This window comes from Halomicrobium sp. HM KBTZ05, assembly GCF_041530035.1.
Lineage (GTDB): Archaea > Halobacteriota > Halobacteria > Halobacteriales > Haloarculaceae > Halomicrobium.
This window is the reverse complement of sequence record NZ_CP168057.1, coordinates 2,711,553-3,039,360: the sequence shown is the minus strand read 5'-3', so window position 1 is coordinate 3,039,360 and position 327,808 is coordinate 2,711,553. Positions and strand designations below refer to the sequence as shown.

At 66.1% G+C, this 327,808-nt stretch carries 348 protein-coding genes, 3 tRNA genes and 7 pseudogenes (1 of these 358 running past the window's edge); 188 read left to right on the top strand and 170 right to left on the bottom strand.

Translation table 11 applies throughout. The features are described 5' to 3' along the window. Positions 1–137 precede the first annotated feature (137 nt). Positions 138–323: a hypothetical protein gene (locus tag ACAH01_RS15840; RefSeq protein WP_170093179.1), complete on the top strand. Its 186-nt coding sequence runs from the start codon at positions 138–140 to the stop codon at positions 321–323. A gap of 118 nt (positions 324–441) precedes the next feature. Here the strand turns inward: ACAH01_RS15840 and ACAH01_RS15835 are convergent, their stop codons facing one another. Further along, positions 442–1,212, bottom strand: coding sequence for a lysostaphin resistance A-like protein (locus ACAH01_RS15835; protein WP_372479833.1), 771 nt, complete (start codon positions 1,210–1,212; stop codon positions 442–444). A gap of 195 nt (positions 1,213–1,407) precedes the next feature. Here ACAH01_RS15835 and ACAH01_RS15830 point away from each other — a divergent pair, with 195 nt between their 5' ends. After that, positions 1,408–2,082 carry an ABC transporter permease gene (locus ACAH01_RS15830; RefSeq protein ID WP_372479832.1) on the top strand — a complete coding sequence of 225 codons (675 nt, stop codon included), beginning with the start codon at positions 1,408–1,410 and terminating at the stop codon, positions 2,080–2,082. Between the two features lie 19 nt (positions 2,083–2,101). Here the strand turns inward: ACAH01_RS15830 and ACAH01_RS15825 are convergent, their stop codons facing one another. Beyond that, positions 2,102–2,518 (bottom strand): plastocyanin/azurin family copper-binding protein, encoded by a 417-nt coding sequence (locus ACAH01_RS15825; RefSeq protein WP_208627620.1) that lies wholly within the window; start codon positions 2,516–2,518, stop codon positions 2,102–2,104. A 38-nt stretch (positions 2,519–2,556) separates the two neighbouring features. Next, positions 2,557–4,575, bottom strand: a complete 2,019-nt coding sequence (locus ACAH01_RS15820; protein ID WP_372479831.1) for a helix-hairpin-helix domain-containing protein — start codon at positions 4,573–4,575, stop codon at positions 2,557–2,559. An 87-nt stretch (positions 4,576–4,662) separates the two neighbouring features. Between ACAH01_RS15820 and ACAH01_RS15815 the strand changes: the two genes are divergently transcribed. Both ACAH01_RS15815 and ACAH01_RS15810 read left to right on the top strand, forming a co-directional pair. After that, a complete protein-coding gene (locus ACAH01_RS15815) occupies positions 4,663–5,040 on the top strand; it encodes a universal stress protein (RefSeq protein WP_372479830.1) in 378 nt (125 codons plus the stop codon). Positions 5,041–5,089: 49 nt separating this feature from the next. Beyond that, positions 5,090–6,616 (top strand): hypothetical protein, encoded by a 1,527-nt coding sequence (locus ACAH01_RS15810; protein WP_372479829.1) that lies wholly within the window; start codon positions 5,090–5,092, stop codon positions 6,614–6,616. Between the two features lie 100 nt (positions 6,617–6,716). Here the strand turns inward: ACAH01_RS15810 and ACAH01_RS15805 are convergent, their stop codons facing one another. After that, positions 6,717–7,328: a hypothetical protein gene (locus ACAH01_RS15805; protein WP_170093186.1), complete on the bottom strand. Its 612-nt coding sequence runs from the start codon at positions 7,326–7,328 to the stop codon at positions 6,717–6,719. 123 nt (positions 7,329–7,451) lie between these two features. On the opposite strand from ACAH01_RS15805, the gene ACAH01_RS15800 reads away from it, so the two are divergent. Beyond that, a complete protein-coding gene (locus ACAH01_RS15800; RefSeq protein WP_372479827.1) occupies positions 7,452–8,387 on the top strand; it encodes a GIDE domain-containing protein in 936 nt (311 codons plus the stop codon). A gap of 159 nt (positions 8,388–8,546) precedes the next feature. Here ACAH01_RS15800 and ACAH01_RS15795 read toward each other — a convergent pair whose 3' ends face one another. The 4 genes from ACAH01_RS15795 to ACAH01_RS15780 all read right to left on the bottom strand — a co-directional run bounded on the left by ACAH01_RS15795 (position 8,547) and on the right by ACAH01_RS15780 (position 14,176). Further along, the gene (locus tag ACAH01_RS15795; protein WP_153552181.1) at positions 8,547–9,290 is read right to left on the bottom strand and encodes a DNA polymerase sliding clamp; all 744 of its coding nucleotides are present in this window, start codon (positions 9,288–9,290) and stop codon (positions 8,547–8,549) included. Between the two features lie 73 nt (positions 9,291–9,363). Continuing rightward, positions 9,364–10,458 carry a copper-containing nitrite reductase gene (gene nirK, locus ACAH01_RS15790; RefSeq protein ID WP_372479826.1) on the bottom strand — a complete coding sequence of 365 codons (1,095 nt, stop codon included), beginning with the start codon at positions 10,456–10,458 and terminating at the stop codon, positions 9,364–9,366. Positions 10,459–10,759: 301 nt separating this feature from the next. Next, a complete protein-coding gene (locus tag ACAH01_RS15785) occupies positions 10,760–13,063 on the bottom strand; it encodes a methyl-accepting chemotaxis protein (protein ID WP_372479825.1) in 2,304 nt (767 codons plus the stop codon). 6 nt (positions 13,064–13,069) lie between these two features. Then, on the bottom strand, positions 13,070–14,176 hold the full coding sequence (locus ACAH01_RS15780) for a BMP family protein (RefSeq protein ID WP_372479824.1): 1,107 nt from the start codon (positions 14,174–14,176) through the stop codon (positions 13,070–13,072). 278 nt (positions 14,177–14,454) lie between these two features. Between ACAH01_RS15780 and ACAH01_RS15775 the strand changes: the two genes are divergently transcribed. After that, positions 14,455–15,246, top strand: a complete 792-nt coding sequence (locus tag ACAH01_RS15775) for a 23S rRNA (uridine(2552)-2'-O)-methyltransferase (protein ID WP_153552179.1) — start codon at positions 14,455–14,457, stop codon at positions 15,244–15,246. 514 nt (positions 15,247–15,760) lie between these two features. Here the strand turns inward: ACAH01_RS15775 and ACAH01_RS15770 are convergent. Beyond that, complete coding sequence (locus ACAH01_RS15770) at positions 15,761–16,513, bottom strand: pirin family protein (protein ID WP_372479822.1); 753 nt, start codon at positions 16,511–16,513, stop codon at positions 15,761–15,763. 478 nt (positions 16,514–16,991) lie between these two features. Between ACAH01_RS15770 and ACAH01_RS15765 the strand changes: the two genes are divergently transcribed. The 4 genes from ACAH01_RS15765 (at position 16,992) to ACAH01_RS15750 (ending at position 20,623) form a co-directional block, all read left to right on the top strand. After that, entirely contained in the window at positions 16,992–17,612 is a 621-nt protein-coding gene (locus ACAH01_RS15765) for an SWIM zinc finger family protein (protein ID WP_372479821.1), read from the top strand. 102 nt (positions 17,613–17,714) lie between these two features. Further along, the gene (locus tag ACAH01_RS15760; protein ID WP_372479820.1) at positions 17,715–18,149 is read left to right on the top strand and encodes a TRAM domain-containing protein; all 435 of its coding nucleotides are present in this window, start codon (positions 17,715–17,717) and stop codon (positions 18,147–18,149) included. Between the two features lie 88 nt (positions 18,150–18,237). After that, the gene (locus tag ACAH01_RS15755) at positions 18,238–19,803 is read left to right on the top strand and encodes a lipopolysaccharide biosynthesis protein (protein ID WP_372479819.1); all 1,566 of its coding nucleotides are present in this window, start codon (positions 18,238–18,240) and stop codon (positions 19,801–19,803) included. A 37-nt stretch (positions 19,804–19,840) separates the two neighbouring features. After that, positions 19,841–20,623: an SDR family oxidoreductase gene (locus tag ACAH01_RS15750; RefSeq protein WP_170093213.1), complete on the top strand. Its 783-nt coding sequence runs from the start codon at positions 19,841–19,843 to the stop codon at positions 20,621–20,623. On the opposite strand, the gene ACAH01_RS15745 is transcribed toward ACAH01_RS15750, so the two are convergent. The 3 genes from ACAH01_RS15745 to ACAH01_RS15735 all read right to left on the bottom strand — a co-directional run bounded on the left by ACAH01_RS15745 (position 20,620) and on the right by ACAH01_RS15735 (position 22,353). Then, positions 20,620–20,856, bottom strand: a complete 237-nt coding sequence (locus ACAH01_RS15745; RefSeq protein ID WP_153552173.1) for a hypothetical protein — start codon at positions 20,854–20,856, stop codon at positions 20,620–20,622. The genes ACAH01_RS15750 and ACAH01_RS15745 overlap by 4 nt on opposite strands. A 59-nt stretch (positions 20,857–20,915) precedes the next feature. Continuing rightward, positions 20,916–21,914, bottom strand: a complete 999-nt coding sequence (locus ACAH01_RS15740) for a mannose-1-phosphate guanylyltransferase (protein WP_372479818.1) — start codon at positions 21,912–21,914, stop codon at positions 20,916–20,918. 145 nt (positions 21,915–22,059) lie between these two features. After that, entirely contained in the window at positions 22,060–22,353 is a 294-nt protein-coding gene (locus ACAH01_RS15735; RefSeq protein ID WP_015761999.1) for a hypothetical protein, read from the bottom strand. 209 nt (positions 22,354–22,562) lie between these two features. Here ACAH01_RS15735 and ACAH01_RS15730 point away from each other — a divergent pair, with 209 nt between their 5' ends. From ACAH01_RS15730 to ACAH01_RS15720, 3 genes are all read left to right on the top strand, one after another. After that, positions 22,563–23,495, top strand: coding sequence for a replication factor A (locus ACAH01_RS15730; RefSeq protein ID WP_372479817.1), 933 nt, complete (start codon positions 22,563–22,565; stop codon positions 23,493–23,495). Between the two features lies 1 nt (position 23,496). Continuing rightward, positions 23,497–24,102: an RPA family protein gene (locus ACAH01_RS15725; protein ID WP_153552168.1), complete on the top strand. Its 606-nt coding sequence runs from the start codon at positions 23,497–23,499 to the stop codon at positions 24,100–24,102. A 179-nt stretch (positions 24,103–24,281) separates the two neighbouring features. Then, entirely contained in the window at positions 24,282–24,719 is a 438-nt protein-coding gene (locus ACAH01_RS15720; protein WP_015762002.1) for a hypothetical protein, read from the top strand. On the opposite strand, the gene ACAH01_RS15715 is transcribed toward ACAH01_RS15720, so the two are convergent. Then, positions 24,711–25,163 (bottom strand): DUF5814 domain-containing protein, encoded by a 453-nt coding sequence (locus ACAH01_RS15715; protein WP_372479816.1) that lies wholly within the window; start codon positions 25,161–25,163, stop codon positions 24,711–24,713. The genes ACAH01_RS15720 and ACAH01_RS15715 overlap by 9 nt on opposite strands. Before the next feature lie 103 nt (positions 25,164–25,266). Between ACAH01_RS15715 and ACAH01_RS15710 the strand changes: the two genes are divergently transcribed. Both ACAH01_RS15710 and ACAH01_RS15705 read left to right on the top strand, forming a co-directional pair. Beyond that, positions 25,267–25,337 (top strand) — tRNA-His (locus ACAH01_RS15710). Positions 25,338–25,693: 356 nt separating this feature from the next. Then, entirely contained in the window at positions 25,694–26,317 is a 624-nt protein-coding gene (locus ACAH01_RS15705) for an HNH endonuclease (RefSeq protein ID WP_372479815.1), read from the top strand. 266 nt (positions 26,318–26,583) lie between these two features. Here ACAH01_RS15705 and ACAH01_RS15700 read toward each other — a convergent pair whose 3' ends face one another. The 3 genes from ACAH01_RS15700 to ACAH01_RS15690 are packed head-to-tail and all read right to left on the bottom strand — an operon-like array spanning position 26,584 to position 29,194. Beyond that, positions 26,584–27,771, bottom strand: a complete 1,188-nt coding sequence (locus ACAH01_RS15700) for a site-2 protease family protein (protein WP_372479814.1) — start codon at positions 27,769–27,771, stop codon at positions 26,584–26,586. Positions 27,772–27,819: 48 nt separating this feature from the next. Then, positions 27,820–28,419 carry a hypothetical protein gene (locus ACAH01_RS15695; protein WP_372479813.1) on the bottom strand — a complete coding sequence of 200 codons (600 nt, stop codon included), beginning with the start codon at positions 28,417–28,419 and terminating at the stop codon, positions 27,820–27,822. Between the two features lie 43 nt (positions 28,420–28,462). Continuing rightward, on the bottom strand, positions 28,463–29,194 hold the full coding sequence (locus tag ACAH01_RS15690; protein WP_372479812.1) for a DUF4013 domain-containing protein: 732 nt from the start codon (positions 29,192–29,194) through the stop codon (positions 28,463–28,465). A 108-nt stretch (positions 29,195–29,302) separates the two neighbouring features. Between ACAH01_RS15690 and ACAH01_RS15685 the strand changes: the two genes are divergently transcribed. The 11 genes from ACAH01_RS15685 (at position 29,303) to ACAH01_RS15635 (ending at position 43,576) form a co-directional block, all read left to right on the top strand. Next, a complete protein-coding gene (locus ACAH01_RS15685) occupies positions 29,303–31,396 on the top strand; it encodes a DEAD/DEAH box helicase (RefSeq protein WP_208627642.1) in 2,094 nt (697 codons plus the stop codon). Between the two features lie 163 nt (positions 31,397–31,559). Beyond that, the gene (locus ACAH01_RS15680) at positions 31,560–33,443 is read left to right on the top strand and encodes an SLC13 family permease (protein ID WP_372480814.1); all 1,884 of its coding nucleotides are present in this window, start codon (positions 31,560–31,562) and stop codon (positions 33,441–33,443) included. 65 nt (positions 33,444–33,508) lie between these two features. Then, positions 33,509–33,581 (top strand) — tRNA-Pro (locus ACAH01_RS15675). Positions 33,582–33,707: 126 nt separating this feature from the next. Beyond that, a complete protein-coding gene (locus ACAH01_RS15670; protein ID WP_372479811.1) occupies positions 33,708–34,601 on the top strand; it encodes a hypothetical protein in 894 nt (297 codons plus the stop codon). Positions 34,602–34,802: 201 nt separating this feature from the next. Further along, positions 34,803–40,055 (top strand): LAGLIDADG family homing endonuclease, encoded by a 5,253-nt coding sequence (locus ACAH01_RS15665; protein ID WP_372479810.1) that lies wholly within the window; start codon positions 34,803–34,805, stop codon positions 40,053–40,055. Continuing rightward, the gene (locus ACAH01_RS15660; protein WP_170093250.1) at positions 40,056–40,328 is read left to right on the top strand and encodes a hypothetical protein; all 273 of its coding nucleotides are present in this window, start codon (positions 40,056–40,058) and stop codon (positions 40,326–40,328) included. Between the two features lie 48 nt (positions 40,329–40,376). After that, positions 40,377–40,937 (top strand): hypothetical protein, encoded by a 561-nt coding sequence (locus ACAH01_RS15655; protein WP_372479808.1) that lies wholly within the window; start codon positions 40,377–40,379, stop codon positions 40,935–40,937. Between the two features lie 39 nt (positions 40,938–40,976). Further along, a complete protein-coding gene (locus ACAH01_RS15650) occupies positions 40,977–41,312 on the top strand; it encodes a hypothetical protein (protein WP_153552158.1) in 336 nt (111 codons plus the stop codon). Beyond that, complete coding sequence (locus ACAH01_RS15645) at positions 41,309–42,106, top strand: hypothetical protein (protein WP_372479807.1); 798 nt, start codon at positions 41,309–41,311, stop codon at positions 42,104–42,106. The genes ACAH01_RS15650 and ACAH01_RS15645 overlap by 4 nt, the downstream gene beginning before the upstream one ends. Before the next feature lie 25 nt (positions 42,107–42,131). Continuing rightward, the gene (locus ACAH01_RS15640) at positions 42,132–42,905 is read left to right on the top strand and encodes a hypothetical protein (protein WP_372479806.1); all 774 of its coding nucleotides are present in this window, start codon (positions 42,132–42,134) and stop codon (positions 42,903–42,905) included. After that, positions 42,902–43,576 carry a MinD/ParA family protein gene (locus tag ACAH01_RS15635; protein ID WP_170093254.1) on the top strand — a complete coding sequence of 225 codons (675 nt, stop codon included), beginning with the start codon at positions 42,902–42,904 and terminating at the stop codon, positions 43,574–43,576. Before ACAH01_RS15640 ends, ACAH01_RS15635 begins: the two co-directional genes overlap by 4 nt. Positions 43,577–43,606: 30 nt before the next feature. Here ACAH01_RS15635 and ACAH01_RS15630 read toward each other — a convergent pair whose 3' ends face one another. After that, positions 43,607–44,467, bottom strand: a complete 861-nt coding sequence (locus ACAH01_RS15630) for a transcription initiation factor IIB family protein (RefSeq protein WP_372479805.1) — start codon at positions 44,465–44,467, stop codon at positions 43,607–43,609. Between the two features lie 193 nt (positions 44,468–44,660). On the opposite strand from ACAH01_RS15630, the gene ACAH01_RS15625 reads away from it, so the two are divergent. Further along, on the top strand, positions 44,661–45,167 hold the full coding sequence (locus ACAH01_RS15625; protein WP_170093256.1) for a hypothetical protein: 507 nt from the start codon (positions 44,661–44,663) through the stop codon (positions 45,165–45,167). 144 nt (positions 45,168–45,311) lie between these two features. Here the strand turns inward: ACAH01_RS15625 and ACAH01_RS15620 are convergent, their stop codons facing one another. Both ACAH01_RS15620 and ACAH01_RS15615 read right to left on the bottom strand, forming a co-directional pair. Beyond that, positions 45,312–46,025, bottom strand: coding sequence for a ParA family protein (locus ACAH01_RS15620; protein ID WP_170093257.1), 714 nt, complete (start codon positions 46,023–46,025; stop codon positions 45,312–45,314). A 47-nt stretch (positions 46,026–46,072) separates the two neighbouring features. Further along, complete coding sequence (locus ACAH01_RS15615; RefSeq protein ID WP_153552151.1) at positions 46,073–46,492, bottom strand: HIT family protein; 420 nt, start codon at positions 46,490–46,492, stop codon at positions 46,073–46,075. Positions 46,493–46,606: 114 nt separating this feature from the next. Here ACAH01_RS15615 and ACAH01_RS15610 point away from each other — a divergent pair, with 114 nt between their 5' ends. The 5 genes from ACAH01_RS15610 (at position 46,607) to ACAH01_RS15590 (ending at position 50,468) form a co-directional block, all read left to right on the top strand. Next, on the top strand, positions 46,607–46,987 hold the full coding sequence (locus tag ACAH01_RS15610) for a secondary thiamine-phosphate synthase enzyme YjbQ (protein ID WP_372479804.1): 381 nt from the start codon (positions 46,607–46,609) through the stop codon (positions 46,985–46,987). Between the two features lie 125 nt (positions 46,988–47,112). Continuing rightward, the gene (locus ACAH01_RS15605; RefSeq protein ID WP_372479803.1) at positions 47,113–48,345 is read left to right on the top strand and encodes a hypothetical protein; all 1,233 of its coding nucleotides are present in this window, start codon (positions 47,113–47,115) and stop codon (positions 48,343–48,345) included. Between the two features lie 89 nt (positions 48,346–48,434). Further along, a complete protein-coding gene (locus ACAH01_RS15600) occupies positions 48,435–49,676 on the top strand; it encodes a hypothetical protein (protein WP_372479802.1) in 1,242 nt (413 codons plus the stop codon). A gap of 80 nt (positions 49,677–49,756) precedes the next feature. Then, positions 49,757–50,116, top strand: coding sequence for a helix-turn-helix domain-containing protein (locus ACAH01_RS15595; RefSeq protein WP_372479801.1), 360 nt, complete (start codon positions 49,757–49,759; stop codon positions 50,114–50,116). 1 nt (position 50,117) lies between these two features. After that, on the top strand, positions 50,118–50,468 hold the full coding sequence (locus tag ACAH01_RS15590; RefSeq protein ID WP_004061491.1) for a hypothetical protein: 351 nt from the start codon (positions 50,118–50,120) through the stop codon (positions 50,466–50,468). Between the two features lie 399 nt (positions 50,469–50,867). On the opposite strand, the gene ileS is transcribed toward ACAH01_RS15590, so the two are convergent. Together ileS and ACAH01_RS15580 are read right to left on the bottom strand one after the other, a co-directional pair. Next, the gene (gene ileS / locus ACAH01_RS15585) at positions 50,868–54,092 is read right to left on the bottom strand and encodes an isoleucine--tRNA ligase (RefSeq protein WP_372479800.1); all 3,225 of its coding nucleotides are present in this window, start codon (positions 54,090–54,092) and stop codon (positions 50,868–50,870) included. An 87-nt stretch (positions 54,093–54,179) separates the two neighbouring features. Then, positions 54,180–54,365: a DUF4177 domain-containing protein gene (locus ACAH01_RS15580; protein WP_170093261.1), complete on the bottom strand. Its 186-nt coding sequence runs from the start codon at positions 54,363–54,365 to the stop codon at positions 54,180–54,182. 83 nt (positions 54,366–54,448) lie between these two features. Here ACAH01_RS15580 and ACAH01_RS15575 point away from each other — a divergent pair. Beyond that, positions 54,449–54,658 (top strand): annotated as a pseudogene (locus ACAH01_RS15575) (uracil-DNA glycosylase); the annotation flags it as partial. 833 nt (positions 54,659–55,491) lie between these two features. Here the strand turns inward: ACAH01_RS15575 and ACAH01_RS15570 are convergent. Next, a complete protein-coding gene (locus ACAH01_RS15570; RefSeq protein ID WP_372479799.1) occupies positions 55,492–55,755 on the bottom strand; it encodes a hypothetical protein in 264 nt (87 codons plus the stop codon). Positions 55,756–55,921: 166 nt separating this feature from the next. After that, positions 55,922–56,517 (bottom strand): annotated as a pseudogene (locus tag ACAH01_RS15565) (IS6 family transposase). Between the two features lie 204 nt (positions 56,518–56,721). Here ACAH01_RS15565 and ACAH01_RS15560 point away from each other — a divergent pair. Then, the gene (locus tag ACAH01_RS15560) at positions 56,722–57,543 is read left to right on the top strand and encodes a bacteriorhodopsin (RefSeq protein WP_170093263.1); all 822 of its coding nucleotides are present in this window, start codon (positions 56,722–56,724) and stop codon (positions 57,541–57,543) included. 87 nt (positions 57,544–57,630) lie between these two features. On the opposite strand, the gene ACAH01_RS15555 is transcribed toward ACAH01_RS15560, so the two are convergent. Further along, a complete protein-coding gene (locus tag ACAH01_RS15555) occupies positions 57,631–57,801 on the bottom strand; it encodes a hypothetical protein (protein ID WP_015762031.1) in 171 nt (56 codons plus the stop codon). A 193-nt stretch (positions 57,802–57,994) separates the two neighbouring features. On the opposite strand from ACAH01_RS15555, the gene ACAH01_RS15550 reads away from it, so the two are divergent. Both ACAH01_RS15550 and ACAH01_RS15545 read left to right on the top strand, forming a co-directional pair. After that, positions 57,995–59,473 (top strand): DHHA1 domain-containing protein, encoded by a 1,479-nt coding sequence (locus ACAH01_RS15550; RefSeq protein ID WP_372479798.1) that lies wholly within the window; start codon positions 57,995–57,997, stop codon positions 59,471–59,473. A gap of 25 nt (positions 59,474–59,498) precedes the next feature. After that, positions 59,499–59,738, top strand: a complete 240-nt coding sequence (locus tag ACAH01_RS15545; protein ID WP_153552145.1) for a hypothetical protein — start codon at positions 59,499–59,501, stop codon at positions 59,736–59,738. 5 nt (positions 59,739–59,743) lie between these two features. On the opposite strand, the gene ACAH01_RS15540 is transcribed toward ACAH01_RS15545, so the two are convergent. The 4 genes from ACAH01_RS15540 to ACAH01_RS15525 all read right to left on the bottom strand — a co-directional run bounded on the left by ACAH01_RS15540 (position 59,744) and on the right by ACAH01_RS15525 (position 62,201). Then, positions 59,744–60,151, bottom strand: coding sequence for a hypothetical protein (locus ACAH01_RS15540; RefSeq protein ID WP_372479797.1), 408 nt, complete (start codon positions 60,149–60,151; stop codon positions 59,744–59,746). Beyond that, a complete protein-coding gene (locus tag ACAH01_RS15535; protein WP_372479796.1) occupies positions 60,148–60,834 on the bottom strand; it encodes an RAD55 family ATPase in 687 nt (228 codons plus the stop codon). The genes ACAH01_RS15540 and ACAH01_RS15535 overlap by 4 nt, the downstream gene beginning before the upstream one ends. Positions 60,835–60,970: 136 nt before the next feature. Further along, positions 60,971–61,213, bottom strand: a complete 243-nt coding sequence (locus ACAH01_RS15530) for a hypothetical protein (protein ID WP_372479795.1) — start codon at positions 61,211–61,213, stop codon at positions 60,971–60,973. 85 nt (positions 61,214–61,298) lie between these two features. After that, positions 61,299–62,201 (bottom strand): acyltransferase, encoded by a 903-nt coding sequence (locus ACAH01_RS15525; protein ID WP_372479794.1) that lies wholly within the window; start codon positions 62,199–62,201, stop codon positions 61,299–61,301. A gap of 159 nt (positions 62,202–62,360) precedes the next feature. Here ACAH01_RS15525 and ACAH01_RS15520 point away from each other — a divergent pair, with 159 nt between their 5' ends. The 5 genes from ACAH01_RS15520 to ACAH01_RS15500 all read left to right on the top strand — a co-directional run bounded on the left by ACAH01_RS15520 (position 62,361) and on the right by ACAH01_RS15500 (position 67,294). Further along, positions 62,361–63,371 (top strand): CPBP family intramembrane glutamic endopeptidase, encoded by a 1,011-nt coding sequence (locus tag ACAH01_RS15520; RefSeq protein ID WP_170093269.1) that lies wholly within the window; start codon positions 62,361–62,363, stop codon positions 63,369–63,371. A gap of 156 nt (positions 63,372–63,527) precedes the next feature. Beyond that, entirely contained in the window at positions 63,528–64,592 is a 1,065-nt protein-coding gene (locus tag ACAH01_RS15515) for an aldo/keto reductase (RefSeq protein WP_372479793.1), read from the top strand. 87 nt (positions 64,593–64,679) lie between these two features. Next, positions 64,680–65,600, top strand: coding sequence for a ribonuclease Z (gene rnz / locus ACAH01_RS15510; protein WP_372479792.1), 921 nt, complete (start codon positions 64,680–64,682; stop codon positions 65,598–65,600). Positions 65,601–65,645: 45 nt separating this feature from the next. Further along, positions 65,646–66,581 carry an NAD(P)H-binding protein gene (locus tag ACAH01_RS15505; RefSeq protein ID WP_372479791.1) on the top strand — a complete coding sequence of 312 codons (936 nt, stop codon included), beginning with the start codon at positions 65,646–65,648 and terminating at the stop codon, positions 66,579–66,581. Further along, a complete protein-coding gene (locus tag ACAH01_RS15500; RefSeq protein WP_153552137.1) occupies positions 66,578–67,294 on the top strand; it encodes a hypothetical protein in 717 nt (238 codons plus the stop codon). Before ACAH01_RS15505 ends, ACAH01_RS15500 begins: the two co-directional genes overlap by 4 nt. On the opposite strand, the gene ACAH01_RS15495 is transcribed toward ACAH01_RS15500, so the two are convergent. After that, positions 67,295–67,468 (bottom strand): DUF5786 family protein, encoded by a 174-nt coding sequence (locus ACAH01_RS15495; protein ID WP_015762043.1) that lies wholly within the window; start codon positions 67,466–67,468, stop codon positions 67,295–67,297. Positions 67,469–67,585: 117 nt separating this feature from the next. On the opposite strand from ACAH01_RS15495, the gene ACAH01_RS15490 reads away from it, so the two are divergent. Next, positions 67,586–68,578, top strand: coding sequence for a DUF5784 family protein (locus ACAH01_RS15490; RefSeq protein ID WP_372479790.1), 993 nt, complete (start codon positions 67,586–67,588; stop codon positions 68,576–68,578). Positions 68,579–68,583: 5 nt separating this feature from the next. Here the strand turns inward: ACAH01_RS15490 and ACAH01_RS15485 are convergent, their stop codons facing one another. Beyond that, complete coding sequence (locus tag ACAH01_RS15485) at positions 68,584–70,311, bottom strand: excinuclease ABC subunit C (RefSeq protein WP_372479789.1); 1,728 nt, start codon at positions 70,309–70,311, stop codon at positions 68,584–68,586. A gap of 81 nt (positions 70,312–70,392) precedes the next feature. Here ACAH01_RS15485 and ACAH01_RS15480 point away from each other — a divergent pair, with 81 nt between their 5' ends. Together ACAH01_RS15480 and ACAH01_RS15475 are read left to right on the top strand one after the other, a co-directional pair. Then, positions 70,393–71,823 carry an APC family permease gene (locus ACAH01_RS15480; protein WP_372479788.1) on the top strand — a complete coding sequence of 477 codons (1,431 nt, stop codon included), beginning with the start codon at positions 70,393–70,395 and terminating at the stop codon, positions 71,821–71,823. Between the two features lies 1 nt (position 71,824). After that, positions 71,825–72,550: a universal stress protein gene (locus ACAH01_RS15475; RefSeq protein ID WP_372479787.1), complete on the top strand. Its 726-nt coding sequence runs from the start codon at positions 71,825–71,827 to the stop codon at positions 72,548–72,550. Positions 72,551–72,557: 7 nt separating this feature from the next. Here ACAH01_RS15475 and ACAH01_RS15470 read toward each other — a convergent pair whose 3' ends face one another. After that, complete coding sequence (locus tag ACAH01_RS15470; RefSeq protein WP_372479786.1) at positions 72,558–73,139, bottom strand: hypothetical protein; 582 nt, start codon at positions 73,137–73,139, stop codon at positions 72,558–72,560. 298 nt (positions 73,140–73,437) lie between these two features. On the opposite strand from ACAH01_RS15470, the gene ACAH01_RS15465 reads away from it, so the two are divergent. The 5 genes from ACAH01_RS15465 to ACAH01_RS15445 all read left to right on the top strand — a co-directional run bounded on the left by ACAH01_RS15465 (position 73,438) and on the right by ACAH01_RS15445 (position 76,623). Further along, on the top strand, positions 73,438–73,782 hold the full coding sequence (locus ACAH01_RS15465; protein WP_372479785.1) for a hypothetical protein: 345 nt from the start codon (positions 73,438–73,440) through the stop codon (positions 73,780–73,782). 12 nt (positions 73,783–73,794) lie between these two features. Further along, positions 73,795–74,457 (top strand): hypothetical protein, encoded by a 663-nt coding sequence (locus tag ACAH01_RS15460; RefSeq protein WP_153552130.1) that lies wholly within the window; start codon positions 73,795–73,797, stop codon positions 74,455–74,457. Positions 74,458–74,505: 48 nt separating this feature from the next. Continuing rightward, a complete protein-coding gene (locus tag ACAH01_RS15455; protein WP_208627670.1) occupies positions 74,506–74,769 on the top strand; it encodes a hypothetical protein in 264 nt (87 codons plus the stop codon). Positions 74,770–74,863: 94 nt separating this feature from the next. Then, positions 74,864–75,793 carry an ABC transporter ATP-binding protein gene (locus tag ACAH01_RS15450; protein ID WP_170093280.1) on the top strand — a complete coding sequence of 310 codons (930 nt, stop codon included), beginning with the start codon at positions 74,864–74,866 and terminating at the stop codon, positions 75,791–75,793. Then, complete coding sequence (locus ACAH01_RS15445; RefSeq protein ID WP_372479784.1) at positions 75,790–76,623, top strand: ABC transporter permease; 834 nt, start codon at positions 75,790–75,792, stop codon at positions 76,621–76,623. The genes ACAH01_RS15450 and ACAH01_RS15445 overlap by 4 nt, the downstream gene beginning before the upstream one ends. Before the next feature lie 19 nt (positions 76,624–76,642). Here ACAH01_RS15445 and ligA read toward each other — a convergent pair whose 3' ends face one another. The 5 genes from ligA to ACAH01_RS15420 form a co-directional block, all read right to left on the bottom strand. Beyond that, positions 76,643–78,745, bottom strand: coding sequence for an NAD-dependent DNA ligase LigA (gene ligA, locus ACAH01_RS15440; protein ID WP_372479783.1), 2,103 nt, complete (start codon positions 78,743–78,745; stop codon positions 76,643–76,645). 138 nt (positions 78,746–78,883) lie between these two features. Continuing rightward, positions 78,884–80,032 carry a hypothetical protein gene (locus ACAH01_RS15435; protein ID WP_372479782.1) on the bottom strand — a complete coding sequence of 383 codons (1,149 nt, stop codon included), beginning with the start codon at positions 80,030–80,032 and terminating at the stop codon, positions 78,884–78,886. A gap of 355 nt (positions 80,033–80,387) precedes the next feature. Next, positions 80,388–81,092, bottom strand: coding sequence for a rhodopsin (locus ACAH01_RS15430; protein WP_372479781.1), 705 nt, complete (start codon positions 81,090–81,092; stop codon positions 80,388–80,390). Then, entirely contained in the window at positions 81,085–82,674 is a 1,590-nt protein-coding gene (locus ACAH01_RS15425) for a methyl-accepting chemotaxis protein (protein WP_372479780.1), read from the bottom strand. Before ACAH01_RS15425 ends, ACAH01_RS15430 begins: the two co-directional genes overlap by 8 nt. Before the next feature lie 115 nt (positions 82,675–82,789). Beyond that, positions 82,790–83,902 (bottom strand): alanine--glyoxylate aminotransferase family protein, encoded by a 1,113-nt coding sequence (locus ACAH01_RS15420; RefSeq protein ID WP_372479778.1) that lies wholly within the window; start codon positions 83,900–83,902, stop codon positions 82,790–82,792. A 301-nt stretch (positions 83,903–84,203) separates the two neighbouring features. Here ACAH01_RS15420 and ACAH01_RS15415 point away from each other — a divergent pair, with 301 nt between their 5' ends. Next, a complete protein-coding gene (locus ACAH01_RS15415; RefSeq protein WP_372479777.1) occupies positions 84,204–85,253 on the top strand; it encodes a DUF4397 domain-containing protein in 1,050 nt (349 codons plus the stop codon). Between the two features lie 19 nt (positions 85,254–85,272). Here the strand turns inward: ACAH01_RS15415 and ACAH01_RS15410 are convergent, their stop codons facing one another. After that, complete coding sequence (locus tag ACAH01_RS15410) at positions 85,273–85,680, bottom strand: hypothetical protein (RefSeq protein ID WP_372479776.1); 408 nt, start codon at positions 85,678–85,680, stop codon at positions 85,273–85,275. Between the two features lie 96 nt (positions 85,681–85,776). On the opposite strand from ACAH01_RS15410, the gene ACAH01_RS15405 reads away from it, so the two are divergent. Continuing rightward, entirely contained in the window at positions 85,777–86,733 is a 957-nt protein-coding gene (locus ACAH01_RS15405) for an AAA family ATPase (protein WP_372479775.1), read from the top strand. A 129-nt stretch (positions 86,734–86,862) separates the two neighbouring features. Here ACAH01_RS15405 and ACAH01_RS15400 read toward each other — a convergent pair whose 3' ends face one another. Genes ACAH01_RS15400 through ACAH01_RS15385 form a run of 4 tightly spaced genes read right to left on the bottom strand, consistent with a single transcriptional unit; the run spans position 86,863 to position 93,087 of the window. Continuing rightward, on the bottom strand, positions 86,863–88,470 hold the full coding sequence (locus tag ACAH01_RS15400) for a hypothetical protein (RefSeq protein WP_372479774.1): 1,608 nt from the start codon (positions 88,468–88,470) through the stop codon (positions 86,863–86,865). Continuing rightward, positions 88,467–89,804: a DUF58 domain-containing protein gene (locus ACAH01_RS15395; protein WP_372479773.1), complete on the bottom strand. Its 1,338-nt coding sequence runs from the start codon at positions 89,802–89,804 to the stop codon at positions 88,467–88,469. Before ACAH01_RS15395 ends, ACAH01_RS15400 begins: the two co-directional genes overlap by 4 nt. After that, positions 89,801–90,427: a hypothetical protein gene (locus ACAH01_RS15390; RefSeq protein ID WP_372479772.1), complete on the bottom strand. Its 627-nt coding sequence runs from the start codon at positions 90,425–90,427 to the stop codon at positions 89,801–89,803. Before ACAH01_RS15390 ends, ACAH01_RS15395 begins: the two co-directional genes overlap by 4 nt. Then, positions 90,427–93,087 (bottom strand): transglutaminaseTgpA domain-containing protein, encoded by a 2,661-nt coding sequence (locus tag ACAH01_RS15385; protein ID WP_372479771.1) that lies wholly within the window; start codon positions 93,085–93,087, stop codon positions 90,427–90,429. Before ACAH01_RS15385 ends, ACAH01_RS15390 begins: the two co-directional genes overlap by 1 nt. A gap of 202 nt (positions 93,088–93,289) precedes the next feature. Between ACAH01_RS15385 and ACAH01_RS15380 the strand changes: the two genes are divergently transcribed. After that, positions 93,290–94,582, top strand: coding sequence for an O-acetylhomoserine aminocarboxypropyltransferase/cysteine synthase family protein (locus ACAH01_RS15380; RefSeq protein ID WP_170093292.1), 1,293 nt, complete (start codon positions 93,290–93,292; stop codon positions 94,580–94,582). A gap of 89 nt (positions 94,583–94,671) precedes the next feature. Continuing rightward, entirely contained in the window at positions 94,672–95,883 is a 1,212-nt protein-coding gene (metX, locus tag ACAH01_RS15375; protein ID WP_372479770.1) for a homoserine O-acetyltransferase, read from the top strand. 22 nt (positions 95,884–95,905) lie between these two features. On the opposite strand, the gene ACAH01_RS15370 is transcribed toward metX, so the two are convergent. Further along, positions 95,906–96,145, bottom strand: coding sequence for a hypothetical protein (locus ACAH01_RS15370; RefSeq protein ID WP_170093294.1), 240 nt, complete (start codon positions 96,143–96,145; stop codon positions 95,906–95,908). A 133-nt stretch (positions 96,146–96,278) separates the two neighbouring features. Here ACAH01_RS15370 and ACAH01_RS15365 point away from each other — a divergent pair, with 133 nt between their 5' ends. Beyond that, entirely contained in the window at positions 96,279–96,581 is a 303-nt protein-coding gene (locus ACAH01_RS15365) for a rubredoxin-like domain-containing protein (RefSeq protein WP_372479769.1), read from the top strand. 229 nt (positions 96,582–96,810) lie between these two features. Here ACAH01_RS15365 and ACAH01_RS15360 read toward each other — a convergent pair whose 3' ends face one another. After that, the gene (locus ACAH01_RS15360) at positions 96,811–97,287 is read right to left on the bottom strand and encodes a hypothetical protein (RefSeq protein ID WP_372479768.1); all 477 of its coding nucleotides are present in this window, start codon (positions 97,285–97,287) and stop codon (positions 96,811–96,813) included. 77 nt (positions 97,288–97,364) lie between these two features. Here ACAH01_RS15360 and ACAH01_RS15355 point away from each other — a divergent pair, with 77 nt between their 5' ends. Both ACAH01_RS15355 and ACAH01_RS15350 read left to right on the top strand, forming a co-directional pair. Beyond that, positions 97,365–98,243 (top strand): ketopantoate reductase family protein, encoded by an 879-nt coding sequence (locus ACAH01_RS15355; RefSeq protein WP_372479767.1) that lies wholly within the window; start codon positions 97,365–97,367, stop codon positions 98,241–98,243. Between the two features lie 101 nt (positions 98,244–98,344). Next, positions 98,345–98,446: pseudogene (locus ACAH01_RS15350) on the top strand (2-dehydropantoate 2-reductase); the annotation flags it as partial. Between the two features lie 64 nt (positions 98,447–98,510). On the opposite strand, the gene ACAH01_RS15345 reads toward ACAH01_RS15350, so the two are convergent. The 3 genes and pseudogenes from ACAH01_RS15345 to ACAH01_RS15335 all read right to left on the bottom strand — a co-directional run. Next, on the bottom strand, positions 98,511–99,542 hold the full coding sequence (locus ACAH01_RS15345) for a lysylphosphatidylglycerol synthase transmembrane domain-containing protein (protein ID WP_170093299.1): 1,032 nt from the start codon (positions 99,540–99,542) through the stop codon (positions 98,511–98,513). Between the two features lie 2 nt (positions 99,543–99,544). After that, positions 99,545–101,065 (bottom strand): sulfatase, encoded by a 1,521-nt coding sequence (locus tag ACAH01_RS15340; protein ID WP_372479766.1) that lies wholly within the window; start codon positions 101,063–101,065, stop codon positions 99,545–99,547. A gap of 57 nt (positions 101,066–101,122) precedes the next feature. Beyond that, positions 101,123–101,218, bottom strand: a pseudogene (locus ACAH01_RS15335) (IS6 family transposase); the annotation flags it as partial. 260 nt (positions 101,219–101,478) lie between these two features. Between ACAH01_RS15335 and ACAH01_RS15330 the strand changes: the two are divergent. Both ACAH01_RS15330 and ACAH01_RS15325 read left to right on the top strand, forming a co-directional pair. Next, complete coding sequence (locus ACAH01_RS15330) at positions 101,479–101,979, top strand: hypothetical protein (RefSeq protein ID WP_372479765.1); 501 nt, start codon at positions 101,479–101,481, stop codon at positions 101,977–101,979. Positions 101,980–101,981: 2 nt separating this feature from the next. Then, positions 101,982–102,665, top strand: coding sequence for a hypothetical protein (locus ACAH01_RS15325; protein ID WP_372479764.1), 684 nt, complete (start codon positions 101,982–101,984; stop codon positions 102,663–102,665). 7 nt (positions 102,666–102,672) lie between these two features. On the opposite strand, the pseudogene ACAH01_RS15320 reads toward ACAH01_RS15325, so the two are convergent. The 7 genes and pseudogenes from ACAH01_RS15320 to ACAH01_RS15290 form a co-directional block, all read right to left on the bottom strand. Further along, a pseudogene (locus ACAH01_RS15320) lies at positions 102,673–103,126 on the bottom strand (transposase); the annotation flags it as partial. After that, positions 103,127–103,807, bottom strand: a pseudogene (locus tag ACAH01_RS15315) (IS6 family transposase). A 75-nt stretch (positions 103,808–103,882) separates the two neighbouring features. After that, positions 103,883–104,302, bottom strand: coding sequence for a hypothetical protein (locus ACAH01_RS15310; RefSeq protein ID WP_372479763.1), 420 nt, complete (start codon positions 104,300–104,302; stop codon positions 103,883–103,885). Positions 104,303–104,751: 449 nt separating this feature from the next. Beyond that, complete coding sequence (locus tag ACAH01_RS15305; protein WP_372479762.1) at positions 104,752–105,504, bottom strand: uroporphyrinogen-III synthase; 753 nt, start codon at positions 105,502–105,504, stop codon at positions 104,752–104,754. Beyond that, positions 105,497–106,312 (bottom strand): uroporphyrinogen-III C-methyltransferase, encoded by an 816-nt coding sequence (gene cobA / locus ACAH01_RS15300; protein WP_372479761.1) that lies wholly within the window; start codon positions 106,310–106,312, stop codon positions 105,497–105,499. Before cobA ends, ACAH01_RS15305 begins: the two co-directional genes overlap by 8 nt. Beyond that, positions 106,309–107,442, bottom strand: a complete 1,134-nt coding sequence (gene hemC / locus ACAH01_RS15295) for a hydroxymethylbilane synthase (RefSeq protein WP_372479760.1) — start codon at positions 107,440–107,442, stop codon at positions 106,309–106,311. The genes cobA and hemC overlap by 4 nt, the downstream gene beginning before the upstream one ends. Before the next feature lie 85 nt (positions 107,443–107,527). After that, positions 107,528–108,073, bottom strand: a complete 546-nt coding sequence (locus ACAH01_RS15290) for a CDP-2,3-bis-(O-geranylgeranyl)-sn-glycerol synthase (protein WP_170093306.1) — start codon at positions 108,071–108,073, stop codon at positions 107,528–107,530. A gap of 131 nt (positions 108,074–108,204) precedes the next feature. On the opposite strand from ACAH01_RS15290, the gene ACAH01_RS15285 reads away from it, so the two are divergent. Then, the gene (locus tag ACAH01_RS15285) at positions 108,205–109,038 is read left to right on the top strand and encodes a proline dehydrogenase family protein (protein ID WP_372479759.1); all 834 of its coding nucleotides are present in this window, start codon (positions 108,205–108,207) and stop codon (positions 109,036–109,038) included. Positions 109,039–109,101: 63 nt separating this feature from the next. Continuing rightward, positions 109,102–109,767 carry a DUF502 domain-containing protein gene (locus ACAH01_RS15280; protein ID WP_153552104.1) on the top strand — a complete coding sequence of 222 codons (666 nt, stop codon included), beginning with the start codon at positions 109,102–109,104 and terminating at the stop codon, positions 109,765–109,767. Between the two features lie 249 nt (positions 109,768–110,016). On the opposite strand, the gene ACAH01_RS15275 is transcribed toward ACAH01_RS15280, so the two are convergent. The 4 genes from ACAH01_RS15275 to ACAH01_RS15260 form a co-directional block, all read right to left on the bottom strand. Further along, on the bottom strand, positions 110,017–110,955 hold the full coding sequence (locus tag ACAH01_RS15275; RefSeq protein ID WP_206039123.1) for a branched-chain amino acid transaminase: 939 nt from the start codon (positions 110,953–110,955) through the stop codon (positions 110,017–110,019). Positions 110,956–111,094: 139 nt separating this feature from the next. Continuing rightward, entirely contained in the window at positions 111,095–111,331 is a 237-nt protein-coding gene (locus ACAH01_RS15270) for a hypothetical protein (protein ID WP_372479758.1), read from the bottom strand. A gap of 104 nt (positions 111,332–111,435) precedes the next feature. Next, positions 111,436–112,113: a 3,4-dihydroxy-2-butanone-4-phosphate synthase gene (gene ribB / locus ACAH01_RS15265; protein WP_372479757.1), complete on the bottom strand. Its 678-nt coding sequence runs from the start codon at positions 112,111–112,113 to the stop codon at positions 111,436–111,438. Beyond that, positions 112,097–112,795 carry a DUF120 domain-containing protein gene (locus ACAH01_RS15260; RefSeq protein ID WP_153552101.1) on the bottom strand — a complete coding sequence of 233 codons (699 nt, stop codon included), beginning with the start codon at positions 112,793–112,795 and terminating at the stop codon, positions 112,097–112,099. Before ACAH01_RS15260 ends, ribB begins: the two co-directional genes overlap by 17 nt. A 166-nt stretch (positions 112,796–112,961) precedes the next feature. Between ACAH01_RS15260 and ACAH01_RS15255 the strand changes: the two genes are divergently transcribed. Continuing rightward, positions 112,962–113,234, top strand: coding sequence for a hypothetical protein (locus ACAH01_RS15255; RefSeq protein ID WP_208627698.1), 273 nt, complete (start codon positions 112,962–112,964; stop codon positions 113,232–113,234). A 127-nt stretch (positions 113,235–113,361) separates the two neighbouring features. Here the strand turns inward: ACAH01_RS15255 and ACAH01_RS15250 are convergent, their stop codons facing one another. After that, a complete protein-coding gene (locus ACAH01_RS15250) occupies positions 113,362–113,649 on the bottom strand; it encodes a DUF2795 domain-containing protein (protein WP_170093312.1) in 288 nt (95 codons plus the stop codon). Positions 113,650–113,766: 117 nt separating this feature from the next. Between ACAH01_RS15250 and ACAH01_RS15245 the strand changes: the two genes are divergently transcribed. The 3 genes from ACAH01_RS15245 (at position 113,767) to ACAH01_RS15235 (ending at position 116,320) form a co-directional block, all read left to right on the top strand. Next, the gene (locus ACAH01_RS15245; RefSeq protein ID WP_372479756.1) at positions 113,767–114,552 is read left to right on the top strand and encodes a PHP domain-containing protein; all 786 of its coding nucleotides are present in this window, start codon (positions 113,767–113,769) and stop codon (positions 114,550–114,552) included. Positions 114,553–114,597: 45 nt separating this feature from the next. Further along, complete coding sequence (locus ACAH01_RS15240) at positions 114,598–114,762, top strand: DUF6757 family protein (protein ID WP_170093314.1); 165 nt, start codon at positions 114,598–114,600, stop codon at positions 114,760–114,762. Between the two features lie 268 nt (positions 114,763–115,030). Continuing rightward, entirely contained in the window at positions 115,031–116,320 is a 1,290-nt protein-coding gene (locus ACAH01_RS15235; RefSeq protein WP_372479755.1) for a hypothetical protein, read from the top strand. 131 nt (positions 116,321–116,451) lie between these two features. Here the strand turns inward: ACAH01_RS15235 and ACAH01_RS15230 are convergent, their stop codons facing one another. Next, positions 116,452–117,624 (bottom strand): acyl-CoA dehydrogenase family protein, encoded by a 1,173-nt coding sequence (locus ACAH01_RS15230; protein ID WP_372479754.1) that lies wholly within the window; start codon positions 117,622–117,624, stop codon positions 116,452–116,454. Positions 117,625–117,724: 100 nt separating this feature from the next. Here ACAH01_RS15230 and ACAH01_RS15225 point away from each other — a divergent pair, with 100 nt between their 5' ends. After that, positions 117,725–118,360: an IS6 family transposase gene (locus ACAH01_RS15225; protein WP_372479081.1), complete on the top strand. Its 636-nt coding sequence runs from the start codon at positions 117,725–117,727 to the stop codon at positions 118,358–118,360. Positions 118,361–118,450: 90 nt separating this feature from the next. Beyond that, entirely contained in the window at positions 118,451–118,939 is a 489-nt protein-coding gene (locus ACAH01_RS15220) for an HPP family protein (RefSeq protein WP_372479753.1), read from the top strand. A 15-nt stretch (positions 118,940–118,954) separates the two neighbouring features. On the opposite strand, the gene ACAH01_RS15215 is transcribed toward ACAH01_RS15220, so the two are convergent. The 4 genes from ACAH01_RS15215 to alaS form a co-directional block, all read right to left on the bottom strand. Then, positions 118,955–119,674: a type 1 glutamine amidotransferase gene (locus ACAH01_RS15215; RefSeq protein WP_170093316.1), complete on the bottom strand. Its 720-nt coding sequence runs from the start codon at positions 119,672–119,674 to the stop codon at positions 118,955–118,957. A gap of 89 nt (positions 119,675–119,763) precedes the next feature. Then, a complete protein-coding gene (locus ACAH01_RS15210; protein ID WP_372479752.1) occupies positions 119,764–120,543 on the bottom strand; it encodes an alpha/beta fold hydrolase in 780 nt (259 codons plus the stop codon). 39 nt (positions 120,544–120,582) lie between these two features. After that, complete coding sequence (locus ACAH01_RS15205) at positions 120,583–121,569, bottom strand: DUF4013 domain-containing protein (protein WP_372479751.1); 987 nt, start codon at positions 121,567–121,569, stop codon at positions 120,583–120,585. Between the two features lie 122 nt (positions 121,570–121,691). Beyond that, positions 121,692–124,466, bottom strand: a complete 2,775-nt coding sequence (gene alaS, locus ACAH01_RS15200) for an alanine--tRNA ligase (RefSeq protein ID WP_372479750.1) — start codon at positions 124,464–124,466, stop codon at positions 121,692–121,694. A gap of 167 nt (positions 124,467–124,633) precedes the next feature. On the opposite strand from alaS, the gene ACAH01_RS15195 reads away from it, so the two are divergent. Both ACAH01_RS15195 and ACAH01_RS15190 read left to right on the top strand, forming a co-directional pair. Next, on the top strand, positions 124,634–125,107 hold the full coding sequence (locus tag ACAH01_RS15195; RefSeq protein WP_372479749.1) for a DUF6789 family protein: 474 nt from the start codon (positions 124,634–124,636) through the stop codon (positions 125,105–125,107). 195 nt (positions 125,108–125,302) lie between these two features. Continuing rightward, entirely contained in the window at positions 125,303–125,461 is a 159-nt protein-coding gene (locus tag ACAH01_RS15190) for a hypothetical protein (protein ID WP_153552248.1), read from the top strand. Here ACAH01_RS15190 and ACAH01_RS15185 read toward each other — a convergent pair. Genes ACAH01_RS15185 through ACAH01_RS15175 form a run of 3 tightly spaced genes read right to left on the bottom strand, consistent with a single transcriptional unit; the run spans position 125,458 to position 127,851 of the window. Next, positions 125,458–126,078 (bottom strand): hypothetical protein, encoded by a 621-nt coding sequence (locus ACAH01_RS15185; protein WP_372479748.1) that lies wholly within the window; start codon positions 126,076–126,078, stop codon positions 125,458–125,460. The genes ACAH01_RS15190 and ACAH01_RS15185 overlap by 4 nt on opposite strands. Positions 126,079–126,138: 60 nt before the next feature. Continuing rightward, complete coding sequence (locus ACAH01_RS15180) at positions 126,139–127,107, bottom strand: replication factor C small subunit (RefSeq protein WP_170093321.1); 969 nt, start codon at positions 127,105–127,107, stop codon at positions 126,139–126,141. A gap of 60 nt (positions 127,108–127,167) precedes the next feature. Continuing rightward, positions 127,168–127,851, bottom strand: a complete 684-nt coding sequence (locus ACAH01_RS15175) for a class I SAM-dependent methyltransferase (protein ID WP_372479747.1) — start codon at positions 127,849–127,851, stop codon at positions 127,168–127,170. Positions 127,852–127,937: 86 nt separating this feature from the next. On the opposite strand from ACAH01_RS15175, the gene ACAH01_RS15170 reads away from it, so the two are divergent. The 3 genes from ACAH01_RS15170 to ACAH01_RS15160 all read left to right on the top strand — a co-directional run bounded on the left by ACAH01_RS15170 (position 127,938) and on the right by ACAH01_RS15160 (position 129,533). Further along, entirely contained in the window at positions 127,938–128,372 is a 435-nt protein-coding gene (locus ACAH01_RS15170; RefSeq protein ID WP_208627710.1) for a hypothetical protein, read from the top strand. A gap of 46 nt (positions 128,373–128,418) precedes the next feature. Then, positions 128,419–128,859 (top strand): DUF2391 family protein, encoded by a 441-nt coding sequence (locus ACAH01_RS15165; RefSeq protein WP_208627711.1) that lies wholly within the window; start codon positions 128,419–128,421, stop codon positions 128,857–128,859. A gap of 95 nt (positions 128,860–128,954) precedes the next feature. Then, positions 128,955–129,533 carry a hypothetical protein gene (locus ACAH01_RS15160; RefSeq protein ID WP_153552253.1) on the top strand — a complete coding sequence of 193 codons (579 nt, stop codon included), beginning with the start codon at positions 128,955–128,957 and terminating at the stop codon, positions 129,531–129,533. Positions 129,534–130,063: 530 nt separating this feature from the next. Here the strand turns inward: ACAH01_RS15160 and glmM are convergent. Further along, a complete protein-coding gene (gene glmM / locus ACAH01_RS15155) occupies positions 130,064–131,377 on the bottom strand; it encodes a phosphoglucosamine mutase (protein WP_372479746.1) in 1,314 nt (437 codons plus the stop codon). Between the two features lie 171 nt (positions 131,378–131,548). Then, on the bottom strand, positions 131,549–131,779 hold the full coding sequence (locus ACAH01_RS15150; protein WP_170093325.1) for a hypothetical protein: 231 nt from the start codon (positions 131,777–131,779) through the stop codon (positions 131,549–131,551). Between the two features lie 86 nt (positions 131,780–131,865). On the opposite strand from ACAH01_RS15150, the gene ACAH01_RS15145 reads away from it, so the two are divergent. Beyond that, positions 131,866–132,126 (top strand): hypothetical protein, encoded by a 261-nt coding sequence (locus ACAH01_RS15145; protein WP_170093326.1) that lies wholly within the window; start codon positions 131,866–131,868, stop codon positions 132,124–132,126. A gap of 80 nt (positions 132,127–132,206) precedes the next feature. Next, on the top strand, positions 132,207–132,887 hold the full coding sequence (gene rpiA, locus ACAH01_RS15140; protein ID WP_170093327.1) for a ribose-5-phosphate isomerase RpiA: 681 nt from the start codon (positions 132,207–132,209) through the stop codon (positions 132,885–132,887). A 53-nt stretch (positions 132,888–132,940) separates the two neighbouring features. On the opposite strand, the gene ACAH01_RS15135 is transcribed toward rpiA, so the two are convergent. Next, positions 132,941–133,108 carry a DNA-binding protein gene (locus tag ACAH01_RS15135; protein WP_015762108.1) on the bottom strand — a complete coding sequence of 56 codons (168 nt, stop codon included), beginning with the start codon at positions 133,106–133,108 and terminating at the stop codon, positions 132,941–132,943. A gap of 326 nt (positions 133,109–133,434) precedes the next feature. Here ACAH01_RS15135 and larB point away from each other — a divergent pair, with 326 nt between their 5' ends. The 3 genes from larB (at position 133,435) to ACAH01_RS15120 (ending at position 136,270) form a co-directional block, all read left to right on the top strand. Then, the gene (gene larB / locus ACAH01_RS15130; protein ID WP_372479745.1) at positions 133,435–134,202 is read left to right on the top strand and encodes a nickel pincer cofactor biosynthesis protein LarB; all 768 of its coding nucleotides are present in this window, start codon (positions 133,435–133,437) and stop codon (positions 134,200–134,202) included. Positions 134,203–134,523: 321 nt separating this feature from the next. After that, the gene (locus tag ACAH01_RS15125; RefSeq protein WP_153552258.1) at positions 134,524–134,781 is read left to right on the top strand and encodes a GIY-YIG nuclease family protein; all 258 of its coding nucleotides are present in this window, start codon (positions 134,524–134,526) and stop codon (positions 134,779–134,781) included. Between the two features lie 43 nt (positions 134,782–134,824). Beyond that, positions 134,825–136,270, top strand: a complete 1,446-nt coding sequence (locus tag ACAH01_RS15120) for a phosphoglucomutase/phosphomannomutase family protein (protein ID WP_372479744.1) — start codon at positions 134,825–134,827, stop codon at positions 136,268–136,270. 26 nt (positions 136,271–136,296) lie between these two features. Here the strand turns inward: ACAH01_RS15120 and ACAH01_RS15115 are convergent, their stop codons facing one another. The 3 genes from ACAH01_RS15115 to ACAH01_RS15105 all read right to left on the bottom strand — a co-directional run bounded on the left by ACAH01_RS15115 (position 136,297) and on the right by ACAH01_RS15105 (position 138,138). Further along, a complete protein-coding gene (locus ACAH01_RS15115; protein ID WP_372480813.1) occupies positions 136,297–136,677 on the bottom strand; it encodes a GNAT family N-acetyltransferase in 381 nt (126 codons plus the stop codon). Positions 136,678–136,738: 61 nt separating this feature from the next. Then, on the bottom strand, positions 136,739–136,939 hold the full coding sequence (locus tag ACAH01_RS15110) for a ubiquitin-like small modifier protein 2 (RefSeq protein WP_208627718.1): 201 nt from the start codon (positions 136,937–136,939) through the stop codon (positions 136,739–136,741). A 128-nt stretch (positions 136,940–137,067) separates the two neighbouring features. Next, complete coding sequence (locus ACAH01_RS15105; RefSeq protein WP_372479743.1) at positions 137,068–138,138, bottom strand: polymer-forming cytoskeletal protein; 1,071 nt, start codon at positions 138,136–138,138, stop codon at positions 137,068–137,070. Between the two features lie 125 nt (positions 138,139–138,263). On the opposite strand from ACAH01_RS15105, the gene ACAH01_RS15100 reads away from it, so the two are divergent. Further along, on the top strand, positions 138,264–139,277 hold the full coding sequence (locus ACAH01_RS15100; protein WP_170093332.1) for an AI-2E family transporter: 1,014 nt from the start codon (positions 138,264–138,266) through the stop codon (positions 139,275–139,277). Between the two features lie 19 nt (positions 139,278–139,296). On the opposite strand, the gene ACAH01_RS15095 is transcribed toward ACAH01_RS15100, so the two are convergent. Continuing rightward, complete coding sequence (locus ACAH01_RS15095) at positions 139,297–140,085, bottom strand: sulfurtransferase (RefSeq protein WP_372479742.1); 789 nt, start codon at positions 140,083–140,085, stop codon at positions 139,297–139,299. Positions 140,086–140,342: 257 nt separating this feature from the next. Between ACAH01_RS15095 and ACAH01_RS15090 the strand changes: the two genes are divergently transcribed. Further along, the gene (locus tag ACAH01_RS15090; RefSeq protein ID WP_372479741.1) at positions 140,343–141,197 is read left to right on the top strand and encodes a sulfurtransferase; all 855 of its coding nucleotides are present in this window, start codon (positions 140,343–140,345) and stop codon (positions 141,195–141,197) included. A 51-nt stretch (positions 141,198–141,248) separates the two neighbouring features. Here ACAH01_RS15090 and ACAH01_RS15085 read toward each other — a convergent pair whose 3' ends face one another. From ACAH01_RS15085 to ACAH01_RS15070, 4 genes are all read right to left on the bottom strand, one after another. Next, on the bottom strand, positions 141,249–142,037 hold the full coding sequence (locus tag ACAH01_RS15085; protein WP_372479740.1) for a hypothetical protein: 789 nt from the start codon (positions 142,035–142,037) through the stop codon (positions 141,249–141,251). An 89-nt stretch (positions 142,038–142,126) separates the two neighbouring features. Further along, the gene (locus ACAH01_RS15080) at positions 142,127–143,914 is read right to left on the bottom strand and encodes a HAMP domain-containing protein (protein ID WP_372479739.1); all 1,788 of its coding nucleotides are present in this window, start codon (positions 143,912–143,914) and stop codon (positions 142,127–142,129) included. A 254-nt stretch (positions 143,915–144,168) separates the two neighbouring features. Then, entirely contained in the window at positions 144,169–144,645 is a 477-nt protein-coding gene (locus ACAH01_RS15075; RefSeq protein WP_170093338.1) for a hypothetical protein, read from the bottom strand. A gap of 102 nt (positions 144,646–144,747) precedes the next feature. Next, on the bottom strand, positions 144,748–145,299 hold the full coding sequence (locus tag ACAH01_RS15070; RefSeq protein ID WP_372479738.1) for an NADPH-dependent FMN reductase: 552 nt from the start codon (positions 145,297–145,299) through the stop codon (positions 144,748–144,750). 108 nt (positions 145,300–145,407) lie between these two features. Between ACAH01_RS15070 and ACAH01_RS15065 the strand changes: the two genes are divergently transcribed. After that, positions 145,408–145,998, top strand: coding sequence for a rubrerythrin family protein (locus ACAH01_RS15065; RefSeq protein WP_372479737.1), 591 nt, complete (start codon positions 145,408–145,410; stop codon positions 145,996–145,998). Positions 145,999–146,016: 18 nt separating this feature from the next. On the opposite strand, the gene ACAH01_RS15060 is transcribed toward ACAH01_RS15065, so the two are convergent. Further along, positions 146,017–147,474 (bottom strand): amidohydrolase family protein, encoded by a 1,458-nt coding sequence (locus tag ACAH01_RS15060; protein ID WP_372479736.1) that lies wholly within the window; start codon positions 147,472–147,474, stop codon positions 146,017–146,019. Continuing rightward, positions 147,471–147,947 (bottom strand): STAS/SEC14 domain-containing protein, encoded by a 477-nt coding sequence (locus ACAH01_RS15055; protein WP_372479735.1) that lies wholly within the window; start codon positions 147,945–147,947, stop codon positions 147,471–147,473. The genes ACAH01_RS15060 and ACAH01_RS15055 overlap by 4 nt, the downstream gene beginning before the upstream one ends. Positions 147,948–148,175: 228 nt before the next feature. Here ACAH01_RS15055 and ACAH01_RS15050 point away from each other — a divergent pair, with 228 nt between their 5' ends. The 3 genes from ACAH01_RS15050 (at position 148,176) to uvrB (ending at position 152,174) form a co-directional block, all read left to right on the top strand. Further along, positions 148,176–149,054, top strand: coding sequence for a DUF106 domain-containing protein (locus ACAH01_RS15050; protein ID WP_372479734.1), 879 nt, complete (start codon positions 148,176–148,178; stop codon positions 149,052–149,054). A gap of 290 nt (positions 149,055–149,344) precedes the next feature. Further along, complete coding sequence (locus tag ACAH01_RS15045; RefSeq protein WP_372479733.1) at positions 149,345–149,707, top strand: hypothetical protein; 363 nt, start codon at positions 149,345–149,347, stop codon at positions 149,705–149,707. Between the two features lie 412 nt (positions 149,708–150,119). Beyond that, positions 150,120–152,174, top strand: a complete 2,055-nt coding sequence (uvrB, locus tag ACAH01_RS15040) for an excinuclease ABC subunit UvrB (protein WP_372479732.1) — start codon at positions 150,120–150,122, stop codon at positions 152,172–152,174. 308 nt (positions 152,175–152,482) lie between these two features. Here uvrB and ACAH01_RS15035 read toward each other — a convergent pair whose 3' ends face one another. Then, positions 152,483–153,145: an HD domain-containing protein gene (locus ACAH01_RS15035; RefSeq protein ID WP_372479731.1), complete on the bottom strand. Its 663-nt coding sequence runs from the start codon at positions 153,143–153,145 to the stop codon at positions 152,483–152,485. A 215-nt stretch (positions 153,146–153,360) separates the two neighbouring features. On the opposite strand from ACAH01_RS15035, the gene ACAH01_RS15030 reads away from it, so the two are divergent. After that, complete coding sequence (locus ACAH01_RS15030; RefSeq protein ID WP_372479730.1) at positions 153,361–154,242, top strand: alpha/beta fold hydrolase; 882 nt, start codon at positions 153,361–153,363, stop codon at positions 154,240–154,242. A gap of 99 nt (positions 154,243–154,341) precedes the next feature. Here ACAH01_RS15030 and ACAH01_RS15025 read toward each other — a convergent pair whose 3' ends face one another. The 3 genes from ACAH01_RS15025 to ACAH01_RS15015 form a co-directional block, all read right to left on the bottom strand. After that, positions 154,342–155,271 (bottom strand): M48 family metallopeptidase, encoded by a 930-nt coding sequence (locus tag ACAH01_RS15025; RefSeq protein ID WP_372479729.1) that lies wholly within the window; start codon positions 155,269–155,271, stop codon positions 154,342–154,344. A 162-nt stretch (positions 155,272–155,433) separates the two neighbouring features. After that, a tRNA-Thr gene (locus ACAH01_RS15020) sits at positions 155,434–155,505 on the bottom strand. Between the two features lie 67 nt (positions 155,506–155,572). Beyond that, complete coding sequence (locus tag ACAH01_RS15015) at positions 155,573–156,220, bottom strand: hypothetical protein (RefSeq protein ID WP_170093346.1); 648 nt, start codon at positions 156,218–156,220, stop codon at positions 155,573–155,575. Between the two features lie 54 nt (positions 156,221–156,274). Here ACAH01_RS15015 and ACAH01_RS15010 point away from each other — a divergent pair, with 54 nt between their 5' ends. Together ACAH01_RS15010 and ACAH01_RS15005 are read left to right on the top strand one after the other, a co-directional pair. Next, positions 156,275–156,967 carry an enoyl-CoA hydratase/isomerase family protein gene (locus tag ACAH01_RS15010; RefSeq protein ID WP_372479728.1) on the top strand — a complete coding sequence of 231 codons (693 nt, stop codon included), beginning with the start codon at positions 156,275–156,277 and terminating at the stop codon, positions 156,965–156,967. Positions 156,968–156,993: 26 nt separating this feature from the next. Next, a complete protein-coding gene (locus ACAH01_RS15005) occupies positions 156,994–157,701 on the top strand; it encodes a DUF3105 domain-containing protein (RefSeq protein ID WP_170093348.1) in 708 nt (235 codons plus the stop codon). Between the two features lie 31 nt (positions 157,702–157,732). On the opposite strand, the gene ACAH01_RS15000 is transcribed toward ACAH01_RS15005, so the two are convergent. Both ACAH01_RS15000 and ACAH01_RS14995 read right to left on the bottom strand, forming a co-directional pair. Continuing rightward, a complete protein-coding gene (locus tag ACAH01_RS15000) occupies positions 157,733–158,566 on the bottom strand; it encodes an NAD+ synthase (RefSeq protein ID WP_372479726.1) in 834 nt (277 codons plus the stop codon). A gap of 568 nt (positions 158,567–159,134) precedes the next feature. Continuing rightward, a complete protein-coding gene (locus ACAH01_RS14995) occupies positions 159,135–159,506 on the bottom strand; it encodes a VOC family protein (protein WP_153552306.1) in 372 nt (123 codons plus the stop codon). A 119-nt stretch (positions 159,507–159,625) separates the two neighbouring features. Here ACAH01_RS14995 and ACAH01_RS14990 point away from each other — a divergent pair, with 119 nt between their 5' ends. From ACAH01_RS14990 to ACAH01_RS14980, 3 genes are all read left to right on the top strand, one after another. After that, positions 159,626–160,597: an aldo/keto reductase gene (locus ACAH01_RS14990; protein WP_372479725.1), complete on the top strand. Its 972-nt coding sequence runs from the start codon at positions 159,626–159,628 to the stop codon at positions 160,595–160,597. 181 nt (positions 160,598–160,778) lie between these two features. Continuing rightward, a complete protein-coding gene (locus ACAH01_RS14985; protein ID WP_372479724.1) occupies positions 160,779–161,090 on the top strand; it encodes a hypothetical protein in 312 nt (103 codons plus the stop codon). 38 nt (positions 161,091–161,128) lie between these two features. Further along, positions 161,129–162,046: an SDR family NAD(P)-dependent oxidoreductase gene (locus ACAH01_RS14980; protein WP_372479723.1), complete on the top strand. Its 918-nt coding sequence runs from the start codon at positions 161,129–161,131 to the stop codon at positions 162,044–162,046. Between the two features lie 50 nt (positions 162,047–162,096). Here the strand turns inward: ACAH01_RS14980 and ACAH01_RS14975 are convergent, their stop codons facing one another. Both ACAH01_RS14975 and ACAH01_RS14970 read right to left on the bottom strand, forming a co-directional pair. Then, positions 162,097–162,987: a YkgJ family cysteine cluster protein gene (locus tag ACAH01_RS14975; RefSeq protein WP_372479722.1), complete on the bottom strand. Its 891-nt coding sequence runs from the start codon at positions 162,985–162,987 to the stop codon at positions 162,097–162,099. A gap of 48 nt (positions 162,988–163,035) precedes the next feature. Further along, positions 163,036–163,413: a cyclic nucleotide-binding/CBS domain-containing protein gene (locus ACAH01_RS14970; protein ID WP_153552311.1), complete on the bottom strand. Its 378-nt coding sequence runs from the start codon at positions 163,411–163,413 to the stop codon at positions 163,036–163,038. 85 nt (positions 163,414–163,498) lie between these two features. On the opposite strand from ACAH01_RS14970, the gene ACAH01_RS14965 reads away from it, so the two are divergent. The 3 genes from ACAH01_RS14965 to ACAH01_RS14955 all read left to right on the top strand — a co-directional run bounded on the left by ACAH01_RS14965 (position 163,499) and on the right by ACAH01_RS14955 (position 166,097). Next, a complete protein-coding gene (locus tag ACAH01_RS14965) occupies positions 163,499–164,332 on the top strand; it encodes an aldo/keto reductase (RefSeq protein ID WP_372479721.1) in 834 nt (277 codons plus the stop codon). A 333-nt stretch (positions 164,333–164,665) separates the two neighbouring features. Next, the gene (nadE, locus tag ACAH01_RS14960) at positions 164,666–165,514 is read left to right on the top strand and encodes an NAD(+) synthase (RefSeq protein ID WP_372479720.1); all 849 of its coding nucleotides are present in this window, start codon (positions 164,666–164,668) and stop codon (positions 165,512–165,514) included. Positions 165,515–165,566: 52 nt separating this feature from the next. Then, a complete protein-coding gene (locus ACAH01_RS14955) occupies positions 165,567–166,097 on the top strand; it encodes an HTH domain-containing protein (RefSeq protein ID WP_170093355.1) in 531 nt (176 codons plus the stop codon). Positions 166,098–166,207: 110 nt separating this feature from the next. Here the strand turns inward: ACAH01_RS14955 and ACAH01_RS14950 are convergent, their stop codons facing one another. Then, entirely contained in the window at positions 166,208–166,489 is a 282-nt protein-coding gene (locus ACAH01_RS14950; protein WP_372479719.1) for a hypothetical protein, read from the bottom strand. Positions 166,490–166,860: 371 nt separating this feature from the next. Between ACAH01_RS14950 and ACAH01_RS14945 the strand changes: the two genes are divergently transcribed. The 7 genes from ACAH01_RS14945 to ACAH01_RS14915 all read left to right on the top strand — a co-directional run bounded on the left by ACAH01_RS14945 (position 166,861) and on the right by ACAH01_RS14915 (position 171,342). Next, complete coding sequence (locus ACAH01_RS14945; protein ID WP_015762143.1) at positions 166,861–167,166, top strand: 30S ribosomal protein S24e; 306 nt, start codon at positions 166,861–166,863, stop codon at positions 167,164–167,166. 1 nt (position 167,167) lies between these two features. Continuing rightward, complete coding sequence (locus ACAH01_RS14940; RefSeq protein WP_015762144.1) at positions 167,168–167,302, top strand: 30S ribosomal protein S27ae; 135 nt, start codon at positions 167,168–167,170, stop codon at positions 167,300–167,302. Between the two features lie 21 nt (positions 167,303–167,323). Further along, the gene (locus tag ACAH01_RS14935; RefSeq protein WP_372479718.1) at positions 167,324–168,970 is read left to right on the top strand and encodes a bifunctional N(6)-L-threonylcarbamoyladenine synthase/serine/threonine protein kinase; all 1,647 of its coding nucleotides are present in this window, start codon (positions 167,324–167,326) and stop codon (positions 168,968–168,970) included. 33 nt (positions 168,971–169,003) lie between these two features. Further along, entirely contained in the window at positions 169,004–169,465 is a 462-nt protein-coding gene (locus tag ACAH01_RS14930; RefSeq protein WP_170093357.1) for a universal stress protein, read from the top strand. Between the two features lie 42 nt (positions 169,466–169,507). Continuing rightward, positions 169,508–169,777: a DUF5808 domain-containing protein gene (locus tag ACAH01_RS14925; RefSeq protein ID WP_015762147.1), complete on the top strand. Its 270-nt coding sequence runs from the start codon at positions 169,508–169,510 to the stop codon at positions 169,775–169,777. Positions 169,778–169,824: 47 nt separating this feature from the next. Next, positions 169,825–170,487, top strand: coding sequence for a non-canonical purine NTP pyrophosphatase (locus tag ACAH01_RS14920; protein ID WP_153552320.1), 663 nt, complete (start codon positions 169,825–169,827; stop codon positions 170,485–170,487). Between the two features lie 72 nt (positions 170,488–170,559). After that, positions 170,560–171,342: an SDR family oxidoreductase gene (locus ACAH01_RS14915; protein WP_170093358.1), complete on the top strand. Its 783-nt coding sequence runs from the start codon at positions 170,560–170,562 to the stop codon at positions 171,340–171,342. Positions 171,343–171,349: 7 nt separating this feature from the next. Here the strand turns inward: ACAH01_RS14915 and ACAH01_RS14910 are convergent, their stop codons facing one another. Beyond that, entirely contained in the window at positions 171,350–171,817 is a 468-nt protein-coding gene (locus ACAH01_RS14910) for a hypothetical protein (protein WP_372479717.1), read from the bottom strand. Positions 171,818–172,155: 338 nt separating this feature from the next. Here ACAH01_RS14910 and ACAH01_RS14905 point away from each other — a divergent pair, with 338 nt between their 5' ends. Continuing rightward, positions 172,156–172,770, top strand: a complete 615-nt coding sequence (locus ACAH01_RS14905) for a hypothetical protein (RefSeq protein WP_153552323.1) — start codon at positions 172,156–172,158, stop codon at positions 172,768–172,770. Between the two features lie 78 nt (positions 172,771–172,848). Here the strand turns inward: ACAH01_RS14905 and ACAH01_RS14900 are convergent, their stop codons facing one another. Continuing rightward, positions 172,849–173,460 carry an MBL fold metallo-hydrolase gene (locus ACAH01_RS14900; protein WP_170093360.1) on the bottom strand — a complete coding sequence of 204 codons (612 nt, stop codon included), beginning with the start codon at positions 173,458–173,460 and terminating at the stop codon, positions 172,849–172,851. A 177-nt stretch (positions 173,461–173,637) separates the two neighbouring features. Between ACAH01_RS14900 and ACAH01_RS14895 the strand changes: the two genes are divergently transcribed. Both ACAH01_RS14895 and ACAH01_RS14890 read left to right on the top strand, forming a co-directional pair. After that, entirely contained in the window at positions 173,638–173,820 is a 183-nt protein-coding gene (locus tag ACAH01_RS14895) for a DUF5786 family protein (RefSeq protein ID WP_018257335.1), read from the top strand. Between the two features lie 33 nt (positions 173,821–173,853). Then, on the top strand, positions 173,854–174,414 hold the full coding sequence (locus ACAH01_RS14890; protein ID WP_372479716.1) for a DUF99 family protein: 561 nt from the start codon (positions 173,854–173,856) through the stop codon (positions 174,412–174,414). 1 nt (position 174,415) lies between these two features. Here the strand turns inward: ACAH01_RS14890 and ACAH01_RS14885 are convergent, their stop codons facing one another. The 5 genes from ACAH01_RS14885 to ACAH01_RS14865 form a co-directional block, all read right to left on the bottom strand. Then, positions 174,416–175,072, bottom strand: a complete 657-nt coding sequence (locus ACAH01_RS14885) for a TrkA family potassium uptake protein (RefSeq protein ID WP_153552326.1) — start codon at positions 175,070–175,072, stop codon at positions 174,416–174,418. 280 nt (positions 175,073–175,352) lie between these two features. After that, on the bottom strand, positions 175,353–176,402 hold the full coding sequence (gene radA / locus ACAH01_RS14880; RefSeq protein WP_153552327.1) for a DNA repair and recombination protein RadA: 1,050 nt from the start codon (positions 176,400–176,402) through the stop codon (positions 175,353–175,355). A 162-nt stretch (positions 176,403–176,564) separates the two neighbouring features. Continuing rightward, a complete protein-coding gene (locus ACAH01_RS14875) occupies positions 176,565–178,295 on the bottom strand; it encodes an alpha/beta hydrolase (protein ID WP_372479715.1) in 1,731 nt (576 codons plus the stop codon). A 97-nt stretch (positions 178,296–178,392) separates the two neighbouring features. After that, positions 178,393–178,848 (bottom strand): hypothetical protein, encoded by a 456-nt coding sequence (locus ACAH01_RS14870; RefSeq protein WP_255317999.1) that lies wholly within the window; start codon positions 178,846–178,848, stop codon positions 178,393–178,395. A 5-nt stretch (positions 178,849–178,853) separates the two neighbouring features. Further along, positions 178,854–179,471, bottom strand: a complete 618-nt coding sequence (locus ACAH01_RS14865) for a hypothetical protein (RefSeq protein ID WP_170093364.1) — start codon at positions 179,469–179,471, stop codon at positions 178,854–178,856. Positions 179,472–181,506: 2,035 nt separating this feature from the next. Here ACAH01_RS14865 and ACAH01_RS14860 point away from each other — a divergent pair. The 6 genes from ACAH01_RS14860 to ACAH01_RS14835 all read left to right on the top strand — a co-directional run bounded on the left by ACAH01_RS14860 (position 181,507) and on the right by ACAH01_RS14835 (position 188,113). Then, entirely contained in the window at positions 181,507–183,372 is a 1,866-nt protein-coding gene (locus ACAH01_RS14860) for an ABC transporter substrate-binding protein (protein ID WP_372479714.1), read from the top strand. Between the two features lie 203 nt (positions 183,373–183,575). Further along, the gene (locus ACAH01_RS14855) at positions 183,576–184,583 is read left to right on the top strand and encodes an ABC transporter permease (RefSeq protein WP_372479713.1); all 1,008 of its coding nucleotides are present in this window, start codon (positions 183,576–183,578) and stop codon (positions 184,581–184,583) included. Continuing rightward, a complete protein-coding gene (locus ACAH01_RS14850; protein ID WP_372480812.1) occupies positions 184,570–185,592 on the top strand; it encodes an ABC transporter permease in 1,023 nt (340 codons plus the stop codon). The genes ACAH01_RS14855 and ACAH01_RS14850 overlap by 14 nt, the downstream gene beginning before the upstream one ends. Next, on the top strand, positions 185,593–186,666 hold the full coding sequence (locus ACAH01_RS14845) for an ABC transporter ATP-binding protein (RefSeq protein ID WP_372479712.1): 1,074 nt from the start codon (positions 185,593–185,595) through the stop codon (positions 186,664–186,666). It begins immediately after the preceding gene. Then, on the top strand, positions 186,666–187,721 hold the full coding sequence (locus ACAH01_RS14840; protein ID WP_153552334.1) for an oligopeptide/dipeptide ABC transporter ATP-binding protein: 1,056 nt from the start codon (positions 186,666–186,668) through the stop codon (positions 187,719–187,721). Before ACAH01_RS14845 ends, ACAH01_RS14840 begins: the two co-directional genes overlap by 1 nt. Positions 187,722–187,876: 155 nt before the next feature. Then, a complete protein-coding gene (locus ACAH01_RS14835) occupies positions 187,877–188,113 on the top strand; it encodes a hypothetical protein (RefSeq protein ID WP_372479711.1) in 237 nt (78 codons plus the stop codon). Here the strand turns inward: ACAH01_RS14835 and ACAH01_RS14830 are convergent. Together ACAH01_RS14830 and htpX are read right to left on the bottom strand one after the other, a co-directional pair. Then, positions 188,110–189,033 carry a HEAT repeat domain-containing protein gene (locus ACAH01_RS14830; RefSeq protein ID WP_372479710.1) on the bottom strand — a complete coding sequence of 308 codons (924 nt, stop codon included), beginning with the start codon at positions 189,031–189,033 and terminating at the stop codon, positions 188,110–188,112. The genes ACAH01_RS14835 and ACAH01_RS14830 overlap by 4 nt on opposite strands. A gap of 440 nt (positions 189,034–189,473) precedes the next feature. Continuing rightward, complete coding sequence (gene htpX, locus ACAH01_RS14825) at positions 189,474–190,352, bottom strand: zinc metalloprotease HtpX (protein ID WP_372479709.1); 879 nt, start codon at positions 190,350–190,352, stop codon at positions 189,474–189,476. Positions 190,353–190,499: 147 nt separating this feature from the next. On the opposite strand from htpX, the gene ACAH01_RS14820 reads away from it, so the two are divergent. The 6 genes from ACAH01_RS14820 (at position 190,500) to ACAH01_RS14795 (ending at position 196,677) form a co-directional block, all read left to right on the top strand. Beyond that, on the top strand, positions 190,500–191,006 hold the full coding sequence (locus tag ACAH01_RS14820) for a TspO/MBR family protein (protein WP_372479708.1): 507 nt from the start codon (positions 190,500–190,502) through the stop codon (positions 191,004–191,006). 60 nt (positions 191,007–191,066) lie between these two features. Continuing rightward, the gene (locus ACAH01_RS14815) at positions 191,067–192,182 is read left to right on the top strand and encodes a 60S ribosomal export protein NMD3 (RefSeq protein WP_372479707.1); all 1,116 of its coding nucleotides are present in this window, start codon (positions 191,067–191,069) and stop codon (positions 192,180–192,182) included. Positions 192,183–192,267: 85 nt separating this feature from the next. Continuing rightward, the gene (locus ACAH01_RS14810) at positions 192,268–193,428 is read left to right on the top strand and encodes a PQQ-binding-like beta-propeller repeat protein (protein ID WP_372479706.1); all 1,161 of its coding nucleotides are present in this window, start codon (positions 192,268–192,270) and stop codon (positions 193,426–193,428) included. 84 nt (positions 193,429–193,512) lie between these two features. Continuing rightward, positions 193,513–194,598: a class I SAM-dependent methyltransferase family protein gene (locus tag ACAH01_RS14805; protein ID WP_372479705.1), complete on the top strand. Its 1,086-nt coding sequence runs from the start codon at positions 193,513–193,515 to the stop codon at positions 194,596–194,598. A gap of 100 nt (positions 194,599–194,698) precedes the next feature. Then, entirely contained in the window at positions 194,699–195,580 is an 882-nt protein-coding gene (locus ACAH01_RS14800; protein WP_372479704.1) for a hypothetical protein, read from the top strand. Between the two features lie 206 nt (positions 195,581–195,786). After that, positions 195,787–196,677 carry a hypothetical protein gene (locus tag ACAH01_RS14795; RefSeq protein WP_372479702.1) on the top strand — a complete coding sequence of 297 codons (891 nt, stop codon included), beginning with the start codon at positions 195,787–195,789 and terminating at the stop codon, positions 196,675–196,677. Between the two features lie 8 nt (positions 196,678–196,685). On the opposite strand, the gene ACAH01_RS14790 is transcribed toward ACAH01_RS14795, so the two are convergent. Continuing rightward, positions 196,686–198,440: an ATP-dependent DNA helicase gene (locus tag ACAH01_RS14790; protein ID WP_170093375.1), complete on the bottom strand. Its 1,755-nt coding sequence runs from the start codon at positions 198,438–198,440 to the stop codon at positions 196,686–196,688. A gap of 96 nt (positions 198,441–198,536) precedes the next feature. On the opposite strand from ACAH01_RS14790, the gene ACAH01_RS14785 reads away from it, so the two are divergent. Beyond that, complete coding sequence (locus ACAH01_RS14785; protein ID WP_372479701.1) at positions 198,537–199,778, top strand: type IV pilin N-terminal domain-containing protein; 1,242 nt, start codon at positions 198,537–198,539, stop codon at positions 199,776–199,778. 19 nt (positions 199,779–199,797) lie between these two features. Here the strand turns inward: ACAH01_RS14785 and ACAH01_RS14780 are convergent, their stop codons facing one another. After that, complete coding sequence (locus ACAH01_RS14780; protein ID WP_170093377.1) at positions 199,798–199,998, bottom strand: hypothetical protein; 201 nt, start codon at positions 199,996–199,998, stop codon at positions 199,798–199,800. Positions 199,999–200,099: 101 nt separating this feature from the next. On the opposite strand from ACAH01_RS14780, the pseudogene ACAH01_RS14775 reads away from it, so the two are divergent. From ACAH01_RS14775 to ACAH01_RS14750, 6 genes and pseudogenes are all read left to right on the top strand, one after another. Beyond that, positions 200,100–200,246 (top strand): annotated as a pseudogene (locus ACAH01_RS14775) (4-demethylwyosine synthase TYW1); the annotation flags it as partial. Positions 200,247–200,276: 30 nt separating this feature from the next. Beyond that, complete coding sequence (locus ACAH01_RS14770; RefSeq protein WP_372479700.1) at positions 200,277–201,623, top strand: tyrosine-type recombinase/integrase; 1,347 nt, start codon at positions 200,277–200,279, stop codon at positions 201,621–201,623. A 1,192-nt stretch (positions 201,624–202,815) separates the two neighbouring features. Further along, the gene (locus ACAH01_RS14765) at positions 202,816–205,407 is read left to right on the top strand and encodes a phage/plasmid primase, P4 family (RefSeq protein WP_372479699.1); all 2,592 of its coding nucleotides are present in this window, start codon (positions 202,816–202,818) and stop codon (positions 205,405–205,407) included. 386 nt (positions 205,408–205,793) lie between these two features. Beyond that, on the top strand, positions 205,794–206,135 hold the full coding sequence (locus ACAH01_RS14760; protein ID WP_372479698.1) for a hypothetical protein: 342 nt from the start codon (positions 205,794–205,796) through the stop codon (positions 206,133–206,135). Next, positions 206,135–206,503 carry a hypothetical protein gene (locus ACAH01_RS14755; RefSeq protein ID WP_372479697.1) on the top strand — a complete coding sequence of 123 codons (369 nt, stop codon included), beginning with the start codon at positions 206,135–206,137 and terminating at the stop codon, positions 206,501–206,503. The genes ACAH01_RS14760 and ACAH01_RS14755 overlap by 1 nt, the downstream gene beginning before the upstream one ends. 149 nt (positions 206,504–206,652) lie before the next feature. Continuing rightward, on the top strand, positions 206,653–207,333 hold the full coding sequence (locus ACAH01_RS14750) for an HGGxSTG domain-containing protein (RefSeq protein WP_372479696.1): 681 nt from the start codon (positions 206,653–206,655) through the stop codon (positions 207,331–207,333). 40 nt (positions 207,334–207,373) lie between these two features. Here ACAH01_RS14750 and ACAH01_RS14745 read toward each other — a convergent pair whose 3' ends face one another. Then, a complete protein-coding gene (locus ACAH01_RS14745; protein WP_372479695.1) occupies positions 207,374–208,192 on the bottom strand; it encodes a hypothetical protein in 819 nt (272 codons plus the stop codon). Between the two features lie 117 nt (positions 208,193–208,309). On the opposite strand from ACAH01_RS14745, the gene ACAH01_RS14740 reads away from it, so the two are divergent. Together ACAH01_RS14740 and twy1 are read left to right on the top strand one after the other, a co-directional pair. Further along, positions 208,310–208,468 (top strand): YccF domain-containing protein, encoded by a 159-nt coding sequence (locus tag ACAH01_RS14740; RefSeq protein ID WP_372479694.1) that lies wholly within the window; start codon positions 208,310–208,312, stop codon positions 208,466–208,468. Between the two features lie 71 nt (positions 208,469–208,539). Continuing rightward, positions 208,540–209,517: a 4-demethylwyosine synthase TYW1 gene (gene twy1 / locus ACAH01_RS14735; RefSeq protein ID WP_372479693.1), complete on the top strand. Its 978-nt coding sequence runs from the start codon at positions 208,540–208,542 to the stop codon at positions 209,515–209,517. 198 nt (positions 209,518–209,715) lie between these two features. Here the strand turns inward: twy1 and ACAH01_RS14730 are convergent, their stop codons facing one another. Together ACAH01_RS14730 and ACAH01_RS14725 are read right to left on the bottom strand one after the other, a co-directional pair. Beyond that, a complete protein-coding gene (locus ACAH01_RS14730) occupies positions 209,716–210,960 on the bottom strand; it encodes a hypothetical protein (protein ID WP_372479691.1) in 1,245 nt (414 codons plus the stop codon). Between the two features lie 488 nt (positions 210,961–211,448). Next, complete coding sequence (locus ACAH01_RS14725; RefSeq protein WP_372479690.1) at positions 211,449–212,708, bottom strand: hypothetical protein; 1,260 nt, start codon at positions 212,706–212,708, stop codon at positions 211,449–211,451. A gap of 176 nt (positions 212,709–212,884) precedes the next feature. Between ACAH01_RS14725 and ACAH01_RS14720 the strand changes: the two genes are divergently transcribed. Next, positions 212,885–213,337, top strand: a complete 453-nt coding sequence (locus tag ACAH01_RS14720; protein WP_170093382.1) for an iron-sulfur cluster assembly scaffold protein — start codon at positions 212,885–212,887, stop codon at positions 213,335–213,337. Between the two features lie 22 nt (positions 213,338–213,359). On the opposite strand, the gene ACAH01_RS14715 is transcribed toward ACAH01_RS14720, so the two are convergent. The 11 genes from ACAH01_RS14715 to ACAH01_RS14665 form a co-directional block, all read right to left on the bottom strand. Beyond that, the gene (locus tag ACAH01_RS14715) at positions 213,360–213,911 is read right to left on the bottom strand and encodes a hypothetical protein (protein ID WP_372479689.1); all 552 of its coding nucleotides are present in this window, start codon (positions 213,909–213,911) and stop codon (positions 213,360–213,362) included. A 304-nt stretch (positions 213,912–214,215) separates the two neighbouring features. Then, positions 214,216–216,228 (bottom strand): heme-binding protein, encoded by a 2,013-nt coding sequence (locus ACAH01_RS14710; protein ID WP_372480811.1) that lies wholly within the window; start codon positions 216,226–216,228, stop codon positions 214,216–214,218. An 81-nt stretch (positions 216,229–216,309) separates the two neighbouring features. Then, a complete protein-coding gene (locus tag ACAH01_RS14705; protein WP_372479688.1) occupies positions 216,310–216,762 on the bottom strand; it encodes an HTH domain-containing protein in 453 nt (150 codons plus the stop codon). Between the two features lie 119 nt (positions 216,763–216,881). Beyond that, positions 216,882–217,904, bottom strand: a complete 1,023-nt coding sequence (locus tag ACAH01_RS14700; protein ID WP_372479687.1) for an AAA family ATPase — start codon at positions 217,902–217,904, stop codon at positions 216,882–216,884. A gap of 140 nt (positions 217,905–218,044) precedes the next feature. Further along, the gene (locus ACAH01_RS14695) at positions 218,045–218,602 is read right to left on the bottom strand and encodes a metal-dependent hydrolase (RefSeq protein WP_372479686.1); all 558 of its coding nucleotides are present in this window, start codon (positions 218,600–218,602) and stop codon (positions 218,045–218,047) included. Then, entirely contained in the window at positions 218,599–219,468 is an 870-nt protein-coding gene (locus ACAH01_RS14690) for a class I SAM-dependent methyltransferase (protein WP_346775225.1), read from the bottom strand. The genes ACAH01_RS14695 and ACAH01_RS14690 overlap by 4 nt, the downstream gene beginning before the upstream one ends. Further along, positions 219,438–219,839: a 6-pyruvoyl tetrahydropterin synthase family protein gene (locus ACAH01_RS14685; protein ID WP_372479685.1), complete on the bottom strand. Its 402-nt coding sequence runs from the start codon at positions 219,837–219,839 to the stop codon at positions 219,438–219,440. Before ACAH01_RS14685 ends, ACAH01_RS14690 begins: the two co-directional genes overlap by 31 nt. Before the next feature lie 16 nt (positions 219,840–219,855). Next, positions 219,856–220,851, bottom strand: a complete 996-nt coding sequence (locus ACAH01_RS14680) for a zinc-binding alcohol dehydrogenase (protein WP_170093388.1) — start codon at positions 220,849–220,851, stop codon at positions 219,856–219,858. Then, positions 220,851–221,588, bottom strand: a complete 738-nt coding sequence (locus ACAH01_RS14675) for a GTP cyclohydrolase IIa (RefSeq protein ID WP_170093389.1) — start codon at positions 221,586–221,588, stop codon at positions 220,851–220,853. The genes ACAH01_RS14680 and ACAH01_RS14675 overlap by 1 nt, the downstream gene beginning before the upstream one ends. A 48-nt stretch (positions 221,589–221,636) precedes the next feature. Further along, positions 221,637–222,416 carry a CDP-alcohol phosphatidyltransferase family protein gene (locus tag ACAH01_RS14670; RefSeq protein WP_240936945.1) on the bottom strand — a complete coding sequence of 260 codons (780 nt, stop codon included), beginning with the start codon at positions 222,414–222,416 and terminating at the stop codon, positions 221,637–221,639. After that, positions 222,413–224,389 (bottom strand): aldo/keto reductase, encoded by a 1,977-nt coding sequence (locus tag ACAH01_RS14665; protein WP_372479684.1) that lies wholly within the window; start codon positions 224,387–224,389, stop codon positions 222,413–222,415. The genes ACAH01_RS14670 and ACAH01_RS14665 overlap by 4 nt, the downstream gene beginning before the upstream one ends. Positions 224,390–224,783: 394 nt before the next feature. Between ACAH01_RS14665 and ACAH01_RS14660 the strand changes: the two genes are divergently transcribed. Continuing rightward, positions 224,784–225,884, top strand: coding sequence for a glycosyltransferase family 4 protein (locus ACAH01_RS14660; protein WP_170093391.1), 1,101 nt, complete (start codon positions 224,784–224,786; stop codon positions 225,882–225,884). Between the two features lie 30 nt (positions 225,885–225,914). Beyond that, the gene (locus ACAH01_RS14655; protein WP_170093392.1) at positions 225,915–226,292 is read left to right on the top strand and encodes a hypothetical protein; all 378 of its coding nucleotides are present in this window, start codon (positions 225,915–225,917) and stop codon (positions 226,290–226,292) included. A 203-nt stretch (positions 226,293–226,495) separates the two neighbouring features. On the opposite strand, the gene ACAH01_RS14650 is transcribed toward ACAH01_RS14655, so the two are convergent. Continuing rightward, positions 226,496–226,816, bottom strand: a complete 321-nt coding sequence (locus ACAH01_RS14650) for a DUF5783 family protein (protein WP_372479683.1) — start codon at positions 226,814–226,816, stop codon at positions 226,496–226,498. Between the two features lie 222 nt (positions 226,817–227,038). Between ACAH01_RS14650 and ACAH01_RS14645 the strand changes: the two genes are divergently transcribed. Next, on the top strand, positions 227,039–227,719 hold the full coding sequence (locus ACAH01_RS14645; RefSeq protein ID WP_372479682.1) for a hypothetical protein: 681 nt from the start codon (positions 227,039–227,041) through the stop codon (positions 227,717–227,719). Between the two features lie 232 nt (positions 227,720–227,951). Here the strand turns inward: ACAH01_RS14645 and ACAH01_RS14640 are convergent, their stop codons facing one another. Beyond that, positions 227,952–228,632 (bottom strand): DUF502 domain-containing protein, encoded by a 681-nt coding sequence (locus ACAH01_RS14640; RefSeq protein WP_372479681.1) that lies wholly within the window; start codon positions 228,630–228,632, stop codon positions 227,952–227,954. A gap of 270 nt (positions 228,633–228,902) precedes the next feature. Here ACAH01_RS14640 and ACAH01_RS14635 point away from each other — a divergent pair, with 270 nt between their 5' ends. Further along, positions 228,903–230,027, top strand: coding sequence for a hypothetical protein (locus ACAH01_RS14635; RefSeq protein ID WP_372479680.1), 1,125 nt, complete (start codon positions 228,903–228,905; stop codon positions 230,025–230,027). 175 nt (positions 230,028–230,202) lie between these two features. On the opposite strand, the gene ACAH01_RS14630 is transcribed toward ACAH01_RS14635, so the two are convergent. The 4 genes from ACAH01_RS14630 to ACAH01_RS14615 form a co-directional block, all read right to left on the bottom strand. Continuing rightward, positions 230,203–231,447, bottom strand: a complete 1,245-nt coding sequence (locus ACAH01_RS14630) for an aminotransferase class V-fold PLP-dependent enzyme (protein WP_170093396.1) — start codon at positions 231,445–231,447, stop codon at positions 230,203–230,205. Between the two features lie 178 nt (positions 231,448–231,625). After that, positions 231,626–231,916, bottom strand: coding sequence for a DUF424 domain-containing protein (locus tag ACAH01_RS14625; RefSeq protein WP_015762209.1), 291 nt, complete (start codon positions 231,914–231,916; stop codon positions 231,626–231,628). After that, a complete protein-coding gene (locus ACAH01_RS14620; RefSeq protein ID WP_153552369.1) occupies positions 231,913–232,689 on the bottom strand; it encodes a tetratricopeptide repeat protein in 777 nt (258 codons plus the stop codon). The genes ACAH01_RS14625 and ACAH01_RS14620 overlap by 4 nt, the downstream gene beginning before the upstream one ends. A gap of 37 nt (positions 232,690–232,726) precedes the next feature. Then, positions 232,727–232,939, bottom strand: coding sequence for a hypothetical protein (locus ACAH01_RS14615; protein ID WP_170093397.1), 213 nt, complete (start codon positions 232,937–232,939; stop codon positions 232,727–232,729). Positions 232,940–233,009: 70 nt separating this feature from the next. On the opposite strand from ACAH01_RS14615, the gene thpR reads away from it, so the two are divergent. Continuing rightward, positions 233,010–233,570, top strand: a complete 561-nt coding sequence (gene thpR / locus ACAH01_RS14610; RefSeq protein ID WP_170093398.1) for an RNA 2',3'-cyclic phosphodiesterase — start codon at positions 233,010–233,012, stop codon at positions 233,568–233,570. Positions 233,571–233,578: 8 nt separating this feature from the next. On the opposite strand, the gene ACAH01_RS14605 is transcribed toward thpR, so the two are convergent. Further along, entirely contained in the window at positions 233,579–233,845 is a 267-nt protein-coding gene (locus tag ACAH01_RS14605; protein ID WP_170093399.1) for a hypothetical protein, read from the bottom strand. A 201-nt stretch (positions 233,846–234,046) separates the two neighbouring features. Between ACAH01_RS14605 and ACAH01_RS14600 the strand changes: the two genes are divergently transcribed. After that, positions 234,047–234,850, top strand: a complete 804-nt coding sequence (locus ACAH01_RS14600; protein ID WP_170093400.1) for a ZIP family metal transporter — start codon at positions 234,047–234,049, stop codon at positions 234,848–234,850. A 68-nt stretch (positions 234,851–234,918) separates the two neighbouring features. On the opposite strand, the gene ACAH01_RS14595 is transcribed toward ACAH01_RS14600, so the two are convergent. After that, positions 234,919–235,428: a hypothetical protein gene (locus ACAH01_RS14595; RefSeq protein ID WP_206039132.1), complete on the bottom strand. Its 510-nt coding sequence runs from the start codon at positions 235,426–235,428 to the stop codon at positions 234,919–234,921. Positions 235,429–235,581: 153 nt separating this feature from the next. Here ACAH01_RS14595 and ACAH01_RS14590 point away from each other — a divergent pair, with 153 nt between their 5' ends. From ACAH01_RS14590 to ftsY, 6 genes are all read left to right on the top strand, one after another. Further along, positions 235,582–235,734 carry a 50S ribosomal protein L39e gene (locus ACAH01_RS14590; RefSeq protein ID WP_015762202.1) on the top strand — a complete coding sequence of 51 codons (153 nt, stop codon included), beginning with the start codon at positions 235,582–235,584 and terminating at the stop codon, positions 235,732–235,734. Continuing rightward, on the top strand, positions 235,734–236,012 hold the full coding sequence (locus tag ACAH01_RS14585; RefSeq protein ID WP_153552375.1) for a 50S ribosomal protein L31e: 279 nt from the start codon (positions 235,734–235,736) through the stop codon (positions 236,010–236,012). Before ACAH01_RS14590 ends, ACAH01_RS14585 begins: the two co-directional genes overlap by 1 nt. Positions 236,013–236,015: 3 nt before the next feature. After that, positions 236,016–236,681: a translation initiation factor IF-6 gene (locus ACAH01_RS14580; protein ID WP_372479679.1), complete on the top strand. Its 666-nt coding sequence runs from the start codon at positions 236,016–236,018 to the stop codon at positions 236,679–236,681. A 175-nt stretch (positions 236,682–236,856) separates the two neighbouring features. Then, positions 236,857–237,030 (top strand): 50S ribosomal protein L18Ae, encoded by a 174-nt coding sequence (gene rpl18a / locus ACAH01_RS14575; protein WP_170093402.1) that lies wholly within the window; start codon positions 236,857–236,859, stop codon positions 237,028–237,030. Next, positions 237,027–237,488: a prefoldin subunit alpha gene (gene pfdA / locus ACAH01_RS14570; RefSeq protein WP_170093403.1), complete on the top strand. Its 462-nt coding sequence runs from the start codon at positions 237,027–237,029 to the stop codon at positions 237,486–237,488. Before rpl18a ends, pfdA begins: the two co-directional genes overlap by 4 nt. 7 nt (positions 237,489–237,495) lie before the next feature. Continuing rightward, entirely contained in the window at positions 237,496–238,599 is a 1,104-nt protein-coding gene (ftsY, locus tag ACAH01_RS14565; RefSeq protein WP_170093404.1) for a signal recognition particle-docking protein FtsY, read from the top strand. A gap of 47 nt (positions 238,600–238,646) precedes the next feature. Here ftsY and ACAH01_RS14560 read toward each other — a convergent pair whose 3' ends face one another. The 5 genes from ACAH01_RS14560 to ACAH01_RS14540 all read right to left on the bottom strand — a co-directional run bounded on the left by ACAH01_RS14560 (position 238,647) and on the right by ACAH01_RS14540 (position 241,379). Next, on the bottom strand, positions 238,647–239,297 hold the full coding sequence (locus ACAH01_RS14560; protein ID WP_372479678.1) for a bifunctional 4-hydroxy-2-oxoglutarate aldolase/2-dehydro-3-deoxy-phosphogluconate aldolase: 651 nt from the start codon (positions 239,295–239,297) through the stop codon (positions 238,647–238,649). Positions 239,298–239,367: 70 nt separating this feature from the next. Then, positions 239,368–239,739 (bottom strand): cupin domain-containing protein, encoded by a 372-nt coding sequence (locus tag ACAH01_RS14555; protein ID WP_372479677.1) that lies wholly within the window; start codon positions 239,737–239,739, stop codon positions 239,368–239,370. A 3-nt stretch (positions 239,740–239,742) separates the two neighbouring features. Next, the gene (locus tag ACAH01_RS14550) at positions 239,743–240,171 is read right to left on the bottom strand and encodes a type II toxin-antitoxin system VapC family toxin (protein ID WP_153552381.1); all 429 of its coding nucleotides are present in this window, start codon (positions 240,169–240,171) and stop codon (positions 239,743–239,745) included. Continuing rightward, positions 240,171–240,419, bottom strand: coding sequence for an AbrB/MazE/SpoVT family DNA-binding domain-containing protein (locus ACAH01_RS14545; protein WP_153552382.1), 249 nt, complete (start codon positions 240,417–240,419; stop codon positions 240,171–240,173). The genes ACAH01_RS14550 and ACAH01_RS14545 overlap by 1 nt, the downstream gene beginning before the upstream one ends. 81 nt (positions 240,420–240,500) lie before the next feature. Beyond that, on the bottom strand, positions 240,501–241,379 hold the full coding sequence (locus ACAH01_RS14540) for a hypothetical protein (RefSeq protein WP_372479676.1): 879 nt from the start codon (positions 241,377–241,379) through the stop codon (positions 240,501–240,503). Between the two features lie 100 nt (positions 241,380–241,479). Between ACAH01_RS14540 and ACAH01_RS14535 the strand changes: the two genes are divergently transcribed. Beyond that, entirely contained in the window at positions 241,480–242,886 is a 1,407-nt protein-coding gene (locus ACAH01_RS14535; RefSeq protein ID WP_372479675.1) for a signal recognition particle protein Srp54, read from the top strand. A gap of 7 nt (positions 242,887–242,893) precedes the next feature. Here the strand turns inward: ACAH01_RS14535 and ACAH01_RS14530 are convergent, their stop codons facing one another. The 5 genes from ACAH01_RS14530 to ACAH01_RS14510 form a co-directional block, all read right to left on the bottom strand. Then, the gene (locus tag ACAH01_RS14530; protein ID WP_372479674.1) at positions 242,894–243,478 is read right to left on the bottom strand and encodes an isoprenylcysteine carboxylmethyltransferase family protein; all 585 of its coding nucleotides are present in this window, start codon (positions 243,476–243,478) and stop codon (positions 242,894–242,896) included. Between the two features lie 330 nt (positions 243,479–243,808). Then, complete coding sequence (locus ACAH01_RS14525) at positions 243,809–244,030, bottom strand: hypothetical protein (protein WP_153552387.1); 222 nt, start codon at positions 244,028–244,030, stop codon at positions 243,809–243,811. Then, entirely contained in the window at positions 244,030–244,500 is a 471-nt protein-coding gene (locus ACAH01_RS14520) for a universal stress protein (protein ID WP_372479673.1), read from the bottom strand. The genes ACAH01_RS14525 and ACAH01_RS14520 overlap by 1 nt, the downstream gene beginning before the upstream one ends. Then, positions 244,500–246,188 carry a cation acetate symporter gene (locus ACAH01_RS14515; RefSeq protein WP_170093412.1) on the bottom strand — a complete coding sequence of 563 codons (1,689 nt, stop codon included), beginning with the start codon at positions 246,186–246,188 and terminating at the stop codon, positions 244,500–244,502. Before ACAH01_RS14515 ends, ACAH01_RS14520 begins: the two co-directional genes overlap by 1 nt. Continuing rightward, positions 246,185–246,631 (bottom strand): DUF4212 domain-containing protein, encoded by a 447-nt coding sequence (locus ACAH01_RS14510; RefSeq protein ID WP_372479672.1) that lies wholly within the window; start codon positions 246,629–246,631, stop codon positions 246,185–246,187. The genes ACAH01_RS14515 and ACAH01_RS14510 overlap by 4 nt, the downstream gene beginning before the upstream one ends. A 203-nt stretch (positions 246,632–246,834) precedes the next feature. Between ACAH01_RS14510 and ACAH01_RS14505 the strand changes: the two genes are divergently transcribed. From ACAH01_RS14505 to ACAH01_RS14495, 3 genes are read left to right on the top strand one after another with little or no spacing between them, the layout of a single operon-like run. Continuing rightward, positions 246,835–247,413, top strand: a complete 579-nt coding sequence (locus tag ACAH01_RS14505) for a magnesium transporter (protein ID WP_372479670.1) — start codon at positions 246,835–246,837, stop codon at positions 247,411–247,413. 1 nt (position 247,414) lies between these two features. Continuing rightward, positions 247,415–247,981, top strand: coding sequence for a magnesium transporter (locus ACAH01_RS14500; RefSeq protein ID WP_170093414.1), 567 nt, complete (start codon positions 247,415–247,417; stop codon positions 247,979–247,981). 48 nt (positions 247,982–248,029) lie between these two features. Then, a complete protein-coding gene (locus ACAH01_RS14495) occupies positions 248,030–249,079 on the top strand; it encodes a nucleoside recognition protein (RefSeq protein WP_372479669.1) in 1,050 nt (349 codons plus the stop codon). Here the strand turns inward: ACAH01_RS14495 and ACAH01_RS14490 are convergent. Further along, positions 249,076–249,489: a hypothetical protein gene (locus tag ACAH01_RS14490; RefSeq protein ID WP_372479668.1), complete on the bottom strand. Its 414-nt coding sequence runs from the start codon at positions 249,487–249,489 to the stop codon at positions 249,076–249,078. The two genes, ACAH01_RS14495 and ACAH01_RS14490, sit on opposite strands and share 4 nt — an antisense overlap. Before the next feature lie 82 nt (positions 249,490–249,571). On the opposite strand from ACAH01_RS14490, the gene ACAH01_RS14485 reads away from it, so the two are divergent. Both ACAH01_RS14485 and ACAH01_RS14480 read left to right on the top strand, forming a co-directional pair. Then, positions 249,572–250,477 carry a lamin tail domain-containing protein gene (locus ACAH01_RS14485; RefSeq protein WP_372479667.1) on the top strand — a complete coding sequence of 302 codons (906 nt, stop codon included), beginning with the start codon at positions 249,572–249,574 and terminating at the stop codon, positions 250,475–250,477. 66 nt (positions 250,478–250,543) lie between these two features. Further along, positions 250,544–251,647, top strand: coding sequence for a molybdopterin-dependent oxidoreductase (locus tag ACAH01_RS14480; RefSeq protein WP_372479666.1), 1,104 nt, complete (start codon positions 250,544–250,546; stop codon positions 251,645–251,647). Here ACAH01_RS14480 and ACAH01_RS14475 read toward each other — a convergent pair whose 3' ends face one another. The 3 genes from ACAH01_RS14475 to ACAH01_RS14465 are packed head-to-tail and all read right to left on the bottom strand — an operon-like array spanning position 251,648 to position 253,274. Continuing rightward, complete coding sequence (locus ACAH01_RS14475; protein WP_372479664.1) at positions 251,648–252,274, bottom strand: HAD family hydrolase; 627 nt, start codon at positions 252,272–252,274, stop codon at positions 251,648–251,650. Next, positions 252,271–252,687 carry an RNA-binding domain-containing protein gene (locus tag ACAH01_RS14470; RefSeq protein ID WP_170093420.1) on the bottom strand — a complete coding sequence of 139 codons (417 nt, stop codon included), beginning with the start codon at positions 252,685–252,687 and terminating at the stop codon, positions 252,271–252,273. Before ACAH01_RS14470 ends, ACAH01_RS14475 begins: the two co-directional genes overlap by 4 nt. Further along, on the bottom strand, positions 252,684–253,274 hold the full coding sequence (locus ACAH01_RS14465; RefSeq protein WP_170093421.1) for an AAA family ATPase: 591 nt from the start codon (positions 253,272–253,274) through the stop codon (positions 252,684–252,686). The genes ACAH01_RS14470 and ACAH01_RS14465 overlap by 4 nt, the downstream gene beginning before the upstream one ends. 87 nt (positions 253,275–253,361) lie before the next feature. Between ACAH01_RS14465 and ACAH01_RS14460 the strand changes: the two genes are divergently transcribed. Then, positions 253,362–253,739 carry a YccF domain-containing protein gene (locus ACAH01_RS14460; protein ID WP_372479663.1) on the top strand — a complete coding sequence of 126 codons (378 nt, stop codon included), beginning with the start codon at positions 253,362–253,364 and terminating at the stop codon, positions 253,737–253,739. Here ACAH01_RS14460 and ACAH01_RS14455 read toward each other — a convergent pair whose 3' ends face one another. From ACAH01_RS14455 to ACAH01_RS14440, 4 genes are all read right to left on the bottom strand, one after another. After that, positions 253,740–254,582, bottom strand: a complete 843-nt coding sequence (locus ACAH01_RS14455) for a polyprenyl synthetase family protein (RefSeq protein ID WP_170093423.1) — start codon at positions 254,580–254,582, stop codon at positions 253,740–253,742. Positions 254,583–254,813: 231 nt separating this feature from the next. Continuing rightward, positions 254,814–255,764, bottom strand: a complete 951-nt coding sequence (locus ACAH01_RS14450) for an electron transfer flavoprotein subunit alpha/FixB family protein (RefSeq protein WP_372479662.1) — start codon at positions 255,762–255,764, stop codon at positions 254,814–254,816. Continuing rightward, the gene (locus ACAH01_RS14445) at positions 255,761–256,552 is read right to left on the bottom strand and encodes an electron transfer flavoprotein subunit beta/FixA family protein (RefSeq protein ID WP_372479661.1); all 792 of its coding nucleotides are present in this window, start codon (positions 256,550–256,552) and stop codon (positions 255,761–255,763) included. The genes ACAH01_RS14450 and ACAH01_RS14445 overlap by 4 nt, the downstream gene beginning before the upstream one ends. Before the next feature lie 116 nt (positions 256,553–256,668). Further along, a complete protein-coding gene (locus ACAH01_RS14440; protein WP_372479660.1) occupies positions 256,669–257,805 on the bottom strand; it encodes a hypothetical protein in 1,137 nt (378 codons plus the stop codon). A gap of 156 nt (positions 257,806–257,961) precedes the next feature. Between ACAH01_RS14440 and ACAH01_RS14435 the strand changes: the two genes are divergently transcribed. Together ACAH01_RS14435 and ACAH01_RS14430 are read left to right on the top strand one after the other, a co-directional pair. After that, positions 257,962–259,197: a hypothetical protein gene (locus ACAH01_RS14435; protein WP_372479659.1), complete on the top strand. Its 1,236-nt coding sequence runs from the start codon at positions 257,962–257,964 to the stop codon at positions 259,195–259,197. Positions 259,198–259,228: 31 nt separating this feature from the next. Then, entirely contained in the window at positions 259,229–259,690 is a 462-nt protein-coding gene (locus ACAH01_RS14430) for a type IV pilin (protein ID WP_372479658.1), read from the top strand. Between the two features lie 93 nt (positions 259,691–259,783). Here the strand turns inward: ACAH01_RS14430 and ACAH01_RS14425 are convergent, their stop codons facing one another. Continuing rightward, positions 259,784–260,404, bottom strand: a complete 621-nt coding sequence (locus ACAH01_RS14425; protein WP_170093429.1) for a methyltransferase domain-containing protein — start codon at positions 260,402–260,404, stop codon at positions 259,784–259,786. Positions 260,405–260,581: 177 nt separating this feature from the next. On the opposite strand from ACAH01_RS14425, the gene ahaH reads away from it, so the two are divergent. The 13 genes from ahaH to ACAH01_RS14360 all read left to right on the top strand — a co-directional run bounded on the left by ahaH (position 260,582) and on the right by ACAH01_RS14360 (position 273,272). Beyond that, positions 260,582–260,914 carry an ATP synthase archaeal subunit H gene (gene ahaH, locus ACAH01_RS14420; RefSeq protein WP_372479657.1) on the top strand — a complete coding sequence of 111 codons (333 nt, stop codon included), beginning with the start codon at positions 260,582–260,584 and terminating at the stop codon, positions 260,912–260,914. Further along, entirely contained in the window at positions 260,901–263,147 is a 2,247-nt protein-coding gene (locus ACAH01_RS14415) for a V-type ATP synthase subunit I (protein ID WP_170093431.1), read from the top strand. Before ahaH ends, ACAH01_RS14415 begins: the two co-directional genes overlap by 14 nt. A 484-nt stretch (positions 263,148–263,631) precedes the next feature. Further along, on the top strand, positions 263,632–263,889 hold the full coding sequence (locus ACAH01_RS14410) for a hypothetical protein (protein ID WP_015762244.1): 258 nt from the start codon (positions 263,632–263,634) through the stop codon (positions 263,887–263,889). Between the two features lie 24 nt (positions 263,890–263,913). After that, positions 263,914–264,498: a V-type ATP synthase subunit E gene (locus ACAH01_RS14405; RefSeq protein ID WP_153552409.1), complete on the top strand. Its 585-nt coding sequence runs from the start codon at positions 263,914–263,916 to the stop codon at positions 264,496–264,498. Further along, positions 264,495–265,571 (top strand): V-type ATP synthase subunit C, encoded by a 1,077-nt coding sequence (locus tag ACAH01_RS14400; protein ID WP_170093432.1) that lies wholly within the window; start codon positions 264,495–264,497, stop codon positions 265,569–265,571. The genes ACAH01_RS14405 and ACAH01_RS14400 overlap by 4 nt, the downstream gene beginning before the upstream one ends. Continuing rightward, positions 265,568–265,891, top strand: coding sequence for a V-type ATP synthase subunit F (locus ACAH01_RS14395; RefSeq protein WP_153552411.1), 324 nt, complete (start codon positions 265,568–265,570; stop codon positions 265,889–265,891). The genes ACAH01_RS14400 and ACAH01_RS14395 overlap by 4 nt, the downstream gene beginning before the upstream one ends. Position 265,892: 1 nt before the next feature. After that, positions 265,893–267,653, top strand: coding sequence for an ATP synthase subunit A (locus tag ACAH01_RS14390; protein ID WP_372479656.1), 1,761 nt, complete (start codon positions 265,893–265,895; stop codon positions 267,651–267,653). A gap of 2 nt (positions 267,654–267,655) precedes the next feature. Then, entirely contained in the window at positions 267,656–269,071 is a 1,416-nt protein-coding gene (locus tag ACAH01_RS14385; protein ID WP_153552413.1) for a V-type ATP synthase subunit B, read from the top strand. 359 nt (positions 269,072–269,430) lie between these two features. Next, entirely contained in the window at positions 269,431–270,126 is a 696-nt protein-coding gene (locus ACAH01_RS14380; protein ID WP_372480810.1) for a bacteriorhodopsin, read from the top strand. A gap of 147 nt (positions 270,127–270,273) precedes the next feature. Next, positions 270,274–271,008 carry a lycopene cyclase domain-containing protein gene (locus tag ACAH01_RS14375; protein ID WP_372479655.1) on the top strand — a complete coding sequence of 245 codons (735 nt, stop codon included), beginning with the start codon at positions 270,274–270,276 and terminating at the stop codon, positions 271,006–271,008. Further along, a complete protein-coding gene (locus ACAH01_RS14370) occupies positions 270,993–272,042 on the top strand; it encodes a Brp/Blh family beta-carotene 15,15'-dioxygenase (RefSeq protein WP_372479654.1) in 1,050 nt (349 codons plus the stop codon). Before ACAH01_RS14375 ends, ACAH01_RS14370 begins: the two co-directional genes overlap by 16 nt. An 84-nt stretch (positions 272,043–272,126) precedes the next feature. Further along, positions 272,127–272,822 (top strand): V-type ATP synthase subunit D, encoded by a 696-nt coding sequence (locus ACAH01_RS14365; RefSeq protein WP_372479653.1) that lies wholly within the window; start codon positions 272,127–272,129, stop codon positions 272,820–272,822. A gap of 60 nt (positions 272,823–272,882) precedes the next feature. Continuing rightward, a complete protein-coding gene (locus ACAH01_RS14360; RefSeq protein ID WP_208628290.1) occupies positions 272,883–273,272 on the top strand; it encodes a DUF6276 family protein in 390 nt (129 codons plus the stop codon). Between the two features lie 295 nt (positions 273,273–273,567). Here the strand turns inward: ACAH01_RS14360 and prf1 are convergent, their stop codons facing one another. After that, a complete protein-coding gene (gene prf1, locus ACAH01_RS14355) occupies positions 273,568–274,821 on the bottom strand; it encodes a peptide chain release factor aRF-1 (RefSeq protein ID WP_372479652.1) in 1,254 nt (417 codons plus the stop codon). A 112-nt stretch (positions 274,822–274,933) separates the two neighbouring features. Here prf1 and ACAH01_RS14350 point away from each other — a divergent pair, with 112 nt between their 5' ends. Beyond that, complete coding sequence (locus ACAH01_RS14350; protein ID WP_372479651.1) at positions 274,934–275,743, top strand: MinD/ParA family protein; 810 nt, start codon at positions 274,934–274,936, stop codon at positions 275,741–275,743. Between the two features lie 18 nt (positions 275,744–275,761). Here the strand turns inward: ACAH01_RS14350 and argS are convergent, their stop codons facing one another. The 4 genes from argS to pyrH form a co-directional block, all read right to left on the bottom strand. Then, positions 275,762–277,537, bottom strand: a complete 1,776-nt coding sequence (gene argS, locus ACAH01_RS14345; RefSeq protein ID WP_372479650.1) for an arginine--tRNA ligase — start codon at positions 277,535–277,537, stop codon at positions 275,762–275,764. 84 nt (positions 277,538–277,621) lie between these two features. Continuing rightward, a complete protein-coding gene (locus tag ACAH01_RS14340) occupies positions 277,622–279,385 on the bottom strand; it encodes a site-2 protease family protein (protein ID WP_372479649.1) in 1,764 nt (587 codons plus the stop codon). Positions 279,386–279,425: 40 nt separating this feature from the next. Next, a complete protein-coding gene (lysS, locus tag ACAH01_RS14335) occupies positions 279,426–281,228 on the bottom strand; it encodes a lysine--tRNA ligase (protein WP_372479648.1) in 1,803 nt (600 codons plus the stop codon). Next, a complete protein-coding gene (gene pyrH, locus ACAH01_RS14330; RefSeq protein ID WP_372479647.1) occupies positions 281,225–281,944 on the bottom strand; it encodes a UMP kinase in 720 nt (239 codons plus the stop codon). Before pyrH ends, lysS begins: the two co-directional genes overlap by 4 nt. A gap of 401 nt (positions 281,945–282,345) precedes the next feature. Here pyrH and ACAH01_RS14325 point away from each other — a divergent pair, with 401 nt between their 5' ends. Together ACAH01_RS14325 and ACAH01_RS14320 are read left to right on the top strand one after the other, a co-directional pair. Then, complete coding sequence (locus tag ACAH01_RS14325; protein ID WP_153552425.1) at positions 282,346–282,591, top strand: hypothetical protein; 246 nt, start codon at positions 282,346–282,348, stop codon at positions 282,589–282,591. Positions 282,592–282,706: 115 nt separating this feature from the next. After that, positions 282,707–283,852, top strand: a complete 1,146-nt coding sequence (locus ACAH01_RS14320; RefSeq protein WP_153552426.1) for a site-2 protease family protein — start codon at positions 282,707–282,709, stop codon at positions 283,850–283,852. 95 nt (positions 283,853–283,947) lie between these two features. Here ACAH01_RS14320 and thiL read toward each other — a convergent pair whose 3' ends face one another. After that, a complete protein-coding gene (gene thiL / locus ACAH01_RS14315; protein ID WP_372479646.1) occupies positions 283,948–284,814 on the bottom strand; it encodes a thiamine-phosphate kinase in 867 nt (288 codons plus the stop codon). Between the two features lie 96 nt (positions 284,815–284,910). On the opposite strand from thiL, the gene ACAH01_RS14310 reads away from it, so the two are divergent. The 7 genes from ACAH01_RS14310 (at position 284,911) to ACAH01_RS14280 (ending at position 290,013) form a co-directional block, all read left to right on the top strand. Further along, positions 284,911–285,939 carry a YbhN family protein gene (locus tag ACAH01_RS14310; RefSeq protein ID WP_372479645.1) on the top strand — a complete coding sequence of 343 codons (1,029 nt, stop codon included), beginning with the start codon at positions 284,911–284,913 and terminating at the stop codon, positions 285,937–285,939. Between the two features lie 143 nt (positions 285,940–286,082). Continuing rightward, positions 286,083–286,544: a 30S ribosomal protein S19e gene (locus tag ACAH01_RS14305; protein WP_372479644.1), complete on the top strand. Its 462-nt coding sequence runs from the start codon at positions 286,083–286,085 to the stop codon at positions 286,542–286,544. A gap of 307 nt (positions 286,545–286,851) precedes the next feature. Then, complete coding sequence (locus ACAH01_RS14300; protein ID WP_153552430.1) at positions 286,852–287,202, top strand: DNA-binding protein; 351 nt, start codon at positions 286,852–286,854, stop codon at positions 287,200–287,202. Next, positions 287,203–287,793: an alpha hydrolase gene (locus tag ACAH01_RS14295; RefSeq protein WP_372479643.1), complete on the top strand. Its 591-nt coding sequence runs from the start codon at positions 287,203–287,205 to the stop codon at positions 287,791–287,793. It abuts the gene before it with no gap. A 45-nt stretch (positions 287,794–287,838) separates the two neighbouring features. Further along, positions 287,839–289,149 (top strand): histidine--tRNA ligase, encoded by a 1,311-nt coding sequence (gene hisS / locus ACAH01_RS14290; protein WP_372479642.1) that lies wholly within the window; start codon positions 287,839–287,841, stop codon positions 289,147–289,149. Positions 289,150–289,188: 39 nt separating this feature from the next. Then, positions 289,189–289,590, top strand: a complete 402-nt coding sequence (locus ACAH01_RS14285; protein WP_153552433.1) for an SHOCT domain-containing protein — start codon at positions 289,189–289,191, stop codon at positions 289,588–289,590. Between the two features lie 57 nt (positions 289,591–289,647). After that, positions 289,648–290,013, top strand: a complete 366-nt coding sequence (locus ACAH01_RS14280; RefSeq protein WP_372479640.1) for an SHOCT domain-containing protein — start codon at positions 289,648–289,650, stop codon at positions 290,011–290,013. Between the two features lie 9 nt (positions 290,014–290,022). On the opposite strand, the gene ACAH01_RS14275 is transcribed toward ACAH01_RS14280, so the two are convergent. Beyond that, positions 290,023–290,532 (bottom strand): GNAT family N-acetyltransferase, encoded by a 510-nt coding sequence (locus ACAH01_RS14275; protein ID WP_170093448.1) that lies wholly within the window; start codon positions 290,530–290,532, stop codon positions 290,023–290,025. A gap of 95 nt (positions 290,533–290,627) precedes the next feature. Here ACAH01_RS14275 and truA point away from each other — a divergent pair, with 95 nt between their 5' ends. From truA to ACAH01_RS14260, 3 genes are all read left to right on the top strand, one after another. After that, a complete protein-coding gene (truA, locus tag ACAH01_RS14270) occupies positions 290,628–291,419 on the top strand; it encodes a tRNA pseudouridine(38-40) synthase TruA (RefSeq protein ID WP_372479639.1) in 792 nt (263 codons plus the stop codon). 75 nt (positions 291,420–291,494) lie between these two features. After that, positions 291,495–293,285, top strand: a complete 1,791-nt coding sequence (gene pepF, locus ACAH01_RS14265; RefSeq protein ID WP_372479638.1) for an oligoendopeptidase F — start codon at positions 291,495–291,497, stop codon at positions 293,283–293,285. A gap of 97 nt (positions 293,286–293,382) precedes the next feature. Beyond that, a complete protein-coding gene (locus ACAH01_RS14260; RefSeq protein WP_372479637.1) occupies positions 293,383–294,603 on the top strand; it encodes a proteasome-activating nucleotidase in 1,221 nt (406 codons plus the stop codon). A gap of 84 nt (positions 294,604–294,687) precedes the next feature. On the opposite strand, the gene ACAH01_RS14255 is transcribed toward ACAH01_RS14260, so the two are convergent. After that, positions 294,688–295,125, bottom strand: a complete 438-nt coding sequence (locus ACAH01_RS14255; protein WP_372479636.1) for a universal stress protein — start codon at positions 295,123–295,125, stop codon at positions 294,688–294,690. Positions 295,126–295,268: 143 nt separating this feature from the next. Between ACAH01_RS14255 and ACAH01_RS14250 the strand changes: the two genes are divergently transcribed. Then, entirely contained in the window at positions 295,269–295,739 is a 471-nt protein-coding gene (locus ACAH01_RS14250; protein WP_153552440.1) for a pyruvoyl-dependent arginine decarboxylase, read from the top strand. Between the two features lie 49 nt (positions 295,740–295,788). Continuing rightward, positions 295,789–296,139 carry a DUF5811 family protein gene (locus ACAH01_RS14245; protein WP_015762277.1) on the top strand — a complete coding sequence of 117 codons (351 nt, stop codon included), beginning with the start codon at positions 295,789–295,791 and terminating at the stop codon, positions 296,137–296,139. 8 nt (positions 296,140–296,147) lie between these two features. On the opposite strand, the gene ACAH01_RS14240 is transcribed toward ACAH01_RS14245, so the two are convergent. The 3 genes from ACAH01_RS14240 to ACAH01_RS14230 all read right to left on the bottom strand — a co-directional run bounded on the left by ACAH01_RS14240 (position 296,148) and on the right by ACAH01_RS14230 (position 298,822). Next, on the bottom strand, positions 296,148–296,333 hold the full coding sequence (locus ACAH01_RS14240; protein ID WP_015762278.1) for a hypothetical protein: 186 nt from the start codon (positions 296,331–296,333) through the stop codon (positions 296,148–296,150). 73 nt (positions 296,334–296,406) lie between these two features. Then, a complete protein-coding gene (infB, locus tag ACAH01_RS14235; protein WP_372479635.1) occupies positions 296,407–298,221 on the bottom strand; it encodes a translation initiation factor IF-2 in 1,815 nt (604 codons plus the stop codon). Between the two features lie 91 nt (positions 298,222–298,312). Further along, positions 298,313–298,822: a plastocyanin/azurin family copper-binding protein gene (locus ACAH01_RS14230; RefSeq protein WP_372479634.1), complete on the bottom strand. Its 510-nt coding sequence runs from the start codon at positions 298,820–298,822 to the stop codon at positions 298,313–298,315. Positions 298,823–298,913: 91 nt separating this feature from the next. Between ACAH01_RS14230 and ACAH01_RS14225 the strand changes: the two genes are divergently transcribed. Continuing rightward, positions 298,914–299,153: a PRC-barrel domain-containing protein gene (locus ACAH01_RS14225; protein WP_153552452.1), complete on the top strand. Its 240-nt coding sequence runs from the start codon at positions 298,914–298,916 to the stop codon at positions 299,151–299,153. Next, positions 299,154–299,612, top strand: coding sequence for an NOB1 family endonuclease (locus ACAH01_RS14220; protein ID WP_208628308.1), 459 nt, complete (start codon positions 299,154–299,156; stop codon positions 299,610–299,612). Here ACAH01_RS14220 and ACAH01_RS14215 read toward each other — a convergent pair. The 3 genes from ACAH01_RS14215 to ACAH01_RS14205 are packed head-to-tail and all read right to left on the bottom strand — an operon-like array spanning position 299,609 to position 301,918. Continuing rightward, entirely contained in the window at positions 299,609–299,755 is a 147-nt protein-coding gene (locus tag ACAH01_RS14215; RefSeq protein ID WP_018257138.1) for a CopG family transcriptional regulator, read from the bottom strand. The genes ACAH01_RS14220 and ACAH01_RS14215 overlap by 4 nt on opposite strands. 59 nt (positions 299,756–299,814) lie before the next feature. Next, entirely contained in the window at positions 299,815–300,570 is a 756-nt protein-coding gene (locus ACAH01_RS14210; protein WP_170093456.1) for a type II CAAX prenyl endopeptidase Rce1 family protein, read from the bottom strand. A gap of 34 nt (positions 300,571–300,604) precedes the next feature. Further along, positions 300,605–301,918 (bottom strand): glucose-6-phosphate isomerase, encoded by a 1,314-nt coding sequence (locus ACAH01_RS14205; RefSeq protein ID WP_372479633.1) that lies wholly within the window; start codon positions 301,916–301,918, stop codon positions 300,605–300,607. 117 nt (positions 301,919–302,035) lie between these two features. Between ACAH01_RS14205 and ACAH01_RS14200 the strand changes: the two genes are divergently transcribed. The 4 genes from ACAH01_RS14200 (at position 302,036) to ACAH01_RS14185 (ending at position 305,833) form a co-directional block, all read left to right on the top strand. Beyond that, positions 302,036–302,647, top strand: coding sequence for a hypothetical protein (locus ACAH01_RS14200; protein ID WP_170093458.1), 612 nt, complete (start codon positions 302,036–302,038; stop codon positions 302,645–302,647). Between the two features lie 48 nt (positions 302,648–302,695). After that, on the top strand, positions 302,696–303,151 hold the full coding sequence (locus ACAH01_RS14195) for a DUF5812 family protein (protein WP_170093459.1): 456 nt from the start codon (positions 302,696–302,698) through the stop codon (positions 303,149–303,151). Between the two features lie 136 nt (positions 303,152–303,287). Further along, positions 303,288–304,196: a protein translocase subunit SecF gene (secF, locus tag ACAH01_RS14190; RefSeq protein WP_170093460.1), complete on the top strand. Its 909-nt coding sequence runs from the start codon at positions 303,288–303,290 to the stop codon at positions 304,194–304,196. Beyond that, positions 304,193–305,833 carry a preprotein translocase subunit SecD gene (locus ACAH01_RS14185; RefSeq protein WP_372479632.1) on the top strand — a complete coding sequence of 547 codons (1,641 nt, stop codon included), beginning with the start codon at positions 304,193–304,195 and terminating at the stop codon, positions 305,831–305,833. Before secF ends, ACAH01_RS14185 begins: the two co-directional genes overlap by 4 nt. Before the next feature lie 66 nt (positions 305,834–305,899). Here the strand turns inward: ACAH01_RS14185 and rnhB are convergent, their stop codons facing one another. Both rnhB and ACAH01_RS14175 read right to left on the bottom strand, forming a co-directional pair. Then, complete coding sequence (gene rnhB, locus ACAH01_RS14180) at positions 305,900–306,532, bottom strand: ribonuclease HII (protein ID WP_372479631.1); 633 nt, start codon at positions 306,530–306,532, stop codon at positions 305,900–305,902. 42 nt (positions 306,533–306,574) lie between these two features. Further along, the gene (locus tag ACAH01_RS14175) at positions 306,575–307,186 is read right to left on the bottom strand and encodes a translation initiation factor IF-2 subunit beta (protein ID WP_170093463.1); all 612 of its coding nucleotides are present in this window, start codon (positions 307,184–307,186) and stop codon (positions 306,575–306,577) included. Between the two features lie 239 nt (positions 307,187–307,425). Here ACAH01_RS14175 and ACAH01_RS14170 point away from each other — a divergent pair, with 239 nt between their 5' ends. Then, a complete protein-coding gene (locus ACAH01_RS14170) occupies positions 307,426–308,349 on the top strand; it encodes a DUF4397 domain-containing protein (protein ID WP_372479630.1) in 924 nt (307 codons plus the stop codon). Between the two features lie 193 nt (positions 308,350–308,542). Here ACAH01_RS14170 and ACAH01_RS14165 read toward each other — a convergent pair whose 3' ends face one another. The 3 genes from ACAH01_RS14165 to ACAH01_RS14155 all read right to left on the bottom strand — a co-directional run bounded on the left by ACAH01_RS14165 (position 308,543) and on the right by ACAH01_RS14155 (position 311,592). Continuing rightward, on the bottom strand, positions 308,543–308,737 hold the full coding sequence (locus ACAH01_RS14165) for a cold-shock protein (protein ID WP_015762293.1): 195 nt from the start codon (positions 308,735–308,737) through the stop codon (positions 308,543–308,545). A 204-nt stretch (positions 308,738–308,941) separates the two neighbouring features. Further along, positions 308,942–310,012: an SDR family oxidoreductase gene (locus ACAH01_RS14160; protein ID WP_153552463.1), complete on the bottom strand. Its 1,071-nt coding sequence runs from the start codon at positions 310,010–310,012 to the stop codon at positions 308,942–308,944. Further along, positions 310,012–311,592 carry a succinic semialdehyde dehydrogenase gene (locus ACAH01_RS14155; RefSeq protein ID WP_372479629.1) on the bottom strand — a complete coding sequence of 527 codons (1,581 nt, stop codon included), beginning with the start codon at positions 311,590–311,592 and terminating at the stop codon, positions 310,012–310,014. The genes ACAH01_RS14160 and ACAH01_RS14155 overlap by 1 nt, the downstream gene beginning before the upstream one ends. An 82-nt stretch (positions 311,593–311,674) precedes the next feature. Here ACAH01_RS14155 and ACAH01_RS14150 point away from each other — a divergent pair, with 82 nt between their 5' ends. Both ACAH01_RS14150 and udk read left to right on the top strand, forming a co-directional pair. Beyond that, positions 311,675–312,685: a deoxyhypusine synthase gene (locus tag ACAH01_RS14150; RefSeq protein WP_372479628.1), complete on the top strand. Its 1,011-nt coding sequence runs from the start codon at positions 311,675–311,677 to the stop codon at positions 312,683–312,685. Positions 312,686–312,893: 208 nt separating this feature from the next. Then, positions 312,894–313,532: a uridine kinase gene (udk, locus tag ACAH01_RS14145; RefSeq protein WP_170093469.1), complete on the top strand. Its 639-nt coding sequence runs from the start codon at positions 312,894–312,896 to the stop codon at positions 313,530–313,532. 3 nt (positions 313,533–313,535) lie between these two features. Here the strand turns inward: udk and ACAH01_RS14140 are convergent, their stop codons facing one another. Then, positions 313,536–315,068 (bottom strand): hypothetical protein, encoded by a 1,533-nt coding sequence (locus ACAH01_RS14140; RefSeq protein ID WP_372479627.1) that lies wholly within the window; start codon positions 315,066–315,068, stop codon positions 313,536–313,538. 185 nt (positions 315,069–315,253) lie between these two features. On the opposite strand from ACAH01_RS14140, the gene ACAH01_RS14135 reads away from it, so the two are divergent. Beyond that, complete coding sequence (locus ACAH01_RS14135) at positions 315,254–315,751, top strand: N-acetyltransferase family protein (protein ID WP_372479626.1); 498 nt, start codon at positions 315,254–315,256, stop codon at positions 315,749–315,751. Positions 315,752–315,854: 103 nt separating this feature from the next. Further along, positions 315,855–317,042 (top strand): redox-regulated ATPase YchF, encoded by a 1,188-nt coding sequence (locus ACAH01_RS14130; protein WP_372479625.1) that lies wholly within the window; start codon positions 315,855–315,857, stop codon positions 317,040–317,042. 28 nt (positions 317,043–317,070) lie between these two features. Here the strand turns inward: ACAH01_RS14130 and ACAH01_RS14125 are convergent, their stop codons facing one another. The 3 genes from ACAH01_RS14125 to cysK all read right to left on the bottom strand — a co-directional run bounded on the left by ACAH01_RS14125 (position 317,071) and on the right by cysK (position 319,158). Further along, positions 317,071–317,319: a HalOD1 output domain-containing protein gene (locus ACAH01_RS14125; protein WP_372479624.1), complete on the bottom strand. Its 249-nt coding sequence runs from the start codon at positions 317,317–317,319 to the stop codon at positions 317,071–317,073. A gap of 106 nt (positions 317,320–317,425) precedes the next feature. Further along, positions 317,426–318,142, bottom strand: a complete 717-nt coding sequence (locus ACAH01_RS14120; protein WP_153552472.1) for a bacterio-opsin activator domain-containing protein — start codon at positions 318,140–318,142, stop codon at positions 317,426–317,428. Positions 318,143–318,225: 83 nt separating this feature from the next. Further along, the gene (gene cysK / locus ACAH01_RS14115; RefSeq protein WP_153552473.1) at positions 318,226–319,158 is read right to left on the bottom strand and encodes a cysteine synthase A; all 933 of its coding nucleotides are present in this window, start codon (positions 319,156–319,158) and stop codon (positions 318,226–318,228) included. Positions 319,159–319,294: 136 nt separating this feature from the next. Between cysK and ACAH01_RS14110 the strand changes: the two genes are divergently transcribed. Then, on the top strand, positions 319,295–319,423 hold the full coding sequence (locus tag ACAH01_RS14110; RefSeq protein WP_018257158.1) for a hypothetical protein: 129 nt from the start codon (positions 319,295–319,297) through the stop codon (positions 319,421–319,423). A 109-nt stretch (positions 319,424–319,532) separates the two neighbouring features. On the opposite strand, the gene ACAH01_RS14105 is transcribed toward ACAH01_RS14110, so the two are convergent. Together ACAH01_RS14105 and ACAH01_RS14100 are read right to left on the bottom strand one after the other, a co-directional pair. Next, positions 319,533–320,237, bottom strand: a complete 705-nt coding sequence (locus ACAH01_RS14105) for an SOS response-associated peptidase (RefSeq protein WP_170093474.1) — start codon at positions 320,235–320,237, stop codon at positions 319,533–319,535. Positions 320,238–320,373: 136 nt separating this feature from the next. Beyond that, positions 320,374–320,646 carry a hypothetical protein gene (locus ACAH01_RS14100; protein ID WP_018257160.1) on the bottom strand — a complete coding sequence of 91 codons (273 nt, stop codon included), beginning with the start codon at positions 320,644–320,646 and terminating at the stop codon, positions 320,374–320,376. A gap of 136 nt (positions 320,647–320,782) precedes the next feature. On the opposite strand from ACAH01_RS14100, the gene ACAH01_RS14095 reads away from it, so the two are divergent. Beyond that, the gene (locus ACAH01_RS14095; RefSeq protein WP_372479623.1) at positions 320,783–321,187 is read left to right on the top strand and encodes a hypothetical protein; all 405 of its coding nucleotides are present in this window, start codon (positions 320,783–320,785) and stop codon (positions 321,185–321,187) included. A 37-nt stretch (positions 321,188–321,224) separates the two neighbouring features. Next, the gene (locus tag ACAH01_RS14090) at positions 321,225–322,451 is read left to right on the top strand and encodes a TIGR00300 family protein (RefSeq protein WP_372479622.1); all 1,227 of its coding nucleotides are present in this window, start codon (positions 321,225–321,227) and stop codon (positions 322,449–322,451) included. Positions 322,452–322,557: 106 nt separating this feature from the next. Here ACAH01_RS14090 and ACAH01_RS14085 read toward each other — a convergent pair whose 3' ends face one another. The 3 genes from ACAH01_RS14085 to ACAH01_RS14075 form a co-directional block, all read right to left on the bottom strand. After that, a complete protein-coding gene (locus tag ACAH01_RS14085) occupies positions 322,558–322,977 on the bottom strand; it encodes a universal stress protein (protein ID WP_170093477.1) in 420 nt (139 codons plus the stop codon). A gap of 181 nt (positions 322,978–323,158) precedes the next feature. Next, positions 323,159–323,944 (bottom strand): hypothetical protein, encoded by a 786-nt coding sequence (locus ACAH01_RS14080; protein WP_372479621.1) that lies wholly within the window; start codon positions 323,942–323,944, stop codon positions 323,159–323,161. Between the two features lie 66 nt (positions 323,945–324,010). Continuing rightward, positions 324,011–324,283, bottom strand: a complete 273-nt coding sequence (locus ACAH01_RS14075) for a hypothetical protein (RefSeq protein WP_170093479.1) — start codon at positions 324,281–324,283, stop codon at positions 324,011–324,013. Between the two features lie 94 nt (positions 324,284–324,377). Here ACAH01_RS14075 and ACAH01_RS14070 point away from each other — a divergent pair, with 94 nt between their 5' ends. After that, the gene (locus tag ACAH01_RS14070; RefSeq protein WP_170093480.1) at positions 324,378–324,791 is read left to right on the top strand and encodes a VOC family protein; all 414 of its coding nucleotides are present in this window, start codon (positions 324,378–324,380) and stop codon (positions 324,789–324,791) included. Here ACAH01_RS14070 and ACAH01_RS14065 read toward each other — a convergent pair. After that, positions 324,788–325,450: a hypothetical protein gene (locus ACAH01_RS14065; protein WP_170093481.1), complete on the bottom strand. Its 663-nt coding sequence runs from the start codon at positions 325,448–325,450 to the stop codon at positions 324,788–324,790. The genes ACAH01_RS14070 and ACAH01_RS14065 overlap by 4 nt on opposite strands. Before the next feature lie 336 nt (positions 325,451–325,786). Beyond that, entirely contained in the window at positions 325,787–327,520 is a 1,734-nt protein-coding gene (gene ilvD / locus ACAH01_RS14060; protein WP_372479620.1) for a dihydroxy-acid dehydratase, read from the bottom strand. 107 nt (positions 327,521–327,627) lie between these two features. Between ilvD and ACAH01_RS14055 the strand changes: the two genes are divergently transcribed. Continuing rightward, positions 327,628–327,808, top strand: partial view of a beta-ribofuranosylaminobenzene 5'-phosphate synthase family protein gene (locus tag ACAH01_RS14055; protein ID WP_170093483.1) — the 5' portion only. It continues 800 nt past the right edge of the window; only the first 181 of its 981 coding nucleotides appear in the window; the start codon lies at positions 327,628–327,630; its stop codon lies off the right edge, out of view.

The window sequence follows — 327,808 nt, the reverse complement described above, 5'->3', positions numbered from 1 at the left end:
CACTTTCACCGGGGTTCGCGCGCCACTTAACGATTCCCCAGGGTGGTGAAAGTGAAATCGCAGGCTGATGTCGGACGCTGATGACGGCCACTTCTTCGATCAAAACTGACATCTGGTGGTGTCATCTAAGCGATGGTATGGTCGAGGGAAATCAGTTGGTGAATATTGTTGCCGTCCTGATCATCATCGGCACAGCCGTCGTTACGGATGAGCTTCTTCTCGGTATCATCGCCGTGATACTGCTGCGAATCCTGACCGTGCTCGTCGATTTGCGTCGCAGTCTTCGACAGACCGATCGGCCGTTCGCCGCAGGCAGCGAATAACACCCTCGAATCTTCGGCGAGGTAGAACCGTTCTGGTGGGGACTGCCGCGCCGGCCGACGACTGACGACCGGCCGTCTTCGGAGTCGTTCGACCACGTTCAGAGACTCTCTCGCACGCTCAGAGGAGCCCGAAGAAGGGAACGTCGACAGCCGTCCAGGAGAGCGCGTGGATCAGTGCGACCACGAGGAGGTTCCGCGTCCGCTCGTAGGTGAGACAAAACACCAGCCCCTGGCCGAACAGGACGATCAGGTACGTCGCCAGGAACTCCGGCCCGCCACCGAGCCCGTACAGGCCGTGCATGAGCGCGAAGAGAGCCGCGCCCAGGACGACCTCCAGGGCCGGATGGAACCGCTCTCCGAGCCGTCCCTGGACGATTCCGCGAACGAACTGTTCCTCGACGAGTGCGGGCAGCAGGTACAGCCCGAGGAAGACGAGTGGCCACAGCAGCGGCCACGTCCCGAGGCCGACGGCCGAGCCGGAGCCACCGGAGCCGCTGAGGACTTCGATCGAGAGCCCCGCGAGCGGCAACACGAACTGGATGGCCTCGGCCATCAGATCGAGGCCGGCGGCTCCGAGCACCATCCACAGCGTGTCGTGGAGTGTCGGTCGCCGGATCTGCACGACGTTCCAGCGTCGCGTCGTCGCGAGATAGCCCACGACGACGACGGCGACAGCCACCTGTGATCCCTTCGTGCCCGCGAGCGACGCGAGATCCGCGGACCACGGCGCGACGAAGCGATCGAGCAGCGATCGGTGTATCGGGAACACGAACAGCGAGAGGACCGACGCGAACAGCGTCAGCCCGGTCATCCGGATCACCGTCCCGACGCCAGTGTCCGGGCCGACGCGTCGAGACAGGGTGTGCAACCAATGTGCTATCTGGACCATGTGCGTCTCGTTCGACGGTCGACGCCCACATCAACGCCACAGAGATTTAACGCCGTTTTATCGGCGTGTACGCCCGTCTCTGTTCACTCTGGCTGATCGTGTACGCCCGTACACTCGCCCCGAACGAGCGGCGTCCACGACCGGACGGCCGCGTCGAACAGTAGAGTGAAATGTGCTATCGCTCTACGACGACACATGGCCGATCGGGTTTCCTCGCTGCTCACGCGGACCCAGCGCGAGCGCGTCCGAACCGACTTCGCGGACGTAGAGCAGGCGAAACGTCGCCGGGATCAGCGAAAGATCCGCTCGCGCGTCGCTGCGGGCGTCGAGGACTTCGAACTGCTCGTCGACTACCCGGACCGGCAGTTCGAGCTGGCCTTCGAGGACCACTCCGACGAACTGCTCGAAGCGCGCCTCGCCGACGCGTATCTGACGGTCGAGCGATGCAGAGCGATCAACGACGTCGACCGCGACGACCTGCTCGAACGGGCACAGCAGCGTCGGAGCGCGGTCGAGACGGACGAGACGCCATCACTCGAAGCCCTCTCGATCCAGACGAGCGAACAGCGCCGACAGCGCGTCGCGGCCGACCTCGCGGAGAGCTACCGCCCGAGTCGGTGGAAACGCCTCTCGGACGCACTGTTGAAGATCGGGCTGGCGCTGATCGCGTTCGTGAGCGTGCTCGCGGTGATCGTCCCCGAGTTCACGAACGGCTTCGGGTCCGTTCCGGGCATCGTCGGTGCCGGTGTGCTGGCGGGCGGCCTCGGCATCGTGGGACTCCGGGCGGTGAAGTACGACCTGCTCCCGGCGGTGCTGGCGCTCGCGGACGATCCGGCGGGGACGGTCCAGTCCGCGTGGAACCGGCTTTGAGGGTGGCCGCGTCGCCGCTTCACTCCTCGACGACGACCGTCCCCACCATCCCGTTTGCCACGTGGGGCGTACAGATGTAGTCGTACGTGCCCGGGACCTCGAAGGTGTGCTCGAAGGTCTCGCCTTCCTGGAGGGTCTCGTAGCTGTTGCCGGCCTCGTAGCTGGAGAACGGTTCGGCCCCCTCGGGAAGCGAGGCGCTGTCCCACCCGTCGGGCCGACAGCTGACGTTGTGGTTCGGGCTCTGGAACCGCCAGGTGACCGTCGTCCCCGTCGTGACGGTCAGCGGATCGGGCTGGAAGACGTACCTGCCGTTCGGTCCGACCAGCACCTCGTCGTCGCCGGGCGTGGCCGTTTCTGAGTCGCCGCTGCTGGCACAGCCGGCCAGAGCGCCGGTCGCGCTCACGCCGGTCACGCGGAGGAACGTGCGTCGTCGCATCGTCCGAGACGCAGTGCCGGCGCTACAAATAGGGTTCGCTACTCGAACTTCCCGAGCAGGTCGCCGTAGAAGTCGCCCTCGGCGTCGTCGGCCAGCTTCTCGACGATCAGCTCCGGCGTCGAGCGGGCCAGCGTGCCCTTGACCGGCGAGCGATTGACTCGCAGTTCGCCGTCGACCAGCCCCTCGGCCTGGATGCCGTCGACGCTCAGTTCCGCGTCCGCCGCCTCGATGATGTCGCCCGCGAGATGGGAGACGAACACGCCCGTCGCGTCGCACTCGGCGAGGGCTTCGAGGATGCCGGCGACGATCGTCGCCGCCGCGCCGGGCTCGGTGATCGACTCCAGTTCGTCGACCAGCACCATCACGCGGCCGGCGCGAGCGTCGCCCGGACTCCCGTCGACACCGTCGACCAGCGCGCCGAAATCGCGCAGCGTCGCCTCGAAGGCCCCCGCGTCCAGCGTCCCCTGTGTCTTGGCGTGGTAGTGCAGTTCCCGGACGCGGCCGATCCGGGCGTGCTCGGCCGGGACGGGCAGGCCCATGTGGGCCAGCGTCGTCACCAGCGCCACCAGATCCAGCGTCGAGGTCTTCCCGCCGCTGTTGACCCCCGACAGCAGCGCCACGCCGTCGACGCGGTAGTCGACGGGCTCGACGGCTTCGAAGGCCACGTCGAGCAGCGGCGAGCGCCCGCCTTCGATTGCGAAGCCGGGATCGTCGCCGGCCCCGTCGACCCCTCCTACTTCGGGCATCGTACAGTCGAAGTCGGCGGCGAACCGGGCGATCGCGAGCTCGACGTCCAGTTCGAGCGCGTTCTCGACGAGCGTCTCGGCGGCTCCGCGCATCTCTGCGAGGTCGTCGGCCAGCGCTCGTTTCAGCCGCGTGGCCCGCTGGTCTCGTGCGGCGGTCAGTTCCTCGCGCAGGCGCGAGACGGCTTCCTCGTTGTGCTCGACTGGGTAGGTCGGATCGTCGGGGAAGGCCCGGCGTGCGACCGCCTCGGTGTCTGTCAGACCCAGCGTCTCGATCAGGCGGTCGCGGGCCTTCCCGACGGCGGCGTCGTACTCGTCGGCCAGCTCTCTGGACAGCAGCGAGTCCACCCCGGCCCCCCGCTCGACGAGCGAGAGCAGGTCCGTCCCCTCGATGGTCACGTCTCGCTCCTCGATGGCCTCTCGGAGGTGGTCGTTGGCGGCGGATTCGGCCGTCGAGACCGCCGCATCGAGGTCGTCGACGGCGACGGTCAGCCGATCGAGTTCGTCGTCGCCCCGCACGCTGCCGTCTTCGGCGAGCCGGTCCAGCGCGCTCTCCAGGGCGTCCAGATCACAGGGGGCATCGAGGTCGGCCACACGGTGTACCGCGACGGCCGCCCGGATTCGGTCCCGGTTGCGCGTAAAAAACGCAAGCGGGCGCTCTGGCACCACGTCGGCGGGGTTCTCCAGTGCGTCGGGCTGGACGCGCACGTCTCCGTCCACGTCGAGGCCGGCGAACGACTCGTCCAGCGCGACGACGGTCGCGTAGCTGCGACCCAGCTCAGCGAGCTGTCTGGCGTCGTCGACCACCTCGACGGTGACTTCCGGGATCGCCGCCTGTGCCTCGGCGTAGCGCTCGGCGTCGGTCGTCGCCAGACACCGGTCTCGGACGCGCACGTCGCTGGGATCTGCCAGGGGTTCGACGGCCGACAGCGCGTCGCGGACCGCCTCGTCTGGTTCGCGTTCCATCGCCGCCCGCGCTCGCTCCCGGACGGCCGCGATGCGCTCGGGGACGACGCTGGGATAGATCGTCTCCAGGCGCTTCTCGGCGTAGTCGGTGACGGTCCGGTCCTGTAAGAGTCCCAGCGCTTCCCGATACATCTCGCGTGCGCGACTCGTCGCGGCCCACCCGCCGGGGTCGTCGTGTTCGTCCCGGACGGCCGCTCGCGCGATCCGGGCGGCCCGTCCCTCGCTGATCCCCGGGGCCTGGGCCAGCGTCGCCACGTCCCCCTCGCGAAGCGCCCGCTCGGGATCGTCGAGTTCGGCCAGTGCCGCCGCCGTCTTCTCCCCAACGCCGGAGACCGATTCGAGCTCCATCTACCCGACTCCTGCACCCCGGCGGAAAAAAGTCTCCCGCTCGTCGCGATCCCAACGGATTTGCCGACAGCGGTCGACCGAGCGGGCATGACGGAGTATCTCGTCGCCACGTCGTCCGTCCACGTCACGGCCGCCGCCGCCGACTACCTCCAGGAGCGCCTCGATCCGGCGACCGACGAGGTCGTCGTCGTGGCGGTTCGCGAGGCCGACAGTCCCGACCGCGACGCCGGTGACGCGGCCAACGTCGCCCGGTCGCGACTGGCCGCCGTCGCGCCGACGGTGGTGACTCCCGACGGCGATCCGACCGAGACGCTACTCGACGCAATCGAACGGCAAGCCCCCGACGTGGTCCTGGCTGGGCCGAACCGGGGCGTCGAAGGAGCCGAGGGTGTCGGCTCGACCGTCCGGGCGCTCCTCGAACGGGCGCGGTGTCCGGTCGTCGTCGTCCCGTTGCCCGAGCTCTGAGGGGTGTCGGGACGGCCCTTTTAACACTGGGGACGGAGAAGGCGCTTGCATGTCCGCCTCGGAACTGGCGCAACGAGTGCGAGAGGCACTGTCGGCCGACGGCGACGAGTTCGAGGTTCGTGCCGCCGAGGAGGCCGAGTGGCTCAAAGCGGAGGTCCGCGATGGCACCTTCGACAACACCGAAGCGATCGTCGGGCTGGAGCTGGAGCTGTACGCCGTCGACGACCGGACCGACGCCCTCCAGCGCGTGCCCCGGAACCTCCTGGAGCTGATCGGCTTCGAGAAGGAGCTGGGGCTGCACAACGCCGAAATGCAGACCAGCCCCCAACCGCTCAACGAACACGGACTGGAGGCCCAGCTCGCGGAGCTGCGGGCCAACCTCGCGCCCGCGCTCGAACAGACGCACACGGAGAACATCCAGCTGGTCTCCGACGGGATGTGGACGGTCCCGCCGAACGGCGAGACCGCGAGTGGCTACCTCTGTGACTCCGTCGAGGAGCAGGGGGTCCGCATCGCGACCAACATGTCTGCCGCAGTGCGCTACCACGCGATGGCGAACACGGACTACCCGTCGGGGATGGCCCTGGACGCGCCCAACGTCTCGCTCCAGGCCGACACCGTGATGCCAGAGAGCCTCATCACCTCGATTCAGCCCCACTACCAGATCCCGCACGCGCCGGATCTCCCGGAGTACTTCCGGTACGCCTTGCGGATCGCCGGCCCGCTGGTCGCGCTGGGGGTCAACTCGCCGTTCTTCCCGCCGGAGCTCTACGACGACGTGCCAGACAGCCGGATCGTCGACGAGGCCCACATGGAACACCGGATCGGCGTCTTCGAGTCGGTGCTGAACCCGCGCGAGACCGGCTCCGGGACGGACGCGCAGCCGAAAGTCACCTTCCCGACGGACTTCGAGACCGTCGAGGCGGCCATCGACGACGTGGTCGCCGACACCACGATCGTCCCGATGTCGGTGTCGACGGGCGAGCGCTTCGACGACGCCTTCGCACACCTTCGGCACAAACACGGCTCGTACTGGCGGTGGGTCCGACCGGTGTTCGACGGCCCGACGCGGTCGGCCGCCAACGCCCGCATCGAGTTCCGGCCCCTGCCCGGGCAACCGACCGTCAGCGACGCCGTCGCCTTCCAGGCCGTGTTCGCCGGCCTGATGAAGAGCCTCACCCGGCTGGAACACCCCGTGCGCTCGCTGGACTGGGAAACGGCCGAGGCGAACTTCTACGCGGCCGCTCGCGACGGGCTGCGGGCCGACTTCGAGTGGATCACCGCCGACGGCACCGAGACCAGCGCCGTCGACGAGATCTACGGCGAGCTGTTCGAACTCGCCCGCGAGGGACTGGAGGGCCGCGGGCTCTCGACGGAGCAGGCCCTCGGGTACATCCAGCCGCTCAAGGAGCGCGTCGACCGGCGGCTCACTCCCGCCCGCTGGAAACACGAGCAGGTCCAGACGGCCGTCGACGAGGGCGTCCCGCTGACGGAGGCGATCTGGGGGATGCAGTCACGCTACGTCGACCACCAGTCCGAGACGCTGCTCGACGGGAGCTTCACCGACTGGCTGTAGCCGACGCCACGTAGTCGACGGTCGGGCGGGACCCACTTCAGCGTCGGCTCCCGGTCTTTTCGTCTCGAAACGGCGACGGACTGGCCTTTGGCCGCGCGCGCTACTCGTCGACTCGCTCTTCGAGCTCCCGGATGACCTGCTCGGTCTCGCCGCCGTCGCCCCGGACGACCTGCTTGTACTCCGAGTACTCCTCGCGAGACAGCTCTACCGTCTTGGTCTCGCCCTCTCGCCGCAGTTCGAGCCGGACGGTGCCGTGTGGGTTGTTGCGGATCCGATAGCTGGCGACGGCGGTGAAGACGAACCAGAACGCCAGCGACCCCCCGAGGAAGTACACGGTCGTGGTCGGGAAGGCCAGCGACTGAGCGGTCCCGGTCCACCGGGCCGGGTAGGCGTAGGCGAACAGGCCGACGCCGACGACACAGAGGAGCGTGCCCGCGAGCACGCCGACGTGCTCGCGGCGCGTCGCTGGCAGGACGACGACGACCGACGCGAGCGACGCCGGGACACCCAGTCCCGCGAGGACGCCGGCCAGCGACTGGGCCTCGGTCGCGCTGTCGGCTCCCAGTAGCGTCCCGAGCGGCGTCGTCACGATGAGGATGCCGACGACGACGGCGAGCACGCCGACCGCGAACAGCACGACCCCGGCGTAGACGCGTCTCGGATCGCGCCCGTTCCAGCGGGAACCGCCGTAGGCGTCGCCGAGACTCTCCATACGCGGCTACTCGTGGTCGTCGTACAAAAGGGTCCGTCAGACGGTCGCAAGACGGAGCGGGCTCGGTCCCCCTCGCGGCCGACGGTCCGTAGCGGTTAGGTACTCCCCGCCGGAACCCCCGCTATGGCCGATCCGTTCAGACTCTTTCTGGGTTTCGTGGCTCTTCTGGCCGTGGCCTTCCTCGCGGTGTACGCCTACTACGAGAGTGCCGGCGCACCGGCACCGCTCCGCACCCGCCACGGACTGACGCCGGGGCGATCGGCGGTCGCCGTCGCTGTCGGCGTCGGCGTCGCCGTGCTGGTCGTCGCCGTCGGCGGGCGAGTCTCGTTCGAGGCGGTGTTCGCCAGCCGACGATACGTCCTCCGGGTCGGTCTCTGGGTGGTCGTCCTCGTCGGCGCCTGCGAGGCAGTGGCCGGGGGCTACGGCTTCGCCCGCCGGTGGTGGCGGTGCCGGCCCGACCAGGTCGACGCCACGGGGCGGGCCGAGACGGGGACGACGGCGGTGTCCGGTACGGTGACCGACGACCACGCCGACGCTGCGCCCGTGACCGGTCGCTCGGCGGTCTGCTGGTCGTGGTCCGTCTCGGTCACCGGGCCGGGACTGCGACGCTACGACGAGGACGACCCCCACCGGACCGTCGACGGCGGCACCGGTGGCTGTCCCTTCGTCCTCGACGACGGCTCCGGCCCACTGTGTGTCGATCCCACCGACGCGACGCTCGCTCTCGACGGGGAGCGGTCGGTCGTCCGGCGACCGGACAGCGAGCCGCCCGACGGCTTCGCCGACCCCGCACCCAGCGTCGAAGCCGACTACGCCGATCGGCCACGCGAGTACACCGAGACGGTGCTCCGGCCCGGCGACACCGTGACTGTCTGGGGTGCGGTGGTGAGCGACGACGACGGACCGGTCCTCCGCGGTCCCCGGACCACGATCGTCGCCGGGTCGCCGGCCGGCGTCGCGCGGCGGTACCGTCGCCGGGCCGCTGGCTACGCTCTCGCCGGGATCGCGGGCGGTGCCGTCGGCGTCCTCGGCCTGCTCTGGAGCGTCGGCGGGCTCTGATGTCGTCTCCCCCGACCGATCTCGACAGGCTGCGTATCGATCGCTCTGACTGGGGGCGATATCGGGAGACAGCAGCAAAACACGGCTGACACTGCTGGCCGTCACTGCGACGCGGTATTCGCGATCTGGCGAGCTTCTCCCCAGACGTAGTCGGCAGCGTTACTCGCTCTGGATGCGCGGCGCGAGCATGTAGGTGACCGATCCCTGTCCCTCGGCGAAGTCGAAGTGCATCTTGACGGGGAACTCGTCGCCCAGTTCCATCCGGACCTCGGCGTCTTTCGGGATCGCCTTGTTCATGTTCTGCAGGTAGTCGAGTGAGAACAGCGAGTGAGCGTCGCCGGGCGTGAGATCGATCAGGTCCTCGCGGTCGAGTTCGAGGTGGACGTCGTCGGTGTCGCCCTCGGCGTCGACGTAGAACAGTTCGTCGGTGGCGTCGACTCCCAGCGCGATGTGATCGGAGACCATGTCGGCGGCGGTGACGGCACGGTCGATGTCTTTGCCCTCGATGACGACGTGGGCCGCCAGGTCGAGATCCGGCAGGTCCGGCTCCTGTCGGATCGAATCGGGGTCGATCAGCGCGAGCGTGTACTCCAGCCCGTCGATGGCGATGTGGAGCTTGCGCGTCTCTTCGTCCAGTTCGAGGTGGACGAGCTGTCCGGCGTCGGCCATGCCGGCGATGTCTTCGAGCCGCGAGAGGTTGACACCGATGAGGCCGCCGTCGGTCTCGTAGGATTCGAAGGCTGCGGCTTCGAGTGTGAGATCGACCATCCCGACGTTTGCGGGATCGACGGCGCGAATTTCGAGGCCCTCCTCGTTCAGGTGGATCTTGCACTCGTCCACCAGCACGCTCACGGAGTCGAGTGTCGCCTGGAGCGTGTCTGCGCTCACGATGGCGTTGAACATCTTGGCCACGGCTACGCCCCCATCCATTAAAAAAGACGCCATTCATCGCGTGCGCGTGCGGCGACGACCGTCGTCAGGGCTCGGGGTCGAACACGTCGGGCTGTTCGTCGCCTTCCCGCATGATGACGGCCATGTTGCCCTTGCGAGCGACTCGGGTGAGCGCGTGGTCGACGAGCTTGATCGCACCGGGCACCTCGGCGTGCAGCGTCGCGATGACCGTCGATCCGGGCTTGACCGGCGTCGTCTGGACGTTGACGTGGGGATCGCTCTCGATGGCACCCTGTGGGTACACCTCGTCCCAGACGGAGCCGATGGGGTGGAAGCTCGAATCGAGGTTCGGACCGCCAACCGCCATGTACACCCTCGCGGTGTCGCCCACCTGCATCGTCGGCGAGCCGTGGACATCGGGCGTGATCGCGTACTTCTCCCCGTTGGTGAGGACGTAGGTCGGGTCCTCTGCCTTCATCGACTCGAAGTCGAAGTCGTGGTGGCCCTCTTCGCCGGCCTCGCCCGTCGTGTACAGTTCGTGCTGCCCGAAGTAGAACTCGTGGTCGACCTCGGGCAGCCCGTCTTCCGGTTCGACGAGGATCATGCCGAACATCCCCGAGGAGATGTGCATGTCGAGGTTCGGCACGGCACAGTGGTAGATGTACGAGCCCGCGTACGTCGCTTTGAACCGGAAGGTCTCGGTCTCGCCGGGTGCCACCATCGACGCCTCCGCGCCGCCGCCGGGACCGCGCACCGCGTGGAGGTCGATGTTGTGGGGCATCGAGTTGCCCTCCTCGTTCGTGATGGTCAACTCGACGGTGTCGCCCTTCCGCACGCGGATCATCGGCCCGGGGATCTGGTCCTCGAAGGCCATGTACGTGTACGTGACGCCGGGCTCGACCTCGGCGACCAACTCCTTGGTCGTCAACTCGACCTCGACCGTCTCGGGTTCGTCCCGATCGATCGGCTCGGGAATGTCGGTCGGGTCCGCGGCGATACGGTCGACGTCGGTCTCCTTGGCTGGGTTCATGCTTGGCTCCTGTGGGGTCGCGCGATCAGTCGTCGATACCTCGGTCGCCTCCTGGTTGCTCGGCGCGGTACAGCCAGCGAGGGCGGCCGTCCCGCCGACGCCGAGCGCCTTGAGCACGCGGCGACGCGTCGAGCGTGGAATGGATGACATTGAGCTTGCCTCCGACATCTGCACCTTTCTACCCAGACCACATATATACAGAAGCGGCTTCTCAGGCCGTCAGAAGCGCCCGAACAAGTTCGGGATGTACAGAAAACACGTACTACTACACGACGATAGCTATGCCTTCGTACCGCGGGCCGTCTGCCTGTAACGGCGTTCGTCGTCAAGAGGTGGTTGACGCGGTGACGCAATGACAGGTAACAGTCTCATACGGATTATTGTAGATCTTTACCGGATTGACCGCACACCGTGGTGCGGTCGACCGGGAAAACGGCTACACTAATCCGTATCAGTCCCTGCCGTCGGTTTCGGATTCGTCGTCGACGGTGAAGGCGTCCAGAGAGTCTGCGAGCGTCGTCGCACGCTCGTTGAGCGTGGCGGCACTGCTCGCGATCTCGGCGACCGACGCCGTCTGCTCTTCGGCGGCGGCCGAGACTTGCTCTGCACTCTCGGTCACCTCCTGACTGATCTCCGTGACCTCGTCGACCTGACTGACGACGCGCTGCGTGGCGTCGGCCTGTTCGTCCGTGGTCGTGCTGATGTCTTGGACGCCCTGATTGGTGTCTTCGATCGCGTCGACGATCTCCTGTAGCGTGCTGGAGACTTCTCTGACGGTCTCGACCCCGTTACTGATTTGATCTCTCGTCGTTCGGATGTCTGTGACTGTCTCGTCGGTCGCATTCTGGAGTTCGTCGATCTGTGTCTCGATTTGCTCTGCCGCGGTCTTCGTCTCCTCGGCGAGATTCTTGACCTCGTCGGCGACGACGTTGAATCCCTCGCCGCTGCCGTCGGCGTGGGCAGCCTCGATGTTCGCGTTGAGTGCCAGGAGGTTCGTCTGCTCTGCGATGTCGGTGATGAAGTCGACGACCTTGCCGATCTCGTCCATCTGGCTCTGGAGTTCGAGCATCTGTTCGACGGCGGCATCCGAGCGTGACTCGATCTCGGCCATGTCGTCGATGGCAGAGCGGGCCGCTTCTCGCCCCTCCTTTCCGCGTTCTGCCGTCTCGCCTGCCGTGTTGGCGACCGTCGCGGACGCGGACGCCACTTCTTCGATGCTCGCCGAGAGGTTGTTCATGTCGCCGGCAGTCTCTTCGAGTGTCTCGTTTTGCCGGAGTGCACCGTCGGAGATCTGCTGGATCCGTTCGGCGACGGTCTGGCTTGTGGTCTCTATCTCACCGGCACCGCTCGAGACCTCTTCACTCGCTGTCGCGACTTCCTCTGCGAAGGCCATCACGCTGCCGACGGTCGATTCGAGTTGGTCGATCATCGCGTTGAACTCCGTCGCGATCTCGACCATCGCTTCCTGATCGGTGTCGAGGTCCATCCGACGAGTGAGGTCGCCGTCCGCAACTGCCCGCATCACGTCGCTGTAGGCCGCGGCCTGCTCTTTGAGCTGCTGGCTGACTGCTTCTGCCTGCTGTTTCGCGGCCTCGGCTTCCTCACGTGCCGACTCGGCCTCCGAACGAGACTGTTCGGCCTCTTCGAGTGCCTCTTCGGCCTCGGTGATACGTCGCCGGAGAGAGTTACGCATCGCGTCGAAACTGTCGTACAGTCTGCCGATCTCGTCTTCCCGCCCGGTGTCGAGATCGACGTCGAGGTCGCCAGCCTCCATCTGTTCGGCTCGGCTTCGGAGGCGCGTCAGCGGGCTGATCGTCCGCTTGCCGAGCACGACTCCGACGACGCCGAGCGACAGGAGTCCGAGCACCACGAGTAGCCCGACCGACTGGGCGACGTCGTTACGGACGGCGAAGGCCGTCGAAGTCTCGATGTCAGTCATGGCGACCCAGTCGGTGCCGGGAACGGTCGCGTACGCGTAGACACGGTCAGTCCCGATCCGGGTCGTCGTGCCGTTCACGGTTCCGTTCCGGATCGCCCCGAACTGCTGGGTGTGTTCCGTCGTCGACACTGTCCGGTCGATGTCGAGGACTGTCTCTCCGTTTTCGTTGACGATCGTCGTCCGTTGGTCGGTGTTTTCCCCCTGGATCCGTTCGAGTTGTGGTTGGATCCGACTGACGACGACGACGTAGGAGTTGGGCCGCTGTGGGACGGAACTAGCGAACGCCATCACCGGCCGATCGTTGAGAACCGGTGAGCGGTACGAGCGGTCCGACTGCCAAACGCGGCTGTTCTCTCCCGGCCCTTCGGGTACCTCTGCGTCGGTCCACGGAGCGTCGACCTCGTCGAGTGAGCGATCTTCGATCGGTAGCTCCGTGCTCGCGACGACCCGGTTCTGGCTCGTGTTCACGTAGTGCATGCTCACGATGTCTTCCGAGAGCAACTGATCCTGCAACAGGATGTGTGCCGCCGCCGTCCGGTCGGACTGGAGTGGTTCGCCACTGGACACCGACCGGGTACTCGTTCGCATCTCTGCGACCCACGAACCGATCGACTCGCCCTGGAGTTTGCTGGTCTCTTCCAGTTGCTGCGTCGTACTGCGCTCGACCGTCTCCTCGGCTTGGACGTAGGTCATCCCCCCGACCCCGGCAATGACGATCATGACCGCGAGAAACGCGATCGCGAACTGTGCGGCGTACCGCTGTCGGACGAACGACGGCGTGAGCAGACGGCCGTAGCGCGTGAGTCGATCACTCATCTGTCGTCACCCCTCTACCTCCGTCGGAACCGTGATCTCTCCGGCGACGATGTCGTCTCTCGACTGCTGGAGTGCCGCGGCGACCTCGTCGGGGACGGCGGGTTCCAGCGAGATACCGTAGACCAGGTCGACGCCGTTGGCTTCGAGGCCCAACGAGACGACGTTGCCGCCCTGGAAGTCGTTCTCGACCACGTCGGTGGTGGCGCTGTAGACCGCGTTGTCGACGCGCTTGACCATGCTCGCGAGGATCACGTCGGCGTACTGTGGATTGCTCCGAGACTGGTCGGCGTCGACCCCGATCGCGTACCGGTTCGACGCTTGAGCGGCCTGAAAGACCCCGAGCCCTGCACTGCCTGCGGCGTGATAGACGATGTCTGCGCCCTCGTCGTACATCGCCTTCGCAGTATCGTACGCCCCTTCGATGTCACTGAAGTTCCCCAGATACGACGAGCGGACGGTCACGTCCGAATCGGCGTAGTTCGTCCCGGCCCGGTATCCCGCCTCGAAGCGCTCGATCAGCGGATTCTCGACACCGCCGACGAAGCCGACTGTCCGCTGGTCGGGGACTGTCGCGCCGGTACCGAGATCGATCTCTCTACTCGTCAGTTCGCCCGCGAGGTGGCCGGCCTGGAACGACCCCTCGTGCTCACTGAAGACGTAACTGGCCACGTTCTCGGCGTCGACGACACTGTCGACGATCATGAACCGCTGCTCGGGAGACTCGGATGCGATGTCGCTCAGTGATCCCTCCTGGACGAAGCCGATACAACAGAGAAGATCGTAGTCAGGTGCCTTGCTGTCGGCCAGTCGTTGCTGGAGCAGTGCGATGTCGTCTCGAGTCTCGGGTTCGTGATTCGAGAACGAGATCCCGTAGTCGAGTCGCGCCCGCTGGATACCCCTGTTTGCGGCGTCGTTGAACGATCGATCGTCGAGTCCGGCGAGGGCGTATATCATGCCGACCTGCGTGACATCCTCGTCGACCTGTTCGGTCTCTGTCTGTCGACCTGTCGACTCGTTATCCCCCGTGATGTCCGAGCAGCCTGCGAGCCCGGCCGCGCCGACACTGGCGGTCGCCTGGAGCAGTTGTCGTCTGGTAAAGCGTGGGAAACTCATTGCACGTTACCTTTCAGACGGATCTGTTCGATAAAGAGTGTATCTCACCAATATCGTAATTGATAATATATATGGTAGTCACTCACTCACACTGGTATGGTCGCTCCAGAGAGCCGCCCCGACCACGCGAGACGAACAGACAGCCATCCGTACGGTGGTGTGTCGCTTCGGTTCCGATCGCTCATTCGATGTCCCTTTCCCCTTCGGCCGCGTCCATCAGTGTATGACCACCAGTACGTCCCGACACGGAGAGCGAGTCTCACGGAGGCAACCGTAACATGTCCGGGAAAGACGACTACTACAACAGGGCCAAGCAAGAGGGGTATCGCGCCCGCTCGGCCTACAAGCTACAGCAACTCGACGAGACCGCCGGCCTGCTGGGCCAGAACCGGACGGTGCTGGACCTCGGGGCCGCACCCGGCGGCTGGATGCAGGTCGCCGCGGAACGCGTCGGCAGCGGCGGCGTCGTGATCGGCGTCGACCGCCAGCGCATCGACGACCTCGACGATCCCGACCCGAAAGTCGAGACGATCCGCGGGGACATGACCGACGAGGCGACGAAAGCGGAGGTGCGCGACGTGGTCGGTGCCGAGGGCGACGAGCGGCCGGTCGACGTGGTCATCTCCGACCTCGCGCCGAACATGACCGGGGAGTACGACCTCGATCACGCCCGCTCGATCCACCTCGCACGCCAGGCGTTCGCGGTCGCCGAAGACGTGCTCGCGACCGGCGGCGACTTCGCGGTGAAGGTGTTCGACGGCCAGGACCTCGCCGACCTGGAGGCCGACATCGAGAGCGAGTTCGAGTACGTCCGGCAGGTCCGGCCCGACGCCTCTCGGGACTCGTCGTCGGAGCTGTACCTCGTCGCGAAGGGCTTTCTCACCGCGCCGGTCCGCGAGGGCGACACGGTGGAAGTCACCATCGAGGACGTGGGCAGCGAAGGCGACGGCATCGCCAAGGTCGAGGGGTACACGCTGTTCGTCTCCGGGACCGAAACGGGCGACACCGTCACGGTCCGGGTCGACGACGTGAAACCCAACTTCGGGTTCGCACAGCCAGTCGGCGAGTAGCCCGTTCGGGTACGTCGTCGTAACCTCTCGACAGACGGTGTCTCGGCATCGACTCAGATCTGTCGGTCCGTACGGCTGCGAGTTCACCAGTCAGGCGTCCGTACCTCTTTATTGGATGACCGTCTGGAAGAGATATGGTCCTCCTTTCCAAATACTGGTCTAGTAAACCTATCCAGTTCCTCCTTGTCGTAATCTCTGCAGTCATCGCTATCGACCTGTCTTACGAGTATTGGGCGACAGCAGGGCGAGCTAATATCTATCTCGGTGTCATCGGTGTATGCACGCTACTGGTCGTGCTTTTTTCTACACTTGGTTCTAAATCTGACAACGTTCAAAAATCGGACTGATAGACTCACCACCTGTACTGACCGCACGTTTGCCGTAGCATCCGGGCGACCGAGCGGTCCGGAGGACCCGGCAGGTCGCCGGCAGCCTCACTTCGCGACGCTCAGTGAGACCACGTTTTTGCGCAAGCGGTCGCCGAAGGCGACCCGTAGCGGAAAATGGTGGTCGGCTATCGTCCGATCGTCCCCTGTCGCGTGATCGGCGCGTCGGGGTCGATGAGGAACGCGACGACGATGGCGTCGTCCTCCGCCGTGAGCGTCGCCGTTCCGTCGCCGACGACCAGTGCGCTCTCGGTCTCCGCCAGCGTCGCGTCGTCGACGGTCGCTGCTCCCTCGAACACGTAGACGTAGGTGTCCCGGCCCGCTCGCTCCGGGAGCGTGATCTCGTCGCCCTCGTCGAGTCGCAGATCGTACAGGTCCACCTCGTTGCGAACCGTGACGGGGGCGTCCGACCCCTCGGGGCCGAACACGCGACGCCACTCGCCGTCGACCGGGTCGGGGAGGGGTTCGTGCTGGATGTCGGGATCGAGGTCGAGGCTGTGGGGCCGGACGAAGATCTGGAGCATCCGCAGCGGCGGATCGTCGGCGTCGGTCCGCTCGGCGTGCCAGAACTCTCGGCCGGCGTTCATCGCCATGACGTGCTCGCTGTCGGTGACGAGGTCGTTGCCCCGCCGGTCGTCGTGGCGCATCACGCCCGCCGGGACCCAGGAGACGATCTCCTCGTTGCGGTGGGGGTGCATCCCGATCAGCGTGTCCGGGTCCATGAACGACTCGACGACCGTCGCCAGCGGGCCGTAGCCGTGGTCCTCGTGGTCCGGGTGGTTCCGTCCGGGGAAGTTGAAGTGAATCCGGAACTTGCCCTGGTTCTGGGACACGTCCGTCCGCGGGGCCGTGTAGATCTCCGTCGTCGTCTGCTGGCTCATACCGCTCGTTGGGCGTCGAGACACATATGCTGGCGGTGGCATCGCTGTCACCCGTCGGGTAGCTCCACACCGCAGTGTTCAGATAAGCAACCTCAGTCTCAGACTTACAGACACCGAAAGCCCTCGGCACGCTAGGCGGATCTGCGGCGGATATTCTCTCTGCGGTCGAATAGTGCCGCCGCAGATCCGCCTACCGCGCCTCGCCCTTTCATCCGCCAGGAGTCGGCTGTTCAGCCGTCTATACCCTGGTGGATGAAAGGGCGAGCGTCGTTGCGAGAACCCCCGACGACGCAAGCACGCGAAGCGCGCGCAGCGAGTCGCGGGACCGCAACGACGCGAGGGCTTTCGGTGCCTTGTTGCGACCACTCCTGGTCTCTTATCTGAACACTACCCTCCACACCGGCCGAGCGATTTAGGCTGCTGGAGCACCTCCCTATTCGTACGGACACATCTCGCCCAAACACCCGTGTCCACCACTATGACGCTCATCGATCCCGCCGACGCGCCGCGCAAGACTGCACTGGTTCCCGACCTTCGACGACTCGACGAGCGGGCCGCTCGCGCCTGGACGGAGGCGATGGCGGTGCGGTCGCTCCCGGGCTCGCGCTACGCCGTCGACTCCGAGAGCGGTGCGACCTACGTCGTCGACGCGACGACCGGCAGCTGTACCTGTCCCGACCACGAGATCAGAGGCCGGCGGTGCAAGCATGTCCGCCGGGTGGCCATCGAGATCACCGCCGGTCGGGTCCCACCGCCGGGACAGGTCCGGGCGGTGTGTGACGCCTGCGAGACCGAGACGTTCGTTCCCGAGGACGCCCCGACGCCCCACCTCTGTGCGACCTGCGCGCTCGATCCGGGGACGGTCGTCCTCGATCGGGAGACGGGCGACCGGCTGGTCGTCGTCCGCGTCACCGATCGCCGGGCCGACGACGTCCGCGTCGACGCCGCGGACTGTACGGTCGCGGCCTACCCCACCAACGAGGGGTATCCGGCCGACGACGTCGTCGTCGAGGTGGCGTATCTGGGCGACGGCGACCGCCGGTACTCGTTCCCCCGGTCGCGGCTCCGGCGAACGGACGACGCGGCGCTGCTCGCGTGACCGAGCGCCGTCCCCAGGCCCCGACGCGCCCACACGACGCCGTTCGGCCCCGAGAAACCGTCGCTCGTAAGCGTTTTGCCGACGGCCACAGTAACCAGTCGCATGGCCGACTGTCCACTCGCGGACGACTGCCCCGAGTTTAGCGAGCGCATCGAGGGGATGGGGTGTCAACACTACGGCGACCGCGGTGGTGCCGAGTGGTGCAACCACTACAACCAGCCGATCTCGGATCTGAAGAGCCAGCCCGTCAAACTCGGCGAGGAGGTCGTCGTCGAGGTCGACGACATCCACGAGAGCGGTGCCGGCGTCGGCCGCACCGAGGACGGCTTCATCGTGATGGTCGACGGCCTCCTCCCACCGGCGAAGGCCCGCGTCCGGATCACGAAGGTCCGGTCGAACCACGCCCGCGCCGACGAGGTCGAACGCCTCGAACTGGACGAGGACGACGGAGAAGACGACGAAGACGAGGGGTACCAGGGCGAGGACGACGAGGACGGCGAGCGTCTCGGTAGTCGCGACAACTTCTGGGGCGGATAGCGCCGCCGGGGTGGACAGTCACCCGTTTTTTCCCAGCCACGGAGAGTGGATCATCGGATTTATTCGAGCCCGTCGGACACGGTAGCCCGTGCCATCGGCGTCCTCGCCCGAGTCAGACACCGCTCGCAGCGACGAGCACAGCGAGGCGTCCGTCGAGGCGACCCTCGACGACGCGCTGGAACGGGTCGCCCACGGTGCGACGGTCTCGATTCCGGGGATTCTCTTCCAGCGCGCGCTCACGCTGGCGTTCACGGCCGTCCTGACGAACGGCTTCAGCGCCGGAGCCTACGGCGTCTTCGCGGTCGCACGCAGGCTCCAGCGCTTCCTGTTGCACCTCGCGCTTGGCTTTCGCTCCGGCCTGAGTCGCTTCCTCCCGAACGCCGACAGCGACGCGGAGCGCGACGCGTTGCTGACCGTCGCGAGCCTCCTGTTGCTCGGCGTCGCGACGCTGTTCGGTGCGGCCCTGTACGTCGCGACGCCGCTTGCCGTCACGGTGACCGGCGAGGGCGAGCGGTTCGGGACCTTCCTGCGAATCTTCGCCGTCGGGCTGCCGGCCAGCGTCTGGCTCTTTACCGTCGCCGAGATGTTCCGCGGCTTCGAGGCTGTCGGGCCGCTGACGCTGACGCTCCGGATCGCCGTCCCGACGGGCCAGTTGCTGGTCGGCGTCGCCGGGACGATCCTCTTCGCCGACCTGGCGGCGGTGGCGCTGGGCGTGGTCGCGGTGATGGGGCTGGTCGGCGTCGTCGCCGCCGTGTGGCTGGCCCGTGATCGCGGCGTCCGGCCGCGACTGCGAACCGACGGCGAGGGCTCCATCTGGCGGCGCTACGTCCGCTACACCGCGCCGCTGTTCGCGGGCGGGTTCGCGACGGTCGTCCAGCGCCTGGGCTTTTACCCGCTGATCGCGCTCTTCCTCTCTGGCGTCGCGGGGGGCGTCTTCTCCGTCGGCGTCTTGCTCGGCTCGCTGGTCAGACTTCCGCTCATGGGGATCAATCAGTTCATCCCGCCCGTCGCGGCGGCCCTGCACGAGGAAGAGTCGCGGGCCGCGCTGTCGCGGCTCTATCACGTGACCAGCCGGATCGTCCTCGTGGGCGTGACGGCGCTGTCGGTCCCCGTCGTGGTGTATCGCGAAGCCGTCATGGCGCTGTTCGGGCCGACGTTCGTCGAGTACGCGCCGCTCCTGCCGGGCTTCGTCGTCGCCCAGTACGGCGCGTGTGCGGCCGGCAGCGTCGGGATCCTGTTGACGATGACCGACAACCAGCGCGCACTGTTGCTCGTCAACACCGTCGTCACGCTCCTGTTGATCGCGGTCGCGGTCCCGCTCACGCTGGCCTACGACCTGCCCGGGCTGGTCGCGAGCTACCTGCTCATGCTGACGCTGAACAACGGGTTCGAGGTCGCCGTGCTCTATCGGCTCGAAGGGCTCCAGCCGTTCACTCGGCTGCACCTGCAACCGATCGCCGCCGGGGCCGTCCTCGCGGCCGTCACGCTCGGGGCGAAGGCGACGCTCCCGTCCACGACTGCGCTCGTCGTCGGCACCGCCGCGGGACTGGCGGCCTACGCGGCCGTCCTGCGGTGGCTGGGGTTCACGCCGACCGAGCGGCGGCTGGCCGAGACGCTGCTCGACCGCTATCGCACTCGCCTGTCGAGGCGCTGACGACGACGTTTTGGGGCTGCCGCGCGCACCGGGCCACATGGATCTGGAACTCGACGGCAACGTCGCACTGTGTACCGCAGCGACCAGCGGCCTCGGACTGGCGAGTGCCACGGCGCTGGCCCGCGAGGGCGCTCACGTCGCGGTCTGTGGCCGCACGGCGGCCCACGTCGACGCCGCTCGCGAACAGCTCGAAGCGACCGGCGACGGCGACGTGCTGGCCGTCGAGGCCGACATCACCGACCAGGATCACGTCGCCGCCTTCGTCGAGGAGACCGTCGACGAACTGGGCGGGCTGGACCACGTCGTCACGAGTGCCGGCGGCCCATCCAGTGGGGACTTCCGCTCGACGACCGACGACGACTGGTACCACGCCTACGACCTCCTCGTGATGAGCGCGGTGTGGACCACCCGCTTTGCCTACCCGCACCTCCGGGACTCCGAGGCCGGCACGGTCGTCAACATCACCTCCCGCTCGGTCAGAGAGGTCATCGACGACCTCGTGCTGTCGAACTCGGTCCGGCGGGCCGTCATCGGCCTCATGAAGACACAGGCCCGCGAGTTCGCCCCCGAGGTCCGGGTCAACGCGGTCCTCCCCGGCGCTCACGAGACCCCGCGCATCCAGGAACTGATCGAGGACGCCGTCGAACGCGGGGAGTACGACAGCTACGAGCAGGGCCGAGCGGAGTGGTCCGACGCGCCCCTCGACCGGATCGCCGACCCGCGCGAGCTGGGCGACGTGGTCGCGTTCCTCTCCAGTGTGCGCTCCTCGTACGTGACGGGGACGGCACTGCCAATCGACGGCGGGTCGATGCGGAGCTAGCGCCGCTCGGGTTCGTCGATCCCGCCGACGACGGTGCGCTCGCTGACGACCGACTGCCAGACGACGATTCCAAGCGACGCGACCGCGACGATCGCCGTCAGCAGGTAGCCCGTGCTGTCGACGGTGTAGAGTTCGCCCGGGAAGAAAAACGACAGCGCCAACAGCCCGACGGCCGCGAAGCCGACGATGAACGGAATGACGAACAGCCAGAACTGCCGGGCAGCGCCTGCCATAGCGCCGCCTACTGCCGGCGATGGGAAGACTTTTTCGGCAGTGCCAGTCGTCGCGCCCCTCAGAACGCGTCTTCGTCTCGGAGGCGGGCGACGACCTCGCGGACGCGCTGGCTCTCGTCGGCGGGGACGACCAGCGTTCGGTCCCCGTAACTCGCGACGACCAGATCGGAGACGCCGACGAGGCTGACGTGGCCGTCGGTCGCGACGACGTTGTCCGCCGCGTCGACGGTCACGGCGTCGCCGAGCACGGCGTTACCGTCGTCGTCTGTCGGCAAGTGCCGCGCCAGCGCGTCCCACGCGCCCAGGTCGTCCCAGGCGAAGTCGGCGGGCACGACGAACACCTCATCGGCCCGTTCGAGGACCGCGTAGTCGACGCTGACCGGATCGACGGCGTCGAACCCCCGTTCGGGTTCGCCCCGCTCCAGTGCGTCGACGAGGGCCGACAGCGGCGACGCCCGCGCGGCCGACAGCAACGCTTCGGGCGTCCACGCGAACATGCCGACGTTCCAGTAGCAACCACGGTCGACGTACTCTGTGGCGGTCTCGCGGTCCGGCTTCTCGCGGAACTGCGTGACGGTCTCGTAGCCCTCTCGGCTCTCTCCGGGCTCGATGTAGCCGTAGCCCGGTTCGGGACGCGTCGGCTCCACACCGACGGTCACCAGCCCCTCCGTTTCGACTGCGGTGCGAGCCGCCCGCCGCCCGACGGCCTCGAAGCCGTCGCCGACGACGTGGTCGCTTGGCACCGCAAGGAGGACGCAGTCGCCGACCTGCTCGCGGATCCGGTGGGCGGCGTAGACGAGCGCGGGGCCGGTGTCTTTCGGCGCTGGCTCGGTGAGGACGGCCGCCTCGGGCGCGTGGTCGTGGACCTCGTCGGCGAAGGCCTCGCGAGTGAGGACGTACGTCTCCTCGGCGAAACCGACTCGCTCGATGGCGCTGGTCAGCAGCGACCGGTCACCGCCGAACGACTGGAACTGTTTGGGCCGGTCCGAGCGACTGGCTGGGTAGAGACGCGTCCCCGTCCCGCCGGCCAGTACCAGAGCGACGATGGGGCGATCCATGTATCCGCTTGGACGCCGGCCGCTCTCAAAAATTCTGTCCGAGAGACTGTCGGCCGGTTCACTCGACCGAAGTCGAGCCTCTTTCGCCAACACTTTTCGACACGCAGTGGGCTTCTGGCGCACCCGTAGTCGAAAAAGGTGGTTTCTACCAGGTCTCGACGCTGCCTGCTTTCACGTCTTCGGCACAGCCCTGGCAGTCAGGGTGGTCGGGGTCGAAGCAGGCCGGGCGCGCCTGGTCGTCGAGGCGGACTGCGCGGCGCTCGGCGTAGCGTCGACAGACGATGCGAGCCTTCCCGTCGTCGTTCTGGGGGAGATCCGCGAGCGCGGACCGCTTGGCGTCGGTGTAGGCCTGTTTGGCGTCCTCGATCTGGCGGCCCGCCGACCGGAGGGTCGTCCTGATCATCTGCTGAAAGAGGCTCGTCCGGTCGTCGTCGGCCATACGTACCGTTTCGGCTCGCGCCTCAAGAATCTTCTCTGGCAACGAAGGATCGTGTTCAGACAGGCAGAGGGTGTTGGAGCAGAGACGCCGAAAGCCCTCGCCACGCCGGGCGTCGCTTTCACTTTCGGTGTGGTTGACGAGGGTTTATGTACCGAGACGACCAATCGACAGGTGTCTCCCATCGAAAACACGCGGAGACAGAGACACCAATGACCGATTTGCATACCCCTGCGACAGAGATACAAGAGCAGTTCGACGACCAGTTAGACGTGACCGTCGACGAGATCGAGGAGCGCCTCGAAACGCTGGTCGAGGAGTACAAGGTCCCGCTCAGCGAGGCCCGCCGCAGCGTCGTCAACACGTACCTCGACGACGCCGGCATGGACCGCGACCAGCTCTCGGGCGGTGGCGGCAACGAGCACGTCGACATCGCCGAGGTGGACGCCCCCGAGGAGTGGATCGACGTGACCGCGAAGGTCGTCGAGCTGTGGGACGCCACGGCCGACGCCGTCGCGCAGGTCGGCCTGCTGGGCGACGAGACCGGGACGATCAAGTTCACCAAGTGGTCCAAGTCCGACCTCCCGGAACTCGAAGAAGGGCAGGTCTACGAGCTTCGAAACGTCGTCACCGACGAGTACCAGGGCCGCTTCTCCGTGAAGCTCAACCGGACGACGACCATCGAGGCCGTCGACGAAGAGATCGAGGTCGGCGACGACGCCGTCGAGGTCGAGGGCGCGCTGGTCGACATCCAGTCTGGCAGCGGCCTGATCAAGCGCTGTCCCGAGGAGGACTGTACGCGGGTCCTCCAGAACGGCCGCTGCAACGAGCACGGCGAGGTCGAAGGCGAGTTCGACCTCCGCATCAAGGGCGTCCTCGACGACGGCGAGGAGGTCACCGAGGTCATCTTCGACGAGGAGGCGACCGAGGCACTGACCGGCATCTCGCTGGCGGAGGGCAAAGAGATGGCCATGGACGCGCTGGACACGACCGTCGTGGCCGACGAGATGCGCCAGAAGGTGCTGGGTCGGTACTACCGAGTCACCGGCCCGACGCTCGGACGGTACGTCCTGGCGAACGAACAGGAGCGACTGGACGGGCCAGTGGACGCCGAGGCGATGCTGATCAAAGCGAGGTCGATTTGAGATGGCTGCAACACCCACCCGCGAAGTCGCACGCCGCGTCTTCGCCAGCGAGTTCAACGACGCGAGCTACACCTTCAAAGAGTCCGACGACGAGCGCGCACCCGTCTACGTCCTGTTGCCGACGGGCGAGCGGGCCAACCGCGTGTTCCTCGTCGGTACGCTGACCGAGACCGAGGACGTCGGTGAAGACAGCGAGTACTGGCAGGGACGAGTCGTCGACCCCAACGGCGACACGTTCTTCATGTACGCCGGCCAGTACCAGCCCGACGCCGCCTCGATGCTGCGGGAACTGGAGCCGCCGGCCTACGTCGCCGTCGTCGGCAAGCCCCGGACCTACGAGACCGACGACGGCGAGGTCAACGTCTCTGTTCGTCCGGAGTCGATCTCACAGGTCGACGAGGCGACCCGCGACCGCTGGGTCGTCGAGACCGCCCAGCGAACGCTCGACCGGATCCAGGCGTTCGACGACGAGGACGGTGCCGAGATGGACGAGTACGTCCAGATGGCCAGCGAGCAGTACGACCTGCCCGTCGAGAACTACCGCCGCGCCGCGGTCGGCGCACTGGAGAGTCTCGAAGGCGAGCAGCGAGACGCGCCAGAAGCGTAGCGAAGGCGGGTCTCGGAGTTGCGAGCGAGGAACAGCGTGACCCGTGAGCAGCGAGAGACGACCAGCGCCGAGCAGTAGTCCGACTTCCGGCACCCGTTCGTTTTCTTTCGATCCCCCGTCAGCCGTGCGATCGTCTGACAAACGGTTAAGTATGATGCGGGGACAAACTGAACACAAGGATGAGCAACAAGAACAAGACGATCTCGTTTCGGGTCAGCCAGGAGAAGTTCGAGACCCTCCGTGGCATCGCCGAGGAACGAGACATCTCGCTGTCTGCGGTGTTCCGTGACTACGTGGATCTCCTCGTCGCTCACGACGGCCAGGTCGAGGTCGTCCCCGAACACGAACTCAACGAAGCGACGGACACCGAGGAGACGACCGAGAGCTTCCCGCCGAAAGTCGAGGTGCCCAAGAGCTTCGTCCGAGAACACGAGCGGCTGGAACTGGAGGCCGACCACCTCCGCGAACAGCTCGAAGAGCACAAGCGCTACGTCACCCAGCTCCGCCAGCAACTCGACGAGCACGACCAGGAAGACATCGTCCAGCTCGAAGATCTCGACGGCGAAGACGACGACGACGCGTCCTACCGCATCGGTAGCTTCGACGACCTAGACTAATTCGTCTCTGCTCTCGCGTGCCTGCTTCGCTACGTCCGGTTTTCCGTCTACGTCTGCCAGTGCCTCGACCGCTTCGAGCGTCCTGACCGAGTCGTCCAGAAAGGAGAGCACGTCGCCGGGGTAGGCGTACAGCATGTAGTCGTCGCCCATCACGTCGACGATGGCGTCGGGGCCGAGTCCCTGTGCCCGAAGCTCCAGGAGGTATCGGACGAACTTCTCCTCGGGACAGCCACAGTGGGGATTCGCCTGACAGTCACAGTCGAGGAAGTCTTCGGCGAACTCGAGGACCCGATCCTGGCTTGCCTCGTTGAGCTTCGCGAGTCCCTCGCCCTGAAAGAGGATGTCCAGCGTCGCTCCCTTGAACGCGCCCTTCGGGAACGAGGTCTCCAGCTGTGAGGCGAGCTGGCGGTGGTTCTTGACGTAGATCTTGTCGGTGATGGCCACGCTTAGAGACCGTTGGGGTGTGGCGTGTAAAAGCGTCTCGAAGGCCGTACGGAGTCGTAACGTATATGAGTTCCAGCGGGATAGTGGTAAACGCTTCAGCGTGTCCGGGCTGGGGTAGTGGCATCCTACAGGCTTGTGGTGCCTGTGAGGCGGGTTCAATTCTCGCGCCCGGACCTAGTAATTTTCACATTACTTAGCGTCGGCTGTGTAATCATCTGCTTCACTTTCACCGTGGTATCCTATGCTATAATATCGACGGAGTTGTTGTCGTAAATATGCCTGTTCACGGATGCCCGACGTGTGGAAAAGTCTTCGACAGTCGACGAGGACTTGGTGTTCACCACAGCCAGGTCCACGACGAGCATCTTCCGAACCGGGAATGTGCGGCCTGCGGTGAATCGTTCTATTCGGAGTACGAGAAGAAATACTGTTCCGATGAATGTCTCGATGGATCGGTCTCCTACACGGGATCTGACAATCCCAATTACAGCGATGCGAAGGAGGAGACGGCGTGTGAAATCTGTGATACCGTGTTCGAGTACTATCCGAGTGAAAAGCCGGGGAAATTCTGCTCTGAATGCGTCGAATCCGAGTCGTGGCGCACACCCCTCGACATCGACGGGGAAAAGAACCCCCGCTGGAACGGTGGTAAAGCCACCGTCGCCTGTGACGAGTGCGACGCCACAGTCGAGCGCTACCCCCACCAGATCACCGGGGAGGCCACGTTCTGCGGTCCCGACTGTCAGTACGCGTGGCTCTCGGAGCAGTTCACGGGCGAGGGCCACCCGAACTGGGAGGGTGGGACGGTCGGGCCGTACGGTAAGGGGTGGAACGCGGTCCGGGCGGCGGCACTGGAGCGGGACGGCCACGAGTGCGTCGTCTGCGGGACCACGGCCGAGGAACTGGGGCGCAACCCCGACGTCCACCACGTCGTCCCGGTGCGGGCGTTCGTCGAGATGCCGGTGCTGGCCGAGCGGGACGCCCACACGCTGGACAACGTCGTCTCGCTGTGTCCGCCCTGTCACCGGCGGGCGGAGTTCGGGTGCATTTCGCGGGCCGAGCTCCGGTGGCGGGCGGCTCAGTTCGATGGTGTAGGTGAGTGTAGTCGATCCGGGCCGATTTCGATCGATTCGGGGCCCACGATTTCGACGTAGACGTGCTGGATGTCCGATTGCATGCGGACCGTCGCGACCCGGACTGTCTCGTCGTCGACAGCCACGCGGAGTCGTCGTTCTGGACGACCAGCGCAGCCCCATCATCGCCGGAGAGTCCCGGACAGCCCGCGACGAGCGCCGTTAGTCCCACTCCAGCGCCGGCGCTCACGAACTGTCTTCGATGCATACTCTTCTGGAAGAAACGCGCCAGGATAGGTTTTGTGCCACGGCGGCGGACGGTGTGCAGTCCGGTAGTGCTGTGTCGCTCACGCCTGTGGCTCGAAGACGGTCGCTTCGCCTTCGTCGTCGGCCTTGTAGTCGGGGTTCTCTTTGATGATCGTCAGTGCCGTCATGATGTCGCTGCGGGTGAGCAGCCCGCGGAACTCGTCGGCTTCGTCGAGGACGATCAGGCGGCCGACGTTGTTCCCCTCCAGCTCCGAGAGTGCGGTCATCACGTCTTCCTCGGGCGAGAGGACGATGAGCTCCGTCGTCATGATGTCGCTGACGGTGTAGGCGTCCCGTTCGACCTCTCGCACGGCGCGGGCGTCTTCCAGCGTGACGAGGCCGACGATCTCACCGTTGCGCTCGACGGGGTAGCCGGTGTGGCGTTCCTCGAACATCGTCCGGATGAGCTCGCGGACCTTCGTGTCGGGGTCGACGGTGGTCACGCGGTCGGCGGGCGTCATCACGTCGGCGACGGTGACGCCTTCGAAGGCCGCTCGCATGACCGTCTGGCGGGACTCGCCGGCCGCGCCGATGTAGATGAAGAAGGCCAGCCCGATCAAGAGCGGATTGAACGGCGGGAACAGTCCGAACAGCGCCAGCAGGATCGCGAAGCCCTTCCCGACCTCGGCCGCGATCTCCGTGGCGCGCGCGTAGGGGTTCGTCCTGGCCAGCAGCGCCCGGAGGATGCGGCCGCCGTCCATCGGGAACCCCGGTAGCATGTTGAAGACGGCCAGCGCGACGTTCATCAGCGCGAGGTAGCCAAGGACGAAGCGGACGGCAGCGAACGCCGTCGTCCCGCTGGGGACCAGCACGAACCCGACCAGCGAGACGATCCCGACGAGGACGCTGACGACGGGGCCGGCCAGCGCGATGAGAAACTCCTGTCGCCAGTCTTCGGGCATCTCGTCTAACTGTGCGATGCCGCCGAACAGCCACAGCGTGATCGACTCGATCGGGTAGCCGTAGCGGATCGCCACGAGTGAGTGGCCCAGCTCGTGGAGGACGACGCCGGTAAACAGGCCGATCGCGGCAGCGATGCCCAGCAGCCACGGCAGGAGATCGGTGGTGAGGACTGCCGGGTCGAGATTCCCACCGAACCGATTGAGCAACTCGACGGTCGGCTCGACCTGCGAGCCGATGATCCACGCGAACAGTGGCAACACCAGCAGGAAGGTCAGGTCCAACTGGATCGGAATGCCGAAGGCACTGCCGATACGGAATCGTCGCATAGTCGTCGCTTGTCGTGGGAGGGGCTTAAGCCCCCTGCGTGACCGACCTCAGACGCCGAGCCACTCGTCGTTGCGGACGCTGTATCCGTTCGCGCGACAGAACGTCGCGGCTTCCCGGCGCACCGCTCGCGATCCGGGCAGCGTGCCCGTCTCGTCGATCCGTTCGACGATCCAATCGGCGACGTACTGGATCCCTTCGTCGTCGTCGTCGGCGTCGACCGCTTTGAGTGCCCGGAACGTCTTCTCGTAGGCCTCTCGCTGTGAGGTGCCAAGCGAGGTCTGCTGGATCGACTGACAGTGTTCGACGATGCGCTTCATCGCTGCGGCGATGGTCGGACGCTGGACGCGGGTCCGGACGGTCGCCGGCTCGTCGAAGGTCTCCTGATCTGTATCTGGGAGGAGATCCGCGACCGTGTGGACGCCTGCGTCCGACTCGACGGTCCGATCTCCGAGGGTTTCGACGACTTCCCGCGCTGTCACGGGGAACGACAAGGTGTCCAGTTCTGTCTCCAGTTCGCCCAGTGCCCGCTCGTCGACGGGCGGCTCCGTCTCGTCGTTACGTTCGAGCGCGGTGAGGATGTCCCGCTCGCGTTGGCGTCGGTCGGCGTCGTCGGCCTGATCGTCTCGTCCGCTCTTGTTGTCTGCCATTGTGAATTATTGCCTCTCTGACCTGATAACTCTGTGGTCGACATTACGCGACGCTCGTGCTCTCGTCTACCGTCGACTCGACGTGCGTGTCGGTCGCAGCGGCGAACCCGTCTCCCAGGAGCCACCCCGCGATGATCAGGGCGTAGAAGCCCAGGAAGACGCCGACGATCCCGCCGAGGATCGGGACGACGTTGAGTGCACCAGCGAGGACGCCGACGACGACGTTGAGCGCGATCACGTAGAGCCACGCGACGGCGTAGTCGCGTGACGTGACGGCGGTTCTGATGACGGCCACGTCGAATCCGGCACCGAACGACCGCTCTCTCGCGTAGTTTGCGACGCCCGCCAGACCGACGTAGCCAAAGACGATCGCCAGCACCCACCAGAGGAGCAGGCCGCCGAACAGTCCGAACAGCCCCAGTCCCGCGGCGGTCTCTGAGCCGGTCGTGAACGTGAGGATCGAGCCCCCAACCAACACGCCGAACACGACCATCGGGATGAGCTGGTAGACGAACGTGATGACCGCCGCGACCAGTCCCTCTGTGAGCAGTGATCCCCACTCGTCGAAGACCGGCGGCTCGCTTGCGTCCTCCATACCGGCCCGGATCGCCCGGACCGTGTAGCCCGTGACCACGAAGATCGGCACCACGAACACTGCCAAGAGCGTCGCTACGCCGCCGATCGCGACGGTCACGACCCAGTCGTCCGATTCCATCGGGTACCGTGCCAGTTGCTCGATGTCGAGGTTCATGTTGTTGTTTCTGAATTCACACATCTGTGAAGTAAGCGTTCGCGTCGGATTCGTACCGACTGGTTGCGGGGTAGTCGGGCGAACCGGCGAGGTTCCGAACCGCTCAAATAGCTCCGCCGCGTTCGTCCAGGCGTGTCTCAGCAGGTCGCACGCGTCGATACGCTGTTCCTCCACGAGCACGGCGACGACTACCGGGTCGTCGTTCGGCGGGACGGTGATCGAGTGTTTCACGGCGTGCTCGAACTCAAACAGACCGACGCCGGGCCACGGCCTCGCCGGCTCCGGATCAAGCGGGGGGCCAGCGAGGACCTGCGCAGTCCCGACCAGTTCGTCGAACTCGCTCGTCGGGCCTCGCGGATCCGTATCTCCGAGCAGACCTCCGGGCGAGGGCGCGAGGAGCTACAGGCGATGCTCGACGGCTACCAGCTCTCGGCGAAGGTCGTGCGCACCTGCCGGTACTGTGCCTCCAGTGGCCGGTACTCGCCGATCACGAGCGAGACGGCGATCAAGGCCGACGACGAACACATCTGTCCGGACTGCGCTCGCGAGGAACTGGACCGCGAACTCGCACTCAACGGCGGGATCACCGGCGACGCCCAGGCTCGCCTCGAAGAGCTCCTGCTCGACGTTCAGGACCTCGATCGCATCGAGAACCTGCTCGCTGGCGAACTCGATCCCGACCTGACGAAGTTCGACGAGATCTCGGCGACCGTCGACGACATCGACCTCGTGCCGGTGGACTCGCTGGATCTCCACCCCGGCATCCAGCAACACCTCGAAGGCCGCTTCGACACGCTCTTGCCGGTCCAGAGTCTCGCCGTCGAGAACGGCGCGACCGACGGCAGAGACCAGCTCGTCGTCTCTGCGACCGCGACCGGGAAGACGCTGATCGGCGAGATGGCCGGCCTCGACCGCGTGCTGAACAACAAGGGGAAGATGCTCTTTCTCGTCCCGCTGGTGGCGCTGGCAAACCAGAAGTACGAGTCGTTCACGGAGCGCTACGGCGACATGGTCGACGTGTCGCTGCGCGTCGGATCGAGCCGGATCGACGGCGACGGCAACCGTTTCGACCCGAACGCCGACGTGATCGTCGGCACCTACGAGGGCATCGACCACGCGCTGCGGACCGGCAAGGATCTGGGCGACATCGGCACCGTCGTCATCGACGAGGTCCACACGCTGGGCGAGGGCGAGCGTGGCCATCGCCTCGACGGCCTCATCTCGCGGCTGAAGTACTACTGCGAGCAGGGCGAGACTGCGGAACAGTCTCGGAAAGGGCGAACGGGCGGAGCCCGTGAGCAAAGCGTCGGGCCGGACGGCACCCAGTGGATCTACCTCTCGGCGACGGTCGGCAACGCCAGCGACCTCGCCAAGAAGCTCCGGGCGAACTTGGTCGAGTTCGAGGAGCGTCCGGTCCCCATCGAACGGCACGTCACCTTCGCCGACGGCCAGGAGAAGACCCGCATCGAGAACAAACTCGTCAGGCGGGCCTTCGACACGAAATCGAGCAAGGGCTACCGGGGCCAGACCATCATCTTCACCAACTCCCGACGGCGCTGTCACGAGATCTCTCGGAAACTGGAGTACGACTCGGCACCGTATCACGCCGGTCTGGACAACAAACGCCGCCAGCGCGTCGAGCGGCAGTTCGCCGACCAGGACCTCGCGGCAGTCGTCACGACCGCCGCGCTGGCCGCCGGGGTGGACTTCCCGGCCTCGCAGGTCGTCTTCGACTCGCTGGCGATGGGCATCGAGTGGCTGTCGGTCCAGGAGTTCAGCCAGATGCTCGGCCGCGCCGGCCGGCCCGACTACCACGACAAGGGGACCGTCTACCTGCTGGTCGAACCCGACTGCTCCTATCACAACAGTATGGAGATGTCGGAAGACGAGGTCGCGTTCAAACTGCTCAAAGGCGACATGGAGCCGGTCATCACCGAGTACGACGAGGCCGCGGCCGTCGAGGAGACGCTGGCCAACGTCACCGTCGCCGGCGACCAGGCAAAGCGGCTCAACGACCGCATGATCGGCGAGGTCCCGACCAAGCACGCGCTGGGCAAACTCCTCCAGTACGAGTTCATCGACGGGCTGGAGCCGACGCCGCTGGGCCGGGCCGTGACGCGGTTCTTCCTCGCACCCGATCAGGCGTTCGCGATTCTCGACGGGATCCGAAAGGACCTGCACCCCTACGAGATCGTCGCCGAGATGGAGCTCCGAGAGCGCGACTGATCGGTGCGCTCTCGGAGTGTGTGAGCGGGGCGTGTACGACCCGTGAACTGCGAGGCGTTCCGAGAGTGACACTGCGCTGAACGCGTGGCGCTTCGCGAGGGTGACGTTTTTATCCCCGCCGGCCCCCTCCTCTGCTGTGACACTGCCACCGATCACGCCGGCAATGGCGTTCGTCTTCGCCGTCGTCGCCGGTGCGCTCGTCCTCTTCGCGACCGAGCGCGTGCCCGTCGACGTGACCGCCATCGGCGTGATGGTGGCGCTACTGGTCGTCGAACCGCTGACCGCGCTGCTGGCCGACGCCGGACTGCTGACCGAGCGACTCTACGTCCTCCACGAGCCCGGCGACGCCGTCGATCCGGTGGCCGTGGGGCTCTCGGGCTTTGCCTCTCCGGCGACGATCACCGTCCTCGCGATGTTCGTCCTCTCGGCGGGCGTCCAGCGGACCGGCGTGATCCAGATCCTGGGGGCCAAGGTCGCCGCGTTGACCGGCGACAGCGAGACCAGACAGCTCGGGGCGACCGTCGGCATCGTCGGGCCGATCTCCGGGTTCATCAACAACACGGCGGCCGTCGCCATCCTGCTGCCCATGGTGACCGACCTCGCACACAAGGGTCGGACCTCGCCCTCGAAGCTGTTGATGCCGCTCTCTTTCGCCTCGATGTTCGGGGGGATGCTCACGCTGATCGGCACCTCGACGAACATCCTCGCCAGTGATCTCGCCGGCCGACTGGCGATCGAGGATCCGGCGCGCTACGGCGACCTCCACGTGTTCTCCATGTTCGAGTTCACACAGCTGGGCGTCATCCTGCTCGTCGTCGGCTCGCTGTACCTCATGACGGTCGGCCGCTGGCTCACTCCCGAACGGATCGAACCGCGTGGCGATCTGACCCAGGAGTTCGAGATGGCCGACTACCTCACCGAAGTCGTCGTCCGCGAGGACTCGCCGATCGTCGGCCAGACCGTCCACGACGCGCTGGAAGCGACCGACCTCGACATCGACATCGTCCAGCTGATCCGGGATCGCCGGACCTTCCTCGAACCGCTCGGTGCGAAGTCGATCCGGGCCGGTGACGTGTTCGCGATCCGGACCGACCGGGACACGCTCGTCGAACTGCTCGACGCCGAGGGCCTGGACGTGGTGCCCGACGTGGTCGTCGACGAGGCCGAACTCGAAGAGGCCGAAGAGCGACAGAACCTCGTCGAGGTCGTGATCGCACCGGGCTCGGAACTGGTCGGCGCGTCGCTCCGGTCGACGAACTTCCGCCAGCGCTACGACGCCAGCGTCCTCGCGCTCCGGCGCGGCGGCGAACTGATCCGCCAGCGGATGGACCGGACGACGCTTCGCGTCGGCGACACGCTCCTGGTCCAGGGAGCCGGCGACAGTATCGATCGCCTGAACAACAACCCGAACTTCATCGTCGCCCGCGAGGTCGAACGCCCCGACTTCCGGGAGTCGAAAGTCCCCGTCGCCGTCGGCATCGTCGCCGCCGTCGTCGCCGTCGCGGCACTCACGCCGGTCCCGATCGTCGTCTCGGCGCTGGCCGGCGCGCTCGGGATGGTCCTCTCTGGCTGTCTGCGCTCCTCGGAGATCTACGACGCCGTCCAGTGGGACGTGATCTTCCTGCTCGCGGGCGTCATCCCGCTGGGGCTCGCCCTGGAGGCGACCGGCGGCGCGGCGCTGCTGGCCGACCTCCTCGTGCTCGCCGCGCCGTCGTTCCCACCGCTCGTGGTACTCGGACTGATGTACGTCGTCACGGCGGTCCTGACGAACATCATCTCGAACAACGCCAGCGTCGTCCTCATGATCCCCGTCGCCGCCGAGGCCGCCGTCCAGCTCGGGGCCAACGCCTTCGCGTTCGTGCTGGCCGTGACCTTCGCCGCCTCGACGGCCTTCATGACGCCCGTGGGCTACCAGACGAACCTCTTCGTCTACGGCCCCGGCGGCTATCGCTTTACCGACTATCTGCGGGTCGGCGCGCCGCTACAGGCGATCTTTGCCGTCGTCACGACGCTGGGCATCGCCTACTTCTGGGGCCTGACTCCGTGACAGGGTGTGTCGATGTGCCACCGCAACGAAACCCTTTACTCAGCGACGGCCGCATCTGTTGGTACGGGATCGTGGGTTAGCCTGGTATACTTCGGGCCTTGGGTGCCCGTGACCCCGGTTCAAATCCGGGCGATCCCATCCACCTTTTCGTCGCCGCCCTTCCTCGCGAGCCTGCGGTGAGGGCTCCTCGAAAAACGCGGACGAAACAGACTCTCCGCATGCGTGGACAAAGCGTTTGTAACCGGGTACGCAAGTGTGGCTGGGATGGTCAACACGACGAAGTTGCTCTTGGGTCTCACCTTCGCACTGGTGCTCTTGATCGTGGACGTGCTCGTCTCTTATTTCACTGGCACCCTGGGCGACGGCGTTGCAACGTTTCTCATCCAGGCCCTCGGGACTGTTGCCACCCTCCTTTTCGTCGGAGCGACCTTTCTCACGGTCCGTCAAAACCGAACGACGATCCGGGAGCTCAGAAAGGATCGAGAAAAACAGGTCGTCATCGACGAACTCCAGTACGTCATCCAGCCCGCAATCGATCGCCTCACCGGGAATATCGAGAAACTCGAATCGGGGTTCGTCGGTTGGAAACCGGGCGACCAGGCATTTCCAGAACACGAGCAGTGGGAGCCCGACGGTGGGCTTTCGATTCAGAAGCCCCTCTCGAAGACGCAAACAGACGAGGCAGCACTGTTGCGTTCGAAAGAGCGCCATCCGGAGTTACACTCGGAACTGGCGTCGTACGACACTACCGTCGAAGACCTGACTGCCGCGGCACACGACGTGGTGCGGACAGCTGGTCCCGAACTGACGAAAAAAGTCGAGCGTGACGTGCCTCGGTTCGACTTCTCTCGGGGGAGTATGTCTGTCGACCCGCCGCGGCTTTTGTCGTATCTCTTAGACGGCGAGGGGCGGGAGTACCGCGACCTCCACACTGGCTGGTCGCAATTACTCGAACACCACGGAGACGAGTTCCGGGCGCTCCTCGACGAGGTCGCTCTCGAAGAGCGCCAGCAACTCCGCGACGAGAAGAGTCGAACGCTCGCCGAGTCACGACGGCTGAGGGCCGCTCTCATCGAGAGACGGAACACGCTTCAGGAGGAGTACGGGATCTCGGTCAACGAATTCACGCAGGAGAATCTCGTCGAGAGCGCCAAGTAATACTGCCGGCTGTAAGTCTGTGAAGAATTTCGCGACCACGGAGTCGGGAATATCTCGAAACAGTTACAGCCGGCAGTATAACGACTACTGCAGCCGTCGACATCCTCCGAACTGCTAACGGCGGCGCTTTCCGGTTCGGTCCGACCACTTCCACCCCGGTTTGCGAACCTTCTTGAGCGAGGACGCACTATCTCGGTTCCAATGGCTACCGGCGTCGACAACACCGAACTCACCGACGCGTTCGAGGAGTTCTACCGGGACTACTACCGCAACGAGATCGGTGAACTCGCCCAGAAGTACCCCAACGACCAGAAGTCGCTGTGGGTCGACTGGGACGACCTCTATCGCTTCGACCCCGACCTCGCCGACGACGTGCGCAACCGCCCCGAGCAGATGCAGGACTACGCCGAGGAGGCGCTGCGACTCTACGACCTCCCGGTCGACGTGAAGCTCGGCCAGGCCCACGTCCGCTTTCACAACCTCCCCGAGGCCGAGGACATCCGGGAGATCCGCCACGAACACCACGGGATGCTCATCGCCGTCCAGGGGATCGTCCGCAAGGCGACCGACGTGCGGCCCAAAGTGACCAACGCCGCCTTCGAGTGCCAGCGCTGTGGCACTCTCACCCGGATTCCCCAGGTCGCCGGCGACTTCCAGGAGCCCCACGAGTGCCAGGGCTGTGAGCGCCAGGGGCCGTTCCGCCTGAACATGGACCAGTCGGAGTTCGTCGACGCCCAGAAGATCCGCGTCCAGGAGTCCCCCGAAGGACTGCGCGGCGGCGAGACCCCGCAGGCCATCGACGTGAACATCGAAGACGACATCACCGGCGAGGTGACTGCCGGCGACCACGTCCGCGTGACCGGCGTCCTCAAACTCGACCAGCAGGGCGACGACCGCAATCAGTCCCCGATGTTCGACCTCTACATGGACGGGATCGACGTCTCGATCGAGGACGAACAGTTCGAGGACATGAACATCACCGAAGAGGACAAAAAAGAGATCATCGAGCTGTCCAACGAGGACGACCTCTACGACAAGATGGTCGGCGCGATCGCACCGTCGATCTACGGCTACGAGCGCGAGAAACTCGCGATGATGCTCCAACTGTTCTCCGGAGTCACCAAACACCTCCCAGACGGCTCCCGAATCCGTGGCGACCTCCACATGCTACTGATAGGTGATCCGGGAACGGGAAAATGTCAGAAATACGACACAAATGTCGTCTTGGGAGATGGAACAGAAAGAGAACTCGGGGACTTGGTCGAATCCCACCTGGATGACCCCAGAACAGTTGAAGATGGAGTCTACCAGCCTGTCGACTTCCAAGTACAGTCGTTTACACCGGCTGGTGACGTAACGACTGAACGCGCCACGAAAGTCTGGAAGCGTGAAGCACCGGAACAGATGTATCGAATAACGACTGCTTCGGGACGAGAAGTCGAAGTCACACCGTCCCATCCGCTATTCGTCCAATCCGGAAGCTCTCTGTCCGCACGACGCGCTGATGAATTAACCACCGACGAGTTCATTGCCGTCCCGCGCCAGCTCAACGGAGACAGTGACGATGTACTCGAAGTCGATTATCGAACGGTCGAGACGTACAACGCGAATCGCCTCGAACAGCCCACAGAGTTGACCCCACAACTCGCTCGTCTGCTGGGATATATCATCGGTGAAGGTCATGTCTCCGATGGTGAATCGAGCGCTTCTGTTACAGTCACGAACGCGGATACTGCAATCATTGAAGACGTGATCGATGGCTTCGAAGCCCTGGAACTTCGATGGTCTCGCCGTCCCCATCACGACAACCCTCACGTCGAAATTGCCACCTGTTCCTCGGTGGAATTCGTTGAATTCCTTCGAGAAATCGAACCTGCAATTCTCCAAACATCGGGAGAACAAGTCGTACCAGAGTGTCTCAAACGCGCAAGTTTCGAGAACAAAGCCGCGTTCGTACGTGCTTACATCGAAGGAGAGGGCTCAGTCTCATCAAAAGAGCGCGAAATAACGGTTGCGTCGATGAGTCGAGACCTTCTGGAAGGTGTGAGAACACTCCTTCTCTCGTTCGGAATAACAAGTCACATAGAGCGAAGACAAAACGATAGTTATCGTCTCCGGATCAGTGGCTGCGACTTTGTCGATTACGTCGACAACATCGGTTTCGTCACTGAGCGCAAGACCATCTCGTCAGATGCATTCGATGGTCTCGAACAAAATACCAATACTGATCTCGTTCCGGAAGTAGGAGAGACACTGCAGCAGATCCGTGAGGCGCTCGCACTCTCCCAATTCGAATGTGGTATCCCGCGGCCTACGTACCAGCATTACGAACGTGGTGATCGGCAGCCAAGCCGTGTGACACTCAAGACTGTTCTCCAAACATTCTCCGAGAGGATTGATTGGCTTCGAAAGAAGCGAGACGAACTCGAAAAGGGTGGCTGGAGTGATGTGGAGGCGCTTCGACAGGCTCTGAATGTTTCCCAGCAAGCGCTCGCACAGAACATGGAAATCGCTCAGACTGCGGTCAGCTACTACGAGCAAAACGAGGCTGTGCCGGATGGTGGACATACGACCGACGCAAAGGAAGTACTCTGTGACCGCCTTGATGAGGCACTTTCGGTTGCGCCAGCGATATCTGCACTCTCCGATCTGTGTGAAAACGATATCCACTGGGATCGAATTGAGTCGATTGAGCTGATTGATCCCGATTACGACTGGGTGTACGACCTCGAAGTCAGCGATACGCACACGTACATCGGAAACAGTGTCGTCTCCCACAACTCCCAGATGCTCTCTTACATCCAAAATATCGCCCCTCGTTCGGTCTACACCTCCGGGAAGGGGTCCAGCAGCGCCGGGCTCTGTGTCACTGGTGACACGATGATCCACACCGACGAGGGATTCCGACCGATTCGTGATCTCGTGTCGTCGGAACTCCCAGAGCCAGTGTCCGAGGAAACGTCGGTGCGAAAGCAGATCGATCTCCAGACGTTCGACCGCGATGCAGGGGAGATGCAAGATGGGACCGCCTCGCGTGCGTGGCGGATGCCGGAGAAGACGTGTCGACGGATCGAAACGAGCCACGGCAAGGAACTCGAAGCGTCCGTGAACACTCCGGTGCTGACGTGTGGCACCGACGGGATCGAGTGGACCGAGATCTCCGAGGTCGAACAGGGCGATCACGTCGCAGTCCCGCGATACGATGCTATCGACCGGTCGGAGGTGCCAGTGAGAGAGTTCCTCGAACTGACGACCGAGAAGGTCCTGCTCACGGACGACTCGATCGAGTTCCTCCGCGAGTCGTTACAGGCAGAGTTCGGGACGCTCAGAGATGCAGCCGCCGCGCTGGATCTCTCGGAGGACTTCATATATCTGCAGCTCAAGAACCGCCACGTCCCGCTGGAGAAACTCGACCGGATGCTCGATGCGATCGGGGCGACACGTGAAGACGTAGATTTCGATCGCCTCATGATCAGGCACGGGGACTCGATTACGCTCCCGGAGACGTTCGACGAGGACCTGATGTACCTGCTGGGGCTTGTGTTCGGAGACGGGGACATCTCGCTGGATCGTCGCGGCGGAAACAGAGGGATGGTCCGCATCTCGAACAGCGACGAGGCGTTACTGGAACGGGCTATCGAGATTTTCGATGCGAAGTTCGATAAGCGGCCAGAGATCGAATATCAAGACGAGAGGGTCCCCTGCATTCGAGTCAACAGCGCGACGATCGCTCGGATATTCGCCAACGCCGGAATGCAGACGCCGAAACAGGATCTCGCACTGGCCGACTCCCTGACGGTCAGTGAACACGCGGACGCCTTCATCCGTGGCCTCATGGATGCCGACGGATCCGTCTCGAACCGAGACGACGGCGGTTCGAGCGTTCTTCTGTCGACGATCAGCGACGAACTCGCTCGACAACTCCAGCTCATGCTCGAAACCTACGGTGTGCGGGCGAGGACGCGCGAACGCGACCGTCGCGGGAGCTACGAACGTGGGGACGGGTACGTCATCGAGTCCAAACACGTCCAGCAGTTCGTCGAGATCTACGGTGCAGACATCGATCGATACGCCGAGGCGATCGGCTTCGACAGTGTCGAGAAACAGCGATCGCTCGCCGAGATAACCGCTGTCGAGCGACGCCAGCGTGAGACGCTCCCGATCGGTTCAACCCTCGCTACAGTCGAGGGGGCCGCCGGCCAGTACTATCAGAACATCAACCAGAGTGAAGATCCCGGCCGTTCGCGGGCCAGATCGATGCTCGAAGATGTCGATCTGGGATCGACAGAGCCCTTCGTGAAGGAGGCGGTCGACGCCGATCTGCGATGGGACGAGGTCGTCGCCGCCGTGGACACCGGCGAGAAAGAAGTGTTCGACCTCACCGTTCCGGAAACGCACAACTTCGTCGGCAACGGCATCGTCACACACAACACCGCAGCGGCGGTTCGGGACGACTTCGGCGACGGCCAGCAGTGGACCCTGGAGGCGGGTGCGCTCGTGCTCGCAGACCTCGGGATCGCCGCTGTCGACGAGCTGGATAAGATGAATCCGGACGATCGGAGCGCGATGCACCAGGCCCTGGAACAACAGGAGATCAGCATCAACAAGGCGGGCATCAACGCGACGCTGAAGTCCCGGTGTTCGCTGCTTGGAGCTGCGAACCCCAAGTACGGCCGGTTCGACCAGTTCGAGCCCATCGGCGAGCAGATCGACCTCGAACCCGCGCTGATCTCTCGGTTCGACCTCATCTTCACGGTCACCGACGAGCCCGACGAGGAGGAAGACCGGAACCTGGCGAGTCACATCATCCAGACGAACTACGCGGGGGAACTCCACACCCACCGCACGGAGAACCCCACGTCGGACTACAGCCAGGACCAGGTCGACGCCGTCACCGAGGAGGTCGCACCGACGATCGAGCCGGACCTGTTGCGCAAGTACATCGCTCACGCGAAGACGAGTTGCTTCCCGACGATGACCGAGGAAGCGAAGACCGAGATCGAGGACTTCTACGTCGATCTGCGGGTCCAGGGGACCGACGAGGACGCTGCGGTGCCGGTGACGGCCCGAAAGCTGGAGGCGCTGGTCCGCCTCTCGGAGGCGTCGGCGCGGATCCGACTCTCGGACACGGTCGAGAAAGAAGACGCCGAGCGGGCGACGACGATCGCTCGCTACTGCATGGAGCAGATCGGCGTCGATCCCGAGACGGGCGAGTTCGACGCCGACGTTGTCGAGACCGGGACCTCGAAGAGCCAGCGCGATCGGATCCAGAACCTCAAGGGGATCATCTCCGACATCGAGGAGGAGTACGACGAGGGTGCGCCGGTCGACGTGGTCGTCGAGCGGGCAGAGGAGGTCGGGATCGACGAGTCCAAGGCCGAACACGAGATCGAGAAGCTCAAGCAGAAAGGCGAGGTGTACGAACCACGTACCGATCACCTGAGGACGACGTAGATGGACCGCATCTCAGCACTCAGGAACGTCGAGGACGCACTGGCTCGCTTCGAACGGGGCGAGTGTTCGCTGACCGACCTCGAAGCGGAAGTCCGGGGCGTCTTGCGGACCTACGCGACCGACTTCGACGGGGAGTTGCAGGCCTACCGTGCCGACGGCGGCGACGCCGACGGCGTCGTCGTCCTGGCGAGTTCGCGCCCCGACGCCCGCGACCGGGTCCAGTCGCTCGTCGAGTCGCCGGGCCGCTTCGAGGTGACGCCGGTCGATCCCTGACCTGGCAGTAGAAAGGGATTTGCGGGTGTAGTCCATGTGGTTCCGGTAATGCAGTCCGTGATCGACCGGTTGGACGGTGTGACGACGCTCCTGCTCTGTGGGTCGTGTGCGCGGACCGACGAACTCTGTGGGCGACTGCTGGCCGACGGCGGTGCTGCGGGCCGGACGGTGCTGTGGGTCTCTTTCGGACAGTCGCCGTCGGAGTGTCTCGACGACAGGGTTGCGGCGGACGCCGACCGTGCCGTCCTGGCGGTCGGCACGACGCCGACGGGTGAGCGAGACGACGACGTCACCGTCGAGGTGATCTCGACGCCCAGTGACCTCGCGGCGCTGGGGATCAAACTCAGCCAGTTCATCGCGGAGACCGACGGCGAGCTGACGGTGTGTTTCGACTCGCTGACCGAACTGCTCGGCCACGTCGCGGTCGAAACGGCCTACGAGTTCCTGCACACGGTGACCCGACAGTGCTACCTCGCGGACGCCCGGGCCCACTTTCACCTCGATCCGGCGGCCCACGACGCACAGACGGTCGCCTCGATCACGTCGCTGTGCGACGCTCGCGTCGACCTCGACAGCACGCCACCGGTCCGCATTCGAAACGGCCGCTAGTTCGTAAATTTAAACACTGATAGCAAGGATCGTGGGCGTATGTTCCTCGTGATCACGTACTCGCGGTCGGCACGGTCGTCGCTGCGCAACGTCACGCGGGCCCACGAGGAGACGACCGTCCGGCAGTTCGGTCGCGCGGCACTGCTCGCAGGGACGGCCTTCGGGGCGTTTCAGGCGTGTCGGCTCCGCGAGAAGCACGGACGGGACGTACAGATCGAGCGCGTCGAACCGTTCGTTCCGGCGGACGTCCCCGCCGACGTTCGCGAGGCTGCCGGGGCCTACGAAGACCGCGACCAGCCGTCGGTTCCCTATCGCCAGTTTTCCGCCGGGACCGACCACCCCGGGCCGTCGGCGCTCCGGGAGCGAGACCTGTGATCGTCCGGACGGCAGACCGAACGTGGTGTGGCAGCGTCGCGGACCTCCGGGCGACCGGCGTCTCCGGCCACCAGGTCGTCGACGCCGTCCGCGGCGACGACGCCGCCTGTCGCATCCACTGTCCCCCACCGGGGCCGCTCTTCGACCGCGTAGGACACGTCCATCCGGAGATGGGACTCCGGGTCCGGCCGGCACTCGCCGTCGCTGCCAGGACTCGCGGCCTCACGCCACCGCAGGACGACGAGATCGAGCGACTGCGGGCCGAACGCGACGCGATCGACGTGGACGAGCGCGTGCCACAGCACGCGACACCACCCGAAGAGGATCCGGCGGCCCTCGAAGAGCGCGTCGCCGAACTCCGCGGTCGGATCTCGGCACTGCGAGCGCACGATATAGACGCCAGCGACGAGCGGGCGGCACTGCGTGAGGCTGCCACACGGCTGTCCGAGGCACAGACGACCCGTCTCGCGGCCGCACAGACCCGGCAGGCGACACGCGAACAGCGAGACCGACGCCAGCGTCGCCTCCGCCTCGACGACCGGATCGCCAACCACGAACGCGACGCGCGCTCGTGGCTGGTCGAGCGCGTCCGCGACCCCTACGAACGGGCCGTGTTCGCGCTCGATCCCGGTGCCGACCCGTTCGACTGTGACCCGACGACCGCCGCTCTGGCGATCCTCCGTGTCGGGACCCAGCGAGCGCCGGTCGTGCTCGCGACGGAGCAGTTCCCGACGCCGGCCGCCGCGGCCGCCTGGGTGGAGGGCCCCGTCGTCGCCTGCGGCCCGGACGTTTAAATCGCGTGACGGGGCCACCGACCGTATGGTTTCGGTGGATGCGAGTGCGACGGCGATCGACGGTGTGACGCTCGTGACGGTCTCGCTGACCAGCGACGGGCTCGCCCGTCGGGTCCGCGTCGAACAGCGACTCGACGGGCCGGTGTGGCCGCCCCGCTGCGAGGGCGAACCCGAGCGCGGCTGGGACGAGTCGGGATACGAGGGCGTCGTGCCGGCCGACGGACGGCTCGCGCTGGGGTACGCGACGCCGGCACCACCGGCCCAACAGCCGGTCGTGGTCGAGGAACGCGAGGTCGTCCCGGACACGGGTGACGCCGCTGGCGAGGACGCGACGACGGTCCTCCAGCGACTCGGCGATCCGTCACCGCCCCGTGATGGGGTGCCCGAACCGGCAGCCGTTCGAGCCGACCCGCGTCCCGACTGTGACACGGCCACCGCGGCCGAGGAGACGCCAGACGCACCCGACCACAGCCCCTCTCCCGAGCACCGTGTACGCGACGAGTCGACAGCCCAGACAGTGCCGGACCGACGAGCGGGTTCGACAGATCCGGTGACCGACTGGCTCGACGGCGTCGAGGAGCGGGTGACGACGCTCGAACGACTGGACGCCGTCGAGACGGTCCCCGAGGCGACGAGGGCCCTCCAGTCGACGGGGGGACTCGCTGCCGGCCGGCGGTCCGCCCGAGCGTGTGCCGCCGACCGACGCCGGCTCCTGGCGGTCGCAGACCGCGCACGCAGGCTCGCAGATCGGATCGAGGCGACCGATCCGCCGCTGTCGTCGCTGGAGCGACTGGCATGATTCTGGCCGTGACGGGCGGCAAGGGTGGCGTCGGGAAGTCGACGGTCGCGTACAACCTCGCCGCCCACCTCGACGCGGTCGTCATTGATGGCGACCTCGGGATGGCAGACCTGCCCGCCGACCACGGGCCGGATCTGCACGACGTACTCGCCGGACGTGCGGATCCCGTCGAGGCCGTCAGAGAGGGGCCTCCGGTCTCGATCCTACCGTGTGGACGCAGTCTGGCCGGTGCTCGTGCCGGCGATCCCACGGCGCTCGTCGCCGCGATCGAAGCCGTCGAGCGCGCCTACGGCGACGTGATCGTCGACTCCCCGGCGGGATTGCGAGCCGACGTTGGCCTCCCGCTGTACGTCGCCGACGCGTGTGTGCTGGTGACCACCCCGTCCGAATCGGCCGTTACGGACGCGGTCCGGGTTCGTGAACTCGCACGAGAACTCGACGCCGGCCTGGCACGCGTCGTCCTCAACCGCGCGGACGACGGCGCGAACCCCGACGCCGTCGCGGCGACGCTTGGCGCACCGGTGAGCACGGTGCCCGACGACGCAGTCGTCGCGGACGCACAGGCCGCAGGTCAGCCGGTCTGTCGGGCGTCGCCGGGAACGCCCGCTTGCCGGGCGTTTCGATCGCTCGCCGACGCCGTCGAACGGGTCTGTCGCGGTCACCGCCCGTAGCCGCTGTTCTGTACCGTTTGCCGCCACCTCTCAGTCTTCGAGGGCCTGATACGTCGACCGCAGCGTCACCGGACTCACGTCTGCGACGGCGGCCGCCCGGGCCTGCGTCAGCTCGTAGTCCGCCTCTCGGGCGGCGGTGTAGAGACACGCGGCGGCGACGCCACCGGGGTTCTTGCCAGCGATCAGATTGCGCTCTGCTGCCAGATCGGCCAGTACCGTCGCTCGGCGTTCGATCTCGTGGGGAACGTCGAGCTCGCTTGCGAACCGCGGGAGATACTCGCGCGGATCGATCGGACCCGTCGGCAGTCCCAGCTCGCGGTTGATCGCGTCGTAGGCGACCCGTAACTCGCCGGTGCTGGCCTGAGCGTCGGCGGCGACCTCCTCGACGGTCCGTGCGATCTCGCTCGTGCGACAGGTCGTGTACACCGCCGCGGCCGCGAACCCTTCGATCGACCGTCCCACCAGGAGATCGGCCTCCTGTGCGGACTCGAAGAGGACACAGGCCCGATCCCGAATCGTCGACGAGAGGTCGAGCCGACTCACCAGCCGCCGGATCTCGATGAAACCGATGCGCTGGTTCCGGTCGCGCTTCGAGCCGGTCTGGGCGCGGCTGTGCTCTCGACGGAGGCGCGCCATCTGGCGGCGCTTGCGACCCTTGAGACGAGTCGACCGTCCGATCTCCGTCGAGAGCCCGCGGTCGTGGCGCGAGCGGGTCAGCGGTGCGCCGGTGCGTGCCTTCTGCTCTCCGTCGTCCTCGAACGACCGCCACTCGGGGCCGCGGTCGAGCTGGTCCTCGTCGACGACGAGGCCACACTGGGTACACACTGCTTCGCGTGTCGATGCGTCGATCGCGCCGTCACACTCCGGACATCGCTGTGCCGTTTGGCTCATTCTATTTCGAGATTCGTCCGGATGGAATATTTAAAACCGGGTCGTTCGGACGGTGATCGGCGGTTTCGAGCGAATTTTACCGACCGGTAACCGGTAGGTAATGCGCCCGTAGAGCCGGTCGAACTCGCCCTCGACCAGCGACGGCTTTCGCCGTTCAATGGGTTTAAATTACGAAAGAGATGATGTGATGGTAATGGGTCTCTCCGAGATCGCGGCCGGCATCGAAGTGACTGCCACCCAGCGCCAGCACGGCGTGGCGTCGGTCGATCGAACGGAGGGGACGCTCGCGGAACGCCTCGACGGCGTCGCGACTCGGCTCCCCTGTGATCCCGAGCGGGCGGCGACGCTGGTCGAGGCCTACGCCGCGGGCGAGAGCGTCGGTGACGCCGGGCGGGCGGCGGGACTCACACCGCTTACGGCAGCCAAGACGCTCCACCTGTGTGGCGAACACGTCTGTCCGCTCAGCCCGCGCCAGCGCGACGTGCTCGACGACTGGCTCTCGGGGGATCTCGCCCGCAGCGAGGCGGTCGCACTCACCGGCGCGAGCGAACGCGAGTTCGCGCTGGCGACATACGTCGCCACGCACGAACCGATCGCCGACGCACGCGAAGCGCTCGAAGGCGCGCTGACAGACGGGCAGGGGACCGACCGACAGGCGTCGCTTGGCGACGCCGTCGAACAGCCGTCGGATCTGCTCTGAGGCGGATCGTTGTCGTCGTTTTCCCGGCTGAATGGACACTCTCGTGTGGTCGATCCGGGACAGACAGTCACCCGTACGAAGCTGTGGTTGTCACCGCCGTCCGATTGCCGGTCGCGATTCGACACGGCGGGCGAGCCAGCGGTGTCAGCTCAGCAGCCCCTCCTCCGGGAAGTCGAGATCGAGCGAACAGCGACAGAGCGCTTCGGTCATGGTCGCGACGGCGGGTGCGAACTCGGTGTCGGGATCGATCGCGGTCGGCTCCGTCACGCCACGTTCGGCGGCGGGAAGCTCGTAGTCCGCCGACAGCGCCGTCTCGCCGTCGGCGAACGTCCCGACCACCGCGTCGGCGTCGAATCCAAGGTCGACGAGTCGGCCGCGCATCCGGGGCAGGTGGTCGTTGCCCCGCCGCGTCGCCGGTGCGACGAGCGCTCGCCGATCGGCCCCCCGGACCGCTGCGACGGCCTGGTTGTCGGCCACCGGGGGCACGTCCAGCAACACGTGGTCGTACTGTCCCGCGGCGTGGTCGATACACGTCTCCAGTCGCTGTGCCGCGTCGACCGTCTTGGCGCGTGCGAGTCGCTCGAACGGTGCGTGAGCGGGGTACAGTGCCACCTCGCCGTCCAGCTCGGGCCACCCCGGAATGGCCGCTTCCGAGAAGCCGGTCTCCTCGACCAGAACCGCCGTGAGATCGGGGTCCAGTCGTCCCTCGACGTAGGTCGACAGTCCCTGTGTGCCGAGCGCGGCGTCGAGGACGGCGACCGAGTGGCCGTCCCGCGCCAGCGTCGCCGCGGTCTCGACGACGGTGCGTGTCGTGCCGACGCCGCCAGCGACGCCGACGAACGCGAGCGTGTCTGCCATCGTAATCTTCGATCGCTCGCCACAGGATAAAAAGGGCCGGACTCCGGCTACGGCTCGATCGCCGCTTCGATCTCGTCGAGTTCCTCGTCCGAGAGATCGGGCCGGGAGCCGAACATCGCGTGGATCGGGCCGCCGCCGTCGCCCTCGAAGCGGGGGACGACGTGGGCGTGGACGTGGGGAACCTCCTGGCCGGCGTCCTCGCCGTTGTTGAAGGCGACTGTCGTGGCCGGTGCGTCGACGGCGGCCTCGACGGCCGGGACGACCTCGTGAAGCGCGCTGTACAGGCCCGTCGCTTCCGCGGCCGGCACGTCGTCGAGGCGCTCGTGATGGTTTTTGGGGATCACGAGCGTGTGGCCGCGAGCCAGCGGGTTCGCGTCGAGGAACGCGACGGCGTCGTCGGTCTCGTGGACGATTCGGCCGGGGATGTCGCCCTCGACGATCGAACAGAAGATGCAGTCCTCACTCATACTCGCCCGTGCGTCCGGCGACCAAATCAAAGTTCGCCACTCGCCCGTCACTACTCGCGACGGTCGCTCGCAGATATCGACCGGTTCACGTTCCCCGCCGTCCACGTCTGGGACATGCCGACGTTCACAGTCGAGACGGACCGCCGCTGTCAGGCCGTCGACGTGACCGAACGAGTCGAGTCGGCGCTGCCCGCCGACGCGAACGGAACCGCGACGATCTTCGTGCAACACACGACGGCCGGCGTCGCCGTCAACGAGGCGGAGTCTCGTCTGCTCGGTGACTTCGAGTCGATGCTGACCGATCTCGTGCCCGACGACGGGTGGGACCACGATCGACTCGACGGCAACGCCGACGCCCACCTGCGGACGCTGTTGCTCGGACCGGGCGAGACCGTTCCGGTCGACGACGGCGACCTCTCGCTCGGGACCTGGCAGTCCGTGTTGCTCGTGGAGTGTGACGGGCCACGAGAGCGGACGGTGACGGTCCGAGCGTGAGGGCGGATCGTCCGATACGTTCGGGCTGCTTCTCAGACGGCGTATAAATCCTTCGCCGATGCTTGCCGGCGCGCGGTCGACGACCCGGTATAAAGGTGACCGGCTGTCATCGATTACGTACCACGATGGTTCCACTAGACGACTCCTCCCGGTCGACGCGTCGCTCGGTGCTCCACCGCGCCGCGACGGCCGTCGCGATCGGGCTGACAACCGGTCTCAGTGGCTGTAGCGGTCTCCCGCCACTCGGCGACAAGCCCCAGTACGGCCGCGTCGATATCCCCGACCCCGGCCCGCCGGAGTACCGCCGCTGGCTCCCCGCAGGGTGGGACAGCGACACGGACGAAGACTGGTTCCTCACCTACGTCGAGCCCGGACCGTTCGACGGCCCGGTCCCCGAGGAGTTGGTCTCTCGCCGGGCCGTCCAGCGCCGGGACCTGGAGTACCTCGGGATCGGCTACGAGAACTACGACAGCCTCACGCGTACGACCCTCGCCACCGTGCGAGAGGGGACGTTCTCGGCTGACACGGTTCGGTCCGCCCTCGCAGACAGTGGCTACGAGCCCGACGGCACGTACCGCGACTACGATCTGTACGCTCGCTCGGACATCTCGCGCCGAGTGGCCGTCCGGGACGGTGTCGTCGTCTCGACGAGCGCGTCGCTCCACAGGACGCCGGACCTGGAGGCGACGATCGACGCCGGAGACGGACAGACGGAGCGGTATCACGAGGTCGATCCCATATTCGAAGCGGTCACCGACGCGGTCGGTGCCAGCCGACTGCTGTCGATCGGCGACCACCCGAGTCTCAATCCGACCGTCGCTGCCCTCGGTGCCGACGCGTTTCGGGTCGACGGGGACGCTGCGTACCACGTCCTGCTCGAACAGTATCCGGAGACGGTCGAACAGCCCGGCGAGCGGATGAAAAGCGCCATCGAAGACGAGCACTACACCGGTATGGCGGCGGCCGACACCATCGACATCGGCGTCGACGGCCGGCTGGCGACGGCCGGCGCTCGCGTTTCGCTGCAACCGGACGAGCCCCGCGACTTCGTCCACGATCCGCCCCAGATCACGTGGGGCGTGGCCTTCGACGCGGAGACCAGTACGGTCACGCTCCGCTACGAGCTCGGTCCCGAACTCGACGCCGACCGCCTGTGGTACGATCTCGTGCCCGTCGACGCGGTCAACCGGATCGAGAACCAGCCGCTGTGGCCCGATCGAGACACTGTCGGACCGGGCGACGAGGCGACAGTCGAGATGAGTGACCGTCCGGACGCCGACGGCGTCGACGTGCGCTGGGGGCCGAAAGACGACCCCGGAATGGGGCTGTTCAGCTACGTGCCCGAGCGTGGCGACTGATCCACACATAAATCCTTCGCCGATGTTTGCCAGCACACGGTCGACGACCCGGTATAATGGTGGCCGGCTGTCATCGAGTACATGCCACAATGGTTCCACCAGACGACTCCTCCCGACCGACGCGTCGCTCGTTTCTCAACGGCGGCGCGACGGCCGCCGCGATCGGTCTGATGACCGGACTCAGCGGCTGTACTGGAAGTCTGCCACCGCTGAGCAGCAAACCGAAGTACGGCCGCGTCGACGTTCCCGATCCCGGTCCGCCGGAATACCGCCGCTGGCTCCCCGCAGGGTGGGACAGCGAGACCGACGAAGACTGGGTCATCACCTACGCCGAACCAGGACCGTTCGCCGGTTCCGTCCCCGAGGAGTTCGTCGCCAGACGGGGATTGCAGAAGATGGAACTGGACTACTTCGGGATCGGCTACGAGAACTACGACAGCCTCACGCGTACGAACCTCGCCACGGTGATCGAGGCCGATTTCACGGCTGACGACGTGGCGTCGACGCTGGCAAACACTGGCTACGAGCCGGACGGATCGTATCGCGACTACGACCTCTACGCCCGTTCAGACGTACGTCGACGAGCTGCGGTACGAGACGGCGTCGTCGTGTGGGCGAGTGCGTACAGGCACACCGCACCCGACATCGAAGCGACGATCGACGCCGGACACGGTCACAGTCGCCAGTACCACGAAGAGAGCGACGCGTTCGCGGCGGTCACCGACGCCGTCGGCGCGAGCCGACTGCTGTACGTCGGCGGCTCTCATCCGGGGCTCAACCCTGGCATTGCCGAACTCGGTGCCGACGCGTTTCGGATCGACGACGGTGTCGCCTACCACCTGTTGATCGAACGGTACGAATCCGCTGCCGACAACTCCACAGACAGGACAAAAAGCGCCCTCGAACAGCAGCGACACGAACTCACGACGGAGGCGAGGACCGTCGACGTCGAGGCCGACGGCCGATTCGCGACGGTCACTGCTCGGGTGCCGACCCGGCCGGATAGCGAGCGTGATCCGATGGACGACCCGCCCCAGATCACGTGGGGCGGACGCTTCGATGCCGCGACTCGAACCGTCACCCTTCGTCACGAGGCCGGTGAGTCGGCCGATTCGGATCTGATCTGCTACGACATCGACACGCCCGAGGACAGGGGAGAGGTCGAGAAGAAACCGCTCTGGCCGGACCAGCACACCGTGAGTGCCGGTGACGAGACGACCGTCGACTTGAGCGACGAGCCCACCGCAGAGGGAATCAGCGTGGTGTACGGTCCGCTAGACGACGTTAGCTTCCGAATGCTATTCACGCTGCCACTGGAGGACGACCGATGAGCGCCACGATCGCGCCTCGTCTCACACCCTCGCAAGCGGCACGCCCTCGGACAGCCGAGGACAAAATACTTGTTCCACGTATGTCAGACGATCCTGTGGACGAGGACCCAGACGTTGCCGATATCGTCGCCTTGCTCGACGACGAGCACGTTCGGTCGATCCTCGTCGCGACGAGTGGGGAACCGCTGTCGGCCAAGGAACTCGGCGAGCGCTGCGATCTCTCGGTGTCGTCGATCTATCGACGGGTCGACGAGCTCTGTGACTGTGATCTGCTTACCGAGCGAACGCGACCGCGCCGCGACGGCCACCACGAGACGGTGTACGTCTCGACGCTCGATCGGTTCGAGCTGACGATCCGCGACGGCGAACTGGACTGGACGATCGACCGGGCAGAGAGCGATCCGGCCGACGAGCTCTCGCGTATGTGGGGGAAACTCTGAGATGGACCTCTTCAGCGCGCTCACCGACCTCTTCGGTATTGTCGGCCTCGCTGCCGGGGTGGCAGCGACCGGCTCTGCCCTCGTTGGCCTCTACATCGGCGGCCAGGCCTATCGCGGGCTCCGACGCAACGACGACCCCTCCATGCGGTACCTCTCGATCGGGATGATCCTGCTCTTCGGCGTGACGTACGTCCTGGCGGTGGCTGGACAGGGACTCTTCATGTTCCGCATCGCTCCGATCCGCTACCAGAACGTGTTCCGACTGATCGTCCGCCTCCTCCAGTTTGGCGGACTCCTCTTGATCGCCTACTCCCTGCGTATCGCGACCGACGATCGGTCGACTCCCCCATAGCCGCCCGCAACCGCTGACGCCCCCCCCCCTCCACCACGTTCCGACCGATCCCTCCTCTGGGCCGCCGCTAACTCTCTGACTCGCTCGTCTTCGCAGGCCGCGACGAGAGTGGAACACTCCCGGTGGTCGCGTGCTGTGCTGGTCACTCACATCCACCTTTTTCCGCTTCGGATTCGCTCGCTCTGCTCCCGAACCACTCGCGCAAAAACGTGGGCGAAAAAGCAGCACGCTCTCGGTGGTCGCGTGCTGTGCTAGTCGCTTACGTCGGCCGCGGCGATTGCCTCGATCGCGATCTCGCATCCACCTTTTTCCGCTTCGGGTTCGCTCGCTCTGCTCCCGAACCACTCGCGCAAAAACGTGGGCGAAAAAGCAGCACGCTCTCGGTGGTCGCGTGCTGTGCTAGTCGCTTACGTCGGCCGCGGCGATTGCCTCGATCGCGATTTCCATCTCGACGCCTTCGACGTCCCAGGTCTTGCGGTGGCCGTCGTCGACGGTCGCGAACTCGTCGGCACGAACCTCCTCGGCGATGAGCGTCTCGTGTTCCCGGACGAGGTCGTCGATGCGGTCGTCGGCCACCGCCAGATCCAGCCGGATCCGCTCTTCGAGGTCCAGTTCCAGGTCCTTGCGCATCTCCTGGACGCGGCGGATGACCTCGCGGGCGTATCCCTCGCTCTCGATGTCCTCGGTCAGCGTGGTGTCGACGTAGACGACGCCGTGGCCGCCCAGTGCCTCGAAGTCGGTGCTCGCGACGCCCGCCGGGGTCTCGCGGCGGAACGACACCATCTCGTCGGTGAGCTCGATCGACTCGCCGAGCGCGTCCGAGACGGCTGCTTCCAGCGTTTCGAGGCTGGCCTCCTCGACGCGGGCCTCGTTGAGTGCGTTCATCACGCGGCCGGCGTCGTCGCCGAACGCCGGTCCGAGTTCGCTCATGTCGGCTTCCGCGGAGTAGGCCAGTTCGCCCCAGGCGTCGCCGCCGCCGACGATCTCGACGGTACGGGCGTTGAGCCGGTCGGCGACGAGGTCGGTGTGGGCCTCGATGGCATCGGTCACGTCGTCGCTGTCGGTGTCGATCACGACGCGCGTGACCGGCCAGCGGAGCTTGCGTTCGGCCTGCTGGCGGGCGTTCGAGCCGGCCTCCTCGACGGCGCGGGCGACGGCGACCTCGTCTTCGAGGGTGGGATCTCGCAGGTCGTCGTCGGCCGTCGGCCAGTCGCACATGTGGACCGTCGGATGTTCCGTTTCGCCGGTGAGCGTGCCGTAGATCTCCTCGGCGACGAACGGCGTGAACGGTGCCAGCAGCGCGACGACCTCGCGGAGCACGCGGTACAGCGTCGCGTAGGCGGCTCGCTTGGACTCGCTGTCGTCCTCTTCCCACATGCGCTCGCGGACCAGCTGGACGTAGTAGCGGGACACGTCTTCGACGACGAACTCGAGGACGCCCTCGATGGCGTCGTCCTGCCGGAACTCCTCCATCGCCTCCGTCGCTTCGGCCTCGACCGTCTGGAGCCGCGAGAGCACCCACTCGTCGGCCAGGTCCAGCGTCACGTCGGCGACGGTCGTCGCCTCCGGGTCGAACCCGTCCATCCGCATGTACGGCAGCGGGAAGCGAAAGACGTTCCAGAGGATGTTGAGCCGTCGCTGCATCTCCTGGGTCCCGTCGTACGAGAAGTTCATGTCCTCTCCGCGGGCCGCGAGCGACAGGAGGAATGCTCGCATCGGGTCCGCGCCGTAGTCGTCGATGACCTCGCCGGGATCGACGCGGATGTCCTTGGACTTGCTCATCGCGCGCCCGTCGGGCATCAACGCGTGGCCGTGCATCACGACGCGCTCGTAGGGACTCGCGCCGACCGCCGCCGTCCCCATCCCGAGCTGGGACCAGAACCACCCGCGGGTCTGGTCGTGGGCCTCGATGATGAGGTCGGCGGGCCACAGCTCGTCGAAGGCCTCGCTCTCGGAGGGGTAGTCGATCGTCCCCCACGTCGCGACGGCGGAGTCGAGCCACACGTCGAACACGTCCGGCACCCGCTCGTAGGTGATTCCCTCCTCGGTGATCGTCAGGTCGTCGACGGTGTCCTTGTGGAGGTCGACGGTCTCGGGGTCGATCTCCTGGTCGACGCGCTCGGCCAGCTGCTCGCGGTCGCCGACGACGATGGCGTCGTCCATGTCGCCGCTCCACTCGACGGGCTCGCCGTCGGCGTCCTCGCTGGGCAGCCAGATCGGGACGGGCGTCCCCCAGTAGCGCTGGCGGGAGACGTTCCAGTCGGGGGCCTCCTCGACGAAGTTCCGGAACCGGTTCTCGCGGGCCTCGTGGGGGTACCACTCCGAGTCGTCGATGTTGTCCAGCAGGTCGTCTTTGATGTCCGTGATCGTGATGAACCACTGGTCGGTGACGATCTGGACGATGCCCGTGTCACAGCGCCAGCAGTGGCCGTAGCTGTGTGTCGTCGTCTCGGCGGCCAGCATCCGATCGCGGGCTTCGAGGTCATCGATGATCTGCTCGTCGGCGTCTTTGACGAACTGACCTTCGTACCTGCCGGCAGCCTCGTCGTAGACGCCGTCGGGACCGACCGGACAGAAGATCTCCAGCCCGAGTTCGCGCCCGCGCTCGAAGTCCTCCTCGCCGTGGCCCGGTGCGGAGTGGACCAGCCCGGTCCCTTCGCCCTCGGTGTCGACGTACGGGGCTTCGTACACCTGTCCCGCACCCTCGCCGTCGGGTGCGTCGGGCACTTCCTCGCGGAGCGGGTGGTCGTACTCCCAGCCGAGCAGGTCCTCGCCGTTCAGCTCCTCGACGATCTCGTAGTCGTCGTACCGACCCGCCCGGAGCACCTCGTCGACTTTCGGCTCGGCGACGTACAGCAGTTCCGTCTCCCCGTTCTGGGTCGCCTCGACGCCGACGTAGCTCCCCTCGCCGTCGACCGCGACGAAGGTGTTGGCCGGGATCGTCCACGGCGTCGTCGTCCAGACGACCAGGTTTCCCTCCCGGTCGGCGAGGTCGAACTTCACGTAGATCGACGGGTCCTCCACGTCCTCGTACTCGACCTCGTTGTTGGCGATGGCGGTCTCACAGCGGGGACACTGGGTGATCGAGCGCTGGCCCTGCTCGACGAGATCGCGCTCGTGGGCGCTGGCGAAGCCCCACCAGGCGGCTTCCATGTACTCGGGTTCGACCGTCCGGTAGGGATCGTCCCAGTCCATCCAGACGCCAAAGGACTTGAAGTCCTCTTGCAGGCCTTCGAGGCTGTTCTCGGCGAACTCCCGGCAGGCGTCGACGAAGTTCTCGACGCCGAACGCCTCGATGTCTTTCTTGTTCCGGAAGTCCTTCTCCTCCTCGACTTTGGTCTCGATGGGCAGGCCGTGCATGTCGTAGCCCGGCCGGTCGGTCACGTCGTAGCCACACATCCGCTTGTAGCGGATGTACACGTCTTTGAGGCTCTTGTTCCAGGCGTGGCCCATGTGGGCCGAACCCGAGGTGTAGGGCGGTCCGTCGACGAAGAAAAAGTCCTCGCCGTCGGCCCGGTGCTCCACTGTCTTCTCGTAGGCGTCGACGTCGTTCCAGTACTCGAAGACCCGCTCCTCGACCGCGGCGGGGTCGTACTGGTCGTCGACGGGGGCGAAGCGTTCCATACCCGAGTACTGCGACGCCGGGACTAAAGGACAATCGGTTGTGTGTGACTCCTTTGGCGGGACACGCCGAGACGCCCGGCCGACCCGCTACACCTCGCGCTGGAGCAGGAGACTGACTGTCTCGCCGGTCTTGTCGGTGATCGGGGCGGCAACGTCCCACCCCTCCGCACCGAGTTCGTTCAGCTCTTCCATCGGCGGGCTGACGTCGCCGCCCAGGCCCGCGATCATCACCTCGCTGTTCACCTCGATCGTTCGGTACTCGTAGGAGGGCATACACCGACCAGCGGGGCCACCAGCGGCAAACCTCTTGTGGTCGGTCCGCCACCGCTTTGGCACCCAGGCCCCTGGCTCGTCGTGTGACCGCGTTCCCCGACGACGAGGACCGCCACGCACTCGCGTCCGACTGCCGGCGCTGTCCGGCGCTGATCGAGAGCCGGGAGTGCATCTCGTGGGGCAACGGCCCGCTGGACGCCGATCTGGTCGTCGTCGGTGAGGCACCCGGTGAGGGCGATCCCGACGCCGAGCGGTGGCGCGGCGGCAACTACACCGGGATGGCCTTGTGCTCATGATGACCATGACCACGTGGTGTTCGGTCCCCATTTGACTCGTGAATGATGCTCCGAGCGCTCTCGTTCACGGCGAGATTCTAACGAGGTCCATATGATGTCTGGAGATCCCAATATGCCCTCTCAGGGAGTGTCAGCGACTATGACGGCCTGTCCATCGTCGTCCCAGTAGTGAGACTTGACGTTTGTTGATATTGCGCCCAGCAGTCGCTGAATCAACCGGTTGCGGGTGGTCTGGTCACAATGAGCAACAACGACCGAATTAGATGAGAAAGCCAGTAAAGACGGTCATCATACCGAGTAAAATGACTATTATCCCTTTGCCTTGCTGTACAAATCTTCCTCGGTCAGATAATTCAGAATCTGCAAATGAGTGGCCTGCCCCGAAATCAACCAGTTTCTGCGGATGTACGACGCTGTAACCTCCAGCCATGGATAACCCAAGCCCGAGGAGGACCACCGGAAGATTCACTATTATAACAGATGTGCTCAATCCAAATAAATACATGTATTATAAACGTGCTTTATAATGTAGCGGCCTTCCAATGATGGATTGACCACTTCACTCCACTTTTTCTTAGTCGGGGATCCTCGCCTCGCTCACGCTCACGCTCACTCCTCATACCCACTGGGTAGCTGTTCCAATCTGAGGGGGCTGAATGAAACCGTTGTCATCCACATCATATGCCACCTCTCTGCGTACGGGTACGAGGAGCCGACGACGCCGACACACGAGTCGTTCGCCGAGGAGGCGGAGGTGTCCGAACACGCCGTCTCGCCGCTCTTGTCGGTGATCGGGGCGGCGACGTCCCACCCATCCGCGCCGAGTTCGTTTAGCTCAAAATAAGAATAAGTAGATTATGTGATATTATGCCAAAACCTCCAGTGAATATCATTGCTTGACTAACGGCAAACTGGTCATCGTCCCCGAATTGATAGAGAATTACACCAAAAATAATCGCAGCTATCCCAACCGTTTTGAGATCGAAAAGAAATGCTCGGCGGATAATTCCAAGGGCCAGTCCCAAAAGGAGGCCAACCTGAAGCGGCGGTTTAATTGACCCTACGCCGAACGATCTGGATTCAGTCTTGCTCATGTCTTTCATGTAATTTCACAGTCGAATGAGGTTTTTGGCACTGTCTAGTTGAGGGTTTGAGGAATGAGCAGGCCGTAGCGAGAACTGATCATGGAACTCGCAGACCTGCTCAGAGAAACGTTAGAAACGGACGATCAAGACGTTTGGACAACGAGCGCGGTAGTGTTTAGTTTGGAGCATTGTGCCAGTTGGCGAAGGCCCCGAGCCAATTTTCGGCTGTTTCTGGTTCGACGTGGCTAAAGCAGTTCGAAAAGGACGAGATACGGGGCTTCAGCTCTGGGAAGATTCGTTCGTCAGCATTCCGATTTCCGTGGCGAGATATCTGGAAACCGGAGTCCTGATCGTTGGAGTGGGGTTTGGAGGTGTTGAGCCTCGTCGACGAGGAAGATGGCAGCTTCGACGTCGTGTTTTTGCTGCAGTTCACGGAGAAAGATATCGGTGAGAACGGTGGCCGTCGTCGCAAAGAGGCGGACGTGAAGCAGTTCATTCGCTGCGGGATCGCCAGCGGCGTACAGCCAGAATTGCTGGTTGTTGATCCGAATCACTGTTTCGGCCAGCGCGACCTGATTCGGAGACCGACCAGAATCTGGCTGTCGATCGGCCTTCTGAACCCAGTCATAGATGACTTTCCGACTCCGTTGGACTCCCGGGGCGACGAGCAGATCGACGGTATTCGATAGTGGAGATCCTGCTCAGTGCAATTGAATACCCAGCGCCGTCGCCGGTTCAGGTGTCATCGCGCCCCACAAAACCCAAATCGATCTAGTCGTTACCACCGCTGAAGCGGCTGATTTCTGGCGTGGACATCAAGAAATCCGTCCGCTGTGTGCTGCCCTTCCCGGAGACACAAGGACCACCTCGTCGCCATCGACGGGTAGCTCCGATCCTCGAACGGGAAAAATACGCGCCCGATACTGCCGGTTTGGTATCGCCTACTTAAGTCTGCCGGACGACACTGATACACACATGCCAGCAACCACCACCCTCTTGCAGGCCACACAGTCGGAGGCGGTCACGGCGATCGAGAACGACGTACTGTTGAGTTCGTCGCTGTGGGCGAACGTCGCCCTCGCCGGACTGGCGATCCTGCTGTTCGTGTACATGGGACGCAACGTCGAAGCCCCGCGGGCGAAGCTCATCTGGGGGGCGACGCTGCTGATCCCGCTGGTGTCGATCTCCAGTTACCTCGGCCTGCTCTCCGGGCTCACCGTCGGCTTCATCGAGATGCCGGCGGGACACGCACTGGCCGGCGAGGAGGTCATGAGCCAGTGGGGCAGATACCTCACGTGGGCGCTGTCGACGCCGATGATCCTGCTGGCGCTGGGGCTCCTGGCGGACGTCGACGTCGGTGACCTGTTCGTCGTGATCGCGGCCGACATCGGTATGTGCGTGACCGGGCTGGCCGCGGCGCTGATCACGTCCTCCTACGGGCTCCGGTGGGCGTTCTACCTCGTCAGCTGTGCCTTCTTCCTCGTCGTGCTGTACGCCATCCTGGTCGAGTGGCCACAGAGCGCGACGGCGGCGGGCACCGACGAGATCTTCGGAACGCTGCGGGCGCTGACGGTGGTCCTGTGGCTCGGCTACCCGATCATCTGGGCCGTCGGTATCGAAGGGCTGGCGCTGGTCCAGTCGGTCGGGCTCACGTCGTGGGGGTACTCCGCGCTGGACATCGGCGCGAAGTACCTCTTCGCCTTCCTGCTGTTGCGCTGGGTCGCTGCGAACCAGGACGTCGTCGGACAGCCGACCCTCGGCACCCACTCCGAGGAGACGGCCCCGGCCGACGACTAACCTGTCGGCCGGCACCGCTACAACTATTCGTCACGGACAGACAGCCGACGCGAGACGGCCCGTCGCGACCGTCTCGCCCACTCGCGACTACTCGGCGAAGTAGCTGGTGAAAAAGCCCGAGAGGAACGACGAGATGGCGACTGCCAGCGCCATGTCGCCCAGTCCCCACGGTCCGTCGTCGTCGGCCAATGCGACCGTGACGCCGACGCTGACGACCAGTGAGACGATTCCGTTGACGAGGTGCTTTCCGAAACCCATACGCCTCCTTCGTCGGCCAGCGTCTCCACTCTTTCGCCGCTCGTCGGGAACCGTTCGCGGCTCCGGGTACGCGACACTCGTGCCAGACGACGGCCAGGGGGCTCCCACGCCACGGTCGGCGGTCGTCTCGCTGTCGTCTCTCGCGAGGAGTGGACCGGAGATTTAAACCCGATCAGGGACCAACCTCGCGCCGATGGGACCAGTTCCCGACCTCGACGACGCTGCGACCGCGTGCGCTCAGCGCCTCTGTCGCGCGGACCGCGTACTGTTGGCGTCACACATCGACGCCGACGGCCTGACCAGTGCCGCCGTCGCCTCGCTGGCACTGGAGCGGGCGGGGATCCCCTTCGAGGTCGTGTTCAAGAAGCAACTCGACGAGACCGAGATCGCCTCGATCGCCGCCCGCGAGTACGACACCGTCCTCTTTACCGACTTCGGCAGCGGGCAACTCGACGTGATCAGCGAGCACGAGCGAGCGGGCGACTTCGAGCCCGTGATCGCCGACCACCACCAGCCGGCCGTCGTCGACGGGCAAAGCCCGTCTGCCAGTGGGAAAGAGTCCCGCGCTGCCGAGACGGAGTTTCACCTGAACCCGCTGCTCGTCGGCCTCGACGGGGCCTCGGAGCTGTCGGGTGCGGGCGCGAGCTACGTCCTCGCGCGGGCGCTGGCCGAGGTCGGCGAGACCGAGCCACCCGACGGGAACCGGGATCTGGCCGGTCTGGCCGTCGTCGGCGCTGTCGGCGACATGCAGGCCGTCGACGGCGAACTCGTCGGCGCGAACACCGGCATCGTCGAGGAGGGCGTCGCGGCCGGCGTCCTCGAAGAGGGGACCGATCTGACGCTGTACGGCAAGCAGACCCGGCCGCTGCCGAAGCTACTGGAGTACGCCACGGAGGTCCCGATCCCCGGCATCTCCAACGACGAGGCCGGCGCGATCCGGTTTCTCGAATCGCTCGGGCTCGACCTGAAGCGGTCCGGCGAGTGGCGCACGTGGGCGGATCTGACCGACGACGAACGCCAGACCGTCGCCAGCGCGCTGGTCCAGCGGGCCGTCGAGCGGGGCGTGCCCGCCGACGACATCCAGACGCTGATCGGGACGACGTACACGCTGACCGAGGAGTCGACGGGGACGGAGCTGCGCGACGCCAGCGAGTTCTCGACGCTGCTGAACGCGACCGCCCGCTACGAGCGTGCCGACGTGGGCCTGGCGGTGTGTCGTGGCGACCGCGAGGCCGCGCTCGACCGCGCCCAGACGCTGCTCTCGAACCACCGGCGGAACCTCTCGGAGGGACTGACGCTGATCCAGGAGCGGGGCGTGACCCACGAGGACAACGTCCAGTGGTTCGACGCGGGCTCGGCGATCCGCGAGACGATCGTCGGCATCGTCGCCGGCATGGCGCTTGGGACGGCCGACGTGGACGCCGACAAGCCGATCCTCGCGTTCGCCAGCAAGGACGACGACGAGACGAAAGTCTCCTCGCGCGGCACCGGCCCGCTCGTGGGTCGCGGCCTGGACCTCTCTGCGGTGATGCGCGAGGCGGCCCGTTCGGTCGGCGGCGACGGCGGCGGCCACGACATCGCGGCCGGTGCGACCGTCCCGGCGGGCAAAGAGCAGGCTTTCGTCGACGCCGCCGACGAGATCGTGGCCGACCAGCTCGGCAACAAGAGCTAACTACCTGCCTCACCGAATGCGGGTGATGGACGAACGGGACGTCTTCGACCTGCTACTCGTCGTCGGGGTGTCGCTGGCCGCGTACGTCCACGTCTACGGGCTCGCCGATCCGCTCGCGACCGCCGACGAGATCGCGGCCCTGCTGCTCGCGCTGGACGTACGGATCTACCTCGTGCTCGGCAGTGTCACGGGCGTGTTCTTCGTCGCCTACCTCGTGGTGTATCTCCCACAGAAAGACACCAACCGTTCGGTCCGGCGCTCCTAAGAGCGTCAGCGATCGAGAAAGTCCGGCAGATCGAGCGCCTCGGTGCTGTCGACGTCTTGCCGATCGAGGAGTTCGGTCGGATCGAGCGCCGAGGGGAGCCCGTCGCGACCGCCGGTCGGGCGCTCGTCGGGGTCGACGAGGATCGTCTCGCCCTTGACGAGGTCGGCCCAGACCGCGTCGCCGTCGGCGTCCGTCGACTCGGCGGCCGCACGGGCCTCCTGGCGGCCCTCTCGGTAGGCGAGTTCGACCATGCTCCGGTTGTAGTTGGTCCCCATCTCGTCGTAGATGGCCTCCAGTTCCTCGCGGTTGTACTCGCCGAGTCGCTCTGCGACGCCGATCGCGTAGGCCCGCTCGGTGGCCTCGTCCTTGTCGAGGGCGTCCCACTCGTCGTACTCGGCGTGGTACAGGCTCATGATTCCACTTTCTCGCTCGGGTGGACCCGGAGACCGGTGTCGGAGAAGCTGATCCGGCGGATGTCACAGTCGATGGCGGTGCCTCGCATCTTGATGACCTGGAGCCCGCGGGTCATGCTCCCGCCGTCGAGGAAGTTGTGGAAGAAGACGACGCCGTGAGCGAGGTAGTGCTCGTCGGAGTACGACGTGGGGTCGGTCATCTCGGAGATGAGCAAGACGGTCGCGTCGGTCTGTTTCAGCGCCGAGAGAAAGCCAGTGATCTCCTCGGAGACGTCCGTCAGAAAGTGCTGGAGCAACATCGTCGAGTCGACGACGACCCGTTCGACGTTGTTCTGCTCGATGAAGGCGACGAGGCGGCTCGTCAGTCCGCCCTCGGAACCGAACTGGGTGATCGTCCGCTTGCCGCTCTCGGTGACGAGGTTGAGAAACTGGATCGCGTCGGACTGCATCGCCCGGTCGAAGCCGAAGTCGTAGCCGGCCATGTCCTGCATCAACTCTTCTTTGGTCTCGTGCATCGTCACGTAGAGGCAGTCCTCGCCCCGCTTGGCTCCCTGTGTGATGAACTGTGCGCTGAACGTCGTCTTGCCGCTCCCGGGCGGACCGCTGATCACGTAGAGCCGGTTCTCCAGCAACCCACCTTCCACGAGTTCGTCGAATCCCGGCACACCACTCTCGAGTCGCATACCGCTAGTCACAGCGAATCACGTAATAGGTGTTTTCGCTCCGTTTTCACGCCTGATAACTCACAGACGTGAACCGAACGAAGGCGCGGGCGTCGACGGTCACGTCGGCCGGAGCGACGGTGGCCGACCTCGTCGGTCACTGGAGACGGGCCCCACACTGCCGGCAGTAGACGAACGCCGAGTCGTCCTCGTTGTGCGTGCCACACTCGCGACAGCGACCGCCGCCGGCAGCGGGGTCGACAGACGCCGGGGCGGCGGTGTCCACTCGGCTCGGCGTCGTGTCGGGCGCGGGATCGTCACGCTGGAAGTACCGGTAGAGCAGCAACTGCACCAGCCCGAACCCGAGGACGTACGCGACGAGCCAGAACACCACGTCCATACCGTGTGATTCGGTACCGAGGAACTTGGCTGTTTCGCCGGGTTCTCGGGAGTGATATTTCGACGGATCCCGTCGAACGGATTCCTCACCGATCGGGCGGGGACAGATCGCGACCGAACTCGTCGAACTGCGTGACGTCGTCGGGGACCGTCGTGTCGAGTTTGCGCTGGTCGCGCCGATCGACGTTGGCACCGTCGAGCGAGTCGGCGACGGACTCCCAGCCGTCCTTGATGGCGACGCTCTCCGCGGGGGTGCCGGCCGCGATGTGGTGGGCGGGCACGTCGCGACTGACCGACGACTTGGCCGCGAGAATCGAGTTCTCGCCCAGTCGGACGCCGGCCCGGACCATCGAGTCGTAGGTGACCCGAGCGTCGTCTTCGACGATCGTGTGGTAGTTGTCGACGTGGGTCTGGTCGACCGAATCGTGGTCGTGGGTGTAGACGTGGGCGTCGTCGGAGATGGAGACGCGGTCACCGATCGTCAACTTTCCGCGGTCGTCCAGGTGTACGTCGTCGTGGATCACGACGTTGTCACCGACGGTGATGTTGTGGCCGTAGGTGAACGTGATCCCCTTGAAAAAGCGACAGCCGTCGCCGACTTCCTCGAAGAGGTGCTCCGCGATCATCCGGCGAAAGCGTAGCGCGAACTCGACGTTGTCGGCCATCGGCGTCGCGTCGAACTGCCGCCAGAGCCACTGGAGGTACTTCGACTCGGTGAACGCGTCCTCGTCTTTCTCCGCGTAGTACTCGCTCTCCAGGGTCGCGTTACAGGGGTCGTACCCCTGGAGACGGACCCGCTCGGCCGGCGACACGTCCTCGCCCGACTGCCATCGCTCGTAGGCCTCCCGGTCGCCGTGGAGGTCGATGAGCACGTCCTCGACGACGTCGCAGGTGTCCTCGTCGCTCGCGAGGCGCTCGTCGACCTCGGAGATGAACGCGCGCAGGCCCTCCTCGGCCAGCGGCGGCAGCGAGACGTGGCGCTTCGTCATACTGCGAGGATGGCGATGCCCGCTGATATGGGTTTCCGTTGCGTCGCCGTTACCGCCGAGTAACCCGGCGACGTAGCCGTAACGTGGCGATTGGGCCCTACAAATGTGGGGTTCCGAGAAGGGGAGCTACTTTGCCCTCGCCGCCCGCACCGTCGGCCAATGGCGCGATCGGATCTCATCATGGACGTACGCCGCGTGCTCGTGAACCCGCAGGAACGACGCCTGCGAGCGGGGTGGCGATTGCTCGTCGGACTACCGGTGCTCCTGTTCGTGCTGGCGGTCGCGGGCGTCGGTCAGCGGGCGTTACAGGCCGCACCGCTCACGGTGCCAGTGCTCGCGGGCGGGGCCGTCCTGGCGGGGGCGCTGTTGTCCTACGGTGCCGGGACGGGCACGCTGATCGGGCTCTCGTGGTGGCTCGGCGGGCGGACCCTCGCGGGACTGGGACTGGGCGGCGACGGCTGGTGGCGCAACCTCGGGTTCGGACTCCTCGTCGGGGTCGCGATGACGACGACGATCTTCCTCGTCGAGTTGAGCCTGGGGCTGATCGCCGTCGACGGCGTGCTCGTCGCGAGACAACCGAACCAGCTCGGCGTCGCCCTGCCGGCGCTGGTCGCCGTTCCCGTCACGCTCCTCTTTTTCGTCGGCGTCGGCGTCTTCGAGGAGGTGCTGACGCGTGGCTACCTCCTGAACAACGTCGCCGAGGGACTGAGCGGTGTCGGACCGATCGGCAAGCGGGGCGCGATCGCGGTTGCGGCAGCCCTGACCAGCGCCGTCTTCGGTCTGTTGCACCTGACAAACCCCAGCACGACGCTGTTCTCGACGCTCAACATCACCGTCGTCGGCCTGTTTTTCGCCGCGACCTACGTCGTCACCGACGATCTGGGCATCCCGATCGGGATCCACATCACGTGGAACTTCTCGCTGTCCTCGCTGTACGGCTTCCCCGTCAGCGGACTCGCGATGCCGGGGACCGTCCTCTCGGTCCGCCAGACCGGTGCCGACGTAGTGACCGGCGGCACGTTCGGCCCGGAGGGCGGACTGATCCTCTATCTCGGGCTCGCGGTCGGGATCGCGCTCACCTGGTGGTGGGTCCGCCGAGTGGACGGCCCAGTGCGTTTCCGGACCGACATCGCCGACCCCGATCTGCGCGATCCGCCCCGGCCCGAGTGATACTGCCGGTTGTCGCTGTCGCAAGAGATTCGCGACCACGGGGTCGCAACATTCGTGACAGACGTACCGTCGGCAGTATGAGACCCGAGCAGCGCCGGTGTCCTCGCGTGTGCCGGGACCAAGAGGGCTAAGTACGCGCATCCGTAACGTCGGAACATGAACGAGCGGGAACTCGGAACGTCGGGCGTCGAAGTTTCGGAGATCGGTTTCGGGGCCTGGGTCGTCGGCACCGACTGGTGGGGCGACCGCAGCCGCGACCAGGCCATCGAGATGGTCCAGCACGCCATCGACCAGGGCGTCACCTACTTCGACACCGGCGACGTGTACGGCCACGGGGCGAGTGAGGAACTGATCGGCGAGGCGCTGTCCCAGCACCGCGAGGACGTGACGGTCTCGACGAAGGTCGGCTACGACTTCTACAACAACCCACAGGCCGGCCACGGCGAACTCCCCAAACGGATCGACGGCGAGTGGATCCGCGAGGCACTGGACAACTCTCTGGAGCGACTCGACATGGACTACGTCGACGTGCTCATGTTGCACAACGCCAACGCCGACGAGGTCGACGCGGACGTGCTGGCGACGCTCGACGAACTCCGAGAGGAGGGCAAAGTCGAGGCGATCGGCTGGGCGCTGGGCCCCTCGATCGGCTGGCTGGCCGACGGCGACGCCGCCGTGCACGAGGAGTTCGACGCCCTCCAGACGGTCTTCAACATGTTCGAGCAGGTGCCGGGCCAGCACTTCCTCGACACCATCCGGGAACTGGACGCCGACACCTCCGTCATCGCCCGCGTGCCCCACTCCTCGGGACTGCTCAACGAGCAGGTCACGCCCGACACCGAACTCGGCGAGGGCGACCACCGCTCTCACCGCCCGACCGAGTGGTACGAGACCGGCTGGGAGAAAGTCGACAGCGTTCGGTTCCTCGAAGCGCCGGACCACGCCGATGGCCAGCGAACGATGGCCCAGGCCGCCCTCCAGTGGCTGCTGTACCACGACGAAGTCGCAAGCGTCACGCCGACGTTCCGGACCGCCGCCGACATCGACGAGTGGGCTGGCGCGCCGGCCACCCCGGCGCTGTCCGACGCGGAGTACGAGCGCGTCCAGGGCCTCTACGCCGACAACTTCGGCATCGACCGCGACGACGGGATGGACCAGCTACGCTCCTCCGTCGGCGGCGAGGACTTGGACGAGACGGGAACGGCTCCGGCCGACGACTGATCGGCGGCACTTCTCCCCCGCGATTCGGACCCACGGGACGTTTCGAAATTCGACACGCGTTTATCCACGCTCACCCAGAACCAGAGCATGCGCGTGACGTTTCTCGGGACGAGCGGAGCGGTGCCGACGACGGAGCGCAACCCCAGCGCGCTCTTCGTCAACAGAGACGGCGACAGGCTCCTGTTCGACTGCGGCGAGGGGACCCAGCGCCAGATGATGCGCTTTGGGACCGGCTTCGCCGTCGACCACGTCTTCGTCACGCACACCCACGGCGACCACGTGCTGGGGATCCCCGGCCTCCTCCAGACGTTCGACTTCAACGACCGCGAGGAGCCCCTGGCGATCCACGCACCTTCCGGCACGCGAGGGACCATCGAAGACCTCGTCTCGGTCACCGGCGACACGCCCTCGTTCCCGGTCCGGATCACGCAGGTCTCGGCCGGCGACACCGTGCTCGACGGCGACGGCTACGACGTGCGGGCGATCCGCACCCAGCACCGCTGTCAGTCGGTCGGCTACGCCGTCGTCGAGGCGGACCGCAAGGGCCGGTTTGACCGCGAGAAAGCCGAGGAGCAACTCGGGATCGAGCCCGGCCCGAAGTACTCGAAGCTCCACCGCGGCGAGCCGGTCGAACACGAGGGCCGGACCGTCCAGCCCGAGGAGGTCGTCGGTCCGGACCGACCCGGCCGGACGCTGGTCTACACCGGTGACACTCGCCCCACCGACGCCGTCGTCGAAGCCAGCGAGGACGCCGACCTGCTGGTCCACGACGCCACCTTCGCCGACGACTGGGCGGAGCGAGCGCGCACGACGGCACACGCGACCGGCCGCGAGGCCGGCGAGGTCGCACAGGAGGCCGGCGCGAAGCGACTCGCGCTCACCCACATCTCGACGCGCTACGGCGGCAACCCCCGGCCGATCCTCGACGACGCCCGCGAGGCCTTCGACGGCGAGGTCTTCGTCCCCGACGACGGCCGCCGGATCGACCTGCCGTTCCCCGACGAGTGAGGGGGCGGGCCCAACAGTTACGGTAGCCTGGCACACAGTAGAACCATGCACGTTCTGGTCACCGGTGCGACCGGCTTCGTCGGCGGGAACCTCGTGCCCGCGTTGCTGGAGCGGGGCCACGAGGTCAGGGCACTCGTTCGTGATCCGACGGGGTACGACGGCCCCGACGGGGTCGAGGTCGCCGTCGGCGACCTGCTGGAACCGGGCAGTTTCGACGACGCGCTCGACGGGATCGACGCCGCGTACTACCTCGTCCACTCGATGCGGGCCGGCGAGGACTTCGAGGAGCGCGACCGGACCGCGGCGCGGAACTTCGCCGACGCGGCCAGCGAGGCGGGCGTCGACCGCGTCGTCTACCTCGGCGGCCTCGGCGAGGAGACGACGAAGCTGTCCTCGCACCTCGAATCGCGACGGGAGGTCGAACGGCTGTTGCGAGACGGCGACTACGACCTGACGACGCTGCGGGCGGCGATCATCATCGGCGACGGCTCGGCGAGCTTCGAGATGGTGCGCCAGATGGACCGCCGGCTGCCGGTGATGACGACGCCACAGTGGGTCGAGACGCCCAGTCACCCCATCGCCATCGACGACGTGATCGCCTACCTCGTCGGGGTACTGGACGTGCCCGAGACCGCGGGCGAGACATACGACATCGGCGGGCCGGAGGTGCTTTCCTACGCGGAGATCCTCAAGCGGACCGGCAAGGTGATGGGCACCGGCGAGCCCTACATCATCCCGATCCCCGTCCTCTCGCCGCGGCTGTCCTCGTACTGGATCGGCTTCGTCACCGACGTGCCCACCAGCGTCGCACGGCCGCTGATCGAGGGGCTGAAAAATCCCGTCGTCGCCAACGACGAGCCGATCCGCGAACTGCTACCCGTCGAGCTGACGCCGTTCGAGACCGCGGTCGAGCGGGCACTGGGCCAGCGCGAGGCCCGGCTGGCCGTCGAGCAGCTCCCGGCGGAGGTCCGGTCCCGGTGAGCGAGGACCCGCGACCGCTCCGGTACGGAGAGACGTGGGTCTACGAGAGCATCGTCGGGGCGCTACCGGGGATCAGCCTGCCGGCGTGGGCCGCCGTCGCCATCCAGTTGCTCGTCTTCGAACTCGGCGTGCTCGTCCTGGCGGCGTACTACGACCTCTGGGCGGCCGCGGTCGCCGGCACGGCCGCGGTCGTCGTCGCCGCGATCGGCAGCGTCGAGATGCTGCGGATCGGGACGCTGGTTCGCCGGATCGACGTTCCCGGCGACTACCGCGACCTCCTCTTTAGCTCGAACGTCGAGGTCGTCCTCTCGGTGCTCGCCTACATCGCGCTGGTGACCCACCTGTTCGTCTTCGACCCCCAGCAGGGCGGGGAGACGCTGGTCGGGCGACTGTTCGGCCCCGACCAGCCGATACTGGTCGTCTACCTGATGTTGCTGGTGCTGTGGGACGTGTGTTACCGGATCGGCACCGGCTGGTGGGCCGCGATCACGTCGCTGTGGCGGTCGGCACGCTACCGGTTCGACCCGGAGACCGCCGCCGTGTTGCGCCGGGCGGACCTGGAGATCCTCGGGTTCGGACTGCTCCAGCTGGTGTTGGTCCCGTTCGTCCTGGAGTTTCGGGTGCTGCTCGCGGCCGTCGTGGCACACGTCGTCGCGGTGACGGTCGTGATGTCACTGTCGGTGTTTCTGCTCGGCCGACAGACGACGGCGTAGCTACGAGGATTTGATCTGCTCGAACTGATCGAGCAGTTCTTCGGTCGAATCGCTGGAGTCGTACTCGACTTCGCCGTGGTACGCTGTCCGGTCGTCGTCTTCGCTCAGATCGACGTCGCTGTTCTTGCGCTCGCGGCGTTCGTGTTCGTCTTCGTCATATGCGCCCATCGACATTGCTTACCACACTCAAAGTAACATGGTAGTAGTTATCAATGTAACGGTCGGATGAAATACGACTGACAGTTGCGCCCATGCAGAACCCTCAAACGGGCTGGGCGTGTACGGTGATCCGTGGCAGGCCCGATTCGATTCCGACACTCGTCCGAACGCTGGAACGCGGGACGAGTACACGACGCCCTCTACCAGCCCCTCGACGCGAAGTTCGGCGCGACCACGGCCGATCCGTGGTACCGCCCGCCCGACGGCTACGAAGCGCGCCGCATCGCGATGGACAACGGCGACCTCGCGCTGTTCTGTTGGTCCGACGCCGACGCCTACTGGCTGGGCAACACCGAGACGCCGAAGACGCTGTGGCGGACGAACAAGTGTACTTTCGAGGAAGCACCACACGGGGTCGCCCGCTGGGGGAAGCGCGAACTGCTCGCCCAGCTCGAACAGGAGGACCCGTGGCTGGCCGAATACGACCACCTGGCGTGGTTCTTCCTGCCGGTCTTCTTCTCGAAGGACGGCCGGGAGTCGACGCGAGCGTTCTTCCGGGACCACGCCGGTGGGTTCCCCGACGCCGACCGCGAGGCGGCGCTGTCTTTCTACGAGGAGCTGCTCTCGACGGGGCTGCTCGACGACCACCGCTACACGATGGCGAGCAAGCTCGGGACCAGCGATGGCGTCGACCTGACCAGAATGCAGGCGACGATGGGCGAGTTCAACGCCGCCAAGCTGCTCGCCGACGCGGGCCACGACTTCGAGCCCGAGGTCGAACTGGGGTCGGGCCACGCGCTGGACTTCCAGGTCGACGACATCCTCGTCGAGGTGACCCGTCCCCAGCCGACGAACCGCCGCAAGATCGACTCGCCGATCCACGCGGTCAAGGCCAGCGGCGACGCCAAGACCCGCGACCAGATCGCGATCCACGGCAACGCCGCGCTGTTCGTCGACTGCTCGTCGTTCCCCGACGACGACTGGCGACGCATTCTCGGGGAACGTCCGGACGTGGGTCACGAACCCGCCGTCGTCTTCCGGATGCGTCCGGACGGCACGACCGAGGGGTACGCGAAGGGGACCTTGCACCTGGACGTGGCCGGCGAACTCGAACAGCCGGCCTAGCGGCGTCAGGACAGTCGCGACTGGAGCGTCGCCGCGGTCGCTTCGCCGACGCCCTCGACGGCCAGCAGTTCCGCCGTCGAGGCGGTTCTGACGTTGTCGACGCTCCCGAAACGCCTGAGCAGTCGCTTGCGGGTCTCGGGACCGACGCCGGGGACCTCGTCCAGCGCCGTCGCGACCTCGTCGCGGACGGTCTGGTGGTACTGGACGGCAAAGCGGTGGGCCTCGTCGCGCACTCGCTGACAGAGGTGGAGCTTCGGATCGTCGTCGTCCCAGTCGCGGGTGCCGGTGGGGGTCACGACCAACTCCTCGTCCTTTGCGAGCGCGACGGCCGGCACGTCCCAGCCGGTCTCGGCCAGCGCGTCCCGCGCCGCGCCGAGCTGGCCGTCGCCGCCGTCGATCAGGAGGAGGTCGGGATCGGAGCGGTCGTCCCGACCCTCGATCGCTCGCTCGGCCCGCCAGCGAACCAGCTCCCGCATGTTGGCGTAGTCGTCGTTGCGCTCCGTGAGCTTCTTGCGGCGGTAGTCGCGCTTGGCGGCGTCGCCGTCGACGAAGGTGACGTTCGACCCGACGACGGCCCGCCCCTGTGCGTGGCTCACGTCGAACCCCTCGATACGGTCGGCGGCGTCGATCGAGAGCGCGTCGGCCAGTGCGGCGGTGTCGTCGCGTGCCGGGCCGCCACGGCGGGCGTTCTTCAGCGCGAGGTCGACCAGCGTCGCCTCGCGTCCCGCACCGGGGACGCGCACGTCGACGCCCTCGCCAGCGAGCCACCCGACGACGTCCTCGCCGGGGCGTTCCGAGCACAGCACCGCCTCCGGAAACTCGCGTTCGGCGTAGTACTGGGTGATAAACGCCGAGAGGACCTCGCCGACGCCGTCGCCGTCGGGCGCGTCGAGCCCGTGGCGCTCGCGATCGACCAGCTGGCCGTCGGCGGCGTGCAAGCGGGCGACGGTCGCGCGTTCGCCCTCGCGGACGGCTCCCAGCACGTCGACGGCCCGTTCGTCGCGGGTCGTCTGGACCGCGTCGTCGGCGTCGCCGTGGAACGCCTCGACGGCTTCGAGCTTGTCTCGACAGTTGGCCGCGCGCTCGAACTCCTGGGCCTCCGACGCGGCGGCCATCTCCCGGCGGAGCGGATCGGCCAGCACGCCGGTCTCGCCGCCGAAAAAGCGCTCGACGCTCGCCACGTCTTCGGCGTAGTCGGCGGGACCGATCTCGCCGGTACAGGGCGCGGTACAGAGCCCCATCTCGTAGTCCAGACACGGCCGGTCGCGGCCCTCGTACTTGTGGTCGGAACACCCCCGCAGGCCGTAGGTCTCCCGCAGGGCCTTGACGACGGTCTCGACCCGGCCTTTGTCGGTGAACGGGCCGTAGACGGTCGCGCCCTCGTCGGGGTCGCGGGTAACCTCGATCCGGGGCACCGGGTGGTCGGTGAGCTGGACGAGCGGATACGACTTGTCGTCTTTGAGCCGGACGTTGTACGGCGGCTGGTGGCGCTTTATCAGGTTCGCCTCCAGCAAGAGCGCCTGTGTCTCCGTGTCGGTGACGCTGAACTCGATCGACTCGGCGCGCTCGACCATCTGTGCGATCCGTGCGGATCGCGGGTCGGCGTAGGAGCGGACCCGATCGCGCAGGTCGACGGCCTTGCCGACGTACAGCACGCGGTCGGCGACGAAGTGGTAGACGCCGGGCTCTCGGGGCAGGGTGTCGGCGGCCTCGCGGACCCCTGTCGCGTCCATCGCGCTGCTGTTGGCACTGAGCGGCTTTGAACGTCACGCACCGGGACCAGCTTTATCAGCCATCTGAGAGACAGTTCACGCATGGGCGAGTCTGGTCCCGGAGACGAGGCGAGCGGTGCGAACGTCGACGGGGAGTCACCGACGGCACCACCGGAGCGAGTGACCGACGAGACGACGGTCCACGACGACACCGAACTGGAGCGGACGATCGGGCTGGTCGGTGGACTCGCCATCGGGATCGGGACCATGATCGGGGCGGGGATCTTCGTCTTTCCTGGACTCGCCGCCCAGAACGCCGGGCTGGCGGCCACGCTCTCTTTCGCCATCGGCGGCGTCGTCGCGCTACTGGTGGCGTTGCCGACCTCGGAACTGGCCACGGCGATGCCCCGCAGCGGTGGGGGCTACTACTTCATCTCTCGGGGGCTGGGGACGGCCTACGGTTCGGTCGTCGGGCTGGGGCTGTGGCTCGGGCTGGTGTTTGCCTCGGCGTTTTACCTCGTCGGTCTGGGCCACTACGCGACCGCGGTGCTCGCGGAGGTCGGCGTCGTTCTCTCGGTGAATCCGGTCATCGCCGTCGGGCTGGTGTTCGGCGTCGCGCTGACCGCGCTGAGTATCGGCGGGACCGAGAACACGGCGACGCTGCAAAACGCCGTGGTCGGCATCTTGCTCGTCGTGTTGACCGTCTTTCTCACCTACGGCGTCCTCGACGCGGTCGGCGTCTTCGGCAGAGAGAGCGCCCCGGAGCAGTTCTTCTCACAGGGGATCTTCCCGGCGGTGTTCTCGACGGCCGCCCTCGTGTTTACGTCCTACCTCGGGTTCGCACAGGTCGCGACCGTCGCGGGCGAGATCAAGGACCCGGAGCGAAACCTCCCGCTCGCGATGGTCGGCTCGGTCGTGATCGTCACCGTCTTCTACGTGGTGACGATCTTCGTCGCGACGAGCGCGTTCGGAGCCGAGCAGCTCGGTCGGTTCGGGGAGACGGCGATGGTGGAGGTCGCTCGGGATTTCCTGGGCGTGCCCGGTGCGATCGCGATCCTCTTTGCCGGCCTGCTGGCGACGTTTTCGAGCGCGAACGCTTCGATCCTCAGTGCGTCACGGGCCGTGTACGCACTGAGCCGGGACGCCCTGTTGCCCCGCAAGGCCAGCGAGATCAACCTCCGGTACGGAACGCCCCACGTGGCGCTGCTGGCCGCCGGTGGCCCCATTCTCGTGCTCGTCGCCACCGGGCAGGTAGAGCTACTGGCGGAGGTCGCCTCGTTCCTCCATCTCGTCATGTACGCGTTGCTGTGTGTCGCGTTACTCGTGTTGCGACGGCGAGATCCTCCCTGGTACACGCCCAGCTACACGGTCCCCGGCTACCCGGTCGTGCCGGCACTGGGCGCGCTCGCGAGTGTCGCACTGATCGCGTTCATGCAACCGGCCTCGATCGTGATCGGGGTCGCGATCATGGTCGTCTCGTACGGCTGGTACCGGTACTACGCCGGTGACGTATCCCTCAAAGGAGCTGTCTAACATGACCAGACCACCGATACTCGTCCCGATCCGCGTACTGGAAGGCGAACCGATTCCCGACGGCGTGCCCGAACTGCTCGCGAACGCCCACGTCGTGTTGCTGGGGTATCACGTCGTGCCCGAACAGACCGCCCCCGGTCAGGCCCGGATGCAGTTCGAGGACCGGGCGACCGAGCGCCTCGACGAGTTCGAGTCGCTGTTCGAGAGCGTCGGCGCGACCACGGAGCGACGCCTCGTCTTCACCCACGACGGCCAGCAGACGATCGACCGAACGATCGAGGAACACGACTGTCTGGCCGTCCTCGTCCCGAACTCGACGCAGCCGCCCGACGATATCCTCGTGGCGGTCCGGGGCACGGTCGGCGTCGACCGCCTCGTCCGCGTCGTCGCCGGGCTGTTCGCGGAGAGCGAGGTCGGCGTGACGCTGTATCACGTCGCGGCCGACGGGGAGACCGACGAGGACAGCCAGACGCTTCTGGACGGACTCACCGACCGGCTGGCAGAGCAGGGCGTCGAGCCGTCGCGCCTCGAAACGGCGGTCGACCGCGACGTGTCGCCACTGGACGCGATCGTCGAGACGGCCGCCGAGTTCGACGCCGTCGTCATGGGCGAGTCCGACCCGTCGCTCTCGACGTTCGTGTTCGGGATGCCGACCGACCAGGTCGCCGAGCGATTCCTCGGCCCGGTCCTCGTCGTCCAGCGCAGCCCCGAGACGGACGACCAGTGACGCCCGCTCACGACTCGCCCTGCGGGAGGATCACGGACTCCAGTCGCGCGGCGACCGCGGCGGCGTCGTCCGGCGCTGGCAGCCGCAGGTCCTCCTCGTCGCCGGCCACGGAGACGACCAGTTCGGCCTCGCGCGACCAGGCGTAGACGCCCAGCACGATCGCCCCGAACAGCAGTGCCAGCGCACCGAAAAGCGTCAGCAACTCGTCCAGCTGGGCCATCAGCGAGAGGAACGTCTGGAGCAGTCCCAGCATGCCGCCCATCCCGACCTGTCCCGCGCTGGCCCCGATCTCGATGCCCTCGACCATCGAGTCGAGGCTCACCGTCTGGCCCGCGACCAGCAACACGCCACCGGCGACCAGCGCCTTGATCGCCCGCTCCAGAAACGCCCATTCACCGCTGGTCCCGGCGGCGACGCCGACGACGTTCGGGCGATCTACGTCCCGAAAGTTCGCCCCGTCGCCGCCGGGCGTAAACACCAGTACGCGGTGGGACGTGACCACGACGCCCCCCTCCCCGATCCGGACCCGCTCGATGGACTCTTCCCCGTCGTACAGGAGTTCGTCGGCCCGGTCGAGCCAGCCAGTCATTGTCGGCCGTTTGCGAGCGGCCGGTATGAATCTGCTGGCGGGAGTACCAGAATCGAGAACGGGCGTGGTGATCCATCGACCACTGTCACCGAACCCCACCTGTCCGTACAGGAGACAGGTCACCGTCTCGACTGGGCAGTCTTTAAATAGCTCGCCGCACAGATGCGTCGTATGATCAATCCGGACCGGCCTGTAGCCGACGCCGACAGCGCCGGAGCGTGCGAAACTACCGGATCAGCCGACGTGGGTACGTTCGAAAACGAAGGACATATCAAATATAGCGCAATAGGTCAGGACAATGCTGAGTAGTGCCGGTGACGACACTTGCCCGTCGAAACGACAGGGGGACGACGGGAACGACGCGGTCGACGACGAGTTCGAGTCGCAGTACGAAGCGATGGACGGCGACGAATTCTTCCAGTTTTTGACCGAAGAGACGGCCAAGAGCGCCGGAATCGAGGCCGAAGAACTCGCCGAGATGCCGATCCACGAGTTCGAGGAGCGATCCGACATCGAGATCACGAAACCACACCACCCCAACGGTGCCAGAGAGGGGTACAAGGACACCGACCGGCTTGACGTGGTCGACAAGTCCGAGTACCAGTCGCGTCGAGAGCGAATCAAGCAACGGCTGGGACTCTAGCTCCGTCAGCGCATGGAGGACCGCCAGTCACCACTCGACAGGAGCGATCTCGACGATCTGCGCAACAGCGTCGTCGACGACCCCGAGACTGAAGCGGAGATCCTGACCGAGCTCGAACGCCTCCTCGGAGAGCCCTACGAGCGGGCAAAGCGGACACACATCTGGGCCGAAGAGGAGCGCGGCGAGCACAACTGGGTCGCGATGACGAACTTTCGGGACGCACTGGACCACATGAGCAAGATCTTCAACGATCTGGAACAGGACGACATCGACGGGGCCAGAGAGAACCTCGGCGAGATGGAAGCACACATCCAGCGTGCCGCGTTCGACAGCGCACAGTCCGTGCCCGACAAGAAGCTCGACCAGTACTTCAACGAGCGAGTGGCACCGACCCTGTACACGATCACCCGACTGGACGCTCCGAGCAAGGCAGAGAGCGAGCGCCGCCTCCAGACCATCCGAGAGCAGATGGTCAAAGGGCGCGAGAAGAAGGCCAAGTCGATGGAAGAGAGCGTGAAAGCGTTCAAAGTCGCCGACGACCACATCTCGAAGCTACTGCAAGAACTCCCCTCGCGCCGGGAGGTCCAGTACCGGCTCATCATCCTCGGCGGCGTCTTCGTGTCGGTCGTCGCGTTGCTGCTGACGATCGCCTCGTTCAACGTCGGCGTCCTGTGAGGCCGCCGGACCCACAGGCCCTAAACCGTCGGCGGCGAAGGGGGAGTAATGACCGAGACCGTGCAGTGCTGGCTGGTCGAACGGGACTACTGGGACAAGAACCTCGTGACGCTGGTGTACGCGACGCCGGACGGCGAGCGCGCACAGACGAGCCAGCGATCGACGACGATGCTGCGCCAGCAGCCACCGACCGCGGCCACGGAGGTCCCGGTCGAGGACCTAGAGCCCGTCGAGGACGACGACGAACGCGAGCGGTACGCTCGCGAGGTCGAGCGGGTTCGCGAGCAGTTCGCTCCCGACGACGAGATCTAGGGTCCCCGAGCGGCGCGACGAGTGCAGACGCCTGCCGGGACGCGACGAGTCAGTTCCACGAAGATTTTACGTCACCGGGGTAAATTCGGCGCGTATGGCTGCAATAGAACTGGACGGAGTAACGAAGCGGTTCGACGGCGTGACCGCGCTACAGGAGGTGGATCTCACCGTCGAAGAGGGTGAGATCTTCGGCTTCCTCGGCCCCAACGGCGCTGGGAAGTCGACGAGCATCAACATCCTGCTGGACTTCGTCCGGCCCACGGAGGGTCGCGCGGAGGTACTGGGATACGACTCCTACGAGGACTCCACGCGGATCCGCGAGCGGACCGGCGTCCTGCCGGAGGGGTACGACGTGTACGACCGCCTGACCGGGCTCCAGCACCTGGAGTTCGCGATCGAGTCGAAAGACGCCGACGACGACCCGCACGCACTTCTGGATCGGGTCGGCCTCAGCGAGGAAGATGCAAAGCGCAAGGCGGGGGGGTACTCCAAGGGGATGTCCCAGCGGCTCGTGCTGGCGATGGCGCTGGTCGGCGAGCCCGACCTGTTGATCCTCGACGAGCCCTCCTCTGGACTCGACCCCAACGGCGCGCGGATGATGCAGGAGATCGTCCGCGAGGAGAACGAACGCGGCGCGACCGTCTTCTTCTCGTCGCACATCCTCGGGCAGGTCGAGGCCGTCTGTGACACCGTCGGGATCCTCAGAGAGGGCGAACTGGTCGCCAAAGACACCATCGAGGGGCTGCGCGAGGCCTACGACACCGGCCTCACGCTGACGGTCACCGTCGGCGGGACCGCGAGCCAGATCGACGACGGTGTGGCTGCCGTCCGGGCACTGGACGCCGTTTCCGACGTGCGTTCCGACAGCGACGCCATCACGGTCACCTGCGAGGGCGACCAGAAGATGGCGGTCCTGAACGCGCTGGAAGACGCCGAGGTCAGCGTCGAGGACTTCGAGACCGAGGAGGCGTCGCTCGACGACGTGTTCAGCTCCTACACCGAGCGCCAGGAGGCCGAAGCATGAGCTGGCAGGCCGTCGCGCGCAAGGACTTCCAGGACGCCTCCCGATCCTATCTCTTGTGGGGGCTGACGATCGGGTTCATCGCGCTGGTCTCGCTGGCTGCCGCGGTGCTCGGGTGGGTCCAGTCGGATCCCACCTCCACGGACATCCTGGGGCTCCTCCACATGCTGTTCCAGTACATCGTCCCGCTGATCGCGATCGCGATCTCGTTCGGGGCGATCGTCAACGAACGCGACTCCGGGTCGCTGAAGATTCTGTTGTCGCTGCCTCACTCCCGGACGGACGTGATCCTGGGGAAGGCGCTGGGCCGGACAGCCGCGTTCGTCGTCCCGCTCGTGCTGGGGATGCTCGTGCCAGCGGTGGCGCTGCTGGTCGTCGGCGTCGAGTTCGAGGCCGCGAAGTACTTCGGCTACCTCCTACTGGCGACGCTGTTCGGCGTCGCGTTCGTCTCCGTCGCGACGGGGATGTCCGCGACCTTCGAGTCTCGCTTCCGCATACTGCTCTCGGTCTTTGGCTTCTACTTCTTGTTCAACATCCTCTGGCGGGCGATCAACACTGCGTCGTTCGTCATCGTCCTCAGACTTAGCGGCCAGTGGCCCAGCTGGATGCCCCTGACAGTCCAGGAGACGCTGCGTGTGTTCCAGTTGCTCAGCCCGACCGGCGACTTCCAGATCCTCCGACAGGCACTGATGAACGACGTGCTGTTCGCCTCCGAGGTCGGCGAGGGGCTCCCGGACTTCCGGCTCCAGCTGGGCGCGATGGCGATGTTGCTCGTCTGGATCACGCTGCCGATCCTGATCGGTATCCTCCGGTTCGAAGACGCCGACCTGTAGCTGCCTCGGGACTGCGCTCTCAGTTCTCGATGCCGCGGTCGGCGAGCAGGTCCGCGAACGCCTCTTCGTCGATCGTCTCGACGCCTTCCGCCGCGGCGTCGTCGCGCTTTGACTGGCCGGGGTTGTCGCCGACGACGAGATAGTCGGTGTTGCCCGAGACGCTGCTGGTCGCAGCGCCGCCGTGGGTCTCGACCAGTTCCTGTGCCTCGCTGCGGGTGTAGCCGTCGAGCGAGCCCGTGAACACGAACGTCAGCCCGTCGAGCGCGTCGCCGGTCTCCGTGTCGGCCGGCTGGGGGTCGACGTGGTCGAGCAGGTCGTCGAGTACCGCCTCGTTGCGCTCGCCACGGAAGAACTCGCAGATGCTCTCTGCGACGATCTGCCCCACGTCGTCGACGGCCTCGAACGCGTCCGTGTCGCCGGCCTCGCCGGCCTCGCGGATCGCCTCGAAGCTCCCGAACTCGCGGGCGAGGTTCCGGGCCGTGACCGTCCCCACCTCGTGGATGCCGAGCGCGACGAGGAAGTTCGCCAGCGGCGGCTCGCGGGTCGCGTCGACCTCCGCGACGAGGTTCTCGGCGCTGCGCTGGCCCCACCCTTCGAGGGCGGCCAGTTCGTCGACGGTCAGATCGTAGAGGTCGGCCGGGCTCTCGACGAGCCCCGCGTCCAGGAGCGTCGCGACGGCCTTCTCGCCCACCCCCTCGATGTCCAGCGCGTCGCGGCTGGCGTAGTGTTCGATCGCGCGTTCGCGCTGGGCGGGACAAGCCAGGCCGCCGGTACAGAAGGCCATCGGCCCGTCGCGCTCGACCGGGCTCTCACAGACCGGGCAGCGCTCGGGGAAGGCAAACGTCGCTTCGCCGCTCGACTCGACGACTTCGACCACGTCCGGGATCACGTCGCCGGCTCGCTTGATCCGGACCGTGTCACCGGCGTCGACGCCGAGCGACTCGATCTGTGCGGGGTTGTGCAGCGACGCCCGCGAGACCGTGACGCCGCCGACCTCGACGGGATCGAGGAGCGCGACGGGCGTCAGCCGGCCGGTCCGACCCACTTGGACGGCAACGTCACGCAGCGTCGTCCGTTCCTTGCGCGCCGGGAACTTGTAGGCGAAGGCCCAGCGGGGGGCGCGACTCGTCGACCCCAGCAGGTCACAGGCGGCGCGGTCGTCGACCTTGATGACGACGCCGTCGATCTCGTAGTCCAGATCGTCCCTCGCGTCGAGTTGTCGGTCCCGGTAGTCGATGGCGGCGTCGATATCGTCGACCACGGCGGTCCGGTCACACACTCGCAGCCCCCACTCGGGGAACCGTTCGTGGAGCGCGCCGTGGGAGTCGAAACCGACCGACGCGTCGAGCACGCCGAAGAAGAAGATCGAGAGCGGTCGCTCGGCCGTGATCGACGGGTCGAGCTGGCGCAGCGTCCCCGCCGCGGCGTTGCGGGGGTTGGCGAAGGGGTCCTCGCCGCGTTCGATGCGCTCGCTGTTGTACTCGGTGAAGGCGTCGCGCGGCATGTACACCTCGCCTCGCACGGCGAGATAGTCGGGGTAGTCACCGCGCAGGCGCTGGGGGACGCTGGCGATCGTGCGGACGTTCTCGGTCACGTCCTCGCCAACCTCGCCGTCGCCGCGGGTGGCGGCCCGCTGGTACCGGCCGTCCTCGTAGACGATCTCGACGGAGAGCCCGTCGAACTTCGGCTCACAGAAGTAGTCGATCTCGTCCTCGTAGCCGGCGTCTGCCAGTCGATCCCGGACCCGGCGGTCGAACTCGCGGACCTCGTCGGCCTCGCCGCCCTGGTCGATCGATCCCATCGGCGCGACGTGTTCGACGGACTGGAGTTCGTCCAGCGGCTCGCCCCCGACGCGCTGGGTGGGGCTGTCCGCGCGGTCGAGATCGAAGGCGTCTTCGAGGGCTTCGAGCCGCGAAAAGAGGGCGTCGTAGGCCCGATCCCCGATCACCGGATCGGCCAGCACGTAGTAGCGGTAGTCGTGGTACCGGATCGCCTCGCGGAGCGCCGCGGCCTGCTCGCGGGCCGCGTCGTCGGTCAGGCCGTCGATGGGATCGAACTCAGTCGGCGGGTCCTCGACGTAGCGGTTGTCCGGTGGTGGTGTCGGCTCCGTCTCCGAACTCATACGGTGTGGGTGTGGCCGTCGGGGGTTAAAAGGAGCCATCCCGAACAGCGGCGGTGAGGGCGGGCGGCGGGCGACGGGTCAGCGGGGCGTGTGGGCAAGCGATCGACGCGTTATACCGTCGACGGCAGTAGGACGGCCTTACCGGGGGCATCCCACGTCCGGGTCGGGCTCGTCGCTACCGTAGTGGTTGGCCTCGTACTCGACGTTCGCCCAGTCGCTCGTGTGGACCTGCGTGATCGCGCTGCCGTCCCAGTCGGCGGGGGTCGACTTCGGTTCGTCGGGGTTGTAGAACCAGTTGTGATGAATCGCGGCCACGTCGTCGGGCGTGCCCCGGATCGCGACCGCTTCCGGTTCGCCGCCGTCCTGGACGTGGGAGACGGCCTCGACGGTGTTGTGGTGGATCTCCATGGTCGTCCCGCCGGGCTCGTGCTGGTCGATGACGTGATCGACCGTCTCCGGCCCGAAGTGGTTGTACCGGGCGGTGTAGCCGCAGTTGCCGCTGCCGGCGACGCTGTGGCGGTTGTAGTTGAAGTAGTTGTACTCGATCAGGGGCTCGCCCCGGGTGACGCTGACGCCGTAGCCCAGGCCGTCCATCGGGTTGTGGTGGACGTCGTTGTGGTGGACGTGGGTGTCGTCGAAGGGCCGGATGGCGGCGTGAGAGAAGCCGAAGACTTCGTTGTTGTCGATCTCGACGCCGCTCTCGGCGACCTGTAGCCCGATACTGACCGGTCCGTCGGTAAGGTCGACGTACTCGTCGTACTGGCCGCTGACGCGCAGGCCGGTCACGCGAGCGTTCGCGCGGACGACGAACATCGGCCACGGGAGATCGGTCGTCTGGAGGTGGCCGCCGGGAGCGCCGTCGATCCCGCGGTCCGAGGCCAGCGTGACGCCCTCGGGGATCGACCACTCCGCACCGCCCATGTCGATGGTCGCGTCCCCAGCGACGTACACCACGTCCCCACTGGACGCGTTGCCCAGCGCGTCCTGGAGTTCGCTCCGCGTACCGACGGTAACGTCTGCCTGATCCGGTTCGACGGTGTTCTCGTATCCGGTGCCGCCGCCGACGACCGGAGCCTCGTCCGTGTCGCTCTCGCCAGCCGGTTCCGACGCGCGGCCGGTCACGTCGTCGTCGGCCGCCGCGGCCGACTCGGCATCGCGTGCGCTGGCAGCACCGACGCCAGCGCCACTCATGAGCATCAGTCCGGTCAGTTCCAGACAGCGGCGTCGGCTGACGGGGAGCTCTGTCGTCGGTGCAGTACGGTTCCGGTCGCCGTTAGGTTCCGGCATAGTCGAGTACAGTGATCTTACCGTTAAAGGGAATTTTTACGGGGTGGCAACCGGGTTGTCACACCCACAGCCCAGCGACGGTCGGACGCTCGGCAGTTGCTTGCCAGTTCGGTGCGAACCGGCCGGGGCGAGAACGACTCGCTTACCCCGCCACAGGTTCGGGTTATCGAGAGTAAGCAGTGATTACGAGCCAGAGAGCGGTTCTCGTCGCCACCCCGCTGGCAGTGACAGAGCGGTGCGCGCGAGCGACGGCGTCCCGTCAGTCGACAGTATCATACGGATTATTGTAGATCTTTACCGGATCAACCGCACGACAGTGTGCGGTCGACCGGGCAAACGGCTACAATAATCCGTATCAGTCGGCTGGCGTCGCCCCGGACGCGGTCGACGGACGCAACGACGCGGCTCCGACGGCGTCGAGGTTCGTGAAGAGGAAGCCGGCAAAACCGACACGGAGGAGCACCGTCATGTACTGCTGGACGATCAGCGTAGTGAAGTTGTCGAAGATACCGAACAGTGCCAGAAGGACGAAGACGACGAACATGCCAACGATGAACAGCAACAGGTTCCGGGCCTTCCAGTGGAGGAGCCGGGGCTGTTCGGGGACCGCCTGCGCTCGTCGCCAGATCGGACCGAGCAAGAAGGCAGCGAGGGCGAGATGGCCACCCACGAGGATCACCAGGCCGAGCAGCGCGATGGGTCCGTCAGTGACCGTCGCGACCTCGAAGCCGAGACGCTGGGCGACCGGCGTGAACACGATAGCGGCGAGCGCACGACCGTTGATACCCGCAAGGCGAGCCATCACGGCGTACAGTAACACGTAGGCCACCAGATCGTCGAGGACCGAGGGAACCACGACCTCGCCGGTTCCGACCGGCACCGTCCCGACGCCGGCCGCGACCAGCGCCGTCGCCACGGCGGCAAAACCGACGACGAAGAGGACTGGCCGACAGAACGCCCGCTGGTCGTCTGGAACACGGCGATACCAGGCCAGCAGTACCATCAGCGCGACAACGTAGACGCCAGCTCTGAAGCCGTGGAGCGTCGCAGCCTCAATCATCGTCGTCACCCGCCGTTGCGCTCGCGGTTTGCACTGTCCCGGCAGTGCCCGTGTCTCTGGTCTCGAACGAATCCAGCAGTGCCATCAGGTCGGCCGTCTGGTCGCTCAGCTCGTCGGCGCGCTTGCGAACGCCACGCATCGTCGACGCCGTCTGCTCGGCCGTGTCGGCCAGCTCGTTCGAGCGAGTCGCCACCTGCTGGGCGGAGTCGGCGACCTGGTCGAGCGCCGCCGAGACCTCCTCGGTGGCGGCCGCACCGTCGTCGGTCGCACGGGCGATCTCCGCCATCGCGTCGTCCACGTCGTCGACGGTCTCGGTCAGCGTGCCAAGCGTCTCTCCGGCTTCGGTCACCGTCTCGACGCCGTCGTCGATCCGGCGGCGCGTCAGCGCCATCTCCTCGGTCACGTCGTCCACGTCGTCGCGGGCACCGTCGACGATCGACTCGATCTCGTCGATGGCGTCCTGAGTCTGCTCGGCCAGCCCCTTCACCTCGTCGGCGACGACGGCGAACCCGTCGCCACCGCTCCCGGCGTGGGAGGCCTCGATGTTGGCGTTGAGCGCGAGCATGTCGGTCTGCTGGGCGATCTCGTCGATGAGTCCCGTCGTCTCCGCGACCTCGTCCATCCGGTCGTCGAGGGCGGTGACGAGCCGGTCGAGTTCGTCGACAGCGTCGGCGACGTGTTCGATCGTCTCGACTGCCTCCTCAGTGCGCTCTGCGCCGACCTCACCGACCTCGGCGGCTTCGGTCGCCCGTCCTGCGACCTCGTCGGTCGTCGAAGCGACTTCCTCGATCGTCGCCGAGAGGTCGTTCGTCTCGGCGACCGCGCTCTGGAGGCGTTCGGCCTGTCCGGACACGTCACTGGCGAGTTCACGGATGTCGGTCGCCAGCGACTCGTTGAGGCGCTCGACCTCGGCGGCGTCCTCGGCGACGGCCCCGCTGGTCTCTTCGACCGTCGTCGCGAAGGTCCGAATCTCGCCGACGGTCTCGGAGAGGTCGACGGTCATCTCCTCGTAGGCGTCGGCGATCCGCTCGATCGCGTCGACCTCGCTGTCGGCCGTCAGCCGCGTGGTGAAGTCGCCGTCGGCGGCGGCCGCCATCGCGTCCCCGATCGTCTCGGCCTGGTCGACCAGCTGGTCGTTGAACTCTTCGGCCTCGGCGCGGGCCGTTTCGGCCTCCGACTTTGCCTGTTCGGCCTCTTTGCGTGCGGCCTCTGACTCGTCGAAGGCCGACGTGAGCGAGTCGCGCATGCTGTCGAACGCGTCGGCGAGCCGCCCGAACTCGTCGGCCCGATCGACCTCGGGGGTGGCGTCGAGGTCGCCGTCCTCGATCGCGGCGGCCGCGTCGGTGAGCTGTCTGAGCTCGACCGCGACGTTGCCGGCCAACACGATGCCGAGCAAGCCGAGGTTGAGCGTGAGGACGAAGATCGTCCCCGCGAGTCCGGCGAGGCCGGCCTCCGGCGAGGTGGCGACGTGGCCAGCGAAGACCGCGCCGAAGCCGACTGTCACTCCCAACGTGATCGCCAGCGCCGTGCCGATACGGCGGCTGTACTGCGAGGCGAGCCACGTGACTGTCCGTGATTGCATCTTACTGGAAACAAACTCGATACGACTCTTGAAGCTGTGGCTCCAGATTCCACAATTGATAACGTAGCGAGATTGCCTCGCTCACAGAGACGCCCGACAGCGTGCGACGGGAGCGTTACAGGTCCGCGACGTCCTCGATGGCGTCGGTCAGCGTCCGGATCGACTCGACGTCGTGTTCGCCCATGTGGCCGATCCGGAACGTCTCCTCGCCCAGCGCGGAGCCGTAGCCGTTCGAGAACACCATGTCGTACTTCTCGGAGACCTCCTCGATGGTTGCGGCCACGTCGATGCCCTGCGTGTTCTCGATACAGGAGACCGTCTGGGACTCGTAGCCCTCCTCGGGGAACATCTCGAAGTGATCGCGTGCCCACTCGCGGGTGTACTCGGCCATCTCGCGGTGGCGCTGGTCGCGGCCCTGGTGGCCCTCGTCGAGCATGTGCTTCATCTGCTTGCGGTAGGCCAGCATGATCGGGATGGCGGGCGTCGAGTGGGTCTGTCCCTTCCGGTCGTAGTAGTCCAGACAGCGCTGGAAGCCGCCGTACCACGAGGCGGACTCTTTCTCGATCTCGCGGTCGTAGGCGTCGTCGCTGACGACACAGACGGTCAGTCCCGGCGGCATGGCGAAGGCCTTCTGGGTGGAGGCGAAGATCACGTCGACGTTGTGCTGGTCGATGTCGACGTAGTCACCGCCAAGCGAGGAGACGGCGTCGACGACGAAGTAGGTGTCCGGGTACTCGGCGACCACGTCGCCGATCTCCTCGATCGGGTTGCGGACGCCGGTCGAAGACTCGTTCATCACCGTCGCGACCACGTCGTAGTGCTTGTCGCTGGCTTCCAGTTCCGCGCGGATGTCCTCGGGCTTGATCGCCTGTCCCCACTCGTATTCGAGTCGGTCCACGTCCTTGCCGAGACGCTCGGCGACGTTGGCGTGGCGCTCGCTGAAGCTGCCACAGGTCGGCACGAGGATGTTCTCGTCGACGAGGTTCAGCGTCGATGCCTCCCAGAACTCCGTCCCCGAGCCCGTGAGGATGATCACGTCGTTGTCGGTGCCGAGGAACGTCTTCGTGTCCTCGACGATGGTCGTGTAGAGGTCGGTCATCCGGTCCATCCGGTGGCCGAACATCGGCTGGGCCATCGCCTGGATCACGTCGTCGCGGACCTCGGTCGGGCCGGGAATGTACAGCGTCTTGTCGGGATAGTCGTCCGTGTATTCGCTTTTTTTCGTCACTGAAGCCACCTCTGAGTGTTGTGAACGGTCGTCGCCGAACGGTATGGTAGTTGTGATACCGTCCGCTCGACGGCCAGTAACCTCGCCTTATCTCCGCTGGCGGCGTCGCCCGGTCGATACGGTTCGCTTTCCGGGTCCCCGCGGTGGGATCGTGCCGGCAAACAAGCGGTCGTTATCGAACGAGCGCGAGACAAACGATCGGCTTACTCCGGAGCACCGTAGCGAGCCCACACCGGCGGCGGCGGCGGGCGGGCGCTTGCTCTCGCATAACAAAGGGGGAGAGGACGAATGACTCCACTGCATGCCAGACAGCACACGCAGTACCGCACTCGTATTGGTCCTCTCGGTCGCGCTCGTGGCGAGCGCGGCCTTCGTCGGGGTCGGCTTCGGCCAGCAGGCCGAGGACGACGCCGACGACACAGAGTTGAGCACACAGAACACGTCGTACCTGCGCGTCGCCCACGCCGCGCCCGGTGCGACGTCGGTCGACGTGTACGTCGACAACGAGACCGTCGCCGAGGGCGTCGCGTTCGACACGTTCAGCGACTACATCGCCCTCGAGTCGGGCAACCACACGATAACGGTCACCGTCGTCGACAGGCCCGACGAGGTCGTGTTCAACGAGACGGTCGACTTCGAACCGCGGTCGGTGACGACCGTGACCGCGGCCATCACCGCAAACGAGAGCGAGGGCGGGGTCGTCCCCGTGGCCTACGACGACAGCGCTGCCACGCCGGCAGACGACGAGGCTGCACTCCGGATCGCTCACCTCTCGCCGAACGCGCCGGCAGTCGATATCGTCGCCGTCGAGAGCGGCGACGACAACGCCACCGAGGAGACGGCGACCGAGACGGAGGCAAACGAGACCGCAACTGAGGAGGAAGAAGCGACTGACGAAACAGCGACCGGCGAGACGGTCCTCGCGGAGAACGTCTCGTACACCGAGGCGACCGAGTACGCGAACGTCCCGGCCGGCGACTACACCGTCGAGGTCAGAGTCGCGGCCGAGGACAACGACGGATCGGTCGTCGCCAGTACGGATCTCACCCTGGAGAGCGGCGTCGCCCACACCGCGTGGGCGCTCGGGAACGTCCCCGAAGACGGCGAGGAGATGCCACCGACCTTCCGCGTCGTAACGACCCAGGACGCAAGCAGGACGATCGACTTCCCGGGCGCGGAAAACGAGACTGAAGGGACGGACACCGAAACGGAATCCGAGGAAGAAGAGACGACTGAGGAAGAGACCACCGAGGAAGAGACGACCGAGGAAGAAGAGACAACCGAGGAAGAAACCACGGACGAAGAGACGACCACCGACGAGGAAGCGACGGAGACCGAAGCCGCGACGTAGGGCTTCAGCGCGTCTTTTTTTACGATCCGTCGACCGCCGGCCCCCGTTTGCCGACCCAGTAGCCGAATGCGGCGACCGGTGCGGCGACGAGGACGGCCCCCAGTTCGAGGCGCGCGAACACGCGAAGCTGGTCGGCGAGCGAGGGTGTGTACTCGAACGAGACCCCGACGACCGGGAGACAGAGGACCAGCACCGCCGTCGAGTAACACCCGAGACGGGTCGCCTCGTAGACGCTGCCGCGAGTGAGGAGCAGGGCCCCGGAGCCGACGAGAACGACGAACGGGAACACCAGTCCCCAGGCGCTACCGACGACGGCCATCCCAATCGGGAAGGCGAGGAGTCCGTTGACGAGCGCGACGAGTGTGCCGACGACGACGGTCGGCGTGTCGAGTTCGGTGTCGGACGAAATGAGAGCGACGTCGGCCATCACGTCACCTGTCGAACCCATCCCACTTCATACGGATGGTCGTCTGGTAGTGGCGGTTCGACCAGACTTATGCCGCCGCTGGCCGAGCACTCGCGTATGGATCACGAGACCGCCGGCCGGGCCTGCGCCGAGATTCTCGACGCCGTCGGGAGCGCGGTGATCGCCGAGGACGCCTTCCTGGAGGGCGTGTTGACCGGCATCCTCGCACGGGGCCACGTCCTGTTGGAGGACGTGCCCGGCACCGGCAAGACGCTGACCGCCCGGAGCTTCGCGAACGCGCTCGATCTCTCGTTCAACCGCATCCAGTTCACGCCGGACCTGTTGCCGGCCGACATCACCGGGTCCAACGTCTACAACGAGGGGACGGGGAGCTTCGAGTTCGCGCCGGGGCCGATCTTCGCCAACGTCGTGCTGGCCGACGAGATCAACCGCGCCCCGCCCAAGACACAGGCCGCGCTGCTGGAGGCGATGGGCGAGGGCCAGGTCACCGTCGACGGCGAGACCCACGCGCTGCCCGAGCCGTTCTTCGTCATCGCGACGCAGAACCCCGTCGAGCAGGAGGGGACCTTCGGGCTACCCGAGGCCCAGCGAGACCGATTCGTCGTCAAGACCGCGATGGGCTACCCCGACTTCGACGGCGAGCGAGCGCTGATCGACCGGCGGGCCGACCGCACCGCACAGGCACCGAGCGTCACCGCCATCGTCGACGCCGAGCGGATCCCCGACCTCCAGCACGTCGCCGAGACCGTCACCGTCGACGGGAAACTCAGGGACTACGTGGTGGAACTCGGGCGGGCGACCCGCGCCGACGAGCGCGTCGACGTGGGCGTCTCCCCGCGCGGAATCCAGCGACTGTTCGAGGCCGCGCGCGCTCGCGCCGTCATCGAAGGGCGGGACTACGTCGTCCCCGAGGACGTACAGCGAGTCGTCCGCGACGTGTTCGCTCACCGACTGGTGCTGACCGCCGACGCGAGCGTCCGCGAGGTGGATCCCGACGAGGTCGTCCGAGACGTACTCGACCGGATCGAGGTGCCGGCCGTCTCGCCGACCTGAGACGGATTGTCGCCGGTCTGTACCGGATCGACCGCACGACAGCGCGCGGTCGACCGGGCAAGCGGCGACAACAATCCGTCTGATGGGGCCGACCTCGCCGTCTCGGCCAGGCGACACCAGCGTTGTCCGTCAGCGCAGCGCGACCAGCAACGCCAACAGCCCCACGACGGCGACGACCAGGCCCGCGACGACGGCCCCGTCGGCGACGGTGACCGCGCCGACGGCGGCGTCGGTCACGGCCACGGCGACGGCGACGCCGACCCCGCCGACGGCCAGCGTTCCGGTCGTGTGGACCAGTTCTGTCCGGCGGGTGTCGGCCCGCTGTCCGATCTCTTCTCCCAGCGTCGTCCCGAACTCGCCCACGTCCCAGACGAGGACGGCTGCGACGAGGCTTCCAAACAGCAGCGCCGTCGGCACGCCGACGACGCCCGCGAACGCCGCGACTTCGAAGAGTGCGGCGCTGGCGATCCCGACGCCGGCAGTGCGGTCGTCGAGGTACTTCGTGAGCAAGACGAGCCACAGACACATCGCCACGACCGCGGCGACCAGCAACACGAAGCCGACGCCGGTCAGGACGATCGGGACCGGGCCGTAGAAGTCGACGACGGAGCCGGACAGCTCGCGAAACTGCGGGCCGAACTCGCCGGGCAGCGTCGCCGCGACCCAGCCGCGAGCCGCCGACAGGACCGGGCCGGCGACGAGGGCGGCCGCGACGAGCACCCCGCTCCCGGCCGCAAAGGGCGCGACCGCGGCCCCGATCCGGTCGGCGGAGGTCTGGGCGGTCCGCCGGAGCAACGCGACGGCGACCAGCGTCGCGACACAGACGACGATCACGCGCCACGCGAGCCTGCGAGCCGGCGGCGCGGTCGTCACTGCGACCAACAGGTCGAACACCGGCGGCGTCACCACCGACTGGAGTCGCTCGGGCGGGAACACGTAGTCGGTGAAGAACCCGACAGGGACGCCGAACCCGGCGAGGACGGCCGCCCGGAGCAGCCACGACCGGGCGCTCGCGACGGCGCGCTCGACCGCCGGCTCGGTCGTGAGTTCGGTGAGCGGCAGGGCACCGACGGTCCGTCGGACGACGAGGAACGTAGCCGCGACGAGCAACAGGAACGTCGTCACGCTGGGTCGGACCGCTGGGGGCTCGAAGACGATCGTCGTGGTCGTCCGGAGCACGTCGCCGAGGACGGCCCCGACGCCCGGTGCGTCGCGGGTGGCTTCGAGATACCGGAGGGCCTCGCTGGCGACGAGAACCAGTCCCACACCGAGCGGCGGTATCGTCGTCTTCAGCGACGCCTCGGCGGTCCGCCTGGCCGTGTCCCGATCGAGGACGTGTCCGATCGCGACGCTCGCGCCGAAGACGGCCGCGGCCGCCCCGACGACGACCATCGCGCGGGCCGACAGGTCGACGACGGTCGCAGGCAGCCGAGACAGCGACTCGACGGGGAACAGAACGCCCGCCAGGACGATGACGGTCCCGACCGTCGCAGCGACGACGCCGAGCCCGATCGGGAGCGCGAGCAGGCTGGTCAGGACGGTTCCCAGCGTCTGGTGGCGTTTCCAGCCGGCGGTCCAGACCGCCAGTGCGAGCGCGACCGCGCCGGCCCCGCCCAGCGCGGCCGGCACCGCGACGCCGATCGCTCGCACGAGCACCGTCGCTGTCAGCAGCGTGACGAACACGACCAGCCCCGTGCTCGCCGTCGTCGGCCGCCAGTCCGTGCGATCGTCGATCATCGGTTGAACAGCTCCGCGAGCGAGGCCCGCATGGCGATGTCGATCGGTTCGTCGAGGTCCCAGTCGATCAGCGTCGCCCCGGTCAGCTCCACCGACTGGAGGCGCAGCCGGCGTTCGAGCGCGACGACGGTCTGGGCCGGTCCCTCGCCGCGAGTGACGTCGGGACTGACGACGGTCGTCGGGTAGCTCCGCGCCCGGAGGCTCGTGATCAGTTCCGTCGGCCAGTCGTCGAGCAGCGGTGAGAAGACGACGACCTGTGCCGTCGGTGGGAGGCGAGCGAGCAGGGTCTCCACGTCGGGAGCGGTCCGATCCGTCGCGCTCTCGGCCCCCGCCTGCTCGCCGCCGTCGGGCGCGACGCTGTCGCGCGTGGCCGCCGACTGGACGCCGTCGAACAGACGACTCGCCTGCGGGCTCTCGACGCCGCCGTCGGGGTCGGCCCAGGCCAGTCCGTCCGGACCGAGCCCGCCCACGAGGTCCTCGTCTGCGAGCCCGACGGCAGTGATGCTGGCGACGACACTCGATCTGGACAGGGCATCGAGCAGGCGCTCGGCGGCGTAGGCGGCCAGTTCCGCACCCGTCGGATACCCCGCTTCCGGCGTCACCCGCGTCGGGGGGCGTGCGTCGACGACGAGCACGGTGCGGACGGCCTGCTCCTCGCGGTACTCGACGGTCGTCAGTTCGCCGGTCTTGGCGAAGCGCCGCCAGTCGATCCGCGCGACTGGATCGCCCGACTGGTAGTCGCGGGTCGCGTGAAACTCCAGCCCGCTCCCGCCGCTGTCGGTCGGGAGCGTGCCGGCGCGGGGCAGCGTCGCGTCGGCAAGCGGTGCCTCGGCGACCACGTTGGCACAGGTCAGGGCGGTGTCGCCGGCCGCGGCGACCGTCGCCGTCGCGATCTCGGTGGCCGCCAGCGGCCGGATCCGAACGGCGGGATCGTCGAAGGCGTAGGTCCCCCGTTTCGAGCGGACGGCGTACTCGACGGTCGTCGACTCGCCGGGCCGCAGCGAGCGACAGGCCCGCGGCGAGCCCGAGACGACGGTCAGTTCGGCGGGGACGCCGTCGACGATCCGCACGTCGGTCAGGGTCCGCCGGCCGGTGTTCTCGACGGTCAGGGTCACGTCGACCGGATCGCCCGGCGTCGGTGCCGCGGCGGCCACGGTCCGGTCGGCGTCGAGGTTGGCTCCCGACGGGACGCGCGACAGCGCCCCGACCAGCACGTAGGCGAGGGGGATCGCCGCCCCCGCGAAGAGGGCCGGTTCGGCGGCCAGGAGACCGACGCTCAGTAGCGTCACCGTCCCCGCGAGCGGGACGCCCCAGCGTCGGACCCGGTCGGTCACGGCCACCCCTCCGTGAGTCCGCGCGTGGCGCTGACCGTGCGGTGCAGTCGGCGTCGGCGCTCGGCCGCCGGATCGAGCCAGAGTCTGAGACGCGACCACAGCGAGTGCGACGGGCCGTCGTCGCCCGAGAGGACGGCCGCGGCGGTCCGGTCGTCGGTCCAGTCACCGCGCTCGACCGCTCGCCGGGCGGCCTCGGGGCCACAGCCGGCCGTCTGTGCGTAGGCCGCCGTCGCCGTCTCGCGAAACCGCTCGCGGACGGCGTCGAGCGCCTCGTCCTCGCCCGCGATGGCGTCGTCGATCGTCGCCGCCAGCGCCGCGCCGGTCCGACGCTGGCGTGCCGTCGTGACGGCCTCGGGCGGTTCCGCGGTCGCAGCGTCGAACGCGTCTCCGCCCTCGCCATCGCGGCTCGGCAGCGTCGCCGACCGGGCGGCGACGAGCAGGTAGAGCCCGGCGAGGAGGCTGCCCCCCAGCAACAGCTGGCGCGCGTTCGCCGCCTCGCCGAGGGTCACGAGCGGAGCGACGGGCGCGACCGACAGCAGCGTCTCGGGAGCGAACAACAGTCCGGCGGCCAACAGCGTCGCGACCGTCCCGACGACTCCGAACAGGACGACCCGGACCCGCATCAGTCGGCCACCTCCGGCTGTCCCTCGGGCGCGTCGCCGTCGGCGTCGTCGGCGCGCTCGACGGCGTCGTCGATCGCCGCCAGGGCCGCGTCGACGGCCGGCACCCGTTCGGTGGGTTCGCGCTGGCCGTACTCGACGGCCCGGAAGGCGTCGACGATCGTCCAGACCGCGTCGGCCGGGAGGTCGTCGACCTCGACGGCGTGGGCCGCGATCGCCTCGGGCGTTCGCCGTTCCGGCCGGGCCACCGAGACGTGCCCGAGGAACTGCGACCACCCCTCTCTGATCGTCGCGTGGGCGTCGTCGGACCCGGCGTCACCGTCGCCGGCTGGAGCCAGCGACTCGAAGCGGGCGGTCACCGTCGACTGGACGCCGCCCGACCGGTCCGCGAGCCAGCGCCGGAGCGCAGCCAGCAGCGCGGTCGGCGAGACGCGGCCGGTGACGAGCGCGCGCAGGTGGTCGACGGTCAGCACTGTCCGCCGGTAGAGCCGACGGATCGCGCGATCGAGCAGCGAGCCGATCCCCACCAGCGCGACGACGACCAACTGTCCGCTCCGGGCGAGCGCCGCCCCGATCCGTCGGGGCGTGACTCCGTAGCGGCGAGCCAGCGCGACCGCGGCGACGACGGCGACGAGGAGGGCGGCCACGACCGCCGCCAGGTTCGCGTACAGCCCCTCCAGGGCGGTCCGGCGAGACTGGCCGTACTGCGAGACCGCGACGGTCGCGCTGTCTGCCAGCGGCAGCGAGACCGTCGTCGTCCCGTCGACGCCGGTCGTCCCGATCCGTTCGCCGTCCAGCGCGACGGTCGCGCCGGCCGTCGGTTCGCCCGCCACGGTCGCGTTGACCCGGGCGTCGGTCAGCGGGAGCGCCAGCGGTGCCGTCGGCTCGACGCTCACGTTCAGCCGCCCGAGCGTGAGCGTCCGGGTGCCCTCGACGGCACCGCGACGCACTGCCAGGGTCGTCTCGCCGGGCTCGTCCGGCAGGCGCACGGTCGCCCGGCCCCGGTCGTCGGTCGTCGCGACCTGCTCGCCCCCCAGTGTCACCGCCGCCCGCCGGAGCGGCTCGCCGTCGACGAGCGCGACCACCGACACCTCGCTGCCGGTGGTGAGATCGCCGCTCACGGCGATCGCCGCGGTCGTGTTCAGATCGAAGGTCTCGGTGTCGTGGGTCGCGGGACCCGCTGGTCGGAAGAGCCGCCCGTTCTCGCGGCTCGGCGCGCCGTAGACGACCACCCGTTCGTCGGCGGTGCCGGCGATCGTCACGTTGAGTGTCGCGGCGTAGGGGACGGTGGCAGTCACGTTCCCGTCTGTGGCGGTAGCACCGACCGGCTCGCCGTTGAACAGGACCTGCGCGCCCATCACCGGAACGCCGTCTTCGGTGACGGTCACGGTCACCGGCACGCCGGGGACGGCCGTCCGGTTCAGCGACACGTCGTAGCCGCCGTCTGCGGTGTCGTCCTGCTCGGTCGGCGTGGCTGTCGCCGTGTCCGTCGGCGTCGGCGTGTCGGTCGGGGACTGGTCCGTCGGAGCCGGTGTCGGTGTCGCCGTGGCCGGCTCGTCCAGCGCGGCCTGCTCCTGCTGGCGGCGCTCGTCGCCCGGCGTGGCGTCGAAGCGGACCCAGCCCACGTCGGGGAAGTACACCTCCGTCCAGGCGTGGGCGTTCATCCCTCGGACGGTGTAGCTGTTCTCGCCGACCTGCTCGCCGGTGGAGTAGCCGACGACGTAGCGGGCGGGAATGTCCTGACTGCGCAGCATCGCGACCATCGACGTGGCGAAGTACTCGCAGTACCCCGACTCCATGTCGAAGACGAACTGCGTCGCGACGCCGGCCTCCCGCTCGGGATCGTGGCTGGCGTTCAGCGAATAGGCCTTGTTCGATTCGAGCCACCGCTCGATCGTGCGAGCGGTCTCGTAGGGATCGTCGGCGTCGGCCGTCAGCTCGTCGGTGAACGCTCCGAGGCGGGCCTCGCTGTCGGCCGGGAGCTGGGTGTACCGGTCCTCGATCGCCGCCGGATACTCCCGGCCGGCCTGGCTCAGTACGGCCGGATCGTCGGCCGGGCGCTGACTGACACCGGTGTAGGTGGTCCCCTGCGGGACGGCCCCGTCGGCCGTGATCGCACCGTTCTCGGTGACCGAGACGCCCGGCCGAGAGATCTGGGTCGGCCGCCAGACGGTCGGGAGCGACGCGGCGCTCCGTTCGAGGGTCACCTCGTAGGTGACGCGGCCGTCGCGAGCGCCCTCGACGGGCAGTTCGCCCTCGACCGGCGTCGTCCCGCCGCGTCGCTCCCAGCCCGCGCCCGTGTACTCGCCGTATGCACCTGTCCGCCAGTAGCTTGCCTGCGTGCTCTGGACCCGGAAGTGGACTTCGTCGCTCTGTGATCGCAGGGCCGACTCGCCGCCAAGCGACCCGCCAACGTCGGTGCTGTCGCCGGGACTCAGCGCGCCGAGCCCGCCGCCACCGCCGGAGCCGCTGCCCCCCGACCCACCACGGACCTCCTCGGGGATCGGGACCAGCGACGAGGCTGGCGTGTCGGTACCTGCCGGCGACAGCGCCGGCACCGCGGTCGTCGCCACCACGAGCGCGAGCAGCGTGACTACCACGAGCGCGACCCGCGAGTAGTCGCGCGTGCCGCCGACCTCGAAGAGAGAGTCGTCATCTGCCATGGCTCGTCGATGTGGGACGACCGGCCGGAACGTGACTGAAGATGGACGTACGTCAGTCGTGACGCGATATAAGCTTTGACCAGACGAGACGGTCGCTGGATGGGCGGTCGACCGCCGACAGCGACCTGCCAGCGGGCGACGCACCTGCGAGTTTTGCCGTAACTGGTGGTTATAGATGGCTGGAGCAATATGCGTGTTGTACATGACTGACGACACCCAGGGGTTCGGGACGCGCTGTGTCCACGCCGGCCAGGAGGAGCCCGATCCGGCGACGGGCGCGCGTGCGCCACCGATCTACCAGACCACGTCGTACGTGTTTGAGGACGCCGACACCGCCGCCCAGCGGTACGCTCTCGACGACACCGGCAACGTCTACTCGCGGTTCGACAACCCGACGGTGTCGATGCTGGAGCGGCGCATCGCCTCGCTGGAGAACGGCACTGCGGCGGTGGCCACGGGCTCGGGGATGGCCGCGCTGGACGCCGGTACGTCGATCCTCGCGAGCGCGGGCGACAACGTCGTCACGGCCGCCTCGATCTACGGGGGGACTCACTCCTATCTGGCCAACATGGGACCGCGCCGCGGCATCGAGACGCGCTTCGTCGACACGCTGGACCCACAGGCCTACGCCGACGCCATCGACGACGACACCGCCTACGTCCACTTCGAGACCATCGGGAACCCCTCGCTCGTGACGCCACCGATGGAAGAGATCGCCGAGGTCGCTCACGACCGTGGCGTCCCCGTCTTCGTCGACAACACCTTCGGCACGCCGTACCTCTGTAACCCGCTGGATCACGGCGTCGACCTCGTCTGGGAGTCGACGACCAAGTGGATCCACGGCTCGGGGACGACCGTCGGCGGCGTGCTGGTCGACGGCGGCTCGTTCCCGTGGGCGGAGTACCCCGAGAAGTTCCCGGAGCTCGGGGCTCCCAATCCGGCCTTCGACGGGATCACCTTCGCCGAGCGCTTCGAGGGCGAGGCGTTCGCACACGCGGTCCGCCAGCGCGCCGTTCGCTCGCTGGGCGACGGCCAGAAGCCCTTCGACGCCTGGGCTACCCTCCAGGGGTGTGAGACGCTCAAGCTCCGGATGCAACAGCACTGCGAGTCGGCGATGGCCGTCGCCGAACACCTCCGGGACCACCCCGAGGTGGCGTGGGTCACCTACCCCGGACTCGAAGATCACGAGACCCACGACAACGCGAGCCGGTACCTCGACGGCGGCTACGGCGGCATCGTCACCTTCGGCCTGGAGGGGGGCTACGACGCCGGCCGCGAGGTGTGCGAGCGGACCGATCTCGCGCAGTTCCTCGCCAACATCGGCGACGCCAAGACGCTCGTGATCCATCCCGCGAGTACGACCCACGCACAGCTCAGCGAGGACGAACAGCGGGCCAGCGGCGTCACGCCGGACCTGATCCGCTGTAGCGTCGGCATCGAGGACACCGAGGACGTCGTCGCCGACCTCGACCGGGCCATCGCGGAGGCGAGCTAAATGGTTCGAGACCAACGAGAAGACCGTCTACGGCACAGCACCACGGCAATCGGGTCCCCGTTTCGAACGACGACAGTGAGGGCCACAGCATGGACGTAGACCACCAGACCCTCTCGCTGGGCGAGTTCGAGTTCGCCTGTGGCGAGACGATCCCCGAACTCGAAGTCGCGTACGAGACCTACGGCGAGTTCGACGGCGACAACGCGGTCCTCGTCTGTCACGCGCTCACCGGCAGCGCACACGTCGCCGGCCGCGGTCGCTTCGAAGACTCCGATCAGGCCTTCGCCTGGTGGGACAACATCGTCGGTCCGGGCAAAGCCATCGACACGACCGAGTACTACGTGGTCTGCGTGAACGACCCCGGCTCCTGTTACGGCACGTCCGGGCCGGCCTCGACGAACCCCGAGACCGGCGAGCCCTACGGGACGGCGTTCCCGCCGGTGACCGTCGGCGACTGGACGGAGGCCCAGCGGGCCGTGCTGGACGAACTCGGGGTGCCCCACCTCCACGCGGTCGTCGGCGGCAGCGTCGGCGGCATGAACGCGCTGGACTGGGTCAAGCGCCATCCCGACCACGTCGAGCGCGTCGTCGCCATCGCCACCGCCGCGCGACTCGACCCGCAGTGTCTCGCGCTGGACGGGATCGCACGCCGGGCGATCACGACCGACGACGACTGGAACGGTGGAGACTACTACGGCGACGACCGCCCGGACCCAGACGAGGGGCTGGCGCTGGCCCGCGAACTCGGCCACGTGATGTACCTCTCGAAGGCGACGATGGAGCAGCGCTTCGGCCGGCGGGCCGCCACGAGAGAGTACGAGCGGGCCTTCCCGACGGATCCAGCGGGCCGGTTCTTCCCCTACCGGGACGTGGAGTCGTACCTCGATCACAACGCCACGAAGTTCGTCGACCGCTTCGACGCGAACAGCTACCTCTACCTGACCCGAGCGATGGACAACTACGACCTCTCGTCGGGCTTCGAGTCCGACGCGGACGCCGTCGCCGCCTTCGACGGCGAGGCGTTGCTGATGTCCTTTACCGGCGACTGGCACTTCACCACAGAACAGTCCGAAGAGCTGGCCGACGCGTTCCGCGAGACCGACACTGCGACCGCACACCACGTGGTCGACTCCGACTACGGCCACGACGCCTTCCTCGTCGAGCCCGACCGCGTCGGCCCGCCCGTCGCCGACTTCCTCGCCGACGGCGTCGGCGGCAGCGCCGTCTCCGACACCACCGACGACGACGACGGCGACGACGGTCCCGACCACGCCCCGGTCCACACCAGCCTCTTTTCCTGATACGGCCGCCGTCGGCGGTGCGTTACGCGTCCTCGTCGGTACCCGCCCCGGCGAGCAAGGCGAAGACGATCACGAGCGGCGCGACGACCGACGCGACCAGCATCGGGAGGTAGTCGGTGATCGGTTCTCCAGTGATCACAGACTTGAGGACGTACCCGAGCGCGAACGCCGCGATCAGGAGCAACACGAGGGCGACGCCCCGTCGCTCTCTGTCGGCGGAGAGCCTGTCGACAGATGTCGAGAGATCGTTCTCGATCTCCATATCGACCGCATTCTTTCACCAGGTGTATAAATTCCCGCGTGTTTCTCTCGACGAAGCCACCGAGTACGGTAGCGTTCGATCACCTGTTCTCTCAGTGACCTTTATTGCCGTGTGGTGTGAACTGTGTTACACAATGTCAGAGATGCCAGACGCGGCCAGCGACATGGGACTGGGCTTCGGAGAGACCGTCTACGACGAGGACGGCCAGCGACTCGGGACGATCCGCGGGTTCGACGAGCGGGGGTTCTACGTCACGCTCGAAGGCGGCATGGCCGCCATGTCGATCGAACACGTCCGAGCGGGTGAGTCCGGAGAGGCCGAACTGATGTGGCGGTGCTGGGCGTGTGGCGCGATGGGCGAGATCGAGGACATCCCCGAGGAGTGTCCCGACTGCGGTGCGCCAAAGGAGGACATCTACTACTGGACGGAGGATTGATTTGCACAGTGAGCGTCAGGCCCGAACAGCGAATCAGTCCGAGTGATACTGCTGGCTGTCACTGTTGCAAGATATGTGCGACCACGGGGTCGCAACATTCGTGACAGACGGACAGCCGGCAGTATGAGGACGAGCGAGATTCGGAGCGAGCGAAGCGAGTGAGAATCTCGGGGCAGACGAACGGCGACCACGGGGAGCCAGCGCCCGGCCGACGGCGGCCTGTCCTCCGCTACGAGACGACTTCGAGTCGCTCTCGCAGCGACGACGGCAGCGACGACTCGACGGCCCCAATCACGTCGTCGGGAACGGCGAACGTGAACCGTTCGTCGCGTCGCGTGACGAGCGCGAGTCCGTCGTCGTCCCGAACCACCAGCGTCCGGATCTCCGGAGACACGTCTGCGAGCGCGTCGAACGTGCCATCGGTCAGCGGCACCGTCCCGCTGGTCTCCTCGTGGCCGACCGCCACGTCGGAGTGGGCGGCCAGATCGGCCAGCGCGTGACGGATGTGGTCGCGGTCGTCCCGCCGGCCGGTCCCCACGCGGACGGTGGCCGTGGCCGGTGATCGCGGACTCTCGTCGAGTACCGTCGCCAGCACGTCCAGCGGGGCGTCGTCGTCCGTCGCGGGCGTCTGGAGACGGTACTGCGGCGTCTCGGCCGGCCACTCGGCGTCGGCGAGGGGATCGTCCGAAGCGGATCCGTCGGTCATACCCGTCGTTGGCGACGGCGCGGCAAGTGGGTGGTGATCCCCGTCGCGCTTTTCAGCACTCGCGACGGAGTGGGCGCATGGACGTCGTCGTCTTCGGGGCGGGGAGCCTCGGCAGTCTGATCGGCGGGCTGCTGGCACGCAGCCACGACGTGACCCTGGTCGGGCGCGAGCCACACGTCGAAGCGGTCGAGCGATCGGGGCTGACGATCGAGGGCGCGATCGAAGCCCAGGTGGGGCCGGCCGCGGGGACGACGCCGCCCGCCGCGGCAGCCCTCGCCGTCGTGACGGTCACGGCCGGTGACACCGACGCGGCCGCCGCGGCGCTTTCTGACACGGCACTCGACGCCTGTCTCTCGCTGCAGAACGGCATGGGAAACGAGGCGACGCTCGCCCAGCGACTGGACTGTCCCGTCCTCGCGGGCACCTGTACCTACGGCGCACGCCTGACCGAACCCGGCGTGGTCGCGTGTACCGGCGTCGGCGAGGTCGTGCTGGGCCCCCGCGAGGGCGGCCACTCCGCGCCGGCCGACAGGGTCGGGGCGGCGTTTACCGACGCCGGTGTCGAGACCACCGTCGCCGACGACATGCCGCGACGGCTCTGGGAGAAGCTGGCGATCAACGCCGGGATCAACGCCACGACGGCGCTGGCCCGCGTTCCCAACGGCGCGCTCGTCGACGGCCCGGCCCGGCGCGTCGCCGAGCGCGCTGCACGGGAAACGGCGGCCGTGGCCCGCGAGCACGGCGTCGATCTGTCGGACGAACGGGCCGCCGAGGCGATGGCGCAGGTGGCCACGGACACCGCCGCGAACCACTCCTCGATGTTGCAGGACGTGGCCGACGGACGACAGACCGAGATCGACGCGATCAACGGCTACGTCGTGGCGCAGTCTGCGGATGTGGCGGTGCCGGTCAACGAGACGCTGACAGCGCTCGTACGAGCGTGGGAATCGGGCTAGTCCCGGTCGCGAGGCAGCGGCGAGCGACCGGCTTTTTCGCCCACGTTTTTGCAAGGGGGTCCCCGCAGCGCAGCGAGGATACCCCCGCAGGAAAAAGGTGGATCGACGCGATCAACGGCTACGTCGTGGCGCAGTCCGGGGACGTGGCGGTGCCGGTCAACGAGACGCTGACAGCGCTCGTACGAGCGTGGGAATCGGGGTAGTCCCGGTCGCGAGGCAGTGTCGAGCGAGGGATCTGGGGGCACACCACGGTGGTGGCGCACGGCCCTAGCTCCGCCGGAGCACGAACACCGCCGCCGCGCCGCCCACGAGGAGCGCGAAGACGTAGCTCGCGACCCGGTAGAGAATCGAGATGGCGGTCGCCCCGTCGCTGGCGATCGGCGTGAGCGCGACGATCAGCACCACCAGGAACGCCTCGACCGCGCCCGAGCCTCCCGGCGAGGGCGCGAGCCCGCCCAGCGTGCTCGCGGGGACGATGAAGAAGACGAGCAAGAGCGGGATCGCAGCGTCGCCGACGGCCATCGCGACGAAGTACAGCGGGAGCGCGAAGAAGATCCAGCCGACGTACGAGTAGCCAAGCGCCCGCACGAGCGCTCTCCGATCCGTCGCGATCCGCTGGAAGGCCTCGTCCAGTTCTGCGAGGCGGCTCTGGAGCCCGTCGACGGTCAGGCGCGGCAGGAGTCGGACGATCGGTACCACGACTCTGGCACCGACTCGTCCCAGAGACAGCCGGTAGCGCCAGCCGACCGCCGCGAGCACCGGGACCCCGAGTGCGACGGCGAACAGCGCCACAGCGAGTGGTTCCAGCACTGCCGGCAGCGACGACTGGTAGAGCAGGGCCGCGAACCCCACCCCGGAGAAGGTGACGAACGGGAAGAGGTTCAGCAGGTCCGCGGTGACGACCGAGGCCAGCGCGTCCTCGTAGCTGGCGTCCGTGTCTCGCGAGAGCACGTAGGCGATGAAGGGCTCGCCGCCGGCCTGGCCCAGCGGCGTCACGTAGTTGGCGAACGTCGCGGCGTAGTAGGTCACGACCAGTCGGCGAAACGACTCGCGGACGCCGGCCACGTCCAGGACGATCTGCCAGGCTTTCCCCCAGAACGTGAGACAGAGCAGCGTCGAGAGACAGCCCATCGCCAGCCAGCGCAACTCTGCCGTCGCCAGCCGATCGAGGACGTTGCGCGTCCCGACGAAATCGACCAGCACGGAGAGGACGAGTCCGGCGACGGCGAACCCCAGGACGGTCTGGACGACTGTCCGACGGTCGAACAGGCCACCGATCCCGCCTGCGTCGTCGCTCACGATCAGTCGATGTAGCCCAGGTCTTTCAGGCGATCCTTCGCGTCGTCGTCCATCGAGTCCAGCACCTCGCCGTCGGTGCCGTCGGCCTCGTCGGGCCAGTCGGCGTCGACGCGGTCGACGAAGTCGCTCAGTTCCGCTTCGAGGTCGGCCAGGAGTTCGTCGTCGCCGCCCACGCGGTCCTCGGTCTCGCCGGGGTCGCTGTCGATCCGGTAGGCCTCGTCCGGGATGCGCGTACAGTGGATGTACTTGCCCTCTGGCGAACGGGCCGCCCCCATCCGAGAGTAGAACCGCGACGCTGTCTCCAGGGAGATGCCGGCCGCGCTGGCTTTCCCCTCCAGCTGGCGGAGCTCGACGACCGGCTGGTGGTACTCGACGAAGCCCACGTCACCGCGGGGGCCGTGTGCGCCCGCACCGCTCGGGGCCTCCCCGGCGAACTCGCGATACTCCGTCGAGAGCAGGGAGCGAGCGGAATCGAGCGAGACGCCGTCGCCCGCGACGCCGGTCGCGTCCAGCACGGAGTGATACAGGTCGACGAGTTCGACGACCGTCTCGTCGTCGCGTTCGGGCTCGATCTCGGGGTGTTTGACCATGCAGGGGACGTTCACCAGCGGATCGTAGATGCAGAACTCGTGGCCGTAGAGGTCGTGCTCGCCGTGGAGTTCGCCGTGGTCGGCCACTACGACGACCATCGTCTCTTCCCACTGGCCGGTCTCCTTGAGGTGGGTAAAGAGCCGGTCGAGCTGGTCGTCGATGTGGCGGATCTCGGCGTCGTACAGCCCCTCGATGTCGTCCCACTCTGCGTCGTCGATATCGCGAGCGCCGCAGTTGAACTCCTTGGAGTTCTGGCACACCTCGGTGGAGTCGACGCCGGGAGCGAACTGCTCGACGTACTCCTCGGGCGGGTGGTAGGGGAGGTGGGCGTCCATCAGGTTGATGAACGTGAAGAAGTTCTCCGAATCGTCGATAAAGTCCATCGTCTTGTCGATCACGGCGGGGGTCTTCGTGTCGCCACCGCCCTCGGAGGCGAAGTACTCGTGGAACTTGTTGCCGATCTGGACCATCCGATCGGCGACGCCCCGCAGGGTGTCGCTGTCGTTCATCGTCTTCCAGATCCGGGCCAGCGGCCCCGAGAGGAGTTCGCTGGGCATGATCTGGAAGAAGTTGTCGTGGTCGTCGAACCCCGAGGTGAGGTTCGTGTAGGGCGTGATCCAGGCGTTCGAGGAGTAACAGGCCGTGTCGTAGCCGGCCGAAGACAGCGACTCGGCCAGCGTGGTCGCCCCGTCGAGATAGGGGTCCTCCTGGGTGGCCCCGTGTTCGGAGGGGTACAGCCCCGTAAACAGGGAGGCGTGGACCGGCAGAGTCCAGGGGGCCGGCGCGACGGCGTGTTCGAAGACCGCCGCTTCCTCGGCGAACGCCTCCAGGGTCGGGGTCGTCGGCTCGTCGTACCCGTACGCCGAGAGGTGGTCCTTGCGGACCGTATCGAGCACGACGAAGAGCACGTTCGTCCCGTCCGCACCAGTCATACTGAGTACGGCATCGTCCACGAGTTTAAAGACCGCGTTTCACGGCTCTGGGTGGGTTCCTAGCGCCATCGCTGGTTGGGGTGTCCGATCGCACTCCACAAAATCCAAATCAATCCAGTCTCTAACTCCCATGAGGCGGGCGATTTCTGGCATAGAGCACCAAGAAATTCTCCCGCCTCACTTTTCACGCTTAACTAAACACTAGAGTGAGTAGTGGGGCGAATCTTATCTGAGACGCCCTCGTCGAATTAAGCTCTAGGCAAAGTTTCCTCGGAACCAGTCTCGTATGCATTGAGACATCAGTCTTAATTTCAGGGTTATTAATTTTATTATAGCATTTAATAAATAGTGCATAGGTGGGGATATATTACCTCCATCATAAGTTTTAATGTGGGATAGAAATGTAATTGAATATGGTCAAAAAGACCAACCGTCGCAAAGTAATCAAATCTGTAGGTAGCGGAGTCTTTCTATCGCTTGGTACTAGCTCCGTGTCCGGTAAATCAAATGGGAATAAATACAGTGGGCTGGCTTATGATCCGGTAACTCACAAGATTCTTGGAGAGGCTTCTGCCCAGCTCAACGGGGCTCATGATGATCTTCGAGGTAATCTAAGAATCGGGAACTACCGTGTGAATATGAACAAGGCCACTAAGTTCGATCATGCAAATAAAAAATTCACAGAAACAAAGTACCGTTTCAATAATAAAAGTGTAGATAAGAATACAAATGAAGATTCCCCAAGTTCTGCCCGTTTGACAGCTGTAGATAACAGGCTAACTGGATACATTAAAGATGGCCAAAATAAGATTGCGTATACTCTATTTCCTCAACAAAGTCGTGTTTCTCAACAAAGTGGAGGTTCAATATTGAAGAATGTACTGAAGGACACGCGTCTAGTAGGAGGTGAGTAAATATGGGATACAAAGTCATGAGTCATCCTACATTTAGCTCAATTGGAAAGGATGGAAATAACCTATCAGATTGGTCCTATCAAGGGTACGTAGTGGCTGATCAGTCCAATGGTGATTTGGATGCCGACCAATTGGGCACCCATAAATCAAACACTTGGGCTGCAAAAGGATACTTTAGTGAGGAGCCAACTATTCAAGATGAGAATAAAGGTTGCTCTGGAGGGTATGGTCCAATATGGGATGTTGAAGGAACTGGTGCAGAGTTCTCTATTGCATACCCCGAGGAAGAAGATGATCAGACTTCAATACACTCAACCGCTCATAACCCGAACAATGGCGATGGGAAAGACAGTTTCTCTCTCAGTATCGGTGCCGGACTTGGACCAATCAGTGTCGGCGTCTCTAAGGCCTTTTATGATGGTCCAAACCTGACGAATAATCCATATGTGAATACAGAATGGGATCTTGACTTCGGTCTCCTTGGGGAATCAGTTCCCACAAGTCAAGAAGAGAGTGTAGGTGTTAGATGGGATTTCGAAGCTGAAAGTGAGACTGGTTGGTACGATGTGGATATTCAACAACAGTATTCATTTCGAGTGACGAAATCCTGTTCGGGTGGGCCGATACCAATTTATAGCTCTACACCAAAAGTCGGTCACTGGGAAGGTATCGAGATAGTTCAGTAATAGATTGCGTGCGCTTGATCGTCGAGAAAACGGTTTCACACATCGCTCGTTGCCGGTATCGACGCCCATCGATCAGCGCGCTATGCGCGTGATCGATGGGCTGGAACTCGCGGTGTTTGATCAACGGTCTCATGCTCTCTTCGCAGGGTTTCTCACGCAACTCCATCTAGTCGTACCCTTTGTCTGCTGCGAGGCTGGTCAGGTTGTCCGAGTTGTGGTGGGCGGCCTGCCAGCCGAGCTGTGTGTCATGGAGTTTCTCGGTCGTACAGTGAACATCCAGAATCGCGTGGCTTTCTGTGTCGACGAGCGCGGTTGTTTTGAGCGTCTGGACGCGATAATTTGTCCGCCGACAGTAGTGCTGGCTGACGTTTTCGGGGTCGAAAAACGCCGCGTCGATGGCAGTGTGACCGCTTTGATCGTGCAGTTGCCGACAGGCGCAGCAGTGCTCGCCAGGGCACTGTCTAGTTCTGGACCTCCTGAGCTGGCGTTCGCCTGTCGAGTGCTTGATTGGGTCGTTCGTGGTTGTAATGGTGTTTGAAGCGTTGTAACCACTGTCTGGCGTTCGATTGACTGCCCCGTCAGTACGTATAGAAGCGGTCGATTCGCATGGTGACGGTCTGGAACCACTTTTCGATGTGGTTCCGAGTTCGATAGTCGAGCCGACCGCTCAATTCGTGACGCGCAAGGGCAGTCAGATAGCCACCAGCATCGACGAGAAACTCTGTGTCGGCGAGATCGTGTTTCTCGGTGAGCCGATGGAGGAACGCCGCCGCGGGATCGGTCCCACGGCGGCTGAATACGTCGATTTCAAGCAGTAGTTTTGAATCGGTGTCGATTGCGGCGTAGAGCCACTGTTTCTCACCATCGACTTCGATCTGTTTCTCGTCAACCGCGACCCGCGACGGCGCTGCCGTCGGCGGGTCGCTCTGTGCTTTAGACAGCGTATGCACCCAATTCCAGACCGCGCCATGAGAACGATCGACACCCAACAACTCTAAGATCGCCACCGTCTCCCTGATCGACAGCCCTGCCGTGTGGAGACGCACCCCAAACCGCCGGACGGGTGTCGGGGTGCGCTCGTTCTCCCAAACGTCTTGGCTGTCCGTTTCCAACGTTTCTCTGAGCAGGTCTGCGAGTTCCATAGACAGTTCTCGCTACGGCCTGCTCATTCCTTAATCCCTCAACTAGACAGTGCCGCTATTCACTCAATCTCCGAGTTAGCACTCTTTTTGAAGGAACTCGACAGACATATCATCCAATACTTCGATAATCAGTCTTTGATGATAACAATCGGCTGGAGTCCATCTCGTTTGAAATGGTCCCGCACTCTGTGACCCATCTTTAGATTCAATTTCCACTTCAACGTCGTAGGTCCCTGTTTCAACAACATTCAAATCACCACCTCGGGCATGTTGTGTCGGGAAAACCCGATACTTAGTTTGGTATTCGACCTCTGAAGAAGAAAAAAAGCTGTCATTAGAAGTCACGGTTGTCTCTATCCATACTTCTTCGTCTCGGTTATTTGCCCACTCGATGTCGGCATATCCAGTCGAAAGTACGGACAGTCCTATATAAGCACCTACACCACCGACGACTCCTCCTCCAGCTGAAAACAAGATCTCTCTTCGTGTAGTCATACGCAAATATGCTACATCGAAGAATAGTATATCTCTTCTGGTCCTTCCATCTGATCGTCAATAGCGAGCAATCTCGACATTTCTCACAGTCGCTTTCAGAACGAGTTCACGAAATTTTCCAAATCACGTTCGAGCAAGAACCGTGCCGCCGTACCGCTGCTTGTATCTATAGAGTGTCATACAACAGTTCTCACGATCACCGACAGATTCAGCGTTATCATCTTTGTACCTACTGTCTCTAGCTCTAGGGAGATTATGATCACTACGCTGGATCGCGTCAACTAGGGAAGAATGGTAACTATCCAGAAATAAAATGCCGATCTGTGAGCGTTTCTAAGTGCCGTGCACCTAGTGCACTTTTCTACGACTGTAATATTCTTAAAAGATAATGTCTTTGACTATAGTTTGAAGACTTCTATGACACACTGGTAACGTCACAGCCGACAGTGTCACTCGCGGTGACTCGGCGCGGCCGCCTCGACCGCCGTCGTCGCCAGCGTCTCGAAGTCGGCGGTGTCGGGGACGACGTCGACGTCGATGCCCGCGTCCGTGGCCGTCTCACGGGTCGGTTCACCGATCGCGCCGACGACGGCGTCGTTCAGTCCCTCGATCGCTTCCCCTCGGAGTCCCCGCTCGTCGGCGGCCGCGAGGAAGTGCCGGACGGTCAGCGAGGAGGTGAACAGCGCGGCGTCGAGGTCGCCGGCCGCCGCACGCTCCGTCGACGCTCCGGCCCCCTCGGGCCGGACGAGCCGGTAGAGGACCGTCTCGTGGACGTACGCGCCGGCCGCTTCCAGTCCGTCGGTCAGGACCGCCGAGCCGTGATCCGAGCGCGCTACCTCGACGCGCGCGCCGTCGACATCGTCTTCCAGCGCGGCGACCAGGCCACTCGATGAGTACTCCTCGGGCACCAGATCGACCGCGTAGCCGGCGTCTTCGAGTACGTCTGCGGTGGGCCGGCCGATCGCACAGACGGTCGCGTCGCCGGGGTCCCACCCGGCCTCTGTGGCCAGCTCGACGCCGGTCTTGCTCGTGAGGACGACGTAGTCCGCGTCGGATCGGGGCCGCGCCCCGGTCGCCTCGACGGCGAGCATCGGGTCCGGGACCGGGTCGGCACCGAGCGACTCCAGCAACGCGACGGCCTGGGTGGTCCGCTCGTCGTCGGGGCGGAACACGGCGACGCTGAGCCGTGGCTCCTCACGCATCGTCGGCACCTCCGTCGCCCGCCGAGTCGTCCGCTGTTCCGACGAGGAACTCAAGCACCGCCGCCCGCGTCGCCGCCACGTCGCCGATGACGGTGATCGCTGGCGGCTCGATACCGGCCGCGTCGCGGGCGTCGACGATACTGTCGAGGGTGCCCGTCGCGACCTGCTGGCCGGGCCAGGTCGCCCGTTCGATCAACGCGACCGGGGTCTCGGGGTCCATGCCGGCCTCACGGAGCGCGGCCGTGTACTCTGGCAGCTTGCCGACGCCCATCAGGACGACGATGGTGCCGCCGGTCGCGGCGAGTGCCTCCCAGTCGACGGCCGACTCCGACTTCGTGGGGTCTTCGTGACCGGTGACGAACGACACCGACGACGCGTGGTCGCGGTGGGTGACGGGGATGCCGGCGGCCGCCGGACCGGCGACGGCCGACGTGATGCCGGGGACGATCTCGACCGGAACGCCGTGCTGTGCGAGGTGGACGAGCTCCTCGCCGCCGCGGCCAAACACCGTGGGATCGCCGCCCTTGAGCCGCACCACGTCCTTGCCCTCGCGGGCCAGCTCCACGAGGCGACGGTTCGTGTACTCCTGGGGCGTCCACTCGCCGCCCGCGCGCTTGCCCACGTCCTCGCGTTTCGCCTCGGGGATCATGCCGATGATCTCCGGGCCGGGGAGCTTGTCGTGTAGCACCACGTCGGCCGCTTCGAGCAGCCGCTTTGCCTTCACCGTCAGCAGCTCCGGATCGCCGGGGCCAGAGCCGACGAGATAGACCGTGCCGGTCGCCTCGTCGTCGCCCGTCTCGTCGCTCATTCGTCGCCGGCTCCCTGGGCCGTCGCCGCGTCGCCGCCCTCGCCCGCTCGCTTGGCCTGCTCGATCAGGTCGGCCGCGCCCTGTTGGGCCAGGTCGGCGGCGAACGCTCGCGCGTCGTCGACGTGGCGATCCGCCGAGAGGTCACGCGTGGCGGTGACCTCCTGCTCGCCCGCCTGGTCGAGGACGCGCACGGTCGTCCGGATCACGCTGCCCTGCAAGATCGCGTGGACGCCAAGCGGTGCGACACATCCCCCGCCCAGCTCGTCGAGGACGGTCCGCTCGACGGTCGTCTCCGCTCGCGAGCGCGGGTGATCGAGGGCGTCGTTGAGCTCCTGTGCGAACTCCCCGTCGGTCGCGGTGACCGCCAGCGCGCCCTGGCCGGGCGCGGGGACGAACGTCCCGGTCGGGAGCGACTGGTACTCGACGTGGTGGAGCAGCCCGGCCCGTTCCAGACCTGCGCGAGCGAGGACGACGGCGTCGTACGCCGTCTCGACCTCGCGGCCCAGCGCCTGGCGCTCGATCTCAGTGAGCCCGTCGAACCACGTCTCCACGTCTTGCTCGTAGGGAAATTCGCACTCCTCGTCGTCGACGCTCTCCTTTCGCTCTTTCTCGGCCTCGCTGCGCTCCTCGTGTTCGGCCTGGAGGGTCGGCGCGAGCAGCTTCTCGATGCGCGTGTCGACGTTGCCACGGAGCGGCTGCACGTCGAGATCCGGCCGCTCGGCCAGCAGCTGGGCCTTTCGACGGAGGCTCGACGTGCCGACGGTCGCGCCCTCGGGCAGCTCCTCGACGGTGGCTCCGTCCGGCGTCACCAGCACGTCGTCGGGCGATTCCCGCTGGGGAACGCCAGCGACGACCAGCTCGTCGGGCTGTTCGGTCGGCACGTCTTTCATCGAGTGGACGGCGGCGTCGACCTCGCCCTCCACGACCTGTTCGTCGAGGCTGCGGACGAACGCCCCGGTCTTGCCAAGCCGGTGGATCAGTTCGTCCCGAATCTGGTCGCCGGTCGTCTCTACCTCGACGATCTCGACCGTGTACCCCCGCGCTTCGAGCGTCTCGGTGACGGTCGCGGCCTGACGCAGGGCCAGGTCCGAGCCCCGCGTCGCCAGCCGCACCGTCGTCGCTGTCGTCATACACGTTGGTCGTCGGCCAGCGTAGAAAAGCCCACCACTTTCGTCGCTCTCGGCGAACACGCCCCGCGCGATCCCGGCCCGCCGATCACCACGGCTCGTCTTTCAGCCCCAGCGCGTACGCGATGCCGTTGGTGACGACGTGCAAGAGCGGCGTGATCACGACGACTGCGACCAGTACGGGCGGCCTGAACGTCGCCAGCGCCCACTCCGGTGCGAACAGCGTCGCCAGCGCGAGCGCTCCGACGACGAAATCGAGCTGGTCGAGCCCCGGAAACGCCGCCCCGCGTTCGCGACCGGTGCGACGCTTGAGGAACGAAGCGCCGATGTCGCCGACCATCGCGCCGAGTGCCAGCCCCAGGCCGGCCACCACCGGGAACGGGTCGGCGACGACCCCCAGCGTCGCGGCGACCGGCTCGTAGACGGCGTTGAGCGCCAGCGCCAGCGCCGTCCCCGCGAGCGTGCCGGCAGCGGTCCCGCGCCAGGTCTTCCCGTCGCCCAGGAGCCGTCGGTCCCCCCACGTCCGTCCCCCGTCGATCGGCCGTCCCCCTCCGGCGAGGACGGCCGCGTTGTTGGGGACGTACGCCGGTAGCATCGCCCACAGCGCCGTCGCCACGATCGCGAGTACGTCCATGTCGCGGTGCTGTCCCGCGGGCGGCTTAACGTCGGCGACTCCCTGCGGCACCTGCCTGGGCGGGTGCCGTGGTGCGGAACAGATCGCCTCGGTGACAAACCTCATAGGGAGGCGGGTCGTACCACCGGACGATGATTCCGCCACTGGCGCGGCGGTTCGTCGCGGGTGAGACGACCGCCGGAGCGCTGGAGCACGCGCGACAGTGCAACGAGGAGGGAATCGGCGTCATCCTGAACCAGCTGGGTGAACACTACGATCGTCGCGAACCGGCCGCAGAAGCCACGGCGACCTACGAGGCCCTCGTCGAGGAGATCGATCTGGCAGGTCTGGATGCGTGCCTCTCGATCAAGCCGTCGCAACTGGGCCTCGACGTGAGCGAGGCGCTCTTCCAGTCGAACCTCGACAGCGTCGTCACGCACGCCGCCGACCGCGACGTGTTCGTCTGGATCGACATGGAAGACCACACGACGACGGACGCGACGCTCGACGCCTTCGAACGGCTCGCCCGTCAGACCGACGGCGGCGTCGGCGTCTGCGTGCAGGCGAACCTCCGACGGACGCCCGACGACCTCGAACGGCTGGCCGACCTGCCGGGAAAGATCCGGCTCGTCAAGGGCGCGTACGATCCACCGCAGTCGGTCGCACTCCAGGACAAGGCCGAGATCGATCAGGCCTACCGCGACCAGTTGCGATACCTCTTCGAGCACTTCCGGGGCGAGGTCGCCGTCGGCAGCCACGACCCGGAGATGATCGACCTCGCCGCGTCACTACACGAGGAGTACGGCACTCCGTACGAGGTCCAGATGCTGATGGGCGTTCGCGACGACGCCCAGCGATCGCTGGCGACGGACTCGGAGGTCTGGCAGTACGCTCCCTACGGCGGCGAGTGGCTCGCCTACTTCTATCGACGGATCGCAGAGCGGAAGGAAAACGCGTTGTTCGCCCTGCGGGCGATACTCTCTTAGCTGGCAGCTGTCTGACAGAGACGAAGGGAAGGGCTGATAACGGGGGAGGGCTACGGACTTGACATGGCCTCGGCGACGTGGAAACGTGACTTCGCGAGCGGGCTGATCATCCTGCTCCCCCTGTTGGTGACGGTCTACGTACTCGCCTACCTCTACGGTATTCTGGCCTCGTTACCGCTCGCGAACGTCATCACTCCCGAGCGGCTCGCTCCGCTGCTCAATATTCCGGAGGAGCACCATCTGATGACACAGCTGGTGACGTTCGTCCGCGTGCTCACCACGCTCGCGGTCTTCGTACTCCTCGTGTTCTCGATCGGCTATCTGATGCGGACTGCTTTTGGCGACGTGATCGAACAGGCTCTCGACGACATGATGAACCAGGTCCCCGGCCTCCGCGTGGTGTACAACGCCTCGAAGATGGCCGTCGAGACGGCCGTCTCGGGGGCCGACGAACTCCAGACGCCGGTGAAACTCGAAGTGTGGGACGGGCTGCGGATGACGGCGTTCAAGACCGGCCAACAGACCGAGGACGGCCGAGACGTACTGTTCTTGCCGACCGCACCGAACATCACGACCGGCTACGTCATCGAAGTCGAGCCCGACGCCTACGAGGAGACCGACGAGCGCGTCGAGGACGCGCTGACGCGGATCCTCTCGGCCGGCTTCGGCGACGCCGAGGAGAACCACACGCAGGTCCCGGCCGGACTCGTCGACGCCGACGACGACTAGACTACCACCTTTTTCGACTGCGGGTGCGCCCAAGGCGCACCGCTTGTCGAAAAACGTGGGCGAAAAAGGCCGGAACCGGGCGACCTGCCGGGTCCTTCGGACCGTTCGGTCGCCCGGATGCTTGTGGCGGTCAGCATCGAGAGAGCAGGGTCGTCCTACGCCTCGCCGTGCCACTCCGCCAGAAACCGTTCGAAGAACGCGTGTCGTCGAGTGTGTCAGCGTCAACACCGCACGTGATCGATCCGGCCTTCAGACGTACTTGAACCAGTCGTCGTACTGCTCGGGTGGTTCTTCGAGGATGTCGAAGAAGCGCGTCTGGATCTCGTCGGTGACCGGCCCTTTCGTTCCGGCACCGATCTCGTTGTCGTCGACGCTGCGGATCGGCGTCACCTCCGCGGCGGTGCCGGTGAAGAACAGTTCGTCGGCGGCGTACAGTTCGCCCCGCGAGATCGTCGCGTCGTCGTGGACAGTGTAGCCCATATCTTCGGCGATCGTGATGACGCTCCGTCGGGTGATGCCGTCGAGGATCGACTCCGCCAGGCCGGTGGTGTAGATTTCGCCGTCGCGCACGAGGAAGATGTTCTCGCCCGGCCCCTCGGCGACGTTGCCCTCCTTGTTGAGGACGATCGCTTCGCCGTAGTCGTTGCCCTTGGCCTCGAGCGAGGCGAGGACGCTGTTGACGTAGGCACCGGTCGTCTTCGCGCTGGTCGGGATCTGGCTGGAGGCGTGCTTGCGCCACGAGGAGATCGCCGTGTCGATGCCCTCTTCGAGTGCTTCCTCGCCGAGGTAGGCCCCCCACGGCCAGACGCCGATGGCGGTCTCGACGGGCGACTCGCTCGGGTTCAGCCCCAGCGGGCCGTAGCCGTAGAACGCGATCGGGCGGATGTAACACGACTCCAGCCCCTCGCGGCGGATCAACTCGACGGTCGCCTCGGTGAGTTCCTCGGGCTCGAAGGGAATCTCGATGTCGTAGACCTTCGCCGACTCGTACAGTCGGTCGAGGTGCTCCTCCCAGCGGAAGATCGCCGGGCCGTCGTCGGTGTCGTAGCAGCGCACGCCCTCGAAGACGCCGGTGCCGTAGTGCAGCGCGTGGGCCAGCACGTGGACCTGTGCGTCCTCGAAGTCGACGAACTCGCCGTCCTGCCAGATCTCGTCGACGCCCTCGAACATCTCCGGGCGCTCGCTCATCGAGCCGTCCCCCCGCGTGTGGTCTGTCCCTCGCGATACTGTCCACGCATCGTCTCAGCGACGTACATACCGGGCCATTGCAGGCCATCGTTAAGAGTGTTGACGATGTGTGTGTCTCCCTGTCGTGCCAGACGACGCGTCAGCGCGCCGCGCCGGTCGCGTCGAGATCGATCGTCGCGAGCGCGACCCCGGCGAAGACGACGCCGAGGAATTGCACCGTCGTCCACAGCAGGGACGCGACGGTCTCTCCCGCGAAGAACTCGACCGGTGCCGTCAGGACGGTGAGGACGAACGGTCCCAGCCCCGTGCCGAGACAGAATCCGACGACGACCAGCAGCTTTCGCTCGTTCGGGACCATCCGGCGGCTTTCGGCCATATCCGTAGCTGGTCGGGGTGTCGACTCAAACCTGTCGCTTCCCTCTCACGACAGTCGTCCGTGAAACGCGTCGACGCTCGGACACAGTGACGGCGAACGGCGACTTACGACGACGCTCCCAGTCGCTCGACGAGTGCGCTCCCCTCGACGTAGGCGAGTCCCTCGCGCTCGGCGTAGGCACGCGCGGCGGCCGGCGAAAGCGCCCCGCCCGTCTCGTCGTCGAGCATCTCACAGACCACGACCGCGGGCGGCTGGTCGGCCGCCGCGGCGACGGCCAGCCCGAGTTCGGTGTGGCCCAGCCGGTCGGAAAGCAGGTCCGGCGCACCGCGCAGCAGCGTCACGTGGCCCGGCGAGCGGAACTCGTCGGCGAAGGCCGTTCCGCCGGGGTCGGCGGCGGCCCCCGCGAGTTCGGTGATCGTCAGCGCGCGGTCCTCGTCGGTGATGCCGGTGTGGGTGTCCCGATGATTGACCGTCAGCGAGAACGAGGATCGCTCGTCGTACGCGAGGTCGTGGCCGTCGGCGCTGGGGTGGGTCAGTTGCTCCTGCATGAACGGCAGGCCGAACGTCTCGGCGACCGCATCCGAGAGCGCGACACAGACCAGCCCGCCAGCGTCGTTGCGCAGGCGTGCGACGGCCCCTGGCGTGACCGCTCCGGCCGGGTAGACGAGGTCGACCTCGCCCTCGCGGTCGGCCGCGTCGTGGATCAAGATCGGCTGGCCACGTGCGAACGCCGCGATGGCGTCCTCGGCACCCGTCGCTGCCTGCTCACTGCTCCGAGACATGGACAGTCACCTCGTCACCGTCGGCCAGGCCGACCACGTCGCGCAGTTTCTCCGGGGCGATCACTTCCAGTTGGCTCTCGCCGTGGTGGGTTCGCTCGGGGGCGATGACGTGGGCGGGCTCGTACTCGCTGTCCCCGGCGACGACGGAGGCCGGATAGCAGTACGCCGGTCCGTACGTTCGCTCGTCGTCCTCCCATCCCTCGATCGTGACGGGCTCGAAGGCGCTCAGCCGCGCGCGCTTGCGGACGCTCTCGTCGACGAGATCGACGTTGAGCGTTCCGGCGAAGGGCTCGTAGCCGAGCTTGTCGATGAACTGCTCCATGTACCCCGGCAGCGTGATGTAGTGTCGCCCCTCGCCCATGCCGGAGGTGACGATCCCGCCCAGATCGACGCCGACGGCTCCCTCGAAGATCCGCCGGTAGTCGGCGTACTCTCGCTGGAGAGCCCGCTCGCCGACCTCGCTGATCCGGATGAGCTGTCCGTCGCCGACGATGTCCCGATCGATCATCTCGGCTTCCTCAAGCCGCTGGAGCCGCCGCGAGGCGGTCTGGTTGGAGGCGTCCAGCCGGTCGGCGAGCGCCGAACAGGACTCCTTTCGCTCGCCCTCGATCGCGCCGTCGAGCGCCAGCAACTTCAGCGTCGCCAGCTCGTCGTGGCCGACGGCCCGCGTTGTCTCTGCCATAGCCGTCGGTTGGCGCTATCGCGGGAAAAGGATAACGAATGTGGCATTCGTCACAGTTCTGGAACGGCAGGCAACGGGACCGGCGTTGTCTCGTTCGGTCCCGGTAGCCACTTGCCCGTCGAGTCGTTACGACCAGTATCGCCGTCGAGCAGGCGGCAACACTACCATGAACGAAACGGATTCGACCACGTCGGGGCGGCGCGTCGTCGGCTGGGTGTTCGTCGCGGCGCTGGCGCTCGGCGTGGGCTTCGGTGCCTTCGTCGGTCTCGTGATCAGCAACGACGCCGCCGTCCCGGTCGGTCTCTTCGGCGTCCAGTTTCGGCCCACGCCACTCAACATGGCCAGCTACGGCGGCGGTGCGGTACTCGTGTTGTCCGGGATCTTCTACGCCGTCATGCGCTACACCCGCCGGTACGACGACGAGATCGAGTCGGCCTGATACTGTCGGCTGTAGCTTCGTGAAGGGGTTCGCCACCGTCAGAGCGGGCGCTGCTTCACTGCGTTCAGCAGAACCACGGTTTTGCGAGCGGGGTCGCCGTCGGCGACCCCCGCAGTAAAACGGTGGTCTAGAACGAGACCTGATCCGGGCCGTCCTCGCCCATCGCGATCGGATCGCGGTCGGAGTAGCCCTTTCGACCGATGCCTTTCTGGCTGACGGCGCTGTAGGCCGCCAGTCTGGCCTCGTTCTCGGTGTCGTAGGTCTCTTCGGTCAGGCGGCCCAGAACGTCGGCGACCGTCTCCGAGCCGTTGGGCAACTCCAGCGTCAGGTGGCCGTGGGCCTCGATCAGGTCGGTCGTCGTCGCGGGGTAGCTCTGTGCGGTGAACATCTCGTCTGCGCTGTCGAACATTCGCATGGCTCTGGAAAGTTAATGAACGATAATAAACCTTCATTATTAATAATTAATACACTCCTTAATGTGTATAAGGGCCACGACCCGAAGTGGCTTGGGCTCCGGCGGCCAGGCTCCGGTATGACTGTCGCGGACCTCCACGTCCACACGCAGCGCTCGGACGGGACGCTGTCCCTCGACGAGGTGCCGGCGGCCGCACGGCGTGGCGGCCTCGACGCCGTCGCAGTGACCGACCACGACCGACTCTCGCCCGACCTCGACGCCCCGGTGACGACACGCGAGGGCGTCACGGTCGTCCACGGGATCGAGCTCCGGGTCGACGCCGGCCAGCAGCGCCTCGACCTGCTGGGCTACGGTGTCTCGCCGACGGACGCGCTGGTCGCCGAGTGCGAGCGCATCCAGCGAAACCGGGCCGAGCGCGGGGCCGCCATCGTCGACTGCGTCGAGGAGCGCCTGTCCGTCTCGTTGCCGATCGAACCGCGGCCCGGACTGGGTCGGCCACACATCGCACGTGCGATCGCGGAAGTCAGCGACTACGACGTCGACGGTGCCTTTGCCCACCTCATCGGCGACGACTGTCCGTGTTACGTCCCCCGAGCGGTCCCCGCTTTCGAGCGAGGCCGGGCGTTGCTGACCGAGGCCTGCGGGCTGGTGGGGCTGGCACATCCGCTGCGCTACGACGACCCCGAGAGCGCGCTCGCGCTCTGTGACACGCTCGACGCCGTCGAACGCCCCTACCCCTACGCCGACGACCCCGACCTGTCGGCCGTCGACCGGGCCATCGAGCGCCACGACCTGCTGGTGACCGGCGGGAGCGACGCGCACGACGACCGACTGGGCCTGGCCGGTCTGGACAGCGCCCAGTGGGAGCGCGTCCGGGACGCCCTGGACGTGTCGCCGGAGTGACCGGCGAACGGAGCATTCAATGTCACAGGGACCCAATCGTATCGTATGCAATGTCACTACTGCGAGAGTGAGGCGGACATCGCAGTCGAGAAAGACGGTATCTCTGTGGGGGTCTGTGAGACTCACTTCCGCGAGCAGCTCGAAGAACTCGAAGAGACCGAGTGGCTCGGCGATCTCGAAGAGGAGCTCGACGTCGACCGGACGGAGTGAGGACTTCTTTCGATTACTGGATCGAGCGCACGCCACCGAGAGACTCGCCGTCGTCTCCCGACCCGGCCCACAGATAGTTCGGCTCGACGCCGTCCCGTCGACCGGACAAACGACGACGACGATCCGCGTGCAGTCGCCTCTTTTCGATTGGTTGCTACGGTCGTTCTGTCACGTGATCCGCCGGGACGACGCACCGACACTGGCGTCTTGCCACCGGTGAGATACGCAATCCGAAGTGCTTATTTTAACCACTCCGATGACCGTTAGTGTGCAACGCTCAGCCGCCGTGTTCCTCGTCGTCGCTCTTTCTGTGGGTAGTGCCGGACTGGTGCTCTCGACGAACGTCGTCGCGCTCGACGGTGACGGAATCCCCGCGGCAGCGGAACTCCAGCAAGACACAGATCCACTCGTCGCTGATACGGACCGTGATGGCCTCCCAGACGGCGAGGAAACCGCGGTCGGTTCGGACCCGACGGTCGTCGACACCGACGGGGACGGTCTCGACGACGGCGTCGAAGTCCACGATCTCGGCACAAATGCGACAGTTGCCGACACTGACGGGGACGGTCTCGACGACGGCGACGAAGTGTATACGCACGGAACGGCACCAATGTCGGCCGACAGTGACCACGATGGACTCAACGACAGTGCTGAGATCGAGGTTCACGGGACGGACCCTGTTTCTGCCCACAGCGACAGCGACGATCTCGCCGATCTCGACGAGATCGAGGTTCACGGAACGGATCCCACGGCGGCCGACACGGACGGCGACGGCCTCGACGACGACGCGGAAGTGTACCAGTATCGAACTGGCACGACGGCGGCTGATACGGACGGTGACGGTCTCGACGACGGCGAGGAGGTCGAGATTCACGGAACCGATCCCACGGCGGCAGACACGGACGGCGACGGCCTCGACGACGGTGCCGAAGTCGGCCACGACGCTCTCGACGAGAGTGATCCATTCCGTATGGATATCTACGTCGAGGTGGACTACGTCGAGGGGTACAAACCACCCGCCGACGCCCTCGATCCGGTCACGAAGGCGTACGCGGCAGCCCCGATCTCGAACCCGGACGGTTCGACCGGTATCCGACTCCACATCAGCTACGACGAGGCGATCGAGACTGACGAGCGCGTGAGTCTCGAGGAGCTGCGGCAACGCTACATGCCCGTCTACTTCGATCACGAAGCCGATGGCTACCACTACGGCATCGCGGTCGGTGACGCTCGGCACGACGGTCGCTCCGTCGCTGGAGTTACCCAGAGCTGGGGCGACAACAGGCCCTTTCTCTTCGAGACGGCCCGGGACGACAGCGACCAGACGCTGTCCGACGACTCCATCGCAAGTACGTTCATGCACGAACTGGGTCACTCGAACGGGATCCGACCGAACGACTACGACGGCGTCGACTCGAAGACTGTGAGTGCAGATCGCTACGAAAGTACGATGAACTACAACGCTCCCGATGGGTACGTGGGCTACAACGACGGAGCGCCGTTCGACGACTGGGCGCACATCGAACACCACCTCCACACGCCGGCAGTGCGGGACTGACACTGCCGACTGTCACCGCCTTCGACTCGCACCTCGGGAGACAGTAGCCGCCACAGGTAACTGCGCAGCCTGCGGTGTGGGTCGTCACGCTTCGTCGTCGTGAGAGCGCAGTCCGCTCGCGACGCGATTCCCTACTCGAAGGCGTCGATCCCCGTCAGATCCGCACCCAGGATCAGCGTGTGGATGTCGTGGGTCCCCTCGTAGGTGTAGACGGTCTCCATGTTGGCGGCGTGGCGCATCGGCGGGTAGTCGGTCGTGATCCCGTTGCCCCCCAGCATCTCGCGGGCGGTCTGTGCGACCTCGCGGGCCATCCGGACGTTGTTGCGCTTGGCCATCGACACCTGCTGGGGCCGCAGGTCGCCCCGCGCCTTCAGCGCCGCGAGCCGGTCGGCGAGCAGCTGTGCGGTCGTAATGCGGGTCGCCATCTCGGCGAGTTTCTCCTGTTGGAGCTGGAAGCGGGCGATCGGCCCGCCGAACTGCTCGCGGTCGGTCGCGTACTTGCGGGCGGTCTCGAAACAGTCTCGGGCGGCCCCGACCGCGCCCCACGCGATGCCGTAGCGGGCTTCGGTGAGACAGGACAGCGGCCCCTTCATTCCCTCGACGCCGGGCAGGAGGGCGTCCTCTGGCACCCACGCGTCCCGGAGGTGGATCTCGCCGGTCGAGGAGGCCCGCATCGAGAGCTTCCCGTCGATCTCGCTGGTCTCGACACTGTCGCCGTCCAGATCGACCAGAACGCCCCGGACGGGGCCGTCGGTCTCGCCGTCCCCGTCGTCGATCTTGCACCAGATCACGGCCACGTCGGCGATGGGCGCGTTCGTGATCCACGTCTTGGTCCCGGTGAGCCGATAGCCGTCCCCGTCGGGCACCGCGGTGGTCGCCATGCTCGCCGGATCGGAGCCGTGTTCGGGCTCGGTCAGCCCGAAACAGCCGACCGCTTCGCCCGCAGCGAGGTCGGGGAGCCACCGCTCGCGCTGGGCCTCGCTGCCGAACTCGTGGATCGGGTACATCACGAGCGCGCCCTGGACGCTGGCCATCGAGCGCACGCCCGAGTCGCCGGCCTCTAGCTCCCGCATGAGCAGGCCGTAGGCCTCCGGACTCACGCCCGGAAGCGTTCCCCACGACAGCGTCGGCGCGTAGAAGTCCAGCTCGCCCATCGCTTCGAACAGGTGGTCGGGCGAGGTTCCGGACTCGAACCACTCGCCGATCGACGGGCGGACGCGCTCGTCGACGAACTCGCGTGCGGTGTCGCGGATCAGACGCGCCTCCCCGTCGCGGTCGGCTTCGAGGTCGAGATAGTCGAGCATACGACCGCTACGCGTGGCGCGGGCAAAAGTGTGGTCCGCGGTGACGGGGTCGTGTTTAGTTAAGCGTGAAAAGTGAGGCGGGAGAACTTCTTGGTGCTCTATGCCAGAAATCACCCGCCTCAGTGGGAGTAGAGAGTGGATTGATTTGGATTTTATGGAGCGTGAGCGGACACCCGAACCGGCGATGGCGCTGGGTATTCAGTCCCATCTTGCGGGACTCTCGCTGTCGAATACCGTCGATTTGCTCGAAGCACTGGGTGTCCAACGCAGTCGGAAGGCGATCCACGATTGGGTTCAGAAAGCCGATCTACAGCCAGACTCTGGCCGATCTCCGAATCAAGTTGCGGTGGATGAAACAGTGATTCGGATCAACGACGAGCAATTTTGGCTGTACGCCGCCGCAGATCCCGCCACAAACGATCTGCTTCACGTTCGTCTCTTTTCGACTACCACGACTTCCCTCACCGAAATCTTCCTGCGCGAACTTCGGCAGAAACATGATGTCGAAACTGCCGAATTTCTCGTTGATGGCGCTCAACACCTCCAAACTGCGCTACAACGAGCAGGACTGCGATTTCAAATATCTCGCCACGGAAATCGGAATGCTGTCGAACGGATTTTCCGCGAACTGAAGCGCCGAACCTCGTCGTTTTCGAACTGCTTCAGTCACGTCGAACCGGAGACAGCCGAAAATTGGCTCCAAGCCTTCGCCAGCTGGCACAATGCTCCAAACTAAACACGACCGGTGACGGAGGCCGTAACGACACGCGTCGGCACTGCCCGGAAACAGCACGCTTTACTGTACAGATCGGCAGCCTCCGGCACAGTGACGGCACCGCGAGCGCTGTGGCTTCGGCAGGCGGTCAGAGCGGCGACACTGCTGTCGACGCTGGCCGGTGCGGTGTGGCTCAGCGGTCTCCCCTTCCTCTTTCCGAGCCTCGGTCCCACCGCGTACCTCTTCGCGACGACCCCGGCGGCCCCGGAGTGTGCGCCGCGCCGCGTCGTCGCCGGCCACGCCATCGGCGTCCTCGCGGGACTGGTCGCGTTCCACGCGCTGGGCGCTGGCATCGGCATCGACACGCTGACCACTCCGGGGTCGATCTCGGCGCTCCGACTGGCCGCCAGCGGCGTCGTCGCCGTCGGCCTGACGACCGCCGGCATGGTCGCCACCGACACCGGCCACGCTCCCGCGTGTGCCACGACGCTCATCGTCTCGCTGGGGATCCTCACGACGCCGCGGGCGGCGCTGTTGATCGTGGTGGCCGTCGTCGTCCTCGTGGTAGAACAGCGGGTGCTCGACCGGATCGGAGTGTAGTCGGCGTCCGACCGATCAGTCGTCTGCGGCCGCGACGCCGCCGGACTCCCCCGTCACAGCTCGCTCTCGGAGGTACTGCGTGAAGTTGTCGAACAGTCGCTTGGCCTCGCAGGCGGCGTCGTAGTTCTCGGCCGTGATCCCGTCGAGCACCTGCTTGATCCGTGCCTCGGAGAGTTGCTCGTCTTTCCCCCGCGTGACCTCGCGGGCCGTCTCCGGGTCGTACTCGGGGTGGAACTGGACGGAGAACACGTCCTCGGTCTGGAACCCGTGGATGCCGTAGTCGTTCGCAGCGAACTGCTCGGCTCCGGGCGGGAGTTCGACGACGCGGTCGGAGTGTGTGGTAAAGACGGTGAACTGCTCGTCGACGCCGTCGAGCAGTTCGCTGGTGCCGTCGTGCTCGACCGTCCGATAGCCGATCTCGTACTCGTCCATCGGCTCGACCTCGCCGCCCAGCGCGTGAGCGAGCAGCTGGTGGCCGAAACAGACGCCCAGGAACGCCACGTCGCGGTCGACCGCGTCGCGGACCCACGCGGTCAGGTCCGCGATCCAGGGCTCCTCCCAGTAGACGGAGGCGCGGGACCCGGTGAGGAGACAGCCGTCGAACGCGAAGGTGTCGGGCAGTTCGCGTTCGGTCACGTCGTACTCGACGAGGTCGGCGTCTAGCTCCCGCCGGAAGTTCCGGCGGTTGAGCGCCCCGTCGTGGGCCGCGTTCAGCAAGGCGATCCTGAGACTCATCACTCCTAGTCAGCGGGTCGAGTCACAAAAGCGTACAGATACGTGGTCGTATTTGCCGATCTCCGCGACGCCGCTGGCGGGGCGGCCGGTCACGCGTCGCTCGTCTGCTCGTCGAGCCAGCCCACCAGTGCGTCCGAGACCGCGGCGCTCTCCTCGACGAAGGCCCAGTGGCCGCCCTCGACGGCGCGGTACTCCCCTCGCGGGAGGTCCCGAGCCAGCGACTCGCCGGCCGACGCCGGGACGATCTCGTCGTCGACGCCGTGTAACACCAGCGTGGGCAGCGTGATCTCGTACAGCGGCGGGGCCTCGAACGACCGCATCGCGGCGGCCTGTGCGTCCCACGCCGTCGGGTCGGCGTCGTCGGCCTGCCGCCACTCGACCATCTCCTCGCGGATGGTCGGATGGTCGGTCAGGTCCGAGGCGAACGCGGTCTGCAGCGACGCCGCGAGCGCCTCGCGGTCGTCCAGCGGGGCACGGAGGTCGGCCAGCCGGTCGGTCACGGCGTCGCCGCTGGCGGCGGTCCCGAAGAGCGTCAGCGACGCCCCGCGGTCGTACTCGTGGGCGTAGGCCAGGGCGACCATCCCGCCCAGTCCCGCGCCGACGAGGTGGACCCGCGCGACCCCGGCGTCGGAAAACACTGCCTCAAGATCGGCCGCGAGTCGGTCAACACTGTAGGGACCCGGCGGCGCGTCCGAGCGCCCGGTCCCACGCAGATCCCACACGAGGCTCTCGTAGGGCCCGGCGACGACGCCGTGTTGCCAGCTCCAGAGCCACGCGCCGGCCCCTACGTCGTTGACGAACGCCACTGTCTCGCCGTCCCCGTCGCGCTCGTAGTGTACTGCGACGCCGTCGGCTGTCGCGGTCGGCATAGTCGAGCCGTGGCTCGCGAGCCCGTTGTGCGTATCGGTTCACCGAACGGGCTCGTCGGGGGCCGGCGGGACGACGCCCGCGGCGGCGGCGCTGCGGTAGTAGTACCCCCACAACACTCCCAGCGAGTAGGTGCCCCAGGCCCGGACGACGACGGGGCCGACGAGCGTGATCACCGACAGCACCGCCGCGAGGGCGACGGCGACGATCCCGGCGAGCCAGGCGAGCCACGCCCGGACGTACGTCCCCGAGGTCGCGAACCGACCGGCCGACGCCCGCGAGAACGCCGTTCGCAACTCGCCGGTCGCGGCGTAGACCGTCAGCGAGGCCGGGAACGGGTAGAGTCCCAGCACGCCGGTCGTCACGCCCAGTGCGATCCCGAGCGGTTCGTCGACGGTCCAGACCGCCGCTGCGGCCCCTCCGCCGACCACCAGGACCACCCCGTAGAGCCCCGCCACGAGCAGGGACTGGAGCCCGCCGACCAGCGACTCGCCGTAGTCGTCGAACGCCGGCCGCTCGCGCTGGCCCCGCGCGACCGCGCCACAGAGCCGGAAGCCGTACCCGACGGTGACGAGCGAGAAGACGGGCAACACGAGCGCGATCAGTTCCACGATCCCGCCGACGACCAGCGGCCGGTAGTCCTCGTCGACCGGATAGGTCGCCGCCACGCCGAACGACCAGCGATCGGCGAAGGGGGACGGGCCCGACGGGTCCGTCGACGGCGGAGTGTCGCCCGCTCCGTCGTCCTCGACCGCGAGCGTGTCGTCGATCCCCGCCAGTGGCTTCGACTCCTCGGCCCCGGCCCCGTTCGTGGCGTCGTCCGTCCCAGATTCGGCGTCGTCAGCCCCAGATTCGGCGTCGTCAGCCCCAGATTCGGCGTCGCCCTCCTCCCAGGGGACTTCCGGCTCGGACGGCTCCGGAAACGCGTCTCCCGGCGGATCGATCCGGTGTCTGACCGCCTGCCCACAGGACGGACACGTCTGTGTCTCGAAATCGGACTTCGTCCCGCAGGCCAGACAGTATGGCATCGGTCGGCCCTTCTGGACCGACGTAAAAGTAGCTTGGTGCTCTGATCGTCAGGACGGATCAGCCCGCAGCCGTGACCGAACTCGCGACTGCGGGAACAGCAAAGCAACGGGGACGGTCCCGATCAGACGTTCGCGATCTGTCTGAGGATCTCCGGTGCGTCGTCCAGTGCCGCGTCCAGTTTGTCGGCGTCTGGGCCGCCCCCCTGTGCGAAGTCCGGCGGGCCGCCGCCGCCGCCACCGACCCGGGAAGCGAGTTCGCCGACGACCTCGCCCGCGTTGACCTCGACGCCATCGGGGACGGCGACGACGAACTGCGCACCGCTGGCACCGGAACCGAGCACGGCGATCGAGCCCTGGTCGACGACGGCGTTGGCCTGGGCCCGGAGTTCGTCCATGTCGGCGTCGATGCGCTGGACGACGGCGGTCGTGTCTGCGACCTCGACCGCCTCGCTGTCTCCGCCGCCGCTCGCGCGGGCCTCGGCGAGCTGTTCTTTCAGTTCCTCGATCTCCTTGCCGCGGGCCTTCCACTCGTCGAAGAAGCGTGCCGCCGTCTCGGGCACGTCGCCGTGTGCCACGTCGAACAGTTCGGCCGTCTCGTAGAGCGCGTCCTCGACCTCGTGGGTGGCGTCGATGGCCGCGTCCCCGGCGGCGAAGGTGAGCCGGATGACGCCGTCCTGGATCCGTTCCGTGTTCAACAGCTTGATGGCTCCCACGTCGCCGGTCCGGTCGACGTGGGTGCCACCGCAGGCCTGCACGTCGTCGTCGACGTGGATCAGGCGGATCTGCTCGCCGGTCGGGATCCCGCCCTGGTAGAGATCGAAGCCGTGCGCTTTCTCGGCCTCGTGGCGGTCGGGCCACTCCTGGGTGACGGCGGCGTTGTCCATCACGATCTCGTTGGCGCGGTGCTCGATCTCCTTGACCTGTTCGCGACTGATCGACTCGTAGTGGCGGATGTCGATCCGCGAGGAGTCGGTCCCCTTCTGTGCGCCGGCCTGACGGACGTGCTCGCCCAGCACCTGCCGGGCGCTGTGGATGACGACGTGTGTCGCGGTGTGGTGGCGCATCAGCCGACGGCGACGGGTGGCGTCGACCTGCCCGCGGACGAACTCGCCGGTCCCGGGGTCCTCGTCACACGTGTGGACGATGACGCCGCCGTGGACCTGTACGTCGGTCACTTCACCGGTGACGTCGTCGGTCGAGATCGTCCCGTGGTCTGGGGGCTGGCCCCCGCCTTCGGGGTAGAACATCGTCTGGTCGAGCACCACGTCGTAATTGCCGTCCTCGCGGTCGAACACTTCGAGGACGACGGCCTCAAACTCCATGCGCTGTTGGTCCTCGTAGTAGAGCCGGTCGGTCTCCGGGAGTTCGTCGAGCCGTTCCTCGTGTGGGACCGTCGTTTCCGCCTCGACGGCCTGGCCGCCGCCGTGGCGGTCGGCGACGAGGCCGTAGAAGTTGTCGGGCACGTCCACGTCGACGCCCCGCTCGGCGGCGATCTCCGCGACCATGTCCGGCTGGATGCCGTGGGAGTCGTACAGCTCGATCAGCTCGGACACCGGGATCGATTCGCCTCGCTCGGCGTAGTCGTCGGCCAGCTGGCGGACCTTCCGGCCGCCACGGTCCAGTGTCTCGCGGTACTTCTCGACCTCGGTCCGGACGATGTCGCGGATGGTGTCCCGGTTGTCGTAGCCCAGCCGGTCGGCCTGCATGTCGACGAGTTCGTCCAGGGGCGCGTCGACGCCGACCGTGTCGACGAGGCGCTTGGTGCGACGCAGCACCATCCGCGCGAGATAGCCCGTCCCGACGTTCGAGGGGACGATGCCGTCGCCGAGCATGTACGCGAGCGTCCGGGAGTGGTCGGCGATGGCGTAGATGTCTTCGAGGGGCTCCATCAGCTCGACCAGCCGCGCCGTCTCGACGCCCAGCTGCTCGGCCATGGTGTCGCGGGCCGCCTCGACGTCCTCGGCCTCGTCGATGTCCATGTGGCCGGCCAGCTTGGCCGCCCGGAACACGATCTCGTCTTCCTCGTCGGTGTAGTCGAGCCCGGCGTTGTCCCGCAGGAACTCGATCATCTCGGGGTAGATCGCCTCGTAGACCGTCGGGGTCCCCTGGCTCATCCAGGTCCAGCGTTCGATCCCGTACCCCGTGTCGACGACCCGGCGGTCCATCTCCGAGTAGCTGTTGCCGTCTTTCATCTCGTAGTCGCCGTCGGGGTCCTGCTCGAACTGCATGAACACGAGCGTCGCAAGCTCCAGCCCCTGGTAGATCACCTCGAAACACGGCCCGGCGTTGCCCCCGCCGACCCACACGTCCTCGATCAGGGTCAGCTCGCTGCTGTCGACGCCCAGCTCCTCGAACAGCTCCACGCAGTACTGGACGGTCTCCTCTTTCCAGTAGACCTCGCCCTCGTAGGCGTAGCCCGACCCCTCGTCGGCGTTGAACGCGTGGTGGCCACCCATCTCGAAGGCCATCGTGTGGCGACCGGTCTTGCCGACGTTGTCGATGTCCTGCATCCGGATGCAGGGCTGGGAGACCACCAGCGGATTCGACGGCGGCGGCGACTGCCCCGTCGTGACGTGGGGCTGGAAGTCGTAGATCGACGCCTGGGTCAACAATACGTCGTCGCGCCAGCGGTTGGCGGCGACGGGATAGGGGTCGACCCGGCCGTGGTCGCGCTCTTCGAAGAAGGAGAGAAACGTCTCGCGCATCTCTTCGAGCGAGAGGGTCTCCTCGAAGCCGGGGTCGTCGATGAAGCCGTACTCGGCACAGGGTGGCTCACCGCACGTCTCGCGGGAGGCGTCGCGCGTCCAGAAGTGATCGCCACACGTCCCACACTTCAGCCGCTCGAACCCCTCCTCCTCGAAGTAGTCGAGTCGATATTCGTCGGCGAGGTCGCTCATTGGGATACTGTTGGCCCAGCAGCGGGTAAAACAGTTCCGAAGGCTCAATCCGTGACAGCCGGCGTGACGCGCCGTCTGCCGACGCCGTTGTTAAGCGTTCCCCGGTCGTGCCAGACGCGCCACGACCACCACACGAGTTTTATCTTCCCCTTCGATCCTCCGGTCGCATGTCAACAGAAAACGTCGACGCGCAGCGAACCGCGGCTGGGACCGCCGACTGGAAGGCTGGCGTCCTCGGTGGTATCGCTGGCGCGCTCGCGATGGGTGTACTGGTGCTGGTGATGAACGACGCGACGCTCGCCGTCGCGATTCCGTCGCTGTACGGCCTCGCGCCGCCGCCCAACCCCGGCCTCGCGATGGCCGTCCACGTCTCTCACGGGGCCGTACTGGGCGTCGGCTTCGCCGCGCTCGCACAGGCACTCGACGTGCGAGAGACGAACCGGCTCGTGGGACTCGGCCTCGGCTGGGGCGTGCTCACATGGATCGGGCTGGCCGCGCTGGTGATGCCAGTCTGGCTGAGCGTCGTCGGGTCGCCGGCCTCGCCGCCGTTCCCGAACTTCGCGCCGCCGTCGCTGCTGTGGCACGCCGTCTACGGGCTGGTGCTGGGCGTCGTCGCGGCCGCGCTGCGAACGCGGCTCTGATCAGTCGTCTAAGCTCATACGACCGGCTGTACATCTGTGAACGATTTCGCCACCCCGGGGTGGCGAAGATCTTCACGAAGGTACAGCCGGCAGTATCAGCGATGCCAGCATCGCTTCGAGCTGGACCCGCTCGCCGCGCTGGTCCCCGGACAACGGATACTTTTTTACGGTCAGATTGACTACCTTCAGACAGTAATGGCGTCGAATCCCCAGTCTATTGCGTCTGACGAACCCCACCGTCGGGAGCTGCCCGAGGAGATCAGTGCCGACGAGCACGGCACGATCACACTGGCGTTCCGCGACGAGCGCGTCGGCGACAGTGACGCCTTCGAGATGCCCGAACGCGACGACTAGTCGTACAGCTGGACGTTCGTCGCCGCTCTCCTGAGTTCGTCGTCACCGAACTGCTCTGTCAGCTGGCGTTCGAGTTCGTCGACGATCCCTTCGACCGGTTCGGCACTGTTTTCGACGACCGGTGCGAGTGCGAACGCGTCGCCAGAGACATCGTGAAAGAACGTCGAGAACGTGGGGTTACCGTCGCCCCAGTTCCCGTGTCGCTCGATACTCGTGACGGGGACGACGACGACGGGATCGGGGAACGAATCGACTTCGGCGATGTTGACGCCCACGAGTCCGTTGTGGTGGACGGCGTGACGAAGGCCGACGAGTTTCGGACTCTCGTGTTCGATCGGCGCATGCTGTTCTAGCCGAGTGCCGAACTCGTCGTGGGTCCGCTCGACCATCTCGCCAAGCATGTGCAGGAGACTCGCGTACTGGTAAATCGACCACTCACATTCGTTGAGGTCGCGGCGGAGTTCCCGTCGCCCGGAGAACTTCAGTCGATAGGTGTGAACGCACTTGTCCATATCGCTGAGCGCCGTCTGTCGCGTGTCCCGAAGCTTCGATCTGATACTGTCGAACTCGACGAGGCGTCGCGCCGCGTGCGCCAGATCGGCCGCCGGAGGTGACACTGGTGGTTCGCTCTGTCGGCCGCTGATTAAACGTACCGTTTCGGACCGCCGTAGAGTGACCTACTCGTCTAAGCTCAGCGAGGCCAGCATCGCTTCGAGCTGGATCCGTTCGTTGGCTCCCTCGGTGATCCGGTAGTCCGTCTCGCCGACCCGATCGAGGATACGGACGGCCTGCTCGTCGGGCACGTCGAACTCCCAGATCGACCGGTGGAGCTGGTCGATGATGTCGCCACCGGCGATCCCCTCCTCGGTGATGAGATCGTCCAGTTGCGCCCGAGCGGCCGTGAAGTCGCCGTCGATGGCGTCCTGAACCATCCCCTGGATGACCTCCGGACGGGCCGTCGAAGTGATCGCGAAGACCGCTTCTTCGTCGACCACGTCACCGGAGACCGATGCCGCTTGCAGGCCGTTGATCGCCTTGCGCATGTCGCCCCCGGCGGCGTAGACCAGCGCGTCGACGCCGTCGTCGGTGAGTTCGATCCCCTCCTCGTCGGCGATGTGGCGGATCTCTTCCTCGACGGCTTCGTCGCCCAGCGGCGAGAAGCGGAAGACGGCACAGCGAGACTGGATCGGATCGATGATCTGGCTGGAGTAGTTACACGACATGATGAAGCGGACGTTGTTCGAGAACTGCTCCATCGTCCGCCGGAGTGCTGACTGGGCGTCAGAAGTAAGCGCGTCTGCCTCATCAAGAAATATTATTCGGTAGTCGACGCCGCCGAAAGAAGTGCGAGCGAAGCTCTTGATCCGGTCTCGGACCACGTCGATCCCGCGTTCGTCGGAGGCGTTCAGTTCGAGGAAGTGCTCCTGCCAGTCCTCGCCGTACAGTTCCCGGGCGATGGCCGTCGCGCTCGTGGTCTTGCCGGTGCCGGCCGGCCCCGCGAACAGCATGTGGCTCAGATCGTTGCGATCGACGTAGCTCTGCAGGCGCTCGACGATCGTCTCGTGGCCTACGACGTCTGCCAGGGTCTGCGGGCGGTACTTCTCGATCCAGACTTCCTCCCGACCCGAACGCTCGACCTCGCTCATACCCTATCGGAGGGTGGGACCGTCCTTAACTGGTTTGAAACTGCCAGCCTCGACGGAGCGCTACTCGGGAACGACGCCGACCGTCAGTAGCGTGCCGTACTCGCGGTATCGCTCGACCATCGCCGCGCGCGTCTCCCAGTCCTCGGTCGGGAACTCGCTCTCGGCGGGGATCTCCGTCTCCGTGTCCGGAATCCGGTCCTGGCCCGCGACGGCGAAGCCCGCCTCGCGGAACGCCTCGCGGTACTGCTGTTCGCTCCACAGCAGCATCGGCACGCCGACCAGTTCCTCCCACTCGTGGGAGTGGACGTGCTCCTCCCAGCGGTTGACGGCACAGTAGAAGGTCCCGCCGGGGCGCAGGACGCGGCGGAGTTCGTCGAGCACCGTGTGGGGGTTCTGGGCGTAGTAGAAGGCCTCCATCGACCAGCAGTGGTCGATGCTGTCGTCGTCGAAGGGCAGGTGTTCGAAGTCGCCGACGGCGAAGGCGACCCGCGGGTCGTCGGTGTAGGCGCGTGCGTTGTGGGCCATCTCCGGCGCGGCGTCGACGCCGTAGACGCGACCCACGTCTTTCGTCTCGCGCAGGGCACGGCCGGCGTAGCCGCTGCCACAGCCCAGATCGAGGACGGTGTCGCCAGATTCCGCCGGGAGGCGGGCCAGCGCGTGCTTGGCCGTGTGCCAGTGGCGCTCTTCCATCCCCTGATCTTTGCCCGAACGAGCCCACTCGTCGAAGGCGTCGCTGACGCTCATACCCGAGCGAACGCGGGGACGGGACAAAGGCGGTTCGGACGGTCGCGATCGTGACACGTATGTTCCGCCCGCGATGGTGTGGAACTATGATCGTCCGATCCGTCGCCCTCCCGTTTACCGACCGGCCGGCACTCCTGATCGGCGTACTCGGGGCTTGCTTCGTCGGTGGTCTGTTCGCGTTACTCGGCTACTGGGTCTACCGCGACGCCAGCGCCCGCGGTCGACGGAACCCGATCCTGGTGGTTCCGGTGGCTCTGTTCGCGCCGTTCGGGCTCCTGCTGTACCTCTACCGTCGGCGTCGCTGGGAGCGAGAGCACCCCAAGACCGCGTGGGATCGCCGCGTCGAGACGGCACTCGTCGCCATCGGCGGTGCGTTCGTCGTCGGGGTCCTAGTGACCCCACCGGACCCATTCACGCAGATCCTGGCGCTGCCCGTGCTCACGACCGCGGCTCTCCCCCTGTCGTACCTGCTCGTCTACCGCGAGGGCTGGACGCGACTCCGGCGTGCCCTGTCGCCGTGACCGTCGAACACAAACCGTTTTCCCGGCCCGCCGCCCAGACCACGGCATGACACGGGCACCGCGCTATCGAATCGCCGACAGTGCGCAGCAACTCGTCGGCGGGTTCCTGCTGGCCGGTCCCTTCGTCGTCACCGAGGAGGTGTGGGTGCTGGCGGCGAACATGACCGACGCCCACGCGCTCCTCGTCGTCGCCATCGTCTTCGCGATCGGCTACGGCGCGCTGTACAAGGCCGACGACGACCGCGATCCCGACACCGAGGCCGAGGTCGCCGGTGTGCCGATCCGGTTCGTCTCGCTGATGGGCGTCTCCTTTGGCTCCGTGGCGATCCTCGCGCTCGCGTTCACCGCACCGCAGACGTTCCTCGTCGAGGCGGAGATCCTGGCGGAGCCGACCCAGCGGAGGGTGTTCACGACCACGCTGAAGGCCGTCTCCGTGGGCGCGATCTTCAGCGTCGTCGGGGCCGCGACCGCCGACAGCGTCTTCTGAGCCCGTCGGACCGCTTGCCCGATCGGTGTGGTCACATCTCTCGTCGGGGGAAACGACCGATACTCTAAAGCGCGCCGGGCACCCTTTGCGACCACATGGAGTATTCCCTCGCCATCGAGAACACGCCCGAGTCGATCCCGGGCGGGACGGGCATCCTCTTGTTGCATCCCAGCACCGGCGAGACGGACCGACTGGACACCGACTTCCTCAGTACCGACACCGACCACCTGCTGGTCGTCTCGACGCGGACGACGGCCCGCGAGGTCGAACAGAAACTGGAGTACTACGAGGTCGACGAGGACCGGGCGACCATCCTCGACACGCTGTCCGTCGAGCGCGGGTACACGCGCCGGAAGTCCGACAACGTCCGCTACGTCTCCGCGCCCGACGACTGGGAGGCCATCGTCGACGAGGCCGAGACGTTCCTGACTGATCACGACGGCAAGCTGCGGGTGACCTTCGACTCCGTCACGGAACTGATCTACTACGCCGACGAGGACCGCGCCGTCCAGGCGCTGGAGCGGCTCCTCGACCTGCTGGCCGACCACGACGCCGTCGGGATGTTCCACCTCGCTCGCGGCGTCCACGACGACGAGACGGTCGACCGCTTCCGGGAGCTGTTCGACGGCGTCGTCGAACTCGACGAGGACGGCTCGATCACCAGCCAGTTCTGATACGACCGGCTGTCCATCTGTGACCGATTTCGCCACCGCGGGGTGGCGAAGCTCTTCACGAAGTGACAGCCGGCAGTATGAGACGGCCGGCCGTCGCTGTCCGCGCCGAACCCCGACCCGCGCTCGCATCGGAGGAACGAACCATTAAGAGGCCAGATTCCCTTGTTGAGAGACGTATGCCGGAATGCCAGAACTGCGGGAACTTCGTGACGGCTGATTACGCACGGGTCTTCACACCCAACGGGGTCGATGCACCGCGGGTCTGTCCGCAGTGCGAGGACAAGATTCGCGACGGCGCGGGCGTTCGGGAAGCCCGGTCGAAACGGCGCGGATAGTCTCCGATCGTCGCGCGGTCTGACAGACACGCGAACGCTGCGAGTTCTCTCGTCTCACGTCGCGGCACAGTCGAACGCGCCCAGCGAGCGCTCGGCTGGGCAGCTCTGTCGGTCTCGTACTGCCGGCTGTCACTGTTTCAAGATATGTGCGACCACGGGGTCGCAACAGTCGTTACAGACGGACAGCCGGCAGTATCACTCACGAGCCCCAGCGACGGCGTCGCGCGCGATCTCGAAGGCGTCCGTCGCTCGCCCCTCGTCTCGTGCCTCGGCGGTGATCCGGATCAACGGTTGGGTCCCGCTGGCCCGGACCAGGAACCACGCGTCTCCGAGGTCGACCCGAACGCCGTCGAGCGTCGCCACGTCGTCGTACTCGGCGGTGATCCGGTCGGCCAGGCGATCCACGACGGCGTGCTTGTCCTCGACCGCGACGCTCTCGCGGCGGATCGGATAGTCGGGCACCGCGGCGACGCGTTCCCGGAGTGGCTCCTCGGCGTGGAGCGCCACGAGCCGGCAGGCCGCAAGCGGTCCGTCCGGACACAGCGTCTGGTCGGGCCAGATCCAGGCACCGCTGGGCTCGCCGCCGAAGGCGACGCCCGACTGGCTCGCTCGCTCGGCCACGTACACGTCGCCGACCGGCGTGTACGCTACCGCCACGTCCGACTCGGCGAGGAAGTCCGCGACTGCGAGGCTCGTGTCGACCGGCACCGCGACGGTGTCGCCGGGCGACGCCGCCTCGCGGGCGAACACGGCCAGCAGTTCGTCGCCGGAGACGAAACGCCCGTCGGCCGTCGCCGCTCGCAGGCGGTCGGCGTCGCCGTCGTGTGCCACACCGAGTTCGGCGTCCGTGTTCGCGACCAGCGCAGAGAGGGACGCGCAGTTGTCCGCGGTCGGTTCGCTGGGACGGCCCGGAAACGAGCCGTCCGGCTGGGCGTTCAGCGTCTCGACCGCACAGCCCAGCCGCTGGAGCGCGTCGACGCTCACGCCGCCCGCGCCGTTGCCGAGATCGACGGCCACCGGGGGTGCGTCTGCCGGAGCGAGCGAGACGGCGTCGGCGATCGTCCGCGCGTGGCGCTCGCGGCCGTCCCACGTCGTCCGCGTGCCGAGCCCGTCCCACGCTTCGAGGTCGGCGACGCCGTCGCGGACCCGCTCGGCGATCCGCTCGCGGCCGGCCTCGTCGAACGCCTGGCCGGAGGGCTGCCAGAGCTTGATCCCGTTGTCGGGCGCGGGGTTGTGCGAGGCCGTGATCGCTGCCCCGGCGTCGGCGTCGCGCCACCCTACCGAACGGGCGACCGTCGGCGTCGCCGCCACTCCGAGGTCGATCACGTCGGTCCCGGACTCGCGCAGTCCCGCCGCCAGCGCGTCGGTCAGTAGCTCCCCGGACTCGCGCGGATCGCGCCCGACTACCACCCGATCGGCCTCGACGCCCAGCGCCCGCCCCACGTCGAGGGCGAGCCCCGCGGTCACCGCCTCGCCGACTGGTCCCCGGATACCGCTCGTACCGAACATACCGGCAGGTCGCGAGAGCGTGATAAAAAGTATGCGTCGTCTAGCCGACGACCTCGTCGCTTCGGCCCACGGGTCATACTGCCGGCTGTCACTTCGTGACGATCTTCGCCACCCCGGGGTGGCGAAATCGGTCACAGATGGACAGCCGGTCGTATCAGTCTCGCCCGCCGATCACTCGGTGAGTGGGAGGACGATCCCGAACAGGAACGGAGTCACGAGCGCGATCACCAGGCCGACCAGCTCCAGGTCGAACAGCAGTGTCTGCTCCCAGCCGGGGAGCGGACCGCCCATCGCACCGGCGGCGGTCCCACCGAGGCCGCCGATCGCGAACAGGGCGACACCCAGGAGGAAGCTTCGTTTCGTCAGCGTCGCGTAGTCGACGTTACCGTACCGTCCTGCCATAGTGCGAAATCGGAAGAGCGGAACGCATAGTCGTTGCGATCCCGCGAATCAAAAGGTACTCGGCAGCGACTCTGGTGGGTCCGTACATGGACTCGGAACTGTTCGATCTACTTCCCGAACTCGTCGAGTTGCTCGTCGCGGGCCTGAGCACCGCGGTGCTGTCGGTCGCCGGCACGTACGTCGAGCGGTTCGCGTTCGCGACGATCCAGACCGGCGACACGACCGCAGGAGCGTGGGCCGCCTTCATGGGCGTCGCGATGCTCTTTCTCGCCTACGTCGTCGTCACCGACCGCCTCGTGCCGACGCTGTTCGAGGTCACGGGGCGCGTGACCGGTTCGCCCGAGTGATACGGAACGTTGTAGTTACTTACCGGTGCGCGTCGCCACGGAGAACAAACGTTTTGTTCGCGTCCCTGGACCCTCCGGGCATGAAACAGGGCGGGAGCGACGACGCGAAGCGCGCGGCGGGAGAATCGGCCGCCGAGGCCGTCGAGGACGGCATGGTGGTCGGACTCGGGACCGGCTCCACCGCGGCCCACGCGATACGGGCGATCGGCGCGGCCGTCGACGCCGGACTGGACGTGACCGGGGTTCCGACATCGTTTCAGTCCCGCGAACTCGCACGGGACGCCGGGATCCCGCTGACCGACCTCGACGCCGCCGAGATCGATCTCGCGATCGACGGCGCGGACCAGGTCGCCGGGGGGAACCTCATCAAGGGCGGTGGCGCGGCCCACGCCCGCGAGAAGATCGTCGACACGGCGGCCGACCGGCTCCTCGTCGTCGTCGATCCGACCAAGGAGGCGGACGTACTCGATCACACGGTTCCACTCGAACTGCTGCCGGACGCCAGACGGCCCGTCGCGGCGGCCGTCGAGCGACTCGGCGGGGTGCCGACGCTTCGCCGCGCCGAGCGCAAGGACGGGCCGGTGGTGACCGACAACGGCAACCTCGTGTTCGACTGCGCGTTCGGTGCGATCGCCGACCCCGCAGCGCTGGCGGCGGACCTCGCGACGATCCCCGGCGTCGTCGAGCACGGCCTGTTCGTCGGCGTGGCCGACGAGATCCACTGCGGGACCGACGACGGTGTCGCCGTCAGAGAACTGTAACTCGGGCGCTGCGGCTAGTCGATCGCGTCGAAAAAATCGATCGAGTGTCGACCTTACAGGTCGCGCGGCTGGACGGTCTTCCGGTCGTTGGCCTCGGCTCGGCGGGCGGCGTCTGCGAGCAGCTCCTCGACCTCGTCGTCGAGGGCTGTGTAGAAGTCGGAGGCAACGTTCATGTCATCGAGCTCTTCCTTCACGGCTGCTTTGACGATTAGGTCTGCCATACAGAGAACGTGTTCCAGGTGCCATGTTAAATACTTTCCTGAATCCTGGCCCTCTCGCCGGTATTGACGGGGGTTTGAGCCACTTTGACACTCGGCAGCCCATATAAACTACGGTGGTCTGGTTCGCCTTGGGGTGGCCTCGACCACCGAAACCGCCGCTGGCGACCGCTGGTGTGGCGCTCGCGCGCGAACGCGGCGGGCGAACAGTTATACTGCCGGCTGTCACTTCGTGACTGATTTCGCCACCCGGGGTGGCGAAATCAGTCACAGATGTACAGCCGGTCGTATTAGGAAAGAGTCGAGTGTGCGCGCTCCAGAGAGTGGGTATGCGCGAACTACTCGACGCCGTCGCCGCGGGCGAGGTCACGCCCGCCGAGGCCGAGGCGGAACTCGCCGGCTACGCCACGGGCGAGGCTGGTCGATTCGACGCGACGCGGGAGCAACGCTCCGGCGTCCCGGAGGCGGTGCTGGCGGACGGAAAGACACCGACGGAGGTCGCACAGCTGGCCGCGACCGCGCTGTCGACGACCGGTCGAGCGATCGTCACCCGGGCCGACGAAGCCCAGGCCGGTGCGGTCCGAGCGCGACTCGACGAGGTGGCACCGGTGGCGACGCTGTCCTGGTCCGAGCGCTCCCGCTGGCTCGTGGCTCACGGCCCGGAGTACGAACGACCCGACCTCGACGCCAGCGTCGGCGTCGTCACCGCCGGCACCTCCGACGCGGTCCCGGCTGGCGAGGCGGCGATGATCGTCCGCGAGATGGGGGCCGACGTAGAGCGCGTCGACGACGTCGGCGTCGCCAGCCTCGTCCGCGTCGTCGACCAGCTCCCGGCCCTGCGCGAGCAGGACGTGTTGATCGTCGCCGCCGGTCGCGAGGGGGCGCTGCCGACGGTCGTCGCCGGCCTCGTCGACGTGCCGGTGATCGGGCTCCCGGTCTCGACCGGCTACGGCCACGCTGGCGAGGGCGAAGCGGCGCTGTCCGGCATGCTCCAGTCCTGTACCGCCCTCTCGACGGTCAACGTCGACGCCGGCTTCACGGCCGGCACGCAGGCCGGGCTGATCGCCCGCCAGATCGACGATGCGAGCGGTGCGTAACGCCCTAACTGTGTTGGCATGTGAGGCTATGGAACTGGCTCCCATACGTGTGAGTGCCGGACGCCGAGAGACCGGCCCCAACCATGCCAGAGTGCGATCACTGCGGCGCGCACGTGTCGGATCGTTTCGCTCGAGTGTTCGCGGACAAGAGCGGCAACGTCCGCGCCTGCCCGAGCTGTTCGGCGAACGCTGGAATCGCCGAGGTTGCCCGAGAGCGCGCCCACAAGGTGTGAGGCCCGACTGGGCCACCCGTACCGTGGTACCAGTACCACGCGACGCCCTGTTCTGCCGACGAACGCCCCAGCCACAGGCACGCGACCGATGAGCGACCACTACGTCTACGTCCTGCGCTGTGCCGACGACACGCTGTACACGGGCTACACGACGGACGTACAGCGCCGCGTGGCCGAACACGACGCGGGCGAGGGCGCGAAGTACACCCGCGGTCGGACGCCCGTAGCGCTGGTCCACGTCGAGTCCTTCGAGAGCCGCTCGGCCGCGATGAGCCGCGAGTACGAGATCAAGCAGTACTCACGGGGGCGAAAAGAGCGGCTGATCGAGTGCGACTGTCGGGAGTAGCGAGGACGGGAGCTTTTTGCCGGCCGGGGTTGCACTGCCAGCCATGACAGACGCAGACGCCGAGGCCATCGCCTTCGGCACCGACGGCTGGCGGGCGACGCTCGACGAGTTCACCGACGAGCGGGTCCGCATGGTGGGCCAGGGTGTCGCGACTCACCTCCGGGAGGCGGGTCACGACGGCGAGACGGTCGCCGTGGGCTACGACGCACGCTCGCACTCGCGAGGGTTCGCCGAGGAACTGGCCCGCGTGCTGTGTGCGAACGGCTTCGACGTGGTGTTGCCCGACCGGGACACGCCGACGCCGGTCGTCGCGTGGACGGTCAAGTCCCGCGGACTGGCCGGCGCGCTGATGGTGACGGCGTCGCACAACCCGCCGGAGTACAACGGCGTGAAGTTCGTGCCCGCCGGGGGCCAACCGGCGCTGGCCGACGCGACCGACGCCGTCGAGGCGGCGCTTGCCCGACCGGACTCGCTGCCAGAGTCCGAGTGGGGGAGCGTCGAGGAGACGGACCTGCTGGCGGCGTACCTCGACCACGCCGTCGAGTTCGCCGGAGAGAGCCGCGACGAGCCGGTCGATCTGGACGGGCTGACGGTCGCCTACGACGCGATGCACGGCAGCGGCCGCGGCGTCACCGACCGCCTGCTAGAGCGGGCCGGGGCAGACCTCGTCCGCCTGCGCTGTGAGCGAGACGCCGACTTCGGCGGTGGCGCACCCGAGCCCGTCGCCGAGCGCGTCGAGGCGCTGATCGAGCGGGTCCGAGACGGCGACGCGGACCTCGGGATCGTCAACGACGGCGACGCCGACCGGATCGGCGTCGTGACGCCCGACCGCGGTTTCCTCGACCCGAACCTCTTCTTCGCCGCGGTGTACGACGACCTGCTGGCGACACGCGGGAGCGAACCGGACGGTGCCGGGCCGGCCGGCGTCGTGCGGACGGTCTCGACCAGTTCGATCGTCGACCGCGTCGCCGCGGCTCACGGCGAGTCGGTCCACGAGACCGCCGTCGGGTTCAAGCACGTCGCCGCGGCGATGGCCGAACACGACGCCCTGATGGGCGGCGAGGAGTCGGGCGGGTTCGGGCTCACCGCACACCTCCGCAACAAGGACGGCGTCCTGCTGGCGCTGCTGGCCGCCGCGGCCGCACACGACCGCCCGCTCGACGAGCGCGTCGACGCGCTGCTGACCGAGCACGGCGAGATCCACCAGAGCCGGAGCAGCGTCGACTGTCCGGACGACCGCAAGGAGCCCGTGCTGGCGGCACTGGAGTCGGCGCTCCCGGACAGCGTGGCCGGCCAGTCCGTCGACTCGGTCTCGACGGTCGACGGCTTCAAGATGACGCTGGCAGACGGCACCTGGCTCCTCGTTCGCCCCTCCGGCACCGAGCCCAAGCTCCGGGTGTACGCCGAGGCGACGAGCCGCGAGCGGGTCGACGAGCTACTCGCCGCCGGACGCGAGATCGTCACGCCCCTCGTCGCCAGCGCGGAGTGACAGCCGACAGCACGAGCCCCGATACGCTACACACCTTCCAGGCGACCGCGATAGCGCGACTCGTCTCCCTCGACCGGCTCGATCGCGAACCCGAGGGTCTCGTAGAACGGCCGGACCCGCTCGTCGAACGCCGCCACGAGCCGCCCCCGTTCCGCGAGGGCGCGCTCGACGAGTGCCGAACCGATCCCCTGCCCACGTCGGCGACGGCGGACGGCGACGCTGACGATCCGATCGCCGTCCAGCACGAGCGCTCCCAGCACGCGCTCGCCGTCGTCGGCGACCGCCAGCAGCGTCTCGCCGCGCTGGAGGCTCGCTTTCAGCCGGGCCGGCTCGGTCTCCAGAGCCGCCCCGTCGAGGACGTTCGCGACGGCAGCCCGGTCGGCCGGCGTCGCCTCGCGGACCCGCATCGTCTCGTACTGGCGGCTCGCTCGCCAGAAAGAATTTCGCTCTCCCGGGACGGCTACCACGTCACCCGCCTTTGACCAGGCGGACCACGCGGACGTGGTCCGCCTCGACGGGCTGATCTTCCGGGACGGGCGTGCCGTCGACCAGGATCGAGACCGTGTGGGGGCTGAGGTCGGTCGGAGCCAGCAGGTCGGCGTAGCTGTCGCCGGCCGCGACATCGACCTCGTGGGTCTCGCCCCCGACGATCTCGACTGTCACGCGCATACGGTTCGATTCGGACGGTCGCCCTTGAGCGTGTCGCCGCGTGGCGCTCATACGACCGGCTGTACATCTGTGACCGATTTCGCCACCCCGGGGTGGCGAAGATCTTCACGAAGGTACAGCCGGCAGTATCAGGCCGACGGCTCGGTGTCGACAGCGGCCGGCTCGGGGGCGGGTTCGGCCTCGTCCTCGTCGCTCTGGTAGCGATCGTACATGCCGATGACGAGCGCGCCGAGTCCGACCAACACGACGACGGCCTCGACGAGGTCGCCGAGGATCGGCACGAACTTCACCGCAGCGACTCCGAGGACACCGACCAGCAGCGCGAGCCACCGACTGTCCCGGTCGATCTGTCGGAGGAGCCAGCGCCCGAGGGCAAACCGGCCGTACAGTGCGCCCGCCCACACGAGGAAGGCGTACGCGACGATGCCGGCGATCGACAGCGGGATGCCGACCAGCGTCACGAACAGGAGCACACAGACCAGGGGAACCCCGACGAGCGCGAGCAGTCCGAACGCCCCCATCCGGAGGGGATCGTCGGTCACGTCGTCTGCGACGCTCGTCGAGAAGCGAGGGAACGCCACCAGGAGGACGGCCCCCGCGACGAGGTTCGCGAGGACGCCGTAGGCGGTGAAGGTCCCGGTCGGCAAGGCGAACGACGGGCCGCTGGGGCTGACGCTCACGTTGTCGGTCCGCTCGACTGTTCCGCCGACGGTCGCGCCGTCCGCGCGGTTCAGGGTGCCGTCGTAGGTCAGATCGCCGCGGATGTCGGCGGTCGGGCCGAGCGTGATCTCCTCGGCACCGATCTCGACGTTGCCGTCGATCCGTCCGTCGACGGTGGCCGAGCCGGCCCCGGCGGTCAGGTTGCCGCCGATCTGAGCGCCCTCGTCGACCTTCAGGGACCCACTCGCGCCCTCGACGTCGCCGCCGACGGTCCCGCCGATGTCGAGGGTTCCGGCAGCCGCCTCGACGTCGCCCTCGACCGTGCCGTCGATCACGACGGTGCCGCCGGTGGCTTCGAGGTCGCCCGTGACGGTCCCTTCGACGACGACTGTGCCCCCGACCGCTTCGAGGTCGTCGTCGATCGTCTCGCCCGGGCCGACCGTGATTGTCCCGCCGGTCCGGCTGGCCGCGGCCGCCGTCCCGGGGAGCGTGCCGACCACGAGGATCACTACGAGCAGTGCGCAGAGTGTGCGTCGCATATTCGATCGTTCTCGGCCCGACAGTATAAAACGGAACTCGGAGTTTCTCGGTGGGAAACTGTGAGTGAGTCGGCCCGTGTTCCCGGCGGGGAACGCTTTTGAGACCGGGGGAAATGTACTGTGGCATGCGAAGACGACAGGGAGTGCTCGTCGGGCTGGTCGCCGCGACGGGGCTGTTGACGATCGTGTTACTCTGGAGCGTCGTGACGACCGTCTTCTTCGCTATCACGGTCGCGTACGTGCTCTATCCGCTGCGCCGACTGCTCGTCGAGCGAGGGGTCCACCGTCGGATCGCCGCCGCTGCGGCGACCAGCGTCGCCTTCCTCGCCGTCGCGGCGCTGATCGGCCCGCTGCTGTGGTCGCTGTACCGCCGTCGTGGAACGCTGCTGGCGTATCTCAGGACGCTTCCGACCGCCTTCGAGTTCGAGATCCTGGGGATGCCGTTTGGCTTCGAACTCGGATCGCTGGTCGCGACCGCTCGTGTCGCGATCACCGGCCTCGCCGTCGACGTGGCCGGGAGCGCGCCGATCATCGGGCTGAAGCTGTTTCTCTTCACGCTGCTCGTGTACGCGCTCCTGTTGCGACCGAGTGCCGCACCGGCAGTCGTCTTCCGTGCGGTCCCCGACCAGTTCCACTCGCTCGTCCGCACGATGCACGAGCGGACCAGAAACACCCTGTACGCGATCTACGTCCTCCAGGGGGCGACGGCACTCGGCACGTTCCTCATCGCCTACCTCGTGTTCGCCGGTCTGGGCTACTCCGGTGCCTTCGGACTGGCGGCCGTGGCCGGCATCCTCCAGTTCGTTCCGGTGGTCGGCCCGAGCATCCTGATCGCGCTGGTCGCTGCGACGGACGTGGTCGCCGGGGATCTGACCGGAGCGGCCACGCTGCTGGTGATCGGACTGGTCTTCGTCGGTTTCCTCCCCGACGCGATCATCCGGCCACAGCTCGCACCCTACACCGCAGACATCCCCGCGAGCCTCTACTTCATCGGCTTTACCGGTGGCGTGCTCTCGATCGGGCTCGTCGGATTCATCGCCGGCCCGCTCGTCGTCGCGCTGTTCGTCGAAGCCGTGGAGTTGCTCACGAACGATCGGCCGGCGGTCCAGCGCCAACTGGATTCCGAACACACGGAGTAGGCCGTCGACCGCCAGACGGTCAGCTCTCGCCGGTCTCCAGGGGACGGTCCTGTGCTTTCCACTCGGTGAGACTCCCCTCGTAGAAGGCCAGATCGTCGTATCCGAGGTGACGCAGGACGACGTAGGTGTGACTGATCCGGCGTGCCGTGTTACAGTAGAGGACGATCCGCGCTTCGGGGACGATCCCGCGCGACGCCAGCAGTTCCCGAATCTCCGTCTCGGGGCGCAGGCCGCGGCTCTCGTCGTCGACCAGTTCGCGCCAGTCGAGCCGGACCGCACCGGGGACGTGGCCCTCTTCGTACTCCCATTCCTCTCGGGTGTCGACGATCACGGCGTCGCCGTCGACGGCCTCGGCGACCGCGTCGGCGTCGACCAGTGGCGTCTCGGCCGGTGGCTCGATCGCGTACTCCGTCGGCGTCGGCGCGGGCGTCTCGCTGGTGGTCTCGCGTTCGAGTTGCCACGCCGAGAAGTCCCCATCGAGCAGGTGCAGCGCCGCGGGGTCGTGGCCGTACAGCGCCGCCGTCACGAGAAAGCGCGCGGCGAAGACCCCGTGTGTGTCGTCGTAGGCGACGATCTCGTCGCCGTTGGCGATTCCCGCCTCCGAGAGCAGCGTCGCGAAGTTCGCTCGCCCGGGGAGCATCCCCTCGTCGTGCTCGCCGCTCTCGTCGGCGCGAAACGCGTCGAAGGGGACGTTGACTGCACCCGGGAGGTGGCCGATGCCGTCGTACTCCCAGGCGTCGCGGACGTCGACCACGCGCACGTCGTCCAGACGCTCCGCGAGCCAGGACTGGGACACGATATCTGTCATTGCTCGACCGTTGCGGACGCGACGGCTTGAAACCGTTCGTCTCGGTCGCTCGAAGATAGCGGAGATATTTTCCAGCCCGCGGCCCGCAGTCGGGACCGAACCGCCAGCAGTCGGGGAGCGCCGCCGGAACCGTGCGAAATATTCGCATACTAATACGTCCGACAAGGGGCAGAAACTGCCGCCAGAGGGGAGGAGTGGCGGGCTATGCCGAGAGAGGGTGGGGTTATATGGATGGGGTGCATATTTTGGCCTGTATTATGAGCGACTACGCAAACGACGTTCTCGTGACGGCGGACTGGGTCGAGGACAACCTCGACTCGTTCCAGAGCGACGATCCCGACCACCGACTGGTCGAGGTCGACGTAGACACCGAAGCGTACGACGAGGCCCACGCGCCCGGCGCGATCGGCTTCAACTGGGAGACACAGCTCCAGGACCAGACCACCCGCGACATCCTCTCGAAGGAAGACTTCGAGGACCTGCTCGGGAGCCACGGCATCAGCGAGGACTCGACGGTCGTCCTCTACGGTGACAACTCCAACTGGTTCGCTGCCTACACCTACTGGCAGTTCAAGTACTACGGCCACGACGACGTTCGACTCCTCGACGGCGGTCGCGAGTACTGGCTCGACAACGACTACACGACCACGGACGAGGTCCCCGAGTTCTCCGCCGTCGAGTACGAGGCCGCCGGCCCGCGCGAGTCCATCCGCGCGTACCGCGACGACGTCGAGAACGCCATCGAGAAGAACCTCCCGCTCGTGGACGTTCGCTCCCCCGAGGAGTTCTCCGGCGAAGTGCTGGCCCCCCCGGGCCTGCAGGAGACCGCACAGCGTGGCGGCCACGTCCCCGGTGCGAAGAACATCTCCTGGGCGGCCGTGACCAACGACGACGGCACGTTCAAGGACTTCGACGAGCTGCAGGAGCTGTACGCCGACGAAGACATCGACGGCGACGAGACGACCGTCGCCTACTGCCGCATCGGCGAGCGCTCCTCGGTCGCCTGGTTCGCGCTCCACGAGCTGCTGGGCTACGACGACACCGTCAACTACGACGGTTCCTGGACCGAGTGGGGCAACCTCGTCGGCGCGCCCATCGAAAAGGGCAACTGAGGTCAGTTTCCGTTCTTTCTTTCGTGCCACGACGACGAGTGCCGACAGTCGCTACACCCGCTCGTCGAGCACGTACCGCCGCGTCGCGCTTTCCGTCTCCTGAACGACTGCCATCGGTCCGTCGGGGACGATTTCGAGGCGAACCGGTCCGCCGAGGGTCCGCGTGAGCGCGCCCAGTTCCGGCCCGTACCAGTTCCGGCAGTCTGGTCCCTCGACGGTCCGGGCCGACAGCGTTCCCGTCCCCGCTACGACCTCCCCGGACACGGCTAGCCGGAACTGCCCGTCCTCGACGACGACGGGTACGCCCTCGCTGTCGACGATCTCGGCGGCCGTCACGAGTCGTTCGAGGGTCGCGGCGTCGGTCTCGACCCGCGTGGGAGCGGGCGCGCCGTCCGGCGCGAACCGCCCGTCGTCGTCGAACGCCGCGGGCATCCCGAGATCGACCGACTCGACGGCGACGTCGGTCGGGAGCGGCTCGGCGCGCATGCGGTGGTCCCGCCCGCGGATCTCGGCCCACTCGATCAGTTGCCGGCCGGGATCGCCCCCGAAGACGACTTCGACGCGGTCGTCGTCCAGCCAGTCGAGCCACTGCAACGTCGGGACCGCGCCGAGGACGACGTAGCTGGGCCGGTCGACCGCGTAGCTGTCGAAGTGGTCGGGTCGATAGCTCGTGTACACCGCCGGAGAGCCCGACCGTGCCGGGGCTGTCAGCGCGTCCTCTCTGAGCGCGAAGAGCACCCGCTCGTAGTACGGATCGGTCGCGTCCGGCGTCAGGGTCGTCTCTCCGACCAGATTCGCGAGGCGATCGGGCGCGCCCGCCAGCCGGACGAATTCGGCCATAGCCCAGCTATGAGCGCACACGCTCTTGACTGTTCGGCCGGCGACCACCGGCGGAAACGCCGCGCCTGCGGTGGTCGGTCCGCGGGCGGTCACTCGCCCGGACCCGAGTCGTTGGCGGTTTCCTCGCCGACGTTGCCCGGACCGGACGGGAAGAAGAACTCCCGTTCGGACTCGGTCCGGAAGCGACTGAGCACGTCACCCAGCGGCCCGGCGTACTGTTTGAGAGTGCTGGCCTGCTGGGACACCTCGTTGAGTTCGGCGGTCTGTTCCTCTGCCGCACCGGCGACGGTCTCAGCGGCCTGTGTCGTCTCCTCGCTGATCTCTGCCACGTCCGACAGGGTCGTCGCTACCGCGCGGATGCGAGCCAGCGGCTCGTCGAGGTCCAGCGCTTCGTGCTGGTCGGCGTGCCGTTCGAGCGTCCTCGCGACGGCGTCTACTTCTTCGCTGATCTCGGCCAGCTGTTCTTGTTGTTCGTACGCGTCCAGCGACACCTGCTGGGCGGCCTCGGCGACCTGTTCGGAGGCCTGCCGGAGCGTCGCGGTACTGGTCTCGACGTGGCCTGCCGAATCGGCCACGTCCTCGGCGAACGTCTTGAGCTGACCGGTCGTCTTCTCCAGTTCGGCGACGGTATCGTTGAAGTCGCGCGCGATGCGGTCCATCGCGTCGTGTTCGCCGTCGGGCTCCATCCTGACCGTCAGATCCCCCGCAGCGCACTCGGCGAGCACGTCCGAGTAGTCGTCGGCAGTCGCTTCGAGGTAGTCGGTCAGTTCCATCGCCTCGGCCCGAGAGACTTCAGCGGCTTTGCGCGCAGATCGTGCCTCCTCGATCTCTTCGCGGAGCGACTGGCGCATACTGTCGAAGGCCGCCGTGAGTCGCCCGATCTCGTCGGCTCGGGTCTGTTCGAGCGTCACGTCGAGGTCGCCGTCTTCGATGCGTCCGGCCTTTCGTTCCAGCCGTTCGAGCGCGTTACCGGTTCGGCGGCCGCTCACCAGGACGAGACCGCCGAGCAACACCAGCGGTGCGCCCATCACGGCGAGGATGCCCGTCCGGATCTCCTCTCGGACGGCGAAGGCGGCCGACGCGGGGAGGTGGCGGACGATCACCCAGTCGGTCCCTGCGACGGGGGCGTGGCCCACGACTTCGCTCGCGGACGATTCGAGGTTCACCGACCCGGTGTCGCTGGCACGCCGGACCCGTTCGGGAACGTTCGCTGGCGACTCGACGGTGGCAAACAGCATCCCCTCCGAGTCGTGCAGCGTCGTGTACCCCGACCGGTCTTTCGGATCGAAGCCGGCCACCGGCTCGCCCAGCGACGCCTCGACCAGTATCACGCCCTCGCTCCCGACCGAGTTGCCGACGATGCCGGCGACGGTCGTCCCTCGGCGGGCGTAGGTGTCGTCGACGACCTGTGCCGGTCCGACCGGAACGCCCGCGGTGATGGCCTCGCCGACCGCCGTGCCGGTGACGGTTGTGTCAACCCGCGAAGCGTTCGTACTCGCGAGCACCGTCCCGTCGTCGGCGACGTAGTTGACGCTGACCACGTCCGGACCGAAGCGATGAGCGTCGAAGTACGACTGGACCGACGAGGCGTTCCCGGCCTGTACGTCCGGGCGGAGTCCGATCTGGTTGGCCGTGTCTCGGTGACCGTCGAGCCACCGGTCCAGCGCGTCGGCCTGTAACTCCGCGGTCGTCGTCGTCCGCTCGTCGACCTGCCCCGTCAGGGTCGCCGTCGCAGTGTTCAACGAGACGATGCCGATGCCAGCCGTGACGACGATCACGACCGCGACCGTCGTCAGAAACTTCCACACGAACCGTCGCCGGATCGCGCTCGGCAGGACGGACCAACTGTCCGACCCGGAATCCCCCTGTGAATCCATTACGTGGATCGGGCCGGCACTGTCGGATAAATCCCGCTCATATGTACGGTATATAGACAACAATGGGCATAGAGAGCCACCCGGTTCAGTACTGCGATTCCGTCCGAAAACTGCTGCCCTTTCGTCTTTCTTAGAGCTATCCTGTCACCTCTCGCCGGTCGGAGTGTCTGTTCGCTACGCTTTCGAAACGACTGTCGGACACTCCGTTTTGCTCGGGGTTCCCGTACAGACAGGCCGATCGCTCGCGGCTCCGACTATCCTGTCAGCCAGTACTGCGTCTGATCGACGGTCGTCGAGAGCCACTGGCCGTGGACGCGGCCCGGTCCGGGCTCGAGCACCGCGTCGAAGACGAGGTCCCGGCCGTCGATACGCAGTTCTCGGAGCGTGAGCGTGCGCTCGCTGGCCCAGGTCGCGAGGCGTGCGTCGCCACACTCGTCGAGTTCGAAGTAGGTCGCTGGCGTCCGATCGGTCGTGAACGTGTACTCCCGGTCGCCGTAGGACAGCGTCTCTTCGACGATCTCGCCGAAGGCGAAGGCGATCCGGCACTGCTCGCGGGGCTCGTCGGCTCGGTCGCTGTCGACGCGGCGACGGCGATCGACGTCGTAGCCCCACTTGCGAGCCCACCCTTCGAGGAGGCGCACGTCGATCCGCGGGTTCGACCCCGACCGGCCGCCGTCCCACAGGACGTGGTACTCGGACGGGCGGTCGTCGCCGAGGTGCTGGTCGAACATGGTGGTGAGATTCGGCTGAGCCACTATATACCTGCCTGGTCGTTCACCGACGCTGCCGGCGACCGACATCGATTCAGACTTCGATAATCGGGCAGGGACCCGCTATACTGCGGCTTTCGGTTCGGTCCCGGCGTTGGCCGCGACCATCCGGCCGAGCGTCCGCACCCGGTCCTCGATGTCGGCGTCAACGAAGGCTCCGTCGTCGTCGAAGGCGTCGGACGCGTTGCGGATCCCGACCTCGTGGGGGAGCGTCCAGCCGTGGACCGTCCGGACGCCGGTTCGGAGGTGTTCCAGCGCCGGGCCGTAGGAGCCACCGCCGGCAGTCGCCAGCAGTCCGACCGTCGTGTCTCGGAACTCGTCGCGCCCCAGGTAGTCGAGGGCGTTCTTCAGCGCCGACGACACCATCCCGTGGTACACCGGCGTTCCGAGCACCACCGCGTCGGCGTCGTCGAGCAGCGCCCGCAACGCTTCGGCGTCGCCCCGGTCGCGGTCGTCGGGATCGAACAGCGGGAGTTCCCACTCGCGGAGGTCGACCAGTTCCGTCGTCGCGCCGGCCGTCTCTGCGGCCGACAGCGTGTGTTCCAGTGCCAGACACGTCGTGCTCGTCTCGCGCAGACTGCCGCTGATGGCGACGACGAGCGGGGACTCGCTCATTACAGCGTGTCTGGACCCCGACGGGCTTAACGCCCGTGATGGTCGGTCGGCCCGGTGGCTGCCGTCGGATCCCGGCAGTTACAAGCCCTGGCGACCGTAGCGACCAGTATGGACGCTCAGGAATTCGTCGACACGATCAGTTCCGAGAACAAGACGGCGCTCTCGCGGCTCGGCTCGTCCAAGGCGCTGTACGCGCTCACCGGCGGCGAGATGGACGAGGGGCCGATCCTCGCCGGCGCGGCCGACCGCGCACACTACGCGTTCGAGACCGTCGACGGGTGGGAGGGCGACGTCTTCGAGACGACCGCCGACACCGCCCGCGAGCACTACGAGACGATCGTCGACGAGCACGGCGACCACGAACCGGGCGAGCGGCCGGCCATGTTCGAGACGCTGGCCGAGCAAGACGAGACGGCCGCCCGTCTGGGCGGTCTCGTCGGCTGGACGCTCGTCGCGAAGAAGACCTTCGAGCAGCTTACCGGCTTCTTCGTCGGGCAGGCCGACCCCCAGACCTCGCAGGTGTTTCGTGATCTGGGCGGTGGCATCGAGGAGCTGCGCCAGGCGGCACTCGACGCGCTGGCCGAAGACGGCGACTGGGACGCCGCCGAGACGGCCGCGAGTGCGGTGGTCCAGGCCGCCTACGAGGACTACTTCGAGACGCTGGAAGCCCTCGGCGTCAACCCCAAGCCGGTCTGCTGATCGCGTTCTCCCCCGCCGTCACCTGAACACGTCCCGCAATTTCCGTGCGCCGAGCCGTCCCAGTAGCTTCGCCGGCCCGCGCTTTGGCGCGTCGGCGAGCACGTCCCGGAGTGCCGGTGGCTCGGGCGTTCCGAGCCCGAGGTCCCACTCGGTCGCCGCCGCGAACTGCTCGACGGCTGCCGTGGCCCGTTCCCGGACCGCTTGCGCGTCCATCGTCTGGACGACGCCGTCCTCGACGACCACTTCACCGTCGACGACGACCGTCTCCACGTCCGAACGGCGGGCACCGTTCGCGAGCTGTGCCGCCACGTTCGTCAACGGCGTGAACTTCGCCTGGTCGACGTCGAGGACGGCGAGGTCGCCACGAGCACCGGGGACGAGGCGGCCGACCGACTCGATGCCCACCGCGTCGGCGCTCTCGGCGGTGAGCATCCGGACCAGCGCCATCGAGTCGTACTGCTGTGCTCCCGCGTCGAGGTTGGCCAGCAGCCGCGCCGATCGCGCCTCTTCGAACAGGTCGACGGAGTCGTGCCAGTAGTGGTCGTCAAGACCGAGGCCGACGGCCACGCCGGCCTCGCGCAGGTCGGCCACCGGCGTCCAGGGAGTCTCTGGATCGAGGTTGTAGTAGCCGAAGATGGACGGACAGTGTGCGACACCGGCGTCGGCCTCGCTCATCCGCTCGATGTCCCTCTCGTCGGCGACCCGGAAGTGCGCGCCCACGAGTCGGTCGTCGAGCAGCCCGACCGTGTCCAGCAGCGCGAGCGAATCGTCGCTCCCGTTCGCACGGGCCATCTCGTCGCTTTCGCCGAGTTCCAGCAGGTGCGTGTGGACTGGCACCTCGGGGTACTCGGCCGCCAGGTCTGCGACGCGCTCCCAGAGGTCGCGCGTACACGACCAGTCGTCGTGGGGACAGAGGGCGGCGCTGATGCGGCCGTCGTAGCTGCCGTCGAACTGCTCGACGAACGAGCGGGCCCGCTCGAACTGTGCGTCGACCGACCGGTCCCAGAACAGGTCCGACAGCATGGGTCCCATCACTGCCCGCAGCCCCGCCTCGCCGAGGATGTCCGCGCCCAGTGCCGGGCGCACGTCCATCGTGTTGACCGTCGTCACGCCCCCCTGGAGGTGAGTCAGGGCCGCCAGCTCGTACCCCGCTCGCAGCAGGTCGTCGTGTTCGCTGGCCATGTCGGCGATCAGCGGCGTCATCTGGGCGAACAGCTCGACCGGCCCCATCTCGCTGAAGGCACCCGTCAGCGCGGTCCCCTCCAGGTGTGCGTGGGCGTTCACGAGCCCGGGCAACACGAGCCGTCCCGCTCCGTCGAGGACGTGGTCGGCGTCGATCTCGGCGTCGCCCGCCCGGCTCTCTCGGACGGTCGCGATGTCGCCGTCCCGGACGACGACGGTGCCGGACTCGTAGACGCGGTTGCGCTCGTCGACGGTCACGACCACTGCGTCGTGGACGACGAAGTCTGCCGTCACTGTGTGGCCCTCCCACGATCGCTCGGGAGTTCGCCGGTCCGGACCCAGGTGCGAGCCGCCTCGCGTTCCGCCGGGCCGAAGTATCGCATCTCGTCGGGACTGACCGGCCAGACCGGCGCGATGGCTCGCCAGCAGTCGAACAGTCCCCGCGCCCAGACCGAATCGCCGACTGCGGCGTAGCGACCGATGTCGAACGTCGACCCCCATCGGAGGTCCGGCAGGATGCCGTACCAGTTCGAGAGGGCCGACCGGGCGGTCCAGTCGACCGTCTCCTCGTAGAGGTGGACGGTGTCGTGTGCGTCGGTCGTCGCCGAGAGGAGTCGGTAGAGGTCTCTGAATCCGGCGGGCGAGCAGTCGCCGACTCGAATGGCGACGACAGCCGGTGTCGGCTCGTTCAGTACCTCGAACATCGCGTCGTTCGGATCGGGCCGATAGTCGTCGAGCGTGGCCGTCACCGTCTCGCGATCGATCATAGTCGACGGTTCGACGACCTGTTTGTTAAAACGGCTGCTATTATACGCCATTTTATGCACAATCTCTAGCAAAATTGCGGGACTCAATTGTTAAACAGCCGGCTTATTTCCGAACCTGGTCGAGTGCCTGCGGCCCCGGCCACCGCGCTCGCTGCGTGGTCGGTTACCTGCTTCCGACCGGATTCGCCGAGGAAGAAGATTCATATGTCTGTTCGGACCAGTTAGGGCATGGACAGTTCTCTCGACGCCGTCCGGGCGGACGACGACCTCGCCGTGGCGCTGGCGGTCGTCCTCGACCGTGCCGAGGCGGGCGACGGAACCGTCGCGTGGGCGGATCTCCGGGGACAGATCGATCCCGTCGAGTGGGGCCGACTGCTCGACCACGGCGTCGTCGTCCCCGCTGGTGACCGCTTCGTCGTCGACGATCCGACCGCGGCGCGCGAACTGCTCGCACAGCGAGACCTCGACGACGCGGACCCCGACGCCCCAGAGACCGGCGGCTGGTCGCGCGCGGACAAGCTGGCAGGCGTCGGCGCACTCGCACTGATGGCGAGCTACCAGTTGCCCGGCGGGCGCGAACTGGTCGGCCAGAGCGTCAACACCGTCCTCGGACCGCTCGCGGCACAACTGCCCTTCGTCGCGACGATCACACTACTTGCAGTCGTGACCGCGCTGGCGTCGACGACGATTCGCCGCCGACTCCAGTCGAAAGAACGGATGGAACGGCTCAAGACCCGGCTGACCGACGTTCGCGAGCGACTCGACGACGCCCGCGAGCGCGGCGACGACGAGGCCGTCGAACGGCTCCGGGCCGAACAGCAGGAGCTGATGACCCAGCAACTGTCGATGTTCAAGCACATGCTCCGACCGATGGCCTGGACGGTGCTGGTCTCGGCACCGATCTTCCTGTGGCTCTCGTGGCTGGCCGTCGCGCCCGCCGCCGCCATCGCGCCGACGGCGACGGTGTTCCCGATGCTCGGCCGGATCACCTGGACGGCCAAACTGATCGGGCCGCTGCACGTCTGGACGGTGTGGTACATCGCCACCTCGATGCTCTCGGGGCTGACGATCCAGCGGACGATGGACCGGGTCGACACGGCGGCGTAGCGGATCTGGGTGGGTCGTCCGTAATTAGATAATTCATTGACCACCTGCCATGTGACGCTTACTTCGATGTATTCGGTACTCGTGGCGGCCTGTGGTGTCTGCTGTCGCTACGTCGCCCTTTGTGCAGCGTCGTCAGTGATTATTTGTGAAGTCGCGTTCGGTATTGACAGCAAACCTCACTGGCTATCACCAGAATTTCTCTTTCTGACAGTGGCCCACGGGGTGGCTCATAATCGCCACCGAATGAAATATAACAGACATGTAGACAGTATTATCAAGGTCTGCTGAGGATGGTCGATACGGTGAAATCTGTCGTCGGAAAACTGAGTGAGCGAGTCGAACTGAAAGACGTGATTATCATACCGGCAGTCGCGCTCGCGTTGTATTTGACTACGGGAGATGTTTTCACGTCAGTTATCGGGCCCGCGGTCGTCATGCTCGTATTCTTGACCTTTGCGGCGGTCGATGTTACGAACAACGACATTCGGTGCGTGGAACTGGCGATATTCGTCGCCGGAATCGCTGGCGGTGTCATTATGTACAGCAGCACAGATATCCCTGCTTGGTTCGGTGTCTTGGTCACTCTCATTTCCCTGTGGTGGGCCGGAACCACTCTGGTGGATATCCTCCGACGTAATCGAGGAGCGCCGTGACAATTGGAACTTCAGTGTGACGTGGCGGTTGAACGGCTCCGGACCGAACAGCAGGAGCTAACGACCCAGAAACTGTCGACGACCGGTCACACGTCTGACCAATAGCCTGGACGTTGCTGGTCTCGGCACTGATCTTCCTGAGCTCTCGGGCTAGCCGTCGCGCCCGTCGCCGCATCGCATCTCTGCACACCCGATCGCCGGCCGTCGTGCAGTCAGTGTGAAGCCCTTCGACTGTGCTACCGCTGTCTACCGCGGGTGGACGCCACTCGCCGCATTCGATATAGCGTACAGCAGTTTATTTCTCCGCGACCCAGATTCTGAACCTCGCCCCAAAACACGGCCGACAGCCTGGAAAACCGGCGAATCTGCCCAAAGCACACCGCTCAAGTCGATCGAGCCCTACTGTCGGACAATGAGCGACTCCGGCCCACTGTCTCCGGACCGACCGGACGCCGAGACGGCGTTTCGCGTCGACGCACCGTTCGAGCCAGCCGGCGACCAGCTAGACGCCATCGAGCAGCTCGTCGACGGATATCGCCGAGGAATGGACAAACAGACTCTGCTGGGGGTCACCGGGTCGGGCAAGACCAACACCGTCTCGTGGACGATCGAGGAGCTCCAGCAGCCGACGCTGGTCATCGCCCACAACAAGACGCTGGCGGCCCAGCTCTACGAGGAGTTCCGGAGCCTCTTCCCCGACAACGCCGTCGAGTACTTCGTCTCGTACTACGACTACTACCAGCCCGAGGCCTACGTCGAGCAGACCGACACCTACATCGACAAGGACGCCTCGATCAACGACGAGATCGACCGCCTCAGGCACTCTGCGACCCGCTCGCTGTTGACCCGCGACGACGTGATCGTCGTCGCCTCGGTGTCGGCCATCTACGGGCTGGGTGACCCGCGCAACTACGTCGACATGAGCCTCCGGCTGGAGGAGGGCCAGCGCATCGAGCGCGACGAACTCCTGGGCCAGCTCGTAGACCTGAACTACGAGCGCAACGACGTGGACTTCACTCAGGGGACCTTCCGCGTGCGGGGCGACACCGTCGAGATCTACCCGATGTACGGCCGCTACGCCGTCCGGGTAGACATGTGGGGCGACGAGATCGACCGCCTCGTGAAGATGGATCCCCTGGAAGGCGAGGTCGTCAGCCAGGAGCCCGCCGTCTTGCTCCACCCGGCAGAGCACTACTCGATCCCCGAGCAGCGCCTCCAGCGGGCGATCGAGGAGATCGAGGACATGCTGGCAGACCGAATCCGCTACTTCGAACGGCAGGGCGACGCCGTCGCGGCCCAGCGCATCGAGGAGCGGACCACGTTCGATCTGGAGATGATGAAAGAGACCGGCTACTGCTCGGGGATCGAGAACTACTCGGTCCACCTCTCGGACCGCGAGAGCGGCGAAGCGCCGTACACGCTGTTGGACTACTTCCCCGACGACTTCCTCACCGTCGTCGACGAGTCCCACCAGACGATCCCCCAGATCAAAGGCCAGTTCGAGGGCGACAAGTCACGCAAGGAGAGTCTGGTGGAGAACGGCTTCCGCCTGCCGACCGCCTTCGACAACCGTCCGCTGACCTTCGAGGAGTTCGAGGAAAAGACCGACCGGACGCTGTACGTCTCGGCGACGCCGGGCGACTACGAGCGCGAGGAGAGCGGCCAGGTCGTCGAGCAGATCGTCCGCCCGACCCACCTCGTCGATCCCGCGATCGAGGTCGCAGACGCCAGCGGCCAGGTCCAGGACTTGCTCGAACGGATCGAATCGATGCCCGACGAGGAGCGCGTGCTGGTGACGACACTCACCAAACGCATGGCCGAGGACCTCACCGAGTATCTCGAAGAGAGCGGCGTCGACGTGGCCTACATGCACGACGAGACCGACACGCTGGAACGTCACGAACTGATCCGGTCGCTGCGGCTTGGCGAGATCCAGGTGCTCGTCGGCATCAACCTCCTGCGGGAGGGACTGGACATCCCCGAAGTGAGCCTCGTCGCGATTCTCGACGCCGACCAGGAGGGGTTCCTGCGGTCGGAGACGACGCTCGTCCAGACGATGGGGCGGGCCGCCCGCAACGTCAACGGCGAGGTCGTCCTCTACGCCGACGACACGAGCGACGCGATGCGGTCGGCCATCGAGGAGACCCAGCGCCGCCGCCAGATCCAGCAGGCGTACAACGAGGAACACGGCTTCGAGCCGACGACTATCGAGAAAGAGATCGGCGAGTCCTCGCTTCCGGGTGCCGAGACGGACACCAGCGACGTGGCCGGTGACGGCCCGGCCGACGCCGACGAGGCTGCCCGACAGATCGAACGGCTCGAAGCGCGGATGGCCGAGGCGGCAGACAACCTGGAGTTCGAACTCGCTGCAGACATCCGCGATCGGATCCGCGAGCTCCGCGAGGAGTTCGAACTCGGCGGCGAAGACGACGGTGGCGTGCCGGCTCCCGGCCCCGGCGAGTTCTGACACTGTCGGCTGTGACCGATTCCGCCACTCGGATGGCGAATCTCGTCACGGGGTTACAACCACGCATGACGACCGACATCTGTTCGAGACGGACGCAGCTCACGCATCCGCTCCTGAGGCACAGATAACGCCGTGAGTCCGCTGTTTGTGGCTGTGGCGACTGTTCCAGAAACACGCGTCTGTCCCACTCCATAAACCGCTATCCGCGATACAAAAGCACGACCTCGGCGGATGCAGCGGGCTCGCGGCGATAGCGACCGCTCTCGTGTCCGATGCGTGGGCCTACACCGGGATCGGATCGTCGACGATCAGGCGTCGGCTCGCACGCCGATCTCGCTCTCGAACTGCTCGAAGAACGCCTCCATGAAGCGCCACCGCGATCTGCCGAGCCGCCGGGCCGGTGGCGTGTGTAGTCGTGCCAGTCGTTCGCGTGCCCACTCCCTGAGGACCGAAATGTCGCGACGGTCGGTCGTCGCTTCGTGTGTCGAGGCGTCGTCGAGGTGTGCGTACTGAGTCCCCGTTCGCCCCGATCGTTCGCCGACGACACACGCGAGTCGGACGATCCCGACGGCACCGGTCGCATCGAGCTTGTCGGCGTCGAACAGGAGCTTCGCTGCCGGGCTCTCGGGCTCCGGTGAACTCGATCGGATGCTGTGAGTTCGCAGGCAGTGTGCGACGGCGTCGATTCGGCTGGCAGCGACCCCTTCCTCGGCCAGCAACTCTCTGGCCGTGACCGTAGCCCACTCGCCGTGGTCGTCGATTTCCCCGACGCGCTCCAGGGGGCGGCCGATGTTGTGCAGCCACGCCGCCGCGGACAGCACGTCTCGATCGACAGCGCGGTCCCACCTCTCGGCGAGTCGCAGGGAGAGATCGCGGACCCGTTTCGCGTGGAACCGATCGTGCGCGGGGAGGGCAGCGTCGTAGTACGGCATCGCCAGCGATCGTGCGAGCGAATCGAGTGTGGAGGGCATCGCTCGGGGCGTCGTCGACCGGTGAAAAAGCGATTGTGGAACACGATGGCGTCCCGAAGCGTCGGTTCGCAGACCGATGGCCCTCATTCTATATCGCGGATAGTACTTTATGGCACCTCTCGTCGGGACCGAGTGGTATCCGACAATTCGACTGATGAGGCGCCGTTCGGCGGGCGGTGCGTGGGTTTTTGATGCTGGCGGTCGTCACCGACGGTATGCCGACCAGTGAGACGGTCACCGCCGACGGTCTGGCGATCCACTTCCTCGAAGCCGGCGATCCGGCGGATCCGACGATCGTCCTCCTGCACGGGGGGATCATCGACGCGGGGCACGTCTCCTGGGGCGAGGTGATCGAGCCGCTGGCCGCGGACTGTCACGTCGTCGCGCCGGATCTCCTGGGGTACGGCCGGAGCGGCGTCGACAGGGGTGAGGGCACGGACGGCCGGACGGTTCTCCCACCGGGCTCCTACCCGGTCGGCCGGCACGTCGACGCTATGACGAGGTTTCTCGACGAACTGGCCGTCGACACGTTCTCGATCGCTGGGCTCTCGCTCGGTGGTGCCGTCGGACTCGGCATGGCACTCCGCCGTCCCGCTCTCGTCGACGATCTCCTGTTGATCGACAGCTACGGACTGGGCCGGACGCTGCCGAACGGTCGACTCTCCTACGCCCTCGCGCGCGTTCAACTGTTCAATCGGGTCGCCATCGCCCTGTTCCGCCGGAGCCGCCGGCTCACGAAGGCGAGCCTGGGCGGAATCGTCGCGGACCTCGACGACCTCTCCGAAGAAGCGGTCGACGCGGTCTACGAGGAGGTCCAGCGGCCCACTGCCGGGGTCGCGTTCCGTCGCTTCCGCGAGGCCGAGGTGACGCGCTCGGGATACCGGACCGTCTACGTCGACGAGCTACCGGCGCTCGAGGTCCCAACACGACTCCTCCACGGCCGCCACGACGAGGTGGTCCCGCTGTCCTGGGCCGAGCGGGCGGCCGATCGCATTCCAGAGAGTGAGCTGGTGGTCCTCGACTCGTGTGCCCACTGGCCGCCCCGCGAGAGGCCGTCGACGGTGGTCGAGCACGCTCGCGAGGTCGCGACTCGCTGACGGCTCTCGCGGACGTTCTGGCTGCTTCGGGAGTTCGGTAGCGTGGCCCGGGATCGACGTGATATATCGCTATCCGCGATACAGAACGGTATGATGTCGTCACCGTCCGTCGATTCGTCGGTGATCGGCCATTGCCCGGAGTCGTTCGATCCGCTCGTCGATCGGCGGGTGCGTCGCGAGCAGTCTCGCCAGTGGTGTGTCTTCCTCTCCCTGGACGTACAGCGGCGTCAGAAGGCCGAATCCCGGCTTCGAGGCCCGTTCGATCGTCCGGAGTGCCCGGGCGAGCGCGAGCGGGTCGGCGACCGCGGCAGCGCGCTCGTCGGCGGCGTACTCCCGTCGGCGGGAGTAGCCCATCGCCAGCAGTCCGACCACGAGTCCGAGTCCCGCGATCGAGAGCAGCGCCAGTCGCTGTGCACGGCCCAGCAGTGACCGGGACGCGGCCTCGGGCTGGCCTCGGACGAGCGCGAACGCGCGAGCGAACCCGCCGAGCAACGTCGCGACCGGGAGGACGATCAGCGCGACCACGCCCGTGAGCGTCTGGACGAGGTTGTACGCGAGCGTCTGGATCAGGGCGTCGTTCGTTTCGAGGTGTGCCAGCTCGTGGGCCAACAGCGCCTCTATCTCCGTCGGTGACAGCAACCGGAGCAACCGGCGGTCGACGACGATCGCGTCGCGGCCGCCACCGATGGCCAGTGCGTTCGGTGCCGACAGCTCTGCCACCAGCAGTTCCGGCCGAGCGACGCCCATCCGCTCGGCGACCGCGTCGAGTCGCCGATGCACTCGCGGGGCGCGTTCCGGAGCCAGCGGCACGGCGTCGAGTTGTCGCCGGAGCTGCATCGTCCCGACCCTGTAGCTGTGGTATCCCAGCGCGATCCCCGTCGTCAGGACCACGACGGCGGCCAGGAGCGGGTCCGGTCGGTTCGCCCACAGGAACGTCGCGAGTCGATAGCCGGCCACTGCGAGCACGCCGTACACACACAGCGTCGCGAGCCCAGCCAGCGCCAGCAAGAGCCGACGACCAAGCGCCATGGCTGTCGGTAGGCTCGTGTCCGTCAAACCGTTGCCGGCGGCTGCAACGCCTGTCAGTCGCGGATCGACACTCGATTCGGTTCTCGATTCGGTTTCGAAGTCGACTACGAGACCACTTTCTCCCGGAGACGGCTGTTGCTGTCTGTCCGGTCGTCGTGAGAAAGCCTAGGCCGGGATTTGAACCCGGGCTCTCGTCCTTACCAAGGACGCGCTTTACCTCTAAGCTACCCAGGCGCGCATTCATCCGTTGTCCGGAGTTGTCTTTAGGCGTTACGATTCGGGGACGGCACGCTACTCTCTCTCAGTGGTCGGCCGAGGTGCGGACGCCGTCGGCGCTGGTGGCGTCGGTCGTCAGCGCCGCGAGCGTCTCGCGTACGTCCTCGTCGGCGAACGTCTCGACGGGTGGCAGTCCGTCGGTCACGAGGTCGCTGGCGTACTCACGCAGGCGTGGCGCGGGTCGGTTCCCGGCGGCGGTGACGCCGGCCACAGCAGCGAGTTCGAGCACGTCGGCTTCGAGGTTCCGATCGAGCGTGGGGTCGTCGGTCTCGCGGCGGACGGTCTGGTCGGTACCGAACGCCCGGACCACGTCGACGGCGGCGTCGGCGGCCTCGGTTCGGGCCAGCAGATAGAATCCACGTGAGACGAGGATGTCGGCGATGAGAACGTCCAGATCGGCGGCGTCGCGGTCGCCGCCCGCCCAGGGGTCGTCGTGGGCCAGCGCCCGCGTCAGCCGGAGTCCCTCGTAGATCAACTGGACACCGGCGGCGCGGTCGCTGAGGCCGTCGAGTTGTCCCTCGCAGCCGGCGGCGCTCGCGCTGACGAGCGTGCAGACGCCGGGGGTCATCGAGGCGGCGTCGAGCCGGTCCTCGATACGGTCGCGCAGACGAGCGGGGTCGACGTCGTCGACTGCCGCCAGTGCGGCTCGTCGGACCGCAGCGGCTTCCTCCATTACCTTCGCCTAGCGACGGGAAGGGCAAAGACCTTTGGAAACGTCGGGTCGGGCATGGGGACGATACGGACCGAGCGGACGGGCGAGGTACTGGTCGTGACGATCGACCGGCCCGACAGCCGCAACGCGCTGACGGCCGACGCACTGGGGACGCTCCGGGACCGAATTGCGGACGCGAGCGCGCCGGTGGTCGCAGTTCGGGGCGCTGGAACGGCGTTCTGTGCCGGCGCGGATCTGGACACCGTCGACGCCCTCGACGGAGACGACGCGCGTTCGTTCGCCCGGCTGGGCCAGGCCGTCGCGGACGCGCTGGCTGGCTACGACGGGGCGACCGTCGCGGCCATCGACGGGCCGGCACGTGGGGGCGGCGTCGAACTCGCGCTGGCCTGTGACTTGCGGGTCTGTACGCCCCGCTCGACGTTCGCCGAGTCGGGCGTGACGCTGGGGCTGTTCGGCGCGTGGGGCGGGACCGATCGGCTGGTCGACACCGTCGGCCGGAGCGTGGCGATGGACCTCTCGCTGTCCGGTCGCGTCGTCGACGCCGACGAGGCGCTGCGGGTCGGCCTGGTTTCGCGGGTCGTCGACGATCCGCTGGCGGTCGCACACGCGGTCGCCGACAACGACGCCGGAGCGGTCCGGACGATCAAGGAGCTGCTCGCCGAGTCGGCCGACGGCGACCGCCAGTTCGAGCGGGAACGCGAGGCGTTCGCGACCCTCGTCGAAGCGCGGGCCGAGCGCAAGGATTGAAGCCGTCCCACGCGCACTACGAGACAATGGTTGACTGTGAGTACTGTGACGGGTCCTTCGACAGCGAGGACGCGTATCTCGATCACCTCGGCAGCGCCCACGAGGGTGAGCTGGGGTCGATCGATCAGCGACGGGTCGCCGAGCGCGACGGGAGCGACGAGGGCCGGATCCTCTCGCTGGGGCCGGCTATCCTGATCGGTGTCGTCGGCTTCTCGATCGCGGTCGTGGTCTACGTCGTCGTGTTCATGGGTGCAGGCGGTGCTGGATCGAGTCTCCCAGACAGCGGCGATCAGGCCGTCGTCTCGCAGGTGACGACACAGGAGTCCGAAGGCACCCAGCACGTCGACCGGGGCACGGAGCTCACCTACGAGCACATGCCGCCGACCTCCGGGCCACACTACGCCGACTGGGCGACGGGCGGGTACTACGACGACGAGACGGCTCCGCCGCTGGGTGAGGTCGTCCACGCACTGGAACACGGGGCGATCGTCGTCTACTACGATCCAGACGGTATCGATCCGGACGTTCGCGAGAGCTTCCGGCAGTACGGGAACCGGTACACGGACGACTTCATGAGCTTCCTCGCGGTCCCGACGCCGGTCGAGGACCCGGCGGCGACGTACGTCCTGACGGCCTGGACCAAGCGCCTCGACATGGACGAGTACGACGAAGAGACGATGCGGCAGTTCATGGCCGAGTACATCGGGCGCGGGCCCGAGCAACAGGTCCGCTGACACCGTCGGCCGTCCGAGCGGCCACCGGCGGTCAGCACAGCGGGTCGGGACCCGGCGGAGCAGCCCGTTTGTGCGCGCTGCCCTCGTACAGCGTCCGCACCCGAGCGACGGCGTCCTCGTCGACGCCGATCTCGGCGGCCGTCGCCGAGGTGGAGACTCCGCCCTCGACGTGGAGCGCGAGAATCGAGTCCAGCGTCGGGTAGTCCAGTCCCATCTCTTCTTCGTCGGTCTGACCCACCCACATCTCGGCACTGGCGGTCTTGTCCGCGAGGTCGTCGGGGACGCCGACGTGTTTGGCGAGCTGGCGGACCTGCCCCTTGTAGAGATTCGCGATCGGGTGACAGTCCACGGCACCGTCGCCGTACTTGGTGAAGTAGCCCACCAGCGCCTCGCTCTTGTTCCCCGTCCCGAGGACGATCGAGTCCCGGTGGTTGGCGGCGAGGTAGTTCAGCACCGCCCGACAGCGCACCCGGAGGTTGCCCACGGCGAGCTGGTCGCCCTCGGCGTCGGGGTAGCCCTCGAGGAAGGCGTCGGCGATCGGCTCGATCTCGATCACGTCGTACTCGATCCCCAGCAGCTCGCTGGCGACGCGCTCGGCGTCGCTCATGTTCGCCTCGCGGTTGACCTCGCTGGGCATCACCAGCCCGTAGACGTGCTCCGCGCCCAGCGCCTCGACGGCGAGGTGGGAGGTGAGCGTGCTGTCGATGCCGCCCGAGAGCCCGATGACCGCCGTCTCGACGCCGGCTGCCTCGACCTGCTCGGTGACGAAGTCGGTGATGTGATCGCGATACGCCTCCAGTTCCGCCTCGGAGAGAGTCAGATCCAGCGGATCGTCGGCTCGCTGGACCGGCTTCGCTTCTGCCATCGTATCAGACGAGTAGGGCGCTAGCGACTAATACCCCACCGAGTCGCCCCCAGGACTGGACGATCGGTCAGTCTCGGGCGTTGGCGTCTCTGGAGTCACGATCACTGATTTCTCGTTGGAATTCGAGAACGTATTGCCGAAATCGTCCACAGTAAGCCGGCCGGTAGTTGGACAACCGGGAGAAACCCAGTATCAAACAGTTCACTTCGATTCACACCGACCGATACCAATCTGATACGATACGAACGGTACGAGAATTATTGAAAATGTGAGGATAAACGCATTGAGCAAAAGGATGATGAGGAGTTCGACGATCCAGATTGTGTTAGGGACGACCGGCCTCATTCCGAACATAACTACTCCTGCGACGGCTATCGAAAACATCCCTATGGCGAATATTTCTAATCGACTTGACCACGCATCCTCTCGCATGAGGAGGTAATCTTTCGGCGGAATCTCCACATTCTGTTAACTCAGACAACAATAATAAATGCGCTGGAACCTCCTCTACAGCGGGTCGCAACTTCACTGCCTGACGAATGACGTGCGGTTGCCGAAATCAGTCCTCTCAGTCCAGCGGCTCCACGAACTCCAGGACGTACCCCTCCGGGTCCTCGACGAAGGCGACGTAGGCGTCGGCCGGTTCGATCACGGTCGGCGCGGTGACGACCGTCCCACCGGCGTCGGTGGCGCGCTCGACCGTCGCCTCGGTGTCGTCGACGGTGAGCGCGACGTGATCTACGTCCGCCCGATTCGGCGCGATCGGCGTCGTCCGGTCGGGGTCGTGGCGCAACTGGAGTTCGCCGTGATCGCCGCCGACGTAGACGTTCTCGACGCCGTCGAGCGTGAACGACCACTGGCGTTCCAGCCCCAGTTCGGTGTAGAACTCGATCGCACGATCCATGTCCGAGACCCACAGCGCGACGTGTGCAACGTCCATGCTCGGAGGTGCGCGGCCCGGTAGTTGTGTGTATCGGCTTCCGGCGGGCCAGTTTTCGCCCTCGTCGTGTCAGAACTGTGCCGTTGACTACTTGGTCAGTCCCCGCAACGGGGATATGTATGGAGTACACGACACTCGGCTCGACCGGGATCGAGGTCTCGAAGATCTGCCTGGGCTGTATGAGCTTCGGCAGCGGCGACGAGTGGATGCTCGACCGGGACGACTCCGAGGCGCTGATCGAGCGCGCGCTCGAACTCGGGATCAACTTCTTCGACACGGCAAACGTCTACTCGACGGGCGAGAGCGAGGCGATCCTCGGCGACGTGCTCGGCGAGTACGACCGCGACGAGCAGGTCGTCGCCACGAAGGTGTTCGGCGAGATGGGCGACGATCCCAACAGGCAGGGGCTCTCGCGGAAGGCCATCGAACAGGAGCTGTCGGCCTCGCTCGAGCGGCTGGGGATGGACACCGTCGACCTCTACCAGATCCACCGCTGGGACTACGATACCCCCATCGAGACGACGCTGCGGGCGCTGGACGATGCCGTCCGGCGCGGCCAGGTGCGTCACATCGGGGCGTCGTCGATGTGGGCCCACCAGTTCCAGCGCGCCCTGCACGTCAGCGAGCGGGAGGGGCTGGCCCGCTTCGAGACGATGCAGGACCTCTATCACCTCACCTACCGCGAGGAGGAGCGCGAGATGTATCCCGTCTGCGAGCAGTGGGACGTGGGCGTCATCCCGTGGAGCCCCCTCGGCGCGGGCTATCTGACCCGGCCCCACGAGGAGTTCACTCGCACGACGCGGGGCGAACACGAGAAGGAGAACATCGGGCTCCCCTACGACGAGGGGCCGGGGAGCGAGGCGATCAACGAGCGCGTCCAGGAACTGGCCGACGAGAAGGGCGTGACGATGGCCCAGATCGCGCTGGCCTGGCACTTCGAGAACGAGTACACCGACGCGCCGATTCTCGGCACGTCGAGCATCGAACACCTCGAAGCGGCCGTCGAAGCACTGGAGATCGACCTCTCGACCTCGGAGATGGAGTACCTCGAAGAACCGTACGAACCGGTCCCGGTGTACGGCCACGAATGAGGAGACAGGCCGACCGCGGTGCTGGCCCTCCGTCCGAGTAAGCCGGCGGGCGCGTGGTGGCCCGGTGGCGGTAAGCCGGGCGCGATGATACCGACGACTCACAAAGCACCCTATAACGAAGTACCGTCACGGGAAGGTCCGGACGACGGTGGGGCGGGCGGGCAGTCGACACCGTCGCGCTATGTCACAGGAACGATTGACGGAGCGAAACGACCTGCGGGCGTATCTCGACGCGGAACTGTCGTACCCGGTCACCCTCTCGACGGTGCGTGACCGACTCGGACAGGTGACGGTTATCGCGCCGGACAGCGACGAGTCGGAGACGCTGGCGTCGATCGTCGAGCACGTCGACGACGACAGCTACGAGAGCGCCGACGAACTGTTCGAGACGGTCGTCTCGCGGCTGCCCGACGCCTACATCGGACGGAAGTACTACGACGATCGGGGCTCCTCGCTCGCGGTGGCCGGCAGCGCGGAGGACGAGTCGCTGTAACCCCCGCTCTTTTTCGCCCGGTCGTCCAACGACCCGCTATGAGCGACAGCCAGGTCGCGCTGGTCACCGGGGGAACGAGCGGGATCGGACGCGAGACGGTCCGCGGGCTGGCAGCACGGGGCTGGACGGTCCTCGTCCACGGCCGCGACGCCGAGCGTGGCCACGAGATCTGTCGGACGGTCCGCCGGGAGACGGCGGGCGCGGCGACGTTCCACCACGCGGACCTGTCGACACTCGACGCCGTCGGTGCGCTGGCCGACGCGATCGCCGACGACTACGACCGCCTCGACGCGCTCGTCAACAACGCCGGGACCTGGCAGGACGAGCGCCGTCTCGTCGCGGCGACCGGCGAGCGCTCGGACGGCACCCGCGCACAGGTGGCGCTGACGGTGGCGGTGAACCACTGCGCGCACTACCGACTGACCCACGACCTGTGGCCGCTGTTGAACGCGGCCGGCGGGCGCGTCGTCGCTGTCTCGTCGGACCTCCACCGGCGAGGCGAACTCGACACCGACCGGTTCCTCGGTCCGGACGGGCCGACCGGACAGCAGGCCTACGCCGACTCGAAGCTCGCGAACGTCGCGTTCACGCGGGCACTGGCCCGACGAACGGACGCCGTCACGGTGTCGTGTTGCCACCCCGGCATCGTCCCGAGCAGTCGCTTGGCACGCGAGACCGGCGGGCTCTCGCGGCTCGGCTGGAAGCTGTTCGGCCTCGTCGGCGGGCTACTTCCGGTCGGCCCCGTCGACTCCGAACGGGCGGCCGCCGAAACGTCGCTCTTTCTGGCGACGACCGACGACACGGCCGACCTGCACGGTGGGTACTTTTCGGACTGTGAGCGCACGGACGCGAAACCGATCGAGGAAGCCACCGAGGAACAGTGTTGGGCCTGGACGGCGGACGTTGTCGGCGTCGACCCGGAGTGGCCGCCCGTCGAATCCGGTTCCGACACCTGACCGTCCGCTCGCGTTCCGTCGCCAACGACTGCCTTCGACCTGCGCTCGCTTCAGGTGGACGTGTCGTCGATCGAGTCCCAGCCCGGCGTCGGCGGTGCGCCGTCGTCGTCCTCGATCTCGCGTGCGCATTCGGGCTCCGGTGCCGGCTCACCGACCGCGTCGGCGAGGGTCTGCCAGCGCTCGATCGCTCGCCCGGTCCACGACGCTGTGTCCCGTGCGCGCTCGCGATACCGTTCGTACCAGTCGTCGCTGACGGCTCCGGTCCCGGGCGCGGAGGCGGCCGCGACGGCGACGAACTCCGCGCGGTCGGCGGCCGTCAGGTCGTCGGCGACGAGGCGAGACACGACGCCGGAGAGGCGCTCGGGCTCGGGGTGTGCGAACAGCTTCGAGCCCAGCGCGGCCGGGCCGAGCAGCGGCGTGGCGTCGGCCGGCGGCTCGTCGTCGCGGAGTCGATCGCCAGCGGCCTCGCCGGGTGCGTGGGCCTCGACGCGCTCGCACTCGGTCTCGACGGCCAGCGAGAGGTTCTCGCCGGGGTAGGCCCCGCAGGTGTCCGGGTACAGCTCGCCGTCGTGGAGCCGGCACTGCAGGGTCACGGGATCGAGGAAGACACAGGTCTCCAGCCAGGTGGGGTCGGCGTCGAACGGCGCGACGGGTTTGGGCGGCTTGCGAAGGCCGACGTAGAACGCCGGCCGGCCGCCGATCGCGGCGACGCTGTGCCCGTCGATGGTGACGCCGTCGTCGTCGGCGAACAGGCGGGGCGTGAGGGCGTCGCCGTGACCGCGGTCGACGAACGCACGCACCTCCGGGCGGGTCAGCGGGACGAGGTTGCTGGTCTCGTCGAGAGGGTGGCGACTGCCGCGCCGCTCGTGATCGATGTCGGCGTCGGTCAGGGGCCGCCAGTCGATACAGCAGCCGGCACACCCCTCGCAGTCGACTCTCATGTCCGGTCGTTCGACCGTGCGGGAGAAAAGAGCCCGCCCCGAGACGGCCTAGGCGAACTCGCCGGTCGTGTCCGTCGAGGAGACCATTCCGACGTAGTCGCCGTGGTCGTCCATCACCGGGAGGTGTTTGATGCCGAAGTTGGTCATCATGGCCGCAGCCTCGTTGAGTTCCGTCGTCGTCTCGACGCGCTCGACGGGAGAGGTCATCACGTCAGCGACCCGGGTCTCCGAGAGGTCCGCGCCCTCGGCGACGGCGTGGACCACGTCGGTCGTCGTGACGATTCCTGCGTCCGCACCGGGGACGAAGAGTCCGTTGACGTTCGCTTCGCGCATCTGCTCGGCGACGGCTCGGACGGTCGCGTCCGGGCTCGTCGTCTCGAGCGGCGTCGACATTACGTCTTCGACGAGAACAGTGTCGGCACTCATACGTCGACTGTCGGGGCCAAGTGTCATTGTCCTTTCCCTCCCGCGACGCCGCGACGTTCTTTGTGGTCCCGGCGCAACGTCGGCTATGGAACACGTCGAAGCTGGCGGTGCGTCGATCCCGAAGATCGGGCTCGGAACGTGGCAAAACACCGGGACAGCGTGTACCGAGACGGTTCGGACCGCTCTGGATCTCGGCTATCGACACGTCGACACCGCACAGGTGTACGACAACGAGCGGGCGGTCGGCGAAGGGATCGCCGCGGCCGACGTGGATCGCGACGACATCTTCCTAACGACGAAGGTGTGGCGCTCGAACCTCCGGCGCGAGGCGGTCGTCTCGACGGTCCAGGAGAGTCTGGCAACGCTCGGTGTCGACTACGTCGACCTGCTGTTGATCCACTGGCCCCACCCGCGCGTCCCCGTCGAAGAACCCCTCGCCGCGATGGCCGAACTGCGCGAGCGGGGGCTGGTCGAACACCTCGGCGTGAGCAACTTCACGCGGTCGCAGCTACGGGCGGCCGGCGACGCCGTCGACGCCCCGATCGTCGCCGATCAGGTGCTGTACCATCCCTACAAGGATCAGTCGGCGCTGCGAGAGTACTGCGTCGGCGCGGGGATCGCACTGACGGCCTACAGCCCGCTCGCGCGGGGCCGCGTCCTCGGGGACGATCTGCTGGCCCGGATCGGCGACCGCTACGACCGGAGTCCGGCACAGGTCGCACTGCGCTGGCTGGTCCAGCAGGACGGCGTCGTCGCCATCCCGAAGAGCACCAGCCGCGACCACCTGGCCGACAACCTCGCTGTCTTCGAGTTCTCCCTGACCGACGACGAGATGGCCCGCATCCACGAGCTGGAGGGGGGCTTCAAGACGAAGCTTCGCAACCGTCTGCCCGCGCTGATGCGCCGGCTGCCCGTCTGATATCGTAGCCATTGAAAGTCGATGGCCACTATACCTGTACTAGGACCTCCCAGAGGCCCCCACCCATTAGTTCCCCTGGTAGGGAATCACTATCAGTAACGAGTCGAACTGCTGGTATCGTGTACTGCACGCCACGATCTGTGATCGAGTCGTCCGGCCGACAGCCGACGCCGTTTGTCCGGTGGCCGGCGACAGCTATCGTGCTGGCGGTCTCCGTCTCACGAGGAGTGGTCTGCCGAGGGCGGGGCAGCCGGCACCGCCGTGGGTCCGGCGGTGTCCGCCCTCTGGAGCGACACGGTCGCGGTTCGGGCGCGTCGCCGGGTGGTGGTCGTCGTGAGTGACTCGAAGCCCAGCGCACACGATCCTGCACTGGCCCGTGAGCGCTCCGAGCTTGCGACCGAGCCGGAGGCGGTCCAGCAACTTCGCGAGCAGTTGCCCCGCTTCGTCGAACGGACGCTCGAACGGGCCGGTGCCGAGGGCGTCGTCGTCGCGCTAGACGGGCGAGTCGGTTCGACGGTCGCGGCGGTGCTGGCGATCGAAGCCGTCGGCGTCGATCGGGTCAGCGGTCTCGTGTTGCCGGCCAACATGAACGACGAGGCGTCGGCCAGGGCGGCGGAGGCGGTCGCGTCGATGCTGTCGATCGAGTACGAGCGACTCCAGTTGCGGCCGCTGCTCTCGGCGTTCCAGCGCGTGATCGGTGCTGCTGGGGAACCGGCCGACGACGTCGTCGCGCTCGACAACGCACGCGAACGGTTCCGAATGGCGTGTCTGTACTACGTCGCCAACACGACCGACCGGCTCGTGCTCGGCTCTGTCGACCGTACCCGGCGGCTCCTGGGGTCGGTGACGAAACACGGGGACGACGGCGTCGACCTCGCGCCGCTGGCACCGCTCTATCACACCGAGGTACGCGCGCTCGCGAGAGCGGTCGACGTGCCGTCGAACATTCTCGACCGGTCGACCCGGACGGCGGGACGCGCCGACAGCGACCCACAGAAACTCGGGGTCGGCCCCGAGACGCTCGACGAGATCCTCCACGCGCTCGTCGACCAAGCGCAACCACCGGCCGCCGTCGCCGAGCGACTCGCCGTCGATCGAGCGACGGTCCAGCGGGTCCGGAAATGGTGCGAAACCACCAGACACAAGCGCCGTCCGCCGCTGACGCCGTCGATCGATCTCTAGCAGTCACGACCACGAAACTCATGGTTGCTGACCGTCAACAGACAATCAACAAATGAACACGAACGACATCGACCTCTCTCCGACACAGACCCAGCTCGTGACGACACTCATCAACGAACACGAGACCGCGGACGGCCCGGTCACGAGCGGCCAGGTCGCCGAGGTCCTGGACCGCAGCTCGGGCACGGTCCAGAACCAGCTCACGACCCTCCAGTCGATCGGGCTCGTCGAGAGCGTCCAGGGACCCACCGGCGGGTACGAGCCGACGCCAGCGGCCTTCGCCGCGATCGGGCGAGAACCGATGGACGACGCCGAGACGGTGACCGTCTCGCAGGCGTTCGACAGGATCGACGCCACGGTCGAAGAGATCGACCTGACAAACGTCCACCACCCGACGGAGTGTACGGCACACGTCTCGGTCCAGGGGACCCTCGACAGTATCGAGGTCGGCGATCCGGTCGTCGTCGGGCCGACGCCCAGCGCCGATCTGGTCGTCGCGGGCGAAGTGACGGCCGTCTCCGAGACCGCAGACGAACTGGTGCTCGACGTTCGACGCATGGACGCGCCGGTCACCGAGGAGTAGGTGACGGCGACCTCGCCGCAATCGTGTCGTCGCAGCGAAAACCAGTCGTAATTCAAAGAGCGTGGCGTCTCGTTCTCGCACCGTCGGCTGTCACGGCGTGACGGGTAGTCTCACAGCGGGGCGATGCTGACGGTCACGGTGCCGACGCCGGGGACGGTGACCCGACGAGGCGCGTCGTTCGTCCGGCGGACAAGTGCAGCCAGTCCGAACTGCGTGCCTTTCACTGCAAGTGCCGTCGCGGCGAGGGCCGTCGCGGCTGCGAGCGGATAGCTCAGGGCGACGAGAGCGGCGACGAGGAGGACGGGGAAACCGACCAGCGTCGCGAACGACGGGGAATCGACTGCGGGACCACGCTCGGATCGTGTGCAAAGATGGGACGTGTTCGATGACATTGTGAGTGCTCCGTGGGGGCGAGCGGTCGCGGGACCACTGCCGTACGTACACCAAGACTCTCGCCATACAAAAAGTTTCAGAAAGTCGATTGGTTTTGAGAGACGGTACCACGGCACACTCTGTAGAAATACTTTTCACGCCCCAAAATGCGGTGCAACAGTTACCACGGTATTCGTTCTCTCAACTCCACTTTCTTATACATCGTCTGGTAGAGCGTGTCGACGGTCGACTCGTCGTCCCCGTCGACCCGGCTCTCTCTTCACGTGTCGTTCGCGACGCCGTCGGGTTCGCGCCCGCCGTGAGGGTGGGAAGCTGTACGCCGTTCGAAATCCTTTTACGCGCTTCAGGGGCAATGTAGGGACAACGAACCATGGAAATCGACATCATCAAAGAAGACGACAACCCGATGTTACACCGGACCGACGTTCGGTTCGAGGTGCGACACGACGAGGCGACGCCGTCGCGACTCTCCGTGCGCGACTCGCTCGCGGCCAAGCTCAACAAGGACGCCGAAGAAGTCGTCGTCCACGAGCTCGACACGAAGTTCGGGATGCGAAAGACGGTCGGCTACGCGAAAGTGTACGACGCGCCCGAGTTCGCCCGCGAGGTCGAGCAGGACCACATGCTCGAACGCAACAAGATCGTCGCCGACGGCGAGTCGGGTGAGGAGGCATAAGATGGCCCGTCACGAGTACTACAGCGACGACGGTCAGATCGAACGCGAGCAGTGCCCCCGGTGTGGCGACACCTTCCTCGCCGAGCACGACGACCGCAAACACTGCGGCAAGTGCGGCTACACCGAGTGGGAGTAACGCCCGCATAGCGGCTTCACAATGCGCGTTCTCGGCATCGAAGGCACAGCCTGGGCAGCCAGTGCTGCGATCTTCGAGGCGGACGACAGTGAGCTTCGAGATCCCTCGGCAGCCGCCAGTGACGACCACGTCTTCATCGAGACCGACGCCTACCAGCCCGACAGCGGCGGCATCCACCCCCGCGAGGCCGCAGAACACATGGGTGAGGCGATTCCAGCCGTCGTCGAGCGCGCGCTCGAACACGCCCGCGAGCGAGCGCCCGACACGGAGACCGGCCCGCCAATCGACGCCGTCGCCTTCTCGCGTGGCCCCGGCCTGGGACCGTGCCTGCGGATCGTCGGGACGGCGGCGCGGGCGGTCGCACAGCGGTTCGACGTGGCGCTGGTCGGCGTCAACCACATGGTCGCACACCTCGAAGTCGGGCGCTACTTCTCGGGGTTTTCCTCGCCTATCTGCCTGAACGCCTCCGGTGCCAACGCGCACGTCCTCGGGTACCGCTCGGGACGATATCGCGTGCTCGGCGAGACGATGGACACCGGCGTCGGCAACGCTCTCGACAAGTTCACGCGCCACGTCGGCTGGTCTCATCCCGGCGGTCCCAAGGTCGAAGACCACGCGACCCGCGGGACGTACGTCGATCTTCCTTACGTGGTCAAGGGGATGGACTTCTCTTTCTCGGGGATCATGTCCGCCGCCAAGCAGGCAACCGACCGCGGTACGCCGGTCGAAGACGTCTGTCGCGGACTCGAGGAGACGATCTTCGCGATGCTGACCGAAGTCGCCGAGCGCGCCCTCTCGCTGACCGACGCCGACGAACTCGTCCTCGGGGGCGGCGTCGGCCAGAACGAGCGTCTCCGCTCGATGCTCGCGGAGATGTGTACACAGCGCGGTGCGGAGTTCTACGCGCCCGAGCCCCGCTTTCTCCGGGACAACGCCGGGATGATCGCGATTCTGGGCGCGCGGATGTACGCGGCCGGCGACACGCTGTCGATACCCGACTCCGGCATCGACTCGGACTTCCGACCCGATCAGGTCGAGGTGACCTGGGACGCGGGCGAACCGGTCGCTCGCGTTGGCGGCGACGCCGACGAGATTCAGGGGGCCGAGGCGCTCGTCCGCTTCGAGGGCGACCGCGTGATCAAGGAGCGCCGTCCCCGTTCGTATCGCCACCCGAAACTGGACGAACGACTGCGTTCGGAGCGCACCAGACAGGAGGCCCGCCTCACCAGCGAGGCCCGCCGGCACGGCGTTCCGACGCCGGTGATCTACGACGTGGACCCACGGGACGCCCGGATCGTCTTCCAGCGGGTCGGCCGGCGAGAACTGCGCGACGGGCTGACCGAGGAGCGGGTCCGGGCGGTCGGCCGGCACCTCGCTGCGATCCACGACGCCGGTTTCGTCCACGGCGATCCGACGACGCGGAACGTCCGCGTCGGGGAGGGCGACCCCGGCGTCTTCCTCATCGACTTCGGACTGGGCTACTACACGCGAGACACCGAGGACCACGCGATGGACCTGCACGTCCTCGATCAGTCGCTGGCCGGGACCACCGACGACGCCGAGCGGCTCCGGGCCGCCGTGGCCGAGGCCTACCGGACCGCAAGCGAGCGCGACGACACCGTCCTCGACCGTCTCGACGCGATCGAAGATCGCGGCCGATACCAGTGAAAATTAAGTGGGCTCCGCCAGATCGCTCCTGACATGGACGACGCACTCGTCGTACTCGATACGGACGAACGCGGTCGCGAACTGTTGACCGAGGCCGCGCAGCTGGCCGGTGGCGCAGACGCGCGACTCCACGTGCTCTCCTTGCTCACTCACGAGGCGTTCGAAGAGAAACGCGACTCGCTCGACGCCGTGGCCGAGGAGGAACACACGAGCTACGACGACAGCGTGATCATGGACGACGTTCACCAGGAGGCGGCGGCGGTCGTCGAGGAGGTCGTCGGCGACTACGACGTCGAGTGGGACGTCCTCGCGGGACGCATCGGACAGGCCGAAACCGAGGCCGACCGCATCCTCGAAGCCGCCGCGGACAACGACATCGACCACGTGTTTCTCACCGGCGACCAACGGTCCCCGACCGGCAAGGCGGTGTTCGGCGACCGGGCCCAGGCCGTGATCATCAACTTCGACGGCCCCGTCACCTCACTGCTGGGCTGAGCGAGGAAAAACGACTTAACGCGGCGTGCCGTACCGGATTCCATGGCCGACAAACCACAGTCCGGCGAACTCTTCGGAGTGCCGTACAACTTCGAACGCCCGAGCGTTCGACGGATGCTGTCTTCGTACTGGCAACCCGGCGACTCGATGCTCGTCGAGAAACCGTTCGGGATCGGGTACTCGCTGAACCTCGCCAACTGGCGCTCCTGGGTCGTCCTCGCGGTCGTCGGCGCACTGGTCTGGCAAGAGCAGGGCGGCATCGAGGAGGAGCCAGACGCCGAGGACGAAGCGGTCGAAGTCGTCGTCGACTGAGTCGCGAACATCGACGGCTATTTTCCCGTCCTCGCCCGACTCGCGGTATGCTCAAGTTCGTCACGACCAACCCCGGGAAGGTCCACGAAGCCAGGGAGTACCTGGGCGCGGAGACGGTCGAGCAGTTCGACTTCGACTACACCGAGGTGCAGGGCGACGACCTCGCCGCCGTCGCTGCCCACGGCGCACGCGAGGCCTACCGGGCGGTCGGTGAGCCGGTCATCGTCGACGACTCCGGTCTGTTCGTCGACGCGCTCGATGGGTTCCCCGGCCCGTACTCGTCGTACGTCGAAGACCGACTCGGCATCGAGCGGGTCTGGCGACTCACCGAACCGGAAGACGACCACAGCGCCGCCTTCGAGACCGTCGTCGCCTACTGCGACGGCGACGGCTTCGAGGCTGCACCCAGCTCCGTCGATCACGACGACCGGCGCGGACACGACCTGGCTGCCGACGAGCGGGGCGGAGCGACCACCGACGCGCAAGTCGACGGTGCGGCGCTCCCGGTGAAGCTGTTCCGCGGGCGCGTCCCCGGGACGATCGTCGCGCCCCGAGGGGACGGCGGCTTCGGCTTCGACCCGATCTTCGAACACGACGGGGCGACCTTCGCCGAGATGGACACCGAGCGGAAAAACGCCGTCAGCCACCGGGGCCGGGCGCTTTCGACGTTCGCCGAGTGGGTCGAGACGACGGGTCGGATCGATGGCTAACGAGCGAGCCTACACCCACCGGTCCCGTCGACCATCGCTGCACGCGAGCGACGGCCCTGGAGTGGGTGACGCGTGACCAGCGAACGGGAGACGGCCGGGACGGCGCTGATCACGGGTGCCAGCGCCGGGATCGGTGCGGCGCTGGCCCGGGAGTTCGCCCGCCACGGACACGACCTCGTTCTCGTGGCCCGCCGGGCGGCCCGCCTCGAATCACTCGCGGCCGACCTCGAACGCTACGGGGTCACGACTCACGTCGTCGCGATGGATCTGGCGGCGGACGACGCGCCCGATCGGCTGTGGGCGACGCTGGCGGACCGTGGCATCGCCGTCCAGACGCTGGTCAACAACGTCGGTGTCGGCACGCACGGCCCCTTCGCGGAGAGCGACCCCGACGAGGAGCGGACACAGCTCCGGCTCAACGTCTCGGTGCTCGTCGAACTGACCCGCAAGTTTCTCGACGGCCGGGACGCCGGGCAGGTGCTCAACGTCGGCTCGGTCGCGGGCTTCGTCCCCGGTGCGTACATGGCTGGCTACTACGCCAGCAAGGCCTACGTCAACAGCTTCTCCCAGGCACTGGCGGCCGAACATCGGGACAGCGCCGTCGACGTGACGGTGCTGTGTCCCGGCCCGACCGAGACGGAGTTCCAGGAGCGGGCGGGGATGGGCGACTCGGCGGTCGGTCGTACCCTCTGTGACACGCCCGAACGGGTGGCGCGGGCGGGATACCGGGGACTCCAGCGCGGCGAGGCCGTCGTCGTGCCGGGGCTGGCGATGACCGTCCTCGTGGGGCTGCTCTCGTTCGTCCCGCGCCCACTCCAGCGGTGGGGGAGCCGGCTCGTCAACGGGAACCGCTGACGGCGACCTACGCTCGCGGGTCGCTGTCCGGTCCGGGGTAGTCGCCGTCGTGGGTCGCCTCGTACACCGCCGCGGGGTCGAACAGCCGGGCGAACGCGTCCGGCGGACGGACGCTGAGGTCGGCGTGGGGCTGGATCGACAGTCCGGTCCTGGCCGACCGGAGCGTGTCGTCGTACGACAGCAGGTGCGTGGCCTCGCCGCGGTAGGCGGCGGCCAGCCCCGGATGGTCGTCGGGCGGGTGCTCGACGCAGTGACACGCCGTCCTCACGCGCTCGCGCCAGTCGCTGGCCAGCGAGGCGTCTGCGAGATCGGCGATCACCGCCTCGGCGTCGTCCAGCAGCGGGACGCTGGCGACCAGCGTCACCCAGTCGTGCCGGCGCACGTGATCGAGCGCGGCGCGGGCGTCCCCACCGACGAGGAGGTCCGCGGCGAGTACGTCGGCGTCGGCCACGATTCGGGTCGACTCACCCGCCACGGCGTCGCTCCTCCAGTGCCGAACGCACGCTCTCGACGCTCGTCTCGTACGCCGTCGCTCGCTCGAAGAGTGCCGCCCAGGTCATGTTCGAGGGGAGGCACGCGCGAGAGAAAAACCCACGGACTACGCCGCCGTCGAACGCCCGTCTGACGGGTATTTATGTACGGTCGTCCTGACCCGTCGACACGGGCGCGCACACCGACTGTACATTCAGTCTCCCATCCTCCCGAGCGCGCCCGGACACCGCAACCCACCCCTCTCTTTCGTCCGCGAGCCGACGCGCTGAAACCAGATCCCACAGAGACTTACGTCGGCCCCACGCAGTGGACGCCGAAGCGATGAGCAACACTGCCACAGAGCAGACCAGACCGGGCTTCCCGGGCGTCAGCGTCGTCGAGGCGCTCGGCGTCCTCGCCGTCTTGCTGGCGCTGCAGTTCGTCTACGCCGCGAGTGGCTTCGCCGACGGTGTCCTGACGATCGCCCACCGGATCGCCTACATCATGACGACCGCGCTGGCCTGTACCTGGACGCTGCGGCTCCACGACGGCTTCTCGCTGAAGTTCATGGGCGTCACGGTCGTCCTCGTCGCGGGTGGGATCGTCTCGATCGTCGCGTTCGCGACCGCACCGCCCCTGGCCGTGACTGCCGCCGCGATCGCCGTGCCGGTGGTCTTCGGGATCGTAGTCCGCCTCACCGACGCGCTCCCCAACTGGACGGGGACGCACACGACCCTCCTGCTGGTCGTGCTCGGCACGACGGCGATGTTCGTCGCGGCCGCCCCCCGCGACGTCGGCTCGCTCGCGTCCGTCGGCTTCGGGATCGAGATCGTCCCCGTCACCGACGGCCTGTCCAGCCGACTCGAAATCGTCCGGGACGGCGTGACCAGCGTCGTCCACGCGCCGCTCGCAGTCGTGGGTGCCGGGCTGTACGTCCTCGGTCGAGTGTTCGAGTGACACTGCCGACTGCCCGTCCGTCCCGACAATCAACGAGAGCGGTCTTCGCGACCGCTCGCAGCCGTGGGGGACTTCTCGCTACTCGTCTGGGTACTTCGGCTCTCGGCGCTCTGCCCGTTCGAGCGCGCGTTCGACGACCGCTCGCACGTCGCCCTCGAAGACGCTGCCGTGGCCGGCGTACATCGCCCCGACCGACGCGGGGAGTCGGTCGAGGAGGTCCCGAATCGACTCGATGAGCCGCTCGCGAGACTGATCGGGGGCGTCGGTCCGGCCGAAGCTCCCGTCGTCGAACGCGCCGTCGTCGTGGACGACCACGTCGCCGGAGAACAGCGCCGTCTCGGAGACCAGCGAGACGTGGTCGTCGGCGTGGCCCGGCGTGTACACGACCGTACAGTCGTGGTCGCCGACCGTGACGGTGTCGCCGTCGGCGAGCGCGTGATCTCGTCGCGGGTGCTCGCCGTAGGCGTACAGCTCGGGGTCGAACGCGTCGAGGACGGCGGCCAGCTCCGCGACGTGGTCGCCGTGCTGGTGGGTCAAGACGACCCGATCGAGTTCGTCGACGTGGTCTCTGATCGCGTCCACGACGCCGGCGTACGCACCGGCGTCGACCAGCGTCGTCCGTTCGCCCGTGACCAGATAGGCGTTGCAGGTGAACGTCTCTGCGCCGTCGGTGACGGTGTAGACTGCCATCGTTCCCGATAGGGGTGGCTCGTGTTTCAGACTGCCGACTACCGGGTGAGAGGGCATCTCCCGAGGCGGTGACAGCCGTACCACGGCGGCTTCTTATAGCCTCACTGTCGTGTTCTGTGGCGGTAGCGGCAAAACCGCCGAGTGATTTATCACGGGGAATCTATAATGGTTACATGTATGGGGTTTGGGAGCTACGACGAATCCGAACAAGACAACCAGGAGTACGACACAGAGTACGACGACGAGGATGGACTGTCCACCTCGGAAAACGAGCACGACGGTGACGTGGAGTTCGAGTTTACGGCCTCGAACGACGAACTACTGGATCGGCTCGACGACATCAAAGGCGAGAACACGTAATCGACAGCCTGCAGACTCGGGAGTGACTTCGAGATGAAAGCCGGCGTCCGCGCGCTGGGCGTCGCAGAGTCGTATCGCGGGTCGACGAGTACGCTGGCGGGCGTCGTCGTCCGCGCCAGCCGGGTCGTCGACGGATTCGTTTTCGGCAGTTGCACGGTCGGTGGGAGCGACGCGACCGCCGAGATCGCCGATATGGTCGACCGGCTCGACCGCGAGGACGTTCGGTACCTGCTGGTCTCTGGCATCGCGCCCGCGTGGTTCAACGTCGTCGATCTCGCCGAACTCCACGACGCCACCGGGCTCCCGGTCTGTTCGATCACCTACGAGGCGAGCGAGGGCCTCGAATCGGCGATCCGGGGCGGGTTCGACGATCCTGTGGTCGCGGAGGATCGGCTGGCGATCTATCGTGCTCAGCCAGAGCGTCGTCCGGTCTCGGTCGCAGACGGAACGGTGTACGTCCGGAGTGTCGGCATCGACGAGGAGAGGGCCGGCGAGGTCGTTCGCGCGTTCACGCCCGAGGGCGGACGGCCGGAACCGCTCCGGGTAGCGCGCCTGGCCGCCAGCGCTGCCGACGCCGCTGGTCGAGAGCGGTAGACTACGTGCCCTTGAGCGACGTTCGCACGTCGTCGAGCGTCTCGGGACTGGCCATGACTGCGACGGTGTCGCCGGCTGCCAGCTTCGTCCGTGGGAGCGGGATCGTCATGGGTTCCCGGTCGCTCCCGTGGGCGTAGATCCGCGCGTCGCCGGGGAGATCGAGCGCGACGACGCGCTCGCCGACGACGGGCGATCCGTCGGGGACGGTGACGCTGGCGACCGAGAGCTGTTCGGTGAGGTCTGCCAGGACGTTGAAGTTTCCGCCCAGCAGCGCGGTCTTCGCACCTGCCGCACCCAGCCGCTCGGGGTAGACGATCTCGTCGACGTCGGCGGCGTACTTCTCGTAGATCTCTTCCCGGTAGTCGGCGTCGATCCGGAGGACGGTTCGACAGCCGTGTTCCTTGCCGACCATGCAGGCCGCGAAGTTGGTGTTGAGGTCGCCGGTCAGCCCCGCGATGGCGTCGGCGTCGTCCAGCCCCGCCGCTTCGAGGACGGACTCGTCGTTGCCGTCGCCCCGGACCGTCTCGAACCCTTCCTCCGCGCTCCGATCGGCCTTGTCGAGGTCGTTCTCGACGATGACGACGGCGTGGCCCTCGCTGTCCAGGATGCGTGCCGTCCGCGTCCCGACCCGACCGTAGCCGACGATGACGAACTTCATACCGCGTGGTACGTCACCATCCCACAAAATGCTGCCGCCCGTTCGGTCGGCGGCTTGATTCGACGGACGTGAGACGCTCTCACGTCACGAACCCCCTCGTTTCGACTAGAGATCGACTGCCGTCTTGTGGTTCTTCTGGACCGATTTCACTTTCACCGCGGTGCGTCAGACGCGCGAAAGACGCGGGACGGCGGCGGGTTCGAGGGGAAACGAAGGGGTCGTGGTGAGTGTTCTCACCGCATCGCGGGGGCCGGTCTCGAACGGCGGGCGTCGCCGTGCGTTACTCGTCCATCAGGCCGCCCTCTTCGACGCGCATGACCGCTTCGCCGTCCGGGAGGTTCGGCGCGTCGACGAGCTTGACGATCCGCTTGTTCCCCTTGGACTTCCGGAGGTAGATGCGGAACGTCGACGTGTGGCCCAGAATGTTCCCGCCGATGGGCTGGGTGGGGTCGCCGAAGAAGGAGTCGGGGTTGGCCGCGACCTGGTTGGTGACGACGACGGCGGTGTTGTTGAGGTCGCCGACGCGCATCAGGTCGTGGAGGTGCTTGTTGAGCTTCTGCTGGCGGTCGGCCAGTTCGCCACGGCCGACGTACTCGGCACGGAAGTGAGCCGTCAGCGAGTCGACACAGAGCAGGCGGACGGGGAACTCGTCGTCCTGGCTCTCGCTGGCGATCTCCTGGGCCTTCTCTGCCAGCAGGATCTGGTGGTTGGAGTTGAACGCCTTCGCGACGTGGATCTTGTCGAGGACGGACTCGACGAGCGCTTCGAGCAGTTCTTCGTCGCCCGCGTCGGCGTCGCCCGCTTCTTCGACGATCCCGTGCAGGACCATCGTGTCTTCGAGAACGTCGTCGTCGAGGCCACGCACCATCTGATCGATCCGCTCGGGCCGGAACGTGTCCTCGGAGTCGACGAAGATCGCGCTGCCCTCCAGACCGCCGTGCTCGGCCGGTAGCTGGACGGTCACGGAGATCTGGTGGGTGACCTGGGACTTGCCGGCCCCGAACTCGCCGTACACCTCGGTGATCGACTGGGTCTCGATGCCACCGCCCAGCAGGTCGTCGACCTCCGAGACCGACCAGGTGAGCTTCCCGATCTGTTCGCGACGCTCCAGGACGGTCGCGCCGGTCTCGAACCCGCCGATGTCGGCGGCCTCTCGGGCGGCCTGGATGATGTCGGCGGCCGACGACTCGCCGATGTCGGCCGTGTTCGACAGCTCGCCGGGAGAGGCGACGGCGATCCCCTGATAGCCGTCGAAGCCGTTGTCTTTGAGCTTCTCCGCTGTGGCCGGACCGACGCCCGGCAGCTCTTCGAGGTCCTCTGATGTGGACATACACGGGGCTTGTGCGTCGGGGGTAATAAACCTCCGTTAACAGGGGAGTGAAAGTGAAAGTGGCTGCCGGCGACGGGCCACTCGACAGTCGATGCGAACGTTCAAACGAGAGCAGCGGTTCGTCGTCGGGAACGGACGGCCAAAAGAGAGCCGACCGGACGGCTACAGCGGCGCGTGCGTCGCGGTCCCCGCGACGAGGACCAGCGCCACGAGCAGACTGTTGACGAACGCGCCGACCCAGACGCGGCCGGTCCGCCGGAAGAAGTACGTGGAGACGGCGGTGACGATCGAGAGCAGGGCGACGAACTGGAACGCCAGCACCGTCAGGAGCGGCTGGACGACGGGCAACGGACTCCCCGTCAGGAGAACGCCGTACTGCACCGCGAGGAGCAGGACGAACCCGCCGACGACGGCGATCCAGTTGTGGGCCAGTGCCTCCCGGAAGGAGCGGTCACCCGTTCGGAGTTGACCGTGTAGTAGCAGCTCCAGTGCGAGGAAGAACAGCGTCAACGGCACCAGGTACACCAGCGCGATCCGGAACTGCGTGGGCGTCGGGAGCTTCATCGCGAACACCCAGAACCGGAAGTCGGTGCCAAAGAGGTAGCCAACGGCTCCGAGCGTACCGAGGAAGCCGCTGACGATCGTCGCCGCCGCGACGGCCGACCGGGCGACCGTTCGCCAGCCGTCCGTGTCGAACCCGTAGCGCGCGAGCGAGTCACGGTCGGATCGGTAGTGCCACGCGCCGACCAGCCCGGCGACGATCAGACCGTTCCCCAGGGCCCACACCATCACCCCGTTGGTGACCTGCTGGGGGAACAGCCAGTTGATCGGGACGAACCCCTGGCCGACGAGGTTCAGCGGGAAGTAGGTCACCACGGGGACGAGTGCGGCCACCGCGACCGCGCCGTACCAGCTCCGCCCCTCGACGCCGGCCGGCTCGGGTACCGTCCGACGGAGCTCCGAGAAGCGCCGGTCCGAGAGGACCATCGCGCCGAAGGGGAACAGGAAGAGGACCCCACCGAGCAGCGAGGCCAGCGTTCCCAGTTCTTTGAGCCACCAGATCTGGTTGCCCGGCGGCAGTTCGTCCTCGCCGTCCAGCGTCACCTGCATCCACTCGACCGCGTCGCCGACGGCGGTCGTCGAGAGATGGTCGCCGGGATGGGTCGTCGCCGGGGTGTACAGACGGCGAGCGGTTCCGTCTTCGAGGCTCCCGTAGGTCCGCCCCTCTTCGACGGGCTCGTCAGTACCGAACAAGGTCTGGAGCTTCTCGCTTCGCTCGACGTTCGAGGCGTGGGGCACACCCCACATCAGCATCGAGAACTCGTCGTACTCGCTGAAGACGACGGCCGTGTTGCGCGGGAAGGTCGCGTTGCCCTCGGCGACGCCCGAGTTCCCCGTCGAGGAGCCGACCAGCGCGACCGACTCGTAGCCGTCGCGGTCGCTCTGGGCCGCCGCGACGCTGGCCCAGCCGCCCATCGAGTGCCCCTCGAGCCCGACGTTGTCGTCGTCGACGAACGCCAGCGACCGCATGTACGACAGGGCTGGCGGGCCGCCGAAGCCGTTTCCGAACGCTGGCGGATCGGAGTGGCCGTGACCGGCCTGATCGATCGCCAGGACGACGAACCCGCGACGCGCGAACTCGATGGCGAACGGTGACTGTGTCTCCCGGGTGTTGATGTAGCCGTGGGTCGCGACGACTCCCGGACTGGGGTTGTCGGCACTGGCACCGGGCGGGACGTACAGGGTCCCGTGGATCATCTGTCCGTCCGGAGCGGCAAAGCGCACGTCTCTGGTGTCGACGCTTCCGCCGTCGGTCTGGACCAGATACGCGACCGTCCCGCCGCCGAACACGAGCAGGAGTGCGATGAACAAGATTGTCGTCTTTCGTGTCATCCTATACCGCGTTGCAGAGGTATGTACAAATAGCTTTCCGATATTAGAGATCAGGTGGATATAGATTACCACCGTTAGGGTAGTGGCTGGGTACGGGCTACAGTAGATTCGAGCCGAGCGCGGCGAGCGAGAGGCTCCCCGCGAACACCGCGACCGAAAAGACCCACTCGGGCGCGGACACGAACTGCTCGCCGACGAGCCCGACGAGCAGGACGGCCCCCGCGAGGGTCGAACGGCTGGGACTGTCGGCCAGCGAGCCGGCGAACGTCCGGAGCTGCCAGCCGAGCGTGTCGAGACCGTCCCGGAGTCGCTCACCGACTGGGCGGTTGCCATCGGGGTCGTCGGCCGGTTCGAACGCGGTGAGATCGTCGCGGTCGACAGTGAACACTTCTCCGGTGTGCTCGCGGCACGCGTCCGCGTCGGCGACCCGGAGGAGCGTCACCGTCCCGTCGCCGGTTCCGACCACGCGGTAGACGCCGGGCGTGGCGTCGGCGTCGATCGCCGCTGGCTCCGACAGCGAGACGTGGTCCGAGACCGCGACGCCGTCAGGCACTGGCGTCACTCCCACGGGTGGTTCCCCGGCCGGTCGGGCCACAGCGGATACCAGTACTCCTTGTCCGATTCGACAGTCAGCTCTCCGTCGAGGTTCGAGTCCAGTTTGAACTCGGCGCTGGCGTCCCGTTCGTGGTCCGTGTCGTCTTTCGGTGCGAACGGGTAGTACGCGCCCCGACGGAAGGAGTACACCCAGTAGACGAGCTGTCCGTCGCGTTCGCGCTCGAAGGCGAAGACCGCAGCCAGGAGCCGAGATCCGTACCGTGCCTCGATCAGCGTGTCGGCGGCGAAGTGGATCGACGTGACCAGATCCTCGAAGCCGTCGTCGTGGAGAACGATCCAGTCGTAGCCGTGTTCGTCGGTCGTGAAGTCGGCCGTCGTTCCCGTATCCACTTCGCCGGCTTCGAGGATCGCCTCGACCTCCGCCATGGCGTCCTGAAAGTCGGTGTTGTCGACGTCGGCGAAACACAGCGCGGCGTCGCCGGTCGGGGCGTAGCCCAGGTCGGCCTCCATCGTGACGTAGGCCGTCGACATCCCGAAGAGGTCTTCCGGGTCGGCGTCCCGAGTTGCGTCGGCTTCGGCCTTCGTCCCGAGGATGCTCTTGAGTCCGTCCAGCAGTCCCATACACGTCCCGTGGGGACGTGTGCTCTTATGTGTTGTAGAACGGGGCCATCCAGCACACCGATCGAAATCTCCCATTCTGGTGTGTGAATAGACAATATAAATCTTATATGACTGATTGATGGTACCACTTGGTCCAAAACTCTACCAAATATAGAATTACGGATATAGGTAGGGCTAAACGAGTATATCATGGGATAATATCTCTACAAATAGGATCGTTGATAACTCAAATTCTCATACGCTACTTCGCGAGACGGATACAGGCATCGACGGCCGCGGTTCGGTGAAGGGTGGTCACGATGCACCGCCCGACGCCCGTGTCGAGAGCACCAGTGTTATCCTCGCCAGCTGTTCACTATTAGAGAACAAGTACACGATCTTTCGCACAATACACGGCTGCGTCGGACCACTCCAGCCGACGTGTGTTTCCCACTGTCTGGGTTACCGCCTACTGGAAGAATCTACGGTCCCTGGTTATTAGGACCTCGGGATATCCCGTATAACGGATTTTTTCACTGCTGGACGAGTGGACTGTACGACGTTTCCGGGTGGCCGACACGCTTCTCAGGTCCGTCGAGACTCGCTCTCGAGGGAAGTCGTCCTCAGAGTTCGGCCGCCGATGTAGCGATCTCTGATAGCAATAACAATTGTACTACTATTACTCTTCCGCCCGGCGTTTCTTGATAGTATATGTATGCCAGTTATTCAGGACATATCCAGCGTGTGTTTTCTATGGCGAAAGTCAACAGGGAACACGGGGCGTGTGAACGACCAACAACGCACAGCAAAGGCGTTGAGTGGGTCACTGCGGTCGAACTCGCAGATGAACCCCATGATCGAAAATGCCGACAGACAGTCGTGCCGAGACCATCGCCGCTATATAGAAACGATCAGGAATCTTAGGGGAAACACTCTCACAGAGATACTCAACCGAAACAGGGTTCGGGAGCCCGCGTCTCTCGTGTCTCGCCGAATCTCTACCCCGCTGCCCGCACTGTCAGCTTCGCAGCTCTGAACTGCCGATCACGTTCGGGGATGGACGGCCGACGACATCGCTGCTCTCTCAGTTCGAGCCGGTCGAGGTGCGTTTCGGTCCGATCGGCGCGCGTACGTGGCCCCGTACTGTTAGCTTCGGTCCACGAAGATATTCTCCGATGTGGGGTGGTAAGTCGTTTGCAGATTCACATCTGACAGTATCAGCACCGACGTCTCACGCGCGTGACTCTGGCTGTCCGCCAAACATTCAAGATGTGAGATGGTATAGAAAAGTGATAATACAGCCGCCCAGACACTGTTCGGGTAGTACGAGACCAGGTCTTCGACGACCGTCGTACGAATACGCAGACCTTCTCGTCGGGGTCTGTGAAGCGGATTTAATCGGACAACAGCTGAATCATCTCCCGTCGGGGCTACCAGCGCACTCCCGGTGCTCTCTGATTCCCTTGTTACTCTCCCGTACTGATCGCGCAACACCTATCGAGAGACGCTCTGCTCCGGTCATAGGTGGACGATAGTCGAACGATCCCCTATCAGTCGAACCCACAACGAATTGCTGTCGATTGGTGTCTCGTTCAACATCGATAGTGATGGTCTTGGCTGCCTATCGCAATAGACTCGCTCACACCGGTACGCCGACGGTCCGATCTCAGATGCTAGCCGGCGTTCGCCGTCGAAGTCCTCGATCGTGTATCGGGTCTGAATCCTCGAAGAGAAGCACTTTCGTCGGTATCTCGGCGACGCTGGCATGTCTCTGGCTGTGGTGCCTGCTCACCGGTTGACTGCTTCTCCCTGCATCAATATTGTATGAAATCCACACAGCTGAGTTCGTCATAGCTTGGCAGACGTTGCCGTCTGCGAGCCACCCGCTGTTCAGTGTGTGGATCAATACCATCTGTTCGACATGCACGTTGAGGCTCGGGTTTTCCGACATAGGCCGAAAAAAGGTTAGCTAACTTCTTTAAATCCTTATCTGAACCCCCTGTGTAGAATTATCCAAAACCTTTATTATCAGACAACGACGCGGGATAACGTGGATATGGCAGACAAGTCCAACGACTACAAAGACGTTCTTAGCCGCCGCCGGTTCGTCGCGCTGACAGGCGCGGCAGGTGCTGCTGCACTTGCCGGCTGTGACGGCTCGGAGGGTACGGATGACAGTACGCCGGCCGACGAGGGTGGGGACGACGACACGTCGACCGAAGACGACGACATGTCGACCGAAGACGACTCGATGGAGGTCGCCGACGTTCGTCACCTCAGCGGGACGAACCTCTCGCCCGCAGACATCCAGTTCAACCCCTGGGGCCAGAACACGGCACAGATCTCGAACGAGCTCATCTTCGATCCGTTCGCGGAGTTCAACTACGCCACTGGCGAGTACGAGCCCGCGATCATCGAGGAGTGGGAGTACACGGGCGACGCCTTCGAGATGGTGCTTCAGGAGGGTGCGACCTGGCACGACGGCGAGCCGGTCACCGCCCAGGACCTGGCCACCTATCTGCGACTCGACCGCGAGTCCGGTAGCTCGATCTGGGACTGGGGCAGCGACGTCGAGGAGATCGACGAGCGGACCGTCGCCATCACCATCGAGGGCGACATCAACCCGTCGCTGATCGAGTTCTCCGTGATGGAGAACCGACTCGCCACCAAACACTCCCGCTACGGTGACATTCTTTCCGAGGTCCAGGAGGCAGACGGCACCTCGGCACTGACCGAGTTCGTCGACGACGAGCCGATCGGCAACGGAATCTTCCAGTACGGCGAGGCCGACGAGCAGGTGATCCTCACGGAGCGTCACGCCGATCACCCGAACGCGGACAACGTCAACTTCAAAGAGTACGCGTTCCAGTACTTCGACGGCAACACGGCGATCCACCAGGCGCTGCTCTCGGGCAACATCGAGAGCATGTTCACCATCTACACGCCGGGCAACGTCGTCTCGGACCTGCCCGACGCGGTGAACGAGTACCGCACGCCCCGCAACGGCGGCGTCGGGCTGATCCCCAACCACAACCACGATCACCTGGGTCGACGCGCGGTCCGTCAGGCGATCGCGTACGCCATGGACCGGACGCAGGTCGCAGCCAACTCCGACCCGCGGACCAAGGTCGCTCCGCGCGTCCCCACGGCACTGCCCAACGCCCAACTCGAGAACTGGCTCGGCGATTCCATGGAGAAGTTCGAGACGTACGGTCGTGAGTCCAGTGAGGTTGAGCAGGCAGCCAGTGTACTCAAGGAGGCTGGCTACAGCCGCAACGGCGACGACGTCTGGGAGGACGAGGACGGCAACACCCTCTCCTTCGAGCTCATCGCGCCCGGTGGCTGGTCCGACTGGGTCACCGCGATGGAGTCCGTGGCCGACCAGCTCAACGCCGCCGGGATGGACGTGAGCTTCTCGACAGTGCCGTTCGGCGAACTCGGTGGCTCCGACGGTCGCTGGGCGAACGGAAACTTCGACGCGACCGCCGAGTACTGGACGGCGGCGTTCGCGCGTGCTGCTCACCCGTACCACAACCTGCGCCACCAGATGGTCGATCCCGGTGCGACACTTCGTCCCAACGGCTACGCCTATCCGGCTGCTGTCGAGGCCCGCAACGGCAACGAAGCCGACATCACCGTTCCGGCACTCGACGGCTCCGGCGAGCTGACGGTCAACCCCGTCGAGGACGTCGGGACGCTCGGAACCACCTCCGACAGCGAGACCGAGGCCGAGCTCGCACTCGAACTCCTGTGGGTCTCGAACCAGGATCTCCCGATGATCCCGATCCAGGAGGGGCTGAACCAGACGTTCATCTCCTCGAAGCGGTTCGACGTGCCGGCCGAAGACGCCGAAGTCGCACAGGTGCAGTACGCCAACACCTGGCTCCCGCGCCAGGGCGAGATGACGTACAACGGTAACTAACGGACAGCTACCTGGCCCGGTCCCCTGGGTGGGAGGTCGGGGCCACGCCGCTGTCGTCGCGAGGCTCGGTCCAGGCATCGACGGCGTGACAGGGAGCCTGCGATCGACGTAGTTGACGAACTGACGTTTTCCTCGGGGGCACCCGGTTCGACGAACCGCCGGGAACCGTAATCCATATTTGTGTGAAGCGTAAGGACTCCATCATGCGCTACTACGCAGAACGGGTAGCTCGCTCCGTGTTAACGGTGTGGGCCGCCATCACACTAACCTTCGGAATCCTTCGACTGATGCCAGGGGGACCACTGGTACAGCTCCGGGGGCAACTGTCTCGCCAGAACATGACACCGGAGGAGATAGATAACCAGATCGCAGTGTACAGAGAACGACTCGGCATCATCGACGCGCCGATCCACGAGCAGTACTTCGCATACGTCTCGAACTTGCTTCAGGGGGACTTCGGCCAATCGCTCAAAGAGGGGGAGCCGGTGCTCCAGCTCATCGGCGAAGCGCTCCCGTGGACGGTGTTCGTGATGACGGTGGCGACGATCCTGATCTTCGCGATCGCGATCGTCTGGGGGGCGTTGACGGCCTACAAGGAAGGCTCGACGTTCGACAAGGTCTCGTCGGTGGTGGGTGTCCTCCTGGGGTCGATCCCGTTCTACGTGTTCGCGTTCATCCTGTTGCTGTTCCTGGCCTACGAGAACAAGTTCTTCCCGGCCAGTGGCCGGATGACGGCGCTGACCGACGTGCGCCTCTCGGTCGGCTTCGTCATCGACGTGCTACACCACGCGGCGCTGCCGATCGCGTCGGTCGTCGTCGTCCAGGCCGGGCTCCAGATGCTGTCGATGCGTGGGAACAGCATCCAGGTGCTGGGTGAAGACTACGTCCGTGTGGCCAGACTTCGTGGGCTCTCTGACCGCCGGATCTCGACGCGGTACGTTGCGAGAAACGCGATCTTGCCGATGTACACCGGCTTCCTGACGCTGATCGGCTTCAACATCGGAAACTCCGTGATCCTCGAACAGGTGTTCACCTACCGGGGGATCGGCTACGTCATGTTCGACGCGCTCGAAATCCAGGACTACTCGATACTGATGGGCGTGTTCCTGGTGTTTACCATCGTTCTCGTCATCGCAGTGCTGATCGCAGACCTGACCTACTCATGGGTCGATCCGCGGGTCAAATCGGGTGATGCAAGTGAAGCATACTGACTCAGACACGGACGGAGAAGAGTTCGTCTTCGAAACACAGACCTCGACTGTCGAAACGTCTCGCAGCGAACGGCTGCGAGACTTCTACGAGGAGTTCATCTACAAGCCGGGTCTCGTCGCCCTCGACGACTCGCGGACCCTCATCGGCGGTGTGATCCTCTTCGTGTTCATCCTCATCGCACTGGTCGGGACGCGGGTGTATCCGGCACCGGTCACCAACCAGGTCGAGCGAAGCCTCAAGCCGTTCGAGACGATGAACGCACCGCTGGGATCGAACCCGTCGGGGACCGACCTCCTCGCGCAGGTCATCCACGCGACGCCGTCGATGCTGATCCTGGTGACTGCGGGTGCGGTCTTCTCGACGTTCGTCGCGGTCTTTACCGGGACCGTCGCGGGATACAAGGGCGGCACGACCGACCGCGTCATCACGACGATCTCGGACATCGCGATGTCGATTCCGGGACTCCCGCTGGTGATGGTGCTGGCCGTGACCATCAAGCCCGAGAACCCGGCTGTCGTGGGGATCCTCCTCACGATCAACTACTGGTCCGGCCTCGGCCGAGCGATCCGGTCGCAGGTGCTGACGCTGCGCGAGGAGTCGTACGTCGAGGCCTCGCGGACGATGGGTGTGAGCACCCGGCGGATTCTGACGAAAGACATCATCCCGAACCTGATGCCGTACATCCTGGTCAACTTCGCGTTCGCCGCACGATACTGCATCTTCGCAGGCGTCGGACTGTACTACCTCGGCGTGTTGCCGGCGGACCTGGCAAACTGGGGGCTGCAACTCGACAGTGCGTACAACGACTACAGCGCACTCGTCGGCAGCGGCTCGGAGTATCTGGTGATCGTTCCGATGATCCCCATCGCCCTGCTGTCGCTCTCGCTGGTGTTGCTCGCCCAGGGGCTCGACCGGATCTTCAATCCGCGCGTTCGCACTCGGATGGCCGGCGAGTCGGAGTCGATCGAAGAAGATGATGACGATGTCGTCCACACGGGGGGTGTCTAAATGGCCAGTACGACTGTCGAAACTCGCGAGCCAGACGCAGAGGATCCCGTCGTAGAGATCCGGAACGCTTCGGTGACCTACGACGACGGTAACTCTTACGTCCTCGATCACGTCTCGATGGACGTTCACCGTCACGAAGTGATCGGTGTCATCGGCGAGAGCGGTTCGGGCAAGTCGATGCTCGCCGAGTCGATGCTGGACTCGATTCCAGACCCCGGCATATTGCGCGGACAGGTCACGTACAACCCGAGTGAGGGCGAGCCGATCGACGTGCTCGACCTGACGACCGAAGAGCTGCGACAGCTCCGCTGGGAAGAGATCTCGATGGTGTTCCAGGGCGCGATGTCGTCGTTCAACCCGACGATGCGAGTCGGGAAGCACTTCGAGGAGACGCTGTCCGCCCACGACGCGGACGTCGACGAGGGGCTGGAGTTCGCTCGCGAACTGCTCCAGGACCTCTATCTCGAACCCGACCGCGTGTTGAACTCCTACCCCCACGAGCTGTCCGGCGGGATGCAACAGCGGGCCCTGATCGCCCTGTCGCTGGTGTTGGAGCCAGAGGTCCTCGTGATGGACGAGCCGACGGCGGCGCTGGACCTGCTCATGCAGCGCTCGATCCTGCGACTACTCCGCGAGCTCAAAGAGAAGTACGACCTGACGATGGTCTTTATCACGCACGACCTCCCGCTCATCGCGGCACTCGCAGACAGACTCGCGATCATGTACGCCTTCCACCCCGTCGAGATCGGACGGACCGAAGAGATCGTCCGGAATGCGGCCCACCCGTACACGCGGGCGCTGCTGAACTCGACGCCGAACCTCGACGCACCGATCGAAGAGATGGTCCCGATCCCCGGTTCACAGCCGGCACCGATCAACGTGCCAGACGGCTGTGCGTACCATCCGCGGTGTCCGCTGGCCGACGAGCAGTGTCGCTCCTCGGAACCGGACTACGCGTCGATCAGCGATCGTCACGCGTCCGCGTGCTACCACTGGGAGGACGCACGAAACGAAATCTCGCTCAACTACTCGGAGAACCTTGGCGACGCCGCCCGCTCCGGAGGTGAGGAGTGATGCCGGGTGACGAAGTCGTGTTGAGCCTCGAAGACGTCGAGGTTCACTTCGAGAACAAGTCGTCGCTCCTCGATTTCGGTGGCGAAGACGAGGTCGTCAGAGCGGTCGACGGCGTCTCGCTCGACATCTACGAGCGCGACGTGATCGCACTGGTCGGCGAGTCCGGCTGTGGGAAGACGACGCTGGGCAAGACCTCGATCGGTCTCCAGCGACCCACCGGCGGCTCGGTGAAGTACCGCGGCGAAGACATCTGGGACATCCGTGACGGAAAGGTCGACACCGACACCGAGTGGGCCGACATCCGCCAATCGCTGCAGATCATCCACCAGGACCCCGGCGCGTCGCTGAACCCGAACCGCCGGCTGGTCTCGATCCTCTCGGAGCCGCTCCGACAGGTCAACCCGGACCTCTCGAAACAGGAGAAGCGCGAACGCATCTACGCGCTCTTGGAGCGTGTGGGTATGACGCCGGCCGCCGACTTCGCCGAGCGCTACCCACACCAGCTCTCGGGCGGCGAACAACAGCGCGTGGCCCTCTGCCGGGCGCTGTTGATGAACCCGGACGTGATCCTGGCCGACGAGGCGATCAGCGCACTGGACGTGTCGCTGCGCGTCGAGATGATGGACCTGATGCTCGACCTCCAAGAGGAGTTCGACACCTCCTACGTGTTCATCAGCCACGACCTCTCGAACGCTCGCTACTTCACCGCCCACAGCGGTGGGCGAATCGGCGTGATGTACCTGGGACAGATCGCAGAGATCGGTCCGGCCGAGGCGATGATCCAGGATCCCCACCACCCCTACACCAACGTCCTCCGGTGGGCGACGCCGGACCTCTCCCTGCAGGACGCGGGCGACCTGCCCATGCGAAAGATCGACATCCCGGACCCCGTCGATCCGCCGAAGGGCTGTAACTTCCAGACGCGGTGTCCGGAGGCCCGAGAAGCCTGCCGGCAGGCAGACCCACAGAGCTACCACGCGGGGAACCAGCGCGTCCGGTGCTTCCGCGAGGACGAGGACCACGAGTACTGGGAGAGCCCGGAACTGACGGACTAATACTGCGCGCAGTCCGTCAGGACCCTCGCCGCTACGGTCGTGAGGCGGTGACCTGACAGTAGCAGCGGTTTGTCGGTCCGCTTTTCTTTGACGCCCGTGATCCGATGCCAGTGGACAGAGCAAGACTCTTGTCTACTCGCCGGTAGTACACTCCCATGGCGCGTTTCGAGGCCTTCTGGCGGACCATGTGTGCGTACCGGTCGTACATCTGGCTCGCCGTCATGGTCCACATCTTCTTGCTCTTGCTCGCGATCTTCGGACTGGTGGTCGGACAGCCGGGAACGGCGTCGTACACCCTCTCGGTCGTCAACGTCGGCCTGCTGACGGTGTCTGGTGGGACTGCCTTCCTCGTGTTCTACACGTGTACTCGCCGCGAGGTAGAAGAGTACTAGGCGTCGGCCTGTTCCTCGATGAACGTCGCCGTCTCGCTGGCCAGTTCGCGCAGGTCCTCGTCACGCTGCTCGTCCGCAGCGATGTCGCGAAGCGGCTCGATCGCGGCTGGCGGTGCGAGAAAGCCCAGCGCGGCGACTGCCGTACTGACCGTGGGCGTGTCCTGGTGACCCAGCAGTTCGACGAGGGGATCGACGGCACCGTCGACGAGCGTCGGATCGTGTTCGGCGACCGACGCGACGATGTTCGCGACCGTCGTCAACACCCCCACGGCGTCGCTCTCGCTGTCGAGGACGCCGACCAGCGTCGGGATGTGGTCGGCGACGGCCGCCGGTTCGATCGACGCCAGCTCGGCGATCATGTTGGCCGTGACGACCCGCGTCGCCCACTGGCGTTTGGTCTCGTCTTCCGAGATGTTCTGGTAGAACTCCGCTCGCTCCTGGCTCGGCGTTTCGCCGGCCCGTCCCTCGGTGAAATCCACCGCCGGGTCTTCCATCGTCCGATCGACCAGTTGCTGGAGGTGGGGACGGTAGGCCCGCGGCATCGTCGTGATCGACTCGCGCACGAACTGGACGGCCGCCAGCTGTAGAATCGGCGGATCCTGATCGAGCAGGTCGACGATCGGTCCGACCGCGTCCTCGACGGCCTCGGGCGCTTCGTCGACGAGCGAGGCCAGCGCCAGCGCGCTGTGGAGCTTCACGTTCGTCCGCTCGTGTTCGAGGTTGGCGATCAACTGCGGGGCGTGTTCGATCACTGTCGCGGGGTCGTCGTCCGCGACGGCGGCGGCGACCCGCACGGCGTGAGTACGAACGAGGTTCGTCTCGTGTTCGAGTCCGGACCGGAGCACGTCCGCCGAGACCTCGTCGGCCGACACTGACTCGATGTCGTGTGTCAGGACACCGTGGCTAAGCGAATCACTCATCGTCCATCGAAGGACGCCGACGCCAATAATGGTGGCGATGGGGACCGTCACCAGTCTCGTCCACACCGGCGTTCGTCACGGGAGGACGGTCCGTACGGCGACACGGACGCCCCCGCCACGTCGCACCACGATGGTCCGAGAGGAGTGGCACTTTGCGTATGGCTTCGCATTTGTGACTGTCTCCGAACAGTAGCGCATCAGTTGACGTTCGACCGGCCTGCCTGTGACATACCGAAGTGCAGGCGGGCTATCCGTGGTGAAAGTAGGGGAATAGCGTTCGGTGTCCGTGACCTCGCTTCGAGAGCACGTCAGTTTCTCTTTGTCTATCGAGAACTTCGCAGCGACCTCGAAGACGAATCTGCTCACCGCTTTCGGATTTCGGTGGGTACTCTGACCAGTTCCCGACTATTCAAATACCGACAGTTATGTAGAACTGATAGTTACCGCTGTTCCAGCTCGCGCTCCAGATCCTGGAGGCGATCGATCCGCTGTTCCGTCGAGGGGTGCGTGCTGAACAGTTTCCCGACGAAGCCGGACTTGATCGGGATGATGAAGAAGGCGTTCATCTCGGCCTGATCGCGCATGTCCTCTTTGGGGACCTTGTCCATCCGGCCGTCGATCTTCATCAGCGCCGTCGCGAGCGCCGAGGGGTTGCCGGTGATCGACGCGCCGCCGCGATCGGCGGCGTACTCCCGATAGCGGCTCAGCGCACGGATGAGGAGGAACGAGACGATCCACACCACGAGCGAGACGAGGATCGCGACCAGCACCGGCGCGCCGCCGTTGCCCCCGCGGTCTCGCCCGCCCGAGAACAGCCAGCCCCACCGGACGACGAGGAAGGCGATCGTCGAGAGGAACGAGGCGATGGTCATCACCATCACGTCGCGGTTCTTGATGTGGGCCAGCTCGTGGGCCAGGACGCCCTCCAGTTCCTCCTGGTCCAGCGTCTCCATGATCCCGGTCGTCACGCAGACGGCCGAACTCTTCTTCGAGCGGCCGGTCGCGAAGGCGTTGGGGACCCGAGAGTCGGCGACGGCGACCGTCGGCTTCGGGAGGTCGGCCTGCTGGGCGAGGCGCTCGATCGAGCGGTGGAGCTCCGGGTACTCGTCGGGTTCGACCTCGCGGGCACCCATCGAGTACAGCGCCAGTTTGTCGCTGAAGAAGAACTGTCCGAGCAGGAACACGCCCATCCCCAGGATCGCGATACCGAAGAAGCGAGTCTGGGTCATCACCGCGATGAAGACGATGTACAGCGCGAACAGCAGGAACATCGTCAGGATCATGCGAGCGCGGAGACCCCAGTCTGTTTGCCACTCCATACCCGTGCTACGGGGCTGACGAGTAAAAGGGTTGTTCGACGGACTGCGAATGGATTTCGCCGCTTTCTCCCGGTTTCTGGCACGCAACGACACCGACGGAGCCGATTCGACCACAACTGGTTTGTTCCTGTTGGCTGTATTATCTGTATGTCACTCGCCGACGCTGCTCCCGATCGGTCCGATCGTCGCGATCTCCTCTGGGCACTGGCGGCCGTCGTCCTCGTCAACGTCGTCGGCGGCGTCCCGGCCGTCCTCGGTGGCCCGGACTCGGCGTGGTTCGAGGGGCTGGTCGAGCCAGCGATCTATCCGCCGGGCTGGGCCTTCGGCGTCGTCTGGACGCTGCTCTTTACCCTGCTGGGCGTCGCGGTCTATCTGGTCGCCAGCGAGGGACTGTACGAGCGTCGCGTCCGGGTCGCGCTGGGGCTGTTTGCCCTCCAGTTCGCGTTCAACGTCGCCTGGACGCCGGTCTTTTTCACGCTCCAGCGACCGCTGGCCGCGCTCGGGGTGATCGTCGCGCTGGCGGTCCTGATCGTCCCGACGACGTGGGCCTTCGATCGGGTCGACCGCCGGGCGGCGGCACTGTTGGTTCCCTATCTCGTCTGGGTCCTGTTCGCGGCCCTGCTGAACTATCGGTTCTGGGTCCTGAACGCCTGAAGATCGGCTCCCGACTCCGGAACGCACGACTTAACCGCGACAGCCACCAACGGCGTCGCAATGAGTCGATCCGGAGCTTTCTGCCCGCGCTGTGGCGACGAGATACCGGACCACGAGCGCGAGCGCCCGAGCGTCGCGGGCCAGCACGACCCCGACAGCGTGCTCTGTGACGCCTGCTACTTCGAGGAGTTCGATCTCGTCGACGCGCCGGACCGCATCGAGGTCCGGGTCTGTGCCCAGTGTGGTGCCGTCCACCGGGGCAACCGCTGGGTCGACGTGGGTGCCGAGGACTACACCGACATCGCCGTCGACGAGGTCAGCGAGGCCCTGGGTGTCCACGTCGACGCCCAGTCGGTCGCCTGGCAGGTCGCGCCCGAACAGGTCGACAAGAACACGATCCGGATGCACGCGGAGTTCTCCGGGGTCATCCGGGAGACGCCGGTCACCGAGGAGGTGGTCGTCCCGGTCAAGATCAGCCGCCAGACCTGCACGCGCTGTGGCAAGATCGCGGGCGGTTCGTACGCCTCGACGGTGCAGGTGCGGGCAGACGAGCGCACGCCGACCGGCGACGAGGCCGACCGCGCCAAGGAGATCGCCCACGAGGTCGTCGACGAGATGGAGGCCACGGGCGACCGGGACGCCTTCGTCACCGAAATTTCCGAGCCCGAAGCGGGCGTCAACATCAAGGTCTCGACCAACAAGATCGGGATGAAAGTCGCCCGCCAGATCACGACCGAGCTGGGCGGGACGTTCACCGACAACGAGACGCTGGTCACAGAAGACACGGACGGCAACGAGGTGTATCGGGTCACGTACGCGATCCGACTGCCGCGCTATCGCCCCGGCGAGGTGATCGATCCGGAGGACGGCGACGGTCCGGTGCTGGTCCGCTCGGTACAGGGCAACCTCAAGGGGACGCGCCTCGCGACGGGCGACTCCTTCGAAGCGTCCTTCGAGGACGAGAACGCCCCCGACGCCCGCCGCCTGGGGACCGACGCCGATGCCGAACGGACCACCCTCGTCGCCGTCGAGGACGAGCGTGCGGTCCAGGTGCTCGACCCCGAGACCTACGAGTCGAAGACGATCCCCCGGCCCGACTACCTCGACACCGACGCCGACGAGGTGCTGGTCCTCAAACACCGCGAGGGGCTGCACGTGCTGCCCGACGAGCGCTGACGAGAGACTTCGGGACACGTGCCCGCCGCGTGTTGTCGTCCAGACAGAAGATACTTACCGGCAGACGTTGGCCCCGTTCGCACGGATGCAACGCCGTCAGTTCCTCGCTGCGACCGGCCTGACGCTTCTCGGTGGCACCACCGGCTGCGTGGGCCAGCTCTCCAGTCCGCTCGCGCCGACGAGTGACGAACCGATCGCCGTCGACGAGACGTGGAATCAGCCCGGTGGCGGGCCGGGCCACGCGTACGCCGCCAGCGGCAGCGGTCCGGGCGCGGCCATCGAGTCGCGGTGGCGGTTCTCGGACGGTGACAGTCACCTCGAACCGATGGCTATCGCAGACGACACGGTGTTCGTGGCCAGCGGTAGCACCGTCGTCGCGCTCGACGCGAGCCGCGGGACGGAGCGCTGGCGCGCGGCGGTCGACTCGAACGACGACTTGCTCGCCGTGGGTCCGGACCACCTCTTCCTTTCGGACGGCTGGATCGAACGGGAGCCGGAGACGGCCAGCGTGACGCCGTATCCCGAATCGTCGCCCCACCAGGACCGATTCGTCCTCCTGGAGGACCTGTTCGTCTACCTCACCGACGACGCGGTCGTCGCAGGACGGCCCGGAGCCGACGAGGCGCGCTGGCGGCGACCGCTCGACAGGCCCCACTCGCTGTGTGGCGTCGCCGACCAGATGGTCGTGGTCGCCACGGAGACGGGACTCGCCGGTCTGTCACTGAGCGACGGCAGCCAGCAGTGGCTGCGTGAAGACCTCTGGTCGGAGGTGAGTTTCGTCGATGTGGCCGGGGCAGACGAGCGCGTCTACGCGACGACGTGGACGCGCGACGCGACCGTCTTCGCCCTCGACGCGGCGAGCGGCGAGACGGCCTGGACGTACGAACCACCGACACAGGTGTGGCTCACGGCCGATTCGGACCACGTCGTTCTCGGTGGGCTTCCGGACGTCGAACCGATGAACCGCGTCGACGTCCTCGACGCGGCCGGCGACCGCCAGTGGGTCGTGCCCACCGACAGCAACGACACGACGGTCCACGTGCCGGTCCTCGCCGACGGCGTCGTCTACGCCGCCCACGTCGCCGACTGTTTCGCCTACGACCTGGCCAGCGGTGAGGAACTGTGGTCACTCTCGCCAGACGGCCTCTTGCCGAGTGACCTCTATCCGCTCGGTCAGCCCCTCGTCGCCGGTGACGGCCTCTTCCTCGAACAGGACGGGGCCGTGTACGGGTTCGGCCCCGCTTGAGGTTTGCCGTGGCCGGTACGACCGGCTGACGGCCGACCGGTCGACACGAAACGGGTTTCCGTCCCGGCCGCCTGTCGTCCCACGATGAGCGCAGACGATCGACTGGCCGTCGTCGTCGCCCGCGACCGCACCCAGACGGTCATCGACCGGCTCCGGGAACTGGACGCCTACGACGACGACCGGACGGTCCAGCCGTGGGACGACGACAGCGTCGCCGTCCCGGTGACCAGCGTCCCCGCCGATCTCGCCGTTCGAGACGTGGTCAAGCAGGTCGGCGAGCCGAGGCTCCGAGACCTGGACGACTACCTCCGGGACCGTGGGTGGACCGACGCGGAGATCGATCTGGCACCCGCGTCCTGGGCCGTCGTCGGCAGCGTCGTCCTCGTGGACGTCGGGGACGCGCCACGGCCCGAGGAGGTCGGTGAGGCACTCTTACAGCTCCACGGCGAGGCCGACACCGTCCTCGCGCGGGGACCGATCACCGGCGAACACCGCGAGCCCGCGGTCGAGGTCGTCGCCGGCACCGGCGACACCGAGACCGTCCACCGCGAGCACGGGACCGCCTACGCGCTGGACCTTGCCGAGGTGATGTTCTCGCCGGGCAACAAGGCCGAGCGGAGCCACATGGGCGAGGTCGTCCGCGAGGCCCACGAGGGACGGAGCGAGTCGGGAGCCTCGACGAGCGCGAGCGGTGCAATCGAAAGCGGCGAGCGCGAGCGGGTACTCGACATGTTCGCCGGCATCGGCTACTTCACGCTCCCGATGGCCCGCGCCGGGGCGACGGTCACTGCCGTCGAGCGCAACCCCGCTTCCTTCCGGTACCTGATCGAGAACGTCCAGCTCAACGAGGTCGCCGACCGGGTCCAGCCCTACCGGGCCGACTGCCGGGACGTGACTCCCGACCTCGCCGCCGACCCGGTCGACCGGATCGTGATGGGCTACTACGAGGCCCACGAGTATCTCGACGCCGCACTGCCGGCGCTGGCTCCCGGCGGCGTCGTCCACATGCACGAGGCGACGCCCGACGGGCTGGTCTTCGAGCGCCCAATCGAGCGGATCGAGGCCGCGGCCGCCGACGCGGGCCGGGGCGTCGAGATCCTCGACACCCGCCGAGTCAAGAGCTACAGCGAGGGCGTCGCACACGTCGTCGTCGACGCCCGGATCGAGTGATCGTGTCGGCGTCCGCTCGGGATTGCGAACCGCTCCCAGCGGTGACAGCCGCCCGTCCGGGTCCGGAACCTATTCGGCGCTGGTCTCGGATCGGGTACGTATGCGCCGCCGTTCGTTCCTCGCGACCATGACGACTCTCGCCCTCCCGCTGGCCGGTTGTGTGCGTCCGGACTACGGCTCGCTGACGATGGCGTCGATGGCGTCCGACGCGGCGATCGCTCGACGCCACGCCGAAGACCTCGACGCTCTCCCGCCGGACTCCCGTGCCCTCGTCAGAGACGCCATCGACGGCGAGACGCCGACCAGAGCAGACACCGGTCCGCCGTTCGACGCCGACCGGCCGTTCGAAGACGACGGTGCGTTCTACGACATCGGGTACGAGGTCGTCGAGCGCCGTTCCGCTACCCAGTACGATCTCCAGATCGACTACGATCCGGTCGCGGAACCGTCGTCGGTCGTCGCGTACGCCGACCTCCCGGCCGTCGACAGGCGCGCCCTCTCTCGGCTCTTGCCGCCCCCGGCAGAGCCTCCGACCGGCAGGGGCTTCGACGTAGACGTTGCCGACACGTACCTCGACGACACTGAGAGCGTCCTCGTCCCGGAACCGGAGTACGAGGCGGTCTCCTACGACGGCACCGCCTACCGGGTCGGCGTCGGCGGGAGCCGGGAGATCGAAGTCGACCGATACCAGTACAGCGCCGATCGGATCGCCGACAGCCCGGCGGCGTTCGGCCGTCAGCTGCGCGAGCGGTACCTGTTCACCCTCAGCGGACTCCCAGAGGCCGAACGGGAGATCGTCCTGGCGGCCGCCGACGAGGGCTACTATCCCGACAGCCCGAACCGGGCGTTCCGGTCGCTGACCGAACGACTTGGCTCACACGAGCCGGTCCGCTCGACGGCCGACACCGGCCACTGGCTGGTCCGGTACGACGGGCGGATATACTGGGCGGAACTGTCGACGCCGGGGGAGACGATGCCGTAGCGCCTCGAAACGACTATCCGTTCTCACTGGCAAGGCGTGGGTATGGATCGACAGCAAATCCTCGCGATCGTCCTCGTCTTGCTCATGGTGGGCTCTTCGGCCGCCTACGCACTCTCGATGTTCTGATCGGCCGGCCGCTCAGTCGCCGCGGCTACTGTCGATGGCGTATCACAAACTATTCACCACACCCTGCGGTGCTCCGACGTATGCGCCGCCGAACATTCCTCGCGACCGCAGCGACCGCCGTTGCCCTCCCCCTCGCAGGCTGTGGCCACCCCTACGACGGTTCGCTCTCGATGAGCGAACTGACGAGCGACAGCGCCATCGCCGAGCGATACGCCGGCGAGACGGAGAACCTCTCCTCGGATCGCCTGGCGCTCGTCGACGCCGCCGTCGCCGGTGACGCACCGACACGGGAGGGCCGGTATCCCTACGAACGTGATCGTCCGATCGAACACGAGGGCGCGTACTACCGGATCACTCACGAGGTCGTCGACAGCCGTACCGAGACCCGGTACACGATCGACGTCGACTACGACCCCGAGACGACCCCGTCGTCGGTGATCGCCTACGAGGACCTGCCCGAGGCCGACAAGCGGGCGCTGGGCGAGTTGATCCCGCCGGAAGAAGATCACCCCGACAACGACGGGTTCGACATCGGTCGCTCACCCCGGTACGAAGACGTCTCCGAGAGCGTCCTGGCCTCCGATCCCGCGTACGAGGGGATCTCTCACGAGGGGTCGACCTACCGCGTCAGAGTGGCCGAGGGCGGCGAGGTGACGATCGAGACCTACGAGTACAGCGCCGAGCAGGTCGCCGAGAGCGCTGCCGATCTGGGCGCACAGCTCCGCGAGCAGTACCTGTTTTCCCTCTCGGGGCTCTCCGAAGCAGAACGCGAGATCGTCGCCGAGGCGATCGATGGGAGCTACTTCCCCGACGGCGGCGAGGTGCCCGACGCGTTCCGGTCACTGGCCGATCGCTTCCGCGACCGAGCGGGTATCGACACCACCGAACACGGCGGGACGTGGCTGGCTCGCTACGAGGGAACCATCTACTGGACGGACCTACAGTACCCGCCGGAGACGGACTCCGAGTAGGACTCGTCTCACTCCGTCTCCCACACGTCGGCCATCGGACTCGTTCCCGAGGAGCGCCGTCGGGACCGCGAACGGGACCGTCCGCTACTGGTCCTGTCGCCAGTCGAATCACCGGAGCTGCCGCCACCGAGCGCGCTCGCGGGATCGAACGCGGGCAGGTCCGGCGGTGCCATCCGATCGACTTGCTCGGCGAACCAGTCGGGCATGTCGACGCGAGCCCGCTCGAACAGGTCCAGCAGCGACGAGTCCGCGAGATAGGTCGCGCCGTGGTCGTCCGGCGCACGGACGACGCGGCCACAGGCCTGAATGACCGTCCGCAGCGCCGTGCGGTAGTACCAGCCCCACTGGCCGTCCTCCAGGCGCTGTGCGACCCGCGAGTCGCGGGTGTTGGGATACGGTGCCTTGCAGATCACCTGCCAGCGACAGAGATCGCCCTCCAGGTCCAGCGCCTCTTCCATCTTCACCGAGAGGAACACGTCGGGGTCGTCGCTGCGCTTCCAGGCGGTGAGTTGCCCGTCGCGGTCCTCGCTGTCGTGGCTCCGCAGGCGCGATCCGACGCCGAAGTCGACGAGCAGCGATTCGAGTTGCTCGGCGATCGCGTAGGAGTGACAGTGGATCAGCCCCTTCTCGTCGGGGTGGTGTTGCATCGCCCGGACGACGATCCGGGCGATCTTGGGCAGGGTCTCCTCGCGGTGTTCGTAGGTCATCTTTCCCTGGGTCACGTCGTACAGCGGCCGGTGTTCGACGGGGAAGGTGTGGCCCACGTCCACGAGCGCGACGTTGTCCGGGTCGAGCCCGACGTTGGCACAGAACGCCTCCTTGTTGAGGATCGTCGCCGACAGCAGAGCGTGGCGCTGGCCGCGATCCCAGACCGTATGCTTGAGGTACTTTTCCGGGTCCAGCGGTTTGATCGTCACACTCCCGCCCTCGCCCTCTGGCTGGTCGACGACCCACGTCGTCACGCTCTCGGGATCGCGGTAGTCCTCGACGAACCACGAGAGGTCCTGCCGGAGTTTGTTCAGTCGATCGCGCTCGGCGACCTCCTCGGGCGTCAGCTCCTCTTGCTGGCGCAGTTCCTGCACCCGGCGCTCGCCCACGTCGGCCAGTCGCTGCGCGTAGCCCGCGGCGTCTTCCAGATCGTCGACCGCCTGAGGCCTGGTGTCCTCCCAGACCGGCACCGTCTCGGGACCGAGCTCGATCGTCGCGTACATCTCCGCCCAGTCGCCCAGCCCGTGGGCCTCGTCGATCACGACCACGTCGCGCGGGCCGAACACGTCCGAGCCGGCCGTCTGCATGAAGTAGGCGAGCGTCATCGCCGCGACCGGCCGGTTCGAGGCGATCGCCCGGTCCGAGAAGTACGGACAGCGGTGTTTCACCTGACAGTCGAATTTCCGCTCGCGGGCACAGGGTGCCTGATCGACCGGCGTGTCGGTCTCGCCGGGGAGGATGCAGTCGTAGTTGTTCTTCCCGCGGATCACTTCGAGATCCGAGAGCAGCGGGTCCTCCGCCACGTCGTCTAACTGCGAGACCTGTGGGGTCGTGTAGTAGGCGTCGATGACCTCCTCGGCCCCGGCCTCTCCCGCCGTCCGGGCACAGCCGGCGATGGCACGCGCGAGCAGGGACTTGCCGCTCCCGGTCGGCGCACGCACCAGCACCACGTCGTTGCCGGCCGCGAAGGCGTCGCGGATGTCCGCGAGCGCCTGGCGCTGGTTCCCCCGGTATTCCGGGGCCGGAAACTCGTCGAAGATACGGGCGGGATCCACGAGGGATGGCAACCGTGCGTCGGTCGTAAAACTGCCGGTCAGCGGAGCGCCGTCGAGACGAACAAGTATTTGCCGTCCCAGAGGGTGGGCCACTGTATGGATCAGACACGCCGCGCCCTCCTCCGCGCGGTCCCGCTGAGTGTGACGGCCGGGCTCGCCGGCTGTTCGGCCCTCTCTGGCGACGACGAACCGGCGACGGAAACGGCGACCGACACCCCGACCCCCGAGCCGGTCCTCGACGGCGACTCGTCGGCCACAGAGTGGCTGTTCCCGCCGTCGGCGCTGGAACAGGACAGCTACTCCTTCGTCTCGCTGCACCCCTCGGCGATGCTCGAATACGCCGACGCGCTGCCCGAGGCCCGCGTCAGCAACCTCCAGTCCGACATCGGGCTGAGCGGCTTCGACACGATCGGCTCGCTCGACGGCCTCTACCAGTTCGGGCAGGGCGTCGCCGTCTACGACGGTCCGTTCGACCGCGACCCACTCGTCACGGAACTGACCGAAGCGGGCTTCGAGGAGATCGGCTCCACTCACGGCTTCGACCGGTACACCCCCGACGACAAGCGGCTGGTCGCCGTCGGCGAGAGCGACGTGTTGCTCGTCGACCTCCGCGGTGGCGACCTCTCCGTGACCGCCGACAGCGTCGCCGGAGCGGCCCTGGACGCGGTGACCGGCGAGGGCGACCGCTACCAGGACGTGAGCGACGACTGTGCGACGCTGCTCGACGCGCTCGGGACGGGCCACGTCCGTATCGGCCAGCCCGGGTCGACGGCACTCGACGGCGACGACGGCGTCGCACAGGGCGCTCGCTGGCGACTGGACAGCGAGACGACGGCGGTCGCCGCTGCGACCGTCTTCGAGAGCGCGGACGCGACGGACGAAGACGCCGTGGCGTCCTGGGCCGCCGCGTCGGGTCCCTTCGGTGATACCGCGCCAGCGACCGCGAGTGACGGGCGGGTCGTCTCGGCGACGGCCGACGTTCCGACCGGCGAGCTGGGGCCGTTCGAACTCTCTTCGTCGCCCGACGCGGCACCGCAGGTCGCGCTGGACTTCGACTACGACGCCGACGCGGGGACGGTCACCGTCACCCACAACGGCGGCGACAGCGTCCCGGCCACACGACTCGAACTCCGGGGCGACGGCTTCGCCGAGCGCGACAGCGCCGATCAGAGCGAGTCCGGGCTATGGGACGGCGAGACCAGCGGTGACGACGAGACGGTCGTCGCCGGTGACAGTGTCGTCGTCGGTGTCACGCCCGCGTACCGGCTGTTCGTCCTGTATTCGCCCGAATCGGGGCGCGGGACGACGCTGGGCTCCTCGACCGGACCCGAGGCCTGAGCCTGCCGCCCTGCCGTGGTTACAGCGCCGCCACGTCCTCGGCGGTCACGTCCTCGTCGGGGAGCCGGTCGATACAGTCGAAACAGAGGAAGTGCTCGGTGTCGTCGACGAGTTCCAGCGTGATGCCGCCGGTCGGCGTGTGCTCCTGGGTCCAGATGTTGGCGATGCCACCGGCGATGGTCACTTCGACGCCACAGCCGTCACAGGGCTGGGTTGCCATAGCTCCCCTTCGGCCGGCAGAGTGGAAAACGCGTCGGTGACGCCGCCTCGAACGGCTGTGGACGGAAGGATGTTTCAGGCTCCCGGTCTATCGGCTCTACAATGAGCGAATCGGACGGGCCAAAGCAGGTCGACGACCCGGACTACCACAGCGAGAATCACACTGCGGCACAGACCTGTGGCTGGACGGCGAACTCTTTACGCGGCGAGGGGAAGTGTTACAAGTACATCTTAGCCGACGCCCAAAGTAGTATAAGATAGTCCTGTGAATAGGGGTGTATGGGAAAGACCGACGACCCCGAACACAAATACCAGTTGGCACGGGACCGGATCAAGAAGGCCGGATTAGACGACGCCGATCAAGAAGCGATTTTCGAGTTCCTTGATGCAATCAACCCCGACGTTTCGACTACGTCATTCATCAATGACCGAAACGAACGGGAAACCAAGTCGTATGGAACGCTAGCGGCGTATGCACAATCCCTGAAGCGGTTTGCCGAGTTTGCCGAAAAACCGCTTGTGGAAATGCCCGACGACAGAGAAGTTAACGCACTCTTCGAGCGGCTGGAATCCGGCGACCACCCAGACGTGAAAGACGACGGCTACGGTCGGGGAACACTCACACAGTGGCAAAGTGGTGTCACCAAGTTTTATGAATACCATTCGGACCTTGGGATTGATCCCACTGAAATTGTGGTCAAAGCGCAGGAGAATACATCGGTAGACGACCGGGATATGTACACCCGCGAAGAGATCGAAGCACTCCGGGACGCAGTGAGCAATTCCCGGGACCGTTGTATCCTTGAACTACTCCTAAACACCGGCCAGCGTATCCGTGCCATTCAGACGCTCCGGGTGAAAGACGTTGATCCTGAAGAGGGCGTGTATTACCTCAATACCGACGAGGCGGGATTGAAGGGTGCCGACAAGAACGGCACCAAGCGACCGCTTCTCGGGGCACGTAGGGCCGTCTATGATTGGCTGAAAGACCACCCGACCGGAGATCGGGAGGACTACCTGATTACGTGCCTTCCGTCGGCCAACCGTGGCACACACGGGGATATGCTCTCGCAAAGTAACATCCGCCGGCGACTGAAGATTATTGCCGACCGCGCGGAAGTTGAGAAGCCACCGAACCCACACAATTTCAGACACTACTTTGTGACGACCTGTAAGCGGGACTACGATATGGACGAGGCGACGATCAAGCACCTAATCGGCCACGGTCCCGGGAGTAACATCATGGAACGGACTTATCAGCACCTTAACGACGAGGACCATATCAAAGAGGCCGAAGTTGCTCAAGGAATCCGCGAAGAGGAGGATGAATCGCCTCTTACGCCGTCGGTGTGTCCAACTTGTACCGAACAGTTGCCACAGAACGCGAAAGCTTGTCCTTCTTGTGGGACCGTCTTTGCCCCGAACGCGAAGGCCGCAAAAGACCAGATGCAAGGGGACTTACAGAATGAGGCTTTCGAGGCCGATCCAGAAGATACGGAAATGAGAGACGCAGTCCAGTCTACAGACGAGCTACTGGACGATCCCGACGTGATGGATAAACTCATGCAGAATGACGAGGTGATGGACAAGGTGGCCGACAAGGTGGCTGATAAGTTGGACGAATAAAAACAGGCTATTGGATCTTTGCGTATAGCAAAGGATATGGATAGATTAGACAGGTTCCTTTTTGATTTAGGACAATATACTTATTAACCATGACCTCGTAGTAACATACATCGACGGATTATACTAAGGAGTCAAACGACACAATGGGAAAATCGGCCTAATCAGATTCACGCTATTTGAATAAATGACAACCCCCCCTGCGGTTGTCATTTCAACTATAGGCCAACCCATTGTGTAAGCCCACCCCGCTGGAGGGGCGGATTGAGGGGTGAGACGCCTCCAATATCCAGCACGCCTACCACTGTGGTAGTCTCGTCTAATTGCGGCAAAGCGTGACAAGTTCAAGGCGTATCTTTGGGAAGCTACCTCCCACCGCTACATTCGGGTGACCAAGCTCCCTAGTGGCGAGAATATCAGAAACTGACTGTTGGATTGACGCCTTTGGTGGAACCTCTAGCAGTTGGTGGAACGGGTTTCATGCTGTTCGATAAAGGCGACTGGCCCTGCTGGATACTAAGTGATTAAGCTACAGTCATATCCAGCGGAGTATAGTTACAAAACCAATCCATCAGATTACCACAGAACCCATGAGTGATTACACTACAATTTCGGTTAGCAAAGACTTCAGAGACGCAATCTATAGCCAGAAAGATCCGGGAGAAAGTTACGAACAAGTCCTTCGACAGTACGTCCCGGCGGAATTGCTGAATACGGATAACTGAGTATTTGGAGGGTTGCATATCGTTAGACAGCAGTCGATGAGCAACAGGTGTATCGAGAGAACGCCGCCCGGTGTGTGGTTATGTAGGAGTGACCACCGTATGACGGCGCTTGATTCAACTACGCAGGAGGTCCCTGCGGTTTGGAGATTTACCTTCTAGAATAAATGGCTACTGCAAAACATCATGATAGTGGTATTGAGAAAATAGAAAACAACCGCGAAGAGCTTGAATACCTCGCGGAACACGGAAATAGCGCGGATTACATTGCCGAGATCCTGCTGGAGGTACTAGACGAATGAAGGGGTGGGAAAACGACGACGGCGAGGGGCCGTCTACTCATTCCTACGGTATCGAATCACAAAGGCGTTACGGATCACTATTTTGTGATGGCTGTTGGAATCAAGCCGCTACCTATGTTGATGGAATACCAGTCTGTGAGATCCACGCTCAGGCTTCGGGAGTGATCGGTAATGAGTAGCGTCACAAGCCCCCCAGACGAGCCTATCGGGAGGTACGATGCAATCCCCGAAGAGTTGAAGGAACGCTCGCAGTGGCTCTTGTGGGACGCTAATGCCGACAAACCACGACGACCACACTGGAACGGTGACTTCTATGGTATTAGTTGGTCGGACCCTGACGACTGGCATACCTTCGAGGAGGCTATTGAAGCCGCCAAGGAACGCGAGAGTTGGGGAATCGGCTACGTCATGGCATTGGATAATGACGACTATCCCCGCGGTCTATACGGTTGCTTAGACCTTGATGGCTGTCTGAGAGAACCACAAGAGGAGAAACCGAAAGACTGGGTCCCGTCCATCGAGAAATTCGTTAACGCTGGAGCATATATCGAGTTTAGTGCCGGCGATGACGGCCTACATATCCCTGTTGTGGGCCATGAAGCGCCGGAGTGGTGGAGTGATAGTCATTTCACTGACGATGAACATGAAGGCATAGAATACCTGACGAACAAATTCGTCACTTTCACCGGAAATCAGCTATCCGTTGCTGGCGACAGTGTGACCGAAGCCGACCCCACGCAATTCCTGTTTGACGCATATCAGGAGATCAATGGGAAAGCGCCGAAACTCTCGCCAAGTAGTGGCGGTGAAACTGCTGATTACGACGGCGACGAATGGCTCGATGAATCCGACATTCAAGAAGCATTAGACCACATTGATCCAGATTGTGGTTATCCCAAGTGGCGGGATATTGGCTTCGCTATTCACGACTTTGACAGTACCTCAAGGGGTAAGAAACTCTTCGAGGACTGGTCTAGAGGCGGGAGTAAGTACGACAGTGACGCCGGCAGATATATTGAGGCGATTTGGAATAGCGCCAGCCAAGGCGACGGAATCACTGTTGGAACACTAATCCATCATGCCAAAAAAGCCGGTTGGACCGTACCTAAGCGGTCTAACCCCCACAGTCAACAGTCGGAATCCGACCATGCAGAGACGCCGTTAGTTGATGCGATTGATAGTAGTTGGTTCGACAAGTCGGATAAGACCGTTACTGTCCACACAGTCGAAGGCTACGATAGTGACGAGTTGGTTGATGTATTCCAAAGCCCCAGTGAGATCTTTGATACCTGTGGACATGAAGTAATCAAGGCTATTGGAGAGATCGACGCCGGTGGGCAATTCTTAGAAGATAGTGGTACTGGGTGGTCAGTCGAACCCAACCAGAGAAACCCATACGCACATTTGGAGCCACTATCAACACGCGAGCGAAAGAATATCGCGTTAGACGAGTTGCCAACCGACCGTATCGCCTATCTGCCAACACGCGAGATCTGGCTACGGTGCGACGGCGGGGTTTGGAAGCCCAACGGTGATGGGTTCGTTCGACAGTGGCTAGACGAGTATCTTGGACCATACTACTCCGGTCACCTCCGGCGCGAGGTGATGGACCAGCTCCAAGCGCGAAGCCAAGTGAAAGAACAAACCTTCGGCGGTGGCCCACCCGGTCTAATCGCCGCAGAAAACGGCTTGATTGACTTAGACGCCGGTGAGATACGACGGGAAATCCAACCGTCCGACCATATCCGATGGACCTTAGCAACGGAATACGACCCCACTGCTGACTGTCCCAAGTGGAAAGAGTTTCTTGGGGAAGTGGTGGAAGGCGGTGATATTCCACTGCTCCAAGAATATATCGGCTATTGCCTACGTCATTGGGACGTAAAGCGAAAGAAGGCCTTGATGCTCTTGGGTCCGACCGATGCGGGAAAATCCGTCTTTGTGGACGTGATTGAAGCCTTATTCGGCGGGGAAGATAGCGCGGCCACGTCCAGTACATCGGTGCAATATCTCGCAAATGAACGGTGGGGTCCGGCGCGGTTGGTCAATACCGCATTGAATACCCGGTCGGACCTTGGGGAGAAATCAATTGAGAACACAGGGAAGGTGAAAGAGCTAATCGCCGGTGATAGTCTCGATGCTGAAAGAAAACGGAAGCCTGTGTTCCAATTCAAGCCCACGGCGAAGCACATTTTCGCGGCTAATCGCGCACCGAACCGAAGTGTGGACGATGAGGCATTTTGGAATCGGTGGCTGACTGTTGTGTTCCCCCAAGCGATCCCGCGAAGTGAGCAGGTTGATGACCTTGATGAACAACTCCTCGAAGAGCTACCCGGTATCTTGAATTGGGCCATAGAAGGCTACCAGCGATTAGAGGAGCAGGGGCATTTCACCAATGAACCACTCCCGTATCAGAACCGCGAGAAGTGGGAACGATATGGGAATAGCATCGAGCAGTGGCTAGACCGTTGCACCGAAGAGCAACCGGACGGATTCACGCCGAAGGAATCCATTGGTGACGACATTGGTGCGTATGACTCATACGTGGCCTATTCCAGACAGAACGGGCTAGAAGTGGAAACGGATAGCAAATTCACGTCGGAACTAAAACGACGTGACGGGGTGAGCAAAACCCGACGGCGGATTGATGGAAGCCGGATCTATGGCTACAATGGGTTTGTTCTCACCGATGACGCACCGGGTGATTCCGAACCACAAGAAGAGAACAACAGTCGGAACGCCGGAATTGATTCTTTCGAGTAGTGGTGTCCCAAGTGTCCCAACTTTCAGACGTACATCGGCATATAATGAAACACCATATTGACTCTCTAAATAGAATCAATGGGCGGTCTTAGGTTGGGACACCGGGGACAGTAGGAGACCTTCTCCGATGAATTGGAAATTACCAGAGACATGGCCGAGTGAGACGTTAGCCGCTTCGCTGTTGGTCACGTTGCTTGTGTTGCTGAATCAAGCGGATGGAACACTCGGCATTGTGATTATCGGGTTCTTGCATATTGTGGATCTCTCCACGTTGCTGACGGTCGTATGCAGGGAAGCCCGGAAGGAATCGACTTGTAACTGAATTGCGGGCGATGACCGGGAGTATCCCGCGAGCAACTTGATTAGCAGAGAGGAGATTCATAGCTATGAGTGACTTTGACAACATCGACAGTACCGACAAAGAACTACGCGCAGCAGCGGCAGAGCTGAATGAGATCCAAGAGAAGGAACGCATGGCCGAGAAGATCGTTGCCAACAGTGCCGAGTACACCGACACGGACACTGTGATTGAGGACTTCCCAACGAAAACGTCTCTGGCGACGAAACTAGATCTCGTGACGCCGGCGGGCGTGTCGACTGATACGACGGCAAATACGGATAGTGACGAGTTTGACGATATTCCGAGCGGGATTCTGACAGAGAATACCGACTCGGACGAAAGCGATGATTCAGACGGGCATGACGTGGGTAGTGGGGTGCTGAACTAATGCCTACGATTGAACGCCCCGAGGAGGACGCCGAACCCGAGCAGGTGCTTCCCGAAGGCACAGAGACGGTCATTTGGGCAGCAACAGCCGGCGATTTCCACCTTGGGAATCCGTCAGACTATCCTGAAGACTGCTTCCCCGAGGAGTTGGATCTCTCGCCCGTTCCGGCGCGGGTCGAAGGTACGACGGACCCAACGATTGCGTTTGAAGCCGGCGAGGAAATGCCGCTTCCCGTGGCTGAAGATCAATGGTCGGACTGGCATGACCGCATGATTGCACTCGATAGTGACGGGAATCGGGTTGATTCCACGGGTGGGAGTAGCCTCGATCTTGCCGCACTGGAGAAGTGGCGCGTTCGTAACGAATAGCGGGTTTGCCGATGACCCATGATTGGCGAGGTATTTCTCTCGGTCCACGTACCGGAAGCTTGTCTACTTCCGGTTTTTCGGTATCCCGGTGGCGGATTCTGGCCGGGGAAAAACGAACACAAACTGCATGAACACAGGTGATTGACCCTATGGAATACGGCGAACACGGACGGTGCGAGGCACAGGCAAAGACCACTGGCGAGCGGTGTAAGCGTGCGGCTATTGGAGAACACGGGAAGTGTGACAAACACGGGGGGAAGAGTACCGGCCCGAAGGATACAGCACACCTCGAAGGGAACGACCATGCCGAAGGGAACGACGGCGGATCACCCCCTGAAGGCAACATGAACGCGCTTCAGACGGGGCTTCATGCTGACCCGGTGAAGCTCTTTGATTGGTTGCTCGAAGCCGATAGAGACGCCGCTGTATGGATTCTAAACAAATTGTACGGATACAGTCAGGATGCACCCAAGCCAGTGTATGAGGCGACACTAACGCCTACTGACGTGGATACCTTCGAGGACGCACAGATGAATCTCACCGCCTATGGTGACGACGTGTTGCTCATGTGCATCCGGGATTACGCCCGCTGGAAAGCAACCAAGCAACAGCTACAGGACGGGATCCTGAAAGACCAAACCAAAGCCACCGACGACGGGCCGATTAGTGTCGAAGATAGCAACCCTGTGAACCTTGACCTTGACCGGATGGACAAGACCACAATTCGCCAGAAAGACAAACTGGGGCTACTTCCGTCGCCGGCCAAAGAAGAGGCTGAAGCGAAACAGGATCTCGGTACATTAGTGGCCGAGAAACTGCAAGAGGAGTGAATACTAAATCTAGAAGGATTGAGTATCCGCCTCAGTTACGTTAGAAACTCGAATACGTGACTTGAGCGACACCATACTCAGCGCTTGTCGATGTTTCCTCAACTACCACCCCGTCTTCAAGAATCTGTATAGTTAGCGTCTCTGAGCTATCATCTTGTTTCTGAGCATTTGCTGAAATAATATCTGGACTCCCATCAATGGCAAACGTCTCAGTACCAGATCCGTCAACACTTCTGCTAGAGCCTCCTTGGGCAATACTCCCTTGCCACTGTCCACTATACTCAATCCGAACCTCGAAACTGCTACTATCCGAAGAACCACTACTATCACTCTCAGTTTGAATATCGTCTTCAGACGTAACCTGTGCTAAACCGTAAGCAGCGCTGGTTGTTCGTTGGGCGATTACATCTCCATTTTCGAGGATTTGGACGGTGAGTGTGCCTGCTCCATCATCACCCTTCTGAGCGTTTGCAGAGACAATGAACGGATCTCCCGCAATATCAAACGTTCGCGTTCCTGTTCCATCGACAGACCGAGTTGAACCACCCCCTCCAATGCTCCCTGACCATTCGCCATCGTAGCTTATGCGAACCTGATAGCTTGAAGTCGCTTCAGTTGGTGTATCGGTTTCAGTAGGAGTGTCTGTCGGTGTATCTGTCTCTGTTGGCGTGTTGGTCTCTGTCGGTGTCTCAGTCGGTGTATCTGTGGGGGAATCTGTTGGAGTTGATGAGTCCGTTGGAGTGGTATCTGGATTTGTGGTTTGTGATCCACTAGATCCCGATTCGTTTGAGTCACCTGAACACCCAGCTAAGAGGGCAAACCCACCGATACTCAATGAGAGGAATGTGCGGCGGTCCATAATACATTGTTCGGACAGAACCTGATAACTATACTGGATTTTCAAATCAAAGTGATTTACTGATTTCTAGTGGAAATATCCCCTAAACCTATTGCCAGTGGATCTAGACTAGTGACTATGAGTAACAAAGTCAAGATCCTATGGTTCATATTCGTTGGGTGGTGGCTGGGACTACTGTGGTTTGGTGCCGGTGCCTTGGCCTGCTTAACGATAATCGGAATTCCAATCGGTATGCCAATGATTCAAAGAACACCGGAAATCATGTTCATGAATTAGTCCCCCCGATTCGGCGGCAAAGAGTCACCGACCACACGCCTTTTCTCCATTCGTAACAACCTATTCAGCAAATGAGCGAATCGAACGGGCCGAAACAGGTAGACGATCCCGATTACCACAGTGAGAATCACACGGCGGCACAAACCTGTGGGTGGACCAAGAATGCTCTTACAGGACGTGGCAAATGTTATAAGTACATCTTCTACGGCATCGAGTCCCACCGCTGCATCCAGATGACCCCCGTCGTCAAGTGCAACGAGCGGTGTGTCTTCTGCTGGCGCGACCACGCCGGCCACGCCTACGAACTGGGCGACGTGGAGTGGGACGATCCGTCGGCGGTCGCCGACGCCTCGCTGGAACTCCAGAAGAAACTCCTCTCGGGCTTTGGCGGCAACGAGAAGGTCCCTCGCGAGCGCTTCGAGGAGGCCATGGAGCCTCGTCACGTCGCCATCTCGCTGGACGGCGAGCCGTCGCTGTACCCGTACCTGCCCGAACTCATCGAGGAGTTCCACGACCGAGACATCACGACCTTCCTCGTCTCCAACGGCACGAACCCCGACGTGCTGGCCGAGTGTGATCCGACACAGCTGTACGTCTCCGTGGACGCGCCCGACCGCAAGACCTTCGACGACACGGTCAAGGCCGTCGAGGACGGCGCGTGGGACTCGTTGATCGACACGCTGGACGTGCTGGCCGACAAAGACGACACCCGGACCGTGATCCGGACGACGCTGGTGAAGGGCCACAACATGCACCACCCCGCCTGGTACGCCGCGATGTGCCAGCGCGCCGACGCCGACTACATCGAGATGAAGGCCTACATGCACGTCGGCCACTCCCGTGGCCGTCTGGATCGGGACTCGATGCCCAGCCACGACGAAGTTCGGGCGTTCACCGAGCGGGTCGGCCAGTTCCTCCCCGAGCACGACACCCTGAAAGAGGTCAAGGAGTCCCACGTGACGCTGCTGGCCCGCGAGGAAGAGACCTGGGTGCCGAAACTGGAGAAGGGCAGCGAGTTCTGGGAGCGGGATCCGGTGGTGAGTTACTGACGCTGTCGTTTTTCGCCCACGTTTTCGCCGAGTGAGGAACGAACGAGGCGAAAAGGTGGTCTCGGGAGCGGGATCCGGTGGTGAGTTACTGAGCTGGTGGCGTTTTTCGCCCACGTTTTCGCCGAGTGAGGACCGAACGAGGCGAAAAGGTGGTCTCTGGAGCGGGATCCGGTGGTGAGTTACTGACGCTGCGTTCGGTCAGTCCTCGCCGCCCCACTGCCACTGGGCACGCTCGGCCTTCGTTTCGAGCGCGTCGATCCTATCCGCGAAGCTGTCGCCGGCCTCGGGATGTGCGTCCGAGAGCTGCTCGGCCCGTCGGAGGCGTTCGAGCGCTCGCTCGTAGTAGTCGGCGGCGTCTGCGTGTCCCTCGCCCCGGTCGTCGCCCTGGGCTGCCAGTTCGGCGGCCGCCGTCGCGAGCGCGTCGACACAGCGATCGACCACCCAGACCAGCTGGAACCGAACCATCGCCTCGGTCACGCCCGCGGCGGCCGTCCACCCGGCGGCCGCTGCGGCCCTGTAGCGGTCGAGTGCGTCCTCCCAGGCGTCGACCCTCTCTGGGGGCGTCGCCGCATCGAGTCCGTCCCGACAGCGCTGCTCTGCGCGCTCCAGAAACGTCGTCGCGAGCTCGTCGTGGGTCTCACGGAGGGCTTCGAAGCGGTTCTCGACGTCGTCGGTCTCGCTGGCCTCGTCGAGTGACTCGCCGGCTGCGACCAGTGTCTCGAAGGCGGTTTCGTAGTCGCCGTCCTCGTGGGCGCTGCGAGCTGCTTCGAGTCGCGTCTCGACCTCGTCGGCCGTCGCCACCGCACAGAGTCGGTCCAGCTCGTCCTCGACGGGCTCGATCTGTGCCCGCATCGCCGCCGTCGGCGCGTCGTCCGCCTGGGTCGCACAGTGGTAGGCCTTCGAGAGCCGGGCGCGTGCGTGCTGTCGGTGACGGTCGACGGCGTCCGACGCCTCGATCGCCTCGCGCAGCGCGTCGAGGCCGGCCCGTGCGTCGTCGAGTGCCGTCGCCAGCTCGGACCAGCACGAGCCGACGCGGTCGACGTACGCCTCGGCGGCCGCGGCCTGTTCGGCGTCGACCGGGCGGAAGACGACGGACTCCGTCGGAGTCTGGACGGTCAGTGTCGTCCGTAGCAGTCCGTCGTCGAGCGCCGACCGGGAGACTGCACCGAGGGCGAGGGTCAGCGCCGCCGTCGTCGGCTCGTCGCCCAGCAGCGCGTACAGCCGGTGGTCTGTCACGACCAGGTACGCGCCGTGGCCGTCGTCGGGCTCGATGCTCGTCGGTTGCCCGTCGACCGTGTGTTCGATCGCGCTGGTGCTTGCCAGGACGTACTGTGCGGCTTCCTCGTCCCCGAGGAGCGATTCGAGCGGCCCGGTACCGAGCTCCGCGATCGTCGTTTCCCCCCGGACGGTCTCCCTCGAAAGTTCGCTGATTCGGTCGAGCATTGAGTGGCCCCCGCAGTACAGTCCGCTGCTGTCCGATTATAACTATCGATCCAGTAGATAAAATTCAGAATATTTCACCGACAACGATGGGGCGTCATAGAACTCTTCACAAGGTGACTATTTTTCGGCGTTGATTGACTAAATACGCTGCTCAGTAATCCTGCCTATTGAACGCTAGTTGGTGGGTGCAAAACACTTGTAGTAGATAAGAAACATCACACAGTATGGACGCTGCTGCCGCCCGGAAGAACGACATTATGCTTATGATTATCGGCCTTCAGCTCAGTGTCATCGGAGCCGCTGTTGACGAATTAATTCTTCTCCTCGCAGTTGGTCCACTCTTCACATTCGCAGTGTACACGAACGAGCTTCGGCGAAGACGATAAATCTGGATTCGGTACTAAGCGATCAGTGTTTCACCTGCATTGAGCGATTCGAGAGGGCAGAAGACGGGTGCGCCAACCGTTCTATGACTCCCTATACGATGACTACTCGGCTCCGCCCCACTGCCACGCTCCGAGTTCGATCTTCTCTTCGATGTCGTCGAGTCGCTCCGTCGAGACCGGCGCGGTCGCGTACGTGTGCTGGCTCGCGAGCTCCCGTGCGCGGGTGAGCTGTCGTTTGGCTCGTTCGTAGCGGTCGGTCGCCTCGTCGCTGTCGTCGATCTCCTCGCCCTCGGCTTCGAGCGCGTCGCCGTAGTCGATGTGGGCGTCGATCAGGCGCTGGGTCACCCACGCAAGCTGGAACTCGAGAGCCTCGGCGCTGACACTCGCCTCGCCGTCCCAGTCTGCAGAGAGCGCGGCCCGGTAGCGCTGGCGTGCTTCCCGCCAGGCGTCGACGGCGTCCGCGGGATCGTCCGTCGACTGCCCGCGGTGGCAGGCCGCCGTCGCGTCCTCGAAGGTCATCTGCACGAGTTCGTCGTAGGTCGATCCCAGTTCGTTGATCGCTTCGAGGACGCCGCCGTCGGTGACGGCCTTGCGTCCGTCGGCGATCGTCGAGTGAGCCCGGGCGAGGGTTTCGAAGGCCGTCTCGTGGTCGCCCTCGACCTTGGCCTGGCGGGCCTCGGCCAGCAGCGACTCGATTTGCTCGGTGTCGATGGCCACACAGAGCTGGTCGAGTTGCGTCTCGACGGGTTCGATCAGCTCCGTCATGCGCTCTGTGGGCGCGTCGTCGTCGTGGGTGGCAGCGTGGTGTGCGTTCGAGATGTAGGATCTGGCACCCTGGACGAGTCGTGAGGTCTCCTCGCCGCTGGCGAGTCGCTGTTCGATCTCCTCGATCGTCTTCCGTGCGTCCGTCAGCGCGGCGTCGAACTCTCCCCAGGCGGTGGCCATCCGTTCGATGTAGTCGGTGACCGTCGCCCCCTGATCGGCGTCTTTGGGCGTGAACCGGACGGAGCCGTCGGCGATCTTGACCAGTATCGTCGCGTTGAGGAGCCCGCTGTTGAACTCCGCGCTCGTGATCTCCGCGTGAGGGAAGGTCACCTCGGCCGTCTCCGGGTCGTCGCCGAGCACGAAGTAGACGCGACGGTCCGTGACCACCATGTACGCCGTGTGGCCGCCGCTTGGCTCGATCGACGTCGAACGCCCGTTGGTCGTGTGATCGAGCCCACCGTTCCCGGCGACGACGTGTTGCAGTGTCTCCCCCTCTCCCAGCAGCGACGCCAGCGGCCCACCATCGAGTTCGTCGGCCGACGGCGTCTCACCGTTCGACAGCGACTTATTCGACAGCTCACTGATTCGATCGAACATCGAAGTTCCTTGCGAACTATTAACAACGCTGTTGCAATTATAATCTTCGGTGATCGTCCGTGAAAGTCTGTCGCCGTATCGACAGATACGACGGCTTCGACGGGCGACCTGGGGCGCTCGGGACTGTGTCGGCCCCGGAACCCTTTTGGCCGGGACTCCCCTACTCGCCTCCAACAATGGGTCTTGGCGGCTCCGATATGTACCGACAGCAGATCCTCGATCACTACAAGAGTCCTCGCAACTACGGGGAGATCGAGGAGCCAACGTTCACCCACGTCGGCGAGAATCCGATGTGTGGCGACACCATCGAGATGGACGTCGTCCTCGACGACGCCGAGGAGACGATCGAACGGGTGGCGTTCCGGGGCGACGGCTGTGCCATCTCCCAGGCCTCGGCCTCGATGCTCTCCGAACAGCTCCACGGTATGTCCGTCGAAGCACTCGACGAGATGGACCGCGACGACATCGTCGACATGCTCGGCGTCGAGATCTCTCCGATGCGGGTCAAGTGTGCCGTGCTGGCCGAGAAGGTCGCACAGGACGGCGCGGACATCTACTTCGGCGAACTCGACGTGGAAAAGACCAGAACCGAAGAGGACGACGCCGACGTGCCCGACGACGCCCAGTAGCACTCGATTCTCCATCGCCTCGCTACAGGTAACTCACTTCGCTCTCCTCGACGAACACCGGGACGTGGCTGGTGTGTTCCCGCCCGTCGAACGCGATCGTCGCCGAGACGGTCGCCGGCGTCACCCCCACCAGTCGCTCGACGGAGAGGTTCGGCTCGCTGACGACCGCTCCGTCGCGGTCGCGCGTCGTCGTCGCCGAGACGGTGATCACCAGCCCGAAGGACACACCGCGGACTCCCTTTCCGATGCCGGTCGGTTCACCGTCGACCCGATCCGCGATCGCCGGGAGCACCACCTCCGAACCCACGCTGGCACAGCGCCGGTTCGCCCACAGTACGAACGGCTCCGACCGGGACTCGATCGGTCCGTCGCTCCCGACCAGCGTCGGATAGCGGATCGTGTCGCGGTCGGCGTCGTACGTGATCGACTCGTCGGTGATCGTCCGCGTCACCGAGACGGGATCGCCGCGACCGCGCCGCGCGCCGTCGATCAGGCGCGGTCGATGGGCCGCGAAGCCACTGGCCGCGGCGAGGCCGCCGCCGGTCAGTGCCGCGAGGAAGGAACGTCGGTACATACACAACCGATTCGGCCGACGCGTCGAAATAGTTCCCGTCGCTCAAAACGCCGTCAGAGCGACGGCGATCAAAAAGCGGCCACTCGTGTCACTCGTGGCCGTTCTCAGGCCAGGAAGACGTGGCGCGGGCGATCTGCGAGGACCGTCCGCCCCCGACTCCACCTTTTTCGTCGTCGGATCACTCGCGTGACCACTCCTCGAAAAACGTGGTCCTGTCGACCTTCGCGAGGCAGGGCTCGGAAATCGAGCAGAGCGAGTTTTCCGGCGGCGAAAAAGCGGCCACTCGTGTCACTCGTGGCCGTTCTCAGGCCAGGAAGACGTGGCGCGGGCGATCCGCGAGGACCGTCCGCCCCCACTGGACGGTTTCGGCGAACTCGTCGGACCGGAAGAACGCCATCGCGTCTTCCTTGCTGTCCCACTGGCTCGCGATGAACATGTCGTTCTCGTCGTCGCGGTTCGCAAGCAGCGTCGTCTCTCGGTGGCCGTCCATCTCGTCGAGTAGCTCGCCGACCTCGTCGAAGGTCTCGACGAACTCCTCGCGGTGGTCCGGCTCGACGGTGTAGAACATCCCCATCGTACCGAAGCCGTCGCCCTCGTCGGGGCGGCCGACGATCCCCGGGAGATCGGTGAGGAAGCCACTCGCCGTGTCGGCGGCACTCTGGGTCTCCCAGAGGCTGACGACGGCCGCTCGGGGCTGGTCGGCGTCCGCCGTCGCGGCGTCGAGGGGCTCGCCGGCCTCGTAGACCGCAGTGCCCTCGTGTGTGTCGTAGTGATCGAAGCTCTCCGTGAGTTCGGCCACTTCGGTAGACAGCGTCTCGGGGTCGGCCTCGGAGTACAGCACCAGCGCGAACACGTCCTCTCCGTTCGGCTGCCCGGCGTAGACGTTTGCGTCGGCGAGCTGTTGCTGGATCTCTTCGCTGGAGTTCGCCGTCGTCGGCTCGGGCTCGTCGTCCGCGCCGTCGCCGAGGTGGCCCCCGTAGGTGTCGTCGACGCCGGACACGTCGCCCAGGAACCCGGCGGCGGTCTCGGCGGCTTCCTGTGCGGTCCAGATGCTGACGACGGCGGCCCGACCGCTCTGGGCGCGCACGGTCGTCGCGACGTGGCGGTCGTAGTGGTCGAAGCTCTCCCGGAGGTCGGCGACCTCGTCGGCCAGTGCCTCGGCGTCACTCTCCGAGTAGAACAGCAGTCCGTAGTCGCCGGCGTCGTAGTCCTCGCCCTCGGACAGCCCCATCGTGGCGAGTCGCTGGGTGAGGTCGTCGACGTCCTCGTACGTGGTCTCACCCGGCGACGGGCGGCCACCGCTCCCGGGGTGGCCGTCGTCGTCGGTCTCGCTCGCGTCGTCCTGGTTGGCCACGTCGCCGCCGTCGTGTGGGTGGTCGCCCTCGGCGGAGCTGCCCGGATGGACGCCGCCGTGACTGCCCGCGTCGCCGGACTGGCCGGCCGTCGCGGTCTCGCGGGTCCCGGGATGGTCTCCGTCGGCGGGCCGGGCGTGTCCGTCGGTCGTCGCTCCCGGTGCGTTCGTGCCCTCGGCCGGAACGCGCTGGCCGTTCATCATCGCCGGCAGGTCCGACGGCGCGAACCGGCGACCGACGTAGAAGCGCCCGAAGTCGGCGAACTTCGACGTCGAAGGGTCGAAGCGCATCTGCGTGAGCAGGTCCTTGACGTGGGTCATGTCGTCGCTCCAGAGCGTGATCCCCCACTCGTGGTCGTCGAACCCGATCGAGCCGGCGATCATCTGCTCGACCTTGCCGCCGTACTGACGGCCGATGTCACCGTGGCGCTTGATGTGTTCGGCCCGCTCGGCGAAGGGCAGGTCGTACCAGTTCTGGTCCGGCTCGCGACGCTTGCTCATCGGGTAGAAGCAGACGAACTCCTCGTCGGGGATGTCGGGGTGCAGACGGGCCTGGATGTACTGTGCCAGCCCGGAGTCGTCGTCGACCTCGCCCTCGAAGTACTCGCGGGCCTTCTCGGTGTAGCCCGAGGCCTCCGTCACGGAGACGTAGGAGGTGGCCTGCTCTGTGTAGCGGGCGAACTCGGTCTGCTCGAACTGCCGCTCGGCGGCGTCCAGGTCGGCCATCGTCGGCCGCAGGTGCAGAATCATGAGGTCGGCCTTGTCGCCCAGCACGGTGTAGACCGCAGACTGGCCCGCCGAACTGTCCTCGACGGCCTCGAAGTACTCCAGGTAGTCGATCCCGTCGGTCAGCGCTCGATCCCGGTCTCGCTCGGGGGCCGCCCGCCAGGCGTCCCAGTCGACGTGGCGCAGGTCGTGCAACACGTACCAGCCCTCTTCGGTCTGTGGCGGCTCTCGTTTCATGATCGTAGCTACTGCTTCGATCCTAAGGAAGCTTCCCATGTCGAGCGACGGGTGGTCGACACCAGCCTCTGTGTGGCCCGCTATTTAGAGGTTCGAGACGGCTTCGCCAGACTCGATCCGATCGAGTGCGTCCTCGACGCGGTGGTGGGTCTGGCCGTCACAGGCCGGATAGATCCCCGCGATCTCGCCGTCCTCGCGGACGACCAGACAGATCACCGGGAGATAGAGCACGTCCGAGTCCGCGGTCTCGTGGCCCGTCGCGTGACGGAAGGCCGGCTGCAACGAGATCCCCGTTCCCTCGACGGCGTCGAGCAGTTCCTCGACGATCATCGGACAGGAAGCTCCCTCACTGTCGTCTGTCCCCGGTGTACAGACGCGCGTGCTCCACCACTCGCGGGTCACCTCCTCGACGAGCCCCCGGTCGGACAGCGCTTCCAGCTGTGCGACCACCTCCCGTTGGCGTTGCTGGGCCGCGTCCGGCGCGAACCGTCGCATGCAGAGCTGGACGGTGCTGACACCGGCTGACATCTGACTCATATCACCGGATACTACTGATACTCAGATGAAAAGTGTTGCTGATAGTGTAAAAATTGGACTACTTTCGGAGATGCACGACGCACGCCGGTGGGTCCGGTCTCCCGGCCGACCACCGCCGCTCACCCCTCTGTCTGTGCCAGTTCGCCGATCTCGGCCAGCAGATGGGAGACGTGGATCCGGTCGCTCGTCCCTTCGACGAGGTCGGCGTCGATCCGGCCGGCGATCCGGTGGATCTCGGCGACGCGGTCGCCCGAGTAGCGAGCCCGAACGACTTCGAGTACGTCTTCGAGCACGTCCCCGCCGCTGTGGCCCTCGTCGACGAGCAGGTCGTCGAGGGTCGCACGCGCGTCGGTAAACTCACCGGCTTCGGCGGCCGCGATCATCGACTCGACCTGGTCGTCGGCCTCGACGGCGTTGAGGGCCTCGTAGGCGGTGTTCATCGTGATCTCGCCCGCCTGCTCGTGGGTGGTCTGGGCGGCCAGCACCGCCTGCCGGAGATCGCCGTCGGCGTAGCCGGCGACGTACTCCAGTCCGTCCGCGTCGTAGTCGACCCCCTCTCTCTCGACGACTCGTTCGAGCGCGCCGACGGTCTCCTCGTGGGTCGGCGCACGCATCACGATCGGGAAACACCGCGAGCGGATCGGCGGGATCAGCGCGGAGGGCTGGCGAGTCGCGATCACGAACTGCGTCGCCTCGTAGTACTGCTCCATCACGCGACGCAGCGCCTGCTGGAAGTCCTCTCGCATCCCTTCGGCGTTGTCCAGCAGGATCGTCTTGTACGAGCCCGACATCGGCGTGTAGCTCGCCGACTCCTTGAGGACGTGGTTGATCAGGTCCGCCTTCGAGGAGTCACGTCGGCGCTTCGAGTCGATAAACGACGAAAACCGGGGGTCGTTGGCGACTTCCTTCTTGGTCAGATCGAACACGTCGGCGACGTTGATCTCGACGAGGTCGGCGTCGGGGTTCTCGTGGGTCTCCTCGGCCAGCGCCCGCACGGCCGCGGTCTTGCCCGACCCGATCGGTCCGTGAACGAGGAGGTTCATCGGCTCCTCGATCGCGCCCTGGAGGTGCTCGCGGGCCTGTGGCTGGGGAATGTCTGCGAGCGATGGGGCGTGTTTCTCGGTCCACAGCGGTGCGTCCATCGAATCGTCGTTGGCCGGCGACGGGTATGGATTTTCCGGATACGTACGAGATCCGTGACGACCGACGGGAGTCACGGATCTCGGAAGCGGTGAGCGGGAGCGAACAAAGTGAGCGACACGTGAGCGGCGAGGGGTGTGACTCACTCCACGATCGGCCTGACGTACTTCGGAATCCGTTTGCGAACGAGCGCGTACACTGTGCCCAGGAGGAGGGCACTCACGGTGACCCAGCGGACCGGGCCGTCGTAGACTGCCAGTACCGGAATCGCAGCGAGGACGGCGACGAGCAGATCCCGTGGGTGGCCGTCGTAGGGGACCAGATAGCGGGCCGCCAGCCACCGCCCGCGGTAATGATCGTAGACGGCGTCGGTGTTGGTCCGTTCCCAGGGTCTGAGTTCTCGGCCGCCGCCGAGCGCGTCGCTGGCCGAGTGGACGACGAACGCGACTCCGCCGACCGCGACGGCGGCGGTGAGGGGGCCGGGTACGAGCAGGGCAACGACGACGCCGGCTCCGGGGGGAATGAGTCCCAACACCGGGAAGTGGAGCGTCTTGCGGTGCTGTCCACCGAGGAGGTCGAGATCGGGGACGAACCCGCCAATGATTCCGCCGAGCGCGGCCGGTCCAGCCAGCGAGGGGGCCACGACGGTGACCGGAACTGCCAACGACAGTCCGACGAGGATGTGGGTCAGCACCATCATAGTCGCGCGAGGAAGTCGTACTGGTGGGCGACGTAGGTCAACGCACCCGCTTCGAGCTGTGCCCGCCGCGTCGTGAGCCAGTCAGTTCCGTCGACGGCGGATTCGGCCAGCGCGTCCGCGACGAACGACAGTATCTGCGAGAGGAAGTAACGTTCGTCGGCGGGATACGTGCCGTCTCGTGGCCTGACGATCCAGTCGGCGCTATCGACCGCCAGCACCGCTCGATCTCTGAGCCGATCGAGGAGGTGTCGCCCTGCCCGACTGTCCCGGCCGGGCTGGGTATCGATCGCCGCGTGGTACGCCCGCTGGACGGCCTCGTCGTCGGGGTGGTCGGGCTGGAAACAGGTCACGCCGTCGAACGTGATCGGTGCGTACAGCAGGCCGCTGGGGGCGAGCGCCCGCCGGACGGCTGCGAGGGCGTCGTCGAGGTCGACGAGGTCGAGGAACGCCTGTGCGACCACGACATCGGCCCCGTCCTGGAACTGTTCGTCGGCCGAGGCCAGCGCCTCCCCGACCCGAAACCGACAGTCGAGGCCGTCGGCGGTCCATCCCGACGCGTCTCGCGACACTGTCGCCCCCGTCTGCCGACAGATTTCGGGGCGAACTGCGCGGGCGTGGGTGACGATCGGTGCCGCCGTGTCGATCCCGCGGTAGCGCCCGCGGTCGACACCCCATCGGCGGAGGTTCGAGACGGTGACGCCGGTCCCGCACCCGAGATCGACGATCTGGGGGTCGTCGGGGAGGGCTGCGAGCAGCCGGTCCCGGACCCGCCCAGAGCGCGCTCGCTCGTCGACCGACTCCTTGGCGTGGAGGTAGCGTGGTGTGGCGTGGTCCATCAGTCCAGCGTCCGTTCGTGGCTCGCCCACGCGGCCTCGTCCTCGTGGACGCGGACGGTGAGCGTCGTCGCCGGAGCGTCCTCGAACCGTGGGGCGACACGGTCGCCGATCAGTCGCGCGAAGTGTTCGACGCTCGGATTCAGCCCGTCGAACTCCGGGAGATCGTTCAACAGGCCGTCGGTGTATCTCTCCTCGATGTCGTCGAGCGCGGCGTGGACAGCGTCGATGTCGGCGAGGTAGCCGTACTCGTTTAGCTCCGGTCCCGTGAGTACCAGGGTGACGGTAAAGTGGTGACTGTGGACCGTTCCTTCGGGTCCCGGATCGGGGACGGTGAGGGAGTGCTGTGCGATCAGATCGCGTTCGACCGCGACGCGGTACGTGTCGTGTGTGTCTGGTCCCATGTTGGTCAGTGAAAGGCTAGTAGGTGAGTATGATACCGCCAGGTGGGCAGTGTTCGTCCAGTCGTCGGTACGCCTCGGGGGCCGAAGCGAACGGGACTCGATCGTAGACGAGAGCGTCGGTCGTGATGTCGTCGAGGTGCTCCAGGGCGGTCTCCAGGCGACGTTCGTTTGACCACCGTCCCCGAAGCTCCGGAGCGATCGTACTGACCTGACTCGACTCGATGGTGATTCGGTCCCGGTGGAACCGACCGCCCAGACCCAGGTCGGCGCGGTTGGTGCCGTACCACGAGCCGACGACGATTCGCCCATCGTAGCCGACGGTACCGACGGCATCGTCGAGTGCTTCGGGATTGCCCGACAGTTCGTAGACCAGATCTGCGCCGTCGGGCTCTCGATCGGCGAACCCTATTTCGTCGCCAGGGGCAACTGCTCGGTCCGCGCCGAACCGCTCTGCGAGCGCACGTCGCTGTTCGACTGGATCGACGACGACCAGTTCGGCCAGTGGGAACGAGGCGAGGACGCTCGTCGTACACAGTCCGATCGTTCCGGCTCCGTAGACCACGACGCGCTCGCCGACGCGAGGCTGTCCGTCGAGCGCGAAGTTGACGGCGGTCTCGACGCTCGGGAGGTGTGCAGCCGTCTCCGTGTCCATCGTCTGTGGGACCGGGACGACTGCCGACACGGGAGCGGTAAACGACGTTTCGTGTGGATTGAACGCGAAGACGCGTCGTCCACGCCAGTCGTCGGCGACGGTACTTCCGGTGTCGACGACCGTGCCCACCGCGGCGTAGCCGTAGGACAGCGGGAAGGCGAGATCGCCGCTGAGAGCGTCGAGTTCCTCGTCGGCGACCAATTCTTCTGGTGCGTCACCCCGATAGATGAGCAGTTCCGTGCCCGCGCTGATTGCCGACACTGCCGTCTCGACCCGGACGGCCTCCGCGTCGAGGTCTCTTGCGGGCCGATCGCGGATCGCCGCCTCTCGTTCTGCGGTGAAGTACAGTGTCTGGACCATCAGTCTCCTCTGGCAAACCGCGTTCCGGTCTCGCGACAGCGTTCGAGCGCCTCTTTCGCCTCCTGGCCGGCATCGCGGGCGGTCGATCCCGCACCGACACCGACCTGGAGGGTGACGCCAGCGATCGCCTCGACGTGGGACAGGGCCTCGTCGAACTGCGCCTCGTCCAGTGGCGGGCAGGCGGCGACGACGTTGTCACCGCCGACGAACTGTGTGACGCCGTCGTGTTCCGAGCGGAGGTAACTCGCGAGCTCCGTCGTCGCCCGCTGGATGGTCAGGTTCGTGTCGACGGCGTTGTGGGTGTTCGTGTAGGTCCCGGTCGCGTCGACGACGTCGAAGTGTGCGATGGTGACGTGTCCCGACGATCGATCCGGACCAGCGACTGCGATGGCGGACTCTCGGGCGGGGTCCTGAGCCCCGCCGGCTGACTGCAGCGCTTCGCTGGCGGCTCCCAGTGCCGCGGCCGGCGTGGGCGCGCGGCCGATCCCGACGCTGGCAGTCACGGGGTACCGGTTGCGAACCCGTTCCTGGAATCGCTCGTGGGTCTCCGGGTCGATTCCGTTGGTCACTGCGATCATGTTGTCGAAGCGCCCGAAGAAGGCGTAGCCATCTCGGCTCCCGACGAAGTCGGCCAGATCGGCGAACAGTCGGGACTGGAACGCCTGCAGGTCGGTCTCCGACCGTGGCTTGGGTGTCACTGTCCAGGGTCCGTAGTCGTCCAGCTGGACGAGCGACATCTGGAGCCAACCGTCGCCTGATGATTGCACGGCTATCTGTTGGTGTGTTCACCTTTTATTATTATGCCAACGACCACTGATGGCGAGATAATCTCGCAGGAACACCGCCAGTGACGGAACGAGGACGACGGCCGCGAGGCTCCGGACCACGGAGGGGGGAGTCACCGGTGCCAGAGCGAACGTGATGAAGGCCATCTGGAGGCCGGCAAGCGGCCGCCGAAGCCGGCTCTCGGGAAGATCGTAGACCGGACGGCCGCGCGCAATCCGGAGTCTCCGTCCGCTCTTGAACAGGTAGCGAGCGAGCGACAGCGAGAGGTACCAGACGGGCAGTTGTCCCCAGAGCACACCGACGACTGGGGCCACAAGGAACCCGACCGTGTCGATCGCCATATCGAGGCGAGACCCCAGAACCGTCACTCGATCGGTCGCTCGCGCGACGGTGCCGTCGAGCCAGTCGATGGCTACGCTCACCCCGTAGCAGGCGGCGGGCAACCAGGCGAGCGGGGCGAAGGGATCCGGTGTGATCAGCGCACACCCGGCAACGATTGCGAGGAGGCCCCCCCGCAGCAACGTCAGCGCGTTGGCCGCACCGAGCGTCTCGAACGACGCTCCTCCCGTGCGATGGTTCGCGCCGAGGTGGTAGTACCAGAACGCGAGTTCGAAGCACAGGATTACTGCCGCGCCAACCGTCCAGCGGAACGCGGCCGGATGCACGAGGACCATCTCCAGGAGAGCGGTCCCGAGCGCCAGTCCGACGACGGCAACTACGACGCCTGCCGCCCACCGCCGCACTAGCGCGGGCGGGACCTCGCCGTCGACGCCGCTCATCTCCCGAACTCCGCGTCGGCGAGCGCCTCGATTCGGGTTATCGCGTCCGGCGGGAGGCGTCGACCGGCCGCGGCAGCGTTCGCGACGACGTGCTCCGGGTCGTTGCTCGCGGGAATCGGGACCACGCCGCGGGTGATCTGCCACGCCAGTGTGACCTGTGCCGGCGAGAGATCGTGGTCGTCGCCGACGGCGGCCAGCACTGGTTCCTCAAGCAGTCCGGGCGCGGACAGTGGCGAGTGGGCGACGACTCGGATGCCACGGTCGTGACACTCCGCGACTAGCTCCGAGCGGGGACGATACGGGTGGGACTCGACCTGAACGAGTGCCGGTGGGACACGAGCGCCCTCACAAACGGCATCGAGTTGCTCGACGGAGACGTTACACAGCCCCAGCGTGCGGGTCAGTCCCTCGTCGACGAGCGATTCCATGCGCCGCCACGTCTCGGTGAGGGACACGTCGACGGTCGCTGGCTCGCCGTCGCGTTCGGGGAACGTCAGCCGCTCTTGTTCCGCGACGGGCTTCTCCGCGAGCCGATCCAGCGGCCCCCGATGTTTCCAGGCTGTCGGCCAGTGGAGCGTGTAGCAGTCGAACGCGTCGATCCCGAGTTCCGAGAGCGACCCTCGGCAGGCCGCCGCGACGTGTTCGTGGTTGGTGTTCCAGACTTTCCCAATCAGGAAGAGCCGCTCACGGTCGGGTGTGCCGGGACTCGCCAGGAGATCTCCGATCCGGTACTCGTTGCCGTACAGTTCTGCGGAGTCAAGCAGCCGGTAGCCCGCGTCCAGCGCCCGTGCGATCGAGTCGGTCCGGTCGACGTACTCCCCGTCGCGGTAGCGCGAACAGCCGAAGCCGATCGACGGCAACCGGAGCGCCGCTCGCCCGTCGCCAGGCTGAACAGTCCCTTCGCTGAGCGGCGACGGTGGGCGAACGACCGGTGGAACCGGATCGACCGCCGTCGCGCCGCAGTCCTCGACTGTCACCGGACCGCCAGACGCCGCGGCGCGCTCGATCGCAGTACAGACGGCGACCACGTGGGCGCTGCGCCTGGCATCGGCGAGTGGCGGCCGCTCGCGGTGCCGGTGCCGTGCCAGCCGTTCGACGCCAGCGAGGTGGCGGCGCTCACGGTCGGGCGTCTGTGGCGGCATCGACGTGTACGACCGACCGAGGCCGCCGTACTGTACACTGTCGTCGGTCGCTGTCAGGGCTCCCGCGTCGTCCAGATAGAGCGACCCGTCGTCGCCGTGGAGTTCGAGTCCGTAGAACTCTCGGCTCCGATGTGGTGCGTAGAAGCTGGCGGTCAACTGGACTGTCGGGCCCGCGAACGACAGGGTTGCGGTCACGTGGCTCGCGCGTTCGGGGTCGTCCTCTGCCCGGTCTGGCCATGGCGAGCGCGCGTCGGCGGTGCGAACCGTCTCGACCGGCCCGAACCACGCGACCAAGAGCGTCAGTGGGTAGACGGCTCCGTCGTACAGCGGCCCGACGGCCAGGAAAGCCTCGGGATCGTCGTGCCACTCTGTCACCCGGCCGACGTGTGCGTGGGCGTACCCCTCTCGAATCGTGCCGGTCCGTCCGTCCGCGAGTACGCCAGCAGCCTGGCGCTGGGCGACCGAGCGGTGATTCGTCGGCGCACAGCCAAGCGCCAGGCCGCGATCGGACGCCAGCGCGAGGAGATTCCGCGCCCGCCAGGCGTCTACTGCGAGTGGTTTCTCCGAGTGGACGTGATAGCCCGCTCGCAGCGACTGCTCGGTCACGTCGGCGTGGGCCTGGTGGTCGGTCAGATTGACGACCGCCACGGCGGTGGTCTCGGCCAGTGCCGTCGTAAGGTCCGTGTAGGCCACCGCTCCGACCTGTTCGGCCAGCCGTTCGGCACGCGCCCGGTCCAGGTCACAGACGCCGACCACATCGACGGGCGACGCTGTCAGTCCCGCCGCGTACTGACTCGCCACGTCGCCGGCACCGACGAACAGGCATTGCACAGCCGATCGTTGATCGCCCGCGTAAAAAAAGAACGAGCCTAACTGGGCGCGACGATGGCATCGCCGGGAGTGACCCCGAAGGCTGGCCGCGAAAACAAGAGTCGACATCGCCGTCATCAGAGCACTGGCCAGGTCGGGGCGACAGATCCGCTGGTCGGCCACACTCCACAGGGCTGGACACCGTAGACCGTGGTCGACAGGAACCACGACGCAGCCGCCCGCGTTCTCGGCCGCTCCGGTTGGTTCTCACCCCGGGTGGTGTCTCTCGCGGTCCGTCCGAATCCTGTACTCGACCTGCCGTGGGCTCGGCCCCTCGGTACGCTCTGGTAGCTGACGAGTCGCTCGCCTGGACCGCCACGATAGGACTTTATCCGCTCCGCCCCACTGGACACCTGTGGCCCGGATCGCCGTTCTTCACAACACGCTCGATCTACGCGGGGGGGCCGACGCGGTCTGTCTGCACGTCTGTGAGGCGCTGCAGGCAGATCACGAGGTGACGCTGTTTACGCTCTCACGGACCGACATCGACGACCTGAACGACCTCTTTGGGACCGACGTGTCCGTGACGGTCGAGCGCCCACTGGCCGGGCGTCGACTCGCCGACTGCTTCGCCGCCGTCGCGCCGGTGGTGGGGCCGCAACTCCCGCTCCGGAGCGTCCTGCTCGTCACAGCCTTCCGGCGGCGTGCCCACGCCTTCGACCTCGCAGTCAGCACGGCCAACGAGATGGCACTCCCGCTCCCCTCGGTCCAGTACGTCCACTTCCCCCAGTTCGCTCAGTACCACTGTCCGGCTGGCGGCTTCGACCGCTGGAATCGACTGTGGTCCCGACTGGCAGGTCCCGGCCGGGAACTGCCCACGGACGCAACCGTCCTCGCCAACTCCGACTGGACGGCCGACGTGGTCGCGGCGACCTACGACCGCCGGCCGACCGTCCTCGCCCCGCCGGTCGACTCGATCCCGCCGGCCTGTCCGTGGGACGAGCGCGAGCGTGGGATCGTCACCGTTGGCCGTCTCGCACCCGACAAGCGGCCGCTGGCAGCGATCGAAGTCGTCGACGCGGTCCGCGAGCGCGGCCACGACTGCCACCTCCACCTCGTCGGGTCGGCGGCCTCGGCGTACCGCCAGTACGTCGAGCAGGTCGAAGCCGCTGCCCGAGACCGTTCGTACGTCACGCTCGAACGGGAGGTTTCCCGGGAGCGACTGGAACACCTGCTTGGCTCTCATCGCTACGGGCTCAACACGAAGCGCCGCGAGCACTTCGGGATGGCCCTGGCCGAGTGTGTGGCTGCCGGGATGCTCACCTTCGCCCCCGACAGCGGCGGGCAGCGCGATGTCGTCGGCGACGAGCGACGGCTGTTCACCTCGCTGGACGACGCCGCCGCTCGTATCGCACGGGCGATCGAACGCGACGAACGCCCGTCGTCGTCACGCGAGCGGTTCGACAGTGCCCGATTTCACGAGGCCGTGCGCCACCACGTCGCCGAGAGGCTGTAGACTGAAGTTCGAGCCGTCCGTACTATGAATATGGCATCGACGACTGCCGACCGACAGAGCGAGGGTACCCTCGCGACGGAATCGCTGACGACGCTGCACTGGGCCGGGATCGGCCTGGCTGCGATCACCGGGGCCATCCACCTCTGGCTGGGCGTGAGTTTTCTCTCCTCCCCGATGGGGCTCACCTTCCTGTTTGCCGGGGTCGTCTACGTCGGCGCGATTATCGGAGTCCTGCTCGACGTGCGGCGACGACTCCTGTACCTGCTGGGAATCCCGTTCACTGCCGGCCAGATCCCGATCTGGCTGGCGGTCAACTGGCCGGACCTGGGCGCGATCGGGATCGGCGACAAGGTAGTACAGGTGGCCCTGATCGCCGTTCTCGCAGTCCTGTACCGCCGGTCCGGGTAACTCGTCTTCTCTGGCGCTTGGCTTCCAGAAGACCGGAGCGAACGAAGTGAGCGCCGCCCCTCGCTATCTCGCGGGCCGTTCCTCTCCGCTCGATTGTCCGGCGAGGCATCGCTCCCGGTGGTCGCGATGCCTCTCGCCTGTCTCACGGCTCCCCGTGGTCGCCGTTCGAATGTCCGGAGACCCCTCGCTTCGCTCGGGCTCTCCTACCCCTCGAACCCGAAGACCTCCCGATGCTGGGACTCCAGTTCCTCGACGTACCGTTCCAGGACGGTCGCCAGTTTCTCGTCGTCGACGATGATCGCGGTCAGGCGCTCGGTCGGGTCCTCGGGGAGGTCGATCCCGAACTCGCCGTCGCCCTCGTAGACCGGCTCGGACTCGTTGAGGATCTGCTGGTCGATGGCGTGGATCAGTTCGGAGTCGTAGCGGTCGTTCATCACCTCGAAGGCCTGCTTGTAGGCCTTCTGTAGCTCGGTGAAGTAGTGCTCGTACTTGTCCTCGAACTTCTCGGGATCGAACGCAGCCATACCTGAGGCAAGCCGCCGACGCTACTAGTCGGCATCGAATCCGCTCGCCGCCGTCGTTGCCAGACACTACAGAAAGTTGATGTGATCGTTCGGGAATTGTCGAGTATGTGCCCCCGTCGTGGTGGCGGCTCCCTCCAGTCTGGCGGTCTCGACGCTCTCGTTCGGTTGTTGACGGTCCCGTTTCGGCATCCGGGCGTGGCCCGGTGCGTGATCCGGGACGGCTTGGTTACGACTGTCGCCTCCCTCATCGTCCTCCAGCGGTTCGTCTGGCTAACACTCCTCGACGGTCTGCTCGCTGGACGGCTCTCGGAAGGGACCGCCATCATCCTCGGCACGCCCACGCCGTTCGACATTCTGGTCTCAAAGGTGACCGTCGCCGGGCTCCTCGGTATCTGTGTCGGGACGACACGTCTCTCGTTCGAGTGGTGGCGAGCGGTGCGTGCGACGCTCCCGGATCCGTGGCAGCGACGCCGCCGGTTCGCCTCGTTCCTCGCTGGCGGTGTCGCCGTGTTCTCGGGAGCGCTCGCGGTCGCGTACTGGCCCCTCACGTCGTGGCTCCTCGACACCGCTGCCGTTCCGGCGGTCGTCCGCGGTGACTCACCGCCGCTGCACCCGTTCCAGTGGGCCGTCCACGTCGTTCGCTTCTGTCTGGCGTGTGGCATCGGCGGAGTCCTCGCGTACAGCGTGGGCGTCCTCGGGGCCAGTCGACTCGCGATGCCCCGGACTGTGATCGTCCAGGCTGTCGGCGTCGCCGCCCTGTTTGTACTGCTCGGCCCCGTCGTCTGGCGCTGGACGGTCCCGGTCCTGGTGTTCTGGGCAGGACCGATTGTCGCCGGAACTGCTCTGGGGACGGTGCTGGCGGTGCTCGGGGATCAATTGCGTGGCTGGCGTGGCGGAACGTAGTTCGGCCAGTACAGCACTGAACACACCGATCTCAGCAGGTGACGCACGGGCGGCCGTTCGACCACTCGCCGGGGAATCGAGTGTGTCGACTGCTGGGGCGGGCCAGTCGTCGCCGGGTTTCGTCCTGCTGACGACTCTCGGTCCGGTCGCGTCGGCGAAGGAGGGCCACGATCAGGCATATGTCTGACGGCTGCCGTCCAGAGATACCGGCGTCTCGGCTGACGAGTCCCCGCTACCGGGGATCCGTAGCCTCGTCGCGGGTCGCGATCGTCTCGCCCGGTGTCGCCGGGATCGACTTCGGCTCGCCGTCTTCGGTGACGCCGGTCGTCACGAGCAGGCGCAGGCCTGCCTTGACGCTCATGTCCGTCTCGTGGAGATCGCTCTCGGGAACGAGCGCGAGACGCCCGCCGGTGGGATTCGGGCTGTTGGGGAAGTAGACGTTGTACACCGATTTCCCACCGAAGGCGTCTACGTCGACCGGGCTGTCGCCGGTGACGAGACCGATGGAGTAGATCCCGTCGCGGGGGTACTCCACGAGGACGACGCTCTCGTAGGCTTCGTCGCGGTCGACGAGCGAGTTGGCGACCTGGCGGACGCTGGTGTAGATCGTGTTCACGAGCGGCACGACGTTGACGATCCGCCCCACGTTGCCGAACAGCTGCCGGCCGGCGTTGCGCTGTGCGAGCGAGCCGAGCAGGACCACCGCGACGAGGACGGCACCGATCGCGACGAACTGGGCCAGCAGCTGGTCGTCGCCGGTGTAGCTCGCCAGTCGCGTACTGGCGACGATCGGTTCCACGAGCTGGAGCGTCCAGTTGGCGAGTGTCCGTACGACGTAGACGGTCACGACCAGCGGCGCGACGAGGATCAGGCCGGCGACGAAACTGCGCCGCAGCCGGTCACTCAGGCTCATACTCTGTGATTTACGACACCCGGCAAAAAGGTAGCGCCACTCGCCGCGCCGTGCCCACGCACTCGGGAGGCCCGGAGCGACACAGTATCAGAACCGATAATTTGACGGCGTGTCTTATGTTCCGTTAGTCGCCTCCTTCTACTCGTATGCGTATCGCTCTGTCGACCCGCTTACTCGCTCGGGCGTCGACAGGACCCGTCTACCGTCGGCGGCCGAAGCACGGCGTCCCATGTAGCAGTATCGGCTCTGATACCTGCTGGGTGGTGGGCGATGGCTAGCCGGCCACGGGCCGGTCGCCGTCGCCTCGCCGCGCTCGCCGACGCCGTGAGCGTGGGGCCGATCCACGTCGTCACCGCGCTGCTGGTCGTCGCGGCGGTCGCCAGCGGCACACTGGCGGTGTCGGTCAGCGACGACGAGACGCAGGTTCGGCCTGCCGGCGGCGCGACGGTGGCCGAGCGGCTGGCCGACGCCGACGACGCCGAAACCGAGGGGGCCGCGGCTCGCCGACAGAGCGTCGGCGGTGCGACCGAGTCCGACGGTCCGACCGCGTCGGTGAACGCGACGGACACCGACGCCGACGGACTGGTCGACGAGCGGGAACGCCGCCTTGGAACGGACCCGACGGATCCCGACACGGACGGTGACGGTATCCCCGACGGTGCCGAGGTCGACGACGCGCTGTACCCCGACGCCGACCCGCTCGAACACGACATCTACGTCGAGGTCGACGCGACTGGGGAGAATCAGCTGAGCGAGGCTGCGGTCGACCTGATCGAGCGGACGTTCGCGGACGCGCCCGTCGAGAACCCGAGCGGTGAGTCGGGGATCGACATGCACGTGTTCGTCGACGACGGGGGACTCGAAAGCAACGCCACCGTCTACTCTACCGACAGACCCGGACCGCGCGACGACATGTACGACTTCCGCGAGGACTACTTCGACGCCAGCGGCTCGGCGTACTACTACGTCGTCCTGGCCGACGACGTGGCCTACGACGGACAGCCCCGCTACGTCGGTGCCGGCCGACCCGGTATCGTCGCGATGCAGACCTTCGACGCGCCGAAACTCACCGCGTCGCTGTTCATGCACGAACTGGGACACGCCTTCGGACTCGACGGCCGGGCCGAAGGCGTCGACAGCAAGACGTACTCCACCGAGGAGTACGACAGCGTCATGAACTACAACGGGCTGTACGACCAGCTCGATTACTCGAACGGGACGGACGGCCTCGGCCGCGACGAGTGGCAGTACGTCGCCCGAGAGCGCCACCAGCCCGGGACGACCGCTGACGCTGATCTCGGGCCAGCGACCGCCCACGGAGCGTGGCACCTCGCTCGCGGGACCGCGCCTCCGGCGCGGATGCTCGTCCGCTATGCGAACAGTTCGCGGGCCTGATCGAGCGCGTCGACCAGCGCGTCCACCTCCTCGCGCGTGTTGCGAGACCACCTTTTTGCTCTGCGGGTTCGCTCGCTGTGCTCGCGAACCGCTTGCGCAAAAACGTGGGTGAAAAACGCCGGTCCTCCCTGCAGTCGGACCGGTGAACCGCGCCTCCGGCGCGGATGCTCGTCCGCTATGCGAACAGTTCGCGGGCCTGATCGAGCGCGTCGACCAGCGCGTCGACCTCCTCGCGCGTGTTATAGATGTAGAAGGAGGCCCGCGTCGACGCGGAGACGCCGAGCTTGTCGTGTAGCGGCTGCGTACAGTGGTCGCCCGCGCGGACGGCGACGCCGTTGGCGTTGAGAATCTCCGAGACGTCGTGGGCGTGAATGTCGTCGAGCGTGAACGAGACCAGCGCGGCCCGTTCGTCGCCGCCCGGCCCCAGAATCTCGACGTCGTCGAACGCCTGGAGGCGGTCGTAGGCGTACGACGCCAGCTCCGTGCCGTGGCGGTGGACGCGCTCCATCCCGATCTCGTCGAGGTAGTCACAGGCTTCGGCGAGTGCGATCCCCTCGCTGATGACCGGCGTGCCGGCCTCGAACTTCCAGGGGAGTTCGTGCCACGTCGAGTCCTCGAACGAGACCTTCTCGATCATCATGCCTCCGTAGAGGTACGGCTGCATCGCGTCGAGCAGGTGCTCTTTGCCGTAGAGGACGCCGACGCCGGTCGGGCCACACATCTTGTGGCCCGAAAAGGCGAAGAAGTCCGCGTCGATGGCCTCCACGTCGACGGGCATGTGTGGCACCGACTGCGCCCCGTCGACGAAGATCAGCGAGTCGTGGTCGTGGGCGACGTCGGCCAGTTCGGCGACGGGGTTGACGGTCCCCAGCGTGTTCGAGACGTGGACGACGCTGACCATCTCGGTGTCGTCGGTGATCAGCTCGCGAGCGTGGTCCATGTCGAGGCGTCCGTCCTCGTCGACCTCGACGAACTTCACTGTCGCACCGGTCTTCTTGGCGATCTGTTGCCAGGTCACGAGCGCGGCGTGGTGCTCCATCTCCGTGAGGACGATCTCGTCGCCGGGGCCCAGCTCTGCCAGTCCCCACGCGTAGGCGACCGTGTTCATCGACTCCGTCGTGTTCTTCGTGAACACGACCTCTTTGCGCCCGCCGCTGGCCCCGATGAACTCCGCGACCCGGTCGTGGGCCTCCTCGTAGGCGATCGAGGCCTCCTGACTCAGCTGGTGGAGGCCGCGGTGGACGTTGGCGTTGTAGTGTCGGTAGTAGTGGCTGATCGAGTCGATGACCTGGTCGGGCGTCTGGCTCGTCGCCGCGTTGTCGAGGTACACGAGCGGCGTTCCGTCGAACTCCCGGTCGAGGATCGGGAACTCGTCCCGGATGGACTCGACGTCGAGGGCCTCTGTCTCACTGTGGCTCATTACCTGTAACGTAGGCTCGGACGGGGAACTTTCCTTCGGTTCGTCGGCTCGTTGCCAGGTCGCTCCCGCTGGTCGTCACTGTTTCGAGGCGTCCATGACTCCGGACACGCATGACGCCCAGACGGACGGCCACCAGTACGAGCCGCCGTCGATCACCCACTCGACGATCTCTGTCCCGTCACATCCAGAGCAGTTGTGCGTGGCGCGTCCCGTCGATGTCCAGCACGTTCTCCTCGTCGATGAACCCGTGTTCGACCGCCAGCGTGACGGTCTCGGTGCCAACGAGGTTGGCGACGGTACACTGCGAGAGGCTGTCGAGGACGGTCTGCTCGTCGACTTCCTCGCCGTCGTAGAACCCCTCGTCGACGGTCAGCGAGATCTCGCCGTCGTCGAAGGTCTCGCCGATGATGTCGGGATCGCACACGGAGACCAGCGTCCCTTCGTCGGTCTCGCGTTCGTTGAGGATCATTCGAGCAGTTCTTGTTCGGCCTCTTCGCGCATCTCTTCGGCTTCTTCGACCAGTTTCTCGGCGCGCTCGAACTCTTCCATCTCCTCCAGTGCGCGGGCCTTCTCTTCGAGGATGTCGGGGTTGCGAAAGCCGAGGCGGGTGGCGTTGTCGAAGGCGTCGACGGCGTCCTCGGCCAGCCCACGCTCCAGCAGGAAGAAGCCGCGGTTGTACCAGGCTTCGGCGAAGCGCGGGTCGATCTCGACCGCTCGCTCGGCGTGTTCCAGCGCCTGTTCGGTCCGCCCGGACTCCCACAGCGCGTACGCGAGGTTCGTCTCGGCCGTGGCCGCGTGCTCGTTGCTCGCGCTCGGCGCGTCGTCCCCGAGGGCACCGCCAGCGTCGCTCTCTTCCTCGACGTTGAGGGCTTCCCGGTAGGCACCGATGGCGGCGTCCCACTCTTCCATCTCGGCGTGGGCCGCGCCCTTGTTGGTCCAGGCCTCCTGTTCGATCCGCTCGTCGTCGGCGAAGCGAGCGGCTCGTTCGAAGGTCTCGGCGGCCTGTTCGTGGCGGTTGATGTGGACGTACGAGACGCCCACGTCGAGCAGTTCCTCGGCGTCGACCGCGTCGGTCGGGACGTTCTGCTCGTCGAGGATGTCGGTGACGACTCGGGAGTCGACGGGATCGACCTTGTCCGTGTCGACGGCCAGTTCGGGCGGATCGATGTCGAACCCTTCGTAGGGCTCGTCGAACCCCTGCCCGGAGGAGAACTCGTGGTCGTCGCGCTCTCGATCAGTCATACACCGGGGTTGGCGGTCAGGATGGTTAAGGGCTACGTCACTCGCCGTCCGCGGCGGTCGCGTCGGACTCGACGGCGTCTGGCGGAACGTAGACGGCACTCACAGCGAGGTACAGGAGACCGCCGACGACGAGGAGCGCGGCGATGGGGATGTCTTCCGAACTGACAGCACCGACCAGGAGTCCCACGGCGACCACGACGACCGCCGTACAGCGACGGACGGTCCGTTGCAGGGCGGCAGCGTCTTCCATATCGGTCCCTGTGCGCTGGGCGAAATAGTGGTTGTGGAAGACTCAAGTCGGCGACGCACGATCGTTCGGTATGAGCAAGCGACTGTTCGTCAGTGTCGGACTGGACGGGCTGTCCGAGGCGGTCGCCACAGTCCAGGAACCCTTCGTCGACGCCAGCGGCCTGAACCACGTCGACCCGGAGCAGGCCCACGTCACCCTGCAGTTCCTCGGCGAGACGGAGTCCCACCGTGTCGACGAACTCGTCGAGGAGCTACACGCCGCCGTCGCCGACAGCGGTGTCGATCCGTTCACCGCCAGCTTCGAGGGGCTCGGCGTCTTCCCGAGTCTGGACTACATCAACGTCGTGTGGCTGGGCGTCGAGGACGGCAGCGAGCAGCTGACCCGCCTCCACGACGCGATCGAGGACCGGACCACCGCGATGGGGTTCGAACCGTCCGACCACGAGTTCACGCCACACGTCACGCTCGCCCGCATGAACCACGCCGGTGACAAGGAACTGGTCCAGGATCTCGTTCGCGAGCGCAATCCGACTGTGGGGACGCGCCACGTCGAGGAGATCAGACTGACAGAGAGCGTCCACACCGACGCGGGGCCGCTGTACTCGACGGTCGCGTCGGTGCCGCTGTCGTGACCGGCCGATCAGGGACCCAGCCCGAGTGGTGCGCCCGGCTTGATCCGGGTTGCGATCCACTCTTCGCCCGCCGAGTCGGCCGGCGCGAGTGCGAGCCGGACCGTGGTGCCGACCGGCCGCGCCGCCAGCTTCTCGCGGACCAGCGCGTCGGCGTAGTCGACCACGTGGTGGGTGGTAGTCGTGCCGGTCTCCCGGACCGTCACCGAGCCGTCGTCGCCGACCGCACTCTCGATAACGAACGTCTTTTCACTATTTGCTGACTTCACCGTAGACATGTTTCTGAATTCCACTAATTCCTGTATAAACGTTCCCCAAAAGGTGGTTAGAACAGTTCGATGTGTTATACCGGTGCCCGCCAGTACAAGGACGATGTGACAATCGAAGGTGTACTAGGACTTCCCCGTCCCCCGATTTAGGGCTCCCAAAAACATCGGATTAGTGATAGTTTTTATCCCGTCGTATCTGCAAGGGTCGATATGGGCCTCGTCGAGAATCTCGTGTTGGTCTTCGTCGCTGGATTGCTCACGGCGCTGGCCACGGGACTCGGTGCGATCCCGTTTTTCGTCGTCGACGACTTCAGCGACCGCTGGAACGTCGCGCTGTGGGGTGTCGCGTCCGGGATCATGGTCTCGGCGTCGCTGTTCGGACTCGTCCGAGAAGGATTAGCCTACGGATCGTCGATCCTGCTGGTGCCCGGACTGCTGGCGGGGGTCGTACTCGTGGTCGTCGGTCACCGCGTGGTCGACTCTTACGACCACCACCCCGAGGCGTTCGAAGAAGCCGACTTCAAGAAGCTCGTCCTCATCCTCGGGGTGTTGACGATCCACAGCTTCCCGGAGGGCGTCGCCGTCGGCGTGAGCTTCGCCGAACTGGGGCTTGCCGGCGCGGAGACCGTCACCGTCCTCGGCCTCGGACTCCCGGTGCTCGCGGTGTTCATGACCGTCGCTATCTCGATCCACAACGTCCCCGAGGGCGTCGCCATCTCGATCCCGCTGCGGACGCTGGGGGTCAGCGAGTGGAAGATGGTGTGGTGGGCCGTCTTCTCGTCGCTACCCCAGCCCATCGGTGCGGTCATCGCCTTCGCGTTCGTCCGGCTGGCACGGGAGTTTCTGCCCTTCGGCTTCGGCTTCGCGGCCGGAGCGATGGTGTATCTCGTCGTCACGGAGTTCGTCCCAGAGGCCCTCGAATACGGGCGTGATCTCCCCGACGGCGGCCGGAGGGAACTCGTCACCGGAGCGGTTGCCGGCGTCCTCTTGATGGTGCCACTGGCGTTCGTCTGAGACGGACTGTTGTCGCCGTTTTGCCGGTCGACCCACGACAGCGGGGGACGCGATTTCGGAGCGGCCGCCTAGATGCGATTCTTGACGACTTCGAGGTCGACGAACGCGCTGAGGGGGTCCCCGTACTCGTCGACGCGGTTCTCCATCCGATAGTTCGAGTGGTCGACGACGAAGTAGTAGGGGCCGGCCACGTCGAGTGACTCCCGTGCGCCGTTCTGGGTCGACGCCTCGTAGGTCGACCCGTCGTCCGACTTCGGGACCGCGGCCTTGCTGAACTCCTCGTGGCCGCTCGGGGTCTCGGTGGGCTCCTCGTCTTTGACGTACGCGTCGTAGTGCTCGTACTGGTCTTCGCCCACGAACAGATACACGTCGAAGCGCCGGTCGTCCGACCGGACCGTATACGAGACGGCACCGCCGGTGTCGGACACGTCCGGTATCTTCTCGACCCAGCCGCTACCGGGCTCGACGCGGACGCTCTTTTGAACGCTCACGATCGCTTCTCCGCCCAGTCCCAGACAACCGGTGGCTCCGAGCGACACTGCGACGCCGGTAGAACGCAGAAAGCTCCGCCTTTTCATTACTGATACTATCACGATCACAACAGCATAATACTGTCTGGCCAGTTTCCATCTCTGATAACTCCCGGCACAGCGTCGTGGTCGTCGACGGTGTTGCCAAGGCTGGCCGAAAAGAACACACATTTAAGCTACGGCGCGGAAGGGACGCACATCATGAGCAACAAATCGAAAGCCCAGAAGAAGCGCCTGGCAAAGCTCGACCGCCAGAACAGCCGCATCCCCGCGTGGGTCATGCTCAAGACCGACCGCGATGTCCAGCGCAACCACAAGCGTCGCAACTGGCGGCGAGGCAACACTGACGAATAATGAGCGCTAACGACTTCGAGGAACGGGTCGTCACCGTTCCGCTCCGCGACGCAGACGCCGAAGCGAACCACAAGAAAGCAGACAAGGCGATGTCCATCGTCCGCGAACACCTCGCGAAGCACTTCGCCGTCGACGAGGACGCCGTCCGCCTGGACCCATCGATCAACGAAGCGATCTGGGAACGCGGTCGTTCGAACCCGCCGAGCAAGCTCCGCGTACGCGCCGCCCGATTCGACGAAGAGGGCGAGAGCGTCGTGGAAGCCGAGACTGCAGAGTAAATCTTGCTCCGCGCGGCCTTCTCGGGTTCGTCGTACGTCGGTGTCTTCGCACGGGCGACGGACGACTGTCTGCTGGTTCGCCCCGACATCGAGCAGTCGCTACAGGACGCACTCGGTGCCGAACTCGACGTGCCGGTCGTCCCGACCAACGTCGGCGGCTCCGGCACCGTCGGCGCACTCGCGACCGGCAACGAGAACGGACTCCTCGTCTCCAGTCGCGTTCGCGACCGCGAGGTCGATCGGATCACCGACGCCGTCGACCTCCCGGTCTACGAACTCCCCGGCCGGATCAACGCCGCCGGGAACGTCGTACTCTGTAACGACACCGGTGCGTACGTCCACGCGAAGCTCTCGGACGACGCCGTCTCGGTCGTCGAGGACGCACTCGACGTACCGGTCGAGCGCGGGACGCTCGCAGACGTCGAGACCGTCGGGACCGCCGCCGTCGCGACGAACCGCGGCGTCCTCTGTCACCCCAAGTCGACAGACCCGGAGCTCGACGCTCTCGAAGCGCTCCTGGGCGTGCCCGCCGACATCGGGACGATCAACTACGGCGGACCGCTGGTGGGCTCTGGCCTGCTGGCAAACACCAACGGCTACGTCGTCGGCAACGACACGTCCGGTCCAGAGTTGGGTCGGATCGAAGACGCACTTGGCTACATCGACTAGTTTCCCGTCGTCGGCGATTCGTTCCGTGTTCTCTCGGTGGCGCTCTCGCCACACAGTTCTCGTACGTACTACCAGTATCGACGAACGCCGCACGCTGGGCGCGAATCGATCGGCGACGCCCGTTCGCTGTCGCGCAAGGAGAAGATACTTCCCTATCCCCGCCGCATCCAGAGTCATGAGTGAATTCACGGTCACCGGGACGTTCGAATCCCGCGACGGCCCACAAGACTTCGAGAAGACGGTCGAAGCACCGAACGAGAACGTCGCGCGAGACCGAGCGTTCGCCGCCTTCGGCTCGGAGCACGGCCTCAAGCGCACACAGGTCGAGATCAGCGAGGTGGCACAATGATGGGCGGTGGCGGCGGTGGCGGCGGCCAGATGCAGCAGATTCAACAGGAGATCGAGCAGATCGAACAGGAGCAGGAAGCCATCGAAGAGGAGATCGAGTCCCTGCGCAACGAGCAGACCGAGATCGACGAGGCCATCGAGGCCATCGAGACGCTCGACAGCGGCGACACGGTGCAGGTCCCGCTGGGTGGCGACGCCTACCTCCGTGCCGAGATCCAGGACATCGACGAGGTCATCGTCTCGCTCGGTGGCGGCTACGCCGCAGAGCGCGCGGAAGCCGGTGCCATCGACAGCCTCGAGACGAAGAAAGACACCATCGACGACCGCATCGAGGACCTCGAATCCGACATCGCCGAGCTCGAAACCGAGGCCGAGAAGATGCAACAGCAGGCCCAGCAGATGCAACAACAGCAGATGCAGCAGATGATGCAACAGCAGGAAGAAGGCGACGACGAGTAAGGGGCCGATGTTCGACGGACTGAAAGACAAGCTCGGTAGCTTCACCTCCGACGTCGAGGAAGACGTCGACGACGAGGCACAGGAGGCCATCGAGGAAGACGCTGCCGAGGCAGACAGCGCGGCTCCCGAGAGCGATGCCGAACAGACGGACGCCGCTCTCTCGGCAGACGCGGACACAGCGGACGCTCAGGCAGCCGACGCGGACGATGCGTCGGACGACGACGGCCGCGGCCTGACCGAGAAAGCCAAGATCTTCGCGTCGGGCAAGTCGATCATCGACGAGGAAGACCTCCAGGACCACCTCGACGATCTGGAGCTTGCTCTGCTCTCAAGCGACGTGGAGATGGGCGTCGCCGGAGAGATCCTCTCGGGCGTCGAGGCGAACCTCGTCGGCGAGACGCGTCGTCGTCTCTCCAGTACGGGGAATCTCGTCCGCGACGCGCTCCGCGAGTCGCTGTACGACGTGATCAGCGTCGGGCAGTTCGACTTCGAGCAGCGGATTCGCGAGGCCGACAAGCCGGTCGTCATCATCTTCACCGGCGTCAACGGCGTCGGAAAGACGACGACGATCGCCAAGCTCTCGGAGCGACTCGAACGGCAGGGGCTCTCGACCGTGCTCGCGAACGGCGACACCTACCGTGCGGGGGCGAACGAGCAACTTCAGAAGCACGCCGACAACCTCGGCCGGACGCTGATCTCCCACGAGCAGGGGTCCGATCCCGCCGCGGTGATCTACGACGCCGTCGAGTACGCCGAGGCGAACGACACCGACGTAGTGCTTGGCGACACCGCGGGGCGGCTTCACACCTCGGACGACCTGATGGCCCAACTGGAGAAGATCGACCGCGTGATCGATCCGGACATGACCGTCTTCGTCGACGAGGCAGTCGCGGGACAGGACGCCGTCAACCGGGCTCGCGAGTTCGACGAGGCCGCCGAGATCGACGGCGCGGTGTTGACGAAAGCCGACGCCGATCCCCAGGGCGGGGCGGCGATCTCGATCGCACACGTCACCGGGAAACCGATCCTCTTCCTTGGTACCGGCCAGGAGTACGACGATCTCGAACGGTTCGATCCGGAAGAAGTCGTCGACCGACTGCTCGACGCCTGAGTACGCGTCTCCGTTTTTTCGCGATCTCCGACGCGAACTGCCGCCGATCAGTTCCGGGCGTCCTCGACAGCCTGAACGAACTCCGCGGCCTGTTCGCGGACCCCGTCCATGTCGCCGGCTTCGATGGCCTCGTAGTTCACCAGCGCAGAGCCGGCACCGACCGCGACCGCACCGGCATCGAAGTAGTCGGCGACGTTGTCGGCCGAGACGCCGCCGGTCGGCATGATCGGCACGTCTCCGAGCGGGCCCTGGAGTGCGCCGATGTGGCTCGGGCCGACGGTCTTGGCCGGGAACATCTTCAGGATGTCCGCCCCGGCGGCCATCGCCGCGTCGGCTTCGGTGGGGGTCATGACGCCGGGGATGGCGACGACGCTCTCGCGATTACAGACCTCGATGACCTCCTCGTTGAGGTTCGGGGCCAGCACGAACTCCGCGCCGGCCTCGATGACGTTGCGCGCTGCGGCGGCGTCCATCACGGTGCCCGCACCGATGACCGCATCCGTCCCTTCGAGCGCGCGGTCGACCTTCGCGATCATCTCGCTGCAGCGCTTGGCGTCGGCGGTCAGTTCCAGCGCCGTCACGCCGCCCGCGTGGATCGCTTCGGCCACGTCGACGATGTCGTCTTCGGGGATGTCGCGCATGACTGCGGTCACGCCGCTGTCGACGATGCTGTCCACGACTGCCTGTTTGTTCGTCATGGGCGAGGCTGCGTGGGGCGGTGACTAAAGCCCATCTCTTTGCCCGCCAGATCTGAGAACCGCAGACGCTTCACTCCGCGTCGTCGTAGGGGATCGCCGGATCGGTCTTGGGCGCGCCCGTCCCCATCACGGTCACGTCGCCGTCGGCCTCGGCGGGGTTGTACGCCCGGTGGGGGCTCTCGGGCTCGGCCACGAACACCTCGCCTTCCGGGACGACGAACTCCTCGTCGGGCGTCTCGACGTGGAGCGTCCCCGAGAGCACGACGAAGGCCTCCTCGCGCTGGCGGTGTGCGTGGTAGACGCGGGGTAGTTGCTCGCCGGGGGCCATGGTGTACCGGGCGAGGTGGAGCAGCGACGTGTCCGCCTGGTCGGAGACCGCTCGTCGGTCACAGGGGTAGTCCGGCGTCGCGTCGAGCTCGTCGGGGTCGATCTGGTGGTACATGAGTTAGCTGTGTGGATCGTGTGGTGTGTCGAGACGGGTGAGTTCGTCCACAGCGTCGAAGTCGTCGTCGAAGCTGTAGACGTATTCGATGCCGGTCCGTCGCATGTAGGCCACGAGTATCGCGTCCGTCAACGAGAGTCCGTCGTACTGTCGGAACAGTGAGCGACCACCGTCGAAGTCGGTCCTGGTCGTCTCGTCGAGTTCGAAGTCTGTGCTCGCCTGGAGCGCGTCGAGCGTTTCGATCGCGGTCTCGTTGCCGACCCGCGTGTGCAGGTAGTTCAGCGTCTCTGTGAGGACGTGCTCCGGGATTCGTCCCGTCGGCAGGGTCCCGGCCTCGATGGCCGCCGTGATCGCGCGACCGTCCTCGTGGTGCTGGTCGTTCGCGATCCGGGCCGCGATGAGGACGTTCGAGTCGACGAGCGCAGTCGCCATCAGTAGTCTCCGGCGACTGCGTCGTGGTCGGCGGCGGCGTCTGTGGGTTCCTCGGCTTCGACGGGATCGAGATCCGAGAACGCCCCGCGACGGCGTTCGACGATCTCGACGCTCAATTCGCCGTCGTCCGTGACGCGCCAGCGGAGTCTGTCGCCAGCCTCCAGTCCGAGTTCGTCCCGGACGCTCGCCGGCACCGTCACGGAGTAACTGTCGTTGACCGTCGTCTCGTCCTCCGTGGTGTTGGACATGCCTATCGATTGACGATGTGCCCGAATAAATTTGCTGGGTAATTACCACAGTAGCCGGTGACGCTCGGGTGACGGCACGACTCACTGGCCCGTCAGCCGTCGATACACGTTCGTCCGGACCCGATAGGCCAGAATAGTGGCGAGGAGTAGCGCGCAAACGGTCGACAGACCGGGATAGACGAGCCCGCCGGCCGCTCCGAAGGGGATTCCGACGGCACTGAGGACGAACAGTGCCGGTACTGTTGCCAGAGAGAGCCCGAACACGGACAGGACGAGCAGCGTGACGAACTCTGAGGCCCGGTCCCCGCCGTCGTACCGAGCGTTCAGGCCTGCACAGACTGCCGCGCCGGCCACTGCGAGACCGATCGTCGCCGGCCCAGCGTCAACGCTGACGTTCCGAGCAGGAGAGCGCAGCAGGTACTCCGTGTAGATCGCGAACCCGACGAGCCCGAGACAGAGTCCAACGAGAGCGCCCTGGACAGCACCGAGAAGTACGTTCCGGTACTGTTCGTACCACCCGGGATCGGTTCGATAGCCCAGCACGTCGGCGATCAAAAGGACGAACAGGGAGGTCAGGGACGGCAGCAGAAACCACGGCACGGTGTACAGTCCGTCACCGAGTACACTCTGGTAGAGCAGTGTCGGGACGATCGCGAGCGCCCAACCGGCGAAGAGGGCACCGGTGAACCGTATCCGCCGCTGGTGGGCGTCGGTGGTCGTTATCCCACGGTCGGTCCGCAGCCACGAGTACCCGGCGACACCGCCGACGAGCAGTGCAGGGAACGTCGCTAACTGAAGGACGAACACCCACTGGGGCGGGAGGAAGGCCTCGGAGGTCGCCCTGTAGTAGTTCCTGACCGCACTCGCGGCACTGTCGACGACGAACGAGCAGCACAGTCCCCACTGGAGAGCCGCGACGAGGCTCTGCCTTCGCTCCGAGGGCGGCGATTCAGTCGGCATATTTCCGCCCCGAATTCGACTGATATAAGTGCTGTGGAACTGCCGAGGGCTCGTCCCAGCAGACAAAGGCTTTAACGACGGGGTCGCGTATCTCCGTCAAATGGTACTCGACGATCTGGGCAGTTCCCTGCGGGGGACGCTCGACGATCTCCGTGGCAAGTCCCGCATCTCCGAGGAGGACATCGAGGGCATCGTCAAGGAGATCCAGCGGTCGCTGCTGCAGGCGGACGTGGACGTGGGGCTGGTCCAGGAGCTATCGGACAACATCGAGTCGCGGGCGCTGGACGAGGAACCGCCCGCCGGCACGACCCCGCGAGACTGGGTCTTGCGCATCGTCTACGAGGAACTGGTCGATCTGGTCGGCGAATCCACCGAGATCCCACTGGAGAACCAGACGATCATGCTCGCCGGCCTCTACGGGTCGGGGAAGACCACGACCGCGGCAAAGATGGCGTGGTGGTTCTCGAAGAAAGGGCTCCGGCCGGCGATCATCCAGACCGACACCGACCGGCCCGGCGCGTACGACCAGTCCAAGCAGATGGCCGAGCGCGCGGAGGTGGAGTTCTACGGCGACGAGGACGCCGACGATCCCGTGAAGATCGCCCGCGACGGGCTGGCAGCCACCGAAGACGCCGACGTGCGCATCGTCGACACGGCCGGTCGTGACGGGCTGAACGAGGAACTGATCGAGCAGATCGAACGTATCGGCGCGGCGGTCGAGCCCGACCGGAACCTGCTGGTGATCGACGCCGCGATGGGGCAGTCCGCGAAGGACCAGGCCCAGGAGTTCGAGGACGCCATCGGCATCGACGGCGTCACGATCACGAAACTCGACGGGACGGCGAAAGGTGGGGGCGCACTGGCCGCGGTCGACCAGACCGACTCCACCATCGCCTTCCTCGGGACCGGCGAGACCGTCAAGGACATCGAGCGCTTCGAGCCGTCGGGCTTTATCTCCCGACTGCTCGGCATGGGCGACCTGAAGCAGCTCACCGAGCGCGTCGAGCGCGCGATGGAGGAGACCGGCCAAGAGGAGGGCGAGTGGGAGCCCGAGGACATGATGGAGGGCTCCTTCACGCTGAAGGACATGCGCAAGCAGATGGAGGCGATGAACAACATGGGGCCGCTGGATCAGGTGATGGACATGATCCCCGGGCTGGGCGGCGGGCTCATGGACCAGCTGCCAGACGACGCCATGGACGTGACCCAGGAGCGCATGCGGGACTTCGAGGTCATCATGGACTCGATGACCGAAGAGGAACTGGAGAACCCCCGCGTCGTCGGCCAGTCTCGCACCGAGCGCATCGCCCGCGGGTCGGGCAAGCCCGAGGAGCGCATCCGCGAGTTGCTCCAGCAGCACAAGCAGATGGACCAGATGCTCAACCAGTTCCAGGGCATGGGCGAGGGCGACATGGAACGGATGATGCAGCAGATGCAACAGCAGGGCGGCGGCCCCGGCGGCGGCATGGGCGGGATGGGCGGCGGTGGCGGTCCCTTCGGGGACTGAGCGTTTCTCACCAGACGCCCGGTAGCAGCCGGTACGGCGTTCGTTCGACGTAGTTCTCGTAGTCGTCCAGTTGCTCCCGGAGCGCCCGCTCCTCGACGGTGATCCGGTGGCCGAACCCGACCAGCGCGCCCCCCAGCGCCGCGAGGAGGCTCACCGCGTTGCCGGTGACGAGGCCGATCCCGAGGTAGGTCACGACCGCGCCGGTGTAGGAGGGGTGGCGCACCCACCGGTACGGACCCCACTCGACGACGGTGTGGTCGTCTTTGAGGGCGACGCGGTGACTGAACTGCTCGCCAAGCGCCAGCATCGCCACGAGCCGCAGGCCAAAGCCCGCGAGCATGGTGGCGATCCCGAGCCAGAAGGCGAGGACGGGCGCGCCCAGCGAGCCGACGCCGGTGAAGGGGACGGCGACTGCGACGACGGTGCCGACGCTCGTCGCCGTCCAGAGCACGCCGAACGACCCTCGCTCGACGGGGATGTCGGTGTCGGCGTCCCAGAGCCACCGGGCGACGGCCTCCCGCAGTGCCAGCAGGCACGCCGTCCCGAAGAGAACGCGGAGGTACGGCGACTGCACGAACAACGGCCGCGTCATGGGGTGGTGTAGGTCTATTCGGGAAGAAAGCGATTCCGTTTTCGGGCGCAGTATTCAACAACAGGGGCAATATCGGGACAGGACACCGAAAGGGCGAGTGGCGCTTGATCCCTCCCAGACGAAGCAAGCACCTACTGGAGCGCAGCGAGTCTCGGAGCGGTCAAGCGGCGCGAGGGCTTTCAGTGTATTGAGCCAAGCGAGTAAAGCAACGTGTTCGGCGTGTCAACGAGCAAAACGATCGATTGCTCGAAAGGCGAGCGCAGCGAGTCTTGCGGTGTCTGCAACCGGTCACTCACTGCTTCCGAATCCGATCCTTGCTTGCCGGCAGTATCAGTCCCCGCCCTCACTCCTGGCCGCCGCGAGCGACCAGAAGAAGCCGTAGTAGGCGAGGACGCCGGCCCCCATCGTGAGGTAGTAGGCCCACTGGGGGCCGGCAAGCAGGTCGAACAGCAGGGTCACGGCCGTGACCCAGATCACCGCGAAGGCCAGGTCGACCAGCATGCCAGAGCGGTGTTCCTGGACGTGTTCGCCGATCGTTTCGAGGACGCCCATCAGGCCTCGTCGCCCTCCCCGTGTGCGTCGACGACCAGCACCGGCAAGCGAGTCCGGCGCAGCACCTTCTCGGCGACGCTGCCCAGGACGACCCGCGAGAGCCCCGACCGGCCGTGCGATCCCATCACCACGAGGTCGATGTCGTTGTCCTCGACGAACTTCCGGATCGCCCGCGCGGGCTGGCCGGCCGTGACGTGTTCCTCGACGGTCAGGTCGTGCTCGGCCGCCCGGTCGACGACGTAGCCGGTGGCGTTCTCGGCCTCGTCGGTGACTTCCGTCATCTCGTCGAGGTCGCCCCGACGGATGCGGTCGATCTGTTCGGTGCCCAGCGAGTAGTTGGTCGCGTCGATGTCGACGACGTAGAGCGCGTGCAGCGTCGCGTCGTACTTCGTGGCGATGTCGATCGCGTGCTCGACCGCGCTCTCGGCCGTGTCGCTACCGTCTGTCGGGACGAGAATGTTGTCGTACATCAGTCATCACCTGGCGTTTCCGCACCGCTGACGACCTCTTCGGCCGTCTGCTGTTGTCCCATCGGTTCCGGGCTGTGACACTGGCGGACCATCCGTTTGGTCTCCAGTGGCGGTTCGTCGGTGACCAGCGAGACGGCGATCGTGACGACGAACACCACCGGCGCGGCGACCAGCGCCGAGCCGATCGCCGGGAGCCACTGTGCGAGGGCCGCCGAGAGCACGCCGTCGGAGCCGGCGGCACCCGCGAGGATGCCGTAGCTCGGGACGACCTCGTTGATCATCGGGACGAGCCAGATGACGAGCCCGGTCGACATCCCGGCCAGCGCGCCCTGTCGGTTCGTGTTCTCCCACCAGAGGCCGAGGAAGAACATCGGGAAGAGTACGGAGCCCGCCAGCGAGAAGGCGTAGGTCACCAGCGCGGCGATCGGCGCGGCCGGGTCGAGCGCGGCCAGCGTCGTGATGACGCCCAGCGCGACGATGCTCAGGCGACCGACCAGCACCTGCTGGCGCTGGGTCGCGTCGGGGTTGATCAGGCCCTTGTAGATGTCGTGAGAGATGGCCGAGGAGCCGGCGATAAAGAGGCCGGCGGTCGTCGCGATCGCGGCGGCGATCCCGCCCGAGGCGACGAGGCCGACGAACCACTCGGGCAGTCCCGCGAGCTGGGTCGCCAGCACGACGATCACGTCGCCCGCGGCACTGGACATGCCGGGATCGCCGTAGACGGCACCGATCTCCTTGGCGTAGAGGTCGGTCCCGAAGGCGGCGAAGGCCGGCGCGCTCAGGTACAGCAGGCAGATGAAAAAGAGGCCCCAGACCGTCGACCAGCGGGCCGTCCGCTCGCTCTCGACCGTGTAGAACCGCACCAGCACGTGTGGCAAGCCACAGGTCCCGACCACGAGCGTGAACGCCGTCGCGATCCACGTGTAGTAGCTCTCGGTGGTGAACGGCTCGCTGAACTCGGCGCTGAGCGCACCGATCAACCGACCGTACTCCAGCTGGGGCAACACCGTCGAGTACCCCTGGGTGTACCCGACCGCGTAGAGGCCGGCCAGGAACGCGACGATGAGGATGACGAACTGGACGGTCATGTTCTTGGTCGCGCCCAGCATGCCCGACAGCGTGAGGTAGCCCACCGTGATCGCCATCATCAACACGACCATCGACTGGTACCCCGAGAGGCCGGGGATGCCGATGTCGCCGAAGATGTACAGGCCGACCAGTCCCATCCCGCGGGCCTGTCCGATGGCGTAGACGAACCCGATCAAAAAGGTCGTCACGGCCGCCATCGCGCGTGCGCCGTCGGAGTTGAAGCGGTCACCGACGAAGTCCGGTGCGGTGTACTTCCCGAACCGGCGCATCTGGGCGGCCATGAAGATCAGGAGGATGAAGTAGCCCGTCGACCAGCCGACGACGAAGGCCAGTCCGTAGAAGCCAAACAGCGCGATCGTCGCGGCCATCCCGAGGTAGGAGGCCGCAGACATCCAGTTCGCGCCGATCGCCATCCCGTTCTCGACGTTGCCGATCGAGCGGCCGGCGACCCACATGCCCTCGGTGTCTGCCACCTTGAACACGTAGCCGACCGCCAGAAAGAGCAAGAGCATGGCCGTGACCATGATCCCGGGGATGAGCTTGAACGAGATTTCGAGTCCCTCCGGGAGCAGGCCCGACTGGAGGAGGAGGCCGCTCATTCGGCGGTCCCTCCGTCGGCCGCGGTCGCGACCTCCGTCTCCGGTTCGGGCTCGGTCTCGTGGCTGATCCCGTACTCCTCGTCGAGCGCGTCACGCTTGCGAGCGTACCAGATCGACAGGAGCAACGCGCCGACTGGCGCGCCGATCCCGACCAGGAAGTAGTGCAGCGGGAACCCGATGACCGGGATGGGTGCCGTCATCACGCCGGGGATGATCGGCGTCAGCGAGACCGGGCCGAACACGATGAGCAGCCACGCGACGAAGCCCGACCAGATGATCCGCAGGTGGTCGCGCATGAACGGCGTCGACGGACTGAAGATGTTGACCTCGGCGTCCAGGTACGCCACGCCGTCCTCGGTCACGACGCCGCCGTCCGGGCGGGGGTCGGACTCGGTGGTCGACTCGTCGGCTGTGCTGCCGTCGTCAGCATCACCATTTTTCATGATGTACACTGGGTCGGTACTAACGCCTGTTTGAAAACTCTATGGTCGAAATGACAGATAAACGTTATTCGAGTGGCGATCGATTGCACGCAGACACACCCGCCGGCCGCTTCGCTCTCCGCGGCAAGTGACAACTCACGTTGTCGGCCCGCGACGCGGAGCGATGCACCCCCTTTTTGGACTGTCCGGTCGTTCCGTCGTCAATGACGGTCCGCGAGATCGCCGCGGAGGCCTACCGGGAGACGATCCCGGTGCTGGTGTTGAGTGCGATCGGCGGCCTGTTCGCCGGACTCGTCCTGGTGGGGATGGAGGCAGAGCTCGCGGCCGTCCCCGGCCTGCTGGTCCTGGTGCCGGCGCTGCTCGCGACGCGGGGCAACGTCTACGGCTCGCTGGGCGCGCGGCTCGGCTCTGCGCTCCACCAGGGTGTCATCGAACCCACGCTCGGCTTCGGCGACGAGCGGCTCAACGCCGCGATCGCCGCCGCGCTGGCGAACGGCGTTCTCGTCAGTGGCTTCGCGGCCGTGCTGGGCGTCGTCGTGTTGCGTGTCCTGGGCAGCGAGTCGGCCGGCCTCGCGACGCTCGTCGCGATCTCGTTGCTCGCCGGTCTCCTGTCGGGACTGTTGCTGACGGTGGCCGTCGTCACGGTCGTCGTCGTCGGCTACCGTCGCGGACTCAACCCCGACACGCTCGCCGGGCCGGTCGTGACGACGACGGGCGACGTGGTCGGTATCGCGACGATGCTCGTGGCCGCACGGGTCGTGCTCGCCCTCGGGGGTGGCTGAGATGGTCGAAGGATCGGCCGAGTGGTCGGTGTCTGGCATCGTGGAGACGATGCTCCCGCTGCTGTGCGTGTTGACCGCGATCGAACTGGTCAGTGGACTCGTCCTGGAGTCCTTCGAGGCGACGCTGCTGGCCGCGCCGTCGCTGCTCTTGCTCGTTCCGGTGACAATCGGGATGGGCGGCAATCTCGGCAGCGTGCTGGCCGCCCGGCTCTCGACGGCGCTTCACCTCGGCTTGCTCTCCTTTTCGCCGACCGACGACCGCCTCGCGGGCAACGCCGTCGCGACGATCGGGCTCTCGCTGACGGTGTTCCCGCTCGTCGGGGCCGGCGCGTGGGGGCTGACCGCCGTGGTCGGCGAGACGGGGCTCACACTGGGCACCGTGGTCCTGATCGCGCTCCTGAGTGGCCTCGTGCTGTCGGTGCTGGCCGTCGTCGTCACCGTGGTCACGACCTACGCGGCCTACCGCTACCGTCTGGACCCCGACGACGTGGTCGTGCCGGTCGTCACCAACGTCTGTGACGTGCTGGGCGTGTTGGTGCTGTTCGGGGTCTACCGGGTCGTGGCGTGATCGGCCGGGACCGACGCGCCTTTGCTCGTCAGGTCCTCAGCACCGCCCGTGCAGCCACACGTCGCCCTCCAGTCGGTCGGGCCGGTCGTCGATCTGCTCTGGGGGACGGTACTCCCGCGGGTGGGGACCATCGCCGTCACGCTGGCGCTGGGCGTGTTCCTCGCCGATCTCGCCGTCGCCTTCGGGATCGTCGAGTACATCGCGACGCTCTCGAAGTACCTCACCGAGCCGGCGAACCTCCCCCGCGAGGTCGGCACCGCGATCCTGGCGACGACGGCCTCGCCGACGGCGGGCTACGGGATGCTCGCGGAGTTCCGCGAGTCGGGCGTGCTGGACGACCGCGCGACGCTGGTGGCCGTCACCATCAACACGTTCTTCGGCTTCGCCCAGCACATCTTCACCTTCTACGCGCCCGTCTTGATCCCGATCCTCGGGCTCCGGGTGGGACTGCTGTACGTCGGCGCTCGCGCCGGTATCTCGCTGGCGATTACGCTCGTAGGCATTCTCGCAGGCGCACTCCTCCTCTCGAACCGCAACGTCGACCGCAGCCGGATGCCCGAGGTGGAGGATCCGACCGAGGAGAACGACACCGCCCACGAGAAAGTCCGGGACGCGGCGGCGTCGACCGCAGACAAGCTCCGGGACATCCTGCCACGTCTGCTGGTCATCTACGCGATCGTCGCCGTCCTCGTCGCCTGGCGCGAGATCCCCGCGCTGGTGACGCTGGTCGGTGCCCTGAGCGAGTCGGGCGCGGCCAGCGTCGTCCCGTCGCTGTCCGAGAGCGTCGGCGCGTTCACCAGCGCCGTCGGCCTGCCAAGCGCCGCCGTCGGCGTCGTCGCGGTCTACACTATCGACACCACCAACGGCTCGATCGTCCTCGCGCCGCTGATCGAGAACGGGACCTTCACCCCTCGTCAGGCCGTCGCGACGATGCTCGTCGGCGGGATCGTCTCCTTCGCCGTCTCGACGTTCAAGCGCTCGATCCCGTTCCAGTACGGCATCTGGGGGGCCGACTTCGGCTCGAAGGTGATCGCGGTCAACACGACGCTGAAGATCGTGTTCATCGCGCTCGCCGTGGTCCTGTTGCTCGTCCCCTAGACGAGCGGCCCCAGTCCGCCCCGGTCGACGAACCGATCGGTCCCGTACCGGACGAGTGCTTCGACGAGTCCGGGGAGGAGTGCGAACCCCAGCAGGAGCGGCCAGACGACGAGGTACGAACTGAGCGGATGCAGGTGCGTGCCGTAGGCCCACTGATACACCGTATCGCCGAGCACCCAGAGGGTCGCGGCGGCCGGCGTGACCAGCGACAGTCGGACGAGCAGGTACAGCGGGACGGCACCGATCAGGAAGAGGCCAACGAGGGCGTAGCCGACGCCAAAGGCGGTCGCGGCCACGTCGTCGGTCGCCCAGTACACGCCGTTCGCGCGCAGCCACGCGAACACGACGGTCGCGTAGACGATCCCACCGACGGCGGCGATGACGCGAGGGTCGCGGAGCTTGGAGGGCATCGTCCGTCACTGCACCGCCCTCGCACATCAATCTCGTGTCCCGACGCTAGAGCTTTGAGTCTCCCCGGCCACCGGACACACGATGGACCGTCGGTGTTCACTGCTCGTCGCCGTGCTGGCTCTGGCCGCCCTCGCCGGCTGTCTCTCGGGCGGGCCACAGACGCCAGCCGCGCCCGGCGACGCCGTCCCGGCAGGGAGTGACACTGTCAACGCCACGGTCACCCGCGTCGTCGACGGCGACACCGTCGAGATCCGGTACGACAACGGGACGTTCGACACCGTCCGGCTGCTCGGGATCGACACCCCCGAGACCCGCGGCGGGACGAACCCCGCGGAGTTCGAGGGCGTGCCCGACACCGCGGCCGGCCGTGCCTGTCTCGAACGGGCCGCCGGCAACGCGACCCGCGCGCTGGAATCCCTCGTCGGCGGCGAGCCAGTCGTCGTCGCTGTCGACCCGCAGGCCGACCGACGGGACCGCTACGATCGGCTGCTGGCTTACCTCGTCGTCGACGGCGTCGACGCCAACGAACGGCTCGTCGAGGCGGGTCACGCGCGAGTCTACGACAGCGCGTTCTCGCGCTCGGAACGGTTCTACGAGCACGAACGGGCCGCGCGGGACGCCGGCCGCGGCGTCTGGGCCTGTGGGGACCCGGCCACGCCGACCGGCGATGTCGGCCTCCGGATCGTCGCCGACGCGCCGGGCGACGACCGCGAGAACCCCAACGGCGAGTTCGTCGTCGTCTCGAACCACGGCGGCGACCCGCTCGCGATCGGCGACTGGACGCTCACCGACGAGGCCGGCCACAGCTACACTTTCCCGTCGAGCGCGACGGTGCCCGCGAACGGCTCGGTCCGACTCTACTCCGGATCGGGGACCGACACTCCCACCGAGTTCTACCGCGGGAACGGCCCGATCTGGAACAACGACGGCGACACCGCCACCCTGCGCGCCGCGAACGGGACGGTCGTCGCCGTGGCGTCGTACTGACTGCTCGCGAGCGTCGCGCGCCGACGCCCGCGACACCCACAAACCGATCCGGCCCCAAGCTGGGGTATGCGCCGGCCCGACTGGCTCCCCGCGCGACCGCTCCGGTGGCTGGAGCCCGGCCCGCGCGTCCTCGACTGGAGTCTCGCCGCCGCGGTCGCGCTCATTCTCGCGACGGGTCTCTACAGCCTCGTCGCGGGCGTCCCCGCACAGGCCTGGGTCTTCGATCTCCACGCGATCGCCGGGATCGCGCTCGTGGTCCTCCTGGCGTTCAAGCTCCGCCGGGTCGCGCCCCGAGTCACGCCCGACCGCCTGACCGGGCCGCGCGTCCTCTCGCTGTCTCTCGCTGTCGTCACCGCGGCGGCGCTCGCAACGGGGCTGTGGTGGGTGCTGGGCGGTTCGGTCTCGATCGGTCCTTGGGGCCTGCTGAACCTCCACATCGGCGTCGGGCTGGTCGTCCCAGTCGTCCTCCTCTTGCACCTTCGCCATCGCTTTCACGACCCACGCGACGTGCCGAGCCGTGACCGCCGCACAGCACTGCAGTACGCCGGGATCGCCGGCATCGCGGCCCTGACCTGGCGGAGTCAGCGAGTGCTCAACGACGTCCTCGATACGGCCGGCGCGGACCGGCGATTCACCGGCTCCCGCGAGGTCGGGACGGACGAGGGCAACGCCTTCCCGCCGACGAGCTGGATGGCCGACGATCCAGATCCGATCGACCACGACGAGTGGGCGCTATCGGTCACTGGCCGAGTCGCCAATCCCGCGACGTTCGGCGTCGACGATCTGGAACTGGACGATCCCGAGGGTGCCGACGAGCAGCGGGCCGTCCTCGACTGCACCAGCGGCTGGTACTCCGAGCACGACTGGCAGGGCGTCGCAGTCGCGGAGCTGCTGGCGGCGGTCGAACCGGACGACGCCGCCCGGTGGGTCCAGTTCCGTTCCGTGACGGGGTATCGCTGGTCGCTGCCCATCTCGGAGGCCGAGGACGCACTGCTGGCGACCCACGTCGACGGCGACCCCCTCACGCACGGCCACGGCGCGCCGATGCGACTGGTCGCGCCGGGACGCCGCGGCCTCCAGTGGGTCAAGTGGATCGACGAGGTCAGACTCTCTCGCCGCCGCGAGATCGGCGAGTCGGTCGCGATCTTCGTCAGCGGCTTCGAGGAGTGATCACAGCATCGCGGTGAGGATCGCGAACAGGTCCGTCTCGGCGTCCTCGTACTGCACCGGGACGAAACCGGCCTCCCGGGCGGCCACCACGTCCGACTCGTGGCTGTCGCCGACCATCACGTACTCCTCGGCGTCGACACGCTCGCGGACGGCGTCGTAGGGATCGCCGTCGGTCTTGTGCCCGCCCACGTCGTAGGAGATCACCGTCTCGTCGAAGTGCGCGCCAAGGTCGTGGTGGCCGATCTTCGCGCGCTGCCACTCGCCGACGCCGTCGCTACAGACCACGAGCGTCGTCGCCTCGTCCGCGCCCAGTTCCGAGAGACAGTCTCGCGCGGCCGACGACACGCTGGTCGCCGCGAACTCCTCGGCTCGCAGCGCCGCCACGAGCGCGTCCACGTCGGCGTCGATCTCGGCTTCCGCCAGCGCGGCCCGCATCCCCGCGTGGTACGGCTCCGGCGTACACCCCTCGAACGCGTCGAAGAAACCGCTCTCGTAGGCCGCGACCATCTCCTCGGTCGCGGTCCCGAGCTCGCGCTCGAAGGTCGTCGTCAGTATCTCGTCGAACGAGCGATCGTACTGGACCAGCGTCCCGTCGAGGTCGAAACAGATCGCCGTCGTGGTACTCATTCGGTGTCGATGGGTGCGCCGTCCTCGGTCGGCGGTGCGATGGCGTCGATGAAGGCCTCGGCCGACGGCTCGGTCACGCGCACTCGGACGTGGATGTCGCCGAGCTCTGCGGGACCGCCGACAGAGAAGTTGATCCGCCCCTCGAAGGCCGCCTGCTTGTTCAACTCGAAGGTGAACGTGTCGTCGTCGAGCGTGTCGAGGAAGACGCCCCGCGCCGTGTCGAGGATCTCCTCGCGGTGGAGCAGCTCCGAGACGTGGCTCATGTCGTGACACGTCGCGACGATCTGGTCGCCCTCGTAGCTGGGATCGGCCGCCGGGAAGATGTTGGTGACGGCGTCGGCGACTCGATCCGTCACCTCGGTGTCGTGGACCGGCGCAGTCACCCGCACGTCGACGCTGTAGACCGTGCTCATGCGTCTCCCTCCGCGGTGTCGTACTGGCTCCGGTAGGCGTCGACGCCGTCGGCCAGCAGCGTCCGCACTTTCGACTGGAACGCCTCCAGACTGTCGGTGTTGTCGATGTGTACGTCGGCCCGCTCCATCGCTGCGTCCATGCCAAAGCCTCGCTCGCGTTCGTCGCGCTCTTCGAGGGATTCCCCGCCGTCGTCGCGGTCGCCGTCCCGGCCCCGTTCTGCCAGCCGCGCTTTCCGGACCTCGAACGGTGCCTCGATGCTGACCAGCGAGAACGACGCGCCGAACGCCGCCTCGAAGGCGTCGACCTCCACGTCCGACCGGACGCCGTCGACCAGCACCGCGTCGTTCGACGCGAGCTCGTCTTCGATCAGCGGGAGCGACCGCTCGGCGATGGCCGCCGGCCCGTTCTCTTCGCGCAGCGCCGTCGCCACGCGGCCGTGCTCGGTCGCCGGATCCAGGCCGCGGTCCCGACACTCCGCCCGGATCACGTCTCCCATCGTCACGACCGGCACGTCCAGCTCGCGGGCGACGTTGGCGGCCTCGCCCTTGCCGCTGCCCGGTAGCCCGACCGTCGCGAGTACTCTCATGGTGCTGGGATAGTCCCAGCCGTCGCTTAAGCACTGTGCTCCACCCGCGACAGCAAGCATATACCCACTGATCGTCTACCCCTCGACATGACCCAGCGCTCCTTCGCCGTCCGTGCCCTCTGGTTCGTCCTCGTGGGCTGGTGGCTCACGCCGATCGTCGTCAACGTCGCGTGGCTGTTGAATGTTACCGTGATCCTGCTCCCGTTCGGGATCAAGCTCATCAACCTCGTCCCGACGGCGCTGACGCTGGCCGAACCTCGGTCGCTAGAAGACGGTGCCGGCGCGTCACAGCACTCGCTCGTGGTGCGGGCGATCTACTTCGTGCTCGTGGGCTGGTGGCTCTCGTGGCTGTGGGCCAACGTCGCCGCCGCGCTGTCGATGACGATCGTCGGCATCCCGGTCGCGATCTGGCTGTTCAACCGGCTGCCCTACGTCACCTCGCTGTATCGGTTCCACGGGCGGTAGCTACCGCTCGCGGACGACCACGAACTCCGCCAGATCCTGCAGGTACTCCGTCGCCTGGCTGTCGTCGGTGTCGACGGTCGCGAGCGCTTCGAGCGCGGCGTCGGACTCCGCACGAGCCCGTTCGTTGGCCTCCGCTGGCGTGAGGTCGGTCACCTCGACGAAGGAGGGGCGGTCCATCGCTGCGTCCTGACCGGCGGGCTTGCCCAGCTTCTCCGCGTCGGCCGTCGCGTCGAGCACGTCGTCGCGCATCTGGAAGGCGACGCCGACCCGCTCGGCGTACTGGCCGAAAGCCTCGACCGTGTAGGCGTCGGCGTCGGCCGCGATCGCGCCCAGTTCTGCCGCCGCCCGGAACAGCGCGCCGGTCTTCCGGCGGGCCAGCTCGATGTACTCGGTCTCGTTGGTCGGTTGGCTGACGAGCTCGGTCGCCTCGCCCTCGCCGAGTTCGACCATCGACTCGGTCACGGCCTGCATGGCTCGCTCGTCGCTGGAAAAGAGCGCGAACGCTTCGCCCAGCAGCCCGTCGGAGGCGATGATGGCCGGCCCGTGGCCGAAGGCCGCCCACGCCGAGGGCGTCCCGCGACGCACGTCGGACTCGTCGATGATGTCGTCGATCACCAGCGAGGCGTTGTGGACCAGTTCGATCCCGACCGCGAACTCCACCGCGTCGGCGGGCTCTCCACCCAGCGCCTCACAGACCAGCACCGTCACTGTCGGCCGAACGCGCTTCCCGCCGGCCAGGGCCACGTGGCGGACTTCGTCGGCGAGTTCGTCGGGTTCGACCCCGTCGAGGACGGCCTCCAGCCGTTCCTCGACGCGGTCCCGACGCCGCTGTAAGTACTCCATCATCGGTCCTTAGGACTACCCCAAAAAGTACCTACTCATCCGTCTGCTTCTGGTCGCCGCCCCCGTGCCGGTCTCGGCCGGCCCCGACACCGGAGCCCTCTTGTACCGGTAGCGAAGACGTACACACGACGGCACGGTCGGCCAGCGATCTTTCGGCCCGCGTGGTTTCCACGCGTGGTTCTCGCTGGCTTTCCTACCCCGTCTCTCGAACACCGACGAGCGACGGCGTTCTCACTCGAACTGCTCGATCAGTGCCGGCACCACGTCGAAGAGGTCGTCGACGATCCCGTAGTCGGCGATGTCGAAGATCGGCGCGTTGGGGTCGTCGTTGATCGCGACGATCGTGTCTGCGCCTTTCATCCCGGCGACGTGCTGTACCGCGCCGGAGATGCCGATGGCGATGTACACGTCCGGCGTGACGACCTTGCCAGACTGGCCGACCTGCCTGTTTTTGGGCAGCCAGCCGTTGTCGACGATCGGGCGGGACGCCGACAGCGTCGCGTCGAGCGTGTCGGCCAGATCGCGGATCAGATCGAGGTTCTCCTCTTCCTCGATGCCGCGACCGATCGAGACGAGTACGTCGGCTTCCGAGATGTCGACGTCGCCGCCGCCGACCTCCTGGAAGCCGGTGACCGTCGAGCGGATCGCCGACTCGTCGATCGTCGCCTCGAAGGGTTCGACCGTGGCGTCGCCGCTGCCCTCCGCTGCGGGCCACTCGGCGGGTCTGATCGTGACCGCGGTGCTGTCGGCGTGGCTGTCGATCGTGGTCTCGACCTTCGAGCCGTACAGTTCTCGGGTGGCAGTCAGGCCGTCGTCGTAGGCGAGATCGACGGCGTCGGTGATCAGCGGCAGGCCCAGCCGGTTCGCGACGGCCGGCGCGTAGTCGAGCCCGTTGACGCTCTGGGGCATGAGCAGTACCGTGGGATCGATCTCGTCGGCCAGTTGCGTGACTGCCTGCGTGTACACGTCGTGGTTGAACTCCTCGCCGTGGGCGACCGTGTGGATCACGTCGACGCCCTCGCGGTCGAGCCGATCGGCGAACTCCTCGACCGAGCCGCTGACGACGGCCACGTGGAGGTCGCCGTCGGTCGCGTCGGCCAGCTCGCGGCCGGCGGTCACGAGTTCGTGGCTCACGGCTCGCAACTCGCCGCGGCGGTGTTCGGCGACTGCCAGGACCGTCATTGGCCCACCCCCCGTTCGGCGAGCAGGCCAGCCAGCTCGCCGGCCGTTTCCTCGGGCGTGCCTTCGTACAGCGTCGCGTCACCTTCGGATTCTGGCTCGTACAGCGCGGTCTGTTCGATCGGGCTGTCCAGCGCCGTCGCGTCGAGCCCGATGTCGTCGAGGGTCTTCTCGGCCAGCTCCTTGCTCTGGGCCTGTCGAATCCCGCGGAGGCTGGCGTAGCGGGGATCGTTGATCCCGGTCTGGATCGTCAACACGGCGGGCAGCTCCACGTCGGTCAGCTCCTCGACGCCGCCTTCGAGTTCGCGGTGGACGTGTGCGACGCCCGCTTCGGCGTCGAGGTCGAGCGCGTTGACGACGGCCGCCCACTCGGTCCCCAGCTGGTCGGCAAGCGTCACGCCGGTCGCGCCGAGGCTGTCGTCGGCCGACTGGACGCCCGTGAGTATCAGGTCGGGATCTTCCTGCTCGGCGACGGCCGCGAGCAGGCGCGCTTTCGTCGCGGGATCGAGCATCGCGTCGTCGTCGAGCGCGTCGTCCCAGACACGGATCGCGCGATCGGCACCCTTCGCCAGCGCCTGTCGGATCGTCTCCTCGCTGTCACTGGGGCCGATCGTCACCGTCACGACCTCGACGTCGTCGAGCGATTCGGAGAGCTGGACGGCTTCCTCGACGGCGTACTCGTCCCACTCGTTGAGGTCGGCCGTGACGTACCGATCGTCGATGCCGAGTCCGTCGATCTCGAACTCGTCGTCGACTGCGGTCACCTCCTTTACCGTGACAAGGACTTTCATACCACGCAGTGGGGCCGGCCACCGAATAAACGTTTCCGAACCACGGACCACGCGACGAGAGTTTTTCGGCTCCCGACGCTCCCCGCCGTATCCGCGATCCGGGGTTCACGACGGTCTCAGTTCTCGATGTCCGTGACGTCCTCGTCCGGGAACGAGATCAGGTTCTCGCGTCCGATTCTGAGCTTGTCGATCTGGCCGTCCTCTTCCATCGAGGAGAGCAGCTGCGAGACTTTCGCGTTCGACCAGCCGGTCTCTTTGACGATGTTCGCCTGCTTCATTCGTCCACCGTTGCGCTCTAACAGGAGTTCGACGCGTTCCTCGTCGCTGAGCAGTTCCTCGTCGATCTCTTGGTCGGGCGCGTCGTCGTTCTCCGTCGGGGCCGCTGTCGACGCACTCGCGGGTGGTTCGTCTCCGTCGTCGTCGGATTCTGTGAGGGGACCACCGTCGAAGGCGTCGCGGTCGATCACGCTGTCGTCCCGAAGCAACAGCACGTAGACCCCGGAGACGGCGACCACGGCACCCATCAGGGCGAGGCCACCCCAGAGCAGCGACAATCCGCCGTCGGGATCCTCACCGGGACCCGCTCCGGGGGAGGGCGATCCCGACGGCCCCTCTGCTCCGGGATTGTAGGCGAGTTCGAGTTCGGACTCCGTGAACGTCGTCGGCCCCTCCCAGACGATCTGTCCGTTGCGTACCTTTTTGGGGACTGTCCGAATCACGGCATCCGGCGGCAACTCGAGGATCAGCGTCTGATCCGCTTCCAGACCGGTCAGCCAGGGATCCGTGGTGTTGTACACGTCGTCGACGTACTGGGTCTCCCCTTCCGAGCGCGCGAAGTTGGTCCAGGTAAAGGACAGCGTCAGCGTCCCGTTGGTGAGGTTGCTGCTTCGTCGTACGTCGCGCAGTTCCATCGGGCGGCCGGTCGCTTCGCTCGCGGCCGTGTTCGCCCGCCGGAACGCCGACAGCCCGAGCGTGTCCGCTTCGCCCTCGGTGAACCGCTCTGCCGTCGTGTTGAAACTGTCTCGCTCCTGCTCGCTCGCGACGTCGAAGCCGCTGGCCGTGATAGAAAACGTGGCGTCACCGTCAGACTGAAGCTGTATCAGGATCGTCGTGTGGCTGGCGGTCGACGACGCTGTCGGCGGGGGCGTTTGCTGGGCGTCGACACCGCCGACCACGCCACTGGTGGCCGCAACTGGTGCCGAGAGCACCACCAGCAGGAGGGCGAAGTGGGCGGCTCGTAACCGGTGTGACATCTTCACCCCGTGACTGTGCTGCCCGGGAGGAAAACGCTTTCCATCACGGGATAAAACGTCAGCGCCGTCGTTGAAACGTCTCGCGGACTCTCGTCGGAGAACGACGGTCCCACGGAAGAGAGGGATTTTTGTGGGACGGGGGAGAAGGGCGTAACAATGCGTCCCGCCACCGTCTCGATCCTCGCCCTCCTCTTCGTCGTGCTGTCGCTGCCCGCCGTGGCTGCGGGTCCCGTCCCTGCTGGACAGGGGACAGCGGCGCAGTTCGACGATCCGTCGCCGGTGATCGTCCCGATCCAAGAGTTCGCGAACTACCTGACGATTCCGCCTGGCAACGTGACGATCTCCGATCACGGAGCCGTCAACGTCAACATCGGGACGGCAGTCGCGACCGACGCCGCGTCCCTCCGCGGACAGCATCGGACGACCGCCTTCGAAAACGAGTTCTACGACACCTCCTCGACCAGCGAGCGGTCCGAGATCATCCGCTCGGAAGTGAGCTGGGCAGAGACCAGATCCGACGAGTTGCGCGTCCGACGTGCCGGTGCCATCGAGGCGTACGCGTCCGGGACGATCTCTACCACGAAGTTCGTTCGGACGATGGCCCTGATCGACACCGAGGCGAGGCAGATCTCGGCGACGATCGGTCGGGTCAAAGACGTCGCCAGACGGTCGAGCTATTCGCTCCCGCGACAACTCGACACGCGTATCGAGAACCTCAGAGGCGAAGTCGAGGTGCTCCGCGGGCCGGTCGCCCAGCGTGCCAGCGAGGCCGTCACCGGTGACCGGAGGATCGAATCGATCTACGTCGAGAGTTCGGACTCGGGGTACACGCTCGCGATGGTCGACGGCGACTCGTACTACCGCGAGACGTATCTCGCCGACGAGCGCCGGCCCGACGCCACCGATCAGTTCCGGGAGAGCGATCTCTATCTGGTCAACGCGGCCAACCGTCGCGGCATCGAGCTGTACCCCTGGGTGACCAACGACACCTCGCCGTCCGGCCAGGCACTCGGTGAGACCGGCATCTACCGGTTCCGTGCCGAGTACACCAGCGGCGACCTCACGGCGTATCTCGACGGTGGGACCACCAACGTCTTCCGCGAACGCCAGCGCCAGTCGCTGGCGGCGATTCCAGTCACCGACACGGTGACCGAACAGGACGACTCGCTCCGGCTCCAGATCAACCGGACGTACGAAACCGGGCCGATGCACGTCCGGCTGGTCGACAGTGTGACCGGCGAGCCGGTGTCGGGTACCGTTCGGATCGACGGCGAGTACGTCGGGACGACCGGTGAGGACGGGACGCTCTGGACCGTCGAACCACGGCCCGGCGTTCCGCTGACGGTCAGCACCGACGACGGCACCGTCCTCGACGCCCGGCTGCCACCCTGACGTTCAAACCGGAACGGGCCACACCGGCCGTATGGACCGGGCCACCTCGCCGGTCGTCGGTGTCGCGCTACTGCTCGCGCTGACGGTGCTGGCCGCGACCGCGGTCGGCACCGCGGCCGTCGCTCTCGATGCCCCGACACCGGCACCGACGGCGTCGTTCTCGTTGACGGCCGACGCCGCAACCGACACGCTGGTCCTGACACACCGGGGCGGCGACACCGTCTCCGTCGAGCGACTCCGACTGGTCGTCACCGTCGGCGGGGACGAACTCGACGCCCAGCCGCCGGTGCCGTTCTTCGCCGCCGAGGGGTTTCGAGGCGGCCCCACCGGCCCGTTCAACAGCGCCGACGGCGGCACCTGGAGAGCTGGCGAACGCGGATCGTTTCGACTCGCGTCGACGAACGCACCGCTGCCGGAAGCTGGGGATACTGTCGTGGTCCGGCTCCTCGCCGGTGACACGACCGTCGGGATCGTCCGTACGACGGCGAGTTGACGGCCTGTGCAAGCGTCGTCACACCGACGCGGCGAGTCCTCACGACGGTCCCCGACCGTCTCGTACGGCTTTTCTCGATCGTTACCGGCTGTCTCACTCGGGGACGCGTGCGATCGTGGTGATGGCCTTCGGACTCCCCGGCCTGTTCTGCTGGACGAAGTGCTCGAAGTCTGTGAAACCGGCGTCTTCGAACATCCGGTCGGCCTCGTCCTCGTCGTAGAACAGCATGATCGCGTCCGCGAGCTTCTGGAAGACGCTCTGGCTCGGGTAGTCGGGGCCGACGATCAGCACCTGTCCACCGGGCTTGGTGATGCGTCGACACTCTTCGAGCGCGTCGACGGGGTTGGGCCAGTACTCGATCGATCCCGACGACCAGACCACGTCGAAGGTGTCGTCCTGGAAGGGGAGCCGTTCCGCGTCGCCGCGGTGGAACGCGACCGGACCACGCTTGCCGAACTTCGCGTACGCCTTCTCCAGTTGGTGGGCGCTCTGGTCGAGTCCGTAGACGTGTTCGGTCGCTTCGAGTAGTCCCTCCGTGGCGAAGCCGGTGCCACACCCCACGTCGAGGACGTGATCGTCCGGTTCGATGTCGAGCTTCGCGATCGCCTCGTCGCGCATCTCCTCGTTCCAGATGAATGGGTTGACACGGTCGTACACCTTCGAGAGGTACTTGTAGAACGTCCGCGCACGCGACTTGTTTTCGAGGACTCCCATTGCTCAGGCTTTGGGCTTGGCAAGCATAATTGCCCCGGATCGTCGTCGCGGTGACAGTCCATTGGGCCGGTGACGTTCGACACCCGTCGTTTTTTCACGGCGCGTCGCTCCCCACAGAACCGGGCCAACTTCGCAACTACCAAATAGCCGCTACAGCAACGTCAGGGTGATTAGAGAATGCCACGGCCAGAAGTTCTCGACCGTATCAAAGCGGCCGAACAGGACGCCGACGACATTGTCGACGAGGCCGAACAGGACCGTGAGCAACGACTCGAAGACGCTCGCGAGGAAGCCGAGCAGATCCGCGAGACGGCCCGGGAGGAGGCCCAATCGGAAGCCCAGGAGCGTCTCGGGGAGGCTCGTGCCGAAATCGAGGCCGACCGCAAGGAACTGCTCGAAGAGGGCGAGCAGGCCCGAGACGATCTCGAATCGCGCGCCCAAGAGCGCACCGAGGACGTGATCGAACACGTCACAGAACTGTTCGAGGAGGCGGTACATGCTCAGACCTGAGCGAATGAGCCGCGTCTCGGTGACCGGCTCGAAACGCGTCATGGACGACGTCATCGAGACCGTCCACGACCTGGGACTGTTGCACGTCACCGAGTACGACGGTTCGTGGGACTACTTCGAACCCGGCGACCCGGCCGAGGGGGCCGAAAACGCCTCGGAGAAGCTCGTCACGGTTCGATCGCTCAAGTCGATCCTCGACGTCGACGAGGCCGATGCCGGCCCGACGCGGCTGGTGACCGACGAGGCACTCGACGAGGAACTCGAAGAGATCCGTCAGACGGTCAACGAACTCGACGACCGACGCGACGAACTCACTGACGAACTCCGAACGATCGAAGACGAGATCCAGACGATCGACCCGTTCGTCACGCTGGGGATCGATCTGGACCTCCTCCAGGGGTACGAGAACCTGTCCGTGGTCGTCGGCGAAGGCGACATCGAGACCGTCCGGGACGCACTCGCACACAGTGACGTCGACCTCTACCAGTTCTTCCAGGAAGACGACGTCATCGCGGTGGCCGCACGCACGGACGAGGACACACTGCAGGATGCCCTCGTCAGCGCGACGTTCACCGAGCTGACCGTCCCCGACAGCGAGGCGGACCCCGAGTCCTACCGCGAGGAACTCCAGCACCGCAAACAGCAACTCGAATCGAAGCTCACGACCGTCGAGGACGAACTCGAAGACCTGCGCCTCGACGTCGCCGGCTTCCTGCTCGCGGCCGAGGAGAAGCTAGCGATCGACGTCCAAAAGAGCGAGGCACCGCTGACGTTCGCGACGACGGAACACGCCTTCGTCGCCGAGGGGTGGATCCCCTCGGATCGGTACGCGGACCTCGCGGAAGCACTGACCGACGCCGTCGGCGAGGCGATCGAGGTAGACGAACTCGAACGCGCAGACTACAGCGACGAGGGTCATCCGGAGTCCACCGAGACGGTCGAGACCGACGACTCCGGCGGCTCGGGCGGTGCGTCGACCGGCGAGACCGTCGAAGCGTCGGCCAGCGACGAGACCGAGAGTCAGGAGGTCGCCGCCGACGGCGGGCTCGTGACGATGGGCGACAGCCGCCCGCCGGTCATCCAGGACAATCCCGGCGTCGTCAAGCCCTTCGAGGCGCTGGTCGAGATCATCAACCGACCCCAGTACGACGAACTCGATCCGACGGTCGTCTTCTTCCTCACGTTCCCGGCGTTCTTCGGGTTCATGATCGGTGACCTCGGCTACGGGGTCCTCTACATGGGACTTGGCTACTGGCTGTTGAAGTCCTTCGACAACGACGTGGTCAAGAGCCTTGGCGGTGTCGGCCTGCTGTCTGGCCTGTTTACCGCCATCTTCGGCGTGTTGTACGGTGAACTGTTCGGTCTCCACCAGCTCGGAGATATCCTCTGGAACGGTCATCCGCCGATCCACAAGGGGCTCCAGCCACACTACCTGGCGTACGGACAGGCCTGGCTCCTCGTCAGCGTCATCGCTGGCGTGCTCCACCTCGTCGTGGGCCGGATCTTCGACTTCTACAACAACCTCGATCACGGCCTCGGTGAGGCGATCATGGAGAGTGGCTCGTGGATCCTCTTCACCGTCGGCCTCTGGCTGTGGGTGTTCACCCGGACCGCCATGGGACCGAAGCCCGCGTTCATGTTCGAGGTGTTCGGGAGCGGTGACGGCGCGGCGCTGCCGATCGGCTTCACCGGTTTCCCCGTTCTGGAGCTGTTCCGGTTCACGGTCCCCGGCGTCGGCTTCACGATGGTCGTCGGCGTCGCGCTGGCCATGACGATCGTCGGACTCGTCATGGTCATCGCCGCCGAAGGCGGGATCGGTCTCATCGAGTCGATCACCCAGGGCTTCGGGCACGTCGTCTCTTACACCCGGATCGCTGCGGTGCTGCTGGCCAAGGCCGGGATGGCACTGGCCGTCAACCTGCTCGTGTTCGGCGCGACCCTGCACGGTGGTGAGTTCCACCTGATCTGGTTCATGTCCGAGGAGCCGGTCGCCGACGACGTCGTCTTCCAGGGACTGCTGAACCTCGACGGGTCGATGGCGATCGTCGGCCTCCTGTTCGGGATCGTCCTCCTGGTACTCGGGCACCTGCTGGTGCTCGTGCTCGGGATCACCTCTGCCGGCCTCCAGGCCGTCCGTCTCGAATACGTCGAGTTCTTCGGCAAGTTCTTCGAGGGCGGCGGCAAGGCCTACGAGCCGTTCGGGTACGATCGCGAGTTCACGACCGAGGACTGACATCCTCCCGGCCGTTTTTCGGGACGTAATCGATTTTTCGAGGTCTGAACCGAACGATGTCCCGTGTCGAGCGAACGCGATAGCGACCGGTACGGTGTCGTCGTCTGACACGCTATGCCGGCGACAGTCGGGGTGCGCGCCGTCGGACCTCAGCGGCGTTCCGAGAATGTCTGTTGGCCAATGAGTTTCCCACGGCGCTTACAAAGCAGACAAATATCCGCACGTTCTGTGGATGATCGTTTATTTAAAATCCGATCTACGGTTCGCACAGTCACTTCTCCACACAGCGCTGCGTCGCGGGTCGTCCGTCCCAACTAATTTCACCCGCTCCACAACCGAGTACTTGCTAGGCGTTCACGTCCCAAGGACCCAGCCGAGACGGCCCAAACCAGCCGAGCAGGGCCGTGACCATCTGTTTTGGGAAGCTTTATGACTCCGGTATGGTCATATGCGCTTGTCCGGAACCAACTACAGGATTCCAACAATGTCATCCGCACTACTCCAAGCGTTTGTCGGTAGTACCGCTGCTGCACCTGCAATCCCACCGCTGGCCGCCGCCGCGCTGGCCGTCGGACTCGCCGCAATCGGTGCAGGCTACGCGGAACGTGGAATCGGTGCCGCCGCAGTCGGTGCGATCGCGGAGGACGACTCCATGTTCGGTCGTGGCCTGATTCTGACAGTGCTCCCGGAGACCATCGTCATTCTGGCACTGGTCGTCGTGTTCCTCACGCTGGGACAGTAGACTCCACCCCTTTCAAACCCATTTATGAGTCTTGAAACAGTCGCAGAGGACATCCGAGACGAGGCCCGCGCGCGTGCAGAGGAGATTCGTAGCGACGCCGACGAGCGCGCCGAAGAGATCATCGAGGCGGCCGAGGCCGACGCCGACGAGATCCGCGACGAGCGACAGGCCGAGGTCGAACGCGAAATCGAGCAGGAGCGAGAGCAGAAACTCTCCAGTGCGAAACTGGAGGCAAAGCAGGAGCGACTCGAGGCTCGCCGCGACGTACTCCAATCGGTCCGCGACAGCGTCGAAGCGGAGATCGCCTCCCTCGAGGGCGATCGCCGAGAAGAGCTGACGCGGACGCTGCTGGACGCTGCCACGGCGGAGTTCGACGACGACGCCAGTGTGCAAGTGTACGGGCGAGCCGACGACGCCGACCTGCTGGAGTCGATCCTCGCCGACTACGACGGCTACGAGCTGGCCGGCGAGTACGACTGCCTGGGCGGGGTCGTCGTCGAGAGCGAGAGCTCGCGTATCAGCGTGAACAACACGTTCGACTCCGTTCTCGACGACGTCTGGGAGAACAATCTGCGAGACATCAGTTCACGGCTCTTCGAGGAGCAATGACCGTACGCTTCGAAGAACAGAACTGGGAAAGCGCAAACTACGAGTACGTCATCACGCGTGTCCGCTCTCGTCGAGCGAAGCTGTTCGACGACGACGACTACCGGAAGCTCGTCCGCATGGGTCCATCCGAGATCTCCCGGTTCATGGAGGAGACGGAGTACGAGACCGAGATGAACGCCCTGGGAGCGCGATACAGCGGCGTCGACCTCGTCGAGTACGCGCTGAACCGGAACCTCGCCAAGCACTTCGAGGATCTGCTGCGCTGGTCGGACGGACGACTGTACGACTACGTCGCCCGCTACCTCCGGAAATTCGACGTGTGGAACGTCAAGACGATCGTCCGGGGGCTGTACTCCGAAGCCGACGCCAGCGAGGTCGAGGACGACCTGATTCGTGCCGGCGAACTGTCCGAACAGCTGCTCGACCAGCTGGTCGCCGCCGGTTCGATCGAGGAGGTCGTCGAACTCCTCGACGGCACGATCTTCGGCGACGACCTCGCCGAGGCGTACCAGGACTACGAGGACAGCGGCGTGCTCGTCCCGCTCGAGAACGCGCTCGACCGGGCGTTCTACGACGTGTTGCTCTCTGGGCTGCCCACGCAGCCGGAAGTCGACTCGCCGACTGGCCTGTACGTCTCCTTTCTCACGGCCGAGATCGACTTCCGGAACCTCCGGAACGCCCTTCGACTCGCTCGCAGCGGGGCGGAGATCGATCCGGCCGAGTACCACATCGAGGGCGGTCGCCTGTTCGACGCCGACGAGATCGGCGCACTCGCCACGAGCACCGACCAGCTCGTCCAGCGAGTTCGTGAGAGCACGTACGGCGACGACCTCGACGCGGCACTCGACACGCTCGAAGCGGCCGACAGCCTCATCGAGTTCGAGCACGCCCTCGACGCGGCACTGCTCGAGTACTCCGACCAGCTGTCGAACCGCTACCCGCTGTCGGTCTGTCCGGTCCTGTCATATATCCTCGCCAAGGAGCGCGAGGTCGACAACATCCGAGCGATCGCTCGGGGCCGCGAGGCCGGACTCGACAGCGACGAGATCGAACAGGAGCTGGTGATACTATGAGTCAGGAGATCGGTGTCATCGGCAGTCCCGACTTCACGACGGGGTTCCGGCTGGCCGGCGTACGGAAGTTCGCCGACGTGCCGGACGCGGACAAAGACGAGGAACTCGACGCTGCCGTCGAGGAGATGCTCGACGACGAGGAGATCGGGATCATCGTGATGCACGACGACGACCTTGCACATCTCTCGCGCGGGGTGCGCAAGGACGCCGAGACGAGCGTCGAACCAGTGATGGTGACACTCGGCGGCGGCACCGGCAGTGGTGGCCTGCGCGACCAGATCAAACGCGCGATCGGAATCGACCTGATGGAGGAAGACTAATATGAGTCAAGCGACAGAATCCGACGTCCGTGAAGACGGCGTCATCGACAGCGTCTCGGGGCCAGTCGTCACGGCGACCGGCCTCGACGCCCGGATGAACGACGTGGTGTACGTCGGTTCGGAAGGGCTGATGGGCGAAGTGATCGAGATCGAAGGCGACATCACCACGATCCAGGTGTACGAGGAGACCTCCGACGTCTCTCCGGGCGAACCGGTCGAAGGGACCGGTTCCCCGCTGTCCGTCGACCTGGGTCCGGGGATGCTGGACGCGATCTACGACGGCGTCCAGCGCCCGCTGGACGTTCTCGAAGAGAAGATGGGGTCGCCCTACCTCGACCGCGGCGTCGACGCTCCCGGCATCGACTTAGAGAAGACCTGGGAGTTCGAGCCCGAAGTCGAGGCTGGAGACGAAGTTTCCAGCGGCGACATCGTCGGGACCGTCCCCGAGACGCCCAGTATCGACCACAAAGTGATGGTGCCGCCCGACTCCGACGGCGGCGAAGTCGTCGCCGCCGAGTCGGGTAACTTCACCGTCGAGGAACCGGTCGTCGAACTCGACACCGGCGAAGAGATCCAGATGCGCCAGGAGTGGCCGGTGCGCCAGCAGCGCCCCTCCGAGGAGAAGCAGACGCCGACCACGCCACTGATCTCCGGCCAGCGAGTGCTCGACGGTCTGTTCCCCATCGCGAAGGGTGGGACGGCCGCGATTCCCGGCCCGTTCGGCTCGGGAAAGACGGTCACCCAGCACCAGCTCGCCAAGTGGGCCGACGCGGACATCGTCGTCTACGTCGGCTGTGGCGAGCGTGGCAACGAGATGACCGAAGTGATCGAGGACTTCCCCGAACTGGAGGACCCGACCACCGGCAACGCGCTGATGGACCGGACCTGCCTCATCGCGAACACCTCGAACATGCCGGTCGCAGCCCGCGAATCCTGTGTCTACACGGGAATCACGATCGCGGAGTACTTCCGTGACATGGGCTACGACGTGGCACTGATGGCCGACTCCACCTCTCGGTGGGCCGAGGCCATGCGGGAGATTTCCTCCCGACTCGAAGAGATGCCCGGCGAAGAGGGGTACCCGGCGTACCTCGCCGCGCGCCTCTCGGAGTTCTACGAGCGGGCCGGCTACTTCGAGAACATCAACGGCTCCGAAGGGTCGGTCTCCGTCATCGGGGCGGTCTCGCCGCCGGGCGGGGACTTCTCCGAGCCGGTCACCCAGAACACGCTGCGTATCGTCAAGACGTTCTGGGCGCTGGACGCAGACCTGGCGGAACGTCGCCACTTCCCGTCGATCAACTGGAACGAGTCGTACTCCCTGTATCGCGACCAGCTCGACCCGTGGTTCGTCGAGAACGTCCGCGACGACTGGCCGGAGAAGCGCCAGTGGGGTATCGACACCCTCGACGAGGAAGCGGAACTCCAGGAGATCGTCCAGCTCGTCGGGAAGGACGCGCTGCCGGAAGACCAGCAGCTCACGCTGGAAGTCGCACGCTACCTGCGTGAGGCGTGGCTCCAGCAGAACGCGTTCCACCCGACGGACACCTACTGTGAGCCCGAGAAGACCTACCGTATCCTCGACGCCATCAAGACCTACAACGACGAGGCGTTCGACGCGCTCGACGCCGGGGTCCCGGTCGAGGAGCTGACGGACCTCGAGGCCGTCCCGCGGCTCAACCGGATCGGTGTCCAGGAGGACTACAACGAGTACATCGACGAACTCGAAGCGGACATCGAGAGCGAAATTCAGGAGCTGTACTAACGATGAAGAAAGAATACGAGACAATCACGGAGATCAGCGGCCCGCTGGTGTTCGCGGAAGTCGACGAGCCAGTCGGTTACGACGAAATCGTCGAGATCGACACCGGCGACGGCGACGTTCGCCGCGGCCAGGTGCTGGAATCGACGAGCGACTACGTCGCGATCCAGGTCTTCGAGGGAACGACGGGGATCGACCGCAATTCCTCCGTGCGCTTCCTCGGCGAGACGATGAAGATGAAGCTCACCGAGGACCTGCTGGGGCGTGTCCTCAGTGGTTCCGGTGACCCGATCGACGGTGGCCCCGAGATCGAACCGGACGAGCGACGTGACATCGTCGGCAAGGCGATCAACCCCTACTCTCGGGAGTACCCCGAGGAGTTCATCCAGACTGGCGTCTCCGGTATCGACGGGATGAACACGCTCGTTCGCGGTCAGAAACTGCCGATCTTCTCGGCGTCGGGACTGCCCCACAACGACCTGGCACTCCAGATCGCCCGTCAGGCGAGCGTCCCGGAAGAGGAGGAGGGCGACGACGACGAGGGCTCGGAGTTCGCAGTGATCTTCGGCGCGATGGGGATCACCCAGGAAGAGGCAAACGAGTTCATGGACGACTTCGAGCGCACCGGCGCACTCGAACGCTCCGTCGTCTTCATGAACCTCGCAGACGACCCCGCCGTCGAGCGGACGCTCACCCCGCGGCTCGCACTGACGACCGCGGAGTACCTCGCTTTCGACAAGGGGTATCACGTGCTCGTGATCCTCACGGACATGACCAACTACTGTGAGGCACTGCGCGAGATCGGTGCCGCACGAGAAGAGGTCCCGGGTCGCCGTGGCTACCCCGGATACATGTACACCGACCTGGCACAGCTCTACGAGCGCGCCGGTCGGATCGAGGGTCGGGAGGGCTCTGTCACCCAGATTCCGATCCTCACGATGCCGGGCGACGACGACACGCACCCGATCCCGGACCTGACCGGCTACATCACCGAGGGCCAGATCTACATCGATCGGGACCTCAACAGCCAGGGGATCGAACCGCCGATCAACGTCCTGCCGAGCCTCTCGCGGCTGATGGACGACGGGATCGGCGAGGGACTGACCCGCGCCGACCACGCCGACGTGAAAGACCAGATCTTCGCAGCCTACGCGGAAGGTGAGGACCTGCGCGACCTCGTCAACATCGTCGGCCGCGAGGCGCTGTCGGACCTGGACAACAAGTACCTCGACTTCGCCGACCGGTTCGAGACGGAGTTCGTCGACCAGGGGATCGACACCGATCGCTCCATCGACGAGACGCTCGAACTCGGCTGGGACCTCCTCTCGATGCTGCCCAAGGACGCACTCAACCGTATCGACGAGGACCTGATCGAGGAACACTACCGCGAAGACGAGACCCAGGAAGTCACCGCGGACTGACGCCTCGTTTCCGTCCATTTTTCCCAGTCGTGATCGGATCGCCAGCGGCCGCACTTTCTCGACGCGACCGCCTCGACACGAGCGGGTGTCGAGCAATCGTCTCGACCGAGCCGACGAGTCCCCTCGCCGTCTGGTGGTTTCCCTTTCGGCAGGTTTTGCCGAGCCGGCGAAGCTGCTCTACGTGGTGTCTGTGTCTGGTTCGCGTCTCCTCGACGGGGTTCGACACGCGTACCAATCCCTGTTGGCATGGGCTGTTTAAGTGACGGGCCGTTATTACGACATGAACCATGTTACAGTCTGGCATGAGTACGTACGTACCGGGCGGCGAAAGCATATTCCTGTGGGTCGGGACGGCAGGGATGTTCCTGGGGATGTTGTACTTCATCGCCAGGGGCTGGAGTGTCTCCGACCAGCGTCGCCAGAAGTTCTACATCGCGACGATCATGATCGCCGCGATCGCCTTCGTGAACTACCTCTCGATGGCACTGGGCTTCGGTGTCACGACCATCGAACTCGGAGGCGAGGAACGGGCGATCTACTGGGCGAGATACACTGACTGGCTGTTCACGACGCCGTTGCTGCTGTACGACCTCGCCCTGCTCGCGGGGGCCGACCGGAACACGATCTACTCGCTGGTCGGTCTGGACGTGCTGATGATCGGTACCGGTGCGCTCGCGACGCTGTCGGCGGGTTCGGGCGTCCTCTCGGCGGGTGCCGAACGCCTCGTCTGGTGGGGTATCAGCACCGGCTTCCTGCTGGTCTTGCTGTACTTCCTGTTCAGCAACCTCACCGACCGGGCGAGCGAGCTCTCGGGTGACTTGCAGTCGAAGTTCTCGACGCTGCGCAACCTGGTGCTTGTCCTGTGGCTCGTGTACCCCGTCCTGTGGTTGGTCGGGACCGAGGGCCTCGGACTCGTCGGCCTCCCGATCGAGACGGCCGCGTTCATGGTGCTCGACCTGACCGCCAAGATCGGCTTCGGGATCATCCTGCTCCAGAGTCACGCGGTCCTCGACGAGGGCCAGACCGCGTCGGAAGGCGCAGCCGTAGCCGACTGAGCGCTCCCCTTTCGGCACTCCAGCCGAAACACTCAGGACGACCTGTCCGGTAGTGTAACCGACTCGGGCCGTCGTCGTCACGACGGTCCGTCCGACGCACCGTCCGTACAGCGCCGTCTCAGTACACCCGCGTTTCAGTACTTCACAATGGCCGCTTTCACATACGTCCAATTTCACGCGCTGTTCGTCCTCCCGGCGCTCGCGGTACTCGTGGGGGTCGCGGGGATTCGCTCGCGGACGACCCGAAGCGAGGTCCGTCCCCTCGCCGTCGCCGTCATCGTCGCAGTGGCGATGCTGTACACCGTGCCCTGGGACAACTACCTCATCCTGCGGGGCGTCTGGTCGTACGGCACCGACAGCGTCGCGGCCGTCATCTGGCACGCACCCATCGAGGAGTACCTGTTTATCCTCTTGCAGCCACTGGTCGCCGCGCTGTGGCTGCACGTGATCTCGCCGGGGATGCCGGCCAACGACGAGACGACGGTCTCCGCCCGTGATCGAGTGGTCGGGGCTGCGGCCGGAGCGCTCGTCGGCCTCGTCGGTGTGGCTCTCCTCACGACCGACGCGACCTTCTACCTCGGTGCGATCGTCGCCTGGAGCGGCCCGGTGCTTGCGCTCCAGTGGGCCGTCGGGTGGCCGTACCTCCTCGCTCGGGGACAGACGCTCGTCGTGGCCGTCTTCGCGCCGACGGCGTACCTCTGGATCGCGGATCGCGTCGCCCTGGAGTCGGGCATCTGGATCCTCTCGGAGCAGTACACGACGGGGCTGGCCGTCCTCGGACTGCCACTCGAAGAGGCCGCGTTCTTCCTCGTGACAAACGTCTTCGTCGTACAGGGTCTGCTGTTGTACCCGTGGGTGATCGACCGATGGCAGTCGAGGTGACTGCAGATCGGGGCCGGCGGCTGCGGTCGGGCCGTCGCCGCCTCGCCCGCTGGACCTTTCTGCCAGCCTGGCTGCTGCTCGGTGCTGTCACGGTCGCACACACGCTGGGCGTGTCGACCGCCGTTCCGGTTCGCTACGGCGTTTTGCTGGTGACGCTGCTCTGTTTCGGGCTGCCACACGGCGCTGCCGACCATCACTCGGTCGCGCGAACGCTGGGCGTCGATCTCACCCCCCGGTTCCTCGCGGCGTTCTGTGCGGGGTATCTCGGACTCGCAGTACTGTACACTGCCGTCTGGTTTCTCGCCCCGGCCCTCGCGTTCGTCGCTTTCGTCGCCCTGACGTGGTTTCACTGGGGACAGGGCGACGTGTATCCGTTGGCGACGCTCGCCGACGGCCGTCACCTGGACAACCGGGTCGTCGCGGCGCTGACGGTGGTCGTCCGCGGCGGCCTCCCGATGTTGGTCCCGCTGGTCTTCTTTCCGGATCGGTACGCCGCCGTCGCCCGGACGGTCGTCTCGCTGTTCGACCCCGGTCGGGTCGCGTCGCTCGCGCCGCTGTTCACCCAGGAGGTGCGCCTCGCGGCCGGGATCGGATTCGCCGCCATTACGGTAGTGACGCTGGCCGCCGGGCTCGCCGTGGCCGGCCCGAGACGCGCCTGGCTCCTCGATGCCGCCGAGACTGCGCTTTTGTGGGGCTTTTTCGCCGTCGTTCCGCCGGTTCTGGCGATCGGAGTCTACTTCGCGCTGTGGCACTCGGTGCGTCACATCGCTCGACTGACCGAACTCGACGGGGTCGCGCTGGCGGCACTGGATCGCGGTGCCGTCGCGCGTGCGGTCGGTCGCTTCACGCGGGACGCGCTTCCGGCGACGATCGGTGCAGTCGTCCTGTTTGGCGGCCTCGCACTGGCCGTTCCGACGACCGTGGCCGGCGTCTCCGAGATCGGCGGGCTCTATCTCGTCTTGCTCGCGGTGCTGACCCTACCCCACGTCGTCGTCGTCACCTGGCTCGACGTGCGACAGGGAATTTGGGGGTAACGACCGCGTCAGGACGGTGATCGGCCTCGTCCCGGCCGTGGGAACTGTAAAAGGTTATCCGACTGGGCCCGTAACGCCCCGGTAATGGCCAAGGACGTCAAACCCACCCGGAAAGAGCTGATGCGAATCGAGGATCGCATCGACCTCTCGGAACGGGGCCACGACACGCTGGAGAAGAAACGCGACGGCCTCATCATGGAGTTCATGGACATCCTCGATCAGGCACAGGACGTTCGATCCGACCTCGACGACTCCTACGATCGCGCCCAGCACGCGATCAACATGGCCCGGGCGATGGACGGCGACGTGGCCGTCCGCGGTGCCGCGGCCGCACTCAAGGAGCATCCGGAGCTGACGACCCAGTCCAAGAACATCATGGGCGTCGTCGTCCCCCAGATCGAGTCCAGCAAGGTCCGCAAGTCCCTCGACGAGCGTGGATACGGCGTCATGGGCACGTCGGCCCGGATCGACGAGGCCGCCGACGCCTACGAGGAGCTCATCGAGAACATCATCCTCGCGGCCGAGGTCGAGACCGCGATGAAGAAGATGCTCGAAGAGATCGAGACCACCAAGCGCCGCGTCAACGCTCTGGAGTTCAAGCTGCTGCCCGATCTGTACGACAACAAGGAGTACATCGAGCAGAAGCTCGAAGAACAGGAGCGCGAAGAGATCTTCCGCATGAAGAAGATCAAGAACAAGAAAGAAGAAGAGGAAGCCGCCGCTCGCGAGGAAGAGAACGCGGAAGCCGAAGAGACCGCCGCCGTCGCCGCCGACGACTGACTGGCGTCGACGCCGCTTTTCGCCGCCGAGCTTTTGCCCGTGCCACGCCCACGTCAGTGCATGGACTGTCCCGAGTGTGGCCACGAGACCGTCGTCTTCGCCGTCGATCCCGAGCTCCGGGAGTATCTCCCCGGCGAAGAACCGGGCGCGTCGCTGTGTCCGCGGTGCCTGTCCGTCCGTCCCGCCGTGGACCCGCCCGCCAGCGAACCGGACTTCTCGCCCCTGGGCGACGCGTTCCCCGACGGCGGGGCCGCCGTCCCGATGGCGCTGTTGCTCGGCCTGCTCTCCTCGCTGGCACTGTATCGCGACGAGATCGCCGCGCTACTGGAGCGTGTCGAGCGTGCCGGTACCGATCCACTGCTGGTGATCGATCGACTCGACGCCGATCCCGCGATCGAAAGCGAGGTCGACCTCGGCCGTCGTCGCCACCAGCTCGAACAACTGCTGTGACGATCTCGTGGTGGTCTCCGGGAGAACCAAACTAGTAAGGTACCAGTTCTTTATATGTGTGGGCTATACAACCATGTGCGGCATCAGGACGTGGACGTTCCAGTCCACGACGCCACAGCGGTGTTGTGCCCACTCACCATCCCCACCCCACCACAACATCATCCTTCCCATGCCACCTTGGACGTGCCGCACCCGGTCGCCCTGTCCCGGGCGACCGTGCCTCTGACTTTCGGACGGTTCACACGAAGCGCTAGCCATCGCTTCCCGTCCGTCTTCGTGCCGAAAAACGTGTCCGTTAGACGCCAGTCGAGTAGCGCAGGAGTCCGGCGACGCCGCCGAAGGCCGACAGGAGCTGTTCGCCCTTCTCGAAGTCCGTCGAGATGAACAGCGTCTCGCTCCCGCGTTGCTGGGCGATCTCCATGAGGTGGTCGATCGCGTCCTCGCGGTCGGCCTCCTCGGCGGGGACGGTCTCGCCACACCGCGAGCAGTCGTGGTCGTCGATCGACGCCGACCGATTGACCATCTCGTACTCGTCGTGGCCGTTCTCACAGGTGTAGATGAGCACGTCCTTCCGGAGATCTTCGGAGATGAGCAGGCGGTCGACCGACCCCATGATGAGGTTCTCGCGGGTCGGGCCGAAGCCGTAGGTCGCCAGATCGCCGTCGTGGAGTTCCTTAAAGAACTCCTCCATGGCCTCCTTGTCCTGGAGGATCTCGTGCTCGGCGAGGATCTCGCTTGCGGCGTCGACGAGATCGTACAGTCCGGACTCGTCGGTGTAGGCCACGTCGAACTTCCCGAGGACGTTGTCACCGAGTTCGTGGTGGAGGTAGTCGCCGTCGAGGAACTCGTCTTTCGTCGGCGACGGCCCCCCCACGAGGATGCCGTCCATCTCGTGGCGACGCGAGACGAACAGGTCGTTGGCCATCTCGGCGACCTCCTGATAGAAGTTGTCGATGGCCTCCAGGCGCAGCCGTGCGAACCGCTGTGCGGACTGACCACCTTTCCGCTGCTTGCCCGGGACCAGCGACGAGGCGGACTTGACGGGTTCGACGCGCTTGCCCTTGAGCCAGCCGACGTTCGCCTCGCGGCGGTCGAGGACGATCAGGCCGAACAGTCCCTTGTCGGCCAACATCTCCGCCAGCGGCTCGGTGAGGAAATCCGAGTCACAGTGGTAGCGAAACGACTGGATGGGGTCGGGCGGACTCTCTAAGACCTCCGTGACCATCTCGGTGCGTCCGCCACTGGAGTCGACCGCTCCGGAGAACAGGACCATCCCGTTCTCGGGTGGCGTGTTCCCGTAGTAGCGGAGCCGGTCTTTGATGCTGGTCAGGGCGTCCTGGACGTTGGTCCGGGTCTGCTTCGACTTGATGTTGGACGCTTCGGAGTGTTCCTGTGTGACGTGGGCGACGACGTCGCTGATCTGCTTGTCCTCTGGCACGTAGATCGTCACCAGTTGCGTCCCGGATCCGTCGTACCCCTTGAGCTTCTCGATGACCTTCTTGAACTCGTATTTTTGTTTGTCGGATTGCTCCTGCTCGGACTCGCTCATTGGGCCAACGTTGGCTGAGCGCGGGTAAGTAACTGTTGACAGCGAGAGCCGTCGGATCACGTGTGACGGGCGGCTTTATATGATAGCCAACCTTGAGCTAAGGTATCTAACTATGGCGGGCTACGTGTGTACCATCGCGGGTGGCAAAGGCGGGGTCGGCAAGACCACGACGGCGGTCAACGTCGGAGCCGCCCTCCAGGAGGCAGGCCACGACGTCGTCGTGGTCGACGCGGATCTCGGGATGGCGAATCTCGGATCGATGCTCGGCATCGAGCATCACGCTTCTCTCCACGAAATTCTCGCCGGGGACGCGGCAGTCAGTGACGCCCTGACCGACGCCCCGGGCGGACTGACGATCATCCCCGGCGAGCAGTCCCTGGAGGCGTTCGCGGACGCCGATCCGGCGAAGCTGCGCAAGGTGATCAAGACGCTGCGCAACGCCTACGACGTGGTCCTGATCGACACCGGTGCGGGTCTCAGCCACGAGGTCGCCGTTCCGCTCGGTCTGGCCGACGGCATTCTGCTCGTGACGACACCGGACGACGTGGCCGTCGGTGACACGGTCAAGACTGCCCAGCTCGCCGACCGCATCGACGGGGACGTGGTCGGCGTGGTCGTCAACCGCGTCACCAGACACACGGACATCGCCGAGATCTCCGAACGGCTCGGCTTCGAGTTGCTTGCGGTCATCCCCGACGATCAGGAGGCCACCGCCGTCGAGCCCCTCGTGCTCAACGCGCCAGACAGTCGCGCGGCGAGCGCGTTCGACCAGTTGTCCGAGTCGATGGCTGCGATGTTCTTCCGGGGCGAGCGGGCGGCCGACCTCGAAACCGTTCTCGAAGAGACGTGGTTCGTCGACGAGAGCGACGACGACGAGGAAGAGGAAGAAGAGTCCGGCGGCGTCTTCGGTCTGTTCAGCTGATCTTTCGGCCGAGCGCGCTCACATCGACCGGGGAGCCGCGATACCGATGGCGTCTAGCGCGTTCGCGATCGCGTGTCTGGCCGCATCGACGAGCGCGAGGCGCGCCTGCCTGGTGTCTGACTCGGCGTCCAGCACCGGACACTCTCGGTAGAAGGTGTTGAACTGCTCGGCGAGCGTGCGAGTGTAGGTCGCGACGACGTGGGGGCGGTGTTCGTCGGCGGCCTGCTCGATCACGGCGGGGAACCGCGCGATCTCTCGCAGCAGATCCCGTTCGGCCTCGGTCGCCAGCGGGGCCGCGTCGAGATCCGCCGCCGTCGATTCGGGCGCTCGCTCTTCGCCCTCCGCCACAGCGTGTCCCGCCTCGCTGAGGATGCCACAGCACCGCGCGTGGACGTACTGGACGTACGGTGCCGACTGCGCCTCGAAGTCGAGCGCGCGGTCCCACTCGAAGGTGATCCCCTTCGTCGGCTGTTTGGAGACGATGTCGTACCGGACCGCGCCGATGCCGACCTGGTGGGCGATCCGTTCGATGTCCGTCTCGTCGAGGTCGTCGTCGCGGTTGCGGGTGTCGATTCGGCTCTCGACTTCCTCGCGCGCACGGTCGATCGCTTCGTCCAGCAGGTCGTCGAGGTCGATCCCGGTTCCCTCGCGGGTGCTCATGCCGCCCTCGGGGAGGTTCACCCACGAGTAGAACACCTGGCTGAGCTGGTCGGTGTCGTGGCCGAGCAGGTCCAGCGTGGTGTCGAGCTGGTCGGCCTGGAGCTTGTGGTCTTCCCCCAGCACCGTCACGGCCCGATCGTAGGTGTCGAACTTCCACTCGTGGTGGGCCAGGTCCCGCGTGGTGTACAGCGAGGTGCCGTCCGAGCGCAGGAAGACGAGGTTCTTCTCGAAGCCGGGCAGGTCGAGCTGCCAGGCGTCTTCCTCGTACACCGCCTGGTCGAGGGCTTTGAGCCGGTCGACGAGGTCCTCGGTCGCGTCGTTGCGCATGAACCGCGTCTCTTTGACGAACTCGTCGAACTCGGCCGGGAGCCGGCCGAGCGTCTCACTCATCCCGCCCAGCACGGTGTCGACGACCTCGCCGACCCGTTCGTAGGCGTCTTCGTCGCCTGCCTCCAGACCCTGCAAGATCGACTGGATCTCGCTTTCGGCGTCTTCGACGCGGTCGGCGTCGGCCTCTTCGAGGAAGCTGTTGCCCTTGCGGTAGTACCGGACCATCTCGTACTCCGGCGAGTCCCGTTCGGGCTCCGGGAGGTCGTCCTCGTCGAAGGTCTCGTAGGCCCAGGTGAACACCGCCATCTGGCGGCCGGCGTCGTTGACGTAGTAGTGGCGATCCACGTCGTAGCCGGCGTAGTCGAGCACGCGAGACAGCGCGTCGCCGATGATCGGATTGCGAGCCCGGCCCACGTGGACCGGCCCTGTCGGGTTCGCGGACGTGTGTTCGACGACGACGCTCGTCTCGCGATCCGGGAGCCGCCCGTAGTTGTCGGCCTGTGCGGCCGCCAGCGTCTCGCCGAAGTAGGCGTCGCTGGGCAGGAAGTTGACGTACGGGCCTCGCTGTTCGACGCTGTCGACGTAGGTCAGGTCGCCGGGGTCGATCGCGTCGGCGATGTCGGCGGCGACTGCCGGCGGTGGCGCACCGACCTCGCCCGCGAGCCGAAACGCCGCGCTAGACGCGAGCACGGCCGCCACGTCTTCGGGCGGTTCCTCGATACCGAGGTCCTCACTGGGGAGATCGAGCGCCTCCAGCGCGGCTTCGAGCGCCGTCTCGACCTCCGAGCGGGTCTGGCGGAACATACCGGGCCTTTCCCAGCAGTCCGTTTAGCATTGACGAAGTGTCCCGATCGCCGGGCCGAGCGAACCCGCCCGCTGACGGGCGGACTACCCGAGTAGCTGCGGGACCGCGATGATGAAGACGAAACTCCCGATCATCGTCAGCGAGACGCCGTAGGTGATCGCTTTCACGAGCCCTTCGCGACGCTCGATCGGGAGGCGAGCGGCAATCGACTCCGAACACACGCGCAGGATGTGGCCGCCGTCGAGGGGGTAGGTCGGCACGAGGTTGAACTGGCCGACGACGAGGTTGAGCCAGCCGGTCCAGAACAGGAGATTCGCGAGGACGAAGGCCCCGTCGGTCCCCAGTGCGCTCAGCGGCCCCGAGACTGTGTAGAAGTTCGCGGCGATCCCGGTGAAGCCAGGGAAGTTGTAGCTGAGTCCCTCGACGATCGACGCGAAGGGCAGCGCCAGCGCCAGGCCGATCCGCTGGAGGAACGGGGTCGACTCGAAGGGCTGCTGACCGGGCACGTCGCCGCCGAGCATCGCGAGGAACCGCTCGGCCGGGTACGTCTCGATGCCGAAGTCACCCACCGAGAGCCCGCTGGTCCCGCGTGCGACGTAGTCGACGCCGATCCCCGGATCGCTCCGACTCGCTTCCGCGAGCGTGATCTCGTAGGTCTCGCGCTGGCCGTCGACGTAGCCCGCGAGCCGGATCGTCTCGCCGGGTTCGCGCTGGCCGATCGCGCTCACGAGGTCGGCCGCCGTCGCGGTCCGCTGGCCGTCGACGGCCGTCACGACGAACGCTGCGCCTGCGGGTGCGCCCTCCGCTTCGAGCGGACCGTCTTCGGCGACGACGGTGTAGCCGCCGATCGCCGTCTCGACGGTTTCACCGTTGTCCAGCGTGAGCCGTGCGACGCTTCTGTCCTGGACGGCGTCGTTGAACGCGGTCGTCGTGTTCACCGCGGTCCCGTTGACCGCGACGATCGTCCGGTTGGTCTGGACCGGTGCCCCGGACACCGCTCCGACGACGACCACCGCGCGGTCGACGGTCGTGACCGTCCCGTTCTGGAGGGTGACCTCGACCGTGCCACCGGCCTCGTCGAGGCGCTGTTGCATCTCCGTGGCGTTTGCGACCGACTGGCCGTCGATACCGGTGATGACCGACCCGCTCTCGATGCCGGCCTGGTCTGCGGGCCCGCCGGGGAGCGTGCCGCCGACGTGGACGCCCTGGACCACGCCGAAGCCGGCGATCACCGGCCCGAACAGCAGCCCCAGACAGAGCAGGCTCACCGCGAAGTTGTTCGTCACGCCCGCGACGTACATCCGGATCTGTTTGCCCCGGTCCGAGAGGCTGACGCCCTCTTCGTTCGGTTCGACGAACGCGCCCAGCGGCACGATCGTGAGGAGGGCCAGCCCCATCGACTCGATCTCGATGTCGCCGACCCGACACAGCAGCGCGTGTCCGCCCTCGTGGACGACCAGCGCCACCACGAGACCGGCGACGATCTCGCCGGCCACCGACAGCGGGAGGAAGTCGTTGACGCCGGGAATCACGAGGACGTTTCGCGGCTCGGTGACGGCACTCGGAGCCGGATCCCGCACTGCGAGGACGGCCGCCAACACGACGTAGAAGAACGAACCGACCATGACGACCAGTCCGACGCCGACGCCGACGTTGCCCCACGCTCGCCACGCCCGTTTGGGCGTCGCGAGCCAGTCGACGAACCGCCGACCACGCTTCGTGTGGAGGGTCGCGATCGGGCCCGACAGATGGACGTACTCCGGGAGCACACCCCAGGTTCGCAGGAGCATCCCGAGAATGGAGTAAGCAACCACTCCGACGAGGACCCACGTGAACGTACTGACCATTCGATCGGATACAGGAACCACCCGGCAAAGAGGGTTTGGTCTACCGATTCCGGCGGAACCGTTCGACGACGAACTCCCGGTCGAGCTTCGCGACGAAGGGGCCGAGCTGTGGCCCCTCCGATTCGTCGAACAGGAGCCGGTAGCCGGCGCTGAAGAGGTCACCGATCGGCACGTCGTGGCGCTTTGCGGTCTCGTAGATCTCGCCCTGGATCGTCTCGCCGTCGTGGCCCTCGGCGACGAAGTCGGCCAGCTCGTCCAGTGCGGTCTCGGTGGCTGCGTCGAAGTCGGTCTCGGGCAGCTCGGCGCGCTTGAGCTCGTAGTTGAACTCGTTGTCCGTCCGGCGGGCCCACTCGCTGGCCAGGTCGACCCGCTCCATCGCGGTCTCGACGGCCCACTCGGGGGTGTCGTCGGCGAGATGTCCCTCCTTGCGAGCCACGTCCGTCCGCAACTCGGGATCGTCGAACATCCCGAGCACCGCGGCGAAGGTGTAGGGGATGCGGACGCGGTCGGCGTACTCCTCGGCGAGCAGGTCCGCGACGGTCTCGCGGGCCGTCCGGTCGTTGGCGACCGACCGCCACGCACCCTCGCCGAACGCCTCGTCGAAGCGGTCGGCGACGGTCGGCCTGATCGAGGGCGGGTAGGCTTGCTCGCCGAGTGCCTCCTCTCGGTCGGTCCCGTCTTCCTCGCCGAAGTAGAGGCGCTCGGTCCGGTCGAAGTCGTCGACCAGCTGGTCGAGGCGCTCGATGCTGAAGTCCCGTGCCTTGCTGGGATCTTTCGAGAAGAAGTACCGGACGACCGCCGGCTCCAGCAGCTCCAGTACGTCGTGGACCATCACGACGTGGCCCTCGGAAGAGGAGAACGGCTCGCCGTCGAGCGTGAACCACTCGTAGACCATCGGCACCGGCGGCGCGATCTCGAAGACGTTCTCCGCGATGTCGACGCCGGAAGGCCAGGACCCCTCGGCGTGGTCCTTCCCGAACGGCTCGAAGTCGACGCCGAGCACGTCCCAGCCCGCCGGCCACTCGAAGCGCCAGGGCAGCTTGCCGTCCCGCAGCGTCGCGCTTCCTTCGTGGCCACAGCCCTCGATGACGCGGTCGCCGGCCTCCATGTCAGTACAGCGGTACTCGACGGTGCCGGCGTCCGTATCCACGGCCGTGACGGTTTCGGTGACCTTCCCACACTCTCCGCAGATCGGGTTGAACGGGACGTAGTCCGCGTCGACCTTGTCCTGGTACTCGCCCAGTACGTCCCGTGCCCGCTCTTGATTGTCGAGGACGTAGCGGGTCAGTTCCTCGAAGGAACCGTCTTCGTAGAGGTCCGTCGTCGAGACGATCTCGATGTCGACGCCGAGCAGCTCCGCACAGTCGGCGATCAGGTTCGAGAAGTGCTCGCCGTAGGAGTCACAGCAGCCGAAGGGGTCCGGTACGTCCGTGTAGGGACGCCCGAGATTCTGGCCGAGCGCACCGGCGTTGACTTCCCCCAGATCGACGATGTTGCCGTCGAGATCGGCGAGCTTACGGGGGAGCTTCCGGAGCGGGTCCCGGTCGTCGGTGGTAAACACCTGCTGGACCTCGTACCCGCGCTCTCGCAGGGATTCGGCGACGAAGTAGCCCCGCATGATCTCGTTGACGTTGCCCAGGTGGGGGACGCCCGAGGGGGAGATCGCGCCCTTGATGACGACTGGCTCGGTGGGTTCTCGGGCCTCGATCTCGTCGGCGACCGCGTCCGCCCAGAACACCGCCCGGTCGTCGGGACCCTGTTCGCCGTCGTGATCGCCCAGCGCGTACGGGTCTCGCGTTGCCGTCTGCCGTGTGCTGTCGTCCCCTGGATCGCTCTCGCTCATGCTCGATCCCACGCCGTCGGAGCGGCACCGAGATTCTCGGGGACCACGTCGGTGCCGTCGTGTTCGCCCGTTTCGACGGCGCGTCGAACCGCCGTCGGGTCGGTGCCGTCGAGGACGATCGACCGGAGCCCGGCCCGCTCGATGATCTTCGCCGCCAGCAGGTCGACCGGCGCGTTGCTCCCGGCGTTCATCTCGATGCCGGCGATCAGATCGACGAGTTCGCCGGCAGCGATCTCCTCGTAGCGCTCGGCGTCGTCGTCCTCGTTGGGGTCGGCGCTGAACACGCCCGGAACGCTGGTCGCGTACACGAGCAGGTCCGCGCCGACGTGTTCCGCGAGTGCGGCGCTGACGGCGTCGGTGGTCTGGCCGGCGACGGTCCCGCCCATGACGGGAACGTCGCCTCGTTTGAGGGCTGCCCGCCCCTCGTCGTAGCTCTCGATCGGTGCCGGCGCGGCTCCATCCCCCAGCGCGGCGATCAGGAGCCGGCTGTTGAGCCGCGTGACGGCGATCCCGAGCTGGTCGAGTTCGATCTCGTTGGCCCCGAGTTCCCGCGCCGTCGTGATGTACTCCCGCGCCGTGGGGCCGCCACCGACGACGATTCCGATCTCGTGTCCCGCTTCGTCGAGTGTCTCGATGACGCGAGCGTACTCGCCGATCCGGTCCGGTTCCAGATTGGGGGCGAGGACGCTCCCGCCGACGGAGACGACTACTTTCATTGTGCCTGCGTAACCCCGATGCAGGCTTAAGGGTTGTCAAGACGCCTGACACCGTCGGCTGTCCCTCTGTGAACGATCTCGCCACTCCAGCGAGGCGAATCTCTACACGAAGTGACAGCCAGCAGTCTGACGCCCGTCACACGGTCGCCAGAAGATGCGGCAAGAAACTCTTATTTTTGAGCGGGAACGACTCTCTGAACGCATATCTTTTCGTTTTCTTTCCCGAGAACAAAACTCTGGCCAAAACGCCCTCAAAACCGCTTGTAAAATGTCTCGAAGGATATGAGGCGCTCGTAAAAGGTCTGTTTTTCGGCGCTTCACGCTGAAAGTGGTCGAATCGTCCCGAAGCTTCCCGCCTTTATATACTCCTACGGGGGGTACAGACGAGTGAGGTTCCAAAGATGAGCACAACTGTGCAGCCCTCCACGGACGAGCTGAGCAAGGAAGAGCGTCTGGCTGCCTTCCTCAAAGAGAAGGCCAACAACGGTGAACTGTACTTCAAGAGCAAGTTCATCGCAGACGAAGTCGGTCTCTCTCCCAAAGAGATCGGCGCGCTCATGGTCAAGCTGAAGGAGTCGGCGTCCGAGATCGAGGTCGAGAAGTGGTCGTACACGAGCGCGACGACGTGGCGCGTCGAGCCCGCCTAGTCGGTCTCTCGGTTCCCGCAGCTCGCAGGACGCTCCGAGCGCGTTCTTCTACTCGTTCCCGACGGCGTGGTCCCCGTCCGGGGTTTTATGCTCGCTCGACGGCTAGTAGCGCGTGATGGATCGGACCGACTCGCCGACGACCGCACCGTCGGTCGAGGACCTCGCGTCCGTCTTTCAGGTCTACCAGGTCCGCCGCGACGGGGATCGGCTCCTCTACGTCGGACGGCCCCGCGTCCAGCCAGACGCCGTCGAGCGACGGCTCTGGGACCGGTTTCGAGAGTCTGGCTACGAGATCTCGCTGGAGCGGGAGTACGACACCGACGCCGACACGCCGATGCCGACCCACGGCTGGGTCCTCGTGGCTCGTCCCCACTCCGTCGGGATCGACGGGATCCCCTGGACGAACATCCTCCTGGCGCTGCTGACCATCGGGTCGACGCTGCTGGTCGGTGCCGTCCAGTGGTACCACGTCGATCTCGGCGCGAACCCCCTCGGGATCTTCCGGGCCTGGCCGTTCGTGGCGGCCGTCCTCGGCGTCCTCGCGGTCCACGAGCTGGGACACTACGTCGCGAGCCGGTACCACGGCGTCGACGCGAGCCTCCCCTACTTCATCCCGTTCCCGACGCTGATCGGGACGATGGGCGCGGTCATCCGTATGAAGGGGCGGATCCCCGACCGCAAGGCGCTGTTCGACATCGGAGCGTCCGGACCGCTGGCGGGCCTCGTCGCGACGGTCGTCGTCTCGGCGATCGGGCTCCAGCTCGACCCCGTCGTCACGCAGGAGGCGATCGCCGCCGGCTCCGACGCGCCGGTGGTCCGCTTTCACAACCCGCTCTTGCTGGAGCTGATCGCCGCCGCCACCGGCACACTGGAGACGCTTCGCTCCGGGACGATCCACCCGGTCGTCTTCGGCGGGTGGGTCGGGATGTTCATCACGTTCCTGAACCTCCTCCCGGTGGGCCAGCTCGACGGCGGCCACATCGTCCGGGCGCTGTACGGCGAGCGCCAGGAGACGATCGCCGCTGCCGTTCCCGCGGCGCTGTTCGGGCTGGCCGGCTACCTCTACTTCCTGCAGGACGTGACCAACGCCGTCGGCATCTGGGTCATGTGGGGGCTGCTGGCGACGGGACTGGCCTACGCCGGCCCGGCGACTCCCATCCGGGACTCGCCGCTCGACTCCAAGCGGACGCTGCTGGGCGTCTTTACGTTCGTCCTGGGGATCCTCTGTTTCACTCCGGTGCCGTTCGAACTGGTGACGTGACCGCTCGGAACGCTCGTGTTTAGTGAAGCGAATGTAGTCGTTGCTACCCAAAATCTGTTCACGAAACACTGCCCTCGGAACGACGGTAACCCGTATCAGTGGCTGTAACCCCGGTCGGGGAGTGGCTCGCCGTCGAGCGTCACTCCGCCCTCGGTGACGGTGCCGATCGGCGTGAGCGGACAGGGCGTCGCGGCCCGAGCCCGTTCGACCTCGTCTTCGGGCACCGTGCAAACGAGTTCGAAGTCCTCGCCGAAGAACGCCCCCAGTTCGAGGCGTTCGTCGCGTCCGTCGGCCACGTCGTCGACGCTGTCGTCGATCGGCAACGGGGTCTCGACGGCCATCCCGCAGTCCGACGCCGCGGCGAGCTGGTGGAGCGAGCGGGCCAGCCCGTCGCTGGAGTCCATCATGGCCGTCGCGATATCGGACAGCGCCGTCCCGGCCGCGACACGTGGCTCGAAGCGAAACAGCTCGTTGGCCCGCTCGTCGTCGCCACGCTCGAACAGCCGGAGTCCCGCGCCGCTCCGACCGAGCGTGCCGGTGACACAGACCACGTCGCCGACGCTCGCCCCGGAGCGCAACACCGGATCGTCCGTCCGGCCGAGCCCGGTCGTCGCGACCGTGAACTCGTCGTGGCCGTCGAGGTCGCCGCCGACGTACTCGGCTCCGACTGCCTCACACACCTCGCTGGCACCCTCGACGAACGCCGTCAGCGCGTCGGCCTCGAACGTCGGCGCGCCGTACACCGCCACGGCCGCGGTCGCGTCGGCACCCATCGCCGCCACGTCCGACAGCGAGGCCCCGACTGCGCGCCAGCCGGCGGTGTAACGGGTCGTCCCGTCGGGGAAGTCCGTCGTCTCGTGGAGCATGTCGGTCGTCAGCACCTGGCCGTCGACGACGGCACAGTCGTCGCCCGCCCCCGGCAGTTGTGTGCCGATCATCGCGAGTGCCGCGCGTTCGTCCATGGCTGTGTCTGGCTGGCCAGCCACAAAAACCGTCGCAGTCCCGCTTTTGGCCACCGGTATCGGTGATTTGAAACGCGAGCCGCTTCTCGCCTCGGTATGGCCGATCGCCTCCCGACGATCGTCGGGTTCGCCGGCACGCTCGTCGTCCTCGGGGCGCTCGTCTGGTTCGTCGGCGCTGGCGACATCCTCGCCGCGCTCTCGCGGGCCGACCGGTCGGTGCTGGCCGGTATGGTCGCCGTCGCCGTCCTCTGGCTCTGCCTCTGGGGGATGGCGCTCAAGACCGTCCTCGCCTCGCTGGGCGCGCCGGTGGCGTCTCACACCGCGATTCTCGTCTTCTCGGCGGCGGTGTTCTCGAACAACATCACGCCCTTCGGGCAGGCCGGCGGCGAGCCGGTCAGTGCGCTTCTCATCTCCGAGGCCGCCGACACCGAGTACGAGACCGGGCTCGCTGCCATCGCCAGCGTCGACACGCTCCACTTCGTGCCCTCGATCGGCTTCGCCGTCGGCGCGTTCACCTTCGTCGCCGCCGGTGCGGTACAACTCGGGCGCAATCTGTTGTTCGCCGCTGGCGCGATCGCGGCGCTCGCCGTCGGGCTGCCGACCGCTGCCTATCTGGGGTGGCGCTACCGGTACGAACTCGAAGCGGCCGTCGTCCGGTTTCTCACCCCCGTCGCCCGCACGGTCGGCCGCGTCGTCCCCCGCTGGACCCCCCCTTCGCCGGGTGGACTCGAACACCGGATCGAGCGCTTCTTCAGCTCGATCGACCGCGTCGCCGGAGATCGACGGTCGCTCGTCGTCGCAACGAGCTTTTCGGCGATGGGGTGGCTCGCGCTCGGCGTCACACTGTGGCTCTCGATGTACGCGCTCGGCGAACCGGTCGAGTTCTCTTCGGTGATGCTGGCGATTCCGGTCGCGATGGTCGCCGGCATCGCCCCGCTGCCGGGCGGGTCCGGTGCCATCGAGTCGGTGCTTGCGACACTGCTGGTCGCGACGACCGGCGTTCCCTCTGCGGTCGCGCTGTCCGGCGCGCTCCTCTACCGGGGCGCGACCTACTGGCTCCCGATTCTGATCGGCGGCGGCGTCGCCAGTTTCCTCGGTGCCGACCGGGCCAGAGGCGGCGAGTAACGAACGCCAGCGTCGCCCTGGGCGATGGCCACCCACACCACCCCCCGGAGACTGTCGCCACACGCCGTGTGACGACCTCTCGCACGGCCCAGGCCCGGTAGTAAACGATGGCCTTAAATGACGCCGACGGGAACCAGAGTGCAATGACGACGCTCTACGACGTGCCCGCGGACGAGCTCATCGAGGCCGCCGCGGTCGAGCTCGCCGAGGAGGACGCCATCGACGCGCCCGACTGGGCCGAGTTCACCAAGACCGGTATCGATCGCGAACTCCCACCGGAACAGGACGACTTCTGGCAGCGCCGCGCCGCAAGCGTCCTCCGGAAGGTCGCCACGGACGGCCCCGTCGGCGTCGGCGCGCTCCGAACCGCCTACGGTACCTCGAAGAAGGGGACCAACCGCTACGAGGTCCGTCCCCACCAGAAGACCGACGCCTCTGGCAACATCATCCGGACGATCCTCCAGCAGCTCGAAGAAGTCGGCTACGTCGAAGCCGCCGGTGGCGAGGGTCGCCGCGTCTCGGCCGACGGCCGCGCGTTCCTCGACGAACTCGCCGGTGAGGTCCTCGAAGACCTCGACCGTCCCGAGCTCGAACGCTACGCTTAACGACCGTTTTCCGCTTCGGGTTCGAGTCGCACCTTCGGCGCGCTCGAACCACTCGCGCAAAAACGTCCTCAGAAGTCGAAGACTTCTGATGGGCTGCGATAGAGCTCCGCTCTATCGAACGTCGATGAAAAAGGCCGGAATCGCCAGCGGCGATTCCGGTGTCGTACGTGTGCTTGCGAACGCACTGCTCGTCAGAACTTGCTCTGACGGTGGATAACTACGGGTGAGGCAGTCGCGCCAGCGACCTGCCGAGGGCTTAGGTGGAAAGAAATTTTGGCGCGAAGCCAGTAGTGGTGGTAGAGACAGCATGAGCGGTGAACCAGACGAGGAACGACTCGAAGAACTGCGCGAAAAGAAGATGGAACAGCTGAAAGAACAGCAGGGCGGTGAGGCCGACGCCGAGGCCCGCGAGGAGGCCAAACAGCAGCGAGAGGCCCAGAAGAAGGCAGTCCTGCGACAGAACCTCACCGACGAGGCTCGCAAACGGCTCAACACGCTGAAGATGTCCAAGCCACAGCGCGGCGAGCAGATCGAGCAACAGGTCGTCTCGCTGGCCCAGAGCGGCCGAATTCAGGGCAAGATCGACGACGAGAAGATGAAGCAGCTGCTCAAAGAGCTGACTCCCGACTCCAAGAGCTTCGACATCGAGCGCAGGTAGATGCGCTGTGGGGTCCTGTACAGCGGCGGGAAGGACTCGACGCTCGCAGCACTCGTTCTGGAACCGTTCTACGAGCCCACGCTCGTCACGGCGACGTTCGGGATCGCCGACGTGGTCGCCCCCGGCCGGCGTGCGGCCGCTGGTGTCGACCTCCCCTTCGAGACGATCGAACTCGATCCAGCCGTCGCGGCGCGGGCGGCCGAGCGGATGGTCGAGGACGGCTACCCTCGAAACGGGATCCAGCAGGTCCACGAACACGCCGTCGAGACGATCGCAGACGGCGACTTTTCGGCCGTCGCAGACGGGACGCGCCGGGACGACCGCGTGCCGACGGTCGACCGCTCGCTGGCCCAGAGCGTCGAGGACCGCTTCGGCGTGGACTACCTCGCGCCGCTTGCCGGGTTCGGCCGCGCGGCGATCGACGACCTCGCCGACCGGCGACTGCGGGTCGAGACCGGACCGAGCGAGACGATCGCCAAGGCCGACTACGAGACCGAATTGCGGGCGCTGCTTCGCGACGAGTACGGGCCGGAGACGGTCGCCGACGTGTTCCCCAAGCACACGCAGTCTCGCGTCGTCGGCCGGCGGTAGCCGGGGAAGGACAGTTTCAAGCGGGCGCTGGCTGTAGCCGGTGACATGTACGACTCGCTGAAGGGGTTTCGAGACGTCTACCCCGCCGAGATGGCCGCCTACCGCCAGGTCATCGACGAGATCGAGACGACGGCCCGCCAGTACGGCTTCCGTGAGATCACGACGCCGGCCCTGGAGGCCACCGAGATGTACGTCGACAAGAGCGGCGAGGAGATCGTCGAGGAACTGTACCACTTCGAGGACAAGGGCGGACGCGACGTTGCGCTGACGCCGGAGCTGACGCCGACGGTGGCCCGGATGGTCGTCGCCAAGCAACAGGAGCTGTCCAAGCCGATCAAGTGGGTGTCGACGCGGCCGTTCTGGCGCTACGAGCAGGTCCAGCAGGGCCGATTCCGGGAGTTCCACCAGACGAACATCGACATCTTCGGGTCGAGCGAGCCGACGGCCGACGCCGAGATCCTGGCGGTCGCGGCCGACATGCTGACTCGACTGGGCCTGGGCGGCGACGACTTCGACTTCCGGGTCTCGCACCGCGACATCCTCACGGGACTGCTCGAATCCTTCGAGGCCGACGTGGACACCCAGGACGCGATTCGCGTCGTCGACAAGCGGGCGAAGATCGACCGCGACGAGTACGTCCAGGGCCTCACCGACGCGGGGCTCTCCCCCGCCCAGGCCGAGCAGTTCGACGAGTGGCTCCAGGCCGGCGACGACGATCTGGCTGTGCTCGCGGAGATGAGCGGCTCCGAGCAGGTCGCAGACGCCGTCGAGAACCTCGAAGCCGTCCTCGCGGCCGCGGAGGACTTCGGCGTCCGAGAGTACTGTACGATCTCGCTGACCACCGCCCGCGGGTTCGACTACTACACCGGCGTCGTCTTCGAGTGTTTCGACTCGACCGGCGAGGTCTCTCGGGCGGTCTTCGGTGGCGGTCGGTACGACGACCTGATCGAGGGCTTCGGCGGCGAGCCGACGCCAGCGGTGGGCTTCGCGCCGGGCGTGCTGAACTCGACGCTCCCGCTCTTGCTCCAGCGGGCGGGCGTCTGGCCCGAGGAGGCGGTGTCGACGGACTACTACGTCCTGCAGGTCGGTGACACTCGCCCCGTCGCGGCCCGTATCGCGCGGGAACTCCGGGCGGCCGGTCACGTCGTCGAGGCCGACGTGTCGGACCGCAGCTTCGGGGCCCAGATGGGCTATGCGGACTCGATCAACGCCGAGACGGTCGTCATCGTCGGCGAGAACGACCTCGAAAACGACGAGGTGACGGTCAAGGACATGGCCAGCGGCGAGCAGACGACCGCGCCGGTCGACGGGTTCCCCGGCGACCACGAGCGCCCGACCTACGACGACTTCGCGTAATCGCGGATACTTTTGTGTGCGGTGTTCGTACGCCGATCCATGAGCGCCCTGTTCCCCATGGAGAAGTGGCGATTCGCCGGTGTCGTCGCCATCCTGACGTTTGGCCTGACCTCGCTGGTCGCCGTCCTCGGAGCCCCCGGATCGATGATCGCCGCGCTGTCTATTCTCGGGTTCTTCCTCCTGCTCCCGCTGATCGCTCTCCTCGGATCGGATTTCCCGCTGGTCGCGGCCGAGGATGCTGAAGACGGACGCGAGGTCGAGGCTTCGCTCGACGACACTGATCCCGTCGAAGTCCTCCGCGAGCGGTACGCACGCGGGGAACTCTCCGAGGAGGAGTTCGAGTCACGCCTCGACAGGCTGCTGGCGACCGAAGACGTCACGACCGAGCGGTCGGTCGAAGGTGTCACCGACCGCGAACGGCTGCTCGAAGAGGAGTCCTGAGTCCGGGCTATGTTCGATCCCTTTCCGATGCGGCTCACTCGTCTGCTCCCGTATCTGATGCTCTCGACGTTCGTCGTCGGCATTATCGGTGCCGTGATCACGGGAATACCGCAAGTGATGGGAGCGATATTTGTCCTGGGGTTCTTGATTGTGGCCCCAGTTGTCGCCGTGCTCGGTGATTCGCTCTCGTTCGTCGCCGACCGGCGCGAGGAGAGCCTTTGGCGGTCGATGGGCGAGGAGTTCTCGAAGGGAAAGAACCTCGTCGACGACGCCGATCTCGATCCCTACGCGAGACTCCGGGAACAGTACGTCAGCGGCGAAATCTCGGAGGGAGAGTTCGAGGAGCGCCTGGAGGAACTGCTGGAAGCGGAGTCCGACAGCCGGTGGGCAGACGAGCGCACACGCGTGCCCGAAGTCGAGTGACCTCGCGACTTACAGGTCCAGTTCCATCTCGTGTTCGTTGCGCTCCCGGCGTGTCGTCTCGAATCCGACCGACCGGTAGAGGTTCATCGCGACGTGGTTGTCCCGCTGGACGGAGAGCCAGACGTGGTCCAGTCCCGCGCGCTGGCCCGCGCCCAGCAGCGCCCTGATCAGGCGGGAACCGATCCCGGCGTAGTGGTAGTCCGGGTGGACGAAGATCACGAGTTCCGCGGTCTCGTCGTAGGGAAAGAGCGCGGCGTGACCGACCGCGTCCTCGCCGTGCCAGGCGACGAGGTTGATGCCGTCGTCGAGCATGGTGTCGACCCACTCCGCCACGTCGCGTCGCTCGCGCGGCGGGATCCCCTGCGCGCGGTCGGCGTCGGTGTAGGCCGCGTACATCTCGACGACGGCCTCGCTGTCGGCGTCGTCGGCGACGCCGATCTCGATCGCGCGATCGCGACCGTCTGTGAACGAACGGGGCGGACGTGAGAACCGGTGGGCGGCCGTCGCCTCGTCTGTCATTGTCCGGTATTGTGGTGCCGACTACCTAAATCCGCGTCGGCTTGTCGTCGCGTGCGAACGGCGGTGGATAAGTAGCCACGGCGTCCAGACGGCGTATGCGCGCCTATCGGATCGCCTACGACGGCCAGCCCTATCACGGGTTCCAGCGCCAGCCCGACGTCGAGACGGTCGAGGGGGAGCTACTGGCCGCACTCGACCGACTCGGAGTCACTGACGGGGGCGTTCCGGCGGGCTACGCCGCGGCCGGACGGACGGACGCTGGCGTCTCGGCGCTGGCCCAGACGGTCGCCTTCGAGGCCCCGGAGTGGCTCTCCCCGGCGGCGTTCAACAGCGAACTCCCGGCCGCGGTTCGTGCGTGGGCGAGCGCCGACGTGCCCGAGGACTTTCACGCGACCCACGACGCCCGAGAGCGCGAGTACGTCTATCACCTGTACGCGCCCGAGCGCCACGACGACCGGGCTCGGCGGGCCGCGGACGCCCTCGCCGGTGAGCACGACTTCCACAATCTCACGCCGGACGACCGTGGGACGGTCAGAGCGCTCTCGATCGATCTCACCCGGGAGGCGGCGTTTCTCGTCTGTCGGCTCCGTGCCGGTGGGTTCTGCCGCCAGCTCGTCCGTCGGGTCGTCGGTCTCGTCGACGAGATCCGCCGGGGCGAGGCTCCGGTGTCGAAGGTCGACCGCGTGCTCGGCTCGGAGCCGATCGACGGGGGCGCGGGTGTCGGACCCGCGCCGCCGACGCCGCTGGTCCTCACCGGCGTCGACTACGACCTCGCGTTTTCCGTCGACGACGCTGCTCGCAAGAGTGTTCGGTCGATCTTTGCCGACCGCGTCGCCGAACGCCGCGCCGGTGCCCGCGTCGCCGAGGAGATCCGCGACGGCGTGTGACGGATTACTGTCGCCCGTGACCCTCCACGATCTTGCCCGGCAAGACTTACGGCATCGAGACGCTAACCCGGTCACATGAGTTCGGTGCCCGACAGATCGGAGATCGAGACGCAGTACAAGTGGGATCTCGAGTCGCTGTACGCGACCGACGAGGACTGGGAGGCCGCCTACGAGCGAGCCGAAGCACTCGTCGCGGATCTCGCGGCTTACGAGGGGCGCGCGACCGACGACGCCGAGACGCTCCGCGCGACCCTAGAGACCTACGAGGACCTGATGCGTACCGTCGCCAACGTCTCCTCGTACGCGCGGATGCGGAAAGACGAGGACACTACCCGGGACCAGTACCAGGCGTTGACCGCGCGGGCACAGTCGCTGTCCTCGGACGCCTCCAGCGCGGCGAGTTTCCTCGAACCGGCCCTCCAGGATCTGGAGTGGGACGACATCGAAGCGATGATCGACGCGGAGCCGGCCCTCGCGGAGTACGAACACTACTTCGACGACGTGCTCCGGATGAAAGACCACACTCGCTCCCCGGAGGTCGAGAACCTGCTGGCGGAACTGAGCGAGGTCACGGGCGCGTCGGGCGAGGTGTACAACATGCTGGCCAACGCGGACATGACGTTCCCGTCCGTCGAGGACAGCGAGGGCGACGACCAGCCGGTGACGCTGAACAACTTCACGACCCTCCAGAAGCGACCGGACCGCGACTTCCGCCAGCGGGTGTACGAGAGCTTCTACGACGAGTGGGAGACCGTGCGCAACGCCGTCGGATCGGCCTACAAGAACAGCGTCAAGACCGACGTGAAGATGGCCAAGGCCCGCAACTACGACACCGCTCGCGAGGCCGCACTGGACGGCCCGAACGTCCCCGTCTCGGTCTACGACACGCTGGTCGACACCGTCCGAGACAACCTCGACGCGCTCCACCGCCACGCCGACCTCAAGCGCGAGGCGATCGGTGCGGACGAACTGGAGATGTGGGACCTCTACGTCCCGCTCGTCCAGGAGGAGTCTCCGGAGATCGAGTACGAACAGGCCTGTGAGTACGTCGTCGACGCCGTCGCGCCGCTGGGCGACGACTACCAGTCTCGCGTCTCGGAGGGGCTGGACTCGCGGTGGGTCGACGTCTACGAGACCGCCAACAAGCAGTCGGGCGCGTACTCCGGCGGGACCTACGACTCCCAGCCGTTCATCCTGATGAACTACCAGGACGACGTGGAGTCGATGTACACGCTGGCCCACGAACTGGGCCACTCGCTGCATTCGGAGTACACCAGCGAGTCCCAGCCCTACGTCTACTCGGGCTACGAGATCTTCGTCGCCGAGGTGGCCTCGACGGTCAACGAGACGCTGCTGACCCACCACCTGCTGGACGTGGTCGACGACGAGCGACTCCGCCGACACGTCCTCAACGAGTACCTCGAACGGTTCCGATCGACGCTGTTCCGCCAGACGATGTTCGCGGAGTTCGAGCACCGCGCTCACGAGATGAGCGAGGCCGGCGAACCGCTGACGCCCGACCGCCTGGACGAGCTCTATCACGACCTCAAGAGCGACTACTACGCACCCGCCAACGTCGACGACCGGATCGCTCGCGAGTGGATGCGCATCCCGCACTTCTACCGCTCGTTCTACGTCTACCAGTACGCGACGGGCATCTCGGCGGCCGTCGCCCTCGTCGACGAGATCCTCTCGGAGGGCGAACCCGCTGCCCAGCGGTACATCGACTTCCTCCGGAAGGGTTCCCGGGAGTACCCGCTGGAACTGCTCCAGGGTGCCGGCGTCGACATGTCGACCTCGGCTCCGGTCGAGGCAGCCATCGACACCTACGGCGAGTACCTGGACGAGTTCGACCAGCTGAGCTGAAGCCGGCGGGCTGCCGTCCGGCGACGCGTGTCGGCTCGGCTATGCGTACCTGACCCAAAGGCCCTTAATAGTTCAGTTCCCTACGTTCGATAACCAGATGTCGCGCAGTCCCTCGCTTCCCGATCGGCCCCGGCTGGATCTCGATCCCGACATGACCCCCGAGGAGCGCCTCGAAGCGCTGCGGGATCACTTCGAACAGATCGTGGAAGTCAACGACGAACTGGAATCGCAACTCGACGCGGCCAAGGACCGTCGGCGCTCGCTGACGGAGGACGTCGACCGCATCGAACGGGAAAACGAGATGCTGAAGACCTCGTCGCTGTACATCGCGACGGCAGAGGAGGTCACCGACGACGGCGTGATCGTCAAACAACACGGCAACAACCAGGAGGTGCTGACCGAGGTCTCGCCGTCGATGCGGGAACGGCTCGAAGCCGGCGATCGGGTCGCGATCAACGATTCGTTCAGCGTCAAGGAGATCCTCGAAGGCGAGAAAGACGCCCGCGCACAGGCGATGGAGGTCGACGGCTCCCCCGACGTGACCTACGGCGATATCGGCGGGCTCGAAGCGCAGATCCGCGAAGTTCGGGAGGCCGTCGAGGAGCCGCTGGTCAACGCCGAGCAGTTCCACGAGGTCGGCATCGAACCGCCGTCGGGCGTCCTCCTGCACGGTCCGCCCGGCACCGGGAAGACGATGCTGGCCAAAGCCGTCGCCAACGAGACCGACGCCACGTTCATCAAGATGGCCGGCTCCGAGCTGGTCCGGAAGTTCATCGGCGAGGGCGCGCGACTCGTCCGTGACCTGTTCGAGCTGGCGGCCGACCGCGAACCCGCCGTCATCTTCATCGACGAGATCGACGCCATCGCGGCCAAGCGGACCGAATCGAAGACCTCCGGCGACGCCGAGGTCCAGCGGACGATGATGCAGCTGCTCAGCGAGATGGACGGCTTCGACGAACGCGGCGAGATCCGGATCATCGCCGCCACCAACCGCTTCGACATGCTCGACCGCGCGATCCTCCGGCCCGGCCGCTTCGACCGCCTCATCGAGGTCCCCAACCCGGACTTCGACGGGCGGACGCGCATTCTGGAGATCCACACCGAGGAGATGGAGCTGGCCGATACGGTCGAGCTGTCGTCGATCGCCGGCAAGACCGACGGCCTCTCGGGTGCCGAGCTGGCGTCGCTGGCCACCGAGGCCGGCATGTTCGCGATCCGCGACCAGCGCACGACCGTCACCGAGGCGGACTTCGACGACGCTCTCGAAAAGATCGAGGACGGCACCGAGGGCGGCAGCGTTCCCGTCGCCTTCGCCTGAGGCTGCGGTCGCCGTCGGACGATCGCACGGGGTGGCGACGCACTTTCGACCGAACAGCCGACAGTCCGCTCCGTCTTCAGCGCCCTACTCGGAGGCGTCGGAGACGTCGACGGTCAGCACCGGTGCGGGAGACTGCGTGACGACCTTCTGGGACGTACTACCGAGCATGTTCTGCTCGTATTCGCCCGCCTGTGACCCCATCGTCACCAGATCGATCCCGGCGTCTTCGACGTACGAGACGATGTGGTCGGCCGGCCGTCCGCGGCGGATCGTCTTCGTCACCGAGAGGCCCTCCTGTTCGAGGGCCGCCGCCACGTCCGAGGTGGCGGCTCGCCCCTCGGCTTTCAGCTCTTCTAGCACTTCGTCTTGCATGTCGTCGTCCATCGACAGGAACGCCCGGTCGTCGACGACGTAGAGCGCGTGGACGGTGACGTTTCGTCCGTCGGCGATATCGATCGTGTGCTCGAGGACCTGCTCGATAGAGTCGCTGCCGTCTGTCGGAACGAGAATGTCGCTGTACATCGTCTGTCTCTATCCGGTTGTGACAGACATCGTTTTTGATTCCGTCGGGCGGACGGTCACACTCGCGCTGGCGTGTCGCTGGGGTCACACCGTCGGCTCCGTGAAGCGAAACCCCTTACAGCGAGCGTCGTCCAACGGCGAGTATGAGCGTTATCCGGATCGTCTGGGGGACTGCCGGCGGCCCCACAGAGCTGTCGTCGTTCGACGCCGCGCTGGCCGACGCGGGCATCCACAACTACAACCTCGTGACGCTGTCGTCGGTCATCCCGGCCGATCCGGAGATCGAAGTCGTCGGCACCGCCCCGGACCTGGGGCCGGTCGGCGCGGAACTCCACACCGTCGAGTCGTCTGCGACGGCCGCGCCCGGCGAACGCGTGGCGGCGGGGATCGGCTGGTCGCGAAGCGAGTCCGGCCGCGGCATCTTCTACGAGGTCTCCGGCGAGGACCCCGACGACGTGCGGGCAGAGATCGAGGCGGGACTGGCCGCCGGCCGTCAGCTCCGAGATTGGACGTTCGTCGACACGGAGACGGTCGTGCGGTCGGTCGAGGCCGACGAGGAGTACGCAAGCGCCGTCGTCTGTGCCGCCTACGGCAGAAGCCGGCCAGCGCTGTAACCATCGCCGCCCTTTTAAACTCTGTTCGCATAGATGCACCGGAAACCGAATGTACGGGAACACACAGTTTGGGGCAGACGTAGAGGAGGTGGACCTGACGCCGGAGCAGCGTCAGTCGCTCCGTCGCGATCTGACCCACGTGGCGGCCGGACTCCGTGAGGTCCTCCCCGGCGAGTTCGTGGTCGGCTCCGAGATCACGAGCGGTTCGAGCGGACCGCGTGCGACGATCGCCGTCCAGCCACCGCTTGGCTCGGTCGTCAGCGCAGGCTACTCGCCGACCGAGGACAAAGTCGAGATCACCGACGACGAGCGCGACGACCTCGTCCACGGACTGGCCGCGTCGGCGGCGCTGCAGGTCAAGCAGGCAATGACCGACGACGCCGCGCCGACGGCACAGTAGACGCTCTGCTACTCGCTTGCCGGCGGATCGTAAAACAGCGCGTAGCCCAGCGTCCCGCCGGCCGGCACACTCCCGGCACCCATCGCGACGCCGAACTGTACCGAGAAGACGACGCCGACCAGCGACGCCACCAGCAGGGGCAGCGCCATCGCGACCAGCACCAGGTCCGCGGTCGCCAGTTCGCCCGAGAGCATCCTACCCGTACCGGCGGCCGCCGTCTAATTAAATATTATTACTCGGCCGCCGGCGTCACGGTGCCGTCGTCCGCTACTTCCCCCAGAAGGGGTCGCGGTTGCGCTGCTTTTCGAGGTACTGATTGAGCGCCTCGCGTTCGTCGCCCGTGATGTCCTCTTTGAGTTCCTGTTCGAGGATCTTGGCGTGTTTCTCGGGCAGTTCGGTCCACAGCTCGTCGCCCTCCTCGATCTGGCGGCCGACGGTCGGTCCGTCGATGGAGACGGCGACGCGGTCGCCACGGTTCGCCTCGTCGACGTCCTCGCCCTCGTCCTGGATGGACTTGAGGTGGCCGACGCGTTCGGGCTCGTCGCCGTCGAACAGCGCGACGTTGCTGTTTCGCTTGATCCGTCCGGCGAGGATCTCGACGCCGACGACGGCGGGGTCAGACTGGCGGAAGGTGTGATCCTGGAGGATCTGGAAGCGGGCGGGGCGGGTGATGTTGTCGAGGATCTGGTCTTGCTGGGCGGTCTCGATGGCCTCGACGTGGTCCTCGTAGCTCTCGATCAGCTGATAGATCACGTCGTCGGCGAAGATTTCCACGTCCTCCTGGTCGGCCAGCCGTTCGGCGTCGTCGAGCGTGTCGACCCCGAAGGCCAGGACGGCCCGGTTGATCGGCTCGCCCGCGGTCTCGGCGACCCGAACGTCCCGCGGAGCCACGTCGCCGACCTCGGCGCGCATCACGGGAATCTCGTGTTCTTCGAGCGTCCCGGAGAGCGCTTCCAGCGAGCCGAGCGTGTCGGCTTTGATGACGACGCCCTCCTCGGCTGTCGAGACCTCGAAGCCGGCCAGTTCCTCCTCGACTTCGAGGATGACCTCGTCGATGTCGCGGTCGCGGACGACCCGGACCGGTGCTCCGGCCATCGCGTCGTCGAGATCCGGCGCGGCGATTTTCACCCCGTCTGCCGCGGCGACCGACTCGACGCGCTCGAACTGCTTCTCGGTACGGATCTCCGCCAGCGGTTGGGGCTTCAGCAACGCTCGGACCTCCGTGACGATCGGGCCGTCGAGGCCGCCGACGACGATCTCGTCGTCCTCGCTGATGGTCCCGTCGTAGACGACGGCGTCGACGGTCGTCCCGAACCCGCGGGCGTCGGTCACTTCGAGGACGGTCCCGACGCCGGGCCCGCCCACGTCGATGGACATCTCCTCTTTGAGGTATCGCTGAGACAGCCCCATCATCACCGTCAGCAGGTCGGGCAGTCCCTCGCCGGTCTCGGCCGAGACGGGGACGACGCCGATGTTGTTCTGGAAGTCCTGGACGCGCCAGTACATGTCGGCCGAGAAGCCGTTGTCCGAGAGCTGGCCGATGATCTCGTACAGTTTCTCGTCGAGGTCGCCCTGGACGCGGTCGGACTGCTTTTCCTTGCTCACCCGGACCGGTTCGCCCTCGTTGGGGTTCCAGCCGGGGACGGTGTCGATCTTGTTTGCGGCGACGATAAAGGGCGTCTGGGTCCGCTTGAGGATGTCGATGGCCTCCATCGTCTGGGGCTGGAAGCCGTCGTTGACGTCGACGACGAGGATCGCGATGTCGGCCAGCGCGCCGCCGCGCGATCGCAGCGTCGAGAACGAGTGGTGGCCCGGCGTGTCGATAAACAGCAAGCCGGGGAGGTCGAAGTCGGTCGGATCGACGAGGTCGCCGGCCATCGACGAGATCACGTCCAGCGGCACGGCCGTCGAGCCGATGTGCTGGGTGATCGCGCCGGACTCGCCCGCGGTCACCGCCGAGCCACGGATCTTGTCCAGGAGGCTCGTCTTGCCGTGGTCGACGTGGCCGAGCACCGCCACGATCGGGGTTCGAAGGCCACCAGCGTCGGCGTCGTCGTCAGCGTGAGAATCGGGTTCGGACATGAGAGATCACCGTCCAGAAGTTATTCGTTCGGAGTCGGTCGCACCTGATAAGTGCATCGTAATCTCGGCGTCTGTAGCGTCGCTGGCACGATCAGACGACTTCGAAGGACGCGGTCATCCCGGACCCTCGGTGGGGCACACAGTAGTACTCGTAGGTGCCCGTCGTTTCGAAGGTGTAGACGTGCGTGTAGCCACTGCCGTAGGTGTCGGTCCCCGGCGTCCCGGACCAGTCGCTCTCCTCGGGTGTCGTGTCGGGGGCGACGTTGTGACCGCCCGCTTGCCACACCCAGCGGACGGTCTCGCCGGCACTGATCTCGAACGACTCCGGCGAGAACCGGAGCCGTCCCTCCGGTGCCACCGTGACCGTCTGGGCGACCGTCGGTGTCGCGGTGGGCGTGTCGGTGGGTGTCGGCGTCGGCGTGTCGGTCGCGGTCGGGGTGTCGGTTGGCGTGTCGGTCGCGGTCGGTGTCGGGGTGTCAGTCGCGGTGGGCGTCGTCTCGGTCGCCGACGGCGTGTCGGTCGTCCCGCCGTCGCCGGCACAGCCGGTGAGGCCGACGACGGGCGCGGTCACGAGCGCGGCGAGGTAGTCGCGGCGGTCCATACCACTCCGTCGGACGGCAGACACTAATACCGTATGCCAGCACGTCTGACGGCCCGTGGCGTTTATGGTACAGGAATCGGAAGGGGCCAGTATGGCAGAAATACTCGCCGAGAATCTCTCGGGGAAAGACGTCATGGGGACGGACGGAACCGAGATCGGTAGTCTGTACAACATCACGATGGATCTGGATACGGGGGCACTGAAGCACCTCCTCATCGACGCCGACGGCGCGCTCGGACAGACGGAGTTCGAGCGGGACGAGACCGGGCGCTTGCTCGTCCCGGTCGAGCGAGTCCAGGCAGTCAAAGACCACATGATCGTCAAGCGTTAGATGTACATTTTGGACTCCTCGGCGTTTATCAACGAGTATCACACCGACGAGCCGATCGCTTCGATTCCGCTCGTCCGCGAGGAACTCGAAGACGAGAGCGCCTACCGCTTCGACGCGCTGGAAGGGTCGGGAATGCACATGCACATCCCCGAACCGGAGACCGTCGAACGGGTCGAGCGGGCCGCCGACGAGACCGGCGACCTCGCGGAACTCTCCCAGACCGACGTTCGCCTGATCGCCGCCACGTTCGAACTCGACGGGCGGCTGGTCACCGACGACTACGCGATGCAGAACGTCTCGGAGAAGCTCTCGGTCGCCGTCGAAGTGATCGCACAGGACGGCATCGACGAGCAGCGTGACTGGCGCTTCCAGTGTCAGGGGTGTGGCCGCGAGTTCGACGAGAACCACGACCGCTGTCCGATCTGTGGTAGCGATCTCTCGCGGAAGAATCCGGCCTAAACTGTCGACTCCTCGGCGGCTTCGAGTCCGAGGTCGAGCAACTGTTCGAGGACCTCCTCTTCGGTGATCCCGTACCGGTGGGCCAGCCGACTGACTGCCCTGGCCTGGTCGTCGTCGCACACGACCGTGTACCGGGTTGGCATACCACTCGATAGGAGAGATTGCGGCATAAAGCCCCGTCAGACGGCCGTCACACCCGTCTCTATCCAAGTAGCGAGAGCCCGTAGACGGCCTGGAGCCACTGGCCGAGGTAGATCGAGACGTTCCAGGCCGCGTGGATCCCGACCGGAACGAGGATACTCTCGGTGTGTTCGTAGACGGCCCCCAGGATCAGTCCGAGGACCGTCGCCACGGCGAGGTAGGTCACCGTGCCCGCTCCGGACAGCGCCCCCGAGTGAGAGAGCCCGAACAGCAGGCTCGCGATCACGACTGCCGGCACCGAGCCGTACGCCTGACGGAACTTCCCCTGGACGAGGCCGCGAAAGAGCAGTTCCTCGCCCGGAGCGACCAGCAACACTGTGATCGGGAGCAAGGCCAGAAAGAGCAGCGGGTGCTCGCGGCCCGTGAGGACCGCCTGGTTCTGTGCCGTCTCGACGCCAAGCAGTCCGATGAGCTGCTCTAGGGCCGTCGACGCGGCCAGCAAGACGAGAAAGCCAAGGGCGATCCAGCCCAGGTCTCGGAGCGTCGGAGTGTGAAATCGGACGAGTCCGTCCGTCTCGCGGCTCTGGTGGTACCCGAACACGGTCACCAGGAAGCCCGCCGGCAAGAGCGCGTACTGCACCGAGTAGTAGACGACCGGCGTTGTCGACTCGGTGACGCCGAGCGCGTCGGCGACGCTGACGCCCAGCGACGCGAGGACGAGTCCCACCAGATAGGCGAACGCGATTACGGCCAGCGACGTGACGGCGGCCTCCAGTCGTACCGAGCGATCGGCGGTGTGGTACAGATCCGACCCCATCTACCCGGCCGTTCGGGGCTCGGCCGTAAATACGCTACCGTCCGTCCTCGCCGTCGACGATCAGTTCGTGCTTGTCCTCGATGGCGGCGGTCTTCTCGGTCTCGTCGCCTTCGAGGACGTCTCTGGCGGCCTGCTTGCCCCACTCGACGGCGGGCTGGGTGAACGTCTCGACGCCGGCCAGTTCGCCCACGAGGATACAGGCGGCCTCCATCGCGTAGAGGAGTTCGCCCAGCCCTCGCGGATCGAGGCGGTCGAGTTCGACGCGGACGTTGGGCTGGCCGGCTTCGGCGAGACTGGCCTCGGTCGCGCGCAGTTCCGTGTCCAGCAGTTCTCCGAGGTCGGTCCCTTCGAGGTGGGCGAGCGCGTCGGCCGCCGCGGCCGGCACGTCCAGCGACGGCCGCTCGCGGGGCCGGAGCAGCGTCACGAGCTTGTCACGGCGGCCCGCCCGGTACAGCTGCAGCTGGGAGTGTTGATCGGTCGCGCCCAGTGCGCGGGCCGGCGTCTGGCCCCGGCCGTCCTTGCCGAGACTCTCGGCCCACAGCTGGGCGAACCACTCGGCGAACGGCTCCAGTCGCTCGGCGTAGGGGACGACGGCGTTGATCGTCGCGCCGCGCTCTTCGAGACCGTACGCGACCGCGCCGTAGGCGTAGGCGGGACAGTCGAACAGCGACGAGTCGAGCGTCTCGGCGGCGGCCGCCGCCCCGTCGAGCAGCCCCTCGATGTCACAGCCCAGGATCGCAGCCGGCACCAGCCCGACCGACGACAGCGCCGCGAAGCGGCCCGGTACGCCGTCGGGCACCGCCAGCGTCGGCAGGTCGTGTTCGTCGGCAAGCGCCGCCAGCGGCCCCTCGTCGCCGGTCGTGACGACCGTCCGCTCGGTCCAGTCGACCCCGGCCTCGACCATCGCCTCGCGGACGACGAGGAAGTTCGACAGCGTCTCGGCCGTGGTGCCGGACTTCGAGACGACGTTGATCGCCGTCTCGGAAAGCGACAGATCCGAGAGGACGCGGGTGACGTGGTCCGGATCGACGTTGTCGAGCACGACGTGGCTCGTCCCGCCGTCAGCTGCCAGTGCGCTCGTGATCGTCCGCGCACCGAGCGCGCTGCCACCGATACCGACCGTCACGACCGTCTCTGCGTCCGAAACCGGCGCGACGGCGTCGCGGATCGCTTCGGCGTCGGTCGTCGCCGGCAGGTTCAGGGCGGCGTAGCCGAACTCGTCGTCGGCCCGCCCGCGCTCGATTCGGTCGTGAGCCCGTGCGACGCGGTCGTCGAGTGTCGCCAGTTCGTCCCGAGAGAGGCCGGGTTCGGCGACCGCTGCCAGTGCGTTTCCGATGTCGACGTTCATACGCTCGCCTCGCCCGGAGCGGGTAAAAAGTCCGTTCTCTTGGCTTCGCACTCTCGGTAGGCGGTGCCGTCCCCTCGAAACACGGCGTTTAACCACGGGCGAGCCGTACGCTCGGCCATGGCCGAAGACGCCGCCGAACCGGGAGCCAGCGGGGCGACCGGCGACGCCGTCGGGACCGGTGTACCGTCCGAGGACGGCGACGACAGCGCAGCCACCGAGGAGGCGGACGACAGCTACGACGGCCTCTTTGGGGCCTTTCCCTACGCCTTCCGGTCCAGTGATTCCGTGCTGTTTCGCACCTACGTCGTCGTCGGCGGACTGGCCGCACTGGCGACTGGGCTGTTGTTTACGCTCGCGCTCGTCGTCCTGATCGCCGAGACGATCGGCGGGGGCGGCGGTCAGTTCAGCTTCGTCCGGGCGTTTTTCGTCTTCGTGGGGATGCTCGTGGTCGCGCCGCTGATCGCGCCGGTGCTGTTCGTCGCCCGCCGGCTCAGACGGGGCCGTGCCGACGGACGGTTCGCGGCCGTCCTGGCGGGGCTGGGCTACGGCTTTCTCGGGTCGCTGTATCTCGGGGCGCTGATCTCCGCCCCGGCGGCACAGCAGACGCTCCCGTCGAACCCACTCCTCTCGTCGGTCGTCGCGACACTGTACGCCCTGCCGCGACCCGCCGGTATCGCCCCGCCGCTGCTCGTCGGGGTGGCGATGCTGGTGGTCGCGCGCCGCTGGTGACCGGCCGGAACCGTGACGGGCAAAAGCACTCGACCGCTACGGAGACGCATGAAATCGAGCACGTTCCTCGTGACCGCTGCCGACGACGAGACGGCGACGCTGCGCGACGTGGTCGACCAGCAGGTCGTCACGCTCTCGGAGAACCCCGGCCTCGCCGCCGACGAGGTGATCGAGGCCACCGTCGAACCGGAGCCACCGCTCGAAGTCGCCTACCAGATCGTCGACATCGAGCGCCAGTGGGAGATCCCGGTCGAGCGGAGTCCGGAATCGCCGACGACCCTCGCCCGCGACATCGCCGCCGAGCAGGCCGACGGCGAGATCACCAAACGCGAACGTGCCGGCGAGGGCGAGGTCCACGTCCTGACGGTTCCCGACGCCGAGGCAGCCGCCGACGACGTGCTCGACGACGAGGCGACCAGGGAACGGGCCGCCCGACTCGGCGTCGATCGGGTCAGCGTACGCGTCGGCGACGGCGTCGTCTCGGTCCGGTACCTGCCGAACTGATCGGAGCCGTCGATCGCTCCGGCCGGGACACTGGGCGGCGGGGACTGCACTGAATCTCGGCCGCGGCGACGCTGTCGTCGTGTCCGTGTGTCGTGAGATAAGAAGGCTTATTCGGGGGGCTCGCACACCCACGCCCATGAACGCGTTCGAGGTACCGGAGGTCGACTACGACCAGTACACGAACCGCCAGCTGGCGGCCGTGCCGCTGGCGGTACTCGCCCTCGCGATACTGATTTTGGTCGGGTGGTCCCTGTTCGTGTCCGGATCAGTCGCGTCGCCCGGTGCGCCCGTCTCGCCGGGGATCGACTTCACAGGTGGTTCCGAGCTGACAGTCGTCACGTCGATGTCCAAGGCAGAGATCGGCGACCAGTTCGACACCGAACCGATCTCGGTCCAGCAGGCCGCCGAGAACGCGGAGGCCGAGACCGTCGGACCGAACGAGAATCAGTACATCGTCCGGTTCCAGTCGTTCGACACGCAGTCGCTGCGGGACCAGGCCCAGAGTGCCGACATGCAGCTCCTGTCGAGTTCCTCGACCTCTGCGACCTTCGGCGGTGACAACCAGACGACGGCGGTCGTCGGCGTACTGATCGCCTTCGCCGGGATGAGTGCGATCGTCTTCGCGCTCTTTCGCTCGTTCGTCCCGAGTATCGCGGTCGTCGTCTCGGCGTTCTCCGACATCGTGATCCCGCTGGCGGCGATGAACGTCCTCGGGATCGAGCTGTCGCTGGGGACCGTCGCCGCGCTCCTCATGCTGATCGGTTACAGCGTCGACTCGGACATCCTCCTAAACAACCACATCCTGCGTCGTTCGGGGTCGTTCTACGAGAGCGTCCACCGCGCGATGGAGACCGGTGTGACGATGACGATCACGTCGCTGTCGGCGATGGCAGTGATGGCAGTGGTCGCCTCCTTCTTCAACATCCAGCTGATGGCCTCGATCGGGACTGTGCTGGTGATCGGGCTGGCGGCCGACCTGATGAACACCTACATGTTGAACCTCTCTTTGCTTCGCTGGTACAAGTTCGAGGGGGTGAACCGATGAGCGGACTCCGCGACAACTGGCGGATCATCCTGCTGGTCGTGCTCGCCCTCGGGAGTACCGTGACGCTACTGGTGCCCGGCGCGACGGTCGCTACCGGCGACAACGCGACGGCCCAGCCCGACGGCGCGAACGCCTCCGCGGCTGGCATCACGAACCTCCAGTACGGGATCCAACTCGACGGCGGTTCGCGCATCCGGGCACCGATCGTCGGGACGACCGCCGAGAACGTCGGCATCCAGCCCGTCGGCGCGGGTGACGAGACCAACGAGACGATCGCCATCGAGGACGAACTCGTCTCGCAACTCGGCGTCGATCCCGTCGACGTGAACGCGCGAGCACCCAACGAGCCAAACGCCGACGGCACCGTCGAGGTGTACTCCGAGAACGTCACGCAGGCCGAACTCGCCGCCGCCCTGCAAGAGCAGGGCTACGACGTGTCAGAGAGCGACGTTCGCGACGGCGTGACCCGAGCGACCCGCGACGAGATGGTCGAAGTCATCGACGAGAAGCTCTCCCAGTCCGCGCTCAGCGGCGGGAGCGTCCAGTCGGCCCAGTCGGCGACCGGACAGAACTTCGTCGTCATCGAGGCTCCGGGCCGTGACATCGACGAACTCCGCTCGATCGTCGCCAGCCGCGGGATCGTCCGCGTGTACGGTGGCTACGCCGCCGACAACGGAACGTTCGTCCGCCAGCAGATCGTCAGTCGAGAGGACATCGACGGCATCGGAAACGCCCGAAAGGTCGACGGAGGACAGGGGTACCAGGTCAGCGTCACGATTCGAGACGACGCAGTCGACCAGTTCCTCGAAGGGGTTCGGGCGACCGGACTCGACGAGCCAAACACCGCACGCGGGGCGATCAGCTGCGAGTACAACGCCGAGAAGCCGAACCAGAGCTCGGGCAAGTGTCTGATCGCGTCGCTGAACAACGAGGTCGTCACCGCCAAGGGCGTCTCGCAGGGGCTGGTCGGGCTCTTTGCCGACGGGAGCTTCGCGAACGATCCGACCTTCGTCATCGAGACCAACACCCGCGAGGAAGCGCGCAACATCGAGCTCAGCCTGAAGGCCGGCCAGCCACTGCCCGCGCCGCTTGACTTCCAGAACGCACAGACCACCTCGCTGGAGCCGGCACTGGCAGACCAGTTCAAGACGAACTCGCTGATCACGGGTATCATCGCCGTCCTCGCGGTGTCGATCGCCGTCTACCTGCGCTACGGCGATCCCCGCGTGGCGGTCCCGATGATCGTCACCGCACTCTCCGAGGTGTTACTCCTGCTCGGGTTCGTTTCGGTCATCCAGTTCCCGCTGGACCTGTCACACATCGCCGGGTTCATCGCGGTGATCGGGACGGGGGTGGACGACCTGATCATCATCGCCGACGAGATCCTCCAGCGCGAGGGCGTCGCGACGGGACGGGTGTTCCAGAACCGCTTCCGCAAGGCGTTCTGGGTGATCGGAGCCGCCGCCGCGACGACGATCATCGCCATGAGCCCGCTGACGGTGCTGGGCCTCGGCGACCTCACCGGGTTCGCCATCATCACCATCGTCGGCGTCCTCATCGGCGTCCTGATCACGCGGCCGGCCTACGGTGACATCCTCCGCCGGCTGGTGCTTGACGAGGAAGAGCGAAGCGAGTAATACGACCACGCTTTTCGGCACGAAGTTCCTCGCTGGAAGGTCGCGCGGACCGTCGTGGCTGTGCGTTCAGAACGACGCCAGCGACGACTGTTCCGCGGCGGCCAGCACGTCGTCGCAGGTCGACCACGAGGTCCGCGCACAGTCGGGTAGGTCGCCGTGCTCGTCGACGTAGCACTCCAGAAACGCCCGCGTCGTCGGATCGCTCGGGTAGCCGCTGCCGACGGCTCCGAACTCGTCGGCCAGCGCCGCGACGTGGGCCTCGCGGGCGGACTTGGCGACGATACTGGCCGCTCCGACGAGCGGGTCGGTCTCGTCGGCCCCGTGTGCGGCACCCAGGTCGATTTCGGCGTCGACCCGGTCGGCTACCCGCCGGCCGAACCGCTCGGCATCCGTGTCTCCGGCGTCGACTAGCCCCGAGAGATCGTCGCTCGCGACCGCCGAGAGCGCCTCAGCGTGGGCGGCGACGGTCAGCGTGTTCATATCCGTCTCGGGATCGTCGATCCGGGCCGGTGGGATCTCGGCGACCCCGACCGTCGCGACCGACTGGATCGCTTCGGCCAGTCGCTCCCGTCGCCCGTCGGGAATCCCCTTCGAGTCGCCGACGCCGTCGGGGAGGTCGCCGGGGTCACAGCGGACTGCCGCGGCGAACATCGAGCCCAGCACCGGCCCCTTTCCGGCCTCGTCGACCCCGAATCGCATCGCTCGTGGTGATGGTGTAGGTGATGAAAGTCGTTGCGGTGCTTATGCGAGCCGCGAGAAGGCCAGCGTCCCGCTGATGTTCTCGATGTAGATCTCCACTTCGTCGCCTTCCTGCGCGCCGGGGACGAAGATCGTGTACTTACCCTTCTCGGCGACGCCGTCACCCTCGCGGCCGGTGCCGGTGATCTTGACCTCGTAGGTCTTGCCCTCTTCGAGGGTCGGCCGGTCGGTCTGGGTGTTCTTGGTCGACTCCTTGGTGACTGGGCGGAAGGCACCGCAGGCCTCACACCGGAGCATGTCGACGCCGTCCTCGGTGGTGAGTCGGGTGTCGGGCAGGCCACACTCCGAGCAGGTGACGTACTCGGCGACGTAGGCGTCGATAGCGGCCTCGAAGTCGCTGACGGCGAAGTCACCGTTGTAGCGGGCTTCGTTGCCGTCGAACTGGCCGTTGGTCCCGAACTCGCGCTGGATCGTCCGGTGGACGTGCTTTGCCTCTCGCGAGAGCGCGTCCGCGATGGCCTGGAGGTTCGTCAGTCGTGTGAACGCGCCGTCGGTCTGTCCTTCGGGGTCCGGAACCGACAGGCGTTCACCCGCGTCCCGCGGCTGGTCGGGGAGCGCGTCGAACGCCCGGTCGAGAGCTGCATCGTAGTTCATACCTAGGTCTCGCGACTGGGACGTATATGGGTTCCGTCGTCGCCCCGAGCGGCCGTCGTCGGGCGGATAACCCCTGCTTTCAGCGGCCGGCGGCTGGACGACGTGCCGGGATACGGTCGCGTTATCCTCGGATGCCAGTGGACAACGTGGGATTACTGCTCGCCGGGGCCGACGGCGGGCGACGGCCCCACCGGATGGCGATTTATAACAAAACGGTGCTGGATCGACGACGCGAGTGTATGTCACGAAACGCACGGACGATCGGTGCGCTGATCGCGTCGCTACTGGTGGCCGGCAGTCTCCTGACGGCCGGCGGTGTCGTCGCGACACAGCTGGCCGACGACGCCGCCGAGCCGGCGACACAGGACACGTCGTATCTCCGCGTCGCCCACGCTGCTCCCGACGCACCGGCCGTCGACGTCGCTGTCGACGACGAGACCGTCGTCCAGAATCTCTCCTTCGGCGAGGTCGGTGACTACCTGACGCTGTCGGCGGGAACGTACAACGTCACGATCGCTACCAACGACACGGGAACCGTCGTCTTCGACGACACGGTGGCGCTCGACCCCCGGTCGGTCACGACCGTCGCCGCGGCCGGCGAGGTGAGCGACGACGCGAGCGTTCCCTTCTCGCCGATCCGCTACGACGACAACGCCTACGAGCCGGCAGCCGGTGAGTCGGCGGTCAGCGTCCTCCACCTCTCGCCCGACGCGCCGGCCGTCGACGTGACCGTCGGCACGGGCAACGAGACGACGGTTCTCGCGGAGAACGTCTCCTACGGCGAGGCGTCGGACTACGTCACCGTCCCGGCCGGGAACTACACCGTCGACGTTCGCGAGGCGACCGCGGACAACGACGGGCCGATCGTGGCGACGACCGGGATCGCACTGAACAACGGCAGCGCCCACTCCGCGCTGGCGATCGGGACCGTCGACGGTGAGAGCGAACCGTTCCAGGTGGTCCGCACGGAGGACGCGACCGTCGACGTGGATCTGCCGGACACCGAGACGCCGACGGCGACGATCACGCCGCCGCCGGTCGACAACGCGACCGAGACGCCCGGCGAGACCGCGACCGAGACTGAATCGGGAGAGCCCACGATGACGGAAGCGCCGTCGCCGACCGAGACTGCCGAGCCCGTCGAGACCGAAGCGGGTGCTTGATACGGGCAGTTGTCTATTTCGGCGACGACAGTGGCGTCGCTCTGGTCGGTGAGATCGGTGAAAACGTTGTCCGTCGCGCCGCGATGGCGGTCTGGAAGAGAAGCGCCGTCGCCGGCCGGCGGGAGACCCGCGACCGGTCTGGCCTCACACGCCGCGAAGCGGCGCGGTCAGCACCGACGGCAGCTCCGAAACGTTAGTTGCGGACGACGTTCGTCGCGCGGGGGCCTTTGTCGGCCTGTTCGATGTCGAAATCGACGTCTGTGCCTTCTTCGAGGTCCGGGCCGCCCACGTCTTCCATGTGGAAGAAAACGTCGTCGTCCGCATCCTCTGTCTCGATGAAACCGTAACCGCCTGTGTCGTTGAAGAAATCGACAGTACCGTTTGCCATTGCAATTAACGAAATGCCAGTCACAGGGATAAAGGCTTGCATTTCGTTTTCTTTGCCCCGATTCTGCTGGACGTTTGCTTTCCATACGTCGCCTTTCGCGCACATCGGCGACGGGTCGTCCACGATCGCGCCCAGTTTCTGTGGGTTCCACTCGCCTGTGGGCGAAAGCCGACGAAACAGCAGTTCTCGGACGACGACAGTCGTTCACACCATCGCACTGTCGTCGATCCCCGGGTGTTCGCGGGCGTAGGCGACCAGCCTGTCGGCGTAGCTCTCGAACAGCGGGCAGGCCACGCCCGTCCCCGACAGCGCTCGACGGGCGTTCGTGTCGGTGTAGGTCGTCGGGTGCGTGAGATACGGCATCGCTGCCGGTTCGAGGCCGTATCGCTCGGCGACGGCCGGGAGTCGCTCCAGCAACGCCGTCGAGAGTCCCGCGGTCCCGCGCAGCGGGACGACGATCTGTCTGGTCGCTCGCCCGAACGCGCGCAGAATGCCGGCGACCGTCGGCGGGTGAGGGTTGCACAGCTGGTACACCTCGCCGACGGTGTCAGCCCGCGCGGACAGTGCAGCGATGGCGTCGACGACGAAGTCCCGCGGCACGACGTTCATGGTCGTCGGTGCCGCGGGTGCGGGCGCGACGGCGAGACGTGGCTGGCGACGGAGCACCGCGAGGAGGTAGTAGGGGCCGTCGTACTTCTGGGTCGCGCCGGTCTGGCTGTCGCCGACGGCGATCGCGGGGCGGTAGATCGTCGCCGGGAGGCCCGCGGCCATGCGCTCCTGGACGGCGACCTCGGCGGCGAACTTCGTCGCCTCGTAGTGGTTGTTGAACGACTGGCCCACGTCGAGGTCCGCGTGGGTGAACGTGCCGTCGTGGCGGCCGCTGACGTAGCAGGTGCTGACGTAGTGCAAGCGGTCGACGCCGGCCCGTTCGGCGAAGTCGAGCACGTGCTCGGTCCCGTCGACGTTGACCCGCTCGGCCAGCGCCCGTTCGACGCCGAGGTCGTACACCGCGGCCAGGTGATACACCGTCCGCGTCGCCGCTCGCAGCGACGCGGGGTCGTCGAGCCCGAGGTCGGGTTCGGTGATGTCGCCCTCGACGAGTCGGACTCGTCCGGCCTCGACTCCGGCGGCCTCGGTCAGCGATCGCCGCCGTCGCAGAGCTTCCTCCCGGTAGGCCGGCTGGACCAGACAGGTGATCTGTTCGTCGCCACGCTGTAGCAGCCGCTCGACCAGCGCCGACCCCAGGAAGCCGGGGAAGCCGGTGAGAAACTGCACTACGGTCCTCCCGGCCGGTGGCGACGCCACCAGCGCAGGACCTCGACGCCGGCCTGTGCCGCCCGCCCGATCCAGCGTTTGGGGACGCCGTCGACGGGAGCCAGCGGCGGCCCCCGCTGGGTCGTGACCGTCTGTGTCTCTGTGTACTTCTCGATCCCCTGGCGGCCGTGCCGGCGACCGATCCCGGAGTCGCCGACGCCGCCCATCGGCGCGTCCGTCGAGGCCCACATTCCGAGGTAGCCGTCGTTGATCGAGACCGAGCCGGCCTCGATCTGGCGGGCGACTCCTCGCCCGCGCTCGGTGTCGGCTGTCCAGACGCTGGCGTGGAGTCCGTAGTCGGTGTCGTTGGCGCGCGCGATCGCCTCCTCGCTGCCGGCGACCGGCGTCACCGACAGTACCGGCCCGAAGGTCTCCTCACGGGCGGCGTCGGCGTCTGCGGGCAGCCCCGTCAGCACCGTCGGCTCGTAACACAGCGGCCCCACGTCCTCGCGGCGCTGGCCGCCCGTCTCGACGGTCGCACCGCGCTCGCGGGCGTCGGCGACGTGGGCCTGGACGGTCTCCAGCTGGTGCTGTGCGATCAGTGACCCCACGTCCGGCTCGAAGTCGAAGCTCGCACCAACGTCGAGCCGTTCGGTCGCCCGGACCAGCGCGTCGCGGAAGTCGTCGTAGATCCGGTGGTCGACGAAGACGCGCTCGAAGGAGATACACAGCTGGCCGGCGTTCGCGAAGGCTCCGCGCGCGATCCCACGCGCGGCGTCGGCAATGTCCGCGTCCTCTAACACGACCGCCGGGTTCTTGCCGCCCAGCTCCAGGGACGCGTCGACGAGCTGTTGGCCGGCCAGCCCGGCGACGATCCGCCCGGTCGCCGTCGAGCCGGTGAACGTGAGGTGGTCGATCCCCTCGATGAGCGGCTCGCCCAGCGTCTCGCCGCGCCCGGTCACGACCTGGACGAGATCCGTCGGGACGCCCGCTCGGTCCAGCAGTTCGACGGCCCGCAGCGCGGTAAACGGCGTCGCCTCGGCGGGCTTCAGCAAGACGCCGTTGCCCGCGAGCAACGCTGGGAGCATGTCCGAGATCGCGAGCGTCAGCGGGTAGTTCCAGGGCTCGATCAATCCCACCACTCCGACCGGATCGTGATACTCCGTCGCCGTCGTCACCAGCGGGAGTCCGCCCGTTCGCTCGTCTGCGGCCAGATAGTCCGGCCCTTTTCGCGCGTAGTAGTCGGCGTTGAGGACCACGTCGAGCAGTTCTTCGAGGGCGTCGAAGCGGGCTTTCCCGGTCTCCAACTGGACGGTGTCGAGCAGGCCGGCCCGGTCGTCGAGCATCTCGTCGGCGACGGACTGGAGGATCGCCGCCCGCTGTTCGACCGGCCGCTCGGCCCACGCCGCTCCGGCCGCTCGGGCGCGCTCGACGGCAGTCTGCACGTCCTCGGCCGTACACAGCGGCACCGCCCCAACCCGCTCGCCGGTGTAGGGCGCAGTCACTTCGAGGTCGTCCCGTTCGCCCGTCCGGGTCACGCGGTTTCTGAGCCGTTCGCGCGTCCGTTCGGGCAGCCGTCTCTCGGCGTCGACCGTGTCCATACGCCCCCGCTACGGGTCCTGGCCCCATGGGCTTTCGGCGCGAACCGGGGCGTTGAAAGCGCGGGGCCGTCGAGTACCGACAATGAGCGACGACGAGCGCGAGACCTTCAGCCACGATCCGATCGACCACGTGGACGTCCGCGGCGGGATGACCGTCGGCGAACTGGTCGAACAGTACGGCGCGGCGGGGATCGGTGCGGCGGACCTCCACGAGGCCGTCGACATCTTCGCCGAGATGTGTGACGACGACGTGACGACCTTTGTCGGCCTCGCGGGCGCGATGGTCCCGACGGGGATGCGGGCCATCGTCGCCGACCTGATTCGGGACGGCCACGTCGACGCGCTCGTCACGACGGGCGCGAACCTCACCCACGACACCATCGAGGCCATCGGCGGCAAGCATCATCATGGGCAGGTCCACGCCGAGGACAAGACCGAGCGCGAGCACGACGAGAGCCTCCGCGACGAGGGCGTCGACCGCATCTACAACGTCTACCTCCCGCAGGAACACTTCGCGCTGTTCGAATCGCACCTCCGCGACGAGGTGTTCCCGGTCCTCGCCGAGGAGTGTGACGACGGCGGCGTCTCCATCCAGCGCCTCACCGAGGAGCTGGGCCGGGCCAACGCCGCGGTCAACGAGTCCGAGGACATCGACGAGGGGGCCGGCATCGCCGCGGCGGCCTACGAGCACGACGTGCCGATCCACTGTCCGGCCGTTCAGGACTCCGTGCTGGGGCTCCAGTCGTGGATGTACTCACAGACCTCGCCGTTCACGCTGGACGCGCTTGGCGACATGACCGCGATCACCGACCTGGCCTACGAGGCCGACGAGGCCGGCGCGCTGGTCGTCGGCGGCGGCGTCCCGAAGAACTACGTCCTCCAGACGATGCTGGTCTCGCCCGACGCCTACGACTACGCGGTCCAGCTGACGATGGACCAGCCAAACACCGGCGGCCTCTCCGGCGCGACGCTGGACGAAGCCCGCTCCTGGGGGAAACTGGAGAAGGCCGCCCGCAACGCCTCGGTGTACGCCGACGCGACGATCACGCTGCCGCTGCTGGTCGCCGGAGCACGCGAGCGGATCGACCAGTAGGACCTCGACCTGGAAGGGCTCGTTGTCGCTTTCAGTCCCGTCTGGGTCGCCTGATGCCCATCACAAGCGACTGACCCGTTACTGCCGGCTGTCACTTCGTGACGAGCTTCGCCACTCCGGGGTGGCGAAATCGTTCATAGATGTACAGCCGGCAGTATCAGTCGAGATAGGAAATCTTTCGTACCGATACGACAGAGATGCCGTCTGGATGGCTGATGCATTCGTGCTCGGTATCGCCGGGGGGTCCGGCGCGGGCAAGTCGACGATCGCGAGGGATCTCTCGCAGGCGGTCGATCCGGAGATAACGATCATCTCGCTGGACGACTACTACGAGGACCTCTCCGAGCTCCCGCTCGCGGAACGCGAGGACCGCAACTTCGACCACCCGGACGCCATCGACTGGGACCGCCTCGTCGCGGACGTCGAGGCCCTCGCGCGCGGCGAGACGGTGACCGTGCCCCAGTACGATTTCGAGAGACACGCCCGCGCGCCGACCGCCAGGACGGTCGATCCGGGGCCGATCGTCGTGCTGGAGGGGATCTTCGCGCTGTACCACGACCGGATCGTCGCACAGCTCGATCTCGCGCTCTACGTCCAGACCGACGCCGACGTTCGCGTGCTCCGTCGCCTCCAGCGGGACGTGACCGAGCGCGGCCGCACCGTCGACGGCGTCGTCGAGCAGTACCTGTCGACGGTCAAGCCGATGCACGAGCAGTTCGTCGAGCCGACCAAGGAGAACGCGGACCTCATCGTCCCCGAGGGAACGAACCCGGCGGTCATCGACGTTCTCCGCGAGAAAGTCGTCAGTGAGATGGCCGCCCACAGAGAGGCCGCGACCGAGCTCTGACCGTTACTCGTCTGTCGCTGCGGACGCTTCGTCTGTCTCTCCGGTCGCCGTCGTCTCCTCGGCCTCGGCCGGCTCCGAGCTCTCGGACTCCGTCTGGGCCATCGCCTCGGCGTCGGCGGCCGCGGCCGCCTCGGCCGCCGTGCGCTCCTCGCCTCCGCCGATCACGTCGTACCTGAACAGGAGCCACACCGCCACCACGACGCCACCGGCGAGTGCGAACGCCAGTGAGACGGTGCCGACGCGACCGAACAGCTGGCCGACGATCCCCAGGAACAGCTCGATCATCGGCGCTGCCGACGCGTCGCCGCCCGCGATCTGCTGTGTGACGCTCCGTTCGACGAACGACTGCAGCGGCCCCAGCGCGAGGTAGATCGGGAGCCCGGCGATCACGAGCGAGAAACCGAGCGAACCCGCGACGGTCTGGACCGAGCGGGTCGCGTAGTACAGCAGGCCCACGAGTGCCAGCCCGACCAGCGGGAGGACGAACACCAGCCGATCCAGCCAGGTGACCGCGGTCCGGGCGTCTTCGAGGCTCTGTCGCGTCGCGGGGTCCATGTCCTCGGTCAGATCCAGCGTGTCGGGCAGTTGCTCGTCGAGCTGGGCTTCCGTCTGGTCACCGACGGCGGCCGCCGCCGCGGCCTTGTGGTCGTCGATCTCGGACTGGAACGTCTGGTAGCTCATGTCCGTCGTCAGCGCCTCGGCGAACGTCGCCCGCATGTCGGTCGTCACCGCGTCGATCCCGTCGCTGTCGGCGTCGCTCGGTGCGACCGATTCGTTGATCGCGGTGAGCTGCGTGTCGACCTCTTGGTCGATCTCGTCGCCGCGCTCGTTCTCGACGCGCTCTCGCAGCGCCGCTCTGATCTCCGTCTCGTTGTCAGCGACGAGTTGCTCTTTCTCTTCTTCGGTGTACTCTCGCGGGTCGTAGTCGGGGATCACCAGCGCCAGCTTCTCGTCGTTGCTGGTGTTTTGCCAGGCCCGCTCGACGGCCTCGTCGAGGACCCGCTGGCGGACGTCGTCGCGGAAGTCGGCCTTCGCGGCCGCGTATCCGCTCTCGTTTGCGGTCATCTGCTCGACGGTCGACTCGTCGACGGGGCCGTCCAGCTCCGTCTCGGACTGTGCGAGCAGTTCCGGGACGGTCGCGTTGCGCACCTGTTCCTCGACCGCCACCGACAGTTCGCTCTTGAGCGGTGCCGTGTCGACGGTGAGATTCAGCGTCTCGCTGTTGCCGTGGAGATACGCGTACGTCGCCGCGACGTTGCGCTCGGTCTGGTTGGCCAGATACGACCGATCGATGCTCTCACGAAGCAGCGCCTCGGTGTCGACTCCCTCGGCGACGCCGGCAGAGACCTGACTGCTCGCCGTCGCTATCGTCGCGTTCTCGACGAGCTGATAGCCGCCTTCCTCCTCGATAGCCGTCTGGGTGAACCCCGGATCGAGGACGGTCAGGTGGGCCGCCGCCAGCAGATTGCCCGTGACGAGTGTCGAGGCCAGCAACAGCGTCACGACGACGACGGTGAACTTGCGAACGAGACTCATCGGGACCGCCTCCCTGTGCGTGCCTGCATCGCCGGGAACGTGTGCTGTCGACTGTGAACCATACGTCGGATACCCCCAATCTGTGAGCCCTCGACTTAGCCCTACCGGCGGGAGTATCACCTTTGACACTGACCGGTGGCGACGGCAGGGGTAACGCTATGGGGATCTCGTTCGTACCGTCACTCATGCCACCAAATGTCACGGTCCGGCCGGCGACAGAAGACGACGTGGCAGCGATTCGGCGGGTCGCACACGCCGCCTGGCACGCGACCTACCGGGACGTGTTCGACGAGGCGCGCATCGACGAGATGGTCGACGAGGGGTACGCACGGGACGTGCTCACGGAGCTGATCGCCCTCGACGAGGTCGGGCTGTTCGTGGCGACGGTCGAGGACGCGGTCGTCGGCTACGCCAGCTGTGGCATGACCGAGGCGATCGGTGTCGGCGACCTCGACATCTACGTCCACCCGGATTACTGGGGAGACGGCGTCGGAACGGCGCTTCTCGAACGGGGCCGCCAGCACCTCGCCGACATCGAGACGACGACGATCCGCGACGAGGTGCTGGTGGCCAACGAGGTCGGCAACGCCTTCTACGAGAAGCACTTCGACCGCGTGGGTCAGCGGACCGTCGAGTTCGACGGCATCGAGCGGACGGTCAACGTCTACGAGGCGAGGGTGTAGCTCACCGAGCGACGGGACGCCAGTGCGCGCTCGCGTGTGCGACTCACCCCCACTCCCGTTCGCTTTGACAGCGTTTAAACGGCCGATTGGCGTGACTGTGTGCATGAGCTTCGACGTCGGACTCGTCGGCAAACCCTCTGTCGGCAAGTCCACCTTCTTCAACGCGGCGACGATGAACGACGTGCCCGAAGGGGCCTATCCCTTCACGACGATCGACCCCAGCGTCGGCGAGGCCTACGTTCGCGTCGAGTGTGCCGCCCCCGAGTTCGACCACACCTGCACGCCGAACCTCGGCTACTGCGAGGACGGCACCCGGTTCGTCCCCGTGCGTCTCGTCGACGTAGCCGGCCTCGTCCCCGGTGCCCACGAGGGGCGGGGACTGGGCAACCAGTTCCTCTCGGACCTCAACGAGGCCGACGTGTTGCTCCACGTCGTCGACTTCTCTGGGACGACCGACATCGAGGGCGAGCCCACCGAGGACCACGACCCCCGCGAGGACATCGACTTCCTCGAAGACGAACTGGACATGTGGTACCTCGACGTACTGGAGAAGGGCATCGAGCGCTATCGCTCGGGGTACCACGGCGAGGAGGCGGCCATCGAGGAGGACCTGGCGACCCAGATGGACGCGTTCCGAACCAACAAAGACGAGATCAAGCAGGTGATCCTCTCGCTGGATCTCGAACTGGACCCCGACACGTGGGACGACGCGGACCGCGAGGCACTCGCCCGCGAGATCCGCAAGCGCACCAAGCCGATGGTGATCGCGGCCAACAAGATGGACACGCCCGCGGCCCAGGCGAACTTCGAGGAAATCACGGCAGATCCCGACTACGACCACCTCACGATCGTCCCGACCAGCGCCCACGCCGAGAAGGCGCTCAAGAACGGCGACGAACAGGGCGTCCTCGACTACCTGCCCGGCGACAGCGAGTTCGAGATCGTCGAGGACGTGCCCGCGGAGAAAGCGACCGCACTGGAGCAGATCAGCGAGTTCGTCGGCGAGTACGGGGGCACGGGCGTCCAGCAGGCCATCGAGACGGCGCTGTTCGACGAACTGGGTTCGATCGCGATCTTCCCCGGCGCGCGCAAGCCACAGGAAGACGGCACCTTCCTGCAAGATTGCTTCGTGCTGGAAGACGGCGCGACCGCCGAGGACTTCGCGTACTTCCTGCACACCGACATCGGCGACGGCTTCCTGCACGCCCACGACGTTCGCAGCGGCCGCCAGATCGGTGCGGACACGCTACTCGATCACCGGGACGTGGTCGAAATCACGACGACGAACTAGGTCGTCGCGCGGACGGCGAGAATGAGTGTTAGAGCTCTTCGATCGTGACGGTTTCGTCCTCGACGGTGACGGTGTATCCCTCGTAGTCGAACGAGACCCGTACCGTGGTTTCGGTGTGTGTCACCATCGCATCGAGTGCCTCTGGATCCACGACGTGATACAGTGGCGTCAGGTCCGTCGCGGCGACCCCTTCCCGGTCTGCGACGGCACGAACGATGTCTTCGGTCGTGGCTGGTGGTTCACGTGCTGTACTGTGGTTCGGAACCTCTGATGTCATACTGAGCATAGCTGATCGGTGTCGTGCCCTTCCCATCGGCACGGGTAGTGCTGCCATTTTGGTGGATGGGATTGCTCGGAGTGAAACTATTGCCTATGCTGAATGGCTAGTGGCTCGCGGGCACACTGTCGTGTTCGTCGTCTGGCACCTCGAACACCTCCAGCAACAGCACTTCCAGCCCGCGATAGAGGTGCTGGCTGAAGGTCGGCTGTGAGATGCCCAGCGCGGCCGCACAGTCGCTCGCGGAGCTTCGGCGCGGCCAGGCCAGATAGCCACTCTGGACGGCCGCACGGACGGCGTCTCGCTGTTTCGTGGTCAGCGACGAGAGGTACCGTTCCGCTCCGACCGCTCCCGTCACGGCGACGAGGTCGGCGTCGTCACGGTGCCACTTTGACAGCAGCGTCGCTCCGGCGTGGTGTCGGACGACCGCGTCCACGACGGTGCTCGGGTCGGCGTCGTGGGGTACCTCGACGACGACCATCCCCGTCCCGGCGTCGGCGACGGTTCGCTTGACGACGGCGTGGACCGTCGCCAGCGTGCAGTGGATGCAGTCTTGGCTGTCGGCGACGACCTCCAGTAGACAGGTGTCGCCGTCCGATCGGACGATCCGGGTCGATCTGACGCCCGGAAACGACTGCGCGAAGCGTTTCGTCTCCGACGGCGTCGCTGCGACGGTGTAGTATCGTAACACGTCGCCGTCGTCTCGGTGTATCACGTCCTCGTTGACGACGCGACAGTCGAGTTCGTCCGACATCGCGACGAGGAAGTGCTCCGGATCGCGCAGTTCGAACTTCAACTCGACCGTGGCCCGCTCCGTGTCCATATCTCAGCATCCACGGTCGGCTACTAATTCATAATTGCAGTACCTAGGCATTAACGGGAGTAAGGAGAGATTAACGGGGCGGTCTACTCGAATAGGTCGGTCGACAGATACCGCTCGCCGGTGTCTGGGAGGACGACGACGACGGTCTCGTCGGGGTGCTCGCGCGCGTACTCGACGGCGACGCCGAGGGCCGCACCGGCGGAGATGCCGACGAGGACGCCCTCCTCGTGGCCGAGTCGCCGGCTCCACTCGCGGGCGTCGTCCGACGTGATCGTCCGGACCTCGTCGAGCAGGTCCCGTCGCAACACGTCGGGGACGAAGCCGGGGCCGATCCCCTGAATGTCGTGGCTGTCCGGGTCGTCGGCTGAGAGGAGCCGCGAGGCGTCGGGTTCGACGGCCACCGAGGTCACGGCGGTCTTGCCCCGATCTTCTTTGAGGTGTTCGGAGACGCCGGTGATCGTCCCGCCGGTGCCGACCCCGGCGACGACGGCGTCGACGCCGCCGTCAGTGGCGTCCCAGATCTCGGGTCCGGTCGTCTCGCGGTGTGCGCTGGGGTTGGCCTCGTTCTCGAACTGGCGGGCTCGGACGGCGTCATCGGCCTCGGCCAGCTCGTCGGCACGTTCGATCGCGCCGCCCATGCCGTCCTCGGCAGGGGTCAGTTCGAGGTCGGCACCGAGGGCTCGCAACAGCCGACGACGCTCCTCGCTCATCGACGCCGGCATCGTCAGCACGCAGTCGTAGCCGTTGGCCGCACAGACCGCTGCCAGCCCGATCCCGGTGTTCCCGCTGGTCGCCTCGACGACGGTACCGTCCGCCGACAGCGCACCGCACTCGCGTGCGGCCTCGACCATCGCCAGCGCGATGCGGTCTTTGACCGAGTAGGGGTTCGACGATTCGAGCTTGCCGTACAGGTTCGACGCAAACGAGTCGAGCCACAACAGCGGCGTCTCACCGACGAGATCGGTGACGCGCTCTGCCGCGGCTACTCGTTCGACGGTGTCTCCAGCAGCGGTCATGCACCCGTAGTTGGACGGCGGCGACGCTGAGTGGTCTCCCTCCGTACTGAGGTGGTTGAAGTCACGCTTCGTGTGTCGGTTAACTCGGTTCCGAGTCCAGGCACATTTATGTCCAATGAACAATTATGAAGAACTGATGCCACAGATCACGGTCTCAGACCAGCTGTACCGCAAGCTCGAAGAAGCCACGGAGGACCGGGACACAGAGGACGCGATGTGGGAGATGGTGTACCGCTTCGATCGCGGAAACAACCCCTCCGAGTGAGACTGTCGGCAGTCACTGTCTCGAGTTCGCCACGACTCCAGAGCACGAGACGCTTCGGGACGCACAGCCGACACACGAGACGACTGGTCGTCTCTGCCCTCGATTGACCCTACACGCCGGGTGCGTCGAGGACCGCGGGTGAGTCGTTGCTGGGATCGTTGACCGCCGTCGAGACCGGACGAGCCGCGAGTTCGCCGTCGTAGGGCTCCAGCAGGGCGCGGCGCTCGTCGTCGTCGCCGTGGAGCCAGATCTTCTCTTCGCCCGGATCGAGGATCACGGACATCCGGTGGTGTAGCTCGCGGACGAACTCGTTTGGCTCGGTCGTCAAGATTGTGAACGTCTCGACGGCCGTCGTCTCGCCGTGCGCGCCGTCCGTCTGGGTCCCGAACTCACCGAGTCCGGCCTGTCGCTGTGGCGGCCGCCATCGTTCCCACAGCCCCGCCATCGCGAAGGGGCGTTGGTCGTCTCTGGTGACCCGATACGGCTGCTTCTCGGCTCCCTCCTCTCGCCACTCGTAGAAGCCGTCCGCGGGCACCAGACACCGGCGTCGCTCGTAAGCCTCGGCGAAGCTTCGCTTCTCGGTGACCGTCTCGGCGCGGGCGTTGATGAACTCGAACTCGCTTCGGTCGTCGGCCCACGACGGGATCAGCCCCCACTCCATCCGCTGGATCGTCTCGGGCTCGTCGGCGGTGATCACCGGGAGGGACTGACGGGGCGCGGCGTTGTACCGCGGCTCGTACGCTTCGGCGAAGGTCGCGCCGAAGCGCGCTTCGATGTCCTCGCGTGGCGCGAACAGACTGTAGCGACCGCACATACCGAGACGTGGGGTCGCCAGCGTCTAATACTGTCGGCTCCCCGCCACACGCCACCACACCGAGATCGCGAATCGCTGCACGACGCACCGGCAGACCGTATCGCTCACACCGAACCGGTCGGGCGTCGCCGACCGATCACTCCGCGTCCAGCGCCGCGGCGATCGCCTCCAGTTCTGCCTTCCGGAAGGCCCGGTCGGTTCGCTCTACGGTCTCCGTCTCGCCGATCTCGCGGCGAATGCCGCCGCGCATCTCTCCTTTCGGTGGGAGCCGGTCGGTGTCGATCTCGTAGCCCACTGCCTCACAGATCGCGGCCAGGGCCTCCTTCGTGAAGGCCGTGGACTCGACGCGCTCGTAGCGGTCGACGGCGACCCGAATCTCGTTGCGTAGCTCGTCGACGGTCGGTGCCATAGCTCCCACCGGGTGTGGCTCCGGCCTATCCGTTTCGGTTCGCACGCGACCGGTCACGATCTGTGACGAGACGGCCGGGGGCAGCACCCGGTAACGGGCGCGATTTTAAGCCCGATCGGGCCTCAGGTGGCGGTAGATGACGGGCGAGCCCTCGTTTACGATTCCGGCGCGGCCGCGGCGGCGCTACCCCTCCAGCGGCGGGGTCGAGTACGAGGGCCAGACGATGTTTCGGCTCGAACCGGCGACCGAGCTGTCACAGACGGCACTCGGCCGGCTGGTCGAGCGTGTCCTCACGGACGGCCCCTACCGTTCGGGGGCGTTCGTCGAACTCCCGATGCCGCTGTGGCTGGTCCGGGACGAAGGCAGCTCCGACGTGTTCCGCGTCTCGATCCGGGACGGCTGTGTCCGTCTCCACGTCCTGCCAGCGACGGGATCGGAGGGGCTGCGACGCTTCTACGACCGACTCGTCGCGGCCGGCGACTGCGCGTGGGCCGTCGACTGTCGGTCCGACATCGCCGGTTCCGGTCACGAAGGCGGGTAACACAACTGTCTTGGCGACCAGGGCCGTCGGTCCGTGCATGACTGTCTCTCGCGAGGTGGAACTGGAGGGCCACATCATCGACTCCGGGATGATGCAGACGTGCTTTGGCATCATCATGGATCTGGGTGGCTCGTTCACCGTCGAGACGTTCGACATCGGCCGGCACAAGACCGACGAGTCCTACGCTCGCCTGCTGGTCGAGGCCGACGACGAGGCGACGCTGCAGTCGATCGTCCACGAACTCCACCAGAACGGCGCGAACCCGGCAGATCCGAAAGACGTGACGCTGGAGCCCGCGCCCGCCGACCAGGTGGTGCCCCACGGTTTCTACTCGACGACGAACCACCCGACGTTCGTCCGCTACGACGACGAGTGGCTCACCGTCGAGAACGTCGAGATGGACTGTGCCGTCGTCGTCGACACCGACGAGCCACGGGCCTACACGAAGGTGCTCAACGCCGTCGAGGCCGGCGACCAGATCGTCACCGGTGAGACCGGAATCAGGATCGCCCCACCGGAGCGTCCGCGAGGCCAGCAAGGAGCCTTCGGGTTCATGCAGGGCGGCGTCTCCTCCGAACGGCCCTCCGAGTCGACGATCCGCCAGATCGCAGAGGCCATCGAGGAGACCCGAGCGAACGGCGGGAAGGTCCTCGCCGTCTGTGGCCCGGCGTTGATCCACTCGGGCGCACGCGAGGACCTTGGCCGCCTCGTCCGCGAGGGGTACGTCGACATGCTCTCTGCGGGCAACGGCTTCGCCGTCCACGACATCGAGCGCGACCTCTATGGCACCTCGCTCGGACTGGACACCGAGAGCCTCGATCACGCCCGCAAGGGCCACAAACACCACATCTACACCATCTCGGAGATCATCCGCGAAGGCGGCATCGAGGCCGCCGTCGAGTCTGGGACGATCGACTCCGGCGTGATGTACGAGTGTGTCACCAACGACCGACCCTTCGTGCTGGCCGGCTCGATCCGCGACGACGGCCCGCTGCCGGACACGATCACCGACGCCGTCGAGGCCCAGAACGCCATCCGCGAGCAGGCCCACGAGGCCGACATGGTGCTGATGCTCTCGACGCTGCTGCACTCCGTCGCCGTCGGGAACTGCCTGCCCTCGACGACGCGGGTCGTCTGTGTCGACATCAACCCCGCGACCGTCACGCAACTCCTGGACCGCGGGTCGGCGCAGGCGGTCGGGATGGTCACCGACATCGGCACCTTCGTGCCGCTCCTGGCCGAGCAGTTGGTCGACGAAGAGTAGGGTCCGCGCGCACAGCGTTGCAGGTCGTCGCAGTCCTCGGCCCACCACCGCGAGATGGAGCGGTCGTTTGACTCTGGACACTCTCGGTTGGCCCCCTCGGAGTCACTCACCGTGCGACAATTACGGGGACAGGTGAGTTGCGGAACACCTTCTGGGCGACGTTCCCGATGACCAGTCGGTCAACCATCGAGCCGCCGTGACTTCCGATTACGACCGCATCGAAATCGCTGGCCTCGTTTAGAATCGCCCGTGCCGGATGCCCCAGTTGCACCTCGGTAGTAACCTCGACATCGTACTCAGCGGCGAAATCCCGGGCGTCATCGAATACCTCCTGTGCGCGCTCCTGGGCAGCCGCTTCGATATCGTCCTCAAGAGCGAGTGCGGTGGCTTTCCCTCCCATCGCTGACGGTTCTCCCACGACATGCAAGACGGTGATTTCTGCGTTCGGGTGGTTCTCGAGCGCATACTCAAGGGCTCGATGCGCCATCTCCGAATCGTCCATCGGGACCAGGACTCGTGAGAGCATGTGACGGCTACGATCAGGAAGTGAATAAAACGGCGGGTCGTTCGTTTCGAATCAGAGAATCCGACCTGGGACGATCTGCGGAACGCAGCGACCGGTTTCGTCGTCGGCTTTCTTCGCTCACTCCTCGAAAAATGTCCGTCGAGAAAACTGAGCGCGTCGCGCTCGGCGAATCGATCAGTTCTTACACCTGGTGAGCAGACGATCCGTCGTCGCCGTGGAGGCCGTCGACGACCCGTTCGAGCGACTCTCTCGCGGTCGAAAAGTCTGTCTCGGTCTCGAAGTGCAGTGTTTTCGGACGGGTTGGGCCAATCGCAGACGCGATGGCACCCACCGACCGAGCGATCATATCGACGAGCCAACTGGACTTGTGTAACTCCCAGCGCAGGTGGATCGTTCGTGTTTCGGGAGCGGCCGTAACGTCGGCTAACTTACCCAGCCCATAGCAGTTGGCTGTCGAGAGCCCAGTCCGCTCGCGTTCGATGCACAGTGACGTTCCGACGCTAAAGGAGACGCCCTGGTACGTCCACTCCGCGAGCGGTGTTTCCGGCAGGAGAACCGCTGGTTTGTCCGAGATCGTCTCTGAAACACTCGTCCCGATACCGGACGCGACGGCATCGGAAACAGTGAATTGCGCGTGCTCTGGGACGTACTGCAGACAACGTTCGCCGTCGACTGTCAGACACACTTCGCGGACGCCAGTCGCACTAGCCCCCGTGAGGTTGAGCAACGGCTGTGTGACTTCGGTCGCGTGCTGGAGGTCTGCCGAGCGGTAGACCGTGGCTCCGTTGTCCGACGAGCTGTCGAACTCCGAGCGAAGGTGGTCGACGACCTCTGGAGCGTCCTGACAAATGGTCTCGTCTTCGACGCGAAACCGCGCCTCGGTCGCGTGCGTCGTGGCAGCTTCGAACGCAGTCGCGATAGTACTCTCGTAGGCGGGCGTTCCGCACAGTGCACACCGAACGAGCAAACTATGCGTGGGACGATACGCTGCCATCAGCGGATTCTCCGTACGAACTGCGGTTGGACTCGCCGATCAGACGCCCTCGACGCCCGAGCGGTACTCCTTGACGTGTTCGTGGGCCTCGACGATCGCGTCCGTCGCGTCCCCGTCGGTGCTGTCTTCCAGATCGTGCAGCGCGTTCTGGATGCGGGCCAGTCGGCCGTGGTCCGGCCCTTCGTCGGCCGTCGAGAGCCGGTCGAGCTGGTCGGCCAGCTCCGACAGGCGTTGGCCGTCGTCGTCACTGTCTGCGGACTGTGCTGCCGAGGCGAGGAGATCGCTCGCCGTCGCGAGTGCATCGCGCGTCATATTTGACGGTACAGAGATGTCCCAAATAACCCTTCGGGTATCGTCGCCGACCGACTCCGAAGCGGTTTTTCGCGGCGGTCCCACAGGGTCGGCTATGCCAGCGACCCACCACGTCGGTATCACCGTCGCCGATCTGGACCGCGCCGTCGAGTTCTACAGCGACACCTTCGACTTCGAGGTGCTGAGCCGCTTTTCGGTCTCGGGCGCGGCGTTCGAGACGGGCGTCGGCGTCCCCGACGCGGCCGCGCAGTTCGCCCACCTCGACGCCGGTGACTGCCGGCTGGAACTAGTCACCTATGAGCCCACGGGCGAGGACGCGGCCGCCGAGGCAGTCAACGACACCGGCGCGAAACACGTCGGGTTCGAGGTCGACGACATCGAAGCGTTCTACGCCGACCTCGACGACGGCGTCGAGACGGTCAGCGAGCCCCAGACCACGGCGAGTGGGACGACCATCCTCTTCGTCGAGGACCCCGAGGGGAACCTGATCGAACTACTCGAACCCTAGTCGCTCGTCCACTCCGCGATGTGGTCGGCCACGTAGTCCTGGCTCCCCAGTCCGACGCCGATACCGACCGCCAGCGCGATGCCGAGGCCGAGACCGACCGCGACCGCCTGGGCCATCGTGTTGAGGATGACGGTGTTGTAGCCGATGGCGTCCAGCCCCAGCGTCACCGAGACGAAGTAGACGACGCCACGAGCCACCAGCGCGACCAGCGGCGTGACCGAGCGGCCGGCGAGCACGTCGTTGTCCTTGAGCGCGCGCGAGACGTAGCCGGCGACGACGAAGCCTGCCAGCAGGATCAGGACGCTGCCCAGGAGCGACGCCAGATACCGGGCACCGATCTGTGCCCAGCTCGCGATCTGGCCGGCGTTGACGAGACTCAGCGAGATCACGAGTGCGATCAGCGTGAGCAGGTACGTCGTCAGGCCAGCCAGCGTGTCAGCGATGGCCTCGTCCTCGCCGAAGAACGCACCCAGCGGCGTCTCCAGAACAGCCTCGTCGAGGTCGACGCGCGCCGCGACGGCTGCGATCCTGTCGCCGACTTTCGGCCCGACGGTCGCGTAGGCGACGATCGGCAGCACGATCGCCACGATCCAATCGACCACTCCGGGGGCAGTGTCGATTATCCGCCCGACCTGAAGGAGTTGCAGCGGCGTGCTCATACGCGACTCTCCCGTCTGTCGACCACCGTTTCACGTCCGTGCGCCTCTATCGCTGTCCGGTCGATACGCATGTCCACCTGGGTGAATTTCTGGCGATTATTTAAGCTTTTAGATAAACTATCGTCGTCGGGAAGAGTAATTTACCGCTACAGCGGATCGCGTGGCAATCTCGCAGAACGTGGACCTCGGCCTATACTTGTTGTGTAGCAATCACTTGTGCGCACGAATCGATCTCGGCCGCATCGACGGGACCACTTATACTACCGGCTGTCACTGTTTTGAGATATTTGCGACCCCGTGGTCGCGACATTCTTCACAGACTTACAACCGTCCGTATCAGTCCCACTTCGCGCCGGGGTTCGTCACCGCACCGTTGGCCGCCGATCCGAAGTCAGAGTGGTACTTCGCCAGCACGCCGCTGTCGTAGTTGGGTTCGGGGTCGTGGTCTTCGAGGCGGGCCTCGATCTCCTCGTCGGTCAGGTCGACCGAGAGTTCGGTGTTGTCGATGTCGATGGTGACGGTGTCGCCGTCCTCCAGTGCGGCGATGGGGCCGCCGACGAACGCCTCGGGAGCGACGTGGCCGATCGAGAAGCCACGGGTCGCACCCGAGAAGCGGCCGTCGGTAAAGAGCGCCACGTCCTCGGCGTGGCCCTGGCCGGCGACGGCGCTCGTGACGCCAAGCATCTCGCGCATGCCGGGGCCGCCCTGTGGCCCCTCGTTGCGGATGCAGATCACGTCGCCAGACTCGACGTGGCCCTCCTGGACGTACTTCATCGCCCCCTCTTCGGCCTCGAAGACCCGGACCGGGCCCTCGTGGGTGAGGTGGTCCTCGCCGGTGATCTTGATGACAGCGCCGTCGGGCGCGAGATTGCCCGAGAGGATCCGGATCGCACCGCGCTCGTGGATCGGATCGTCGACGGTTTCGAGGAAGTCGACGTCGAGGTCCGCGATCGCGGGCGGGTCGATCTGCGCCAGTTCCTCGCCGATCGTGTTGCCGGTGACGGTCTGTGCGTCGCCGTGGAGCAGGCCGGCGTCGAGCAGTTCGCCGAGGACCACGGGGACGCCGCCGACCTCGTGGAGGTCGTTCATCACGCGCTCGCCGCCGGGCTGGAGGTCGGCGATCTTGGGCGTGCGGGCGCTGATCTCGTTGAACGTCTCGATGTCCAGCTCGATGCCCGCTTCGGCCGCGAGCGCGAGCACGTGGAGCACGGCGTTGGTCGAGCCGCCGACGGCGACCTGCAGGGCGATCGCGTTCTCGAAGGACTCGCGGGTGAGGAACTCGGAGGGACGGCGACGCTCCTGGACGGCCTCGACGGCGAGTTCGCCGGCCCGACGGGCCTCCTCGTAGCGGGACTCGTGTTCGGCCGGCGGCGAGGCCGAGCCAAGCGGCGCGAACCCGAGCGTCTCGGAGATCGACGCCATCGTGTTGGCGGTGAACATCCCGCCACAGGAGCCAGCGCCGGGGCAGGCCTGCCGTTCCATCTCGTCGAGTTCGTCCTCGCTCATGTCGCCGTCGGCGACGGCACCGACGCCCTCGAAGACGTTCTGGATGGTGATCTCGCGGCCGTCGTGTTCACCGGGCATGATCGAGCCGCCGTAGAGGAAGACGCTGGGCAGGTCCGTCCGGATCGAGGCCATCATCATGCCGGGCATGTTCTTGTCACAGCCCCCGATGGTGACCAGACCGTCCATGCGCTCGCCGAAGGAGACGAGTTCGACGGAGTCGGCGATCACTTCCCGGGAGATCAGCGACGCCTTCATCCCCTCGGTCCCCATCGAGATGGCGTCCGAAATCGTGATCGTGCCGAACTCGATGGGCATCCCCTCGGTCTCGTCGATGCCCTCGTAGGCGGCCTCGGCGACGTCGTCCAGGTGGACGTTACAGGGCGTGATGTCGGCCGCCGGGTTGGCGACGCCGATCATCGGCGAGGACAGGTCTTCGTCGTCGTACCCCATCGCGCGGAACATCGCGCGGTGCGGGGCTCGATCGGTCCCCTCCGTGACCTCCGAACTCCGGAGGTCCGGATCCTTCCCCTCGTCTGCGTCGGGCTCTCGCTCCTGCTTGCTCATGCTCCCGAGTCGTCGTCGGGGGACCTTAAGCGCACGGACTACTGTGTTCGTTCTTCTCACGCGCTCCGGAGCCCCACCTTCATTTCGCGGGAGCCGAAAGGGGCGGTATGGTCACGGTGACGACGGCGGCGCGACTCCACTTCGGCTTCCAGAACCTCGCGCTGGCCAACGAACGGTTGTACGGCGGGGTGGGGGTCGCCCTCGACGCACCCCAACTCGTCCTCGACGCCCAGCCCGCCGACGAGATCGACTGCGACGACGGCGAGGCCGAATCGTACGTCCGGCGAG

What these genes read in the sequence shown, in the direction of transcription:
- ACAH01_RS15840 (WP_170093179.1), top strand. Translation starts at nt 138, where the DNA reads ATGGTCGAGGGAAATCAGTTGGTGAATATTGTTGCCGTCCTGATCATC.
- ACAH01_RS15835 (WP_372479833.1), bottom strand. Translation starts at nt 1,212, where the DNA reads ATGGTCCAGATAGCACATTGGTTGCACACCCTGTCTCGACGCGTCGGC.
- ACAH01_RS15830 (WP_372479832.1), top strand. Translation starts at nt 1,408, where the DNA reads ATGGCCGATCGGGTTTCCTCGCTGCTCACGCGGACCCAGCGCGAGCGC.
- ACAH01_RS15825 (WP_208627620.1), bottom strand. Translation starts at nt 2,518, where the DNA reads ATGCGACGACGCACGTTCCTCCGCGTGACCGGCGTGAGCGCGACCGGC.
- ACAH01_RS15820 (WP_372479831.1), bottom strand. Translation starts at nt 4,575, where the DNA reads ATGGAGCTCGAATCGGTCTCCGGCGTTGGGGAGAAGACGGCGGCGGCA.
- ACAH01_RS15815 (WP_372479830.1), top strand. Translation starts at nt 4,663, where the DNA reads ATGACGGAGTATCTCGTCGCCACGTCGTCCGTCCACGTCACGGCCGCC.
- ACAH01_RS15810 (WP_372479829.1), top strand. Translation starts at nt 5,090, where the DNA reads ATGTCCGCCTCGGAACTGGCGCAACGAGTGCGAGAGGCACTGTCGGCC.
- ACAH01_RS15805 (WP_170093186.1), bottom strand. Translation starts at nt 7,328, where the DNA reads ATGGAGAGTCTCGGCGACGCCTACGGCGGTTCCCGCTGGAACGGGCGC.
- ACAH01_RS15800 (WP_372479827.1), top strand. Translation starts at nt 7,452, where the DNA reads ATGGCCGATCCGTTCAGACTCTTTCTGGGTTTCGTGGCTCTTCTGGCC.
- ACAH01_RS15795 (WP_153552181.1), bottom strand. Translation starts at nt 9,290, where the DNA reads ATGTTCAACGCCATCGTGAGCGCAGACACGCTCCAGGCGACACTCGAC.
- nirK (WP_372479826.1), bottom strand. Translation starts at nt 10,458, where the DNA reads ATGTCATCCATTCCACGCTCGACGCGTCGCCGCGTGCTCAAGGCGCTC.
- ACAH01_RS15785 (WP_372479825.1), bottom strand. Translation starts at nt 13,063, where the DNA reads ATGAGTGATCGACTCACGCGCTACGGCCGTCTGCTCACGCCGTCGTTC.
- ACAH01_RS15780 (WP_372479824.1), bottom strand. Translation starts at nt 14,176, where the DNA reads ATGAGTTTCCCACGCTTTACCAGACGACAACTGCTCCAGGCGACCGCC.
- ACAH01_RS15775 (WP_153552179.1), top strand. Translation starts at nt 14,455, where the DNA reads ATGTCCGGGAAAGACGACTACTACAACAGGGCCAAGCAAGAGGGGTAT.
- ACAH01_RS15770 (WP_372479822.1), bottom strand. Translation starts at nt 16,513, where the DNA reads ATGAGCCAGCAGACGACGACGGAGATCTACACGGCCCCGCGGACGGAC.
- ACAH01_RS15765 (WP_372479821.1), top strand. Translation starts at nt 16,992, where the DNA reads ATGACGCTCATCGATCCCGCCGACGCGCCGCGCAAGACTGCACTGGTT.
- ACAH01_RS15760 (WP_372479820.1), top strand. Translation starts at nt 17,715, where the DNA reads ATGGCCGACTGTCCACTCGCGGACGACTGCCCCGAGTTTAGCGAGCGC.
- ACAH01_RS15750 (WP_170093213.1), top strand. Translation starts at nt 19,841, where the DNA reads ATGGATCTGGAACTCGACGGCAACGTCGCACTGTGTACCGCAGCGACC.
- ACAH01_RS15745 (WP_153552173.1), bottom strand. Translation starts at nt 20,856, where the DNA reads ATGGCAGGCGCTGCCCGGCAGTTCTGGCTGTTCGTCATTCCGTTCATC.
- ACAH01_RS15740 (WP_372479818.1), bottom strand. Translation starts at nt 21,914, where the DNA reads ATGGATCGCCCCATCGTCGCTCTGGTACTGGCCGGCGGGACGGGGACG.
- ACAH01_RS15735 (WP_015761999.1), bottom strand. Translation starts at nt 22,353, where the DNA reads ATGGCCGACGACGACCGGACGAGCCTCTTTCAGCAGATGATCAGGACG.
- ACAH01_RS15730 (WP_372479817.1), top strand. Translation starts at nt 22,563, where the DNA reads ATGACCGATTTGCATACCCCTGCGACAGAGATACAAGAGCAGTTCGAC.
- ACAH01_RS15725 (WP_153552168.1), top strand. Translation starts at nt 23,497, where the DNA reads ATGGCTGCAACACCCACCCGCGAAGTCGCACGCCGCGTCTTCGCCAGC.
- ACAH01_RS15720 (WP_015762002.1), top strand. Translation starts at nt 24,282, where the DNA reads ATGAGCAACAAGAACAAGACGATCTCGTTTCGGGTCAGCCAGGAGAAG.
- ACAH01_RS15700 (WP_372479814.1), bottom strand. Translation starts at nt 27,771, where the DNA reads ATGCGACGATTCCGTATCGGCAGTGCCTTCGGCATTCCGATCCAGTTG.
- ACAH01_RS15695 (WP_372479813.1), bottom strand. Translation starts at nt 28,419, where the DNA reads ATGGCAGACAACAAGAGCGGACGAGACGATCAGGCCGACGACGCCGAC.
- ACAH01_RS15690 (WP_372479812.1), bottom strand. Translation starts at nt 29,194, where the DNA reads ATGTGTGAATTCAGAAACAACAACATGAACCTCGACATCGAGCAACTG.
- ACAH01_RS15680 (WP_372480814.1), top strand. Translation starts at nt 31,560, where the DNA reads ATGGCGTTCGTCTTCGCCGTCGTCGCCGGTGCGCTCGTCCTCTTCGCG.
- ACAH01_RS15670 (WP_372479811.1), top strand. Translation starts at nt 33,708, where the DNA reads ATGGTCAACACGACGAAGTTGCTCTTGGGTCTCACCTTCGCACTGGTG.
- ACAH01_RS15665 (WP_372479810.1), top strand. Translation starts at nt 34,803, where the DNA reads ATGGCTACCGGCGTCGACAACACCGAACTCACCGACGCGTTCGAGGAG.
- ACAH01_RS15660 (WP_170093250.1), top strand. Translation starts at nt 40,056, where the DNA reads ATGGACCGCATCTCAGCACTCAGGAACGTCGAGGACGCACTGGCTCGC.
- ACAH01_RS15655 (WP_372479808.1), top strand. Translation starts at nt 40,377, where the DNA reads ATGCAGTCCGTGATCGACCGGTTGGACGGTGTGACGACGCTCCTGCTC.
- ACAH01_RS15650 (WP_153552158.1), top strand. Translation starts at nt 40,977, where the DNA reads ATGTTCCTCGTGATCACGTACTCGCGGTCGGCACGGTCGTCGCTGCGC.
- ACAH01_RS15640 (WP_372479806.1), top strand. Translation starts at nt 42,132, where the DNA reads ATGGTTTCGGTGGATGCGAGTGCGACGGCGATCGACGGTGTGACGCTC.
- ACAH01_RS15635 (WP_170093254.1), top strand. Translation starts at nt 42,902, where the DNA reads ATGATTCTGGCCGTGACGGGCGGCAAGGGTGGCGTCGGGAAGTCGACG.
- ACAH01_RS15630 (WP_372479805.1), bottom strand. Translation starts at nt 44,467, where the DNA reads ATGAGCCAAACGGCACAGCGATGTCCGGAGTGTGACGGCGCGATCGAC.
- ACAH01_RS15625 (WP_170093256.1), top strand. Translation starts at nt 44,661, where the DNA reads ATGGGTCTCTCCGAGATCGCGGCCGGCATCGAAGTGACTGCCACCCAG.
- ACAH01_RS15620 (WP_170093257.1), bottom strand. Translation starts at nt 46,025, where the DNA reads ATGGCAGACACGCTCGCGTTCGTCGGCGTCGCTGGCGGCGTCGGCACG.
- ACAH01_RS15615 (WP_153552151.1), bottom strand. Translation starts at nt 46,492, where the DNA reads ATGAGTGAGGACTGCATCTTCTGTTCGATCGTCGAGGGCGACATCCCC.
- ACAH01_RS15610 (WP_372479804.1), top strand. Translation starts at nt 46,607, where the DNA reads ATGCCGACGTTCACAGTCGAGACGGACCGCCGCTGTCAGGCCGTCGAC.
- ACAH01_RS15605 (WP_372479803.1), top strand. Translation starts at nt 47,113, where the DNA reads ATGGTTCCACTAGACGACTCCTCCCGGTCGACGCGTCGCTCGGTGCTC.
- ACAH01_RS15600 (WP_372479802.1), top strand. Translation starts at nt 48,435, where the DNA reads ATGGTTCCACCAGACGACTCCTCCCGACCGACGCGTCGCTCGTTTCTC.
- ACAH01_RS15595 (WP_372479801.1), top strand. Translation starts at nt 49,757, where the DNA reads ATGTCAGACGATCCTGTGGACGAGGACCCAGACGTTGCCGATATCGTC.
- ACAH01_RS15590 (WP_004061491.1), top strand. Translation starts at nt 50,118, where the DNA reads ATGGACCTCTTCAGCGCGCTCACCGACCTCTTCGGTATTGTCGGCCTC.
- ileS (WP_372479800.1), bottom strand. Translation starts at nt 54,092, where the DNA reads ATGGAACGCTTCGCCCCCGTCGACGACCAGTACGACCCCGCCGCGGTC.
- ACAH01_RS15580 (WP_170093261.1), bottom strand. Translation starts at nt 54,365, where the DNA reads ATGCCCTCCTACGAGTACCGAACGATCGAGGTGAACAGCGAGGTGATG.
- ACAH01_RS15570 (WP_372479799.1), bottom strand. Translation starts at nt 55,755, where the DNA reads ATGAGCAAGACTGAATCCAGATCGTTCGGCGTAGGGTCAATTAAACCG.
- ACAH01_RS15560 (WP_170093263.1), top strand. Translation starts at nt 56,722, where the DNA reads ATGCCAGCAACCACCACCCTCTTGCAGGCCACACAGTCGGAGGCGGTC.
- ACAH01_RS15555 (WP_015762031.1), bottom strand. Translation starts at nt 57,801, where the DNA reads ATGGGTTTCGGAAAGCACCTCGTCAACGGAATCGTCTCACTGGTCGTC.
- ACAH01_RS15550 (WP_372479798.1), top strand. Translation starts at nt 57,995, where the DNA reads ATGGGACCAGTTCCCGACCTCGACGACGCTGCGACCGCGTGCGCTCAG.
- ACAH01_RS15545 (WP_153552145.1), top strand. Translation starts at nt 59,499, where the DNA reads ATGGACGAACGGGACGTCTTCGACCTGCTACTCGTCGTCGGGGTGTCG.
- ACAH01_RS15540 (WP_372479797.1), bottom strand. Translation starts at nt 60,151, where the DNA reads ATGAGCCTGTACCACGCCGAGTACGACGAGTGGGACGCCCTCGACAAG.
- ACAH01_RS15535 (WP_372479796.1), bottom strand. Translation starts at nt 60,834, where the DNA reads ATGCGACTCGAGAGTGGTGTGCCGGGATTCGACGAACTCGTGGAAGGT.
- ACAH01_RS15530 (WP_372479795.1), bottom strand. Translation starts at nt 61,213, where the DNA reads ATGGACGTGGTGTTCTGGCTCGTCGCGTACGTCCTCGGGTTCGGGCTG.
- ACAH01_RS15525 (WP_372479794.1), bottom strand. Translation starts at nt 62,201, where the DNA reads ATGACGAAGCGCCACGTCTCGCTGCCGCCGCTGGCCGAGGAGGGCCTG.
- ACAH01_RS15520 (WP_170093269.1), top strand. Translation starts at nt 62,361, where the DNA reads ATGGCGCGATCGGATCTCATCATGGACGTACGCCGCGTGCTCGTGAAC.
- ACAH01_RS15515 (WP_372479793.1), top strand. Translation starts at nt 63,528, where the DNA reads ATGAACGAGCGGGAACTCGGAACGTCGGGCGTCGAAGTTTCGGAGATC.
- rnz (WP_372479792.1), top strand. Translation starts at nt 64,680, where the DNA reads ATGCGCGTGACGTTTCTCGGGACGAGCGGAGCGGTGCCGACGACGGAG.
- ACAH01_RS15505 (WP_372479791.1), top strand. Translation starts at nt 65,646, where the DNA reads ATGCACGTTCTGGTCACCGGTGCGACCGGCTTCGTCGGCGGGAACCTC.
- ACAH01_RS15495 (WP_015762043.1), bottom strand. Translation starts at nt 67,468, where the DNA reads ATGTCGATGGGCGCATATGACGAAGACGAACACGAACGCCGCGAGCGC.
- ACAH01_RS15485 (WP_372479789.1), bottom strand. Translation starts at nt 70,311, where the DNA reads ATGGACGCGACAGGGGTCCGCGAGGCCGCCGACACCCTGCCCCGAGAG.
- ACAH01_RS15480 (WP_372479788.1), top strand. Translation starts at nt 70,393, where the DNA reads ATGGGCGAGTCTGGTCCCGGAGACGAGGCGAGCGGTGCGAACGTCGAC.
- ACAH01_RS15475 (WP_372479787.1), top strand. Translation starts at nt 71,825, where the DNA reads ATGACCAGACCACCGATACTCGTCCCGATCCGCGTACTGGAAGGCGAA.
- ACAH01_RS15470 (WP_372479786.1), bottom strand. Translation starts at nt 73,139, where the DNA reads ATGACTGGCTGGCTCGACCGGGCCGACGAACTCCTGTACGACGGGGAA.
- ACAH01_RS15465 (WP_372479785.1), top strand. Translation starts at nt 73,438, where the DNA reads ATGCTGAGTAGTGCCGGTGACGACACTTGCCCGTCGAAACGACAGGGG.
- ACAH01_RS15460 (WP_153552130.1), top strand. Translation starts at nt 73,795, where the DNA reads ATGGAGGACCGCCAGTCACCACTCGACAGGAGCGATCTCGACGATCTG.
- ACAH01_RS15455 (WP_208627670.1), top strand. Translation starts at nt 74,506, where the DNA reads ATGACCGAGACCGTGCAGTGCTGGCTGGTCGAACGGGACTACTGGGAC.
- ACAH01_RS15450 (WP_170093280.1), top strand. Translation starts at nt 74,864, where the DNA reads ATGGCTGCAATAGAACTGGACGGAGTAACGAAGCGGTTCGACGGCGTG.
- ACAH01_RS15445 (WP_372479784.1), top strand. Translation starts at nt 75,790, where the DNA reads ATGAGCTGGCAGGCCGTCGCGCGCAAGGACTTCCAGGACGCCTCCCGA.
- ligA (WP_372479783.1), bottom strand. Translation starts at nt 78,745, where the DNA reads ATGAGTTCGGAGACGGAGCCGACACCACCACCGGACAACCGCTACGTC.
- ACAH01_RS15435 (WP_372479782.1), bottom strand. Translation starts at nt 80,032, where the DNA reads ATGCCGGAACCTAACGGCGACCGGAACCGTACTGCACCGACGACAGAG.
- ACAH01_RS15430 (WP_372479781.1), bottom strand. Translation starts at nt 81,092, where the DNA reads ATGATTGAGGCTGCGACGCTCCACGGCTTCAGAGCTGGCGTCTACGTT.
- ACAH01_RS15425 (WP_372479780.1), bottom strand. Translation starts at nt 82,674, where the DNA reads ATGCAATCACGGACAGTCACGTGGCTCGCCTCGCAGTACAGCCGCCGT.
- ACAH01_RS15415 (WP_372479777.1), top strand. Translation starts at nt 84,204, where the DNA reads ATGCCAGACAGCACACGCAGTACCGCACTCGTATTGGTCCTCTCGGTC.
- ACAH01_RS15410 (WP_372479776.1), bottom strand. Translation starts at nt 85,680, where the DNA reads ATGGCCGACGTCGCTCTCATTTCGTCCGACACCGAACTCGACACGCCG.
- ACAH01_RS15405 (WP_372479775.1), top strand. Translation starts at nt 85,777, where the DNA reads ATGGATCACGAGACCGCCGGCCGGGCCTGCGCCGAGATTCTCGACGCC.
- ACAH01_RS15400 (WP_372479774.1), bottom strand. Translation starts at nt 88,470, where the DNA reads ATGATCGACGATCGCACGGACTGGCGGCCGACGACGGCGAGCACGGGG.
- ACAH01_RS15390 (WP_372479772.1), bottom strand. Translation starts at nt 90,427, where the DNA reads ATGCGGGTCCGGGTCGTCCTGTTCGGAGTCGTCGGGACGGTCGCGACG.
- ACAH01_RS15385 (WP_372479771.1), bottom strand. Translation starts at nt 93,087, where the DNA reads ATGGCAGATGACGACTCTCTCTTCGAGGTCGGCGGCACGCGCGACTAC.
- ACAH01_RS15380 (WP_170093292.1), top strand. Translation starts at nt 93,290, where the DNA reads ATGACTGACGACACCCAGGGGTTCGGGACGCGCTGTGTCCACGCCGGC.
- metX (WP_372479770.1), top strand. Translation starts at nt 94,672, where the DNA reads ATGGACGTAGACCACCAGACCCTCTCGCTGGGCGAGTTCGAGTTCGCC.
- ACAH01_RS15370 (WP_170093294.1), bottom strand. Translation starts at nt 96,145, where the DNA reads ATGGAGATCGAGAACGATCTCTCGACATCTGTCGACAGGCTCTCCGCC.
- ACAH01_RS15365 (WP_372479769.1), top strand. Translation starts at nt 96,279, where the DNA reads ATGTCAGAGATGCCAGACGCGGCCAGCGACATGGGACTGGGCTTCGGA.
- ACAH01_RS15360 (WP_372479768.1), bottom strand. Translation starts at nt 97,287, where the DNA reads ATGACCGACGGATCCGCTTCGGACGATCCCCTCGCCGACGCCGAGTGG.
- ACAH01_RS15355 (WP_372479767.1), top strand. Translation starts at nt 97,365, where the DNA reads ATGGACGTCGTCGTCTTCGGGGCGGGGAGCCTCGGCAGTCTGATCGGC.
- ACAH01_RS15340 (WP_372479766.1), bottom strand. Translation starts at nt 101,065, where the DNA reads ATGACTGGTGCGGACGGGACGAACGTGCTCTTCGTCGTGCTCGATACG.
- ACAH01_RS15330 (WP_372479765.1), top strand. Translation starts at nt 101,479, where the DNA reads ATGGTCAAAAAGACCAACCGTCGCAAAGTAATCAAATCTGTAGGTAGC.
- ACAH01_RS15325 (WP_372479764.1), top strand. Translation starts at nt 101,982, where the DNA reads ATGGGATACAAAGTCATGAGTCATCCTACATTTAGCTCAATTGGAAAG.
- ACAH01_RS15310 (WP_372479763.1), bottom strand. Translation starts at nt 104,302, where the DNA reads ATGACTACACGAAGAGAGATCTTGTTTTCAGCTGGAGGAGGAGTCGTC.
- ACAH01_RS15305 (WP_372479762.1), bottom strand. Translation starts at nt 105,504, where the DNA reads ATGCGTGAGGAGCCACGGCTCAGCGTCGCCGTGTTCCGCCCCGACGAC.
- cobA (WP_372479761.1), bottom strand. Translation starts at nt 106,312, where the DNA reads ATGAGCGACGAGACGGGCGACGACGAGGCGACCGGCACGGTCTATCTC.
- hemC (WP_372479760.1), bottom strand. Translation starts at nt 107,442, where the DNA reads ATGACGACAGCGACGACGGTGCGGCTGGCGACGCGGGGCTCGGACCTG.
- ACAH01_RS15290 (WP_170093306.1), bottom strand. Translation starts at nt 108,073, where the DNA reads ATGGACGTACTCGCGATCGTGGCGACGGCGCTGTGGGCGATGCTACCG.
- ACAH01_RS15285 (WP_372479759.1), top strand. Translation starts at nt 108,205, where the DNA reads ATGATTCCGCCACTGGCGCGGCGGTTCGTCGCGGGTGAGACGACCGCC.
- ACAH01_RS15280 (WP_153552104.1), top strand. Translation starts at nt 109,102, where the DNA reads ATGGCCTCGGCGACGTGGAAACGTGACTTCGCGAGCGGGCTGATCATC.
- ACAH01_RS15275 (WP_206039123.1), bottom strand. Translation starts at nt 110,955, where the DNA reads ATGAGCGAGCGCCCGGAGATGTTCGAGGGCGTCGACGAGATCTGGCAG.
- ACAH01_RS15270 (WP_372479758.1), bottom strand. Translation starts at nt 111,331, where the DNA reads ATGGCCGAAAGCCGCCGGATGGTCCCGAACGAGCGAAAGCTGCTGGTC.
- ribB (WP_372479757.1), bottom strand. Translation starts at nt 112,113, where the DNA reads ATGTCTCGGAGCAGTGAGCAGGCAGCGACGGGTGCCGAGGACGCCATC.
- ACAH01_RS15260 (WP_153552101.1), bottom strand. Translation starts at nt 112,795, where the DNA reads ATGGCAGAGACAACGCGGGCCGTCGGCCACGACGAGCTGGCGACGCTG.
- ACAH01_RS15255 (WP_208627698.1), top strand. Translation starts at nt 112,962, where the DNA reads ATGAACGAAACGGATTCGACCACGTCGGGGCGGCGCGTCGTCGGCTGG.
- ACAH01_RS15250 (WP_170093312.1), bottom strand. Translation starts at nt 113,649, where the DNA reads ATGCGAATGTTCGACAGCGCAGACGAGATGTTCACCGCACAGAGCTAC.
- ACAH01_RS15245 (WP_372479756.1), top strand. Translation starts at nt 113,767, where the DNA reads ATGACTGTCGCGGACCTCCACGTCCACACGCAGCGCTCGGACGGGACG.
- ACAH01_RS15240 (WP_170093314.1), top strand. Translation starts at nt 114,598, where the DNA reads ATGCAATGTCACTACTGCGAGAGTGAGGCGGACATCGCAGTCGAGAAA.
- ACAH01_RS15230 (WP_372479754.1), bottom strand. Translation starts at nt 117,624, where the DNA reads ATGCTCGACTATCTCGACCTCGAAGCCGACCGCGACGGGGAGGCGCGT.
- ACAH01_RS15225 (WP_372479081.1), top strand. Translation starts at nt 117,725, where the DNA reads ATGCCAGAAATCACCCGCCTCAGTGGGAGTAGAGAGTGGATTGATTTG.
- ACAH01_RS15215 (WP_170093316.1), bottom strand. Translation starts at nt 119,674, where the DNA reads ATGAGTCTCAGGATCGCCTTGCTGAACGCGGCCCACGACGGGGCGCTC.
- ACAH01_RS15210 (WP_372479752.1), bottom strand. Translation starts at nt 120,543, where the DNA reads ATGCCGACCGCGACAGCCGACGGCGTCGCAGTACACTACGAGCGCGAC.
- ACAH01_RS15205 (WP_372479751.1), bottom strand. Translation starts at nt 121,569, where the DNA reads ATGCCATACTGTCTGGCCTGCGGGACGAAGTCCGATTTCGAGACACAG.
- alaS (WP_372479750.1), bottom strand. Translation starts at nt 124,466, where the DNA reads ATGAGCGACCTCGCCGACGAATATCGACTCGACTACTTCGAGGAGGAG.
- ACAH01_RS15195 (WP_372479749.1), top strand. Translation starts at nt 124,634, where the DNA reads ATGTCAACAGAAAACGTCGACGCGCAGCGAACCGCGGCTGGGACCGCC.
- ACAH01_RS15190 (WP_153552248.1), top strand. Translation starts at nt 125,303, where the DNA reads ATGGCGTCGAATCCCCAGTCTATTGCGTCTGACGAACCCCACCGTCGG.
- ACAH01_RS15180 (WP_170093321.1), bottom strand. Translation starts at nt 127,107, where the DNA reads ATGAGCGAGGTCGAGCGTTCGGGTCGGGAGGAAGTCTGGATCGAGAAG.
- ACAH01_RS15175 (WP_372479747.1), bottom strand. Translation starts at nt 127,851, where the DNA reads ATGAGCGTCAGCGACGCCTTCGACGAGTGGGCTCGTTCGGGCAAAGAT.
- ACAH01_RS15170 (WP_208627710.1), top strand. Translation starts at nt 127,938, where the DNA reads ATGATCGTCCGATCCGTCGCCCTCCCGTTTACCGACCGGCCGGCACTC.
- ACAH01_RS15165 (WP_208627711.1), top strand. Translation starts at nt 128,419, where the DNA reads ATGACACGGGCACCGCGCTATCGAATCGCCGACAGTGCGCAGCAACTC.
- ACAH01_RS15160 (WP_153552253.1), top strand. Translation starts at nt 128,955, where the DNA reads ATGGAGTATTCCCTCGCCATCGAGAACACGCCCGAGTCGATCCCGGGC.
- glmM (WP_372479746.1), bottom strand. Translation starts at nt 131,377, where the DNA reads ATGTTCGGTACGAGCGGTATCCGGGGACCAGTCGGCGAGGCGGTGACC.
- ACAH01_RS15150 (WP_170093325.1), bottom strand. Translation starts at nt 131,779, where the DNA reads ATGGCAGGACGGTACGGTAACGTCGACTACGCGACGCTGACGAAACGA.
- ACAH01_RS15145 (WP_170093326.1), top strand. Translation starts at nt 131,866, where the DNA reads ATGGACTCGGAACTGTTCGATCTACTTCCCGAACTCGTCGAGTTGCTC.
- rpiA (WP_170093327.1), top strand. Translation starts at nt 132,207, where the DNA reads ATGAAACAGGGCGGGAGCGACGACGCGAAGCGCGCGGCGGGAGAATCG.
- ACAH01_RS15135 (WP_015762108.1), bottom strand. Translation starts at nt 133,108, where the DNA reads ATGGCAGACCTAATCGTCAAAGCAGCCGTGAAGGAAGAGCTCGATGAC.
- larB (WP_372479745.1), top strand. Translation starts at nt 133,435, where the DNA reads ATGCGCGAACTACTCGACGCCGTCGCCGCGGGCGAGGTCACGCCCGCC.
- ACAH01_RS15125 (WP_153552258.1), top strand. Translation starts at nt 134,524, where the DNA reads ATGAGCGACCACTACGTCTACGTCCTGCGCTGTGCCGACGACACGCTG.
- ACAH01_RS15120 (WP_372479744.1), top strand. Translation starts at nt 134,825, where the DNA reads ATGACAGACGCAGACGCCGAGGCCATCGCCTTCGGCACCGACGGCTGG.
- ACAH01_RS15115 (WP_372480813.1), bottom strand. Translation starts at nt 136,677, where the DNA reads ATGCGGGTCCGCGAGGCGACGCCGGCCGACCGGGCTGCCGTCGCGAAC.
- ACAH01_RS15110 (WP_208627718.1), bottom strand. Translation starts at nt 136,939, where the DNA reads ATGCGCGTGACAGTCGAGATCGTCGGGGGCGAGACCCACGAGGTCGAT.
- ACAH01_RS15105 (WP_372479743.1), bottom strand. Translation starts at nt 138,138, where the DNA reads ATGCGACGCACACTCTGCGCACTGCTCGTAGTGATCCTCGTGGTCGGC.
- ACAH01_RS15100 (WP_170093332.1), top strand. Translation starts at nt 138,264, where the DNA reads ATGCGAAGACGACAGGGAGTGCTCGTCGGGCTGGTCGCCGCGACGGGG.
- ACAH01_RS15095 (WP_372479742.1), bottom strand. Translation starts at nt 140,085, where the DNA reads ATGACAGATATCGTGTCCCAGTCCTGGCTCGCGGAGCGTCTGGACGAC.
- ACAH01_RS15090 (WP_372479741.1), top strand. Translation starts at nt 140,343, where the DNA reads ATGAGCGACTACGCAAACGACGTTCTCGTGACGGCGGACTGGGTCGAG.
- ACAH01_RS15085 (WP_372479740.1), bottom strand. Translation starts at nt 142,037, where the DNA reads ATGGCCGAATTCGTCCGGCTGGCGGGCGCGCCCGATCGCCTCGCGAAT.
- ACAH01_RS15080 (WP_372479739.1), bottom strand. Translation starts at nt 143,914, where the DNA reads ATGGATTCACAGGGGGATTCCGGGTCGGACAGTTGGTCCGTCCTGCCG.
- ACAH01_RS15075 (WP_170093338.1), bottom strand. Translation starts at nt 144,645, where the DNA reads ATGTTCGACCAGCACCTCGGCGACGACCGCCCGTCCGAGTACCACGTC.
- ACAH01_RS15070 (WP_372479738.1), bottom strand. Translation starts at nt 145,299, where the DNA reads ATGAGCGAGTCCCCGCTCGTCGTCGCCATCAGCGGCAGTCTGCGCGAG.
- ACAH01_RS15065 (WP_372479737.1), top strand. Translation starts at nt 145,408, where the DNA reads ATGGACGCTCAGGAATTCGTCGACACGATCAGTTCCGAGAACAAGACG.
- ACAH01_RS15055 (WP_372479735.1), bottom strand. Translation starts at nt 147,947, where the DNA reads ATGATCGATCGCGAGACGGTGACGGCCACGCTCGACGACTATCGGCCC.
- ACAH01_RS15050 (WP_372479734.1), top strand. Translation starts at nt 148,176, where the DNA reads ATGGACAGTTCTCTCGACGCCGTCCGGGCGGACGACGACCTCGCCGTG.
- ACAH01_RS15045 (WP_372479733.1), top strand. Translation starts at nt 149,345, where the DNA reads ATGGTCGATACGGTGAAATCTGTCGTCGGAAAACTGAGTGAGCGAGTC.
- uvrB (WP_372479732.1), top strand. Translation starts at nt 150,120, where the DNA reads ATGAGCGACTCCGGCCCACTGTCTCCGGACCGACCGGACGCCGAGACG.
- ACAH01_RS15035 (WP_372479731.1), bottom strand. Translation starts at nt 153,145, where the DNA reads ATGCCCTCCACACTCGATTCGCTCGCACGATCGCTGGCGATGCCGTAC.
- ACAH01_RS15030 (WP_372479730.1), top strand. Translation starts at nt 153,361, where the DNA reads ATGCCGACCAGTGAGACGGTCACCGCCGACGGTCTGGCGATCCACTTC.
- ACAH01_RS15025 (WP_372479729.1), bottom strand. Translation starts at nt 155,271, where the DNA reads ATGGCGCTTGGTCGTCGGCTCTTGCTGGCGCTGGCTGGGCTCGCGACG.
- ACAH01_RS15015 (WP_170093346.1), bottom strand. Translation starts at nt 156,220, where the DNA reads ATGGAGGAAGCCGCTGCGGTCCGACGAGCCGCACTGGCGGCAGTCGAC.
- ACAH01_RS15010 (WP_372479728.1), top strand. Translation starts at nt 156,275, where the DNA reads ATGGGGACGATACGGACCGAGCGGACGGGCGAGGTACTGGTCGTGACG.
- ACAH01_RS15005 (WP_170093348.1), top strand. Translation starts at nt 156,994, where the DNA reads ATGGTTGACTGTGAGTACTGTGACGGGTCCTTCGACAGCGAGGACGCG.
- ACAH01_RS15000 (WP_372479726.1), bottom strand. Translation starts at nt 158,566, where the DNA reads ATGGCAGAAGCGAAGCCGGTCCAGCGAGCCGACGATCCGCTGGATCTG.
- ACAH01_RS14995 (WP_153552306.1), bottom strand. Translation starts at nt 159,506, where the DNA reads ATGGACGTTGCACACGTCGCGCTGTGGGTCTCGGACATGGATCGTGCG.
- ACAH01_RS14990 (WP_372479725.1), top strand. Translation starts at nt 159,626, where the DNA reads ATGGAGTACACGACACTCGGCTCGACCGGGATCGAGGTCTCGAAGATC.
- ACAH01_RS14985 (WP_372479724.1), top strand. Translation starts at nt 160,779, where the DNA reads ATGTCACAGGAACGATTGACGGAGCGAAACGACCTGCGGGCGTATCTC.
- ACAH01_RS14980 (WP_372479723.1), top strand. Translation starts at nt 161,129, where the DNA reads ATGAGCGACAGCCAGGTCGCGCTGGTCACCGGGGGAACGAGCGGGATC.
- ACAH01_RS14975 (WP_372479722.1), bottom strand. Translation starts at nt 162,987, where the DNA reads ATGAGAGTCGACTGCGAGGGGTGTGCCGGCTGCTGTATCGACTGGCGG.
- ACAH01_RS14970 (WP_153552311.1), bottom strand. Translation starts at nt 163,413, where the DNA reads ATGAGTGCCGACACTGTTCTCGTCGAAGACGTAATGTCGACGCCGCTC.
- ACAH01_RS14965 (WP_372479721.1), top strand. Translation starts at nt 163,499, where the DNA reads ATGGAACACGTCGAAGCTGGCGGTGCGTCGATCCCGAAGATCGGGCTC.
- ACAH01_RS14955 (WP_170093355.1), top strand. Translation starts at nt 165,567, where the DNA reads ATGAACACGAACGACATCGACCTCTCTCCGACACAGACCCAGCTCGTG.
- ACAH01_RS14950 (WP_372479719.1), bottom strand. Translation starts at nt 166,489, where the DNA reads ATGTCATCGAACACGTCCCATCTTTGCACACGATCCGAGCGTGGTCCC.
- ACAH01_RS14945 (WP_015762143.1), top strand. Translation starts at nt 166,861, where the DNA reads ATGGAAATCGACATCATCAAAGAAGACGACAACCCGATGTTACACCGG.
- ACAH01_RS14940 (WP_015762144.1), top strand. Translation starts at nt 167,168, where the DNA reads ATGGCCCGTCACGAGTACTACAGCGACGACGGTCAGATCGAACGCGAG.
- ACAH01_RS14935 (WP_372479718.1), top strand. Translation starts at nt 167,324, where the DNA reads ATGCGCGTTCTCGGCATCGAAGGCACAGCCTGGGCAGCCAGTGCTGCG.
- ACAH01_RS14930 (WP_170093357.1), top strand. Translation starts at nt 169,004, where the DNA reads ATGGACGACGCACTCGTCGTACTCGATACGGACGAACGCGGTCGCGAA.
- ACAH01_RS14925 (WP_015762147.1), top strand. Translation starts at nt 169,508, where the DNA reads ATGGCCGACAAACCACAGTCCGGCGAACTCTTCGGAGTGCCGTACAAC.
- ACAH01_RS14920 (WP_153552320.1), top strand. Translation starts at nt 169,825, where the DNA reads ATGCTCAAGTTCGTCACGACCAACCCCGGGAAGGTCCACGAAGCCAGG.
- ACAH01_RS14905 (WP_153552323.1), top strand. Translation starts at nt 172,156, where the DNA reads ATGAGCAACACTGCCACAGAGCAGACCAGACCGGGCTTCCCGGGCGTC.
- ACAH01_RS14900 (WP_170093360.1), bottom strand. Translation starts at nt 173,460, where the DNA reads ATGGCAGTCTACACCGTCACCGACGGCGCAGAGACGTTCACCTGCAAC.
- ACAH01_RS14895 (WP_018257335.1), top strand. Translation starts at nt 173,638, where the DNA reads ATGGGGTTTGGGAGCTACGACGAATCCGAACAAGACAACCAGGAGTAC.
- ACAH01_RS14890 (WP_372479716.1), top strand. Translation starts at nt 173,854, where the DNA reads ATGAAAGCCGGCGTCCGCGCGCTGGGCGTCGCAGAGTCGTATCGCGGG.
- ACAH01_RS14885 (WP_153552326.1), bottom strand. Translation starts at nt 175,072, where the DNA reads ATGAAGTTCGTCATCGTCGGCTACGGTCGGGTCGGGACGCGGACGGCA.
- radA (WP_153552327.1), bottom strand. Translation starts at nt 176,402, where the DNA reads ATGTCCACATCAGAGGACCTCGAAGAGCTGCCGGGCGTCGGTCCGGCC.
- ACAH01_RS14875 (WP_372479715.1), bottom strand. Translation starts at nt 178,295, where the DNA reads ATGACACGAAAGACGACAATCTTGTTCATCGCACTCCTGCTCGTGTTC.
- ACAH01_RS14865 (WP_170093364.1), bottom strand. Translation starts at nt 179,471, where the DNA reads ATGGGACTGCTGGACGGACTCAAGAGCATCCTCGGGACGAAGGCCGAA.
- ACAH01_RS14860 (WP_372479714.1), top strand. Translation starts at nt 181,507, where the DNA reads ATGGCAGACAAGTCCAACGACTACAAAGACGTTCTTAGCCGCCGCCGG.
- ACAH01_RS14855 (WP_372479713.1), top strand. Translation starts at nt 183,576, where the DNA reads ATGCGCTACTACGCAGAACGGGTAGCTCGCTCCGTGTTAACGGTGTGG.
- ACAH01_RS14845 (WP_372479712.1), top strand. Translation starts at nt 185,593, where the DNA reads ATGGCCAGTACGACTGTCGAAACTCGCGAGCCAGACGCAGAGGATCCC.
- ACAH01_RS14840 (WP_153552334.1), top strand. Translation starts at nt 186,666, where the DNA reads ATGCCGGGTGACGAAGTCGTGTTGAGCCTCGAAGACGTCGAGGTTCAC.
- ACAH01_RS14835 (WP_372479711.1), top strand. Translation starts at nt 187,877, where the DNA reads ATGGCGCGTTTCGAGGCCTTCTGGCGGACCATGTGTGCGTACCGGTCG.
- ACAH01_RS14830 (WP_372479710.1), bottom strand. Translation starts at nt 189,033, where the DNA reads ATGAGTGATTCGCTTAGCCACGGTGTCCTGACACACGACATCGAGTCA.
- htpX (WP_372479709.1), bottom strand. Translation starts at nt 190,352, where the DNA reads ATGGAGTGGCAAACAGACTGGGGTCTCCGCGCTCGCATGATCCTGACG.
- ACAH01_RS14820 (WP_372479708.1), top strand. Translation starts at nt 190,500, where the DNA reads ATGTCACTCGCCGACGCTGCTCCCGATCGGTCCGATCGTCGCGATCTC.
- ACAH01_RS14815 (WP_372479707.1), top strand. Translation starts at nt 191,067, where the DNA reads ATGAGTCGATCCGGAGCTTTCTGCCCGCGCTGTGGCGACGAGATACCG.
- ACAH01_RS14810 (WP_372479706.1), top strand. Translation starts at nt 192,268, where the DNA reads ATGCAACGCCGTCAGTTCCTCGCTGCGACCGGCCTGACGCTTCTCGGT.
- ACAH01_RS14805 (WP_372479705.1), top strand. Translation starts at nt 193,513, where the DNA reads ATGAGCGCAGACGATCGACTGGCCGTCGTCGTCGCCCGCGACCGCACC.
- ACAH01_RS14800 (WP_372479704.1), top strand. Translation starts at nt 194,699, where the DNA reads ATGCGCCGCCGTTCGTTCCTCGCGACCATGACGACTCTCGCCCTCCCG.
- ACAH01_RS14795 (WP_372479702.1), top strand. Translation starts at nt 195,787, where the DNA reads ATGCGCCGCCGAACATTCCTCGCGACCGCAGCGACCGCCGTTGCCCTC.
- ACAH01_RS14785 (WP_372479701.1), top strand. Translation starts at nt 198,537, where the DNA reads ATGGATCAGACACGCCGCGCCCTCCTCCGCGCGGTCCCGCTGAGTGTG.
- ACAH01_RS14780 (WP_170093377.1), bottom strand. Translation starts at nt 199,998, where the DNA reads ATGGCAACCCAGCCCTGTGACGGCTGTGGCGTCGAAGTGACCATCGCC.
- ACAH01_RS14770 (WP_372479700.1), top strand. Translation starts at nt 200,277, where the DNA reads ATGGGAAAGACCGACGACCCCGAACACAAATACCAGTTGGCACGGGAC.
- ACAH01_RS14765 (WP_372479699.1), top strand. Translation starts at nt 202,816, where the DNA reads ATGAGTAGCGTCACAAGCCCCCCAGACGAGCCTATCGGGAGGTACGAT.
- ACAH01_RS14760 (WP_372479698.1), top strand. Translation starts at nt 205,794, where the DNA reads ATGAGTGACTTTGACAACATCGACAGTACCGACAAAGAACTACGCGCA.
- ACAH01_RS14755 (WP_372479697.1), top strand. Translation starts at nt 206,135, where the DNA reads ATGCCTACGATTGAACGCCCCGAGGAGGACGCCGAACCCGAGCAGGTG.
- ACAH01_RS14750 (WP_372479696.1), top strand. Translation starts at nt 206,653, where the DNA reads ATGGAATACGGCGAACACGGACGGTGCGAGGCACAGGCAAAGACCACT.
- ACAH01_RS14745 (WP_372479695.1), bottom strand. Translation starts at nt 208,192, where the DNA reads ATGGACCGCCGCACATTCCTCTCATTGAGTATCGGTGGGTTTGCCCTC.
- ACAH01_RS14740 (WP_372479694.1), top strand. Translation starts at nt 208,310, where the DNA reads ATGAGTAACAAAGTCAAGATCCTATGGTTCATATTCGTTGGGTGGTGG.
- twy1 (WP_372479693.1), top strand. Translation starts at nt 208,540, where the DNA reads ATGAGCGAATCGAACGGGCCGAAACAGGTAGACGATCCCGATTACCAC.
- ACAH01_RS14730 (WP_372479691.1), bottom strand. Translation starts at nt 210,960, where the DNA reads ATGCTCGACCGAATCAGCGAACTTTCGAGGGAGACCGTCCGGGGGGAA.
- ACAH01_RS14725 (WP_372479690.1), bottom strand. Translation starts at nt 212,708, where the DNA reads ATGTTCGATCGAATCAGTGAGCTGTCGAATAAGTCGCTGTCGAACGGT.
- ACAH01_RS14720 (WP_170093382.1), top strand. Translation starts at nt 212,885, where the DNA reads ATGGGTCTTGGCGGCTCCGATATGTACCGACAGCAGATCCTCGATCAC.
- ACAH01_RS14715 (WP_372479689.1), bottom strand. Translation starts at nt 213,911, where the DNA reads ATGTACCGACGTTCCTTCCTCGCGGCACTGACCGGCGGCGGCCTCGCC.
- ACAH01_RS14705 (WP_372479688.1), bottom strand. Translation starts at nt 216,762, where the DNA reads ATGAGTCAGATGTCAGCCGGTGTCAGCACCGTCCAGCTCTGCATGCGA.
- ACAH01_RS14700 (WP_372479687.1), bottom strand. Translation starts at nt 217,904, where the DNA reads ATGGACGCACCGCTGTGGACCGAGAAACACGCCCCATCGCTCGCAGAC.
- ACAH01_RS14695 (WP_372479686.1), bottom strand. Translation starts at nt 218,602, where the DNA reads ATGATGGTGCTGACCCACATCCTCGTCGGACTGTCGTTGGCAGTTCCG.
- ACAH01_RS14685 (WP_372479685.1), bottom strand. Translation starts at nt 219,839, where the DNA reads ATGGGACCAGACACACACGACACGTACCGCGTCGCGGTCGAACGCGAT.
- ACAH01_RS14680 (WP_170093388.1), bottom strand. Translation starts at nt 220,851, where the DNA reads ATGGTCCAGACACTGTACTTCACCGCAGAACGAGAGGCGGCGATCCGC.
- ACAH01_RS14675 (WP_170093389.1), bottom strand. Translation starts at nt 221,588, where the DNA reads ATGTCGCTCGTCCAGCTGGACGACTACGGACCCTGGACAGTGACACCC.
- ACAH01_RS14670 (WP_240936945.1), bottom strand. Translation starts at nt 222,416, where the DNA reads ATGAGCGGCGTCGACGGCGAGGTCCCGCCCGCGCTAGTGCGGCGGTGG.
- ACAH01_RS14655 (WP_170093392.1), top strand. Translation starts at nt 225,915, where the DNA reads ATGGCATCGACGACTGCCGACCGACAGAGCGAGGGTACCCTCGCGACG.
- ACAH01_RS14650 (WP_372479683.1), bottom strand. Translation starts at nt 226,816, where the DNA reads ATGGCTGCGTTCGATCCCGAGAAGTTCGAGGACAAGTACGAGCACTAC.
- ACAH01_RS14640 (WP_372479681.1), bottom strand. Translation starts at nt 228,632, where the DNA reads ATGAGCCTGAGTGACCGGCTGCGGCGCAGTTTCGTCGCCGGCCTGATC.
- ACAH01_RS14635 (WP_372479680.1), top strand. Translation starts at nt 228,903, where the DNA reads ATGGCTAGCCGGCCACGGGCCGGTCGCCGTCGCCTCGCCGCGCTCGCC.
- ACAH01_RS14630 (WP_170093396.1), bottom strand. Translation starts at nt 231,447, where the DNA reads ATGAGCCACAGTGAGACAGAGGCCCTCGACGTCGAGTCCATCCGGGAC.
- ACAH01_RS14625 (WP_015762209.1), bottom strand. Translation starts at nt 231,916, where the DNA reads ATGATCCTCAACGAACGCGAGACCGACGAAGGGACGCTGGTCTCCGTG.
- ACAH01_RS14620 (WP_153552369.1), bottom strand. Translation starts at nt 232,689, where the DNA reads ATGACTGATCGAGAGCGCGACGACCACGAGTTCTCCTCCGGGCAGGGG.
- ACAH01_RS14615 (WP_170093397.1), bottom strand. Translation starts at nt 232,939, where the DNA reads ATGGAAGACGCTGCCGCCCTGCAACGGACCGTCCGTCGCTGTACGGCG.
- thpR (WP_170093398.1), top strand. Translation starts at nt 233,010, where the DNA reads ATGAGCAAGCGACTGTTCGTCAGTGTCGGACTGGACGGGCTGTCCGAG.
- ACAH01_RS14605 (WP_170093399.1), bottom strand. Translation starts at nt 233,845, where the DNA reads ATGTCTACGGTGAAGTCAGCAAATAGTGAAAAGACGTTCGTTATCGAG.
- ACAH01_RS14600 (WP_170093400.1), top strand. Translation starts at nt 234,047, where the DNA reads ATGGGCCTCGTCGAGAATCTCGTGTTGGTCTTCGTCGCTGGATTGCTC.
- ACAH01_RS14595 (WP_206039132.1), bottom strand. Translation starts at nt 235,428, where the DNA reads ATGAAAAGGCGGAGCTTTCTGCGTTCTACCGGCGTCGCAGTGTCGCTC.
- ACAH01_RS14590 (WP_015762202.1), top strand. Translation starts at nt 235,582, where the DNA reads ATGAGCAACAAATCGAAAGCCCAGAAGAAGCGCCTGGCAAAGCTCGAC.
- ACAH01_RS14585 (WP_153552375.1), top strand. Translation starts at nt 235,734, where the DNA reads ATGAGCGCTAACGACTTCGAGGAACGGGTCGTCACCGTTCCGCTCCGC.
- rpl18a (WP_170093402.1), top strand. Translation starts at nt 236,857, where the DNA reads ATGAGTGAATTCACGGTCACCGGGACGTTCGAATCCCGCGACGGCCCA.
- pfdA (WP_170093403.1), top strand. Translation starts at nt 237,027, where the DNA reads ATGATGGGCGGTGGCGGCGGTGGCGGCGGCCAGATGCAGCAGATTCAA.
- ftsY (WP_170093404.1), top strand. Translation starts at nt 237,496, where the DNA reads ATGTTCGACGGACTGAAAGACAAGCTCGGTAGCTTCACCTCCGACGTC.
- ACAH01_RS14560 (WP_372479678.1), bottom strand. Translation starts at nt 239,297, where the DNA reads ATGACGAACAAACAGGCAGTCGTGGACAGCATCGTCGACAGCGGCGTG.
- ACAH01_RS14555 (WP_372479677.1), bottom strand. Translation starts at nt 239,739, where the DNA reads ATGTACCACCAGATCGACCCCGACGAGCTCGACGCGACGCCGGACTAC.
- ACAH01_RS14550 (WP_153552381.1), bottom strand. Translation starts at nt 240,171, where the DNA reads ATGGCGACTGCGCTCGTCGACTCGAACGTCCTCATCGCGGCCCGGATC.
- ACAH01_RS14545 (WP_153552382.1), bottom strand. Translation starts at nt 240,419, where the DNA reads ATGTCCAACACCACGGAGGACGAGACGACGGTCAACGACAGTTACTCC.
- ACAH01_RS14540 (WP_372479676.1), bottom strand. Translation starts at nt 241,379, where the DNA reads ATGCCGACTGAATCGCCGCCCTCGGAGCGAAGGCAGAGCCTCGTCGCG.
- ACAH01_RS14535 (WP_372479675.1), top strand. Translation starts at nt 241,480, where the DNA reads ATGGTACTCGACGATCTGGGCAGTTCCCTGCGGGGGACGCTCGACGAT.
- ACAH01_RS14530 (WP_372479674.1), bottom strand. Translation starts at nt 243,478, where the DNA reads ATGACGCGGCCGTTGTTCGTGCAGTCGCCGTACCTCCGCGTTCTCTTC.
- ACAH01_RS14525 (WP_153552387.1), bottom strand. Translation starts at nt 244,030, where the DNA reads ATGGGCGTCCTCGAAACGATCGGCGAACACGTCCAGGAACACCGCTCT.
- ACAH01_RS14520 (WP_372479673.1), bottom strand. Translation starts at nt 244,500, where the DNA reads ATGTACGACAACATTCTCGTCCCGACAGACGGTAGCGACACGGCCGAG.
- ACAH01_RS14515 (WP_170093412.1), bottom strand. Translation starts at nt 246,188, where the DNA reads ATGAGCGGCCTCCTCCTCCAGTCGGGCCTGCTCCCGGAGGGACTCGAA.
- ACAH01_RS14510 (WP_372479672.1), bottom strand. Translation starts at nt 246,631, where the DNA reads ATGAAAAATGGTGATGCTGACGACGGCAGCACAGCCGACGAGTCGACC.
- ACAH01_RS14505 (WP_372479670.1), top strand. Translation starts at nt 246,835, where the DNA reads ATGACGGTCCGCGAGATCGCCGCGGAGGCCTACCGGGAGACGATCCCG.
- ACAH01_RS14500 (WP_170093414.1), top strand. Translation starts at nt 247,415, where the DNA reads ATGGTCGAAGGATCGGCCGAGTGGTCGGTGTCTGGCATCGTGGAGACG.
- ACAH01_RS14490 (WP_372479668.1), bottom strand. Translation starts at nt 249,489, where the DNA reads ATGCCCTCCAAGCTCCGCGACCCTCGCGTCATCGCCGCCGTCGGTGGG.
- ACAH01_RS14485 (WP_372479667.1), top strand. Translation starts at nt 249,572, where the DNA reads ATGGACCGTCGGTGTTCACTGCTCGTCGCCGTGCTGGCTCTGGCCGCC.
- ACAH01_RS14480 (WP_372479666.1), top strand. Translation starts at nt 250,544, where the DNA reads ATGCGCCGGCCCGACTGGCTCCCCGCGCGACCGCTCCGGTGGCTGGAG.
- ACAH01_RS14475 (WP_372479664.1), bottom strand. Translation starts at nt 252,274, where the DNA reads ATGAGTACCACGACGGCGATCTGTTTCGACCTCGACGGGACGCTGGTC.
- ACAH01_RS14470 (WP_170093420.1), bottom strand. Translation starts at nt 252,687, where the DNA reads ATGAGCACGGTCTACAGCGTCGACGTGCGGGTGACTGCGCCGGTCCAC.
- ACAH01_RS14465 (WP_170093421.1), bottom strand. Translation starts at nt 253,274, where the DNA reads ATGAGAGTACTCGCGACGGTCGGGCTACCGGGCAGCGGCAAGGGCGAG.
- ACAH01_RS14460 (WP_372479663.1), top strand. Translation starts at nt 253,362, where the DNA reads ATGACCCAGCGCTCCTTCGCCGTCCGTGCCCTCTGGTTCGTCCTCGTG.
- ACAH01_RS14455 (WP_170093423.1), bottom strand. Translation starts at nt 254,582, where the DNA reads ATGGAGTACTTACAGCGGCGTCGGGACCGCGTCGAGGAACGGCTGGAG.
- ACAH01_RS14450 (WP_372479662.1), bottom strand. Translation starts at nt 255,764, where the DNA reads ATGACGGTCCTGGCAGTCGCCGAACACCGCCGCGGCGAGTTGCGAGCC.
- ACAH01_RS14445 (WP_372479661.1), bottom strand. Translation starts at nt 256,552, where the DNA reads ATGAAAGTCCTTGTCACGGTAAAGGAGGTGACCGCAGTCGACGACGAG.
- ACAH01_RS14440 (WP_372479660.1), bottom strand. Translation starts at nt 257,805, where the DNA reads ATGTCACACCGGTTACGAGCCGCCCACTTCGCCCTCCTGCTGGTGGTG.
- ACAH01_RS14435 (WP_372479659.1), top strand. Translation starts at nt 257,962, where the DNA reads ATGCGTCCCGCCACCGTCTCGATCCTCGCCCTCCTCTTCGTCGTGCTG.
- ACAH01_RS14430 (WP_372479658.1), top strand. Translation starts at nt 259,229, where the DNA reads ATGGACCGGGCCACCTCGCCGGTCGTCGGTGTCGCGCTACTGCTCGCG.
- ACAH01_RS14425 (WP_170093429.1), bottom strand. Translation starts at nt 260,404, where the DNA reads ATGGGAGTCCTCGAAAACAAGTCGCGTGCGCGGACGTTCTACAAGTAC.
- ahaH (WP_372479657.1), top strand. Translation starts at nt 260,582, where the DNA reads ATGCCACGGCCAGAAGTTCTCGACCGTATCAAAGCGGCCGAACAGGAC.
- ACAH01_RS14415 (WP_170093431.1), top strand. Translation starts at nt 260,901, where the DNA reads ATGCTCAGACCTGAGCGAATGAGCCGCGTCTCGGTGACCGGCTCGAAA.
- ACAH01_RS14410 (WP_015762244.1), top strand. Translation starts at nt 263,632, where the DNA reads ATGTCATCCGCACTACTCCAAGCGTTTGTCGGTAGTACCGCTGCTGCA.
- ACAH01_RS14405 (WP_153552409.1), top strand. Translation starts at nt 263,914, where the DNA reads ATGAGTCTTGAAACAGTCGCAGAGGACATCCGAGACGAGGCCCGCGCG.
- ACAH01_RS14400 (WP_170093432.1), top strand. Translation starts at nt 264,495, where the DNA reads ATGACCGTACGCTTCGAAGAACAGAACTGGGAAAGCGCAAACTACGAG.
- ACAH01_RS14395 (WP_153552411.1), top strand. Translation starts at nt 265,568, where the DNA reads ATGAGTCAGGAGATCGGTGTCATCGGCAGTCCCGACTTCACGACGGGG.
- ACAH01_RS14390 (WP_372479656.1), top strand. Translation starts at nt 265,893, where the DNA reads ATGAGTCAAGCGACAGAATCCGACGTCCGTGAAGACGGCGTCATCGAC.
- ACAH01_RS14385 (WP_153552413.1), top strand. Translation starts at nt 267,656, where the DNA reads ATGAAGAAAGAATACGAGACAATCACGGAGATCAGCGGCCCGCTGGTG.
- ACAH01_RS14380 (WP_372480810.1), top strand. Translation starts at nt 269,431, where the DNA reads ATGTTCCTGGGGATGTTGTACTTCATCGCCAGGGGCTGGAGTGTCTCC.
- ACAH01_RS14375 (WP_372479655.1), top strand. Translation starts at nt 270,274, where the DNA reads ATGGCCGCTTTCACATACGTCCAATTTCACGCGCTGTTCGTCCTCCCG.
- ACAH01_RS14370 (WP_372479654.1), top strand. Translation starts at nt 270,993, where the DNA reads ATGGCAGTCGAGGTGACTGCAGATCGGGGCCGGCGGCTGCGGTCGGGC.
- ACAH01_RS14365 (WP_372479653.1), top strand. Translation starts at nt 272,127, where the DNA reads ATGGCCAAGGACGTCAAACCCACCCGGAAAGAGCTGATGCGAATCGAG.
- ACAH01_RS14360 (WP_208628290.1), top strand. Translation starts at nt 272,883, where the DNA reads ATGGACTGTCCCGAGTGTGGCCACGAGACCGTCGTCTTCGCCGTCGAT.
- prf1 (WP_372479652.1), bottom strand. Translation starts at nt 274,821, where the DNA reads ATGAGCGAGTCCGAGCAGGAGCAATCCGACAAACAAAAATACGAGTTC.
- ACAH01_RS14350 (WP_372479651.1), top strand. Translation starts at nt 274,934, where the DNA reads ATGGCGGGCTACGTGTGTACCATCGCGGGTGGCAAAGGCGGGGTCGGC.
- argS (WP_372479650.1), bottom strand. Translation starts at nt 277,537, where the DNA reads ATGTTCCGCCAGACCCGCTCGGAGGTCGAGACGGCGCTCGAAGCCGCG.
- ACAH01_RS14340 (WP_372479649.1), bottom strand. Translation starts at nt 279,385, where the DNA reads ATGGTCAGTACGTTCACGTGGGTCCTCGTCGGAGTGGTTGCTTACTCC.
- lysS (WP_372479648.1), bottom strand. Translation starts at nt 281,228, where the DNA reads ATGAGCGAGAGCGATCCAGGGGACGACAGCACACGGCAGACGGCAACG.
- pyrH (WP_372479647.1), bottom strand. Translation starts at nt 281,944, where the DNA reads ATGAAAGTAGTCGTCTCCGTCGGCGGGAGCGTCCTCGCCCCCAATCTG.
- ACAH01_RS14325 (WP_153552425.1), top strand. Translation starts at nt 282,346, where the DNA reads ATGAGCACAACTGTGCAGCCCTCCACGGACGAGCTGAGCAAGGAAGAG.
- ACAH01_RS14320 (WP_153552426.1), top strand. Translation starts at nt 282,707, where the DNA reads ATGGATCGGACCGACTCGCCGACGACCGCACCGTCGGTCGAGGACCTC.
- thiL (WP_372479646.1), bottom strand. Translation starts at nt 284,814, where the DNA reads ATGGACGAACGCGCGGCACTCGCGATGATCGGCACACAACTGCCGGGG.
- ACAH01_RS14310 (WP_372479645.1), top strand. Translation starts at nt 284,911, where the DNA reads ATGGCCGATCGCCTCCCGACGATCGTCGGGTTCGCCGGCACGCTCGTC.
- ACAH01_RS14305 (WP_372479644.1), top strand. Translation starts at nt 286,083, where the DNA reads ATGACGACGCTCTACGACGTGCCCGCGGACGAGCTCATCGAGGCCGCC.
- ACAH01_RS14300 (WP_153552430.1), top strand. Translation starts at nt 286,852, where the DNA reads ATGAGCGGTGAACCAGACGAGGAACGACTCGAAGAACTGCGCGAAAAG.
- ACAH01_RS14295 (WP_372479643.1), top strand. Translation starts at nt 287,203, where the DNA reads ATGCGCTGTGGGGTCCTGTACAGCGGCGGGAAGGACTCGACGCTCGCA.
- hisS (WP_372479642.1), top strand. Translation starts at nt 287,839, where the DNA reads ATGTACGACTCGCTGAAGGGGTTTCGAGACGTCTACCCCGCCGAGATG.
- ACAH01_RS14285 (WP_153552433.1), top strand. Translation starts at nt 289,189, where the DNA reads ATGAGCGCCCTGTTCCCCATGGAGAAGTGGCGATTCGCCGGTGTCGTC.
- ACAH01_RS14280 (WP_372479640.1), top strand. Translation starts at nt 289,648, where the DNA reads ATGCTCTCGACGTTCGTCGTCGGCATTATCGGTGCCGTGATCACGGGA.
- ACAH01_RS14275 (WP_170093448.1), bottom strand. Translation starts at nt 290,532, where the DNA reads ATGACAGACGAGGCGACGGCCGCCCACCGGTTCTCACGTCCGCCCCGT.
- truA (WP_372479639.1), top strand. Translation starts at nt 290,628, where the DNA reads ATGCGCGCCTATCGGATCGCCTACGACGGCCAGCCCTATCACGGGTTC.
- pepF (WP_372479638.1), top strand. Translation starts at nt 291,495, where the DNA reads ATGAGTTCGGTGCCCGACAGATCGGAGATCGAGACGCAGTACAAGTGG.
- ACAH01_RS14260 (WP_372479637.1), top strand. Translation starts at nt 293,383, where the DNA reads ATGTCGCGCAGTCCCTCGCTTCCCGATCGGCCCCGGCTGGATCTCGAT.
- ACAH01_RS14255 (WP_372479636.1), bottom strand. Translation starts at nt 295,125, where the DNA reads ATGTACAGCGACATTCTCGTTCCGACAGACGGCAGCGACTCTATCGAG.
- ACAH01_RS14250 (WP_153552440.1), top strand. Translation starts at nt 295,269, where the DNA reads ATGAGCGTTATCCGGATCGTCTGGGGGACTGCCGGCGGCCCCACAGAG.
- ACAH01_RS14245 (WP_015762277.1), top strand. Translation starts at nt 295,789, where the DNA reads ATGTACGGGAACACACAGTTTGGGGCAGACGTAGAGGAGGTGGACCTG.
- ACAH01_RS14240 (WP_015762278.1), bottom strand. Translation starts at nt 296,333, where the DNA reads ATGCTCTCGGGCGAACTGGCGACCGCGGACCTGGTGCTGGTCGCGATG.
- infB (WP_372479635.1), bottom strand. Translation starts at nt 298,221, where the DNA reads ATGTCCGAACCCGATTCTCACGCTGACGACGACGCCGACGCTGGTGGC.
- ACAH01_RS14230 (WP_372479634.1), bottom strand. Translation starts at nt 298,822, where the DNA reads ATGGACCGCCGCGACTACCTCGCCGCGCTCGTGACCGCGCCCGTCGTC.
- ACAH01_RS14225 (WP_153552452.1), top strand. Translation starts at nt 298,914, where the DNA reads ATGGCAGAAATACTCGCCGAGAATCTCTCGGGGAAAGACGTCATGGGG.
- ACAH01_RS14220 (WP_208628308.1), top strand. Translation starts at nt 299,154, where the DNA reads ATGTACATTTTGGACTCCTCGGCGTTTATCAACGAGTATCACACCGAC.
- ACAH01_RS14215 (WP_018257138.1), bottom strand. Translation starts at nt 299,755, where the DNA reads ATGCCAACCCGGTACACGGTCGTGTGCGACGACGACCAGGCCAGGGCA.
- ACAH01_RS14210 (WP_170093456.1), bottom strand. Translation starts at nt 300,570, where the DNA reads ATGGGGTCGGATCTGTACCACACCGCCGATCGCTCGGTACGACTGGAG.
- ACAH01_RS14205 (WP_372479633.1), bottom strand. Translation starts at nt 301,918, where the DNA reads ATGAACGTCGACATCGGAAACGCACTGGCAGCGGTCGCCGAACCCGGC.
- ACAH01_RS14200 (WP_170093458.1), top strand. Translation starts at nt 302,036, where the DNA reads ATGGCCGAAGACGCCGCCGAACCGGGAGCCAGCGGGGCGACCGGCGAC.
- ACAH01_RS14195 (WP_170093459.1), top strand. Translation starts at nt 302,696, where the DNA reads ATGAAATCGAGCACGTTCCTCGTGACCGCTGCCGACGACGAGACGGCG.
- secF (WP_170093460.1), top strand. Translation starts at nt 303,288, where the DNA reads ATGAACGCGTTCGAGGTACCGGAGGTCGACTACGACCAGTACACGAAC.
- ACAH01_RS14185 (WP_372479632.1), top strand. Translation starts at nt 304,193, where the DNA reads ATGAGCGGACTCCGCGACAACTGGCGGATCATCCTGCTGGTCGTGCTC.
- rnhB (WP_372479631.1), bottom strand. Translation starts at nt 306,532, where the DNA reads ATGCGATTCGGGGTCGACGAGGCCGGAAAGGGGCCGGTGCTGGGCTCG.
- ACAH01_RS14175 (WP_170093463.1), bottom strand. Translation starts at nt 307,186, where the DNA reads ATGAACTACGATGCAGCTCTCGACCGGGCGTTCGACGCGCTCCCCGAC.
- ACAH01_RS14170 (WP_372479630.1), top strand. Translation starts at nt 307,426, where the DNA reads ATGTCACGAAACGCACGGACGATCGGTGCGCTGATCGCGTCGCTACTG.
- ACAH01_RS14165 (WP_015762293.1), bottom strand. Translation starts at nt 308,737, where the DNA reads ATGGCAAACGGTACTGTCGATTTCTTCAACGACACAGGCGGTTACGGT.
- ACAH01_RS14155 (WP_372479629.1), bottom strand. Translation starts at nt 311,592, where the DNA reads ATGGACACGGTCGACGCCGAGAGACGGCTGCCCGAACGGACGCGCGAA.
- ACAH01_RS14150 (WP_372479628.1), top strand. Translation starts at nt 311,675, where the DNA reads ATGAGCGACGACGAGCGCGAGACCTTCAGCCACGATCCGATCGACCAC.
- udk (WP_170093469.1), top strand. Translation starts at nt 312,894, where the DNA reads ATGGCTGATGCATTCGTGCTCGGTATCGCCGGGGGGTCCGGCGCGGGC.
- ACAH01_RS14140 (WP_372479627.1), bottom strand. Translation starts at nt 315,068, where the DNA reads ATGAGTCTCGTTCGCAAGTTCACCGTCGTCGTCGTGACGCTGTTGCTG.
- ACAH01_RS14135 (WP_372479626.1), top strand. Translation starts at nt 315,254, where the DNA reads ATGCCACCAAATGTCACGGTCCGGCCGGCGACAGAAGACGACGTGGCA.
- ACAH01_RS14130 (WP_372479625.1), top strand. Translation starts at nt 315,855, where the DNA reads ATGAGCTTCGACGTCGGACTCGTCGGCAAACCCTCTGTCGGCAAGTCC.
- ACAH01_RS14125 (WP_372479624.1), bottom strand. Translation starts at nt 317,319, where the DNA reads ATGACATCAGAGGTTCCGAACCACAGTACAGCACGTGAACCACCAGCC.
- ACAH01_RS14120 (WP_153552472.1), bottom strand. Translation starts at nt 318,142, where the DNA reads ATGGACACGGAGCGGGCCACGGTCGAGTTGAAGTTCGAACTGCGCGAT.
- cysK (WP_153552473.1), bottom strand. Translation starts at nt 319,158, where the DNA reads ATGACCGCTGCTGGAGACACCGTCGAACGAGTAGCCGCGGCAGAGCGC.
- ACAH01_RS14110 (WP_018257158.1), top strand. Translation starts at nt 319,295, where the DNA reads ATGCCACAGATCACGGTCTCAGACCAGCTGTACCGCAAGCTCGAAGAA.
- ACAH01_RS14105 (WP_170093474.1), bottom strand. Translation starts at nt 320,237, where the DNA reads ATGTGCGGTCGCTACAGTCTGTTCGCGCCACGCGAGGACATCGAAGCG.
- ACAH01_RS14100 (WP_018257160.1), bottom strand. Translation starts at nt 320,646, where the DNA reads ATGGCACCGACCGTCGACGAGCTACGCAACGAGATTCGGGTCGCCGTC.
- ACAH01_RS14095 (WP_372479623.1), top strand. Translation starts at nt 320,783, where the DNA reads ATGACGGGCGAGCCCTCGTTTACGATTCCGGCGCGGCCGCGGCGGCGC.
- ACAH01_RS14090 (WP_372479622.1), top strand. Translation starts at nt 321,225, where the DNA reads ATGACTGTCTCTCGCGAGGTGGAACTGGAGGGCCACATCATCGACTCC.
- ACAH01_RS14085 (WP_170093477.1), bottom strand. Translation starts at nt 322,977, where the DNA reads ATGCTCTCACGAGTCCTGGTCCCGATGGACGATTCGGAGATGGCGCAT.
- ACAH01_RS14075 (WP_170093479.1), bottom strand. Translation starts at nt 324,283, where the DNA reads ATGACGCGCGATGCACTCGCGACGGCGAGCGATCTCCTCGCCTCGGCA.
- ACAH01_RS14070 (WP_170093480.1), top strand. Translation starts at nt 324,378, where the DNA reads ATGCCAGCGACCCACCACGTCGGTATCACCGTCGCCGATCTGGACCGC.
- ACAH01_RS14065 (WP_170093481.1), bottom strand. Translation starts at nt 325,450, where the DNA reads ATGAGCACGCCGCTGCAACTCCTTCAGGTCGGGCGGATAATCGACACT.
- ilvD (WP_372479620.1), bottom strand. Translation starts at nt 327,520, where the DNA reads ATGAGCAAGCAGGAGCGAGAGCCCGACGCAGACGAGGGGAAGGATCCG.